399 protein-coding genes, 6 tRNA genes and 12 pseudogenes (1 of these 417 running past the window's edge) are annotated in these 458,561 nt (G+C 70.8%); 226 read left to right on the forward strand and 191 right to left on the reverse strand.

Annotated elements, in window-relative coordinates; genetic code table 11:
- Positions 1–155: 155 nt before the first annotated feature.
- Positions 156–788: an HAD family hydrolase gene (locus G9272_RS22455; RefSeq protein ID WP_171398237.1), complete on the reverse strand. Its 633-nt coding sequence runs from the start codon at positions 786–788 to the stop codon at positions 156–158.
- A gap of 213 nt (positions 789–1,001) precedes the next feature.
- Here G9272_RS22455 and G9272_RS22460 point away from each other — a divergent pair, with 213 nt between their 5' ends.
- Complete coding sequence (locus G9272_RS22460) at positions 1,002–1,868, forward strand: GNAT family N-acetyltransferase (RefSeq protein ID WP_171398238.1); 867 nt, start codon at positions 1,002–1,004, stop codon at positions 1,866–1,868.
- A gap of 70 nt (positions 1,869–1,938) precedes the next feature.
- Here G9272_RS22460 and G9272_RS22465 read toward each other — a convergent pair whose 3' ends face one another.
- Both G9272_RS22465 and G9272_RS22470 read right to left on the reverse strand, forming a co-directional pair.
- The gene (locus G9272_RS22465; RefSeq protein WP_171398239.1) at positions 1,939–2,358 is read right to left on the reverse strand and encodes a GlcG/HbpS family heme-binding protein; all 420 of its coding nucleotides are present in this window, start codon (positions 2,356–2,358) and stop codon (positions 1,939–1,941) included.
- A 169-nt stretch (positions 2,359–2,527) separates the two neighbouring features.
- Positions 2,528–3,745, reverse strand: coding sequence for an MFS transporter (locus G9272_RS22470; RefSeq protein WP_171398240.1), 1,218 nt, complete (start codon positions 3,743–3,745; stop codon positions 2,528–2,530).
- A gap of 143 nt (positions 3,746–3,888) precedes the next feature.
- Here G9272_RS22470 and G9272_RS22475 point away from each other — a divergent pair, with 143 nt between their 5' ends.
- Both G9272_RS22475 and G9272_RS22480 read left to right on the forward strand, forming a co-directional pair.
- The gene (locus tag G9272_RS22475; protein WP_171398241.1) at positions 3,889–4,362 is read left to right on the forward strand and encodes a MarR family winged helix-turn-helix transcriptional regulator; all 474 of its coding nucleotides are present in this window, start codon (positions 3,889–3,891) and stop codon (positions 4,360–4,362) included.
- Between the two features lie 9 nt (positions 4,363–4,371).
- Positions 4,372–4,824, forward strand: coding sequence for a GNAT family N-acetyltransferase (locus G9272_RS22480; protein WP_171398242.1), 453 nt, complete (start codon positions 4,372–4,374; stop codon positions 4,822–4,824).
- A 66-nt stretch (positions 4,825–4,890) separates the two neighbouring features.
- On the opposite strand, the gene G9272_RS22485 is transcribed toward G9272_RS22480, so the two are convergent.
- Both G9272_RS22485 and G9272_RS22490 read right to left on the reverse strand, forming a co-directional pair.
- Positions 4,891–6,276 (reverse strand): serine hydrolase domain-containing protein, encoded by a 1,386-nt coding sequence (locus G9272_RS22485; RefSeq protein ID WP_171398243.1) that lies wholly within the window; start codon positions 6,274–6,276, stop codon positions 4,891–4,893.
- 196 nt (positions 6,277–6,472) lie between these two features.
- Entirely contained in the window at positions 6,473–6,832 is a 360-nt protein-coding gene (locus tag G9272_RS22490; protein ID WP_171398244.1) for an excisionase, read from the reverse strand.
- 68 nt (positions 6,833–6,900) lie between these two features.
- Between G9272_RS22490 and G9272_RS22495 the strand changes: the two genes are divergently transcribed.
- On the forward strand, positions 6,901–7,872 hold the full coding sequence (locus tag G9272_RS22495) for a Clp protease N-terminal domain-containing protein (protein ID WP_171398245.1): 972 nt from the start codon (positions 6,901–6,903) through the stop codon (positions 7,870–7,872).
- A 287-nt stretch (positions 7,873–8,159) separates the two neighbouring features.
- Here the strand turns inward: G9272_RS22495 and dnaB are convergent, their stop codons facing one another.
- Positions 8,160–9,638, reverse strand: coding sequence for a replicative DNA helicase (gene dnaB, locus G9272_RS22500; RefSeq protein ID WP_171398246.1), 1,479 nt, complete (start codon positions 9,636–9,638; stop codon positions 8,160–8,162).
- A gap of 458 nt (positions 9,639–10,096) precedes the next feature.
- On the opposite strand from dnaB, the gene G9272_RS22505 reads away from it, so the two are divergent.
- Positions 10,097–11,434 carry an MATE family efflux transporter gene (locus G9272_RS22505; RefSeq protein ID WP_171398247.1) on the forward strand — a complete coding sequence of 446 codons (1,338 nt, stop codon included), beginning with the start codon at positions 10,097–10,099 and terminating at the stop codon, positions 11,432–11,434.
- Positions 11,435–11,572: 138 nt separating this feature from the next.
- On the opposite strand, the gene rplI is transcribed toward G9272_RS22505, so the two are convergent.
- The 4 genes from rplI to rpsF all read right to left on the reverse strand — a co-directional run bounded on the left by rplI (position 11,573) and on the right by rpsF (position 13,343).
- Positions 11,573–12,019 (reverse strand): 50S ribosomal protein L9, encoded by a 447-nt coding sequence (gene rplI / locus G9272_RS22510; RefSeq protein WP_020130673.1) that lies wholly within the window; start codon positions 12,017–12,019, stop codon positions 11,573–11,575.
- An 18-nt stretch (positions 12,020–12,037) separates the two neighbouring features.
- Positions 12,038–12,274 carry a 30S ribosomal protein S18 gene (gene rpsR, locus G9272_RS22515; RefSeq protein ID WP_020130672.1) on the reverse strand — a complete coding sequence of 79 codons (237 nt, stop codon included), beginning with the start codon at positions 12,272–12,274 and terminating at the stop codon, positions 12,038–12,040.
- 82 nt (positions 12,275–12,356) lie between these two features.
- A complete protein-coding gene (locus G9272_RS22520) occupies positions 12,357–12,974 on the reverse strand; it encodes a single-stranded DNA-binding protein (protein WP_171398248.1) in 618 nt (205 codons plus the stop codon).
- 78 nt (positions 12,975–13,052) lie between these two features.
- Positions 13,053–13,343: a 30S ribosomal protein S6 gene (gene rpsF / locus G9272_RS22525; protein WP_006604399.1), complete on the reverse strand. Its 291-nt coding sequence runs from the start codon at positions 13,341–13,343 to the stop codon at positions 13,053–13,055.
- 287 nt (positions 13,344–13,630) lie between these two features.
- On the opposite strand from rpsF, the gene G9272_RS22530 reads away from it, so the two are divergent.
- From G9272_RS22530 to G9272_RS22540, 3 genes are all read left to right on the forward strand, one after another.
- On the forward strand, positions 13,631–13,942 hold the full coding sequence (locus G9272_RS22530; RefSeq protein ID WP_171398249.1) for a hypothetical protein: 312 nt from the start codon (positions 13,631–13,633) through the stop codon (positions 13,940–13,942).
- 213 nt (positions 13,943–14,155) lie between these two features.
- Positions 14,156–15,277 carry a peptidoglycan bridge formation glycyltransferase FemX gene (femX, locus tag G9272_RS22535; RefSeq protein WP_171398250.1) on the forward strand — a complete coding sequence of 374 codons (1,122 nt, stop codon included), beginning with the start codon at positions 14,156–14,158 and terminating at the stop codon, positions 15,275–15,277.
- 93 nt (positions 15,278–15,370) lie between these two features.
- Complete coding sequence (locus G9272_RS22540; RefSeq protein WP_020130668.1) at positions 15,371–16,402, forward strand: alanine racemase; 1,032 nt, start codon at positions 15,371–15,373, stop codon at positions 16,400–16,402.
- Between the two features lie 115 nt (positions 16,403–16,517).
- Here G9272_RS22540 and G9272_RS22545 read toward each other — a convergent pair whose 3' ends face one another.
- Positions 16,518–18,017: a glycosyltransferase family 87 protein gene (locus tag G9272_RS22545; protein ID WP_171398251.1), complete on the reverse strand. Its 1,500-nt coding sequence runs from the start codon at positions 18,015–18,017 to the stop codon at positions 16,518–16,520.
- A 131-nt stretch (positions 18,018–18,148) separates the two neighbouring features.
- Entirely contained in the window at positions 18,149–20,827 is a 2,679-nt protein-coding gene (locus G9272_RS22550; protein WP_171398252.1) for a transglycosylase domain-containing protein, read from the reverse strand.
- A 353-nt stretch (positions 20,828–21,180) separates the two neighbouring features.
- Between G9272_RS22550 and G9272_RS22555 the strand changes: the two genes are divergently transcribed.
- The 4 genes from G9272_RS22555 (at position 21,181) to G9272_RS22570 (ending at position 24,989) form a co-directional block, all read left to right on the forward strand.
- On the forward strand, positions 21,181–21,864 hold the full coding sequence (locus tag G9272_RS22555; RefSeq protein WP_171398253.1) for a PadR family transcriptional regulator: 684 nt from the start codon (positions 21,181–21,183) through the stop codon (positions 21,862–21,864).
- A 44-nt stretch (positions 21,865–21,908) separates the two neighbouring features.
- On the forward strand, positions 21,909–22,991 hold the full coding sequence (locus G9272_RS22560) for an inositol-3-phosphate synthase (protein WP_171398254.1): 1,083 nt from the start codon (positions 21,909–21,911) through the stop codon (positions 22,989–22,991).
- A 95-nt stretch (positions 22,992–23,086) separates the two neighbouring features.
- Positions 23,087–24,364 carry an MFS transporter gene (locus G9272_RS22565; RefSeq protein ID WP_171398255.1) on the forward strand — a complete coding sequence of 426 codons (1,278 nt, stop codon included), beginning with the start codon at positions 23,087–23,089 and terminating at the stop codon, positions 24,362–24,364.
- A 115-nt stretch (positions 24,365–24,479) separates the two neighbouring features.
- The gene (locus tag G9272_RS22570; protein ID WP_171398256.1) at positions 24,480–24,989 is read left to right on the forward strand and encodes an LppU/SCO3897 family protein; all 510 of its coding nucleotides are present in this window, start codon (positions 24,480–24,482) and stop codon (positions 24,987–24,989) included.
- 112 nt (positions 24,990–25,101) lie between these two features.
- On the opposite strand, the gene G9272_RS22575 is transcribed toward G9272_RS22570, so the two are convergent.
- Positions 25,102–26,568: a CCA tRNA nucleotidyltransferase gene (locus G9272_RS22575; RefSeq protein WP_171398257.1), complete on the reverse strand. Its 1,467-nt coding sequence runs from the start codon at positions 26,566–26,568 to the stop codon at positions 25,102–25,104.
- Between the two features lie 257 nt (positions 26,569–26,825).
- On the opposite strand from G9272_RS22575, the gene G9272_RS22580 reads away from it, so the two are divergent.
- From G9272_RS22580 to trxA, 7 genes are all read left to right on the forward strand, one after another.
- Positions 26,826–29,240, forward strand: coding sequence for a DUF6049 family protein (locus G9272_RS22580; RefSeq protein ID WP_171398258.1), 2,415 nt, complete (start codon positions 26,826–26,828; stop codon positions 29,238–29,240).
- Positions 29,241–29,284: 44 nt separating this feature from the next.
- On the forward strand, positions 29,285–31,558 hold the full coding sequence (murJ, locus tag G9272_RS22585) for a murein biosynthesis integral membrane protein MurJ (RefSeq protein WP_171398259.1): 2,274 nt from the start codon (positions 29,285–29,287) through the stop codon (positions 31,556–31,558).
- Between the two features lie 138 nt (positions 31,559–31,696).
- Positions 31,697–33,412 (forward strand): protein kinase family protein, encoded by a 1,716-nt coding sequence (locus tag G9272_RS22590; protein ID WP_171398260.1) that lies wholly within the window; start codon positions 31,697–31,699, stop codon positions 33,410–33,412.
- Positions 33,413–33,440: 28 nt separating this feature from the next.
- The gene (gene sigM / locus G9272_RS22595; protein WP_171398261.1) at positions 33,441–34,166 is read left to right on the forward strand and encodes an RNA polymerase sigma factor SigM; all 726 of its coding nucleotides are present in this window, start codon (positions 33,441–33,443) and stop codon (positions 34,164–34,166) included.
- Positions 34,163–35,071, forward strand: coding sequence for a hypothetical protein (locus tag G9272_RS22600; RefSeq protein ID WP_171398262.1), 909 nt, complete (start codon positions 34,163–34,165; stop codon positions 35,069–35,071). Before sigM ends, G9272_RS22600 begins: the two co-directional genes overlap by 4 nt.
- Positions 35,072–35,249: 178 nt before the next feature.
- Positions 35,250–36,218, forward strand: a complete 969-nt coding sequence (trxB, locus tag G9272_RS22605) for a thioredoxin-disulfide reductase (RefSeq protein ID WP_057606309.1) — start codon at positions 35,250–35,252, stop codon at positions 36,216–36,218.
- Positions 36,219–36,264: 46 nt separating this feature from the next.
- Positions 36,265–36,597 carry a thioredoxin gene (gene trxA / locus G9272_RS22610; protein ID WP_062644855.1) on the forward strand — a complete coding sequence of 111 codons (333 nt, stop codon included), beginning with the start codon at positions 36,265–36,267 and terminating at the stop codon, positions 36,595–36,597.
- 92 nt (positions 36,598–36,689) lie between these two features.
- Here the strand turns inward: trxA and G9272_RS22615 are convergent, their stop codons facing one another.
- From G9272_RS22615 to rpmH, 9 genes are all read right to left on the reverse strand, one after another.
- Positions 36,690–37,307, reverse strand: coding sequence for a GNAT family N-acetyltransferase (locus G9272_RS22615; protein ID WP_054242119.1), 618 nt, complete (start codon positions 37,305–37,307; stop codon positions 36,690–36,692).
- Between the two features lie 327 nt (positions 37,308–37,634).
- On the reverse strand, positions 37,635–38,735 hold the full coding sequence (locus tag G9272_RS22620) for a ParB/RepB/Spo0J family partition protein (RefSeq protein ID WP_171398263.1): 1,101 nt from the start codon (positions 38,733–38,735) through the stop codon (positions 37,635–37,637).
- Complete coding sequence (locus G9272_RS22625) at positions 38,732–39,805, reverse strand: AAA family ATPase (protein ID WP_171402114.1); 1,074 nt, start codon at positions 39,803–39,805, stop codon at positions 38,732–38,734. The genes G9272_RS22620 and G9272_RS22625 overlap by 4 nt, the downstream gene beginning before the upstream one ends.
- 250 nt (positions 39,806–40,055) lie before the next feature.
- Positions 40,056–40,772 carry a 16S rRNA (guanine(527)-N(7))-methyltransferase RsmG gene (rsmG, locus tag G9272_RS22630; RefSeq protein WP_028806977.1) on the reverse strand — a complete coding sequence of 239 codons (717 nt, stop codon included), beginning with the start codon at positions 40,770–40,772 and terminating at the stop codon, positions 40,056–40,058.
- A gap of 118 nt (positions 40,773–40,890) precedes the next feature.
- Positions 40,891–41,403, reverse strand: a complete 513-nt coding sequence (locus G9272_RS22635; protein ID WP_062644858.1) for a protein jag — start codon at positions 41,401–41,403, stop codon at positions 40,891–40,893.
- A 15-nt stretch (positions 41,404–41,418) separates the two neighbouring features.
- On the reverse strand, positions 41,419–42,702 hold the full coding sequence (yidC, locus tag G9272_RS22640; RefSeq protein WP_171398264.1) for a membrane protein insertase YidC: 1,284 nt from the start codon (positions 42,700–42,702) through the stop codon (positions 41,419–41,421).
- A gap of 3 nt (positions 42,703–42,705) precedes the next feature.
- Positions 42,706–43,065 (reverse strand): membrane protein insertion efficiency factor YidD, encoded by a 360-nt coding sequence (gene yidD, locus G9272_RS22645; RefSeq protein ID WP_171398265.1) that lies wholly within the window; start codon positions 43,063–43,065, stop codon positions 42,706–42,708.
- Entirely contained in the window at positions 43,062–43,433 is a 372-nt protein-coding gene (rnpA, locus tag G9272_RS22650) for a ribonuclease P protein component (protein ID WP_171398266.1), read from the reverse strand. The genes yidD and rnpA overlap by 4 nt, the downstream gene beginning before the upstream one ends.
- Before the next feature lie 21 nt (positions 43,434–43,454).
- On the reverse strand, positions 43,455–43,592 hold the full coding sequence (gene rpmH / locus G9272_RS22655) for a 50S ribosomal protein L34 (protein ID WP_020130646.1): 138 nt from the start codon (positions 43,590–43,592) through the stop codon (positions 43,455–43,457).
- 377 nt (positions 43,593–43,969) lie between these two features.
- On the opposite strand from rpmH, the gene dnaA reads away from it, so the two are divergent.
- From dnaA to G9272_RS22705, 10 genes are all read left to right on the forward strand, one after another.
- Entirely contained in the window at positions 43,970–45,991 is a 2,022-nt protein-coding gene (gene dnaA, locus G9272_RS22660; protein WP_171398267.1) for a chromosomal replication initiator protein DnaA, read from the forward strand.
- Between the two features lie 1,260 nt (positions 45,992–47,251).
- Entirely contained in the window at positions 47,252–48,382 is a 1,131-nt protein-coding gene (dnaN, locus tag G9272_RS22665; protein ID WP_171398268.1) for a DNA polymerase III subunit beta, read from the forward strand.
- 201 nt (positions 48,383–48,583) lie between these two features.
- On the forward strand, positions 48,584–49,459 hold the full coding sequence (gene gnd / locus G9272_RS22670) for a phosphogluconate dehydrogenase (NAD(+)-dependent, decarboxylating) (RefSeq protein WP_057606303.1): 876 nt from the start codon (positions 48,584–48,586) through the stop codon (positions 49,457–49,459).
- 52 nt (positions 49,460–49,511) lie between these two features.
- Entirely contained in the window at positions 49,512–50,633 is a 1,122-nt protein-coding gene (gene recF / locus G9272_RS22675) for a DNA replication/repair protein RecF (protein ID WP_171398269.1), read from the forward strand.
- Positions 50,630–51,163 (forward strand): DUF721 domain-containing protein, encoded by a 534-nt coding sequence (locus G9272_RS22680; RefSeq protein ID WP_171398270.1) that lies wholly within the window; start codon positions 50,630–50,632, stop codon positions 51,161–51,163. Before recF ends, G9272_RS22680 begins: the two co-directional genes overlap by 4 nt.
- Positions 51,164–51,537: 374 nt before the next feature.
- Positions 51,538–53,622 carry a DNA topoisomerase (ATP-hydrolyzing) subunit B gene (gyrB, locus tag G9272_RS22685; RefSeq protein ID WP_171398271.1) on the forward strand — a complete coding sequence of 695 codons (2,085 nt, stop codon included), beginning with the start codon at positions 51,538–51,540 and terminating at the stop codon, positions 53,620–53,622.
- A gap of 42 nt (positions 53,623–53,664) precedes the next feature.
- A complete protein-coding gene (gene gyrA / locus G9272_RS22690; RefSeq protein ID WP_171398272.1) occupies positions 53,665–56,259 on the forward strand; it encodes a DNA gyrase subunit A in 2,595 nt (864 codons plus the stop codon).
- An 18-nt stretch (positions 56,260–56,277) separates the two neighbouring features.
- Positions 56,278–57,069 carry a DUF3566 domain-containing protein gene (locus G9272_RS22695; protein ID WP_171398273.1) on the forward strand — a complete coding sequence of 264 codons (792 nt, stop codon included), beginning with the start codon at positions 56,278–56,280 and terminating at the stop codon, positions 57,067–57,069.
- 123 nt (positions 57,070–57,192) lie between these two features.
- A tRNA-Ile gene (locus G9272_RS22700) sits at positions 57,193–57,266 on the forward strand.
- A 506-nt stretch (positions 57,267–57,772) separates the two neighbouring features.
- Positions 57,773–60,133 carry an arylsulfatase gene (locus G9272_RS22705; RefSeq protein WP_171398274.1) on the forward strand — a complete coding sequence of 787 codons (2,361 nt, stop codon included), beginning with the start codon at positions 57,773–57,775 and terminating at the stop codon, positions 60,131–60,133.
- Between the two features lie 599 nt (positions 60,134–60,732).
- Here the strand turns inward: G9272_RS22705 and G9272_RS22710 are convergent.
- Complete coding sequence (locus G9272_RS22710) at positions 60,733–61,098, reverse strand: DUF6344 domain-containing protein (protein WP_171398275.1); 366 nt, start codon at positions 61,096–61,098, stop codon at positions 60,733–60,735.
- A gap of 349 nt (positions 61,099–61,447) precedes the next feature.
- Between G9272_RS22710 and G9272_RS22715 the strand changes: the two genes are divergently transcribed.
- Positions 61,448–61,576, forward strand: coding sequence for a DLW-39 family protein (locus G9272_RS22715; RefSeq protein WP_003999697.1), 129 nt, complete (start codon positions 61,448–61,450; stop codon positions 61,574–61,576).
- A 182-nt stretch (positions 61,577–61,758) separates the two neighbouring features.
- The gene (locus G9272_RS22720) at positions 61,759–63,174 is read left to right on the forward strand and encodes a hypothetical protein (protein ID WP_253267898.1); all 1,416 of its coding nucleotides are present in this window, start codon (positions 61,759–61,761) and stop codon (positions 63,172–63,174) included.
- A gap of 938 nt (positions 63,175–64,112) precedes the next feature.
- Here the strand turns inward: G9272_RS22720 and G9272_RS46410 are convergent.
- Together G9272_RS46410 and G9272_RS22730 are read right to left on the reverse strand one after the other, a co-directional pair.
- Positions 64,113–65,444, reverse strand: a pseudogene (locus G9272_RS46410) (serine/threonine-protein kinase); the annotation flags it as partial.
- A gap of 159 nt (positions 65,445–65,603) precedes the next feature.
- Positions 65,604–66,152 (reverse strand): helix-turn-helix domain-containing protein, encoded by a 549-nt coding sequence (locus G9272_RS22730; RefSeq protein ID WP_020130633.1) that lies wholly within the window; start codon positions 66,150–66,152, stop codon positions 65,604–65,606.
- 180 nt (positions 66,153–66,332) lie between these two features.
- Here G9272_RS22730 and G9272_RS22735 point away from each other — a divergent pair.
- Positions 66,333–66,405: transfer RNA gene (locus tag G9272_RS22735), tRNA-Ala, on the forward strand.
- An 84-nt stretch (positions 66,406–66,489) separates the two neighbouring features.
- On the opposite strand, the gene G9272_RS22740 is transcribed toward G9272_RS22735, so the two are convergent.
- A complete protein-coding gene (locus G9272_RS22740; protein ID WP_171398276.1) occupies positions 66,490–67,194 on the reverse strand; it encodes a DUF5324 family protein in 705 nt (234 codons plus the stop codon).
- A gap of 332 nt (positions 67,195–67,526) precedes the next feature.
- Here G9272_RS22740 and G9272_RS22745 point away from each other — a divergent pair, with 332 nt between their 5' ends.
- Together G9272_RS22745 and G9272_RS22750 are read left to right on the forward strand one after the other, a co-directional pair.
- Positions 67,527–68,060: a peptidylprolyl isomerase gene (locus G9272_RS22745; RefSeq protein ID WP_171398277.1), complete on the forward strand. Its 534-nt coding sequence runs from the start codon at positions 67,527–67,529 to the stop codon at positions 68,058–68,060.
- A 272-nt stretch (positions 68,061–68,332) separates the two neighbouring features.
- The gene (locus G9272_RS22750; protein ID WP_171398278.1) at positions 68,333–69,223 is read left to right on the forward strand and encodes a rhomboid family intramembrane serine protease; all 891 of its coding nucleotides are present in this window, start codon (positions 68,333–68,335) and stop codon (positions 69,221–69,223) included.
- Positions 69,224–69,500: 277 nt separating this feature from the next.
- Here G9272_RS22750 and crgA read toward each other — a convergent pair whose 3' ends face one another.
- Positions 69,501–69,755: a cell division protein CrgA gene (crgA, locus tag G9272_RS22755; protein WP_054242100.1), complete on the reverse strand. Its 255-nt coding sequence runs from the start codon at positions 69,753–69,755 to the stop codon at positions 69,501–69,503.
- A 140-nt stretch (positions 69,756–69,895) separates the two neighbouring features.
- Here crgA and G9272_RS22760 point away from each other — a divergent pair, with 140 nt between their 5' ends.
- From G9272_RS22760 to G9272_RS22785, 6 genes are read left to right on the forward strand one after another with little or no spacing between them, the layout of a single operon-like run.
- Positions 69,896–70,768: a DUF881 domain-containing protein gene (locus tag G9272_RS22760; protein ID WP_171398279.1), complete on the forward strand. Its 873-nt coding sequence runs from the start codon at positions 69,896–69,898 to the stop codon at positions 70,766–70,768.
- Between the two features lie 27 nt (positions 70,769–70,795).
- Positions 70,796–71,479, forward strand: coding sequence for a class E sortase (locus G9272_RS22765; protein ID WP_171398280.1), 684 nt, complete (start codon positions 70,796–70,798; stop codon positions 71,477–71,479).
- A gap of 52 nt (positions 71,480–71,531) precedes the next feature.
- On the forward strand, positions 71,532–71,693 hold the full coding sequence (locus G9272_RS22770) for a hypothetical protein (RefSeq protein WP_171398281.1): 162 nt from the start codon (positions 71,532–71,534) through the stop codon (positions 71,691–71,693).
- Complete coding sequence (locus tag G9272_RS22775; protein ID WP_171398282.1) at positions 71,690–72,328, forward strand: aminodeoxychorismate/anthranilate synthase component II; 639 nt, start codon at positions 71,690–71,692, stop codon at positions 72,326–72,328. Before G9272_RS22770 ends, G9272_RS22775 begins: the two co-directional genes overlap by 4 nt.
- A complete protein-coding gene (locus G9272_RS22780; protein ID WP_171398283.1) occupies positions 72,325–73,380 on the forward strand; it encodes a class E sortase in 1,056 nt (351 codons plus the stop codon). Before G9272_RS22775 ends, G9272_RS22780 begins: the two co-directional genes overlap by 4 nt.
- 22 nt (positions 73,381–73,402) lie before the next feature.
- Positions 73,403–74,164, forward strand: coding sequence for a class E sortase (locus tag G9272_RS22785; protein ID WP_171398284.1), 762 nt, complete (start codon positions 73,403–73,405; stop codon positions 74,162–74,164).
- An 82-nt stretch (positions 74,165–74,246) separates the two neighbouring features.
- On the opposite strand, the gene pknB is transcribed toward G9272_RS22785, so the two are convergent.
- The 6 genes from pknB to G9272_RS22815 all read right to left on the reverse strand — a co-directional run bounded on the left by pknB (position 74,247) and on the right by G9272_RS22815 (position 82,394).
- Positions 74,247–76,226, reverse strand: a complete 1,980-nt coding sequence (gene pknB, locus G9272_RS22790) for a Stk1 family PASTA domain-containing Ser/Thr kinase (protein ID WP_171398285.1) — start codon at positions 76,224–76,226, stop codon at positions 74,247–74,249.
- Positions 76,227–76,395: 169 nt separating this feature from the next.
- Positions 76,396–77,865 carry a peptidoglycan D,D-transpeptidase FtsI family protein gene (locus tag G9272_RS22795; RefSeq protein ID WP_171398286.1) on the reverse strand — a complete coding sequence of 490 codons (1,470 nt, stop codon included), beginning with the start codon at positions 77,863–77,865 and terminating at the stop codon, positions 76,396–76,398.
- Complete coding sequence (locus G9272_RS22800; RefSeq protein ID WP_171398287.1) at positions 77,862–79,301, reverse strand: FtsW/RodA/SpoVE family cell cycle protein; 1,440 nt, start codon at positions 79,299–79,301, stop codon at positions 77,862–77,864. Before G9272_RS22800 ends, G9272_RS22795 begins: the two co-directional genes overlap by 4 nt.
- A gap of 27 nt (positions 79,302–79,328) precedes the next feature.
- Positions 79,329–80,897 carry a Stp1/IreP family PP2C-type Ser/Thr phosphatase gene (locus G9272_RS22805; RefSeq protein ID WP_253267900.1) on the reverse strand — a complete coding sequence of 523 codons (1,569 nt, stop codon included), beginning with the start codon at positions 80,895–80,897 and terminating at the stop codon, positions 79,329–79,331.
- 92 nt (positions 80,898–80,989) lie between these two features.
- Positions 80,990–81,502, reverse strand: coding sequence for an FHA domain-containing protein FhaB/FipA (locus G9272_RS22810; protein WP_171398288.1), 513 nt, complete (start codon positions 81,500–81,502; stop codon positions 80,990–80,992).
- Between the two features lie 10 nt (positions 81,503–81,512).
- On the reverse strand, positions 81,513–82,394 hold the full coding sequence (locus G9272_RS22815) for an FhaA domain-containing protein (protein WP_171398289.1): 882 nt from the start codon (positions 82,392–82,394) through the stop codon (positions 81,513–81,515).
- A gap of 411 nt (positions 82,395–82,805) precedes the next feature.
- On the opposite strand from G9272_RS22815, the gene G9272_RS22820 reads away from it, so the two are divergent.
- The 5 genes from G9272_RS22820 (at position 82,806) to G9272_RS22840 (ending at position 87,467) form a co-directional block, all read left to right on the forward strand.
- Positions 82,806–82,892 (forward strand) — tRNA-Leu (locus G9272_RS22820).
- Positions 82,893–83,135: 243 nt separating this feature from the next.
- Positions 83,136–84,404: a sensor histidine kinase gene (locus G9272_RS22825; protein WP_171402117.1), complete on the forward strand. Its 1,269-nt coding sequence runs from the start codon at positions 83,136–83,138 to the stop codon at positions 84,402–84,404.
- A gap of 292 nt (positions 84,405–84,696) precedes the next feature.
- Entirely contained in the window at positions 84,697–86,175 is a 1,479-nt protein-coding gene (locus tag G9272_RS22830; RefSeq protein ID WP_171398290.1) for a DUF2252 domain-containing protein, read from the forward strand.
- A gap of 103 nt (positions 86,176–86,278) precedes the next feature.
- The gene (locus G9272_RS22835) at positions 86,279–87,076 is read left to right on the forward strand and encodes a J domain-containing protein (protein ID WP_171398291.1); all 798 of its coding nucleotides are present in this window, start codon (positions 86,279–86,281) and stop codon (positions 87,074–87,076) included.
- A gap of 61 nt (positions 87,077–87,137) precedes the next feature.
- The gene (locus tag G9272_RS22840; protein ID WP_057606281.1) at positions 87,138–87,467 is read left to right on the forward strand and encodes a rhodanese-like domain-containing protein; all 330 of its coding nucleotides are present in this window, start codon (positions 87,138–87,140) and stop codon (positions 87,465–87,467) included.
- A 90-nt stretch (positions 87,468–87,557) separates the two neighbouring features.
- Here the strand turns inward: G9272_RS22840 and G9272_RS22845 are convergent, their stop codons facing one another.
- From G9272_RS22845 to paaA, 6 genes are all read right to left on the reverse strand, one after another.
- Complete coding sequence (locus tag G9272_RS22845) at positions 87,558–88,754, reverse strand: acyl-CoA dehydrogenase family protein (RefSeq protein WP_171398292.1); 1,197 nt, start codon at positions 88,752–88,754, stop codon at positions 87,558–87,560.
- A gap of 99 nt (positions 88,755–88,853) precedes the next feature.
- Positions 88,854–89,915, reverse strand: coding sequence for a 2Fe-2S iron-sulfur cluster-binding protein (locus G9272_RS22850; RefSeq protein ID WP_171398293.1), 1,062 nt, complete (start codon positions 89,913–89,915; stop codon positions 88,854–88,856).
- A complete protein-coding gene (paaD, locus tag G9272_RS22855) occupies positions 89,915–90,454 on the reverse strand; it encodes a 1,2-phenylacetyl-CoA epoxidase subunit PaaD (RefSeq protein ID WP_171398294.1) in 540 nt (179 codons plus the stop codon). Before paaD ends, G9272_RS22850 begins: the two co-directional genes overlap by 1 nt.
- A complete protein-coding gene (paaC, locus tag G9272_RS22860) occupies positions 90,448–91,170 on the reverse strand; it encodes a 1,2-phenylacetyl-CoA epoxidase subunit PaaC (protein WP_171398295.1) in 723 nt (240 codons plus the stop codon). Before paaC ends, paaD begins: the two co-directional genes overlap by 7 nt.
- Positions 91,167–91,454 carry a 1,2-phenylacetyl-CoA epoxidase subunit PaaB gene (paaB, locus tag G9272_RS22865; protein ID WP_054242083.1) on the reverse strand — a complete coding sequence of 96 codons (288 nt, stop codon included), beginning with the start codon at positions 91,452–91,454 and terminating at the stop codon, positions 91,167–91,169. The genes paaC and paaB overlap by 4 nt, the downstream gene beginning before the upstream one ends.
- Positions 91,451–92,464, reverse strand: coding sequence for a 1,2-phenylacetyl-CoA epoxidase subunit PaaA (paaA, locus tag G9272_RS22870; protein WP_171398296.1), 1,014 nt, complete (start codon positions 92,462–92,464; stop codon positions 91,451–91,453). Before paaA ends, paaB begins: the two co-directional genes overlap by 4 nt.
- Positions 92,465–92,749: 285 nt before the next feature.
- Here paaA and G9272_RS22875 point away from each other — a divergent pair, with 285 nt between their 5' ends.
- From G9272_RS22875 to G9272_RS22885, 3 genes are read left to right on the forward strand one after another with little or no spacing between them, the layout of a single operon-like run.
- Entirely contained in the window at positions 92,750–93,706 is a 957-nt protein-coding gene (locus tag G9272_RS22875; protein WP_171398297.1) for a DUF5819 family protein, read from the forward strand.
- Positions 93,703–94,914 carry an HTTM domain-containing protein gene (locus tag G9272_RS22880; RefSeq protein ID WP_171398298.1) on the forward strand — a complete coding sequence of 404 codons (1,212 nt, stop codon included), beginning with the start codon at positions 93,703–93,705 and terminating at the stop codon, positions 94,912–94,914. The genes G9272_RS22875 and G9272_RS22880 overlap by 4 nt, the downstream gene beginning before the upstream one ends.
- Positions 94,911–95,687 carry a TrmH family RNA methyltransferase gene (locus G9272_RS22885; RefSeq protein WP_171398299.1) on the forward strand — a complete coding sequence of 259 codons (777 nt, stop codon included), beginning with the start codon at positions 94,911–94,913 and terminating at the stop codon, positions 95,685–95,687. The genes G9272_RS22880 and G9272_RS22885 overlap by 4 nt, the downstream gene beginning before the upstream one ends.
- 18 nt (positions 95,688–95,705) lie before the next feature.
- Here G9272_RS22885 and paaN read toward each other — a convergent pair whose 3' ends face one another.
- Entirely contained in the window at positions 95,706–97,415 is a 1,710-nt protein-coding gene (gene paaN, locus G9272_RS22890; protein ID WP_171398300.1) for a phenylacetic acid degradation protein PaaN, read from the reverse strand.
- Positions 97,416–97,574: 159 nt separating this feature from the next.
- On the opposite strand from paaN, the gene G9272_RS22895 reads away from it, so the two are divergent.
- Together G9272_RS22895 and G9272_RS22900 are read left to right on the forward strand one after the other, a co-directional pair.
- Complete coding sequence (locus G9272_RS22895) at positions 97,575–99,098, forward strand: 3-hydroxyacyl-CoA dehydrogenase (protein ID WP_171398301.1); 1,524 nt, start codon at positions 97,575–97,577, stop codon at positions 99,096–99,098.
- Complete coding sequence (locus G9272_RS22900; RefSeq protein ID WP_171398302.1) at positions 99,095–99,685, forward strand: TetR/AcrR family transcriptional regulator; 591 nt, start codon at positions 99,095–99,097, stop codon at positions 99,683–99,685. Before G9272_RS22895 ends, G9272_RS22900 begins: the two co-directional genes overlap by 4 nt.
- Positions 99,686–99,688: 3 nt before the next feature.
- Here the strand turns inward: G9272_RS22900 and G9272_RS22905 are convergent, their stop codons facing one another.
- On the reverse strand, positions 99,689–100,264 hold the full coding sequence (locus G9272_RS22905) for an Lrp/AsnC family transcriptional regulator (protein WP_253267901.1): 576 nt from the start codon (positions 100,262–100,264) through the stop codon (positions 99,689–99,691).
- A gap of 175 nt (positions 100,265–100,439) precedes the next feature.
- Between G9272_RS22905 and pdhA (G9272_RS22910) the strand changes: the two genes are divergently transcribed.
- From pdhA (G9272_RS22910) to G9272_RS22930, 5 genes are all read left to right on the forward strand, one after another.
- Positions 100,440–101,585, forward strand: coding sequence for a pyruvate dehydrogenase (acetyl-transferring) E1 component subunit alpha (gene pdhA / locus G9272_RS22910; protein WP_171398303.1), 1,146 nt, complete (start codon positions 100,440–100,442; stop codon positions 101,583–101,585).
- Positions 101,582–102,586, forward strand: a complete 1,005-nt coding sequence (locus tag G9272_RS22915) for an alpha-ketoacid dehydrogenase subunit beta (protein ID WP_171398304.1) — start codon at positions 101,582–101,584, stop codon at positions 102,584–102,586. Before pdhA (G9272_RS22910) ends, G9272_RS22915 begins: the two co-directional genes overlap by 4 nt.
- A complete protein-coding gene (locus G9272_RS22920) occupies positions 102,586–103,914 on the forward strand; it encodes a dihydrolipoamide acetyltransferase family protein (RefSeq protein ID WP_171398305.1) in 1,329 nt (442 codons plus the stop codon). Before G9272_RS22915 ends, G9272_RS22920 begins: the two co-directional genes overlap by 1 nt.
- Before the next feature lie 81 nt (positions 103,915–103,995).
- Positions 103,996–104,901 (forward strand): NTP transferase domain-containing protein, encoded by a 906-nt coding sequence (locus tag G9272_RS22925; RefSeq protein WP_171398306.1) that lies wholly within the window; start codon positions 103,996–103,998, stop codon positions 104,899–104,901.
- Entirely contained in the window at positions 104,898–106,334 is a 1,437-nt protein-coding gene (locus G9272_RS22930) for a molybdopterin molybdotransferase MoeA (protein ID WP_171398307.1), read from the forward strand. The genes G9272_RS22925 and G9272_RS22930 overlap by 4 nt, the downstream gene beginning before the upstream one ends.
- 81 nt (positions 106,335–106,415) lie before the next feature.
- Here G9272_RS22930 and G9272_RS22935 read toward each other — a convergent pair whose 3' ends face one another.
- Positions 106,416–107,534: a potassium channel family protein gene (locus G9272_RS22935; RefSeq protein ID WP_171398308.1), complete on the reverse strand. Its 1,119-nt coding sequence runs from the start codon at positions 107,532–107,534 to the stop codon at positions 106,416–106,418.
- A gap of 117 nt (positions 107,535–107,651) precedes the next feature.
- Here G9272_RS22935 and G9272_RS22940 point away from each other — a divergent pair.
- A pseudogene (locus tag G9272_RS22940) lies at positions 107,652–108,350 on the forward strand (potassium channel family protein); the annotation flags it as partial.
- 14 nt (positions 108,351–108,364) lie between these two features.
- On the opposite strand, the gene G9272_RS22945 reads toward G9272_RS22940, so the two are convergent.
- Positions 108,365–109,213 (reverse strand): ABC transporter permease, encoded by an 849-nt coding sequence (locus G9272_RS22945; RefSeq protein WP_171398309.1) that lies wholly within the window; start codon positions 109,211–109,213, stop codon positions 108,365–108,367.
- Complete coding sequence (locus G9272_RS22950) at positions 109,210–110,253, reverse strand: ATP-binding cassette domain-containing protein (protein ID WP_171398310.1); 1,044 nt, start codon at positions 110,251–110,253, stop codon at positions 109,210–109,212. The genes G9272_RS22945 and G9272_RS22950 overlap by 4 nt, the downstream gene beginning before the upstream one ends.
- A gap of 152 nt (positions 110,254–110,405) precedes the next feature.
- Between G9272_RS22950 and G9272_RS22955 the strand changes: the two genes are divergently transcribed.
- Complete coding sequence (locus tag G9272_RS22955) at positions 110,406–111,398, forward strand: NAD(P)H-quinone oxidoreductase (RefSeq protein ID WP_171398311.1); 993 nt, start codon at positions 110,406–110,408, stop codon at positions 111,396–111,398.
- Between the two features lie 13 nt (positions 111,399–111,411).
- Here G9272_RS22955 and G9272_RS22960 read toward each other — a convergent pair whose 3' ends face one another.
- Positions 111,412–111,960, reverse strand: coding sequence for a hypothetical protein (locus G9272_RS22960; protein WP_253267902.1), 549 nt, complete (start codon positions 111,958–111,960; stop codon positions 111,412–111,414).
- A gap of 163 nt (positions 111,961–112,123) precedes the next feature.
- On the opposite strand from G9272_RS22960, the gene G9272_RS22965 reads away from it, so the two are divergent.
- Entirely contained in the window at positions 112,124–112,669 is a 546-nt protein-coding gene (locus G9272_RS22965; protein ID WP_171402121.1) for a bacterial proteasome activator family protein, read from the forward strand.
- Positions 112,670–112,754: 85 nt separating this feature from the next.
- On the opposite strand, the gene G9272_RS22970 is transcribed toward G9272_RS22965, so the two are convergent.
- Positions 112,755–114,389 carry a Stk1 family PASTA domain-containing Ser/Thr kinase gene (locus G9272_RS22970; protein ID WP_171398312.1) on the reverse strand — a complete coding sequence of 545 codons (1,635 nt, stop codon included), beginning with the start codon at positions 114,387–114,389 and terminating at the stop codon, positions 112,755–112,757.
- A gap of 412 nt (positions 114,390–114,801) precedes the next feature.
- Between G9272_RS22970 and G9272_RS22975 the strand changes: the two genes are divergently transcribed.
- Positions 114,802–116,316 (forward strand): protein kinase domain-containing protein, encoded by a 1,515-nt coding sequence (locus G9272_RS22975; RefSeq protein WP_253267903.1) that lies wholly within the window; start codon positions 114,802–114,804, stop codon positions 116,314–116,316.
- Between the two features lie 75 nt (positions 116,317–116,391).
- Here the strand turns inward: G9272_RS22975 and G9272_RS22980 are convergent, their stop codons facing one another.
- Positions 116,392–117,645, reverse strand: coding sequence for a phosphotransferase (locus G9272_RS22980; RefSeq protein ID WP_253267904.1), 1,254 nt, complete (start codon positions 117,643–117,645; stop codon positions 116,392–116,394).
- Between the two features lie 58 nt (positions 117,646–117,703).
- Positions 117,704–117,907 (reverse strand): annotated as a pseudogene (locus tag G9272_RS46415) (hypothetical protein); the annotation flags it as partial.
- Between the two features lie 321 nt (positions 117,908–118,228).
- Here G9272_RS46415 and pdhA (G9272_RS22985) point away from each other — a divergent pair.
- Genes pdhA (G9272_RS22985) through G9272_RS22995 form a run of 3 tightly spaced genes read left to right on the forward strand, consistent with a single transcriptional unit; the run spans position 118,229 to position 122,001 of the window.
- A complete protein-coding gene (gene pdhA / locus G9272_RS22985) occupies positions 118,229–119,452 on the forward strand; it encodes a pyruvate dehydrogenase (acetyl-transferring) E1 component subunit alpha (protein WP_171398313.1) in 1,224 nt (407 codons plus the stop codon).
- A 1-nt stretch (position 119,453) separates the two neighbouring features.
- Positions 119,454–120,446 carry an alpha-ketoacid dehydrogenase subunit beta gene (locus tag G9272_RS22990; protein ID WP_171398314.1) on the forward strand — a complete coding sequence of 331 codons (993 nt, stop codon included), beginning with the start codon at positions 119,454–119,456 and terminating at the stop codon, positions 120,444–120,446.
- A 10-nt stretch (positions 120,447–120,456) separates the two neighbouring features.
- Positions 120,457–122,001: a dihydrolipoamide acetyltransferase family protein gene (locus tag G9272_RS22995; RefSeq protein WP_171398315.1), complete on the forward strand. Its 1,545-nt coding sequence runs from the start codon at positions 120,457–120,459 to the stop codon at positions 121,999–122,001.
- 59 nt (positions 122,002–122,060) lie between these two features.
- On the opposite strand, the gene G9272_RS23000 is transcribed toward G9272_RS22995, so the two are convergent.
- The 5 genes from G9272_RS23000 to G9272_RS23020 form a co-directional block, all read right to left on the reverse strand.
- Entirely contained in the window at positions 122,061–124,382 is a 2,322-nt protein-coding gene (locus tag G9272_RS23000) for a hypothetical protein (protein WP_171398316.1), read from the reverse strand.
- A gap of 3 nt (positions 124,383–124,385) precedes the next feature.
- Positions 124,386–124,457 (reverse strand) — tRNA-Pro (locus G9272_RS23005).
- Between the two features lie 5 nt (positions 124,458–124,462).
- Positions 124,463–124,535, reverse strand: a tRNA-Arg gene (locus tag G9272_RS23010).
- Positions 124,536–124,652: 117 nt separating this feature from the next.
- Positions 124,653–125,900, reverse strand: a complete 1,248-nt coding sequence (locus G9272_RS23015) for an MFS transporter (RefSeq protein ID WP_437184378.1) — start codon at positions 125,898–125,900, stop codon at positions 124,653–124,655.
- Between the two features lie 62 nt (positions 125,901–125,962).
- A complete protein-coding gene (locus G9272_RS23020) occupies positions 125,963–126,634 on the reverse strand; it encodes a GntR family transcriptional regulator (RefSeq protein ID WP_171398318.1) in 672 nt (223 codons plus the stop codon).
- 280 nt (positions 126,635–126,914) lie between these two features.
- Here G9272_RS23020 and G9272_RS23025 point away from each other — a divergent pair, with 280 nt between their 5' ends.
- Positions 126,915–127,817, forward strand: a complete 903-nt coding sequence (locus tag G9272_RS23025; protein ID WP_171398319.1) for a D-alanyl-D-alanine carboxypeptidase family protein — start codon at positions 126,915–126,917, stop codon at positions 127,815–127,817.
- A gap of 77 nt (positions 127,818–127,894) precedes the next feature.
- On the opposite strand, the gene G9272_RS23030 is transcribed toward G9272_RS23025, so the two are convergent.
- Complete coding sequence (locus G9272_RS23030; RefSeq protein ID WP_171398320.1) at positions 127,895–128,719, reverse strand: maleylpyruvate isomerase family mycothiol-dependent enzyme; 825 nt, start codon at positions 128,717–128,719, stop codon at positions 127,895–127,897.
- A 182-nt stretch (positions 128,720–128,901) separates the two neighbouring features.
- On the opposite strand from G9272_RS23030, the gene G9272_RS23035 reads away from it, so the two are divergent.
- The gene (locus tag G9272_RS23035) at positions 128,902–129,729 is read left to right on the forward strand and encodes a carbon-nitrogen family hydrolase (protein ID WP_171398321.1); all 828 of its coding nucleotides are present in this window, start codon (positions 128,902–128,904) and stop codon (positions 129,727–129,729) included.
- Positions 129,730–129,765: 36 nt separating this feature from the next.
- On the opposite strand, the gene G9272_RS23040 is transcribed toward G9272_RS23035, so the two are convergent.
- The gene (locus tag G9272_RS23040) at positions 129,766–130,260 is read right to left on the reverse strand and encodes an LURP-one-related/scramblase family protein (protein ID WP_171398322.1); all 495 of its coding nucleotides are present in this window, start codon (positions 130,258–130,260) and stop codon (positions 129,766–129,768) included.
- Positions 130,261–130,376: 116 nt separating this feature from the next.
- Here G9272_RS23040 and G9272_RS23045 point away from each other — a divergent pair.
- Positions 130,377–130,709, forward strand: a pseudogene (locus G9272_RS23045) (hypothetical protein); the annotation flags it as partial.
- 27 nt (positions 130,710–130,736) lie between these two features.
- On the opposite strand, the gene G9272_RS23050 reads toward G9272_RS23045, so the two are convergent.
- The 6 genes from G9272_RS23050 to G9272_RS23075 form a co-directional block, all read right to left on the reverse strand.
- Positions 130,737–133,097 carry a hypothetical protein gene (locus tag G9272_RS23050; protein ID WP_171398323.1) on the reverse strand — a complete coding sequence of 787 codons (2,361 nt, stop codon included), beginning with the start codon at positions 133,095–133,097 and terminating at the stop codon, positions 130,737–130,739.
- 160 nt (positions 133,098–133,257) lie between these two features.
- Positions 133,258–133,974 (reverse strand): hypothetical protein, encoded by a 717-nt coding sequence (locus G9272_RS23055; protein WP_171398324.1) that lies wholly within the window; start codon positions 133,972–133,974, stop codon positions 133,258–133,260.
- A gap of 162 nt (positions 133,975–134,136) precedes the next feature.
- A complete protein-coding gene (locus G9272_RS23060) occupies positions 134,137–134,481 on the reverse strand; it encodes a hypothetical protein (protein ID WP_171398325.1) in 345 nt (114 codons plus the stop codon).
- 83 nt (positions 134,482–134,564) lie between these two features.
- On the reverse strand, positions 134,565–134,813 hold the full coding sequence (locus G9272_RS23065; RefSeq protein ID WP_054242050.1) for a DUF6458 family protein: 249 nt from the start codon (positions 134,811–134,813) through the stop codon (positions 134,565–134,567).
- Positions 134,814–134,906: 93 nt separating this feature from the next.
- Positions 134,907–136,229, reverse strand: a complete 1,323-nt coding sequence (locus G9272_RS23070) for a M18 family aminopeptidase (RefSeq protein WP_171398326.1) — start codon at positions 136,227–136,229, stop codon at positions 134,907–134,909.
- Between the two features lie 120 nt (positions 136,230–136,349).
- Positions 136,350–138,191, reverse strand: coding sequence for an acyl-CoA dehydrogenase (locus tag G9272_RS23075; RefSeq protein WP_171398327.1), 1,842 nt, complete (start codon positions 138,189–138,191; stop codon positions 136,350–136,352).
- A 207-nt stretch (positions 138,192–138,398) separates the two neighbouring features.
- Here G9272_RS23075 and G9272_RS23080 point away from each other — a divergent pair, with 207 nt between their 5' ends.
- Together G9272_RS23080 and G9272_RS23085 are read left to right on the forward strand one after the other, a co-directional pair.
- Positions 138,399–138,881: an SseB family protein gene (locus tag G9272_RS23080; protein WP_028806966.1), complete on the forward strand. Its 483-nt coding sequence runs from the start codon at positions 138,399–138,401 to the stop codon at positions 138,879–138,881.
- Positions 138,882–139,159: 278 nt separating this feature from the next.
- Positions 139,160–140,131, forward strand: a complete 972-nt coding sequence (locus G9272_RS23085) for a pirin family protein (RefSeq protein WP_171398328.1) — start codon at positions 139,160–139,162, stop codon at positions 140,129–140,131.
- Positions 140,132–140,221: 90 nt separating this feature from the next.
- Here G9272_RS23085 and G9272_RS23090 read toward each other — a convergent pair whose 3' ends face one another.
- Positions 140,222–141,151, reverse strand: coding sequence for a BRO-N domain-containing protein (locus G9272_RS23090; protein WP_171398329.1), 930 nt, complete (start codon positions 141,149–141,151; stop codon positions 140,222–140,224).
- Between the two features lie 172 nt (positions 141,152–141,323).
- Here G9272_RS23090 and G9272_RS23095 point away from each other — a divergent pair, with 172 nt between their 5' ends.
- Positions 141,324–142,376, forward strand: coding sequence for an AI-2E family transporter (locus G9272_RS23095; protein ID WP_171398330.1), 1,053 nt, complete (start codon positions 141,324–141,326; stop codon positions 142,374–142,376).
- On the opposite strand, the gene G9272_RS23100 is transcribed toward G9272_RS23095, so the two are convergent.
- Positions 142,340–144,481 carry an ATP-binding SpoIIE family protein phosphatase gene (locus G9272_RS23100; protein WP_171398331.1) on the reverse strand — a complete coding sequence of 714 codons (2,142 nt, stop codon included), beginning with the start codon at positions 144,479–144,481 and terminating at the stop codon, positions 142,340–142,342. The two genes, G9272_RS23095 and G9272_RS23100, sit on opposite strands and share 37 nt — an antisense overlap.
- Before the next feature lie 144 nt (positions 144,482–144,625).
- On the opposite strand from G9272_RS23100, the gene aspS reads away from it, so the two are divergent.
- From aspS to G9272_RS23120, 4 genes are all read left to right on the forward strand, one after another.
- Positions 144,626–146,389, forward strand: a complete 1,764-nt coding sequence (gene aspS / locus G9272_RS23105) for an aspartate--tRNA ligase (RefSeq protein WP_171398332.1) — start codon at positions 144,626–144,628, stop codon at positions 146,387–146,389.
- 132 nt (positions 146,390–146,521) lie between these two features.
- Entirely contained in the window at positions 146,522–147,499 is a 978-nt protein-coding gene (locus tag G9272_RS23110; RefSeq protein WP_171398333.1) for an intradiol ring-cleavage dioxygenase, read from the forward strand.
- 177 nt (positions 147,500–147,676) lie between these two features.
- Positions 147,677–149,044 carry an MFS transporter gene (locus G9272_RS23115; RefSeq protein WP_171398334.1) on the forward strand — a complete coding sequence of 456 codons (1,368 nt, stop codon included), beginning with the start codon at positions 147,677–147,679 and terminating at the stop codon, positions 149,042–149,044.
- A gap of 43 nt (positions 149,045–149,087) precedes the next feature.
- Complete coding sequence (locus G9272_RS23120) at positions 149,088–149,720, forward strand: hypothetical protein (RefSeq protein ID WP_171398335.1); 633 nt, start codon at positions 149,088–149,090, stop codon at positions 149,718–149,720.
- Between the two features lie 153 nt (positions 149,721–149,873).
- On the opposite strand, the gene G9272_RS23125 is transcribed toward G9272_RS23120, so the two are convergent.
- The 4 genes from G9272_RS23125 to G9272_RS23140 all read right to left on the reverse strand — a co-directional run bounded on the left by G9272_RS23125 (position 149,874) and on the right by G9272_RS23140 (position 153,229).
- Positions 149,874–150,665, reverse strand: coding sequence for an ABC transporter permease (locus tag G9272_RS23125; protein ID WP_171394949.1), 792 nt, complete (start codon positions 150,663–150,665; stop codon positions 149,874–149,876).
- Positions 150,662–151,678, reverse strand: coding sequence for an ATP-binding cassette domain-containing protein (locus tag G9272_RS23130; protein ID WP_171398336.1), 1,017 nt, complete (start codon positions 151,676–151,678; stop codon positions 150,662–150,664). The genes G9272_RS23125 and G9272_RS23130 overlap by 4 nt, the downstream gene beginning before the upstream one ends.
- A 60-nt stretch (positions 151,679–151,738) precedes the next feature.
- Positions 151,739–152,587 (reverse strand): DUF4097 family beta strand repeat-containing protein, encoded by an 849-nt coding sequence (locus tag G9272_RS23135; RefSeq protein ID WP_171398337.1) that lies wholly within the window; start codon positions 152,585–152,587, stop codon positions 151,739–151,741.
- Positions 152,588–152,713: 126 nt separating this feature from the next.
- Positions 152,714–153,229: a toxin-antitoxin system HicB family antitoxin gene (locus G9272_RS23140; RefSeq protein WP_171398338.1), complete on the reverse strand. Its 516-nt coding sequence runs from the start codon at positions 153,227–153,229 to the stop codon at positions 152,714–152,716.
- A 467-nt stretch (positions 153,230–153,696) separates the two neighbouring features.
- On the opposite strand from G9272_RS23140, the gene G9272_RS23145 reads away from it, so the two are divergent.
- Positions 153,697–154,734 (forward strand): dioxygenase, encoded by a 1,038-nt coding sequence (locus G9272_RS23145; RefSeq protein ID WP_171398339.1) that lies wholly within the window; start codon positions 153,697–153,699, stop codon positions 154,732–154,734.
- 43 nt (positions 154,735–154,777) lie between these two features.
- Here G9272_RS23145 and G9272_RS23150 read toward each other — a convergent pair whose 3' ends face one another.
- Genes G9272_RS23150 through G9272_RS23160 form a run of 3 tightly spaced genes read right to left on the reverse strand, consistent with a single transcriptional unit; the run spans position 154,778 to position 157,730 of the window.
- Positions 154,778–155,455: a nucleotidyl transferase AbiEii/AbiGii toxin family protein gene (locus tag G9272_RS23150; RefSeq protein ID WP_171398340.1), complete on the reverse strand. Its 678-nt coding sequence runs from the start codon at positions 155,453–155,455 to the stop codon at positions 154,778–154,780.
- 39 nt (positions 155,456–155,494) lie between these two features.
- The gene (locus tag G9272_RS23155) at positions 155,495–156,307 is read right to left on the reverse strand and encodes a hypothetical protein (protein WP_171398341.1); all 813 of its coding nucleotides are present in this window, start codon (positions 156,305–156,307) and stop codon (positions 155,495–155,497) included.
- 4 nt (positions 156,308–156,311) lie between these two features.
- Positions 156,312–157,730: an FG-GAP-like repeat-containing protein gene (locus G9272_RS23160; RefSeq protein WP_253267905.1), complete on the reverse strand. Its 1,419-nt coding sequence runs from the start codon at positions 157,728–157,730 to the stop codon at positions 156,312–156,314.
- A gap of 210 nt (positions 157,731–157,940) precedes the next feature.
- Here G9272_RS23160 and G9272_RS23165 point away from each other — a divergent pair, with 210 nt between their 5' ends.
- Positions 157,941–159,284 carry a pectate lyase family protein gene (locus G9272_RS23165; RefSeq protein WP_301272145.1) on the forward strand — a complete coding sequence of 448 codons (1,344 nt, stop codon included), beginning with the start codon at positions 157,941–157,943 and terminating at the stop codon, positions 159,282–159,284.
- Positions 159,285–159,346: 62 nt separating this feature from the next.
- On the opposite strand, the gene G9272_RS23170 is transcribed toward G9272_RS23165, so the two are convergent.
- The 3 genes from G9272_RS23170 to G9272_RS23180 all read right to left on the reverse strand — a co-directional run bounded on the left by G9272_RS23170 (position 159,347) and on the right by G9272_RS23180 (position 163,652).
- On the reverse strand, positions 159,347–159,838 hold the full coding sequence (locus G9272_RS23170) for a hypothetical protein (RefSeq protein ID WP_171398342.1): 492 nt from the start codon (positions 159,836–159,838) through the stop codon (positions 159,347–159,349).
- 145 nt (positions 159,839–159,983) lie between these two features.
- On the reverse strand, positions 159,984–161,600 hold the full coding sequence (gene metG / locus G9272_RS23175; RefSeq protein ID WP_171398343.1) for a methionine--tRNA ligase: 1,617 nt from the start codon (positions 161,598–161,600) through the stop codon (positions 159,984–159,986).
- 156 nt (positions 161,601–161,756) lie between these two features.
- Positions 161,757–163,652: a VWA domain-containing protein gene (locus tag G9272_RS23180; RefSeq protein ID WP_171398344.1), complete on the reverse strand. Its 1,896-nt coding sequence runs from the start codon at positions 163,650–163,652 to the stop codon at positions 161,757–161,759.
- A 266-nt stretch (positions 163,653–163,918) separates the two neighbouring features.
- On the opposite strand from G9272_RS23180, the gene G9272_RS23185 reads away from it, so the two are divergent.
- Positions 163,919–166,018, forward strand: a complete 2,100-nt coding sequence (locus G9272_RS23185) for a PhoX family protein (RefSeq protein WP_171398345.1) — start codon at positions 163,919–163,921, stop codon at positions 166,016–166,018.
- Positions 166,019–166,058: 40 nt separating this feature from the next.
- Here the strand turns inward: G9272_RS23185 and G9272_RS23190 are convergent, their stop codons facing one another.
- From G9272_RS23190 to G9272_RS23200, 3 genes are all read right to left on the reverse strand, one after another.
- Positions 166,059–168,011, reverse strand: a complete 1,953-nt coding sequence (locus tag G9272_RS23190; RefSeq protein WP_171398346.1) for an FUSC family protein — start codon at positions 168,009–168,011, stop codon at positions 166,059–166,061.
- Between the two features lie 78 nt (positions 168,012–168,089).
- Positions 168,090–169,043, reverse strand: coding sequence for an endonuclease/exonuclease/phosphatase family protein (locus G9272_RS23195; RefSeq protein WP_171398347.1), 954 nt, complete (start codon positions 169,041–169,043; stop codon positions 168,090–168,092).
- Positions 169,044–169,054: 11 nt separating this feature from the next.
- Entirely contained in the window at positions 169,055–169,837 is a 783-nt protein-coding gene (locus tag G9272_RS23200; RefSeq protein WP_171398348.1) for an alpha/beta fold hydrolase, read from the reverse strand.
- A 100-nt stretch (positions 169,838–169,937) separates the two neighbouring features.
- On the opposite strand from G9272_RS23200, the gene G9272_RS23205 reads away from it, so the two are divergent.
- Positions 169,938–171,329 carry a PLP-dependent aminotransferase family protein gene (locus G9272_RS23205; protein WP_171398349.1) on the forward strand — a complete coding sequence of 464 codons (1,392 nt, stop codon included), beginning with the start codon at positions 169,938–169,940 and terminating at the stop codon, positions 171,327–171,329.
- On the opposite strand, the gene G9272_RS23210 is transcribed toward G9272_RS23205, so the two are convergent.
- Positions 171,226–172,134 carry a hypothetical protein gene (locus G9272_RS23210; RefSeq protein WP_171398350.1) on the reverse strand — a complete coding sequence of 303 codons (909 nt, stop codon included), beginning with the start codon at positions 172,132–172,134 and terminating at the stop codon, positions 171,226–171,228. The two genes, G9272_RS23205 and G9272_RS23210, sit on opposite strands and share 104 nt — an antisense overlap.
- A 178-nt stretch (positions 172,135–172,312) precedes the next feature.
- On the opposite strand from G9272_RS23210, the gene G9272_RS23215 reads away from it, so the two are divergent.
- Positions 172,313–172,849, forward strand: coding sequence for an SH3 domain-containing protein (locus G9272_RS23215; protein ID WP_171398351.1), 537 nt, complete (start codon positions 172,313–172,315; stop codon positions 172,847–172,849).
- A gap of 85 nt (positions 172,850–172,934) precedes the next feature.
- Here G9272_RS23215 and G9272_RS23220 read toward each other — a convergent pair whose 3' ends face one another.
- Positions 172,935–173,381: a hypothetical protein gene (locus G9272_RS23220; protein WP_171398352.1), complete on the reverse strand. Its 447-nt coding sequence runs from the start codon at positions 173,379–173,381 to the stop codon at positions 172,935–172,937.
- Positions 173,382–173,526: 145 nt separating this feature from the next.
- Here G9272_RS23220 and G9272_RS23225 point away from each other — a divergent pair, with 145 nt between their 5' ends.
- From G9272_RS23225 to G9272_RS23255, 7 genes and pseudogenes are all read left to right on the forward strand, one after another.
- Positions 173,527–174,852 (forward strand): PP2C family protein-serine/threonine phosphatase, encoded by a 1,326-nt coding sequence (locus tag G9272_RS23225; RefSeq protein ID WP_253267906.1) that lies wholly within the window; start codon positions 173,527–173,529, stop codon positions 174,850–174,852.
- Between the two features lie 78 nt (positions 174,853–174,930).
- Positions 174,931–175,531: pseudogene (locus tag G9272_RS45420) on the forward strand (hypothetical protein); the annotation flags it as partial.
- Positions 175,532–176,241: 710 nt separating this feature from the next.
- Positions 176,242–176,724 (forward strand): annotated as a pseudogene (locus tag G9272_RS46420) (hypothetical protein); the annotation flags it as partial.
- A gap of 368 nt (positions 176,725–177,092) precedes the next feature.
- Entirely contained in the window at positions 177,093–178,436 is a 1,344-nt protein-coding gene (locus tag G9272_RS23235) for a helix-turn-helix domain-containing protein (protein ID WP_171398354.1), read from the forward strand.
- 182 nt (positions 178,437–178,618) lie between these two features.
- The gene (locus G9272_RS23245) at positions 178,619–179,626 is read left to right on the forward strand and encodes a permease (protein ID WP_171402126.1); all 1,008 of its coding nucleotides are present in this window, start codon (positions 178,619–178,621) and stop codon (positions 179,624–179,626) included.
- Positions 179,623–180,393, forward strand: coding sequence for a TIGR03943 family putative permease subunit (locus G9272_RS23250; protein ID WP_171402127.1), 771 nt, complete (start codon positions 179,623–179,625; stop codon positions 180,391–180,393). The genes G9272_RS23245 and G9272_RS23250 overlap by 4 nt, the downstream gene beginning before the upstream one ends.
- A 92-nt stretch (positions 180,394–180,485) precedes the next feature.
- On the forward strand, positions 180,486–181,208 hold the full coding sequence (locus G9272_RS23255) for a GAF and ANTAR domain-containing protein (RefSeq protein WP_367398556.1): 723 nt from the start codon (positions 180,486–180,488) through the stop codon (positions 181,206–181,208).
- 74 nt (positions 181,209–181,282) lie between these two features.
- Here the strand turns inward: G9272_RS23255 and G9272_RS23260 are convergent, their stop codons facing one another.
- A complete protein-coding gene (locus G9272_RS23260) occupies positions 181,283–182,068 on the reverse strand; it encodes a hypothetical protein (RefSeq protein ID WP_171398356.1) in 786 nt (261 codons plus the stop codon).
- A 370-nt stretch (positions 182,069–182,438) separates the two neighbouring features.
- Here G9272_RS23260 and thrS point away from each other — a divergent pair, with 370 nt between their 5' ends.
- Positions 182,439–183,689: a threonine--tRNA ligase gene (thrS, locus tag G9272_RS23265; RefSeq protein ID WP_171398357.1), complete on the forward strand. Its 1,251-nt coding sequence runs from the start codon at positions 182,439–182,441 to the stop codon at positions 183,687–183,689.
- 57 nt (positions 183,690–183,746) lie between these two features.
- Positions 183,747–184,706, forward strand: a complete 960-nt coding sequence (locus G9272_RS23270) for a nucleoside hydrolase (RefSeq protein WP_171398358.1) — start codon at positions 183,747–183,749, stop codon at positions 184,704–184,706.
- A gap of 209 nt (positions 184,707–184,915) precedes the next feature.
- Here G9272_RS23270 and G9272_RS23275 read toward each other — a convergent pair whose 3' ends face one another.
- On the reverse strand, positions 184,916–185,884 hold the full coding sequence (locus G9272_RS23275; RefSeq protein ID WP_171398359.1) for an LAETG motif-containing sortase-dependent surface protein: 969 nt from the start codon (positions 185,882–185,884) through the stop codon (positions 184,916–184,918).
- A gap of 268 nt (positions 185,885–186,152) precedes the next feature.
- Here G9272_RS23275 and G9272_RS23280 point away from each other — a divergent pair, with 268 nt between their 5' ends.
- Positions 186,153–187,802 carry a glycoside hydrolase family 13 protein gene (locus G9272_RS23280; RefSeq protein WP_171398360.1) on the forward strand — a complete coding sequence of 550 codons (1,650 nt, stop codon included), beginning with the start codon at positions 186,153–186,155 and terminating at the stop codon, positions 187,800–187,802.
- Positions 187,803–187,926: 124 nt separating this feature from the next.
- Here G9272_RS23280 and G9272_RS23285 read toward each other — a convergent pair whose 3' ends face one another.
- Positions 187,927–188,649, reverse strand: a complete 723-nt coding sequence (locus G9272_RS23285) for a DUF4142 domain-containing protein (RefSeq protein WP_171402128.1) — start codon at positions 188,647–188,649, stop codon at positions 187,927–187,929.
- 217 nt (positions 188,650–188,866) lie between these two features.
- On the opposite strand from G9272_RS23285, the gene G9272_RS23290 reads away from it, so the two are divergent.
- Both G9272_RS23290 and G9272_RS23295 read left to right on the forward strand, forming a co-directional pair.
- Positions 188,867–189,538, forward strand: a complete 672-nt coding sequence (locus G9272_RS23290) for an O-methyltransferase (RefSeq protein ID WP_171402129.1) — start codon at positions 188,867–188,869, stop codon at positions 189,536–189,538.
- A 15-nt stretch (positions 189,539–189,553) separates the two neighbouring features.
- Positions 189,554–190,174: pseudogene (locus tag G9272_RS23295) on the forward strand (MOSC domain-containing protein); the annotation flags it as partial.
- Between the two features lie 11 nt (positions 190,175–190,185).
- On the opposite strand, the gene G9272_RS23300 reads toward G9272_RS23295, so the two are convergent.
- On the reverse strand, positions 190,186–191,802 hold the full coding sequence (locus tag G9272_RS23300) for a carboxylesterase/lipase family protein (RefSeq protein ID WP_171398361.1): 1,617 nt from the start codon (positions 191,800–191,802) through the stop codon (positions 190,186–190,188).
- A gap of 100 nt (positions 191,803–191,902) precedes the next feature.
- Positions 191,903–192,715, reverse strand: coding sequence for an alpha/beta fold hydrolase (locus G9272_RS23305; protein WP_253267907.1), 813 nt, complete (start codon positions 192,713–192,715; stop codon positions 191,903–191,905).
- 72 nt (positions 192,716–192,787) lie between these two features.
- On the opposite strand from G9272_RS23305, the gene G9272_RS23310 reads away from it, so the two are divergent.
- Entirely contained in the window at positions 192,788–193,282 is a 495-nt protein-coding gene (locus G9272_RS23310; RefSeq protein WP_171398363.1) for a MarR family winged helix-turn-helix transcriptional regulator, read from the forward strand.
- Positions 193,283–193,314: 32 nt separating this feature from the next.
- Here the strand turns inward: G9272_RS23310 and G9272_RS23315 are convergent, their stop codons facing one another.
- The 3 genes from G9272_RS23315 to G9272_RS23325 are packed head-to-tail and all read right to left on the reverse strand — an operon-like array spanning position 193,315 to position 194,657.
- Positions 193,315–193,560 (reverse strand): hypothetical protein, encoded by a 246-nt coding sequence (locus G9272_RS23315; RefSeq protein WP_020132852.1) that lies wholly within the window; start codon positions 193,558–193,560, stop codon positions 193,315–193,317.
- A gap of 9 nt (positions 193,561–193,569) precedes the next feature.
- On the reverse strand, positions 193,570–193,797 hold the full coding sequence (locus G9272_RS23320) for a DUF397 domain-containing protein (protein ID WP_171398364.1): 228 nt from the start codon (positions 193,795–193,797) through the stop codon (positions 193,570–193,572).
- Positions 193,798–193,805: 8 nt separating this feature from the next.
- Entirely contained in the window at positions 193,806–194,657 is an 852-nt protein-coding gene (locus tag G9272_RS23325) for a helix-turn-helix domain-containing protein (protein WP_171398365.1), read from the reverse strand.
- Between the two features lie 199 nt (positions 194,658–194,856).
- Between G9272_RS23325 and G9272_RS23330 the strand changes: the two genes are divergently transcribed.
- From G9272_RS23330 to G9272_RS23340, 3 genes are all read left to right on the forward strand, one after another.
- Positions 194,857–195,258: an ATP-binding protein gene (locus G9272_RS23330; protein WP_171398366.1), complete on the forward strand. Its 402-nt coding sequence runs from the start codon at positions 194,857–194,859 to the stop codon at positions 195,256–195,258.
- A gap of 33 nt (positions 195,259–195,291) precedes the next feature.
- Positions 195,292–196,182: a hypothetical protein gene (locus G9272_RS23335; RefSeq protein WP_171398367.1), complete on the forward strand. Its 891-nt coding sequence runs from the start codon at positions 195,292–195,294 to the stop codon at positions 196,180–196,182.
- A 121-nt stretch (positions 196,183–196,303) separates the two neighbouring features.
- A complete protein-coding gene (locus tag G9272_RS23340) occupies positions 196,304–197,008 on the forward strand; it encodes a DUF6445 family protein (RefSeq protein WP_171398368.1) in 705 nt (234 codons plus the stop codon).
- Between the two features lie 25 nt (positions 197,009–197,033).
- Here G9272_RS23340 and G9272_RS23345 read toward each other — a convergent pair whose 3' ends face one another.
- A complete protein-coding gene (locus G9272_RS23345) occupies positions 197,034–197,564 on the reverse strand; it encodes an FxLYD domain-containing protein (RefSeq protein WP_171398369.1) in 531 nt (176 codons plus the stop codon).
- Positions 197,565–197,735: 171 nt separating this feature from the next.
- Here G9272_RS23345 and G9272_RS23350 point away from each other — a divergent pair, with 171 nt between their 5' ends.
- Entirely contained in the window at positions 197,736–198,224 is a 489-nt protein-coding gene (locus tag G9272_RS23350; RefSeq protein WP_171398370.1) for a DUF7144 family membrane protein, read from the forward strand.
- A 38-nt stretch (positions 198,225–198,262) separates the two neighbouring features.
- On the opposite strand, the gene G9272_RS23355 is transcribed toward G9272_RS23350, so the two are convergent.
- From G9272_RS23355 to G9272_RS23365, 3 genes are all read right to left on the reverse strand, one after another.
- Entirely contained in the window at positions 198,263–199,102 is an 840-nt protein-coding gene (locus tag G9272_RS23355) for a M23 family metallopeptidase (RefSeq protein ID WP_171398371.1), read from the reverse strand.
- Between the two features lie 62 nt (positions 199,103–199,164).
- Positions 199,165–200,184: a glycoside hydrolase family 26 protein gene (locus G9272_RS23360; protein WP_171398372.1), complete on the reverse strand. Its 1,020-nt coding sequence runs from the start codon at positions 200,182–200,184 to the stop codon at positions 199,165–199,167.
- Between the two features lie 78 nt (positions 200,185–200,262).
- Positions 200,263–200,706 (reverse strand): GNAT family N-acetyltransferase, encoded by a 444-nt coding sequence (locus G9272_RS23365; protein WP_171398373.1) that lies wholly within the window; start codon positions 200,704–200,706, stop codon positions 200,263–200,265.
- 111 nt (positions 200,707–200,817) lie between these two features.
- On the opposite strand from G9272_RS23365, the gene G9272_RS23370 reads away from it, so the two are divergent.
- From G9272_RS23370 to G9272_RS23385, 4 genes are all read left to right on the forward strand, one after another.
- Complete coding sequence (locus G9272_RS23370; protein WP_171398374.1) at positions 200,818–201,720, forward strand: hypothetical protein; 903 nt, start codon at positions 200,818–200,820, stop codon at positions 201,718–201,720.
- A 171-nt stretch (positions 201,721–201,891) separates the two neighbouring features.
- Positions 201,892–203,628, forward strand: coding sequence for a lysyl oxidase family protein (locus G9272_RS23375; protein WP_253267908.1), 1,737 nt, complete (start codon positions 201,892–201,894; stop codon positions 203,626–203,628).
- Positions 203,629–203,672: 44 nt separating this feature from the next.
- Entirely contained in the window at positions 203,673–204,821 is a 1,149-nt protein-coding gene (locus G9272_RS23380; protein WP_171398376.1) for a hypothetical protein, read from the forward strand.
- A 206-nt stretch (positions 204,822–205,027) separates the two neighbouring features.
- Positions 205,028–206,470 carry an LCP family protein gene (locus G9272_RS23385; protein WP_437184291.1) on the forward strand — a complete coding sequence of 481 codons (1,443 nt, stop codon included), beginning with the start codon at positions 205,028–205,030 and terminating at the stop codon, positions 206,468–206,470.
- A gap of 199 nt (positions 206,471–206,669) precedes the next feature.
- On the opposite strand, the gene G9272_RS23390 is transcribed toward G9272_RS23385, so the two are convergent.
- Together G9272_RS23390 and G9272_RS23395 are read right to left on the reverse strand one after the other, a co-directional pair.
- A complete protein-coding gene (locus G9272_RS23390; RefSeq protein ID WP_171398377.1) occupies positions 206,670–207,956 on the reverse strand; it encodes a sensor histidine kinase in 1,287 nt (428 codons plus the stop codon).
- 139 nt (positions 207,957–208,095) lie between these two features.
- On the reverse strand, positions 208,096–208,269 hold the full coding sequence (locus G9272_RS23395) for a hypothetical protein (RefSeq protein WP_171398378.1): 174 nt from the start codon (positions 208,267–208,269) through the stop codon (positions 208,096–208,098).
- A gap of 205 nt (positions 208,270–208,474) precedes the next feature.
- On the opposite strand from G9272_RS23395, the gene G9272_RS23400 reads away from it, so the two are divergent.
- The 3 genes from G9272_RS23400 to G9272_RS23410 all read left to right on the forward strand — a co-directional run bounded on the left by G9272_RS23400 (position 208,475) and on the right by G9272_RS23410 (position 210,436).
- Positions 208,475–209,014, forward strand: coding sequence for a MarR family winged helix-turn-helix transcriptional regulator (locus G9272_RS23400; RefSeq protein WP_171398379.1), 540 nt, complete (start codon positions 208,475–208,477; stop codon positions 209,012–209,014).
- 99 nt (positions 209,015–209,113) lie between these two features.
- Positions 209,114–209,482, forward strand: coding sequence for a DoxX family protein (locus G9272_RS23405; RefSeq protein ID WP_171398380.1), 369 nt, complete (start codon positions 209,114–209,116; stop codon positions 209,480–209,482).
- 30 nt (positions 209,483–209,512) lie between these two features.
- A complete protein-coding gene (locus tag G9272_RS23410) occupies positions 209,513–210,436 on the forward strand; it encodes an RNA polymerase sigma-70 factor (protein ID WP_171398381.1) in 924 nt (307 codons plus the stop codon).
- Positions 210,437–210,459: 23 nt separating this feature from the next.
- On the opposite strand, the gene G9272_RS23415 is transcribed toward G9272_RS23410, so the two are convergent.
- Positions 210,460–210,990, reverse strand: coding sequence for a GtrA family protein (locus G9272_RS23415; protein WP_171398382.1), 531 nt, complete (start codon positions 210,988–210,990; stop codon positions 210,460–210,462).
- A 233-nt stretch (positions 210,991–211,223) separates the two neighbouring features.
- Positions 211,224–212,378, reverse strand: a complete 1,155-nt coding sequence (locus tag G9272_RS23420; RefSeq protein WP_171398383.1) for an NADase-type glycan-binding domain-containing protein — start codon at positions 212,376–212,378, stop codon at positions 211,224–211,226.
- Between G9272_RS23420 and G9272_RS23425 the strand changes: the two genes are divergently transcribed.
- Positions 212,341–212,664 (forward strand): hypothetical protein, encoded by a 324-nt coding sequence (locus G9272_RS23425; RefSeq protein WP_171398384.1) that lies wholly within the window; start codon positions 212,341–212,343, stop codon positions 212,662–212,664. The genes G9272_RS23420 and G9272_RS23425 overlap by 38 nt on opposite strands.
- Before the next feature lie 475 nt (positions 212,665–213,139).
- Here the strand turns inward: G9272_RS23425 and G9272_RS23430 are convergent, their stop codons facing one another.
- The 7 genes from G9272_RS23430 to G9272_RS44770 are packed head-to-tail and all read right to left on the reverse strand — an operon-like array spanning position 213,140 to position 220,409.
- On the reverse strand, positions 213,140–213,697 hold the full coding sequence (locus G9272_RS23430; RefSeq protein WP_171398385.1) for a phage tail protein: 558 nt from the start codon (positions 213,695–213,697) through the stop codon (positions 213,140–213,142).
- Between the two features lie 31 nt (positions 213,698–213,728).
- Positions 213,729–215,687, reverse strand: a complete 1,959-nt coding sequence (locus G9272_RS23435; protein ID WP_171398386.1) for a putative baseplate assembly protein — start codon at positions 215,685–215,687, stop codon at positions 213,729–213,731.
- A complete protein-coding gene (locus G9272_RS23440) occupies positions 215,687–216,130 on the reverse strand; it encodes a GPW/gp25 family protein (protein ID WP_171398387.1) in 444 nt (147 codons plus the stop codon). The genes G9272_RS23435 and G9272_RS23440 overlap by 1 nt, the downstream gene beginning before the upstream one ends.
- A 49-nt stretch (positions 216,131–216,179) precedes the next feature.
- Positions 216,180–218,081, reverse strand: a complete 1,902-nt coding sequence (locus G9272_RS23445) for a VgrG-related protein (RefSeq protein ID WP_171398388.1) — start codon at positions 218,079–218,081, stop codon at positions 216,180–216,182.
- The gene (locus tag G9272_RS23450) at positions 218,081–218,806 is read right to left on the reverse strand and encodes a CIS tube protein (RefSeq protein ID WP_171398389.1); all 726 of its coding nucleotides are present in this window, start codon (positions 218,804–218,806) and stop codon (positions 218,081–218,083) included. The genes G9272_RS23445 and G9272_RS23450 overlap by 1 nt, the downstream gene beginning before the upstream one ends.
- Before the next feature lie 55 nt (positions 218,807–218,861).
- Positions 218,862–219,287: a phage tail protein gene (locus G9272_RS23455; protein ID WP_020132884.1), complete on the reverse strand. Its 426-nt coding sequence runs from the start codon at positions 219,285–219,287 to the stop codon at positions 218,862–218,864.
- Positions 219,288–219,344: 57 nt separating this feature from the next.
- The gene (locus G9272_RS44770; protein ID WP_216377827.1) at positions 219,345–220,409 is read right to left on the reverse strand and encodes a hypothetical protein; all 1,065 of its coding nucleotides are present in this window, start codon (positions 220,407–220,409) and stop codon (positions 219,345–219,347) included.
- On the opposite strand from G9272_RS44770, the gene G9272_RS23465 reads away from it, so the two are divergent.
- Entirely contained in the window at positions 220,408–222,180 is a 1,773-nt protein-coding gene (locus G9272_RS23465) for a hypothetical protein (RefSeq protein WP_171398390.1), read from the forward strand. The genes G9272_RS44770 and G9272_RS23465 overlap by 2 nt on opposite strands.
- 1,037 nt (positions 222,181–223,217) lie before the next feature.
- Here G9272_RS23465 and G9272_RS23470 read toward each other — a convergent pair.
- From G9272_RS23470 to G9272_RS23485, 4 genes are all read right to left on the reverse strand, one after another.
- Complete coding sequence (locus G9272_RS23470; RefSeq protein ID WP_171398391.1) at positions 223,218–223,376, reverse strand: DUF6760 family protein; 159 nt, start codon at positions 223,374–223,376, stop codon at positions 223,218–223,220.
- Positions 223,373–223,897, reverse strand: coding sequence for a hypothetical protein (locus tag G9272_RS23475; protein ID WP_020132886.1), 525 nt, complete (start codon positions 223,895–223,897; stop codon positions 223,373–223,375). The genes G9272_RS23470 and G9272_RS23475 overlap by 4 nt, the downstream gene beginning before the upstream one ends.
- Entirely contained in the window at positions 223,897–224,340 is a 444-nt protein-coding gene (locus G9272_RS23480) for a phage tail protein (protein WP_020132887.1), read from the reverse strand. The genes G9272_RS23475 and G9272_RS23480 overlap by 1 nt, the downstream gene beginning before the upstream one ends.
- 61 nt (positions 224,341–224,401) lie before the next feature.
- On the reverse strand, positions 224,402–225,994 hold the full coding sequence (locus G9272_RS23485) for a phage tail sheath family protein (protein WP_171398392.1): 1,593 nt from the start codon (positions 225,992–225,994) through the stop codon (positions 224,402–224,404).
- 313 nt (positions 225,995–226,307) lie between these two features.
- Between G9272_RS23485 and G9272_RS23490 the strand changes: the two genes are divergently transcribed.
- Both G9272_RS23490 and G9272_RS23495 read left to right on the forward strand, forming a co-directional pair.
- Positions 226,308–227,732 carry a hydrolase gene (locus G9272_RS23490; RefSeq protein WP_171398393.1) on the forward strand — a complete coding sequence of 475 codons (1,425 nt, stop codon included), beginning with the start codon at positions 226,308–226,310 and terminating at the stop codon, positions 227,730–227,732.
- Between the two features lie 129 nt (positions 227,733–227,861).
- Complete coding sequence (locus tag G9272_RS23495) at positions 227,862–229,247, forward strand: ricin-type beta-trefoil lectin domain protein (RefSeq protein ID WP_171398394.1); 1,386 nt, start codon at positions 227,862–227,864, stop codon at positions 229,245–229,247.
- A 57-nt stretch (positions 229,248–229,304) separates the two neighbouring features.
- Here G9272_RS23495 and G9272_RS23500 read toward each other — a convergent pair.
- From G9272_RS23500 to G9272_RS23515, 4 genes and pseudogenes are all read right to left on the reverse strand, one after another.
- Positions 229,305–230,527 (reverse strand): annotated as a pseudogene (locus G9272_RS23500) (RNA-guided endonuclease InsQ/TnpB family protein).
- 227 nt (positions 230,528–230,754) lie between these two features.
- On the reverse strand, positions 230,755–232,752 hold the full coding sequence (locus tag G9272_RS23505) for an ATP-binding protein (RefSeq protein WP_171402132.1): 1,998 nt from the start codon (positions 232,750–232,752) through the stop codon (positions 230,755–230,757).
- A 350-nt stretch (positions 232,753–233,102) separates the two neighbouring features.
- Entirely contained in the window at positions 233,103–233,777 is a 675-nt protein-coding gene (locus tag G9272_RS23510; protein WP_171398395.1) for a DUF4255 domain-containing protein, read from the reverse strand.
- Between the two features lie 139 nt (positions 233,778–233,916).
- Positions 233,917–234,627 carry a helix-turn-helix transcriptional regulator gene (locus G9272_RS23515; RefSeq protein WP_437184292.1) on the reverse strand — a complete coding sequence of 237 codons (711 nt, stop codon included), beginning with the start codon at positions 234,625–234,627 and terminating at the stop codon, positions 233,917–233,919.
- Between the two features lie 297 nt (positions 234,628–234,924).
- On the opposite strand from G9272_RS23515, the gene G9272_RS23520 reads away from it, so the two are divergent.
- The 4 genes and pseudogenes from G9272_RS23520 to G9272_RS23535 all read left to right on the forward strand — a co-directional run bounded on the left by G9272_RS23520 (position 234,925) and on the right by G9272_RS23535 (position 238,956).
- Positions 234,925–237,882: an AAA family ATPase gene (locus tag G9272_RS23520; RefSeq protein WP_171398397.1), complete on the forward strand. Its 2,958-nt coding sequence runs from the start codon at positions 234,925–234,927 to the stop codon at positions 237,880–237,882.
- Positions 237,883–237,946: 64 nt separating this feature from the next.
- A pseudogene (locus G9272_RS23525) lies at positions 237,947–238,246 on the forward strand (ATP-binding protein); the annotation flags it as partial.
- 78 nt (positions 238,247–238,324) lie between these two features.
- Entirely contained in the window at positions 238,325–238,687 is a 363-nt protein-coding gene (locus G9272_RS23530; RefSeq protein WP_171398398.1) for a hypothetical protein, read from the forward strand.
- 56 nt (positions 238,688–238,743) lie between these two features.
- The gene (locus G9272_RS23535; protein WP_171398399.1) at positions 238,744–238,956 is read left to right on the forward strand and encodes a DUF4287 domain-containing protein; all 213 of its coding nucleotides are present in this window, start codon (positions 238,744–238,746) and stop codon (positions 238,954–238,956) included.
- Between the two features lie 25 nt (positions 238,957–238,981).
- On the opposite strand, the gene G9272_RS23540 is transcribed toward G9272_RS23535, so the two are convergent.
- Together G9272_RS23540 and G9272_RS23545 are read right to left on the reverse strand one after the other, a co-directional pair.
- Positions 238,982–240,490, reverse strand: a complete 1,509-nt coding sequence (locus tag G9272_RS23540; protein WP_171398400.1) for a DEAD/DEAH box helicase — start codon at positions 240,488–240,490, stop codon at positions 238,982–238,984.
- A gap of 131 nt (positions 240,491–240,621) precedes the next feature.
- Positions 240,622–240,825 carry a cold-shock protein gene (locus G9272_RS23545; RefSeq protein WP_020133270.1) on the reverse strand — a complete coding sequence of 68 codons (204 nt, stop codon included), beginning with the start codon at positions 240,823–240,825 and terminating at the stop codon, positions 240,622–240,624.
- Between the two features lie 347 nt (positions 240,826–241,172).
- On the opposite strand from G9272_RS23545, the gene G9272_RS23550 reads away from it, so the two are divergent.
- The 3 genes from G9272_RS23550 (at position 241,173) to G9272_RS23560 (ending at position 245,021) form a co-directional block, all read left to right on the forward strand.
- A complete protein-coding gene (locus tag G9272_RS23550) occupies positions 241,173–241,487 on the forward strand; it encodes an SCO0607 family lipoprotein (protein ID WP_253267909.1) in 315 nt (104 codons plus the stop codon).
- A gap of 22 nt (positions 241,488–241,509) precedes the next feature.
- Positions 241,510–241,872 (forward strand): DUF952 domain-containing protein, encoded by a 363-nt coding sequence (locus G9272_RS23555; protein WP_171398401.1) that lies wholly within the window; start codon positions 241,510–241,512, stop codon positions 241,870–241,872.
- Positions 241,873–241,985: 113 nt separating this feature from the next.
- Positions 241,986–245,021: a M4 family metallopeptidase gene (locus tag G9272_RS23560; RefSeq protein ID WP_171398402.1), complete on the forward strand. Its 3,036-nt coding sequence runs from the start codon at positions 241,986–241,988 to the stop codon at positions 245,019–245,021.
- Positions 245,022–245,087: 66 nt separating this feature from the next.
- Here the strand turns inward: G9272_RS23560 and G9272_RS23565 are convergent, their stop codons facing one another.
- Positions 245,088–245,543 carry a tellurite resistance TerB family protein gene (locus tag G9272_RS23565; RefSeq protein ID WP_171398403.1) on the reverse strand — a complete coding sequence of 152 codons (456 nt, stop codon included), beginning with the start codon at positions 245,541–245,543 and terminating at the stop codon, positions 245,088–245,090.
- 275 nt (positions 245,544–245,818) lie between these two features.
- The gene (locus G9272_RS23570; protein WP_171398404.1) at positions 245,819–246,748 is read right to left on the reverse strand and encodes an SCO2400 family protein; all 930 of its coding nucleotides are present in this window, start codon (positions 246,746–246,748) and stop codon (positions 245,819–245,821) included.
- Between the two features lie 262 nt (positions 246,749–247,010).
- Here G9272_RS23570 and G9272_RS23575 point away from each other — a divergent pair, with 262 nt between their 5' ends.
- Positions 247,011–248,594, forward strand: a complete 1,584-nt coding sequence (locus G9272_RS23575) for a carbohydrate-binding protein (protein WP_171398405.1) — start codon at positions 247,011–247,013, stop codon at positions 248,592–248,594.
- Positions 248,595–248,666: 72 nt separating this feature from the next.
- On the opposite strand, the gene G9272_RS23580 is transcribed toward G9272_RS23575, so the two are convergent.
- Complete coding sequence (locus tag G9272_RS23580; protein ID WP_171398406.1) at positions 248,667–249,125, reverse strand: pyridoxamine 5'-phosphate oxidase family protein; 459 nt, start codon at positions 249,123–249,125, stop codon at positions 248,667–248,669.
- Positions 249,126–249,243: 118 nt separating this feature from the next.
- Here G9272_RS23580 and G9272_RS23585 point away from each other — a divergent pair, with 118 nt between their 5' ends.
- Positions 249,244–249,528 (forward strand): hypothetical protein, encoded by a 285-nt coding sequence (locus tag G9272_RS23585; RefSeq protein ID WP_171398407.1) that lies wholly within the window; start codon positions 249,244–249,246, stop codon positions 249,526–249,528.
- The gene (locus G9272_RS23590) at positions 249,504–250,049 is read left to right on the forward strand and encodes a hypothetical protein (protein ID WP_171398408.1); all 546 of its coding nucleotides are present in this window, start codon (positions 249,504–249,506) and stop codon (positions 250,047–250,049) included. Before G9272_RS23585 ends, G9272_RS23590 begins: the two co-directional genes overlap by 25 nt.
- Positions 250,050–250,111: 62 nt before the next feature.
- On the opposite strand, the gene G9272_RS23595 is transcribed toward G9272_RS23590, so the two are convergent.
- A complete protein-coding gene (locus G9272_RS23595) occupies positions 250,112–250,771 on the reverse strand; it encodes a TetR/AcrR family transcriptional regulator (RefSeq protein WP_171398409.1) in 660 nt (219 codons plus the stop codon).
- Between the two features lie 151 nt (positions 250,772–250,922).
- On the opposite strand from G9272_RS23595, the gene G9272_RS23600 reads away from it, so the two are divergent.
- From G9272_RS23600 to G9272_RS23615, 4 genes are all read left to right on the forward strand, one after another.
- Positions 250,923–251,954, forward strand: a complete 1,032-nt coding sequence (locus G9272_RS23600) for a medium chain dehydrogenase/reductase family protein (protein WP_171398410.1) — start codon at positions 250,923–250,925, stop codon at positions 251,952–251,954.
- A 169-nt stretch (positions 251,955–252,123) separates the two neighbouring features.
- Positions 252,124–252,771, forward strand: coding sequence for an SRPBCC family protein (locus tag G9272_RS23605; RefSeq protein ID WP_171398411.1), 648 nt, complete (start codon positions 252,124–252,126; stop codon positions 252,769–252,771).
- 118 nt (positions 252,772–252,889) lie between these two features.
- Positions 252,890–253,597: an RNA polymerase sigma factor gene (locus G9272_RS23610; protein ID WP_171398412.1), complete on the forward strand. Its 708-nt coding sequence runs from the start codon at positions 252,890–252,892 to the stop codon at positions 253,595–253,597.
- Positions 253,594–254,691: a CU044_5270 family protein gene (locus G9272_RS23615; protein WP_171398413.1), complete on the forward strand. Its 1,098-nt coding sequence runs from the start codon at positions 253,594–253,596 to the stop codon at positions 254,689–254,691. The genes G9272_RS23610 and G9272_RS23615 overlap by 4 nt, the downstream gene beginning before the upstream one ends.
- A 13-nt stretch (positions 254,692–254,704) precedes the next feature.
- On the opposite strand, the gene G9272_RS23620 is transcribed toward G9272_RS23615, so the two are convergent.
- Positions 254,705–255,154 carry a DUF5707 domain-containing protein gene (locus G9272_RS23620; RefSeq protein WP_171398414.1) on the reverse strand — a complete coding sequence of 150 codons (450 nt, stop codon included), beginning with the start codon at positions 255,152–255,154 and terminating at the stop codon, positions 254,705–254,707.
- Between the two features lie 249 nt (positions 255,155–255,403).
- Here G9272_RS23620 and G9272_RS23625 point away from each other — a divergent pair, with 249 nt between their 5' ends.
- From G9272_RS23625 to G9272_RS23635, 3 genes are all read left to right on the forward strand, one after another.
- A complete protein-coding gene (locus G9272_RS23625) occupies positions 255,404–257,737 on the forward strand; it encodes a sensor histidine kinase (RefSeq protein WP_171398415.1) in 2,334 nt (777 codons plus the stop codon).
- Positions 257,734–258,417: a response regulator gene (locus tag G9272_RS23630; RefSeq protein WP_171398416.1), complete on the forward strand. Its 684-nt coding sequence runs from the start codon at positions 257,734–257,736 to the stop codon at positions 258,415–258,417. The genes G9272_RS23625 and G9272_RS23630 overlap by 4 nt, the downstream gene beginning before the upstream one ends.
- 127 nt (positions 258,418–258,544) lie before the next feature.
- Positions 258,545–258,895, forward strand: coding sequence for an SCO4225 family membrane protein (locus G9272_RS23635; RefSeq protein ID WP_171398417.1), 351 nt, complete (start codon positions 258,545–258,547; stop codon positions 258,893–258,895).
- A 2-nt stretch (positions 258,896–258,897) separates the two neighbouring features.
- Here G9272_RS23635 and G9272_RS23640 read toward each other — a convergent pair whose 3' ends face one another.
- From G9272_RS23640 to G9272_RS23690, 11 genes are all read right to left on the reverse strand, one after another.
- Positions 258,898–259,236, reverse strand: a complete 339-nt coding sequence (locus G9272_RS23640) for a MerR family transcriptional regulator (RefSeq protein ID WP_171398418.1) — start codon at positions 259,234–259,236, stop codon at positions 258,898–258,900.
- Between the two features lie 451 nt (positions 259,237–259,687).
- Entirely contained in the window at positions 259,688–260,002 is a 315-nt protein-coding gene (locus G9272_RS23645) for an SCO5918 family protein (RefSeq protein WP_171398419.1), read from the reverse strand.
- Between the two features lie 6 nt (positions 260,003–260,008).
- Positions 260,009–260,221 (reverse strand): CBS domain-containing protein, encoded by a 213-nt coding sequence (locus G9272_RS23650; protein ID WP_253267911.1) that lies wholly within the window; start codon positions 260,219–260,221, stop codon positions 260,009–260,011.
- 130 nt (positions 260,222–260,351) lie between these two features.
- Positions 260,352–261,836: a DEAD/DEAH box helicase gene (locus tag G9272_RS23655; RefSeq protein WP_171398421.1), complete on the reverse strand. Its 1,485-nt coding sequence runs from the start codon at positions 261,834–261,836 to the stop codon at positions 260,352–260,354.
- Between the two features lie 217 nt (positions 261,837–262,053).
- Entirely contained in the window at positions 262,054–262,257 is a 204-nt protein-coding gene (locus G9272_RS23660; protein ID WP_020133169.1) for a cold-shock protein, read from the reverse strand.
- Between the two features lie 310 nt (positions 262,258–262,567).
- The gene (locus G9272_RS23665; RefSeq protein ID WP_171398422.1) at positions 262,568–263,554 is read right to left on the reverse strand and encodes a polysaccharide deacetylase family protein; all 987 of its coding nucleotides are present in this window, start codon (positions 263,552–263,554) and stop codon (positions 262,568–262,570) included.
- Positions 263,555–263,591: 37 nt separating this feature from the next.
- Entirely contained in the window at positions 263,592–264,563 is a 972-nt protein-coding gene (locus G9272_RS23670; protein ID WP_171398423.1) for a glycoside hydrolase family 11 protein, read from the reverse strand.
- 285 nt (positions 264,564–264,848) lie between these two features.
- Positions 264,849–266,171 carry a sugar ABC transporter permease gene (locus G9272_RS23675; protein WP_437184293.1) on the reverse strand — a complete coding sequence of 441 codons (1,323 nt, stop codon included), beginning with the start codon at positions 266,169–266,171 and terminating at the stop codon, positions 264,849–264,851.
- Positions 266,162–266,941: an ATP-binding cassette domain-containing protein gene (locus G9272_RS23680; protein ID WP_171398424.1), complete on the reverse strand. Its 780-nt coding sequence runs from the start codon at positions 266,939–266,941 to the stop codon at positions 266,162–266,164. The genes G9272_RS23675 and G9272_RS23680 overlap by 10 nt, the downstream gene beginning before the upstream one ends.
- Positions 266,942–266,975: 34 nt before the next feature.
- Positions 266,976–268,097, reverse strand: a complete 1,122-nt coding sequence (locus G9272_RS23685; RefSeq protein WP_171398425.1) for a sugar ABC transporter substrate-binding protein — start codon at positions 268,095–268,097, stop codon at positions 266,976–266,978.
- A gap of 73 nt (positions 268,098–268,170) precedes the next feature.
- Entirely contained in the window at positions 268,171–268,638 is a 468-nt protein-coding gene (locus G9272_RS23690) for a DUF5990 family protein (RefSeq protein WP_253267912.1), read from the reverse strand.
- Between the two features lie 134 nt (positions 268,639–268,772).
- Between G9272_RS23690 and G9272_RS23695 the strand changes: the two genes are divergently transcribed.
- Positions 268,773–269,627, forward strand: a complete 855-nt coding sequence (locus G9272_RS23695; protein ID WP_171398426.1) for a polysaccharide deacetylase family protein — start codon at positions 268,773–268,775, stop codon at positions 269,625–269,627.
- Here the strand turns inward: G9272_RS23695 and G9272_RS23700 are convergent.
- Complete coding sequence (locus G9272_RS23700) at positions 269,596–269,916, reverse strand: hypothetical protein (protein WP_253267913.1); 321 nt, start codon at positions 269,914–269,916, stop codon at positions 269,596–269,598. The genes G9272_RS23695 and G9272_RS23700 overlap by 32 nt on opposite strands.
- Positions 269,917–270,229: 313 nt before the next feature.
- On the opposite strand from G9272_RS23700, the gene G9272_RS23705 reads away from it, so the two are divergent.
- Positions 270,230–270,901 carry a response regulator gene (locus G9272_RS23705; protein ID WP_171398428.1) on the forward strand — a complete coding sequence of 224 codons (672 nt, stop codon included), beginning with the start codon at positions 270,230–270,232 and terminating at the stop codon, positions 270,899–270,901.
- Here G9272_RS23705 and G9272_RS23710 read toward each other — a convergent pair.
- Together G9272_RS23710 and G9272_RS23715 are read right to left on the reverse strand one after the other, a co-directional pair.
- Positions 270,856–271,557 carry a response regulator transcription factor gene (locus tag G9272_RS23710; RefSeq protein ID WP_171398429.1) on the reverse strand — a complete coding sequence of 234 codons (702 nt, stop codon included), beginning with the start codon at positions 271,555–271,557 and terminating at the stop codon, positions 270,856–270,858. The genes G9272_RS23705 and G9272_RS23710 overlap by 46 nt on opposite strands.
- Position 271,558: 1 nt before the next feature.
- A complete protein-coding gene (locus G9272_RS23715) occupies positions 271,559–272,884 on the reverse strand; it encodes a sensor histidine kinase (protein WP_171398430.1) in 1,326 nt (441 codons plus the stop codon).
- A 238-nt stretch (positions 272,885–273,122) separates the two neighbouring features.
- On the opposite strand from G9272_RS23715, the gene G9272_RS23720 reads away from it, so the two are divergent.
- The 4 genes from G9272_RS23720 (at position 273,123) to G9272_RS23735 (ending at position 277,485) form a co-directional block, all read left to right on the forward strand.
- Entirely contained in the window at positions 273,123–273,332 is a 210-nt protein-coding gene (locus G9272_RS23720; protein WP_171398431.1) for a hypothetical protein, read from the forward strand.
- Positions 273,329–274,048 (forward strand): ABC transporter ATP-binding protein, encoded by a 720-nt coding sequence (locus G9272_RS23725; RefSeq protein ID WP_171398432.1) that lies wholly within the window; start codon positions 273,329–273,331, stop codon positions 274,046–274,048. The genes G9272_RS23720 and G9272_RS23725 overlap by 4 nt, the downstream gene beginning before the upstream one ends.
- Positions 274,049–274,051: 3 nt before the next feature.
- Positions 274,052–276,586 (forward strand): ABC transporter permease, encoded by a 2,535-nt coding sequence (locus G9272_RS23730; protein ID WP_171398433.1) that lies wholly within the window; start codon positions 274,052–274,054, stop codon positions 276,584–276,586.
- Positions 276,587–276,951: 365 nt separating this feature from the next.
- Positions 276,952–277,485, forward strand: a complete 534-nt coding sequence (locus G9272_RS23735) for a lamin tail domain-containing protein (RefSeq protein WP_171398434.1) — start codon at positions 276,952–276,954, stop codon at positions 277,483–277,485.
- Between the two features lie 128 nt (positions 277,486–277,613).
- Here the strand turns inward: G9272_RS23735 and G9272_RS23740 are convergent, their stop codons facing one another.
- The 4 genes from G9272_RS23740 to G9272_RS23755 all read right to left on the reverse strand — a co-directional run bounded on the left by G9272_RS23740 (position 277,614) and on the right by G9272_RS23755 (position 282,616).
- Positions 277,614–279,296, reverse strand: coding sequence for a CotH kinase family protein (locus tag G9272_RS23740; protein ID WP_171398435.1), 1,683 nt, complete (start codon positions 279,294–279,296; stop codon positions 277,614–277,616).
- Positions 279,296–279,913, reverse strand: coding sequence for a DUF4956 domain-containing protein (locus G9272_RS23745; protein ID WP_372481728.1), 618 nt, complete (start codon positions 279,911–279,913; stop codon positions 279,296–279,298). The genes G9272_RS23740 and G9272_RS23745 overlap by 1 nt, the downstream gene beginning before the upstream one ends.
- A gap of 56 nt (positions 279,914–279,969) precedes the next feature.
- Positions 279,970–280,818 carry a polyphosphate polymerase domain-containing protein gene (locus G9272_RS23750; protein ID WP_253268231.1) on the reverse strand — a complete coding sequence of 283 codons (849 nt, stop codon included), beginning with the start codon at positions 280,816–280,818 and terminating at the stop codon, positions 279,970–279,972.
- A gap of 265 nt (positions 280,819–281,083) precedes the next feature.
- Positions 281,084–282,616, reverse strand: coding sequence for an FAD-dependent oxidoreductase (locus tag G9272_RS23755; RefSeq protein ID WP_171398436.1), 1,533 nt, complete (start codon positions 282,614–282,616; stop codon positions 281,084–281,086).
- Between the two features lie 129 nt (positions 282,617–282,745).
- Here G9272_RS23755 and G9272_RS23760 point away from each other — a divergent pair, with 129 nt between their 5' ends.
- From G9272_RS23760 to G9272_RS23770, 3 genes and pseudogenes are all read left to right on the forward strand, one after another.
- Positions 282,746–283,900, forward strand: a complete 1,155-nt coding sequence (locus tag G9272_RS23760; protein WP_253267914.1) for an aromatic acid exporter family protein — start codon at positions 282,746–282,748, stop codon at positions 283,898–283,900.
- A gap of 119 nt (positions 283,901–284,019) precedes the next feature.
- Positions 284,020–284,709, forward strand: coding sequence for a GAF and ANTAR domain-containing protein (locus tag G9272_RS23765; RefSeq protein WP_171398437.1), 690 nt, complete (start codon positions 284,020–284,022; stop codon positions 284,707–284,709).
- Positions 284,710–284,825: 116 nt separating this feature from the next.
- Positions 284,826–285,044: pseudogene (locus tag G9272_RS23770) on the forward strand (saccharopine dehydrogenase); the annotation flags it as partial.
- Positions 285,045–285,071: 27 nt separating this feature from the next.
- Here the strand turns inward: G9272_RS23770 and G9272_RS23775 are convergent.
- Both G9272_RS23775 and G9272_RS23780 read right to left on the reverse strand, forming a co-directional pair.
- Complete coding sequence (locus tag G9272_RS23775) at positions 285,072–286,133, reverse strand: YihY/virulence factor BrkB family protein (RefSeq protein WP_171398438.1); 1,062 nt, start codon at positions 286,131–286,133, stop codon at positions 285,072–285,074.
- Positions 286,134–286,217: 84 nt separating this feature from the next.
- Positions 286,218–287,324 carry a CPBP family intramembrane glutamic endopeptidase gene (locus G9272_RS23780; protein ID WP_171398439.1) on the reverse strand — a complete coding sequence of 369 codons (1,107 nt, stop codon included), beginning with the start codon at positions 287,322–287,324 and terminating at the stop codon, positions 286,218–286,220.
- A gap of 137 nt (positions 287,325–287,461) precedes the next feature.
- Here G9272_RS23780 and G9272_RS23785 point away from each other — a divergent pair, with 137 nt between their 5' ends.
- Together G9272_RS23785 and G9272_RS23790 are read left to right on the forward strand one after the other, a co-directional pair.
- Positions 287,462–289,831 carry a histidine kinase gene (locus tag G9272_RS23785; protein WP_171398440.1) on the forward strand — a complete coding sequence of 790 codons (2,370 nt, stop codon included), beginning with the start codon at positions 287,462–287,464 and terminating at the stop codon, positions 289,829–289,831.
- Between the two features lie 195 nt (positions 289,832–290,026).
- On the forward strand, positions 290,027–290,899 hold the full coding sequence (locus G9272_RS23790; protein ID WP_171398441.1) for a helix-turn-helix domain-containing protein: 873 nt from the start codon (positions 290,027–290,029) through the stop codon (positions 290,897–290,899).
- Positions 290,900–290,953: 54 nt separating this feature from the next.
- Here the strand turns inward: G9272_RS23790 and G9272_RS23795 are convergent, their stop codons facing one another.
- From G9272_RS23795 to G9272_RS23805, 3 genes are all read right to left on the reverse strand, one after another.
- A complete protein-coding gene (locus G9272_RS23795) occupies positions 290,954–292,033 on the reverse strand; it encodes a fatty acid desaturase family protein (RefSeq protein ID WP_171398442.1) in 1,080 nt (359 codons plus the stop codon).
- Positions 292,034–292,295: 262 nt separating this feature from the next.
- Positions 292,296–293,537: a PP2C family protein-serine/threonine phosphatase gene (locus G9272_RS23800; RefSeq protein ID WP_171398443.1), complete on the reverse strand. Its 1,242-nt coding sequence runs from the start codon at positions 293,535–293,537 to the stop codon at positions 292,296–292,298.
- Between the two features lie 264 nt (positions 293,538–293,801).
- Positions 293,802–294,065, reverse strand: coding sequence for a hypothetical protein (locus G9272_RS23805; protein WP_171398444.1), 264 nt, complete (start codon positions 294,063–294,065; stop codon positions 293,802–293,804).
- 575 nt (positions 294,066–294,640) lie between these two features.
- Between G9272_RS23805 and G9272_RS23810 the strand changes: the two genes are divergently transcribed.
- From G9272_RS23810 to G9272_RS23860, 11 genes are all read left to right on the forward strand, one after another.
- On the forward strand, positions 294,641–294,847 hold the full coding sequence (locus tag G9272_RS23810) for a DUF5994 family protein (protein ID WP_216377828.1): 207 nt from the start codon (positions 294,641–294,643) through the stop codon (positions 294,845–294,847).
- Between the two features lie 189 nt (positions 294,848–295,036).
- Positions 295,037–295,180 (forward strand): hypothetical protein, encoded by a 144-nt coding sequence (locus tag G9272_RS23815; protein ID WP_171394573.1) that lies wholly within the window; start codon positions 295,037–295,039, stop codon positions 295,178–295,180.
- A 56-nt stretch (positions 295,181–295,236) separates the two neighbouring features.
- Complete coding sequence (locus G9272_RS23820; RefSeq protein WP_253267915.1) at positions 295,237–295,866, forward strand: hypothetical protein; 630 nt, start codon at positions 295,237–295,239, stop codon at positions 295,864–295,866.
- 260 nt (positions 295,867–296,126) lie between these two features.
- On the forward strand, positions 296,127–297,512 hold the full coding sequence (locus G9272_RS23825) for an ice-binding family protein (RefSeq protein WP_171398446.1): 1,386 nt from the start codon (positions 296,127–296,129) through the stop codon (positions 297,510–297,512).
- A 161-nt stretch (positions 297,513–297,673) separates the two neighbouring features.
- Positions 297,674–298,363 (forward strand): DUF5819 family protein, encoded by a 690-nt coding sequence (locus G9272_RS23830; protein ID WP_253267916.1) that lies wholly within the window; start codon positions 297,674–297,676, stop codon positions 298,361–298,363.
- Positions 298,353–299,489 (forward strand): HTTM domain-containing protein, encoded by a 1,137-nt coding sequence (locus tag G9272_RS23835; protein ID WP_171398448.1) that lies wholly within the window; start codon positions 298,353–298,355, stop codon positions 299,487–299,489. The genes G9272_RS23830 and G9272_RS23835 overlap by 11 nt, the downstream gene beginning before the upstream one ends.
- Positions 299,490–299,962: 473 nt before the next feature.
- Positions 299,963–300,736 carry a DUF2637 domain-containing protein gene (locus G9272_RS23840; protein WP_171398449.1) on the forward strand — a complete coding sequence of 258 codons (774 nt, stop codon included), beginning with the start codon at positions 299,963–299,965 and terminating at the stop codon, positions 300,734–300,736.
- 1,324 nt (positions 300,737–302,060) lie between these two features.
- The gene (locus G9272_RS23845) at positions 302,061–302,981 is read left to right on the forward strand and encodes an ABC transporter ATP-binding protein (RefSeq protein ID WP_171398450.1); all 921 of its coding nucleotides are present in this window, start codon (positions 302,061–302,063) and stop codon (positions 302,979–302,981) included.
- A complete protein-coding gene (locus G9272_RS23850) occupies positions 302,981–303,817 on the forward strand; it encodes an ABC transporter permease (RefSeq protein ID WP_171398451.1) in 837 nt (278 codons plus the stop codon). Before G9272_RS23845 ends, G9272_RS23850 begins: the two co-directional genes overlap by 1 nt.
- Before the next feature lie 25 nt (positions 303,818–303,842).
- Positions 303,843–305,249 (forward strand): sensor histidine kinase, encoded by a 1,407-nt coding sequence (locus tag G9272_RS23855; RefSeq protein ID WP_171398452.1) that lies wholly within the window; start codon positions 303,843–303,845, stop codon positions 305,247–305,249.
- Entirely contained in the window at positions 305,246–305,911 is a 666-nt protein-coding gene (locus G9272_RS23860; RefSeq protein ID WP_171398453.1) for a response regulator, read from the forward strand. The genes G9272_RS23855 and G9272_RS23860 overlap by 4 nt, the downstream gene beginning before the upstream one ends.
- A gap of 87 nt (positions 305,912–305,998) precedes the next feature.
- Here the strand turns inward: G9272_RS23860 and G9272_RS23865 are convergent, their stop codons facing one another.
- Positions 305,999–307,216 (reverse strand): sialidase family protein, encoded by a 1,218-nt coding sequence (locus G9272_RS23865; RefSeq protein WP_253267917.1) that lies wholly within the window; start codon positions 307,214–307,216, stop codon positions 305,999–306,001.
- Between the two features lie 1,422 nt (positions 307,217–308,638).
- On the opposite strand from G9272_RS23865, the gene G9272_RS23870 reads away from it, so the two are divergent.
- From G9272_RS23870 to G9272_RS23880, 3 genes are all read left to right on the forward strand, one after another.
- Positions 308,639–308,821 carry a hypothetical protein gene (locus G9272_RS23870; RefSeq protein WP_171398455.1) on the forward strand — a complete coding sequence of 61 codons (183 nt, stop codon included), beginning with the start codon at positions 308,639–308,641 and terminating at the stop codon, positions 308,819–308,821.
- 1,113 nt (positions 308,822–309,934) lie between these two features.
- On the forward strand, positions 309,935–310,459 hold the full coding sequence (locus G9272_RS23875) for a hypothetical protein (RefSeq protein ID WP_253267918.1): 525 nt from the start codon (positions 309,935–309,937) through the stop codon (positions 310,457–310,459).
- Between the two features lie 522 nt (positions 310,460–310,981).
- Complete coding sequence (locus tag G9272_RS23880) at positions 310,982–312,973, forward strand: hypothetical protein (RefSeq protein ID WP_171398456.1); 1,992 nt, start codon at positions 310,982–310,984, stop codon at positions 312,971–312,973.
- Between the two features lie 159 nt (positions 312,974–313,132).
- Here the strand turns inward: G9272_RS23880 and G9272_RS23885 are convergent, their stop codons facing one another.
- On the reverse strand, positions 313,133–313,792 hold the full coding sequence (locus G9272_RS23885; protein WP_253267919.1) for a hypothetical protein: 660 nt from the start codon (positions 313,790–313,792) through the stop codon (positions 313,133–313,135).
- A 116-nt stretch (positions 313,793–313,908) separates the two neighbouring features.
- On the reverse strand, positions 313,909–314,109 hold the full coding sequence (locus tag G9272_RS23890; RefSeq protein WP_437184294.1) for a hypothetical protein: 201 nt from the start codon (positions 314,107–314,109) through the stop codon (positions 313,909–313,911).
- A 58-nt stretch (positions 314,110–314,167) separates the two neighbouring features.
- Here G9272_RS23890 and G9272_RS23895 point away from each other — a divergent pair, with 58 nt between their 5' ends.
- The 5 genes and pseudogenes from G9272_RS23895 to G9272_RS23915 all read left to right on the forward strand — a co-directional run bounded on the left by G9272_RS23895 (position 314,168) and on the right by G9272_RS23915 (position 317,445).
- Entirely contained in the window at positions 314,168–314,362 is a 195-nt protein-coding gene (locus tag G9272_RS23895; protein WP_171398457.1) for a hypothetical protein, read from the forward strand.
- Positions 314,363–314,375: 13 nt separating this feature from the next.
- Positions 314,376–314,624: a SpdD protein gene (locus tag G9272_RS23900; protein WP_171398458.1), complete on the forward strand. Its 249-nt coding sequence runs from the start codon at positions 314,376–314,378 to the stop codon at positions 314,622–314,624.
- Between the two features lie 130 nt (positions 314,625–314,754).
- Entirely contained in the window at positions 314,755–316,059 is a 1,305-nt protein-coding gene (locus G9272_RS23905; RefSeq protein WP_171398459.1) for a replication initiator, read from the forward strand.
- Positions 316,056–316,269, forward strand: a pseudogene (locus tag G9272_RS23910) (excisionase family DNA-binding protein). The gene G9272_RS23905 and the pseudogene G9272_RS23910 overlap by 4 nt, the downstream one beginning before the upstream one ends.
- Positions 316,269–317,445, forward strand: a pseudogene (locus tag G9272_RS23915) (tyrosine-type recombinase/integrase). Before G9272_RS23910 ends, G9272_RS23915 begins: the two co-directional pseudogenes overlap by 1 nt.
- 90 nt (positions 317,446–317,535) lie before the next feature.
- On the opposite strand, the gene G9272_RS23920 reads toward G9272_RS23915, so the two are convergent.
- A tRNA-Gly gene (locus G9272_RS23920) sits at positions 317,536–317,609 on the reverse strand.
- 528 nt (positions 317,610–318,137) lie between these two features.
- Here G9272_RS23920 and dcd point away from each other — a divergent pair.
- Both dcd and G9272_RS23930 read left to right on the forward strand, forming a co-directional pair.
- Entirely contained in the window at positions 318,138–318,713 is a 576-nt protein-coding gene (dcd, locus tag G9272_RS23925) for a dCTP deaminase (protein ID WP_171398460.1), read from the forward strand.
- Complete coding sequence (locus G9272_RS23930) at positions 318,710–319,243, forward strand: phosphoribosyltransferase (protein ID WP_437184295.1); 534 nt, start codon at positions 318,710–318,712, stop codon at positions 319,241–319,243. The genes dcd and G9272_RS23930 overlap by 4 nt, the downstream gene beginning before the upstream one ends.
- Before the next feature lie 82 nt (positions 319,244–319,325).
- Here G9272_RS23930 and G9272_RS23935 read toward each other — a convergent pair whose 3' ends face one another.
- The 3 genes from G9272_RS23935 to G9272_RS23945 form a co-directional block, all read right to left on the reverse strand.
- A complete protein-coding gene (locus G9272_RS23935) occupies positions 319,326–320,111 on the reverse strand; it encodes a hypothetical protein (protein ID WP_253267920.1) in 786 nt (261 codons plus the stop codon).
- A 185-nt stretch (positions 320,112–320,296) separates the two neighbouring features.
- On the reverse strand, positions 320,297–321,388 hold the full coding sequence (locus tag G9272_RS23940; protein WP_171398461.1) for a Yip1 family protein: 1,092 nt from the start codon (positions 321,386–321,388) through the stop codon (positions 320,297–320,299).
- Positions 321,389–321,548: 160 nt separating this feature from the next.
- The gene (locus G9272_RS23945; RefSeq protein ID WP_171398462.1) at positions 321,549–323,840 is read right to left on the reverse strand and encodes a heterodisulfide reductase-related iron-sulfur binding cluster; all 2,292 of its coding nucleotides are present in this window, start codon (positions 323,838–323,840) and stop codon (positions 321,549–321,551) included.
- Between the two features lie 196 nt (positions 323,841–324,036).
- Here G9272_RS23945 and G9272_RS23950 point away from each other — a divergent pair, with 196 nt between their 5' ends.
- The 5 genes from G9272_RS23950 (at position 324,037) to G9272_RS23970 (ending at position 329,565) form a co-directional block, all read left to right on the forward strand.
- Positions 324,037–325,305, forward strand: coding sequence for an MraY family glycosyltransferase (locus G9272_RS23950; RefSeq protein ID WP_171398463.1), 1,269 nt, complete (start codon positions 324,037–324,039; stop codon positions 325,303–325,305).
- 95 nt (positions 325,306–325,400) lie between these two features.
- Positions 325,401–327,239: a molecular chaperone DnaK gene (gene dnaK, locus G9272_RS23955; protein WP_171398464.1), complete on the forward strand. Its 1,839-nt coding sequence runs from the start codon at positions 325,401–325,403 to the stop codon at positions 327,237–327,239.
- Positions 327,236–327,889, forward strand: a complete 654-nt coding sequence (grpE, locus tag G9272_RS23960; RefSeq protein WP_171398465.1) for a nucleotide exchange factor GrpE — start codon at positions 327,236–327,238, stop codon at positions 327,887–327,889. Before dnaK ends, grpE begins: the two co-directional genes overlap by 4 nt.
- A gap of 39 nt (positions 327,890–327,928) precedes the next feature.
- Positions 327,929–329,107: a molecular chaperone DnaJ gene (gene dnaJ / locus G9272_RS23965; protein WP_171398466.1), complete on the forward strand. Its 1,179-nt coding sequence runs from the start codon at positions 327,929–327,931 to the stop codon at positions 329,105–329,107.
- Positions 329,108–329,112: 5 nt separating this feature from the next.
- Positions 329,113–329,565, forward strand: a complete 453-nt coding sequence (locus G9272_RS23970; protein ID WP_020129153.1) for a heat shock protein transcriptional repressor HspR — start codon at positions 329,113–329,115, stop codon at positions 329,563–329,565.
- A 124-nt stretch (positions 329,566–329,689) separates the two neighbouring features.
- Here the strand turns inward: G9272_RS23970 and G9272_RS45965 are convergent, their stop codons facing one another.
- Positions 329,690–332,518, reverse strand: a complete 2,829-nt coding sequence (locus G9272_RS45965) for a hypothetical protein (RefSeq protein ID WP_171398467.1) — start codon at positions 332,516–332,518, stop codon at positions 329,690–329,692.
- Positions 332,519–332,568: 50 nt separating this feature from the next.
- Here G9272_RS45965 and G9272_RS23980 point away from each other — a divergent pair, with 50 nt between their 5' ends.
- Complete coding sequence (locus G9272_RS23980) at positions 332,569–333,141, forward strand: hypothetical protein (protein WP_171398468.1); 573 nt, start codon at positions 332,569–332,571, stop codon at positions 333,139–333,141.
- 166 nt (positions 333,142–333,307) lie between these two features.
- Positions 333,308–333,856, forward strand: a complete 549-nt coding sequence (locus G9272_RS23985) for a hypothetical protein (RefSeq protein WP_171398469.1) — start codon at positions 333,308–333,310, stop codon at positions 333,854–333,856.
- 62 nt (positions 333,857–333,918) lie between these two features.
- On the opposite strand, the gene G9272_RS23990 is transcribed toward G9272_RS23985, so the two are convergent.
- The 12 genes from G9272_RS23990 to G9272_RS44775 form a co-directional block, all read right to left on the reverse strand.
- A complete protein-coding gene (locus G9272_RS23990) occupies positions 333,919–334,176 on the reverse strand; it encodes a hypothetical protein (protein ID WP_020129155.1) in 258 nt (85 codons plus the stop codon).
- Between the two features lie 34 nt (positions 334,177–334,210).
- A complete protein-coding gene (locus tag G9272_RS23995; RefSeq protein WP_171398470.1) occupies positions 334,211–335,704 on the reverse strand; it encodes a WhiB family transcriptional regulator in 1,494 nt (497 codons plus the stop codon).
- Positions 335,705–335,837: 133 nt separating this feature from the next.
- On the reverse strand, positions 335,838–336,563 hold the full coding sequence (locus G9272_RS24000) for a hypothetical protein (RefSeq protein WP_253267921.1): 726 nt from the start codon (positions 336,561–336,563) through the stop codon (positions 335,838–335,840).
- Positions 336,560–337,768, reverse strand: a complete 1,209-nt coding sequence (locus tag G9272_RS24005) for a hypothetical protein (RefSeq protein WP_171398471.1) — start codon at positions 337,766–337,768, stop codon at positions 336,560–336,562. Before G9272_RS24005 ends, G9272_RS24000 begins: the two co-directional genes overlap by 4 nt.
- Positions 337,765–338,388 (reverse strand): hypothetical protein, encoded by a 624-nt coding sequence (locus tag G9272_RS24010; protein WP_171398472.1) that lies wholly within the window; start codon positions 338,386–338,388, stop codon positions 337,765–337,767. Before G9272_RS24010 ends, G9272_RS24005 begins: the two co-directional genes overlap by 4 nt.
- Before the next feature lie 25 nt (positions 338,389–338,413).
- A complete protein-coding gene (locus G9272_RS24015) occupies positions 338,414–339,043 on the reverse strand; it encodes a hypothetical protein (protein ID WP_171398473.1) in 630 nt (209 codons plus the stop codon).
- Between the two features lie 41 nt (positions 339,044–339,084).
- Positions 339,085–341,337: a hypothetical protein gene (locus tag G9272_RS24020; protein WP_171398474.1), complete on the reverse strand. Its 2,253-nt coding sequence runs from the start codon at positions 341,335–341,337 to the stop codon at positions 339,085–339,087.
- Positions 341,338–341,451: 114 nt separating this feature from the next.
- Positions 341,452–342,129 carry a hypothetical protein gene (locus tag G9272_RS24025; protein WP_171398475.1) on the reverse strand — a complete coding sequence of 226 codons (678 nt, stop codon included), beginning with the start codon at positions 342,127–342,129 and terminating at the stop codon, positions 341,452–341,454.
- Positions 342,130–342,176: 47 nt separating this feature from the next.
- On the reverse strand, positions 342,177–345,167 hold the full coding sequence (locus G9272_RS24030; protein ID WP_171398476.1) for an ATP-binding protein: 2,991 nt from the start codon (positions 345,165–345,167) through the stop codon (positions 342,177–342,179).
- Between the two features lie 36 nt (positions 345,168–345,203).
- Entirely contained in the window at positions 345,204–345,686 is a 483-nt protein-coding gene (locus G9272_RS24035) for a hypothetical protein (protein WP_171398477.1), read from the reverse strand.
- A 64-nt stretch (positions 345,687–345,750) separates the two neighbouring features.
- Positions 345,751–346,014 (reverse strand): TrbC/VirB2 family protein, encoded by a 264-nt coding sequence (locus G9272_RS24040; protein WP_142265350.1) that lies wholly within the window; start codon positions 346,012–346,014, stop codon positions 345,751–345,753.
- A 64-nt stretch (positions 346,015–346,078) separates the two neighbouring features.
- Positions 346,079–347,761, reverse strand: coding sequence for a conjugal transfer protein (locus tag G9272_RS44775; protein ID WP_216377829.1), 1,683 nt, complete (start codon positions 347,759–347,761; stop codon positions 346,079–346,081).
- 335 nt (positions 347,762–348,096) lie between these two features.
- On the opposite strand from G9272_RS44775, the gene G9272_RS44780 reads away from it, so the two are divergent.
- The 6 genes from G9272_RS44780 to G9272_RS24080 all read left to right on the forward strand — a co-directional run bounded on the left by G9272_RS44780 (position 348,097) and on the right by G9272_RS24080 (position 355,318).
- Positions 348,097–348,717, forward strand: coding sequence for a hypothetical protein (locus G9272_RS44780; protein ID WP_216377908.1), 621 nt, complete (start codon positions 348,097–348,099; stop codon positions 348,715–348,717).
- A gap of 38 nt (positions 348,718–348,755) precedes the next feature.
- On the forward strand, positions 348,756–349,118 hold the full coding sequence (locus tag G9272_RS24060; protein WP_171398479.1) for a DUF4913 domain-containing protein: 363 nt from the start codon (positions 348,756–348,758) through the stop codon (positions 349,116–349,118).
- A 176-nt stretch (positions 349,119–349,294) separates the two neighbouring features.
- Entirely contained in the window at positions 349,295–349,963 is a 669-nt protein-coding gene (locus tag G9272_RS24065; protein WP_171398480.1) for a hypothetical protein, read from the forward strand.
- A gap of 7 nt (positions 349,964–349,970) precedes the next feature.
- The gene (locus tag G9272_RS24070; protein ID WP_171398481.1) at positions 349,971–352,088 is read left to right on the forward strand and encodes a peptidoglycan DD-metalloendopeptidase family protein; all 2,118 of its coding nucleotides are present in this window, start codon (positions 349,971–349,973) and stop codon (positions 352,086–352,088) included.
- 54 nt (positions 352,089–352,142) lie between these two features.
- Positions 352,143–353,531, forward strand: a complete 1,389-nt coding sequence (locus G9272_RS24075; RefSeq protein ID WP_171398482.1) for a PQQ-binding-like beta-propeller repeat protein — start codon at positions 352,143–352,145, stop codon at positions 353,529–353,531.
- A gap of 56 nt (positions 353,532–353,587) precedes the next feature.
- Positions 353,588–355,318 (forward strand): type IV secretory system conjugative DNA transfer family protein, encoded by a 1,731-nt coding sequence (locus G9272_RS24080; protein ID WP_171398483.1) that lies wholly within the window; start codon positions 353,588–353,590, stop codon positions 355,316–355,318.
- Between the two features lie 82 nt (positions 355,319–355,400).
- Here G9272_RS24080 and G9272_RS24085 read toward each other — a convergent pair whose 3' ends face one another.
- Positions 355,401–356,678, reverse strand: coding sequence for a hypothetical protein (locus G9272_RS24085; RefSeq protein WP_171398484.1), 1,278 nt, complete (start codon positions 356,676–356,678; stop codon positions 355,401–355,403).
- Between the two features lie 640 nt (positions 356,679–357,318).
- On the opposite strand from G9272_RS24085, the gene G9272_RS24090 reads away from it, so the two are divergent.
- Positions 357,319–358,428, forward strand: a complete 1,110-nt coding sequence (locus G9272_RS24090; RefSeq protein WP_171398485.1) for a sugar ABC transporter substrate-binding protein — start codon at positions 357,319–357,321, stop codon at positions 358,426–358,428.
- 58 nt (positions 358,429–358,486) lie between these two features.
- Here G9272_RS24090 and G9272_RS24095 read toward each other — a convergent pair whose 3' ends face one another.
- From G9272_RS24095 to G9272_RS24105, 3 genes are read right to left on the reverse strand one after another with little or no spacing between them, the layout of a single operon-like run.
- Positions 358,487–359,359: a transglutaminase family protein gene (locus G9272_RS24095; protein WP_171398486.1), complete on the reverse strand. Its 873-nt coding sequence runs from the start codon at positions 359,357–359,359 to the stop codon at positions 358,487–358,489.
- 5 nt (positions 359,360–359,364) lie between these two features.
- Positions 359,365–360,297, reverse strand: a complete 933-nt coding sequence (locus G9272_RS24100) for an alpha-E domain-containing protein (protein WP_171398487.1) — start codon at positions 360,295–360,297, stop codon at positions 359,365–359,367.
- A complete protein-coding gene (locus G9272_RS24105; RefSeq protein ID WP_171398488.1) occupies positions 360,294–361,841 on the reverse strand; it encodes a circularly permuted type 2 ATP-grasp protein in 1,548 nt (515 codons plus the stop codon). Before G9272_RS24105 ends, G9272_RS24100 begins: the two co-directional genes overlap by 4 nt.
- Before the next feature lie 382 nt (positions 361,842–362,223).
- Here G9272_RS24105 and G9272_RS24110 point away from each other — a divergent pair, with 382 nt between their 5' ends.
- On the forward strand, positions 362,224–363,324 hold the full coding sequence (locus G9272_RS24110; protein ID WP_171398489.1) for a helix-turn-helix transcriptional regulator: 1,101 nt from the start codon (positions 362,224–362,226) through the stop codon (positions 363,322–363,324).
- On the opposite strand, the gene G9272_RS24115 is transcribed toward G9272_RS24110, so the two are convergent.
- Both G9272_RS24115 and G9272_RS24120 read right to left on the reverse strand, forming a co-directional pair.
- Entirely contained in the window at positions 363,227–364,279 is a 1,053-nt protein-coding gene (locus G9272_RS24115) for a helix-turn-helix transcriptional regulator (protein ID WP_171398490.1), read from the reverse strand. The two genes, G9272_RS24110 and G9272_RS24115, sit on opposite strands and share 98 nt — an antisense overlap.
- Before the next feature lie 116 nt (positions 364,280–364,395).
- The gene (locus G9272_RS24120) at positions 364,396–365,244 is read right to left on the reverse strand and encodes a hypothetical protein (RefSeq protein WP_057601134.1); all 849 of its coding nucleotides are present in this window, start codon (positions 365,242–365,244) and stop codon (positions 364,396–364,398) included.
- A gap of 525 nt (positions 365,245–365,769) precedes the next feature.
- On the opposite strand from G9272_RS24120, the gene G9272_RS24125 reads away from it, so the two are divergent.
- Positions 365,770–366,105, forward strand: coding sequence for a hypothetical protein (locus G9272_RS24125; protein WP_054241900.1), 336 nt, complete (start codon positions 365,770–365,772; stop codon positions 366,103–366,105).
- Between the two features lie 177 nt (positions 366,106–366,282).
- Here G9272_RS24125 and G9272_RS24130 read toward each other — a convergent pair whose 3' ends face one another.
- Positions 366,283–366,696, reverse strand: a complete 414-nt coding sequence (locus G9272_RS24130) for a pyridoxamine 5'-phosphate oxidase family protein (protein WP_171398492.1) — start codon at positions 366,694–366,696, stop codon at positions 366,283–366,285.
- 121 nt (positions 366,697–366,817) lie between these two features.
- Between G9272_RS24130 and clpB the strand changes: the two genes are divergently transcribed.
- Positions 366,818–369,421: an ATP-dependent chaperone ClpB gene (gene clpB, locus G9272_RS24135; RefSeq protein WP_171398493.1), complete on the forward strand. Its 2,604-nt coding sequence runs from the start codon at positions 366,818–366,820 to the stop codon at positions 369,419–369,421.
- A gap of 68 nt (positions 369,422–369,489) precedes the next feature.
- Here clpB and G9272_RS24140 read toward each other — a convergent pair whose 3' ends face one another.
- Positions 369,490–370,005 carry a hypothetical protein gene (locus G9272_RS24140; protein WP_171398494.1) on the reverse strand — a complete coding sequence of 172 codons (516 nt, stop codon included), beginning with the start codon at positions 370,003–370,005 and terminating at the stop codon, positions 369,490–369,492.
- 142 nt (positions 370,006–370,147) lie between these two features.
- Between G9272_RS24140 and G9272_RS24145 the strand changes: the two genes are divergently transcribed.
- Positions 370,148–370,702 (forward strand): YbjN domain-containing protein, encoded by a 555-nt coding sequence (locus G9272_RS24145; RefSeq protein ID WP_020129182.1) that lies wholly within the window; start codon positions 370,148–370,150, stop codon positions 370,700–370,702.
- A 76-nt stretch (positions 370,703–370,778) separates the two neighbouring features.
- Here G9272_RS24145 and G9272_RS24150 read toward each other — a convergent pair whose 3' ends face one another.
- Positions 370,779–371,975 (reverse strand): pyridoxal phosphate-dependent aminotransferase, encoded by a 1,197-nt coding sequence (locus tag G9272_RS24150; RefSeq protein WP_171398495.1) that lies wholly within the window; start codon positions 371,973–371,975, stop codon positions 370,779–370,781.
- Positions 371,976–372,845: 870 nt separating this feature from the next.
- The gene (locus G9272_RS24155) at positions 372,846–373,292 is read right to left on the reverse strand and encodes a hypothetical protein (RefSeq protein WP_171398496.1); all 447 of its coding nucleotides are present in this window, start codon (positions 373,290–373,292) and stop codon (positions 372,846–372,848) included.
- A 1,180-nt stretch (positions 373,293–374,472) separates the two neighbouring features.
- Here G9272_RS24155 and G9272_RS24160 point away from each other — a divergent pair.
- The 21 genes from G9272_RS24160 to G9272_RS24260 all read left to right on the forward strand — a co-directional run bounded on the left by G9272_RS24160 (position 374,473) and on the right by G9272_RS24260 (position 396,029).
- A complete protein-coding gene (locus G9272_RS24160; protein WP_171398497.1) occupies positions 374,473–374,814 on the forward strand; it encodes a helix-turn-helix domain-containing protein in 342 nt (113 codons plus the stop codon).
- Positions 374,815–374,917: 103 nt separating this feature from the next.
- Positions 374,918–375,598, forward strand: coding sequence for a tyrosine-type recombinase/integrase (locus tag G9272_RS24165; RefSeq protein ID WP_437184296.1), 681 nt, complete (start codon positions 374,918–374,920; stop codon positions 375,596–375,598).
- Between the two features lie 190 nt (positions 375,599–375,788).
- Positions 375,789–376,073 (forward strand): hypothetical protein, encoded by a 285-nt coding sequence (locus tag G9272_RS24170; RefSeq protein WP_171398499.1) that lies wholly within the window; start codon positions 375,789–375,791, stop codon positions 376,071–376,073.
- A gap of 409 nt (positions 376,074–376,482) precedes the next feature.
- Positions 376,483–377,037: a DUF2617 family protein gene (locus G9272_RS24175; RefSeq protein ID WP_171398500.1), complete on the forward strand. Its 555-nt coding sequence runs from the start codon at positions 376,483–376,485 to the stop codon at positions 377,035–377,037.
- Between the two features lie 96 nt (positions 377,038–377,133).
- Entirely contained in the window at positions 377,134–378,783 is a 1,650-nt protein-coding gene (locus G9272_RS24180) for a polyamine aminopropyltransferase (RefSeq protein ID WP_171398501.1), read from the forward strand.
- A 98-nt stretch (positions 378,784–378,881) separates the two neighbouring features.
- On the forward strand, positions 378,882–379,697 hold the full coding sequence (locus G9272_RS24185) for an SRPBCC domain-containing protein (protein WP_171398502.1): 816 nt from the start codon (positions 378,882–378,884) through the stop codon (positions 379,695–379,697).
- A 182-nt stretch (positions 379,698–379,879) separates the two neighbouring features.
- Complete coding sequence (locus tag G9272_RS24190; RefSeq protein ID WP_171398503.1) at positions 379,880–380,677, forward strand: aldose 1-epimerase; 798 nt, start codon at positions 379,880–379,882, stop codon at positions 380,675–380,677.
- Between the two features lie 36 nt (positions 380,678–380,713).
- On the forward strand, positions 380,714–381,286 hold the full coding sequence (gene pyrE / locus G9272_RS24195; RefSeq protein ID WP_253267922.1) for an orotate phosphoribosyltransferase: 573 nt from the start codon (positions 380,714–380,716) through the stop codon (positions 381,284–381,286).
- 165 nt (positions 381,287–381,451) lie between these two features.
- Complete coding sequence (gene fbaA, locus G9272_RS24200; protein ID WP_171398504.1) at positions 381,452–382,483, forward strand: class II fructose-bisphosphate aldolase; 1,032 nt, start codon at positions 381,452–381,454, stop codon at positions 382,481–382,483.
- Between the two features lie 98 nt (positions 382,484–382,581).
- Positions 382,582–384,111: an MFS transporter gene (locus G9272_RS24205; protein WP_171398505.1), complete on the forward strand. Its 1,530-nt coding sequence runs from the start codon at positions 382,582–382,584 to the stop codon at positions 384,109–384,111.
- 80 nt (positions 384,112–384,191) lie between these two features.
- On the forward strand, positions 384,192–384,605 hold the full coding sequence (locus tag G9272_RS24210; RefSeq protein ID WP_020129192.1) for a DUF3151 domain-containing protein: 414 nt from the start codon (positions 384,192–384,194) through the stop codon (positions 384,603–384,605).
- A gap of 160 nt (positions 384,606–384,765) precedes the next feature.
- A complete protein-coding gene (locus tag G9272_RS24215) occupies positions 384,766–385,611 on the forward strand; it encodes a tryptophan 2,3-dioxygenase family protein (RefSeq protein WP_171398506.1) in 846 nt (281 codons plus the stop codon).
- Positions 385,604–386,806 (forward strand): kynureninase, encoded by a 1,203-nt coding sequence (gene kynU / locus G9272_RS24220; RefSeq protein ID WP_171398507.1) that lies wholly within the window; start codon positions 385,604–385,606, stop codon positions 386,804–386,806. Before G9272_RS24215 ends, kynU begins: the two co-directional genes overlap by 8 nt.
- A gap of 262 nt (positions 386,807–387,068) precedes the next feature.
- Positions 387,069–387,953 carry an alpha/beta hydrolase gene (locus G9272_RS24225; protein ID WP_171398508.1) on the forward strand — a complete coding sequence of 295 codons (885 nt, stop codon included), beginning with the start codon at positions 387,069–387,071 and terminating at the stop codon, positions 387,951–387,953.
- A 270-nt stretch (positions 387,954–388,223) separates the two neighbouring features.
- The gene (locus tag G9272_RS24230) at positions 388,224–389,156 is read left to right on the forward strand and encodes an alpha/beta hydrolase (RefSeq protein ID WP_171398509.1); all 933 of its coding nucleotides are present in this window, start codon (positions 388,224–388,226) and stop codon (positions 389,154–389,156) included.
- 85 nt (positions 389,157–389,241) lie between these two features.
- Positions 389,242–390,438, forward strand: coding sequence for an acyltransferase family protein (locus G9272_RS24235; RefSeq protein WP_437184297.1), 1,197 nt, complete (start codon positions 389,242–389,244; stop codon positions 390,436–390,438).
- 10 nt (positions 390,439–390,448) lie between these two features.
- Positions 390,449–391,909, forward strand: coding sequence for a sensor histidine kinase (locus G9272_RS24240; RefSeq protein WP_171398510.1), 1,461 nt, complete (start codon positions 390,449–390,451; stop codon positions 391,907–391,909).
- Entirely contained in the window at positions 391,906–392,583 is a 678-nt protein-coding gene (locus G9272_RS24245) for a response regulator (RefSeq protein ID WP_171398511.1), read from the forward strand. The genes G9272_RS24240 and G9272_RS24245 overlap by 4 nt, the downstream gene beginning before the upstream one ends.
- 101 nt (positions 392,584–392,684) lie before the next feature.
- Positions 392,685–394,046, forward strand: a complete 1,362-nt coding sequence (locus tag G9272_RS24250) for a sensor histidine kinase (protein ID WP_437184298.1) — start codon at positions 392,685–392,687, stop codon at positions 394,044–394,046.
- Positions 394,043–394,708, forward strand: a complete 666-nt coding sequence (locus G9272_RS24255; protein WP_171398512.1) for a response regulator — start codon at positions 394,043–394,045, stop codon at positions 394,706–394,708. The genes G9272_RS24250 and G9272_RS24255 overlap by 4 nt, the downstream gene beginning before the upstream one ends.
- A gap of 103 nt (positions 394,709–394,811) precedes the next feature.
- Positions 394,812–396,029, forward strand: coding sequence for a cytochrome P450 (locus G9272_RS24260; protein ID WP_171398513.1), 1,218 nt, complete (start codon positions 394,812–394,814; stop codon positions 396,027–396,029).
- Here G9272_RS24260 and G9272_RS24265 read toward each other — a convergent pair.
- Positions 396,013–396,237, reverse strand: coding sequence for a hypothetical protein (locus G9272_RS24265; protein ID WP_171398514.1), 225 nt, complete (start codon positions 396,235–396,237; stop codon positions 396,013–396,015). The two genes, G9272_RS24260 and G9272_RS24265, sit on opposite strands and share 17 nt — an antisense overlap.
- 168 nt (positions 396,238–396,405) lie before the next feature.
- Between G9272_RS24265 and G9272_RS24270 the strand changes: the two genes are divergently transcribed.
- The gene (locus tag G9272_RS24270; RefSeq protein WP_171398515.1) at positions 396,406–398,577 is read left to right on the forward strand and encodes a TerD family protein; all 2,172 of its coding nucleotides are present in this window, start codon (positions 396,406–396,408) and stop codon (positions 398,575–398,577) included.
- A 180-nt stretch (positions 398,578–398,757) separates the two neighbouring features.
- Here the strand turns inward: G9272_RS24270 and G9272_RS24275 are convergent, their stop codons facing one another.
- Both G9272_RS24275 and G9272_RS24280 read right to left on the reverse strand, forming a co-directional pair.
- Positions 398,758–400,368: an ABC transporter permease gene (locus G9272_RS24275; RefSeq protein WP_253267924.1), complete on the reverse strand. Its 1,611-nt coding sequence runs from the start codon at positions 400,366–400,368 to the stop codon at positions 398,758–398,760.
- The gene (locus G9272_RS24280) at positions 400,365–401,258 is read right to left on the reverse strand and encodes an ABC transporter ATP-binding protein (protein WP_171398516.1); all 894 of its coding nucleotides are present in this window, start codon (positions 401,256–401,258) and stop codon (positions 400,365–400,367) included. Before G9272_RS24280 ends, G9272_RS24275 begins: the two co-directional genes overlap by 4 nt.
- Before the next feature lie 73 nt (positions 401,259–401,331).
- On the opposite strand from G9272_RS24280, the gene G9272_RS24285 reads away from it, so the two are divergent.
- Positions 401,332–401,847, forward strand: coding sequence for a GbsR/MarR family transcriptional regulator (locus tag G9272_RS24285; RefSeq protein ID WP_171398517.1), 516 nt, complete (start codon positions 401,332–401,334; stop codon positions 401,845–401,847).
- A gap of 6 nt (positions 401,848–401,853) precedes the next feature.
- On the opposite strand, the gene G9272_RS24290 is transcribed toward G9272_RS24285, so the two are convergent.
- Entirely contained in the window at positions 401,854–403,374 is a 1,521-nt protein-coding gene (locus G9272_RS24290; RefSeq protein ID WP_171398518.1) for an APC family permease, read from the reverse strand.
- Between the two features lie 150 nt (positions 403,375–403,524).
- Here G9272_RS24290 and G9272_RS24295 point away from each other — a divergent pair, with 150 nt between their 5' ends.
- Complete coding sequence (locus G9272_RS24295) at positions 403,525–404,961, forward strand: ethanolamine ammonia-lyase subunit EutB (protein WP_171398519.1); 1,437 nt, start codon at positions 403,525–403,527, stop codon at positions 404,959–404,961.
- Positions 404,958–405,770 (forward strand): ethanolamine ammonia-lyase subunit EutC, encoded by an 813-nt coding sequence (gene eutC / locus G9272_RS24300; protein WP_253267925.1) that lies wholly within the window; start codon positions 404,958–404,960, stop codon positions 405,768–405,770. The genes G9272_RS24295 and eutC overlap by 4 nt, the downstream gene beginning before the upstream one ends.
- Before the next feature lie 49 nt (positions 405,771–405,819).
- Here the strand turns inward: eutC and G9272_RS24305 are convergent, their stop codons facing one another.
- A complete protein-coding gene (locus G9272_RS24305) occupies positions 405,820–406,692 on the reverse strand; it encodes a diacylglycerol kinase family protein (RefSeq protein ID WP_171398520.1) in 873 nt (290 codons plus the stop codon).
- Positions 406,693–406,898: 206 nt separating this feature from the next.
- On the opposite strand from G9272_RS24305, the gene G9272_RS24310 reads away from it, so the two are divergent.
- The 3 genes from G9272_RS24310 to G9272_RS24320 all read left to right on the forward strand — a co-directional run bounded on the left by G9272_RS24310 (position 406,899) and on the right by G9272_RS24320 (position 410,547).
- Complete coding sequence (locus tag G9272_RS24310; RefSeq protein WP_171398521.1) at positions 406,899–408,182, forward strand: adenylosuccinate synthase; 1,284 nt, start codon at positions 406,899–406,901, stop codon at positions 408,180–408,182.
- A gap of 144 nt (positions 408,183–408,326) precedes the next feature.
- Positions 408,327–410,156 (forward strand): bifunctional metallophosphatase/5'-nucleotidase, encoded by a 1,830-nt coding sequence (locus G9272_RS24315; RefSeq protein ID WP_171398522.1) that lies wholly within the window; start codon positions 408,327–408,329, stop codon positions 410,154–410,156.
- A 97-nt stretch (positions 410,157–410,253) separates the two neighbouring features.
- Positions 410,254–410,547 carry a hypothetical protein gene (locus tag G9272_RS24320; protein ID WP_171398523.1) on the forward strand — a complete coding sequence of 98 codons (294 nt, stop codon included), beginning with the start codon at positions 410,254–410,256 and terminating at the stop codon, positions 410,545–410,547.
- A 21-nt stretch (positions 410,548–410,568) separates the two neighbouring features.
- Here the strand turns inward: G9272_RS24320 and G9272_RS24325 are convergent, their stop codons facing one another.
- The 4 genes from G9272_RS24325 to G9272_RS24340 all read right to left on the reverse strand — a co-directional run bounded on the left by G9272_RS24325 (position 410,569) and on the right by G9272_RS24340 (position 416,118).
- The gene (locus tag G9272_RS24325) at positions 410,569–411,219 is read right to left on the reverse strand and encodes a hypothetical protein (RefSeq protein WP_171398524.1); all 651 of its coding nucleotides are present in this window, start codon (positions 411,217–411,219) and stop codon (positions 410,569–410,571) included.
- Positions 411,220–411,278: 59 nt separating this feature from the next.
- On the reverse strand, positions 411,279–413,774 hold the full coding sequence (locus tag G9272_RS24330) for a dolichyl-phosphate beta-glucosyltransferase (protein WP_171398525.1): 2,496 nt from the start codon (positions 413,772–413,774) through the stop codon (positions 411,279–411,281).
- On the reverse strand, positions 413,771–414,472 hold the full coding sequence (locus G9272_RS24335) for a GntR family transcriptional regulator (protein WP_171398526.1): 702 nt from the start codon (positions 414,470–414,472) through the stop codon (positions 413,771–413,773). Before G9272_RS24335 ends, G9272_RS24330 begins: the two co-directional genes overlap by 4 nt.
- Before the next feature lie 290 nt (positions 414,473–414,762).
- Positions 414,763–416,118, reverse strand: a complete 1,356-nt coding sequence (locus G9272_RS24340; RefSeq protein WP_171398527.1) for an aspartate aminotransferase family protein — start codon at positions 416,116–416,118, stop codon at positions 414,763–414,765.
- A 217-nt stretch (positions 416,119–416,335) separates the two neighbouring features.
- Between G9272_RS24340 and G9272_RS24345 the strand changes: the two genes are divergently transcribed.
- The 4 genes from G9272_RS24345 to G9272_RS24360 all read left to right on the forward strand — a co-directional run bounded on the left by G9272_RS24345 (position 416,336) and on the right by G9272_RS24360 (position 421,016).
- Positions 416,336–416,944, forward strand: a complete 609-nt coding sequence (locus G9272_RS24345) for a type 1 glutamine amidotransferase family protein (RefSeq protein WP_171398528.1) — start codon at positions 416,336–416,338, stop codon at positions 416,942–416,944.
- Complete coding sequence (locus tag G9272_RS24350; RefSeq protein ID WP_171398529.1) at positions 416,941–417,399, forward strand: MarR family winged helix-turn-helix transcriptional regulator; 459 nt, start codon at positions 416,941–416,943, stop codon at positions 417,397–417,399. Before G9272_RS24345 ends, G9272_RS24350 begins: the two co-directional genes overlap by 4 nt.
- A 93-nt stretch (positions 417,400–417,492) precedes the next feature.
- A complete protein-coding gene (locus G9272_RS24355; RefSeq protein ID WP_171398530.1) occupies positions 417,493–419,394 on the forward strand; it encodes a serine/threonine-protein kinase in 1,902 nt (633 codons plus the stop codon).
- Positions 419,395–419,495: 101 nt separating this feature from the next.
- Positions 419,496–421,016 (forward strand): substrate-binding domain-containing protein, encoded by a 1,521-nt coding sequence (locus tag G9272_RS24360; RefSeq protein ID WP_171398531.1) that lies wholly within the window; start codon positions 419,496–419,498, stop codon positions 421,014–421,016.
- A 42-nt stretch (positions 421,017–421,058) separates the two neighbouring features.
- On the opposite strand, the gene G9272_RS24365 is transcribed toward G9272_RS24360, so the two are convergent.
- A complete protein-coding gene (locus tag G9272_RS24365; RefSeq protein ID WP_437184379.1) occupies positions 421,059–421,793 on the reverse strand; it encodes an SLATT domain-containing protein in 735 nt (244 codons plus the stop codon).
- A 318-nt stretch (positions 421,794–422,111) separates the two neighbouring features.
- Between G9272_RS24365 and G9272_RS24370 the strand changes: the two genes are divergently transcribed.
- From G9272_RS24370 to G9272_RS24390, 5 genes are all read left to right on the forward strand, one after another.
- Positions 422,112–422,456, forward strand: a complete 345-nt coding sequence (locus tag G9272_RS24370; protein ID WP_171398533.1) for a YbaB/EbfC family nucleoid-associated protein — start codon at positions 422,112–422,114, stop codon at positions 422,454–422,456.
- Between the two features lie 79 nt (positions 422,457–422,535).
- A complete protein-coding gene (gene recR / locus G9272_RS24375; protein ID WP_171398534.1) occupies positions 422,536–423,135 on the forward strand; it encodes a recombination mediator RecR in 600 nt (199 codons plus the stop codon).
- A complete protein-coding gene (locus G9272_RS24380) occupies positions 423,128–423,793 on the forward strand; it encodes a DUF5063 domain-containing protein (RefSeq protein ID WP_171398535.1) in 666 nt (221 codons plus the stop codon). Before recR ends, G9272_RS24380 begins: the two co-directional genes overlap by 8 nt.
- Positions 423,794–424,351: 558 nt before the next feature.
- Positions 424,352–424,540 carry a hypothetical protein gene (locus G9272_RS24385; RefSeq protein WP_171398536.1) on the forward strand — a complete coding sequence of 63 codons (189 nt, stop codon included), beginning with the start codon at positions 424,352–424,354 and terminating at the stop codon, positions 424,538–424,540.
- A gap of 108 nt (positions 424,541–424,648) precedes the next feature.
- Positions 424,649–425,146, forward strand: a complete 498-nt coding sequence (locus tag G9272_RS24390; RefSeq protein ID WP_171398537.1) for an SgcJ/EcaC family oxidoreductase — start codon at positions 424,649–424,651, stop codon at positions 425,144–425,146.
- Here the strand turns inward: G9272_RS24390 and G9272_RS24395 are convergent.
- Positions 425,112–426,479 (reverse strand): sensor histidine kinase, encoded by a 1,368-nt coding sequence (locus G9272_RS24395; protein ID WP_171398538.1) that lies wholly within the window; start codon positions 426,477–426,479, stop codon positions 425,112–425,114. The genes G9272_RS24390 and G9272_RS24395 overlap by 35 nt on opposite strands.
- Entirely contained in the window at positions 426,476–427,186 is a 711-nt protein-coding gene (locus G9272_RS24400; RefSeq protein WP_171398539.1) for a response regulator transcription factor, read from the reverse strand. The genes G9272_RS24395 and G9272_RS24400 overlap by 4 nt, the downstream gene beginning before the upstream one ends.
- 228 nt (positions 427,187–427,414) lie before the next feature.
- Between G9272_RS24400 and G9272_RS24405 the strand changes: the two genes are divergently transcribed.
- The 4 genes from G9272_RS24405 to G9272_RS24420 all read left to right on the forward strand — a co-directional run bounded on the left by G9272_RS24405 (position 427,415) and on the right by G9272_RS24420 (position 432,032).
- Positions 427,415–428,707 (forward strand): aspartate kinase, encoded by a 1,293-nt coding sequence (locus G9272_RS24405; RefSeq protein ID WP_171398540.1) that lies wholly within the window; start codon positions 427,415–427,417, stop codon positions 428,705–428,707.
- Positions 428,707–429,765: an aspartate-semialdehyde dehydrogenase gene (locus tag G9272_RS24410; RefSeq protein ID WP_171398541.1), complete on the forward strand. Its 1,059-nt coding sequence runs from the start codon at positions 428,707–428,709 to the stop codon at positions 429,763–429,765. The genes G9272_RS24405 and G9272_RS24410 overlap by 1 nt, the downstream gene beginning before the upstream one ends.
- A gap of 468 nt (positions 429,766–430,233) precedes the next feature.
- Complete coding sequence (locus tag G9272_RS24415; protein WP_253267926.1) at positions 430,234–430,866, forward strand: SigE family RNA polymerase sigma factor; 633 nt, start codon at positions 430,234–430,236, stop codon at positions 430,864–430,866.
- Positions 430,867–431,000: 134 nt separating this feature from the next.
- Complete coding sequence (locus tag G9272_RS24420) at positions 431,001–432,032, forward strand: hypothetical protein (protein WP_171398543.1); 1,032 nt, start codon at positions 431,001–431,003, stop codon at positions 432,030–432,032.
- Here the strand turns inward: G9272_RS24420 and G9272_RS24425 are convergent.
- Complete coding sequence (locus G9272_RS24425; protein ID WP_171402149.1) at positions 432,002–432,883, reverse strand: SURF1 family protein; 882 nt, start codon at positions 432,881–432,883, stop codon at positions 432,002–432,004. The two genes, G9272_RS24420 and G9272_RS24425, sit on opposite strands and share 31 nt — an antisense overlap.
- Before the next feature lie 167 nt (positions 432,884–433,050).
- Here G9272_RS24425 and G9272_RS24430 point away from each other — a divergent pair, with 167 nt between their 5' ends.
- Complete coding sequence (locus G9272_RS24430) at positions 433,051–434,865, forward strand: S9 family peptidase (RefSeq protein WP_171398544.1); 1,815 nt, start codon at positions 433,051–433,053, stop codon at positions 434,863–434,865.
- Positions 434,866–434,951: 86 nt separating this feature from the next.
- Here G9272_RS24430 and G9272_RS24435 read toward each other — a convergent pair whose 3' ends face one another.
- Positions 434,952–436,841 (reverse strand): NAD-binding protein, encoded by a 1,890-nt coding sequence (locus tag G9272_RS24435; protein WP_171402150.1) that lies wholly within the window; start codon positions 436,839–436,841, stop codon positions 434,952–434,954.
- 188 nt (positions 436,842–437,029) lie between these two features.
- On the opposite strand from G9272_RS24435, the gene G9272_RS24440 reads away from it, so the two are divergent.
- From G9272_RS24440 to G9272_RS24475, 8 genes are all read left to right on the forward strand, one after another.
- Positions 437,030–438,088 carry a permease gene (locus G9272_RS24440; RefSeq protein WP_171398545.1) on the forward strand — a complete coding sequence of 353 codons (1,059 nt, stop codon included), beginning with the start codon at positions 437,030–437,032 and terminating at the stop codon, positions 438,086–438,088.
- Positions 438,085–438,894, forward strand: coding sequence for a TIGR03943 family putative permease subunit (locus G9272_RS24445; RefSeq protein ID WP_171398546.1), 810 nt, complete (start codon positions 438,085–438,087; stop codon positions 438,892–438,894). The genes G9272_RS24440 and G9272_RS24445 overlap by 4 nt, the downstream gene beginning before the upstream one ends.
- A gap of 265 nt (positions 438,895–439,159) precedes the next feature.
- On the forward strand, positions 439,160–439,345 hold the full coding sequence (locus tag G9272_RS24450) for a hypothetical protein (protein WP_171398547.1): 186 nt from the start codon (positions 439,160–439,162) through the stop codon (positions 439,343–439,345).
- Positions 439,346–439,473: 128 nt separating this feature from the next.
- A complete protein-coding gene (locus tag G9272_RS24455) occupies positions 439,474–440,892 on the forward strand; it encodes an N-6 DNA methylase (RefSeq protein ID WP_171398548.1) in 1,419 nt (472 codons plus the stop codon).
- A complete protein-coding gene (locus tag G9272_RS24460) occupies positions 440,892–442,103 on the forward strand; it encodes a hypothetical protein (protein ID WP_171398549.1) in 1,212 nt (403 codons plus the stop codon). The genes G9272_RS24455 and G9272_RS24460 overlap by 1 nt, the downstream gene beginning before the upstream one ends.
- Before the next feature lie 84 nt (positions 442,104–442,187).
- Entirely contained in the window at positions 442,188–442,583 is a 396-nt protein-coding gene (locus tag G9272_RS24465; protein WP_171402151.1) for a luciferase domain-containing protein, read from the forward strand.
- 209 nt (positions 442,584–442,792) lie between these two features.
- Positions 442,793–443,296 (forward strand): hypothetical protein, encoded by a 504-nt coding sequence (locus G9272_RS24470; RefSeq protein ID WP_171398550.1) that lies wholly within the window; start codon positions 442,793–442,795, stop codon positions 443,294–443,296.
- Between the two features lie 25 nt (positions 443,297–443,321).
- Positions 443,322–443,504: a ferredoxin gene (locus G9272_RS24475; RefSeq protein WP_171398551.1), complete on the forward strand. Its 183-nt coding sequence runs from the start codon at positions 443,322–443,324 to the stop codon at positions 443,502–443,504.
- Here the strand turns inward: G9272_RS24475 and G9272_RS24480 are convergent.
- From G9272_RS24480 to G9272_RS24490, 3 genes are all read right to left on the reverse strand, one after another.
- Positions 443,494–444,264: a glycosyltransferase gene (locus G9272_RS24480; protein WP_171398552.1), complete on the reverse strand. Its 771-nt coding sequence runs from the start codon at positions 444,262–444,264 to the stop codon at positions 443,494–443,496. The genes G9272_RS24475 and G9272_RS24480 overlap by 11 nt on opposite strands.
- A 348-nt stretch (positions 444,265–444,612) precedes the next feature.
- Positions 444,613–448,776 carry an NACHT and WD repeat domain-containing protein gene (locus tag G9272_RS24485; RefSeq protein WP_171398553.1) on the reverse strand — a complete coding sequence of 1,388 codons (4,164 nt, stop codon included), beginning with the start codon at positions 448,774–448,776 and terminating at the stop codon, positions 444,613–444,615.
- A gap of 426 nt (positions 448,777–449,202) precedes the next feature.
- Positions 449,203–450,834 carry an MFS transporter gene (locus tag G9272_RS24490; protein ID WP_171398554.1) on the reverse strand — a complete coding sequence of 544 codons (1,632 nt, stop codon included), beginning with the start codon at positions 450,832–450,834 and terminating at the stop codon, positions 449,203–449,205.
- Between the two features lie 423 nt (positions 450,835–451,257).
- Between G9272_RS24490 and G9272_RS24495 the strand changes: the two genes are divergently transcribed.
- Positions 451,258–452,679, forward strand: a complete 1,422-nt coding sequence (locus G9272_RS24495; RefSeq protein ID WP_171398555.1) for a DUF2252 domain-containing protein — start codon at positions 451,258–451,260, stop codon at positions 452,677–452,679.
- Positions 452,680–452,771: 92 nt separating this feature from the next.
- On the forward strand, positions 452,772–453,224 hold the full coding sequence (locus G9272_RS24500; RefSeq protein ID WP_171398556.1) for a BBE domain-containing protein: 453 nt from the start codon (positions 452,772–452,774) through the stop codon (positions 453,222–453,224).
- On the opposite strand, the gene G9272_RS24505 is transcribed toward G9272_RS24500, so the two are convergent.
- Positions 453,143–453,709, reverse strand: coding sequence for a TetR/AcrR family transcriptional regulator (locus G9272_RS24505; RefSeq protein ID WP_171398557.1), 567 nt, complete (start codon positions 453,707–453,709; stop codon positions 453,143–453,145). The two genes, G9272_RS24500 and G9272_RS24505, sit on opposite strands and share 82 nt — an antisense overlap.
- 84 nt (positions 453,710–453,793) lie before the next feature.
- Between G9272_RS24505 and G9272_RS24510 the strand changes: the two genes are divergently transcribed.
- On the forward strand, positions 453,794–454,447 hold the full coding sequence (locus G9272_RS24510) for an NAD(P)-dependent oxidoreductase (protein ID WP_171398558.1): 654 nt from the start codon (positions 453,794–453,796) through the stop codon (positions 454,445–454,447).
- Here G9272_RS24510 and G9272_RS24515 read toward each other — a convergent pair.
- Both G9272_RS24515 and G9272_RS24520 read right to left on the reverse strand, forming a co-directional pair.
- The gene (locus tag G9272_RS24515; RefSeq protein WP_171398559.1) at positions 454,428–455,042 is read right to left on the reverse strand and encodes a TetR/AcrR family transcriptional regulator; all 615 of its coding nucleotides are present in this window, start codon (positions 455,040–455,042) and stop codon (positions 454,428–454,430) included. The two genes, G9272_RS24510 and G9272_RS24515, sit on opposite strands and share 20 nt — an antisense overlap.
- 42 nt (positions 455,043–455,084) lie before the next feature.
- Positions 455,085–455,834 (reverse strand): SDR family oxidoreductase, encoded by a 750-nt coding sequence (locus G9272_RS24520; RefSeq protein WP_171398560.1) that lies wholly within the window; start codon positions 455,832–455,834, stop codon positions 455,085–455,087.
- A 149-nt stretch (positions 455,835–455,983) separates the two neighbouring features.
- Here G9272_RS24520 and G9272_RS24525 point away from each other — a divergent pair, with 149 nt between their 5' ends.
- The gene (locus G9272_RS24525) at positions 455,984–456,826 is read left to right on the forward strand and encodes a helix-turn-helix transcriptional regulator (protein ID WP_171398561.1); all 843 of its coding nucleotides are present in this window, start codon (positions 455,984–455,986) and stop codon (positions 456,824–456,826) included.
- A 41-nt stretch (positions 456,827–456,867) separates the two neighbouring features.
- Here the strand turns inward: G9272_RS24525 and G9272_RS24530 are convergent, their stop codons facing one another.
- Positions 456,868–458,097 (reverse strand): PP2C family protein-serine/threonine phosphatase, encoded by a 1,230-nt coding sequence (locus G9272_RS24530; protein ID WP_171402152.1) that lies wholly within the window; start codon positions 458,095–458,097, stop codon positions 456,868–456,870.
- Positions 458,098–458,233: 136 nt separating this feature from the next.
- On the reverse strand, positions 458,234–458,561 hold the 3' portion of the coding sequence (locus G9272_RS24535) for an Asp23/Gls24 family envelope stress response protein (protein ID WP_171398562.1). 182 nt of this gene lie beyond the right edge of the window; only the last 328 of its 510 coding nucleotides appear in the window; the start codon falls outside the window, past its right edge — the gene reads right to left on this strand; it ends in the stop codon at positions 458,234–458,236.

Here is a 458,561-nt window from a genome sequence, read left to right on the forward strand (position 1 = left end):
CCGTTCTCGGCTCGCGCGGAATGTGTGCACCGCGTCGCGCGCACTTCGTTCCGGAAGCGAACCGGAGTCGACCATACCGGCCGCCGTCCGCCGCACAAGTCCCCCCCTTCCGTCCCCGGAACTCGCTCGGCACGCGAACGGCAGGTTCTCTTCAATCAGCGGTCGTGGCACACCAATTCATAGGCATCCCACAGATCCTTCCCCACGTAGGAGTGGGTCGCGAGGCCCGACAGATGGCGGTCCGCGTTGACCGCCACGGAGACCGGCACGGCCCCGAACAGATCCTTGTCGGAGAGCGAATCGCCGTAAGCGACACAGTCGTCCCGCGTCACTCCGAACTCCGCGCAGAGTCGGTCGGCGATCAGCACCTTCGCCGCTGCGCTCAACGCTCCCGCCGGGTCCATGGGCTCGGTGAAAGGGACCGCCGGGAAACGGGATCCATAAGTTGCGTGGGCACCCCAGCCAGTGAGTCTTTCCACGAAGAAGGAAGGCGAGAGCGACACGACCGCGCAGTACTCCCCCCTGCGTCCTATCTCCGCCCAGACATCGCGGATGCGTGCCAGCCACGGCGCCCCTTCGAACGCCGCCGTCACATGCTCCTCAGTGAGCTGCGTCCAGAGGTCGTACACCTGCGTCGCGTACTCCGGCGGCCCGATCAATCCCGCCGAGATCGACTGCTCCAGCACCACTGTCTCGGCCTCCAGGCCGAGTTGACGTGAGATCTCCAACGGAGCGGACGTCCCGTGCAGCAGCGTGCCGTCAAGATCGAAAAGGTGAAGTCTCGCCATGGGCCGAGGCTAACGGGCAGTCCTGATGCCTCTCTGACAGGGCTTGTCCCGAGCTGCCGTTCGCCCCTGTTTCACGTGAAACACTCCCGCGCTGCCGTCGCGCTGGACGGCGGGCCGTGAGCTTCGGCGGTGGGCCATGGCATGGCCAAAAGCACGTACGTCCCAGGGGAAACAGGTGGACGCCGACGGTACGGGTCGGACAGCCTGGCGTGCGTGCCGACTCCTTCCCTCACCGCTCTGCCCATCCGTCGTCTGACCCACCGCGATCTCACCGCCTGCGCCGACTTGTCCGAGAACCGGGGGTGGCCGCGCGAGGAGCACAAGTGGGGCCTGCTCCTCTCGGCCGGAAAGGGTTACGGCATCGACGACCCCGACGGCGGCCTCGTCAGTGCCTGCGTCGTCACCGAGTACGGCCCGCACGGCCACCCCGTCCTCGGCGCCATCGGGATGGTGCTGGTCGCCGAGCGGCACGCCCGGCAGGGCATCGGGCGGCGGCTGATGCGGCACGTCGTCTCCCTGATGGGCACCACCCCGCTGACCCTGCACGCCACACCGAACGGCCGTCCGCTCTACGAGGAGCTGGGCTTCAAGACCACAGGCCGGGCGGAAATGGTGCGCGGGCGTTTCACCCCGGATGAAACGGCGTCGGACGTCGTCACCCGTGCGGCCACGGCCGAGGACCTCATCGCGATCCTTCGGCTCGACGAGGAGGTCTTCGGCACCGATCGGACGCACGTGATCACTCGCCTGCCCGCCTTCGCCGACCAGGTGCGGGTAGCCGAGGACGACGGCCGGATCATCGGTTACGCGGCCGCATGGCCCAACATGGACACCCAGGTCGTGGGCCCGCTCGTCGCCAGGACCACAAAGACCGCGAAGGCCCTGCTGGCCTCCCTCGCCGCCCGCACCGACCGGCCGCTGCGCACCGACATCGACGTACGGCACGAGGAACTGCTGGAGTGGGTGAAGGCACGGGGCCTGGAGTCCGTTGCCTTCAACGCCGTGATGACCCACGGGATCACGGAGTTGCCGGGCGACTGGCGCCGCCGGTTCGCTCCGCTGACGGTGGCGGCAGGCTGAGCCGGGAGACACGACGGAACGCCGGTTCCCGTGATGGTCGGAAACCGGCGTTCTTCGTGGACGCGGCAGGTCAGGCGAGCGTCTCCACGGCGGCCGTGGCGAAGCCGTGGTCCTGCTCCGGGGCGCCGCCCCCGACCCCGATCGCGCCGATCAGACGGCCGTCGCGGTGCACCGGCACCCCACCCGCGATGAACAGCAGCGGCCGGTCGAGCGCGGTGGGCAGGGTGTGGAAGAGGCCGCCGGGCTGCACGGCGTCGACGAGGTCGGCGGTGGGGGCGTTCAACTGAAGCGCCGTGTACGCCTTGCGCGTGCTCGTCTCCCCGGAGATCAGTACGGCCCGGTCATCGCGGCGGAAGGCCAGCAGATGGCCACCGGCGTCCAGGACGGTGACGCTGACCGTGACCCCGGCTGCCTCGGCGGCACGGCGGGCGGCCGAGACGAGGGCTTCGGCGTCGTGAATGGTCAGGGGCGCGAAGGTGGTGGTGCTCATGAGGGGAACTTCTCCTTGCGATGTTTTCGGGGCGTGTCGAGGTTTTCGAGGTTCGGCGTGACCGAGGTCCCGGTGCTGCCGAGGTCGAACGCGGTCGAGGTCCGCGGTGATCAGGAATGGGCGCCGGCTCGCCGGGACGGCCCTGGCCCGGCGAGGTGACCGGCGGGTCTCACCGCTGGACGGCCGTCTGCCGCTCGACGGGCGTTCCCGCGGCGACGACGGCGCCGGCACCGCCAGAGGCGTTGTCGCGGCGCTCCAGCGCGGCCGAGACGACGGCGAGGAGCAGGGCGCCGGCGGCGAGGGCGGCGCCGACCCAGTTCGGGGCGGTGTAACCCAGGCCGGCGGCGATGACGATGCCGCCGAGCCAGGCGGACAGCGCGTTGCCGAGGTTGAAGGCACCGATGTTCACCGCCGACGCCAGCGTCGGCGCGCCGTGGGCCTGGTCCAGGACGCGCTTCTGGAGCGGCGGGACGGTGGCGAAGCCCAGGGCGCCGATCAGGGCGATCGAGACGGCTGCCAGGACCTTGTTGTGGGCCGTGAGCGTGAAGAGCGCCAGGACGACCGCCAGGGCGCCCAGAGAGACGTACAGCATCGGCATCAGCGCGCGGTCGGCGTACTTGCCGCCGACGAGGTTGCCGCCGACCATGCCGAGCCCGAAGAGGACCAGCAGCCAGGTGACGGATCCGTCGGCGAAGCCGGCCACGTGCGTCATCATCGGCGCGATGTAGGTGATGGCCGCGAAGACGCCGCCGAAGCCGAGGACGGTCATCGCCATGGCGAGCAGCACCTGGGCGTTCTTGAAGGCGGCCAGTTCGTGCCGCAGGCGCACTCCCTCGGCCCGCGGCATCTCGGGCACGAGCTTGGCGATGCCGGCCAGCCCCACGACGCCGAGCACGGCGACGATGGCGAAGGTGACGCGCCAGCCGATGCTCTGTCCGACGAGAGTGCCCAGCGGTACGCCCACGACGTTGGCGACGGTGAGGCCGGTGAACATCATCGCGATGGCCCCGGCCTTCTTGTCCGGGGCGACCAGGTCCGCGGCGACGACCGAGCCGATGCCGAAGAAGGCACCGTGGGCGAGTGAGGCGATCACGCGGCCGATCAGCATCACGGCGAACGAGGGGGCGACGGCGGACAGCAGGTTGCCGACGATGAACAGGCCCATCAGCAGCATCAGCATCCGCTTACGCGAGACCTTGGTGCCGAGGACCGTCATGAGCGGGGCACCGAACATGACACCGAGCGCGTAGCCGGTCACGAGGAAGCCGGCCGTGGGGATGGAGACCCCGAAGTCGCCCGCGACCTCGGGCAGCAGACCCATGATCACGAACTCGGTCGTGCCGATTCCGAAGGCCCCGATCGCGAGGGCCAGAAGCGCGAGAGGCATAGGAGGTAACACCTTCCGAGATGATTGCAGATGCGCTTTACGTGCTTCGACAATAGTTGCAGACGCGGGCAATGTGCAACCGCCGTATATTGCGGGATTGCTCTATCCTGGTCTCAGCCGCTCCGGGACGGAGGAGAATCCGCATGACTGCGACGGACCCCGCGCTCACCGCTCTCGCCCAGGGCTGGTGCGCCCTCTCCCTGCTGCACGGGAGGATCGAGGCCCACATCGAGCGCGCGCTACAGACCCGGCACGACCTCAGCGTGCGCGAGTACTCCCTGCTCGACGTGCTCAGCCGGCAGCACGACGGCGACGGGGGACATCTACAGATGAAGCAGGTGGCCGACGCGGTCGTGCTCAGCCAGAGCGCGACCACCCGGCTGGTGACCCGGCTCGAGGACCGCGGGCTGCTCGAGCGCTATCTGTGCCCCACCGACCGCCGCGGCATCTACACCAACGTCACCGCAGCCGGTCTGAAGCTGCTCGCCGAAGCGCGTCCGACCAACGACGCCGCCCTGCGCGAGGCACTCGACGAAGCCGCCAGGAACGCGGAACTGGCCCCGCTGGTACGGGTCGTGGAGTCACTGAACACACCCGTCGCCACCGTGGGCACATAGGGTGCGGGCATGGGAGATCTTGAAATACGGGCTGCCGTCGCCGAGGACATCCCCGCGATCGTCGGCATGCTCGCGGACGACCCCCTGGGCGCAGAGCGCGAGTCGCCGGACGATCTCAGCCCCTATCTGACCGCGCTGGAACGGCTCACCGCCGACCCGAACCAGCGTCTGGTCGTCGCCGTCCGCGAGGGGCACGTCGTCGGGACGCTCCAGCTGACGATCATCCCGGGCCTGTCCCGGCGCGGCTCGACCAGGTCGATCATCGAAGGCGTGCGGGTGCACGCCGACGAGCGCGGCAGCGGCCTGGGCACGCGGTTCATCGAGTGGGCGATCGAGGAATCCCGGCGCGAGAACTGCCAGTTGGTGCAGCTCACCTCCGACAGCACGCGCACCGACGCCCACCGCTTCTACGAGCGCCTGGGGTTCGCCGCCTCACACGTGGGTTTCAAGCTCCAGCTCTGAAGACTCCGAGCCCGAACAGAAGCGCCCTGTTTCACGTGAAACAGGGCACTTCCCTCTCGTGAGCAGCTATCCGATGCCACGCCAGCCCTCCGGGTCGATACCACCGGGCACAGCGGCCTGCTCGTCGTACGGCTGACGCGTGAACACGAACGACCCGAGGTCCAGGTGGTCCACGCTCCCGTCCGGCCGCCGTACGGCCCGCAGGAGCTCTCCGGCGTAGTAACCCTCCAGGCCCGTCCAGGTGCCGTCCCCGTTCGGCCTGAACCGGGAGCGCCGGCCACCGCCGGACAACGGCCCCAGAGAGACCAGCCCGTCGGCCGTCACCCGCAGGGCGAAGGGGCTGGTCCCCCAGTGCCACTGGCCCGCCAGCTCCAGGACAGCGGGGTCCACCTCCCGCAGCGGACGCCACGGCTCGGGAATCCGCGGCTCGGCCTCGGCGACGATCCGTACGAGATCGGCTGCCACCTGGGACGTCAGCAGGCCGGACGTGCAGTTGGCGAGCACCACCGCGGCCACGTCGTCCACCACGCCGATGGTGAGGGTGGCCAGGAAGCCCGGCACCGAGCCGGAGTGGCCCACGAGCAACCGGCCGTCCCGGTGCTGGATCTGTAGCCCGAGTCCATAGCCGGCTCCGTCCGCCACATCAGGCAGCCCGGCCGGTGCCGCGGGCGTCCACATCTCGCGCAGGGTCTCCGCGCTCAGGACGCGGCCGTCGCCCCGGGCCAGGAAGGCGGCGAATCGCGCGAGGTCGCCGGCCGTGGACCAGAGCTGGCCCGCCGGGGCCATCCGCCCGAAGTCCTCGGTGGGCTCGGGCAGCATCACGTCGGCCCAGGGATGGACCGCCCAGCCGCCCGCGGCCGGGGCCAGCGATCGGACACTCGTACGGTCGAGCCCCAGAGGTTCGAGTACTTCCCGTCGCAGCACCTCTTCCCAGGGCGCCCCACGGAGCTCTTCCACGAGAGCACCCAGGAGCGAGTAGCCGGGGTTCGAGTAGTGGTGACGCCGGCCGGCCGGAAACGGGGCGGCCCGGTCGCCGAGGACGTCGGCGAGCTCGGGCCGCAGCGAGCCCGGGGTCCGCTCCCACCAGGGGCCCGGCGACTCGGCCGCCAACCCACCGGCGTGGGCGAGCAGTTCGGCCACCGTGGCCTCCCCCGCGCCGGTTCCGGGCAGGTGCTTCTCCAGCGGGTCCTCGAGGTCGAGCACTCCCTCGTCGCGCAGTCGCAGCACGAGCACGGCGGTGAAGGTCTTGGTGATCGAGCCGATCCGGTACTGCACGTTCTCGTCCGGCGCATGCCCGTCGACCGAGGTCCGCGCCCCGTGCCACACGGCCCGCCCGTCCCGTACGACCGCGGCGACCAGCGAGGGGGCCCGACCCTCGGTCTGGGCCACGGCGATCCGGTGCAGCAGCGCCCGCCGGGTGCCGGGAAGTAGCTCTTCCTGAGGTGTTGTCATGGGCCCAGTCCATCCGCTCGCGCGGCCGACGTCGAGTTCATTCCGCCCGGGGCACCTGTGGGTCCCCGGCACGCACGACATGTTGATCTTCTATGACCTGCGGGTTCTGAGTTGCCTCAGTCCCATTTCGTCCAAGATCGGGCTCAGTTGACGGTGGCACCGTTCCGGGCCGATGGCATGGTGCTGCTCGCGCCGGTCACTTCCGTTCCAGCGCGGCCAGCCGCAGCTCGAGCTGGTCGACCCGGTGCCGTAGCAGGGTGACCTGGGCTTCCAGGCTGACTTCTCGTTCCGCCCTGCGTTGAATGCGCGGTGACGCGGCGGCGCGCTCGATCACCGCTTCCAGCTGGACCAAGCGCTGCGGGCCGTTCGGGCCGTCCACCAGCCGGGACTGGATCTCGCCGTTGCGGTACCAGGACCGCAGGGCCGAGCGGGAAACGCCGGTCTCGGCTTCCGCCTTGGCCAGCGTGACCCAGGGTGTCTCGTCCAGTTGCTCGAACAGCTCCAGCTCGTTCTGCCAGCGCGCGAGCCGGTCCTCCCAGTCCGACGGTGTCTCCATCACACCCTCCCTTCAGCATGGTGACCCTATCAATAAGAGTGTATTGACAGGGTTGGGACCATGGATCCATGCCATTTGAACGGTTCACGGTGGAAGCCCGCAAGGTGGTCGTCACGGCTCAGGAGGAGGCGAGGCTGCTCAAGCACAACCACATCGGCACGGAGCACATCCTGTTGGCGCTGCTCGACGCGCCGGACAGCATGGCGGCGAAAGTCCTGCACCGGCTCGGGTACGACAAGGCGACGGCGCAGGTCGACATCGCCGCGGTGGTCAAGCCCGGTACGCAGGAGCTGAGCGGCCACATCCCGTTCGCGCCGAGCGCGAAGAAGACGCTGGACCTCGCCCTGCGCGAGGCGCAGCAGCTGCACCACAACCACATCGGTACGGAACACATCCTGCTCGCCCTGGTCAGGGAACGTGAGGGCGTCGGTGCGAAGGTGCTTGCCGAGCGGATCAATCCGATCAGCAAGATCCGTGCCGCGGTGCTGGCATCAGTGGAGGGATCGCAGGACGTCGCGGCCGGCCCATGGCCGGTCGGCACATCTGCCACCGAGGACACCGTGTCCGCCGCCAGCGCGCTGGCCGGTGGCGCACCGGTCGGCAGCCACCACCTGCTGGAGGCGATGCTGCGGGCGGAGAACAGCATGGCGGCCAGGGTGCTGCGCGAACTCGGGGTCGACCCGGACGCGGTCGCCGCCAAGATCGACGAAATGGATCCGGAGACGACCACGGACGCGAACCCGGAGGAGGCCGCCGCGCGCAAGATGGAAATCCGGCTGGTCGACGATGAGGTGCACCTGATCCTGCGGGACCCGACAACGGTCACGATCGCCAGGAAGGTCACCGAGCTGTCCCAGGGCCCGGTCCAGGGCGTCGGGCCGGTGGCCGGTATGTTCGTCCCGCTCTGGCGGTCGACCAACCAACTGCTTCTTCAGATCCAGCGCGTGCTGGAACCGGAACCCGAAGAAGAGGGCGGATCCGCCGCGAGCAACGTGGCCAAGGTCGTGCGCACGGTGCTCGCGCCCCGGCTCCGCCGGTGAACCGGCTGATCAGCGAGCCGGAACCTGACACCTGCCGGTCGGCGCCGACGGCGCAAACTCCCAGGTCCGAGCGCTGCTCACCGACGCCCGACCAGCGCCGCCGGCCGGCAGTCCGCGCACGTCCAGGAAATCCTGGCGTCGCCGGACTCCGGCCGGAAAATGCTCGGTTCTTCCAACCGGGCTGAAGGTAACCGGATACGACCAGGCCACCGGCCGCCCAGCCGGCGCGATGCGGGGCGGAGTGGGACGTCGTTCCTTGAGATCTGAGGCCCTGCAACACCACCGGATCAGGTCTGCGCCATGTCCACGAAGCGCGAGTAGTGGCCCTGGAAGGCGACGGTGATGGTGGCCGTCGGGCCGTTTCGGTGCTTGCCCACGATGATGTCCGCCTCGCCCGCGCGCGGAGACTCCTTCTCGTAGGCGTCCTCACGGTGCAGCAGGATCACCATGTCGGCGTCCTGCTCGATGGAGCCGGACTCACGCAGGTCGGACACCATCGGCTTCTTGTCCGTGCGCTGTTCGGGACCACGGTTGAGCTGCGAGAGCGCGATCACCGGGACCTCCAGCTCCTTCGCCAGCAGCTTGAGGTTACGGGACATGTCCGAGACCTCCTGCTGACGGCTTTCCGAGCGCTTGGAACCACCGGCCTGCATCAGCTGGAGATAGTCGATGATCACGAGCTTGATGTCGTTGCGCTGCTTCAGTCGGCGGCACTTGGCCCGGATCTCCATCATCGACAGGTTCGGGGAGTCGTCGATGTACAGCGGTGCGGAGGAGACCTCGGGCATCCGGCGCGCCAGACGGGTCCAGTCCTCGTCCGTCATGGTGCCGGAACGCATGTGGTGCAGGGCGACGCGGGCCTCGGCGGACAGCAGGCGCATCGCGATCTCGTTGCGCCCCATTTCGAGGGAGAAGATGACGCTGGGCAGGTTGTGTTTGATCGACGCCGCGCGCGCGAAGTCCAGCGCGAGCGTCGACTTGCCCATGGCGGGACGCGCCGCGATGACGATCATCTGGCCCGGGTGCAGACCGTTGGTGAGCGAGTCGAGGTCGGTGAACCCGGTGGGCACACCCGTCATCTCGCCGCTGCGCGAGCCGATCGCCTCGATCTCGTCGAGGGCGCCCTCCATGATGTCGCCGAGCGGGAGGTAGTCCTCGCTGGTGCGCTGCTCGGTGACCGCGTAGATCTCGGCCTGGGCGCGGTTGACGATCTCGTCGACGTCGTCGTCGCCCGCGTATCCCATCTGCGTGATGCGGGTGCCGGCCTCGACCAGGCGGCGCAGCACGGCGCGTTCGTGGACGATCTCCGCGTAGTACTCGGCGTTGGCGGCTGTCGGCACCGTCTGGACGAGGGTGTGCAGATAGGACGCGCCGCCGACCTTGTTGATCTCCCCGCGCTTGGTGAGCTCGGCGGCGATAGTGATGGGGTCGGCCGGCTCGCCCTTGGCATAGATGTCCAGGATCGCCTGGTAGATCGTCTCGTGCGCGGGCTTGTAGAAGTCGTGGCCCTTGAGAACCTCGACCACGTCGGCGATGGCGTCCTTGGACAGCAGCATGCCGCCGAGGACGGACTGCTCGGCGTCGAGGTCCTGCGGCGGTACCCGCTCGAAGGCGGTGCCACCGCCTTCCCACTCGCCGCTGTCCCGGCCGCGATCGTGCTGTTCGTCACGACCGCGCCCCCCTTCGCCGCGCCGCCGGGCGGGAGGCAGACGATCACTGGGCCCACTGTCGGCCCACGGGTCGTCCAAGGGCTCGGAAATGCTCACCGAGCAACCTCCTCCCGTCCGCCGAGCGGACCTCGCCATGCCTTCTTTCTACGGCACGGCACTGACAATCGAGAGCGCCAACTCCGGTTGTGCCGCGTCGGTTTTATGAGGGTTTCCTCGGCCGACGGACGGAGCGGGCGCCGGTCCACGGTAGGCCCGTCGGCACCGTCAGCCAATCTGGTTATCCACAGGCCATGTGGACGACGGCCCCGATGCTGTGGAGAACTCCGCAAAACCTGTGCACGACCCGGTGGACAGCCCTGTGAACAAGCCCTCGTCTTTTCTTGCGAAGACTCTCTGACCTGCACTTTTCCCATCCACCGGCTGTGCAGAAGAAAAAGTTGCCCGGTCGGGCCAAGATCTCTTCGAACGGCGCGCGAGAGGATACATGGCACAAGGAGAGGTAAGGGTCACATGCCGACTAGATCTCTTACCTGTGGACGATTAGATTGGTGGTCATGACACAGGCTCCCGCGCCCCCCGAGGCCGACCGACGGCAGCACGATCGAGAGATCGTCGCACTGGCCGTCCCGGCCTTCGGCGCACTTGTCGCCGAGCCACTCTTCGTCATGGCCGACAGTGCGATCGTCGGCCATCTGGGCACCGCCCAACTGGCCGGACTCGGCATCGCCTCCGCGCTTCTCACGACAGCCGTCAGCGTCTTCGTCTTCCTCGCCTACGCCACCACCGCCGCCGTAGCGCGCCGCGTGGGCGCCGGTGACCTGCCGGCAGCCATCCGCCAGGGCATGGACGGCATCTGGTTGGCGCTGCTGCTCGGCGCCGCCGTGATCGCGGCCGCCCTGCCCACCGCCCCGGCACTCGTGGAACTCTTCGGCGCCTCGGACACCGCCGCTCCCTACGCGACCACCTATCTGCGCATCTCGGCACTCGGTATCCCGGCCATGCTCGTCGTACTGGCCGCGACCGGTGTCCTGCGCGGACTCCAGGACACCAGGACACCGCTCTACGTCGCCGTCGCAGGCTTCGTCGCCAACGCCGCGCTGAACGTCGGGCTCGTCTACGGCGCAGGCCTCGGGATCGCCGGCTCTGCCTGGGGCACCGTGATCGCCCAGTGGGGCATGGCCGTGGTCTACCTCGCCGTGGTGGTCCGCGGAGCCCGACGCCATGGCGCGTCTCTGCGCCCCGACGTCGCCGGCATCCGGGCCTCCGCCCAGGCCGGGGTTCCCCTGCTGGTCCGCACTCTCTCGCTGCGGGCCATTCTGCTGATCGCCACCGCCGTGGCCGCCCGCCTCGGGGACGACGACATCGCAGCGCACCAGATCGCTCTGGGCTTGTGGAGCCTGCTGGCCTTCGCCCTCGACGCCATCGCCATAGCCGGGCAGGCCATCATCGGACGGTATCTCGGTGCCGACGACGCCCAGGGCGCCCGGGACGTCTGCCGCCGCATGGTCCAGTGGGGCATCGCCGTGGGTGTCGCACTCGGCCTGCTGGTCGTGATCGCCCGGCCGCTGTTCCTGCCGCTCTTCACCAGCGACCCTGCGGTGAAGGAGGCCGCGCTGCCCGCTCTTCTCGTGGTGGCGCTCTCCCAGCCCATCTGCGGCATCGTCTTCGTACTCGACGGTGTACTGATGGGTGCAGGAGACGGCCGCTATCTCGCCTGGGCGATGGTGCTCACCCTGGCGGTCTTCACTCCGGTGGCCCTGCTGGTGCCGGTTCTCGGCGGCGGTCTCACCGCAGTGTGGGCAGCGATGGCGCTGATGATGGCGGTCCGGATGCTGACACTCTGGCTGCGAGCCCGCTCCGGCCGCTGGATCATCACCGGCGCCACCCGCTGACTGTTTCACGTGAAACCGGCGGTCGTGTGAAACGGCCGGTCGTAGAAGGACCGGCGTTTCACGTGAAACAAGCAAGCGGAAGGGGCCGCACCCCGCGGGGTGCGGCCCCTTCTCAGCTCTTCGAGCCACGCGCAGCGATCAGGCCGCGACGACCTCGATGTTGACCTTGGCGGCAACCTCGGGGTGCAGACGCACGGACGTCTCGTGGGCGCCCAGGGTCTTGATCGCCGAGCCGAGCTCGATGCGGCGCTTGTCGACCTCGGGGCCACCGGCAGCCTTGATCGCGGAAGCGATGTCGGCCGGGGTGACGGAACCGAAGAGACGACCGGCGTCGCCGGAGCGCACGGCCAGACGGACCTTCACGCCCTCGAGCTGGGCCTTCACGGAGTTGGCCTGCTCGATGGTCTGGATCTCGTGGATCTTGCGAGCACGACGGATCTGCTCGACGTCCTTCTCGCCACCCTTGGTCCAGCGGATAGCAAAATTCCGCGGGATCAGGTAGTTGCGAGCGTAGCCGTCCTTGACGTCAACGACGTCACCAGCGGCACCGAGGCCAGAGACCTCGTGGGTGAGGATGATCTTCATTTGTCGGTCACCCTTCCCTTATCGCGCCTGGGCGGTGTACGGCAGCAGCGCCATCTCACGGCTGTTCTTGACGGCCGTGGCGACGTCACGCTGGTGCTGCGTGCAGTTGCCGGTCACGCGGCGGGCACGGATCTTGCCGCGGTCGGAAATGAACTTCCGCAGCATGTTCGTGTCCTTGTAGTCCACGTACGTGACCTTGTCCTTGCAGAATGCGCAGACCTTCTTCTTAGGCTTGCGCACAGGCGGCTTCGCCATGGTGTTTCTCCTGTGTGATCAAGAAGTTGGGATACGACCCACCCTCGACCCGGACGTGCCCGGAGACCCGGGCCCGAACGGCCTAGAAGGGGGGTTCGTCCGAGTAGCCGCCGCCGGCACCGCTGCTGCCGCCGGAGTTTCCACCCCAGCCGCCGCCACCGCCGCCGGCACCCTGGTTGCCACCGGCGGGAGCGCCGGTGGCCCACGGGTCCTCGGCGGGAGCGCCGCCGCCCTGCTGGGCGCCGCCGGAGTTTCCACCCCAGCCGCCGCCCTGCTGGCCGCCACCGCCACCGCCACCGCCGCCGTAACCACCCTGGCCGCCCTGGCCACCGCGGCCAGAGGCCTTGGTGACCTTGGCCGTGGCACTGCGCAGGCTGGCGCCGACTTCCTCGACGTCCAGTTCGTAGACCGTGCGCTTGACGCCCTCACGGTCCTCGTAGGACCGCTGCTTCAGCCGGCCCTGCACGATGACGCGCATGCCTCGCTGGAGCGACTCCGCGACGTTCTCCGCCGCCTGACGCCAGACCGAGCAGGTCAGGAACAGGCTTTCGCCGTCCTTCCACTCGTTCGTCTGGCGGTCGAAGGTGCGGGGAGTGGACGCGACACGGAACTTCGCGACCGCCGCACCGGAGGGGGTGAAGCGCAGCTCGGGGTCGTCGACAAGATTGCCGACGACCGTGATGACGGTCTCGCCTGCCATGGGGGAACCTCTCGGCGGGTTTGCTGCTGGCTGCTAGTGCTGCTACTCAGAATCCCGAGATCAGCTGAGCGGGAGAGCTCAGTGGGTCTCGGGACGGAGGACCTTGGTCCGGAGGACCGACTCGTTCAGGTTCATCTGGCGGTCGAGCTCCTTGACGACCGCAGGCTCTGCCTGAAGGTCGATGACCGAGTAGATGCCCTCGGGCTTCTTCTTGATCTCGTACGAGAGACGACGACGGCCCCAGGTGTCGACCTTCTCCACCTTTCCGTTGCCCTCACGGACAACGGAGAGGAAGTTCTCGATCAGCGGGGAGACAGCGCGCTCCTCGAGATCGGGGTCGAGGATGACCATCACTTCGTAGTGACGCATGTGGAACCCACCTCCTTTGGACTCAGCGGCCACGGTCGATCCGTGGCAGGAGGGTTGTGATGCGTACGCAACGGTATCGGCCGCCACTGACAATCGGGGGTCGGCTTGCGACTTCCCCGCTCTCAGCTGGACGGACTCCCTGGCAATGCCTGGGCAGACACCGGTGCAGACGGTACAGACTACCTGCACACACGCTTCCGGTTGAAATCCGGCGTGGATGACCGTCAGTCTGTACACGTCGGGTGTGTATGGCGCTACGATGCGCCGCCTTCCGCAGGAGGTGCCCCATGGCACAGGCATTGCGACCCAATACCGCCGGTTCTCTCTTCGCCACCGACGGCAAAACCCATCCAATCCAGGACACCCTGCTGGCAGTGACGCTGGTGCTCGGTCTGACGGCCTTCATCACGTCGTTCTTCCACAGCCTTCATCTGCTCAGCTCCTGGGCCGGCCTGGTGGGAATCCTGACCGGCGCGTACGGACAGTGGATCTCCGAGACCACCCGTGAGCGCTTCGGTCTGATCCTGGGTCTCGGTGCCTCGGGCTTCGGGTTCTTCATCGGCATGGCCCACGGCGGCCTCTTCGGCGGAATCTGGTGACCCGACCGGCGCCGGTGCCCGCACCACGGACACCGCCCACGCCGGAAGCCACGTAGGACACCTACGAATCCGGACGGAACGCCCCGGCCGCGCGCGGGCCGGGGCGCAGGTTCCGTACGCCCAGTCGGGCAGCTCGCAAGGCGCAGTAGGCTTCGGCGCGAGAGCCGGAGCCCCTGTACCCATGGGGACACACCAGCCCGAGGAGCGCCCCGAATGAGCCTGACCCTGAGGACGATCAGCCGCGAGCAGCATCTGGCATACATCCAGAGCCTGCCGTCGGCGAGCCACATGCAGGTTCCGGCCTGGGCCGATGTCAAGGCCGAGTGGCGTTCGGAGAACCTCGGCTGGTTCGACGAGCGCACCGGTGAACTGGTCGGCGTGGGCCTCGTCCTCTACCGCCAGTTGCCCAAGATCAAGCGCTACCTGGCCTACCTTCCCGAGGGCCCGGTCATCAACTGGTACGCGCCGAATCTGACCGACTGGCTGGAACCGATGCTCGCGCACCTCAAGCAGCAGGGCGCCTTCTCGGTGAAGATGGGCCCGCCGGTGATCATCCGTCGCTGGGAGGCCATCTCCATCAAGGCGGGCATCCAGAGCCCGGACGTGAAGAGACTGCGCGACATCGAGGCCGACTTCATCGAGCCGCGCGCCTTCGAGGTGGCCGACAAGCTGCGCCGTATGGGCTGGCAGCAGGGCGAGGACGGTGGCGCCGGCTTCGGCGACGTCCAGCCGCGCTACGTCTACCAGGTGCCGCTGGCGAACCGTTCCCTTGAAGAGGTCCACAAGAACTTCAACCAGCTGTGGCGCCGCAACATCAAGAAGGCCGAGAAGGCCGGCGTCGAGGTGGTCCAGGGCGGTTACCACGACCTCGAGGAGTGGCAGCGGCTGTACGAGATCACGGCCGTGCGGGACCACTTCCGGCCGCGCCCGCTCTCCTACTTCCAGCGCATGTGGTCGGCCCTCAACACCGAGGACCCCAACCGCATGCGGCTGTACTTCGCCCGCCACAACGGCGTGAACCTTTCGGCGGCGACGATGCTGATCGTCGGCGGCCACGTCTGGTACTCCTACGGCGCGTCCGACAACATCGGCCGTGAGTTCCGGCCCTCGAACGCGATGCAGTGGCGGATGCTGCGCGACGCCTACGCGCTCGGCGCGACCGTCTACGACCTGCGCGGCATCTCCGACTCGCTGGACGAGACCGACCACCTCTTCGGCCTGATCCAGTTCAAGGTCGGCACCGGCGGACAGGCCGCGGAGTACCTCGGCGAGTGGGACTTCCCCCTGAACAAGCTGCTCCACAAGGCCCTCGACATCTACATGTCGCGCCGCTGACGTCACGTTCAGTGATTCCATACCACTGACACCTCTGACACCTCTGACGCGTTTCCCCACACCGCAGCCACGAGAAAGGTCCCAGGTCCGGCCATGGCGCTCACCCTCTACGTCGACACCGCGCGCTGGCGGGCGCATCACAAGCACGTGCAGGAGCAGTTCCCGGGACTCGTCCCGGTCTGCAAGGGCAACGGCTACGGCTTCGGGCACGACCGGCTGGCCGAGGAGGCCACCCGGTTGGGCTCGGACGTCCTCGCCGTCGGCACGACGTACGAGGCCGCGCGCATCAAGGACTTCTTCGGCGGCGACCTGCTGGTGCTGACGCCCTACCGGCGCGGTGAGGAGCCCGTCCCGCTGCCCGACCGGGTCGTGCGCTCGGTGTCGTCGATCGACGGCGTGTACGGCCTCGTGGGCGCTCGGGTGGTCATCGAGGTGATGTCGTCGATGAAGCGGCACGGCATCAGCGAGCAGGACCTGCCGCAACTGCACGCCGCCATCGAGAACGTCAGGCTCGAGGGTTTCGCCATCCACCTCCCGCTGGACCGCACCGACGGCTCCGACGCCGTCGAGGAGGTCATCGGCTGGATGGACCGGCTGCGCGCGGCCCGGCTGCCGCTGCACACGATGTTCGTCAGCCACCTCAAGGCCGACGAACTCGCCCGGCTGCGGCAGCAGTTCCCGCAGACCCGCTTCCGCGCCCGTATCGGCACGCGGCTGTGGCTGGGGGACCACGAGGCCACCGAGTACCGCGGTGCCGTCCTGGACGTCACGCGGGTCGCCAAGGGTGACCGCTTCGGCTACCGGCAGCAGAAGGCGGCCTCAGACGGCTTCCTGGTCGTCGTGGCGGGCGGTACGTCGCACGGGGTGGGTCTGGAGGCCCCCAAGGCCCTGCACGGCGTCATGCCGCGCGCCAAGGGCGTCGCCCGGGCCGGCCTCGCCACGGTGAACCGGAACCTCTCCCCGTTCGTCTGGGGCGGCAAGCAGCGCTGGTTCGCCGAGCCGCCGCACATGCAGGTGTCCATCCTGTTCGTGCCCTCGGACGCGCCGGAGCCGCACGTCGGCGACGAACTCGTGGCCCATCTGCGGCACACCACCACACAGTTCGACCGGATCGTGGACCGCTGAGGCGCGAGCGCCGAAGAACGCAGCAACGGGAAAGGCCGTACACGCAGACTGCGTGTACGGCCTTTCCCGTTGGCCCGCTGACGGGCCCTGATGCCCTGGGCCGCGCCCTGTTCGCTCAGAGCGAACTGTCGGTGGCATCCTGCTTGCCCCAGTCCACCTGCGGCCCGTCGAAGTGGGAGGCGTGCCGGGGCGGATGCGCCGCGGCGCCGAGCACGAAGACGTCCTCCGCCCCGTCGAGCACTCCGCCCGAGGGGTCGTCGTCGCCCGCCTGCCGCACCACGTCCCGCTCCGGCATCAGGATGTCGCGCACGACCACGCCGCACAGGTAGAGCGTTCCCAGCAGGTGCACACCGATGGCCCAGTGGTAGCCGTCGGTCGGCAGACCCTTGTGGGCGTCTCCGCTCATCGTGTACGCGAGGTACATCCAGATGCCCAGGAAATAGGCGACCTCGCACGCCTGCCAGATCAGGAAGTCCCGCCACTTCGGCCGGGCGAGCACCGCCAGCGGCACCAGCCACAGAACGTACTGCGGCGAGTAGACCTTGTTGGTGAGGATGAAAGCGGCCACGATCAGAAAGGCCAGCTGGGCGAAGCGGGGCCGACGGGGTGCGATCAGCGCCAGCACGGCGATGCCCGCGGCGCACAGCACGACGAGCAGCGTGGCGAGGGTGTTGACGCTGTCGGTGGTGAGGGGATCGCTGGAGTTCTGCGCCATGATCAGCCAGAAGGAGCCGAAGTCGACCCCCCGCTCCTGGCTGAACCGGTAGAACTTCGACCACCCGTCGAAGGCGAAGAGCATGACGGGCAGGTTCACCACCAGCCACGCGACGACCGCACCGCCCAGGGCCTTGCCGAAGTCCCGCCACTTCCCCGCACGCCAGCACAGCACGAACAGGGGACCGAGCAGGAAGACGGGATAGAGCTTGGCGGCCGTGGCGAGCCCCAGCAGGACGCCGAAGGCAAGGGACCGGCCCCGCGACCACATGAGCATCGCCGCGGCCGTCAGAGCGACCGCCAGGAGATCCCAGTTGATGGTCGCGGTCAACGCGAAGGCGGGCGCCAGGGCGACCAACAGGCCGTCCCACGGGCGCCGGGCGTGCGTCCGGGCCACACAGACGGCGATGACGGCCGCACACGCCATCAGCATCCCGGCGTTGACCATCCAGTACCACTGTTCCTGGTCCTGGATGCTGCCGCTGCCCGGCGTCAGCCAGTTGGCCACCTCCATGAACACGCCGGTCAGCACCGGGTACTCGAGGTAGTCCATGTCGCCGGGCAGCTTGTCGAAGTACGGCACGAGTCCGTCGGCGAAACCGCGCCCCTGGTAGAGGTGCGGGATGTCCGAGTAGCAGGCGTGCGTGTACTGGGTGGTGGCGCCGAAGAACCAGCCGCCGTTGTAGCAGGGCGCCTTCTGGATCAGTCCTAGGGCGAACATCCCGATCGCCACGAGCGCGACGATCCGCACGGGAGTCCACCAGGACGTCCCGAGCAGGGCCCGGCGGCCGAGGGGACCGCCGATCAGCTCACTGCCGGCCGTGGCCACCGGGTCATCGCTGGTCGGCTTCACCGGATCCGGCTCGTGCGCGCGCGTCGGCGTCGATTCTGCACTGGGCATGAGCGACATCCTGCCGTACGGACCTAGGAATACGCCGAGGGCCGCCCCACCTCGTTCGGTGGAGCGGCCCTCGTTTCACGTGAAACATGCGCATGTTTCACGTGAAACACCCAAGACGGACGGCAGTGCGGCTAGCCGCCCGGGCCTCCGAAGAAGCCACCGTTTCCGTTGCCTCTGCTGTTGCCGTCCGACTCCGTGGCCGTCGGCGTCGGAGTGGTGTCCCCTGTTCCCCCGTTGTCGTTCCCGTCGGTCGTCCCAGCGCTGTCGTCCTGGCAGTCGAAGAAGTTGGAGCACGTCTCGGACGCCGAGGGCGACGGCTCTACCTCCGTCTCGCTGGGAGACGCGGAGGGCGACGGCGACTCCTCCTCGGTCTCGGTGGCCGAAGGCGTCGGAGTCGGGGACGGTTCCGCGTTCACGACCTCGCCGATCGGCTGGGGCTCCGGGAAGTCCTTCGACTTCGTACCCTTCAGCGCCTCGGCCATGTAGTCGTGCCAGATCTGCGCCGGGAACGAGGCGCCGTGGATCTTCTCCTGGCCACCTGTTCCGAACATCTCCAGGAACGTGCGGTTCTTGTTCGACTCGTCGTCGTCGTAGCGGAACATGGTGACCGCGGTCGACAGCTGCGGGGTGTAGCCCACGAACCAGGCCGACTTGTTGCCGTCGGTGGTGCCGGTCTTGCCGGCCACCTCGCGGCCGGGCAGCTGGGCGTTGGTGCCGGTGCCCTTCTCGACCACGGTCTTCAGGACGTCCGTGACATTGTCGGCGACCTTCGCGGTGAACGCCTGCTTCGTCTCGGTCTCGTGCGTGAAGATCTGGCCCTTCTCGCTCGTGACCTTCTCCACGGAGTAGGGATCACGCTGCTTGCCGCTGGCGGCGAAGGTGCCGTACGCACCCGCCATCCGGATCGCGCTCGGGTCGGAGATGCCGATCGAGAACGACGGGAAGCCGCTGTTGGTCAGGCTGGACTCCTTCAGGCCCGCGCTGACGGCGGATTCCTTCACCTTGTCCAGACCGACGTCCATGCCGAGCTGCACGAAGGCGGAGTTCACCGACTCGCGCATCGCCTCCCGGAGGTCGATCTTGTATTTGGGCGGAGTCCCCAGGGAGACGTTGCCGTCATTGGTCTGAAGCCACTCCTCGCCCTTCTCGTTCTTCCAGACCGAACCGTCGTAGTTCTCGATCTTGAGCTTGTTCTTGCCGCTGAACAGGCTCTTGGGCGAGACGATGGTGCGTTCGTCCTGCGCCTGCGACGACCCCAGATCCGGATCCCGCACGCCCCACGTCATCGCGGCGGCCAGCACGAACGGCTTGAACGTCGAACCGACCTGGGCGCCGGTCTGGTCGGCGTTGTCGGTGAAGTGCTTGGTGGCGTCCTCACCGCCGTAGATGGCCCGGATGGCACCGGTGTCCGGTTCCACGGACGCCCCGCCGAACTGGACGTGCGTGTCCGTGTCCGGTCGTTCCTTCGGCTTGATGTTGGCCTTCTGGACCTTCGTGACCGACTCCTCGAGCTCCTTGACCTTGTTCTTGTCGAAGGTCGTGTAGATCGAGTAGCCGCCCTGCTGGAGCAGGTCCTGGGTGATCCCGGTCTTCTTGCTGTTGGTGACCAGGTAACCGTTGGCGAGGTCGACCAGGTAGCCGATCTGGCCCTTCAGGTCGGTGTTCGAGCGGGGGTTCTGCCACTTGGGGAGGGTGGTGTACTTGGCCCGCACCGCGGCCTTCAGATGGCCGTACTCGACCATCTTGTCGAGGGTGTCCTGCATCTGGAGCGTGGCCCGCTTGATGTTGGCCGCGGGCGTGGCACCGACCGAGTCGACGGAGGTCGCGCCGGCGGGGTCGTAGTACGTGGCGCCCTTCAGCATGGCGGCCAGGAACGCGCACTCGCCCGGGTTGAGCTTGATCGCGTCCTTGTTGAAGTACGCGCGGGCGGCGGCCTGGATCCCGTAGGCGTTACGCCCGTAGTACGCGGAGTTCAGATAGCCCTGCATGATCTGGTCTTTGTCGACCTCGGCGCCCACCTTGATGGACACGAAGATCTCCTTGAACTTCCGGGAGATCGTCTGCGACTGGTCGTTCAGCATGGCGTTCTTGACGTACTGCTGGGTGATCGTCGATCCACCCTGCGTCTGGCCGCCCCTCGCCATGTTGAACACGGCTCGGGCGATGCCCTTGGGGTCGATGCCGCTGTCGTCGTAGAAGGTCTTGTTCTCCTGCGAGATCACCGCCCAGCGCATCTCCTCCGGGATCTGCGAGAGGTCGATGTTCTGACGGTTCGTCTCACCACCGGTGGCAACCATCTGGCTGCCGTCCTTCCAGTAGTAGACGTTGTTCTGCGCCGTCGCCGTCTTGGCGACGTCAGGGATGCCCACCATGGCGTACCCGATGCCCGCCACGGCCACCAGACTGCCCACGAAGCCGACGAACAGGCCCCCGACGAGCTTCCAGGACGGCATCCAGCGCTGCCAGCCGTACTTGCCGGCGCGTGGGTAATCGATCAGACGCTTGCTGTCGGGCGCCGGTCGCCCTCTGCCCCGTCCGGGGCCGGTCGGGGCTCCGCGCCGGCCCCCTGTGGGCTCGGCCGCTCTGCGCCGCCCACCCGAGTCTCTCTGGGGCGCGCGCCGGGCGTCGGCGCGGCTGCCTTGCGACTGCTCCTCGCCTCCGGCCCCGTGACCCAACCCGTAGTCGGCAGGAGATCCGGTGGCGCCTCGCGGTGCCGCGCGGCGGCCGGAGGACGGACCGGACTGGCCGCGTCGGGCCGCGGCACGTCCGCCTCCCTGCGGCTGCGGCGGTTTGCGACGGTGCTCGCTCATCGAACGATTACTCCTCGGGCAGGCGCATCCGTGCGCGCCTGGAAAGGGCGGCTGGTTTCCTGTCCCCCCGAAGTACGGATGCGGTCGGTCGCGCATTCACCCGTACTGCACCGAGGACCTCGACGCCCCCCGGCGTCTCATGGGTCCCGGTGGTGTGCATGGCGCACAGACTACGCACCGTCAAAACCTGCCTAGCCCCGAAGGTCACCCCAAACCAGGCAACTTGCCCTCAATCAATCGGTGATGTGATCCCGTTCACCTTCTCCCCTCTTGTCGCATCCGGAAGGCCGTTCTATCGTCGTGATGTATCGAGTCGATACATCAGCGCGACATAAGGCCGAGAGGAGGCGACGATGAGCCGGCGTGCCGGGATCCTCGAGTTCGCCGTCCTGGGCCTTCTCCGCGAGTCTCCGATGCACGGCTATGAGCTGCGCAAACGGCTCAATACGTCACTGGGTGTGTTCCGTGCGTTCAGCTACGGCACGCTCTACCCCTGCCTCAAGACGCTGGTCACCAACGGCTGGTTGATCGAGGAACCGGGAAACACCCACGAAGACGCCCTCGCCGCTCCACTCGCAGGGCGTCGCGCCAAGATCGTCTACCGGTTGACGGCGGAGGGTAAGGAGCACTTCGAGGAACTGCTCTCGCAGACGGGTCCCGACGCGTACGAGGACGAACACTTCGCCGCTCGTTTCGCCTTCTTCGGGCAGACGTCGCGCGACGTTCGCATGCGCGTACTCGAGGGCCGTCGCAGCCGGCTGGAGGAGCGCCTCGAGAAGATGCGCGCCTCCCTGGCGCGCACCCGGGAGCGCCTCGACGACTACACGCTTGAGCTCCAGCGCCACGGTATGGAGTCCGTGGAGCGCGAAGTGCGCTGGCTGAACGAGCTCATCGAGAGCGAGCGGGCCGGACGGGACCTGACAGGTCCCGCTTCCGGGGGGCCCGCTCAACAGAACACCACATCTGGATCGACGGGCGGCCTGCCCCGCCCCGGGGACACCCCCGGGGCGGATCTGCCCGACGAAACCGCCACGTGAGCGCCCATTCAGGGCCTCACTCGTACACACAGGGAGCAACCGGAATGGGTTCGGTTCGCGTAGCCATCGTCGGCGTAGGCAACTGCGCCGCCTCGCTGGTGCAGGGCGTCGAGTACTACAAGGACGCCGACCCGGCGTCCAAGGTCCCGGGTCTGATGCACGTGCAGTTCGGCGACTACCACGTCGGTGACGTCGAGTTCGTCGCCGCCTTCGACGTCGACGCGAAGAAGGTCGGCCTCGACCTCTCGGACGCCATCGGTGCCAGCGAGAACAACACCATCAAGATCTGCGACGTCCCGAACAAGGGCGTCACGGTCCAGCGCGGCCACACCCTGGACGGTCTCGGTAAGTACTACCGCGAGACCATCGAGGAGTCCGCCGAGGCCCCGGTCGACATCGTCCAGATCCTCAAGGACCGCCAGGTCGACGTCCTCGTCTGCTACCTGCCCGTCGGTTCCGAGGCCGCGGCGAAGTTCTACGCCCAGGCCGCCATCGACGCCAAGGTCGCGTTCGTCAACGCCCTTCCGGTCTTCATCGCCGGTACCAAGGAGTGGGCGGACAAGTTCACCGAGGCGGGCGTCCCGATCGTCGGCGACGACATCAAGTCCCAGGTCGGCGCCACCATCACCCACCGTGTGATGGCGAAGCTGTTCGAGGACCGCGGTGTCCGGCTCGAGCGCACCATGCAGCTCAACGTCGGCGGCAACATGGACTTCAAGAACATGCTGGAGCGCGACCGCCTCGAGTCCAAGAAGATCTCGAAGACGCAGGCCGTCACCTCGCAGATCCCCGACCGCGACCTGGGCGAGAAGAACGTCCACATCGGTCCCTCGGACTACGTGGCCTGGCTGGACGACCGCAAGTGGGCGTACGTCCGCCTCGAGGGCCGTGCGTTCGGTGACGTCCCGCTGAACCTGGAGTACAAGCTCGAGGTCTGGGACTCCCCGAACTCCGCGGGTGTCATCATCGACGCCCTGCGCGCCGCGAAGATCGCCAAGGACCGCGGCATCGGCGGCCCGATCCTGTCGGCGTCCTCGTACTTCATGAAGTCCCCGCCGGTCCAGTACTTCGACGACGAGGCCTACGCCAACGTCGAGAAGTTCATCCGCGGTGAGGTCGAGCGCTAACCCGACACGCACGGAAAATTCGCTCCTGCCAGGGCTGAGAAGGGTCCCCGGGTCGCATGACCCGGGGACCCTCCCCGTATGTGAGGCTGTGCCCCATGGCCGTCGTCCGTGATCTGCGCGTCCTGCTGCGCTTCGGGAACTTCCGGCGGCTGCTTGCGGTACGGCTGCTCTCCCAGTGCGCGGACGGTGTCTACCAGGTCGCGCTCGCCACCTATGTCGTCTTCTCCCCGGAGAAACAGACCTCCGCCGGCGCGATCGCCTCCGCCATGGCGGTCCTGCTGCTGCCGTACTCCCTCGTCGGCCCCTTCGCCGGTGTCCTGCTGGACCGCTGGCGCCGCCGACAGGTCTTCCTCTACGGCAACCTGCTGCGCGCCCTGCTGGCCTCCGTGACGGCCGTCCTGATGATCAGCCATGTCCCCGACTGGCTCTTCTACGTCTCCGCGCTGTGCGTCACCGCGGTCAACCGCTTCGTCCTCGCCGGCCTTTCGGCGGCTCTGCCACGCGTCGTCGACGGCGAGCGCCTGGTGATGGCCAACTCCCTCTCCCCGACCGCCGGAACGCTGGCCGCGGTCGCGGGCGGCGGTCTCGCCTTCGTCGTCCGGCTGGTGGTGGCGGACTCCGACGCCGCGGTGGTGCTGCTGGGCTGCGCCCTGTACCTGTCCGCCGCGCTCGCCTCCCTGGCCATGGCCGCGGATCTGCTCGGACCCGACCGTGATCTGGTCCAGCCCCGGCTGACGAGTGCGCTCAGAGGCACCGCTCGCGGCCTTTCGGCGGGCCTGCGTCACCTGGCCGAGCCGAAGCGCAGGGAGGCCGCCTGGGCGCTCGGCTCGATCTCGCTGATGCGGTTCTCCTACGGCGCCCTGACCGTCATGGTGCTGATGCTGTGCCGGTACGCCTGGTCGTCCGACCCGGACGACGGGCTGGCCCTGCTGGGGCTGGCGGTAGGAGTCTCCGGCGTGGGCTTCTTCGTCGCCGCGGTGGTCACCCCGTCGGCTGCGGGACGACTGGGTCCGGCCCGCTGGATCGTCGTCTGCTCCGCGGCGGCCGCGGTCCTGGTGCTCGCCCTCATGCTGCCGTTCACCCAAGTCACCACGTTCATCGCGGCCTTCGTGCTGGGGCTGGTCACCCAGGGCGCGAAGATCGCCACCGACACCATCGTCCAGTCGTCCGTACAGGACGGCTTCCGCGGCCGGATCTTCTCTCTCTACGACGTCCTGTTCAACGTCGCCTTCGTCGGCGCCGCCGCCGTCGCCGCCCTGATGCTGCCGCCTGACGGACGTTCCGCCGCATTGGTGGTCACGGTTGCCGTTATCTACGCAGCAATTGCTGCCACTATGGCCCGCTTTGAACGTCGGCAAGTGTCACATCAATGACACAGACTCCGATTCCGGCTACAGGGTTGTCAGTGGGGGCCGGTAACTTACGTGAGTCTTACTTCGCGAGTGATTTCGCGCCACACGTCTAAAAGTTTTCTAGGGGGACCTCCAAGTGTCGACTCCGCCGCCCCACGGCCAGAACCCGTTCGCGCAGCAGGGCCAGCAGCCCTACGGCCAGCCCCAGGGCCAGCCTCAGGGCCAGGCGCCGTACCCGCCGCAGCCCGGCTACCCGCAGCCGGGCGCCGCTCCCTACGGTGCGGTCCCGCCGGAGCAGCCCCGCCGCAAGGTCAGCTTCAAGCTGATCAAGAACGTCGTCATCGTTCTCGCTGTCATCGGCGTCGGCATCGGCGCCTACATATCCAGCCAGGACGACGCCAACACGGCGGCGGTCGGCGACTGCATGCACCGAGGCAGCAGCAGCGACGACAACCCCGACCTCGAGGTCGTCAAGTGCGACTCCTCGCAGGCGCAGTACATCGTGCTGGCGAAGGTCGAGGGCACGTACACCGCGCTCTCGGCCGACAGCAAGTGCGAGGAGAAGGCCAAGGACTTCCAGTACTCGTACACCGAGACCGGTGACGGCAGTAACTTCCTGCTCTGCCTGAAGGACTACACGAAGTAAGGCAGTTGCTGAGAGGGGCGGTGTTTCACGTGAAACACCGCCCCTTCGCATGTGCGCCTGCCCGCGTCGCCGGGGTCATGTTTCACGTGAAACATGACCCCGTTTCACGGAGTCAGCCCTGCTCGGCCCACCACTCCTTGAGCGCCGCCACCGCCGCGTCGTACTCCATCGGCCCGTTCTCCAGGCGCAGTTCCAGCAGGTGCTTGTACGCCTTGCCGATGGCAGGTCCCGGGCCGACGCCCAGGATCTCCATGATCTGGTTGCCGTCGAGGTCGGGGCGGATCGCGTCCAGTTCCTCCCGCTCCTTCAGCTGGGAGATGCGCTCCTCCAGCCCGTCGTACGCCCGTGAGAGCGCGGCCGCCCTGCGCTTGTTCCGCGTCGTGCAGTCCGAGCGGGTCAGCTTGTGCAGGCGGTCGAGGAGCGGTCCCGCGTCCCGCACATAGCGACGCACCGCGGAGTCCGTCCACTCACCGGTGCCGTACCCGTGGAAGCGCAGGTGGAGTTCGACCAGTCGGGAGACGTCCTTCACCAGTTCGTTGGAGTACTTCAGAGCCGTCATGCGCTTCTTCGTCATCTTCATTCCGACCACCTCATGGTGGTGGAACGAGACGCGGCCGTCGTTCTCGAAGCGACGGGTGCGCGGTTTGCCGATGTCATGCAGCAGCGCGGCCAGCCGCAGAGTGAGGTCGGGGCCGTTCTCTTCCAGGGCGATCGCCTGCTCGAGGACGATCAGGGTGTGTTCGTAGACGTCCTTGTGCCGGTGGTGTTCGTCGCTCTCCAGCCGCAGGGCGGGCAGCTCGGGCAGCACATGGTCGGCGATGCCGGTGTCGACCAGCAGCGACAGCCCCTTGCGCGGGTTCGCGGACAGGATCAGCTTGTTCAGCTCGTCCCGTACCCGCTCGGCCGAGACGATCTCGATGCGGCCGGCCATCTCCTTCATCGCCGTGACGACCTCGGGGTCGACCTCGAAGTCGAGCTGGGCGGCGAAGCGGGCGGCGCGCATCATGCGCAGCGGGTCGTCCGAGAAGGACTCCTCCGGCGTACCCGGGGTGCGCAGCACGCGCGCCGCGAGGTCCTCCAGGCCACCGTGCGGGTCGATGAACTCCTTCTCGGGAAGCGCCACGGCCATGGCGTTCACGGTGAAGTCCCGACGGACGAGGTCCTGCTCGATGGAGTCGCCGTACGACACCTCGGGCTTGCGCGAGGTGCGGTCGTAGGCCTCCGACCGGTAGGTGGTGACCTCGATCTGGAAGCATCGATCGACGTCTCCGACACGGGCGTCCTTCTGGACCCCGACGGTGCCGAACGCGATCCCGACCTCCCACACCGCGTCCGCCCATGGCCGGACGATCTTCAGTACGTCCTCGGGACGGGCGTCCGTCGTGAAGTCCAGGTCATTGCCGAGCCGGCCGAGCAGCGCGTCCCGGACCGAGCCGCCGACCAGGGCGAGAGAGAACCCGGCCTCCTGGAAGCGGCGGGCGAGGTCGTCGGCGACAGGGGCGACCCGCAGCAGTTCACTGACCGCACGGTGCTGCACCTGGCTCAGGACACTGAGGTTGTCTTCGTTGGCGTTCGGCACAACAGAAGAGGGTACGTGGCCCGGCCGACCGGGGGCGCCCCGATTTGGGGTACGCGGACATCACTCCCGATACAGGTGCAAGGAAGGCTCTTAACGTCTACACGGACACTCTCTCTCATATGCATAGATGGAGGACGATCCGACCGGCTTCCACGATCTTGTGGAGCAGTCCGCGGCACTTCCCCTCAGCGCGCATCGTTACCATGCGTGGACGCACATTCCGACGACCACTGACGACGACGAGGGACGGCGAACGCGTGGCCGAGGCGGCAGACTTTCCGGGGATGACTCCCTCACCTGCCCGCCGGTGGCTGCGGCGCACCGGCGCACTGCTCGCCGGGGCGCCCCTGCTGGCCGGTCTGCTCCAGCTGCCCGCCGCCCCCGCGCAGGCCGTCGGCCAGACCTCCGCCAAGGAGGCCTCCGACGCCGGCACGGTGGCTGTCACCGTCGACTCGCTCAGCCCCGCCGCTCCCAGAGACGGGGACACCCTGACGGTCTCCGGCACGGTCACCAACAACGGCAAGCAGTCGGTCACCGACGCCCACGTGGGTCTGCGAGTGGGTTCCGCGCTCACCACCCGCTCGGCGATCGACAGTGCGGCCAAGAGCGCGGACGCCCTCTCCGGCAACGACGGCTCCGAGGTGGGCGGCAAGTACGTAACCGAGTTCGCCAAGCTCACACCGGGCGTGGCCGAGCACTTCAGCATCTCCGTCCCGGTCGACAAGCTCGACCTGGACGAAGACGGCGTCTACCCGCTCGGGGTCTCCCTCGAGGGCGAGACGTCCGCGCAGCCGTGGGAGCAGGTGCTGGGCGTCCAGCGGACCTTCCTGCCGTGGCAGCCCGAGGAGGCGGACACTCCGACCAGGACGACGGTGCTGTGGCCGCTGGTCTCCACCGTCCACATGTCGGCGGAGACCGGATCGAACGCGCAGCAGACGCCGGTCTTCCTCAATGACGACCTGGCCAAGGAGCTCTCGCCCGGCGGCCGCCTGGAGCAGCTCCTGAGCCTGGGCAAGGAGCTCGACGTCACCTGGGTGATCGACCCGGACCTGCTGGCGTCCGTCGACGCCATGACCGGCAGCTACCGGGTCCGGGGCGACGGGGACACCACCACGGCCGGCACCCACCAGGCGGTCGCCAAACAGTGGCTCGACGACCTCCAGGACGCGGTGCTCGGCAAGGAGGTCGTGGCGCTGCCCTTCGCCGATCCCGACCTGGCCTCGCTCGCCCACAACGGCACCGGAGTCGCCGGCTCGCTGAGCCAGCTCAAGGCGGCCACCGACGTCGCCGCCACCACCGTGGAGACCGTGCTCCATGTGACCCCGAACACCGACTTCGCCTGGCCGGTGGACGGCGCCGTCGACCCGTCGATCGTCAAGGTCGCCACCTCGGCAGGCGCCGACAAGGTGATCGCGCGCAGCGACAGCCTGACGGAGAACGGCGATCTCACCTACACCCCCTCCGCGGCCCGGCCCATCGGCGGCGGCACCACGGCGGTGGTCGCGGACGAGCGGCTGTCGACGGCGTTCAAGGGCGATCTGACGAAGGCCTCCACGGCCACGCTCACCGTGCAGGAGTTCCTCGCGCAGAGCCTGGCCCTGAACCTACAGACGGGCAAGCAGCGCAGCGTCGTCGTCGCCCCGCAGCGCATGCCGACCGCGAGCCAGGCCCGGTCACTGGCGGAAGCCGTCACCACGCTCCAGGGCGGTACCTGGTCGCAGTCCCAGCAGCTCGCGGCGGCCGCCAAGGCCAAGCCCGACCCGGGCGCCACCACGAAGGTGCCGTCGAGCTCGGCGTACCCCTCCTCGCTGCGCAAGCAGGAGCTGCCCCGGTCGGCTTTCGAGCAGATCGCGTACACGCAGGACAAACTCGACAACTTCAAGGTGATCCTCGCCAACGAGGCCCGGGTGGTGACCCCCTTCGGGCGGGCCATGAACCGTGAAATGTCCACGTCCTGGCGGGGCCGGAGCACCGCCGCCGGCTCGTTCCGCCAGGGTGTGCAGGCCTACCTCGACACCCTCACCGGCCAGGTCAAGCTGATCGACAAGTCGGAGACCAAGCTCTCCGGGCGAAGCGCCACGATCCCGGTGACCGTGCAGAACAACCTGGTGCAGGGCGTCGACCACCTGGTCCTGCGGCTCACCTCGAAGAACCCGACCCGTCTCGAGATCTCCGACGAGGCCTACGCCGAGCAGAGGGTGACGGTCTCCGGCGGGCACACCACGACGGTGAAGTTCACCACGTCCGCCAAGGTCAACGGCCAGACGACGGTGGTCGCCCAGCTGTACACCGAGGACGGCCAGAAGTACGGCGAAGAGGTCGCCTTCGACGTGCGGGTCACCGAGATCACAGCCACGGTGATGCTGGTCATCGGCGGCGGCGTCCTGCTGCTCGTGCTGGCCGGCTTCCGCATGTACACCCAGCGCAAGCGTGCCGCGGCCCGGGAAGCACAAGAGACCGACGAGACCGAAGAAGACGGCGAGGACCGTGCCGACGAGGCGGGCGAGCCCGCCGACGGCCCGGAGAACGCCGGGGACCGCGAGAACCGTCCCGAAAAAGAGTCCGGCGGCCGAGCAGGGGCAGCCGACCCGGAGCAGCCGAGTGACGAGACACCGGACACCGCAGTGGAAAGCACCGACCCGTCCGGCACGGGTGAGAGAGTGGACCGTTGAGGATGTCGTGGCCGGTGGGCCCGGGACGATGAGGTGGGGTAACCATGAACGCGCCGTACGACGGTGACCGCGGCCAGGCCGCGGGCGGCTCGGGCCACCCCGAGGGCCCGCCGCCCGAGCATGGCCAGGTGCCGCCGCAGCACCCGGCGGACATGTACCTCCAGGACGCCTACGACCAGGACCCCTACCGGGCCCAGGACCTCACCGCGCAGGACCCGGTCGCCGAGGCGCTCTACGACCGTGCCGCGCACCCCCCGCCGCCGCCGGGCATGCACCAGCCGCAGCAGCCGCTGTACGGCCGGCCCCCGCAGTCCCCGTACGCACCCGACCCGCATGTGTGGGCCCAGACCCCGGCGCCCGAGCCGGAGGGCCCCACCCAGTACCTGCCGTACGGCGACGACCCCCGTACGACGCAGTTCGTGGGCGTGGACGACCTGGTGACGCATTCCAGCGAGGAGCAGCACCAGCCCGACGCCTTCGCCCACCTCTTCCGGGACCAGCAGCAGGGCGGCGCCCACTCCGCGGAGTCCCCGTCGGTGCCCGGCCCGGCGAGCGCTCCGGGCGGGCAGGGAGCGGTACCGGCGTACCAGGCTCCGGTGGCGGCGTCGTCCGCGACGGACCAGACCATGAACCTCACCGCCACGCCGGCCGCGCCCCCCGCCGCGGCCGCCCCTGCCGCCAAGAAGGGCGGACGCGCCGGTGGCCTGCTGAAGTCCAGCGCCGTCATGGCGGCGGGCACGATGGTGTCCCGCCTCACCGGCTTCGTCCGCTCCGCGCTGATCGTCTCGGCGCTGGGCGTCGGTCTGCTCGGCGACACTTTCCAGGTCGCCTATCAGCTGCCCACGATGATCTACATCCTGACCGTCGGCGGCGGCCTCAACTCGGTCTTCGTGCCGCAGCTCGTGCGGGCCATGAAGGAGGACGAGGACGGCGGCGAGGCGTTCGCCAACCGTTTGCTCACGCTGGTCATGGTGGCGCTCGGCCTGCTCACGGTCGCCTCGGTCGCCGCGGCGCCCGTCCTGATCCGCCTCCTGTCCGACTCGGTCGCCAGCGACCCGGCGGCCAACGAGGTCGGCATCACCTTCGTCCGCTACTTCCTGCCCTCGATCTTCTTCATGGGCGTCCATGTGGTGATGGGGCAGATCCTCAACGCGCGCGGCAAGTTCGGCGCGATGATGTGGACGCCGGTCCTCAACAACATCGTCATCATCGTGACGCTGGGCATGTTCATCTGGGTCTACGGCACCGCCGCCGACTCCGGCATGAAGGTCACGACCATCCCGCCGGAGGGCGAGCGACTCCTCGGCATCGGGGTCCTGCTCGGCCTCGTCGTGCAGGCCCTCGCCATGATCCCGTACCTGCGCGAGACCGGTTTCCGGCTGCGGCTGCGCTTCGACTGGAAGGGCCACGGCCTCGGCAAGGCGGCGACCCTCGCCAAGTGGACCGTTCTGTTCGTCCTGGCCAACCAGGCAGGCGCGCTCGTCGTCACCCAGCTGTCCACGTCGGCGGGCAAGGACTCGCCGGTCGACGGCACCGGCTTCTCCGCCTACGCCAACGCCCAGCTGATCTGGGGACTGCCGCAGGCCATCATCACCGTCTCCCTGATGGCCGCGCTGCTGCCCCGCATCTCCCGCTCGGCGGCCGAGGGCGACGCCGGCGCGGTCCGCGACGACATCTCCCAGGGCCTGCGCACGACGGCCGTCGCGATCGTCCCGATCGCCTTCGGCTTCCTCGCACTCGGCATCCCGATGTGCACGCTGATCTTCGGCTCCTCCGGCACCAGCGAGGCCACGAACATGGGCTTCATGCTGATGGCCTTCGGCCTCGGCCTGATCCCCTACTCCGTGCAGTACGTCGTCCTGCGCGCCTTCTACGCCTACGAGGACACCCGGACCCCCTTCTACAACACCGTCATCGTGGCCGCGGTCAACGCGAGCGCCTCGGCGATCTGTTACTTCGTCCTCCCCGCCCGCTGGGCCGTGGTCGGCATGGCGGCCTCCTACGGCCTGGCATACGCGATCGGCGTCGGCGTCGCCTGGAACAGGCTGCGCAAGCGGCTCGGCGGCGACCTCGACGGTTCCCATGTCCTGCGGACCTACGCCCGACTGTGCATCGCCTCCGTTCCGGCGGCCCTGATCAGCGGCGCGGCCTGCTACGCCATCGGCCACAGCCTGGGCCAGGGCGTCCTGGGTTCCTTCGCCGCACTGCTGGCCGGCGGGGTCCTGTTGTTCGGCATCTTCTTCGTCGCCGCCCGCCGCATGCGCATCGAGGAGCTCAATTCGCTCGTCGGCATGGTCCGCGGACGCCTGGGTCGCTGAGTCAGGGGGTAGGCGCACAACCATCGTTCGCCGCCGCGTGTCGTGCATAGCGGCGGACTGTGGGCACAATTGGGTTCGGCGTCGTACGGCGCGCACGAGGTCGCACGGCGCGCACTGAATGGGGAGGCAGGAACGACGGTGGCGGAACGGAGCACAGCTGCCGTCGACGTGGCAGACAACAGCGGTGACAAGCCGCTGACCGCACAAGCGGACCAGTCCACGGCCGACGGGGTGGTCAAGAACCGGGAGCAGGACACGGACAGCGACGAGGCACAGGGGAGCGGCGGGGCGGAGCGTCCCGGAAAGGCCTCACCGCCAGAACTGCACAGCGGTCACAAGCTCGCCAGGCGCTATCGCCTCGAAGAGTGCGTCACCCGTCTGGACGGTTTCAGCAGTTGGCGTGCGGTCGACGAGAAACTCCGTCGTGCCGTGGGCGTCCACATCCTGCCCGCGGATCACACCCGGGCCCGTTCGGTGCTGGCAGCGGCCCGCTCCTCCGCCCTGCTCGGAGATCCCCGCTTCGTCCAAGTACTGGACGCCGTCGAGGAGAACGACCTCGTCTACGTGGTCCATGAGTGGCTGCCCGACGCCACCGAGCTGACCGCATTGCTCGCGGCCGGCCCGCTGGAGCCGCACGACGCTTACCAGATGGTGAGTCAGATCGCCTCCGCCATGGCCGCCGCCCACCGCGAAGGCCTGGCGCATCTGCGTCTGAACCCCAATGCCGTGCTGCGCACCTCCTCGGGCCAGTGGCGCATCCGCGGCCTCGCGGTGAACGCCGCGCTGCGCGGTGTCACCACCGACACCCCTCAGCGCACCGACACCGAGGCGATCGGCGCCCTGCTGTACGCGGCGCTCACCCAGCGCTGGCCGTACGAGAACGACGCCTACGGCCTCTCGGGGCTGCCCAAGGACATCGGTCTGATCGCCCCCGACCAGGTGCGCGCCGGCGTCCACCGGGGCCTGTCGGAGCTGTCGATGCGCGCCCTCGTCAACGACGGCGCGACCGCCTCCCGGCACGAGGCTGCCTGCACGACGCCGGAGGAGCTGGTGAAGGCGATCGGGGAGATGCCCCGCATCCGCCCGCCCGAGCCCGCGTTCACCGCGCCGCCCGAGTACCAACGCACGACGTACCAGCAGGGCACCTACGGCCGTCCCGCGCCGCACCCGGGTGTCACCCAGCAGGTGCCGACGCCGCTGCCCCCGCTCCAGAGCCGCACCGGCAAGGCGCTGAAGTGGGCGGTCTCCGCCCTCCTCATCGCCGCCCTCGGCCTGGGCAGCTGGCAGCTGGCGGACGCTCTGATGGACCAGGGCCAGTCCGACGACCCGAACCAGACCCAGACGACGGACGAGGGCGACAAGAACAGCACCGCACCCAAGCCGGTCACGACGCTCAAGATCCACGATGCCGCCGAGTACTACCCGGACGGCAAGGCCCAGCACCCCGACGACGCGAAGCTGACCTACGACAACGACAGCTCCACGTACTGGCGGTCGTACTCCTTCGACGACGGGCCCGTACTCGCACCGTTCAAGAAGGGCGTGGGCATCGTCTACGACCTCGGCTCCGAACAGAGCGTCTCGGCAGCCTCGATAGGGCTTCGCTACGGCGGCAACTACACCGCCGCGAGCCTGTACGCGGCCGATTCGCTCTCGTCGTCGGCACCCCTCACGTCCATGACGAAGATCGCCGACGCCAAGACGTCCGGACAGGAACTGAAGATCTCCGCCAAGACACCGGTGAAGACGCGGTACGTTCTCGTATGGATCACCGCCGCGCCGCTCGCGTCGGGCGACCAATACAGCGAGTCCGGTTACAAGCAGGCCATCACCGACGTGAAGTTCACGGGCTGACGTCTCACCGAAGGGGGGAGGAGGTCCGATGGCGGAAGGCGCCGGATATGACGGAGCGAGCGACCAGGACCTCCTCACCCGCCACGTAGAGGGCGACCCCGACGCCTTCGGTGAGCTCGTACGGCGTCACCGCGACCGACTCTGGGCGGTGGCCCTGCGCACGCTGGGAGACCGCGAGGAGGCCGCTGACGCCGTCCAGGACGCCCTCGTGTCCGCCTACCGGGCTGCCCACACCTTCCGCGGCCAGTCCGCCGTCACGACCTGGCTGCACCGCATCACGGTGAACGCCTGTCTGGACCGCGCCCGCAAAGCGGCTTCCCGCAAGACCTCACCGGTCGACGACACCGAGCGACTGGAGCAGCTGCTCGAGCCGCACGAGTCGGCGTCCGCGCCCGCCGAACGCAACGACCTGCACCGCCAGCTCCTCGAAGCGCTCGGCACCCTCCCTCCCGACCAGCGAGCCGCCCTCGTCCTCGTGGACATGCAGGGCTACCCGGTCGCCGAGGCCGCCCGTGTGCTCGACGTGCCGACCGGAACGGTGAAGAGCCGCTGCGCCCGGGGCAGAGCCAGACTCCTGCCGCTCCTCACTCATCTGCGGCCGGACGGCACCGGCGGCGACAGAGAAAACGGCACAGGACGGAACCGGGCGCAGGGGACATCCGTCCCACCGGCAGCGGAACCTCGGGACGAGGGGCCGGGCAATGCCGGGACAGGCGATTCAGCTGCTGTGAAGGGCGGAGGTGGGCGAGCGTGACCTCGACGACGGACACGACCGGGCACCCGGACGTCGCGGAGATCTCCGACCTCACCGAGGGCCTGCTGGCTCCCTCCCGGAGCGCCGACGTACGTCGGCATCTGGACGCCTGCGAGCTCTGCGCGGACGTCCATACGTCGCTCGAGGAGATCCGTGGCCTTCTGGGCACCCTCCCCGGCCCGCCGCGGATGCCGGACGACGTCACCCACCGCATCGATGCCGCACTCGCCGCCGAGGCGCTGCTGAACGCCACGGCGCCGGAGAACGCAGGCGCCTCGTCGGCGATCGGTGTGGTCACGACCGACGCCGACGCGCTCCATGTTTCACGTGAAACAGCGACGGACCGACCGGCCGGACGCGCCCGCGCCACCACCACCGGCCCGGGCCGCAAGGACCGCAAGCGGGGCGGCCGCCGCAAGATCGCTGTCCTGGGAGCGGTCCTCACCGTCGCGGCGCTGGGACTCGGTTCCGTTCTGGTGTCGTCGCTCACGGACGGCGGGGGGCCGGGCACTTCGACTCATCAGTCGACCGGGCCGGACACCTTCTCCGCGAGCGGGCTGGAGGGGCAGGTCACCGATCTCCTCGCCAAGGCCGCGGACTCCCGTGGCTCGCACAGCCTGGGCATCCAAGGAACATCCGACGCCGCATCACCCGGTGATGAGTCACCGAAGATCCTCCGGCAGCCCGTGGTGCCTCCGTGTGTACAGCAGGGCATCGGCCGCAGCGATGCGGCGCTCGCCATCGAAGAAGGCACGTACCAGGGGACGGACGCCCTGCTCGTCGTGCTGCCGGACGCTTCCGACAGCACGCGGATCGACGCCTACATCATGGACAAGACCTGTGTGGATCATCCGGCGTCGAGTCCGGCGAAGGTTCTGCTGACGAACTCCTACACGCGTCGCTGACGACCGATGTCCCGTCTCGCTGCTGCGCCGTGTCCCCCCTGTCATCCCCTACGGTGTGGTCCCTCCGTGTGCCCGGACACACCGGGAATGCACGCCCCTTAGGATCCGTTGGGTGGGGTGAGAGTTCAAGTGGCTCCCACCGCTCAACCGATGCAGTCCAGAGACGAGGAAACAATCCGTGAGCGACGTCCGTAACGTGATCATCATCGGCTCCGGGCCCGCCGGCTACACCGCGGCGCTGTACACCGCGCGCGCGTCGCTGAAGCCGCTCGTGTTCGAAGGCGCCGTCACCGCGGGCGGCGCTCTGATGAACACCACCGAGGTGGAGAACTTCCCCGGCTTCCAGGACGGCATCATGGGCCCCGAGCTCATGGACAACATGCGTGCCCAGGCCGAGCGCTTCGGTGCCGAGCTGATCCCCGACGACATCGTCTCCGTCGACCTCACGGGTGAGATCAAGACCGTCACGGACACCGCGGGCACGATCCACCGGGCCAAGGCCGTCATCGTGACCACCGGCTCCCAGCACCGCAAGCTCGGCCTGCCGAACGAGGACGCCCTCTCCGGCCGCGGTGTCTCCTGGTGCGCCACCTGTGACGGCTTCTTCTTCAAGGACCAGGACATCGCCGTGATCGGCGGCGGCGACACCGCGATGGAGGAAGCCACCTTCCTCTCCCGCTTCGCCAAGTCCGTGACGATCGTCCACCGCCGGGACACCCTGCGCGCCTCCAAGGCGATGCAGGAGCGCGCCTTCGCCGACCCGAAGATCAAGTTCGTCTGGGACAGCGAGGTCGCCGAGATCCAGGGTGACCCGAAGCTGGCCGGGCTGAAGCTGCGCAACCTCAAGACGGGCGAGCTCTCGGACCTCCCGGTGACCGGCCTCTTCATCGCGATCGGCCACGACCCGCGCACCGAGCTCTTCAAGGGTCAGCTCGACCTGGACGAGGAGGGCTACCTGAAGGTCGCCGCGCCCTCCACCCGGACGAACCTGACCGGTGTCTTCGCCGCCGGCGACGTGGTCGACCACACCTACCGTCAGGCGATCACCGCGGCCGGCACCGGCTGCTCCTCCGCTCTCGACGCCGAGCGCTACCTCGCCGCCCTCGCGGACGAGGAGCAGGCCGAGCCCGAGAAGACCGCTGTCTGACCCTCTCCCGCCCCACCGCACCGCACCGAGAATTAAGGAGCCCCCTGTGGCCGGCACCCTGAAGAATGTGACCGACGCCGACTTCGAAGAGGTCGTCCTCAAGAGCGACAAGCCCGTCCTGGTGGACTTCTGGGCCGCGTGGTGTGGCCCGTGCCGCCAGATCGCCCCCTCGCTCGAGGCCATCGCCGCCGAGCACGGCGACAAGATCGAGGTCGTCAAGCTCAACATCGACGAGAACCCGGGTACGGCCGCCAAGTACGGCGTCATGTCGATCCCGACGCTGAATGTGTACCAGGGTGGCGAGGTCGCCAAGACCATCGTCGGTGCCAAGCCGAAGGCCGCGCTCGTCCGCGACCTGGAGACCTTCATCTCCGAGTGACACGCTGAGCCGTCCCGCCGACGGCTGATGTTTCACGTGAAACACGAATGGGCCAGCCCCTCAGGGGCTGGCCCATTGCGTTACCGGGCTCTTCAGAGCGGGCGCAGCGCCGGCTCCTTCTGAACCGCCCCCAGCAACCGGTCGAGCGCCATCTCTACGTCTTCCTTCCAGGAGAGCGTGGTCCGCAGCTCCAGCCTCATCCGAGGATGAGCGGGATGAGGACGCACCGTCTTGAAGCCCACCGCCAGCAGATGGTCGGCCGGGAGCACACAGGCCGGCTCCTTCCAGCGTGCGTCGCCGAACGCCTCGATCGCTTTGAAGCCCCGCCGCAGCAGATCCTTGGCGACCGTCTGGACCATCACGCGGCCAAGCCCCTGCCCCTGGTAGCCCGGCATGATGAACGCGGTCATCAACTGCACGGCGTCCGGCGACACAGGGCTCGTGGGGAACGCAGTCGAGCGGGGAACGTAGGCGGGCGGCGCGTAGAGCACGAACCCCACGGGAACGTCGTCCACATAGACGACCCGGCCGCACGACCCCCAGTCCAGCAGGACAGCGGAGATCCAGGACTCCTTCTCCAGAGCGGGTGTACCCGCCCTTACCGCGGCCGCGCTGCTGACGGGGTCCAGCTCCCAGAAGACACACGCCCGACAGCGCTTGGGAAGGTCTTGAAGGTTGTCCAGCGTGAGCGGTACGAGCCGACGCCCCATGAAGGCTGTTCCTCGCTTCCTTCGCTCGCAGCATCGCGAGCGGCTGTCAGAGCGCTCCGTTCCCTGAGCAGGCTGCCGACGAAGCCGCCGACCGCGCCCAGTCCCAGCCCGGCGCTCACCAGTCCGGTCCGGCTCATCGTTCGCATGGCCCCCGCCTCCCGCTCCGAGGTACTGCCAGGTGGATGCGCCACAACCCCATCGCATCGTATCCACGATGCGATTCCATCGATACCGCCTGAAAGCAAAGAGCGAGCCGTGTTCCGGGACACACCGGACACGGCTCGCTCACAGGTCCCACGGCCGACACCCGCTCGACCAAGCCGCGGCTCAGTCTTCCGACTCCTCGGCGTCGCCGTCCACGAGGCCCTTCTGGAGGACGGGACCTTCGCCGGGCGCGAGCGAGTCGAGGATGCGCTCCAGGTCCTCCATGGAGGCGAACTCGACGGTGATCTTGCCCTTCTTCTGCCCCAGGTCGACCTTCACCCGGGTTTCGAAGCGGTCCGAGAGCCGGGTCGCGAGGTCGGTCAGCGCCGGGGAGACCCGACCGCCGGCCCTCGGCCCCTTGGCACGCTGAGCCGACTGCGGACGCGAGCCCATGAGGGTCACGATCTCCTCGACGGCCCGTACCGAAAGTCCCTCAGCCACGATGCGGTGGGCCAGCCGGTCCTGCTCCTCCGAGTCATCGACCGAGAGCAGTGCCCGGGCGTGACCGGCGGAGAGCACTCCGGCCGCGACCCTGCGCTGAACCGCCGGCGAGAGCTTCAGCAGACGCAGCGTGTTGGAGACCTGCGGGCGGGATCGACCGATGCGGTCCGCCAGCTGGTCGTGCGTGCAGTTGAAGTCCTTCAGCAACTGGTCGTAGGCGGCCGCCTCTTCCAGCGGGTTCAGCTGGGCCCGGTGGAGGTTCTCCAGAAGGGCGTCCAGGAGAAGCTTCTCGTCGTCCGTGGCCCGCACGATCGCCGGGATCGCCTCCAGGCCGGCCTCGCGGCAGGCCCGGAAACGCCGCTCACCCATGATGAGCTCGTAGCGCGCGGGGCCCAGCTGGCGTACGACGACCGGCTGGAGCAGGCCGACCTCCTTGATGGAGGTGATGAGCTCGTGCAGCGCGTCCTCGTCGAAGACCTCACGGGGCTGACGCGGGTTCGGCGCGATGTGGTCGAGGGGAATCTCGGCGAAGTGCACACCGATGGGCGGCGCGGGCATCTCCACGGAGCCGTTCGCCGACAGCTCCTCTGTTTCACGTGAAACAGGCAGCAGCGCGGCCACCTTCGCCGCGGCCACCCCGCGGTCGGTCGTCAGAACCGGTACGGCTGCGGGGGACATGGATCCTCCGCCTCCCACCGCGGCCTGCGCCGGTGTCTTCTCCGTCGGGGCAGCAGGGATCAGTGCACCAAGACCGCGGCCCAGCCCCCTCCGTCGCTCACTCACTGAATGCCCTCCACCATGTTCGCGTTGTTCTGGGCGCCGATATGGGCGTGTGTCGCGTCGTAGCTGACCCCGACACCCCTCAGCGCCAGCTCTCGTGCTGCCTCAAGGTAGGAGAGAGCACCGCTCGATCCTGGATCGTAGGTCAGCACCGTCTGTCCATAGCTCGGCGCCTCGGAGATACGGACCGAGCGAGGAATGCTCGTCCGCAGCACCTCCTCCACGAAGTGGGTGCGCACCTCCTCCGCGACCTGCGACGCGAGGCGCGTCCGGCCGTCGTACATGGTGAGCAGAATGGTCGACACATGCAGGGCGGGATTGAGGTGTCCCCGCACCAGGTCGACGTTGCGCAGCAACTGCCCCAGACCTTCCAGCGCGTAGTACTCGCACTGGATCGGGATGAGGACCTCGGCACCGGCCACCATCGCGTTGACCGTCAGCAGGCCGAGTGACGGCGGGCAGTCGATGAGAATGTAGTCCAGCGGCTGCTCGTAAGCCTGGATCGCTCGCTGGAGGCGGCTCTCACGTGCCACCAGGGACACCAACTCGATCTCCGCGCCGGCGAGATCGATCGTGGCGGGAGCGCAGAAGAGGCCTTCTACATCGGGAACGGGCTGAACGACTTCCGCGAGCGGGCGACTGTCGACCAACACGTCATAGATGGACGGAACCTCGGCGTGGTGGTCGATTCCCAGGGCGGTGGACGCGTTGCCCTGGGGGTCGAGGTCGACCACCAGGACCCGGCCACCGTGCAGGGCCAGGGACGCAGCAAGGTTGACGGTCGTCGTCGTCTTGCCCACCCCGCCCTTCTGGTTGGCGACGACGATCACACGGGTCTGCTCAGGACGTGGCAGGCCCTCGCCGGCGCGGCCCAGAGCCTCCACCGCGAGTTGGGCAGCACGACCGATCGGGGTGTCGTCCATGGGAGGCGGTGTTTCACGTGAAACATCCTCCCCAAACGACTCGGTACGGGGACCGGGGACCGGATCGGTCATCGGTCCCGCGATGTTGGCGTCGGACCGCAAGGATTCACTCTCCTCGACTTCAGGCTCGCAATGAACAGAGCCTCCCATGCCTTCGGGGTCATGAACCAGTGAGGCCTGTTGTTCTGTGGAGAAATCCACCTCTGTGGACAACTCCCGTCCCTCATCGAGTGAACCGAGAGGCTTACGGTCGCGCGGTTCGGCTGCGGCGCGACCGCGGCTGATGATGCCGTGGAGCAGGGAGCGACGTTTCACGTGAAACACGATGCACAGCCCCGGCGGCCGGATCCCTCGCGACACTCCGTGATGCGTAGGTTTGGCAGCTTGTGTGGAGTACGTCTCAGCGGCGCCGACGCGTTCGGCTGGTACGGGCCGCCTTGGCCCGCTTGGCGGCGAACCTCACACCGCCCGGGCTCTCCCCGACCTCGACCCGCACCACCGTGGACAGCGGGTCCACCACGCCCTCACCCACATGCAGGATCGAGGTGCCCACGGCTCCGAGCTTGCTCAGCGCGGTGGACGCGCTCTTCAGCTCCTCCTCGGCGGTGTCGCCCTTGAGGGCGAGCATCTCGCCGTAAGGACGCAGCAGCGGGATGCCCCAGGTGGCCAGGCGGTCCAGAGGCGCCACCGCACGGGCGGTCACCACATGCACCGGCGGCATCGTGCCCATGACCTCCTCGGCACGTCCACGCGCGACCGTCACATGGTCCAGGCCGAGGAGCTCGACGACTTCGGTGAGGAAGTTGGTCCGTCGCAGGAGCGGCTCCAGCAGGGTGATCTTCAGATCCTCCCGCACGAGCGCCAGGGGAATGCCGGGCAGTCCGGCGCCCGAACCGACGTCGCAGACGGTCACGCCCTCGGGCACGACCTCGGAGAGCACCGCGCAGTTCAACATATGCCTCTCCCAGAGGCGGGGTACCTCGCGTGGGCCGATGAGCCCACGCTGCACGCCTGCCTCGGCCAGGAGCTCGGCGTATCGGACCGCATCACCGAAGCGATCGCCGAATACCTCTCGTGCCACCTCAGGCGCAGGGGGGAGCTCCGCTGCCTCCGTCACGGGGACCGTCCTTCCGTACCGCATCAGCGCTGCGAGCGCCGACCACCAGAACTACCGGGCTGACAAAGTTCGGCCCCGTCTGCACAACAGACGGGGCCGGGGACACGTACGTACCGAATCAGTTGGGCAGGACGACTACGAAGCGCTGCGGCTCCTCGCCCTCGGACTCGCTGCGCAGGCCGGCGACCTTGACCGCGTCGTGGACGACCTTGCGCTCGAAGGGCGTCATCGGCTTCAGCTTGACCGGCTCACCGCTGTTCTTCGCGTCGGCCGCGGCCTTGGCACCCAGCTCGGAGAGCTCGGCACGCTTCTGGGCACGGTAGCCCGCGATATCCAGCATCAGCCGACTGCGGTCGCCGGTCTCCCGGTGCACGGCCAGGCGCGTGAGTTCCTGGAGCGCCTCCAACACCTCGCCGTCCCGGCCGACCAGCTTCGACAGGTCACGGGTGCCCGCGTCGCTGATGATCGACACAGAGGCGCGGTCGGCCTCGACGTCCATGTCGATGTCGCCGTCGAGATCGGCGATGTCCAGCAGACCCTCGAGGTAGTCCGCCGCGATCTCGCCCTCTTGCTCCAGGCGGGTCAGGGTGTCTGCACCCTCGGCGGCGGCGGAGGTGGTGCCTTCCGTCACGGGATGGGCTCCTTCTTACTTCTTGGACGGGGACTTGGGGCGCTGCGGGCCGCCCTTGCGCTGCCCGGACTGGGCCTTGCTGCGACCTCCGCTACCAGACTTGGGAGCGGCCTGCTTGGCCGTACCGGCGCCTCCGGAGGGCTTGGCGTCCTCCGGCTCGTCGGACTTGCTCAGCGAGATGGTCTCCTCGGCACCCTTCGCCGGGGCCGTGGACTGGCGCTGCGACTTCGACTGCCGCTTGGGCTGCTGCCGCTTGGCGGCGGCCGCGCTCGTCGGCGTGCCGTCCTCGGCCTGGGCCGCGGCCTGGGCCTCGCTCTTGATCACGGTGCCGTCGGCCTGTGCGGCGAAGCCCACCTTGGTCAGACCGTTGATGAACTTGCGCTCGGCGTCGTTGCGCTCGCGGCCCTTGGCCACGATGGCCTTGACGATGGCCCGCTCGCCGCGGCTGCGGGTCTTGCCGTGGTGCGTGACGTGCTTGTACAGGCGCTCCAGGTACGCGGCCTGAGCCTTGGAACCCGGGGTCGGGTTGTTGCGGATCACGTACATCTGCTGGCCCATGGTCCACACGTTGGTGGTCAGCCAGTAGACGAGGACACCGACGGGGAAGTTGATGCCGAAGACGGCGAACATGACGGGGAAGACGTACATCAGCATCTTCTGCTGCTGCATGAACGGGGTCTTCACCGAGGTGTCGACGTTCTTCGTCATCAGCTGGCGCTGCGTGAAGAACTGCGACGCCGACATCATGATGATCATGATCGCGGTCACGATGCGGACGTTGGTCAGCGAGGCGTCGAACGACACCAGGTCCGAGGCGCTGTCCGTGAACTTCGCGGCCAACGGGGCACCGAAGATGTGCGCCTTCTGCGCGCTCTCCAGAAGGCTGTCGTTGATCACGCCAATGGTGTCGCCGTTGGCGATGCCGTTGAGCACGTGGTACAGGGCGAAGAAGAATGGAGACTGCGCCAGGATGGGAAGGCACGAGGAGAGCGGGTTGGTGCCCGTCTCCTTGTACAGCTTCATCATCTCTTCGGACTGACGCTGCTTGTCGTTCTTGTAGCGCTCCTGGATCTTCTTCATCTCAGGCTGGAGCGTCTGCATGGCCCGCGTCGCCTTGATCTGCTTCACGAAGAGCGGGATCAGGCAGATACGGATCAGAATCACCAGGGACACGATCGACAGGCCCCAGGCCCACCCGGTGTCAGGGCCGAAGATGGCCCCGTACACCTTGTGGAACTGGACGATGACCCAGGAGACAGGTGTCGTGATGAAGCTGAAGAGGCTGGCAATCGTGTCCACTAATCATGCTCCTTGGGCATGGGACGGTGTCTCTGCGGCCGGGCTCGAAGGAGAAGGAAGATTCTCTTCGGTGGCCGTTTCGGCGGCGGAGGTCCCGCCCCTGCGTGCACGCCAGGCGTCACGCAACATTTCGTGCCACCGCGGGCGCTTGCGCGGCGGAACATGGTCCACGCCACCGAGCGACCACGGATTGCACCGCAGGATCCGCCAGGCGGTAAGTGCCGTTCCCTTGATCGCGCCGTGCCGGTCGATGGCCGTGAAGCCGTAGTGGGAGCACGACGGGTAGTACTTGCACACCGGCCCGAGCAGCGGACTGATCGTCCACTGGTAGAGCTTGATCAGAGCCAGCAGCGGGTACTTCATCGCGCGCCCCCTCCCAGTAGCCGTTGAAGGGCGGCATCCAGGTCTTGGGCCAGCTGTGCGTGGTCGGCGTCGCCCGCCCCGGGCAACGCCCGTACGACTACCAGGCTACCGGGGGGGAACAGGGTGACTCGGTCGCGCATCAGATGACGCAGTCTGCGCTTCACCTTGTTGCGTACGACCGCGCCGCCCACGGCCTTGCTCACGACGAAACCCGCACGCGTCGGGGGAGCGCTCTCCCCAGGCGCGTGCGGGTCCGTGGCACCGCTTCGAAGATGGACCACGAGGGTCGGGCGGCCGGCCCGACGACCTCGTCGTACGGCGGCCGCGAAGTCCTCGCGCCGCCTCAGCCGATGCTCGGTAGGCAGCACGACGTCATGACCTGATCAGGCTCAGGCGGACAGGTTGGTGCGACCCTTGCTGCGGCGGTTCGCGAGAATCGCGCGACCGGCACGGGTGCGCATCCGCAGGCGGAAGCCGTGGGTCTTGGCGCGACGACGGTTGTTCGGCTGGAAGGTGCGCTTGCTCACTCGGGGGCTCCAGAAATCAATCGGTGGTGGCGGGGTGCCGTCCTGGCTGTCACCGTGCGCCCACGAGGTAGCTCGCGGTTAAACGCCCGAGTGCACCGCTTCCCGATCACCTGACGTGATCTGTGCCCATCGGAGGCAGGCGGCAGCAGCCATCGACAACTCGACCTGGTTACGGTACGCGCGGCTGCGCCATTCGGTCAAACCGGCGGTCACGGGAGACACTATCCACAGGCTGGGGACAACAACTTGAACCGCACCCGTCGGCCTGACTACCGTGGCTGAACTCCGATTCGTTCCTTTGTCCCTGCCCCCACCCGATATGAATCCCGACCGTCCCACAACCACACGTTCGTGGGACCCACGAGAGAGCGTGCCCTGTGGCTGACGTGCCTGCCGATCTTGCCGCAGTGTGGCCACGAGTACTGGAGCAGCTCCTCGGGGAGGGCCGCGGCCAGGGCGTCGAGGTGAAGGACGAGCACTGGATCCGGCGCTGCCAGCCGCTCGCGCTGGTCGCCGACACCGCCCTGCTCGCCGTACCGAACGAGTTCGCGAAGGGCGTCCTCGAAGGCCGCCTCGCCCCGATCGTCAGCGAGACGCTGAGCCGCGAGTGCGGGCGGCCGATCCGTATCGCGATCACCGTCGACGACTCGGCCGGCGAGCCCCCGGCCCCGCCGGGACCCCCCACGCAGCAACAGTCGCGCTACGAGGAGACCGAGCTCCCGGCCGGCCCCTACGACGGGCAGGACAGCCGGTACGAAGGTCAGGGGGACGGCCGGTACGACTCCGGCTACGACAAGCCGTACGAAAGCCAGTACGAGGGCTACGGCCGGCACCGCGCCGAGCAGCTGCCCCCGACGCCGGGCGACCAGCTCCCCAACTCGCGCCCGGACCAGTTGCCCACCGCGCGGCCCGCGTACCCGTCGGAATACCAGCGCCCGGAGCCCGGCGCCTGGCCGCGGCCCCAGCAGGACGAGCACAGCTGGCAGCAGCAGCGGCTCGGCTTCCCGGAGCGTGACCCCTACGCGTCGCCCTCGTCGCAGGACACGTACGGCGGGCCCGCGTCCCAGGCCCCGTACGGCGCCCCGCCGCAGCAGGACTCCTACGGTCCGCCGTCGCAGGACTACCGTCCCCAGTCGATGGAGCGGCCGCCGTACGATCCCTCGCCGTACGGACAGAAGCGCTCGGAGTACGAGCAGTCGCGCTCCGACTACGACCAGCGCGACACCGGCCGGCGTGAGCTGTCCGACCCGTCGGCCGGTCCCGGTCATCCGCACCGCGGCGGCCCGGCCGGTCCCGGCCAGCCCGGCGCCGGCGCGCCCGGGCAGCCGGCCAAGCAGTCCTCGCCGACGCCCGGCCCCGGTGAGCCGACCGCGCGTCTGAACCCGAAGTACCTCTTCGACACGTTCGTCATCGGCGCCTCCAACCGGTTCGCGCACGCGGCCGCCGTCGCCGTCGCCGAGGCACCCGCGAAGGCCTACAACCCCCTGTTCATCTACGGGGAGTCGGGCCTCGGCAAGACACACCTGCTGCACGCCATCGGGCACTACGCGCGGAGCCTCTACCCGGGCACACGTGTGCGGTACGTGAGCTCCGAGGAGTTCACCAACGAGTTCATCAACTCCATCCGCGACGGCAAGGGCGACAGCTTCCGCAAGCGGTACCGCGAGATGGACATCCTGCTCGTCGACGACATCCAGTTCCTCGCGGACAAGGAGTCGACGCAGGAGGAGTTCTTCCACACCTTCAACACGCTCCACAACGCGAACAAGCAGATCGTGCTGTCCAGCGACCGGCCGCCGAAACAGCTGGTGACGCTGGAGGACCGGCTGCGGAACCGTTTCGAGTGGGGCCTGATCACCGATGTCCAGCCGCCCGAGCTGGAGACGCGGATCGCGATCCTCCGCAAGAAGGCGGTCCAGGAGCAGCTGAACGCGCCGCCGGAGGTGCTGGAGTTCATCGCGTCCCGGATCTCGCGCAACATCCGCGAGCTGGAGGGCGCGCTGATCCGGGTGACGGCGTTCGCGTCGCTCAACCGGCAGCCGGTGGACCTGGGCCTGACGGAGATCGTCCTGAAGGACCTGATCCCCGGTGGCGAGGACTCCGCCCCCGAGATCACCTCGACGGCCATCATGGGCGCCACCGCCGACTACTTCGGGCTGACGGTCGAGGACCTGTGCGGCACCTCGCGCGGGCGCGCGCTGGTGACGGCCCGGCAGATCGCCATGTACCTGTGCCGCGAGCTGACGGACCTTTCGCTGCCGAAGATCGGCGCGCTGTTCGGCGGCCGTGACCACACGACGGTCATGCACGCGGACCGCAAGATCCGCAATCTGATGGCCGAGCGGCGCTCCATCTACAACCAGGTGACCGAGCTGACCAACCGCATCAAGAACGGCTGACGGCACCGCGAAACGCGTCCCAGACGTCGCTGAGGGCGCCCCCGGAGGGAAATCCGGGGGCGCCCTCCGTCGTTCCGGGGCCACCCACGGGCCCGGGCGCGGGGCGGGCGCGGGACGGGCCCGGACGCGGGCCGGACGCGGGACGGGCCGGGGACGGGCCGGGGACGGGCCGGACGCGGGACGGGGACGGGCCGGACGCGGGACGGGCCGGACGCGGGACGGGCCGGGCGCGCGGGCCCGACAGCGGCCGGACCCGGGCTTGATCCTGGGCTGTGCCGGGCCGATTCCAGGCCGATCCAGGGCTTGGTCCCGGGCTGATCCAGGCCGATCCAGGCCGATCCAGGCCGATCCAGGCCGATCCAGGCCGATCCAGGCCGATCCGAGGCCGATCCGAGGCCGATCGCGCGCCGAACGGCAGCGAACCGGCACCGAACCCGGGCCGAACCTCGCCCGCCAACGGTCGTCCACCGCTCACCCGTTGTTCGATTACCGGCCGGGTTACGGCCACTCTCCACAGATTCGGTGACTTTTTCCCGTCCACACCCTGGGGACTGGGAAGTTGTCCAGACTGTGTCCACAGGCGCTCCCGGTGCGGGACCATCGGACCAGGTCACCTGGCTGTGGATTCGTGGACGAAGGATCTCCACAGGCTGTGGACAAAAAAATGATCCACAGGCTGTGCACGAAGTTGTCCACCGGCAACCCACAGGCTGAGGCCCGTTGTCCCCAGCGATCACCGGCTTCTCCACATGTCTGTCCACTGTTCGGCAACCCGACGCGCCTCCTCACCGAGTCGAGTGAAAGGCGTCACACGAAGGTGCCGGGTTGGCCTGTGGGAAAGGTGGGTAAACCTGGGGACGCCGCTGGGGAGAACTCGCCTCAGCCTGTGCACGGCGTGTGCAGAACTTTCTGTTCTCCACAGAAGGCCCCGGTTGTCCACCGCCTCCGCCCACAGGCCCGGTGGATAAAATTCCGCCTCTGAGCTGCGAAAACACGGTTATCCACCGTTTCCACAGCCCCTACTACTACTCCCAACTAGAGAGAGCGAGAAATCCGTTTAGAAGGGGGTCCTGTGCACAACTCGCTCCTCGGTGCCCGGCTGCCCCTCGTCACGACTTGACCCCGAGGGGCACCGACTGTCAGTGCGGTGCGTCAGACTGGACCCGTTGGTCCTGCCCCCCGTCGGGGCCGACCACACCGAGACAGACGACGAAGGCCAGGCAGGGCGAGAAGCGCCGGCAACAGCAGGAGGCGGCAAGAGTGAAGATCCGGGTGGAACGCGACGTACTCGCGGAGGCCGTGGCCTGGGCGGCACGCAGCCTCCCGGCCCGTCCGCCGGCGCCTGTCCTCGCCGGCCTGCTGCTGAAGGCGGAGGACGGCCAGCTGAGCCTGTCCAGCTTCGACTACGAGGTCTCCGCGCGGGTCTCCGTGGACACCGAGGTCGAGGAGGAGGGCACGGTCCTCGTCTCCGGCCGCCTGCTCGCGGACATCTGCCGCGCCCTGCCCAACCGCCCGGTGGAGATCTCCACAGACGGTGTACGGGCGACGGTGGTCTGCGGTTCCTCGCGCTTCACCCTCCACACACTGCCTGTGGAGGAGTACCCGTCCCTGCCGCAGATGCCGAACGCGACGGGCACGGTCCCCGGCGAGGTCTTCGCCTCCGCGGCCGCCCAGGTCGCCATCGCCGCCGGCCGTGACGACACGCTGCCGGTCCTCACCGGTGTGCGCATCGAGATCGAGGGCGACACGGTCACGCTGGCCTCCACCGACCGCTACCGCTTCGCGGTCCGCGAGTTCCTGTGGAAGCCGGAGAACCCGGAGGCCTCCGCGGTCGCCCTGGTGCCCGCCAAGACGCTCCTGGACACCGCCAAGGCGCTCACGAGCGGCGACAGCGTCATCCTGGCGCTGTCCGGATCCGGCTCGGGCGAGGGCCTGATCGGTTTCGAGGGCGCGGGACGGCGTACGACGACCCGCCTCCTGGAGGGCGACCTCCCGAAGTACCGCACGCTGTTCCCGACCGAGTTCAACTCCGTCGCCGTGATCGAGACCGCCCCCTTCGTGGAGGCCGTCAAGCGCGTGGCCCTGGTCGCCGAGCGCAACACCCCGGTGCGGCTCAGCTTCGAGCAGGGCGTGCTCATCCTGGAGGCCGGCTCCAGTGACGACGCACAGGCTGTGGAGCGGGTCGACGCCCAGCTCGAGGGCGACGACATCTCGATCGCCTTCAACCCGACCTTCCTGCTGGACGGCCTGAGCGCCATCGACTCCCCGGTCGCCCAGCTGTCCTTCACGACGTCCACGAAGCCCGCGCTGCTCAGCGGCAAGCCGGCGCTGGACGCGGAGGCGGACGAGGCCTACAAGTACCTGATCATGCCGGTGCGTCTCAGCGGCTGACGCCGGTGCCGTGATCCGACCGGTCGTCCACAGGCCGTGGACGACCGGGGCGGTCCCTGGGGAGAAGCCACCGGTGAACCCCCAGGTGGGGTCGTACGTCTGAGCGCGTATGCCCACAGGTGTGCGTGACCGTCCGGGTTTAGGCTCGGACATGGGTACGAAGGTGCCCCACACGCCACACAGCGACCTAAGGAACAACTGATGGAGCTCGGTCTCGTCGGCCTCGGCAAGATGGGCGGCAACATGCGCGAGCGGATCCGCCGCGCGGGCCACACCGTCGTCGGATACGACCGCAACCCGGACCTCGCCGATGTCCACAGCCTCGAAGAGCTTGTGGGCAAGCTCAAGGGCCCGCGCGTGGTCTGGGTGATGGTCCCGGCCGGTGCCGCCACCCAGTCGACCGTCGACGAGCTCGCCGAGCTGCTGGAGCCGGGCGACGTCGTCGTGGACGGCGGCAACTCCCGCTGGACGGACGACGAGAAGCACGCCGGGGAACTGGCCGCCAAGGGCATCGGCTTCGTGGACTGCGGCGTCTCCGGCGGCGTCTGGGGCCTGGAGAACGGCTACGCGCTGATGTACGGCGGCGACGCGGAGCACGTGGCCAAGGTGCAGCCCGTCTTCGACGCGCTCAAGCCCGAGGGCGACTTCGGCGCGGTGCACGCCGGCAAGGTCGGCGCCGGCCACTTCGCGAAGATGGTCCACAACGGCATCGAGTACGCCATGATGCAGGCCTACGCCGAGGGCTGGGAGCTGCTGGAGAAGGTCGACTCCGTCACGGACGTGCGCGAGGTCTTCCGCTCCTGGCAGGAGGGCACGGTCATCCGGTCCTGGCTGCTCGACCTGGCCGTCAACGCCCTCGACGAGGACGAGCACCTCGACAAGCTGCGCGGCTTCGCGCAGGACTCCGGCGAGGGCCGCTGGACGGTCGAGGCCGCGATCGACAACGCCGTGCCGCTGCCCGCCATCACGGCGTCGCTGTTCGCGCGGTTCGCGTCCCGTCAGGAGGACTCGCCGCAGATGAAGATGATCGCGGCGCTGCGCAACCAGTTCGGCGGCCACGCGGTCGAGAAGAAGTAATCCACAGGGTCGCCCCGCGATCCACAACCCTGGGGGAGGTCGGCGAACGACCATGCACGTCACGCATCTGTCGCTGGCCGACTTCCGCTCGTACGCCCGGGTCGAGGTTCCGCTCGACTCGGGCGTCACCTCGTTCGTGGGCCCCAACGGGCAGGGCAAGACGAACCTCGTCGAGGCCGTCGGCTACCTCGCCACCCTCGGCAGCCACCGGGTCGCCTCGGACGCGCCCCTGGTCCGCATGGGCGCCGACCGCGCGATCATCCGGGCGCAGATCAGACAGGGCGAGCGGCAGCAGCTGGTCGAGCTGGAGCTGAACCCCGGCAAGGCCAACCGTGCCCGCATCAACAGGTCCTCGCAGGTCAGACCCCGTGATGTGCTGGGCATCGTACGGACTGTGCTGTTCGCGCCCGAGGATCTCGCGCTGATCAAGGGCGATCCCGGTGAGCGGCGCCGTTTCCTCGACGAGCTGATCACCGCGCGCTCCCCGCGGATGGCGGGCGTGCGCTCGGACTACGAGCGGGTGCTCAAGCAGCGCAACACGCTCCTCAAGTCGGCTGCGCTCGCCCGACGGCACGGCGGCCGCTCCATGGACCTGTCGACCCTCGACGTGTGGGACCAGCACCTCGCGCGCGTGGGCGCCGAGCTGCTCGCCCAGCGCCTCGACCTGGTCGCCGCGATCCAGCCGCTCGCCGACAAGGCGTACGAGCAGCTGGCGCCCGGCGGCGGTCCTGTGGCCCTGGAGTACAAGCCGTCCGCGCCCGGTGAGGCACACACGCGTGAGGACCTCTACGGGCAGTTGATGGCCGCGCTCGCGGACGTTCGCAAGCAGGAGATCGAGCGGGGCGTGACCCTGGTGGGCCCGCATCGGGACGACGTGGTTCTCAAACTCGGTCAGCTGCCCGCCAAGGGGTACGCCTCCCACGGCGAGTCCTGGTCGTACGCGCTGGCGCTGCGGCTGGCCTCGTACGACCTGCTGAGGGCCGAGGGCAACGAGCCGGTGCTGGTCCTGGACGACGTCTTCGCGGAGCTGGACGCCCGTCGGCGGGAGCGGCTGGCCGAGCTGGTGGCACCCGGCGAGCAGGTGCTGGTGACGGCGGCGGTCGACGACGACGTACCGCATGTGCTCGCGGGAGCCAGGTACGCCGTGGCCGAGGGGACGGTGGAGCGCCTGTGACCGCGGACGAGCCTGCGAAGCGGGTCCCCGAGCCGTCCGGCGTCGACCTCGCGCGGGTGGCGCTCAGGGCGGCCCGCGAGCAGGCACGCGCGCGTGGGGACGCGGCTCAGCAGAAGAAGCAGGCGCGGCGCGGCGGCGGCCTGCGCTCCGGCGCGCGCGCGGACGGCCGCGACCCCATGGCGCTGGGCGCGGCGATCAACCGGCTGCTCAACGAGCGCGGGTGGGAGGCGCCGGCGGCGGTGGGCGGTGTGATGGGCCGGTGGCCGCAGATCGTCGGCGAGGACGTGGCCAAGCACTGCGTGCCGGAGAAGTACGACGAGGAAGAGCGGGCGCTGATCGTGCGCTGCGACTCCACGGCCTGGGCGACGAACCTGCGGCTGCTCGCGCCGACGCTCGTCGCACGCCTCAACGAGGATCTGGGCCACGGGACGGTGCGGCAGATCAAGGTGCTCGGTCCCAACGGCCCCGCACGCCGCTACGGCCCCCTCAGGGCCCCTGGGAGCACCGGTCCCGGCGATACCTACGGGTGACGTGCGTCACGCTTTCCGAGGCCGGGAGGGTCCTGCGGGGACCGCCCGGCCTTTGTTCTGTGTGCCCGCGTGCGGGTGCGAATTCGGACCTGACTCCCAAGTAGCCAAGGGTTGACACCCGGAAGCGCTGAGTGCCTCCGTGAGCCTCTTGGAGCCCCCTTCCGTATATCGGGACCCGGAAGAGACCGGTTGAGGGCGGCACATGCGGACTCAGGTACCGGCAAACCCCCATCAGTGTCAGTGCTACCGGTAGACTGGAAGCCAATCCCGCCCCGAACGTGGGGACCGCCCGGGAGAAGCTGAGCAACGCTGATCAAGGCTTACCAACGCAACATGCCGCAGCCGCTCCGGCAACCTGCCGACGAGCCTGGCTGGTGCTGTGCCAGAAAGGGCGCTTCGTGGCCGATTCCGGCAACCCCAACGAGAACATCCCGTCCACCGACGCCGGCGCGAGCGGCGGGGCAGCCGCCTCGACCAGCGAGGTCACCACCTCGTACGACGCCAGCGCCATTACCGTCCTCGAGGGTCTGGACGCGGTCCGTAAGCGACCCGGTATGTACATCGGCTCGACCGGCGAGCGCGGTCTGCACCACCTCGTGTACGAGGTCGTCGACAACTCGGTCGACGAGGCGCTGGCGGGCCACGCGGACACCATCGACGTGACGATCCTGGCCGACGGCGGTGTCCGTGTCATCGACAACGGCCGCGGTATCCCGGTGGGCATCGTGGCGTCCGAGGGCAAGCCGGCCCTCGAGGTCGTGCTGACCGTGCTGCACGCGGGCGGCAAGTTCGGCGGCGGCGGCTACGCGGTCTCCGGTGGTCTGCACGGCGTCGGCGTCTCGGTCGTGAACGCCCTGTCGAGCAAGGTCGCGGTCGAGGTCAAGACCGACGGCCACCGCCACACGCAGGACTACAAGATGGGCGTTCCGACGGCCCCGCTCGTCAAGCACGAGGCCACGAACGAGACGGGCACCTCGGTCACCTTCTGGGCCGACGCCGACATCTTCGAGACCACGGAGTACTCCTTCGAGACGCTCTCGCGGCGCTTCCAGGAGATGGCGTTCCTCAACAAGGGTCTGACCATCAAGCTCACCGACGAGCGCGAGTCGGCGAAGGCCACCGCCGGGGCGGACGAGGCGGGTGCGGACGAGAAGGACGAGGTCAAGACCGTCACGTACCACTACGAGGGCGGCATCGTCGACTTCGTGAAGTACCTCAACTCCCGCAAGGGCGACGTGGTGCACCCGACGGTGATCGACCTCGAGGCGGAGGACAAGGAGAAGAGCCTCTCCCTCGAAGTCGCCATGCAGTGGAACAGCGGTTACAGCGAGGGTGTGTACTCCTTCGCCAACATCATCCACACGCATGAGGGCGGCACGCACGAGGAGGGCTTCCGCTCGGCGCTGACGAACCTGGTCAACAAGTACGCGCGGGACAAGAAGCTGCTGCGCGAGAAGGACGACAACCTCACGGGTGACGACATCCGCGAGGGTCTGACGGCGATCATCTCCGTCAAGCTGAGCGAGCCTCAGTTCGAGGGCCAGACGAAGACCAAGCTGGGCAACACGGAGGCGAAGACCTTCGTCCAGAAGGCGGTCTACGAGCACCTCAACGACTGGCTGGACCGCAACCCGGTGGAGGCGGCGGACATCGTCCGCAAGGGCATCCAGGCGGCCACCGCGCGCGTGGCGGCCCGCAAGGCCCGCGACCTGACCCGCCGCAAGGGTCTGCTGGAGTCGGCGTCCCTGCCGGGCAAGCTCTCCGACTGCCAGTCGAACGACCCCATCAAGTGCGAGATCTTCATCGTCGAGGGTGACTCCGCCGGCGGCTCGGCCAAGTCCGGCCGCAACCCGCAGTACCAGGCGATCCTCCCGATCCGAGGCAAGATCCTCAACGTCGAGAAGGCGCGGATCGACAAGATCCTCCAGAACCAGGAGATCCAGGCGCTGATCTCCGCCTTCGGCACCGGTGTGCACGAGGACTTCGACATCTCGAAGCTCCGCTATCACAAGATCATCCTGATGGCGGACGCCGACGTCGACGGCCAGCACATCAACACCCTGCTGCTGACCTTCCTGTTCCGCTTCATGCGGCCGCTGGTCGAGGCCGGGCACGTGTTCCTCTCCCGTCCCCCGCTCTACAAGATCAAGTGGGGCCGGGAGGACATCGAGTACGCGTACTCCGACCGGGAGCGCGACGCGCTGCTCGAGATGGGCCGCCAGCGCGGCAAGCGCGTGCGCGAGGACTCGATCCAGCGCTTCAAGGGCCTCGGTGAGATGAACGCCGAGGAACTGCGCATCACGACCATGGACCAGGAGCACCGCGTCCTCGGCCAGGTCACCCTCGACGACGCCGCCCAGGCCGACGACCTGTTCTCGGTCCTGATGGGCGAGGACGTCGAAGCGCGCCGCGCCTTCATCCAGCGCAACGCCAAGGACGTCCGTTTCCTCGACATCTGAGTCGGTCTCAGCTGACCGCACCAGAAAGGATTCTCACCAGCAATGACCGACGAGAACACTCCCGTCACCCCTGAAGAGGGCGGCGACGTCGTGATGCGCATCGAGCCCGTCGGGCTCGAGACGGAAATGCAGCGCTCGTACCTCGACTACGCGATGTCCGTCATCGTCTCCCGCGCGCTGCCGGACGTCCGCGACGGTCTCAAGCCCGTCCACCGCCGCGTCCTGTACGCCATGTACGACGGCGGCTACCGGCCCGAGAAGGGCTTCTACAAGTGCGCCCGCGTCGTCGGCGACGTCATGGGCAACTACCACCCGCACGGCGACTCCTCGATCTACGACGCGCTGGTCCGCCTCGCGCAGCCGTGGTCGATGCGGATGCCGCTGGTGGACTCCAACGGCAACTTCGGCTCTCCCGGCAACGACCCGGCGGCCGCCATGCGGTACACCGAGTGCAAGATGATGCCGCTGTCCATGGAGATGGTCCGCGACATCGACGAGGAGACCGTCGACTTCACGGACAACTACGACGGCCGCTCCCAGGAGCCGACCGTCCTGCCGGCCCGTTTCCCGAACCTGCTGATCAACGGTTCGGCCGGTATCGCGGTCGGCATGGCGACCAACATCCCCCCGCACAACCTGCGCGAGGTCGCGTCCGGCGCCCAGTGGTACCTGGAGAACCCGGAAGCCTCGCACGAGGAGCTGCTGGACGCCCTCATCGAGCGCATCAAGGGCCCCGACTTCCCGACCGGCGCGCTCGTCGTCGGCCGCAAGGGCATCGAGGAGGCGTACCGCACGGGGCGCGGCTCCATCACGATGCGCGCGGTCGTCGAGGTCGAGGAGATCCAGAACCGCCAGTGCCTGGTGGTCACGGAGCTGCCGTACCAGACCAACCCCGACAACCTCGCGCAGAAGATCGCCGACCTGGTGAAGGACGGCAAGGTCGGCGGCATCGCGGACGTCCGTGACGAGACGTCGTCCCGTACGGGCCAGCGCCTGGTCATCGTCCTGAAGCGGGACGCGGTCGCCAAGGTCGTCCTCAACAACCTGTACAAGCACACGGATCTCCAGTCGAACTTCGGCGCCAACATGCTGGCCCTGGTCGACGGTGTCCCGCGCACGCTCTCCCTGGACGCGTTCATCCGCCACTGGGTGGCGCACCAGATCGAGGTCATCGTCCGCCGTACGCGCTTCCGGCTGCGCAAGGCCGAGGAGCGGGCGCACATCCTGCGCGGCCTCCTGAAGGCCCTGGACGCCATCGACGAGGTCATCGCGCTGATCCGGCGCAGCGACACCGTCGACATCGCGCGCACGGGCCTGATGGGGCTCCTGGAGATCGACGAGATCCAGGCCAACGCCATCCTCGAGATGCAGCTGCGCCGACTGGCCGCCCTGGAGCGCCAGAAGATCATCCAGGAGCACGACGAACTCCAGGCGAAGATCACCGAGTACAACGCGATCCTGGCCTCGCCGGTCCGCCAGCGCGGCATCGTGAGCGAGGAACTGGCCGCGATCGTCGAGAAGTACGGCGACGACCGCAAGACGATGCTGGTGCCCTACGACGGTGACATGTCCATCGAGGACCTGATCGCCGAGGAGGACATCGTCGTCACCATCTCGCGCGGTGGCTACGTCAAGCGCACGAAGACGGACGACTACCGCTCCCAGAAGCGCGGCGGCAAGGGGGTGCGTGGGGCGAAGCTCAAGGAAGACGACATCGTCGACCACTTCTTCGTCTCCACCACGCACCACTGGCTGCTGTTCTTCACCAACAAGGGCCGGGTGTACCGGGCGAAGGCGTACGAGCTGCCCGACGCCGGCCGCGACGCGCGTGGCCAGCACGTCGCGAACCTGCTGGCCTTCCAGCCGGACGAGGCGATCGCCGAGATCCTCGCGATCCGCGACTACGAGGCGGCGCCCTACCTGGTGCTGGCCACCAAGGGCGGCCTGGTCAAGAAGACGCCTCTGAAGGATTACGATTCGCCGCGTGCCGGTGGTGTCATCGCGATCAACCTCCGTGAGACGGAGGACGGTTCCGACGACGAACTGATCGGAGCCGAACTCGTCTCGGCCGACGACGATCTGCTTCTGATCAGCAAGAAGGCACAGTCGATCCGGTTCACCGCGACGGACGACTCCCTGCGGCCCATGGGCCGTGCCACCTCGGGTGTCAAGGGCATGAGCTTCCGTGAGGGAGACCAGCTGCTCTCGATGAATGTTGTTCGACCCGGTACGTTCGTGTTCACTGCCACAGACGGTGGGTACGCGAAGCGGACCGCCGTCGACGAGTACCGCGTCCAGGGTCGCGGCGGCCTGGGTATCAAGGCTGCCAAGATCGTCGAGGACCGCGGTTCGCTCGTCGGCGCGCTGGTGGTCGAGGAGACCGACGAGATCCTCGCCATCACGCTGTCCGGCGGTGTGATTCGTACGCGAGTCAACGAGATCAGGGAGACGGGCCGTGACACCATGGGCGTCCAACTGATCAACCTGGGCAAGCGCGATGCCGTCGTCGGCATCGCACGTAACGCCGAGGCGGGGCGCGAGGCGGAGGAGGTCGACGGCGAGGTTGCTGTGGACGAGACCGCCGAGGCAGCCACGACCACCGGCACGGACGAGGGTGAGTCGCCCTCGTCCGAGTAGCACGAGGAGTGAGTCATCGTGAGCGGAGCCACGGGCGCCGGTACGTCTGCCGGTACGGGAAAGAACGGCGGCGGCCGTGGCTCCGCCGCGCCGGCGGGGGACGCGCGTACGACCGACGCGCGGGGCGCCGGGGGTGCCGACGGGCGTGCGGCGGACACCCACACGACCCAGCTGAAGGCCATCAAGCCCCCTGCGGCCGACTTGCCCTCACCCTCGACCGACACGCAAGGATCGAAGGGATCCCAGGGGGGAACCGTGACGGACACCAGAGGCACGCAGGCCAAGCAGGAGGCATCGCCGCTCCCCGGTGAGCGGCAGCCGCAGCAGCAGCCCGCCGGGCCCTATCACCCGCCGCAGGCCTACCCGCCGCAGGCGCCCGCGGCGCCGGCCGCGGCCGGCGCCGTACGGCGTCCGCGGACCGGCGCCCGCACCACGCCCCGGGTCCGCAAGGCTCGGCTGCGTGTCTCGAAGGCCGACCCCTGGTCGGTGATGAAGGTCAGCTTCCTGCTCTCCATCGCCCTGGGCATCTGCACGATCGTCGCGGCCGCCGTGCTGTGGATGGTCATGGACGCGATGGGCGTCTTCTCGACGGTCGGCGGCACGGTGGCGGAGGCGACCGGCTCGAACGAGTCGAACGGCTTCGACCTCCAGTCGTTCCTGTCGCTCTCCCACGTCCTGATGTTCACGTCGATCATCGCGGTCATCGATGTCGTCCTCGCGACCGCGCTCGCGACGCTCGGCGCGTTCATCTACAACCTGTCCGCGGGCTTCGTCGGCGGCGTCGAGCTGACGCTGGCCGAGGACGAGTGACCTTTGCCGTCGTAGCGGTTTCAAACCCTGCTGTGCGTCCCGCGACTATCGATTTTGGGACTGCCCACGTCGTGCGCTAATCTTCAGGAGTCAGCGCGCGGGACACACACCGCAGAGCGCGGCGGGGCTATAGCTCAGTTGGTTAGAGCGCATCCCTGATAAGGATGAGGCCACAGGTTCAAATCCTGTTAGCCCCACATACGAGAAGACCCCCAACCGATCATGGTTGGGGGTCTTTGACATCTACGGCTGACATCAACGGCCGTGACGGCTGCGGTCAGCCGATCAGCGGGTCCTCCAGGAGTTCGGCCAGCATGCCCACAGCCTCCCGCTCGCTGTCTACCTTCAACGGCGACGCCATCAGCGCGCTCACGACATGACCAGTCGGGGCCGTCTCCGGTCCGTCGCAGGTCGCAGCGTTGATCGATTACACGCCCGCAGGTCAGAGACCCGCCCCTTCACTTCTGCGGCGACTGATCACCCTTCACGGCGCTTGACTCTCCCATCGAGATCCACCGACCTCGCGGGGTCTGCGCCCGCTCGTGGCGAACGGGAGGCAACGGCCCCCGGTCGCCGTGGTGATGGAGGCGGCCTAGCTTGGAAGTGTTCGGCGGCTCCATCCCGTGTCGGCGACAGGATCTGTCGTCGTAGCGGGCCGCACAAACGTCACCGGCGCTTGTGTTCCTGGTGTGGACGGAGACAGATGACCCAGTCGTCACTGAGCGAGTACAGACCGGGGCAGCGGTTCCCGGGAGTGATCGGGCGGACGACCGATGAGTCGAGTCCGGCGTGGCCGCAGCCGGTGCGGGCGGTGGCAGGTGCGCCGAACGTGCTGTTCATCGTGTTCGACGACACGGGGTTCGGGCAGTTCGGTTGCTACGGCAGTCCGATAGAGACGCCGAATCTGGACGCGCTTGCCGGGGGCGGGCTGCTGTACAGCAACATGCACACCACCTCGCTGTGCTCGCCGTCGCGCTCCTGCATCATCACGGGCCGCAACCACCACGCCAACGGCATGGCGGCGATCACGGAGCTGGCCACCGGCTATCCGGGCTACGACGGGCAGATCCCGTTCGAGAACGGGTTCCTGTCGGAGATGCTGCTGGAGCACGGCTACAACACGTACATGGTCGGCAAGTGGCACCTGATGCCCTCGGAGCAGGAATCGGCGGCGGGCCCGTACGACCGGTGGCCGCTGGGGCGGGGTTTCGAGCGGTTCTACGGGTTCCTGGGCGGTGACACGAGCCAGTGGTATCCGGACCTGGTGTACGACAACCACCAGATCGAGCCGCCGGCTACGCCGGAGGAGGGCTACCACCTGACGGAGGACCTGGTCGAGCGGGCGATGTCGTTCATCGCCGACGCCAAGCAGGTCGCCCCGGACAAGCCGTTCTTCCTGAACTTGTGCCCCGGTGCGACGCATGCCCCGCACCATGTGCCGAAGAAGTGGGCCAACCGCTACCGGGGGCGGTTCGACGACGGCTGGGACGCCTACCGCGAGCGCACCTTCGCCCGGCAGAAGGAGCTCGGCGTGGTGCCCGCGGACGCGCAGCTGTCCCCGCACGATCCGGACGTGCCCGCGTGGGATTCGCTCACGCCCGACGCGCGGCGCTTGGCCGCGCGGATGATGGAGGTCTATGCAGGGTTCCTCTCCCACACCGACCACCACCTCGGGCGGCTGCTGGACTTCCTGAAGGAGACCGGCGAGTTCGACAACACGCTGATCATGGTCGTCTCCGACAACGGGGCGAGCGCCGAGGGCGGGGTGACCGGCACCACCAACGAGGTGCAGTTCTTCAACAATGCGCCCGAGACGCTGGAGAAGAGCCTGGCGCGGATCGATGAGCTCGGTGGCCCGGCCACGTTCAACCACTACCCGTGGGGATGGACATGGGCGGGCAACACGCCGTTCCGCCGGTGGAAGCGGGAGACCTACCGCGGTGGCGTCAGTGACCCGTTCCTCGTCCACTGGCCCGACGGGATCCGGGCCCGCGGTGAGATCCGCGACCAGTTCGCGCACATCATCGACATGGTCCCCACCGTCCTGGACGTGCTCGGCATCGAGGCGCCGGCGACCATTCGGGGTGTCACCCAGTCGCCCCTTCACGGGGTCAGCTTCGCGCACACCTTCGACGACGCCGGCGCAGCGAGCCGCCACCGCACCCAGTACTACGAGATGCTCGGACACCGGGCGATCGACCACGACGGGTGGCGGGCGGTGTGCCCCTGGCCTGGCCCCTCTTTCGAGGAGGCCGAGCGGCCGTTCGGCACTCCGATCACGATGGCGGACCTCGACGACCTCGACGCCCACCACTGGGAGCTCTACCACGTCGACGAGGACATCGCCGAGACCAGGAATCTCGCCCAGGAGCACCGCAGCAAACTCATCGAGATGATCGCGCTGTGGTACGTGGAGGCGGGCAAGTACAACGTGATGCCGATCGACGGCAGCGTCCTCCAGCGCATCATGACCGAGCGCCCTCAGATCACCGAGAACCGCACCAGCTACACATTCCGTTCCGGTACCCAGGCCGTTCCCGCCGCAGTCGCGCCCCGGGTCCTCAACCGCCCGCACAGCGTCACCGCCGACGTCGAGATCCCGCCCGGCGGCGCGCAGGGCGTCCTGCTCTGCCAGGGCACCAACGCCGGTGGCTGGTCCCTCTACGTCAAGGACGGCCACCTGCACTACGCCCACAACTACGTCCAGCGGACCCTGCACCACGTGGTCTCCAGCGAGAGCCTGCCAGAGGGGCGGCACGCGCTGCGTTTCGAGTTCGAGCCCACCGGCGCCCCGGACATCGCCCACGGCAAGGGCGCACCCGGCCGCGCCCAGCTCTATATCGACGCCCACCTCGTCGGACAGAGCGACATGCCGGTCACCACCCCGATCACCTTCAATCCGGGTGGCATGGCCTGCGGCGCCAACCCCGGCTCTGCCGTCACCCCTGACTACCGGGCGCCGTTCCGCTTCACCGGCACCCTCCACAGCGTCACCGTCGACCTGTCCGGCGACCTCATCCTCGACGCCGAGAGCGAGATGCGCATGCACATGGCCCGCCAATGAGGAGCGGGTGGGCAACCACCAACCGCACGGCCGTCATCCAGGCCGCCGACGGCGGACCGACCGCTGAGGCTGCCAAGGCATGGCCTGTGCGATGCGCGTCCTTGTATACGTCAGCCGCTCGGCTCAGGGGCCCAGTACCCAGGCCCGACGCCGCGCCGGTCGATCCAGGGTGAACCCACGATGTCTGCCGGGTCGATGTCCAGCCGCCGGCGCATCTCGGTGCGCCCGGGCCTGGCAGCGAGCAGCCGGTAGGTGGCGCTCCACCGTCAAGCCAAGGTGAAGGGGAGTATCTGTCAAGGTCGCCCGTGATGACTGACACCAACGCCTGACACCAACAGGCGCGAACCCGGGTGACATCGACGGGTGGGCTACGTGTGAGCCGGGGGCTGCGGCTTGCTCGGAGGACCACGGGTTGCCCGGAGGGCTACAGGTTGCCCGGAGGACTCCGGGATTGCCGGTGGGCCCGGGATCGAGGGAGTGTGGCGGCGAGGGCACGGCGAAGGCCCGGTGGCTCCTGGGGAGCTGCCGGGCCTGCTCGTGCGGGCTGTACGCAAGTTCGCCGTTACGTCGGGGGAGGCGGCACGTGGTGTGCCGGGGGCTCAGCGCTGGAGCGGGGTGGCCGGCTCGGCCGGGTCCGCGGAGTCGCAGGAGGCGGTGGCGTGCTCGGCCGCTTCCGTGTCCGGGAGGCCGCGGTGGCGGCAGCTGGGTGACTTGCCGTGCGCCTCGGCGCGGATGCGCTGCTTCATCGTGGGGGGCAGGGAGCGGGCTTGAGCCCAGACCCAGGGAGCCGCGACCGTCGGCCACGCCGTCGTGTCCGTGGTGGTCACGCTCTCGCTGCTGCGCGTCGGAGCGGACTGCGCCGCCGCCGTGGTGGCGGTCGTCGTGATGAGTCCGAGCGCCGTGCACAGCGCGAGGAAGGCGGTGACGATGGCGGTCCACAGCTTCATGACCCGGTTCTCGGGCATGGCCCCTCACTTTCGGGTTGGGCGATTTGCGTACTTTCCTCATGATGTGTAAGGAGGGCGCGAAGTGGTGGACCGACGCTCGCGGCGTGGCGTTGTTCTGATGAACACCACCCGGATGGGCGCAAAGCGCTCTAAAAGCGGAGAAGTGAGGATCAGATGGGATGAGGACGGGCAAACGTCACCGTCCGTACGGGTGTGATCACCCTCCGATCGGAGCGGTGTGATCCGCTTCTATTGCGCTGCCGAGGGCGGGAGTTGAGGGGCCGACACAGGTCACCGATCGGTCTCGGTCGGTGTGTATAGTCGGGCGCCAGAGGTCCCCTACGTCAAGGAAAGACGAGGTCGCGCGGTGAAGAAGCTTCTCCTGGTCGCACTGGCCGCCATCGGCGGGCTCCTCGTGTACCGCCAGATCCAGGCGGATCGCGCCGAGCAGGATCTGTGGACGGAGGCGACTGACTCCGTGCCCACGGGTTCGTGAGTATCGATACCGAAGACTGAACAGACCCCGGCCGCCGCTCGCGGTCGGGGTTTTGTGTTGCGGATCCCCCGGCCCGCGGTTAGAGGCGGGCTTTTCGGACGCTCGTACGGAATGCGGGGGTGGCACGCGCGCGTGCGGGGGAGGATGGCCCACGTTCGGTCGAAGGCGAGGGGGCGGGGTCGATGGCCCGGCGTACGGGGCGTGGAGCGGCCGTGTGGCGGGCCGTCGTGCGGAGCGCGGTCGTAGGAGCGGTGCTCTGCGTGTCGTCGGCGGTGCTGCCCGGACGGGTCGCCGTGGCCGCGCCGAACGTCCCCGCGTACGCCTTCGCCGACGACGTGCGCAGCGCCCCCGCGGCGACGGGCACCACCGGCGCCGCCCGTCTGGAACCCGGCGCGACGTACCGGAGTTCCCTCCAGGGCGATGACGGTGAAGACGGCGAAGGCAAGGCCTACTACCGCCTCGAACTCGACGGCACGTCGAACGTGTACGTCTCCGTCACGGCGATCCCGCGCGCGGGAGCCACGCTCTCCGCAGGGGACGGGATCAGCGTCTCCGTGCAGGACGCCGACAGCGTCACGTGCTCCTCCGACTCCGTGACCGTCGGAGCCGCCCTGAGTCCCCAGCCGCTCACCGCCTGGGGAGCGCGCGAACTTTTGCCGCCGGGCACGGGGCTGTGTCAGAAGGCCGGTACGTACTACGTCGTCGTCGAGCGCACCGGCACCGGCACCGGCAGTGGTGAGGAGGAGACGGACCTCTCCGACGGCCGGTCCTGGGACCTGGAACTCGCGCCCGTCTCCGAAGCGCCCCTGGCGAAGGCGGCCGCCACGAGCGTGCCCGAGGTGTGGGACTCCGCTACGCCCACGCTGCCCGTGGACGAGCCGGTCGCCGTCCGGGGCGGGGCCGGCTTTGCCGAGGCGGCTGCCGTGAAGCAGGGCGTCCGGAGCGACGAGATCGTCCCCGGGCAGACCCTCTTCTACAAGGTGCCCGTCGACTGGGGGCAGCAGCTGTCCGCCACCGTCGACCTGGGCAGCGCGGACAAGAACTCCGGGTACGTGGTCGACGCGCTGGACCTGACGCTCTACAACCCGGTGCGCGCCTCGGTCAAGGACGTGGGCATCGGTTACGGCGGCAGCCAGAAGTCGGCCTCGCTGCCACCGGTCCCGCCGGTCGGATACACCAACCGGTACGCCCCCACCGACCCGACGAAGTCCCTGCGGTTCGCCGGCTCGTACTACCTGGTGGTGCACCTCGCGGCACAGGTCGCCGATCGTTTCGGTGAGGGGCCGTACGGGCTGACCCTGCGCGTCCGGCTCGGCGGCGGCACCCAGGCCGGTCCGGGGTACGCGCGGCAGTCGGTGCCGCGCGGGTTCTTCGACGTCGGCGCGCCGGACCCCGTGCCCTCGGGGGGCGAGGGCTTGGCGGGCGCCGACGCGTCGGGTGACGGAGCGGCGGGCGGCGACCCCGCGATGAAGGCGGTCGCCGTGGGCGGCATCGGTACCGGAAGCGTGCTGCTGATGGTGCTCGGGGTGTGGACGCTGACCGCCCGGCGCCGGGCGGCGGCTCAGATGCGCGTCAACGCCCAGAACCCCACGGCGTAGCAGGCCAGCGCGAGGAACAGCAGAGGCAGCGCGACCCTGGCGGGCGGACCGGGACGCCCACGGCGACGGCCGTGCGGCGAGCCGACCTGTGAGGAAGGCGGGACCTGCGGGGCTTGAGGGGCTCGTGGGGCCTGAGGGTCCTGAGCGGTGTACGAGGCGGTGGACACCTCACCGCGCTGCCCACGGGTGGGCAACACGAACGTGGGCTCGTACGGGGGCGCAGCCATGGGGCCGGGTGTCGGCGCGTAGGCGGGGGGATGCGCAGTGGACGGCTCCGGGGCTCCGGGGCCGGAGAAGGAGCCGGCCGCCGGTTGCGGGGGCGGCAGGTGAAAGCTGCCGGTGTCCGACATGGAGGGAGCGGGCGCGGGGGCGGAGGTGGCCGACCGTGGCGGTCGCGTGGGCCGGCGTGGATCGGTAGGCGTCGAATCCGGGTGCTGCCGTGGGCCGCCGTTCGGCACGGAGCCCGGGGCATGGCCTGGCGCGGACGGTACGGCTTCTCCGCCCGACCACGCCGACCCGGAACCGGCACGCGTGCCCGCGCCGCCGCCACCCGTACCCGAGCCCGTACCGGTGCCCGGGCGGGCCGGATCAGGCGATCCGTCCGGCCGGGAGGGCAGGCCGCCTGTGCCCGGGTGGGCAGGACCGGCGGGCGCCGCTGGACCGGAGGGGAGAGATCCGGTGCCCGCCGGGGCTGCACCGGGGGCCACTCCCGGCCGGCCGGGCAGCGAACCGGTGCCCCGGCCGGCCGACTGGGGCGCGCTGTCCGGTAGGCCCGGTCCGGGTCCGGCGCCGAGGCCGGCGGACTCGGGTGGGGTGTTCGGGCTGCCTGGGGCAGGTGTTGCGCCCGGGCCACCGGGACCGGCGAGCGGGCGGCTCGGACCGGGAGTGGTGCCCAGGTCACCCGGACCGGGAGCGCTGCCGAGGCCGCCCGAACCGGGTGCGGTGCCGAGGCCGGCGGACTCGAGTGGGGTGTTCGGGCTGGCTGGGGCAGGTGTTGCGCCCAAGCTATCGGGACCGGCGAGCGGGCGGCTCGGACCGGGAGTGGTGCCCAGGCCGCCCGGATCGGGAGCGGGACTCAGCCCGCCCGCGCCCGGACCGGGAGTGGGACCCAGGTTGCCCGGACCGGGAGCGGGACCCCGGCCGCCCGGGCCGGGGGCAGGACCCACGCCGCCCAGACCGGGGGCAGGACCCGCGCCGCCCGGATCGGGAGCGGGACCCCGGCCACCCGGGGCGGGAGCGGTGCCCGGGGCGGGCGGGTCGGGCGGGGTGCTCAGGTGGCCCGTATCGGCGGTGGCGTGGGGATGGACCGGGGCGGGTGCGGCGGGTGGGTGGCCCTGTTCGGGGGTGGTGTGCGGGCGGGGGGTCGGGGAGTTGGGGGGCCTTGGTGGTTTGGGTGGGCCGTTGGGGCCGAAACCCGGGGGCAGGGGGCCGAGTTGGTCGAAGATCTCGATCAACTCGTCGTCCGGGCCGGGTTCGGGCAGGAGCTCGGCGGCCGCCGCGAGCGCCTTGCGCGCCCCCGTGGCGGTACGGAAGCGCGCCTGCGGGTCCGGCTGGAGCAGGGTGGCGACCACCTGCCAGAGCGGCTCCGGAACACTCTTGGGGGCGCCAGGAGTCCCGTACTCCGCGAAGTACTGGACGAGGGCCTTGGCGTCCGGCTTGGCGCCCTCCAGCAGATACAGCGCCACCAGGCCGACGGCGAACAGGTCGGCGGGGAAGTCCGGTTCGGAGCCCATCATCTGCTCGGGCGCGAGGTAACCGGGCGTTCCGACCACGAGGTTGGTCTCGGTCAGCCGGGGCTCGCCCAGCCGCATCGCGATGCCGAAGTCGGAGAGCCTGAGGCGCGGCCGGGCCGTACCGGTGGCCTCCAGCAGGATGTTGGCGGGTTTGATGTCGCGGTGCACGACACCCTCCGCGTGGACCGCGGTGAGCCCGGAGAGCAACTGGTCGAGCAACGTGCACACGAAGACCGGGGGCAGCGGGCCGTAGTCGCCGACGAGATGGACCAGCGAACCGCCGGCCACCAGATCCATGGTGAACAGGACCTTGTCGTCGTCGGCGGCCCAGCTGGCGGGCGCGAGCACATGGGGGTGGTCGATCCGCAGCGCCTGCTCGCGGACGAAGCGCAGCAGCGCGTGCGCGTCGCTCTGCTGGAGCACCTTGGCGGCCACGTAGCGGCGGCGGCGGTGGTCCCAGGCACGCCAGACCGCGCCGACCCCTCCGCGACCGATCGGGTCGGCCAGTTCGTACCGTCCGGCGAAGACCTCACCCATGGCTGTGCGTCGCTCCTCCCCCTGGTCCCGCTCGGGTCTCCCCCTCTGCTTCCCCCGCGATGAGCGATACGACCCCCGTGTGCCCCGCTGCGTCCTGATACCCCCCGGAGCTGCCGACCGCCCGGCTGCCGAACCCCCTTCGGCGACCGGGCCGAGGGCTCAGTTCTGGTGGGACTGGTAGTGCGTGACCGCGTCGGAGGTACGGCCGGCGCCGTACACCCGGAGGAACTCTGCCAGTTCCGGGTGGGTCGGGGCGAGAGTGTCGGCGGCGTCGATGATGTCGCCGGCGGCGGCCACCGAGCGCAGCAGGGACTGGATCTCGCGGACGACCCGCTTGACCGTGGGAGCTCCCGAACCGCTCGTCGTCTGTGTGGTGTTGCTGAGCACCGAGCCCCCCTGCGACCGCTTGATCTCGTCCATGCGCTCGGTCGCCTCGGCGGCGCTGACGCTGCCGTCCGCGACCTGTGCCGCCAACTCCTGGAGCAGCTGCACCCGCTGCACCACCGCCGGGTTGCCGATCTTCGCCCGCTGACCGCTCATCAGCTGCGACAGCATCGGCGCCGAGAGTCCCAGTACCCCAGCGAGACGAGCCTGGTTGAGGCCAAGATCGTCGATGAGCTTACGGAAGAGCGCCCCCAGCGGCTCCCCGTACCAGTTCCGCTGGAGTTCCCGCGCTCTCGCGGTCGCTTCCTGCTGTGCGGCGTCCATTGCGTCTCCCCATCGCTTCCCCAGAAACCGCGGTTCGCTCCAGCGAACCGCGTCCGAGCATCTTACGGAGAGTGGTCATCCGCGGGGACCCCCAATCTTTTTGCGAGATACCCCGGGTGACCCGGTACTCTGGTCTGCGGCGCCCGCCGGTGCGAGGTTTTCCGGCCGGACGTCTCTTGCGGGGCCTTAGCTCAGTTGGTAGAGCGCTGTCTTTGCATGGCAGATGTCAGGGGTTCGACTCCCCTAGGCTCCACCCACAAGACCCCGCCCACCTGCGGAAACGCAGGTGGGCGGGGTCTTTTTGGTGAGGTGTGGGCGCAGGTCGGCCGCAGGCCGCTCAGTTGCGGTCGTCGCGGTTCGCGGCGTCCTCCTCGGCCTCCTTGGCCTGTACCTCGGGGTCGAGGACCGACGGGTCGACGCTGCCGTCCACCGAGGCCAGGCCGCCCGAGGCGGGTACCTCCGTGGCGGCCGGCGGCTCGACCAGCCAGTCCGGGTTGGCCTGCTTGTCCCACCACTTCCAGGCCGCGTAGGCGCCGCCTGCGACGGCACCGAGGACGATCAGCGCCTTGGCGAGTTTGCCCGCCTTGGCCCGCCGCCGGTGCTTGCGCGTCAGCTTCTCGATCTCCTTCGGCGTCACCTGGCCGCGCAGAGCGGCCAGCGCGGCGACGCTTCGGGCGGCGGCCTCGTTCTTCACGGGCCCGGCCGCGGCAACCGCCTGTTCGATCCTCGGCCGGGAGTAGTCGGCGGCCTGTCGTGCGGCCAGCCGGGTGCGGGCGGCCGCTTCCTGCGCGGCCAGGTCTACCTTCGGCGGGACATGGGTCTTCGCCTGCTCCAGACGCGGGGCGACATGGGCGTCGTACTGCACGCGGGCCTGTTCTGCGGCCAGCGACACCTTGGGCGCGAGCCGTACACGGGCCTCATGCGCGTAGAGCGCGGCCCGTTCCTTGGCCGTGTCGGCGTAGGGCGCCACCACTTCCGCGGCGTGCAGCACGCTGTCCTTCGCCGAGCCGGTCGCGGCGCGCACGCTGTCGATGCGGGTCACGGGTTCCTCCTCCTCGGTGGCGTACGGTATTTCGACTTTCCACCCTTTTACGGATCATGCCTGTCAATGGCCGTCCCGGCATGCGTGGACGGGCATACGGGTGCTGATCACATGCGATAGGGGACGGATCGGGGGCAATCGCAATAGAGGGTCGACAGGGCGACAAAGCCGACGATGCCACGGATCGGCGTCGCCCGCTCCCGTCCCGGACGAGTCGGATGCTTTTCTGTACCCGAACCGCCGGTTCTGATGCCGGAACGGGCTGTCGGGCGATGGCTGCCCCGGACCGTGCGAGGATCTGGGGGTCACAGAGAGACAACGGAAGGCAGACCGTGGCCGAGCACCTGTACGCCACCCTGAAGACCAACCACGGCGACATCGAGATCCGGCTCTACCCGGACCACGCCCCGAACACGGTCAAGAACTTCGTCGAACTCGCCACCGGCGGGCGTGAGTGGGTCAACCCGGAGACCGGCGTGCGGTCCACGGACAAGCTGTACGACGGCACGGTCTTCCATCGCGTGATCAGCGGATTCATGATCCAGGGCGGCGACCCGCTGGGCAACGGGACCGGTGGCCCCGGCTACCAGTTCGAGGACGAGTTCCACCCGGACCTGCGCTTCGACAAGCCCTACCTGCTGGCCATGGCGAACGCCGGCCCGGCGACCAACGGCTCGCAGTTCTTCATCACCGTCTCCCCGACGGCCTGGCTGACCCGCAAGCACACCATCTTCGGCGAGGTCGTCGACCCGGCCGGCCAGAAGGTGGTGGACGCCATCGCGGCCAGCCAGACCAACCCGCGCACCGACCGTCCGCTGAAGGACGTCGTCATCGAGTCGGTCGTCGTCGAGAGCCGCAAGGGCTGAGGCGACGCCCCCGGCACACCATCGGGAGCCCCCGGCACACCATCGGGAGCCCCCGGCACACCATCGGGAGCCCCCGGCACACCATCGGGAGCCCCCGGCACACCATCGGGAGCCCCCGGCACACCATCGGGAGCCCCCGGCACACCATCGGGAACCAAACGCCCTGCTCGTCCGTAAGGATGAGCAGGGCGGTTCCTTTCCGACTACGCCGACTCCTCGGATACTCGGACACTCCGACAACGACGACTCGGACGACTTACTTGGGGGAGCCCATGGACCAGGCGCCTGGCAGCCGACAGGACGACGCGCAGAGCGGCCTGCCCGTCTGCTACCGGCATCCCGATCGGGAGACCGGCATTCGCTGCACCCGCTGCGAGCGCCCGATCTGCCCGGAGTGCATGGTCAGCGCCTCCGTCGGTTTCCAGTGCCCCACCTGCGTCCGCGAGGGCTCCGGTACGGGGCACGCGCCCAGTGCCTCGCAGCCCCGCACGCTCGCGGGAGGCGTCGTCACCGCCGATCCCCGGCTGCTCACCAAGATCCTCATCGGGATCAACGTGGCGGTGTTCCTCGCTGTGCAGGTGCGGTCCTCGTTGCTGGACAGCCTGGTGCTGATCGGCCAGTGGCCGCCGGCCCCCTTCAATCCGACGGAGGGCGTGGCCGAGGGCGAGTGGTACCGCATGGTCACCTCGATGTTCGCGCACGAGGCTCCCTGGCACCTCGCCTTCAACATGCTGGGCCTGTGGTGGCTCGGCGGCCCGCTGGAACAGGCGCTCGGCAGGGCCCGCTATCTGTCGCTCTACCTGGTGTCCGGCCTCGCGGGCAGTGCCTTGAGCTATCTGCTGGCCTCGCCGGGCACCGCGACCCTGGGCGCCTCCGGCGCGATCTTCGGTCTGTTCGGCGCGACGGCCGTCCTCATGCGCCGGCTGCGACAGGACATGCGGCCGATCATCGCCCTGCTGGTGATCAACCTGGTCATCACGTTCGGGTGGAGCGGTATCTCCTGGCAGGCCCACATCGGCGGCCTGGTCGCCGGTGTCGTGATGGGGGTCGGCATGGTCCACGCCCCCCGTGAGCGGCGGGCCCTCGTCCAGTTCGGGACCTGCGCGTTGATGCTGGCGGTCGTCGTGGTGGTGACGCTCCTGAGGACCGTCCAGCTCACCTGAGCGCGCTGTTGTCCACAGTCTGTGTCGAATCTTGTGCACAACGTGCGGGAACAGCTGTGCCCCCTGCCATCGACCTGCGTTTGCACAGGTCAGGCAGGGGGCGAACACTCTTTCGAGTGAGAGTGACGGCCGGTAGTTACGTCACACCGGCGTCAACCTCCGATGAGTTATCCACAGATCGTCTTTCTTTTCCCCATGTGGAAAACTGCTGTGGATAACTCAGGGGATAGTCCTGGGCAGAGCTACTCGCCCCGCGCTGTCCCCGCTGCTGCTACCGCTACTTCCACTGCGTGGAGACGCCGAACCCGGCCGCGATGAACCCGAAGCCCACGACGATGTTCCAGTTGTCCAGCTTGTCGATGGGCAGCGAGCCGTCGGTGACGTAGAAGACCACGATCCAGGCCAGTCCGATGAGGAACATGGCCAGCATCACCGGCGCGACCCAGGCACGGCTGTTCAGCTTGATGGCGGTCGCCTGCTTCGCCGGGGGCGGCGTGTAGTCGGCCTTCTTGCGGATACGTGACTTCGGCACGAGGGTCTCTCCTGTCGATGCGCTGCGTGGCCGCGCAGGTGCTGGATCGGGCTCGGGGGCTGCGTGCCAGGGGACTGAAGGGCTCCCCCGGGCGTCCGTTAGCGTAGTGCTTCTACGGCGCCGAAGGAGATAAGGGTACGTTGAGCAATTCTGCCGACTCCCCCCGGACGGGTACAACGGGTTCCGCCCCCGATCCCGCCCGTGTTTCCGCGCCCGAGCCCTCCCCGGCCGGTTCCCCGGCTTCTTCGCAGGCCGCTTCCCCCGTCTCCTCGCCCGACCGGCGGGGCGGTTTCCGGCCCGTAAGGGTGCTCACCGTGGGTGTCTTCGCCCTCGCCGGCCTCCTCTTCTTCACCAGCTTCAACACGGCCAAGGGCACCAACATCCGCACGGACGCCTCCCTGCTGAAGCTGTCCGACCTCATCCAGGAGCGCAGCCAGAAGAACGGCGAGCTGGACGAGACGAACGGGGCCCTGCGCGACGACGTGGAGTCGCTGGCCGAGGCGGACGACGGCAGCACCCAGGCCCAGGACGACAAGCTCGCCGGACTGGAGAAGGACGCCGGGACCCAGAAGGTCAAGGGCAAGGCCATCACGGTCACCCTCAACGACGCCCCGCCGAACGCCACCGCCAAGCTCCCCGGCTACCCGGAGCCGCAGCCCGACTACCTGGTCATCCACCAGCAGGACCTCCAGGCCGTGGTGAACGCGCTCTGGCAGGGCGGTGCCCAGGGCATCAAGGTCATGGACCAGCGGCTGATCTCCACCAGCGCCGTGCGCTGTGTCGGCAACACCCTGATCCTCCAGGGCCGCGTCTACTCACCGCCGTACAAGATCCAGGCGGTCGGCGACCCGGAGAAGCTTCAGCAGGCGCTCGCCGACGCCCCGGCGATCCAGAACTACATGGTCTACGTGAACGTCTACGGCCTCGGCTGGAAAGTCACCGAGGACGGGGCGGTGACTCTGCCCGGCTACTCGGGCACAGTGGATCTGCACTACGCCAAGCCTGTGGAGTAGTGGAGCAGCGGCCGCCGGGGGGCGCCTGTGTCGGTACGGGTGATCGTCAGGACGTTCAGCGAGCTGTGCATCACCGCCGGCACCGTCATCGTCCTCTTCGTCGTCTACGTGCTGTTCTGGACCGGCGTACAGGCCGACCGCGTCATGGGCGACCAGATCGACGACCTCCACGACCGGTGGGCACAGGGGACCGCGGGCCCCACCCCCGGCGCGAGCGCCACCGCGCGGCCGGCGCCGTACCGCAGCGGCAAGCCCTTCGCGGTGATGTACATCCCACGTCTTGGTTTCACGTGGAACAAGCCGGTGCTCGAAGGCACGGCGACCGGCACCCTGAAGAAGGGGCTCGGGCACTACGCCGGCAGCGCGCGGCTCGGGCAGACCGGAAACTTCTCCGTCGCGGGTCACCGCCGTACCTACGGCGACCCGTTCAAGGACTTTCCCGAGCTCAGACGGGGGGACGCGGTGGTCCTGACGGACGGGACGACCTGGTTCACCTATCGGATCGACAAAGGGCCTTACAAAACCGTGCCCTCGGACGTCGAGGTGATCGACGCTGTGCCACGTAAGTCGGGGTACACGCGTCCGGGCCGGTACCTGACGTTGACCACGTGCGATCCGGAATGGGGGCACAGTCACCGGCTGATCGTCTGGGCGCACCTGGACTCCACACAGCCCGTGGAGGCAGGCGAACCGAAGGCCCTGCGCCGTTAGTCTGGTGGCGTACGGCGTGAGTCAGGTGCCGTGATGCGACGGAAGGGACGGCATGTACGGCTGGATCTGGCGGCATCTGCCGGGAAACGCGTGGGTCAAGGCGCTGATCTCGATCATGCTGGTCATGGCCGTGGTGTACGCACTGTTCCAGTACGTCTTCCCGTGGGCCGAACCGCTGCTTCCCTTCAACGATGTGACGGTGGACAACCAGTGAGCGCGCGCATTCTCGTCGTCGACAACTACGACAGCTTCGTCTTCAACCTGGTCCAGTACCTGTACCAGCTGGGCGCCGAGTGCGAGGTCCTGCGCAACGACGAGGTCTCCACGGCCCACGCCCAGGACGGCTTCGACGGTGTGCTGCTCTCCCCCGGGCCCGGTACGCCCGAGGAGGCCGGCGTCTGCATCGAGATGGTCCGGCACTGCGCGGCCACCGGTGTCCCCGTCTTCGGCGTCTGCCTGGGCATGCAGTCGATGCAGGTGGCGTACGGCGGTGTCGTGGACCGGGCGCCGGAGCTGCTGCACGGCAAGACCTCGCTGGTGGAGCACGAGGGCCGGGGCGTGTTCGCCGGCCTGCCGACCCCCTTCACGGCGACCCGCTACCACTCGCTGGCCGCGGAGCCGGCAACGGTCCCGGCCGCACTCGAGGTCACGGCCCGTACGCACGACGGGATCATCATGGGGCTGCGCCACCGTGAACTGCCCGTCGAGGGAGTCCAGTTCCACCCCGAGTCGGTGCTGACCGAGCACGGGCACCGGATGCTGGCCAACTGGCTGGTGGAGTGCGGCGACCAGGGCGCGGTGGCGAGGTCGGTGGGGCTCGCCCCGGTGGTGGGCAGGGCCACGGCGTGACCGCGCTGCGCCCCGAGCGCGAGGACTCGTACGGCACCGCGCCGTACGAGTCGTTCGGCGGTGATGCCTACGGAGCCGAGCCCTACGCCCGGGAGCCGTACCAGCCGCCGATCGACGAGGAGACGGTGGCGCTGCGGATTCCGCCGGCGTCCATGTTCGGCGGCGACCCCATGTCCGCTTCTGGCGCCTCCACGGCCTCCCCCGCCCCTGGAACCCCGGCGGGGGGTCGCGCGGCCCGCAGAAAGGCCGCCAAGGGCCGTCACGGCCGTCATGGGGGCCCGGGCGAGGTGTCCGAGTCGTACAACGGGGCCGACGCGCCGGCCCAGGACGAGCGGCCGCTGTCACGCGTCGAGGCGCGCCGTCGGGCGCGGGCCCGTAAGCCGAGCGCCGCCGTGGTCGCCAGCCGGGCGGTCGGCGAGGTGTTCATCACCACGGGCGTGCTGATGCTGCTCTTCGTCACCTACCAGCTGTGGTGGACGAACGTGCGGGCGCACGCGCAGGCCGACAAGGAGGCGAGCAGCCTCCAGGACGACTGGGCGAACGGCAAGGGCGCCCCCGGGGTGTTCTCGCCGGGGCAGGGCTTCGCCATCCTGCACATCCCGAAGCTGGACGTGGTGGTGCCGATCGCCGAGGGCGTCAGCAACAAGAAGGTGCTCGACAAGGGCATGGTCGGGCACTACGGCGAGAGCCCGCTGGAGACGGCGATGCCCGACGCGAAGACCGGCAACTTCGGACTCGCGGGCCACCGCAACACGCACGGCGAGCCGTTCCGCTACATCAACAGGCTCCAGGCGGGCGACGACATCGTCGTCGAGACGCAGGACGAGTACTTCGTCTACAAGATGGCGTCCTCGCTGCCGGTGACCGCGCCCAGCAACACGAGCGTCCTCGACCCCGTGCCGCCGGAGTCCGGATTCACCGGGCCGGGCCGGTACATCACCCTCACCACCTGCACCCCGGAGTTCACCAGCAAGTACCGCCTGATCGTCTGGGGCAAGATGGTCGAGGAACGGCCGCGCAGCAAGGGAAAGCCGGATGCGCTCGTCGAGTAGGCGTGCAGTCGAGTAGGGGCAGATGAACGTGGCAGCGACCACCGGCGACACCGAGCACGAAGAGCACGCGCGCGTGGACGCGCCCGATCCCGCGCCGCGGCGCCGCGGGGGAGGCCGGATCGCGTTGGCGGTCAGCGTCTTCGGCGAACTCCTCATCACGGCAGGCCTGGTGCTCGGCCTGTTCGTCGTCTACTCCCTGTGGTGGACGAACGTCGTGGCCGACCGGCACGCGGACCGGCAGGGCGACAAGGTCCGCGACAACTGGGCCCAGCAGGACAGCGGTCCCGGGGCGCTCGACACCAAGGACGGCATCGGCTTCCTGCATGTGCCCGCGATGAAGAACGGCGAGGTGCTGGTCGAGAAGGGCACCTCGTCCAAGGTCCTCAACGAGGGTGTCGCCGGCTACTACACCGATCCCTTCAAGGCCGTTCTCCCGGCGAGCGGCAAGGCGGGCAACTTCACGCTCGCCGCCCACCGCGACGGCCACGGCGCGAAGTTCCACAACATCGACAAGCTGGAGGAGGGCGACCCGATCGTCTTCGAGACGAAGGACGACTGGTACGTCTACAAGGTGTACGCGGTCCTCCCCGAGACCTCGAAGTACAACGTCGAGGTCCTCGGCCAGATCCCCAAGGAGTCCGGCAAGAAGAAGGCCGGCCGCTACATCACCCTGACGACCTGCACGCCGGTGTACACGAGCCGGTACCGGTACGTGGTGTGGGGGGAGTTGGAGCGCGTGGAGAAGGTGGACGCGGACCGGACGCCGCCGAAGGAACTGAGCTAGACCGCGGCTCGGACCGAGCTCGCACCAAGACAAGGGCCCCACCGGACGCATCCGGTGGGGCCCACGCTCTTGCCGTGTGCGGCTAACCGCTGGTCCCACCGAAGAAGGTGGTCCCGCCGTTGTTGCCGCCGTTGTTGCCGCCGTTCTTGAAGGCGACCAGGTTGACCGTCTGCCCCTTGTTGACGGTGCTGCCGGGGGCCGGGTCCGAGCTGATGACCTGAGCGTCGTCGTCCGAGTTACCGGTGATGTTGCCGACGGTCAGACCCGCGTCCTGGAGCGCCTTCTTGGCGTCCTTGACGCTCAGGCCCTGGAGGTTGGACGGGACCTGGGTCTGGGTGCTCTTGCCGATCTGGATCTGGACCGTGGAGTCCTTGTCGGCCTGGGAGCCGATCGAGGGGACGGTCTGGATGACCTTGCCGACCTGGTTCTGGTCCTGGGTGTCGACCTCGACGCAGTTGCCCTTGAGGTTGTTCTGCTCCATCTGCGCCTTGGCCTCGTCGCAGCTCTTGTTGGAGACGTCCGGGACGGTGGCCTTCTCCTCGGCCTTGGCGATGGTGAGGGTGATGGTGGTGCCCTTCTCCACCTCCTTGCCGAGCTTCAGGCTCTGCTCCAGGACGGTGCCCTCCTCCTCGGTGGACACCTGCTCCTTGGTCTCGACGACGAGCCCGTACTGGTCGCCCTCCAGGAGTGCCTTGGCGTCCTCCAGGCTCTTGCCGAGGACACTCGGCACCGCCACCTTCGGCGCCCCGGTCGACACGACGAGGTTGACGGTGGAGTCCTTGTCGACCTTGGTCGCGGCCTTGGGGTCCTGGTCGCAGATCTTGCCCTTGGGCTGGTCCTCGCAGGCCTTCTGGGTGATCGTGCCCAGCTTGAGGTCGCTGTTGGTCAGCTGTTTCTCCGCGTCGGCCTGGACCTGGCCGAGCAGGTTGGGCACCGCCACCGACTCGTTGTTCACGCCGCCGCTGAACACCCACTTGCCGATCAGTACCGCGCCGACGAGCACCAGCACGGCGGCGACGACCAGCAGGATCGTGGAGGCGTTGGACTTCTTCTGGCGGCGCCGGTCGGGCCGGTCGTCGTAGCCGTAGCCGCCGTCGTCCGGGTTCATCGGCGGCAGCATCGACGTGGCCCCGGCGTCCGCGGAGCGCATGGCCGTGGTCGCCTGGTCGTTGCCGTAGCCGCCGTAACCGACCGAGCCCATGGCCGCCGTCGCGCCGACCGGCTGGCCGTCGAGGCAGGCCTCGATGTCCAGGCGCATCTCGTCGGCGGACTGGTAGCGGTAGTTCGGGTCCTTGACCAGCGCCTTCAGGACGATGGCGTCCATCTCGGGGGTGATCTCGGGGTCGAAGACGCTCGGGGGCTGCGGCTCCTCCCGGACGTGCTGGTAGGCCACGGCCACCGGGGAGTCCCCGACGAACGGCGGGCGGACCGTCAGCAGCTCGTAGAGCAGACAGCCCGAGGAGTACAGGTCGGAGCGCGCGTCGACCTGCTCGCCCTTGGCCTGCTCCGGCGAGAGGTACTGGGCCGTGCCGATGACCGCGGACGTCTGGGTCATCGTCATCCCGGAGTCGCCCATGGCGCGGGCGATACCGAAGTCCATGACCTTGACCTGGCCGTTGCGCGTCAGCATGACGTTCGCGGGCTTGATGTCACGGTGGACGATGCCGGCTCTGTGCGAGTACTCCAGGGCCTGGAGGATGCCGATGGTCATCTCCAGCGTCCGCTCCGGCAGCAGCTTGCGGCCGGAGTGGAGCAGCTCACGGAGCGTGGAGCCGTCGACGTACTCCATGACGATGTACGGGATCGAGACCCCGTCGATGTAGTCCTCGCCCGTGTCGTAGACCGCGACGATCGCGGGGTGGTTGAGCGAGGCGGCAGACTGGGCCTCCCGGCGGAACCGGGCCTGGAAGGAAGGGTCGCGCGCGAGGTCCGCGCGCAGCGTCTTCACCGCCACGGTGCGGCCGAGGCGGGTGTCATGCGCGAGATAGACCTCGGCCATGCCACCACGGCCGAGCACATGGCCCAGCTCGTACCGGCCGCCGAGGCGACGCGGCTCTTCCATAGCTACCTACCAGCCCTCTCCGTCGGTCCCGACCGGCACACGTGTGCGGCCGGAGGCTACCGTCCGGGCATACCGTACCCGGACGGCGCTGTGTGACCTGGCCAAGCCCGTCACCCGATACAGGACCGGTATCGCAACGTGCACCGATGTGTAGGCGACGTGATGGGGGTCACTTCTTGCTGTCGATGACTGCCTTCATCACGTCCCTTGCGATCGGACCGGCGAGACCGCCGCCGGTGATGTCGCCGCGGTTGGCGGCGCCGTCCTCGACGACGACGGCGACCGCGACCGGCGCGCTGCCGTCGGACAGCTTCGCGTACGAGATGAACCAGGCGTACGGCTTCTCTTTGTTGTTGAGGCCGTGCTGGGCGGTACCGGTCTTGCCGCCGACGACGGCGCCGTCGATCTTGGCCTTGCCGCCGGTGCCCTGCGGGTCGTTGACGACCGACTCCATCATTTCCTGGAGGGCCTGTGCCGTCTTGGACGAGACGGCCTGGGACAGCTGCTGGGGCTCGGTCGTCTCCAGGGTGTCCAGGTTGGGGGCCTTGAGCTGGTCGACCATGTACGGCTTCATCAGCTTGCCGTCGTTGGCGACCGCCGAGGCGACCATGGCCATCTGGAGCGGGGTGGCGCGGTTGGAGCCCTGGCCGATGCCGTCCAGGGAGTTCTGCGGCCGGTTGTCCTCGGGGTAGACCGACTCGGCGGCGCGCACCGGGGTGTCGAGTTCGGCTTCGTTGAAGCCGAACTTCCCGGCCTGCTCGATCATCTTCTCGTTGCCGACGTTGTCGGCCATCTTCGCGAAGACGGTGTTGCAGGACACCGTGAGCGCGTAACGCAGCGTGGCGTTCTCGCATTCGCCGTGCTCGTTGGTGAGCTTGTTCGTGGACAGCGGCAGCGGGAACGGGTCCGGGGTGTCGGTCTTGTCGTCGACGCCGGAGACCTCGCCGTTCTCCAGCGCGGCGGCGGCCGTGACCACCTTGAACGTGGAGCCCGGCGGGTAGGTCTCGCGCAGCGCGCGGTTGAGCATCGGGTCGTCGGCGTCGTTCTTCTTCTGGACCGCGTTCCACGCCTCCTGGTCCGTGTCGGAGGACCCGGCGAACTTCGACGGGTCGTACGACGGCGTGGAGACCAGCGCCAGGATCTTGCCGGTGGACGGCTCGATCGCGGCGACCGCGCCCTTCTTGTCGCCCAGGCCCTTGTACGCGGCCTTCTGCGCGGCGGCGTTGAGGGTGGTGACGACGCTGCCGCCCTCCTTCTCCTTGCCCGTGATCATGTCCAGGGTGTTGCGGAAGAAGAGCCGGTCGTCGTTGCCGCTGAGGATGCCGTCCTCCAGCTTCTCCAGCTGGGTGGCGCCGAAGGCCTGCGAGGAGTAGCCGGTGACCGGCGCCCACATCGCGCCGTTGGACCAGGTGCGCTTGTACTTGTAGTCGCCGGTGGTCTCGACCGAGCCGGTGATGGCCTTGCCGTCGACGATGATGTCGCCGCGCGGGGTGGAGTAGCGCGTGATGTTGACGCGGCGGTTCTTGGTGTCGCTGGCGAGGCTGTCCGCCTTGACGTACTGGAGGTAGTTGTCGCGCAGCAGCAGGGTGAGGACCAGGAGGCCGCAGAAGATCGCGATCCGGCGCAGGGGCTTGTTCATGACGGGCGGACCACCTGGGTCATCTCGGCGTCGGGGTTCGAGGCGGGGGCGGGCGCGGGGCGGCGCGCGGTGTCGCTGATGCGGATCAGGATGCCGATCAGTGCCCAGTTGGCGATGACGGAGGAACCGCCGTAGGCCAGGAAGGGCATCGTCATACCGGTGAGCGGGATGAGGCCCATCACACCGCCGGCGACGACGAACACCTGGAGGGCGAAGGCGCCGGAGAGGCCGATGGCCAGCAGCTTGCCGAAGGGGTCGCGGGCGGCGAGGGCGGTGCGCACACCGCGCTCGACGATCAGGCCGTACAGCAGCAGCAGCGCCATGATGCCGGCCAGGCCGAGCTCCTCGCCGAAGGTGGCGAGGATGAAGTCGGAGTTGGCGGCGAACTTGATCAGCTCGGAGTGGCCCTGGCCCCAGCCGGTGCCCAGGGTGCCGCCGGAGCCGAACGCCCACAGGGCCTGCATGGCCTGCTCGGAGTGACCGCCGACGCCCTGTTGGGAGAGCTTGTACTCCTTGAGCGGGTCGAGCCAGGCCTGGACACGCTGCTGGACGTGGCTCTCGAACTGGGCCACGCCGACCGCGCCGGCCGCGGACATCAGCATGCCGAAGACGATCCAGCTGGTCCGCTCGGTGGCGACGTACAGCATGATGACGAACATTCCGAAGAACAGCAGCGAGGTGCCGAGGTCCGTCTCGAAGACCAGGATCAGGATCGAGATGATCCAGACGACGATGATCGGGCCGAGGTCGCGGCCGCGCGGCAGATACAGGCCGAGGACGCGGCGGCTGGCCAGGGCGAGCGCGTCGCGCTTCACCATCAGATAGCCGGCGAAGAAGATCGCCAGGACGATCTTGGCGAACTCACCGGGCTGGATGGAGAAACCGGCGACGGAGATCCAGATCTTGGCGCCGTAGATGTTCTGCCCGAGGCCCGGCACGAGCGGCAGCAGCAGCAGGAAGATCGCGCCGACCATGGAGATGTAGGTGTAGCGCTGGAGGACGCGGTGGTCCTTGAGGAAGACCAGCACCACGACGAACAGCGCGATGCCCATCGCCGTGTACAGCAGCTGCCGTGGCGCGGCGGTACCGGCCTGTTCGATCCGCTGGAGCAGCTTGGATTGGTCCAGCCGCCAGATGGCGACGAGTCCGAGCCCGTTCAGCAGCGTGGCCACCGGCAGCAGCAGGGGGTCCGCGTACGGCGCGAACTTGCGCACGACGAGGTGCGCGACGCCGGCCAGCAGGCCGAGGCCGAGGCCGTAGCTCAGGAGGCCGGACGGCACCTGGTCGTTGATGGCGAGGCCCACGTTGGCGTAGGCGAAGACCGGGATGGCGACGGCGAACACCAGCAGCGCGAGCTCGGTGTTGCGCCGGCTCGGTGTACCGATCGAGCCGATCGTGGACGTGTGGTGCGTCGGCGAGTTGGTAGTACTGCTCATCGTGTGACGGGGCCTCTCACGGCTTGCCTACTGCTCACCGCACCGCGAGACGACCTTCTGCTCTTCCTCCGAAAGGCTGGGGCCGGGGGTGGGAGTAGTGGTCGCGGGTGCGGACGGGGACGCGGTTGCCGAGGGGCTCGGCGATGCCTTGGACGTGACGGAGACGGGCGTGGTTCCCGTGGTGCCGCCGGCCTGGTCCTCGCCGGTCTTCGAACCGGTCTTGCTCGCCGTGGGGGTCTCGGCGTGCTTCTTGCACGCGGAGGCCTGGACGGCCAGCTCGTCGATCTTCTTCTGGGCGGTGGACAGGTTGCCCTCGGCGATCGTCGCCTCGACCAGCTTCTGCTGGTAGTCCGGGAGGTACTTGAGTTCGATCTCGGGGTGGTCCTTCTCCACCTTCGACAGCGACACCCAGGCCAGGTCCTGGCTGATGCCGCGGTACAGCGCGACGTGCTCGTCCTTGGTGCCGACGTAGTACTGCGTCTGCGTCCAGCGCCAGCCGCCGTACAGGCCGCCGCCGATCACGGCGAGCGCGAGCACGCCGTAGAAGGATCTCTTCAGCCACCTACGGCCCTTGCGGGGCTTGACGAAGTCGTCGTCGGTGTAGTCGCCGAAGCCGTCGGTGGGGATGAAACCGGTGATGTCGCCGGAGCCGGGCGGGCCGAACTCGCCGCCTCCGCCGCGCCCTTGCTGCCTGCGGCCGAGGCCCGAGGCGCGTCCTGCCGGGGTCTGCATGATGCCGTTGTCGTGCAGCTGGAGCTGGTTCTCGGCGACCGCGCCGACCACGACCGGGACGTCGGACAGCTGCCCGGCGAGGGTGTCGCCGGTGTCCAGGTCGAGGACGTCGGCGACGATGACGGTGATGTTGTCGGGGCCGCCGCCGCGCAGCGCGAGCTGGATCAGCTCGCCCACGGTCTCCTGGGGGCCCTGGTAGCTGGCCAGGGTGTCTTCCAGCGTCTGGTGGGAGACGACGCCGGAGAGGCCGTCGGAGCAGATCAGATAGCGGTCGCCGGCCCGCACCTCACGGATGGAGAGATCCGGCTCGACGTGTTCGCCGCTGCCCAACGCGCGCATCAGCAGCGACCGTTGGGGGTGGGTGGTGGCCTCTTCCTCGGTGATGCGGCCCTCGTCGACGAGGCGCTGCACCCAGGTGTGGTCCTGCGTGATCTGGGTCAGTACGCCGTCCCGCAGCAGGTACGCGCGCGAGTCGCCGACGTGCACGAGCCCGAGGCGCTGGCCGGTCCACAGCAGGGCGGTCAGGGTGGTCCCCATGCCCTCGAGCTGGGGGTCCTCCTCGACCAGCGAGCGCAGCTGGTCGTTGGCGCGCTGGACGGCGGTACCGAGCGAGGTGAGGACGTCGGAGCCGGGGACGTCGTCGTCGAGGGCGACGATGGTGGAGATGGCCTCGGAGGAGGCGACCTCACCGGCGGCGGCGCCGCCCATGCCGTCGGCGATGGCGAGCAGGCGGGGACCGGCGTAACCGGAGTCCTCGTTGCCCTCCCGGATCATGCCCTTGTGCGATCCGGCGGCGAAACGCAGTGACAGGCTCATGCGCACCTCGCCCGTCGGCCCCGGGTACAGCCGGTCGTGTCGAGCCACACTGCCCACCCTCCGGTCGGGAGCACACCGGGGCCATGGGTGCCGGCCGCCGCCGCGTGCTCGCTCCGCTCGCACTCAGTCATGATGTAGCACTACTTCCGCAGCTCGATGACGGTCTTGCCGATACGGATCGGCGCGCCCAGCGGGATCGGCGTGGGAGTCGTCAGCCGCGATCGGTCGAGGTACGTGCCGTTGGTGGAGCCCAGGTCCTCGACGATCCACTGGCCGTCGCGGTCCGGGTAGATCCTGGCATGACGGCTGGATGCGTAGTCGTCGTCCAGCACGATCGTGCTGTCGTGCGCCCGGCCCAGAGTGATGGTCTGGCCCTGGAGCGCGACGGTCGTGCCGGTGAGGGTGCCCTCGGACACGACCAGCTTGGTAGGTGCGTTGCGACGTGTGCGGCCGGCGGCGGGCTGCTGGCGCTGCTGCGGAGGCGCCTGCTGGCGCTGTGCCTGCTGCGCCCGCCCGGCCTCCCGGCGCGCCCCGCGCTGGGTGACACGCGTACCGAAGAGGTCGCTGCGGATGACCTGCACGGCCACGATGACGAACAGCCACAGTACGGCCAGAAAACCCAGCCGCATGACCGTGAGGGTCAGCTCTGACATTGCCCCCGCTTCACCCTTCGGCTTGCCGGTAAATGATGGTGGTGCTGCCCACGACGATCCGCGAGCCGTCGCGGAGCGTAGCGCGGGTGGTGTGCTGCCCGTCCACCACGATGCCGTTGGTGGAGCCGAGATCCTGGATCGTCGAGGGCGAACCGGTCCGGATCTCACAGTGCCGGCGGGAGACGCCGGGGTCGTCGATCCGTACGTCGGCCTCGGTGCTGCGGCCCATCACGAGCGTCCCGCGGGAGATCTGGTGGCGGGTGCCGTTGATCTCGATCCAGTGGCGGGCGCGTGACCCGGGCTGTGGGGCCCCGGCCAGGCCGCCGGCCGCCGTACCGGGGCGCTGGGCGCTCGCGGCGGGCGGGTAGCCGTAGCCGCCGGCACGGGCGCCGGGCGGCGGAGCGGAGGGCATGGGCGGAGCGGCGGCGCCGGCTCCGGCCCCGGGATAACCGGGCCCGCCGGATCCGCCAGGACGCTGTCGGCCGCCCGCGGGCGGCTGCTCCGGCGCCTGGCTGCTGGAGGAGGCGAGTGTACGGCTGCGCACCCGGTACAGGCCGGTGTCGAGGTCGTCCGCCTTCTCCAGGTTGACCTTGATCGGGCCCATGAAGGTGTAGCGCTGCTGCTTGGCGTAGTCGCGCACCATTCCGGCGAGCTCGTCGCCGAGCTGGCCGGAGTAGGGGCTGAGCCGCTCGTAGTCCGGCGTGCTCAGTTCCACGATGAAGTCGTTGGGGACGACGGTCCGGTCCCGGTTCCAGATGGTCGCGTTGTTGTCGCACTCGCGCTGGAGCGCGCCGGCGATCTCCACGGGCTGGACCTCGGACTTGAACACCTTCGCGAAGGTGCCGTTGACCAGACCCTCGAGACGCTGCTCGAACTTCTTCAGGACTCCCATGGGGCACCTCCTCCGTAGTGGCTGCTCTCCCGTGCCGTGCTGCCTACCTGGTACTGCTTACTGATCGTATCCACGCGCCGGTGAATCGGCTGGTTCCCCCTGTCGGCCCCGTCGACGGGTGTCGACGCCCTCTTGCGCACCTGCTTCTGCCCAGGATCGTAGAGGCGGCCGAGGACCAGTGTCCCGCACCTGACTGTGGTCCTCGTCCGGCTCCTGGGGAGACGGCCGCCTTAGGTACGAGGTTGATACGTGAACCAGTCATCGCCGAGACGTACGGGGGCCGCCGATGGCCTCCCACCTGCTCCCTGCCCCCGCAGAAGGGATGTGAACGCACCCTGGCCCGCGTGCTAATGTTCTGCGTGTCGGAAGGCGCCAGGCCGAAAGGCCCACAAGCCCGAAGACACACCCAATGCGCGGGTGGCGGAATAGGCAGACGCGCTGGATTCAGGTTCCAGTGCCCGCAAGGGCGTGGGGGTTCAACTCCCCCCTCGCGCACCAGCCGAAAGCCCCGCAGGTCCTGGACCTGCGGGGCTTTCGCGTATCCCGAGGGCGTACTTTCCGGCACAGTCGAGTCCGGGCCATGGTTGCTCACCGTGTGTGAGGAACATCTCAGGGCCGTAGGCAGCGACGACCCGGTGCGGGTCGCCGGTCGTCGGCGAGGGCCCCATGAGGGTGTAGCGGGCTACACCGCGTTCACCCCGGGTGCGGCCTAGCGTTGGGTGTATGGCGCAAACGATCCCGATGACGACGACGATCCGGCAGGCGGGACGAGCCACGGGCCGGCTGCTCATCGCCGCGCTGATGGCCTTCGGCACCTATCTCTTCGTCACCGTGCTGCTCATCGCCGCCATCGGCACGCTCGTGGTCGTCGGCGCGTGGATGCTGCCCGAGGCGGTGCTGCTGATCCGCCGGATCGCCGGGGCCAAACGCCGTCAGGTCGCCGGCTGGACGGGCCGCGAGATCCCCGAGGCGTACGAGCCGCTCACCGGCACCCTGCGCGAGCGGCTGCGCACGGCCGTCCGCGACCCGGGCACCCTCGCCGACCTGCGCTGGATGGCCGCCCACTATGTCTACGGCTGGCTGGTGCTGCTCGCGCTGCCGCTGTGGCCGGTGGGGCTGGTCGTCGACGGGGTGTGGTGCGGGCTGCTGCGCCGGGACGCGGTCGTCCTGCCGTGGGTCGTCCGGCTCGCCGATGTCGAGGCGCGCTGGTCGGCGGCCCTGCTCAAGCCGTCGCCCAAGGCACGCCTCGCCGCCCGGGTCCGGGCGCTGACCGAGACCCGCGCCGACGCGATCGCCGCGCACGGTGCCGAACTGCGCCGTATCGAACGTGACCTGCACGACGGCGCCCAGGCCCGCCTGGTCGCCCTGTCCATGCGGATCGGGCTCGCCCAGCGGGCCTTCGACCGCGATCCGGACTCCGCGCGCAAACTCATGGCGGACGCGCAGGACCAGGCCGAACAGGCGCTCACGGAACTGCGGCACGTCGTCCGCGGCATCCATCCGCCGATCCTCACCGACCGCGGCCTCACGGGCGCGGTACGGGCGCTGGCCGCCGGCAGCGGGCTGGAGGTGACGGTGCGGGTGGAAGGACTCCTGGACAGCGGTGGCGTTGGCAGCAGCAGCAGCAGCAACGGCGGCGGGGGTGGTGGCGGTGGCGGTGGCCGCGGTGGGGCGGTCGGCCCGAGCGGTGGGCCGGGCGGCTCTGACGGTTCCCGCGGATATCGGGCGCCCGCCGCGGTGGAGGCCGCTGCCTACTTCGCGGTGGCGGAGGCGCTCACCAACGTCGTCAAGCACAGCGGGTCGCCGCGGGCGGCCGTCGAGCTGGTGCGGTTGCGGAACGGGCTGCGGGCGGTGGTGCGGGACGAGGGTCTCGGCGGCGCGGACGAAGGTGCGGGGTCCGGCTTGCTGGGGATCCGGCGCCGGGTGGCCGCGCTGGACGGCGTGGTGAACGTGGACAGCCCCGCCGGGGGACCGACCACGATCGCTGTGGAGCTGCCCTGTGTGTGGTGAGACCTATGTGTGGTGAGACCTGTGCGCGGGGAGTGCGACGTGGGCGTTTTGGCCTGGAGGGCGTGTTTCACGTGAAACATGCCCGCCGTCGTGGGGCCGCCGTCGTGGAGCCGTTGCCCACGGCGAGGGCGTGCGCCGGGTGGGCTGCCCCGCGGGGGCGGACGAGGGGTTTTCCACAGGCGGGAGGTTGTCCACAGGGGCTGCCGCCGTCCCGTCGTCGGGCTGTACGGTCGGCACGAGTTGATGTTCGGCTCGTCGAGCCGACGGACGTACGTGTGCGGGGGAGGCGGTCATGGTGACCGAGGCCGGTGGTGCGGGGGCAGAGATGGGTGGGGCGCGCAGGCTTCCCCGAGTGCGGGGCTTCGCCGAGTGGCCCACCGAGCGGCCCGCCGCGGGACCGGAAGCGGGGGCGGCTCCGGGGACGCCGCAGCCGGGCTCGCCCAAGGAGGCGGGCAAGGCTCTGCGCGGCCGGGTGCCGCGGTCGTCACACGCCGCGTTCGACCTGGACCCCTCCCGGCCGGACGCGGTGGCGGCGGTCGAGGAGTCCAGCCGGGGCCGCATCCCGGAGCTGGCCCCGATTCGGGTCGGCCGGATGACGGCGACGCCGTTCGCGTTCCTGCGCGGCTCGGCCGGACTCATGGCGTACGACCTGGCCCGCACCGCCATGACCGGGATCCGCGCCCAGATCTGCGGCGACGCCCACGCCGCGAACTTCGGTCTGTACGGCGACGCGCGGGGCGGCCTGGTCATCGACCTGAACGACTTCGACGAGACCGTCGACGGCCCCTGGGAGTGGGACCTCAAGCGGCTCGCCGCCTCGCTGGTGCTCGCGGGCCGTGAGGCCGGCGCGGACGAGGACACCTGCCACAGGGCGGCGCACGGCGCGGCCGGCTCCTACCGCCGCACCATGCGGCTCCTGGCGAAGCTCCCCGTGCTGGACGCGTGGAACGCCATCGCCGACGAGGAACTGGTCTCCCACACCGACGCGCACGACCTGCTGGGCACCCTGGAGCGGGTCTCGGAGAAGGCGCGGGCCAACACCAGTGGACGGTTCGCGGCGAAGTCGACCGAGCCGACGGAGAACGGCGGCCGCCGCTTCGTCGACGCGCCGCCGGTGCTGCGCCGCGTTCCGGATGCGGAGGCCCACGCGGTGGCCGCGTCCCTGGAGCACTACCTGACCACCCTGTCCGAGGACCGCCATCCGCTGCTGGCCCGCCACGCGGTCCACGACGTCGCCTTCCGCATCGTCGGCACGGGCAGCGTGGGGACGAGGTCGTATGTGGTGCTGCTGCTCGACCACCGGGGCGAGCCGCTGATCCTCCAGGTGAAGGAGGCCCGCGCCTCGGCCCTGGTCCCGCATCTGGCGGCCGCCGGCTTCCAGGTGCCGGAGGTGGAGCACGAGGGACGCCGGGTGGTCATCGGCCAGAAGCGCATGCAGGTCGTCAGCGACATACTGCTGGGCTGGACGACGGTCGACGGACTCCCCTTCCAGGTACGGCAGTTCCGCAACCGCAAGGGCAGCGTCGACCCGGCCGCGCTCGCCGCCGACCAGGTCGACGACTACGGCCGGATGACCGGCGCGCTTCTCGCCCGCGCCCACTCCCACAGCGCCGACCCCCGCCTCATCGCCGGCTACTGCGGCAAGAACGAGGAACTCGACGAGGCGATCGCCACCTTCGCCGTCGCCTACGCCGACCGCACCGAGGCGGATCACTCGGATCTGGTGGCGGCGGTACGGGCGGGGCGGATCGCGGCGGAGACGGGCGTGTGAGGCGCGGGCGGGCGGAGCCGGAGCAGGGGGAGCCCGGGCAGGGTGACCCCTGCGGGACGGTCGGCCTGGTGGGTTCGGGGGAGCGTTGGCCTAGGCTGGTCGGGTGACGACCCCCGAAGCTGAGCAGCCCCGGCCCGAGGCACGGCTGGAGCAGGCCGTGCGGGCCGCCGAGCAGGCGTTGATCGAGTTCGAGATCGCGGTGGAGACCTTCCGCGTCGAGGTCGAGAACTTCTCGCGGCTCCACCATCAGAAACTCGGCCCGATGTACGCCCGGCTCGACGAACTGGATGCCCAGATCGCCGAGGCCAGGGCCGCGCGCAGCGGTGATCCCGAGGACAAGCGCAAGGCCGCCGAGGCGCGGGCCAGGGTCATGCCGATGCCCGGGGTCGAGGAACTGTTCCACGGCTGGATGGACGGCGAAGGGCTGTTCCCCGAGGCCGAGGCGATGCTCACGGACCAGTCGGTCCGGCCCCCGCAGCGGGTGCGGCCCAGCGAGGAGGCCCGCAAGCTGTACCGCGAGCTGGCCCGCAAGGCGCACCCGGACCTGGCCCAGGAGGATGCCGAGCGGGCCCGGCGGGAGGAGTTCATCACCCGCGTCAACGCGGCCTACGCCCGTGGCGAGGTAGCGCTGCTGCGCGAGCTGGCCGAGGAGTGGGCGGCCGGTCCGGCGCCCGCGGAGCGGAGCCCGAGCCCCAGCGAGGAGCTCTACGCCCGTCTCGAGTGGCTCGCTCAGCGCAAGGAGATGCTCGCGCTGGTCGCCCGGGAACTGGAGGAGAGCGCGATCGGCTCGATGCTCCGCATGGCGCCGGAGGACCCCGACCGGCTCCTGGACGAGATCGCCGACAAGCTCCTCGCGGACGTCGCCGCCCGGGAGGCGGAGCTGGCCGAGCTGGTGGGCTAGCGGACCGGTCGTGTCGTATGCCCGGTCGGGTAGCGTCGGGCACATGAGTTTCGGAGCTGGTGTGCCCACGGTCGAGGTCGGCGACCTCAAGGACGACGACTTCCTGCTGGACGTCCGCGAGGACGACGAGTGGCAGGCGGGTCACGCCGAAGGGGCACTGCACATCCCCATCAGCGAGTTCGTCGCCCGCTACGGTGAGCTGACCGAGGCGGCTCCGCAGGACGGTCGGGTCCATGTGATCTGCCGCTCCGGCGGTCGGTCGGCCCAGGTCACCATGTACCTCGTCCAGCAGGGCATCGACGCCGTGAACGTCGACGGCGGCATGCAGTTCTGGGCCGCCACGGGCCGCCCGGTCGTCACGGACGAGGGCAACCCGGGCTCCGTCCTGTAAGTCGTCGGACCGGCAGGTCGTTGGACTGGTCGGTGGTCGGACCGGTGGTGGCCTCGTCGGGGCGGCCGGTTCGTCCTGCCGGGGTGGGCGTCAGCCGAGGGGGTGGGCGGCCAGTAGGTCGCCCAGGGCTTCCTCGTGTGCCGCGGCCGGGCCGAGCGACAGTTCCAGGTGTTTGGCCCAGGCGTGGTACCGGTGCAGTGGGTAGTCGACGTCGGCGCCGAAGCCTCCGTGCAGATGCTGTGCGGTCTGCACGACCCGCCGTACGCCTTCCGAGGCCCAGATCTTGGCCACGGCGACATCCCCGGAGGCCGGCAGTGCGCCCGGCGCCCCGGAGGCGATCCGCCAAGCGGCCTGCCACAGCGTGACCTCCATCGCGCGCAGGTCGATGTAGCGGTCGGCGGCCTGCACGGCGACGGCCTGGAAAGTAGCGATGGGGTGTCCGAACTGCTCCCGCTTGCCTGCGTACTCGCCGGTCATCGCCAGTACGCGCTCGCCCAGCCCGAGCGCCTGCGCGCAGGTCCCCGTGGTGAGCAGGGCGCGCAGCCATTCCCAGGCGCCGTCGGCGGTGATGACGTCCCGGTCGGCGATCCTCGCCGATTCGAGGCGCAGTTCGCCGAGCCGCTCACCGGTGGTGGAGACCTGCTCGGCGAGCACGACTCCTTCGTGCCCGCGTGCGACGACGGCGAGGACGCTCCGGTCGTCCCCGGTGCGCGCCGGTACGACGACGAAGTCGGCGTCGTACGCCCACGGCACCACCGTCTGCACCCCGTCCAGCACCCACTCGCCGGCGCCCGGCTCCCCCGGGCCGCCCGCTCCCTGTCCGTCGCCCGTGTCCCTCCCGTGGGCCGTGCCGTTCTGCCGTGCGGTCACGGCGAGTTCGGCCGGATCGTGGCCGGTGCGGCCGTTCGCGGCGACGGTGAGGACGATCTCGCCCCGGCCGGCCCGGGCGAGCAGGGACGACTTCAACTCCGGGCCACCGTAGGCCTCCAGGGCGGCTGCGGCCGCGCTGCTCTCCAGCAGCGGTACCCGTGCCAGCACCTTGGACGCCTCGCGCAGCACCAGACAGAGCGCGATCGCGTCGAGGCCCGCCCCGCCGAACTCCTCGTCCAGCAGGAGGCTCAGCAGGTCCGCCGAGGCGAGCCTGGCCCACAGGGCGCGGTCGAAGTCGTCGGCCACGGCGCCCCTGGTGAGCGCGGGGCTCGGCACGTCGTCGGGGGCGACCCCGGCGAACACCCCCCGCGCCGCCTCCGCCGCTGCCTGCTGCTCCTCGGTGAAGGTGAAGTCCACGGCCTGTCCTCCCGACGGGTCAGCTGATCTGACGGAGCGTCAAGATAGAACAGGTTCTAGAAGAAGGGAACGGTCGGTCGCCCCCTCATCGCGTGCTGCTCACCGGTCGAAGTCCACCTCCACCGCCTCCGTCAGCGGATGCGACTGGCAGGCCAGCACATACCCGGAGTCCGTCTCCTCCGGTTCCAGCGCGAAGTTGCGGTCCATGCGCACCTCGCCGGAGACCAGGAAGGCCCGGCAGGTCCCGCACACCCCGCCCTTGCAGGCGTAGGGCGCGTCCGGCCGGTTGCGCAGCACCGTCTCCAGGACCGACTCCCCGTCCCGCACGGGCCAGCTGCCGCCCCGGCCGTCGAGCCGGGCGGTCACGGTGCTGTGGGCGGGAGCCGCCACGCGCGCCGGGGGCGCCGTGACCTCCACGTGGAAGATCTCCTCGTGGATCCGGGACCGCGCGACCCCGATCTCCCGCAGCGCCTGCTCCGCGCCCTGGACGAGGCCGAACGGTCCGCACAGGAACCACCCCGACACCTCCGCCACCGGCAGCAGCGACGGCAGCAGTCCGGTCAGCCGCTCCCGGTCCAGCCGCCCGGACGGCAGCCCGGCCTGCTGCTCCTCCCGGGAGAGCACGGTGACCAGCTGGAACCGCTCGGGATACCTGTCCTTGAGGTCGGCGACCTCCTCCAGGAACATCGTCGAGGCGGCCGTCCGGTCGCTGCGGATGAGGCAGAAGCGGGCCGCGGGCTCGCGGGCCAGCAGTGTCGAGACGATCGACAGCACCGGCGTGATCCCGCTGCCGCCGACGATCGCGGCGTACCGGCCGGGCGCGGGGGCGAGGGTGAACCGGCCGGCCGGCGTCATCACGTCCAGCTCGTCGCCGACGGCGATCTCCTTCAGCGCGTACGTCGAGAAGGCCCCGCCCTCGACCAGCCGCACGCCCACCCGCAGCGTGCCGGGCCCCGCACCGTCGGGATCGGGTGCGGGCGAGCAGATCGAGTACGTCCGCCTGACCTCGGTCCCGTCGACCACGCGGCGCAGGGCGAGATGCTGGCCGGGCGCGTGCCGGTACTCCTCGCGCAGCGCGTCGGGGACCGTGAGGGTGAGGGTGACGGAGTCGTCGGTGAGGTGGTCCACCGCGGCCACCTGGAGCGGGTGGAAGCGGGCCATCACAACTCCTTGAAGTGGTCGAAGGGTTCACGGCAGGCGAGGCAGCGCCGCAGCGCCTTGCAGGCGGTGGAGGAGAAGCGGCTGAGCAGCTCGGTGTCGGCGGAGCCGCAGTGCGGGCAGCGGATCGGCTCCAAGGCCGCGCCCATGTCCACGCCCCGGGTTCGGGTGGGGCCCAGGGTGATGCCGACCGGTTCGGCTGCCTCTCGCACGCGTGGCGGTGCGATGCCGAACTCCCGGAGTTTTCGGCGTCCTTCGGCGGAGATGTCGTCGGTCGACCAGGCGGGGGACAGCACCGTGCGCACGCTGACCTCCCGGACCCCGTGTGCGTGCAGCGCCCGTTCGATGTCCACGGACATCGCCTCCACCGCCGGGCAGCCGGTGTAGGTGGGGGTCAGCTCGACCTCGACGGCGTCCGCGTCCCGTACGTGCACCGCGCGCACGACACCGAGTTCCCGGAGGGTGACCACGGGCAGTTCGGGGTCGGGCACCGAGCCGGCGACCTCGAGGAGTTCCGCCTCCAGCGGGGTGAGCGTCACCATGACGCGCCCGGGTGGCTGCGGTGCAGATGCTGCATCTCGGCGAGCATCCGGCCGAAGGACTCGGTGTGCAGGCCCTCGCGGCCCGCGCCGGCGCTCCAGGCTCCGGTGCGCGAGCCCTCGGGCACGGCCAGGCCGGCCCGCCCCAGCACGCTCCGCACCGACTCCAGCCAGACCGACTCCAGCTCCGACCGGTCGAGGTCGAGGCCGTCCAGGGGGGCGAACATCTCCCCGGTGAACCGCCACAGTGCCGTGCAGGCCCGCTGCATCCGCTCGTGGCTCTCCTCGGTGCCGTCGCCGAGCCGCAGCGTCCACTGTTCGGCGTGGTCGCGGTGGTAGGCGACCTCCTTGACGGCCTTCGCCGCCAGTCCGGTGAACGGGCCCTCCACGGCCGCCAGCCGCGCGTACAGCAGGTGCTGGTAGGTGGAGAAGTACAGCTGGCGGGCGATGGTGTGGGCGAAGTCGCCGTTGGGCTGCTCGACCAACTGGAGGTTGCGGAAGGCGCGTTCCTCGCGCAGGTACGCCAACTCGTCCTCGTCGCCGGCCATCGACAGCAGGATCCGGGCCTGGCCCAGCAGATCGAGGGCGATGTTGGCGAGGGCGACCTCCTCCTCGAGGACGGGCGCGTGGCCCATCCACTCCCCCAGGCGGTGGGAGAGCACCAGGGCGTCGTCGCCGAGGGCGAGGGCGGCGGTGTGGGTGTGCGTCGTCGTGGTCACAGGTGCTTCACCCCTTCCGGGATCTCGTAGAACGTCGGGTGCCGGTACGGCTTGTCGGCGGACGGTTCGAAGAACGGATCCTTCTCGTCCGGTGAGGAGGCCGTGATCGCGGAGGACGGCACGACCCAGATCGAGACGCCCTCGCCGCGCCGGGTGTACAGGTCGCGCGCGTTGCGCAGGGCGAACTCGGCGTCCGGCGCGTGCAGGCTGCCGGCGTGGGTGTGGGAGAGGCCGCGCCGGGAGCGCACGAAGACCTCCCACAGGGGCCAGTCGGTGTTCGTCATGCCTGCTCCACTTCCGTCCCAGAGCTGTGTTTGGCCGCGTAGACGGCGGCCGCCTCTCGTACCCACGCGCCCTCTTCGTGTGCGCGCCTGCGTTGTGTGATCCGCTGCTCGTTGCAGGGGCCGTTGCCCTTGAGGACCTCCTTGAACTCGGTCCAGTCGATGGCTCCGAAGTCGTGGTGGCCCCGCTCCTCGTTCCACTTCAGGTCCGGGTCGGGGAGCGTGAGGCCGAGCGAGGCCGCCTGGGGGACACAGATGTCGACGAAGCGCCGGCGCAGTTCGTCGTTCGAGTGGCGCTTGATCTTCCAGGCCATCGACTGCGCGGAGTGCGCGGACTCGTCGTCGGGTGGGCCGAACATCATCAGTGACGGCCACCACCAGCGGTCCACCGCGTCCTGCGCCATCGCGTGCTGCTCCGGGGTGCCTCGGCTGAGGGCCAGCAGCAGCTCGTAACCCTGGCGCTGATGGAAGGACTCCTCCTTGCAGACACGGACCATCGCGCGGGCGTACGGGCCGTAGGAGCAGCGGCACAGGGGCACCTGGTTGGTGATCGCGGCGCCGTCCACCAGCCAGCCGATCGCGCCGACGTCCGCCCAGGTCAGCGTGGGGTAGTTGAAGATCGAGGAGTACTTCTGGCGGCCGGAGTGGAGCTTGTCGAGCAGTTCCTCGCGGCTGGTGCCGAGGGTTTCGGCCGCGCTGTACAGATAGAGCCCGTGGCCCGCCTCGTCCTGGACCTTCGCCATGAGGATGGCCTTGCGGCGCAGGGAGGGCGCGCGGGTGATCCAGTTGGCCTCCGGCTGCATGCCGATGATCTCGGAGTGCGCGTGCTGGGCGATCTGGCGGACCAGCGTCGCGCGGTAGGCGTCGGGCATCCAGTCGCGTGGCTCGATGCGTTCGTCGGCGGCCACGGTGGCGTCGAAGACGCGCGCGTACGCCTCGTCGGCGCCGGCTGCGCGGTCCTGCCCGGTGTGCGGCGCTGTGCGGGCCGTCTGGTGCGCGGCTGCTGTCGCCATGCGGTCCCCCTTGACCTTGGGCCTCGGCTCGGTGCCTTGGCCTCGGCTCTACCCGAGCCTTCTCCCGACCGATCGTTCGGTCCGTGCGATTCCATGGTGGGACGGCCGTCGTAAGGTGTCAACCGCTGTGGATAACCTGCGGGCATCCCCTGTGGACAACCCGCCCCGGCCCTGTGCCGGCCCGGGTGTCGCGGGGAGGGGGCTGCGCCGAACGGGTGAGGCTGAGTACCGTTCGCGATTGCGCGACGCAGCGCGAAGACGACCGGCATCGGGGAACGGGGCGGAATGGACGTGCACGACGGAGGGTCCGGCTCTCCACAGGGGCCGAACACGTCAAGGGAGGCGGAGGCGGAGGCGCCACCCGCCCGGGACGCCGTTCCCCGCCCCCGAGTCGAACTCTCGGGCCCCGAGCCTTCCTCCCGGGCCGAGCAGACGGACTCCGAGCCTGCTCCTCGGGCCGGGACCGCGGACTCGGAACGTGCTCCCCGGGCCGAGACCGCCGACCTCGTCGGTGATCCCGCGGGCGACGCTGTCGGTGATCCCGTCGGTGACCCCGTCGCCGGTCCTGTGAGTGAGCCTCGGCGGCCGGGGCCCCGTACCGGTGTGGCCGCCCTCTCCCCCCGCTACCAGGTCGGCGCCGCGCTGGCGCTGGCCGTCGTCGCGGTGGCCGTCTGCGTGCATGTCGGGATGGTGTTCCTGCACGTCGCCCCGTCGAACACCGTCACCAAGGCACACGGCAAGGCGATCGAGGACTGGATCTACCCGGAGTTCGAGCAGAACTGGAAGCTCTTCGCGCCGAACCCGCTGCAACAGAACATCGCCGTCCAGGTCCGCGCCCAGGTCCGCACCGTGGACGGCGGGTCCCGGACCACCGGCTGGTACGACCTGTCGGCGCAGGACGGCCGGGCCATAGACGGCAATCTGCTGCCGAGCCACACCCAGCAGAACGAGCTGCGCCGCGCCTGGGACTTCTTCACCGCCACGCACGACAACGACAACCGCCCCGTCGGCCTGCGCGGCGCCCTCTCCGAGACGTACCTGCGCCGCATCGTGGTGCTCCGTCTGGAGCGCGGCGCCGTGGCCGGTGACGACGGTGTCGTCGAGCGGATCCAGGTCCGTTCGCAGACCACCAACGTGACCCCGCCGAAGTGGAGCACCGAGAAGGTGTCGATGAGCCCGGTGTACCGCGAGCTGCCCTGGTGGTCGGTGCCGGACGGCGAGACCGAGGGAGGCACGAGGTGAACCGGTTCTCCCTGACGGTGTCCGCCGCCATCGCCCGCGTCACCGAGTCGGCGCTCGCGCCGTACCAGAGCGCCGTGGTCCGGATCGGCTTCAGCGCCACCTGGCTGCTGTTCCTGCTGCGCGAGTTCCCCCACCGCCAGGAGCTCTACGGCCCCGACGGCCCCTGGGACTGGGAGCTGGCCCGGCAGCTGATCGACACCAACGGCGCGTTCACGGCGCTGATGTGGTCGGACGGGCGGGGCTGGTTCGAGGCGGTGTACCTGCTCGCGCTGCTCTCCGCCGCGCTGCTGCTCCTCGGCTGGCGCACCCGAGCGATGTCGGTGCTGTTCATGGTCGGCGTGCTGTCGCTCCAGAACCGCAGCGTCTTCATGGGGGACGGCGGGGACAACGTCCTGCACCTGATGTCGATCTACCTCGTGTTCATGCGGTGCGGCCGGGTGTGGTCGCTGGACGCGCGGCGGGAACGGCGGGCGCACGAGGCACGCGCGCGTGGGGAGCGGGTCACGGACCGGGTGGGCCCCGCCCTGTGGGCCGTGGCCGGGTTCGTCCTCGTCACGGTGACCGTGGCGGGCCGTTTCCACAGCGACTGGACCATTCCGGCGCTCCTGTGGGCGGCGTGGGCCGTGCAGGGCCTGTGGTGGGCCGTCGGCCGCCGCACGAAGTCGGCGGAGCCCCGGATCCTGCTCGACGTGATCGGCAACATCCTGCACAACGGCGCCCTGGTCGTGATCATGGCCGAGGCCTGTCTGATCTACGCGACGGCCGGCTGGTACAAGATCCAGGGCTCGCGCTGGCAGGACGGCACCGCCGCGTACTACCCCCTGCACCTGGACTACTTCTCGCCCTGGCCCGGGCTCGCCGACCTGCTGGCCGGCAGCGGCACGATGGTCCTGCTGGCCACCTATGGGACCGTCATCGTGCAGGTCGCCTTCCCGTTCACGCTCGCCAACCGGCGGCTGAAGAACGTCCTGCTGGCCCTGATGATGACGGAGCACGCGGTGATCGCCGTGCTGCTCGGGCTGCCGTTCTTCTCGCTGGCGATGATCGCGACGGACGCCGTCTTCCTGCCGACGACCTTCCTGCACCGGGTGGGCGGATGGGCGTCACGCGCGCGTGGACGGCTCTTCTCCGGCGTCGGTCGTACGGCGGCACCGGAGCCGCCGGCCCAGGAGAACCCCGAGCACACCCACGTAGGGTTCACGGCATGACCGACCCCGTGACCGCCGGCTCCGATCCGCTCGGCCGGTGGCGGCGGCTCGCCGACGCCTCCGTCCTGCTCGACGGCTTCCACGCCCTCAAGCACGCCGTGCGCTTCGGAGCCGAGATCCCGGTGGCGGTCACCGCCGACCGGCGGGCGACGCTCGCCCTCGCCGACGAACTCGCCCCGGACGTGCGCGACGCGCTGGACGCGCTGCTGACGGAGGTCCCGGAGGCGACGTACACCTCCCTGGTGCCGCGCCCGCATCCCACCGCGGTCGCCGCCCTGGCCGTACGGCCCTCCCGCGAGGCCAACCTGGAGCGGCTGGGGCACGCGCCCCGCAGCACTCCCGTCGTGGTCCTGGACAACCCGCGCAACCTCGGCAACGCGGGCGCGGTGATCCGGCTGGCCGCCGGTTTCGGGGCCACCGGGGTGGTCACCACCGGCACGCTCGACCCCTGGCATCCGACCGTGGTGCGCGGCGGGGCCGGGCTGCACTTCGCGACCGCCGTGGAGCGGCTGGCCGTCGACGAGCTGCCGGCCGGCCCGGTGTTCGCCCTGGACCCGGAGGGCGACGACCTACGGGGCGTCAAGCTGCCGGACGACGCCCTCCTGGCCTTCGGCTCGGAGCGCAGCGGGCTCTCCGCCGAGCTGCGCGCGCGTGCCGACCACCTTCTCGCCCTGCCGATGCGCCCCCAGGTCTCCAGTTACAACCTCGCGACCAGTGTGGCCATGACGCTGTACCACTGGAGCGCCACCGGGGGCGCACCGCACGTGCCCTAGAGGCCTGGACGCCGACGCCTAGGCGTCCCTGCGGACCTCCACCACCCGGAAGCGGTTCGCGACGAACGCGCCGTCGGTGAGGGCCGCGTTGGCCGCCGGGTTGCCGCCCGAGCCGTGGAAGTCGGAGAACGCTGCCGTCTGGTTGACGTAGACCCCGCCGGTGAGGTTGAGGGACAGCTGGGCGGCCTCCTCCAGGCAGACCTCCTCGATCGCCTGCTCGACCTCCGCGTCGGTGGTGTACGCGCCGACCGTCATCGCGCCCTTCTCGCGCACCGTGCGCCGCAGCAGGGCGACCGCGTCGGCCGCGGAGTCGACGGCGACGGCGAAGGAGACCGGGCCGAAGCACTCGCCCATGTAGGCGGCCTCGTCGTCCGTCCCCTCCCAGTACTTCCGCGCCCCGTCGAGCTTGACGAGCACCGGGGTGCGCACGATCGCGTCCGGGAACTCCGGGTTGCTCACCTCGCGGGAGGCGAGGGCGACCTCACCGAGGCCCGCGGCGGCCTCCAGGCGGGCCTTGACGTCCGGGTTGACGATCGCGCCGAGCAGCGCGTTCGCCCGCGCGTCGTCGCCGAGCAGGCCGTCGACCGAGCGGGCGAGGTCGGCGACGACCTCGTCGAAGGTCTTCGCGCCCTCGTCGGTGCGGATGCCGTCGCGGGGGATCAGCAGGTTCTGCGGGGTCGTGCACATCTGGCCGCTGTACAGGGAGAGCGAGAACGCCAGGTTGGCGAGCATGCCCTTGTAGTTCGCCGTGGACTCCACGATCACCGTGTTGACGCCGGCCTTCTCGGTGTAGACCTGCGCCTGGCGGGCATTGGCCTCCAGCCAGTCGCCGAAGGCGGTCGAGCCGGTGTAGTCGACGATCCTGATCTCGGGGCGGGTGGCCAGGGTCTTGGCGATGCCCTCGCCGGGGCGCTCGGCGGCCAGCGCGACCAGGTTCGGGTCGAAGCCGGCCTCGGCGAGCACCTCGCGGGCGACGCCCACGGTCAGCGCGAGCGGCAGCACCGCGCGCGGATGGGGCTTGACCAGGACCGCGTTGCCGGTGGCCAGGGAGGCGAACAGGCCCGGGTAGCCGTTCCACGTGGGGAAGGTGTTGCAGCCGATGAGCAGGGCGATCCCGCGCGGGACCGGCGTGAAGCTCTTGGTCAGCGCGAGCGGGTCGCGCTTGCCCTGGGGCTTGCTCCACTCCGCCGTGCCGGGCGTGCGGACCTGCTCCGCGTACGCGTACGCCACCGCTTCCAGGCCGCGGTCCTGCGCGTGCGGGCCGCCCGCCTGGAACGCCATCATGAAGGCCTGGCCGGAGGTGTGCATGACCGCGTGCGCGAACTCGTGCGTCCGGTCGCTGATCCGCTTGAGGATCTCCAGACAGACCACCGCGCGCAGTTCCGCGCCCGCGTCCCGCCAGGCACCCTGTCCGGCCCGCATGGCGGGCAGCAGCGTGTCCACGTCCGCGTGCGGGTAGGTCACGCCCAGTTCGACGCCGTACGGCGAGACCTCGCCGCCCACCCAGTCGTCGGTGCCGGGCTGGCCGAGGTCGAGGCGGGTGTGCAGAACGGCGTCGAAGGCGGCCTTGCCGGCCGCGGCGTCCAGGCTGCCGTTCTCCCCGTAGGCCTTGGGGTGTTCCGGGTGCGGGGACCAGTACGCGCGGGTGCGGATCGCTTCCAGGGCCTGGTCGAGGGTGGGCCGGTGCTGGGCGATCAGAGCGTGCGCGGTCGGTTCGGCGGCGGCCATGCGGGACCAACTCCTCGTCTTGAGAACTCTCCGTCGAGCTCATGACCTGGCGGAAACCTGGGCAGGAACAGCCAGTCAGGGTTAGAGTAACCGAACGATCGGTCGGGACAAGGGGGCCTGCCGCATCTGTGGAAAACCCAGTGCGGGAGGATCGCGCACATGACAGCACTCGACCTCAGCAGCCCCGTGGCCGTCGTCGGCACCGGCACCATGGGCCAGGGCATCGCCCAGGTCGCGCTCGTCGCGGGCCACCCCGTGCGGCTGTACGACGCCGTGCCCGGCCGCGCCCGCGAGGCGGCCGCCGCGATCGGCGCCCGCCTGGATCGGCTCGTCGAGAAGGACCGCCTGGCCGCCACCGACCGGGACGAGGCACGTGCCCGTTTGCGGCCCGCGGAGAGCCTCACCGACCTCGCCGACTGCTCCCTGGTCGTCGAGGCCGTCGTGGAGCTCCTGGAGGCCAAGCAGGAGCTGTTCCGGCAGTTGGAGGACGTCGTCGGCGAGGACTGTCTGCTCGCCACCAACACCTCGTCCCTGTCGGTGACCGCGGTCGGAGGCGCCCTGCGCAACCCGGGTCGCCTGGTGGGCCTGCACTTCTTCAACCCCGCGCCGCTGCTGCCGTTGGTCGAGGTCGTCTCCGGGTACGCCACCGACGTCACGTCGGCCACGCGCGCGTACGAGACGGCCCGCTCCTGGGGCAAGACGCCGGTCGCCTGCGCCGACACCCCAGGCTTCATCGTCAACCGCATCGCGCGGCCCTTCTACGCCGAGGCGTTCGCCGTCTACGAGGCGCAGGGCGCCGACCCGGCCACCATCGACGCGATCCTGCGCGAGTCGGGCGGCTTCAAGATGGGCGCCTTCGAGCTGACCGACCTGATCGGACAGGACGTCAACGAGTCGGTCACGCACTCCGTGTGGCGGTCCTTCTTCCAGGACGTGCGCTTCACGCCCTCGCTCGCCCAGCGCCGCCTGGTCGAGTCGGGCCGCCTCGGCCGCAAGACCGGCCAGGGCTGGTACGACTACTCCGCCGGGACCGGGGCCGCCGAGTCGGCCGAACCGCACACCGCGGAGAAGGCCCAGCCGCCCGCGTACGTCGTCGCCGAGGGCAACCTGGGCCCCGCCTCCGAACTGCTCGCGCTGATCCGCGAGGCGGGCATCCAGGTCCGCGAGGAGGAGGAGGACCACGGCACCCGCCTGGTGCTGCCCGGCGACGGCCAGCTCGCCCTCGCCGACGGCCAGACCTCCGTGGAGTTCCGGGACGTCGTCTACTTCGACCTCGCCCTGGACTACCGCAAGGCCACCCGCATCGCCCTGTCCGCCTCCCAGGACACCTCCACGCAGACGATGTCCGAGGCGATCGGCCTGTTCCAGGCGCTCGGCAAGGACGTCAGCGTCATCGGCGACGTCCCGGGCATGATCGTCGCCCGTACGGTCGCGCGGATCGTCGACCTGGCGCACGACGCGGTGGCCAAGGGTGTGGCCACCGAGGAGGACATCGACACCGCGATGCGCCTGGGCGTGAACTACCCCCTCGGCCCCTTCGAGTGGAGCCGCAGGCTGGGCCGCACCTGGGCCTGCTCGCTCCTGGACGACCTGCACGAGCGCGACCCCTCCGGCCGCTACGCGCCGTCCCTCGCGCTGTACCGCCACTCCTACGCCACCGAGAAGCGGGAGGGCGCCTCGTGACCAGCGCCAAGCGCGACACGTACACCCCGGAGACCCTGCTCTCCGTCGCCGTCCAGGTCTTCAACGAGCGCGGCTACGACGGCACCTCCATGGAGCATCTCTCCAAGGCGGCCGGCATCTCCAAGTCGTCGATCTACCACCATGTCGCCGGCAAGGAGGAACTGCTGCGGCGGGCCGTCAGCCGGGCCCTGGACGGCCTCTTCGGGATCCTCGAGGAGGAGCACGCGCGCGCGGGGCACGCCTCGGAGCGCCTGGAGTACGTCGTGCGGCGCATGGTCGAGGTGCTCATCGGCGAACTGCCGTACGTGACACTGCTGCTGCGTGTGCGCGGCAACACCGACACCGAGCGGTGGGCCCTGGAGCGGCGCCGCGACTTCGACCACCGGGTCGCCGAACTGCTGAAGGCGGCCGCCGCCGACGGGGACATACGCGGTGACATGGAGGTACGGCTCGCGACCCGGCTGGTCTTCGGGATGATCAACTCGATCGTCGAGTGGTACCGGCCGGGTGGTCGGGGGATGGTCGAGAGCGAGGTCGCCGACGCCGTCGTGCGGCTGGTCTTCGAGGGGCTGCGCACGGCCCCGTAGGGCTCAGCCCTGTGGCTCCAGGTCCTCCTCCTCGAACACCAGCAGCGTGCGCGTGCTGAGCACCTCGGGGATCAACTGGAGCCGGGTGAGCACCACCTCGCGCAGCGCCCTGTTGTCCGGCGTGTGCACCAGGAGCAGGACGTCGAAATCGCCCCCGACGAGGGCGATGTGGGAGGCGCCGGGCAGCAGCCTCAGCTGCTCGCGCACCGTCCGCCAGGAGTTCTGCACGATCTTCAGCGTGATGTAGGCGCTCGTGCCCTGTCCGGCGCGCTCGTGGTCGACACGGGCGCCGAAGCCGCGGATGACGCCGTCCTCGATGAGCCGGTTGATCCGCGCGTAGGCGTTGGCGCGCGAGACGTGGACCCGCTCGGCGACCGACCGTATCGAGGCGCGGCCGTCCGCCTGGAGCATCTGGAGGATGTCCTGATCGATGGCGTCCAGCGGACGCGGTGGCGGCAGCGGCGCGCTGCCGGGTGACGGGGGACTGCTCGGCGACGGGGCACCGGTCGGCGGCGGAGGGTTGCCCGGAGGCGGCGCGGTGCCGTGCTCCGGCCCTTCGGCCATTTGTTCAGGTGCCATGTCCCCCTGCCTCCCTGCCATGGACGTACTGCACCCATCTCAGGTTGTGGAGAACCGTTTGTCCACAGCCTGAGGGGCCCTGTAGCCAAAATGTGCCGACGACCGAACAATCGGTAGGTGAGGCGCATCACAACCGACGCGTCTCCCGTAGCCACTCCTACGAGGAGGTGCCGTCATGACGGTCATGGAGCAGCGGGGCGCTTACCGGCCGACTCCGCCGCCGGCCTGGCAGCCCCGCACCGACCCCGCGCCGCTGTTGCCCGACGCGGAGCCGTACCGCGTCCTCGGCACCGACGCGGCCGCGCAGGCCGACCCGGAGCTGCTGCGCCGGCTGTACGCCCAGCTGGTGCGCGGGCGTCGCTACAACGTCCAGGCCACCGCCCTCACCAAGCAGGGCAGACTCGCCGTATACCCCTCCAGCACCGGCCAGGAGGCCTGCGAGGTCGCCGCCGCGCTCGCCCTCCAGGAGCGGGACTGGCTCTTCCCCAGCTACCGCGACACCCTCGCCGCCGTCGCGCGCGGTGTGGACCCCGTCGAGGCCCTCACCCTGCTGCGCGGCGACTGGCACACCGGCTACGACCCCTACGAGCACCGTGTGGCGCCTCTGTGCACCCCGCTCGCCACCCAGCTCCCGCACGCCGTGGGCCTCGCGCACGCCGCCCGCCTCAAGGGCGACGACGTGGTCGCGCTCGCCATGGTCGGCGACGGCGGCACCAGCGAGGGCGACTTCCACGAGGCGCTGAACTTCGCCGCCGTCTGGCAGGCTCCGGTCGTCTTCCTCGTGCAGAACAACGGCTTCGCGATCTCCGTACCGCTCGCCAAGCAGACCGCCGCTCCCTCACTGGCCCACAAGGCCGTCGGGTACGGCATGCCGGGCCGCCTGGTCGACGGGAACGACGCGGCGGCCGTGCACGAGGTGCTGACCGACGCCGTACGGCACGCGCGGGAGGGCGGCGGCCCCACCCTCGTGGAGGCGGTGACCTACCGCATCGAGGCGCACACCAACGCCGACGACGCCACCCGCTACCGCGGCGACGCCGAGGTCGAGACCTGGCGCGAGCACGACCCGATCCAGCTGCTGGAGCGCGAACTCACCGCGCGCGGGCTGCTCGACGAGGACGCGAAGCAGTCCGCGCGGGACGCCGCCGAGACGATGGCCGCCGACCTGCGCGCCCGCATGAACCAGGACGCGGTCCTCGACCCCATGGACCTGTTCGCCCACGTGTACGCCGAACCCACCCCCCAACTGCGGGAACAGCGGGACCTGCTGCGGGCGGAGCTCGAGGCCGAGCACGCCGACCAGGAGGGTACGCACCGATGACCACCGTCGCCCTCAAGCCCGCCACCATGGCGCAGGCCCTCACCCGCGCGCTCCGGGACGCGATGGCCGCCGACCCGACCGTGCACGTCCTGGGCGAGGACGTGGGCACTCTCGGCGGCGTCTTCCGGGTCACCGACGGGCTCGCCGCGGAGTTCGGCGAGGACCGCTGCACGGACACCCCGCTCGCCGAGGCGGGCATCCTCGGCACGGCCGTCGGCATGGCGATGTACGGGCTGCGGCCGGTCGTGGAGATGCAGTTCGACGCCTTCGCCTATCCGGCGTTCGAGCAGCTCATCAGCCATGTCGCCCGTATGCGCAACCGCACCCGCGGCCGTATGCCCCTGCCGATCACCGTCCGGGTGCCCTACGGCGGCGGCATCGGAGGCGTCGAGCACCACAGCGACTCCTCCGAGGCGTACTACATGGCGACCCCGGGCCTCCATGTCGTCACGCCCGCCACGGTCGCCGACGCCTACGGTCTGCTGCGCGCCGCCATCGCCTCCGACGACCCGGTCGTCGTCCTCGAACCCAAGCGCCTGTACTGGTCCAAGGACTCCTGGAACCCGGAGGAACCGCAGAGTGTCGAACCGATCGGCCGCGCGGTGGTGCGGCGCCCGGGCCGGAGCGCCACGCTGATCACCTACGGGCCGTCGGTGCCGGTCTGCCTCGAAGCCGCCGAGGCGGCGCGCGCCGAGGGCTGGGACCTCGAGGTCGTCGACCTGCGTTCCCTGGTGCCCTTCGACGACGAGACGGTCTGCGCCTCGGTGCGGCGGACCGGCCGCGCGGTCGTCGTCCATGAGTCGGGCTCCTTCGGCGGCCCGGGCGGGGAGATCGCGGCCCGCGTCACGGAGCGCTGCTTCCACCACCTGGAGGCGCCGGTGCTGCGCGTCGCCGGGTTCGACCTCCCGTACCCGCCGCCGATGCTGGAGCGCCACCACCTGCCCGGCGTCGACCGCATCCTGGACGCCGTGGCGCGGTTGCAGTGGGAGGCGGACAACTGATGGCACAGGTACTGGAGTTCAAGCTCCCCGACCTCGGGGAGGGACTCACCGAGGCGGAGATCGTCCGCTGGCTGGTCCAGGTCGGCGACGTCGTCGCCGTCGACCAGCCGGTCGTCGAGGTCGAGACGGCCAAGGCGATGGTCGAGGTGCCCTGCCCCTACGGCGGTGTGGTCACCGCCCGCTTCGGCGAGGAGGGCACCGAACTGCCCGTCGGCGCCCCGCTGATCACGGTCGCGGTCGGCGCGCCGGCCTCCGGCGGCCCGGACGTGCCCGCCAAGGGGGCCGAGGGGTCGGGCAACGTGCTCGTCGGATACGGCACCTCGGAGGCACCCGCGCGCAGGCGCCGGGTCCGGTCGGCGCGACCGGAACCCGCCGCTTCCGTGACCGTCGCCGCCGCCCCGGCCGCCCCCGCAGCCCCGGTTCTCCCGGGCGTTCCGGCCGAGGCGTCCGCCGGCCCCGTCCCCGTGATCTCCCCCCTGGTGCGCAGACTCGCCCGGGAGAACAACCTGGACCTGCGGGAGCTCACGGGCTCCGGGCCCGAGGGGCTGATCCTGCGGGCGGACGTGGAGAACGCGCTGCGGGGGGCCGTACCCCGGGAACAGGCGGCACAGCCGTCGCCCGGATCCTCCGCTCCCGCGGGAAGCCGCCGCATCCCCCTCAAGGGCGTCCGGGGTGCAGTCGCCGACAAGCTCTCCCGCAGCCGACGCGAGATCCCCGACGCCACCTGCTGGGTGGACGCCGACGCGACGGAGCTGATGCGGGCCCGGGCGACGATGAACGCGTCCGGCGGGCCAAAGATCTCTCTCGTCGCGCTGCTCGCCCGTATCTGCACCGCGGCGCTGGCCCGCTTCCCGGAACTCAACTCCACCGTCGACCTGGCGGCCCGGGAGGTCGTCCAGTTCGACCACGTCCACCTCGGCTTCGCCGCGCAGACCGAGCGGGGACTCGTGGTGCCCGTCGTCCGCGACGCGCACGCCCGGGACGCCGAGGGACTCACCGCGGAGTTCGCGCGGCTCACCGAGTCGGCCCGGGACGGCCGCCTCACCCCCGCCGACCTGACCGGCGGCACCTTCACCCTGAACAACTACGGGGTGTTCGGAGTCGACGGCTCCACGCCGATCATCAACCACCCCGAGGCGGCCATGCTCGGTGTCGGCCGCATCATCCCCAAGCCGTGGGTGCACGAGGGCGAGCTGGCGGTGCGCCAGGTCGTCCAGCTCTCGCTCACCTTCGACCACCGGGTGTGCGACGGCGGAACGGCCGGCGGCTTCCTGCGCTACGTGGCGGACTGCGTGGAGCAGCCGGCGGTGCTGTTGCGCACCCTGTGATTGCGGGCGTGCCCCGGCGATTCGCGCGTTTCCCGTGATCGGGCGGGCCCGCATCCCCGGGGCGGCCCGCATACTCGGGGGGTGACCTCGAACGAGCCCGCCGCCCACGACGCCGTTGTGCTCGCCGGTGGCGGCGCCCGCCGGCTCGGCGGCGCCGACAAGCCGGGCGTGCGGGTGGGCGGGCGCGCGCTGCTCGACCGGGTGCTCGGCGCCTGCTCCGACGCGCGCACCACCGTCGTCGTCGCCGACCCCCGCCCCACCGCGCGGCCCGTGCGCTGGGCACGCGAGGACCCGCCCGGCGCGGGACCCGTCGCCGCGCTCGACGCGGGGCTGCGCCACACCGCGGCGGACGACGTCCTCGTCCTCTCCGCCGACCTGCCCTTCCTCGCGGCGGACACCGTACGGCGCCTGCTGACCGCCCTGCGCGCCGGCGCGGCCGAGGGTGTGCTGCTCACCGACGCCGACGGCCGTGACCAGCCGCTCGTCGCCGCGTACCGCACGGCCGCACTGCGCCGCGAGCTGGCGGTGCTCACCGCCGGCGAAGGCGGCCTCACCGGACTGCCGCTGCGCCGGCTGACCGCCGGACTCGACCTCACCCGCGTCCCCGACCCGGTCGCCTCGTTCGACTGCGACACCTGGGACGACATCGCCGCCGCCAGGGCACGTATCAGGGAGCATGACCACGTGTTGGATGAATGGATTTCCGCAGTCAAGGACGAGCTGGGCATCGACCTCGACGTCGACACCGGCGCCCTCCTCGACCTCGCCCGCGACGCCGCCCACGGGGTGGCCAGGCCCGCGGCCCCGCTGACCACCTTCCTGGTCGGCTATGCGGCCGCCCAGGCCGAGGGAGGCCCCGAAGCCGTCGCCGAGGCCGCCCGCAAGGCCGCCGCGCTCGCGCTGCGCTGGGCGGAGGAGGCCGAGCAGGAGAAGGCCGAGCAGCAGGAGGCCGACAAGCCCGGCGGCTCCGGACCGGACGCCGGATGACCGCCCGCGGTACCCGGCAGGGCCTCGACGCCGAGGACCTCGACGTCGAGGAGGCGCTCGCCCTCGTGAAGGACGGCAACGGCACCGCCCGCCCGGCCGACGGCCGCAGCCCCGCACAGCGCGAGGGCGGCGGCCACGCCACTTCGCCCTCCTCCCCCTCCCCCTCCCCCTCCTCCTCGACCCGGACCCCGGAGACCGCTCACCGGGCCGACGCCGCCGAGCACCGCCACCAGGAGACCTCCTGGCCCGAGGCCCGGAAGATCGCCGCCCGCGCCGCACGGTCCGGCGCCGCCCGCCTCGCCCCCGTCTCCGTGACCCTCGGCGACGCGCTCGGCCTCGTTCTGGCCGCCCCACTGACGGCCCTCACCGACCTGCCCTCCTTCGACACCTCGGCGATGGACGGGTGGGCGGTCGCCGGCCCCGGCCCCTGGCACGTACGGGAAGAGGGCGTGCTGGCCGGGAGCGCGACGCCCGTGTCCCTGGCCGACGGCGAGGCCGTGCGGATCGCCACCGGCGCCCGGATCCCCCCGGACACCACCGCTGTACTGCGCAGCGAGCACGGCCGGACCGACGACAACGGCCGGCTGCACCCGACCCGCGAGATGCAGCACGGCCAGGACATCCGCCCACGGGGGCAGGAGTGCCGTAGCGGGGATCAGTTGCTGCGTGCCGGGGCGGTGGTGACCCCGGCCGTCCTCGGCCTCGCCGCGGCCGCCGGGTACGACACACTGGCCGCCGTCCCCCGGCCCCGGGTCGAGGTGCTCGTCCTGGGCGACGAACTGCTCACCGAGGGCCGTCCGCACGACGGCCTCATCCGGGACGCGCTCGGTCCGATGCTGCCCCCGTGGCTGCGGGCGATGGGCGCCGAGGTCACCGCCGTACGCCGGCTCGGCGACGACGCGAAGGCACTGCACAAGGCCATCACCGCATCCGGCGCCGATCTCATCGTCACCACCGGGGGCACCGCCTCGGGGCCCGTCGATCACGTGCACCCCACCCTGCGCCGACTCGACGCCGAACTCCTCGTCGACGGCGTCAAGGTGCGCCCCGGTCACCCCATGCTGCTGGCCCGCCTCAAGGAGGACCAGCACCTCGTCGGTCTGCCCGGCAACCCCCTCGCGGCTGTCTCCGGTCTGCTGACGCTCGCCGAGCCGCTGCTGCGCACCCTCGCCGCCCGACCGGCTCCCGAGCCGTACGCGCTGCCGCTGCGGCAATCCGCGCACGGGCACCCGCACGACACCCGGCTCATCCCGGTCGTCCTGCGGGGCGACCATGCCGTGCCGCTGCACTACAACGGCCCGGCCATGCTGCGGGGGATCGCGGCGGCCGATGCCCTTGCCGTCGTACCGCCGGGCGGCGCACGCGCGGGTCAGGAGGCGGAGCTCCTCGACCTGCCGTGGGCGACGGCCGGCATCGACGCCTGTTTCACGTGAAACAGTCCTGATCCATCCGTGTTTCACGTGAAACGGCACAAGCTTCGCATCAGCTCGCCTCCTGTTTCACGTGAAACATCGTCATGCCCGCTCGGGGGCCGGGACGGCTCGGCTGACCGTGATCACGCGGTCCCCCAGTTGGAGACGGGTGAGCCGGGGGTCGGTGTAGTCCAGCATTTCCTTGCCCCGGACGACGGCCACGACCAGGTCCGCGCAGCTGCGGGGTGCCTCGCCGATCTCCGCCTTGCTGACCGGCCGCTCGATGAGGTCCAGGCCGTTGCCGATGGTCATCAGGCTCTCCAGGGTCCTGGCCACGGTCGGGCTGATCATCGAGACGCCGAGCAGCCGGCCGGCGGAGCTGGAGCTGGTGATCACGGTGTCCGCGCCGCTCTGCTTGAGCAGCGGCACGTTCTCGTCCTCCCGGGCGGCCACGACGATCGTCGCGCGCCGGTTCAGCTGCCGGGCGGTGAGGGTGACCAGGGCGGCCGTGTCGTCGCGTTGCGGGGCGACGATCACCCGGGAGGCGGTGTGGACCTCGGCCTTGAGGAGCGTCTCCGAGCGGGTGGCGTCCCCGGTCACCGACACCAGTCCGTCGTCGCCGGCGGCGAGCGCGGACTTGCGCTGGGCGTCCACGATGACGATCCGGTCCTTGGCGATGCCCTGCCCGACGAGGGTCTCCACCGCGTGGCGGCCCTTCGTGCCGTATCCGACGACCACGACGTGGTTGCTGGTGCGGGCCCGCCAGCGGTGGACGCGGACCTGCTGGCGGGTGCGTTCGGTGAGCACCTCCAGGGTGGTGCCGACCAGGATGATCAGGAACACCACGCGCAGCGGTGTGATGACGAGGATGTTGACGAGCCGGGCCATGTCGCTGACCGGGGTGATGTCGCCGTAGCCGGTGGTGGAGAGCGTGACGGTGGCGTAGTAGGCGGCGTCGAGGAGGCCGACGGTCCCGTCCGAGTTGTCGTTGTAGCCGTCGCGGTCGGCGTAGACGATCAGCGTGGTGATGGCCAGCACCAGCAGGCCCATGGCGAGGCGTCGGAGTACCTGAAGAAGCGGAGGGACGGCGATGCGCATGGGCATCGTGATCGAACGGCCCGCCTCGGCGTCGTCCCGGGCTTCGGTGCGCGAGCGGTACCAGAGGGACCTGAAGAGGGAGAGTCTGGCCGGGCCGGCCGGCGGTCGTTCATGGTCCTTCATCGTGTGCCCCCTGTGACGGTGATCCGATCGGTGGGCACCATGGTTCCCGGCGGGCTCCTGCCCGTCATGAAGCAACACGTGTCCATGAGTCAGATATCCATGATCCCGGAGGTCCCCTTGCGCGACCACACTGTCGTCGTCGGCTTCGGTACGAAGGGGCGGTCCGCGATCCGGACGGCCTGTGCGGCGGGCCTGCGCAAGGAGCAGGTCGTGGTGATCGACCCCAGTGCGAAGGTGATCGACGCGGCGACGGCCGAGGGCTACGAGGGCGTGGTCGGGGACGCCACCCGCAGTGATGTGCTGCGGCGGGCCGAGGTGCAGCGGGCGGGGCGGATCGTCATCGCGACCCAGCGGGACGACACGGCCGTCCTCGTGGCGCTGACGGCCCGCCAGCTCAACCCCGGGGCGAAGATCGTGGCGGCGGTCCGCGAGGAGGAGAACGCGCCGCTGCTCAAGCAGTCGGGCGCCGATGAGGTCATCACCAGCGCCGGCGCGGCCGGCCGGCTTCTCGGCCTGTCCGTGCTCAGTCCGGCGGCGGGCAGGGTCATGGAGGACCTCATCCAGCAGGGCGACGGCCTTGACCTCGTCGAACGGCCCGTCACCAAGGCCGAGGCGGGCCGTGGCCCCCGGGAGACGGACGACCTGGTGGTGAGCGTCGTCCGCGGGCATCGCGTCCTCGCCTACGACGACCCGGCGATCGGCGTGCTGGAGCCGACGGACCGGGTGGTCACGATCGTGCGGGTGGGCCCGGACCGTGCCCGGACGCCCCTCGGGACGCCCGGCATGCCCGGCGTCCCACCGCTGCCCCCGGCCTGAGGCGCATGCCGGCGCTACTTGCGGTTGTAGAGCCGCATCGTCACCGGCCCGAAGACCAGCACGAACAGTCCGGCCCACCCCAGCGACCAGGCAATCTCGGCACCGGGCCAGTCACCCGCCATCAGTCCCCGTACCGCCGAGGCCAGATGAGTGACCGGGCTGTTGTTGACGAACGCCTGGAGCCAGCCCGGCATGGTGCGGGGGTCGACGAACACGTTGGACAGGAAGGTGAGCGGGAAGATCACCATCATGCTGACGCCCATCACCGACTTCTCGGTGCGCAGCAGCAGCCCGAACATCGTCCAGATCCACGAGAACGCGAACGAGAAGACGACCAGCAGGGCGATTCCGGCGACCACGCCCGCGAGCCCGCCGTCCGGGCGGTAGCCGAGGACGATGCCGACGGTGAGCATCACGACGGACGCGATCGTGTAGCGCAGCGCGTCGCCCAGCAGATAGCCGACCATCGTCGACGGCCGCCAGATCGGCAGCGACCGGAAGCGGTCGAAGACGCCCTTCTCGATGTCGGTGTTCACCGAGACGCCCGTGTACATCGTGATCATCACGACCGACATCACCAGGATGCCCGGCAGCAGGAACTGGATGTACTTCTCCGGGGACCCGGCCAGGGCGCCCCCGAACAGGTACGTGTACATCAGCACCATCATGATCGGGAACGCCGTGACGTCGAAGAGCTGCTCCGGCACGTGCTTGATCTTGAGGATCGCCCGCCAGCCGAAGGTGAGGGAGGCCGAGAGGGCGCTCGGGCGGGGCGGCCGCTCCTGCGCGACGAGCAGCGCGGCCAGCGACTCGGCGCTGACGGGGGCGAGGTCCTGGACGTCCGTACTGGTCACGGTGCTCATGCCGCCACCTCACCTTTCTGGCCGCGGGTCGGTGTACCGGCATCGGCCGGTGTCCCGGGCTCGGTGTCGGCCTTCGTGTCGTGTCCGGTGAGGGCGAGGAACACCTCGTCCAGGCTGGGCTGGCCCAGGGAGAAGTTGTCGACGACGACCCCGGCCCGGGACAGTTCCCCGAGGGCCCGGGCGGCCTGGGCGGCGGCCGTGTCGCCCACCGCCGCGTCGAGCCGGGCCGTCAGCGCCACCGGGTCCGGCTCCCGCTGGACGTCCGCGTCCAGGGCCAGCCGCAGCACCTGCTCGGCCGCGGGCCGCTGCTCGGCGTCGCGCAGCCGCAGATGGACGGAGCCGGCGCCGACGGACGCCTTCAGCTCGCCCTTCGTGCCCTCGGCGATCACCCGGCCCCGGTCGATGACGGCGATCCGGGACGCCAGCTGGTCGGCCTCGTCCAGATACTGCGTGGTCAGCAGCACGGTGGTGCCCTGTGCGACCACCGCCCGCACGATGTCCCACACCTGGTTGCGGCTGCGCGGATCGAGTCCGGTCGTCGGCTCGTCGAGGAAGAGCAGGTCGGGCGTGCTGAGGATGGACGCGGCGATGTCGATCCGGCGCCGCATGCCGCCCGAGTAGTGCTTGACCTGCTTTCCGGCCGCGTCGGTGAGCCCGAACGCGGCGAGGAGCTGCGCGGACCGCTCCCGGGCGGCCTTCCTGCCGTGCCCGAGGAGCCGGCCGAGCAGCACCAGGTTCTCGGTGCCGGTGAGGTCCTCGTCCACGGACGCGTACTGGCCGGTGAGACTCACCCGGCCGCGCACCTCGTCGGCCTCCCGGACGACGTCGTGACCGAAGACCCGGGCCTGGCCGCCGTCCGGACGCAGCAGCGTGGCGAGCATCTTCACGGTGGTCGTCTTGCCGGCGCCGTTCGGGCCGAGGACGCCGTAGACCGTGCCGGTGGGGACGGCGAGGTCGACGCCGTCCACGGCCCTGGTCTCGCCGAACGTCTTGACCAGGCCCGCAGTCTCGATCGCCAGGCCGGCGGTGTGCTGGCTCATGGGGGTTCCTTCCGCGTACTTGGGCTACGCATGGGGAGACCTTTACCGTCGCCCGAACTCATCGGTGATCGCATCTCGTTTTTCCCGGTCCCCCCGATTTCCGCCGCGGACCATGATCGGGAGCGAGGAGGGGGAGGAGTAGCGTCCCCTTCATGCATGCGATCACGATTCCCGAACCTGGTGGTCCCGAGGCGCTGGTGTGGGACGAGGTCCCCGATCCCGTACCCGGCGCGGGCGAGGTCCTGGTCGAGGTGGTGGCCGGCGCCGTCAACCGGGCCGACATCCTTCAGCGGCAGGGCTTCTACGATCCGCCGCCCGGCGCCTCCCGCTACCCCGGCCTGGAGTGCTCCGGCCGGATCGTCGAGGTCGGCCCCGGAGTCTCCGGCTGGGCCGTCGGCGACGAGGTGTGCGCGTTGCTCGCGGGCGGCGGCTACGCGGAGAAGGTCGCCGTGCCGGCCGGTCAGCTGCTGCCCGTGCCGGACGGCGTCGATCTGCGGCGGGCCGCCGCGCTCCCCGAGGTGACCAGCACCGTCTGGTCGAACGTCTTCATGATCGCCCACCTCCGTCCCGGCGAGACGCTGCTCGTGCACGGCGGCTCCAGCGGCATCGGGACCATGGCGATCCAGCTGGCCAAGGCCGTCGGCGCCAGGGTCGCCGTCACCGCGGGCACCAAGGAGAAGCTGGACCAGTGCGCCGAGCTGGGCGCGGACATCCTGATCAACTACCGCGAGCAGGACTTCGTCGCCGAGCTGAAGCAGGCCACGGACGGCGCGGGCGCCGACGTCATCCTCGACAACATGGGCGCGAAGTACCTGGACCGCAACGTCCAGGCGCTCGCCGTCAACGGCCGCCTCGCGATCATCGGTATGCAGGGTGGCATCAAGGCCGAGCTGAACATCGGCGCGCTGCTCGGCAAGCGCGCCGCGATCAGCGCGACCTCGCTGCGGGCCCGCCCCCTGGGGGAGAAGACGGCCATCGTGGCGGCCGTCCGCGAACACGTCTGGCCACTGCTCGCCGCCGGCCATGTCCGTCCCGTCGTCGACCGCGAGGTCCCGATGAGCGACGCGGCCGAGGCCCACCGGATCGTCGAGGCCAGCAGCCACGTCGGCAAGGTGCTGCTGGTCACGCCCGAGGGCAGGCCCTAGGCCGGCGGCGGCCTCAGGTGCGGCGCAGCCGCAGGGCGGCCAGGGCGAGGGCGATGCCGAGGCCGATGAGGACGAGACCGCTGCCGAGCGGCAGGATCTGGAGCACGGGGCCGTCGGACCCCTCCGGCTGTGCCACGGGACGCCGTGCGGCGTCCCGCGGCGCGCCCGAGGGCACGGGAGCGGCGGCCTCCGGCGACTCGGACGCGGCGGTGTCGTCGGAGAGGTCGCCGTCGCCGCTCCCCTCGCCGGCGTCCTCGCCCGTGCCGTCCTCGCCCTCCGTGTCCTGCGCGTCCCCGTCCGCTTCCTCGTCGGCCTCCTCCTCCGCGTGGTCGCCTGCCCGGCCGGGCCGCTGGCGTCCCTCGCCCGCCCGGCTGCCGGCTCGGTCCGGTTCGGAAGAGGAGGGGGAGGGAGCGGGGGTGGCGGACGCCGACACGGGGGCGTACGACGAGACGGCCGCGTACGACGAGACGCCCCCGTAGGGCAGCACGAGCACGCCCAGCACGCCCACTCCGACGCCCACGCCGGACCGCATCCCGCACAACGCCTGCTGCCATGGAGTCACGTCCGTGACCCCCTCCCGGTGCCCAGTCGCCAAGAAAAGACGCAACAAGCCTCACATCAGGGAACTACTGCCGCATTCCGGACTCCTCCGAACGGAAACAGTGGATCACCTTTCCCGGGGGGTGCCACGGTGATGAGGTGGAGACGTGCGAGAGAATGACGGCATGGAGATGCCGAGGAACGAAAGGTCGCCGGAGAACGCCCAGAAGATCCTGGTCGTAGGTCAGGACGGCATGGCGCTCGGTGACATCGACGCTGACGACGACTCCCGTGAGATCCCGGTGACCGAGCAGGTCGAGCAGCCGGCGAAGGTCATGCGGATCGGCAGCATGATCAAGCAGCTGCTCGAGGAGGTGCGCGCGGCTCCCCTGGACGAGGCGAGCCGGGTCCGGCTGAAGGAGATCCACTCGAGCTCGGTGAAGGAGCTGGAAGACGGCCTGGCGCCGGAGCTGGTCGAGGAGCTGGAGCGGCTCTCCCTGCCGTTCAACGAGGACTCGACGCCGAGCGACGCGGAACTGCGCATCGCGCAGGCCCAGTTGGTCGGCTGGCTGGAGGGCCTCTTCCACGGCATCCAGACCACCCTCTTCGCCCAGCAGATGGCCGCGCGTGCCCAGTTGGAGCAGATGCGCCGCGCGTTGCCGCCGGGAGTGAGCCACGAGGGCGTCGACGACCCGCGCGCGGGCGGCCGTTCGGGCGGGCCGTACCTCTAGAGCGCTGGTCGGGTATCCGTAGCCGTACACACGAGAAGGGCCCGGCGCGTTCGGCGCCGGGCCCTTCTTCCATGACGTCAGACGGTCACGACGCCGGGTTGCCCGTGGAGACCTTGATCTCGATCTCGGGCATGTCCTTCGGGTCGACGTCCGTCCCGGCGGAGGGGAACTGGTCCATGACCGCCCCGTCGCCGTAGGTGTTCTCGTCCACCTTCGTGATCTTGTACGGCCAGCCGGCGGCCTGGAAGCACTCCTTGACCGAGCCGATGTACTTGAACTTGAAGTTCGGCACCCGGATCTTGTCGGGGTCGTTGTACGACTCCTGCGGCTCGGAGCACTCCGTCGACTCGATCGTCTTGGAGGTGTCCGGTGCCCGGTAGTCCGCCGCCTTCGTCGCCGACGGCGAGGAGCTGGTGGTACCGCCCTTGGCGTCGTCGTCGTCGCCTCCGCTCACCGCGAGGCTGGCGATGAGGCCGCCGACCGCCACCACGGCGACGACGGCCGAGCCGATGAGCACCGCCTTGCTGTTCCGGCGGCCACCGCCGCCCGAGGACACCGCGGTGGACGGCTGCGGGCTCAGGTTGTACGCGGGCGGGGTGTGCGGGGCCTGCTGGTGGCCGTACGCCGGCGCGGGCGTCTGGTAGCCCTGCTGCGGGTAGCCGTAGGAGGCGGACGGCGTCGGCGTGCCGTACGGGTTCGGGGTCGGGGCGGGCTGGTAGGGCGTCTGGACGCCGGCCTGGGGCGGCGGGGTGCTCTGGCCGACCGGCGGGAACACCGCGGAACCGACGCCCGCGCCGCTCGACGTGTGCGCGCCCGGGACGATGCTCGGCGGGGCCGCGTGGAAGGAGGCGGCGACCCGCAGGCACTCGTCGCGCATGGCGACAGCGGTCGGAAAGCGCTCGTTCGGGTTCTTCTTCAGCGCGCGGGCGATCAGCGCGTCGACGGCCGGCGGCAGCGCCCGGTTGACCGAGGAAGGAGCCACCGGCTCCTCCTGCACGTGCGCGTACGCGATCGCAAGCGGCGAATCGGCCTCGAACGGCAGCCGCCCGGTGACCAGTTGGAACAGCATGATGCCGACCGAGTACAGGTCGGACCGGGCGTCCACCGCACGCCCCAGGGCCTGTTCGGGCGAGAGGTACTGCGGGGTGCCGACGACCATGCCGGTCTGTGTCATCGAGGTGACCCCGGACTGCATCGCGCGCGCGATGCCGAAGTCCATCACCTTGACCACGCCACGCTTGGTCATCATCACGTTGCCGGGCTTGATGTCGCGGTGGACGAGCCCCATCTCGTGGCTGATCTCCAGCGCCGCCAGCACGTCCGCGGTGATCTTCAGCGCCTTGTCGGCGGGCATCGCGCCCTGCTGCCGTACGTCCTCGTCGAGCACGGAGCCGAGCGGGCGGCCCTCGATGTACTCCATGACGATGTACGGCGTCGTCAGCCCCTCGACGTCGTCCTCGCCGGTGTCGAAGACGGAGACGATGTTGGTGTGCGTGAGCTTGGCCACGGCCTGGGCCTCGCGGCGGAAGCGCTCGCGGAAGGCCTGCTCGCGGCCGAGTTCGGTGTGCAGGGTCTTCACCGCGACCTGACGGTCGAGCACGGCGTCGTACGCGAGGTGCACCGAGGCCATGCCGCCCTCGCCGAGCAAGTCGCGCAGCTGATACCGGCCGGCGGCGAGCGCCCGCCCCGCGTACCGGCCCTGCGCGCCGTCCTGGCTCATCTTCTGCGTCCCCCGTAGGCCCTCAGGCGCCGTTGACTGTCGTTGATCGAAAGTGCTATTCCCGGCCAAGTCTGCCGTAGGGCACTGACACGTCAAGCTCGGTGCCCGTTCCGTGACCCTACGAGAAAGAAGCGTCGCGGAAGCGTTACAGGTGCCGTACGGCCGGTACACAGAATTTGCACGTCGCTACGGAGTACAGATTTGATGGCCGGTCCGTCCCGGACCGGTGCCCGGGCCCGCCCCGGGCGATGTTCCGGGGATCGCCCCGGGCCGGAGGCTTGCGTGGAGGCTGTAGCGTGGCCGACGGAGACCGTAACAACACCGCGCGTTCCGCGGGCAGAAACGACGGCGAGGACTGATGGCACAGCAGCGCGCTCAGGGCCCGTCCGACCCCGAGGCGACTGGCGGCGGTATGTCAGATGCGCCGGAGAACTGGGGCAACGGCGGGCTGGTCGGGGACGGCCGATACCGGCTCACGCACAGACTCGGCCGAGGCGGCATGGCCGAGGTGTTCGCGGCCGAGGACGTACGCCTCGGACGCACCGTCGCGGTCAAGCTGCTGCGCGCCGATCTCGCCGAGGACCCCGTTTCCAAGGCCCGCTTCACGCGCGAGGCCCAGTCGGTGGCCGGCCTCAACCACCATGCGATCGTCGCCGTGTACGACTCCGGCGAGGACTTCGTGGGCGGCCAGAGCGTGCCGTACATCGTGATGGAGATCGTCGAGGGCCGCACGATCCGCGACCTGCTCCTCAACGCCGAGGCGCCGGGCCCCGAGCAGGCCCTGATCATCACCTCGGGCGTGCTGGAGGCGCTCGCCTACTCGCACCAGCACGGCATCGTGCACCGCGACATCAAGCCGGCGAACGTGATCATCACGCACAACGGCGCCGTCAAGGTGATGGACTTCGGCATCGCGCGCGCCCTGCACGGCGCGTCCACGACGATGACGCAGACCGGCATGGTCATGGGCACCCCGCAGTACCTCTCCCCGGAGCAGGCGCTCGGCAAGGCCGTCGACTACCGCTCCGACCTGTACGCGACGGGCTGCCTGCTGTACGAACTCCTCGCGCTGCGGCCGCCGTTCACCGGCGAGACGCCGCTGTCGGTGGTCTACCAGCACGTGCAGGACATCCCGGTGCCGCCGTCGCAGACCTCGGACGGGGTGTGCCCGCCGGAACTCGACGGTCTCGTCATGCGGTCCCTGGCCAAGGACCCCGACGACCGGTTCCAGACGGCGGAGGAGATGCGCGGTCTGGTCCAGTACGGGCTCCAGATGCTGTACGACCAGGGCGGCCACACCGGCACCTGGAACACCGGCCCGGTCGGTGCGCACGACGGCCGCGGCACACCCGCCGGCGGCTTCGCGAGCACGACCGCGCTGGCGCACGGCGCCGACGGCTCCAGCACGTCGCAGATCCCGCAGCCGATCCTGCCCACCGGCTACGGCGGCGGTGACGACGGCGGTTTCGAGGGGCACGGCAACAAGGGCAGCGGCCGCGGCAAGCTGTGGATCCTCGCCGTCTTCGCGGTGATCGCCATCGCCGCGGGCGTCGCGCTCGCGCTGAACGGCCAGGGCAAGGGCAGCGGCGACACCGACACCTCGCCGTCGCCGTCCACCTCGCAGTCCGCGACGGACGACGCCTCCACCGCGACGCCGAGCGACGAGGCGACCGACACGTCCACGGACGACACCTCGGACGACAACTCCGGTTCGAACTCCGATTCGAACTGGACGCCGTCGTACTCGCCCTCGTACTCGCCGTCGTACTCCCCCTCCGAGTCGGCCAGCAGCGAGCCGACGGACGAGGAGACGGAGACCCAGCCGTCGGACGATCCGACGGACACGCAGCCCTCGGACGATCCGACGGATGTGGAGCCGAGCGACCCGGCCACCGAGGGCGGCACCCTCGGCAGCATCGGAAACTGACCGCAGTACGTCTCACGCGCGCGTAGGGCCCGCCACAGGGCTCCACGCGCGCGTGTCGCGTTCGTGGAGCCCTGGTCAGTCCGCGAACGCGCCGCACACCGCGTCGTACTCGCGGGTCCACCACACGGCGAGGGCCGAGGCCGCCGGGAACTGGGAGTCCGCGCGGGTGTCGCCGCGCTCGTAGTGCCAGCGCAGCATCCAGAAGTCGTTGAGACGCTCCCACCACACCCGGTGCACGGCCGCCGTGAGTTCGGAGGGCGTGGCACCGGCCGCGCGTCGGTACGCGCGTGCGTACTCCCTCGCCTTCGGCAGGTCGAGGGAGCCGTCCGGACGGACGAAGAAGATCGCGGCGGCGCGGACGGCCTCCTCGGCGCGGGGCTGCACGCCCAGCCGGTCCCAGTCGACGATGGCGGCCGGGGCGTCCCCGCGGTAGAGCAGGTTGAAGGGGTGGAAGTCCCCGTGCACCCAGCCGACCGGGCCGCTGTGCGGGGGACGCCGGTCCGCGTGCCGTTCCAGCAGCGTGCGCCGTTCCAGGAGGCGGTGACGGGCGAGTTCGTCGAAGGAGTCGGCGGGGCGGTGGCGGCGCACGCGCGCGAGAAGGTCGTCGATGAGGACGAAGGTGTCGGCGGGGTCGGGGCTCGGGGCGGGGACGGTGGTCTCGACGTGCGTGGTGGTCTCGACGTGCGTGGTGCGCTCGGCAGGGCTGGTGTGCTCGGCGGGAACGGCGGCTGTGGCGCGGGCGGGGCGCTCGGGCGGGGTGGTGCGGCGCGCAGGGGCGCGCTCAGGGGCATGCTCGGGGTCGCGTTCCGGGTCGCGCGCCTGGGGCGCGTTGACCCCGAGCCCCCGGGGCACGTGACCTCCGCGCCCTGGGGGCAGGTGCTCGGCGTGGGCCGCCCGCATCACGTGTTCCAGGCTGGCGTGCACCACTCCCAGCAGCGCTCCCAGGCGGCCGCACTGGCCGGGGGTGAGCTGGGCGCCGTGGCGGTGGCGGCCGTCGATCCACGGGTGGAGGGCGTAGGCATGGCCGCCGACGACGGCGACCGTGCGTCCGTCGTGGCCGGGCAGCGGGGGAGCGACCGGGACGCCGAGGTCCGCCAGGCGCTCGGTGGCCCGGTGCTGGCGGGCGATGGAGGCGGGGTCGGCGGTGTCGGGGTCGAAGTGGTGCTTGAGGAAGTAGCGGCCTCGGGTGGTGCGCAGCCGGTAGCCGCGGTTCAGCAGCCCCTCGTCGACGGGCTCACAGGTGAGCGCGGTGCCGGCGGCGTACCGGCGGAGGAGGGCGCCCAGAGGGGGCGCGTGGAGCACGGAGGGTGGTACACAGGAGCGCGGCACGCGCCCGATGCTAGGGCACGATCCGACGCTGTGAGCTGGGCGTTGTCACAGAAAGTCACCTAAGGTCAACAGGTGTCACAGGCGGTCGCTTCAGGTCGCTCCAGGTCGCTCCGGAGTCGTCCCGGGAGCGTGCGTCGGCTGCCGTGCCGGCCTCGTCGGCCACCTCGATATCGCTCTCCACGGACAGTGTCTCGCGGACCCCGCGCCGGGCGACCTCATGGTCGGCGAGTGGAAAAACGGTGATTTTTCCTTCTTCGCGCACGCGCTCGGTCTCACATACGGAGTCTTCCCGTGGACTGGGTGCCCGGGATAACGTGCCGTTGCTCCGGCCTCCTGCAAGGCTGTGACCAGGCTCTCTCCCGACTTTGCCGATTTACTTGGAAATCCAAGCAAAAACGCAGGTCAAGAGGGGTTTCACAGAAATGTGAAGCACTGGGTAACGTGATGACCGCAGGGCGCTCGCCGGGGCACCTGTCACGCCTGTTCCGACCGAGTGACACCCACCCCGTGCACGGGTGCCGGAACAGGTGAGCCGCACTGGTCACCCGGCAACCCCGGGGGCCGGACCGACGGAGGAGCACACGTGACCGTGGAGAGCACTGCCGCGCGCAAGCCGCGACGCAGCGCCGGAAGCAAGGCCGGCACCACCAGCACCGAGCGCACCACCCGCACCACCGCCAGGAAGTCCGCCGAGCCCGAGCTCGTGCAACTGCTGACGCCGGAGGGCAAGCGGGTCAAGAACGCGAAGAACGCCGAGTACGCCAAGTACGTCGCCGGTGTCACCCCCGAAGAGCTCCGCGGCCTCTACCGAGACATGGTGCTCACCCGCCGCTTCGACGCGGAGGCCACCGCCCTCCAGCGCCAGGGCGAGCTGGGTCTGTGGGCCTCGCTGCTCGGCCAGGAGGCCGCCCAGATCGGCTCCGGCCGGGCCCTGCGCGACGACGACTACGTCTTCCCGACCTACCGTGAGCACGGCGTCGCCTGGTGCCGCGGGGTCGACCCGACCAACCTGCTCGGCATGTTCCGGGGGGTGAACAACGGCGGCTGGGACCCCAACGGCAACAACTTCCACCTCTACACGATCGTCATCGGCTCCCAGACGCTGCACGCCACGGGCTACGCCATGGGCGTCGCCAAGGACGGCGCGGACAGCGCGGTGATCGCCTACTTCGGCGACGGCGCGAGCAGCCAGGGCGATGTGGCGGAGTCCTTCACCTTCTCCGCCGTCTACAACGCGCCGGTCGTGTTCTTCTGCCAGAACAACCAGTGGGCGATCTCCGAGCCCACCGAGAAGCAGACCCGGGTGCCGCTCTACCAGCGCGCGCAGGGCTACGGCTTCCCGGGCGTCCGCGTCGACGGCAACGACGTCCTGGCCTGCCTCGCGGTCACCAGGTGGGCGCTGGACCGGGCCCGCGACGGCGAGGGCCCCACCCTCGTCGAGGCGTACACGTACCGCATGGGCGCCCACACCACCTCCGACGACCCGACGAAGTACCGGGCCGACGAGGAGCGCGAGGCCTGGGAGGCGAAGGACCCGATCCTGCGCCTGCGCCGCCACCTGGAGGCGTCAAACCACACGGACGAGGGATTCTTCGCGGAACTCGAGGTGGAGAGCGAGGCGTTGGGCAGGCGAGTGCGCGAAGCGGTCCGCGCCATGCCGGACCCGGACCGTTTCGCCATCTTCGAGAACGTGTACGCGGACGGACACGCGCTCGTCGACGAGGAGCGGGCCCAGTTCGCGGCCTACCAGGCATCGTTCGTGACGGAATCTGACAGCGGCTTCGCCGCGGGTTCGGGGGGAAACTGAGATGGCGGAGACCGTGACGTCCAAGAACCTGGCCCTGGCCAAGGCGATCAACGAGTCGCTGCGCCGCGCTCTGGAGACGGACCCCAAGGTCCTGATCATGGGTGAGGACGTCGGCAAGCTCGGCGGCGTCTTCCGGGTGACGGACGGCCTTCAGAAGGACTTCGGCGAGAGCCGCGTCATCGACACCCCGCTCGCCGAGTCCGGCATCGTCGGCACCGCGATCGGGCTGGCCCTGCGCGGCTACCGCCCGGTGGTGGAGATCCAGTTCGACGGCTTCGTGTTCCCGGCCTACGACCAGATCGTCACGCAGCTCGCCAAGATGCACGCGCGCTCGCTCGGCAAGGTCAAGCTGCCGGTCGTCGTCCGCATCCCCTACGGCGGTGGCATCGGCGCGGTCGAGCACCACTCGGAGTCGCCGGAAGCCCTCTTCGCGCACGTGTCGGGCCTGAAGATCGTCTCCCCGTCCAACGCGTCCGACGCGTACTGGATGATGCAGCAGGCCATCCAGAGCGACGACCCGGTGATCTTCTTCGAGCCGAAGCGGCGCTACTGGGACAAGGGCGAGGTCAACCCCGAGGCGATCCCCGGCCCGCTGCACAAGGCCCGGGTCGTCCGCGAGGGCACGGACCTGACCCTCGTCGCCTACGGACCGATGGTGAAGCTCTGCCAGGAGGTCGCCGCCGCGGCCGCCGAGGAGGGCAAGAACCTGGAGGTCCTGGACCTGCGGTCGGTGTCCCCCATGGACTTCGACGCGATCCAGGCGTCGGTCGAGAAGACCCGCCGCCTGGTCGTCGTCCACGAGGCGCCGGTGTTCTTCGGTTCGGGCGCGGAGATCGCGGCCCGGATCACCGAGCGCTGCTTCTACCACCTGGAGGCCCCGGTGCTCAGGGTCGGCGGCTATCACGCCCCGTACCCGCCGGCGCGTCTGGAGGAGGAGTACCTGCCGGGTCTGGACCGGGTGCTCGACGCCGTCGACCGTGCCCTGGCGTACTGAGGAGAGGGTCGTGACGACGATGACGGAAGCGTCCGTACGCGAGTTCAAGATGCCCGACGTGGGCGAGGGGCTCACCGAGGCAGAGATCCTCAAGTGGTACGTCCAGCCCGGCGACACGGTGACGGACGGCCAGGTGGTGTGCGAGGTCGAGACGGCCAAGGCCGCCGTCGAACTGCCCATCCCCTACGACGGGGTGGTCCGCGCGCTGCACTTCCCCGAGGGCACCACGGTCGACGTGGGCATGTCGATCATTGCCGTGGACGTGTCGGGAGGAGCGGGCGACGCCCCGGTGGCCGCCCCGGTCGCCGAGGTACCGGCGCAGGCGGCCGTGCAGCCGCCCGCGCAGGCCCCGGCCGCACCGGAGAAGAAGCCGGAGGCGGCACAGGCCGAAGCACCGCAGGCCGAAGCACCGCAGGCCGCAGCACCGCAGGCCGCAGCACCGCAGGCTGAGGCGGCGAAGCCGGTGGGCTCCGGCCGCCAGCCGGTCCTCGTCGGGTACGGGGTGGCCGCGTCCTCCACCAAGCGCCGTCCGCGCAAGGGCCCGGAGACCGCGGTCTCCCAGGTCCCGGACACGATCCAGGCGGAGCTGAACGGCCACGGCGGCGCGCCCGCCGTGCGGGAGCGCCCGCTGGCCAAGCCGCCGGTGCGCAAGCTGGCCAAGGACCTCGGCGTCGATCTCGCCACGGTGGTCCCGTCCGGCCCGGACGGCATCATCACCCGCGAGGACGTCCACGCGGCGGTGGCCCCGGCCGCCCCGGCGACCCAGGCCGCTCCGGTGGCCGAGCCGGCGCCGCAGGTGACACAGGCTCCGGTCACGACCCCCGCGGCCGTGCCCGTGCCGTCGTACGACACGGCTCGTGAGACCCGTGTCCCGGTCAAGGGCGTTCGCAAGGCGACGGCTGCGGCGATGGTCGGTTCGGCCTTCACCGCGCCGCACGTCACGGAGTTCGTGACGATCGACGTGACGCGCACGCTGAAGCTGGTCGAGGAGCTCAAGCAGGACAAGGACATGCAGGGCCTGCGGGTCAACCCGCTCCTGCTGATCGCCAGGGCCCTGCTGGTCGCCGTCAAGCGCAACCCGGAGATCAACGCGTCCTGGGACGAGGCGGCGCAGGAGATCGTGGTCAAGCACTACGTCAACCTGGGCATCGCGGCCGCGACCCCCAGGGGTCTGCTGGTCCCGAACATCAAGGACGCCCACGCCAAGACGCTCCCGCAGCTGGCGGAGTCCCTGGGCGAGCTGGTCTCGACGGCGCGGGAGGGCCGGACGTCCCCGGCCGCCATGCAGGGCGGCACGGTGACCATCACCAACGTCGGCGTCTTCGGCGTCGACACCGGCACGCCGATCCTCAACCCCGGCGAGTCCGCGATCCTCGCGATCGGCGCGATCAAGCTCCAGCCGTGGGTCCACAAGGGCAAGGTGAAGCCACGTCAGGTGACGACGCTGGCGCTGAGCTTCGACCACCGGCTGGTGGACGGGGAGCTGGGCTCCAAGGTGCTGGCGGATGTGGCGGCGATCCTGGAGCAGCCCAAGAAGCTGATCACCTGGGGCTAGGAGAGCCCCTGTCGGCAGGGCCGCGCACCCGAGGGAGCGCGGCCCACGACCCGGCGGCCTCAGCCCGCCGAGGCCGGGTCCGGACGCAGCCAGTGTCCGTCCGTGGTCCAGCCGAGGAGCAGTCGGCCGGTGCCCTCGTCGGCCCGGCCGCCCTCGGCGACCTGGTACAGGCCGGTCAGGGCGGGGGCCAGCCGCCCCGCCACATGGCCGGGGTGCCGGGTCAGCTCCTCCGACAGCCCGGCCAGCGTGCGTGCCCGCTCGCCGGGGGTGCACAGGGACAGATGGAACACCAGCTGCCGCCAGGCGTAGGCCACGTCCTTGATCGTGCTCAGCGGGCGCGGGTTGCCGTGCACGCGGCCGGTCAGCCGGCACACGGTGACGAAGCAGCGGCGGGCCAGGTCCGCCCAGCCCACGGCCGGGTCGATGCCGACCCGGTGGACCAGGGTGGCCAGGTTGTGCGTGGTGAGGATCTGCGCCTGCTCGATCACCTTGCCGTTCGCGGCCACCGATCCGCCTCCGCGCCGCGACCGGGACGAGCCGGCCTCGGCCCGCGCGACGCACAGCTTCGCGAACCCGGGTGAGGTTCTGGCCCCGTACGACCTCGTCAGTGCCTCGCCGGCCTCGACGATCGCCAGATTGCGGACGGCCCGGTAGTCGATGGCGTAGTAGCGCTCGTAGAGCGAGCCGCCGCCCAGCAGCTCCGCCGCGATCCGGGCCGCGGCGAGGAACTTCGGGGTGAACGTCCCCATGAAGATGTCCGCGGCCAGCTCCTCGACCAGGGGAGCGCCCAGTTCGGCCTGGCGGGCCAGCACGGACAGCTCACGGATCAGGGAGTTGGGCAGGATCGTGCCGGGGAAGGCCTGCACGGCCAGCTCGCCGAGCTGCCGCAGCGCGACGGCCGACACCGCGCCCGCCTCGCCGTCCGTGCGCTGCCCGGCCACGGCCCGCACCCACGGCAGCTCCTCCGCCCGTACCTGCCGCTGGAGGTTGAGCAGCAGCAGCGAACGGCGGCCCGCGAACGCCCGGTGGTGGGCGGCCGCCAGCGTGCGCAGGGCCGGGTCGGGGTAGGCCTGCGCGGTGGTGGCGGCGACGAGCCGCGGTACGAGTTCGGCCAGCACCTCGGCCGAGGGCACGACCCCGCGTTCCACGAGGGTGCTCAGGGGCGCGCTCAGCGCGGCCTCGACAGGCCGTCGGACGCCGGCCGGAATCACCGCGCCCACGGGCAGTCCGGTCTCCCGCGCCTCCTCCTCGCCGACCGCGGCGACGAGCGGCGCCACGTCGGCCACGCCCGCCTGCTGGTCCAGCCCGGACAGCCGGCGCAGCACCAGCTGGGCCAGCGCGTGGTGCGAGGGCAGCGCCGCCTGCGCGGCCTGCTCCCGGCGCAGCGCGGTGAGCTCCGTGGACCCGGGCAGCCCGCGCCGCCGCACCATGGACGTGACGGCGTGCCGCAGTAGCCCGAGCCGGCGCGCGTCCAGTTCCCGTCCGGCGACGGTCTCCTCCAGCGCCCCGCGCAGGATCCCCAGGTTCTCCTTCGGCTTGAGGTGCTTGGTGCAGTGGGTGTGACGGCCGGCCAGGTCGCGGTAGCGGCACAGCAGTTCGGCGCCGCGCCCGTGCCAGGCGGCGTCGGGGGCGCGCGTCAGCACCCGGGCCGGCTGCCCGGCGTCGGCGGTCTCCAGCCAGTGGGCGAGCAGTTCGTCGCCGAACGGCTGCCACACGGCCAGCGCCTCCCGCTGCGTCTCCACCGCCTCGCTGGTCCGCCGGCGCGCCAGGCTCTCGCCGGCCTCGGCGACGGTCCGCCGGTGCACCGTGCCCGCGTCGGGCGCGGGCCGGGTGGACGGGCGGGGCGTGAACCGCAGCCGCTCCGCGAACGGGGCGAGTTCCTCGACGAGTCCGAGCGCCGCGTCCGTCTCTCCGGCCCGGGCCAGCCAGGCCACGGTGAGCAGGGCGGCCTCCTCGGGGACGGTCACCTCGTACCGTCCGCCGTCGAGGAGTTCGTAGAGCTGCGCCAGCCCGTCCTCGGACAGCCAGTACGCGAACAGCGCCTGCCGGTCCGGCGGCACCCCGGCCCGGCACGCGGCCTCGGCCTCGTACTCCGTCAGGGGACCGCCGGCGCTCGGCGCACCGGTGGCGAAGCCACCCCGGATCACCTCGGGTGTCACCCACGCGGGCAGATCCCGGACGGGTGTGCGGGAGCCGATGGTGAGCAGCCCGTTCGCCATGCCCGCCAGTACGGACCGCCACGCGCGCTGGCGTTCCCCGGCGCGTCGGCGGGTGTCGGGGTCTTCGTGGGTGAGCGCGGTCCTGAGCGCCCTGGCCAGTTGGCCGGAGGCGTAGCCCGGGTTGGCCTCTGCGAGGTGCTGCTGGTCAGCGTCGTCGTTCATAAGCCGACGTGGCGGGTGCCGCCCCCGCCCCCTCCGGGTCCCGAGCCCGGTGCTCTGCTGCTGAGCTACACGTCGATGAGCCGACGTGGCAGGTTCCGCCCCTGCGCCCTCCGGGTCCGAAGCCCGGCGCTCTGGCTACTGAGCTACACGTCGATGAGGCCCGACCGTAGACGTCGAACGGCCGTCCGGACAACCGTGTTTCGCCCCCCGAGCAGCCCGGAACAGCCCGTACGCCGTCCAGCCGTCCAGCCGTCCAGCCGTCCATGCCGTCTACGCCGGCACGTGCACCGTCTCCACGCGGCTCGCCACCAGCCGCTCCCGCTCGCGCCGAGCCGCCCGGCTGCGCAGCCGCAGGATCTGGCTGACGCCGAGGGCCTGGAGGACGAAGACGCAGGAGAAGGCGATCGTGTAGTCGTCGCCGGTCGCGTCCAGCAGCACGCCGACCGCGAAGAGCGTCGTCATCGACGCCACGAAGCCACCCATGTTGGTGATGCCGGACGCCGTTCCCTGGCGCTCGGGCGGGTTGGCCGGGCGGGCGAAGTCGAAGCCGAGCATGGAGGCGGGGCCGCACGCGCCCAGGACCGCGCAGAGCGCGACGAGCAGCCACATCGGCGCCCGGTCGCCGGGGTAGGCGAGTGTGGCCGCCCACATCAGGGCGGTCGCGCCGACCGTGCTCAGGGCCAGCGGCAGCCGAGCTTCGTGGTGGCGGGCGACGACCTGGCCGTAGATCAGGCCCACGACCATGTTGCTCAGCACCACCAGGGTCAGGAGTTCGCCGGCCGTCGCCCGTGACAGGCCCTGCGCCTCCACCAGGAACGGCAGGCCCCACAGGAGCAGGAACACCATCGCCGGGAACTGCGTGGTGAAGTGCACCCACAGGCCGAGGCGGGTGCCCGGCTCGCGCCAGGACGCGGCGATCTGGCGGCGGACGTACGCCGCGCCCCGGTGCGGGAACGGCTCGGGCTCGTGGCCCTCGGGGTGGTCCTTCAGGAAGAGCAGCAGGAGGACCAGGACGACCACTCCCGCCGCCGCGCTGCCCGCGAAGGCCGCCGTCCAGCCGATGCCGTGCAGGAGGCGGGCCAGGACGAGGGTCGAGACCAGGTTGCCGGCCATCCCCGCCAGTCCCGCCAACTGCGCGACCATCGGTCCGCGGCGCGCCGGGAACCACCTGCTCCCCAGTCGCAGGACGCTGATGAACGTCATCGCGTCCCCGCAGCCGAGCAGCGCGCGAGAGGCGAGGGCCGTGCCGTAGGACGGGGAGAAGGCGAAGCCGAGCTGGCCTGCCGTGAACAGCACGACGCCGATGGTCAGCACCTTCTTCGTGCCGAGCCGGTCGACCAGCAGGCCCACCGGTATCTGCATGCCCGCGTAGACCAGGAGCTGGAGGATCGAGAAGGTGGACAGGGCCGAGGCGTTGACCTGGAAGCGCTCGGCGGCGTCCAGGCCGGCCACCCCGAGGGAGGTGCGGAAGATGACCGCGACGAAGTAGACCGAGACGCCGATCCCCCAGACGGCCATCGCGCGCCGTCCGCCCGGTGGATCACCCGGAAGGGTGGAGTTCACGCTGGGGGAGCCGGCGCTCATCGGACCTCCCCGCGGGCCAGGTGCGAGAACCAGCCCACGTGCCGGTGCACGATCTCGACGGCGGCTTCGGCGTCACCGGAACGCAGCGCCTGGAGGATCTCCTCGTGCTCGCCCAGCGTCTTGGCTATCCGGTCGGGGTGGGAGTGCATCACGGCGACGCCCATCCGCAGCTGACGGTCGCGGAGCTGGTCGTACAGCCTCGACAGGATGTCGTTGCCGCCGCTGCGGACGATCTCCGCGTGGAAGCAGCGGTCCGTCACGGCGGCCGCGGCCAGGTCGCCCGCCGCGGCCTGCGCCTTCTGCTTCGCGAGCAGCTCTTCCAGCCGCTCGATCAGCGCGGCCGACGCGGGGACCGCCTTGCGCGCCGCGTGCTCCTCCACCAGGAGCCGGGTCTCCACCACGTCCGCGATCTCCTGTGCGGAGACCGGCAGGACCAGGGCACCCTTCTTCGGGTAGAGCTTGATCAGCCCCTCCACCTCAAGGCGCAGCAGCGCCTCCCGCACCGGAGTGCGCGAGACGCCCACGGCCTCGGCGAGTTCGCCCTCGGTGAGGAGGGCGCCGCCCTCGTAGCGGCGGTCCAGGACGCCCTGCTTGATGTGGGCGTACACGCGGTCGGCGGCGGGCGGTTGCTTCACGGGAGCGGGGGCGGGCGGGGCGGAGGACGGCATGCCCACAGGATAGATACAACACGTACGCAACGGGGGGCCGGTCCAGAATGCGGACCTGTGGCGGGGCGTCCGAGAGGGGCGCGGAGAGGGGTGGGGGAAGGGGTGCGGGAAGCGGGGTGGGCGGGGGCCGGGTAAGAGCCGGGTCAAGTAATCGGAAATTCGGCCCAGCAAGCGCACAACTTTCTGTGCTACTTACGTGTCACACACATGCGGCCCCTTCTTCTTTCCCCTTCAACTTGGCCGCATCGCAGGGGCATTCGACGTAATCGGGGTATTTCAGTTGATAACCGCCACCAAGGGCATCCGAGTCCGCAGGGCCGCATCCGTCGCCGTCACCGTCGGCGCAGTGCTCGCGACCGGAGCCCTCACCGCGGCGCCCGCACAAGCCGTCACGACGCCGACCATCACCGCCAAGGGCGGATACCTGATGAACAGCGCGACCGGAGCCACCCTTTACAGCAAGGCCGCTGACACGAGGCGGCTCACTGCCTCCACCACCAAGGTCATGACCGCGAAGGTCGTGCTGTCCCAGGCGAACCTGAACCTGGACGCGAAGGTCACGATCTCGAAGGCCGTCAGCGACTACATGGTCGCCGAGGGCTATCCGTCGTCGGCCAAGCTGATCGTCGGTGACAAGCTCACCGTCCGTCAGCTGCTGTACGGGATGATGCTGCCGTCCGGTTGTGACGCGGCGATGGCCCTTGCCGACAAGTTCGGTACCGGCACGACGGTCGCGGCCCGCACCAAGAACTTCATCTCCAAGATGAACACCACGGCCAAGGCCCTGGGCATGACCAACACGCACTTCGACTCGTTCGACGGCCTGAGCAACGGCGCCAACTACTCGACGCCGCGCGACCTGACGAAGCTCGCCCGCAGTGTGATGAAGAGTTCGACGTTCAAGACTGTCGTGAAGGCCAAGTCGTACACGGCGAAGACCATCACCAAGACCGGTGCCACGCGCACCATGAGCGCCTGGACCAACACCAACACGCTGCTCGGCTGGAACGGCACGCTCGGTGTGAAGACCGGTTCCGGTACCCAGGCCAAGTACTGCCTCATCTTCGCCGCCACGCTCAACGGCGAGTCCGTGATGGGCACTGTCCTCACATCCCCCGACGCGGCGAACCGCACGGCCGACGTGAAGAAGCTCATCAACTACGGCTACGCGAAGATCAGCTGACCTCGCAGGCCGCATACGCGACCGGGCCCGCCGTGATCCACACGGCGGGCCCGTTCCGTTGTCCGTGTCCGCGCCGACTACCGGGTGACCGCGAAGTTCCGCAGGATCGCCGCCGTCAGCTCCGGATCGCCCTCCGCCTTCACCCGGTCGGCGACCGCCTCCGCCGTCACCCGGCCGCAGGCCAGCCGCACGTACGTCTCCCAGTCGAGGGTGAACGCGGCGGCCGGGCCGAGCGCCGGGGCCGTCTCCAGGGTGCCGCGGCCCTGGATGTCGACGCGGATGGTGCGCAGGAACTCGATCGGCCCGTGCACGTCGAAGACGACCGCGGAGCTGCGCGGGGCGTCGGCCTTCTCGGCGACGACCGCCGGGAGTTCGGCGAGCAGCGCGTCGCGGGCGATGTGCGCGCCGGGCGAGTCGAGGTTGCCGGGACGGCCGAGGGCGGCGCGCAGGTCCTGCTCGTGCGCCCACACGTTGAACGCGTGCTTGCGCATGGACTCCTCGAGCGTGAGCTCGGTGCCGAGCGGGCCGCGCACCATCGTGGTGGGCTGGCGCGTCTCGTTGCGCAGCTGGCGGTTGCGGCGGATGACCGTGTACTCCAGCTCGGACGTCATCTCCGGCGCCGTGTGGTGGCGGCGGACGTCGACCTGCATCTCCATGTAGCGCTGGATGTCGTTGGTGACGTGGTACAGGTCGCGCGGCAGGGTGTGGATGGGGCGCGGGTCGCCGTACATCTCGCAGTCCAGCCCGATGACGTGCGACACGATGTCGCGCACCGACCAGCCGGGGCACGGCGTCCGGCGGTTCCAGTCCGCCTCCACCAGCGGCAGCACCAGCTCGGATATCGCTTCGATGGAGTGGGTCCAGGCGTCGGCGTAGGGCTGGAGGGTGGGATGCAGACTCACGGAAACGGGACCCCTCGGCGGTCGGTACTCGGGTGGGTTGTGGCGGCGTTGCCAGCGGGAGGTGGCGGTGTCGGCGGGTGTCTCGGAACGCTAAGTTACGCTGCTGTGAGGCACCCCGGCAGTGCTTTCGTGTGACGATCGTAGGCCCGTGTGGACGACTCGAATGCCAGGACGGTGGTAGTGTGCGCGCCTCTCTGATCCAGATCGCCGTAGAAGAGGGCGAATCGGTCGAATCGCGCCGGGTGCGGGTCGCCGCGCTGGTGCGGGAACAGGCGGGTGCCGCCGACCTCGTGGTGCTGCCCGAGCTGTGGACGACCGGAGCGTTCGCCTACGAGGAGTTCGGCAGCGAGGCCGAGCCCCTGGAAGGGCCGACGTACGAGGCGATGGCCAAGGCCGCGAGCGACGCGGGCGTGTGGCTGCACGCGGGCTCGATCCCGGAGCGGGCTCCGTCCGGCGACTCCGCCGCGGGCGAGGGCCCCCTCTACAACACGTCTCTCGTCTTCTCCCCCTCCGGTGAGCTGGCCGCCGCCTACCGCAAGATCCACCGCTTCGGCTTCGACAAGGGCGAGGCCGTGCTGATGGGCGCGGGCGAGGAGCTGGTGACGGTCCGCCTCCCCGGGACGACCGTCGGTGTCGCCACCTGCTACGACCTCCGTTTCCCCGAACTCTTCCGCGGTCTCGTCGACGCCGGCGCCGAGACCCTCGTGATCCCCGCGGGCTGGCCGGAGCGCCGCCGGGCGCACTGGACGCTGCTGGCCCGGGCGCGGGCGGTCGAGAACCAGGCGTTCGTGCTCGCGTGTGGAACGGCCGGGACGCATGCCGGAGTTCCGCAGGCGGGTCACTCGATCGTGGTGGATCCGTGGGGCGAGGTGCTGGCGGAGGCGGGTTCCGGCGAGGAGGTCCTGACGGTCGAGTTCGACCCGTCCAGGGTCGCCACGACCCGGGAGCAGTTCCCGGCCCTGAAGGACCGGGTACTCGGCCTGCGCACTCCCGAACGCCGACAGCCCTAGTCGGCCCTGGTAAGCCCTGGTAGGCCCTGACCGGTCCTAGTCCTCGCGTTCCTTGTCGGCGAGGTGGATCACGCACACCGCCACCGCGATCAGCAGCGCCGGATCCGCGTCCTCCCGTACGACGTCGACGCCGTACGTCTCCCGCACGTGCAGCCACCGCCGGGAGACGACGGCCAGCAGTTCGCCGTCGTACTCGACCGCGAACTCCCGGTCGAGGATCTTGCCGCTGACGTCGAGTTCGGTGCGGCCGTCCGCCAGGGCCACCCGGTAGTGGTTGCGCAGCAGCGACAGCCGCTTGCGCCGGATCGTGGCCAGCGGCTCGCCGTCCCGTTCGATCACCATCGTGTCCCGCAGGGCGAACATCTTCTGGTGGATGTCGATCAGGACCCGCCCATGGGTGTCCTTCAGCTCGAAGGTGTCCCGCAGCCGCATCGCCTTGCCGTCGACGAGGTACACCTTGTTGCCGTGGTCGTCCTCGATCCAGTAGTCGTCACCGAAGCCGAGGAGCCGGTCGCGTACGAGGAATCTCATGCGGTCACGACTTCCCCGGCGGCCGGTCCGAAACGCCGCCGGTAGGCCGATGGGCCGAGTCCGGGGCACGTGCCGGCGGGACTGTCGGTGGCCGGTGGCACTCTTGGGGCATGCCCGACTCCGCCCCGGCCCCGACTCCCCGCCGCGTCCGCGTCCGCGCCCCCGAGCTGATCGGCAAGGGCGGTTGGCTGAACACGGGCGAGGGCGCGGGCACGGACCTCTCCCGCACACTGGAACTCGACCCGGCGGTCCCGGAGGGCGTGCTGCACATCTTCGCGATGGCCGCCTCGTGCGACGACGATCCGGCTGGGGGCATCTCCCGGTCGAAGACCGGGGGAGAGTACCCCGCCTGCCATGTCCACCAGCAGGACTGGGGTGTTCCGGTCCGCCTCACCGAGGGCGGGGCGGACCGGTTGCCGTTGGTCCTGGCCGGACTGGACGAGAAGTAGCGGGACGCGGCCAGAATTCGCCCCGGCTCACACCCCCGCAGCCTCCTGCGATTCCTCGTCCGTCTCTTCACCTTCGGCGGACGGCTCGCCGCCCCGGACGGTCCTCCGGCGGAGGTTCTCCACATCCGTCTGGAGGCCGATGAGCAGCTCGTGCAGTTCGTCGAGGACGGACAGGGGGACGATGGGGGTGTGCCCGCCGACCTCTGGTTCCAGGGCGTGCAGATGGTCGAGCGCGTCCCGGGCCGCCGTCACACTCTGCCGCAACACGTGCCGGTGGTCCGCGGCGCGCTGGCTGGCAGGCCGGGAGAGCAGCGGTGGTGGGACCGCGCCCCACGGTGACCGCGTCGAATCCGCCTGATCGGTATCGCTGCCGTGGTCCGCCGCGTCGGTCTGTTCTGTCCCGGTTCCCTCAGTGGCGGCCACCCCAGCGCCCGGGCCCGTGCTTGTGCCCGTGGCGCCCGGTTCCGGCGGAACGGGGACGTACTGCTGCGGGACAACGACGGTCCTCGGCGGGTGCGCCTTGAGGGCGCGGGCCGGATCTGAAGCCCAGACCACGTCCCACTGGTGCAGCGTCACCGGCACCCCGTCGGCGTCGCGAGCGATCTTGTCCTCGGCCTCCAGGTCGACCTTGAAATGGACGTACGGCGTGTCAGTTCCGTCCTGTGACTTCTCCTTGCGGGTCAGCTGGCGCATGGTGACCGCGTTTTCGGGCAGGTCATCGCTGCGGAAGCGGTCCGCCGCCAGAGCGAGGGTCCACAGCCCCAGCTCGTTGCCTTCCTCGGAGAGACCCTCGATGACCAGGCTGACATCGGCGCGGAACGGGACGCCGCCCTTCTCCCGGGGAGCGCTCAGCGCCGATCCGACGTTGCGGGTGAGGAGCTTGTCCGCGATCAACGCCATGCCGCCCGCCACGGCGAGGGTGCAGCGGGCATCGATGTCACCGGCCAGAGCGGGGGCCACCAGGCTGGTGAAGTCGCCGGTGGGGTGGGGCTCCCACTCCCCGACCACGTCGGCGGTGAGGACGCCGCCGTTGTTCCAGGCGTTGCGGGCCTGGGCCGTGACCAGTTTCTTGCGCGAGCGCCAAGGGAGGTCGATCAGCGGGCCGAGGAGTTCCGCGAAGCCCTTGAGTCCCATGCGCCTGCCGCCCTTGATGGCCTTGGCCTGGTCCTTCAGGCGTTCCAGTAGCTCTGGCCGGCTCAGCGCGTGCACGAGGTAGACACCGCGCCACAGTGCGGTGCCGGGTGGGTCCCCCGCGAACACCTGTGGCAGTTCCTCCACGGTGATCCGTCCCACGGCCAGACCGTAGACGACCTGGAGGTCGCTTTTGCGTACCTGCGCGTCGCCCAGCTGGATCACTCGCTTCAGCGCACGGGTGGCGACCTCGACGTTCTGGGCCGCCGTGTCCCACTGCTTGAACTCGACGTGCACCGAGGCCAGTACGGAGCGGATCGCGTCGTCGAAGATGTCCTCGGAGGCGAGCAGGTGGTCCGGGTGCCCTTCGGCCCCGACGGCGATCTGGGCGGGCAGGACGAAGGTCTGGGCGATCTGGGCGGCACGCACCCCTGGTTCGGGGGCGGCCATTTCCTGGGCGAACTCTTCTCGGAGTCCTTGACGCCACCGCTCCCTGCTCGCGGCGAGCCGCTCGCCGAGCGGGCTGCTACCGGTCGTCGGCGCGGCGCCCGGTTTCCCCAACAGGGAGTCCACGGCGAGGGTCGCGGCCTCGGCGGGCTCCGCGCCCGGGCCGGCGAGTACGGCCCAGGAGCTCGCCATGCGGGTGATGCCATCGCGTACGACGAGGGAATACAGGGGGTCGGTGCCGTCCTCGAAGGTGATCTCGACGGGGTGGGTGATCACGTTGCGGGTGACACCGCGGGCGAGGATGGAAGCCGCGTAGCTGTTGAGGGACAGCGTGCCGTGGATGGTCTGCCACATGTGGTCCCGCAGGTGCTGAAGGTCCTTGTACCGGTATCCGATGACCGCGCAGGGGCGGCCCTCGCTGGTGATCCCCTGGACCTGGGGGTCGGCGATCTCCATGACCTCCATGCCGGTGCGAGGCTGGATGCCCGGCAGCATCTCGTTCAGCCGGACGCGGGTGACAACGGAACGCAGGGTCGCGCCCTCGACGTTCTCCACCATCAGCAGTCCGTTGGGCTCCTCTTCGGTGGAGCGGAGCTGGACGGCCAGTCCGTCGGGTCCGGTGGTGGAGCGCGCGACAGCCTGCCAGGCGGCGTCCGGCAGCGGAGTCGCCGGATTGGCGTTGCCGGCTTCGACGACCTTGGCGATGTCCCGCTCCCCGGGGCTGCCTGGCAGCGTGGGTTCGATGTTGGACACCAGGACGGAGTCCGAACCCCACTGGACAGTGAGGGAGCGGGGTGAATGCAGGGGCATACGGGGCCTCCGGAGCACGGGGAGAAATGAAGAAACTGGACACCGGACCGGCCGGCGAACCGGGGCAGCGGCCGGTCCGGTGCCGTAGATCACAACGCGAAGGGGCTTTGCTGGAAGGGACCTTGCTCGAACGTGCCTTGGGATCAGAACGCGAAGGCGCCTAGCGCGAAGCGGCCTCGGATCCGAATTCGAGGGGGCCATCGGCTCCGGGCAGGAGCTCCGGGAACCAGTTGGGCAGGAGGCGGCGGTTGTGCAGCCGCGCCCAGTGCCGGTAGGCGCAGTAGGCCACGAACTCGGCAGGTTCCAGAAGGGAGTCGACCTCGGCCGTCCCGTACGGGAGGGCGTCCAGGGAAGTGGGTTCCAGGCCGGGAGTGAGCCGGTGGTAGGCCGTGACGGCGCTGCTCATACGGATCACCGCGAGCGCGGTGGTTTCTTCGACCGCTTGACGCCGCGCGAGCGTCTTGAGCAGGGCATCGGTCGTTGCCGTGGCGTGGAGGCCATGTCCACAGGCGGTGCCGACCGTGGTGCCGGGCAGTGCGGCGATCACGTCGATGCCGCGCCGCAGGACGTAGCGGTAGCTCCACTTCTCGGCCTTGCTGGGACCGGGCCTGCCTGATGTGCCGCGTGACCTGCCCTGACCGGCGGCGAGCTTCCTGGCGCGGAGGCGGTCGTGGGGCCGGATGTTCAGGGCAGGATCCGCATGCAGACCCTGACGGAACTCGCCCCAGGCGGCAGCCGCCTTGGACAGGGCGTCCGGGGTGGTTCGCAGCCAGCCGACGACGCTCACGTCGCGGTCTCCCGACAGGACTCCCAGGTAGAGCGCATTATGCAAATTCGCGTTCGCGAATTTAATAGATCGATTCTCGTCAGCATCCATGACGTACTCCATTGCGCAGCAACAGACTGTGATGGAGCTCCAGCGCAACGCGGGCTCGGCGCGTCGCGTGGGAATCGTCTCGCGCAGAAAGTGACCGTAGTCGCTTGCGCCCCCCTCTTTCAATTCGTTTCGCGTATTACGGGCCGGAGTGACTGGTTCCGTTCAGTTCACGGTCAACTGGGCCCTTGCCTCGGGGTAGTTCTCGAAGAGCCGGGGCAAGGGGTTCTGCCCCAGCCGGTCGAGGAGGACCAGCGACGTCGCGACGTCGATCACCTGGCCGAGGGGGCTGGCCTTCGCGATCACGAACACGAACTCGTTCTCCGAGGTCGGCAGCCGCCGGGGCAGCGTGATGAGCCCCAGGTCGTCGAACGCCTCAGTGATCTGCTCGCACAGCTCGGTGCTCAGCCGGGAGCGTTCCGGCGCGGCGTACTTCTTGATGAAGCGCATCGAGAGGCGCTTGATGCCGTGGTCCACCTCTACGGCGTGAGCGATAACGGTGAAGTTCATAACTCAGTAGATTACTGAGTTAGTTGCTGAGGTGAGGAGCCTTCGAGCGAGGTGCCCTTCACATGTTCAGGAAGGGCACCCGCTCAGACGCCGTAGCCGCCGTTGTAGCCGTCGCGTTGGTGCCGTTCCGTCTCGACCACCGTGGTCGAGGTCGGAGGCACCATCACCCGGCGGCGCCGGGCGATGCTGCTGAACGTCGTCACGCCGATCAGTCCGACGATCATCAGGATGACGCCGACCAGATCGAGATTGACGCCCTGCATGTCCCAGTCCGTCGCGAACGTGAGGATGGCTCCCACGGCGATGAGGATGATGCATCCGCCGAGGCCCATGATGTTGCCTCCTGTCCGGTGTACCGGCCACTCCGGTTCACCACCGGATCCGGGTACCCCGGGGCCCGACTCCCATGCGCGGCGGCCGACTTGCTACCCCTCCAGGAACGCCACCAGCGCGTTGGCCAGCAGGTACGGGTCGGCGTCGCCGCACAACTCCCGTGCGCTGTGCATCGACAGGATGGCCACGCCGATGTCGACCGTGCGGATACCGTGCCGGGCGGCGGTGATCGGGCCGATGGTCGTGCCGCAGGGCATGGAGTTGTTGGAGACGAAGTTCTGGAACGGCACGCCCGCCTTCTCGCAGGCGGCGGCGAAGATCGCCCGGCCCGAACCGTCGGTCGCGTAGCGGTTGTTGACGTTGACCTTGAGGATCGGGCCGCCGTTGACCCGCGGGTGATGCGTGGGGTCGTGCCGCTCCGCGTAGTTGGGGTGGACGGCGTGACCGGTGTCGGAGGACAGACAGACGGTGCCCGCGAAGGCTCTCGCCCGGTCCTCGTACGACCCTCCGCGCGCGAACACCGAACGCTCCAGCACGCTGCCCAGCAGCGGCCCGTCCGCGCCGGTGTCCGACTGCGAGCCGTTCTCCTCGTGGTCGAAGGCGGCCAGCACCGGGATGTACGGCAGTCCCTCGCCGCCGGTCGCCACGGCCGTCAGCGCGGCCGTACCTGCGTGCACGGAGAGCAGGTTGTCCATCCGGGGACCGGCCACCAGCTCCTCGTCGCGGCCCAGATAGGCGGGCGGCTCCACGGAGTGCGCCATCAGGTCCCAGCCGGTGACCTGGCCCGCGGCCAGCCCGGCCTCCTGCTCCAGGAAGGCGATCAGGTCGCCGTCGCGCACGTCGTTCGCCAGGCCCCAGACGGGCTGGAGGTGGCGCTGCTTGTCGAGCTTGAGGCCGTCGGTGTTGACCGCCCGGTCCAGGTGGATGGCGAGTTGGGGGACCCGCAGCAGTGGGCGGCCGATGTCGACCAGGCGCGTCGAGCCGTCCCGCAGGGTCAGCCGGCCCGCCAGGCCCAGGTCGCGGTCGAGCCAGGAGTTGAGCAGCGGACCGCCGTAGATCTCCACGGCCACCTGGCGCCAGCCGTGCGCCCCGGTGTCGGGCAGCGGCTTGACGCGCAGGTTCGGGGAGTCGGTGTGCGCGCCGATGATCCGGAACGGCGTGTGCGGCGCGGCGCCCTCGGGCACGTACCAGGCCACGATCGCGCCGCCGCGCAGCACGTACCTGCCACCGCTCCCCGCCGCGGAGGCCGCCGAGGTCTCCGCGTCCCAGGCGTCCGTCTCCGAGACCTGCCTGAACCCGGCCTTCTCCAGGCGCTCGGCCGCGTTCGCCACGGCGTGGTACGGCGACGGGCTCGCCGTCAGGAACGTCATGAGGTCGTCGGTGTGGCCGCGGTCGAAGCGGGAGGGTGCGCTCATGGGGTTCACCTTAACGACGTACGAGAGCCCGCTCCCGGTGATGGGGAGCGGGCCCTCGTGAGGACAATGTGGAGTGTCGCGCGGTTGTGCGGATGCGTCCTGGAACGCGGCCTCTGAGTGCTAGAAGGCGGCCTCGTCCAGCTCCATCAGGTCGAGCTCGACGCCCGCGGCGATCTTGCGGGCCAGGGTGACGCCCGGCAGGACGTCGGCCGCGAAGAACTTCGCCGCCGCGATCTTGCCGGTGTAGAACGCCACGTCCTTCGCGGAGACGGCCTTGGTGGCGGCCGACTCGAGCTTCTCGGCGGCGATCGCGGCACCCTTGAGGAGCAGGTAGCCGACGATGACGTCACCGGAGGCGAGCAGCAGGCGGGTGGTGTTCAGGCCCACCTTGTAGATGTTCTTGACGTCCTGCTCGGTGGCCGCGAGGTCGGTCAGCATCAGGCCGACGATGGCCTCCAGCTCGACGGCCGCCTTGGCCAGGTGCTCGCGGGCGCCGGCCAGCTCCTCGCCGCCGGTGCCCAGCGCCAGGAACTTCTTGATGTCCTCGGCGAGGGAGTTCAGCGCGGCGCCCTGGTTGCGGACGATCTTCCGGAAGAAGAAGTCCTGGCCCTGGATCGCCGTGGTGCCCTCGTACAGGGTGTCGATCTTGGCGTCGCGGATGTACTGCTCGATCGGGTACTCCTGGAGGAACCCGGAGCCGCCGAAGGTCTGGAGCGACTGGGCGAGCTGCTCGTAGCCCTTCTCGGAGCCGTAGCCCTTGACGATCGGCAGGAGCAGGTCGTTGAGCGCGTGCTCCGTCTTCGCGTCCTCGCCGTTCGCCTCCTTCACGGCGATCGCGTCCTGGACGGAGGCCGTGTAGAGGACGAGGGCGCGCATGCCCTCCGCGTACGCCTTCTGTGTGATCAGCGAGCGGCGCACGTCGGGGTGGTGGGTGATGGTGACCTTCGGCGCGGCCTTGTCCATGAAGTTCGCCAGGTCGGGACCCTGGACGCGCTCCTTGGCGTACTCCAGGGCGTTGAGGTAGCCGGTGGAGAGCGTGGAGATCGCCTTCGTGCCGACCATCATGCGGGCGAACTCGATGATGCGGAACATCTGGCGGATGCCGTCGTGCTTGTCGCCGATCAGCCAGCCCTTGGCGGGGTGCCGGTCGCCGAACGTCATCTCGCAGGTGTTGGAGGCCTTCAGGCCCATCTTGTGCTCGACGTTGGTGGCGTAGACGCCGTTGCGCTCGCCCAGCTCACCGGTCTCGAAGTCGAAGAGCGTCTTCGGGACCATGAAGAGGGACAGGCCCTTGGTGCCGGGACCGGCGCCCTCGGGACGGGCCAGCACGTAGTGGAGGATGTTCTCCGACATGTCGTGCTCACCGGACGTGATGAAGCGCTTCACGCCCTCGATGTGCCAGGAGCCGTCCTCCTGCTGGACCGCCTTGGTACGCCCGGCGCCCACGTCCGAGCCGGCGTCCGGCTCGGTGAGGACCATGGTGGAGCCCCACTGCCGGTCGACGGCGATCTGCGCGATCTTCTTCTGGACGTCGTTGCCCTCGTCGAAGAGGATGCCGGCGAAGGCCGGGCCGGAGGAGTACATCCACACGGCCGGGTTGGCGCCGAGGATCAGCTCCGCGTACGCCCAGATCAGGGACGGCGGGGCGGTGGTGCCGCCGATCTCCTCGGGCAGGCCCAGACGCCAGTACTCGGAGTCCATGAAGGCCTGGTAGCTCTTCTTGAAGGACGCGGGGACCGGCGCGGTGTTGGTCTCGGGGTCGAAGACCGGCGGGTTGCGGTCGGCGTCCGTGAAGGACTCCGCCAGCTCGTTCTCCGCGAGGCGGGTCAGCTCCTCGAGGATGCTCTTCGCGGTCTCGGTGTCCATCTCCCCGAACGGGCCGGTGCCGTACAGCTTGTCGCGCCCGAGCACCTCGAAGAGGTTGAACTCGATGTCGCGGAGATTCGACTTGTAGTGCCCCATGGCGACGGCTCCGTAAAGAGAGATCGGCGAGGGACTTGGATCCTCGCGCTAGTTCACGTACCAACAAGTAGCTACCGATGATGCTACCCGTCGGTAATAAGTCGCAACCCCGAACCGGCCATCTGTGACGCGTGACGCGTCCCGTACGCCTCGGAAGGGGCCCCCGTACCGCCCCGCCCGACGGGCGCGCTCGGTACGCTTGCGCCCATGTACGGATACGGCCAGCCCATGGACGGCGGTGCTGCACAGCAGCAGTACGCCCCGCCGCAGCAGCAGATGCCCGGCGGCCACGGCGGGTACGGTCAGCAGCCGCCGCTCTACCCGGAGCCGTCCCCGCCGTCCCTCGCGGACGCGGTGCGGGCCTTCACCACCGGGCAGCTGGCCGCGGAGGACTTCCAGCAGGTCTTCGCGACCTCCAAGGTCTACTGCCCGCGCGGCGACAACCCCGGTTTCCTCGCGCTGCACAACACCCAGCAGCCGGTGATCCCGATGTTCACCTCGCTCAAGGAGCTGCGCCGGTACGCGGGCAAGGAGTCCAAGTACTTCGTGATCACCGGCTCCGAGATGATCGACCTGCTGCCCACCGGGTACGGCTTCGTCCTCGACATGGAGGGTGAGCACCGGATGGTGTTCGACGCGAAGGCGGTCGAGCAGATGGTCGAGTTCGCGATGCGGCGGATGTACGGCTGAGGGTTCCCCTCGCCCGCCTCTCTCCCCTTCTCTCCTGCTCGCTCCTGCTCTCTCCTCGTCCTCCTCCTTCCCCTCTCCCCTTCCTCTTCCTGGCTGATCCTGGGGCGTCCGGCGGATGCCTCATGCCCTTCACAGCCATGCCATAGGGTTCCCCCGCGCCACCGGCTCTGCGTGATCACCTCTCCACGGGAATGTCCTCCGGCCTTCCTTCGTTATGGGTGGCAGAAAGTTCAACGCTCAACTAAACTGGGACGCACGTCGCCCAAGGAGGTACGGACATGCCCGCAGTGACCGTCGAGAACCCGCTGACCCTGCCGCGCGTCACGGCATCGGCCGACGCGGTCGCACGTCCCGTCCTCACCGTCACGACCGCGCCCAGCGGTTTCGAGGGTGAGGGCTTCCCGGTACGCCGTGCGTTCGCCGGGATCAACTACCGCCACCTCGACCCGTTCATCATGATGGACCAGATGGGCGAGGTGGAATACGCGCCGGGCGAGCCGAAGGGCACCCCCTGGCACCCGCACCGCGGCTTCGAGACCGTCACCTACATCATCGACGGGATCTTCGACCACCAGGACAGCCAGGGCGGCGGCGGCACCATCACCAACGGCGACACCCAGTGGATGACGGCCGGCTCGGGCCTCCTCCACATCGAGGCGCCGCCGGAGTCGCTCGTCATGTCCGGCGGTCTCTTCCACGGCCTCCAGCTGTGGGTGAACCTGCCGGCCAGGGACAAGATGATGGCGCCGCGGTACCAGGACATCCGCGGCGGCCACGTACAGCTCCTGACCAGCCCGGACGGCGGCGCGCTGCTGCGTGTCATCGCGGGCGAGCTGGACGGCCACGCCGGACCCGGTATCACCCACACCCCGATCACGATGGTCCACGCGACCCTCGCGCCGGGCGCGGAACTCACTCTTCCGTGGCGTGAGGACTTCAACGGTCTCGCGTACGTCATGGCAGGGCGCGGTTCGGTCGGCGCCGAGCGTCGGCCGATCCACCTGGGCCAGACGGCGGTCTTCGGCGCGGGTTCCTCGCTGACGGTCCGCGCGGACGAGAAGCAGGACTCGCACACGCCTGACCTGGAGGTCGTGCTGTTGGGCGGGCAGCCGATCCGTGAGCCGATGGCCCACTACGGCCCGTTCGTGATGAACACCAAGGACGAGCTCCAGCAGGCCTTCGACGACTTCCAGAAGGGCCGGCTGGGCACGATTCCGGCGGTGCACGGGATGACGGCCGAGGGCATCTAGCCCTCCGGCCCGCCGAAAACCGATACGGTGTGACAAGGCCCGAAGCCGCAACGTTGGTTTGCGACTTCGGGCCTGTCTCATGTCACCTGACTACGGCAGCACGTAGACGGGCGCTCCGTCAGCGGAACACCCGGTCTGCCGCATACAGCCGCGCTTCAGCAGCATGCGCAGGCAGTCGTGGACGCGATCCTGCGACATACCGGTCCGGGCGGCGATCTCCTCGACGTGGTAGCGGGCCTCACCACGCGCCAGTGCCGGGGCGAGGACGGCGGCGACTGTGTGCACGTCATCTGTGACGAGGAGGTGCCTCTTCTTCCACGTGTCGAGAAGCTGCTGGGCAGTCAGTCCAGGCGCAGGGGCGCTGTGGCTGGGCCGCCTGAGGGCTTCGGCGATGTCCCTCAGCGCGTCGGCCATCCTGTTCTGACTGTCCGTGATCTGCCGAAGCAGGTCGTTGCGCTCCCCTGCGGCGGCTGCCAGCATCTCGTCCGCGTACAGGTTGCGCTCCTCGAGCCGCACGATGGCCTCGACGACCTGCTCGGGCATGACGTACGCGGTACCGACGGCGGGAGCGGGTTGTACGGGGGCCGGTTCCAGGGAGTAGGAGCCGTCGCGCTGGAGAGTGGCGATGACACCGGCGACCCAGGTTTTGAAGGGCTGGGCCTCCGGCTTGGTGCATCCGTTCACGAGCTGGATGAGTCCCTGGAGATTCACCATCTTCATGGACTTCTTGAGCCTGTGACCTGCAATGTTGCACGAAGCGTCGGCCGTACCGACGCTTCGTGCAAGATCGTCGAGGGATGTTGTGTGTTGTTCCGCAACACTCTGACGCAATGCGTCCCGGGTGTTGGCGTAGCCGAGTTGAGCCGCCACGTCCACGGCCGGGAACCAGTGTTCCCCGCCCGGCGTGGTCAGCCTCCGTACCCGCGCCCCCGTCGCCGCGAACACGAAGTCGTTGATGTCGATCGCGTCCTGCTGTGCCGCCGACCGGTCCGGCGGCTGTGTGTTGTTCTGCTCGTACATCGAGCATCACCTCCGCCACGAAAAATAGGCATATGCCACCGCAACTGGCCTCGTTGGCAAGGATGTTCACCCTTTAGGAGCGGACGTTCGATTCTGAGTCCGGGTCACGTGCCGTCACCCGGGCGGCCCGTCAGGTCAGGACAATCCGGCGCCTCCGTGATCCGCTGAACCCGTGCACCTGCTCCCCCTCCCCGCCCGCCGGTTCGCTGCCTGGTGTGCCGTGATTCTGCTTGCGGCGGGCGTCGGATACGTGGGGATCCGGCTGTGCGCCGAGTTGCGTACCGCGGTCACCCCCGTGTTGCTCGCGTTGCTCGGGACCGCGCTGCTCAGGCCGCTGTTCCGGAGGCTGGTGGAGGTGGGGGTGCCCCGGTCGGTGTCGGCGGGGGTGACGTGTGTCGCCGTCGTCGCCGTGGTCGGCGGGGCGGTGTACATCGTCGTCGCCGCGCTGATCGACAGCGGGGATCAGATCGTCGCCGCGCTCAGGTCGGCGGCGCGGGGTATCGCCGAGCACTTCGGGGCCGCCGGGACCTCGCTCGACGACCTCGCGTCCAACGCGAAGGAGCTGCTCACCAAGTTCGGAGGGACGGCCGCCTCCAATGTCATCAGCGGGGTGAGTGTCGTCGGCGAGAGCATCGCCATGGCCGTGCTCGCGCTGCTGCTCGTCTTCTTCTTTCTGCGGGACTCGCACCGGGCGATCGGCGCGCTGCGCTCCGTCGCTCCACGGGGTACCGGCGACACCCTGGAGGCCATGGCCCGGCGGGCCTTCCGGGCCGTGGAGGGGTTCATGCGGGGGACGACGTTCATCGCGTTCATCGACGCCGTGTGCATCACCGTCGGGCTGCTCGTCCTCGATGTGCCGGGGGCGGTCGGACTGGGCGCCCTAGTCTTCGTCGGGGCGTACATCCCCTATCTCGGTGCTTTCCTCTCCGGGGCCGTCGCCGTGCTGGTCGCGCTCGCAGACCGGGGTTTCGTCATCGCGCTGTGGGCGCTCGGGGTGGTGCTGGCGGTGCAGGTGCTGGAGGGGCATGTGCTTCAGCCGATGATCCAGAGCCGGACCGTGCAGATGCATCCGGCGGTGGTGATGGTGGCCATCACGGCCGGGGCGTCCGTGGCCGGGATCCTGGGCATGCTGCTCGCCGTCCCCGTGACGGCCGCCGCCTTCGGGGTCCTGCACGAACTGCGGACGCGTCACGGGGCTCCCGCGGAGGGCTCGCCGAACTCGTAGAGCTCGAACCAGATGCTCTTGCCCTCACCCCGCGGCGCGACCCCCCAGGTGTCCGCGAGCAGTTCGATGAGGACCAGGCCACGCCCCGAGGAGGCCAGTTCGCCGGGGCGACGCATGTGGGGGAGGTCGTCGCCGGCGTCGGTGACCTCGATGCGGAGCCGGCGTTCGCCGGGGGCGCCGGTGACCTCGGCGACGAGCAGCGCGTCCGCGTCGGTGTGGACGAGGACGTTCGTCAGCGTCTCGGAGACGAGCAGCACCGCCGAGTCGATCTGGTCCTCGCACGTCCAGTCGTGCAGCAGATCGCGCAGTTGCTGCCGGGCCACGGCGATCCGTTCGGGCTCGGCCTGCGCGACCGTCAGCATGGAGCGGCGCACGGGCCGCCGGACCGGCACGGGAGCCGCGCCCGGGCCGCAGCCGCCCTCGTCCTGGCGGCACAGGAGCAGCACGGCGATGTCGTCCTCGCGGCGGTCCGCGAGGGGGCCCGTGGTGTGGTGGGAGGAGGGGCCGTGCACCGCCTGGACCAGGGCGTCGGCCAGCTCCTCCAGATCGCCCTCGTGTGCCTCGAGGATCTTGCGGACGCGCCGCCAGCCGGTGTCGAGGTCATGGCCGCCGGTCTCCAGCAGGCCGTCGGTGCACAGCATCAGCGCCTCGCCGGGTTCCAGGGCGAGCCGGGTGGTGGGGTAGTCGGCGTCCGGGTCGATGCCCAGGGGCAGGCCCCCGGCGGTGGCGCGGACCAGCACGGTGCCGTCGGACATCCGGATCGTGGGGTCCAGATGGCCGGCCCGGGCGGCCTCCAGGACCCCGGTCACCGGGTCGACCTCGATGTACAGGCAGGTGGCGAAACGCGGATCGGCCCCGGCTCCGCCGTCCGTGTCGGTGAGGCCGTGGAAGAAACCGGAGGCGCGGGAGAGGACGGCGTCGGGGCGGTGGCCCTCGGCGGCGTACGCCCGTACCGCTATGCGCAGCTGGCCCATGAGCCCCGCGGCGCGGACGTCATGGCCCTGGACGTCGCCGATGACCAGGGCGAAGCGGCCCCTCGGCAGCGGGATCATGTCGTACCAGTCGCCGCCGACCTGGAGGCCGCCGCCGGTCGGTATGTAGCGGGCGGCGAGGGTCATGCCCGGTATCTCGGGGCCGAGGGTGGGCAGCATGGAGCGCTGGAGGCCGTCGGTCAGCTCGCGCTGGGTCTCCGCCAGGCCGGCGCGGGTGAGGGCCTGGGCGAGCATGCGCGCGACCGTCGTCAGCACGGACCGCTCGTCCGGGGTGAACGCCACCGGGTACGCGAAGGCGGCCATCCAGGCGCCCATCGTGCGGCCGGCCACCGTCAGCGGCAGGAACGCCCATGAGTGTCGCCCGAAGTGCGCGGCCAGCGGCCAGGTGAGCGGGTAGCGCTCCATGTACCGCTCGGGGGAGGACAGATACACGGCCCGTCCGGTGCGCACGACCTCGGCGGCCGGATAGTCCGTATGGATGGACATATGGCTGAAGGGGTCCTCGTCGCCGGACGGGTGTCCGTGGTGGCCGATGATCGTCAGCCGTTCGCCCTCCACGCCGAAGACGGCGAGTCCGTCCGGTGAGAAGCCCGGCATGGACAGGGCAGCCGCGACCCTCAGCACCTCCTCGGTGGACCGCGCCTCCGCCAGCGCCCGGCCCGCGTCCAGCAGGAACGCCTCGCGCGAGCGCCGCCAGTCGCCGGTGACGGCGGTCCGTCCCGCGGGGGTGCCCGGCGTCGGCTCGGTCACCTCCTGGAGGGTGCCGATCAGTTCGTACGCCTTCTTCACCGGGTCGAAGGACGGCCTGGAGCGGCTGCGCACGACCCGGACGACCCGTCCCCGGTAGTCCATGATCCGGATGCGTACCTCGGCGAGGGTGCCTTCGGCGACGGCGAGCTGGATCACCCCGGTGATCTCGTTCCAGTCGACGGGGTGGAGGCGGGCCCGGGTCTGGGCTTCGGTGAGGACCGTCTCCTCCTGGGGCAGCCCGAGCAGCCGGGCGGCCTCGGCGTCGACCGTGACCAGCCCGGTGGCGGTGTCCCAGTGCCACAGGCCGGTCGCGAGGGAGGCGAGGACCTCCCCCACGGCGGGCAACGGCTCGCCAGTGCGCATTGCCCCACTTTAGGAAGATGCGGCGGAGAAGTGCCACTGATCGCCGCACCGGTATTGAGGGGAGGTGATCAGTGACCGCCCGGTACCCTGGGGGTTGTTTCACGTGAAACACGCCCCCGATCCGCGAAGACTGGATGAACGACGATGCATCGGTACAGGTCCCACACCTGCGGCGAGCTCCGCGCCTCTGACGTCGGCACCGACGTCCGGCTGAGCGGCTGGCTGCACAATCGGCGCGACCTGGGCGGCATCCTCTTCATCGATCTGCGTGACCACTACGGCATCACGCAGCTCGTCGCCCGTCCGGGCACGCCCGCGTACGAGGCCCTCGACCGGCTGACCAAGGAGTCGACGGTCCGCATCGACGGCAAGGTCGTCTCGCGCGGCTCGGAGAACGTCAACGCGGATCTGCCGACCGGCGAGATCGAGGTCGAGGTCGGCGAGGTCGAGCTGCTCGGCGCGGCCCAGCCGCTCCCCTTCACGATCAACGCCGAGGACGGGGTCAACGAGGAGCGGCGCCTGGAGTACCGCTTCCTGGACCTGCGCCGTGAGCGCATGCACCGCAACATCATGCTGCGTACGTCGGTCATCTCGGCGATGCGGCACAAGATGACGGCGCTGGGCTTCAACGAGATGGCGACGCCGATCCTGTCCGCGACCTCCCCCGAGGGCGCCCGCGACTTCGTCGTCCCGTCCCGTCTGCACGCGGGCCGGTTCTACGCCCTGCCGCAGGCCCCGCAGCAGTTCAAGCAGCTGCTGATGATCTCGGGCTTCGACCGCTACTTCCAGATCGCCCCCTGCTTCCGCGACGAGGACGCGCGCGCGGACCGCTCGCCGGGCGAGTTCTACCAGCTCGACGTCGAGATGAGCTTCGTCGAGCAGGAGGACGTCTTCCAGCCGATCGAGAAGCTCATGACCGAGCTGTTCGAGGAGTTCGGCGGCGGCCGCCATGTCACCTCCCCCTTCCCGCGCATCCCGTTCCGCGAGTCGATGCTGAAGTACGGCTCCGACAAGCCGGACCTGCGGGCCCAGCTGGAACTCTTCGACATCACCGACATCTTCGAGGGCTCGGAGTTCAAGGCCTTCGCGGGCAAGCACGTCCGCGCGCTGCCGGTGCCGGACGTCTCCGCGCAGCCCCGTAAGTTCTTCGACCAGCTCGGCGACTTCGCGGTGACGCTGGGCGCGAAGGGCCTGGCCTGGGTCCGGGTGGCCGAGGACGGCTCGCTGACCGGCCCGATCGCGAAGTTCCTGACCGAGGAGAACGTCGCCGAGCTGACCAAGCGCCTGTCGCTGGTCGCCGGCCACGCGGTGTTCTTCGGCGCGGGCGAGTTCGACGAGGTCTCGAAGATCATGGGCGCGGTGCGGGTCGAGGCCGCCAAGCGTGCCGGGCACTTCGAGGAGAACGTCTTCCGCTTCTGCTGGATCGTCGACTTCCCGATGTACGAGAAGGACGAGGAGACCGGCAAGATCGACTTCTCGCACAACCCGTTCTCGATGCCGCAGGGCGGTCTGGAGGCCCTGGAGACCCAGGACCCGCTGGACATCCTGGGCTGGCAGTACGACATCGTCTGCAACGGCGTCGAGCTGTCCTCCGGCGCGATCCGGAACCACGAGCCGGAGATCATGCTCAAGGCGTTCGAGATCGCGGGCTACGACCACGAGACGGTCGAGGAGAAGTTCGCCGGCATGCTGCGCGCGTTCCGCTTCGGCGCCCCGCCGCACGGCGGCATCGCCCCGGGCGTCGACCGCATCGTGATGCTGCTGGCCGATGAGCCGAACATCCGCGAGACCATCGCCTTCCCGCTCAACGGCAACGCCCAGGACCTGATGATGGGCGCGCCGACGGAGCTGGAGGAGGCCCGGCTGAGGGAGCTGCACCTGTCGGTGCGCAAGCCGCAGCCGAAGTAGCGGTCAGCGGCAGACGGTACGACGGAGAGTGGCCCGGAACCGACGTCGGTTCCGGGCCACTTTCGTTTTCCCCGGTAACTGACAGCCCTTCCTTATGCTCCTGACAGGTTTCGTCCCTAGCGTCCCGGCCTCATGACGGGATCTCAGAAACCACACAGCGAACAGGACTTATCACGTCGAAAGGTCGTGGCCGTCGCCGCGGGCGGCATCGCGGCGGCGGGCCTGGGTGGCACCGCCTTCGCGGCGAGCGCCGCCGACGGGCACGGCAGACCGGCTCCGGCCGGCGCCGACACCGACGGGGAGGTCTGCTACCGACTGACCTCGGAGACGGTCGAGGGCCCCTACTACATCGACGCCGACAAGATCCGCCGGGACGTCACGGAGGACCGGGCGGGCATCCCGCTCCTCCTCGGGCTCAAGGTGATCGACTCGGAGACGTGCAGGCCGATCCGGAACGCGGCCGTCGACATCTGGCACTGTGATGCGGCGGGGGTGTACTCGGGTTACGAGGACCAGGGCAACGGCGGTGGCGGCGGTCCCGCTCCGACCGGCGAACCCCCGACCGGCGAACCTCCTACGGGTGCGCCCACCGGGGCGCCTCCGGGAGGCGGCCACCAGGAGCCCACGGACGACAGCCGCTACCTGCGCGGCACCTGGCGAACGGACCGGCACGGTCAGGTGGCCTTCCGGACGGTCTTCCCGGGCTGGTACCGGGGCCGGTGCGTCCATATCCACGTCAAGGTGCATGTGGACGGCGAGTGGACGGACGCCGGTTACGAGGGCGGCCACACCTGTCACACCGGCCAGTTCTTCTTCGACGAGGAGTCCGTGCTCGCCTCGGCGGTGGTGGAGCCGTACGCGAGCAACGCCGCGGAGCGCACGACCCTCACCGAGGACACGATCTACGACCAGAGCGGTACCCAGGGCGGTCTGCTGAAGCTGCGCTACGACAAGCGGGACATCGCGCGAGGCGTGCACGGGTCGATCACGGTCGGCGTGGACCCGGACGCGACGGAGGACGGCCAGGGCGCACCGCCGCAGCCGAGCGCGTCGGCGTCGGCGTCTGATTCCGCTTCGGCGTCGGCTTCACCTTCGGTCTCCGACAGCTGACGGATTTCTCCGGGCCACGCCCCCCGACCTGCGGATCGGGGGGCGTGGCTCTCTTCATGGATCGTTCACATACGTGGTCGTCTGAACAGCCCATTGACCCGGAGTGGTTGCCTCCATATCGTTCCCACATACGTAACAGCAGTTCAGGTATGTGAACAGCACGATGGGGAGACAACGATGTCAGAACCCGAGAGCGGGGCCGAGGCCGGCGCCGAGAGCCGGGCGGTGGGGAAGTTCCTTCGCCGGATGATGCCGATCCTGGTCCTGATGCTCCTGGTCAACAATCTCGACCGGACGAACGTGGGCTTCGTCCAGGACGAGCTCCAGGCCGACGTCGGTATCAGTGCCACCGCCTACGGCCTCGGGGCGGGCCTGTTCTTCATCGGGTACGCCCTGTTCGAGGTGCCCAGCAACATGCTCCTGGAGCGCTTCGGCGCCCGGGTCTGGCTGACCCGCATCATGATCACCTGGGGTCTGGTGATCGTGGCGATGTGCTTCATCCACGACGTGACGACCTTCTACACGCTGCGCTTCCTGCTCGGTGTCGCGGAGGCCGGGTTCTTCCCCGGTGCGATGCTCTACATCACGCAGTGGCTGCCCGACGCGAGCCGGGGCCGGGCGACGGCGATCTTCCTCGGCGGTTCGGCGGCCGCGGGCATCGTGACCGGCCCGGTCACCGGGGCGCTGCTCGAGCTGCACGGCGCGGGCGGGGTCGCCGGCTGGCGGTGGATGTTCGGGCTGGAGGGCGTGTTCTCGGTCGTGGTCGGGATCGTCGCCGGGTTCTTCCTGGTCTCCCGGATCGAGGATGCCCGCTGGCTCACGCGGGAGGAGAAGGACGCGCTCGGCGCGGCGGTGGCCGAGGACCGCGAGGCCCGCAGCCGTGCTCCGCACATGTCCCGGTTCAAGCTGCTCTTCCACCCGCAGGTCGCGCTGCTGACCGGCGCGTTCTTCGCGATGACGCTCACCGGATACGCGATCACCTTCTGGCTGCCGAGCCTGATCGAGGACATCGGCGGACTGTCGTCCTTCCAGGTCGGGCTGCTGTCCGCGATCCCGGCGGTCTGTTCCATGATCGCCATGTACTCGATGAGCCACTTCACCGACCGGGCGCCGGACCGTCGTCCGTATCTGGCGATCACCCTGGTGCTGTCGGCGACGGGCACCTATCTGGCCACCCTGGGCTCCCCCTGGTTCGGCCTCGCGGCGATCACGCTGGCCGGGGTCGGCTCGAAGTGCGCGGCCACGCTGTTCTGGCCGATGGCGCAGTCGGGGCTCGATCTCAGGATCGCGGCGCCGGGCCTGGCGCTGGTCAACTCCATCGGAAACCTGGGTGGCTTCTTCTCCCCCACGCTCTTCGGCTACCTCAAGGACACGACCGGCAGCACGAACGGCGGCCTGTACACGCTGTCGGCGGCATCACTGCTCGCGGTGGTCGCGGCGAGGTTCATCCGCAGCGCCCGCGCGGCCTCCGATCCGCTCCTGGGAACCTCACCGGAGGCGCACAGGAAGCCCGAGGGGGGAGCACAGCGGCGCGTCGTCTCATAGCGGTACGCCGGCACGGGCCGACGGGCAAGGGAGGAAGCCAGCCATGGGATCCACGGGGTTCATGATCACGCTGTCGGTGCTGCTGATCGTCGGCGCGGTGGCGGGGGTGGTGGCCCAGCGCCGTGCGGGTCGCACCCGACGTCCGGCCGGTCGGCCCGGTCGGCCCGGTCGGCCCGGTCGGCCCGGTCGGCCCGGACGTTCCGGTCCTGCGGGCTCCTCCGGACTGTCCGACCTGGATGCGGAGGCGGAGGCGAACCACTGGCTGATCCGGCTGGGCGGCGGCCTCGTCCCGCCGGACGCACGGGCCTGGGCGGGTGCGGACGAGGCGGCGGGCCGGGCGCTGACCAGCGCGGCCGAGTGCCATCGCGCGGCGCGGGATCGGTTGTCCGGGGCCCGTACGGCGGGGGAGTACGAGGAGGTCACGCGGGTGGCGAAGGAAGGGCTGGAGCATCTTCGGGCGGCGCGCGCGGCGCTGGGACAACCGGCCTCGGCGGTGCGTGGGGCGGCGGTGGGACAACCGGCCTCGGCGGTGCGTGGGGCGGCGGTGGGACAACCGGCCTCGGCGGTGCGTGGGGCGGCGCTGGGACAACCGGCCTCGGCCGTGGATGTGCCCGCCCTTCCCCGTGTCGCCCGCGTCCCGGCGGTCGGCGGTGGCTGCGCGGTCACGTCTCGCTAGGGGCCCTTCGCTGTGTCTGCCTCGCCGGCCCTCTTCGGTGGCCGCGCGAACAGCTGCGGGGCGGCGTACGCCGACGCGGTGTCGGAGTGCGCCGCCCCGGAGCGGGATGAGCTGCGGGCCGGTCCGGTTCTTCTCCCCTTGCTTCGGGTCGTCTTACTTCGGGTCGCGGTCGAACAGTGACTTGGACCAGAAGTAGCCGAGCACGGCGAGGCCCAGGCACCAGGCGACCGCGAGCCATCCGTTGTGGCCGATCTCGCTGCCGAGCAGGAGCCCGCGCAGGGTTTCGATGGCCGGGGTGAACGGCTGGTACTCGGCGATCGGCTGGAACCAGCCCGGCATCGCGTCGACCGGGACGAAGGCGCTGGAGATGAGCGGCAGGAAGATCAGCGGCATGGCGTTGTTGCTGGCCGCCTCGGGGTTCGGGCTGGACAGGCCCATGCCGACCGCGAGCCAGGTGAGCGCCGTGGCGAACAGGACGAGCAGTGCGAACGCCGCCAGCCACTCCAGGGCCGTGGCGTCCGTGGACCGGAAGCCGATGGCCACCCCGACGGCGCCGGCGAGGGTCACGCTCATCACGCACTGGATCACGCTGCCGACGACGTGCCCGAAGAGCACGGACCCGCGGTGGATGGCCATCGTCCGGAAGCGGGCGATGATGCCCTCGGTCATGTCCATGGAGACGGACACGGCGGTGCCGATCGTGGTGGAGCCGATGGTCATCAGCAGCAGGCCCGGCACGAGGTAGGCGATGTAGTCGGAGCGGTCGGCGCCGTCGCCCCCGATGCCGGCGCTCATCGCGTCGCCGAAGACGTAGACGAAGAGCAGCAGCAGCATGACGGGCGTGAGCAGCAGGTTCAGCGTCATCGACGGGTAGCGCCGCGCGTGCAGGAGGTTGCGGCGCAGCATCGTGGAGGAGTCGCGCACGGCGAGGGAGAGGGAGCTCATCGGACAGCCTCCTTGGGCTGGTCGGGCCGGCTGGACCGGACCGGCACGGTGGAGCCGGTCAGGGCGAAGAAGACGTCGTCGAGGTCGGGGGTGTGCACGGTCAGCTCGTCGGCCTCGATGCCGGCCGAGTCCAGCCGGTCGAGGATCGAGCGCAGCTCGCGCTGGCTGCCGTCGCTGGGGATCTGGAGCGCGAGCGCCTCGTCGTCCCGGGTGACCTCGCGCAGCGTGGAGGCGGCGTCCTGGTAGGCGGCCGGGTCGGAGAAGCGGAGCCGGACGTGGCCGCCGGGGATGAGCCGCTTGAGCTCCTCGGCGCTGCCCTCGGCGGCGATCCTGCCGTCGTTCAGCACGGCGATGCGGTCGGCGAGTTCGTCGGCCTCTTCCAGGTACTGGGTGGTGAGGAAGACGGTGACGCCGTCGGAGACCAGTTCGCGGATGATCTGCCACATGTTGTGCCGGCTGCGCGGGTCGAGGCCGGTGGTCGGCTCGTCGAGGAAGATGATCCGCGGGCTGCCGACGAGGGTCATGGCGATGTCGAGGCGGCGCTTCATGCCGCCGGAGTAGGTGGCGGCGGGCTTCTTCGCGGCGTCGACCAGGTCGAAGCGCTCCAGCAGCTCGGCGGCGACCCGCCGCCCCTCGGCCCTGGACAGGTGATGCAGATCCGCCATGAGGAGCATGTTCTCCTCGCCGGTGATCAGCCCGTCCACCGCGGAGAACTGCCCCGTGACACCGATCGCGGCACGCACCCCGTCCGGTGACGTGGTGAGGTCGTGGCCCGCGACCTGGGCCTGTCCGCCGTCGGCGGTGATGAGCGTGGACAGGATCTTCACGGCGGTGGTCTTGCCGGCGCCGTTCGGCCCGAGCAGCGCGAACACGGAACCGGCCGGGATGCGCAGATCGATGCCGTCGAGGACGGTCTTGTCGCCGTAGGACTTGCGCAGCCCGATGGTGGAGACGGCGATCGGCGACGGGTGACCGTCGCCCAGACTGGGCGTGGGCATGACAGAAGAAGGCATGGGGCCCTCCGTTCGAAGGCTGAAGCGGTCGGGGGACGGGGCTGGTCGAGAAGGTGGTGCTCAGGCCTTGGCTCGGCGGACGTGGATGTTGCCGAATCGGGTGCGGGCGCGGATCTTGACGGTGTCCTCGGTCTTCTCCGGGGACTCGGACGCGGTGAGCGTGTTGCGCACCTGGCCGGAGTCGGAGCTGACGTCGAGCCAGGCGGCCGTGCCCTCGCGGATGCCGACGTCGATGGCGCCGTAGGAGGTCTCCAACTGGACGGTGCCGCGGACCACTTCGCCCACCCGCAGGGTGCCGTGGGCGGTGGTGGCGGTGACCGAGTCCTCGGCGCGCGTGATGTCGATGTCGCCGTTGGCGCCGCTCACGCGCAGTTCGCCGGTCACGGCGCCGACGGTCGTGCTGCCGTGCGAGTTCTTCAGGACGGCGGGGCCGTCGACGAAGCCCACGCGCATGCTGCCGGAGCTGGCGGTGATCTCGGCAGAGCCCTCGACGCGGTCCACGGTGATCGTGCCGTGCGACGCGGTCAGCTCCAGCGGGCCCGTGGTGTCGAGGCGGACGTCACCGGCCGAGTTCTTCACGCGGACCTCGCCGAGCCGGCCGTCGCCGATCACCTGGGTCCAGGCGCCGGTCGTGTCGACGCGCGAGCCCGTGGGCAGGTCGACCGTCACGTCGACGGTGCCGGTGCGGCCGAGGCCGAACAGCGTGGGCTTGGGCGTCCTGATGGTCAGTACACCGCTCGCGTACGTGACCTCGGTCTGGGCGGCCGCCCGCGTGTCCAGGTCCTTCTCCGGGTCGCGGGGCCGCACCTCGACGACGGTGTCGGGGCGGTCGCCCGCGGTGAACTGGAGGGAACCGGCGTCCACGCGTGCGGTGACCGAGATCGGTTCGGGAGTGTCGAAAGAAGGCATGGCTGTCCCGTCCTCTTGGGTCTTCAGGGCGTCCCCGCTGGTGGGACGTGGTGTGGGTGAAGTGGTGCGGGTGTGAGAGGTGCAGGTGCGGGAGGTGCAGGTGCGGTGGTGCGGGCGGGAGCGGGGCTAGCGCACCCAGCCCGTGAAGCTCTGTCCGAGGGTCTGGGTCTTCTCCGTCGTCCGCGGCGGACGGGCGCCGCCCTCGACCGCGGCCGACACGGCGCGCACCAGCCACGCGTTGACCGACAGGCCCTCGCGGGTCGCGGCCTCCTCGGCGCGGGCCTTGAGGTGGGCCGGCAGGCGCAGGTTGACGCGGGCGGTGCCGCCCTCGTCGCCGTCGGCCGGGGCCTTGAGCGGTTCGGCGGGCGCGACCGGCTCCGTGATCGCGCCGCCGTCGCGGGGCGGGAGTGTCACCACGAAGTGGGGGTCGAGCCCCCGCAGCCGTACGTCGACCGAGCCGGGGGCGAGATCGCGGGTGATCTCGTCCGTGGCGGCGGAAAGCACATGGAGCATGGTCAGCCGGGTCGCCGACTCCAGGGGAGCGGTGAGCCTCTCCGCCAGCTCGCGGGCTTCGTCACCGCCGGCTTCGGCGGCCACCGCGAGTTCGCGGCGGAGGGTGTCGACATACGGGGTGAGGTCCATGACGCCATGATGGCACCACAATGGCGCCACATGCAAGCCGTGACGTGACATTCCTGGGATGCCCGCTGACGATACCGCGCTGACCTGCGCAAATGTGGTGGCGCCTAGTTGGGCGACTGTGGTGCCATGCGTGCTCACGCGCCCCTGGTGGCCCCGAATGGCGCCTGCTGACACCTCGTGGTGCCGGGATGGCGCCAGGTGGCGCCAGGTGGCGTCGGACTGGCGTCAGGTGATGCCGGGGTAGCGCCAGGTGGCGCCGGAGGACGCCCAGGAGGACGCCTCAGAGGATGCCCCCAGGGCGCCGAACCGTACGCGACGCAGGGCATGCCAGTAAGGTAAGCCTCACCAACCGCTTTACCATAAGCGGGCTGAAAACAGACCTGCGTCCCGGCGGCTTTTTGCCTGCCCTTGGAATTCCACAGGTCGTTCCCACGCCTCTGACAGGCCCGCCTCCTAGCTTCGCGGCCATGACGGGAAACTCAGGAAACACAGCAAACACAGCCGGTGCCGAGCATGACCAGCAAGGCCCCCGGCACAAGCGTGATCTGACCCGACGCAAGGTGGTCGTCGCCGGTGCGGGCGCGGCCGTCGCCGTCGGGGCGGGCGGGGCGCTCGCCGCCGGTGCCTTCGCCGGGGAGAAGGGCGGGAACAAGCCCAAGGCCGCCGCTTCCGCCAGTGCCGGCGAGGTCTGCTACAAGCTCACCTCCGAGACCACCGAAGGCCCGTACTACATCGACGCGGACAAGCTCCGCCAGGACATCACCGAGGACAAGGAGGGCATCCCGCTCACCCTCGCCCTCAAGGTGATCGACTCCGAGACCTGCAAGCCCATCGCGAACGCCGCCGTCGACGTCTGGCACTGCGACGCCCTCGGCATCTACTCCGGTTACGAGAGCCTCTCCACCGGTGGTGGCGGCGGCGCTCCCACCGACGCGCCCTCGGGCACCCCGACCGGTACGCCGACCGACGTGCCGACCGGCACCCCGACCGGCGAGCCGCCGTCCGGTGGCGGCGGTGGCGGCGGGCACGAGGAGCCCACCGACGACGAGCGCTATCTGCGCGGGACCTGGAAGACCGACAGGCAGGGACGCGTCACCTTCAAGACGATCTTCCCGGGCTGGTACCGCGGCCGCACGGTCCACATCCACACCAAGGTGCACGTCAACGGCGAGTGGACCGACGCCGGTTACGAGGGCGGCAACACCTGCCACACCGGCCAGTTCTTCTTCGACGAGGAGTCCGTGCTCGCCTCGGCCGAGGTGGAGCCGTACTCCACCAGCACCACCGAGCGCACCACCCTCACCGAGGACACGATCTACGACCAGAGCGGCGTCCAGGGCGGTCTGCTCAAACTGAAGTACAACAAGAAGAACATCGCCAAGGGTGTCGTGGGTTCGATCACGATGGGCGTCGAACCCGACGCCACCCACGACGGCACCGACGACGCGGTCCAGCCGGGCGCGTCCGAGACGGCGTCGGCCGAGGCGTCGGCCTCTTCCAGCTGATCCGGGCGGCGGCGGGGGCGTCCCCTTCACCCGTGCGTCCCGGTCACTCGTCCGGTGACGCCCCCTCCTCCAGCAGCCGCTCCGCGATGTCCGTCGACCAGCTCTGGGCCCATGCACGCAGGTCCGTGAGCTGGTCCTCGGTCAGGCCGTACGCCGTGAACGCCGTGTCCGGGTAGTGGTCGGTGCCCGTCAGCCTGGTCTGGAGGGTGGGCAGGTCGAAGTCGTCCCGGGCGTGGCGGCGGGCCAGTTCCTCCAGGTCGGGGTGGGTGAAGCGGGCCGACGCCGCCCTCGCGTCGATCAGGTCGACGGCCAGACCGCGGTCGTAGAGCGCCCGGACCTTGGTGCCCACCGCGTCCGGGAGGGAGAGCGCCGGACCGTACGGGGTCGGGACGGGCGGGCTCCAGAAGGTTTCCTTGTGCAGGGCCAACCGGAGGACCGTGTCCGTGGTGCGGTCCAGCACGGCCAGGTGCGCGGACAGCGGGTCCGTGTCCCGGACCGTCGCCTCGTGGACGCCCCGGGAGGTGAGCGCCGCGCCCAGCGCCTCGGCGAGCCGGGGCATCGCCTCCGCGCTCTCCGTCGCCAAGTCCACGTTCGCGTGCGGTCGTTGGAGCAGCTCGTGCGCCTGGAGCGCGTAGCCGCCGGCCAGCGCCCAGGGGGCGCCGGGGGCGGCCACGTCGAAGACCTCGGCGAGGAGCCGGAGGTGGGGTTCGAGAAGGTCCACCGGGTAGTCGTACCAGGTGCGGTGACCGTCGTGCGGGGTTCAGTGGGCGCGGCGGCGCCACCAGCGGCGAGTGCTCCCGCCTTCCGCCGTCTCCGGGTGGGCGTCGGGGTCCAGGGCCGTGCGGATCCGGTCGAAGGTCGCCACCGGGTGGTGGCCGGGGCTGCGGCCGTCGGCGGGGAGCGCCACACCCGCACAGACCAGTCTGAACTGGTTCTTCTTGAGGATCACGCTCGTGAACACGGGTGCGCCGACGCACCCTTGGGGGAGTTCGCCGCCCCAGCGGATGCTTCCGTCGCCCGCGCGGACGAGGACTCCGACCACGACGGCCTGCTCGCGCTCGCCGCCCTCCCCCGTGTCGTGCCCCAGGACGTACGCCCTGACCGGGTCCGCGCCGATCCCGGCGAGGTCCTCCGCGCGCGCCGCGACACCGTCCGTGATCTCGTCGGTGCTCCAGCTCCAGCCCTTGCGGTCGGCGTACGTGTGCAGGACGGAGGCCGGCAGTACCGCCACGCCCAGGCCGGGCAGCGGGGTCCAGCCGTCCGCGAAGCCGGTCATCACGAGCCGCTCGGCGCTCGGAGCCGGGTCGCACAGTTCGGGGCGGAGGGTGATCTCGGCGAGGTCCACACGGGTCGGTTCGGCGGCGGTCACCAGATACTGCCGCACCACCTCGCCGTCGCCCGCCGCGCCTTCGCTCGGTATGAGTTCGTTGAACCAGAACGCCGTCGCATGTCCCTCGTCCCGGTTGGCCCGCTTGTACGGCAGTGTCGCGCGCGCCGCGTGGCCGAGGATCGCGTCGATGGAGCCGTCCTGGAAGCTCGGCAGGGGGGACGTCGGGGAGGGGGTGGGGGACATGGGATCAGATCACCCAGCCCAGTCCGTACCCGCCCAGCAGGACCGAGTTCTGCTGGGTGAGGCCGACCGAGGGGGCTGTGAAGACGCGGCTGCGCGCGGCGGTCGGGCCGGTGGTGAAGCCGGGGAAGGTCCAGACGGCGCCCGTGGACTCGTTCTCGCCCGAGGCGCTGACGAACAGCTCCGGCCTGGCGTCCCGGTTCACGTCCCCGACCGCGACCGTCGTACCGAATCCGTCCCCCGCCTCGGAGGCGTCCGGGACGCCCGCCGTGTCCTGGGTGAAGGCGTACGAGCCGGTACCGAGGACGCCGGTGCGGCGGCCGGGTACGACGGTCACCTGGCCGGCCTGCGCCTTGGTGCCGACCGACTCGCGCGGCGCGCCGATCACGAGGTCCGCGAGTCCGTCCCGGTTGAGGTCGGCCACCGTCAGGGCGCCGCCGAAGACGTCGCCCTTCTCGCTCGCGTCGGGGACGCCGGCGGTGTCCTGCGTGATCTGCTCGGGCACGGCGTCGGGTGCGATACCGGCCGCCGAGCCGCGCCAGACGAGCACGCGACCGCCCGACGCGCCGTCCACGCCCGCGACTTCGGGTTCGTCCGGGTCGCCGACCACCAGGTCGTCGTAGCCGTCCCCGTTGACATCCCCGGTGGCGGCGATATGACCGTTGCCGTGGGTGAGACGGGACGGAAGGCCGACGTGGTCCTGGTCCTCCGGGTCGACGAAGACGAACCCGCCGGTCTCCCCGCCCTGTCCGTACGTCACGTTCACGTGCTCGGGCGAACCGTCGCCGTCGAAGTCGCCGAGTGCGACGGAGTCTCCCCAGGAGCTGTCCGCCGCGACCGCGGAGGCGCCGTAGCCGCCGGTGCGGGTGAAGGGGCCGGTGAAGCGGACGGCGCCGCCCCAGCTCGCGACCAGGACCTCGGACCGCGCGGCCGAGGCGCCGCGGGTCGCGGCGAGGTCCGCACCGTAGTGGTAGGGGTCCATGCCCGCGGTCGCCGAGGCGGGCAGGTCGGTGCCCGTGGTGAGCCCGCTCCTGCTGCCCCACAGCACGGTCACGGACCCCGCTTCCGCGCCCTTCGCGGTGCTCTCGAAGGGGGCTCCGACGACCAGGTCGGCGTAGCCGTCCCGGTTCAGGTCGGCCGTGGCGGTGGCGGAGCCGAACCCGTCGCCCGCCTCGGCGGTGTCCGGCACGCCCGCGGTGTTCTGCGTGATGAGCGCTCGCCGGGTGGCCGACAGCCCCGTCTTCGCCCCGTACAGCACGACGACGGCGCCCGCCCGCTCCTTGCCCGCCACGTTCGCGCCCGGCGCGGGCAGCACGGCGTCGCGGTAGCCGTCCCCGTTGAAGTCACCGGGCACCGCACCGTGCACGGCGACGGCGGGCGCGGCGGGCAGTGCCGCGGCACCCAACAGCCCGGCCAGGAGAACCACGGCTCCCCGCCAACCACGCCTGAAAACAAGCTCGTTCACACGAATCCCCCATCCCCACGCGCGCACCCCCTGTGCGCCTGCGCCCCGCCCGTGAGTGTAAAGCGCCCCGGGGCGCACGCCCCGGAAAAAAATCCTCTTCACGCGGCAACTCTTCACGCGGTGGCGACCACTGACAGGACGTAAGCCCGCTCCTCCCCGTAAGGATCCCCCGTGGCAGCTCCCTCCCACCGCCGGTCCCTCCGCTCGCGCCGCGCCCTCGTCGTCTCCGCCGCCGCCGTGGCCGCGGCCGTCGGCGCCGGTGTCGTCGTGATGAACGCCAACGCCGGGACCGTCGACCTGTACCACCAGACGCTCGCCGCCAAGGACGGCTGGGCCTCCTCCGGCACGGGCACCACCGGTGGCACCAAGGCCGACGCCGCGCACACGTTCACCGTCTCCACCCGCGCCCAGCTGGTGAAGGCGCTGGGTTCCGCCTCCGACACCACCCCCCGGATCATCAAGATCAAGGGCACGATCGACGCCAACACCGACGACGCGGGCAAGAAGCTGACCTGCGCCGACTACGCGTCGGGCACCGGCTACTCGCTCTCGGCCTACCTGAAGGCGTACGACCCCTCCTCCTACGGCACCTCGAAGCTGCCCTCCGGCACCCAGGAGAAGGCCCGCGCCGCCGCCCAGACCAAGCAGGCGAAGAACATCGTCTTCAAGGTGCCCGCCAACACCAGTGTCGTCGGCGTGCCGGGCACCAACGCCGGGATCTCCGGCGGCATGCTCCAGATCCAGAGCGTGGACAACGTCGTCGTCCGCAACCTGACCTTCGCCGCGACCGAGGACTGCTTCCCGCAGTGGGACCCGACCGACGGCGACGACGGCAACTGGAACTCCAACTACGACTCCGTCACCCTGCGCGGCGCGACCCACGTGTGGGCCGACCACAACACGTTCACCGACGCGCCCCACCTCGACGGCGCCAACCCCAAGTACTACGGCCGCGAGTACCAGATCCACGACGGCGCCCTGGACATCACCAAGAGCTCGGACCTGGTGACCGTCTCGCGCAACCAGTTCACCAACCACGACAAGACGATGCTGATCGGCAGCAGCGACAGCGAGCCCTCGGGCAAGCTGCGCGTCTCGATCCACCACAACATCTGGAAGGGCATCGTCCAGCGCGCCCCGCTGGCCCGGGTCGGCCAGGTGCACATCTACAACAACTACTACGACGTCACGACCCTCAACGGCTACGCGACGCAGTACAGCATCAACTCCCGCGCCAAGGCCCAGGTCGTCGCCGAGAACAACTACTGGAAGGTCCCGACCGGCGGAAAGGTCGCCAAGCTCCTCAGCGGCGACGGAACCGGCGCGATCAAGGGCTCCGGCAACCTCGTCAACGGCACGGTCACCGACGTCGTCGCCGCGTACAACGCCGCCTCGTCGAAGGACCTGAAGACCACGGTCAACTGGACCCCGGCCCTCACCTCGGGCCTCGAGACGTCGGCGAAGAACCTGCCCACGACCCTCGGAACGACCACGGGCGCGAGCGTCCTGAAGTAACACCCCTCAGACACGCGAGGGCCGGGTGACCACGAGCCCCCGGCCCTCGCGTTCCCCCCTCGTCAGGTGTCGTACGTGCCGTCCCACGGGTCGGCGAAGGCCAGGCGGTCCGGGTAGAGCTCCGCCCAGGTTTCGGGGGTGCCGTCCTCGTCCTTGTCCTCGCGGATCACCAGGCCGAACAGCACGCCCTCGAAGGTGAGTCGGAAGGGACGGACCGCGATGTCCGTGTAGGAGCGGCGGGGCAGGCTGCGCAGGAGGGTGGCCAGGCGGACGCGGGCCCGGGTGAGGACCGAGTCGTCGCCGTGCGGGTTGCGCTGCTGCTCGGCCCAGGTGCCGGCACACCAGATGTCCGAGTCGCGGTAAGTGCCGTCCGCGTCGAAGGTGTGCAGCACGGTGTAGAGGCGTTTGTGCTCTTCCCAGCCGTCGTCGAGACGGAACCCTTCGGGGAAGGCGTACGTGACCGACGCGAGGAACTGGCCGTCCGCGTACCGCCCGATGGACTCGGTGCGGTGCCTCGGCTCGTAGGCGATCGGGATGACGTTGGGGACTGCCATGGCGGAAACCATACGGCTTGGCGGGAACATGCCGGAGTCGGGGGAACCTCTACGACTCTTCCTCTACATCTTCCGACCAGGGCCGTCTTCCGACCGGGGTCCGGGAGGTGGTTCGTCCCGGACCCCGTGGTAGGTCGCCGACGCGCTACGCGGTCGGCTTCTCCTCCAGGCGCGGGAAGAGCACCGCTCCCTTGGTGACCGTCGTACCGGCCGGGAGCGTGCCCCAGGTGCCGGCCTCCTGGACCCGCTGGTCCGCGAGAGCACCCAGGACGGCCTCGGCGCCCAGCGAGTCCCAGAGCTTCTGGGAGGTGTCCGGCATGACCGGGTTCAGCAGGACGGCGATGGCGCGCAGGGACTCCGCGGCGGTGTAGAGGATGGTCGCCAGACGGGCCCGGCCCTCGGCCGAGTCGTCCTTCGCGACCTTCCACGGCTCCTGCTCCGTGATGTAGCCGTTGACCTGCTTGACGAAGTCGAACACGGCCAGGATGCCGCCCTGGAAGTCCAGCTCGTCGCCGATCTTCCGGTCGGCCAGCGCGACCGCGTTCGCCAGACCGTCGTGCAGCGCCTTCTCGGCCTCGCTGTCGGCGGTGGCCTCGGGCAGGACGCCGTCGAAGTACTTGCCGACCATCGCGGCCACACGGGAGGCGAGGTTGCCGTAGTCGTTCGCCAGCTCGCTCGTGTAGCGGGCGGAGAAGTCCTCCCACGAGAACGAGCCGTCCTGGCCGAAGGCGATGGCGCGCAGGAAGTACCAGCGGTACGCGTCCACGCCGAAGTGCGAGGTCAGGTCCTGCGGCTTGATGCCGGTCAGGTTCGACTTCGACATCTTCTCGCCGCCGACCATCAGCCAGCCGTTCGCGGCGATCTTGCCGGGCAGCGGGAGGCCCTGCGCCATCAGCATCGCGGGCCAGATCACCGCGTGGAAGCGGAGGATGTCCTTGCCGACCAGGTGGACGTCGGCCGGGAAGGTCTCTTCGAACTTCTGCTGGTTCTCGTTGTAGCCGACCGCCGTCGCGTAGTTCAGCAGCGCGTCGACCCACACGTAGATCACGTGCTTCTGGTCCCACGGGATCGGGATGCCCCAGTCGAAGGTGGAGCGCGAGATCGAGAGGTCCTGGAGGCCCTGCCGGACGAAGTTCACGACCTCGTTGCGCGCGGACTCGGGCTGGATGAAGCCCGGGTTCGCCTCGTAGAGGGCGAGGAGCTTGTCGCCGTACTCGCTCAGCTTGAAGAAGTAGTTCTCCTCGCTGAGGATCTCCACGGGCTTCTTGTGGATCGGGCACAGCTTCTCACCTGCGAAGTCGCCCTCGCCGTCGAGCAGCTCGCCGGGGAGCTTGTACTCCTCGCAGCCGACGCAGTACGGGCCCTCGTAGCCGCCCTTGTAGATCTCGTCCTTGTCGTACAGGTCCTGCACGAACTCCTGGACGCGGTCGGTGTGCCGCTTCTGCGTGGTGCGGATGAAGTCGTCGTTCGCGATCTCCAGGTGCTCCCAGAGGGGGCGCCAGGACTCGTCGACGAGCTTGTCGGCCCACTGCTGCGGGCTGACGCCGTTCGCCTCCGCGGTGCGCATGATCTTCTGACCGTGCTCGTCCGTGCCGGTGAGGTACCACACCTTCTCGCCACGCTGGCGGTGCCAGCGGGTGAGCACGTCGCCTGCGACGGTCGTATAGGCGTGGCCCAGGTGAGGAGCGTCGTTGACGTAGTAAATGGGGGTGGAGACGTAGAACGCCTTGCCACCCTGCTTCTCGGTTCCAGTGGCCGCCATGCCCGAAATCCTACTGGGCTCGCGAAGATCCACTCACATGCGTTTCGGGGGGTGGACGGGTGGACAAGGTGTCCGTCCCGTCCACCCCCCGGTCAGGCGCGGTGGTGCGCGGTGGTGCTCTGTGGTGTCCGTGGTGTCTGTGGTGCTCGGTGGGGCTTACGGGCGCCAGTTCGCCAGGATGCCCTCGTAGACCTCGGCGTCCGTGAGCTCACGCGGGGTCTCGCCCGCGAGGAAGTGGGACGTGTTGGCCAGCTTCAGCTTGCGGAGGTAGTCGAAGGCCTTGTTCTCCGGGTCGCCGAACGCGACGAAGGCGAAGAAGACGTCGGGGTGGCTCTTCGCCGCCTCGGTGAGGGCCTGGGTGGCCGGGGTCTTCGCGTCCGGGGCGCCGTCCGTCTGGAAGACCACCAGGGCGGGAGTGCCGGGGGCTTCCTTCTGGTGGTACGTGAGGACGTCTTCCACGGCCACGTGGTAGCTGGTGCGGCCCATACGGCCGAGGCCCGCGTGCAGCTCGTCGATCTTGTTCTCGTGCTCGGTGAGGGTGAGCTCGCCGTTGCCGTCCACCTCGGTGGAGAAGAAGGTGACGCGGACCTTGGTGTCCTCCGGGTCCAGGTGGGCGGCGAGGGCGAGGGTCTGCTCGGCGAGGGCCTGGGCGGAGCCGTCCTTGTAGTACGCGCGCATGCTCGCGGAGCGGTCCAGTACGAGGTGGAGCTTCGCTCGGGTGCCGGTGAGGTGGGTTGCCTCCAGGGCGGTGGCGGCTGCGGCGTAGGCGGTGGCGAGGCCGGCGGGGAGGGTGGGGGCGGCGGGAGTCTCGGCCGGGGCCGCCTCGACCTCGTCCTCGGCTTCGCCTTCGGCCGGGTCGTTCCCACCCGCACCACCCGTGCGGCTTTCGTTGTCGGCCGCGAGTGGCCCCTGTGCGGCGTCCTCGCCGTCGGCGGCCGCGGGCTCGTCGGCCTGCGCCGCAGCCACGGCGGCCGCGGGCTCGGGGGCGGCCTCAGGCTCGGGGGCGGCCTCGGACTGCTCCGCAGTGTCCGTCGTCTCCGGTTCCGACTCGGCTGCGGCCGGTTCGGACACGGGCTCGTCGGCCTCGGGCTCGGATTCCGGGGCCGTTGCCTCGGGGGCCGCGACCGGCTCGGGCTCGGTCTCCGGCTGCTCGGCCGCGGGTTCCGGGTCGGCCGTCGTTGCCGTCGGCTCCTCGGAGGCCGGCTCTTCCGCCGTCGGCTCCGCCTCGGCGTCGGTGACCACCGTGGGCTCCTCGGCCGCCGGCTCCGTCTCCGCAGCCGCTTCGGTCGTCGGCGTGGGCTCCTCGGCAACCGCCTCGGCCGTCGGCTCGTCCACCTCGGCCACCGCCTCGGCCGTCGGCTCGTCCTCCTCGGCCGCCGCCTCGGCCGTCGGCTCGTCCTCCTCGGCCGCCGCCTCGGCCGTCGGCTCGTCCTCCTCGGCCGTCGGCTCGTCCACCTCGGCCGCCACCTCGGCCGCCACCTCGGCCGCCGCCTCGGCCGTCGGCTCGTCCACCTCGGCCTTTGCTTCAGGCTGCGTCGGCGCCTCAGCCTCGGCTTCCGCCTCCGCCGTCGCCTCAGCCTCGGCTTCCGCAGCAGCCTCGGTCGCCTCAGCCTCCGCTGGCGCCTCAGCAGCAGCCTCGGTCGCCTCAGCCTCCGCTGGCGCCTCAGTTGCCTCAGGCGCCTCAGGTGTCTCGGGCGCCTCAGGTGTCTGTGCGGGCAGGTCCTCTGTCGACTGGGTCGGCTTGGGGACCGAGACGTTGTCGAAGGCTGCCGAGACGAGGTCGTGTTCGTCCTGGGATGCCGGGCGGGGTTCCGGGACCTGGGCCGTGGGGGTGGCCCTCGGGGTGGGTTCGGGGGAGGGGGACGGGACCGTCGGTTCGGGCGCCGGGGTCGGCGCGGCCGCCGACGTGGGGGCAGCCCCGGTCGACTCCTGGTCCCGCTCCTCGGAGGCGGTCTGTTCCTGCGAAGGAACCTGTTCCGCACCCTCTGCCTCGGCGGCCCGCTCTTTGCGTGACCGTCCGAACGCGTTCCGCAGGAGAGTGAGAATGCCCATGTGCGCAACCCTTCGCGTGAGTTGAAGCCCGTCAATCCCTGGCCAGGACGGACACGTAAGGTTAACGGCCCCGGATGGTGATCTTGGGCAGGGGTGAGTGTAAGGAATCCAGGTGTGTCAATACCGCCTCGGCACCCCCTCCGCGCAAGTCCAACACCCTTGTGGCTGCCGGGGCTTCACTCTCCGTTCATCCCGCAGCTGCGCTTCCGCACATACGTGCCCCTAACGTCACGAGCACACCAAGGGCATGCAAGGGGAGATTAAAGGTGCGCAAGCTTCTGCCGTTGATCGGAACGCCGTCCCAGTCCCATCCCGGCGGACGCTCCGCCATGACCTGTCGCTTCCGGTGTGGTGACGCCTGCTTCCACGAGGTGCCCAACACCAGCGACAACGAGTACGTCGGGGAGATCATCGCGGGGGCGATCGGCCGCCGCACGATGGTGCGCGCCGCCGCGGTCGTCACCGTCGCGGCCGCCGCCGGGACCGCGGGTGTGGCCGGTGCGCTGCCCGCCGCGGCCGCGCCTGCCGATACGTCCGGAAAGTCCTCCGGGAATTCCGGGAAATCTTCCGGGAAACCGTCCGCCAAGGCCGCCCGTGGGCTGCGGTACAGCTCCGTCGCTCCCAACACCGCCGACGCCGTCACCGTTCCGGACGGATACGCGCAGAATGTCGTCATTCGCTGGGGTGAGCCCATCCTGCGCGGTGCTCCCGCCTTCGACCCGGAGAAGCAGACCGCCGCCGCCCAGGCCGGGCAGTTCGGCTACAACAACGACTTCCTGGCGCTGCTGCCCATTCCGGGCGAGTGCGACCGGCAGCTGCTCGTCGCCAACCACGAGTACACCGACGAAGTGCTCATGTTCCGTGGCTACGACGCTGCCAACCCCACCCGGCAGCAGGTCGAGGTCGCCTGGGCGGCGCACGGTCTCGGCGTGGTCGTCGTGGAGGAGGACCGCAGGACCGGCAAGCTGACCGCCGTGCCCCGGCACCACCTCAACCGGCGGGTCACCGCCACCACCGAGTTCCGGCTCACCGGGCCCGCCGCCGGCTCCGACCTGCTGAAGACCTCCGCCGACCCGACCGGCACGAAGGTGCTCGGCACGCTCAACAACTGCTCCGGCGGCACCACCCCGTGGGGCACCACGCTGCACGGCGAGGAGAACTTCAACCAGTACTTCGCCAACAGCGGCCGGGCCACGGACAAGCGGTACGGGATCGGGACCGGCGCGACCGAGCGCAAGTGGGAGCGGTTCGACAAGCGGTTCGACGTCGCCCAGGAGCCGAACGAGGTGCACCGCTTCGGGTACGTCGTCGAGCTCGACCCGTACGACCCGACCTCCACGCCCCGCAAGCACACCGCCCTCGGCCGGTTCAAGCACGAGGCCGCGACCGTGCGGCTCACCGACGACGGGCGGCCGGTCGTCTACTCCGGTGACGACGAGCGGTTCGACTACTTCTACAAGTTCGTCGGCAGCAAGCGCATGAAGAAGGGGTCGAGCCGGGCTGTCCGCGAGCACAACCTGTCGCTGCTCGACGAGGGCACGCTCTACGTCGCCAGGCTCACCGGCGACTCCCCCACGATCGAGATCGACGGCACCGGCAAGCTGCCCGCCGACGGCGAGTTCGACGGCAGCGGCGAGTGGATCCCGATCGCCACCGCCACCGCCAAGGGCGCCGTCTCGCACGTCGAGGGGATGAGCGCCGAGGAGGTCTTCGTCTTCACCCGCCTCGCCGGTGACAAGGTCGGCGCGACGAAGATGGACCGGCCCGAGGACATCCAGCCCTCGCCCGTCACCGGCAAGGTGTACGTCGCCCTCACCAACAACACCAACCGTGGTGTCGGCGCGAACGCCAAGGCCGACGAGGCCAACCCGCGCAACGCCAACAAGCACGGGCACATCCTGGAGCTGACCGAGCGGCTGGGCCGTCCCGAGAGCACCACGTTCGCCTGGTCGCTGTTCCTCGTCGCCGGTGACCCCGACGACCCGGCGACCTACTTCGCGGGCTTCCCGAAGGACGACGTCAGCCCGATCTCCTGCCCGGACAACGTGGCCTTCGACCCGCACGGCAACCTGTGGATCTCCACCGACGGCAGCCAGCTCGGCTCGCACGACGGGCTGTTCGGCGTCGCGACGCGCGGCTCCCGGCGCGGTGAGCTGAAGCAGTTCCTGACGGTGCCGAACGGGGCGGAGACCTGCGGCCCGATCGTCCAGGACCGGCGGGTGCTCGTCGCCGTGCAGCACCCGGGCGAGGTCGACGGCGCGACGGTGGAGAAGCCGGCGAGCACCTGGCCGGACGGGCCGGGGAAGATCGTCCGGCCGGCCGTGGTGGCCGTGTGGCGCAAGGACGGCGAGGACATCGGGGTCTAGCGCCCCACTGAGGAGCCGCGCCTCACTGAGGAGCCCGGCCCTAGCCGCCCGTGTGCGGTGAGGTGATCACCCTCGCCGCCGCGACCTCCTGGCGCAGTGGCTCCAGGACGCTGCCGGGCGGGCCGGTCAGGTCGGTGCGGACGGGGTACAGCACGTCCGTGTCGCGCAGGCCGTCGGCCAGTTCCCGCAGCTGGAGCGTGACATGACCGACCTCCCGCTCCGACGGCGGTCCGGCTCCGTGTTTCACCCGGACCCGGGCCGCCGTCGTCGCGTCCACGATGCGTTCCACCGCGACGACCAGCGGCCACCAGGCCGCAGCCCGGCGTCCGGTGGGCGGGGGCTCGGTCAGCGCCCGCTGGAACTCCGTACGGATGACGGACAGGTCGCGGTAGAGACGACGGCGCATCCGGGCGCGTTCGGCGGGGTCGACGGCCGGACCGAAGGCCGCGTCGACATAGCGGGCCGTGTCCGCGACGGCGTCCGCCAGCCGGTCGCCGACCCTGGTGTGCCAGCTCTCCGGCCACAGCAGGTAGCCCGCCACGAGCGCGATGCCGCAGCCGATCAGCGAGTCCACCAGGCGGGGGAGCAGCAGCGCGGTGCCCTGGTGGTTGAGGACGTCCGACAGCAGCAGGATCACCGGAGTGATCGCCGCGGTCTGGTAGCCGTACCCGCGGGGTGTCAGGGCCGGGATCAGCGAGGCGAGCAGCAGCATCGCCGGTACGTCCCACCAGCCGCGCGGCACCTGGGACAGCACCGCCGCCGCGACCACCAGGCCGGCCACGGTGCCGAGCGCCCGCAGCAGCGCCCGCGAGAACACCGAGCCGAAGTCGGGCTTCATCACGAAGGTGATCGTCAGGGCCACCCAGTAGGAGCGCGGCACCGGCACGATCGAGACCAGCACCTGGGCGAGGCCGATGCACAGGGCCAGCCGCAGGCCGTAGCGCCAGGACGCGGCGGAGAGGGCGACATCGCGGGTGGCGCGGGCGGCGCGGACCCGCAGGGCGGCCGGGCGGCCGAGCCGGTCGTCGTTGCCCCGGGGGTCGAGGTCGGGGGCGGCCACCACCTCGGCGGCGTGCCGCAGGGCGTGGTCGACGGCGCGCGCGGTCTCGGAGCCGGGGTCGGGCAGCCGGAGCCCTATAGGCCCGGTGAAGCCGGTCTCCACGGCCCGCGCGAGATGGAGTACGGCCTCGGGGACCTCCGCCGGGAGCGGGCGGCCGCTCAGATGGGCCGCGGGGGCCACCTCCACCACCGGGGTGATGGCGTTCAACTCGGCGACCAGCCGGGTCAGTTCGGGGTTGCGGCCGTGCTGTCCGGTGCGGCGGGCGAGGACCAGGTCGTAGGACTGGTTGAGGGACTGGGTGACGGTGTGCCGGGCGTCCTCGTACGCGCCGGGGACCTCGCTGCCGCAGGCGGCCAGCAGATCGGCGACCGCGCGATAGGCGGCGGCGACCGCCGTGCGTTCCGGTACCCCGGAGCGCAGCGGCCAGGCCAGCAGGGCGAGGAGGAGCACGAGCAGCCCGCCGCCGGTCATCAGGAGCGGTGCCAGCCACCACTCCCCCGGCATCGACAGTCCGGCCCCCACCACGGAGTTGAGCAGGAGCAGCAGCCCGGACACGGACGCCACGGCCCCGATCGTCGAGATCATCCCGGAGACCAGCGCCACGCCGGTGACGGCGGCCACCGCGAACCACCCGTGCCCGTACACGGCGGATCCCAGGGTGACGCCCACCGCGCCGAAGAGCTGCGGGATCGCGATGTTCATGATCCGCATGCGGTAGGCGTCGGCGGTGTCGCCGATGACGCCGGACAGGGCGCCCATGGAGGCGAGCGCGCCGTACGCGGGCTGTCCCGCGGCGAGGCCGATCAGCAGCGGCAGTGTCATGGCGAGCGCGGCGCGGGCGACGGCGGGCCGGTTGACGGCGGACTGCTGGGAGCGGAGGTTCCGGACCAGCCAGTCTGGAGGGGTGAGGCCGATGGGGAACTCGCGGGACATGCGCTCATTATGGGCACCCGCCACGGCTGTCGGCCCCCGGCTGTCGGCCCCCGGCCCCCGGCCGTCGGCCCTCGGCTATCAGCCCTGGTGGAGGGTGATGTTCACGACCAGCGCGCGGTGGTCGGTGCCGTCGAGGTGGAGGAAACGGGCCCCGCTCGCCGAGAAGTCCTTCGACACGAGCACATGGTCGATCTGCGCGCCGAAGGCGGGCGCGGTGCGGCTGGGCCAGCTCGGCTCGCGGTCGTCGCCGGCGAGCCGGGCCGCGTCGCGCAGTCCGGTGCCGAGGACGCGGCGGAAGGCGGCGTGGTCCTGGGAGGCGTTGAAGTCCCCGGCGAGGACGAGCGGACCGTTCTCGTAGCGGGCGGCGAAGTCCCGCAGCCGCCCCAGCTCCCGTTTCCACAGGGACACCTGGCGGGGCAGCGGGGGCTTGGGGTGCGCGAGCTGGAGCCGTACGGCGTGTCCGCCGACGTCGGCCACCGCGCCCGGCATGCCCATGCTGCCGGGCACGCCCGCGGTGGCCGTCAGCGGGAACCGGCTGAGGATGACGGAGCCGACGGAGCTGTCGCCCGCGACGGCCTGCCGGTGCGGATAGGCGGCCCCGAGCTCCTTCGCCACCGCCGCCTGACAGGTGTACTCGCACTCCTCCACGAACACGATGTCCGGCCGCTCGCGCCGGACGACCGGGATCAGGGCGTCGGTAGCCCACCCGAACTCCACGTTCGACGTCAGCACCCGCAGCCGCGCGAGCACCGGCCCGTCCGGCTGCTCCCCCGTCCCGTACGGCTCGACGAACCAGGCGAGCAGCCCGAGAACGACCGTTCCCCAGATCGGCCCGGCCGGCCAGCGGGCGAGCAGCGAGAGGACGACGGCGGCCCCGGTGGGCACGATCAGCCACGGCAGGAAGGCGAGCAGTTGCGGTACGGGGGTCACGGCATCGGTGTCGGCGACCCGGCAGCCGACGACCACGCTCACCCCGGCCAGCAGCAGCCCGGCGCACCAGGCACCGAGGAGCCGTCCTCGCATCGACCTCATCCCGCCGAAGGCTACGCCCCGGTCTTCGCCAGGAACTCCGCCAACACCCTGTTGAACTCGCCCGCCCGCTCCAGGTTCGGCAGGTGAGCCGCGCCCTCGACGATCCGCAGCTCGGAGTGCGGGAGCGCCGCGTGCATCGCCTCCGCGTCCGACACCGGGGTGTACTCGTCGTCCTCGCCGACCACGACCAGGGCGGGGACGGTGACGCGGGCCAACAGGGGCCGGTAGTCGGGGCGTTCGGCCCGGCCGCGCAGTGCGGCGGCGGCGCCCTCGGGAGAGGCCGACGTCATCATGCGGTGGACGTGGGCCTTCACCTCGGGCGCCGCGTAGGGGGCGACCATCTTCTCCAGGACCTCGTCGGCGTAGCCCCGCATGCCCTCAGCGAGCAGGCGGTCGGCCATCTCGTTGCGCGCCAGTCTGCCGCCGGGGGTCTCCGGGGCCGGGAAGGTGTCGGCGAGGACCAGGCCCCGGACGCGGTCGGGGAACTGCCAGCAGATGTCCATCGCGATCTGGCCGCCCATCGACAGCCCGGCCAGCACGAACGTCTCCACCTTCAACTCATCCAGGAGCGCCGCGATGTCCTGGGTGAAGTCGGAGAGCAGCGTGATGCCGGGGACCACCGGGGACGCGCCGTAACCGCGCAGGTCGGGGGCGATCACCCGGCGGGTGGCGGAGAACGCCTCGATCTGCGGGGCCCACATGGTGCGGTCGAAGGGGTGGCCGTGGACGAGGACGAGGGGGAGCGCCGGGGGCGTATCCGTGCCTTTGTCCTCGTATGCGAGGAAGGGTGCCATGTGATCGACAGTAGGGCGGGCCGACTTCTCGGTGCAATAAGATCTTTGCTCTCGGTGCAATCTTGATCGAAATCTCGAGGGAAGGTTCCTGGACACCCCCATGGCCGACTTCCGGCTCATCGCCGACCGCATTGCCGGAGACATCGCCGCCGGACGGCTGCACCCCGGCCAACAGCTGCCCCCGCAACGGTGGTTCGCCCGGCGGCACCGCATCGCTCCCTCGACGGCCGGGCGGGTCTACGGCGAACTCGTGCGGCGTGGCCTGGTGGTGGGCGAGGTGGGGCGCGGGACCTTCGTGCGGGCCGCGCCGGCCGTCGCGCAGGGGCGGGCGCTCATCGAGACGGCCACCTCCGCGCCCGTCAACCTCGAGCTCAACTACCCGTCGGCCGCAGGGCAGTCGGAGATCGTCGCGGCCTCCCTCGTGCCGCTGCTGCGGGCCGACGTGCTGACGGAGGCCATGCGTCCGGGTGCCGCCGACGGGACCGCGGCCGCCCGCGAGAGCGCGGCAAGGCTCCTCGCCCTGCCCGGCTGGCGGCCGGACCCCGCACAGTTGCTGTTCACCGGCAACGCCCGGCAGGCCATCGCCGCCGCCCTCGCCTCCCTGGTCCGGCCGGGTGGCCGGGTCGGGGTGGAGGAGCTGACGTATCCGCTGGTCAAGGAGATCGCCGGGCGGCTGGGGGTGGTTCTCGTCCCGCTCGCGGGCGATGCGGAAGGAGTACGGCCGGACGTCCTCGCCGCCGTCCATCGCGCCGCTCCGCTGTCCGCCCTCTACCTCCAGCCGACGCTCCACAACCCGACGTCCTCGACCATGAGCGCGCGGCGGCGGGGCGAACTGGGCCGCCTGGTCGTCGAGTTGGGGCTGCCGGTCGTCGAGGACCGCATCTGGTCCTTTCTCCATCCGGAGGCCGCCGCGTTCGCCGCGCACGCCCCCGGGCTCACCCATGTCGTCGACGGGCTGTCCAAGAGGGTCGCGCCGGGGCTGACCGTCGGCTTTCTCGTCGTACCGGAGGACCGGGTGGAGGCCGTGGGGGCGGCGGTGCGGTCCGGCGGGTGGAGCGCGGGGCGGTTCGCGCTGGAGGCGGCCGTGCGGTGGGCGGGGGACGGGGTGGTGCGGCGGCTCGTCGAGGCGAAACGGGCGGATGCCGCCCGGCGGCAGGCGATCCTCGCCGAGCACCTCACCGAGCACCTAGCCGAACACTTCACCGAGCACCGCGGCGGGCGGCTCGCGGGGGGCACGGTACGGACCGATCCGCGTGCCTACTTCGCCTGGTGGGAGCTGCCCGCGCCCTGGCGGGCCGACACCTTCACCGCCGCTGCCGCCGCGCACGGCATCGCCGTGACCCCGGGGACGGCCTTCGCCGTCGACCCGCACCGCACCCCGGACGCGGTCAGGCTCGGACTCGCGTCGGCTCCGGAGGGGGAGTTGGCACGGGCGCTGCGCACACTCGCCGCCGTCGCAGCAGGCGGACCGCCGGGGAGTGCCGGCGGATGAGCCAGGCCGCCGCCGCCACCGTCAGGCCCAGCGCGAGCAGCAGCCAGGAGGCCGTCCGCAGGGTCGCGGTGAGGGCGTCGTACACCGCGCCCGCGGCCGGGCGGTGGCTCTCGTCGGGGAGGTCGGAGAGGGTCAGGCGGCGGGCGATCGCGACGGCGAGACCCAGCAGCGCGCCGCCCAGGGCGGTGCCGAGGGCCGTCGCCGTGACCGCCCTGCGGCGGGAGACCGCCACCGAGATACCGGCCATCGCGAACACGACGGCTGCCAGCGGCAGCCAGAAACCGGCTACGTCGAGCACGTGGTAGCCCTTCCGGAGAGCGGCCAGTTCACCTGGCGGGAGGAGTGCGACACGGGTGTGCTCCACCGGCACGCGGTCGGCGAACGGCACGTGGTCGGCGGTCAGTTGGCGCTTGAGCGGTGAGGTGACGGCCGCGAGGTCCACGGTCACCGGGTGGGTGTCGCGGTCGGCGCTCTCGTCGTTCAGCGCTCTCATCACGGCCGTGTGGGCCGCCTCGTTGCCCGCGTCCCAGGCCGTGCGGTAGGCGCGGGTCGCGGTGAAGGAGCGGACCGCGTCCCGCAGGAAGAGCGGGTTCATCCCGGCCTCGCGTGCCACTCCGTCACCCACCGTGTCCGCGACGGCGTTCCGTACGGCGGGGTCGGAGGCGAGCGGCGCCATCGTGGCGACATAGCCGCGGGTGTCGGTGAGCCCGTACGCCGCCCAGGCCGCGAGCGCGCCGAACGGCACGAGCAGGCAGGACAGCGCGACGAGGACGGCCGAGAGGGCGGTCCGCAGGCTTGGGGACACCCCTCCAGGCAACGGGGTCCGGGCGGGGAACGCGAGCCCATGGCGGCCGTCCGGGTGGTGCCCCTGGAGACGCCCCGGCGAGGCCCTGGCGAGGCCCTGGCGAGGCCCTGGCGACGCCCTCCGGTGGAGGGTTCACCCGAACGGGTGTTTCCTGGTTCTGGGGAGAAGGAGGTCGATCATGCGCACCACTTTGGCCCTGCGGACTCTGGCCGCAGCCCTGCTCACCGGTGGCACCCTCGCCGGCGCGGCACTGGGAACCACGGCGGCGGCTGCCCCTCCGACCAGCGGCGGCGACGGGAACAGCTCGATCCGGGGCACCGTCGTCTCCCGCTCCGAGCTGAGTGTGCGACAGGAACCCACCACCCGATCGCCCGTCGTCGCGGCGCTCGCGCCCGGCAGTCACGACCGTGTGCAGTGCAGGGTCAAGGGCCAGAGCGTCAACGGCAACCCGGACTGGTACTGGCTCTTCGGCGCCCAGGGCTGGGCGAGCGCCGCCTTCGTGGACACCGGCGGCGCGCGGGTGCCCGACTGCGCCGACCCGTGCCCGCGGTGGAAGAACGGCGACTGGACCAACTGGGACGACCCGTTCACCAACAGCTCGTTCGGCGTCTCGGCCTCCGTGACGTTCAGCTTCTCCGGCTCCTGGAGCTTCAGCGCCACCGGGACATCAGGAACCTCGTCGGGCGACTGGGAGTGGGTCCCGGTCGGCCGGTGAGTGGAGGGATGAGGGAAGGCACGGGCCCCGGCGTACAACGCCGGGGCCCGTGTGCGTCCTTGCGCGGACGCTGTCGGTGGGCGGATCAGCGGATACGGTGTCCCGTCGCGTCCTCCTGCGTGTAGAAGCGGTAGAACAGCGTCACGAAGACGCCTGCCGAGACCGCCAGGGACATCCCCACGGAGCGCAGGACGGCCGCGCCGGTCTCGCTGTAGAGGAAGCCGAAGGCGCAGCCGGCGAACGCCGTCCACAGCAGGGCGTGCAGCTCGCGCCGCATGTGTGGGGCCAGGGCGTGGATGCCCATCCACAGGGCCGCGAACACGATCGCGCTCACGAAGCCGAGCAGGAGGTTCCAGCCGGTGATGGGGCCTCCGGAGCGGTTGTTGGCCGCGACCCAGTAGCCGTAGACGAGCCCCAGTGCCACGGGTGTCGTCCACTCCGCGGCCCGGTGGGCGCGTTCGCTGAAGACGTCGGGTGTACGGGACCGTGCGGACGGTGTCCGTACGCCTGACGTGGGTGCCGCATGAGCCATGAGAGCACTCCTCTCTCCTCGCCCCCGCCTTCCAGGGCACACCTGGGCGGGGGCGGTGGCAAGTCGGGTGCGGCGGTTTCCTGCGCCGGGTCCGTGCGCCGGTTCCCCGGATGCGGGCGCTCCGCCCCCGTGTTTCGCTGACCTCATGGAGTCCGGCGGTCACGGCCTGCTCGACCGCTATCCGCGGGCCCGGCGCCGGGACGTCCTCCAGCGGCACCAGCTGCTCCAGATCCGGGGCCGCAGCGTCACCTGGCTGGTTCCGCTGGTGATGCTCGTCGCCATCACCTACGCCGACTTCAACACCACCGGCGAGTTCCGCATCGTCTCCTGGTGCGTCTTCGTCGCCGCCATCGCCGCCGCGCTCTGCGGGGTGTGGACGACGGCGCTCTTCGCGGCGCTCGCCCTGCTCACCTACGCCACCAGCGACGCCGCCTGGCCGTCCGAGTACCGGGAGGGCGCGGCCGACTTCGTGCTGGTGCTCGTCGGCGGTGTGCTGTCCGTGCTCGCCGCGTCGGTCCGGGTGCGCGCCGAGCGGCGGATGCTGCACATGATGCACATCGCCGAGACGACCCGTCGTACGGTGCTGCGTCCGCTGCCGCCGCGCTGGGGCGGCCTCGACCACGCGGCGGTCTATCTGGCCGCCGACGCCGAGGCCCGGGTGGGCGGCGACTTCTACGACATCCAGCCCGGCCCGCACGGCACCCGGGTCCTCCTCGGTGACGTACAGGGCAAGGGGCTGGGCGCGGTGGAGGCGGCCGCCGCGCTGCTGGGCACCTTCCGCGAGGCCGCGTACCACGAGGCGGACCTGGCGACCGTGGCCGACCGGCTGGAGACCCGGATGCGACGGCACCGTGCGCACACCGCGGCCCTCGGGTGGGCGGACGGCGACCGCTTCGCCACGGCCGTGCTGATCGGGTTCCCCGGCCGCGGGAACGGGGTGGACGGGGAGAACGGGTTGGAGGGGGAGAACGGGGTGGCCGTGGGGGAGCAGGGCGTGGTCGAGATCGTCGGGTTCGGGCACGAGCCGACGCTCGCGGTCGGCGGGCCCGAGGGCGTACGGGCCCTGCCGAACGGCGAGGGGCTCCCCCTCGGCCTCGGTGAGCTCGTCGCGCAGGACGACGGGACCCCGCCGGTGCTGCGGGTGGCCGTGGCCCCCGGTGAGACGCTGCTGCTGGTCACCGACGGGGTGACCGAGGCGCGGGACGGCGCCGGGGAGTTCTACCCGCTGGCCGAGGAGGTCGCGGCAGGCCTCGCCCGCGATCCGCGGACGGCCGAGCCGGGCCGGCTGGTGGCCTTCGTACGGGACGGCACGCTGCGGCACTGCCGAGGGCGTCTCGCCGACGACACGACGGTCTTCGCGGTGCGGCCCGTGACACCCGTGGCGTCTATGACGCCGGGGCCGCCTGTGCCGTCCGGGCCATCGGGGCCGCCGCCCGACGAAGGCCCCGTAGAGGGACGTTTGCAGGCCTGAGGCCCCCCTTTGCACCCGCAGCGGTTACGGTGCTGACGTACGTGATCGACAGGGGAGGGGACCATGCGGGAGGGGACCATGCCCGGAACCGTGCTGCTGCTCGCGGCCTCGCCCATGGGCAAGGGGTGTCTGGTGGACGCGGCCTCCGTGCTCCCCGTGCTCGCGGCCGTGCCGCCTCCCGTGCTGGCCGGCACCGACACCGCGAACGTCGTCGAACTCGCCGATCCGCTGGACCCGCAGGCCGTTCTCACCCGGCTGCGGGCCGCCGCGGTGGCCCCCGGGCCGCTCACCCTGTTCGTCGCGGGTCAGCTCCAGCTCGACCGGCGGCAACGGCTGCCCCACCTGGCGCTCGCCCGTACGACGCCCCCGACCGTGCGGTACACGGCGTTCCCGTGGCACTGGTTCCGGGAGGAGCTGCGGCTGCGGGCGCCCGGCGCCACGACCGTGGTGCTCGATCTGCGCGCGGACCCGGAGACCTGGGACTGGCTGCGGGGTGACCAGGCCGCCCTGGACTGCGGGCCCGCGGTGGCCGTCTACGGGCGGATCGCGCCGCCACCGGGCCGCCGCTCCGTGGCCGCGCCCTCGTACATGAGGGCGGTCGCGACGATACTGCGCAGCGGTGGCCGTCCGGCGATCGAACGGTTGCACCAGGCGGCGCTGGCCCGCATCGCGGGAGACGGCGAGGTCGGCGACCTGGTACTCACCCCCTGGACCCGCCCCACCCCCTCCGACGCCCGTGCCACCTCCGACCCACCTGCCACCTCCGGCCCACCTGCCACCTCCGGCCCACCTGCCACCTCCGGCCCACCTGCCACCTCTGGCGTGCCTGCCGTTTCCGGCGCCCCTGGCGTGCTTGCCGCGTCCGGCGTGCCTGTCGCCCCGCGAGCACCGCTGGCGTCGGTTGCACCGGCGGTTTCGGGCGTGGCTGTCGTCTCGGGTGCGCCGCTGGCGTCGGTTGCACCGGCGGTTTCGGGTGTGCCTGTCGTCTCGGGTGCACCGCTGGCGTCGGTTGCACCGGCGGTTTCGGGCGTGGCTGTCGTCTCGGGTGCGCCGCTGGCGTCGGTTGCACCGGCGGTTTCGGGCGTGCCTGTCGTCTCGGGTGCACCGCTGGCGTCGGTCGCACCGGCCACTTCCGGCGCCCCCGTCGCCCCGCGAGCACCGCTCGCGTCGGTTGCACCGGCCGCTTCCGGCGTGGCTGCCGCGTCCGGCGAACCTGTCGCCTCGGGTGCACTTCTTGCCTCGGCCGTGCCCGCCGCTACCGGCGTATCCGCCGCCTCGGGAAAACCTCTCGCCTCGGTCGTGCCCGCAGCTCGCGGCGCATCCGGCGCCCCGGGCGCACCTCTCGCCTCAGCTGCACCTGCCACTTCTGGCGCACCTGTCGCCTCCGGCGCGCCCACCGCCCCCGGCGTACCAGCCCCCTCCGGCGTACCCGCCGCCCCCGGCACACCTGTCGACCCCCACGTCGCCATTTCCACCGCCGTGCGGGACGGGCGGCACGGTGATGCCGATGGGATCGCCGCGCGGCTCGAGGAGGAGGCGGCCGCGGCGTGCGGGGCCGGGTCCGAGGAGGCGTTGCACTGGGGTGAGGTGCGGGCGGATCTGGCGATGTTCGCGGGGGACGCCGAGCGCAGTTGCCGCACCTGGATGGCGGTCGCCGTCGCCCGGCTGGAGGCGGGGCAGCCGGTCGACGCGCCCGCCGTGGAGGCGGCGGTCGACCGGGCGCACCACCAGTGGGGGCGGATCCCCGACGTGCCGCGGGCCCGCGCCCTGGGCCCCGCGATCGCGCAGCTGCGCGGCCGGGTGCCGGGCCGCCGCGAGGGCGCGCTGGACCACGTCAGGCAACAGTTGCGGCAGCTTCAGACGCAGGGCTGAGCCGCCTCGGCGGTGAAGCGGCCGCCGACCGGACGGCTGGGGGAGTTCGAGGCGCCCGACGGCGCCCTAGCGGCGCTCCGCCGTCTCGTGTCGGGCCGTCGGGGAGGTCGGTCCGGCGTCCGTCGCTCTGGCCGGGCCCGCGTTTGCCGCGGTGATCAGGGCCGTCACGGCCAGGACCGCCGCGGCGACGGCCCTGACATAGGGCGCGGAAGGGCGTGCGGATGTGCGTCCGGGCACGGCTACCTCGCAACGTCGGCGACTGCGATACTCACGACAGCCAGCTATTAAGCATGCTTAACTCGCCGTTTAACCTAGGGGCTGAGATAGTCCAACGGCAAGAGGTACAGGGGTAGTTGGGGGAGTCGGGCGTGGGAGAGCGGGACGAGCCGGAGGTCGTCGGTCGCCGGGTGCAACGGTTGCGGGTCGAACGGGGGCTGACACAGCGGCAGTTGGCCGAGCCGACGTACACCCCCGCCTATGTCTCCACCCTGGAGGCCGGCCGGGTGCGGCCCTCCGACGAGGCGCTCAAACACATCGCCGAGCGGCTCGGCGTCGACTTCGAGGAGCTGGCGACCGGTCGGCCCGCCCGCCTCGTCACCGATCTGCGGCTCCGTCTCACCGAGGCCCAGCGGGCGCTGGCCACCGGGGCGGCCGAGGAGGCGGCCCTCCAGTACACCGGGCTGCTCGCGGAGGCGCAGGAGCACGGGCTGATGGAGGAGCAGGCCACCGCGCTGCTCGGTCTCGGGGAGTGCGGGATCGACACGGGAGACCTGGACACGGCCCTGCGCTGCTTCGAGCGCGCCGAGGCCGCTCTCGCGCACGCGCCGCTCCCCGCCCGCGTCCCCGCCCTGCGCGGCCGCGCCGTCGCCCACTACCTCGCCGGTGAACTCCGTTACGCCGTCTACCTGCTGGAATCCACCCTCGACGAGCTCAACCGGGGTGGGCTGCACGACCCCGACGCGCTGCTCCTCCTCTACGCCTCCGTCATCGGCCCGTACATGGACATGGGCGCCCAGGCCCGCGCCGCGCAGGCCGCCGAGTTCGCCCTCGCCCTCGCGCCCCAGGTCGGCGACCCCGCCCTGGTCGCCCGTATGCACCGGTCCGTCGCCCGCACCCTGCTCGCCGAGGGCCGCCTGGCGGAGGCCGACTCCTCGCTGGCCAAGGCGTCCGAGCTCTACCGTCAGCTCCAGCTCCGTACCGAACTCGCCAACTGCCACTGGATGCGCGGCTACGTCTACGCGCAGAACGGCGAACTGGAGCGCGCCGAGGACGAGTTGAAGCAGGCCCAGGCCATGCTCTCCGCTCAGCGCGCCGCGCTCTACAGCAGCCAGGTCGCCGTCGAGCTGGCCGACGTCCTGCACCGGCGGGGCAAGTCGGAGGAGGCCGCCGCGCTGCTGCACACCGTCCTCGGGGATCTGTCGCCCGAGCGCGGCGCCGTGCACTCCGCGGGGGCGCACCGGCTGCTCGGGATCATCGCCGAGGACGCGCGGGACACGGAGGCGGCGGAGGAGCACTATGTGCGCGCTCTCAGCCTGCTGGAGCGGGCGGGGGCGGCGGGGGATCTCGCCGATCTGTGCCGGATGCTGGGGGATCTGTTGCGGCGTACGGGTCGGGTGGAGGCGGCGTTGGACGCGTACCGGACGGGACTCGGGCACCGTACGGCGCCGGGGACGACGACCCTGGGGCCGGCGCCCGCGCAGCCTCCGCTCTAGTTTTCTCGCCCCCGCCCCCGCCCCCGCCCCCGCCCCCGCCGCCACTGCCCGTTCCATCCCCGGGGGCTGCGCCCCCAGACCCCCGCCTTCGGCCTGAACGGCCTCGTCCTCAAGCGCCGGACGGGCTGGAAGGGGGACGGGGTCACAGCGTTCTCACTGGTGAGGGCGTTAGCGTGCGCCACGTGGAGAACCAACGGACTGTGGCCGACGGCCTGCGGGTCGTCGTGCGCGCGTCCGTGTACGCCGTGCTCGGTGGTGTCGCGCTCGTTGCCATCGCGACCGTCGTGTCCGTCCTCGGGCCGCTGCTCGCGCTCGACCTCTACACCCCGCCGGTGGCCGCCTGGTGGACGGTGTTCACCGCCGTCGCCGTCCAGGGGGTGCCCTTCCTTCTGCTCGGTACGGTCGTCTCGGCGGCGATCGGCGCGTTCGTGCCGGAGCGGGTGTTCCGGCGGCTGCTGCCGCGCAACCCCGCGCTCGCCGTGCCGGTGGCCGGTATCGCCGGGGTCGTGCTGCCCGGCTGCGAGTGCGCCTCCGTGCCGGTGGCCGGGAGCCTGATGCGGCGCGGGGTCGCCCCGGCGGCCGCCCTCGCCTTCCTGCTCTCCGCGCCCGCGATCAACCCGGTCGTGCTCGTCGCGACCTCCATCGCCTTCCCGGGCCAGCCGAAGATGGTCCTGGCCCGGCTGCTCGCCTCGCTCGGCACCGCCGTGGTGATGGGCTGGCTGTGGGCGCGGTTCGGGAAGGAGAAGTGGCTGCGGCTGCCCGGGCGCGGCACCCCGTCGGCCCACGCCACCGGCCTCCGCGCCTTCCTCACCGGACTTCAGCACGACTTCCTGCACGCGGGCGGCTTCCTGGTGCTGGGCGCGGCGGCCGCGGCGACCTTCAACATCGCGGTCCCGCGCTCGGTCCTCGACGTCTTCACCGGGTCGCCCTGGCTCGCGGTGCCGCTGCTGGCCGTACTGGCCGTCGTGCTGTGCGTGTGCAGCGAGGCCGACGCCTTCGTCGCCGCCTCCCTGAGCGCCTTCCCGCCCACCGCACGGCTGGCGTTCATGGTGGTGGGCCCGATGGTGGACCTGAAGCTGCTCGCCCTCCAGGCGGGCACCTTCGGCCGGTCCTTCGCCGTACGGTTCGCGTCGGCGACCTGGGTGGTGGCCGTGGCCGCCAGTGTCCTCGTGGGGTGGTGGCTGCTGTGAGGCGGTACGGACCGGCGGCGCTGCTCCTCCTGACGGGCGGCGCGGTCCTGCGGATCACCCTCTTCGGCGACCTGTACCTGCGCTATGTGCAGGCGGGCCTGCGCCCCTACCTGATCGTGTCCGGGGTCGCGCTGGTGCTGCTGGGCGTCGTGACGGCGATCCTGTGCCACCACACGCCCAGCCCGCACGAGGACGCCCACGACAAGGACACCCACGACGAGGGCGACGACGGGTTCGCCGGTCACGAGGGGCACTCCCACGGCCCCGCCGGGCCCCGCGTCGCCTGGCTGCTCACGCTGCCCGCCCTCGCCCTCCTCCTCTTCCCGCCCCCGGCCCTCGGCTCCTACAGCGCCGGCCGCGAGGCCGCCCAGCGGGCCGCGCAGGGCGTCGGCACCTTCCCGGCGCTCCCGGCGGGGAACCCGGTCGAGCTGACGGTCGCCGGGTTCAGCTCGCGCGCGATCTACGACAGCGGACGCTCGCTGAAGGGCCGTACCGTCCGGCTGACCGGCTTCGTCACCCACGGCGACGACGGCACCTGGTACGTCACCCGCCTCCTCGTGACCTGCTGCGCCGCCGACGCCACCACCGGCAAGGTCGAGATCCGGGACGCGGACGACGACGCCCTGCCCGCCGACACCTGGGTCACCGTCACCGGCACCTGGCGTCCGAAGGGCACGCTCGGCTCTGACGCGGCCTGGCCGCCGGTCCTGGACGCGGCCACGGTCACGCGGGTGAAACAGCCGGCGGATCCGTACGAGAAGCCGTAGGTCGAGGCCGGTTCTGCCGGTGAGCGAGGGGTACCCGGCGCACCACGAGAGGTGAGCTGGCTCGTCGACGGAGGTGATGGCAGGTGATGACCATGGGCCGCCGGGATCGGGACCGGGTCGCCGAAGTCATCGCCGAGGAGATCCGGGGCGCCGGTCCGCGGGAGGTGCCGCAGCGGCTGTGCGACGCCGTGCTGAAGCTGCTGCCGGTGAGCGGGGCCTGCATGGCACTGCGCGGCGACGGGATTCCGGTGCCGCTGAGCGCGAGCGGTGAGCGGGCCGCGTATGTGATGGAGATGCAGGTCACCCTGGGGGACGGGCCCTGCCTCGAGGCGGCCGAGACCGGTTCGGTGGTCTCCGCCCCGGACCTGATGTCGAGCCGGGACGCCTGCCGCTGGCCGGTGTTCGCCCAGCAGGCGGCGGCCCTCGGGGTGCGGTCGGTGTACGCGCTGCCGCTGGGCGACCCCGCGGTGTGCGTGGGCACCCTCGATCTCTACCGGGACGTGCCGGGCGAGCTCGCCGCCGAGGAGGTCCGCACGGCGCGGGTGGTGGCCGAGATCGTGACGGATGCGCTGGTGGCGCTGCCGAGGGCCGAGTCGGACGACCCGGACGACATCGGCTGCTGGCTCAGCCCGCTGGCCACCGACCACGACGATGTGTACCGGGCCATCGGGATGGTGATGGCCCAGCTCGGCGTCGCCGCGGACGAGGCGCTGTCGCTGCTGCGCGGCCACGCCTTCGCCAAGAGCCGTACGGTGCTGGAGCTGTCCCACGAGGTGGTCGCACTGCGGACACGCTTCGACGACCTGCCCCTCTGAGCCGACCGGCACCCCGACCGGCGACCGGCACTCCGACCGGCACTCCGACCAGCGACCAGCACTCCGATCGGCACCTAGACCGCTACCTTCCCCTGCTGTCTGACCTCCGTCAGCCGCCGGACGCCGAGCTGGACGGCCGCCTGGGTGGCCTCGTTCGGCGCGTCGTTCAGGCCGCCGTTGGTGAGGGCGAACGCGTCCTCCCCGGCCCGGACGGCGGCGACGTCCAGGGTGAGGGCGGTCGGATCGCCGCCGGGGTTCTTCTCGGCCGTCGCCCAGATCGTCAGGGTCACGCGCAGGCCCTGGCGGACATCGCCCACCTCCGGCAGCGGCAGTTCGGAGACCTGCGCGTCCAGCACGGCGTCGCCGGTCGCCTCGGCCGTGAACCGGGCGCACTTCTGCGGCATCGTCTTCAGCCAGGCCAGCCTGGCGTCGACCTCCGCCGGACCGCTGCCGCCGAGCTGGTAGCGCAGCTGGGCGCCGGCGTCCGGATCGTCGAGTCCGACGACCGCGCGGGCGGGGCCGCCGAGCAGCTCGTCGGCGTAGAGGGCGTCGAGGAGTTTCTGGCAGTCGGGGACGGAGGCGGTCGCCTTGAGCATGCCGTCCCGCCAGGTGGCGGCGCCTTGGGTCGGGGTCCAGGGCGCGCCGAGGTCGGTGTCGGTGATGAGGGCGGCGCGCGCCTGCGCCTCGGTGAGGACGGGTGAGGTGGTCGGCGCGGTGGGCCTGGCCGACGACCGCTGGACGGTCGGGGTGGCCGGGTCGGCGGTCGGCGGGTGTTCCAGACCGAGGGTGGCGCAGCCGCTGGTGAGGGTGGCGACGCCGACGAGGAGGAGCGTGGCGGCCAGGAGGGTGGGACGGGCCATCGGGGGGTGCCTCCAGGAGTGCGCGCGGGTGCCTCCTCTCACGGCAACACCGGTCCCACCGGCCGACCAGCGCGGCGGGCCGTACGGGTTACCGGCGTTGGTGCGGGCGGGTGGTGCGGGAGGGTTGTGGGGGCAGGTGACGGGCGCGGGCGGCCGGCGCGGGTGGCCGGCGTGGGAAAACGGATCGCGTCGCGCGGGATCCCGTTGCTACGGTCGTCGCCATGAAGCGCGCCCAGCCGTCCCTCACGACGACGCCGGACCCCGTCCCGGCGCGCTGATCCACGAACTGGATGTCCGAAGCCCCGGGGCGAGTGCCCCGGGGCTTCGACGTGCCCCGGTTCCTCGCCCCTCCCCGACCGAGGGAGCCCCCGTGAACGACCAGGTCCACCTCCGAGACGACAGCCACGGCCATGACCACCGACGCCTCGGCCGCGAGCTCGGCCTCTTCGACACCGACCCCCTGATGGGCGCGGGCCTGCCGTACTGGCTGCCGGACGGGGCGGTCGTACGCCACGCCCTGGAGGAGTACGTACGGCAGGCCGAGCGCGCCGCCGGCTACCGCCATGTGTACTCGCCGGTCCTCGGCAAGCGCGAGCTGTACGAGATCTCGGGGCACTGGGACCACTACAGCGAGGACATGTTCCCGCCGATGGAGCTGGGGGCCGAGCAGGTCGTGCTGCGCCCCAGCCTCTGCCCCCACCATGCGCTCATCTACCGTTCCCGCTCCCACAGCTACCGCGAACTGCCGCTCCGTATTGCCGAGTTGGGTGGCATGTACCGTTCCGAGCCGTCCGGTGTGCTCGGCGGGCTGACCCGCGTACGGGCCATCCAGCTCAACGACGCCCATATCTTCTGCACCCTGGAGCAGGCCGTCGAGGAGGCCAGGGCTGCCCTGGAACTCATCGGCCGCGCCTGTGCGGACCTGGGGATCCGCCCGGCCCGGTACCGGCTCTCCCTGCCGGGCGAGGGCGGTAAGTACGTGGCCGACCCGGAGCTCTGGCGGCGGGCCACCGACCTGCTCCGGGAGGTCCTTCGGCAGGCGGGCGTCGCCTACGAGGCCGTCGAGGGCGAGGCCGCCTTCTACGGTCCGAAGATCGACGTTCAGATCACCGACCGCGCGGGCCGCGAGTCGACCCTGTCCACCGTCCAGATCGACTTCCACCAGCCCGAACGCTTCGACCTGCACTACATCGGCGCCGACGGGGCGAAACACCGCCCGGTGATGGTGCACCGCAGTGTCATCGGCAGTGTGGAACGGGCCGTGGCGCATCTCCTCGAGGAACACGGCGGCGCGTTCCCCGTGTGGCTGGCGCCGGTCCAGCTGGTCGTGCTGCCGGTGTCGCAGGCGCAGGAGGAACAGGCGGCGGAGCTGGTGCGGCGGGCGGTGGCGGCAGGGCTCAGGGCGGAACTCGCCGGGCCGGACCGGGGCAGCCTGGGGGCCCGGGTCCGGGCGGCGCGGCTGGTGCCTTACCAGGCGGTGATCGGGGAGCGGGAGGCGCAGGGCGACCTGGCCGCCGTCCGGCTGCGCGACGGCCGCCGCCCGGGGGCGCTGCCCGCCGACGAGCTGGTCCGCCGGATCGGGGAGCGGGCGGCGGCCCGCGGGACCGGGCTGTGGGCGTGAACGCCCCCGCATAGGGTCGGTGGCGACGGCGAACGTGGTGCGGAAGGAGTCCCGAAGGTGACCGAGCAGCCCATCCCCGTGATCATCGACTGCGACACGGGCGTCGACGACGCCCTCGCCCTGCTGTTCGCCGTACGCCATCCCGGCCTGGACGTGCGGGCGGTGACGTGCGTGGCCGGGAACACGGACGTGGACGGCGTGGTCCGCAACACGCTGACCGTGCTGGAGTACGCGGGCGCCGGGGACATCCCGGTCGCCCGGGGCGCCGAGCGGCCGCTGATCGAACCGGTCCGCACGGCGGGGCATGTGCACGGGCAGGACGGCATGGGCGACCTGGGGCTGCCCGCCCCGACCCGCCGACCGGTCGACGTGGACGCGGTCACGTTGCTGCGCCGGGAGATCCTCGCCTCCCCGCGCCCGGTCACCCTCATCCCCACCGCCCCGCTGACGAACATCGCCCTGCTGCTGCGCACCCACCCGGAGGTGACCCGCAACATCGAGCGGATCGTGTTCATGGGCGGCGCGGTGACGACCGGGAACGCCACGCCGGTCGCGGAGTTCAACGTGTGGCACGACCCGGAGGCGGCCGCGATCCTGCTCACCGCGGGCGTGCCGATCACCATGTACGGCCTGGACGTCTTCAAGCGGGTGCTGGTGCCGGCGGCGGACGTGGCGCGGCTGCGGGCGAGCCCTGAGCCCCGTCTCCGGCTGGCCGGCGAACTCCTCGCCCACCGCGACCCGGCCACCTCCGGGGACCCCACACCCACCGGTGGCCTCGGCGACGCGGGCGCGGTCTGCGCGGTGGCCGACCCGGCGGGCCTGACCACCGAGCTCCTCCCGGTGGAGGTCTCGCTGGCCCCCGGTCCGGCCCGCGGCCAGACGGTCGTCGACCGCCGCCCGCGCCCCGGCGAGTCCGAGATCCACGAGGGCGCACGCGAACAGACCCTCGTGGACGTGGCGTTGGACGTGGACGTGGAGCGCTACGTGAAGCTGTGGCTGACGGCGGTGGAGGGCTAGCCCCTCAAGCGCCTTGAGCCGATCAAGCCCCTGAAGCCCCTCAAGCGCCTCAACGGCAGAACGCGGGCCTGGGGACATTGCCCCCAGGCCCGCGTCACGTCAGCCACTCAGCCGCGTCAGCCGCTCAGCCGCGTCAGCCGCGTCAGCCACTCAGCCACTCAGCCGCGTCAGCCACTCAGCCGCGTCAGCCACTCAGCCGCGTCAGCCGCTCAGCCGCGCAGCGCCTTGCGGCGCCGGGTCGCGACGACGATCGCAGCGCCGCCCGCCAGCAGCGCGGCCGCGCCGCCCGCGATCAGCGGGGTGTTGCTGTCCGCACCGGTCTCGGCGAGGTCACCGCCGCCACCGTTCGGCGTGGGGGCCGGTGCGCTCGTCGACTCGGAGGCGGACGGCGTCGGCGTGCTCGACTCCGACTCCGACGCGGACGGCGACGGAGACGTGCTCTCGGACGCCGACGCGGAAGGCTCCGACGGCTTCGACGGCTCCGACGGTGTCGAGGCGGACGGCGACGGCGACGAGCCGCCCCCGGCCGGCGGGGACGACGGCGGCTGCTCGGTGACCGTGCAGTCCTTCGTGCCGCCGTTCCAGGCCGCGATCAGCTTGTCCTTGATGACCGGACGGTCCGGCCCCTTGGGCAGGTCCCCGTGGACGAACCCGTCCTTCGCGTCGAGCTTGCCGTCGAACTTGACCGCGCCCCGGTAGAGGTCGATCTGCGCGAAGCAGCCCGCGTCGGGCACGGCGATGTCGAGGGTGTCGGTCTGGCCGGGCTTGACCGTCACGCTGTCGAAGTCGACGAAGACCTGCTCGCCGGAGGTGCCGAAGCTGGCGCCGTGGGCGAGGTAGGAGGCGAGGGAGGCGGTGCACGTCGACGCGTCGCCGGCCGCGCGGACCTTGACGTGGATCTTGCCGTCCTCGGTCGGCTTGAGGTTCTGGTCGTCGACCCGGACCGAGTCGTAGAAGTGCGCGCCGTCGAGAGAGAACTGGCAGCGGTCGGTGCCCGTCTCGGTGCCCGCGCCCGTCCCCGGCTGGTACTGGCCGCCGGACTTCCAGCCGTCGCCACCGGGCGTGCCGGTACTGGCGAAGGCGCCGGAGGCGGCGGCGACGGAGGCGGCGCACAGGGTGAGCGAAGCGGCGCCCGTCCCCAGCAGGCGGCGCACGGTGACACGTCTCGCTATGGACATGCGTATCCCATTCTTGGCGAGTGCCAGGACTGATCGGCCAGAGCTGAATGGCCGCGGCTGATTGGTCAGATCAGAAGAAGAAACACCAGGCCCTCCGGTCACAGGGGCCACAGCGTGGGCCCATCGTCGTGTGGACCACAGACCGCTGTCAACCTGCGTCAAACCTCAGGGAGTTCAAGGTTCCGTCACATCTCTCTCACGTGCGGAATGTTCCACTCCGAACGGCTCGCACGTTCACTTTCCGGGCACAATGGACAGACTTCCGCTCATGACCGACTTCTCCTCCCACCGCCCCGACTGGTGGCGCCAGGCCGTCGTCTACCAGGTCTATCCGCGCAGTTTCGCCGACGCCGACGGCGACGGACTCGGGGACCTGCGCGGGGTCACCGAGCGGCTGCCCCACCTGGCCGGCCTCGGCGTGGACGCCCTCTGGCTCTCCCCCTTCTACCCGTCCGAGCTCGCCGACGGCGGCTACGACGTCGCCGACCACCGGGACGTGGACCCGCGCCTGGGTTCGCTGGCCGACTTCGACGCGCTGGCCGCCGAGGCCCACCGCCTCGGTCTGAAGGTGATCGTCGACCTCGTCCCCAACCACACCTCCCACCAGCACCTCTGGTTCCAGGAGGCGCTGGCGGACGGCCCCGGCTCCCCGGCCCGCGAGCGCTATGTCTTCCGTGACGGACGCGGCCCGAGCGGCGAACTCCCGCCCACCGACTGGCAGTCGGTCTTCGGCGGCAGCGCCTGGCAGCGCGTCCCCGACGGCCAGTGGTACCTGCACCTCTTCGCCCGTGAGCAGCCCGACCTCAACTGGGACCACGAGGAGATCCGCGAGGACTTCCGCACCACCCTGCGCTTCTGGTCCGACCGGGGCGTCGACGGCTTCCGCGTGGACGTGGCCCACGCCCTCGCCAAGGACCTCGCCGAACCCCTCCGCGACCTGGGCACACCGGAACTCGTGGGCGAGGAAGCCCTCGACCGTCTGCCTCCCGGCACCCACCCCTTCTACGACCGCGACGAGGTCCACGAGATCTACCGCGACTGGCGCCGCGTCCTCGACTCCTACACCCCGCCCCGCACGGCCGTCGCCGAGGCCTGGGTCCCGGGCACCCGCCGCGCCCTCTACGCCCGCCCCGAGGAACTGAATCAGGCGTTCAACTTCGAGTACCTCCAGGCGAGCTGGGACGCCGAGGAGATCCGTACGGTCGTCACCGACTCCCTGGCCACCGCCCGCGCCGTCGGAGCCTCGGCCACCTGGGTGCTGTCCAACCACGACGTCCTGCGCCACACCTCCCGCCTCATGCTGCCACCGGGCACGGACGACAACGCCTGGCTCCTCTCCGGCGGCCACGCCCCGCGCGTCGACGAGGCGGCCGGCCTGCGCCGGGCCCGTGCGGCGACGCTGCTGATGCTGGCGCTGCCGGGATCGTCGTACGTCTACCAGGGCGAGGAACTGGGCCTGCCCGAGGTCGCCGAGCTGCCCGTGGAGGTGCTCCAGGACCCGCTCTGGGAACAGACGGGCCGCATCCGCAAGGGCCGCGACGGCTGCCGGGTGCCGCTGCCGTGGACGACGACGGGAGCGTCGTACGGCTTCGGCGCGGCCGGTGCCTGGCTGCCGCAGCCGCCGTACTTCGCGCGGTACGCCGTCGAGGCCCAGGAGGGCGTGCAGGGCTCCACGCTGGAGCTCTACCGCACGGCCCTGCGTCTGCGTCGCAAGCTGCTCGACGGCGAGGAGCTCGGCTGGCTGCGGGACGAAACCCCGCCGGGCGTGCTGGCGTTCGCCCGCCACGACGGCTGGCGGTGCGTGACCAACCTGTCGGACGCTCCGGTGCCGCTGCCGCCGGGCGAGGTGCTGCTGAGCAGCGTTCCCCTCGACGACGACGGGCGGCTGGACCCGGACACGACGGTGTGGCTGGCCTAGGAGACCCGTGGTGGCCCTGACCGGGGCCGAATCGGAAGTGAAGCAGCTGGGGGCCCGTGCGGTACCGGAGCGGCCCGGCCGACATCTGTCGGTCGGGCCGCTCCACCGTGTGTACGTCGCCGGGCTATCCGCCGTTGCCCACGATGGCGCCGATGTCCACCGGGGTGGCCGTGGCGGTCGGCGGCGGGGTGAGGACGATCAGCGGCTGGCCGGCGGGCGGGACCGGCGGGGTCATGTCCGACTTGGGCAGCTTCGGCGGGGTGGTCTGGGTGAACAGCGTGGTGTCGAAGTCGACCAGGCCGGTCTGCTCCATCACCGTGATGTGGTCCAGGACGGTGTCGTTGGCCTGGTCGGCCAGCGCGCGCACCAGCGTGTTCTTCGTCGTCGAGCGGATCTTCGCCACCGTGTTGAAGATCGAACCGTGCGTCATGCGCAGGATGTTGGCGAAGTCGACGTCGAACTGCTTGCCCTGGTCCGCCTTCAGGGTGTTGACGAACCCTTCCTGCTGCGGACTGGCCACGTTGGGAAGGGTGACGTTCAGCATCGGCGCGATCTTGAGGCAGGTGGTGTCCAGCGCCGCGTGGCCGTCGATGAGGTGCTGGCTGGCGGTGATGACGCCCTTGCTCTGCCCCTTCTGGAGCCCGATCTGACCGACCGGGTACTCCCACAGACCTGCCGCGCGCACCGCCACGACGAAGGCGCGGTCGCTTTCCGTCAGCGGACCCCACTGGGTGTTGGCGATGATCCGGTCGCCCGAAGCCGACACGGTGTCAAGTCCGAGCATCGATGGGTAGGCGAGGGCGCTGAGTGTCAGCGTCAGCGCACCGCCGACGAACAGGGTTCCCATCATGTTTCGCGAAATTGGCACCGTGCCTCCTGCCCGGTCGGGGATTCCGCCGATGTGTCGATGTGCTGCGTCCGGTGGGGGCGGACGCACAGGAGTACGGACGTGAGGCCGATCGTACTCACCGTCCTGAGTGAAAAGTTGATGGACGGGGCACACGGGCACAGGTAAGTTCCCATAAGGAACTCACCGAAGCCCGTGCAGGACAACGAAGGGACCCCTGGTGCAGCAGACCTGGACCGCCGTCGACGACTACTTCAACGGCCTGCTGGTGGAGGAGGACGAAGCCCTGCGGGCAGCCGGTGAGGGCAGCGAGGCGGCGGGCCTGCCACCGCACCAGGTGGCGCCCAACCAGGGCAAGTTGCTCCACCTGATCGCCCGCGTCCAGGGCGCCCGCAGCATCCTGGAGATCGGCACCCTCGGCGGCTACAGCACCCTGTGGCTCGCCCGCGCCCTTTCCGAGGGCGGCCGACTGGTGACCCTGGAGGCGGACGAGCGGCATGCGGAGGTGGCAGCGGCGAACATCGCGGGTGCGGGCCTGGAAGGGGTGGTGGACCTACGGGTCGGCAAGGCGTCGGACACCCTGCCGGTGCTGGCCGCCGAGCTCGGTGACGAGCGCTTCGACCTGGTCTTCATCGACGCGGACAAGCCGTCCAACCCGCTCTACCTGGAGTGGGCCCTGCGGCTGACCCGCCCCGGCAGCGTCATCGTCGGCGACAACGTGGTGCGCGAGGGCGCGGTCACGGACGCCGGCAGCACGGACCCCCGCGTCCAGGGAGTCCGCCGCTTCACCGAACTGGTCGCGGAACACTCGAGGTTGACCGCGACAGCGGTGCAGACGGTGGGCGGAAAAGGGTACGACGGTTTCGTACTGGCGCTGGTGACGGACTGACGAGGGGGCGTGGGGATGACGGTCGCGAGGTTGGTCGGGATCACGTACTACCCGGTGAAGGGATGCGCGGGAACGGAGCTTTCGGAGGCGGTGCTGACGAGCACCGGTCTGCTGCACGACCGCACATACGCGATCGCCGACGAGAAGGGCGAGCTGCGCTGGCAGTGGGGCGACCCCGGGCTGGCCCTGATCACACCGGAGTTGACGGAGGGCGAGCTGACGTTGCGCGCACCCGGCCGGGACCCGGTGCGGGCGCACAGCGCGGACGTGCACGACTGGCTCACGGACGTACTGGGCACCCCGAGCACCCTGGTCCGCCCCCCGGCCGGCAACAACGGCCGTCTGCACCTCGTCTCCCGGGCCAGCCTGGACGCCCTGAACCACCGGATCACCGAACGCGGAGCCACCCCCCTCCCGATGAACCGCTTCCGGCCCAACCTGGTGGTGGACGGCTGGGACACCCCGCACACGGAGGACGGCGCCGCCCGCCTCACCATCGCCGACACCGAGCTGGCCTTCACCGAGGACACGATCCGCTGCGCCATCACGATGGTCGACCAGCGCACCGGCCGCCGCTCGGGCCCGGAACCCCTGCGCACGCTCGCGGACTACCGCCGGGCGGACGGCGGCGGAGTCGCCTTCGGCGCCTACTTCGAGGTCCGACGAGCGGGGAGGGTGTCGCTGGGCGACGAGGTGGTGGTGAGTGCGGGTTCGAGTCCGGGGCCGGGGCCGGGTGCGAGTTCGGGTGCGAGTGAGAGTTCGGCTTCGAGAGGGACGCCCCGCCACAGCGCTCGTACGGCGGAGGCGCCGTCGTCGGACAGGTGATCGTCCGGCACCGCCCAGACCTGCACCGTCGTGCCGTCGGCGGTGACGGCGGGCCACCCGGGGTCACCGCAGGCGGCGAAGTCGACCCAGGCACGGAGCATGCGTCGGGACAGCGCCCGGTCCTGTGCGTCGGGGGCGCCGCCGATGAGGAAGTCGGCGCCCACCGCGTCCAGGTTGCCGAACGCGAAGGGGATGTCGGCGGTGTGCCAGGGCCGGGTCCCGCCACCGGGACGCGGGCGTCGGCGGGCGAACCGCGACAGATACGCCCGGCCGCCGGCCCGCGCGTGGTGTTCGGCGAGTCGGCTGCTGTACTCGCCGAACACCGCGTCGCCGAAGATCGCCAGGTAGCGGTCCAGCACCGGAGCGTCGGGCATCAGCGCGCGGTATCCGGCGACCAGCCGGGCGGGCAGGGAGAGGGCTTCGGCGAAGTCCGCGAGTTCCGGCTCCGAGGCGACCTCCCGCACCGCGCCGACCTCGTGCAGGAACCAGTACTCCTCCAGGGTGTGGCACACCAGGAGGTCCACCTCGCGGGCGATGCCGGAAGCGAGCGCGGCGAGCGGATCCATCGGCAGCACCTCGCCGTCGAGCACCGGCTGGAAGACGACCGGATCGAAGGCCTGGACCGCTGTCACGGGATCGGTCTCACACGCTCCGGCGACCTTGTCGGCGGCGGCCACCAGGGCCTGCGGCGACGCGGAGAGCAGTCCGGGTCCTGTCGCGGCCACCCCGGCCGCGGCCGCGATCCTCGACGTGATCGCGGCGGCGACCTCGACGCCGAAGAAGGCGTGGGGCACGCTGTGGGCTACGGCCCTGCGGAACAGCCCGTGCGCCTGTTCCATGACCATCAGACAGGCGGCCGACCCCGCTCCGGCCGAGTGCCCGGCGACCGTGACGTTGCCGGGATCGCCACCGAACGCGGCGATGTTCTCCCGGACCCAGCGCAGCGCGGCCACCTGGTCGAGCAGCCCACGGTTGTCGGGAAAGCCCGGCACATGGCCGAACCCCTCGAAACCCACCCGGTAGTTGCAACTGACCACGACCACTCCGGCGCGGGCGAGAGCGGTGCCGTCGAAGTCGGGCTGGGCGGAGGAGCCGAAGGTGTAGGCGCCGCCGTGGATCCAGAAGAGCACCGGCAGCGGGCCGGCATCCGAGGGGGCCCGTACCCACACGTTGACGGTGAGCACCTCCTCGTCCCCCGGGCGCCACACCGGTGAACCGGGCAGCTCCGCGGACTGCGGCGCGACGGGTCCGAACACCGTGCAGTCACGGGGCGCGCTCCAGCCGGCGGCGGGCTGGGGCGCACGGAAGCGGTGCGCGCCGAAGGGCGCGGCGGCGTACGGGATGCCGAGCACGGCGGCGACGCCGTCGGGGGATCGCCTGCCGCGGACGGTGCCGCCGGCCGTCCGGAACTCGGTCTCCACCCAAGGCTGTTCCCCCATGCGTCGAAAGCCTGCCACTCGCAGCCCATCCGATCCACCGGATACCGGCCGGCCCCGCGGTCGCTCCCGTGGTCGGCCCCGCGTCCGGCCCCGCGGCCGGTCAGAGGGTGCGCAGGAAGTCCGCGACGGCGGCGGTGAACTCCTCGGGCTTCTCCATGTTGGAGTAGTGCGCGGTGCCCTCGATCAGCACGGACCGGCCGTCCCGGACGCTGTCGGCCAGGCGCTGCGCCGCGGCGATCGCGTCGGGGGTGTCCAGGGCGCCGTTCACGGTGAGCACGGGGACGTCGATCCTGGGCAACCGCGACCAGGTGTCGGTCACCGGGACGTGCCAGTCCTTCTCTCCGGGCGTGTGCTTGGAAAGGGTGTTCAGGGCCATCTCGCGCAGTCGGCGCAGGATGTCCGGGTCCACGTCGTCGAGGCTGCGGTGCGGGCCGGGCACATAGCTCAGGAACGCCTTCAGCCAGCCCTCGATGTCACCGGCGGCCAGGGCACGGGCCGTCTCGGCCTGGATCGCCCGGTGCCAGGGGTCGGTGTCCTGGAACTCGCCGGTGGAGGCGCCGCACACGACGGCCGCGCGGACCAGCTCCGGACGTTCGAGCAGGGTGTCGCTGACGATCAGGCCTCCCATCGAGACACCGACCAGCACCGCGGGGCCCGCATCGAGGTGGTGCAGCAGCGTGGCGACGTCGTCGACCCAGCGGAAGGGGCGGGTCGCGTTGGCGGAGGCGCCGTGGCCCCGTACGTCCGCCGCGATCACCCGGTGCGTGGAGGCTAGCGCCGGGATCACCGCGTCGAAAACCCGGTGATCGACGAATCCCGAGTGGAGCAGGACCACGAGTTCTCCGGCGCCGGCCTCGCGGTAGGCGAGGTCCCCGTCGGCGGAGGCGAAGTACTTCATGTCCGAAGCAGTCATGACAACCAAGGTGTCATCCTGCGCGACTTTTGGCAACCAAGGTGTCATATTCTTGGGGTGCATCATGTGGGGGTGAACGACACCGACCCGTCTCTCCCCGCCGACACCCCGCTCCCGCCCGACGAACTCGGCCACCGGCTCACCGAGGTCTTCGACCTGGTCGGCCCCCTCTACCGTCGCGCCCTGCGCAAGGTCGAGCAGGGCGAGGCCGTCGAGGGTGCCTCCGTCGGGGTGCGCTCCGTGCTCGACCTGCTGCGCCGCAAAGGAGACCTGACGGTCCCGCAGCTGAGCCGGATCCAGGCGCTGAGCCGGCAGTTCGTGCAGCGCATGGTCAACGACGCGGCGGCGCAGGGGTGGGTGGAGACCCTGCCCAACCCCGCGCACCAGCGCTCGTCCCTGATCCGGATCACCGAGGGCGGCCGAGCCCTGATCGCCACCGTCCTGGACCGCGAGCACACCCTGAACCGCGAGGTCGGGGGCGATCTGACCGACGCCGAGGTGCGGGCCTGCGTACGGGTGCTGACGGAGATGCTGAGGACGTTCGACCACGTCGACGTCGACGACTGAGAGCCCTACGGGGCGCGCCTTGCCTGGATGCTCTAGATGCCCTCGATGCGCTTCATGCCCTCCATGGCCTTCAGCTGGCGGCGGGTCTGGAGGGCGCGCCGGATCGTGTGGATGCGGACGGCCGTGAACACGGCGACGGCGAGGCCGAGAGCGGCCCCGATCCACTCCTGGTCCCGGATGGCGGCATAGAAGAGGAGGCCGCTGAAGGGCACACCGACGACGACAAGCAGAGGCTCGCGCACCCAGAACGGGAGGACGCGGATTACGAGACCGATCATCGGGTCACTTCAGCAGGCGCGGCCCGGGCATGCTGTGACGGAGGCCACAATTCCGGGAGTTCCTGTGCGTATGGCGTGCAGAAACCGAGCGAGCGGGGCCGGTGCGGTGGTGAGGACGGTGCCGGGGGCGTCCGACTCACGGAGGTGGAGTGTGGTGGGGGTGGAGGCGAGCTCTACGCAGTCGTTGCCGTCGCCGCCGTCGGAGTAGGTCGACTTCTGCCAGTCGGTGCGATGCACAGCGCGCCTCACAGCTCCTTCACCAGGGTGTGGATGAAGTCACGCGACCGGTTCGGTTCGAGTGACGCCACTTCCACCTTACGGAAGCGGGTCCGGTACTCGGCGAGTTGAGCTTCGGAATCGACCAGGGCCGCGCCATGGGGAGCGTCGCGGACCACCGTGTCAAGCCTTGTCACCAGGCCGCCCAGATAGCTCATGCTGCTGCCGCCCCTGGAGAAGCCGTCAAGGTCGAAAGGGATGACACGAACGCTGATGTGATCCTCTTCCGAGAGTTCCAGGATGCGTGTGAGCTGGGCCAGGGACGCGCCACGGTCGCTCACCCTGATGCGCAAGGCCGCCTCGTGAATCACCGCCTCGAAACCGATGGGTGCCGCCCGCTCGATGACCACGCGGCGCGCCAAGCGGTGCTGTACACGCAACTCAAGCTCATCCGAGCTGAGTTCAGGGATCCTGTTGGAGAACACGGCCCGGGCGTACTCCTCCGTCTGCAATAGGCCCGGCACGAACAGAACGGCCACATTGGCCTGGGTCCGAGCATGGTGTTCCAACTCCGACAGGTCCAGGAATGACGCCGGCAGCAGCCCTCGGTACTCCTCCCACCAGCCACGCGTCCTGTCGGTGGTCATCGCGACCAGGGCGTCGATGAACTCGTGGTCCGTGCAGTCGTAATGCGAAGCGAGCCGACGTAGCCGCTCCTCACTCACGCCGGTGACGCCGGACTCGATCTGGCTGATCTGGACGTTGCTCACGCCGAGGAGTGCGGCCGCCTGGCGGGCGGAGAGTCCCGCCGCTTCGCGAAGCCTGCGCAGTTCCACCGCCAGGCGCATCTGACGTGCTGTTGGTTCGCGCCTGGTCGTCATCGACACCCCTTGTTCAACACGCCCGAGAGCGCGACCCGTTCGGGGCCAGATTACGCGATCGGCTTGCTGTACCGAAACATTCAGGTCTACCGTCGGTGACGCCCCGCACACGCTGCGGAAGCGCACCGCTTCCTCCTGCCATGACGGCTGCGGCAATGCCACCGCGCGTAAATCCCCTCACGCCACTCGGAGTTGACGCATGTCCGATCCCTGGGAGTACTCCCTCTACATCCCCTGCGACCCACGCGCCGTGACCGTCTGTCGCCGCACCCTGCGCCTGATCCTCACCCTGCACGGCCTGATCCACTTGGTGGACACCGCGGAGCTGCTCGCCTCGGAGCTGGTCTCCAACGCCGTACTGCACACCAAGGGCCCGGCCTGTCTGCGCCTCCGCTTCCGGGACGGCGTCCTCCAGATCGGCGCCTGGGACGCGGACCCCGAACCACCCGAGCCCCCGGGACGGCTGGAGGAGCCGGCCGACGCCGAGAGCGGACGCGGCATGGCCCTCGTCCGGGCCTGCTCGGACCTCTGGCACTGGCAGCCGCTGTCCCGGATGGGGCATCGCGGCAAGCTCGTGTGGTGCGAACTGAACGCGGCGTAGCTCGTTGATCACGTCGGACAGAAAGGAGAGCCGATGGTCGGCTCGTCGCACGAGGCGCTGCACCGGATCTTCCAGAAGGATCCGGCACTCCTGACCCGTGCCCTGCAAGAGGTGTTGCACGTGCCCTTCCCGGAGCCGCGCGAGTTCGCTGCCATGAACGTCGACCTCACCGAGATCGAGCCCATCGAGCGGCGAGTGGACACGCTGCTGAAGGCCGAGACCGACGAGGGCAGCTACCTCCTGGTTGTGGAGTCTCAGGGCAAGCCGGACGAGAGGAAGCGAGGCAGTTGGCCGTACTACCTCGCCTTCCTCCGCGAGAAGTTCCGCTGCGAGCCGGTGCTGATCGTCGTCACGCAGAACAGCGCGACTGCCCGTTGGGCGGCGGAGCCCATCTATGTGGGAGTACCGGGACGGCCGTCCATGGCGGTGTGGCCGTTCGTGCTGGGCCCTGACAACGTGCCAGTGATCGCAGACGTACGCGAGGCCGCGCAGAACGTCACCCTTGCGGTGTTTTCTGCGATGACGCACGGTCGCGGCCCGATGGCCGCGGGCATACTGGAATCGCTGGCAACCGCCCTGCGGACCATCGACGAGGACAGTGCCGCGGTGCTCGTGCAGTTCGTCGACTCTTGCCTGGTGGACCCCCAGGCGCAGCAGATGTGGAGGGACCTGATGACGACGATGCAGTACTTCTGGCGGCATCCGCTCGCCGAGCAGGTACGCGAGCAGGGCCTTGAGCAGGGCCGGATTCGGGATCGGGCCGAGATGACCCTGAACATCCTGCGCTGGCGTGGCATCGACGTCCCCGACCAGATCCGCGAGCGGGTCGAATCGTGCACCGACTTCGACCAGCTGACCGTCTGGTCCGAGCGCGCCGTCCACGCCACCACCGCCGACGGCCTCTTCGCGGATCCGAACGGATGACACCGGGGCTTTCTCGGTTGGTGAACCGTTGACCGGCTCGACGAAACGTTGACCAGTTCGCGGAGGAGTGCGGACGAACGGAAGGGCGAGTCATGAGGATCTCCCGACCTAGATTCGCCGCATGTCCATGCCACAGCGGCCCCACCAGCCCGTGAGGGCTGCCGCCACGCTCCCCGTGCTTCCCTACCGCAAGCCCACCAAGGGCCGCGACTACTGGGTGATCGACGACGTCTTCCCCGAGGCCGGCATCACCGCGATCCGTGAGCGCTGTCTCGCCAAGGACGACTGGGTCAAGGGTTACCCGTACACCTCCGAGAGCTGGCCCGGACTGCGCACCATGCCGGGACTGGATGCCGGTGAGCTCGCGCGTGTGGAGCGGCTGGTGAGGAGCGCGACCGGGGCCGGGAAGCTGTGGGTGCAGCGGGCGCCCGGCGGCGGGACCCTCAACCACAACTGCATCCAGGTGGTGGGGGAGGGCGAGAGCACTCCCCGGCCGCACTCCGACTCGCGGGCCCTGTGCCGGTACGCGGCCGTGCTGTACCTCAACCCGGCCGTCCCCAAGGACTGCGGCACCAGCTTCTACCGGCAGTCCCTGCCCGGCGGGCGGCTCGGCGGCAACGTCGTCCAGGCCCCGCACAACAACCTCGTCGAGGCGCTCGGCACCCGCTTCGTCGCACCGGACGCCTTCGAGGAGGACGTACGGGTCCCCCACAAGCACAACCGGCTGCTCCTCTACAACGCCAACCTCGTGCACAGCGCGACCGGTTACTCCGGTACGACGCTGGAGGAGAAGCGGATGACGGCCGTCTTCTTCTGGATGGCGTGAGCCCCGGAGGTTCCGCACACCGCGGTCAGTACCGCACCGCCCGGGCCACCTCCGCCTTCACCTCGCCGGACAGCGTGCGGTTGCTGCGGGCCGTCTGCTCGCCGGTCTTGCCCGCGGCCACGTCGGAGACGGTGGTGACGACCGTGTCGAGCCGGTTGCCGGCGGAGTCGGTGAAGTCGACCTGGACGGCGAAGGACTTCGATCCGTCGGTGGTGTTGGAGACGGTGACCTCGACGGTGGCCCGGCCGTCCTTGTCGGTGTCCGGGGTGCCGAGTTTCGCGTCGGACTTCACGTCGACGCCGTCCTTGATCTCGTCCAGCTCGCGGCTCGCCGAAGCCGACGCCGACGCGAACGCCGACGACGCCTCGGAGGCGAAGCCGGAAGCGAGGGAGGACGCGGCCGCGGTGGCTTCCCTGCCCAGCGACTCGGCCGCCGAGGCGGCCTTGCTGGCCGCGGACGACACCGACGAGGGGGTGTCTTCGTCCGAGCAGCCGGTGAGCACGGTGGCGCAGCAGATCGCCGCCGCCGTCAGCAGCACGCCCTTGGTGCGTGGCATCTTGTCTCCTCCTGAGGGGGTCCCGCGGGCCTTCCTCCAGTGAAGGGGCGGTCCCGCCGGTCCGCATGCCGGATCACCCGTACGGCGCACCCCCCGTGGTGGCGGCCCCCGTCCGGACCGATGGTCGGTGCAGTGCAGTGCAGAACACCGACACAGAGACGGGGTGGCGCCATGAGCGACCAGTCGCACTCCCAGCCGTCGCAGGGGCCCCGGGTGTGGGACCCGTCCCACCAGGGCACCGGGTCGCCGAGCGCGGCCTCGCCCCCACCGACGGGGGGTGGGCTGGTCGCCGGTGGGGTCGTCTTCGGCGGAGTGCTCATGTTCGTCAGCGGTTTCCTCGCCGTGTTCCAGGGCATCGCCGCGATCGCCGAGGACGACGTGTACACCCGGGTCGCCGAGTACGCCTACGAGATGAACCTCACCGCCTGGGGCTGGATCCTGGTGATCGTGGGCGTCGTGGCCGTGCTGACCGGCTACGGGCTGCTCAGCGGGGGCGAGTGGGCCGGATGGGCCCGGATCAGCGGCCTCGCGCTGGCCTCCCTGAGCCTGATCCTCCAGTTCCTGTTCCTGCCGTACGCGCCGTTCTGGGCGGTCATCCAGATCGCCATCGACGTGTTCGTGATCTGGGCGCTGGCCGCCTACCGCCCCCAGCAGGCGTAGGACAGCCCCGGCCACGCTTCCCCGGCTGCCGCCCGCGGTCAGGGCAGCGCGGGCGCTCCGGCGACCTGGACGGCCTTCCGGCGCAGCCAGGGCAGGGGCGGCACCGCGGATCCGACGTACGGGGTGATCCGCACCTCGAAGTGCAGGTGCGGGCCGGTGACGTTGCCGGTCGCGCCGGACAGGCCGATGCGCTGACCGGCCGTCACGCGCCCGCCCTTGCGCACGTCGATGCGCGACAGGTGGGCGTACTGCGTGAAGTAGCCGTCGCGGTGGCGGACCACGACCTGGTTGCCGAAGCCGTCGCCGCAGGTCGTGGCGCGGACGGTGCCGGAGCCGACGGCGTACACGGGGGTACCGGAGTCCACGGCGAAGTCCTGGCCGGTGTGCCGGTGGGCCCAGCGGGAGCCCTTGGCGGCGTAGCCCGCGGAGAGCCAGTAACGGCGGGTCGGGGCGGTCCAGGGGTGGGCGCGCCGCTCCGGCGGGCGGCTCCGGTCGCCGAACGGACAGCGGCTGTCCTGTCCGGACGGGTCGACGGCGACCGGATCGCCGGAGTGCCTCCCGCTGGCCCACAGCAGGTCCCACAGCCCGGCGCGGACGGCCTTGCGGCGGCGTTCGGCGTCCTTGACCTCCGTGCGAGAGGCATCGGACTCGCGCAGCCGGTCGACCCGCTCGCGAGCCCGCTCGTGCGCGCGGACGGCACGGGCGGCCTCCTTGCGGAAGCCGTCGCTGCGGAAGCCGTCGTTGCGGAACCCGTCGCTCCCGGCTCCCGCGGGCACGGCGGCGAGCGCGAGCAGCAGGAGGGCGAACAGGGCGGCCCCGGTCGCGCCACGGAAGCGCGCCCGCGTTCGTGGGAGGCGCGCGTGGTGTTCTCGTCCCATCTTGGGATCATCGGACCGGTGGAGCGGCCGAGAGCGGTACGCGGCCCGCGTGGCGGCCGGGTTCAGCCGAACGGCCCCCCGACCAGGGACCGGTACACGGCCGACGACCGTGGATTGCCGGAGCAACGCCACACGCCGTGCGGGCAGTAGTCGCTGATGGTCTGGTACAGCGGCCGGTGCTCGGCGAACCAGGTGAGCATGCCCCGCACGTACGCCGGGTTGTCGCCGTTGCGGTACAGCCCCCACTCGGGAAACGAGACCGGCTTGCCGTGCGCCTGCGCGAACCGCACGTGCGCCGCGAGGCCGTACGGCTCGGCGACCTGATCCTCGAAGGACATGCCGTGGGGCTGGTCGTAGGCGTCCATCCCGATGACGTCGACGTACCGGTCCCCGGGATAGCACTCGTTCCAGGGGACGGCGTCCAGCCCGCGACTGGGCGTGAACTCGAACCGGAACCGCTGCCCTCCGTCCACGGACCGCATGGCGTCGACGATCCGGCCCCAGTACCGCTTCCAGGCCTCCGGGTCGGGCCCGCACCGATGGGTGTAGGTGATCCCGTTCATCTCCCACCCCACCACCAGCACGGCATCGGGCACCCCGAGCGCGACGAGCCGCCGGGCCAGCACCCGGAAGTGTTCGTCGTAGTCCCCGCGCGCCCCTCTGCGCAGCTCGTCCCGTACGCCCTGGTCGGACACACGCTCCTCGGTGCGCTCGAGCATCGGCACGTTGAGCACGAACATCCGGTCGGCGCGTTCCTGCCGCCACCGCGCCCAGTACTCCAGATACCCGGGCGCCCCCTCGATGTTGCTCCACCGGTCGCCCGGCAGATACGCGTGCCCGACCCGAGGCGTGGCCGCCCCGAGCCACCCGTCGAGCGCCGCGATCCGCCGCACACCGGCGTCGTCGTACCCGACGTACGCCCCGAAGGCCCCGGGCGGCGCACCGACCCCCCGCCCGACGGGTACGCAGGCGGGCCCGGCGAGCAGGGCACAGGCGACGAGAAGCGCGGTCAGCGGAGCCCGAAGAGAGCGAAGGGAGCAATGGGAGCGATGGGAGCGAAAGGAGCGAAGGAAGCGAAACACCGGCTCATGATGAAGCCGCCGCCGCCTCCCCACCCCGAACCTGCCACGGAACCACCCGGACCGGGGACGGGGAGGGGGTCAGGGACGGGGCGCGCGCACCAGGAACACGTCCACGTCGTCCTCGCGTTCGAACGTGAAGCCGTGCCGTTCGTAGAGGCGGCGGGCCGGACTGCCCTGGAGGACGTCGACGCGCAGCCGGAGTGCCGAGCGATCGGCCGTCTCGACCAGCTCCCGCAGGACGGCGGTCCCGATACCGCGCCCCTGGGCGTGCGGCGCGAGATAGAAGTGCTCCAGCCAGTGCGCGTCGTCCGCCGGACGCAGGGCCACACAGCCGGCGAGGACGCCGTCGAGCTCGATGATCCGGGTGTGCGCGGGCACGAACCCGTCGCGCAGCCGCTGCCGCACACGGTGCTCGTCGTAGCGCCCGAGCCGCTCCAGATCGGCCCGCATCGCCACCGCCCGCACCTCCGCCACGGCCTCGACGTCGTCCGCCGTGGCCGGTCGGGTCACCCAGTCCGCCATGGGGCAGATGCTACGGCCGGAATGCGGCAACCTGTTCCGGCCCCGGCGGCGACCCATGCCTGAAGGCAAGCGAAGGCAAGTGAATCCCGTTCCCCACACGAGGAGTTCACCATGCGCAAAGAGCCCGCACGGCATCCCGCACGGCATCCCGCACGGCATCCCTCAAGGCCCCTCGCCCGACTGCTCACCGTCCTCGCGGCACTCGTCGCCCTCCTCTTCCACGCGACCGGCGTCGCGGCCCCCCGAGCCGCGGCCGCCGACGAGTGGAACCCGCCCGGCAACCTGGTCCAGCCCCTGAACGAGGTCTGGAACCACGTCTCGTCGACCTACCCCGACCTCTACGGCTTCCGCAACTACGGCTGGGACCAGGTCATGGCCAACAAGGGCAGCATCAACTACTGCGTCCGCTGGGAGTCCGACGCCCCCGTCAGCACCGCGCTGCGCGACCAGATCCACGCGGCCCTGAAGAAGCAGTTCGCCAAGTGGATGGCGGCGCAGGTGGAGAACGGCCGGGCCTACAACAACTGGCCGTACACCACCGTCCCGGTCAACATCGTCGGCTGGGCGGTGAAGAACCGTTCCACCCTCCAGTGGACCGACAACTCCGTCGACATCTACTCCGGCGTCCTCGACGGCGCCGGCGCCCCGCAGTGCGCCCCCGACTGCGGCCGCTTCTTCCACCAGGACGGCAACTACTCCAAGTGCCCCGGCGGCACCGCCCGCCACTACGACCAGTCCCTCTGGCTCACCAAGGGCTTCCAGGGCGGCGCCGGCGGCGACTGGGGCCAGCGCGTCGGCCAGGAGTACTTCACCGGCGTCCTGAACCAGGAGAACATCCATATCTACCTGCACGAAGTCGGCCACACCTTCGGCCTCGACGACTTCTACGACTGGACCCCGACCGGCCAGTGCTGCTTCCTGATGAACGCGGGCACCGCCACCCAGATCACCGACTTCGACAAGTGGATGCTCCGAGACTTCTGGCGCCACCTGAAACCCCGCTACAACCTCTGACGCACTTCGGTCGGTTTCTCGCCCAAAAGGCAACCCTGACACCCCATTTACCTGTCTCACAGGGTGCTCACAGTTCCGGCCGGGGCGCGTGGGGTGCGTCTGTAATGCCGGTCGGGTCGTGGGCTGTCCAGTCCGATGCCACTGACCATGGCACTCGCAGACGAGGAACCGATGACCAGATCGCTACACCGCAAGGGCCTCAAGCGCGCGGCGTTCGCCGCGGGGGCCGCGTTCACCGTCGTGGCCGCCGTCGCCGGGTCCGCTCCCGGCGCCGGGGCCGCGCCCGCGAGCCCGCCCGGGACGCCGCAGCTCAAGCTCGTCGCCGCGTCGAAGGCCGTGACCGCCGACCGGTACGAGGGGAACTCCGGGGTCTACCTCGACCTCGGTACGTACGTCACCGTCGACAACGCTCCGCTGGAGCTGAAGGTGACCCGTAAGTCGTACAAGGACCCGATCGTCGCCCAGCAGATCCTGCGCAACGGGTCGAAGGTGACGACGAAGACGCTGCCCGCCGGGCTCGTCAAGGACTTCGGCGGCCTCCCGGACTTCCTGGAGGTCTCCATCAAGAACGCGGCCGGGGTGGAGGTGCAGAAGAGCAAGAGCAACTTCTGCCTGAACAACGCCTCCGGCCGGCTGCGTCCGGACGCCCCGGCCACCTCGCACTATCCGGAGAGCTGTTCCACCAACCCCTTCACGCTCGGCTCGGTCTGGGGCGTGGAGAAGGGCTGGGCGGCCAACACCTCCGCCTTCGACTACGACAGGCCGGTCGACCTGGCCGCCGGTGAGTACACCGTCAAGGTGGCGGTGGCGAAGAAGTACCGCGACCTGTTCGGCATCCCCGACGACCGGCCGACCATCGCGCTGACCGTCCGGGAGATCAGTGACGGCGGGGAAGGCGGAGCAGGAGGGGGCGGCGGGGTCGGCCTCACCGCCCACAGTGCCACCGGCAGCGGCCATGGCGCGTCGCACGACATGGCGAGCATGGAAGGTATGGAGGGCATGCAGGGCATGGCGGGCATGGGGGGTGGTCATCACTACGGGCCCCGTGGCGCCGACGCTCCCACGCCCTCCGCGCTCTCGCACGCCCTGGAGGACCGCGGTCTCGCCCACCACCTGGGCGACGGCGCCGGACACACCGACGGCTCCCGGGTCGCTCCCGCGCTGAAGTCCGCCACCAAGCGGCCCACCGGGCGCGCGGGCGTACCGGCCAACGTACCCAAGCCGGACCTGCGTTCGCTGCCGGCCTGGGACATCGCGGTCACCGACGGCGAGGACGGCGACGTGGTCGGCAAGGACTACCTCGCCTTCAGCGCCAACGTCTGGAACGCCGGCCCCGCGCCGCTCGTCGTGGACGGCTTCCGCAAGCCGGGCGCGGACCTGATGGACTCGTACCAGTACTTCTACGACGCCAAGGGCAAGCAGGTCGGCTACGCGCCCGCCGGCACCATGGAGTGGGACCCGCGCATCGGCCACGAGCACTGGCACTTCACCGACTTCGCCAGCTACCGGCTGCTCGCAGCCGATCAGAAGGAGATCGTCAAGAGCGGCAAGGAGGCGTTCTGCCTCGCCAACACCGACGCCATCGACTACACGGTGAAGAACGCCAACTGGCACCCGTACAACACCGATCTGTCGACCGCCTGCGGTCAGCAGAACTCGATCTCCGTGCGGGAGGTCCTCGACGTCGGCTCCGGTGACACGTACACCCAGTACCGTCCCGGCCAGTCCTTCGACATCACCGGCCTGCCGAACGGCACCTACTACATCCAGGTCATCGCCAACCCGGCGAACCGCCTCCAGGAGACCGACACCAAGAACAACGTCTCCCTGCGCAAGGTCGTCCTGGGCGGCACCGAAGGCGCCCGCACGGTCTCGGTCCCGCCGGTCGGCCTGATCAACGCGCCCTAATTCGAAGAAGCGTTGGTGGTGCACATGCCAGGATGAGTGGCGTCATGCGCCCCTCCACCGCACCCCCTGGTGCCGCCGACGCCTACGACCGGCCGCCGTACCGCGTCGCCCCCGCCCCGGCCCGCCTGAGCGGGCCGGGTGCGTGGGCGATCGACGTGCTGCTGCCCTGGCGGCTCGCCCGCCGGATCTACGGCCCGTTCGCGATGTTCCGGTTCAGCGCGGCCGACGCGGTCGGGCTCGGCGGATTCGGGCAGCCGCCGGTGGCGGCCGCCCTCGTCGAGCCGGCCGCCGATCCGCTCATCGAACGGCTGCTGCTTCCCCGGGCGCTGCTGGGACTGGGCGTCCTGGCGTTCGTCATCGGCCTGTTCACGGACGGCGATCTCTTCGGTCCGGTCGAACAGGGCTTCACCGAAGCGGTGTTGATGCTCGCGACCGGACCGGTGGCGCTGCTCCTGGCCTGCGCCCCGCTGGTCGCCCTGGCCCGCCCCGGCACCCGGGGGACGGTGGCCCGGCTGTGCGCCCGCCCCTTCCTCACCGCGCTGATCACGACCCTCTTCTGCGGACTGTTCGTGCTCTGGGCGATCCACGGCTACGACTACGAGCCCGACAGCGCGAGCCGGCTGCTCCTGCTGGTGGTCTTCGGCCCCTGGCTCACGGTGTTCTTCGGCTCCGTCCTCTTCCTCATCCACCGCAACGCGTTCGGCGTCGGCGGGCATCCCCTCGTCCGGCCGCTGGCGAGCGTCCCGCTCGTCTGGCTGACGGCGCTCGCGCACTACACCCTCATCGACGCCGTCGAGGCCCTGCCCGGCGCGCACCCGACCTCGTCCTACTGGGCGGCCCTGTTCGCGGGTCCGGCCGGCGTCACCGTCACCGCCGTCGTGGAGGTCGTCCTCCTGCGCCGCCGACACGGGGTCGGCTTCCGGGGGCCGTTGCCCGGCTGGCGGCCGCCGCCGCCCCGCGTCAGCGCGGTCCCGGCCGCCCTCGTCGAGCAGCTGCGCGCCGATGTGGCCCGTGGCGCCGCCGCCTACTGGCCGCACTGGACCGACCGCGACGGCGTCGTCTGGGCGGCGACTCCCGCGACGCACGCCGGCGGGCAGGTCATGTGGCCGTACGTGCCCACGTTCACCGCACAGCACCGGCCCACGCCGAGGTCGGAGGCCGAGCGGACGGCGGGACCGCTGCGCCCCCGGTGACCGTGCAGGCGGTCGGGTACACGCCCGGCGGACACCTGCCCCTTCGGGGGCAACCCTTGGGCGGGTCTGTGAGTCTCCTGAGTCATCTGTGCTTTTAAGACGTATTCCTGCACGCGTGTAGGGTTCCGACGTTCGGCGGTGACCAACGCCGACGATCCGAGCACGGTGTACGGGGTGAAACAGCCGAGGCGGAGGGGCGAGCGCCGGTGAGCGGGACGAGGAGGCGTGGGCGTACTCCGGTGGAGGCGGCCGGCCGCGGCAGCAGGAGCAGGACGGGCGGGCCCGGTGGCAGGACGGGTGGGCCCGGCAGGACGCGGCTCACGCGGCGGGGGCGGATCCTCGCGTGGGGCGCGGGCGTCACGTCCGTCGTCGTCCTCGCGGTGGGCGGGGTCGGGGCCTGGGTCTACAACGACCTGAACAACAACATCAACTCGGCCGACGTGGACGACAAGCTGGGCGAGAACCGGCCCGAGAATCTCAGTCCCGGCTCCAAGAACATCATGATCGTCGGATCCGACAGCCGCGACGGCGCCAACGCCAAGTACGGCAAGGACCTGACCACCATGCAGTCCGACACGCTGATGGTGCTGCACATCCCGGCCGACCGTAAGTGGGCCTCGGTCGTGTCCTTCCCGCGCGACTCGTGGGTGGAGATACCCAGTTGTGAGAAGGGGGACGGCAGTTCGTCCTCCCCGCACCACTTCAAGATCAACGAGGCGTTCGCGCTCGGCGGCAGCAACGGCAAGGTCGGCGAGGCCGCCGCGTGCAGCATCAAGACCGTCGAGGCCAACACCGGTCTGCGCATCGACCACTTCATGTCGGTCGACTTCTCCGGCTTCAAGGGCATGGTCGACGCGCTGGAGGGCATCGAGGTCTGCCCGAAGCAGGCCATCCGCGAGGAGAAGTCCCACCTGGACATCAAGGCCGGGTGTCAGACCGTCAAGGGCGAGACGGCGCTCGCGTACGTCCGGGTCCGCTACGGCGTCGGCGACGGTTCCGACATCGGACGCATCGGGCGCCAGCAGGAGTTCATGGACGCGCTGGCCAAGAAGGCCAAGTCCAAGCTCACGAGCCCCGACGCCATGTACGGCTTCCTCCAGTCGATCACCAAGTCGCTCACCACCGACCCCGACATGGCGGGCATCAAGCCGCTGTACGGGCTCGCCGACGAGCTCAAGGGGATACCGAGCGACCGGCTGAGCTTCCTCACCGTGCCCAACTACGGGCGGGAGGCCGACCAGCCCACCGACAAGGCCAACGTGGTCTGGCAGTACCCGCAGGCCGCCGATCTGTTCACCTCCCTGGCCAAGGACAAGGAGGTCACCAAGCCGCAGTTGGAGGCGGCGAGGAAGAACGTGGTGTACGCCTCCAGCGTGCGGGTCCAGGTGCTCAACGGCACCGGGGTCTCGGGACGCGCCGCCGCCGTCGCGGAGAAGCTGAAGGACGCCGGATACACCGTCACCGGCACGGGCAACGCCCCCAAGACGGTGGCCAAGACGACCGTCACCTATCCGACCGGCCTCGACAGCCAGGCCGCCGTCCTCGCCTCCCGGCTGCCCGGCCGGACGGCCACCGCCGACGCGTCGGCCGCCCCGGGCGTCGTCACCCTGGTCGTCGGACCCGAGTTGAAGGTCGGCGACGTCGCCTGACGGGGCGTCCGGCCTGACGATGTACATGGTCAAGAGCACCCCGGAGATGGGGTAGGCTTGATCTTGAGCCGGTCACCGGAAAGAAAAACGGTGAACGACCTCTGCGTTGGTGGTCCAAGGAAAGACGCCCCGCTTCCTGCGGGGAGATGCAGGTGCAAGGCCTGCCCGGCGCTCCGAGTGGAACGAGTCCCATCCCGTGTCAAGCGGGGTGGGACTCGTTCGTTTCCCGTGTGCGCAGGGGCAGTTCGGTGACGACCTCGAAGCCGCCACCGGGCCGATGCCCCGTACGGACCCGCCCACCCGCCGAACGGGCCCGCTCCCGCATGCCGATGAGGCCGTATCCGCCGCCCACGGAGGCGGGGACCTTCGGGCGCGCGCAGCCGTCGTCCGTGACCGCGACCGTCAGCCGGTCGTCCGCGTAGACGAGCCGTATCGCCGCCGTACGGGCACCCGCGTGCTTGGTGACGTTGGTGAGGGCTTCCTGCACGATCCGGTACGCCGTGAGCTCCGCGCCGGCGGTGATCGGACCGGGCTCGCCCTCGGTGTGGAGCGTGACCTCCAGACCCGCGCCCTCGAAGGAGGCCGCCAGCTGCGGCAGTTGGGCGAGCCCGGGCGTGGACTCCACCGGCCGGGTGCGTTCCCCGGGATTCCTCGGCTCGTCGGCGTCGCTCGTGCCCGCTCGGCGCAACAGGCCGACGGTGGACTTGAGTTCGCGCAGGGCCGAGGCGGTGGTGCCGGTCAGGTCGGCGGTGAGGCGGGCGGCCTCCTCGGGACGCGCGGGGAGGTGCCGGGCCACCGCGCCGGCCTGGAGCCCGGCCAGGACCAGGTGGTGGGCGACGACGTCGTGCAGGTCACGGGCGATCCGCATGCGCTCCTCGGTGACCCGGCGGCGGGTCTCCTCCTCCCGGGTGCGTTCGGCGTGCTCGGCGCGGGCCTGGACGGCGTCCAGATAGGCGGCGCGCAGCCGGGTCACCGTCCCCAGCGCGGTGGGCAGCAGCAGCCAGGCGGCGGGGCCGAGCAGCTTGAGGACCAGCGGTTCGCCGGCCGGCCCGGCGGGCAGACCGACGCCGACCAGCAGGGCGATGCCGGCGAAGGCGAAGGTGTTGGCGGTCCTGCGGTCGGTGGAGACGGCGAGCGAGTACAGCGCGGCCATGAGCGGCGCCAGCAGCAGCACCGTGAGCAGGTACCCGAGCGCGGAGGCGGCCACGGCGCAGGCGAGGGTCACGACGACCGTGCCGCGGGGGCGGTCGCGGCGCCGGATCAGCGCCGCGCAGGAGGCGCCGGCCAGCATCACACCGGGCCACCAGGGGACGCCCAGGTCCTGGCCGGGGAAGGTGATCACACTGCCCGGGAACGAACAGGCGAAGAGGGCGGCGGCGAGGACGGCGTCGGAGGTCCGGGGATGGCCGCCGGGGAACGGAAGGCTCGGGGAGCCGACGGTTCTGGCGGGCTGGGAGGGAGGCTGCGGGGAGGACTGGGAGCGCATGGGAGGGGTTCCTGTTGCGGGCGGGGCGGCGGGGGTGTGGGTCAGCCGGTGCGGTGGCCCCAGCCGTGCCAGGCGGTGACCAGGGCGGAGGTGCCGACCACGACGGCGAGGAGGAGGAAGAGGAGTGTCAGGTGTGCGGTCACGGACGGGCTCCGGCCGTGGTCGCGGCGCCGCCGGGGAGGAGCGCCTGCCAGAGCGGCATGACCGTCCGCGCGGGGGCGGGGCCCGGGCGGACGGCACCGGCGCGGGCGCGGGCGAGCACCGGGCGGCGGACGCGGTTCTTCCGGGCGGGGGCGATGGTGGCGTGCGGCATGAGAGACGCTCCGGTGGATCGAGGGGCTCTTGACAGCTGCTCTTAGTTGCTTGAGTTAGGCAACCATGATGACTTACTTAAGTCAAGCAACGATCGACGCCACGCCATGCCACGCCATGCCGCGCCATGCCGCGCCGCGGTGACGGTCGAGGTGGCCTGCTCGGTCATCTTGCTTGAGTTAGGCAACTATCTGTACGGTGAACGGATGCCGATACCGTCGCCCGCAACGTCCGTGCCCGAAGATGTGATCGCCGTGGAGCAGGCGCTCACCCGCATCACCTACCTGGCGACCCGTGCCCGTTGGCACGACCGGCTGATGTCGCACGCCGGACTCCCGCTGGACCGGGCCGCCGTGGCGATCCTCCGTCATCTCGCCGAGACCGACCCGCTGCGCCCCGGAATGCTCGCCGTCCGGCTGTCCGTGGAGGCCTCCCATGTCACCCGGCAGCTAAGGCAGTTGGAGAAGTCCGGCCTCGTGGTCCGCTTCCCCGACCCGGAGGACCGCCGGGCCCAGCTCATCCAGCTCACCGAGGCGGGCCGGGCCGCGATCGGCCGCGTACGGGACGTCGGCCGCCTGGGCATGAGCCTCGCGCTGGCCGACTGGGCGCCGGACGACCTGCGGCAGCTCGCCGTCCTCTTCCACCGCCTTGTCGACGACTTCGTCGCCCACGCGGAGATGGCGGTGGATGTGCCGGTCGACGGGCCGGGGGACGTGTGGGTGGAGGGCGGTCCGTCCGGCGCGTGAGGCCTTCGTGGCGTTCGCCGGGTGCGGATGTCACAGGCGGAGGCCCCTGTCTCGTCCTACGGGGTGCAGGAAGGACAAGCCCCGATCAAGGAGTGGACGATGGACCTCGCGCTGTGGATCGCCGCCGGACTGCTGGCCGCAGTGGCCCTGGCCGGTGGCGTCACCAAGACGTTCGTGCCCAAGACGACGCTGGCCGCCGCCCACGGTGGGGGATGGACCGCCGACGTCGGCGTCGCCTTCGTCAAGACGCTCGGCATCCTGGAGCTGCTGGCCGCGGCAGGCCTCATCCTGCCTGCCGCGCTCGGTATCGCGCCGATTCTGGTGCCGGTGACCGCCGTCTGCTGGATCTTGCTGATGGTCGGCGCGATGATGACCCACGGCCGTCTCGGCGAGACCGGGTTGGTGATGCTGAACCTGGTCTATCTCGCCTGCGCGGCATTCGTCGCGTGGGGCCGCTTCGGCCTCTGACCGCGTGGGTGATGTCACGGAGGAGCCGGCATGGGCAGGACCGAGGAGTTCCAGGAGCTGCGGCCGCTGCTGTTCTCGATCGCCTACCGGATCCTCGGCAGCGTCGGTGAGGCCGAGGACGCCGTCCAGGAGACCTGGCTGCGCTTCGAGGCCTCCCCGACCCCGCCCAGGTCGGCCAAGGCCTTCCTCTCGGCCGTGGTGACCCGGCTCTCGATCGACGTGCTGCGCTCGGCCCGCGTCCGGCGCGAGGAGTACGTCGGTCAGTGGCTCCCCGAGCCGCTGCTCAGCGACCCCTACGAGGATCCGGCGCGGTCGGCGGAGCTGGCGGACTCGGTGTCGGTGGCGGCCCTGCTGCTGCTCGAGCGGCTCAGCCCGCTCGAACGGGCGGTCTTCGTGCTGCGGGAGGTGTTCGCGTTCGGTTTCCCCGAGGTCGCGGTGGCCGTGGGGCGTTCGGAGGCGGCGTGCCGCCAGCTCGTGGTGCGGGCCCGGCGCCACATGGCCGAGGGTCGGCCCCGCTTCTCGGCGGACCGCAGAGAGCGGGAGGAACTGGCGTCCGGGTTCTTCGACGCCCTCCGCGAAGGCGACGTCGCCGGTCTTCAGAGACTGCTCGCCGCCGACGTGGCGATGGTCGGCGACGGCGGTGGCAGGGCCCCGCAGCTGGCCAGGGCCGTCATCGGCGCCGAGAACGTGGCCCGGGTGCTGGCCACCGCCTCCGTCCTGGTGGCGAGGATCGACGTGACCTTCGAGCCGCACGAGATCAACGGCCAGCCCGGCGCGATCTTCCGCGACCGCGACGGCAGGGTGCTGCACACCTTGGCGCTCGACGTACTCGACGGGCGGATCCAGGCGGTCCGGCTGGTGATCAACCCCGACAAGCTCGGGCACCTGGGCCCGGTGGCCGATGCCTGGGCGGTCGACCGCGAAGCGCGGAAGGCGCGCCGGCCTGTGCGGTGAGGGCGTGCGGGCCCGCGCCTCGATCAGCTCGGGCTGAGGGCCGCGGTGAGCCCGGCGGCGGGGGCGGGCGTCCGCCGGGGGCGGGTGATCGTCGTCGCCTTGATCGGCTCGTTCGTGTCGGCCGTCGTCGTCGTCATCGTCGTCGTCTTCGTCGTCTCGCGGTCGGGGCCGGTCGCGAAGACGAACAGGCGCAGGATCACGAAGCGGGCTGTGCCCGCGAGGCCCGAGGCCGAGAGGTAGACGAGCTGCTCGGTGAGCATGCCGGGGGTGGGCTGGATCGCGTGGAGGGCGAACACGGCCACGGAGGTCGCCGCGTAGGCGGCCGCCGCCGAACCCGCCGACTGCCAGTGCCGGCGCAGACCCGCGCGGCGGCCGGTGCGGAAGGTGTACCGGGCGTGGAGCTCGGTGCACAGGACGGTCGAGGCGATGGTGATCAGCGCGTTCGACAGGGTCCACGGCATCAGCACCGCCAGCAGCGGGACGGCCAGGCTGGAGAGGACTCCGGTACCGCCGCCGAAGACCACGAAGCGGGCGAAGGAGGTCAGCGACTTCACGGCGGTTCCTTCCACAGCGGGTGAACTAGCTTGCTTAACTCAGGCAACTATAAATAGCTTGCTTGACTTACGCAAGTACATACCCGAAGGGAAGGGCCCTGGTCGGCCGGGAGACTTCCCTCCCGGTCGACCAGGGCCCTGAACCGCCAGGTCAGGCCGTCAGGCCGTCAGGTGGGGTCAGACCGTAGAGCCGTCGAGCCGTCGAGCCGTCGAGCCGTCGAGCCGTCGAGCCGTCACGTCGAGTTCGCGCTCGACCGGCCGAAGAACTCGATCTCGGCTATCGACACCTGCTTGCTCCCGGAGGCCATGTACGACGACTCGATCGTGAAGCGGACCTTGGTGACCTCGCCCACGCGGAAGGCGCGGCGCTGGCCCCCCGAGCTCTGGTCCAGGGTGATCTCCCGGGTCGTCGTCTTGCCGTCCTTCAGGGTGATCGTCGCCTTGATGCGGTGGGGGAGGGCCGACTGGCTGAGCTGGTCGGGGCGGACCGACGTGCCCGAGGTGATGATCAGGTCCAGCAGGCGGGTCGGCTCGTCGAAACGGGCCTCGATCCACTCGCCCTCGCCCGACTGAGAGACGCCGGGACCCCACCAGCTGTTGTTGATCTTGTCGAAGGCCAGCTCCGGCTTGTGCCCCGGGTAGGAGCGCGAGGCGGCGAACGAGTCCGGGGCGACCGGCGCGCGCTTGGCGAAGTGGTCGCGGGTGGCCTGGATCGCGGCCGGTGTGTTCATCGCCGCGATGATCACGAGGGTGAGGACGACCGCCGCCACCAGCCAGCTGAGGATGCGGTCGAACGTACGGCGCAGACGCGGGCGGTCGCCGGCCCAGGGGGTCGCGCCGTTGCGGTTGAACAGGCGGCGCCACCAGGGGAGGCGGATCGAGGAGCGGTCCTCCAGCGTCATGGGCATCGCGCAGCGGACGCAGAAGTGCCGGTCGGGGTTGTTGGGGGTGGCGCACCAGGGGCACGCGACGCCGTGCTGCTCGCCCTGGACGGGGCCGGGCGCACGTACCTGCGGCCGGTCGGCGACCGGCCTGCCCGGCAGCACCGGGGCCACGGACGGGGGCGCGGCGGGGCGGGGCTCCGCGTCGGCGACGGGGACCAGGAGGGAGCGGGCCCGGGCGGCCATCGTGTCGCCGAGGGCGGGAGCGGGGGCGGCCGCCGGTACGGGTGTGGTGGGGGCGGTTTCGTCGGGGGTGTGCGTGTGCGCGGGGGTCGGTGCTGTGCCTGACGGAGCGGCGGTGCCGTCCTCCGGCGGGATGACCGGCAGGGGAGTTTCCGTGGTGTCCTCGTCGTCCGGGTCGTAGTCGTCGTCGGTGGCCGGGGCGGCGGCCTGGGGCGAAGGCTCGGGTGTGGCGTGGGGCGAGGCGGGTGCCGACGCGTTCGCCACCGCCGTACCGGAGCCGGCGGCGGGGGCGGGAGCGGTGGTGGCGGAGGCGGGGGCGGAAGCCGTACGGGAGACCGCACCGGCCTCCGGCCCCGCGGCGCCCGACGGCTCCCGCGTGCCCTCCGCGGAGCGGTACCCGGCCCCGGAGCCGCCACCCGCGGTCCCGGAGTCGGCATCGGCCGCTGACCCGGCCCCGGACCCGTACGCCGAGGCCGAGCCGGGTCCGGAGACCGAGCCGGACCCGGACCCGTACGTGGACCCGGAACCCGACGGTGACCCGGAACCGTGACCGGACCCCGTGCCGGACCCGGAACCCGACCCGGACCCGTAGACCGAGCCGGCCCCGGACCCGTACGTGGACCCGGAACCCGACGGTGACCCGGAACCGTGACCGGACCCCGTGCCGGACCCGGAACCCGACCCGGACCCGTAGACCGAGCCGGCCCCGGACCCGTCGCCCGTCGCGGACCCGGCACCTGTCCCGGCACCGAAGCCCGACCCGGACCCGGTACCGGGGTGCGACCCCGACCCCGTTCCGGACCCGGTACCGGGGTGCGACCCCGACCCCGTTCCGGACCCGCTAGCGGGATTCGACCCCGAGCTCGACCCGGAGCCGGAGGGCGCCCCCGAGCCCGAGCCCGACCCGGGGCCCGCGCCGGTGCGGGCCGGGGGGCGGTCCGTCCAGCTCAGTACGGCGCCACAGGCGTCGCAGAACGACTGGCCGGGCTCGGCCCGCGTGCCGCACTCGGCGCAGTTCTGGGTGGTCATCTCTCCGGGGTCCTTTCGGCGGCGGTCACCTTGACCGTGTACGGCATGTGGGCGGGGCGGGCGGCGGCCACGAGGGTGTCCAGGCGGTGCTCGTCCGCCGGGCCGGGGTCGGGCAGCCGGATCGTGACGTGCAGGTGCGGCCGGGGCTCGCCCGGCACCGGGCCGAGCGGCCGGGCGCTCCAGTCGGCGCCGCCGCTCTCGGAGATCTCCGGCACCACGCCGAAGGCCAGCCGGACCGTCTCCGACAGGCCGCGCCGGGTGCCGCGCACCCGGTGCAGATACGCGGCCGCCGCGACCGCGGCCCGCAGCCTCGGTTCCGGTTCCGTGCCGTCGGTCTCCGCGCCGACCCAGCTCGCCAGCCAGCGGGTGAAGTCGACCGGGGCGAGGGCCGGGTCGAAGTAGGCGGGCAGGCAGTCGAGGACGTTGAGGATGGGGGCCATCACCTCGTCCAGACCCCCGACGAAGCGCTGTGCCAGGTCGTCGTCGGCGAAGACGGCCGGCAGCATCGCGCCGATCGGCACGGAGGAGCCGAGTCCGTCCACCGAGCCCCTCAACGTCCCGTTCCCTTGCGTGAGTTCGCGCCGCTCATGCGCCGTCCCCGATCACTCGCACCCGGTGGTCGTAGGAGAACACCAGGGCCGGGGCGGCCAGGTCGATGCGGTCGGTGGCCTCGCCGCGCTTGCCCGTCAGCGGGTCGGCGGGGTGCAGCATGACCTGGTCGACCAGCTCCACTCCCGGGACGCGTTGGAGGACGGCGAAGACCTCGCCCGACTGCACCGGGCGGCCGAAGGGCCAGCCCTTGCCGTCCGCGCCGCCGATCAGCGGGTCGAGGTGGCGGTAGAGGGCGTCGTGGGCCTGGCGGCGGACGCGGTCCGTGTCGACGCCCCGGAAGGCGTGGACCGTCGCGACCACCGTCACGCCCTGGTAGTACGGCGGGCCGACGGCCAGCCTGGTGCCGATCAGGCGGCGTTCGTCGAGGTGGCGGGTGATGCGGTCCAGCAGGGAGTCGCCGGGCACCAGTTGCTCGAAGCGGAGGCGTCCGCCGGGGTCCGGTACGGCCTGCGGGACCACCAGCACCCGTACCGCGTAGGAGCCGTGTTCGTCGGGCTGGCCCTCCAGACAGGTGATGCGGGCGGTCTCGGGGGCGGCGCGGCGGGCGAGTTCCTCGTAGTCGCGCAGGGTCACGGCCCGCTCCTGGGCGCGCAGGGTGATCGGCGCGCGGAGTTTCGCCTCCTCCACCGTCTCGCCGTCGACTCCGCCGCGCGCGGCCTCCCGGTTGACGACCTCCGAGACGTACGGGACGGAGGTGCGGAGCACCTGGACCGCGCCCCGGGCCACGTTGCCCGCGCGGCCGCCGCCGGTGCGGTAGCGGCGGGCGCGGATGACCGAGCCCTTGGGGGCGACGGCGCCGTACTGGCGGAGTTTGCCGTCGGGTTCGCGGACGGACGGGCCGAAGGCGATCTCGCCGGTGGCCGCGTCGAGGGTGACATGGAGGTCGTCGGGGCCGGAGGCGGCGAAGTGCGGGACGACCTGCCAGTCGGACCAGCCCTCGTGCTGGGCGGTCTGGAGCAGGAGCGGCGGGTCGTCGCCGACGACGGGGGCGTGCGCGAGGGCGACGTGCTGGCCGGGGAGGCCCGTCGACTCGCCGAGGGCCTCGTCGTAGACGGTCTCGGCGTGCACGGCGGGGGCGGTGCCGCCGACCGTGAACACCTCGGCGGACCGCACGGTCGGGGAGGTCGTGTAGAAGGGCTGGCCGGGCAGGGGATCGGTGACGCGGCAGCGCAGCCAGCCGGCCTCCTGGCCGCCGGAGCGGGACAGGACATGGCCGCCGGTGATGTGCAGGACGACCTCGCCGGGGCGGTTGAGGCCGCCGGTGCCGTCGCGGTCGATCTCGCACTCCTGCCAGCCGTCCTCGGTCCACGCCTCCCAGACCAGCGGGGGCTGGCGCGGGTCGACGCCGACACCGTCGACGCGGCTGTCCAGTTCCAGGACCACCGCGCAGTGCGGGACGGCCGCGCTCAGGCCGAACAGCATGCAGTCGCCGGGCTGCGGCGCCTCGGCGAAGCAGAGCAGGTCCTTGCCCTCGGTGAGGTCGGTGGTCCGGTCGGTGACCGGCTCGCCCCGGTGCTGCACGACGAGGTGGTTCAACTGGCTGGGCACGACGCTGAGTTCGCGTTCCGTCGCGAAGACGACCGCTTCCTCGCTCTCCGTGCGGACCGTCGCCACCTCGGTGCCCACCGGCAGGAGCACCGGCTCGTCCTGGGGCGCGGACAGCCAGAAGGTGACCTCCGTGCGGGCGGCGGACGGCGGGAAGAGGCGGATGCCGACCAGGTCCAGGAAGGCGAGGTGGTTCTTGTCGGGGACGCGGTTGAGGCGGTAGACGATCTGGTCGGCCATGTGGGCGACCGTCTCGACGAGCGTCACGCCCGGGTCGGAGACGTTGTGGTCGGTCCACTCCGGTGCGCGCTGCTGGATGTAGCGCTTGGCGTCGTCGACGAACTGCTGGAAGCGGCGGTCGTCCAGGTTCGGGGAGGGCAGGGCCATCAGCGGTCGCTTTCGGAAGCCGTACCGGACGGACCGGGAAGACCCGGCTCGTCATGGGACGGAATGACGTAGAAGGGGAAGACGAGACTGCGCGGATTGTTGGTGCCGCGGATCGCGTACTGGACGTCGATGAAGAGCACGCCCTGTTCGGCGCCGGCCGTGACCTCGACGTCGGTGACCTCGATGCGCGGCTCCCAGCGGTCCAGGCTGGTGTACACCTCGTGCTGGATACGCCCGGCCGTCGCCTCGTTGACCGGGGCGAAGACCAGCTCGTGGATGGCGCAGCCGTACTCCGGGCGCATGGGGCGTTCGCCCGGCGCGGTGGCGAGGATCAGCCGGATGGCCTCCTCGATCTCGCGCTCCCCGCTGACCAGGGCGATGCCCCCGGTGGGGCCGATGCGGAGCGGGAACGCCCAGCCCGATCCGACGAATTGCTCGGCCATCAGAGGGCCACCTGCCTTTTCCTGATTCTCACGGCGTGCCGTCCGCGCGTCACGGCAGCGGGTACGGCTTGGCGTTGACCATGACCATGCCCTGGAGCATGAGCGTGGCGGCCCGGATGCCCACGTTGGCGGTGGAGTTGATCTGGACGGTGGCGCCCGCGCTGAACGTGGCGGCGCCGCCCGACTTGAGGTTGAGCAGGCCCGCCGCGTCCACCGACACCATGCCCGTCATCGACCTGATGTTGATCAGGTTGCCCCTCAGGGTGATGGAGCCGCCGCTGCGGATGGCGATGTTGCGGCCCGCGGTGAGGGTGAGGTCGGTGCCCGCCTTGACGGTCACCGAGCGGCTGCCCGTGATGCTGACGGTGCCCTTGCTGTCCACGGTGATCTCGGTCTGCGCCCGGTCCAGGTTGATGACGAGTTTGTCGTCGCCGCTGGTCAGCCGCACGCCCTGCTTGCCGCCGGTCCGCTGGCTGAGCAGGTCCACCCGGTTGCCCTCGCGGTCGGACAGGGTGTGCCGGGAGGCCCGCTGCCGGGCGCCGTCGTGCAGGGGCACGTCCTTGACGGGGGTCGGCTTGTCCTTGCCGTTGTACAGGCCGCCGATGACGTAGGGGTGGTCCAGGGCGCCCCGGTCGAAACCGACCAGCACCTCGTCGCCGACGTCGAGGGGGAAGATCGAGCCGCCGCGCTTGCCGCCCCACTGGACCACGCGCGTCCAGTCGCTGACGTAGGCGTCGTCGAGCCAGGGGAACTGGAGCTTGACGCGGCCCTGCTTGAGCGGGTCGCTGACGTCGGTGACCAGGGCGTTGGCGGTGCCGGGGAGGTTCAGGCCGTTGGAGGCGTTGCCGCCGCCGGAGGAGAGTCCGTACAGGGACCGCCACTGCCGTCCGCTGACCGTCACCCAGGCCTCGTAGTGCTTGCCGTCGCCGAAGACGTGCCGTACGGAGGTGGCGGTGTACTTGCCCTCGAAGGGGGCGCCGACGTCGGCGAGGGTGACGGGCAGTCCGGGGCGGAGCTTCGGGGTGCCGCGCGCGATGACCTCCAGCTCGGCGAAGGAGCCGGTGACGTCGTCGGCGAGGGCCTCGGCGGCGAACTTCACCTCCGACTGCCGGTCGTACGGCGTCTGCGCGTCGACCAGCTTGGCCGGCTTGAACTTGGCGGCGGCCTCACCGGGGGTCGTGCCGATGCTGATGCCGGGGTTGGTCTTGGCGGGCGCGGTCGCGGTGAGCTTCTTCTTGGTCGTCACGTCCCAGCCGCGCGCCTCGACGGTCGCGACCTGCTCGGCGGCGGTGACGGCGGCCCGCAGGCGGAGGATGTCGGTGCCGGCCTCGAGGACGAAGGGGCTCTTGTCGCCGGGGGTGGAGGTGGGCGGCGCGCCGGACGCGGGGTCGGGCTTGACGAACTGGAACTTGCCCTTGGCGTCCACCGACATGACCATCTCGTTCTCGTCGGCCAGCCGGGCGAGGAAGTCCCAGTCGGTGACGTTGGCCTGGCTGATGAACTCGTAGACGGTCTTGGTGGACTGGATCTTCCCGACCGGGACGCCGTCCTGGGCGGCCAGCTTGCGGGCGATGTCGGAGGCGCTCTGGTTGCGGTAGGCGGCGACGCGGCGCTGGCGCATCAGACGGTGGCCGAAGTCGTAGCCGCGGATGACGGTGAAGGTGCCGGTGCCGTCGTAGTCGGCCTCCAGGCCGCACACCTCGCCGGTGAGGAGCGGGTCGGAGGCGCCCTTGCCGTCGGCGATCGGGGCGAGGACGACGGGGGTGCCGAACTTGACGCCCAGCTTGCCGAGGACCAGACGGCCGGGGTCGCGGAAGGTGAGCCGGAAGGCGGCCGGCACGCCGAGTCCCTGGTCCACCCAGCCCTCGACGAGGAGCGGCGCGATGTCGACGGGCAGGGGGCCGCCACCGAGGGTGACCTGGATGACGCTGGAGAACGCGGACTGGACCACTAGTGGCGCACCTCCTCGGCGGCCGGCAGGACCAGCTCGATGCCGGTCGGCAGCCGGGACGGGTCGTCGATGCCGTTGATCTCGGCGATGGACCGCCACGCGGAGGCGTCGCCGTACTCGCGCCAGGCCAGCGACTGGAGGGAGTCACCGGCGACGACCCGGTGCACGCGCTGCGCGGTGAGGGCACCGGAGGTCGGGTTCTGGCCCTTCGTCTTGCTGGGGATCTCGTGCAGGCGCACCTGGCAGGTGGCGCGGATCGGGACGCCGGTCGTGCCGAAGAGCGAGTACGTGACGTCGATGCTGCTGACGTAGGAGGTGAAGCGGGCCGTGGAGAACGAGCCCCACTGGAACACCACCCACGGCGGCGAGGGCTGCTTGGCGGCGATGCTCTTGGTGGTGACCTCGCAGCACTCCAGCAGCGACTCGACCTTCTTCAGGACGGTGTTGCTGCCGGGCTGGTCCGAGGTGTCGAGGAAGATCTCGACGGTCATCTCGCGGGGCTCCGGGCCCATGAACTCCGGTACGGAGCCGTCCCGGACGGCCGCCGTGGGGGTGACCTTCCACTGGGCCCGGCGGCCGAGCTGGAGCTGTGCCGGGTTGAAGTCGAACCCGAAGGATTTGATCAGCCCGCCGGGGGTCGTGCTCGTGCCCACCGGCGGTTCGTGGATCGCGAGGGTGGCACGGACCAGGCTCTTGCCGGCGCCGCCTTTGCTTCCCTTGGCCATGGCCTGTACTCCCTGCCTAGTCCTTGCTGGTCCCGGTCCCGGTCGGTCCTGCTGCTCAGTCCGTGAAGCCGTGGTGGGTGATCTCCAGGACCTCCGTGGCCACACCCGGGCTGTCCGGGCTGAGGGAGGGCCCCTGCCAGCTGACCGGCAGCACGTCGATGAGCCCCCACCGGGCGACCTCCGACCCGTCCGCGCGCAGTGCCGCGATCTGCGCGGTCGGCCGGGTCACCCCCGTGGTGACCGACGAGATCCACTTGGCGACCTTGGTGGTGTCCGGGGTGAGCGGACGGGTCAGCCGGATCGTGGAGAACGTGACCCGGGAGGGCAGCTGCCAGACGAAGCCGTTGTTGCCGCCCTCCTGGCGGTGCTCGATCTCCACCTGGGACGAGAGCCCCTCACACCCGTTGAAGAAACCGAGGCTCTCGCCGTCGATGGTCAGGGTGAAGAAGATGGTGGAGCCCGGGTCGAGATCGGAGGGCATCGGGGCCTGGCCTTTCCGGGAGAGAGGGAGTCGGGGGAGTCGGGGTCGGTGGCGCGGTCAGTGGCGGGGGTCGCGGAGTCTGCCGATGCGTTCGCGGTCGAGCCGCAGTTCGGTGCGGAGCAGACGGGTGATGCGGCCGGTCAGGCGGTGCGTCAGCTCGTCGAGCTGGAAGTCGGTGAGCGCGCGCGGATCGAAACCGGGATGCGCCTGCGGGTGAGCGTGAGCCGGATCCGCCGCACCCTGGTCGCCGCCGGGCGGCGTCCCGCCGGTGCCGCGGGGCGGGGTCCGCAGCGTGGGGGGCGGTGCGGCGTGGCGCCGCTGCACCACCGGGGCGGGCGGCGTGGGCGCTGCGGGCAGCGGCAGTGGGGCGGGGGTCGGCACCGGCAGGGGAACCGGCACCGGGATGGGCGACGCCTGGGCCGGTGGTGCGGCGGGGCGTACGGGGGCGGTGGCCGCCGCTCCCGGAGCGGGCAGCGACCGACGCTGAACGACCGGAGCCGGCGGGGCAGGCGGAGTCGAGGGTGCCGTTGCCGGAGCGGGCATGGGCGTCAGGCCGGGGGTGGGGTACGGGCGCGCCACGGGCCCGCCCGCGGTCGCGCCGGGCGTGGTGCGGCGCAACGGTACGGGCGCCTTGACGGCGTGGCGCTGCACGGGCGCCGGGGACACCAGGGGGACCGGGGAGACCGGGGCCACCGGGGGCCTGCCGGTGAGGGCGACGGGATGTGCGGGGTGTGCGAGGTGGTGCTGTCCGGTCGTCGTCGTGGGACGGGCCGTACGGGGAAGGGCGCCCGTGGGGCCGGTGGCGGTGTCCTGGGGCGGCGGGGCCGGACGATGCGTCGGCGTGCCGGTGCTGTGGGCGGATGAGGGTGCGGGCGGCGGGAGTTCGGGGGCGCCGGGCATCGCGGCGCTGCGCTGTACGACGGGCGGCGTGAACGGAGGCAGCGCCGAGGAGGTGCCGCCGGGACCGGTCGCCGTACGGGGGGCGCCGCCCTGGGGCCCGATCGGGATGCCGCTCGGTGCGTTCAGCGGTCCGGCGTCGGCGGGGCGGGTGGAGAGGGGGGCGCCCAGCGCGGGGCGCGCGGACGCGGGGCCCGAGGGCTGCGCGGCGGCGGTGACCGGCATGGCGGCGCGCTGCACGGGGGCGCCGAGAGGGGTGGAGCGCCGCAGCGGGGGGAGTGGTTCGGTCCGCGCGCTCGGGGCGCCGGCGCTGTGGGCGGACGCGGGCGTGCCGACGGGGGCTGGAGTCGCGGGAGGCGTCGGCGACGCCACGGGCGGGCTGAGCGGCGTCGCCGGACCCGGTCGGCCCGAGGGAAGGCTCGTGGGGGCGCCGAGGCCCGCGCGACGCCGGGGGGCTGCCGCACCGGAGGCGGCCCGCTGGACGCTCGTCGCGGCATGGGACGCGGGCGCGGATACAGGTGCGGGCGCGGGTGCGGAACCAGTGGTGGGCGCCGGGGAGTTGGCGACGGAGCGCGCCGGAAGCGCCGGGCCGGTGTGCGCCGGCACCGAACTGCTCCCGCCGCCCGGCGCGGGCGTGGCGGGTCGCGCGGGCGGGGTGACCGGAACAGGGGCTGATACGGCACGTTGCACGTCGGTGGGTGCCGTACGACGACCGGCGGGAGCGGGAGCGGGCGTGGGCACGGGTGTGGTCGTCGGCCGGGACGGCGTCGAGGCCGGTGCCGGTGCCGTCGCGGCGTGTTGCACGCTCGGGGTCGATGCGCGGCCGCCATCGCCGGAACCCGGGGTGGGACCGGGCATCGAAGCGGTGCCTGAGCCGGGGCCGGGAGCGGAGGTCGAGGCGGGTGTCGTCGCGGCGCGTTGCACGCTCGGGGTCGGCGTGCGGCCACCGTCGTGCGAGGACGCGGTGGGACCGGGCATCGAGGCGGTGCCTGAGCCGGGGCCGGGAGCGGAGGTCGAGGCGGGTGTCGTCGCGGCACGTTGCACGCTCGGGGTCGGCGTGCGGCCACCGTCGTGCGAGGACGCGGTGGGGCCGGGTGTCGAGGCAGGACCTGCACCGGAGGCTGCACTTGCCCCGGCACCGGGACCGGGACCGGGGGGCGAGGTCGGTGCCGTCGCGGCGCGTTGCACGCTGGGCATCGACGCGCGGCCACCGTCACGCGAGGACGCGGTGGGGCCCGAGGTCGAGTCCGGTGTCGTCGCCGCCCGCTGCACGCTGGGGGACGACGTACGACCACCGCCACCGGAGGACGAGCCGGGACGCGTGGGTGAACCGTGGCCGGCACCCGGGCCGGAGCCCAGCGCAGGGCCGGAAGCGGGGGTGGAGGCCGGGCCCGGGGAAGACACGGAGCCGGAGCCGGGCAGGCGTCCGGAGCCGGAGCCCGATCCGGAAGCCGAACTGCGGGCGGCCGACGACCCGGTGGGGACGTCGGCGGTGGGAGTGGAGCGCGCGTCGGTGGCAGGACGTCTGCTCACAGGGACCGGCGCGACCGTGCCGGAGCGCGGGGCGGTCGCCGCGGGCGGACCGGGGGTGGACGTCGGCGACGGGCCACGTTCCGTTCCGCCCGGCGGAGGTGCGGCGGGGCCGCTGCCCGGGGAGTGCGTGCCGGTGCCCCCGGGTGCCCCACCGGGGGAGGAGGACGGTGCCGTACGCGCCGGAACGGCACGCTGCACGCTGTGGCCGGCGCTCGCCGAAGGGGGCCCGGCGGACCCGGCGGAGCCGGCCGACGGAGCCGCTGCTCCCGACGCACCTGCGGAAGCCGAACCAGCCGACGCGGCAGGCGACTTCGCCGACAACGGCAGGGCCGAACCGGTATGCGTGGCAGGCGTGGCGCCGCCCACCGCCGACGGACCGGGGACAGTCGCACCGGCGTCACCCGCGCCCGGTACCGCTCGCTGTACTCGCACCGGGGCGCCGCCGGGCGCCGAGCCCTCGTGAAGGGGGGCCGTCCTGGAAACCGCTCGCTGGAGCCCGACGGGCGGGAGAGCGGCCGTACGGGCCTCCCCCGGACCGGAGTTGCTTCCCGCCGCCGATGCACTCGGGGTGGCGGCTCGTCGCGGGCCCGGAGCGGGTTCCTTGCCGCTCGCCGGGCCTCCGCCGTCGGTGTCCGCACCCCGGCCGGACGCCTGAGCCGATCCGCTGCCGGCAGACGAGGCAGGGGCAGGGGCAGGGGCAGGGGCGGCGGACGGGGACGCCGGTCGGGCGGGCAGGCTGCGCCGCTGTACCGGCGCCGACATGGACCTCGTCAACGGAGCCGGACCCGTCGAGGGGACCGGGCTCGCCGGGGCCACCCGGATGCCCCGCGCCGGGAAGGCGGCAGGAGCGGACGGCTCCGCCGGTCGCGACGGCACCACAGGCACCGCCGGGGGAGCCGGAGCCGCAGGCGGCGCGGAAGCCGTCGGATACGCGGGAGCCGCCGACCCGGACGGACGCGGCGCCGTAGCCCTGGTACCCGAAGCACCGGTAGCACCCGTAGAACGCGAAGCACTCCCAACACCCGGGCCACCCGGACCAGCCGTCGAGCCCGGGCCGGCCGCGGCCGGACGGGGCGCGACCGCCGAGGACGCGGGAACGGCACGCTGAAGGGGCGTCGGCCGGGGTGGTGCGGCGACCCGCTCGGGTTCGGCGACCGGTGGAGCCGCCCGCAGGCTGCTCATCAGGCCGCCCGGCGCCGCGTCCAGCACCGCGTGGAAGCCGGTGCCGGTGAAGGAGGGGTTCTGCCAGGTGGCCAGTCGGCCGCCGAACCCGGCGTCGGCGACCCCCGACGTGCCGCCGACCGCCGCGCGCTGGATGGGCGGAAGCGTCGGCCAGGCGGCAGCGACGACGCGTGGCACCGCACCGGCGTCGCCCACCGGAGAAGCGGTACCGCCGTTGCCGGCGGCCGGCGCAGCGGTGTCGGCGGCCGGAGACGCGGCCGAGCCGTCCCCGCGTCCGCCCCCGCGGCCACCCCGGAACCGTTCCAGGAACCCCATGCCTCAGCCCTCCGCCCCGCCCCGGGTCACCAGGGCGGCGATCTGGTCGGCGTAGCGGCGCCGGTCGTGGTGTTCCAGGTCCAGGATCTCGTCCTGGCCCCAGTGGAAGTGGTAGGCGACGTACGCGATCTCCTCGTGCAGCCGGTCGGTCGCGTACGTCACGATTCCCCCAGGCGGCTCCCGCCGAGTTCCACCTCGAAGGGCTCCGAGCAGTGGGGGCACTGCACCGAGGCGCGGGTGTGCCCCTCGGCGTTGACCTGACGGTAGAAGTCCTGGAGGAACGCCAGGTCGGAGGCGAACATGTTCTCCACGACGCCGTCGTGGACCAGCGGGAGACTGCCGAGGCGGGTGATGACCCGCCCCAGCAGCACCACCGACAGGTACGCCGGGTTCTCCTGGACGCGGATGTCGCGGAGCGGGACCAGTTCGTCCCGCGCCGTCGCCAGCCGCATCACGCCGTCGCGGTGGACCGTGCCCGCCTCGTCGACGTACCCGCGCGGCAGTTCGAAAGGGAACTCCGTCTGGAGCCGGTACGGCGCGGGGGCCGGGGCGGCGGCCGCGCCCGGCGCGGAGAACGCGGACGCGGCGCCGGACAGGGATGCGGACTCGGGCACGGCGGTGGCCGGGAGCGCCTCCTGCGGCTCCCCGCTCGCCGCCGCTGCCCGGACAGCCGTGCGCCGCATTACTCGATGACCAGTTCTTCGAACGTGATCGTCACGGTCTCGGTCAGCGCGGAGGCCTCGCCGGCCTTCACCGAGCTGGTGTCGATCTTGCTGCACCAGGCGTTGCGCATGTTGTACCGCTTGACCGGGTTGTTCTGGTAGTCCATCACCATGATCGTGGCGTTCTTGCGGGCGGTGCCCATCACGCCGTTGATCGACTCGGTGATCCACTGGTTGAACGCCGCGGACTGGGTCATGCCGCGCACGACCGTGCAGGTGCCCGCCTTCTTCACACCGGGCAGCTTCTTGGTGACGGGCTTGCCCTGCGCGGAGACCTGCTGGTACTCGATGACGTCCTGTTCGAGGCTGAGGCCGCTGACCTCGGCGAGGTACTCGACCATCACGCCGTCGATCTGGAGGCCGAAATTGTGTGAAGTAAGGGCGTCACCCGGCTGGAGACTCATCTGGCTTTCCTTCTAAGTGTGGTGAGGAGGGCGGTACGACGGCGGAGGGCCTGCTCCGGGCCTACTCCTCCAGCTCGCCGTTGCCGCTGGAGAACTGGGCCAGCCGGAAGATCACGAACTCGGCGGGCTTGACCGGCGCGATGCCGATCTCGCAGATCACACGGCCGAGGTCGACCGACTCCGGCGGGTTGGACTCCTCGTCACACTTGACGTAGAACGCCTCCTCGGGACGGGCGCCGAACAGCGCGCCCCCGCGCCACTCGTTCACGAGGAACGCCGAGACGTTGCGCCGGATCCTGGCCCACAGGGCGTGGTCGTTCGGCTCGAACACCACCCACTGGGTGCCGATCAGGATCGACTCCTCCAGGTAGTTGAAGTACCGGCGGACGTTCAGGTAGCGCCAGGCCGGGTCGGAGGAGAGGGTGCGGGCGCCCCAGATGCGGATGCCCCGGCCCGGGAACGCCCGGATGCAGTTCACGCCGATCGGGTTCAGCAGGTCCTGCTCGCCACGGGTGATCTGGATCTCCAGGTCCACCGCGCCGCGCACGACCTCGTTGGCGGGGGCCTTGTGGACGCCGCGCTCGGAGTCGTTGCGGGCCCACACGCCGGCCACGTGGCCGCTCGGCGGGATCAGCCGGGCCTTGCCGGCGCTCGGGTCGAAGGACTTGATCCACGGGTAGTACAGGGCCGCGTACTTGGAGTCGTAACCGGCCGTCTCCTGGCGCCACACCCGGATCTGACGGGCATTCAGGCCGGGCGGCGGGTCGATGATGGCGACGCGGTCGCCCATCAGCTCGCAGTGCGCGATCAGGCCCAGCTGGACGGCCTTGACCGACTCCAGGTCGATCGCGCCGCGCTGGTAGGCGGCCATCAGGTCGGGCACCGCGACCATGGACACCTCGTCGACGGCCTCCAGGCCACCGAAGCCGGTGCGGTCGGAGCTGTCGCCCAGGTACTGCGCGGGGCCGACGGGCTGCGCGGCCTCGACCGCACCGGCCGGCGCGCCGGCGGGCGGCGCGGCCAGCGCGACCGTCTGGTTGTCCGGGCGGGCCAGCTGCGCGGCGGGCGCGGCCTCGGCCACGGTGATGAGCTTGGAGCGCTCCTTGACCTGGGTGACGACGTAGGAGCGGTTGCCCTTCTTCGCCGACACGTCGAACGTCTCGACGGCCTTGTCGCCGTCCTTGACGATCAGCTTGAAGCGCTCGGCGGGGCCTTCACCCTCCGCGTCGGCGACCTCCACGCTCAGCGGGCCGCCGTTCTCGCCCGGCGCCACGGCCGTCACCGTGAACGTGCCGAGCTGCTTGGGCTCGCCGGCCGGGAGGGCGGCCGGCGCGGAGCCGGAACCGGTCACCGCGGCGGGCGACTTGGCGTCTCCGGCGGCACCCGCCGAGGTACCGCCGACGCGGACGACGTACGCCGCCGAGCCACCGTTGTTGAAGAACCCGTAGACGGAGTGCGCCAGGTAGTAGCCGTCGGTGAAGTCACCGAACGCGGCCACGTACTGGGTCCAGTTGGTCACCAGGGTCGGCTCGTTGAGGGGGCCGGTCGGGGCGAGCCCGACGAAGGCCGCCACCGAGGTGCCCACCCCTTCGATCGGGCGGGAGCCGCTGGCCACCTCCTCGACGTATACGCCGGGCGACAGGTAGGACGGCATGCTGTGCTCTCCTCGGGGTACGCGTCAGGACGTCTTTCACCGTCACGCGCGAAGCGCGTTTGTCGAAACGGCTTCCGGTGCACGGTCCGGGGCACGGCTGTTGCCCTCGGGGGCAGCGCGGGCCGCCGGGACCCGCCCGCGCCTCCCCCGTCGCCGCCGGTGCGACGGGGTCCCCGGCGGGAGCACGGGGGCGGACCCGGGGGCGGTGCCGGGCCGTCAGGTCCCCTCGGGCAGCCGGTCACGGCCCGGCAGGGCACGCACCCTGCCCCGTCGCCTCTGACCCCGCCCGCCGTCCTCCCCGTAGCGTCGGCGCGTGAGCCTGTGGACTTCCCTCGAACCCGCCTCCGTCACCGTCGACCCCGGCAGCCGGGCGACCGTACGGCTACGGGTGCGCAACACCGGTGACGTCGTCGACGAGTACCGCTTCGAGCCGGTCGGCGCGGTGGCGCCCTGGACGACGGTGGAGCCGCAGACCCTGCGGTTGTATCCCGGCACGACGGGCACGGTCGAGCTGACCTTCGCCCCGCCGCGCACCCCGGACGCGACGGCCGGCCCCAACCCCTACGCGGTGCGCATCACCCCGACCGAGCATCCGGAGGCGGTGACCGTCCCCGAGGGGAACCTGACGATCACGCCGTTCACCGAGGTGCGGGCGGAACTGGTGCCGCCGACGGTGAAGGGGCGCTTCCGCGGCCGGCCGCGCCTCGCGATCGACAACATCGGCAACACCAAGCTCACCGCCTCGCTGACCGGCAGCGACCAGGGTGACCGGCTGTCGTACGAGCTCCAGCCGGCCAATGTGCAGATCGAGCCGGGACGGGCGGTGTTCGTGAACACGACGCTGCGCCCGCGCCAGATCATCTGGTTCGGCTCGAAGGAGGAGCAGCGCTACAGCCTGGCGGTGCGCCGGTCGGGCGCGCAGGCGCTGGAGGTGGACGGTACGTTCGTGCAGCGCGGGTTCCTGCCGCGCTGGCTGGCGACGGCGCTCAGCCTGACGGTGGCCCTGGCGATCGCGTTCGTGATGATCTGGCTGGCGTACAAGCCGCAGGTCAACACCAGCGCCAACGAGAAGCTCGCGGAGGCCGGCGTCAGCACGCTGGCGCCCAGCCCCTCGGCCACACCCAGCGCCCCGGCCCTGGTGCCCACCCCGACCGCCCCCGTCGTGGTCGAGGCGCCCGCCAGCAGCCAGGCCCCGGCGGACAGCGGCAGCGGCAGCGGCGGCGGGGACGGGGGCGGCGGGAGCGAGTCGAAGGCCCCCGTGAAGCCCAAGCAGGAGACGGCGGCCGACGCCGTGAACAAGCTCGCGGCACGCAGCGACGGGCGGCACATCTGCTACCGCGCCTATGTGGCGGACAAGGGCTGGCAGGACCCGGTCTGCGACGGCGCGATCGCCGGTACGACCGGCAAGAACCTGCCCATCAAGGCCCTCAACATCGCCACGGCGAGGACCGGCGGAGTCACGGGCAACGCAGCCCACGTGGTCGGGGGCTGGCTGACCGGCGACAAGTGGTCGAAGGCCGGCGACGGGGTCAACATGTGGATGGGCTCCAGCAAGCCGGCGGTCGCGGCGATGGAGGGCTACACGATCAAGACGATCGAGGGCTCCGTCTGCCAGAACGCGCACGTCAAGGACCGGGGCTGGCTGGGGAACGGCTGCACCAAGGCCGGTGACTGGATCTACGGCGGCAGCCCCATGGAGCAGAAGCTCCAACTGGAAGCCGTCCGCTTCACCGTCTGACGCACGCCGACGCACGCTGACGCACGGTCCGAAACCGTGTGAACGGGCACGGCCGCTCGGCCCTTTCGGGCAGCGGTCGTGCCCCACGGCCTCCTGACGGGCCCTCGCCCCGCGTCATAGCGTCGACAGGTGACTCTGTGGACTTCTCTGGAACCGGCAGCGGCGACCGTGGACCCCGGCGGCACCACGACCGTACGGCTGCGCGTGCGCAACACCGGTGACGTCGTCGACGAGTACCGCTTCGAGCCGGTCGGCGCGGTGGCGCCCTGGACGACGGTGGAGCCGCAGACGCTGCGTCTCTACCCCGGTACGACCGGCACGGTCGAGCTGACCTTCGCCCCGCCGCGCACCCCGGACGCGACGGCCGGCCCCAACCCCTACGCGGTGCGCATCACGCCCACCGAACACCCCGACGCGGTCACGGTCCCCGAGGGGAACCTGACGATCACGCCGTTCACCGAGGTGCGGGCGGAACTGGTGCCGCCGACGGTGAAGGGTCGCTTCCGGGGCCGGCCGCGCCTCGCCATCGACAACATCGGCAACACCCGTCTGACGGCGTCCGTCGCGGGCACCGACATGGGTGACCACCTCGGGTACGAGTTCCGACCGGGCAGTGTGCAGATCGAGCCGGGACGGGCGGTGTTCGTCGACACGACGCTGCGCCCCCGGCAGATCATCTGGTTCGGCTCGAAGGAGCAGCGGCCGTACGCGCTGAGCGTGCAGCGGTCGGGGGCGGTGCCGCTCTCGGTGGACGGCACGTTCGTGCAGCGCGGGTTCCTGCCGCGCTGGCTGGCGACGGCGCTCAGCCTGACGGTCGCCCTGGCGATCGCGTTCGTGATGATCTGGCTGGCGTACAAGCCGCAGGTCAACACCAGCGCCAGTGAGAAGCTCGCGGAAGCGGGCAGCACCGCGCTGCCCAGCCCGTCCGTCTCCGCGCCGTCGGCGCCGAAGGCGGACGCCTCCGCCGCACCGCTGCCCGAGCAGCAGACGTCCTCCGCCCCGGCGAAGGAGGAGGACGGCAGCGGCGGTTCCACGTCCGGCGGTTCCTCGGGGTCGGGCAGCGGCAGCGGCAGCGGGAGCGGATCCGGCGGTTCGGGCGGCACGAAGACGACGGCCCCGGTACCCGGCGCCGTGATCATCGGCCAGGCCTCGGACCGGTGCATCGACATCACCGGCGCCCAGAACGGCAAGGGCAAGGACGGCACCCCGCTCCAGCTGTGGGACTGCGCCGGGTCGGCAAATCAGAAGTGGGTGTTCAAGAGCGACGGCACCGTGCGCGCGCTCGGCCTGTGCATGGACGTCGCCTGGGGATCGAAGGACGACGGCGCGGTCATCCAGGTGGCCAACTGCTCCGGCAACCCCGCCCAGCAGTGGGTGCTGAGCCAGTACGGCGACCTGGTCAACCCGCAGGCCGACAAGTGCATCGACGCCAAGGACCAGGGCACCGGCAACGGCACGAAGCTCCAGCTGTGGACGTGCTCGGGGACGCCCAACCAGAAGTGGCGCGCGGATTGACATGCTCCTCGCCCTGAAGGGCGAGGATTCTGGCCTTCTCCGCCGGTTGCTGTGCCGCTACGCGGCACGGTTTCCGGTGGGGAATCCGTGGCTTCCTGTTTCTTCGCGCTGTGCCGGGATCGCTCCTGGTCTTACCGGCGCTCCGCAGGCTGATACCGGCAGTCCGGCGGCCGTCTTCACATTGATCGCGGCATTGGTGTCCCGGTCGTGGACGGTGCCGCAGGCGGTACAGGTCCATTCCCGCACGTTCAGGGGTTTGGGCCCGTCCTTGACGCCACAGGCCGAGCAGGTCTGGGAGGTCGGTTCGAACCGGCCGATCTTGATCAGGGTCCGTCCGTACCGTTGTGCTTTGTACTCCAGCATATTCACGAATGAGGCCCATCCGGCGTCGTGGACGGACTTGGCCAGCTTCGTGCGGGCCAGTCCCGCCACCGACAGGTCCTCCACGGCGATCCCTTGGTTCTCGGAGATCAGCTTCGTGGAGAGCTGGTGGTGGAACTCACGGCGTGCGTCAGCAACTTCGGCGTGGGCGCGGGCGACCTCGAGACGGGCCCTTTCGCGGTTCTTCGAACCTTTCTGCTTGCGGGACAGTTCCCGCTGGGCCTTCTTCAGCTTCTTCTCCGCGCGGCGCAGAAACCGCGGGCAGCCGATCTTCGTGCCGTCGGACAGAACGGCGAAGTGCGTCAGGCCGAGGTCGATGCCGACGGTGCGGTCGAGGGCGGGCATCCGCTCGGCATCCGCCTGTGGGTCGGTGTCGATGACGAAGGAGGCGAAATACCTGCCCGCGGCATCCTTGACCACGGTGAGCGAAGTGGGGGTGGCGGGCAGCGTGCGGGACCACTTCACCTTCACCGCCCCGATCTTCGGCAGGTTCAGCCGTCCGCTGCCGGTGATCTTCCAGCGGGCGTTGGCGGTGAACCGGATCGACTGCCGGGCATCCTCGCGGGACTTGAACCGCGGCGCACCGGTCCTGGGCCCCTTGCGGGTGCCCTTGAGGGAGGCGAAGAAGTTCTTGTAGGCGGCCTCGGCATCCCGCAGGGACTGCTGCGGACGACGGCGGACACCTCGCCCAGCCAGGAGCGTGCCGCCGTCTGCTTCGCTTCGGTGATCAGCCTCCGGGACAGCTCTCCGGCCGTCGGGAACGGCTGCCCGGCCCGGCGGGCGTCCTCGCGGGCGCGGACCGCGTCGTTGAACACCATCCGGGCGCACCCGAACGCCCTGGCCAGCGCAGTGCGCTGACCGGCATTCGGGTAGAGCCTGAACGCGTACCGGAGCTGCATGACGATCACCTTAGAAACCTCGAACACCCACTGTCGCTGGGAACATGTGCGCGAGATGGCACCGGTGCCGTGCACTGCCCGGCTCCGCCGGAACAACACCGCGACGCTCCGCGTCGCCACCACGAGATTCGCTTCACCCCGGTCTGAAGGCCGGAGCACTGCGAATGATTCCCGGTAGCACCCGACGGGAGGAGCCCGACGGGAGGAGCCCGACGGGAGGAGCCGACCTACCAGTTGGCTTCGCCCGGCACCAGGCGGCCCGCCTTGCGGTACTCGCGGCGGGCCCCCTCCAGCAGGTCGCCGTCGCCGACCGGCTCGTCACGTCCGGCGGCGAGGTAGGCGGCGGTGACGACCGCGCTGCGGATCGAACCGCCGGCCAGTTCGAAGTCCTTGGCCAGCGGCCCGGGATCGACGTCGGCGGCGCACGGCACGTGGCACAGCCCGTGCCGCCACAGCGCGAGCCGTTGCCCGGCGTCGGGGAACGGGAAGTCGACCACCAGGTCAAGGCGCCGAGTGAACGCCTCGTCGATGTTGGCGCGCAGGTTGGTGGTGAGCAGCGCGATGCCGTCGAAGGACTCCAGCCGCTGGAGCAGGTAGGCGCTCTCCATGTTGGCGTACTTGTCGTGCGCGTCCTTGACCTCCGACCGCTTCCCGAAGACGGCGTCGGCCTCGTCGAAGAGCAGCACGGCGTCGGTGCGGTCGGCCTCGGAGAAGATGCGCTCCAGGTTCTTCTCGGTCTCGCCGACGTACTTGTCGACGACCGAGGAGAGCTGGACGACATAGAGGTCGAGGCCGAGTTCGGCGGCGACGACCTCGGCGGAGAGCGTCTTGCCGGTGCCGGACTCGCCCGCGAACAGTCCGAGCACCCCTCGGCCGCGCCCGCCGCCGGCGCTGAGCCGCCAGTCGCCGAGCACCCGGTCGCGGTGCCGGGCGCGCAGGGCGAGTTCGTGCAGCTGGGTCAACGGCCGCTCGGGCAGCACGAGGTCCTGCCAGCCGACGTCCGGCCGGATCCGCCGCGCGTGCCGCTCCAGCCCGGACGCCGACTGCTGTCGCGCGGCCAGCCGCACATGGTCGGCGGTGAGCGGCCCGCCCTCGAAGGCGGCCAGGACGGAGGCGGCCCGCGCGGCCCGGGCCACCCGCTCGCCGCCGAGGCGGTAGGGGGCGACGGTGGCCGCGAGGTCGAAGCCGGGGGCGGTGTCGAGGGGGCCGGCGGAGTCCAGCGCGGCCGCCCAGGCGGCCGTACCGCCGGCCCGGCGGCGCGGTGCCTCCAGGACCAGCGGATCGTGGGTGGACCAGTGCGGGTCGTAGGGGCGCGGGTCCGTGAGGAGGACGGTGACGTCCGTCGCGTCGGCCAGCGCGCCGATCAGCGGCCCCGGCTGGTCCGGCAGCCCGGACAGCACGACCGCCCGGCCGCCGAGCCGCGCCTCGCGCAGCAGGCCGGGCACGCGGTCCTCGGGCCCGGTGAAGCGGAGGGCGCCGACTCCGGCGGCGCGCAGGGCGGAGGTGATCGCGGCGAGGCCGTCGCCCTCGCGGTGTTCACGCAGATAGGCGATGAGCGGGCCGCCCTCCCGCATCCGGTGCGCCAGCAGCCGGACGAAGTCCTCGTCGTCGGCGGGCAGCGGCGGGGGCAGCGGGTGCAGGTGTCCGTGCAGGGCCGCGTCCGGGGTGTCGTCGCCGAGCAGGTGGGCGAGCAGCCGGTCCGGTACGCGCAACGAGCGGGACAGGAAGGGCCGTTCGGGTTCCTCGACATCCAGCAGCCCGTACGCGCGCAGCGGCGCGGACGAGTGGAAACGGGCGCGGGCCGCGGCCGCGTGGGCGGGCGCCCCGCACAGTTCGAGGGCGAGCCCCACGGTGGCCCGCCGCCTGCTCACGTCGTCGTTGAGGTAGCCGTAGAGCGGCTCGAAGTCGCGGTCCAGATCGGGCGCGAGAGCGATGAGGAGGATCGCGGTGTCGAGCTCGGTGAGGCGGAGCCGGGCGGCGAGGGCGCTGAGCGAGTCGGCCGGGGCCGGGTCCGGTGCCACGGCGTCGACGGGACCGGTGGCCGGCCCACCACTGAGCAGGTGACGCACCGCCTCCTCGGAGAGGTACAGGCCGCGCAGCGGATCGGCGGCCGTCGGGTCGACAGCGGCCCGCCGGTCGACCAGAGCACCGACACGATCCCGCAACCCCCCGAGCCGCACGAGCAACGCGGCAGCCCCATCCCGGGAATCAGGGCGGGGCCCCACAGAGCCGACCGCGTCGGTGTCGGCTGCGGCCGGGCCGACGGCGGCCGCGAGCAGACCGGCGTCGGCCACGATCGCGTCGGTGTCGGTCACGGGCGCCCCGGTGGCGGCTGCCGAAGCACCGGATCCCCGATGTGTCCCATGCCCCACAGAGCCGACCGCGTCGGTGTCGGCTGCGGCCGGGCCGACGGCGGCCGCGAGCAGACCGGCGTCGGCCACGATCGCGTCGGTGTCGGTCACGGGCGCCCCGGTGGCGGCTGCCGAAGCACCGGATCCCCGATGTGTCCCATGCCCCACAGAGCCGGCCACGGCCGCGTCGGTGTCGGTCACGGGCGCCCCGGTGTGCGCGCCGGTCACCGTTGGTCCGGGCGGCGGGTGGCGGCCTCGCGGGCGGCTCGGGCCGCGGCCACCTGGTGGGGGCGGTGGGCGCGTTCGCCGGACTCCGGGGGGTCGCCGTCCATCCCGCGCAGGCGGACCGCCGCGCCCTCCGTGACCGGCGGCCCGGCGTCGTACTCGGGGTACGCCGGGAAGGGCGCCGTGACCACCAGGTCCAGCGACGGCTTGAGCTCACCGCCCAGGGCGGACCAGATCTCGGCGAGGGAACGCGACTCGGTCTGGATGCCGGCCACCGTCACCGGCATCGCCAGCCCCAACGCGCCGAGGGAGCCCGGGAGTTCGTCGGCCGTCAGCATCTCGCGCGGCAGCAGCGTCGCCAACACGGCCGACAGCAGCCGGTGTTCGTCCTGCGGGGTCCGCGTCCACGCGGTCACCAGGTACGAGAGCCGGAACCAACGCGGCGGTTGACGGCGTTTCACGACGATGTCCCGCTCGTCCCGCACCGCCATCTGGCCGCGCTGCCGACGGGTCACGTCCTCCCGGATGTCGTACAAGTAGGTGTTGATCACAGGGGCGTTGCGCCGGGCCGCCCAGTCCCGGGTCGGAGCCTCGAAGGAGACGTCGATGCCGGATCCCGCGAGCGCGCCGCCCCCGAGCAGCTCTTTGAGGACCTCGTCCACCTCGTGGATCACCGTCGTGCTCCTCAACTTGCCTTGCCACACCCACTGTCCGTCGATCGTGCCCCGGACGGCCCCGGATCCGCAGGCGCGACAGGGTCGGCGGCCGGGCAGGGCATGCTGCCCGCGTGTCCGCCTTCGATTGCCCGTTCGGTCAGATGTAGCCTTCCCGCAGGGCATATGCCACAGCGTGCGCCCGGTTGCGCAGATGCAACCGCGTCGTGAGTCCGTGCATGACGTTCTTGACGGTTCGTTCGGAGTAGGACAGCTTGCTGGCGATCTCTCCGGTGTCCAGGCCCTCGGCGACCAGCCGAAGGACGTCCACCTCCCGTGGCGCGAGTCCCAGGGAGGGGGCGCCGGGCCGGCCCGCCGCACCGCGGTGCAGCGTGCCCACCTGGCTGATGAGCCTGCCGAGCAGGTCGGCGGGCAGGTCGCCGTCGCCGCGGTGGGCGGCCAGCACCGCCTGCACCAGCCGGTGCGCGGTGGCCTCGCGGCGCCAGACGATGGCCCCGACCCCGCATTCGATGACGTCCAGGAGTTCCGTCTCGCGGATCGTGCCCACGACGAGCACCGCCCGCGCCCCCTCGCTGCGCACGATCCGCCGCAGCCGACCCAGCGCACCCTCGTCGAGGGTGTCCTCGATCAGCAGCGCCACCGTGCCCGCGGCGGCCGATACCTCCTCGCGGACCTCGACCTCGGGGCGCCCGCGCAACTGGCTGACGGCGCCCTCGCGGGAGATCGGGTCCGGTGCCTGGACGGCCACGGGAATCCGCCGCCGGGTGCCGATGGCGGTGCCTGGAAGGGCGGCGCCCATCGCGGCGATACCCGCGGCGCCGGTCTCTGATGTCCGTGGTGAGCTGAGCAACCGTTTCCCCCAAGTTCACGGGCCCGCCGTCCGGAGGGGACCGGCGACGGGTGGGTCCGGTCCAGACTTCTGTGACCTCCGGGGCGCGCGCAATCGTGGAGCACCACGAGGCGGACCACGAGAGCAAGCCCCCCACCACCACGGTTCGCCTGCATCGTTGCAGGTCAGAGCCTTTTCGGCCGTTGCGTGCCAGGCCACCGTGAGCCTCGCCACAACGGCCCCGCGGACCCGTACCGAACCGCACGACCTCTACCTGTACATGGACAAGTCCGATGTGCCCGACAGCAGGAGGCAGGGATGACCGGACCGTTGCGGGAACGCGAGGACGCGCACGCGCTGCTCACGGCGGAGGCGGAGCGGGCCCGAGCCGGCGGAGGCCGTCTTGTCCTGCTGCGCGGGGCCACGGGCACCGGCCGGTCCGCCGTCCTGGAGGCCGCCGCCGCGCACGCCACCCACCTCGGCCTGCGGGTGCTGCGCGCCCGCTGCTCGCCCGACGACACCGCGCTGCCGTTCTCCTCGGTGCTGCATCTCCTCGGCTCGGTACCGGAGTTCGCGGACGTCGGGCCGGGCGACGACGACCGGGGGAGCGCGGCGCGGCTGTGGCGGCTGCTGCGTTCGTACGCGGACGAGACGCCGCTCATGGTGGCCGTGGACGACGTCCACCTCGCCGACGAGGCCTCGCGCCGCTGGTTCGTGGAGGCGGCCCGCCGTATCGACCGATTACCGGTACTGCTGGTGGTCACCGAGCGCAGTCAGTACGACATCGACCCGCGGCCCGCCGGTCTCACCCACGCCCTGTCCCCGTCCGTGGTCCGCACCCACACCCTCGCCCCGCTCACCGACAACGCCTCGGCCGACCTGGTCCGGGCCGCCTTCCCGACGGCTTCCGACCGGTGGACGGCGGACTGTGTGCGGGCCGGCGCGGGCAGTCCGCTGCTTCTGCGCGCCCTCCTCGACGACCTCGACGGCGCCCCGCCGCCGACGGCCGTCCCGAGGACGTGCGCCGCGCTGTACCCGGGTTCCTACCCGGCGGCCGTCTCCTGGTGGCTGGACAGCGCGGGCCCGGCGACGGCGGAGGTGGCCCGCACCCTCGCGGCACTGGAACAGGCGGAACGCACGGACCGCAAGGACCGCGAAGCCCGTACGGAACGGCTGGAACGGACAGAAGAGATGCAACGGGCCGGGCGGGCCGAGCGGGCGGAGGGCTCCGTCGCCCGGAACGCCGCTCCCGCTCCTGTCCCCGTCCTTGCTCCCGTCCCCGTCCCCGACACCGCCCACGAAGTCCTGCCCGCCGCCGAAGCCACAGCCGCCGCCACAACCGAAACCGCCACCGAGGCCGCCACCGACACCCTCGCCGCCCTCGTCGCCGACGCCTCCGGCGCCGACCCGGCCCGGGTCTCCGGGTGGTTCACCGCGATGACGCGGCTCGGCGTGCTGCGCCCGGACCGGGCCGGCCGGCCCCGCTACGCGCACCCGCTCCTCCAGGACGCCGTCCTCGGCGGCTGGTCCACCGCCCGCCGTCAGGACGCGCACCGGGCGGTCGCCCAGGCGATGCTGCGCCGGGGCGACCACCTCGACGCCGTGGCACGGCAGTTGCTGGGCAGCGCGCCCGCCGGCCTGCGCTGGGCGCTGCGCGTGCTGCGCGACGCCGCCACCGTGGCCGCGCGCGATGCCCGCCCCGGCGACGCCGTCCGCTACCTGCGCCGAGCCCTCCAGGAGCCGCTGCCCGACGACCTGCGCCAGCGGCTGCTCACCGAACTGGGCTCCCTGGAGTACGCCTCCGCGGACACCCCGGCGGGCATCCCGCGGCTGGCCGAGGCCCTCGACCTGCCCGCCGAACCCCGTGACCAGGTCCGTACGGCCATCGCGCTGGGCACCGCGCTCGTGGGCCGGGGGGAGGTCCGTACGGCGGTGGAGGTGCTGCGCCGGCTGGAGGCCCGGCTGGCCGGCCACCCCGACCTGGCGCGTGCCCTCCAGACCGCGTCCGCGCTGCTCTCGGACCAGGACCAGACGGTCCGCCGGGAGGCCTACCGCTGGCTCACCGACACCGCCGAACGCTCCCCGGAACTCGTCGGCGCCTCCGGGCAGGCCCTGCTCGTGCGGTACGCGGCGACCGCGGGCGAGCTCCCGGCGCAGGAGGCGATGCGACGGCTGCGCACCCTCCTGACGGAACCCGCCGATCCCCTTGCCGAGCCGTTCCTGCTGGGCACGGCCGCTGCGGTGGCCCAGTGGGCCGACGAACTCGACGAGGCGGAACGCCTGGTGGAACGCGGTCTGGCCGGCCAGCGTCCGACCCTTCTGCACCCGATGGAACAGGCCTTGCTGGACACCAGGTGGGACATCGCGGCGGCGCGGGGCGCGTACGGCACCCTGCTGGCCGCCCTCCCCGACGCGGCCCGTGCCCGGCGCACCGGCGGCGGCCCGGTCAACGCCGACGCGCACACCCTGCTCGCGCTGGTCGAGACGGGCCGTACGCAGGAGGCACGCCGGCTGGCCGACACCTTCGACCTCCGCGACACCCCCGACTCCTGGGAGCTGAACCGGTTCCTGTACGCGCGGGGCGTGCTGCGGTTCACCGAGGGGGATGTGGCCGGCGCTCTGCACGACTTCCTGGAGTGCGGCCGCCGCCAGTCCGCCCGCGCCGTCCTCAGTCCGGTCGTCACGCCGTGGCGGACGGCGGCCGCGGAGTGCCGGCTGGCGCTGGGCAACCCCCAGGAGGCGCTGGCCCTGGCGACGGAGGAACTGCGACTGGCCCGGGTGTGGAACACCCCGCGCACGACGGGCCGGGCGTTGCGGGTCCTGGGCCGGGCGACCCGGGGCCGGCGAGGCCTGGAACTCGGCGCGGAGGCGGTGGCCGTCCTCCGGGACTCCCCGGCCGAGGCGGAACTCGTGGCCTCCCTCCTCGCCCACGGCCGGCAGCTGACCGACGCCGGTGAACGCGGGCGGGGCCGCGACCATCTGCGGGAGGGCGCCGAACGCGCCGAACGGCTGGGCAGCGTCCGCCTCCTGAACCACGCCGAACAGGCCCTGCGCACCGCGGGCGGCCGCCGCACCACGCCCGCCCACACCGGTTCAGGGGCCCTCACCGGCAGCGAGCGCCGCATCGCGGAACTCGCGGCGGACGGCCGCACCAACACCGAGATAGCGGACCTCCTGCATGTGGCCCGCCGTACCGTGGAAACCCACCTGACCAGCGCCTACCGGAAGTTGGGGATCCGACGCAGGGGCGAGTTGCGGGGTGTGCTGGACGACTGAGGCGGCTGCGCGGCACCGGGTCGCCGCGCGCCGCCGGACCTACGATGAGGACATGGCTGTCGGCGAGGTGCAGGCCGCGGCCTTCCGGGTCGTCCAGGAGGCCCTGACCAACGTACGGCGGCACGCCGCCGACGCCGCCGCGGTCACCGTCCGCCTCGGCCGGGGCGGCGACCGCCTGGACGTCACCGTCGTCGACGACGGCCGCGGCGGCACCCAGCTACCCGCCGAGGCCCGCGGCGGCGGCTTCGGCCTCGTCGGTCTGCGCGAGCGGGTCACGGCCCTGGGCGGCGAACTGCGCACCGGGCCGGTACCGGCCGGTCACGGCCAGGGATGGGAGGTCAGGGCCCGGTTCCCGGCGCGATGAGGCCGCTGTGACAGGCCTGTGACCGGAGGAGTGGCTTCCGCCACAGCCCGCCCGGCCCCGCCCTGCTGTGGTGACCGGATGCGTACCGCACTCTCCGTACTGCGCGGCTACCTGCCGCCGCTCCTGGTGCACCTGCTGATCGGCCTCCCGACGGCCGTCGTCGTGCTGTGCGCGCGCTGGTACATCACCTACGGGCACTGCACCTACGAGGACCTCGGCCGCCACGACCTGGACCACTGCACGTACGACCAGATCGAGAACAGCGGCTTCGCGCTGATCGCCCTCGTCCTGTTCGCCGCGTTCGTCGCGCTGCTGCTCGTCCTCTTCGACGGTCTGCGCCCGCTGAGGACGGGCCGCTCGTTCCGGCCCCGGCTGCTGACCCTCCCGGCGATCCTGCTGCCCTACGCCGTGTACGCCACGTACGCCGCGAACGTCGGGTGACGCGGATCACTTCCCCGGCACCGATCACTTCTCCCGCCGGCGCCGGTCATACGGACATGACCGAACCTGTGAAGGGCCCTGCCAGTTACTTCCCGTCGATCGAGAAGAAGTACGGACGTCCGATCGCCGAGTGGAAGACCCTGATCCGGGCCTCGCCGCTCACCCGGCACATGGAGCTCGTCTCCTGGCTGAAGACCGAGCACGGGCTGGGGCACGGCCACGCCAACGCGCTGGTCGCGCACACGCTGGCGGAGGACGCCGGCGTGTGAGCCCCCGCCGGCCCCCGGCCCGGCCTCAGCGGCCGTTCGCGGTGTTGCCGTTGCCCTTGGCGGGGGAGCGGCGACGGCCCTGGGAGGTGGGCCGTCCGCCCTGGGCGGTGGGACGGCCGCCGCCCTGGGCCGCGGGACGGCCACGGCGCGAGCGCGCGGTGGACGCCGAGCGCGCGGGACGCTCCTCGGCGGGCGGCGGAGTGAGGACGACGGGCACACCGGAGGGTGCCTGCGCACCGGTGATGCGGCTCAGCTCGGCCTCGCCGGAACGGACCCGGGTGGTCTGCGGGGTGATGCCGGCGTCCACCATCAGACGCGTCATCTCCCGACGCTGGTGGGGCAGGACCAGCGTGACGACGGTGCCGGACTCGCCGGCGCGTGCCGTACGGCCGCCGCGGTGCAGGTAGTCCTTGTGGTCGCTGGGCGGGTCGACGTTGACGACCAGGTCGAGGTTGTCGACGTGGATGCCGCGGGCCGCGACGTTGGTCGCCACCAGCACCGTGACGTGGCCGTCCTTGAACTGGGCCAGCGTCCGGGTGCGCTGGTTCTGGGACTTGCCGCCGTGCAGGGACGCGGCGCGCACCCCGACCGCCAGCAGCTTCTTCGCCAGCCGGTCCGCCGCGTGCTTGGTGTCCAGGAACATGATCACGCGTCCGTCGCGGGCGGCGATCTCCGTCGTCGTGGCGTGCTTGTCCTCGTCCTCCACGTGCAGCACGTGGTGCTCCATCGTGGTGACGGCGCCCGCCGACGGGTCGACCGAGTGGACGACGGGGTCGTGCAGGTAGTTCCGCACCAGCCGGTCGACGTTACGGTCCAGGGTCGCCGAGAACAGCATGCGCTGGCCGTCGGGACGCACCTGGTCGAGCAGCTGCGTCACCTGCGGCATGAAGCCCATGTCGGCCATCTGGTCGGCCTCGTCGAGGACGGTGATGGCGACCCGGTCCAGCCGGCAGTCGGCCCGGTCGATGAGGTCCTTGAGGCGGCCGGGCGTGGCCACGACGACCTCGGCACCGCCGCGCAGGGCGCTCGCCTGCCGGCCGATCGACAGACCGCCGACCACCGTGGCGATCCGCAGCCGCAGCGCGCGGGCGTAGGGGGTGAGGGCGTCGTTGACCTGCTGGGCCAGTTCCCGGGTGGGGACGAGGACCAGGGCCAGCGGCTGCCGGGGCTCGGCCCGCTGTCCGGCCGTACGCGCCAGCATGGCGAGGCCGAAGGCGAGGGTCTTGCCGGAACCCGTGCGGCCACGGCCCAGGACGTCCCGGCCGGCCAGCGAGTTCGGCAGCGTCGCGGCCTGGATCGGGAACGGGGTGGTCACACCCTCGGCACCGAGGGCCGTCAGCAGCTTCTCGGGCATGTCGAGTTCGGCGAACGTCTCGACCGCCGGCAGCCCCGGGGTGAGGGTGACGGGCAGCGCGAATTCACCGCCGGACGCGGCGGGACGACTCCCGCGTCCACTCCGCCCGGGCTTGGCCGAACGGGACGGGGCGCCCTGGCGCCGGTCCGTACGGGAGCGGACGGAGCTGTTGCGGTTCATCCGATACCTTCCTCGAAAGGGGAAAATGCCATGGGCCGGGGCCCGCACTCAGGAGTGCGGGCCCCGGCCACGTAGTCCGCGTGATGCGCAGCCGATCGCGTCAGCGTCAGCGTCAGGCGGCGTCAGGCGGTTCAGGCGGGCTGGATGTTCTCCGCCTGCGGGCCCTTCTGGCCCTGAGTGACGTCGAAGGTAACCTTCTGGCCTTCCTGAAGCTCACGGAAGCCGGACGTGGCGATGTTCGAGTAGTGGGCGAACACGTCAGCGCCGCCACCGTCCTGCTCGATGAAGCCGAAGCCCTTTTCCGAGTTGAACCACTTCACGGTGCCAGATGCCATGTTGAATCTCCCTATGGGGCAATGCCCGGACTCCGCACCTTGCGGACCCGGGTGCGGCAGGATCGGGAAAGCCCCACAAACAAAAAGAGTGCCCGTCGACGGAAGGTCGAAGAGCACTCAAAAGCCTCTGGTAACCGAAACTGCCACTTTTATCACGGTAGCACAGGTCCGGATGCGGGACCGGGGACCGGGAGAGCACCACTCACACGTGTTGGGGACGTCGTCCCAGGCATATGAGTACCCGTACTCAAGAGGAACACTCCCGCCGCTCGGCAGGCTGATCGCACAACCGGTGCAGCCGTCGGGCTGGCCGGCCGTCGAGCCGTGCAGGGGAGCCGACCGTGCGTATGACCAGGAGCCGAGTGGGAGTGGGCCGCACTCTGGCCGGTGTGGCCGTGGCGGCCGCCGTGGCCGTCGCGACGCTGACCGGCTGCTCCCTTCAGATCGAGGAGGCGAGCTGCGGCGGCGGCGAGTACCCGGTGCTGGCGGTGAACAGCGGCGGCAGCGACTGTGTGCCGGACGGCGAGGAGCCGGCGCAGGGCTGGGCCCGCTATCCGGAGGGCAAGGTCCCCGAGAAGGTCGGCGACCAGTGGGACACCTACTGGAGCACCCACACCCTCGACGAGAGCGGCAAGATCATCGAGCTCCCCGAGGGTCAGTGAACGCCCGTTGTATAACGGGGTGATGATTTATCACGTCGTACCGCTCGACGACTGGAACACCGCCCCCGAGCGGCCCTACGCGCCCGCCTCGCTCGCGGAGGACGGCTTCGTGCACTGCTCGCCCGACGAGGGGACCACGCTCGCCGTCGTCAACGCGTTCTACCGGACCGGCCCCCGGCCGCTGCTGGCGCTCGTCCTCGACGAGGAGCGGCTCACCGCGACCTGCGCGTGGGAGGCGGCCGCGCCCGCTCCGCCGCCCGGGGTCGCCGAAGGCACCCTGTTCCCGCACGTGTTCGGGCCGATCGACCGGGACGCCGTGACCCGCGTCCTGGAGGTCCGCTGGGACGAGAACGGCACGGCGACCGGTCTGACGGACATCGGCTGAAGGACACCGGCCGGCGGACATCGGCCGGCGGCTCCACCGCCCGCGGGCACCGGGGCCGGAAGTCGTCTGTGGAAACCCCCGCCCCGTTGATGCCTCGGCACAACCCCGGTTCCATGGCCGTGCCCGGCGGTCGACCGCCGCCGGTCCGGATTCCGAGGGGGAATGGGGGGACTGTGCGTCAGTCCAGAGCGAGCCGGCAGAGACCGGCGGAGTCACGGGCAGAGTCATCGGCCGGGTTGCCGGCAGCGTCACCGGCCGGGTTGCCGGTGGCGTTACGCAACGGTGCGGCGGCGCTCATCGGCGTCGCCGCACTCGTCGTGTCGGCGGTCCCGGCGGTGGCGGTGACACCGGTGCCGCCGAGTCCGGGGGAGGTGGTCCCGGGGCCGGACACGGCGACGCCCGCGCTGGTCGACGGGCTCCGGGAGCGGGCCCCCGCGGCACCGAACGCGGCCGACGCGGCCCGCGCCCACCTCGCCGCACAGCGCGCCCGCTACCGGATCGCGGACCCGGGGCGCGATCTCCGGCCGGCCGGGACCGTCACGGCGGAGGACGGCCGCGAGGTCGTACGGCTGCGGCAGACGTACCACGGCGTGCCGGTCCTCGGGGGCCAGTACATCGTCCGGATGGAGAGACAGAGCGACGGCGGACGGGTCGTCACCGGCACCTCGGGCAAGTACTTCACCGGCCTGCGGGCCGACACCACGGCCGCCGAGGTCGACGACGCCCTCGCGGTCGAGCGGGCGGTGGACGCCGTGCTGAACGAACTCGGCGCGCAGGGCTTCACCGCGTACGAGCGCGGCGCAGCGGGCGGGGACGGCACGGAGAGCGGGGAGGGCGAGGCGGACGGGCCGCCGCTCACCGGCACCTCGCACGGCCTGGTCGTGCTGCCCACCGGCACCGGCGTGCTCACCCGGCACATCACCGTGCGGGGCGCGGACCCGGCGCGCGGTGAACCGGTGCTGCGCGAGGTGTACATCGACGCGCGGGCCGGATATCCGGTCCTCCAGTACAGCGGTATCCAGACGTTCGGAACGCCCGTGACGGCGGCCGCCGGATCCGCGGCGGGTCCGGCGGGAAGCGTCCGGGCCGCAGCCGCAGCCGCAGCCGCAGCCGACGACGAACCGGGCACGGACACGGATACGGACACGGACACCGGCTCCGGTGTCCGGCTGGACGGGACCACCGTCCCGCTCCGGATCACCCACGACGAGACGCGCGACGCCTACGTCCTGCGCGACCGCTCCCGGATCCAGAACGAGACCGAGGACGTGCTCGCCACCTGGGACGCGCGCGGCACCTGGGCCTCCGAGGTCAGCGGCAGCTGGCCGGCCGGCATCCAGGAGTTCGCCTCGCCCACCCCCGCCTTCGGCGCCGACGCGACCGAGGCGGGCGCGGTGGACGCGCACTGGGCGGCCGGCCAGGTGTACGACTACTACAAGGCCGGGCACGGCCGGGACAGCCTCGACGGGCACGGCATGTCGATCAACTCCCTGGTGGGCACGACCGATTACGGGCAGCCGTACGTCAACGCCTTCTGGGACGGCCGGAAGATGGTCTACGGCAACGGCGACGCCGAGTACCGTCCGCTCTCCGCCGGGCTGGACGTCGTCGGCCACGAGATGACCCACGGCGTGATCGGCCACTCCGCGGAGCTCGTCTACGCGGGCCAGTCCGGAGCCATGAACGAGGCGCTCGCGGACTACTTCGGCAACGCCGTCCAGACGGACGTCCTCGGTGTCGCGATGGACGACCCGCAGGCGGGCCTGCTGGGCGAGACGCTCTGCCGGACCAAGTCCCCGGCCGACTGCGCGATCCGCGACCTCAACGACGGCCGCACCACCGCCAAGTCCTTTCTCGGCGTCGGCTTCGGCACCGACAACGGCGGAGTGCATCTCAACTCGACCATTTTCTCCGGGGCGTTGTGGGACATCCGGGAGGACCTCGGTCCCGCCCTCGCCGACCGGATCGTGTACAAGGCGCTCACCGAGTACCTCACCCCGCTCGACGGCTTCACCCAGGGACGGGACGCGGTGATCGCCGCCGCCAAGGCCCTGGGCGTCGGCGGATCGGACCTCTCCGCCGTCCAGCGCGCGTTCAACGCCCATGGCATCGTGCCCAACTGGGAGCTGGCCCTCGGTGTCGACTCCGAGCTGCTGCTGGAGCGCGTCAACACCTTCGACTCGCACCTGGGCGCGGGAGGCGGCTGGTGGACGGCGTCCACGTCCAACGAGGAGGGCTCCGAGGCGTACTCGGTGTGGGCAGGGCGCACGGACGGCACCGGGCAGCTGAAGCTGATGAGTCCCAACGACGGCCGCTACCACGTCAACCCCGTCACCGACGGGAAGACGGTGGTGTGGCAGGCGTACAGCGCCGGTTCCGTGGCGGTCCTGGCCAGACCGCTGGCGGGCGGTCCCGTCAAGACGCTGTTCAGCGGGCGGAGCATGGGGCCCGACCTCGCCGTCGAGGGCGATGTGGTGGCCTTCGACTACATGGCGCGTGCCGGGCTGCGGAACGTGGTCCACCTGAGGATGAGCGACCCGGCGAACGAGGTCCGTCTCGGTGGCGGCAGGTACCACCGGACGAGCTTCCCGTCCCTGAGCCACGGCAGGATCGCCTACCAGGAGGTCCAGCGGGTCACCCTGGCGGCCACGTACGAATACAACACCCGGGTGCTGGACCTGGCGACCGGCGAGGACCGGGTGATCCAGCAGGCCGCATCAGGGACCGGCCTCGGCCCGACGGCGATCACCGGCGGGCACGTGTACTGGCTGCTCGACGAGATCGACCAGAACGGTGTGACGACCCTGCGGCGGGCGGCGCTCGACGGCTCGGGTGTCACCGACCTCAGCCCGGAGACCGGCCCGGACGCGCTGAACGTCTCCGATGTGACGGCCTCCGAGGAGGCGGTGACGATGACCGCCCGGACGCCGGACACCCAGGTGCGCAACGCGACCCTGTCGAAGCTTTGGCAGTTCACGCCCACGTCCGGGAACGACGGCGCCGTGCGCAGGAGCCGGGTCTCGTGCAACCGGGGCGAGCAGCTCTCGGCCGCCGCGGCCTCCGGCACCCGGGTGCTGTGGCTCGACGCGACCACCGGCATCAGCGATGTGGTGACCCGGGCCCGCCCGGCGGGCACCTGCGAGGACTGACCCGCCCCTGAAACGGGCCGTGGTGCGGGCGAACCCCTCCGGTCCCCCGCACCACCGCCACGCGGGTCAGAGGTCGAACTCGTGCGGCGGCAGCTCGAGGGTGAAGCACGCCTCCCGTACGACGGCCTGCTCGGTCTTGTCGAAGTCGCCGTCGGCGCCGCCGATCACGATGCCGATCTGGATGACGGCCCGCGCCTCGGCCGGCTTCTTCTTCGCCTTGGCGATCTCCTGGAGAACGCTGACCTTGCCGAAGTCGAAGTCGGTGGTCAGCTTGTTGAGGTTGTCGTCGAAGCGCCGCTGGAGATCCGTGGCGTCGAAGTTCTGAAGCACCTCGTTGGAGGCGATCAGCTGCGCCACCCGGCGTCGCTCCGCGGGGTCGATGGTGCCGTCCGCCGCCGCGACCAGGGCACACATCGCCATGCTCGCGTCGCGGAAGGCGCCGCTCTTGAGGTCGTTCTTCTTCGACACGAGCTGGGTCTGCATCGTCGACGCGGACTCCTTGACGCGGTCCCACAGGGCCATGAGAACTCCAGAAGGTCGGGGCGGAGTAAGTGACTGCACAAGATCTACAGCAACGTAGAAACTAACGGCCGCCCCGATAAGTTCCCTCAGTCCCCCGTGCCCCGGGGCCGGTCGCCGTAGTCGCGGTTGGCGTAGTGGGCCGTGCTGCGGCCCGGGACCAACAACACGCAGCCGGGCGTCGGCACAGGTCGATGACCAGGCGCCGCGCCAAGGACTCGTGAATCACGGGGCCGTGAGCTGGGGCCGTGAGCTGGGGCCGAGCGCGCCCGGCCCGGTCAGCCGAGGCAGATCAGGCCCAACAGGCAGACGTCCGATGGCGAGGTCCCCGCGGGAGCGGTACTCGTCGAGGAGGACGAAGAGGACGACGAAGACGAAGAGGACGACGAAGACGACGAAGACGACGAATTCGAGGTGGAGTTCGAGTTCGAGTTCGACGACTTTGTGCCGTCGGTGGCAGTTGAAGCGGACGACTGCTGCTCACTCGCGCCGGTCGCGCCGCTCGTGCCGGTCGTGTCCGTCGTGCCGGCCGTGTCGGTGGGGACGGTGGCCGTTCCGTCGTAGGACGAGGTTCCGGTTCGCTGCCGGGGGACCGACGGCGTCGTGGCGGGAGAAGAGGCCAGCGAGTCCGGGTGGGTGTTCGTCGACGACTGCGCCGGGACGCTGGGCGAGGGCGAGGCCCGGTGCGCGTCGGAGCGGGTCACCGTCGGGCGGGTGTGCTCCAGGGTCGGTTCCTCGCCGCCCGCCGTGGTCGGGGTCTCCGGCACCGTGGCCGCCTGCGCCTGGTCGCCGGTCTGGCGGTCCAGCGCGGCGAAGGTCAGCCCGCCTCCGACGAGGGCGACGGCCGTCGCGACCACGGCTCGGCGCTGGTTCTTCTTCCAGCGGGCCAGCTGCCGGCGACGGGCCGCCCGCCCTTGCCGCGCGTAGGGAACGGACGGCGCGGACGGCGCCTCGGAGCCGGGCGACGAGGCGGCCGACGTCGCGGTGTCCGCGTACGTCGCGGTGTCCGCGTACGTCGTCGACGGAGGCGTGAACCTCGGAGGCGTCGGATCCGGCATCGGAGTCGATATCCGTGTCGTCATCGCGACCCGGGCCGGGGCGATGCCGCGGTCGACCGTGACCGGCGCGATGTCCGGAGCGTAGGCGCCGCATCCAGGGCACACCAGGGCGCCGTTGAGATGCCGGCGACACGTGGAGCAGTAGTCCATCTGCGGTCTTCCTACGCGGGGGTCCGATGGCCGGCAACGCTAACGAGTCGTTCGAAGGACTGTGTGCAGTCTGTGTGACGCTCCTGCACGGATCCCTTGAGGAGATGGAGCACGCAGGGGCACACACAGCGTCGCCGTCCATGAATGTGAACGGAAAACAGGTACGCGTCCCTTGACGCGCTCACGCCACGCCCCTAACTTCCGGGAGAAAGCGCTTTCTGGTTCGGCCGACCCGCACTCGTTCCGTTCCTGGAGATGAATCATGCAGCTGAGATCCGTCATGGCCTGCGTCAGCCTGGTGGCAGGAGCGCTCGTCGCGCTGTCCGGCACCACGGCCCAGGCGGCCACCACCACCCGCTACGAGGCCGAGACCTCCCCGGCGGTCTGCGCCGGCACCATCGACTCCGACTGGACCGGCTACTCCGGCAGCGGATTCTGCAACGGCACCAACGCGACCAGTGGATACGCCCAGTTCACCGTGAACGCGGCCACGGCCGGCACGGCGACGCTGAACGTCCGCTTCGCCAACGGCACCACCACGGCCCGCCCGGCCTCCCTGGTCGTCAACGGCACGACCGTGCAGACGCCGTCCTTCGAGGCCACCGGTGCCTGGACGACCTGGGTCACCAAGACGCTCACGGTGTCCCTCAACGCGGGCAGCAACACCGTCCGGCTCACCCCGACCACCGCGGTCGGCCTCCCCAACGTCGACTACCTGGAGGCGACGACCGCCGACAGCACCACACCCCCGGCCGGCGGCGCGCTCTACGTCTCACCGAGCGGCACGGACGGCGCGGCCGGCACCCAGTCGGCCCCGACCACCCTCACCTCGGCGATCAGCCGGGTCACCGCGGGCGGCACGATCTACCTGCGCGGCGGGACGTACGCCCAGTCGTCGACGGTCACCGTCCCGGCGACCAGCAGCGGCACGGCGAGCGCGCTCACCACCCTGTCCGCCTACCCGGGTGAGACGCCGGTCCTCAACTTCTCGGCGCAGAGCGAGAGTTCGTCGAACCGCGGGCTCCAGCTGTTCGGCTCGTACTGGCATGTCTACGGCATCGTCGTCGAACACGCCGGTGACAACGGGATCTACGTCGGCGGCAGTGACAACGTCATCGAGCGCACCGTCACCCGGTACAACCACGACACCGGGCTCCAGCTCGGCCGGATCGCCTCCAGCACGCCCGCCGCGCAGTGGCCGTCCGACAACCTGATCCTCTCCGCCGAGTCGCACGACAACGCCGACTCCGACGGCGAGGACGCCGACGGCTTCGCCGCGAAGCTCACCACCGGAACCGGCAATGTCTTCCGGTACGCCGTCTCGCACCACAACATCGACGACGGCTGGGACCTCTACACCAAGACGGACACCGGAGCCATCGGTCCGGTGACCGTCGAGGACTCCCTCTCCTACAACAACGGCACCCTCTCCGACGGCACCGTGAACACCAACGGCGACCGCAACGGCTACAAGCTCGGCGGCGACGACATCGCCGTCAACCACGTCGTACGGCGCAGCATCGCCTACCGCAACGGCCATCACGGGTTCACGTACAACAGCAACCCGGGCTCCATGGCCGTGTCGAACAACCTGAGCATCGACAACGCCGAGCGCAACTACTCGTGGGATGCGGGGACCTCGGTGTTCCGTACCAACACGTCCTGCCGGTACAACGCCAGCGGCTCCAACGACAAGACCATCGGCGACGCCGACAGCACCAACCAGTTCTGGACCGGCACCAACGGCTCCCGGTGCGCCTCCTCCTACGGCGGCGCCCTTGCCTGGTCCTTCGCCTCGAACGGCCAGCTGGTGGTGACACTGGGCGGCAGCAGGGTGACGCTGTAGCAAGCGGTCGGTACGGGTGCGAGGGGCCTCCCCTCGCACCCGTACACGGTGTCCAGCCGAGTCCAGCCGTGTCTAGCCGTCGATGTCGAGCGCCGTCCCGTACAGCCGGTCCACCTTCAGCCGGAGGACCACCCGGCGCTCGGCGACCTGCTGCTCCAGGAACGCGTCCTCGTCCTCGGGCCGCGCGTCCGCCGGGATCATCCCGAGCAGCTCCCGTCCGACCGCGTCACCGGGGACCGTCGTGACCCCGGAGACCTCGGCCTCGCCCTCGGCGACGGCGAACGACCACACGTCGTCGCCCGGTACGTGCAGGGCGGCATGCGGGTCGCGGCGCAGGTGCTGGACCTTGATGCGGTCGACCGTCGTCGAGAACCGCACGATCCGGGCGTCGGCGTCCCAGCTGTAGACCATCGTGGTCAGGTGCGGGTGACCGGTACGCCGGACAGTGGCGAGCGTGCCGAACCGCTGCCGTCCGAGCAGTTCGGAGAGCGCTTCGTCGGACAATGTGCGAGGTGCGGGCCCTTGAGTCATGCCGTGATCAACTCCCTTGACCCCTTGGGTATTTCAATTCACCTGATGGCTCCGTCGGGGATCCTGTGACGGACGGGGCGTTCAAAAAGGGGTGGACGCCCCCGGGATACTGGTTGTCATGGCCGTCACCCAGCAGCTTGCCCGAGTCTCTGCGGAGTATCTCGCCGACTGCCGGACACACGCCGAGGAGTCCTTCGAAGGCGATCACCAGTGCAACCCGCCGGCGGCCGACTGCCTCGACCTGGACCGGGCGCCGGCCATGCTGGAACGTGTCTGCGAGATCGCCGGAGTCGGCGAATTGCACCTCGCCGTGCTCAGGCGGGCCACCAACGGCGGTGTGGCGATGCTGCCACTCGACAGTGATCGGCGGGGGCGGGTATGTCGGCACAGTTGTTCACCTTGATCGGTGTGCTGGTCGGGGCGGCGGCCTCGTACGTCGGTGGGGCCCTGATGGAGCGGGCCCGATGGCGGCGCCAGCTCACCACGAGGTGGGACGAACACCGTCTGGACTGCTATCTGCGCTATGCCGACGCGGTGAAGCGGTTCACGTCACTGGCGGGCCGGCTGGCGGCGGGGAAGGGCCTTTTCCCTCTTCCTCAGCCACTCGCCGAGGAAGCCGGTCTGGAGCTGATGGCGGAAGTCGAACTGGAGCGCGGCTACGCCTTCGAGGCCGTCCTCCTCATGGGCGACGCGGAAACCATCTCGGCGGCCAGAGCGCTTCAGCGCCACGCCTGGGTCCTGGAACAGTTCGTTCGCGACATGCGCCCCGGCACACCGGACGACTGGATGAAGGCGTTCCGTGAGTTCCAGGAGAAGCGCGACGAGTTCTACGTAGCCGCCCGCGACAGCCTGGGCGTGCACGCCAAGTTCCGGCTGCGCTCGGACGATCCCGCCCTCCTCGCCACCGATCCCCGCCATATGTAGACGATCCCCGGCTACGGGTCGTCGAGGCGGGGCTTCGAGGCGTTCGGCCTCGCGGGTGCCGGTCAGTTCGCCGACGGGCCGGTCAGGGAGTCGAGTTCGGCTGTGAAGAGCAGGGTCGGGTCGAAGCCCATTCCGGTGAAGTGGCCCGCCAGTTCGAGGGACAGGACGCCGTGCAGGCGGGTCCAGCAGGTCAGGGCCCGCTGGAGGGCGGCGGGCGGGGCGGCGTGGCCGTTCGTCCACTGGTCGCCGAGGCCTTCGAGGTGGGTGGCGAGCGGGGTCGGCGGACCGTCGGCGGGCAGGTCGGCGCAGGCGTCGAGCAGGGCCGTCATGATCTCGGACGCGATCGTGGTGACGTCGTCGGGCGCGTGGTAGCCCGGGACGGGTGTGCCGTAGACGAGGAAGTACCGGTGGGGATCGTCCAGCGCCCAGTCGCGCAGTGTGTGGGCCAGTCCGGTCAGGCCGCCGCCGGCGGCCGAGGTGGTGCGGAAGGCGTCGGCGAGGCTTCGGTACGCGTCCCGGACGAGCTCGGTGATCAGCTCGTCGCGGCCGGCGAAGTACCGGTACAGCGCGGGTCCGCTCATCCCCATCTGCTTGGCGATCGCGTTGAGGGAGAGCGCCGACGCCCCCGCCGTGGCGATCTGCTCCCACGCGCGCTCCTTGACCTCCGCACGCACCTGGGCGCGATAGCGCTCCCGCGGGGTCGTCGTGCCCGTCTCGGCCATGGCCTGCCGCCACCTCTCCGCTCTCACGCACTCGCGTCTACATCCCCAAGATTTAGTTAGAGGCTATCACGAAGGTTATTGACACTCTCCTTGGATCTGCGTTACAACTTCTAACGAACGCAAGCACAAGTAACGCTCACTGGAGGTCGTCATGAACGCCGAGGGACTCGTCGAGGTCGTCCTGCCGGGCAAGGTCGAGCCGGAAGGGCTGCGGATCCGGCACGGAGCCGTCCCCACCCCGGGCCCCGGGCAGGTGCTGATCCGGATGGAGGCGACCGGGGTCTCCTTCGCCGAACAGCAGATGCGCCGCGGCCGCTACTACGACCAGCCGCCGTTCCCCTTCGTCCCCGGCTACGACCTGGTCGGCACGGTGCTGACGACCGGTGAGGGCGTCGAGCCCGGCCTGGCCGGCACCCGGGTGGCCGCACTGCTCAAGGTCGGCGGCTGGTCCAGCCATGTGCTCGTCGACGCCGCCGACGTGGTGCCGGTGCCCGTCGGGATCGACGCGGCGGAGGCGGAGACCCTGGTGCTCAACGGCATCACCGCCTGGCAGATGCTGCACCGCAAGGCACGGGTCCGCGCGGGCGGCACCATCGTCGTGCACGGCGCCAACGGTGGCGTCGGCTCGGTCCTGGTCCAGCTGGCCCGGGCCGCCGGCATGCGGGTGATCGGCACGGCGTCCACGCGCCACCACGACGCCCTGCGCCAACAGGGAGTCACCCCCGTCGACTACCGCACCGACAACCTGGCCGCGCGGATCCGCGAACTCGCCCCCGGTGGCGTGGACGCCGTCTTCGACCACGTCGGCGGCCGGGGCATCGTCGACTCCTGGCGCCTGCTCGCCCCCGGCGGCACGCTCGTCTCGTACGGCACCGCCTCCACGCGGGACGACGAGGGGTCCAAGCAGTGGCCGGTGCTGAAGCTGCTCGGCCGGCTGTGGCTGTGGAACGCGCTGCCCAACCGTCGCCGCGCCTACTTCTTCAACGTCTGGGCCGGCCGCGCCCTGGCCAAGAACCGCTTCCGCGCCCGCCTGCGGAGCGACCTCACCGAGCTCTTCGCCGCCCTCCAGCGCGGTGATGTGACGCCCCGGATCGCGGCCCGGCTCCCGCTCACCGAGGTCGCCGAGGCCCTCCGTCTGGCCGAGTCCGGAACGGTCGCGGGCAAGGTCGTCCTCCACCCGTAGGGGGCCTTCACCCGTAGGCGTCCTCCGCCCGTGTCTGGGGGCGCTCGCACCCCGCGCCCCGCGCCCCGTACTCCTCGCACGCCCCACGCCCCACGCCCCACGCCCCACGCCCCACGCCCCACGCCCACCGGCCACCAGGCCACCAAGCCATCAGACCAAGGGAAACCTCATGCTCGGCACCAGGACATCGACGTACGCACTTCCGCTCGCACTCGCCGTCGTCGGCACCCTCGCCGCCACCACCCCGGCCGCCCAGGCCGCGCCCGCCCAGGCCGCGTCCGCCCCGACCACCGCCCACCACAGCGGTGCCTCCCAGTGCCGAGGACGGGGGGTGGACGCCTCCGCCCGTATCCGCTACCACTCCGACGTGGTGATCAAGGCGCCGCTGAGTACCGTCTGGAAGCTCCAGACCGATGTCGAACGCTGGCCGTCCTGGCAGTCGCCCGTCCTCACCGCCGAACGCCTCGACCCCGGCCGGCTCGGGAGGGGTTCGCGGTTCCGCTGGACCACCCCGGCGCCCGCCACGCCCAACACCCCCGCCACCACCCTCGAGATCACCTCCACCGTCCGGCAACTCCAGCGCGGGGCCTGCGTCCTGTGGAGCGGACCCGCGATCGGCCAGGGCCTGCGGATCGACGAGGGCGTCCACCTGTGGACCTTCACCGAGGTCAAGGGCGGTGTCCGCGTCCACACCGAGGAGACCTGGACCGGCGCCCAGGTCGAAGCCGACGTCCCCACCGCGACCGCGGCACTCGGCGCGGGCCTCGAAGCCTGGCTCCACGACCTGAAGACCACCGCCGAACACCGCCGGAGGTAACGGCGACCGCGTGCGAACCTCTACGCCGGGACCCGGTACGAGCCGGTGTGGCGAGTGTGGCGCAGGTCACGGGAAGTCGGTGTCGAGTGCCGGACAGCTCATTGAGGTGAGCACTCATATGCGTACCCGGGTACGGGCCGGGGAGTCGAGCGCGTTCGCGGAGTTGTTCGACGACTACGCCCGCGCCGTCTACAACCATGCCTTCCGGCTGACCGCCGACTGGTCGACGGCCGAGGACGTGATGGCCGCGACGTTCATGGAGGCGTGGCGGCTGCGCGACCGGGTCGACCCCGAGGGCGGCTCCCTGCGGCCCTGGCTGCTGGGCATCGCCACCAACACCGCCCGCAACCAGTACCGCAGCAACCGGCGGTACCGGGCGGCGGCCGGCGCCGCCGCGGCGGCCGAACTGTCCGTCCCCGACCACGCCGACGAGGTCGCCGACCGGATCGACGACCGGCGGCGGCTCGCGACGGCCCTCACGGCCCTGGCCGGTCTGCGCAGACCGGAGCGCGAGGTCGTGGCGCTCTGTCTGGGGGAGGGGCTGGACTACGAGGCCGCGGCCGAAGCCCTGGGGATCCCGGTCGGCACCGTCGCCTCCCGTCTCTCCCGGGCCCGCAAGAAGCTGCGGGCGCTCGCCGCGGACGAACCGGCCCGCCGCCCGGCGCCCGACCGGACGCATGACCGGACGCCCGACCGGACGCATGACCGGACGCCCGACCGGACGTCCGAGAAAGTCCGCGGAAATCGGGAAGGCGGCCGCATCGGCCGACAGGTAAGAGGCGATCACGCAAACGTGGTCCGGCCCGCGCAGGGAGGAAACCGATGAACGCGAACACGTCCCGGCAGAGTCCGGCCGAGGGGGCGGAGAGCGCACAGCTCTTCGCCCGGACGGCGCGTGACCTGCCGACGGGCCGTCACCAGTTCCACAAGGAGCGTCTGATGGCCCAGATTCACGAAGCGCGACAGGAAGAGCGCACGGCGGCGGCCGCCCCGGGCGGCACCCGGCGGCTGCGGCTGCCGCGCCCGGCGATCACGCTGCCCGTGCTGGCCGCCGCACTGGCCGGCGTGGTCGTCGTCGGGGTGGCGAGGACCGGGGGCGACGGGGTCAGGGACGGCGGTGTCGCCACCGGACCGGCCCTGACCACGACCGTCGGCGTCGCCACCACCAAGGGCCTGCCCCAGCTGCTCGACCAGATCTCGCTGGCGGCCGCCGAGGACGACCACCCGGTGGCCAAGCCCGGTCAGTACATCTACATCGAGTCCAAGTCGGCCGACACCTTCCTGAAGACCGTCGACGACAAGACCACCCTGGCCAGTCACCAGCTGCACACCCGTCAGCTGTGGGACTCCCCGGACGGCACCAAGGGCTGGCTCATCGACCCCGCCGTCAACGACAGCCCCGAGGGCGAGACCCTGAGCCTCCCCGACGAACTGGGCAACACCCCGAAGGCGCACCTGGGCGCCCCGTCGTACGACTACCTGGCCAAGCTGACCACCGACCCCGACGAGCTGCTCGCCAAGATCTACAAGGAGACCGAGGGCCAGGGAAACACCCCGGACCAGCAGGCCTTCACCACCATCGGCGATCTGCTCTCCGAGAGCTACCCGCCGGCGGAGCTGTACTCGGCGCTGTTCAAGGCCGCCGCGAAGATCCCCGGTGTCGTGGTCGTGAACGACGCGGTGGACGCGGTCGGCCGGCACGGGGTGGCGGTGGCCCGGCTGGACGAGGCCAGCGGCCAGCGCGAGGAGTGGATCTTCGACACGAAGACCCACGTCTTCCTCGGTGAGCGCTCGGTCCAGGTGAAGCGGCTCAGCGGGACGGACGCCCTGATCAAGCCCGGCACGGTCACGTACACCAGCGCCATCCTGAACCGGGCGATCGTCGACGGCATCAAGCAGACGCCGTCCCAGGCCGGCTGAGCCGAGTACGCGATCAGCGGGTGACGTCGAAGACGGCGGCACGGGACACGAACGCCGTGCCCCCGTCCTTGGCGGTCGCCAGCGCCGAGACGTGCCAGCTGCCCCGGGGCAGCTCGGCCGCCTCCGCCGCGGTGACCTTCACCGTGTAGGTGCAGCGTGCCTTCTCGGCCGAAACGCTCCGGCACACGGCACTCTCCACGTCCCGCAGGTCGTCCTCGGTCGGGTCGAGCTTCGAACTCACGGGCCATGCGATGACCTTGAGGCCCCGGACGCCCGAGTCGTCACTCACGTCCGCGGTGAAGGTGAGTGCGCCCGCACTGCCGTCGGACGGGGCGACATAGCGGGCCGAGCCGTTCGCCACGGTCGGCTCGGTGGCGCCGTAGGCCATGGCGAGACCGCCGGCGGCCACTCCGCCGAGGACGACGACACCGACGATCGACGAGACGAGAACGCGCTTGGACATGGGAGATCCCCCTGGATTCGCTGGTTGGGCTTGATTCGCTGAATTCGCTGAATTCGGTGCGGAGAAGCGGTGGTCGACCGCCTTCTCGATGTGATCGAGGCTAGGGCCGGGGGCCGGGGCCTGTCCTCGCGCTGCGGGACGATCGCCGTGTCGAACCGCAGGTAGAGGAACTGCAACCCAGGTAAGAGAACGAAATCCGCCTCCAGCCGGAGGGAGGCCCGCTCACCTGCGGCTTAGCCTGGACCGGCCATGAAACGAACCGACGACCGGCTGCTCCCGGTCCTGCTGATCTGCGCCCAGGCCGCCGTGTGGCCGGGCGCGGAACTGGTGCGCGGGGCCGTTCCGCCCGCGTCCGCCCTGCTCGTGGCGGCCCTGGTGGCCGGTCCGGTGACGGCCGCGCTCGCCCTGCGCCGCACCCGCCCGGTGACGGCCCTCGTCGTGGTCGCCGCGGCCTGCGCGTTGGGTGCGGGGCCGCTGCCCACCGGGGCGATGGCGGTCCTCGGGACCGCGGGGGTCGCGCTGGCCCTGTTCACCGTGGCGACCGAACGCGACACCTTCACCGCCGTGTTGTCCGGGACGGCGCTCGCCGTCTGGCAGCTGCTCCAGGACATCAGCCTGCACGGGATCGGTGACCGCGACGGACTCGACCTCGTCCTGACCGCGATGCTGTACGCGGCCGCGTGCGGCGCCGGCCTGCTGGTACGGCGGACCCGGCGCGCACGCCGAGCGGCCGAACGGACCCTGAAGCGGGCCGAGGCCGAACGGCACCGGCTTCCGGCGGTCGAACGACGGCGTATGGAACGGGAGTTGCATGACGTCAGCGCCCACCATCTGACGGCCGTCGTGGTCACGGCGGGAGCAGCACTCGGGCTGCGCGACCGTCGTCCCGAACTCGCCGACGAGGCACTGGAGTTCGCGGCGGAGACCGGCCGCGAGGTCACCCGGGCGCTCGGCGCGGTGCGGGCGCCGACGCCCTCCCGGGAGGAACTGCCGTCGCCGGAGGAACGGTTGCGGGCTCTGGTGGAGGGATTCCGCCGGCTGGACCAGCCGGTGGACTGCGAGATCGACGCCCTGCCGGACGGCGTGGTCGCGGACGCGGCGTACGGCATCGTGCGCGAGGCGCTGACCAACGTGGCGCGGCACGCACCCGGAGCGCACACGACCCTTCTGGTCCGGTACGGCGACACCCGTACGGAGGTCGTGGTCACGAGCGCGGCACCGACGGCCGGTTCGGCGGCGCACGGGGCGGACCTGGGCGGCGGCCGCGGCCAGGGTTTCCTGCGGGCCCGGGCCCGGGAGGCGGGCGGCAGCCTGACCAGCGGCCCGACGGCGGACGGTGGCTGGGAGGTACGTGCGGTGCTGCCCGGCCGGACCGCCGCCGCGACGGAACGGTCCGTGCCGCGGAACTACCGCCTGGCGCAGCTGACGGCCGCCGCCGGCCTCGTCCTCCAGCCGTTGCTTCCCGTCCTGGTCATCCGCGCACAGCCCACGTCGAGCGGGACGCAGGTGTCCGCCGGTGTGCTCTTCGCCCTGCTGGCGGCGGCGCAGGCGGTCGCGCTGCTGTGGCTGCGCCGGGCGCCCCGCACCGCCCAGGGCGTCCTGCTCGGGCTGGCCCCGCTCTGGCCGGTGGCGATGGCCGCGGGCGACTACACCGGCCCGGTCGCCCTGCCCCCGGTGCTGAGCATCCTCGCCACCTGCACGGCGATCGCGGCGCACGCGTCCGGCACGGCGGCGGGTGGGGGTTCCGCTGCCGGAGGGCGACGTCGCGTGGCCCGGGCCTCGTTGCTCCCGGTGGCGGCCGTGGTCGTGCACGCGGTGGCCTTGGTGGTCGCTGTTCTGGGTCGGGGGACGACGGTCCCCCTCTGGGCGCTGGTCGGTTGGGCCACGGCCGGGGTGGCCCTGGCGGTCGGCGCGGCCTGCTGGGGCGGGGCCCTGCGGGGGCGGCGCGACCGGGCCGCCCGCGGCACCCGGGACGAACGCCTCGCCGCCTGGACCGAGGAGGCCGTGCGAGACGCGTGGGCCGAACGCCGTCGGATCGCCGCCGGACTGGAGACCACCGTGCTGGCGCGCACCGCCGACATGGTCACGGAGGCCGAGGCGGGCCGGCTCGACGCGACCGCCGAACGCGCCCGCGAGGCGCTGGCCGCGATGCGTGCCCTGCTCGACACGGTCCGCCAGGGGCGGACAGCGCCCGAACTGCGGCCACAGCCCACCCTCCAGGCGCTCGACCTGCTCGCCCGCCAGTGCCGGGCCACCGGCCGCGATGTCGAGATACGGTTGACCGACCGGGTGCCGGAGCGGCTGCCCACGGTGGTCGACCTGGCCGCCTATCATGCCGCCGAGACGGTGCTGGCGGCCGGCGGCGAGGAGCCCGCGGTGCTCGAACTCGACGCGGACGGCGCTACGTTGATCCTCACAGCCACGGGTGTGCCGCGCGCCGCCCGCCCCGCCGTACGGGAGCGTCTTGCGGCACGGGTCGCGGCGCTCGGCGGCACTCTGACCACCGGTCGACCGGGCACGGTCGGTCTCCGGCTGCCCCTCGCGCCGGTTCCGCAGCAGGGCGACGAGGAGAGGGAGCGATGAGCCTCAGGGTGCTGGTCGTCGACGACCAGGGCATCGTACGGGCGGGGTTCGCCGCCGTGATCGACGCCGAGGAGGACCTGACGGTCGTCGGCGAGGCCGCCGACGGCGTCGCCGCGGTGCGTCTCACCGAGGAGTTGGCGCCCGACGTGGTCGTCATGGACGTCCGGATGCCCGAACTGGACGGCATCGCCGCCACCCGGATCATCACCGGCCGGGAGAACGCGCCCCGGGTCCTGGTGCTGACCACCTTCGACCTCGACGCGTACGTCTTCGACGCGCTGCGCGCCGGCGCCTCCGGATTCCTGCTCAAGGACGTGCACCCCGCCGAACTGCTGCACGGCATCCGGGTGGTGGCGGCCGGCGAGAGCGTGCTCGCCCCCTCCGCGACCCGCCGTCTCATCGGCCACTACGCGTCCGGAGCGGGTCCCGGGCAGCGGGCGGGAGGCGGCTCCCGCGAGCTGGACAGTCTGACCGCCCGCGAACGGTACGTCCTGACGCTGATCGCGACGGGACTCAACAACGCGGAGGTCGCCGAGGAACTCGGGATCACCGTCGGAACCGTCAAGTCCCATGTGAACGCGCTGCTGCGCAAGCTGGGTCTGCGCGACCGCGTCCAGGCGACGATCCTCGCGTACGACCTCGGCCTCGCCCATCCGAACCCGCCGGGCACCCACCTCTGACGGCACTCCACCGGGGCCCCGACGCCCCGGCCGTCCGACGCCCCCGGCCGTCCGACGCCCCCGGCCGTCCGACGAACCCTGACGACCCCGACCACCGCGATGATCACCACAACCGAGGAGTCCACCCGTGACCGGTACCGGTTCCGGCCGAACCTTCCCCCGACGTCCGCGTCACCCGCTGCGTCACCGGCTGGGCCACGCCCTCGGTGACGTCTTCGCCCTTGTCTACCTGGCGCTCTGCGCGGGCCTGCTGGTGTGGGCGACCGTGGTGACCGCTCTCGACAGCTCGGACGAGTCCATGGCGGGTGTCATCCCCGTGTTCGCCACCGCTCCGGCAAGCTTCGTGTTCATCGTGCTGCCGGACGGCATCGCGATGTTCGTCGTAGCCGTCGTGTTCGGCGCGCTGGTCAATGCCACGGTCATCGGCTGGTGCGCCCGCGCCCTGCGCCGCGGCGAGCGCCCGGATCCGACCCTCTGAGCTCAGCTGGAGCTGTCGGACGTCTCGTCCGCGGCGCGGCGGTACTCGGCGTTGATGCGCTGAGCCTCCTCGAGCTGGTCCTCGAGGATGACGATGCGGCACGCGGCCTCGATCGGGGTGCCCTTGTCGACGAGCTCGCGGGCGCGGGCGGCGACCCGGAGCTGGTAGCGGGAGTACCGGCGGTGTCCGCCCTCCGAGCGGAGGGGCGTGATCAGCCGGGCCTCGCCGATGGCGCGGAGGAAGCCCGGGGTGGTGCCGAGCATCTCTGCGGCCCGACCCATCGTGTACGCGGGATAGTCGTCGTCTTCCAGACGACCACCGAGCGGGGTATCTGCTGTCATTTCACCTCGTTGAGCAACGCGTCGAGGGGCCCTGGTGCCGTACGGCACCAGGGCCCCGAGGGAAATTCAACACCATCGGTCGGCTGTACTGCTGTGCCGACCTTCTGTTTTCGCTACCTGGGCCCGTCGTACGGGCGGAGGCGCGTGGATCGCGGCTGCGTGACCGGGGACCACCTTCCAATCCATGGCCTTGCGGTACCCGGACCCGGAAGCTTCCTCGGGCCGGGCGATCCTGATGGCGTATGCGTTTCCGTCCTTCCTCTGAACCGACCACTTCCTGGTCGTGCGTACGCAAGAAACGTTACCCAAGCCGCATGCCAATGTCTACCCTGGCGAGAGTAGATTTCAGATCTTCGGGGGTGCAGATACCTCCCGCGCCCGTACAACGCCGAGAGGGCCCTGCCGACGGGTGTCGGCAGGGCCCTCTCGGTGCTTCCGGGTTTTCGGCCCGTCAGGCCTCCCACGTCCCGGGGGCGCCGAGCAGCGCCGAAGCGCTCTGGAGCGGCGTCATGACCTGTACGGGGGTGGCGGTGGGGTGCTCGTGGCAGGTGAAGCCGAGACGGACCATCGCCCGGACGACCTCGCCGCCGGTGAAATCACGGCGGTCCTGGCGGGTGATGATCTCCCCCACCTGCTTGACGGGGTAGCGGCGGCGACCGATGGTCACGGACTCACCCGTGACGGGCTCGGGCGGGATGCCCTTCATCGAGTCCATGACGCCGTCCTTGGTGAGGTCGAACGGGTACCGGGCGATGACACAGCGCATGTTGCCTCACAGAGAGAAGGAGCAGGGCCTCGACGAGGGCCGGACCGGGGCGTCGAGCACGTCCCGCAGGCGGAGCCGGTCCGTGTACGTGGCAGCGGCGCGCAGAACGGCCAGCTGGGCCCGGGTGACCGAGCCCGTGCACTGGTCGTCCCCGTCGCAGAGGAGCAGATGGTCGACCCGGGCACCGGCCATGACGGACAGGGCGACCTCGACGGTCATGTCGTCACGGACCCGCGGCCCGGAATGGTCGTGAAGTCGCCACGTCCGTACCGGGTGCGTCTGGACCGATGTCACTGGTGCCTCCTGCGGAGATGGGTCAGCCTTTCGGCCGCGTGAACCGGGTCCGGCATCAGGCCGCCGGGTTGACTGCGGGCCGGTTCCGGCCAGGCCGCCCGCGGCGGCCCCGGGACGCGGAGGACCGGGACGAGGAGGACGAGGGGGACGAGGACGACGACGCGCGGCGACGGGGCACGGCCGCGGCCGGCGCGGTGATGACCACCGGGACACCGGAGGGCGTCCGGGCACCCGTCACGCGGCTCAGCTCCGCCTCACCCGAGCGGACCTGGGTGATCTGCGGGGTGATGCCGGCCGAGACCATCAGCCGGCTCATGCCGCGCCGCTGGTCGGGGGTCACCAGGGTCACGACGCTGCCGGACTCGCCGGCCCGTGCCGTACGGCCGCCGCGGTGCAGATAGTCCTTGGGGTCGCTCGGCGGATCCACGTTGACGACCAGGTCGAGGTTGTCGACGTGGATGCCGCGGGCCGCGACGTTGGTCGCCACCAGCACCGTGACGTGGCCGTCCTTGAACTGGGCCAGCGTCCGGGTCCGCTGCGGCTGGGACCGGCCACCGTGCAGGGCCGCGGCGCGGACGCCGTTGTGCAGCAGGTGCTTGGTCAGCTGGTCCACCGCGTGCTTGGTGTCCAGGAACATGATCACCCGGCCGTCGCGTGCCGCGATCTCGGTGGTCGCCTGCTGCTTGTCCGTGCCGTGCACGTGGAGCACGTGGTGCTCCATCGTGGTGACGGCGCCCGCGACCGGGTCGACGGAGTGGACCACCGGGTCGACCAGGTAGCGGCGGACCAGCAGGTCCACGTTGCGGTCGAGGGTGGCCGAGAAGAGCATCCGCTGGCCGTCGGCCCGCACCTGGTCGAGCAGCGCGGTGACCTGGGGCATGAAGCCCATGTCGGCCATCTGGTCGGCTTCGTCGAGGACGGTGATGTCGACGGCGTCCAGTCGGCAGGCGCCCCGGTCGATCAGGTCCTTGAGTCGGCCCGGCGTGGCCACGACGACCTCCGCGCCGTTCCGCAGCGCGCCGGCCTGCCTGCCGATCGACATCCCGCCGACGACGGTGGCCAGTCGCAGCCCCACGGAGCGGGCGTACGGGGAGAGCGCGTCGGTGACCTGCTGGGCGAGTTCGCGGGTGGGCACGAGGACCAGCGCGAGCGGCTGTCGCGGTTCGGCGCGCCGGCCCGCCGTACGGGCCAGCACCGCGAGTCCGAAGGCGAGGGTCTTGCCCGAGCCGGTGCGGCCGCGGCCGAGTACGTCACGGCCCGCGAGTGAGTTCGGCAGGGTCGCCGCCTGGATCGGGAACGGTATGGCCACGCCCTCGTGACCCAGCGCGGCCAGCAGCCCCTCCGGCATGGCCAGCTCGGCGAACGACTCGACGGCGGGCAGCGCCGGAGTGATCGTCTTCGGCGGCGCGAACTCGCCCTGGGGCGAGATCCGTCGGCGTCCGCCGTCGTTGCCTCGGCGGGGAGCGCCGGAGCGGTCGGGCCGGGAGCGGTGATCGGCGAAGCGATCGTTCCTGCGGGTATGCGTGCGTGCGTAGTTCATGGGGACCTTCCTTGATGCGTCGGCGCGTATCAAGGAATTCCCGCGGCACTGGTGCGGCGCTGAGAATCGCGAGAACGGGCCAAAGGTGATGGCGTCGAATCGGGTCGACGGCGAAAAATGCGCCGCGGGTTTTATCCGCGTGAAAGCAGCGAGCTGGGGCCCGCACCCCAAGGTGCGGGCCCCAGCTGCGAAATTATTGTGTCCGCGTCTGCGTGGGTCAGGCGGGAACGATGTTCTCGGCCGTCGGGCCCTTCTGGCCCTGGGCGATGTCGAACGTCACCTTCTGGCCCTCCTGGAGCTCGCGGAAGCCCTGGGCGGCGATGTTCGAGTAGTGGGCGAAGACGTCGGGACCGCCGCCGTCCTGCTCGATGAAGCCGAAGCCCTTTTCAGCGTTGAACCACTTCACGGTGCCAGCAGCCATTTTGAATCTCCTTCGGGAACGGTGTCGGAATCCACCCTGTGTGGATCCCGGTCGCCGTGATGATCACCCCGTCGGAAAAAACCTTCTGGAGACCACAACTGCAACTGCTAAAGACAGTAGCATGCCGCGATCGACGTTGCGTGACCGATAATTACGCTCCGTCTGTCGGCCGAGAAATACTCATCGCGTGTCCCGTCCATTTCTCACTTTGCGACAACAGATAATGCCTCACCGGTACCGCCGGGGCCGTGGTGTGGCGCGGCGACAAGGGGTCGCCGCGCCACGGTTGCGGTGTGCGGGAATGCCGGGGTCAGGTCGCGGTGCAGGTGACCGTCGGCCAGGTCCAGGAGCCGTTGGTCTGGATGGTGACACCCCAGTTGTTGCCGCCGCCGTTGGGCTTGGCGGTGAGTACCTGTGCGCTGGGGTAGGTGGCGCTGATGTTCCAGGTGGCGATGATCTTCTCGGGGGAGGGGACGTTCATCGTCACCGTCCAGTTGCTGGAGCCGGTGACCGCGACGTTGAGGTTGTACCGGTCGCTCCACTGCTGGCCCGCGGACAGGGTCGCGGTGCAGCCGCCGGTGCCGCCACCGCCACCGCTGTCGTCGGGGGCCACGGCCCGTCCGGTCTGCGGGGAGATCTTGCCGGCGCACAGGCCGCGGGCGGCCAGGCCCTGCGCGATGCGCGGGATCGCGGCGAGGGTGTTGGCGGGCCAGTCGTGCATGAGGATGACCTGGCCGTTGGTGAGCCGGCCGGCGGCCTGCACGATCGCGTCGGTGCTCGCGTTGTTCCAGTCCTGCGAGTCGACGTCCCAGATGATCTCGGTCAGACCGTACTTGGCCTCGACCGCCTTCACGGTCGCGTTGGTCTCGCCGTACGGCGGGCGGAACAGCACCGGAGTGCCGCCGCCCGCTCCGGCGACGGCCGCTTGGGTCCGGGAGATCTCCGAGTCGATCTGCGCCTGGCCGAGCTGGGTCAGATGCGGGTGCGTGTAGCTGTGGTTGCCGACCCACATGCCGGCGTTCACCTGGGCCCGGACCAGGGACGGATTGGCGGCGGCGTACTGGCCCTGGTTGAACATCGTGGCCCGTAGCCCGTTCTGCGTGAGGGCGTTGAGCAGGGCCGTCGTGGTGCCGCCCGGGCCGTCGTCGAAGGTGAGCCCGACGTACCCGCTGCACGCGGCGGCCTGCGCCGGGGCGGCTTGGACGGCGTGGACGGTGAGGGTGCTCGCGGCGGCCGTCACGACGACGGCCAGCCTCGTGACCAGGGCGCGTAAGGAGAGTTGTGGTCTGGTGCTCATACGGGGTGGTCCTCCAGCCTGGGGCGGGGTGTGGGGGTCAGCTCGCGGTGCAGGAGACCGTCGGCCAGGTCCAGTTGCCGTTGGGCTGGATGGTGACGCCGAAGTTGTTGCCGCTGCCGTTGGGTTTGGCGGTCAGCACCTGGGCGCTCGGGTAGGCGGCGCTGATGTTCCAGGTGGAGAGGACCTTCGCCGGGGAGGGCACGTTCATCGTGACGGTCCAGTTGCTGGAGCCGGTGACCGCGACGTTGAGGTTGTACCGGTCGCTCCACTGCTGGCCCGCGGACAGGGTCGCGGCACAGCCGCTGCTGCCGCCACCGCCGCCCGAACCGGTGCCGTCCACCGTGATGTTGGAGTTGCCGCTGCTCTGGTATCCCTCGGTGGCGAGGATCATGTAGTAGCTGAAGCTGCCGAGGGTCATTCCGGCGCGGGCCCAGGCGTCGAAGTGGTTGCCGGTGGTGATGGTGCCGCCCGTCCGCTTCGACTGCCGGACGCTCCAGTACTGGTCGAAGGTCTTGGTGCCCTCGACGGACGGGGCGTTGTACCGCGTCGTCTTGTAGATGTCGTACGTACCGCCGTCGCTGGTGACGGTGCCCATGTGTGTGCCCGTGGGCCGGTAGGTGCCCCAGTTGTCGACGATGTAGTACTCCACGAGCGGGTTCGAGGTCCACCCGTAGAGGGCCAGGTAGGCGTTGCCGGACGGGTTGAAGGTGCCCGAGTAGGTGACACTCCGGCGTCCACCGTTGCTCCAGCCCTTGCCGGCGACGAAGTTCCCGGTGTTGCTCCAGGAGGTGCCGTAGTTGCCGCCGGAGCCCAGGTTCATGGAGACCGTGCCCTGCGAGTCGGTCCAGAACGAGTAGTAGTACCCGTTGTTGGTGCCGGTCTGGTTCGTGGTGACGACCGTGTCGGCGTGCGCGGTGCCGGGCAGGGTGAGCGCGGCCACGGCGACCAGCAGCATGGTGCAGACACCGCTGATGAGCAGCCTGATCCGCTGTGCGGGTGCGGTTTTCATGTGCGTGCTTCCTCCTCGTCCTCATACGGCCGATGACGGCGCCAGTGTTGGCCGGGGCACGACAACTGTCAATACTTTCGGTTCCCGTTTCGAAACATTCGAAGTGCCTGGAAGGCGTGCGTGGGGAAGTCTTTGCTGTTCAGTAGCTGTATCGACGTGAATTCATCAATTCGCCGACGCAAGATCGGTAAAGTCAAGATCAAGAGACCTCGGGTGAATTCTTCGAATGTTTCGAAACTGCACCGATCTTTCCAGGCTCTCGCGCCGGTGCGACGCCTGCCTCGCCTACGCCCCTCTGGCGCGTCGCGTCAGCGAGTCGAAGACCACCGCGGTGAACAGCACCCCGCCCGTGATCATGAACTGGATCGGGGGCTCGACCCCCAGCAGCGCCATGCCCGAGCCGATCGACTGGATGATGAGCACCCCCAGCAGCGCGGACCAGGTCGAGCCGCGTCCGCCGAACAGGCTGGTGCCGCCGATGACGGCCGCGGCGATGGCGTTGATCAGCAGCACGCCGGAGCCGGAGATCTGGCTCGCCGAGGTGAGCCGCGACGCGATGAACAGGCCGCCGACCGCGGCCAGGGTCCCCGACACCATGAACACCGAGATCCGCACGCGCGCCACGTCGACGCCGGACCGCCGGGCCGCCTCCGCCCCGCCGCCCAGCGCGAGGACCTGGCGGCCGTAGGGCGTGCGGCGCAGCACGAGGTCCGAGGCGACGACGACCGCCAGGAAGATCAGCAGCGCCAGTGGCAGCCCCTCGAACCGGCCCAGCACGTAGACGACGGAGAACGCGACCAGCGCGAGCAGTGCCGTACGCGCCCAGATCCCGCCCACCGGCCGGCACGGCATCCCGGCGGCGGTGCGGCGCCTGTGTTCATGGAGGGAGACGAGCAGGAAGGCGGCCGTGCAGAGCGCCGCCAGACCGTAGGCGGCGACGGCGGAGTCGAAGTAGCGGCTGGTCAGCGTGGCGACCAAGCCGTCCTCGCTGAAGTTGATGGAACTGTCGGGACCCAGCAGGTAGAGCGTCACGCCGTTCCAGACCAGCAGACCGGCGAGGGTCACGACGAACGCGGGTACGCCGATCCTGGCGAAGGAGAACCCGTGGACGGCCCCGGCGGCCGCGCCGCACAGCACCGCGATGAGCACGGCGAGCCACTCCGGCATCCCGAGGTTCACGTTCAGCGACGCGAACACGGCCCCCGCCAGGCCGGCGAGCGAGCCCACCGCCAGGTCGATCTCGCCGATCAGCAGGACGAAGACGATGCCGACGGCGACCATGCCGGTCCCGACGATGTCCACGCTGAGGACGGACAGGTTGCGCGGCGAGAGGAAGTTGTCGTTGAGGCCCTGGAAGACGATCCAGGTCACGGCGAGAGCGAGCAGGACCGGGACGGGGCCGAGCCCGCCTTCACGCAGCCTGCGGCGCATCGCGTCGGTGGGGGCACCGAGAAGCCCGGCAGGCACGCCGAGACGTCCGGCGTACGCCCCGAGACGTCCGGCGTGGGCCCGGTGGCCGTCGTCCTCCCGGTCGGCGGCGGACGCTGCATCGGCGGTGGGCGTGGCATCGGTGGCGTGGGTCCGGTTCCTCCTCCCCCTCAGGGCCATGCTTCCTCCGGGCGGGTCGTGCGGTGCGCCACGGCGTTGTCCGACGCGCCGGTGATGGAGGAGATGATCTGTTCCTGGGAGGTGGTGGTCACGTCGAAGAAGCCGTTGTTGCGGCCGAGGCGCAGGACGGCGACCCGGTCGGCGACGGCCTTGATGTCCCCCATGTTGTGGCTGATCAGGAGCACCCCGAGGCCCTGGTCGCGCAACTCCTCGATGAGGTCGAGGAGCTGGCTGGTCTGCTCGATGCCCAGGGAGGCGGTGGGCTCGTCGAGCAGGACGAGCCGGGGCTCGCCGAGGAACGAGCGGGTGATCGCGACGACCTGCCGCTGACCGCCGGACAGCGTGGCGAGCGGCACGCGCACGTCGGGGATGCGGATGGACAGGGTCTTGAGCAGCTCGCGGGTGCGGCGCTCCATCTCCACCTCGTCGAGGATGCCGAGCCGGTGGATCTCCCGGCCGAGGAAGAGGTTGGCGACGACATCGAGATTGCCGCACATCGCGAGGTCCTGGTAGACGGTCGCGATCCCCAACACCTGGGCGTCCTGTGGACGCCTGATCTGGACGGCACTGCCCTGCCACTCGATGAGGCCCTTGTCCGCGGGACCGACCCCCGAGATCACCTTGACCAGGGTGGATTTACCGGCGGCGTTGTCGCCCATCAGGGCGACCACCTCCCCGGCCCTGATCTCCAGCTCGACGTCCGCCAGCGCCTGGACGGCGGCGAACCGCTTGGAGACACCGCGCAACGCCAGCAGGGGCTGAGCCGCCACGGGGCCACCTCCTTCCGCCTTCGGGGAAGACGCGTCAAGTGAGTCCGGCCTTGGCACAGGCGGACCTGAGCTCGGGGGTACAGATCTGGTCGATGGTGTACATACCGTCCTTGACCACAGTGTCCTTGATGTTGCCGACGGTCACCGGGACCGACGGGAGCAGGACCGCCGGAATGTTCTCGGTGGTGGCGTTGTCGACGGTGCCCGAGGCGAGCGAGTCCACCGTCTCGCCGCGCCCCAGGGCGACGGCCATCTTCGCGGCGGCGCCGGCCGCGGGCGCGAACGGCTTGTAGACGGTCATGTACTGGTCGCCCCGGACGATGCGCCGCACGCCCGCGAGGTCGGCGTCCTGGCCGGTGATCGGCGGCAGCGGCGTGACCTCGGCGGCGTTGAGGGCCGCGACCACGGCGCCGGCGAGGCTGTCGTTGGCGGCCAGGACGCCGTCGATGGCGCCCGCGCCCAGGGCGGCGATGGCGTTGGTCATGTTCACGAAGGCGTTCTCCGGGCGCCAGCCGACGGTGTCGTACGACTTGCCGATCTCGACCTTGCCCTCGAGGACGGAGAGCGCGCCCCGCTTGAACCAGCCGGCGTTGGGGTCGGTCGTGGCGCCGTTCATCATGACGATCTGTTCGCCGCGCGCCTCGGCGCCCATGGCCTTCAGGAGCGCCTCGCCCTGGAGTCTGCCGACCGTCGCGCCGTCGAAGGTGACGTAACCGGAGATGGGGCCCTGGGCGAGCCGGTCGTAGGCGACGACCGGGATGTCGGCCCGGTGTGCGGCCTCGACCGACGGGCGCAGCAGCTGGGGGTCGACGGCGGCGAGGATCAGGACGTCGACCTGTCGGGTGATCATGGACTCGATCTGCTGCCGCTGGACGGCCGGGTCGGACGTGGCGGCGACGGTCGGCGCCGGACAGTCCGGGCAGAGTCGCTTCAGCTGCTGCACGAGCAGGGGCTTGTCGAACTGCCCGAAACGCGAGGCCCCGCCCCCCGGGAGCAGCACCCCGACGGCGAGACTGTCGTCGCCGTCTCCGTCGCTGTTTCCGTCGCTTCCGTCGCAGGCCCCGGACAGGGCGAGCCCGGCGGCGACCGCGACCGCCACGGACGCGCGGGTGAGGGACCTACGCTTCACGGCCCGAAGGCCGGCACCGAGACCCATCGTCGGTTCCTTAGGACATTTGTCCGCCATTGCCCCGTAATAGGCGCTTAATGCCAAGCGTAGCCATGCCGCTCTAGTCGGCGCGTTCGGCGGTCCAGGTGATGTGCGGGGGCTCGACGCGCGCGCAGAGGGGGCCGCCCTGCGCGTCGGTCAGGCCGAGCCGTCCGACCAGCAGTCCGTTCTGGGCGGCGGCGTCGAGCACGTCGGCGGGGACGGCGTCGAGCATGAGTTTGGCGCGGCGGAACATCGTGAAGACGCCCGACTCGTCGACCGTGCCCCACGACAGGTAGACGAACCGCCGGCCCAGACGGTCCTGGACATAGGGCCCTCTGACCTCGGTGCCGGTCGGCGAGGCACTGGTGGTGCATTCCAGGGTCCAGGTCGCGGACGGCGCGTCGCCGGGCTGCGGCTCGAGCAGTTCGGCCGGACGGTCGCGACGCTGCACGGCGACGTGCAGGTTGCCGTAGGCGGGGACCTTGCCGTCGGCGGAGGCCGGTCGGGTGAGGCCGGGCAGGTCGACGGCGTCGATGCGGATACGCATACCGGCCATCATCCCGCGCCCGCCCGTATCGAGGAGACGTGGCACCCGGTCCGCTCCGGAGCGGAACCTCGGACGTCCGTTCGACATCAAGCAGTGGACGGGTCGAGGCGTACGGATGACGTGGGGTGCACACGATGGACAGGCGGATCAGAGGGGCGGCGCTGGCCTGCGTCCTTCTCGCGACGAGCGTCGCGACGGGCTGCGCGGCCGAGCCCCCGACGGAGCCCCGCCGTCCCGCCGCACCGTCCCGCTCCGTACCGGCCACCCCGTCGCCCCGCGGCGAGGCGGGTGCGCGGGCGGGTGTCGAGGCCGCGTACGCCAAGTGGGACATCGAGCCGCTGGCCGCACCGCCCGCTCCGCCCGACGCCAAGCCGGTCGGGCTGCCGGCCGCCGGCGGTCAGGTGCCGGTGATCAGCGAGATACCCACCCAGGAGAAGATCGTCTTTCTCACCTTCGACGACGGGGCGGAGAAGGACCCGGAGTTCGTGACGATGATGCGGGAGCTGAAGATCCCCTTCACGATGTTCCTGACGGACTCCGCCATCAGCGCCGACTACGGCTACTTCGGCAAGCTCCAGGCCCTCGGCGACGGCGTCCAGAACCACACGCTGACCCATCCGAACCTCCGCACCCTGGGCGCGGCCGCGCAGAAACAGGAGATCTGCGGCCAGCAGACCAAGCTGAAGGATCGATACGGCATCATGCCGCGGCTGTTCCGTCCGCCCTACGGCAACTGGAACGAGGACACCCGGGCCGCCGCCGCGTCCTGCGGTGTCGAGGCGATCGTCCTGTGGCGCGAGTCCATGCAGATCACCAACATGCAGTACCAGCGCGGCGACAAGAAGCTCCACCCGGGCGACATCGTTCTCGCCCACTTCCGCGGGCCGTCCGAGCTCAAGGGCACCACCATGACCGAGATGACGGCGAACCTGCTGCGGCACATCCAGGAACAGGGTTTCACGGTCGCCCGCCTCGAGGACTACCTCTAGGGCCGGTCCGGCCCTCCACGGCGCGCCCGCGGCCGTCCCCGCCGACGAAGAAGCTCAACGCGGCCGTGAGGGTGCCGATGACGGCGAGTCGCACGACCCACGGGGCGACGCCGCTGTCCCCGACGGTGGAGCTGAGGTGGCGCGTGCCGAGCAGGGCGTGGCTCAGGGGCAGGGAGCCCGCGCCGGTCAGCAGGTAGACCCACAGCGGGGGTTCGTTGGAGGCGGTGAGGACCGAGGCCGCGACGATCACGACCACGCTGAGCACGACGGTGAGCGAGGTGATGTCCATGGCCTTCAGCATTCCGTCGGCCGGACGGCGAATCGTCGGCGCAACGGAGGAACGCGGTCTCTACCGCAGGGTAGAGACCGACCTGGCACCCTGACCGGCCCGGGGGGCGACGGACGGACAGCCGGCCCCGGGCAGCGGGGACGTCCGGACGAGGTGGCCACCGAGGCCCGCGCGGCGCTCGCCGCCGTGCGCCTCGCGGGTCCGGGCAGCCGCCCGGGGAAGGTTCTGTCGTGTTCGAACAGGCCGGTACGGTAAGGGCGTTGCTGCCGCTTCCGGCCGGACCAGGTCCGGCCCCGACCCAGGAGGTGTCCCCGTGGCCACACGTGTGATGGTCGTCGACGACCAGGCAGTGGTCCGCGCCGGGTTCGCCGCCATCGTCGACGCCGAACCCGACCTGACCGTGGTCGGCGAGGCCGGGGACGGCGCGAGCGCCGTGGAGCTCGCCGGCCGCGAGGCACCCGACCTGGTCCTGATGGACATCCGGATGCCCGGCATGGACGGCCTGACCGCCACCCGACTCATCACCGCGCCGGAGTCGGGACCCCGCGTCCTGGTGCTCACCACCTTCGACCTCGACGCCCATGTGTACGAGGCGCTGCGCGCCGGCGCCTCGGGCTTCCTGCTCAAGGACGCCCAGCCCGAGGAACTCCTGACCGCGCTCCGGGTCGTCGCGTCCGGCGACGGGATCCTCGCCCCGGCCGTCACCCGCCGCCTGATCGACGCCTTCGCCCAGGGCGCGCCCCCGCCGCCCGCCGTCACCGGCGCCCTCGGCGGGCTCACCCCACGCGAACGGGAAGTGCTGCTGCACATCGCCTCGGGCCTGGCCAACGCGGAGATCGCGGCCGCCCTGGGCGTCACCACCGGAACGGTCAAGACCCATGTCAACGCCCTGCTCGGCAAGCTGGGGCTACGGGACCGGGTGCAGGCGACCATCCTGGCCTACGAGAGCGGGCTGATCCGCCCCCGCGGCGCGCCGGCCGGCTGACCTCCCGCGCCGACCGCCTCCAGATACCGCAGGACGGCCGCGACCCGCCGGTCCACCTGGTCCGTCGGCGACAGGTCGAGCTTGGCGAAGATGCTACGGATGTGCTTGTGGACGGCGCCGTCGGTGACGACGAGCCGTTCGGCGACGGCCGAGTTGCCCAGCCCCTCGGCCATCAGTGCGAGTACGTCCCGCTCACGGGGGCTGAGCCGCTCCAGCCGGGTGTCCTGGCGCGAGCGGGTGAACAGCTGGGCGACGACCTCGGGGTCGATGGCGGTGCCGCCCGCCGCGACCCGGCGCAGCGCGTCCAGGAACTCCTCCACCCGGCCGACCCGCTCCTTGAGCAGATAGCCGAGCCCCTGCACACCGCCGCTGAGCAGCTCGGTGGCGAAGCTCTGCTCGACGTACGCGGACAGCACGAGCACGGCCAGACCGGGCCGCCTGCGCCTGGCCTCGACCGCCGCGACGATCCCCTCGTCGGTGTGGGTCGGCGGCATCCGGACGTCGAGGATGGCGACGTCCGGCTCGTGCGCGTCGATGGCGTCCAGCGCCTCGTCGGCGGTGCCGGCGGTGGCCACCACGTCGAGGGACTCGGCACGCAGCAGCAGGGCGAGCCCCTCGCGCAGCAACGGGTCGTCCTCGGCGATCACGATCCGCATCTCATGCTCCACAGGGCAGGTCCACTTTCAGGACGGTCGGGCCGCCGGGCGGGCTGGCCAGGGAGAGACTTCCGTCGTGCGCCGCGACCCGGCGGCGGATGCCGGTGAGTCCGGTCCCGCCGTCCGCTTCGGCGCCGCCCCGGCCGTCGTCCTCGACGCGGAGCAGGAGGCGGCCGCCCCGGCCGTGGGCCGTGACGGTGGCGTGTCCGGCGCCGCTGTGCTTGGCGATGTTGGTCAGGGCCTCGGCGAGGACGAAGTAGGCGGTGGCCTCGACGGAGGCGGCACAGCGTTCGGGCACGTCCACGTCGATCCGGCAGGGCACCGCGCAGTCCGCGGCGAGACCGGAGAGCGCGCCCGCGAGCCCCCGGTCGGCCAGCACCGGCGGCAGGATGCCGCGCGCGACCGTACGCAGCTCGGCCAGCGCCTGTTCGGCCGCGGACTGGGCGCGTTCCAGGAGCTCGTCGGCGCCGGCCGGGTCACGGGCCACCATGCGCCGGGCCGCCCCGACCAGCACGGTGACGGAGACCAGCCGGTTCTGGGCGCCGTCGTGCAAAGAGCGCTCGATACGGCGCAGTTCGGTGGCGTGGGCGTCGAGGGCGGCGGCGCGGGTGGCGGTGAGTTCGGCGACCCGGAGCGACAGATCCGTTTCCGGACCGGCCGCGAGGAGTTCGCGTCCCGGCCGGGCCTGGAGCCGGGCCATCCCGGGGGTCAGCCCCAGGATGATGGCGATCCAGCCCACGCCCAGCAGTGCCACGGCGAGGGCGGCCGGCCAGGAGTGCGCGCTGCCGACCGCCAGGGAGGTGGCGGTCGCGCCCTTGGGCAGGAACGCCCAGTACAGCGGGAAGGCGGCGTCGCGCACGGCGGCGAGCGGCAGGTAGACGCCGAGCAGCCCGAGCAGGAACCCCAGCGTGGCGTGCCGGACCAGCCAGCGCAGCTCGCGGCGGGTGGTGGCGTCGACGAGGGCGAGCCGCAGCCGCGTGGGCGGGGGCTGCGGGGCGACGACCTCGGGGCCCCAGCGGCCGAGCCGGTCGCGTTCCCGGCCCGCCACGGCATGCAGGGCGCGCAGCAGCGCGGGCACCATGAGCAGTCCCACCCCGACCACGCTCGTCACGGCGGTGACGGCCAGCCACAGCAGGACGAGCAGGGCGAGCAGAGCCGTGGTGAGCCCGGAGACGAGCCGGGTGATCGCGGCGCCCGCGGCACCGAGGGTCCGTACGACGATGTCCTTGAGACTCTCGTCCTTGAGGCCCTCCGACCGGTCACCGGCCGTCGAGTCGGCCGTCGAGTCGGCCGCCGAGTCGACGGCCGCGTCCCGCTGGATCGCCATTCCGCCTCCCCTCCTGCTCGCGCTTCCCGCTTCCCGCTTCCCGAACGACCTTATGCCGCAAGCCGGTTCGCCGTCATGCGCGTCATGCGCGTGATGCGAGGGACGGGAGGAGTACAGCCTGCTGTACCTCGAACCGGGCGGGCTGCGGGATCGGCCGCAAGGGGTGCCGATCCATAGCGTCGGTGACGACAGCACGAACGGCACGGACCGACAGGCACAGACCCCGGGAGATGGCCCCATGACGAAGACGACGACCACCGATCCGGAGCGGCTGACCCGTGGGGAGATCGCCCGCACGCTGCTCTGGGCCGTGGTGGTGACCAGCGCGGTCACCAACATGGCTGCCTCCTTCGGTGGTGCCGACACCTGGGTTCACCTGGTCTGCGGCGCCGTCACCGTCCTGTGCGCGGGCACCCTCGTCGTGCGCAACGTGCGGGGCCGTCGATGAACGCCGCCATCGCCCTGACCGGCGTCAGCAAGGCGTACCCGGGCGGCGTACGGGCCCTCGACGACGTGTCGTTGACCGTGGAACGCGGCACCTTCCTCGCCGTGATGGGGCCGTCGGGTTCCGGCAAGAGCACGCTGATGCACTGTGCCGCCGGGCTGGACTCCCCGACGTCGGGCAGCGTCCGCATCGACGGCCACGAGATCGCCGGGCTGAACGAGACCCGGCGCACCGAACTGCGCCGGGAACGCGTCGGCTTCGTGTTCCAGGCGTACAACCTGATCCCCTCGCTCAGCATCGAGGACAACATCACGCTGCCGCTGCGGCTGGCGGGACGCACCCCGGACCGCGACTGGCTGCGGACGCTGGTGGAACGGGTCGGACTGGCCGACCGGCTGGCCAACCGCCCCGCCGAACTCTCCGGCGGCCAGCAGCAACGCGCCGCCGTGGTACGGGCGTTGGTGGCCAGACCGGCCGTCGTGTTCGCCGACGAACCGACCGGCGCGCTCGATCTGCGCAGTGCCCACGAGGTCCTCGACCTGCTGCGCGACCTGGTCGCCGATCTGCGCCAGACGGTGGTGATGGTCACCCACGATCCGGCCGCCGCGGCCCGCGCACACCACGTCCTGGTGATGGCCGACGGCCGGGTGGTCGAGGCCCTCGACGCGCCTACCGCCCCCGAACTGGCAAGCCGTCTGGTCGCGTTGGGAGAGGTCTGAGTCATGTTCCGTCTCGCGATACACATGGTCGGACACCGGATCGCCGCGCTGATCGCGGTGGCCTGCGCGGTCCTCGGCGGCGCGGCACTGATCACCGCCACCGGCGTACTGGCCGAGTCCGGCCTCCGCTCCCATCTGCCCGCCGGCCGGCTCGCCGGCGCGGACGTCGTGGTCGCGGCCGACCAGGAGTTCCATCCGGCCGGTGAGCCTCCGCTCGCGCTCCCGGAGCGGCGCAGGGTCCCGTCCCGCCTGGTCGGCGAGCTGGCCGGGCTGCCCGGTGTCACCGCGGCGGTCGGCGACATCAGCTTCCCGGCGGCTCTCCTCGACGCCCGCGGCCGGGTCGTACCGGCCGGAGACCCCCAGGTGGCGGGGCACGGCTGGTCCTCGACGAAGCTGGTGAAGCCGTCGGCCGGCGCGCAGCTCGACGGCGGCGCGCCGACCGGTTCCGGCGAGGTCGCCGTGGACAGCGCCACCGCTGCCGCGGCGGGGATCGAGGCGGGCGACAGTGTGCGGGTCGTCGTCGACGGCCGGCCCGCCGCCGGCTACCGCGTCTCGGCGGTCGTCGACGCGCCCGGTGCGGGGATCTTCTTCGCCGACCCGACCGCCGCACACCTGGCCGGTCGCGCGGACCGCGTCGACCTGGTGGGCCTGCGCACCGAGCCCGGCGCCGGGCAGCGCGTCGCCGCCGAGGTCCGGACGAGGCTGAAGGGCACCGGTCTGCTGACCGTCACCGGAGCCGACCGGGGCGACACGGCCGCACCCGGCGCCGGTGCGTCCCGCTCGCTGCTGGTCCTCCTCGCCGGTTCGCTCTCCGGGATCGTCCTGCTGATCACCGGGTTCGTGATGGCGAGCGCGCTGGCCGTGTCGATCGCCGGACAGCGCCGCGACCTGGCGCTGATGCGGGCCGTCGGCGCGACCCCGAGGCAGATCCGCCGCCTGGCCGCCGCCCAGTCCACCGTCGTCGCGGCCGTGGCCCTGGGGCCCGGCGTGGGGCTCGGCTATCTGCTGGCCGGGCAGTTCCGGCGACTGCTCGCGGACCGCGGCGTCGTACCGTCCGAACTCCCCCTGACGTACAGCCCGTTGCCCGCCCTCGCGGCGATCCTCCTGCTGGTCCTGGCCGTCCAGGTGTCGGCCCGCTGCTCGGCCTGGCGCACCTCGCGGATGCCGGCCACCGAAGCGGTCGCGGAATCGCGCAGCGAGCCGCGCGAGCCGTCGCGGACCCGGACGCGCGTCGGCGTGCTCGTCATCGTCGCCGCGACCGCTCTGTCGGCGCTGCCGCTCTTCTCCCGCACCGTCATCGGCGCGACGGCCACGTCCATCGCGGGCATCCTCGGGGCGATCGGCCTGGCGCTGGCCGGCCCGGCGCTCGTCCGGGGCGTCGGCGGCGCCGCGGCCCGTGCGACAGGGTCGGGCGCCTCCGCCCCCACCTGGCTGGCGATGGCCAACCTCCGCTCCTACGCCCTGCGCAACGCGGGGATCGTCAGCACCCTGGCCATGGCGGTCGTCTTCGTGCTGACGTACACCCTCACCCAGACCACCGTGCTGGCCGCCACCGCCGACGACACCCGCACCGGCACCCTCGCCCAGCAGCGCCTGACCGCCCCCGGCCTGGGCGGACTGCCCACCGACACACTCGCCGCCGTACGGAACACGCCCGGTGTACGGGCCGCGGCCCCGGTCGGCACGACCACCGTGGTGTGGCAGTACCGGCAGTTCGGCGACACGGTGAGCGAGTCGGGTCCCGCGACGATCCTCACCCCGGACGCCTCCGAGGTCCTCGACCTCGACGTACGCGACGGCAGCCTTGACCGCCTACGCGGTGCCACCGTCGCCGTCAGCGGCGACGCCGCCCGCACCCGCTCCGCGACGGTGGGCCGCCGGGTGAGCCTGGTCCTCGGCGACGGCGCGCGGGTCGTCGCCGAGGTCGTCGCCGTGTACGACCGTGGCCTCGGCTTCGGCGAGGTGGTGCTCTCCCACGACCTGGCCGCCGGACACACCACGACGACGCTGGACCAGTCCCTCCTGATCCGTACGGACGGCACGGCGACGGCCCGGCAGAGCCTCACGGCGCTCGCGGCGTCCCGCCCCGGCCTGGCACTCCAGCCCGCGAGCCTGCCCTCCGCCGGCGGCTTGAAGGACGCCCCGCCCGAGGTGTGGATCAACCTGGCCACCATCGTGGTCCTGCTCGTCTACCTGCTGCTCAGCATCGCCAACAAGCTCGTCGCGGCCACCGCCCAGCGCCGGGTCGAGCTGGGCGCGCTCCGGCTGAACGGCACCACACCCCGTCAGATCCGGTCGATGATGCGCCGCGAGGCCGCGGTGACCGCCGCCACCGCGCTCGTCACCGCACTGCTGCTCTCCGCGCTCCCCCTCGCCCTGCTGGGCCAGGGATTCCTCGGCCGCCCCTGGCCCGCGGGCCCCGTCTGGCTCCTGCCCGGCCTCGCGCTCACGGTCACCGTCACGGCCTTCCTCACCATCGAACTCCCCACCCGCCAGGCACTGCGCACCGCACCGGCCGAGGCCATCCGCGCCCACTGAGCGACGGGCGTCCGCCGACGCGAGGGTGACGGCGGAGGGGGCGGCCGTTACTCACTTTCGGGTGACGGGCCGTCTCCCGGTGGGGTGGCGTGACGTGGCGTCCGGGCGGCACCGGCCAACTCCCGCAAGGGGTCGTCGGCTGTCGGGACGTCAACTTCGGAGCATGGTCACTTAAATGGACGTTGCAGGCGAGAGTCACAGAGATATGGACAACAGGTAACACACGCCACGTTTCCTACTCATCTTCCGCACTCCGTGGACAGAGTGTGTCTGCGGCCAGCCGACCGCACCCGCACATCGCACCAACCCCCACGGCGTCCACGAAGGCCGCTGTGGGAGGTGCCCGCACATCCCAGGGGAACTCTTTGTCCACTTCCGCTTCTGTCACCGCTCGTCGTCTGACCGCCGCCGCCCTCACGGCCGGCGCCCTGGTCGGCGCGATGGCACTGCCGGCGTCCGCGTCCGACCACGCTCGTCCCAACCGCCCGGAGGTGCGGATCAGCGCCGTCCAGTACGACGCCCCGGGACGTGACGACCGCTCCCGGAGCTCGCTGAACAGGGAGTGGGTGGAACTCACCAACACCACGCGCCACACGATCAACCTCGACGGCTGGACCCTCAAGAACGAGGACGGCCGCACCTACACCTTCCACCACTACCGCCTGGAGGGCCGCTCCACGGTCCGCGTCCACACCGGCGAGGGCCGCGACAGCCGTCGGGACCTCTTCCAGGACCGTAACAGGGAGGTGTGGGACAACCGCTCCGACACCGTCACCCTGCGCAACGACCACGGCCGCTTCGTCGACGACGAGTCCTGGGGCCGCAACCGTCACCACGGCGGCGGGCACCACGGCGGCGGGCACCACGGCGGCGGCCACCACGGCGACAACCGCCACTGACCGACCCGGACCCGGTGAGCCGATGAACACCTGACTCGGCACACCGGCGCGCAACAGGCGGCGCGCCCGGCCTTCCAAGGCCGGGCGCGCCGCTCGCATGCGTGGCCGTCGAGGCCACGGGGCTGCCGTCAGCCGGTGATCACCTCGTTCTTCGCGAGACTCTCGGTCCGTGAGGTGACCGTGCCGCTCAGGGACTTCGCGGTGGCGGAGACTCCGGAGGTGTCGGCGCCCGCCCGCTTCGCCTGCGCGGCGAGCGAGTCGAGGGCGTCGAGCGCGTACCCCGAGGCGTAGAACTCCTGGTAGAGCTTCTTGTACGCCGCGTGATACGCGTCGTCGAAGGCGTCCGCCGCCAGGAACCGCTCCTTGAGCAGGTTGCCGCCCATGCCGCCGCCTCCGCCGCCGCCCGGACCGCCGGCCTCCGCCGTGTCTCCGTCCTGCCGGCCGTCCTGCTGACCGTTCCCCGGAGCCTGCGGCATCCCGGACGGTGTACCGGACGGCGTGTCCGCCGCTCCTTCCTGCGCGGTGGCACCCGGCATCCCGCCACCGGCACCACCGCCTCCGCCGCCTCCGCCCATGCTCGTACTGTCGTCGGGCCCGGTGCTGGCGGTGCCGCTGAAGGTCAGGTTGAAGTCCCAGCCGAGGACGGAGAACTTCTTGGTGCCGAGGTCGTACCAGAGCACGTAGTTCTTGCCCGGCCCGGCCATGTCGTCGAAGTTCAGGAGCAGGTTCTGCGTCGCCACGTACTCCGAGAAGGACTCCACGTCGACGTACTTGTCGAGGTCCGCGGCGAACTCCGCGTCCGACGCCTGGTTGACCCACCTGAGGAGCTTCATCACCGGCGAGAGGTCCTGGCTGCCTTTGAGGTTGAGCTGCTTGAAGGACTCCTCGTAGTCGGTGGGGTCGTCTCCCACGTAGTCGAAGCTGCTGCCCGCCCGGGCCTTGTACGCCACGCCCGTGGTGCCGAGCTCCGCGTCGACGTAGTCCTTGCTCGGATTCTCGACCATGAGCCGGGTCGCGACCGGACGGTTGTTGACCTTCACGGCGGTGAAGGCGAACTTCTCGGCCGTCTGGCCGGACTTCTTCATCAGCGACAGCGACAGGGCCTCGTTCAGCGGCAGGGCCTCGTCGACACCGGGGCGGAGCGAGAGCTCGCGGTGGCCCTCGTAGGCGCGGCCCTCGACGTACTCGTCGATGCTGATGAGCCAGGGCAGTTCCTCGGGTTTGGAGGCGGAGAGGCTGAACTGCGTCATACCGCCGCCGCCACCGCCCGCTCCCATGCCGCCGCCCTGGGGAGCCTGCTGCTGGTCACCGTTCTGCTGCTGGTCGCCGTTCTGCGGCCCGGTGTTCTGCTGCTGACCGCCGTTCCGCTCGCCGCCGTTCTGTCCCGCGGGGCCGCCCTGGCCGCCGCCTCCCATGCCGCCGCCGCGCAGGCTCTGGAGCGTGGAGTTGCCCTTGAGGCGGATACCGACGTCGTTCAGGTACACGCCGTCGACGGTGAGATCGGCCTTGATGTACTCCTTCTCGCCCTCGTCCTGGTACTTCTCCATCATGTCCGCGAAGTCGGTCTCGCTGTACTCGAGTTGGATCGAGTGCGTCCGCGAGTCGTCGAACAGGTCGACCGCCCCCGTGACGTTCTCCGTGATCTCGTCCCCGTCCGCCGTGGAGGCACTGGTGACGAAGGGGGTGACGCGTACGTCCCCGAAGAAGATCAGCAGAACCGAGAGCCCCACGGCGAGGGAGCCGGCCGGCTTCCAGTGATGGCGAACCCGCAACGGGATGCGGTGCGCCAGCCGCTTGCGGGGGGCGGTCATCAGAGGTCCGTCTGGTCGTAACCGGTCAGCACGGTCACGCGCTGCCCCATGGCGCGCTCCTGGAGGGCCGCGACCAGCTCACCCGGCTCGTGGCCCTTCTTGATGCGGACCGTGTAGAACACCTCGGTCAGGGTGCCGCCGCGGATCGACTCCGTGCTCACCAGCTCGAACTCGTCGGTGTGGCGCAGCAGGACGTCCTGGATCGCGTGGGTGTGGTCCTCGCCCGCCGGGACCTGGACCTTGACGACCTGACGCTGGACGTTGAGGGCGAACCAGTCGAACTTGCTCATCGCCAGGATGATCAGGGCGATCACGGTGCCGCCGACCGCGGCCAGCGTGTAGAAACGGGCACCGCACGCCATGCCGACGGCCATCGCCAGGAAGATGAAGCCGACGTCCCTGGTCTCCTTGACCGCGTTGCGGAAGCGGACCACCGACAGCGCTCCGACCAGGGAGAAGGCGCGGGCCAGGTTGGAGCCGACGACCAGCATGATCAGCGCGACGATCATGCCGACGATGACCAGCGTCTGCACATAGGACTGGCTGTAGGAGACGTTCTTGTGCGTGGCCCGGTAGACGTAACCGATCATCGCGGAGAGCACGAAGGACAGGGTCATGGCGAGCACGATGTCGGTGACGCTGAACGTACCGCTCAGGTCCTGAACGTTGAGATTCACGAGTGGGATGCCTCCGTGGGGCGTCGCGTCGTGGGGGACGCGGGCGTGGGAACGAGGGGGAGGGGGGCGAGGGCGGGCGCCGGCGGGAGGTCTTCCTCCCGGACGTGGAAGACGGACCTGGGGGCCAGTCCGAACGCCTCGATGCTCTGGACGTACTTGGAGACCCGGACGAGGCTCAGGTTGCGCCTGGCCGCCAGGTCGGTGATCCAGTACGGGGTGCGCTCGTTGACCTTGATCTCCATCACCGACAGGTGCGGCGGGATGGTGAACCGGTTCTCGGCGTTCGGGGTGCCGAAGTGGAAGTCCCGGTCGCGGCCGCGGATGCGGCGGTCGAAGGTGACGCGCAGTCCCGTGTCCTGGTCGCGGCCGACCAGCGCCTCACGCTGGTAGCCGGTGATGGCGGTGGGCTGGAGGTTGAGCCTGACCACCAGCTCGAGGACCTCGTTGACGAAGGCGTTCTCCTTCGCCGAGTGCTCGATCATCTCCCGCTCGTCGCACAGCTTCCGGGCGGTGGCGTACGGCAGGGTGATGCGGCGCTTCTGGGTGACCCGGTTGACCCGCTGCTTGATCTCCACGCAGACCGCGGAGTCGTCGGTGACCCCGTCCAGGTCTCCGTAGTGGCGGATGCGCAGCTTGCGGCGGAACTTCAGCCCCTCGATCTTCTCCCAGTAGAACCGGAGTTGAGGCGTGTCGTAGTAGAGGCTCCACACGCCGTAGCCGCCGACGGGGCTGTGCAGGTCGCGGTCCATCCGCTCGCCCAGTTCGTCCCGTATCCCCGCCGCCTGCTCCACCGGCACCAGGTACTTGAGCTCGTACCGGTTGAAGGCGTGGAGTCTGCTGGCCACCCGCAGCGCCTCGTCGTCCGCGAACTGCGGCGGCGATCCCCCGGCCCGCACGGGGGCCTCGTCGCCGCCCGGCCCGCCGTCGACGGAGCGACGGCGCTTCAACCAGCCAGTCATGACGTCCCTTCAGATGGTCGGCCATCAATCACATCCCTGTAAGAAACAGGTAAGAGATGAAAGGCCGATGAGGGACGTCTCTGAACACCGTTAGTACGGGCGATGAACTCGAAGTGAACGCGGAGGCGGAGTAGGGACGCGGTGGGCGTCCCTACTCCGGAAGGTCGCGCTTCTCCAGCGGGCGTACCGCCGGGCCCTGAAGGATCTCTCCGTCCGGGGCGAAGCGGGAGCCGTGGCAGGGGCACTCCCAGGCCTGCTCGCCGTGGTTGAAGGCCACGATGCAGCCGAGGTGGGTGCAGCGCGCCGAGACCGCCCGGAGCGTGCCGCCCTCGTCCCGGTGGACGGCGTACTGCCGTCCGCCCAGGCGCAGCACGGCGCCGTGGCCCGGGGGGATGTCGTCCGGCGCGAGGGCCGTCACGGCCGGCAGCCGGTCGCCGACGAAGTGCCGGGCCACCTGGGCCTGGTGTTTCAGGAACGTGGTCCCCTCGCGGACCACGGACGCCAGGCGGCGCGGGTCGTACAGGCCGCTCCAGGCGGTCTCGCGGCCGTTGACCAGGTCGCTGAGCAGACTGCCCGCCATGATGCCGCCGCTCATGCCCCAGCCGCCGAAGCCGGTGGCCACATAGGTGTGCCGGCTGCCGGGGTGGAGCGGTCCGACCAGAGGTACGGAGTCGGTGGAGTCGTTGTCCTGGGTGGCCCAGCGGTGGGTGAAGGTGAGACCGGCGAAGCGGTCGTCGGCCCAGGCGGACAGCCGGGCGAACCTCTCCTCGGCGTCGGCGGTGCCGGGGGTGAAGTGTTCCCCGGTGACGATCAGCAGGCGTTTGCCGTCGCGGTACGGGGCGGTGCGCACGGAGCGGGTGGACCGTTCCGGCGTGATGTACATGTCGCGCGGGGCGCGGTCCTCGTCGATGGTCGCGGCGACGACGAGTTCACGGCGTGGGCTGAGCCGGGTGAACAGCAGGGCCCGGTCGAAGACGGGGAAGTGCGTGGCGATCACGACCTCGCGGGCGCGGATCGACACACCGGTGTCGGTGCGCAGGACGCAGGGTTCGCCCTCGGTGAGGCCGACGACCCGTGTTCCCTCGTACACCGTGCCGCCCCGCCGGAGCAGGTCGTCGGTGAGCGCCAGCAGGTACTTGCGGGGATGGAACTGGGCCTGTCCGCTCACCCGGACCGCGCCGGCGACCGCGAAGGGCAGCTCGGTCTCGGTCACGAACTCGGCCGGAAGCCCCGCCTCACGCGCGGCTTCGGCCTCCGCCCGCAACTCCGCGACGTGCCGCGTATCCTCGGCGTAGGTGAAGGCCGCCGCCTCCTCCCACGCGCAGTCGACGCCGAGTTCCCCGACGATCTCGGCGGCGTGCCGGATCGCCTCGGTCTGCGAGCGCGCGTACAGGGCGGCGCCCTCGGGGCCGCGGGTGCGCCGCAGGTGGTCGTAGATCAGGGTGTGCTGGGCGGTCAGCTTGGCCGTCGTGTGGCCGGTGACCCCGGCGGCGAGCCGGTCGGCCTCCAGCACCGCCACCTCGCGTCCCTGCCGGACCAGCTCCCAGGCCGTGCTGAGGCCGGCGATGCCGGCGCCGACCACCGCGACGTCGACGGTGAGGTCACCGGACGGCGGGGGAGCCGGGGCGCCGGGCGGCGCGGTCTCCAGCCAGTAGGAGCCCTGGGTTCCTGTCGCGGCGTTCATGGCGGCCGAGTGCCCGCAGGGCGGAGTGATACGCCGGGATACGCCCAGATATGTAGCTCTTCCGCACCGCTTCTGGCGAAGTCGTGGTCGGCGGGTGCGTCTCGTCCCTGGTGTGGCACTCGCTGTGCCATGGAGTGGACGCGCAGGACGACGTGGGCCTTTCGGGGCTGGGTCGGGTCCGCCGCGGCCGCGGTGCGGCGGGCGGGGGAGGGGCCGGGCCGTGAGCGGGACCTGGCGGTGCAGGCGGGCAAGGCGGCGCTGGCCGCCTGGCTGGCGTGGGCGGTCGTGGGCTGGTGGCTCGAGGCCCCGATGGCGTTCGTGGCGCCGTGGGTCGCGGTCGTGCTGGTGGAGTCGACCGTGTACCGGTCCATCGCGCACGGGCTCCAGCAGCTCGCGGCGATCGCGGTGGGTACGGCGGTGGCGACAGCCGGGGCGCTGGCGCTGGGCAGCACGATGGCCGCCATGGCCCTGGTCCTTCCGGCGGTGCTGCTGCTGGGGCAGTGGCGGCGTCTGGGAAGCCAGGGTGTCTATGCCGCCAGCGGCGCGCTCTTCGTGCTGACCGGTGGCCAGGTGAGCGTCGTCTCGTCGGCGGCCCGCATCGCGGAGGCGGTCTTCGGCGCGGTGGTCGGTGTGGCGGTCAACGTGCTGATCCGGCCGCCGGTGTACCTGCGCGACGCCCGCGCCGCGCTGGAGGACGCGGCCCGTGAGGCGCAGGAGATCCTGGACGCGGTGGCCGAGGGGCTGGCCGACGGCGAGTGGGACGGGCCGGCGGCCGGGAGCCGGCACGAGCGGGCACTGCGGCTGGGCCGGCTGGTCGACCAGGCACGGTCGGCGATCGGCTGGAGCCGGGAGAGCATGCGCGGCAATCCGCGGGGTCGCCGCACGCGGCTCCTTTCCTCGCCCGGCAAGGCGTACGACGACGCGCTGGTCGTGCTCGACCATGTCGCCGTCCACACCGCGGGGGTGACCCGGACCGTGTGGGAGATCGCGGAGCGCGGGGAGGAGGCCCGGCCGCCCGCGGGCATCACCCGCGCCTACGCGGACTTCCTGCATCACACGGCGCGCGCCGTCCGGCTGTACGGCAGGACCCGGTTCGCCCCGGGCGGCCCCGACGACCGTACGGCGGAGCAACTGCGCGAGGCGGTCGCGGAGCTCCACCGCACCCTCGACGAGTTCCGCCGGCTGCTGCCGGGAGCGGTGCCCGACGACCCGGACGCGCTGGTGATGTACGGAACGCTGCTGGCCCAGGCGCACCGTCTGGCCGACCAGCTCGTCCGGGACTGACACCCCCACCCCCGACTACCCCCGACCACCCGACCACCCGACCACGCCGTCCCCGAAGGTTGGCGGGGCCCGCGTGGCAGGGTGGGTGGGGGTGACGACCGGGAGAGGTGGAGGACGCGATGGACTGGGAGCGGTTCGCTCTGAAGCTGGCGTCGATGGCCCGTGACCTTCTGGCGCAGGATTCGGTCGGGGACACGCTGGGCCGGATCGCCGCCTCGGCGACCGAGCTGGTGGAGGGCTGTGACGAGGCGGGCATCCTCATCCTGCGCGGGACGAAGGTGGAGACGGTGGCGGCCACGGACCGGCTCGTCGTCGACAGCGACCGGCTTCAGGAGCGGATGGGCGAGGGGCCGTGCTTCGACTCCGCCCGCACCGCCCAGGGGGAACGGGTGTTCCGCATCGCCGACTTCACCCACGAGGAGCCCCGCTGGCCCGCCTACGCGCCACGGGCCCGCGCCCTGGGCGTGGGCAGCATGATGGGCTTCCTGCTGTTCACCGAGGACGAGGATCTCGGCGCGCTGAACCTCTATTCACGCAGGCCCGGTGCCTTCACCGAGGCCAGCGAGACGGCCGGCTGGCTCCTGGCCTCGCACGCCGCGGTCGCTTTCGCCAGCGCCCGCGCGCACGCCCAGATGCAGGCGGCGGTCGCCACCCGGCATGTGATCGGCGAGGCGATGGGCATCCTCATGGGCGGTCACCGGCTCACCGAGGACGAGGCGTTCGACGTCCTGCGCCGCTTCTCGCAGGAGAACAACATCAAGCTCCGCGAGGTCGCCCGCCGGGTCTGCGAACAAGGCGGCCTCACCTGACCCGGACGGACCCACGACCGCGTCCGCCACCTGGCCCTCGGTGACCGATTCGGCTCTCCGCCGGATGCCCTGCGCGTACCGGGCCCGCGTCGGGTCGGCGCCGGGCCGTGAGCGGAAGGTCCGGCGACATCGGACGGTGCGCCGTGGCGAGCGGCCGGGACATCTACGCCGTCAGCGCGCCGCTCGCGGTGGAGGCGGTCGACCGCATCCTCACCGGCCGGACCCGCACGGTGGGTGTCGCCTCCGCCGGCGAGATCTTCGACGCGCCGGACTTCCTCCGCGCCCTGTCCCTGCACATCTCCTTCGTACGGCTCCAGCAGCGGACGGTGTCCTGACCGCGGGAGCCGGCCGCCTCCGCCGGGTCAGGACCCGAGGCGGCGGCGGTCCTCCTCGTCCCAGGTGCGGGTGTCGCGCGGCTGGACGTACGGCTCGTCGTCGGCCGGGTGGCCCCCGGCGACGGCGCGCTGGCGGACCATTTCCGCGTCGAACTCCAGGCCGAGCAGGATGGCCAGGTTGGTGATCCACAACCACACCAGGAAGATGATCACACCGGCGAGGGTGCCGTAGGTCTTGTTGTACGAGCTGAAGTTGGCCACGTACAGCGCGAACCCGGCGGACGCCGCCATCCAGATCAGCAGGGCCAGGAAGCTGCCCGGCGTGACCCAGCGGAAGCCGCGCACACGCGCGTTCGGGGTGGCCCAGTACAGGACCGCGATCATCACCGTGACCAGGACCACCAGCACCGGCCACTTGGCGATCGACCACACGGTGAGCGCCGCGTCGCCGACCCCGAGGGTGGTGCCGACCTGGCGGGCCAGACTGCCGGTGAACACCACGATCAGCGCGCTGATCACCGCCATGACCATCAGCACCACGGTCACGCCGACCCGCACCGGCAGCACCTTCCACACCGGACGGCCCTCGGGGATGTCGTAGACCGCGTTGGCGCTGCGGATGAACGCGGCGACATAGCCGGACGCCGACCACACCGCCAGCACCAGACCCACGATCGCCATGATCGAGCCGACCCCGCCCTTGCCCTGCATCTGCTGCACCGCGTTGCGCAGGATGTCCTGGGCCGCGCCCGGCGCGAGCTTCTGGATGTTGTCCAGGACCGCCTGGGTGGCCGACTGCCCGACGATCCCCAGCAGCGACACCAGCGCCAGCAGCGCGGGGAACAGCGCCAGGATCGAGTAGTAGGTCAGCGCCGCTGCCCGGTCGGCCAGCTCGTCCTTCTTGAACTCCTTCAGGGTGCCTTTCAGTACTGCTCCCCAGGAGCGTTTGGGCAGGTCAGTCGGCTTGTCGGGGGCCTGCCGCTCCACCTGCTCGTCCGGACCGACGGCGGCCGGATCCTGCCCGGTCTCGCCCTCGCGGTCGTCCGTGCGCTCGCCGTGCCGCTTGTGCGGCTTCAGTGTCCGTACCATGCCGGTCGTGTATCCGGCTCGGCACCGCTTATGCGTACATATGGAACATATCGGACTTTTCTTTTCCGAGCCCATGGGTGGGCGTCAGCGCGGGGTCCGGTCGGCGTCGCCGGGTGGGGGAGCGGAGGGCGCCGCCCCCAGGGGCAGAGCCGGCGCGTCCGGGCGGTCGGCGTACGGGACCGGGATCCAGGGGGCGGGGGCGGGGGCGTGAGCGGCGAGAGCCTGGGGGTACGCGGCGGGGAAGGGCAACGGCGGCGGGACCGGTGCCGGCGCGGGCACGGTGCGGGTCGGCGTGCGGCGACGCGCAAGCCAGAGGACGGCCGCCGTGTACAGGGCGATGCCGGCCAGGTCGACGGCCGCGAGCTGCCAGGGAAGGTCCGCTGCGGTGTCGTCGCTCTTCAGACCGTCGACGACGGCGGCCGAGACGCCGAAGGCCAGGAGGTTGTTCACGGCGTGCAGTCCGATGGCCGCCTCCAGCCCGCCGGTGCGTACGGTGAGCCGGCCCGCGACCACTCCGTACACGGCCAGGTCGGCGAAGCCCCACGGGGTGCCCCAGCCATGGGCGGCGGCGAACAGGACGGCCTGGGGCACGAGCGCCCACCAGGGAGAGCGCAGGAAGGCGCCGACCGCCTGCGTGAGCCAGCCGCGGAAGACGTACTCCTCGGCGGCCGCCTGGAGCGGTACCAGGACGATCAGCATGGCGAGGGCCGGGCCGAAGACCTCCCAGCCCGCCCACCGCGATGGCGTGGCGTCGTCCACGGGCAGCAGAAGCATGGCCCCGGTGGTCACGGCGAGGACCGGGAGGGCCGCCAGTACGCACAGCCCCAGCCAGCGCCACCGCAGTCCGCCCGTCACGGACGAGACCGTGCCCGCCGGGCGACGGCCGGTCCAGCGCACCGCGAGCAGGACGACGGGCAGGGCGGTGGCGATCGCCAGCAGGTCGAGCGCGGTGCCCGAGACGGGGCCGAACTCGACGGTTCCGTCCGGGGCTTCGGGGTAGCCCCTGGCCGCGCCCAGGGCGGAGCCGAGGCCGTAGAGCAGTCCGGCCACGAGCACGCACGCCACGGCCACGAACCCGGTGCCCAGCACGGGCCGCCACCATCGGTGACGGGCCGAGACGCGGGCCATGCGGTGATAGGGGAGCACTTCGGGGAGGAGCGCGGGAATCGGGGCGGCGAGCGGATTCGTCATGGCGACAAGCCTCGCCGCGGGCCCGTGTCCCCACATCGGCCGCGGGCACGAACGGCGTCTCTGCCGGAGGGTGGAGAGCGACCTCGTACCCGGGGCGGGTGCCGCGCCGTCGCACCCCGCCCTACGCTCGTGCCGAGATGGAGACGATACGCAACTGGCTGCTCCCCGCGCTGCTCGCGACCGGGCAGATCGCCTGGCTGTGGCCCGGAGCCGGTCTGGCCGGCGAGGGGGTGCCCGGGGCGGCGGCACTGGTCGCCGTCCTCGGCGCGGTGGTCGCGGAGACGGCCGCGCTGGGCCGTCGACGGCGGGCGCCGGTGCGGGCCCTGGCCTGGTCCCTCGGCGCTCTCCTGGTGGGCCAGGCGGCCTGGCCGGACGGCTACTTCGGGGTGGGTGCGCCGGTCGCGCTGTACTCGGTCGCGGTCCGCTGCCCCGTGCCCGTGACCGTACGCGCGGTCCCCGCGGCCGTGGGCGTCGAGTGGCTCCTGTCTCTCGTCCACGTCGGGGTCCGGCCCGCGCTCGCCTCGGAGTGGGTGCTCGGCGCGCTCCTGTACGTCGTCTGCGCGGGGCTCGGTGAGGCCCGCCGGCAGTGGCTCAGGGGACGGTCGCTCGCGACCCGCCTGCTGGCCGGCGCGGAGGAGGCCCGGCGGCGGGCGGGCGACACCGAACGGCGGCGTCTGGCCCGCGAACTGCACGACGTGAGCGCCCATCACCTGACTTCGGTCGTCATCACGGCCGACGCCGCGCGAAGACTCGGCGACAGCAGGCCCGAGCTGACGTCCGAGGCGTTGTCGTTCGCCGAGCGCACCGGCACCGAGACCCTGACGGCGCTCCAGCGGCTCGTCGGTCTGCTGCGTGACGTCGACCGTCCGGATCCCCCTCCGATGACCGCGCGCATCGAGGAACTCATCGCCGGATTCGGCCGGTTGGGGCGCCCGATCGATGCCGTGCTTCCCGACGACCTGGCCGGACCGGCGGCCGAGGCGGTCCACGGGATCGTCCGCGAGGCCCTGACGAACGCCCTGCGGCACGCCCCGGGCGCTGCCGCGCACGTCAGCGTCCTGCGCGGGGAGGGCGTCCTGGAACTGAGCGTCGACAACGCTCCCCCGCGCGGCTCGGCACCGGACGGCATCGACGCCGTCGACGGTCTGGGGTCGGGACGCGGCGTCGCGGGGATGAGGGAGCGGGCCGCGGCCGTCGGCGGGGAACTGACGGCGGGCCCCGCACCCGGCGGTGGCTGGCGGGTCCGGGCCACGTTGCCCGACGCCACGGGGCCGTGGGGTCCGCCCGAGGGCGCGGGCCGGCGCGACGTCCTGCGGGAACAGCGGCTGGCCGATCCCGCGCTGGTGTTCACGGCGACGCTCCTTCCGCTGGTGTTCGCCCTGGTCACCGCGGAGGAGTGGACGGGCGCGAGCCTGCGCGCCGCGGTGCCCGGCCTGCTCGTCGTGACCGTGCTGCTGACCGCTCACGCGGTGCCGCTGCTGTGGCGGCGGCGTGCCCCGTGGCCGGCGTTCCTCGGCGTGCTGGCCACGTCGTGGCTGTGGCCGGCGGCGGTCGCCGCGGCCGCGCTGCCGTCGCGGGTGTCCGAGTTCTTCGCCGGCGGAGCGCTCGCGGAGCTGCTGGCGGTGTACGCGGTGGCGGTCTACGGCCGGGAGGCCGCCCGCACCTGGCCCGCGTGGGGCGCGGCGGCGGTCTCGCTCTCCGGGACCCTGGTCGCGACGGCGGGCGCGGACGGCGAGTTGTCGGGCGAGGGCTCGATGTGGCCCGCCGCCGTGCTGATGTTCGTGCCGTTGGCCGTGGTGCTGGCTGCCGTGTTCGCCGGCCTGTGGGGCGCCGGGCTCGCCGTGCGGCGCCGACGGCTGCGGATCCTGGCCTGGGACGACTTCGCGCTGGCCGGCGCGCTGTGGCACGCGGAACGGGCCGCGGACGCCGAACGGCACCGGCTGGCGGCGAAGTTGCGCGACGCCGTCCTGCACCCCACGGCGGCACTGGTCGAACAGGCCCGGCAGGGCCGCCTGGAGGAGGTGGCCGCCAAGGCCCGGTCGGCACTCGCCGCCATGCGCGAACTCCTGCACAGCCTGGGTGAGTCGGAGGAGGATACCGGGCCGGGGCTCGCTCCGGCGCCCACCGCCGCGGACCTCGACACACTGTGCCGGACCGTGCGCACGGCCGGGCGGGACGTGACGCTGCGGGGCCTGCCGGAGGCCGCGCGGGACCTGCCGCCCGCTGTGGCCCTGTCGGCGTACCGGATCGTCGAGGCGGCGCTCGGCGCGGGCGATCGAGGGCCGGCGCGGGTCACGCTGAGGAGACGGCGAGACACCCTGCGGGTGACGGTGTCGGGCGTACCGCTGGCCGTGACCGGCCCGGTGGCCGAACGCCTGAAGGTGCGGGTGGGGAGGGGGACCGGACATATCGCTCTCGAACAGGCAGGTGTCGTCAGGGTGTTGCTGTCGACCCGGCCGGATCCGGCGCCCGCCCAGGAGGAGGCGTCCCCGTCGTCACACGCGTGATGGTCGTCGTGAGAGGGCACGCCGCCCCGAGTCGGAACCGGTGGCCTCGCACCTTGCTTGAAGCAAGGCAATTGCCAAGGTAAGAGTCCGTTTCGGCCGACGGCGATCACGGCGGCATTGCGCGTGATCAACAACCCTCGTGCCATGGCAACCTGCGTGCCGACACAGCATTTTGGATCCGGAGGTACACCGCGCGTGGCGGCGAAGAACAATCCCACTGTCAGGAGACGCCGTCTCGGGGCCGAGCTTCGCCGGCTCCGCGTGGCCAGCGGGCTGAAGAGCACAGAAGCGGCTGAGCGGCTCATGGTCTCCCAGCCCAAGATCAGTCACATGGAGAACGGCAACCGCGCCATCAGCCCCCGCGATGTGCGAGACCTCTGCGCGATCTACGAAGTGACGGACCAGCAGGTCATCGAATCCCTCATGGAGATGGCCAGGGAGTCCGGTCAGCGGGGCTGGTGGCACCCCTATGGCGACCTCTACGACAGCGTCTACATCGGCCTGGAGACAGACGCCGCCTCCTTGCACACCTACGCGCCCATGGTGGTCCCCGGGCTGCTGCAAACCCCCGCGTACGCCCAGGCTGTCATCGGGGAAACGATCCCTCGGCTCACCGGCGAACAGGCCGTCACACACCTCAAGGTGCGGCTACGCCGTCAGCACCGGATCTACGACCCGGCCTGCCCGCTGCGCCTGTGGGTCATCCTCGACGAATCGGCTCTGCGCCGCGTCGTCGGCGGCCCGGACGTCATGCGTGAACAACTGGAGCACCTGAACGCACTCGGCGCCGAGCCGCACATCACGGTGCAGGTCCTGCCCTACACGGCGGGCGCTCACCCGGGCCTGGCAGGACAGTTCTCCCTCCTGCGGTTCGCCGACAGTCCCGAGGCGGGGGTGGTGTACCTGGAACGGTTCACCAGCGATCTCTACCTGGAGAAGCCGTCCGACGTGCGGCACTTCAGCGTGATGTACGACCACCTCCAGGCCCAGGCCCTCACCCCGGACAGCAGCCGCGACTTCATCACCTGCACCGCCAGGACGTACGGCGACGCGGCGATCAACTCCTGAGTGGGCAGGCATGGCCCGCCCGGGCCCAGGGCCTCCGGCGGTGCGCGCCGTCAGCTACACATCACTGCCGCCGATGGCTGACGCAGGCGCCTGGGCGGGGACGCGGGCCTGCCTGAGCGGTGCTCCGGCCTGGTGGAGACTGGCGAGGGCCTGCCGGTAGGAGGTGATCAGCCCGGTCTCCACGTAGTCCAGACCCAGTTCCTCGCAGTAGCGCCGGACGATGGTCCGGGCCCTGCGCAGGTTGGGGCTGGGCATGCTGGGAAACAGGTGATGCTCGATCTGATGGTTCAGCCCGCCCAGTGCGATGTCGGTGAACCGGCCACCGCGCACGTTGCGTGAGGTGAGCACTTGGCGGCGGAGGAAGTCCGGGCGGTCCTCACCCGTCAGGATCGGCATGCCCTTGTGGTTGGGCGCGAAGAGGGAGCCGAGGTAGACGCCGAACAGGCACTGGTGGACGGCGAGAAAGGCGATCGCCATACCGGGCGGCAGCAGCCAGAGCAGAACGGTCAGGTAGACCGCGAAGTGCGCGAACAGCAGGGTGCCGTCGAGCGTGCGGTGCTTGAGCGAGCGATCGGCCAGCGCCCGCACGCTCGACACGTGCAGGTTGAAGCCCTCCAGTGTGAGGAGCGGGAAGAACAGGACCGCCTGCCGGCGGCCGAGCAGGCGGGGAAGCCCCTTGGCGGCCCGGGCCTGGTCCTGGGACCAGACCAGCAGGTTGGGGTCGAGGTCGGGGTCGAGTTCCGCATGGTTGGGGTTGGCGTGGTGGCGGGTGTGCTTGTCGTGCCACCACCCGTAGCCCATCCCGACACCGGCGCCGGCGATCCGTCCGGAGGCTTCGCTGGCCCGGCGTCGGCGGAACACCTGGCGGTGGGCCGCGTCATGGGCGAGCAGGGCGACCTGGCCGAAGACGACGGCCAGGAAGACGGCGACCGCCAGTGTCCACCAGCTGTCGCCGACGAGCGCGACGGCGGCCCACCCGCCGACGTAGAGCCCGGTCACCACGGTGATCCGCAGTGCGTAATAGCCGGGACGGCGCCCCATCAGGCCGGCATCGGCGATCTTTCTCGACAGTCGGGCGAAGTCACTGCCGGACGTCCCGGAGGGCGGAGGGCGGACCGAGGTGTTCGTGGTCATGAGGGTGAGACTCTCTCCGAAGGAGGCAGATGGCTCGGCGCCGCCTCGGGAGTTGCTGAGGCCTGGCCGCAGGTGGGGATGCGCTTCCGCCGTTGCGGAATGCGCGTGGCGCGACCGCGAAGCAAGGAAGACGTCTGCCTCGTCTGCCGCGGCAGCGCAGGCCCTCTGTCTGCGTGCGAGTTCCCTGACAGGCAGGTCTCACACCGTGACAGGGCAGCGCTTCTGGAGCGGCCGCGCGCTTTCGTCCTCATCGTCGGCGGGCTCAGTCGAGGGTGGCGAGGTGATCCGCGTCGCCGCCTCGCCACTCGATGAGGAAGATGGTCGCGTCGTCGGTCGTGGTGCCGCCGCGTTCCTGTTTCAGGGCGTGGGAGAGCCCTCGTACCACCGCCCGTACCGCGGTGCGGGCGTGGAGGATCCGGTTGGTCCACTCGATGAGCTGCTCCTCACCGAACTGTGCCCCGCCGGCCTGGTGCTCCTCGATCAGTCCGTCGGTGAAGCACAGCAACCGGTCCCCGGGCTGGAGCATCCGCTCGCTGACGACCGGCTCCTCACCGCCGAAGCCGACCGGCAACGTGGTCGGGCTCTCCAGCCGGTCCACCACTACGCGGTCACGGATGAGGAACGGAGCCGGGTGGCCGGCGTTGACCCACTGAAGCCGACCCGAGGTGATGTCCAGGATCATCATCTGAGCGGTGACGAAGTGGTCGGGGCCGAACTGCTCATTGATGGCCCGGTCCATGAACGCGTACACCTGGGACAGATCCGTATGGGCCCGTCGCGTGTGGCGGTAGGCGCCGACGGCCACCGTCGCCATGGTCGCCGCGTCCAGCCCGTGCCCCATCGCGTCGAGCATGGCCACATGCAGGATGTCGCCGTTGAGGGCGTAGTCGAAGCTGTCGCCGGCCACGTCGTAGGCGGGCTCGAGGATCCCGGCCACCTCGACCTGCGGAACGGTCATCGTCAGCGGGGGCAGCAACGACCACTGGATCTCCGCGGCGACACTCATCGGGGAACTGCGGCGGGCCTGGAAGAACTGGTCGGTGTAGGCGTCCTTGGTGACGATCATGTCCGCGACCAGACCGGCGAGTCTGCGCAGCAACCGCCGGTCGTCGTCGTCGACGCTGTCCAGGGTGAGGGCCATCGCCCCGATCTGGTCGCTGCCGTCCAGCAGCGGCAGGTACATCCGCACACTGCCGTCCTGCGGCACCTCCACCGTTCTGCGGCTCAGGAACGCCTCGCCGGCGGGGGAGCCCTCGACCGGCTCGGGACCGCCGACCTTCAGCCTGCGGCCCGGCAGCGGCACCAGCAGAACCTGCTCGTAGTCCTGGAGGAGGATGGAGACCTCCCGCCCCCCGACCCTGGCCACCTCTTCCGCGACGAGTGGGGCGATCAGCTCCGGCGGCATCTCGTGCGCCCGGTCCAGCAGCACACCCAGCAGTCGCTCGCCAAACCCCTCCGACCGGTCCACCCCGATCCGGTTTGGCTTCCGCCCACCGTCCGTCATCGCTGTCTGCTTCCCTTCGTCCCGGGGGATGGGGAACCAGGCCGTTCAAAGGCCGTTCACCACAAGGGGCTTGGGTCGACGGGGAAATCGGCGGACGGATCACGCCCTGCTCTCGGTGGCCGCGTCCGTCGTGCTCCAACGACCCCGGCGTATACACACCGGGGTCGCCCTTCCGGGCCGGTCGCACGTGAGAGTGTGCCGACCCGATCTCATGCTATGCCTGGTGCACATATCGGGCATCCGGTGTTTCGCGGCGCTCGGGTCTCAGATTTCGTCCGTCTGCGTACGGCCGTCCCCGGAAGACCGACTGGTGACCAGCCAGGAGCGCGCGGGCTCTGCCGCGCGGGCGGTGTCCACCGTGAGGTGGAGGCGGGTTCCGCCGGCCGCCGTGCCGACGGGATAGCTGCGCTGCTCGGACGAGGCGAAGCAGCGACGGAGCACCTCCGCGACCTGACGGGCGGCCTCGGGGGACGAGGCGACGAGGCGCACGTCGACGTTCCCGGCAGCGGGCGGTTCCGGTGACTCCACGGGGTGACGCCGTCCAGACCTGCCCACGGCCTCCACCGGGGAACCGGCCGAATCATCCGTGGTACCGCCCGGCTCGGCGTCGTCGACAGGGGGCGACGCGACAGCGGGCGACGTGATGGCTGTACCTCTGCTGGTCGCGGTCATGGCGTGAACCTGTCCCCGGGCTCGTCTTCGACGATCCGGTCCTGTTCCTCGCCGAGAACGGCACCAGCATCTGATCTGGTGTGCGAAGTGCTCCCGGTAATCCGACCCTACTCCGCGCGAAGGGCGCTTCTCGGTACTCGTCGGCACTTGTCGGCACTCCTCGGCCGAGGAGTACGCTGAACCTACCGAGGATTTTTCGCGCACCGGCTTCCACGCCCGTGTCGTTTTCGGCGATCGAACAGGCCGGGCCGACCGCAGTCGGACCGGGGCAGGGTTCGCGTCATGACTGCGACCATCACCCTCTCGCCGACACTCGAAGACCGGCTCTCGTCGTCCTCCCCCACCTCTTCCTCTCTCCGCCTGTCGCCGGCTCCCGCCGCGACCGTGAACCGGCGGGCCTCGACGACGCACAGATCTCTGCGGCCCTGGGCATGAGCCAACTTCCCCGGCTGCTCGCCGCGTTGACCGCGCGGCTGGATCCGCTCGCCCGGGTCGGCCTCGACGCGGGCGCCTGGGGCGAGAGGCCGGGCCATCTGGTCGTCGACGACAACGACGCCCCGGCCGAACGGATTCTCGCCGCCACCGGCGGCACCCCCGCCGACCGGACGCGCGTACTGCCCGGTGCTCCCGGCTGGTAGCCCACCGGATCGCAAGCACGCACTCCGGTGCCGGAGGCCGCGTTCACGAACCGCGTTCAGGCACCGCGTTCACGAACCGAGGGCTGTAACTCGGTTCGCCGGACCGGAGGTTCATCCCGTCCGACACCACGCACCCACACCCACACCCACACCCACACCCACACCCACATGCGTCCGGACAGAGGAGCCATGACCCTTCCACAACTGAACGTCTACCGGCACGAACGCGGCACCCGCATCCGCAGCATCGATGTCGACCTCACGGTGGTCACCTTCTGCGACGTCGGCGGGCGATCCTGCGGGATTCCCGTTGTCATGGGCGGTGCGCCGTGACGGCCCCGCGCGGCCGGGAGCAGTCGCTGCACGGTGACGGACGCACACCGTCCGCGATGGACGCGTTACGCCTGCGTCGGCTGAACCGCTGGCAGGCCGAGACCCTCAAGGAGGACCTGGCCGATCTGTACGTGGAATCCTCCCGGGCACGGCCCGGCGAGGGGTACCGGGGCCGGGAGGCGTTTCTGCGGCGCCTGACCGGCGCCATCCGGCGGCCCGGCTTCGCCCTGCTGATCGCGGAGAGCACCGCTTTCGCCGGGTGCGTCTACGGATTCCCGGTGCGGCGCGAGGGGACGTGGTGGCGGGGTTTCGACGGGCCCCTTCCGCGGAGCGTCGAACAGCTCACGGCGTCCGGTCACGTCTTCGCGATCACCGAGACAGTGGTTCACCCCCACACGGACGACAAGGGACTCGCCCGCCGCCTTCAGTACCGCCTGCTCGCCGACCATCACGCCTCGCTCGGGGCGACGTTGGTGGAACAGTCCGACTCGGCGATCTGCAAAGCCTTCCTGTCGTGGGGCTGGCAGGACATCGGACTGGTTCGTAGGCCGTCGGACCAGCAGGTTCTCCGGCCGTCGGACCCCGTGGTGCTACGAGCCCTGGTCCTTCCCCTCGGGCTGGGGCCGCGTACGGCCGCCCACCCGGACGGGCTCGCTCACGAAAACCGCACCCAGCGGCCAGGCTGACCGACACCGTCTGCGCTGGGTCCAACGGGGGCCGTTTCCTTGCCGGCGGCGCCACCCATTCGAGGGAATGCACATAGTCGGAAGTGCAACTCAAATGATTAACGCAGCACTGTGCGCTGTTTGAATGAGCGGGAATTTTCCCCTGTCCCGGTCATGCCGGAGAAAAGATATTTCTGCGTAATATGCGGCAGCAGCGACAAGGCTTCCGGGTGATCGGTAGGGCCCGGTATGCCACGGCCCCCACAGGAAATGGCCTTTTGATGAAGCTGAAGATCCCTCAAGCGGCAGACCGCCGCACTTTGTCCGGTGTGCTGGCCACCGTCCTCGCCGCGACGGTTTCCGCTGCGATGGTCTTCCTGACGCCGACGGCGGCGTCGGCGATTGCGTTGCCCGTACCTCTGGGCACTACCGCCAGCTATTCCGTTCTGGCGGGTCAGGGAGTCACCAACACCGGCAACTCGGTGCTCGCCCACGACCTCGGGACGCACCCGAATCCGGCCATCACCGGATTCCCCCCCGGTCTGGTGGGAGGCGCCGTCCACCCCGCGGACGCCGCGGCCCTCCAGGCCAAGGCCGACCTGCTCGTGGCGTACAACAACGCCGCCGGCCAGCCCGTGGACTTCGCGCTTCCGGCGGGAATCGGCGGAGGTCCGCCCCTGCTTCCCGGCGTCTACCACGCCACAGCCGGTGTCGGCATCACGGGCGACCTGGTCCTGGACGGTCAGGGGAGCTCCGACGCGGTCTGGGTGTTCCAGATTCCCGAGTCCCTGACGACGGCGACCTCCAGCCGGATTCTCCTCACCAACGGCGCTTCGGCGTGCAACGTGTTCTGGCAGATCGGCGAGGATGCGTCGCTCGGCGTCACCACCAGCTTCGTGGGCACCCTCATGGCCGAGAACTCGATCACCGTGAACCAGGGAACGAACGTCGAGGGCCGGCTGCTGGCCTCGGTAGGTTCTGTGACCCTCAACAACAACAGGATCTTCCTCGGCGGGTGCGCGGCCTCCACCACTGGTACGACGACGACGGGAACGAACGCCGGCACCTCCACCAGCGGGGGGCTTCTCGGCGGCGGCCTCGTCAGCGGTGGCCTCGTGACCGGTGGAGTCCTGGGCGGGCCCATCGTCGGGAGCGGCGGCACCTCGGGCATCACTGCCGGTAACTCGTCCGGGAACACCGCGGGCAACACCGCCGGGAACAACGCGGGCAACACCGCCGGGAACACCACCGGCGGGAACACCGCGGGCAACAGCGCCGGAAACACCACCGGCGGAAACGGCCCCGGCGGGAACGACCATGCGCCGGGCGGACCGGGCGGACCGGGCGGACCGGGCGGACCGGGCGGACCGGGCCACGGTGGCCACGGTGGCAACGGAAAGCCGGGCCACGGCGGCAAGCTCGACCTCGGGCAGTACATCCACCCCGGTAAGCCGGACCACGGCAAGTACGACCACGGTCAGAACGACCACGGCAAGTACAACCACGGTCAGGACGAGCACGGCAAGTACGACCAGGGCCAGGACGAGCACGACAAGTACAACCACGGCCAGGACGAGCACGGCAAGCAGCCCGACGAGAACTTCGGCTACGACGACGTGCCCAAGGGCCACGAGGGCGACGACCACTCCAAGGACCACGAGGGCTAGGCAGCGCACCTCGGTCAGTCCGCTCACCGGATGACGGCGCGCGGCGGAATTCTCATCGATTCCGCCGCACGCCGTCGGTGGCCGTCAGCGAGAAAGCCGGGCGCGAGCAGCTGATAGAGAAAGACAGGTAAGCGGTGTCGAGCGGAATCGACTCAGCGGACGTGGAGGAAATCCATCAGTCCGAATCCGGTCCGGCCACGCGGGAATGTCCTGACGTCAAGGCCGCGCCCCCCGGGCTGCCGAGAAAGGCCCGTGCACTGAAAGCAGGGCTGCGCGCCGCCGTGTTCCTTTGCCTGGCGGTGAGTGTCGTCCACGTGATGCTGGTGTTCCTCCACGTGGCACCGGCCAACACCGTCTCCAAGCGATACAGCCCGCTGATCAACGCCTGGGTGTACCCCTTCTTCGAACAGAACTGGCGGCTCTTCGCCCCGGACCCCGAATCCGTCAACCGGCAGATTCTGGCGAGAACCGCACGCACCGGCTCCGACGGATCGGTTCAGGTGAGCCCCTGGTTCGACCTGACCGCCGTGGACCGTTCCGCGGTCGAGCATCAGCCGTTCCCGAGCCACACGGCACAGAACATGTTGCGCCGTGCCTGGGCCGGCTACGTCGACTCGCACGGAGGAGACGACAAGGCGCGCACGGAACGCGCCCTGATGATGCAGAAGTACCTGAGCAACATCGCCGCGGACCGTGCCGCCGCCCACAGCAGCGGCACCTTCGACTTCATCCAGCTCCGCGTCGTCGCACTGCCCATCGCCGCGCCCGGCCCCGCCGCCGGCAACCGCCCGCCGACGCCGGTCGAGAACCGGCTCCTGCCCTGGTGGAAGGTGACCCGCCATGGAAAATGAGGCACAGAGGACCGCGTCCGTCGGCGTCGACCGGTGGCTCGCCGACCGGATCACCGCCGTGTGGGAACTCCTGACCGGCCGCCCGGTGTCCCTGTACGCGGCGTCGGTGCTGCGTATCGGCTACGGACTGCTCTACCTGACCTTTCTGCTGCGCGAGTTCCCGCACCGCGCCGAGATCTGGGGCCCCGGCTCGCCGTGGACGCCCGCCCTGGCTCGCCAACTCTTCGAGCAGACGGGATGGTTGAGCGTCCTGACCCTCTCGGACAGCCGCGCCTGCTTCGAGCTCTGCTACGTGCTGGCGCTCGTCACGTCCGCACTGTTCATGCTGGGCTGGCGGACCCGCGTCCTGTCCGTCCTCTTCGCCGTCGTGGTGACCTCGTTCCACGGCCGGGCGATCTTCATGACGGACGGGGGCGACAACCTGGTCCTGCTGATGTCCCTCTACCTCGTCCTCACCGCGTGCGGCCGGCGCTGGTCCCTGGACGCCCGCAGACACCGGCTGAAGACGGTTCGGGCGGGCGGCGCGCCGACCTCGGCGAGGAGCCCCTTCGCGTGCCAACTCCGCGATGCCAGAGCCACTTTGATCACGGTGGTGCACAACTGCGGCATGTTCGTCATCGCGGCACAGGTCTGTTTCCTCTACGGATCAGCCGGCCTGTACAAGGTCCAGGGAGCTTCCTGGGGCGGCGGCACAGCGCTCCACTACGTCCTGAACCTCGAACTCTTCCGGCCCTGGCCCGCCATCTCCCACTTCGTGGACGAGCACACGCTCGCGGTCGCCGTCGCGGGCTACATGACCGTGCTCTTGCAGGTGGCATTCCCGTTCGTGCTCTTCGGCAGGCTCAAGTACCCCGTTCTCGTCATGCTGCTGGGCATGCACATCGGCATCGCCGTGCTCATGGGGCTGCCTCTCTTCTCCGGCGCGATGATCGTCGCGGACGCCGTGTTCCTTCCCGACCGCTTCTACACCTTCCTGCCCCGCCTCTGCCGACGCGCGGTGCGGCGGACGGACAGCGGCCGGCCGGCACCCGGACGAGCGGCAGGCCCCGGAGCCGTACCCGCGCAGGGCGGGCCCGGCGACTCGCGTGGGTCGAAGCGTCGCGTCACCTTTGAAGATCAGTACTGACGGTGAATCCTATTTATGCTCAAGAGGATTGAGAGGACAATTCTCTCGGCTCATAACGTGCGGAGTGGGCCGCGAATTGGATTAATTACGAAATGCTCTCCTCAATGTTTCCCTCACGGCGGCGTCACTCATTTGCCGCGCATCTGGAGGAGGGGGAGCGGCGTTATCGGGATATGACGACAGCAAGGTCTCACGGCTTGCCCTACCGCGACGCGGGGAAGGATAAAATGCCTGCGACGCGTGATGTGACAGCGGGGAAATACACTTACCTGCCTGCTACGACACACTCGGCGACTGAGCCGCGTGGCACCTTGCACGGGGACGGCGCGCGGGTCGAACACCAGGTTACGGAGTCACTGCTCCGTGAGTTCCTGGCACTGCTGGAAGCGGCCCAGGAGGAACTCAATCGGCGGTGGAATGATCAGGCAAAGTCCGGCTGTCACGCGGACTGCGCGTGACAGGGGCGGATTTTCATGAATCACGACTATGCGGATCCGTCCTTCGCGCGGCATGACTGGCATTCCGACCCGTACCCCTACGCGCCGAGCGCCGGCTGGCATGGCGGTCCTGTCGATGGCCTGGGCTCGGGGACTCCCCTGGCACCCCCCGACTCGGGCTGGGATCCGGTCGAGGAACTGGCCTATCTCTTGCAGGAGGCCGTTCCCGCGGAGCAGACGGTCGGGGTGGTGCCGCCACCTCGCAGCGAGTCGTCATCCGGCGTCGACTTCGCCGACCCGATGGAGAACCTGGCGCAGATCACCGCTCAGCTGCCGCCCATCCGACGCTCTTCTGTGGGGCACCGGAAGATCCGAGCCCGAAAGCTCCGGCTCAAGTGGTTGCGGACCGGCAGCTTCGTCATCGTCGCATTCGTTGCCGCCATCGTGGCGATGGTCAGCGTCTTCGGCGGCATGGTCGCCTACGGGCCTCTTCAGAACATCTCTTCCGGTACGAAGAGCGGAATGATCCCTCAGTGGCCTCTTCTTGTGTACGGCCCCTGGATGGTGGCCTCTCTCTCCATCCTGCGAACTGCCTTGCATCAGCGCCGAGCTTTGCATTCATGGTTCATCGTTCTGTTGTTCTCCTCCGTCGCGATCATGCTGTGCGTGGCTCAAGCCGAAAAGACCTTCACCGGTATCGCTGGAGCCGCCCTACCCGCCCTCGCGTCCCTGGCATGCTTCCAGCAACTCGTCCGACAAATCACCTTGACCCTGCCACCGCGGCAGGAATCGCCCCGTCACCGCCAGTAGCAATAGGGCGCGACCTTCCGGCGCGGCACGTTCGGCCGGAAGTCGCGTAAAGCCGATACCGTCGTGGGCGTCCCCGAGGCTTCCAAAAGGCCCAGGCCGATGACCTGGGCCTTCTTCGTGGAGCACGCATCTGGCACGGGCCTGATCACGGAGTTCGTCGCAGTCGGACACTCACCCCCGCCCATCTGGGAACCGTGAATGGTGCGTTCGATGTCGTGTCATGTCGTGCACACAGCCGAGCCGAGATTCACCTCCTGTCTCCCCTGGGCGGGCTCCGCATCGTTCGGAGCTGCTATGGGCTGCGTCGCCTGGTCCCTGACCGTCTGGGCGCGGGCATACTGCGACGCGGGTTATGACGCCGGCGGACGCTTCGAGCTCAACTTCCTGCTCCCTCTCGTCGTGGGAGCCGAGGCACTCGTCGGGCTCGTGGCTCGGGCCATCGGCCGACACCTGGTGCTTCGCGCGCCAACGGCGGTCCGCGCCTCACTGCCGACGCTGCTGGTGGTTGTCGCGACGGTGTGGTCGGCATGGTGGTTCTTCGCAACCCGGGGGACGCCGGACGGCTATCCCGGCGACTCTGGCCTCTGCCCCGTGAGTAACGTTCCGCCATCGTGGCCTGGATGGATCCCCGCCTGATCAGCCAGGGGGGTGGCTGCTGCGGTTACGCCGACAGTCGACTTTCTGGCCCGCGCCGAGTGATCACAGAGCACAGCAAAGAGGCCCGGGTCGATGACCTGGGCCTTCTTCGTGGAGCGGGTGACGAGAATCGAACTCGCACTCTCAGCTTGGGAAGCGACGGCGCCTGCCGGGTTGGATAGCTTCTGACCTGGTCGTATGTGCTCTGGTGCGGTGCACAGAGGCATGGGATCGCACCACTGCCGACCGTGGCTTGCCGGTCTTGAGGGCACGCTAAGGGCACGCCGTCGCCCCGGAGGCGTGGAGGGTTGCTCTGTGTGGCCGGCGAGGGGCTGAACTTGGGAAGGGAGCGTCGGCCGGAAGGGTGCCCTTGCGGGAGCACACGGAGGGAGGCTCGGCAGCGACCGAGCAACTCGGGGCGATGAGCGGCCTGTTGCCCATCGGCACGGGCGCCGTCCCGCTGCACCCAGGGGCGATCACGGCATATCGCGCGCTGCACGGCTGAGCCCCGGACGAGGTTCCGGGCGTCCGACCGGATCGTCGATGACGACTTTGCCGGTGTACCGCGGTACCAGTGACCAGCGGTCATTGTGACCTCCGGGTCCACGGGTCGCGCCGTGGCCGCTCCTAGTCTCGAAAGCAGTGACCCGGTCGGATGCCGGGCCGGACGGAAGCGGAGAGCGGCACTGTGATCGAAGTTCGTGGGCTGACGAAGCGGTACGGGGACAGGACGGCAGTGGACGACCTGAGTTTCACCGCTCCGGCGGGGCAGGTCACCGGGTTCCTGGGGCCCAACGGGGCGGGCAAGTCCACCACCATGCGGATGATCGTGGGCCTGGACGCGCCGACCAGCGGTACGGCCTTGGTCAACGGCAAGCCGTATGCCCAACACCGGGCGCCCTTGCAGGAGGTGGGGGTGCTGCTGGAAGCGAAGGCCGTGCATCCGGGCCGCTCCGCGTTCAACCACCTGATGGCGTTGGCGTACACCCATGGCGTGCCGAAGCGACGGGTGGAGGAGGTCATCGACGTGGCGGGTCTGCACGACGTGGCGCACAAGAGGGTCGGGGCGTTCTCGCTGGGGATGGGGCAGCGGCTGGGCATCGCCGCCGCGCTTCTGGGCGATCCGGCGGTGGTGATGCTGGATGAGCCGGTCAACGGACTGGACCCCGAAGGCGTGCGCTGGGTGAGGGAGTTGCTGCGCGGACTGGCCGCCGAGGGCCGCACGGTGATGCTGTCCTCGCACCTGATGAGCGAGATGGCGCAGACCGCCGACCGTCTGGTGGTCGTCGGGCGGGGTCGGCTGCTGGCCGAGACGACCGTCGACGCGTTGGTGGAGCAGTCGGAGGAGAAGGGCGTGCGGGTGGCCACCGGCGAGCCCGCGCGGTTGCGTTCGCTGCTGGCGGCGCCCGGCGTCACCGTGACCTCGACGGGTGCCGAGCGGCTCATGGTCTCCGGCCTGGACACGCGGCGGATCGGGCAGGTGGCGGCCGAGCACCAGGTGCCGCTGTACGAACTGGTCACCGAGTCGGTGTCCCTGGAGGAGGCGTTCATGAATCTGACCCAGGACGCGGTGGAATACCACAGCAGCGACACCAGGAGGGCCGCCTGATGACCGCAGACACCATCACCTCCCCTACGACCACCTCGTCGCCGGCGCATCCGGTGTACCGGGTGACCGGTCGGCGGGTCGTCCGTTCGGAATGGTCCAAGTTCTGGTCGCTGCGCTCCAGTTGGATCACGCTGGGCGTGGCCGTGCTGTTCCTGGTGGCCATCGGGGCGATCGCCGCGGCCCTCTACAGTCCGAGCGGTCCGCTGGGCGGAAAGGACGCGGAATCCGGTGCGGCGCTGACCCTGGCGCTGGCCGGCACCAACCTCGCGGCACTGGCCGTAGGCGCGCTCGGTGTTCTGCTGTCGGCCGGTGAGTACAGCACGGGGATGGTCCGCTCGACCTTCGCCGCCGTGCCCGGCCGACTGCCCGTCCTGTGGGCGAAGTGCGCGGTCTACGGCCCGATCGCGTTCGTCACGTCCACCGTCGGCGCCCTGGTCTCCTTCGGGCTCGGGAGCGCCGCCCTGCACGGCGAGAAGATCGCCCTGTCCCTCGGGGACGCCGGGGTCTTCCGGTGCCTGCTGGGCGCGGGCCTGTATCTGGGCCTGGTCGGTGTGTACGGAGTGACGGTCGGCCTGCTGGTGCGCAACAACGCCGGGGGCATCGCGATCCTGGCCGGCGTGGTGCTCGTCCTGCCCGGCCTGACCGGACTGCTGCCCAGCTCGCTCGGCGACACCGTCAGCCGCTACCTGCCCAGCAACGCCGGCCAGTCGGTCATGACTCTGCACGAGTCCAGCGACTCCCTGGTCAGCCCCGGAGCGGGGATGACGGCGCTGCTCGTGTGGGCCGTACTGCTGCTGGCCGGTGCGGCCTACCGGCTGCGCCGCAGTGATGTCTGAGGTCGCGTCCGCGAGGATGGAACCGATGGATCACACAAGGTCGGGTCACCCGGGCCGGGCGGGGACGGCTTCCCCCTCGGCCGGGTCGGCCAAGCCGGGGGCGGCTTTGCCCTCCGAGCCGACCCTCGGGCGGGGAGATGTCCGCCCGGGGCCCGAGGCCGTCTGGGCGCACCCCGTCATGCGGACGCTGCTGCGGGTGCTGGGCCGGCTGCGGGCGGCGGACCGGCGGCGTCCCTGGCTCCTCGACACCGCCGTGGTGGTCCTTGTCGCCGCTGCCGCGCCGCCGGATCTGCTGGTGCACAGCCCGGGGCATCCGGTGTCGCGCCCGGTGGGAGCGGGTCTGCCCGTCGGCGTGGTGCTGGCCATCGCGGCCGTGCTGGTGGTGCCGCTGTGGTGGCGCCGCCGCGCTCCGGCCGAGGTCTTCGGCGTCTGCCTCGTGGTGTGCCCGGTCATGTGGTCGCTTGGCCTGGGGCCCGCGGCTGCCGCCGTTCTGCTGATCGCCCTGTTCGACCTCGCCCTGCACGCTTCACCGCGCGCGATCTGCTGGGCGCTGCCGGCGACTGTGGCGGGGTGGGTGCTGATCGTGGTCACCGTGATCCCGGCGGCCAGTCCGGTGGCCTTTCTGTTCCTGTCCACCGGCACCGGCATCGGGGCCGTCGCCCTGGGCCTGACCTTCCGCATCAGCCGGCTGTACCTGTCCGCGCTGCGGGACCGGGCGGCGCGGCTGGAGATCGAGCGGGACCAGCGCGCCCGGCTGACGGCGGCGGCCGAGCGCTCGCGGATCGCCCGGGAGATGCACGACATCGTCGGACACAACCTGTCGGTCATGGTCAACCTCGCCGACGGCGCCGCCGTCCTGACCACCCGCGACCCCGATCGGACCGAGCAGGCACTCCATCTCATCGGCGACACCGGCCGCCAGGCGATGGACGAACTCCGGCGCGTGCTGGGGGTGCTGCGCGAGTCCTCGGAACCGGAGGACGACAGCTCGCCCCGGTCCCCGCAGCCGGGTGTCCGTGACCTGGAAACCCTGCTCGACCGGGTCCGCGCGGCCGGTCTGCCGGTGGTCTACCGCACCGTCGGACCGGTCGACCGGTTGGGCCGGGGTGTGCAGCTCGCGGTGTTCCGTGTGGTGCAGGAGGCCCTGACCAACACCCTCAAACACGTCGGCCCCGGTGCCACGGCCGACGTCACGGTCGCGATCGAGGGCCGCCTGTTGCGTGTCCGGGTCGCCGACACCGGTTCACTGTCGCGGAGACCACCCACGGCCCACCGCGGGGACTCCGGCCACGGTTTGGTCGGCATCCGCCAACGTGCCTCGCTCTACGACGGCACCGTCACCATCGGACCACGCGACGACGGCCAGGGCTGGATCGTGGACGTCCTGATGGATCCGTCCGCCTCGGCCACCTCCGGAGAGCCCACGCCATGACCACCATCCTGATCGCCGACGACCAGCCACTGCCCCGCATGGGTTTCCGCATGCTGCTCGACGGCTCCCCCGGCGTGAGCGTCGTCGGTGAGGCCGACAACGGCGCGCAGGCTGTCCGCATGGCGGCCGAACTGAGCCCCGACGTCGTCCTGATGGATGTCCGTATGCCCGGTCTCGACGGCATCGAGGCGACCCGCCGCATCGTGGCGGCGGGCGGCCGCACCCGCGTGCTCATCCTGACCACCTTCGACCTCGACGATTACGCCTACGCCGGGCTGCGCGCCGGGGCCAGCGGCTTCCTGCTCAAGGACGTCCGCCCGACGGAACTCCTCGCCGGCATCCAGGCGGTCGCGACCGGCGACGCCGTCGTATCCCCCCGGCTCACCCGCCGCCTGCTCGACGCCCACGCCCACGACGTCCTCGCGCCCGACGCCGGGCCTCGTACGGACCCGCGGCTGGCGGCGCTCACCGAACGCGAGCACGAGGTGCTCGTGGCCATCGGCACGGGCTGGACGAACGCTGAGATCGCCGAACGGTTCGTGCTGACCGAGTCGACCGTGAAGAAGCATGTGGGCCGGGTGCTGGCCAAGGTCGGTGCCCGCGACCGTATCCAGGCGGTCATCCTCGCCTACGACGCGGGACTGGTCGCTCCGCGGCAGTGAGTGCCGCCCACTCTTTCATGTTGGAGACATGACAGTGCGCCGCCGAGGTGACTCGGCGGCACACTGCCGTGCGTCAGGCTTCTGGTCTCAGTTGGTCGACTTCGAGGCGGTGCGCTCCTTGTACAGCTTCAGCGGTACCCGGCTGATGATCGAGTCGAGGGAGGAGTTGTTCCGACCGTCGGCCCAGGTGACGTACGCGTACCCGCCGGCGATCTCGATCCCCGACCAGCGGTCACCGGGCGGGCCCGTCTCGCCGACCGGCTCGGTCACGTGGTTGACCTGCACCGGTGCGCTGAACGAGCGTCCATGGTCGAAGGAGACGACCGAGAACCCGTCGCCCGCGGTAGTCCGCCACATGACCCCCAGATCACCGTTGGCGCCGAAGTCGATCGCCGGACGCACGGCGCCCGGAGTGGAGATCGTCGCCGGCCCGGTCCAGGTCCTGCCGGCGTCCGGGGTGGTGTAGACGTCCAGCGTGTTGGAGTCCCGGGGGACCATGACGGCGAACCGGCCGCGGTGGGAGGTGTCGGCCGCCACCCACGGGACGGGGTCGGCAGCCGCGCCCAGGGCCGGAACAGGTACCAGGGACCCGGTGCCCGCCGGAACGGGGGTTCCCGTGCCGTCGTTCACCGTCGTGTTCGTCCACGTCTTGCCGTCGTTGCGGCTGACGTGGAAGTTCACGGGCTTCCCCGCCTCCTGGGAGGCCGACACGAGGATCCCGCCGTACACGGCGATCTCACGCCCCGGATAGCCGCACACCAGCGGGATGCCCGGTGCCACCTCGATGCAGGGCATCGGACCCGGGATCACCCGCGAGTCATTGCTGAAGGTCTTTCCGCCGTCGGCGCTGACGGAGACCGCGCTCGGGTACTCCCACGCCGCCCCGGCGACCGCGTAGACCTTGCCCGTCGCGACGTCCACCCGCATCTTCGGGGCGCCGCCGAGGAGCAGCGGCGTGGACACCGGGTCGGTCCAAGTCCGGCCGCCGTCCGTCGACTTGGCGACCTGGTTGTGGTTCAGCAGGTTCGCGGCCAGGCCCGAACTGACCTGGTTGTTGTCGACGTACACGGTGCCCTTCGCGTCGAACTGCACGCTGGGCTCACCGCACTTGGGCGCCGCCGTGCCCAGCGGCCATGCCACCTGGGTCCAGGTGTCGCCCCTGTCGTTCGAGTAGGCCAGGAAACACCCACCGTCGATCGGCTCAAGACCCGGCGACGGCGGGAAGATCGTCGAGACGAAGACGAGGTTCTTCGGATTCCTGGGGTTGACGGCGACCGTGGGCTGGCCCTCTTTGGTAGCCGGCATGTTGGTGACGTCGACTTCGTGAATGGCTGCGTCGCCCACGCCGTTCGGCGAGGCCACGGCGGCGGGTGTTCCAGACAGCAGGAACAGTGCGGAGAATGCCGCCGCGCTTAATGTCGCGGATGAACTTCTGAACAGCACCATGTAGTCCTCAATTTCCACGTCCGGTAGAACAGAATTCCTTTGTCCACATCGCTCATGGACGCCTGGTTCCTGCCTGGGCCGCTGACATCGGGTTCCCGCCCGCGGTCCCAGAGTCAATGACCCGTTCCATTACCAGTGGGCAAAATCGACTGCGGCAGGCGGTAAACTGGCTTCTCTTCGCTTCGCTGTGATCCGGCCCGCTCAGGCTAGAGAGGAACGCTCTCGTGTCCGTGGGACTACGGGAGACAATCGGCCCGACGGAGTGGTACCGGAGTACCATTCCGACTGGCGAATCTCTCATTTGCGGGTAATTTCCTCGAAACCGGCGGCAGAGTTCAAAGCTGCGGCAGGTGATGGCCGGGGTGGGCATGAGCGGATGGCGGGCGAGGCCGTGGGCACGCGAACTCGCGGGTTCACGGGCATCGTTCAAGAGCGGGTCCGGGCGATCGCAAGCAGCGCGTCCGTCGAACCGCGGCGTGCATGTCCGTCCACCGGCGGGCTGTCGGTCAGCCGACCACGGTGTGGACCGCGCCGCCCGGCACGAAGCAGACCTCGTCGCCGTCGAGGGCGAGTCGGCCGTAGTGAGGTGCGGGGAAGCGGGCGGGAAAAGAGGAACGCGTCTTCGTCGAGCGCCCGTCGCACGAGTGCGTGCCGGGTGGCGACTGCTGTGAAGTAGGCCCGTACGCCACCGGAGTTGAGCCGCAGCACCGCTTGACCGAGCGTGTGGCCCGGTGCGTGTTCGACGGTCAGGCTCGGCGAGATCTCGAACGGCAACGGAACGACCTTCGCCAGGCCCGCTTCGGCCACCGGCCGCCCGCACTCGTCGAACACGTTGGGGTTGAAGTCGTTGGGGTGCGGCGGCCCGGCCGTGTCCCACCGCAGTTACTCCTCCGCCGCGAACACGTGGTCCGCGTCGGGGAAGGTGGGCATCCGACTCCCCTCGCACCAACGGGTGGTCCAGCCGCAGTGATCGAGAGCATCACAGCGAAAGGCCACCCGGTGGCGCAACCCGCACGTAACCCGAGGATCACGATGCGGCTGACTGCCTCTGTATGAAACTGCTGCGACCGAACAAGGTGGCTGGCAACCCGCTTACCGTCCAGCTAAAGATGTCCCTGCGCGACGTCAGTCGCGGGACTGGGCGGGTCCCCCGCTAATTGAATGTTGAGGGACGCGCGCAGGGGCGGGCTCTCGGACCTGGCCATCATCACGGGTGGCCTGGCCGAGGCTGCCCCACGGCGGTAAGCCAGGTTGCCCCTAGCGGGAAAGTGAGCTGTCCCCATGGCAACCGTCGGTTGGGCCGCGGTGATCGTCACCTCGATAGGTGGGTTGATCTTCGTCCTGAGTTACCTGCTCGAGCAGGTACCGCCACTGTCGGACAAGGCCGTCGAGGCGATTGCGGCGGTTCGTCGCCTGATCGACGCCTGGCGTGGCGGCGAACAGGGGCCTCCTCCTGGGATGTAGGTAGAGCGTTCGTAGGTCGAAGCTCTACCCGCGCCTGTCTGATGCTGCACTGACCAAGTCCTTGTGGCGCGGCTATGGTGCGCACCGCGCCCACTGGTCTACACAACAAACAACCCCCAGGTCCATGACCTGGGGGTTCATATTGGAGCGGGTGACGAGAATCGAACTCGCACTCTCAGCTTGGGAAGCTGCGATCATTTGAGGGCGGCTTGTGTTCTGACCTGGAGGAACGGTCGGATCGTGGCTCCATCGGACCGGGCTGCTTTCACCGTGGTTGCCCGCCGTTCCCCGCTCGATCTGGTGCGCTTGTGGTGCAGAGACGAGCACGGCTTCAGCGGTGGACTTCACCGCTGCGGACGAGTAGGGAACGGAGGGGGTGCCGTTCATGAGTCAGGATGGCGCCTGCGCACGCTGAGCCTGCGTGGCGCTCACGCGGTCGGCGGAGCCTCACGCGCCCATCGAAAGGCATCGGCGCACCCTGCGGGATCACCCAAGGGCGGGGATAGTGAGCGTGACAACCAGTGCAGCGCGCGACGAACGGACCGACCTCGGGGTTCGCTAGAACGCTGTAGTGGCTGGAGGGCTGAGCCGGGAGCATGTGCCCGTTCGCCGTCGTCTCCAAGTCGGGCCAGCCGGGGAGCATTGGCACGGGAGCTGTACCGCGAACGGGGCACCGTCAGGAGACCGGCTGAGGGACGGCGCCCGCTCTGGACACAGAGTTTGAGATCGGGCCTCATCCTTATCAGGTCGATCACCGTGGGCTCTTGGTGCTGGACACCTGGTGCCCTGCGACACAGGGGCGGTCGCTGGTGTCCGCCCCGGTCCGCCCCGGTCCGCAGCTATTGGTGTCAGCTACTGGTGTCACCCGTTGGCGGGGACTTGACAACGCAACGCCGACGCCCCAACAGCCCAGGGACCTGGCACCAGGGCGCCTCTCGGCTGTCGCATCAGTACCTGCTGACGTGGGCAGAGTCCTGGCCACCGGCGAGGCATACAGCCGCCCCGCCCACCACAAGAAGGGCACCAAACCCCGGCGCACCGAGGAGCGGCAAACTTGACGGTCTGGGCCATGTGCAGCGGGCACGTGGCCGAAGAATTTCACGGGGTACGTCGGTGGATCTCAGCTCAGTGATCATCGCTGTCGCAGGCGTCGCAGGAACCCTGGGAGGGTCGCTACTCACCCAGCGCGGCTCCGAACGAGCGAAGCGCCTGGAGATAGAGCTCGTTCGAGACCATGAGGAGGTCCGCGAGGCCCGTTCGCTGCGACGCACCTGCTATGTGGAACTCAACCGGGATGCTCGGCAGTTCACCACCGCACTCAACCGACACCTGCACGTCATGAGGGAACGCGGCGTGGCGGAGGGCGACAGCGACGCACTCGAGGAAGCGAAGAACGCGCACCGCGATCGATACTCCGAAGCACAGATGATCGCCCCCGAAGAGGTACTCAGGCGAGCGAGTGTCGTCAACCAAGCCCTGAACAAGGTCTACGGCCAGGTCAAGCGCCTCGAACGCGGTGCCCCCGAACCAGGCGAAACGATGGAGACCGCGGCCCAGGCGCAGTACGAGGTCTGGGAGATGCTCCGAACTATGAGAACCGCTATGCGCTACGACCTCGGTGTGTCGCATGAAGATTGAGAGCTAGCGCAGCTGATGGCGCTCAGCTCCGTGCGAGTTCTCTTGTCTGCCTCGACCAGCCACAACTGATCGAAGCAGAGGTTAAAACGCAAGCTTACGCCTCAGCCGACGACAGCCAGCCACGACGATGGGTGCGCCGACCGGGCAGGCGCGCGTATGCCTCGCTGCACCCCACCGGCCTCAGCCACGCTATCGGGGCTTGTCGTCGCCGACAGCAAGTTACACCCGGCCGGCTCGTGACGACGGCGTGAGCCATCAGCTCGGGGTTCAGCAGTCAATAGTGCTGACCTGGGTAAATGACCTAGCTGCGGCGTTATCGGCGGTGCCTTCATTCCCCGCTTGCCCCACCTGCGCGCGCTCAGCGCGCTGAGCGCGCACTGAGGACGTAACGTCCATAAACGGGCACGGAGGGTAGTCGGCTGGTTCTGTCGGCCCTGGTGTCGGCTGGGCAACCGAGAAGACGCGGCTATGCCGTGTGCCGATCGTGCTGCGGGACTCCAATGTAGGCAGGGTGGCGTGCGCATGGTGAAGAAAGTCTTGGTGGCGCTGGGCATCGTGGTGGTCCTGCAAAGCCTTTTCGCGCTCTGTCTGATCAGTGCCCTTCAACTGCTCGTGCCACGCAACATGCCGTTCGGGGTGACCGGCGCGTCCCCTGTCGTGCACGCGGTGACATCGAAGATGTCGCTCCACACGCTCAGCTACAAGGACGAAGCGGCAGTAGTCGACGCGGTCGACCAGAGCAAGATCTACGGTGCCTACCTCCCCGGCAAGACGAGGGACACTTTGATCGTGGTCCCTGCCAAGAGCTTCTTCGGCCGCGTGGAGCTCGAGGGCGCGTTCGCGGAGGGGGCCAAGAAGCTCGGCCGGCCCCTGACCGTGCGGACGCTCAAGCCGCTGCCCCAGAGTGACCGGCTGGGTGGTGTGGCGGGGTTGCTCCTGCTCCCGTTGCTGATCGGTGGGTACCTCGCCGCCGTCCTGGTGCTCAAGACCACCAAGACCGCCGCCGCTCCCTGGCGGGTGGCGATCCTGCTCGGCTACGCGACAGCCGGCGCGCTGGTGACCGACCTGATCGCCGGTCCGGGCCTCGGTGCCTACGCCAACAGCCACTTCTGGCCCCTGCTGCCATGCTTCATCCTCATCTCGGGCGCGGTCGCGCTGGCCGCCGCCGCTCTTCAGCGCCTCGTGGGACCACTGGGCACCCTCTTGGTGGTGATCCTGTTCGTCTTCCTCGGTGGGGCAGCGTCCGGCGGCAGCGGAGTGGCCCTGTTGCCTACCTATTGGCAGAACATCGGCGCCGTCTTCCCACCCCAGCACGCGGTCACGCTGCTGCGCAACGTGCTCTACTTCGGCGGCAACAACATCAGCACTCCGCTGATCGTCCTGGGCCTGTATGCGCTGGTGGGTGCCCTCATCGTGGGCTACTTGGGACGCTGGGGGCCGGTCAGGGCGACGGGAGACGACGCCCCCGAACAGGGCGCGGATGCAGCGACGGCACAGCCTTCGGGCCCGAAACCGGCTGTGCGGCTCATCGCCGCACTGGTGATCGCCGGAGTGATGCAGTGCCTGTTCACTGCCAACTACATGAGCTCCGGGCACGCACCCGTCGCGACCGACATGCCGTTCGGCGTGACAGCACAGTCCCCGATTCTGGCGGCGGCCCAGAAGAACATCTCACTCAAGGTCACCCATTACACGAACGAGGCGACCGCGAAGAAGGCCATCGACGAGGCCAAGATCTACGGAGCACTCATCTCCGGACAGAAGTCCGACACTCTGATCGTGGTCCCCACCATCAGCGACGTCGCACCCCTCGACCTGGCAACCGCCTTCGAGGCCGCAGCCAAGAGCACCGGTCAGCCACTCTCCGTCCAGCAGTACGCGCCGCATCCGCTGGCGAAGAAGGATCCCTTCGGCCTCGTCGTCTCGCTCCTGCTGGTCCCCCTGCTCGTCGGCGGATACATGGGCGCCACCATGCTCCGTACCACGACCGGAGCCCCCACGGGACGCTGGCGGGTCGCCATCATCATCGGCTACGCCATCGTCGCCGGCCTGGTCGTCAACCTCATCGTGGGCCCCTGGCTCCAGGGCTACCCCACCCAGAAATTCTGGATCGTCTGGCCGATCCTGTCCCTCATCATCGCCGCGGTCGCCTTCGTCGCCGCCGTCCTGCAAAAACTCCTCGGCGCCGCAGGAACACTCGTGACCGTCATCGCGGTCATCCTCTTCGGCAACCCCTCCTCCGGCGGAGCGAACGGAGTCCCCTACCTCCCCGCCTTCTGGGACGCCATCGGCCCCTACCTGCCACCGCGCAACGCCTACATCCTGCTGCGCAACTCGATCTACTTCGACGGCCACGGAACGACACAGGCCCTGATCGTCATGCTCCTCTACCTGGTGGTCCCAGCCGCCGCCCTCGGCTTCCTCAACTGGTTCCGCACACCGCAGATCCCAGTAGCCCCCGAGACCGAAGCCGAAGCCGCAGCCGTAACCGCACCGGTCGGCGGCCTCCCGTAACCCGGCACCCTGACCCTGCGAGCGCGGCACGGACACCGGCCGGGCTGGAGCGGGACGAAGGCAGGAGCGCAGGCCCGGCCGGGGGCCGGGCCGCGCGCGGGGAGCGGAGCGAGCCGCCTTGAACCCGTAGAGAAGGTTGTTACTCACCGACTGGCAGCGTCAGAACGGCGGCTCTTCGCTCCATCCAGCGCCTGGGTCTGCGCCCCACCGACAGCTGGCTGGTGATAGGTCGCTGTCGCAGTACAGAAAGGGATTCCGCTGGCCTTCGAGCCCTGAGGAGTCCTCACTCCAGGCGTCGAGGGCATCAATGGCCCGCTCTCGGTGCTGCCATAGCTCGCTGGTTCCGAGAACCCGCCGGACCAGTGGTGCCAGTGTCGCTCGATGGCTGAGCAACTTGGGATCGTCCATGAGCGGGACGCACGCCGTGATCGCGGCTTCGCGTACATGGCGGTCGGTGTCGTGGACGTACGCAAGAGCGGCTGAGTACAACAGCGGCCGGATCTCACGCATAGACACGGCTGGCGGATAGTCCTCAAGAGGGAAGCCGTACCGTCGGCTTGTGGCATCGGCTGCGTCGGTGACCTCGTTGGCCACCGACGCAATCCAGGCCAGGAGTTCGGTCCGGATGTTGCCGGGCAAAGAATGGCGGTCCTTGTCGACCGCACGCATCGTCCTCGGGTCGGGCAGGATCGCGGCCACGTACAGCGCTGTGGGCACTGTCGCCTCGTAGATCGTGTTCTGGTGGTGCAGGACACCGTGGATCTTGCCCAGTGCCTTGGATCTCACGACCTGATCTGCGTCCAGTAGCGCAACCAGCATGTGGGGCGCATCCGTGGCCGACCCATACGCATGATGCAGTTCGGCCCAGTTTGTCTGAGCGAGTGTCCGCTGTGGATCAGGCAGACCAGAGGCGTACCAGGGCTCGGGAGTGTCTTTCATGCGATCCGCCACAACGGTGCCGTGTATCTCTCTGGGCGGCTGGTGATGAGCAGCCGACGCAGATCGTCGCGTTGGAGGCCGCTGAGGTTCAGGACCTCTGTGAGGTGGCGGAACGTCGTGTGGGTGACTCCGTGGCTTCGAGCCTCGTTCTCGAACTCGTCGAGCTGCGGCAGCACGGTCGCAGGATCGAGCTTCACCGCCGGCTGGTCCTTGAGCCATGCGGCCTTGTTGCGCTCGTAGTCGATCTCCGAGCCCGTGACCGTCTCCCTCCCGCTCGTCTTCGTCCTCGGCGTCATTGCCTGGGCCGCGATCAAGTTCCTGGGAGTCCGCATGTGGGTCGCCGTCGTGATCGCCCTGTTCGGCTTCTGGCTCTCCCACACCTTCCTCGCCCCCGCCATCGAGTCCGGCACCCGCTCCTGGGTCGGGGTCGTCAACGGCGACAACCGCTGAAAGGAGCTCCGCCATGTTCCGCCCCAAGCTGCCCGACGTCCCCACTCCGCCGTCGACCCTCATCCCGCAGCAGCACTGCCAGCGCAGCCCGGCCCCCGCCGCGGGCCGCTCGCTCAGCCCCTACGCGGGCCCGGTCGCTGCGGTCCTCGTCGGCGGAGTCGTCCTCACCGCGCTCCTGGCGGCGGTCGCCATCACGGCCATCTCCGTGGCCATCGCCGCCGTGGTCCTGCGCTCGCTCCTGAACAACGCCAACAGGCACTGACCGGCCCCTGGGGCGGCAAACGCCGCCAAGCATCCCGCCGCCCCGGGGCCGTCCCTCCCAACCGCCGAAACAGCCGAAAGGAACACCCATCATCACCCGGCAGACTCCACCCCCGCTGGCGGAACTCTCCATGCTGGCCTCCCTCGGCACCATGCCCGAGCTGGCCCGCCAACTCTCCGGTCTGGGCGGCTGCACCCACCCCGTCCGCCTCGACGGCCACCGCACCGAATACGCCGTCGACACGACAACCGGCGAGATCGGCCGCACTCTGCATCACCTCGACTCGACAGCCCTCCCGGCCGGACAACTCCTCGTCCGCTGCAACAACCGCCGCGCGACCCGCTGCCCGGCCTGTGCCGAGACCTACCGTCGCGGCACCTACCACCTGATCACCGCCGGACTGCGCGGCGGCAAAGGCACTTCGGACCAGGTGGCCACACACCCCCGCGTCTTCGCCACCTTCACCGCGCCCGGCTTCGGCCCGGTCCACAACCGCCGATCCGACGGACGCCCCTGCCGCTGCGGCGCCCGCCACGACGAGAACGACAGCACGTTAGGCACGCCCCTCGATCCGGACCGGTACGACTACGTAGCGGCCGTGCTCTGGAACGCCCACGCCGGGCACCTCTGGCGGCGCTTCTCGATCTACCTCCGCCGGGAGATCGCCAAGCGCGCCGGACTCACCCAACGAGCCTTCCGCGACCACGCACGCGTCTCCTTCGCGAAGGTCGCCGAGTACCAGAAGCGCGGTGCCGTGCACTTCCACGCGGTCATCCGTATCGACGGCCCGGAAGGCGGCGACACCTCACCGCCCGCCTGGGCGACGGCAGAGCTCCTGACGGACGCCATCCAAGCCGCGGCCACCGCCGCCCGCGTCGAGGGCCCGACCGTCGACGGACGCGCGCACATCTTCGCGTTCGGCCGCCAACTCGACGTCCGCACGATCCGATCCGCCGACTTCGACGACGGCCAGGAGCTCACCGAACGAGCCGTCGCCTCGTACATCGCGAAGTACGCGACCAAGGGTGCCGAGACGGCGACCGGCACTCTCGACCGTCCGCTCAAATTCCTCGCCGAGCTCGCCCAAGCGCGCATCTCAGACCACGCCGGACGCATGATCCGCGTCGCCTGGACCCTCGGCGCACGCCCCGAACTCGCCGAGCTCCGCCTACGGGCCTGGGCTCACATGCTCGGCTTCCGCGGCCACTTCTCCACCAAGTCCCGCCGCTACTCCACCACCCTCGGCGCACTCCGAACTGCCCGCGCCGACTGGCGACGCGCACAGGTCGCTGCGGTGGTCGAGCCAGGGCCGACGGAAACGACCCTCGTCCTCTCGCACTGGGCCTTCGCCGGAACCGGCCTCTCCCGCGCCGAAGCCTGGCTGGCCGCATCCCTCGAACCCGCTCCCGGCACGGAAGGGGAACCCACCGCATGACCGACCGCTATCTGTCCGTCGACCAGGTCGCCGAGCTGCTCGGCACGACCAGCCGCTTCCCCCCGGCGACTGATCGAGGAACGGCGCATCCGGTACGTGAAGGTCGGCCGGCATGTCCGCATCCCCGAGAGCGCGGTCGAGGAGTTCGTGCAGTCCCGCACGGTCGAGCCGCTCAGGCTCCGTCGCACCGCACTTCGGAGGGCTGCCTGATGGCCAACAGGAAGGGGAGGCGTCGCCGCTTCGGTGCGGTACGGCAGTACCGGTCCGGCCGCTGGACCGCGCCGTACCTCGGCCCCGACAACGAGCGCATCCGCGCGGACGAGACGTTCGAGACCAAGAAGGACGCGGAAGTTCGGCTGTCCCAGGTAGAAGCAGACCTCACCCGTGGGGACTGGCGTGCTCCTGATGCCGGGGCGGTCAACTTCCGCCTTTGCGCCGAGAAATGGGTAGAGGAACGGGAGCTGGCTGTTCGGACCGTGGACCTGTACAAGCACCTCCTCAGACTCCACATCCTCCCGACCTTCGCGGCGCTCGACCTGGACGAGATCACCGCGCCCCGCGTCCGTGAATGGCGGGCCGAGCGTCTCCGCACCACCAAGACCAAGACCACCGTTGCGAAGGCATACCGCCTCCTCAAGGGCATCCTCGAAACGGCGGTCGACGACGACCTGATCAGCCGCAACCCGTGCCGGATCAAGGGTGCGGGCAAGGAATCCGCGGCTGAGCGTCGTATTGCCACCGTCGCCCAGGTCGACGCCCTCGCCGACGCGATCGGTATCCGCTGGCGGCTCATGGTCTACCTCGGCGCGTACGGCCCGATGCGCCCCGAAGAGCTGGCCGGCCTGCGCCGCCGGGACGTCGACCTCGACAACCTGGTGATCCGCGTTCGCGTCGCCGAACCGGAGCGGACCAACGGCAAGCGCGCCCCTGGAGAGACCAAGTCCGACGCCGGTGTCCGTGCCGTCGTCCTCCCTGGCTTTCTCCACAAGGAGGCGAAGCAGCATCTCGCCTGGTTCGCCGAGAAGGAGCCTGACGGCCTGGTCTTCGTCGGGGAGAAGGGTGCCCCGTTCCGGCGTACGTCCTTCGGCCGGAAGTGGGCCCGTGCTCGCGCCGTCGTGGGCCTTCCGGACGGCTTCCGCTTCTACGACCTTCGTCACACCGGTCACACGCTCTCGACCCGTTCGGGGCGCCACCCTGAAGGACACGATGGTCCGCGCCGGCCAGTCGTCCGAGAAGGCCGCGCTGATCTACCAGCACTCAGACGAGGAGCGGCAACGTGACGTGGCCTCCGGGCTCGACGACATGGTCCGCGCCGAGCGTGTGAAGCACCACAAGGGCAAGAATCACGACTCCGCGCACCACAACGAGAAGCCCACGGGCAGCTAGTCGCGCCCTTATGGTGCGGATGTGGTGCGCGTCCCGCCCACTGGTCTGGACAACAAAGAACCCCCGGGTCATCGACCTGGGGGTTTCTACTGGAGCGGGTGACGAGAATCGAACTCGCACTCTCAGCTTGGGAAGCTGATGTTCTACCACTAAACTACACCCGCGTAAGTCGCCGGTTTGGACCGGTGTCGGAACGCTCCGTCACTCTACCTCATGCCGGGCCCCAGGCGATGAAGCCTTGGGGCCCGCGCGCGGTTCGGGGGAGGGATCCGGCTGCGAGGGGCCGGAGTTGGGGCGTACGGTGGGGTGGTGGAAGTGGGGTCGGGCGGGGTCGGAGTGCCGCCTGGAGGGTCGTCCCGTTCGTCCCGTAATGTGGCTTTCGTGGTCCGGTGGGTAGTAGCCGGACAGGGCTCTTGGGGAAGGGACTCTAGGACTTGATGGAGCGCACCGTCGTCCGTTGTGCCGATGGGCACGTGTTCAGCACCGCTTCGTTCCCGATGCAGCAGGCCGAGCGGCTCGGTCCCGGGCGACTCGTCCGGTGTCCTCGGTGTACCCGGTTGCGGAGTGCCGTACCGGTGACGCTCGAGAAGCGGTAGCGGCAACAGGAGCCGGAGGCGCTGGAGGCGCCGCCGGCCTGGCGCGCGGAGACGTCCGATGGTGGTCGCTCCGCGCGCTTTGCGTATCCTCGGGACGTGCTTCTCTCAGACAAGGACATCCGGGCCGAGATCGACGCCGGGCGAGTACGGATCGATCCCTACGACGAATATATGGTGCAGCCGTCGAGCATCGATGTACGGCTGGACCGGCTGTTCCGGGTGTTCGAGAACCACCGGTACCCGCACATCGACCCCTCCGTCGAGCAGGCCGACCTGACCCGGCTCGTGGAGCCCGAGGGCGACGAGCCGTTCATCCTCCACCCGGGGGAGTTCGTGCTCGCGAGTACCTATGAGGTCATCACGCTTCCCGACGATCTCGCCTCGCGGCTCGAGGGCAAGAGTTCCCTCGGGCGCCTCGGGCTGGTCACCCACTCCACCGCCGGGTTCATCGACCCCGGGTTCTCCGGACATGTGACGCTCGAGCTGTCCAACCTCGCCACCCTGCCGATCAAGCTCTGGCCCGGCATGAAGATCGGCCAGCTCTGCATGTTCCGGCTCAGCTCGCCGGCCGAGTCGCCGTACGGCAGCGAGCGGTACGGATCCCGGTACCAGGGCCAGCGCGGGCCGACGGCCTCCCGGTCCTTCCTCAACTTCCACCGGACCCAGGTGTGAGCGGCGACGACGTGAGCGGCGCGGACGTGGCACGGGAGAACCTGACCTACGAGCAGTTCGGCACCGCCGTCCGTGAGCTCGCGCAGACCATCGCCGACGACGGCTACGTACCCGACGTCGTGCTGAGCATCGCCCGCGGCGGAGTGTTCGTCGCCGGCGGGATCGCCTACGCGCTCGACTGCAAGAACATCCACCTGGTGAACGTCGAGTTCTACACCGGGGTGGGGACCACGCTCGAGATGCCCGTCATGCTCGCGCCCGTCCCCAACGTCATCGACTTCTCGGACAAGAAGGTCCTGATCACCGACGACGTCGCCGACACGGGCAAGACGCTCAAGCTCGTCCGCGACTTCTGCCTGGACGCCGTCGCCGAGGTGCGCAGTGCCGTCATCTACGAGAAGCCGCAGTCGCTCGTGAAGTGCGAGTACGTGTGGAAGCGGACCGACGACTGGATCAACTTCCCGTGGAGCGTTCTGCCGGTCGTGCGTAAGGCCGGGGAGGCCGTCACGCCCTCCAGGGAAGCCCTCTAGCGACCCGGCGTTCGTTGCGTGCGGCGAGGCGGGCCGGCCGTTTCGCGGTGGCCGGCCCGATCCGGCTACGTGTCACTCCGCGCTACTTCGAGTGAAGCACTTTGACGCCGTCCCGCTCGAAGTCGTAGACGTAGTCGTTGAGCCGGAGGCCGTCGACCGCGCCGATCCACATGAAGTCGCGTCCCTTGCCCACGGCGACCGTGTAGACGGTCGGCCTGGCGTTGACGTTGGTGAACGAGGCCTTCAGCTGGGCGAAGGTGCACTGGGCGGCCTGGTTGCAGGTCGTCTCGCCGCCCGTGAGGTACCAGTAGCCCGTCCTCGTGGCGTCGAGGAAGGGGCTCCAGCCGCTCGTGACCGGGGACGCGGTCGGCACCCACACCAGCGTGGAGTAGTCGTCGGTAGGCATGGACGTCACGTTCGGGTCGATCTCGAACCTGATGTTCGGCATGTTCGTCGGGCCGCCCCCGTAGTCGAAGACGTTCTCGCGCGTCTGGAACACGTGGAAACCGACTCGTCGCAACCCCAGCAGCTGCTTCCCGAAGAAGTCCACTTCATTGCCGAAGTCGACCTTCTCGCTCGGAGGGGTCAGCGTGGTGGACCTGTCCGCCACCTCGATGCCGAGGCTGCCTCGCCCGTACGGCGGCCTGGCGGCAGCGCCCGTCACGCCGAACGGACCGTAGGGCCCGTTGCGGAGTTCGGCGACCGGAGAGCCGATCGTGTTGCGGGCGATCACGCCCCAGTGGTCCGAGTGGGCCTGGTTGTCGTCCGTCCGGGCGGCTGCCGATCCCGGAAGGATCAGGGCGATGACGGCGACCAGCAGGGCGGCCACGAGCGCCGTTCCCCGCCTCACGCCAAAGCGAGCTTTCACGCGCACTCCTTGTAGGAGGTTGTAGGGAACAGTCACAATATATTACGCTCTGTAGTTGTCATGATGCGACATGCGGTCATTTGGCCGCTTTGTTCCAGCCGGTGGTCGTGAGATCTCGCTTTCGGTGACGACATGCCAAGGGCCCTCGGCGATCCGCCGAGGGCCCTTGAGGTGTCCGCCAGGTACTAGAACGTGCCCAGTTTCACGATCGACAGCAGCGCGATCAGCTGGATCGACGACGCGCCCAGCGCCTTCGGCCACGGCAGGTCGTGGGAGCGGCTGACCATCAGGGTCAGCAGGGCGCCGGCCGCCACCCACGTCGCCCAGCCCAGCAGCTGTACGAACGACGCGTCGCCGCCGAAGAACATCGCGACGACCAGACGCGGGGCGTCCGTGAGGGACATGATCAGCATGGAGAGGCCGACCGTGGGCTGCCAGGCGCCGTCGCCGCCCAGCTGGCGGGCCAGGGTGTGGGTGACCACGCCCAGGATGAAGGAGCTCAGCACCATCGCGACGGCCGTCGTCAGGACGATCGGGATCGCGTTGGACAGCGTCGCGTTTATCGCGTCCGTGCGCGTGTCGTCGAAGCCGAAGACCGCGAGCAGGCCGTAGAGGAACGTGACGACGAGGGCGGGGCCCCACATCGTGTAGTCCCGCATCTGGAGAAAGGTCTGCTTGGGGGTGAGGACGATGCCCTTCAGCAGCTCCTTCCAGTGCAGACGCGGACCGACCGGGCCCGCCGGGGCCGAGCCGGCGTGATACGTACCACCCTGGTCGTACTGGTCGTACTGGTTGTGGTCGTCGATCGAGAAGGCCTGGGTGTGGCCCGGGTTGTTCGCGGCGTACGGGTCGTGCGGGGCACCCCCCGGGCCGCCGGGCCCACCGGGGCCGCCCGGAGCACCGTACGGGGCGTCGCCGCCGAAGTACTCCGGCTCGTCGCCGTTCTGGCCGCCGTACCCTCCGCCGTTCGCCTGCGGCCACTGGCCGCCGCCCGCGCCCGTGCCGCCGTGCGGCGGACGCTGCTGCGGGTACGGCTGCTGGCCCGACGGGTAGCCGTACGACGGCCCCGAGGGTCCCGACGGTCCCGAGGACCGCGACGGTCCCTGGGGCGCCTGCTGCCCGTACGGAGGTTGTTGCGGTCGCGCTTGCGGGGCGCGGTTGTCCCGGCCGCCGCGTCCGATCCTGAATCCAGCCACGTCTTCGAACGTACCTGGTCCCGCAGAGTGACGTGCCCGGGCCTGCCGTCCAAGTACGGCTTTGCTGCTGAGCTGTGACATCCCCTAAGGGGAGTAACGGGGCGCGAATCAGTGGTTCATCAGGGGAGGGTCGTAGGGGGCGGAGGGGTGGTGGTGGGTGGGTGAAGGCGTGAACGGCGACGCCCCCGTGTCCACGGTGGGACACGGGGGCGTCGGTACAGCTGTGGTACAGCCGTTCGGGCTACTTCACCGGCTGCGGTTCCGGCTCGTTCTCGGTCTGCGCCTCGCCCGCCGGGGGCTCGTCGTCGACCGGGGTCTTGACCGACTCCAGCAGCAGCTGGGAGACGTCCACGACCTGGATGGACTCCTTGGCCTTGCCCTCGTTCTTCTTGCCGTTGACCGAGTCGGTCAGCATGACGAGGCAGAACGGGCAGGCCGTCGAGACGATGTCGGGGTTGAGGGAGAGGGCTTCGTCGACGCGCTCGTTGTTGATGCGCTTGCCGATCCGCTCCTCCATCCACATGCGTGCGCCGCCGGCGCCGCAGCAGAAGCCGCGCTCCTTGTGGCGGTGCATCTCCTCGTTCCGCAGACCCGGGACATTGGCGATGATCTCGCGCGGAGGCGTGTAGATCTTGTTGTGACGGCCCAGGTAGCAGGGGTCGTGGTACGTGATGAGGCCCTCGACCGGGGTCACCGGGATCAGCTTGCCCTCGTCGATGAGGTGCTGGAGCAGCTGCGTGTGGTGGATGACCTCGTAGTCGCCGCCGAGCTGCGGGTACTCGTTGCCGATGGTGTTGAGGCAGTGCGGGCAGGTCGCGACGATCTTCTTCGCCGACTTCGGCTTGCGCGAGGCCTCGGTCACCTTGCCGTCGTCGTCCATCTCCTCGCCGAACGCCGTGTTCAGCGCCATGACGTTTTCCATGCCGAGCTCCTGGAACAGGGGCTCGTTACCGAGACGGCGGGCGGAGTCACCGGTGCACTTCTCGTCGCCGCCCATGATCGCGAACTTGACGCCCGCGATGTGCAGCAGCTCCGCGAAGGCCTTGGTGGTCTTCTTCGCGCGGTCTTCGAGGGCGCCGGCGCAGCCGACCCAGTACAGGTACTCGACCTCGGAGAGGTCCTCGATGTCGCGGCCGACGACCGGGATCTCGAAGTCGACCTCCTTGAGCCACTCCAGGCGCTGCTTCTTCGCCAGCCCCCAGGGGTTGCCCTTCTTCTCCAGGTTCTTGAGCATCGTGCCCGCCTCGGACGGGAACGCGGACTCGATCATGACCTGGTAGCGGCGCATGTCGACGATGTGGTCGACGTGCTCGATGTCGACGGGGCACTGCTCGACGCAGGCGCCGCAGGTGGTGCAGGACCACAGCACGTCCGGGTCGATGACGCCGTTCTCCTCGGCGGTGCCGATCAGCGGGCGCTCGGCCTCGGCCAGCGCCGCGGCGGGCACGTCCGCGAGCTGCTCGGCCGACGCCTTCTCCTCGCCCTCCATGCTCTTGCCGCCGCCGGCGAGGAGGTAGGGGGCTTTGGCGTGCGCGTGGTCGCGCAGGGACATGATGAGGAGTTTGGGGGAGAGCGGCTTGCCGGTGTTCCAGGCGGGGCACTGGGACTGGCAGCGGCCGCACTCGGTGCAGGTGGAGAAGTCCAGCAGGCCCTTCCAGGAGAACTGCTCGACCTGGGAGACGCCGAAGGTGTCGTCGTCGCCGGGATCGGCGAAGTCGATCGGCTTGCCGCCCGACGTCATCGGCAGCAGCCCGCCCAGGGCCGTCGCGCCGTCCGCGTTGCGCTTGAACCAGATGTTCGGGAACGCCAGGAACCGGTGCCAGGCGACGCCCATGTTCGTGTTGAGCGAGACCACGATCATCCAGATGAACGACGTCCCGATCTTGATCATCGCGACGAGGTAGACCAGGTTCTGGAGCGTGGTGACGCCGAGCCCCTTGAAGGCCAGGACGAGCGGGTACGAGGCGAAGTAGCCGGCCTCGTAGTGCTCCACGTGGTGCAGTGCACCCTCCAGGCCCCGCAGCACGTAGATGGCGAGGCCGATGGTGAGGATGACGTACTCGACGAAGTAGGCCTGACCGGACTTGGAGCCGGCGAAGCGGGACTTGCGGCCCGCGCGGGAGGGCAGGTTCAGCAGGCGGATCGCCATGAGGACGACGATGCCCAGGATCGTCATCACGCCGATGAACTCGATGTAGAGCTCGAACGGCAGGAAGTCGCCGATGATCGGCAGCACCCAGTCGGCCTCGAAGAGCTGGCCGAAGGCCTGGGCGAGGGTCGGCGGCAGCGTCAGGAAGCCGATCGCCACGAACCAGTGGGCGAAGCCCACGATGCCCCAGCGGTTCATCCGCGTGTGGCCGAGAAACTCCCGTACCAGCGTCACGCTGCGCGCGTAGGGATCGTCTTTCCTTGTTCCGGCGGGGAGCGGCTGGCCCAGCTTGAAGTACCGGACGAACTGGCCGATGGCACGTGCGATCAGGGCGACGCCGACCACGGTCAGAAGCAGCGACACGATGATCGCGGCGAGTTGCATTTGGGGGCTCCTCGGGCCTGCGAGGGAAATTACTAAGCGGTAACTTATGCAGTCCGTTTGAGACTACCCCGTATTCTCCGTCGCACTGTAGCGGGATGCGGAGTGATCTCAGTCGCTGAGGGTTGCCTCAGAATCCGGTCGAGTTCGTGCCGTGTTATTCGTACCAAATTGGTACATATGTGACTAATTTATATCCGTGCTCTACGGGATCGTCGCCGCCATCACCGCCCTGTTCCTCGCCGCCGTCCTCGCCGCGCTGCTGCGCGTGCCCGCCCTGCGCCTGGGGTTGCTCGACCGGCGGCAGCGGCAGCGGCGGGTGCCTCTGTTCGGGGGTGCCGCCGTGGTGCTCGCCACCTGTCTCGTCGCGGTCGCCGGGGACTGGACGGGCATCGCCCCGCTCGGCGACGGCATCGAGGTGCTGCTCGTCACGGGGGGCGCCGTCGCCGCGCTCGGGCTGGTCGCGGACGTGTGGCGGCTCAACGCGCGGTTCCTGGTGGTCGGTACGGCGGTCGCGGCCGCCTTCGTGGTGCCGTACGGCGACACCGGCGTGGTGGCCGGAGTGGCGGGTGTCGGCTGGATCACCTTCGTCGCCCTCGCCTTCCGGTCGCTCGACCACGCCGACGGAGTGGCCGGAACCGTCGGGGTCGTCACCGCCTTCGGGGTGGCCGCCTGTGCCGCCGTCGAGGTCATGGACGGGCTGGCGGTACTGCTGAGCGTGTTCGCCGCCGCGCTGACCGGGTTCCTGATGCACAACTGGCCTCCCGCGCGTGTCGCTCTCGGGGCGTGCGGGTCGCTCTTCGCGGGCTTCCTCCTCGCCGCGGCCGCCGTGATCGCCCGCGCGGGGCACGATCCGGTCGCCGGCGCGGGGGTGCTGCTCGCGCTCACCGCGGTCGCCGTGGCCGACGTCGTCCTGGTCGTGCTGTCGCGGCGACTGGCCCGACGGCCGCTGTTGCGCGGCGCGTCCGACCATCTCGCCCACCGGCTGCGGCGGCTGGGGCTCACCGCGCAGGGAGTGACCGTCCTGCTCGGTGTCGCGGCCTTCGCCGCGGTGCTCGTCGGGGTGCTGGTGCACGCCGGATGGGCCGACGCGCGGGCGGTGTGGTGGGTGGCCGGCGGGGCACTCGTCGTAGTGCTCGGGATGCTGCGGGTCGCGGTGTACGGGCCGCCACGCGCGCGTGGCGGTCGCGAACGGCGGGCTCGGGGTACGCGGCGTGCCCATGCCGCGAGTGCCGCGCGGGGTGCCGGCGGTGCCGGTCATGGCGCCGGTGGTGTTCTTCGGGAGACGCGGCTCGCGGCCCGTTCCGCACCCCGCCCCGAGTCGCGTCCCGGGTCGGGTTCCGCGTCGGTCTACGCGCCCCGGCGTCAATCCGAGGACCCTGCGCACCACCCGGATCCTGGTGCGCGGCGAACCGGGCGATCCGTATCGCCGCAGGTCAACGCGTCCTTGCGTGTAAGGAACGGATAAGAGTTGAGTGGGTGTGACTCAGGTCTGTTGACCCAGAGGGGAGGGTCGTGCACACTTGAGTCCGTTCCACTCAAGTCAGCTGGAGGAAGATCACCATGGCACGTGCGGTCGGCATCGACCTGGGCACAACCAACTCCGTCGTCAGCGTTCTGGAGGGCGGCGAGCCCACCGTCATCACCAACGCCGAGGGTGCCAGGACCACGCCGTCCGTCGTCGCCTTCGCCAAGAACGGTGAAGTGCTCGTCGGCGAGGTGGCAAAGCGCCAGGCAGTCACGAACGTGGACCGGACCATCCGCTCCGTGAAGCGCCACATGGGCACGGACTGGACGATCGAGCTCGACGGGAAGAACTTCAACCCGCAGCAGATGAGCGCGTTCATCCTTCAGAAGCTGAAGCGCGACGCGGAGGCCTACCTGGGCGAGAAGGTGGCCGACGCGGTCATCACCGTCCCGGCCTACTTCAACGACTCCGAGCGTCAGGCGACGAAGGAAGCCGGTGAGATCGCCGGTCTCAACGTCCTTCGCATCGTCAACGAGCCCACCGCGGCCGCGCTCGCGTACGGCCTCGACAAGGACGACCAGACGATCCTCGTCTTCGACCTCGGTGGCGGCACGTTCGACGTGTCCCTCCTGGAGATCGGTGACGGCGTCGTCGAGGTGAAGGCCACCAACGGCGACAACCACCTCGGTGGTGACGACTGGGACCAGCGTGTCGTCGACTACCTGGTGCAGCAGTTCAAGGCCGGCCACGGCGTGGACCTCGCCAAGGACAAGATGGCGCTCCAGCGTCTGCGCGAGGCCGCCGAGAAGGCGAAGATCGAGCTGTCCTCGTCCACCGAGACCTCGATCAACCTGCCGTACATCACGGCGTCCGCCGAGGGCCCGCTGCACCTGGACGAGAAGCTCACGCGCGCCCAGTTCCAGCAGCTGACGGCCGACCTGCTGGAGCGCTGCAAGACGCCGTTCCACAACGTCATCAAGGACGCCGGCATCAACCTCTCCGAGATCGACCACGTCGTTCTCGTCGGTGGTTCGACCCGGATGCCCGCCGTCGCCGAGCTCGTCAGGGAGCTGACCGGCGGTCAGGACGCCAACAAGGGCGTGAACCCGGACGAGGTCGTCGCCATCGGCGCCGCGCTCCAGGCCGGTGTCCTCAAGGGTGAGGTCAAGGACGTCCTGCTCCTCGACGTGACCCCGCTGTCCCTCGGTATCGAGACCAAGGGCGGCATCATGACCAAGCTGATCGAGCGCAACACGACGATCCCGACGAAGCGTTCGGAGATCTTCACGACGGCCGAGGACAACCAGCCGTCGGTGCAGATCCAGGTCTACCAGGGCGAGCGCGAGATCGCGGCCTACAACAAGAAGCTCGGCATGTTCGAGCTGACCGGTCTGCCGCCGGCGCCGCGTGGCGTCCCGCAGATCGAGGTCGCCTTCGACATCGACGCCAACGGCATCATGCACGTCACGGCCAAGGACCTCGGCACGGGCAAGGAGCAGAAGATGACCGTCACCGGCGGCTCCTCGCTGCCGAAGGACGAGGTCGACCGCATGCGCCAGGAGGCCGAGCAGTACGCGGACGAGGACCACCGCCGTCGCGAGGCCGCCGAGTCCCGCAACCAGGGCGAGCAGCTCGTCTACCAGACGGAGAAGTTCCTCAAGGACAACGAGGACAAGGTTCCGGGCGAGGTCAAGACCGAGGTCGAGGCCGCCGTCGAGGAGCTGAAGGCCGCGCTCAAGGGCGAGGACACCGCCGAGATCCGCACGGCCACCGAGAAGGTCGCCGCGGTCTCGCAGAAGGTCGGCCAGGCCATGTACGCCGACGCCCAGGCCGGTCAGGGTGCCGACGCCCCCAAGGCCGACGCCCCGAAGGCCGACGACGACGTCGTGGACGCCGAGATCGTGGACGACGAGCGCAAGGACGGTGCCGCGTGACGGAGGAGACTCCGGGCTTCGAGGAGAAGCCCGACGTCCCCTCCGGCGCCACCCCTGAAGACGCCGAGCCGAAGGCCGCTCCCTCCTCCGCCTCGGCGGCGGGGGCGGCCCCGGCCGGGGACACGAACCAGACAGCCGGTCTGGTGGCCCAGCTGGACCAGGTGCGCACCGCCCTCGGCGAGCGCACCGCGGACCTCCAGCGCCTCCAGGCCGAGTACCAGAACTACCGCCGCCGGGTCGAGCGCGACCGGATCGCGGTCAAGGAGATCGCCATCGCGAACCTCCTGACCGAGCTCCTGCCCGTCCTCGACGACATCGGCCGCGCGCGGGAACACGGCGAGTTCGTCGGCGGCTTCAAGTCGGTGGGCGAATCGCTGGAGACCGTCGCGGCCAAGATGGGCCTCCAGCAGTTCGGCAAGGAGGGCGAGCCCTTCGACCCGACGATCCACGAGGCCCTGATGCACAGCTACGCGCCCGACGTCACCGAGACGACGTGCGTGGCGATCCTTCAGCCCGGGTATCGGATCGGCGAGCGCACCATCCGCCCCGCGCGGGTGGCCGTCGCCGAACCGCAGCCCGGTGCGGCCGCGAAGGGCGACGAGGCCGAGGCGGCCGACGACAAGGAGAGCGGTGGCCCGGACGAGGGCTGAGCTCGATCGGATGAGTGATGGGGAGGAGGGACGTCGAGGATGAGCACCAAGGACTTCGTCGAGAAGGACTTCTACAAGGTCCTCGGCGTCCCCAAGGACGCCACCGAGGCCGAGATCAAGAAGGCGTACCGGAAGCTCGCCCGCGAGTTCCACCCGGACGCCAACAAGGGCAACGCCAAGGCGGAGGAGCGCTTCAAGGAGATCTCCGAGGCGAACGACATCCTCGGTGACCCCAAGAAGCGCAAGGAGTACGACGAGGCGCGCGCCCTCTTCGGCAACGGCGGCTTCCGCCCCGGCCCGGGCGCGGGCGGCTCCTTCAACTTCGACCTGGGCGACCTCTTCGGAGGCGGTGCCCAGGGCGGCGGAGGTGCCCAGGGCGGCTTCGGCGGTGGCATCGGGGACGTGTTCGGCGGCCTGTTCAACCGTGGCGGCCCCGGCACGACCCGTACCCAGCCCCGGCGCGGCCAGGACATCGACACCGAGGTCACCCTGACCTTCACGGAGGCGATCGAGGGCGCGACGGTCCCGCTGCGCATGTCCTCGCAGGCTCCCTGCAAGGCGTGTTCGGGGACGGGCGACAAGAACGGCACCCCGCGCGTGTGCCCGACCTGTGTGGGCACGGGCCAGGTGGCGAGGGGTTCGGGAGGCGGTTTCTCCCTGACCGACCCCTGCCCGGACTGCAAGGGCCGGGGCCTGATCGCCGAGCATCCCTGCCTGGACTGCAAGGGCAGCGGCCGCGCGAAGTCGTCGAGGACCATGCAGGTCCGCATCCCCGCGGGGGTGACGGACGGTCAGCGCATCCGGCTGCGCGGCAAGGGCGCCCCGGGTGAGCGTGGTGGCCCGGCGGGCGACCTGTACGTCGTCGTCCATGTCGGCGCCCACCCGGTGTTCGGCCGCAAGGAGGACAACCTGACGGTGACCGTGCCGGTGACGTTCACCGAGGCGGCACTCGGCGGCGAGATCAAGGTGCCGACGCTCGGTGGGCCGTCCCTGACCTTGAAGCTTCCGCCCGGCACGCCCAACGGCCGCACCATGCGGGCGCGGGGCAAGGGCGCGGTCCGCAAGGACGGCACCCGCGGCGACCTGTTGGTCACCGTCGAGGTGAGTGTTCCGAAGGACTTGTCGGGGAAGGCTCGTGAGGCGCTGGAGGCGTATCGCGAGGCGATCGCGGGCGAGGACCCGCGGGCGGAGCTGTTCGAGGCCGCGAAGGGAGCATGAGAGTGATGGACGGCCGTCGGCGTAACCCGTATGAACTGACCCAGGAGACTCCGGTCTACGTCATTTCGGTGGCGGCCCAGCTCTCGGGCCTGCATCCGCAGACGCTTCGCCAGTACGACCGCCTGGGTCTTGTCTCCCCCGACCGCACCGCCGGCCGGGGGCGCCGTTACTCGGCCCGCGACATCGAGCTGCTGCGCACGGTGCAGGCCCTGTCCCAGGACGAGGGCATCAACCTGGCCGGCATCAAGCGGATCATCGAGCTGGAGAACCAGGTGGCCGCGCTCCAGGCCAGGGCCGCGGAGCTGGAGGCCGCGCTGGACGGCGCGGCCGCGGCGATGCAGCAGCGGGAGGCGGCGGTGCACGCCTCCTACCGGCGGGACCTGGTGCCGTACCAGGAGGTGCAGCAGACCAGCGCGTTGGTGGTCTGGCGGCCGAAGCGGCAGCAGCCGACGGACTGACGCCTGGCAGTACGTAGCGAAAAGGAAGGGGCCCGGAGATTCGTTTCCGGGCCCCTTCCCTGTGTTGTACGGCCGTCCCGTCCCGGCCTGTCCCGGCCCGGCCCGTCCTGTCCTCGTCCGGCAGTCAGTCGCCCATGCCGACACCCGGCTCAGGCCGCTCAAGGCCCGGCGGCTGTTGCTGCGGCGGCTGCTGGGCGGGGGCGGGCGGCCGGTTGGCACCACCCCGGGGCACACCCATCTGCCAGAGATGCGAACCGGAGACACCCGGGGCGGGGGAGGGGGTCGGGGACGGAGCCGGGGTTGAGGACTGGGCCGGTGCCGGTGCCGGTGCCTGGGTTGTGGGCTGGGCCGGTGCTGGGGCTGGGCCGGGGGTGGTGACGGGCTTCGGGTCCCGTTCCGGGCTCGGGTTCCGTTCCGTTGTGGGCTCGGACTTTTCCTGGGGGAGGGCGGGGGGCTGGGGGCCGGTGGTCGGGGGAGTTGCCCCCTGGCCCAGGTCCGGGCGTTGCCAGCGTTCCGGGATCGTCGACATCCGTCGTACGGCTTCGGGGTCGCCCGCCGCTGCCGCCGCGACGGCGCGTGCGCGCAGGGCGCTCTGGCGGGCGATCGGGGAGAAGCCGGGGGCCGCGTTGCCGGTCTCGGACGGCAGACCGCGGACGCCCATCGCGTTCAGCTCGGCCTGGATTCGCGTCTCCGGGGCGAAGATCTCGCGCGGCAGCTGCCAGGAGGCCGCGCCGTCCACGTCGACGCGGTGCTCCCTGCCGTCCACGGCGAAGGTGAGCCCGTAGCCGATGTACTGGTCGTCCTTGTCGAACAGCAGGTCCCCGGAGATCTCGCCGCCCCGGTCGCGTACCTCGTCGGCGAGGACCTGGAGGGCGGGCGGCAGGGGGTTGGTGCGGCCGAGGCTGGTGACATAGCCGTCGCTGCGGGCCACTCTCCGCTCCTCGGTTCCCTTCTCGACGTAGGGGACCTGGAAACGGGTCTCGCCCTGCTCGTCCTGGTAGGTCTCGATGGCCCCGACGCGGGCCTCGACGAAGGTCAGACGCTTCTCGCCGCCCTCGGCATGGCCGTACCTCTGCTCCATCGCCGGGAACTGGACCTGATGCTTCAGGGCAGGCGGCGGCTTCGAGCCGATGATCGTGACGTGGGCGTCCGGATTCTGGATCAGGATGATCTCCGCGTTGGCGACGGCGGTTCCGCCGGAACCCACGACGATCCACTCCTTGGCGGCGTGCGGATCGAAACGGCTCTCGGCGACCTCGTCGCCCAGCAGCGCCCGCCCCTCCGCGGCTCTACGCGCCGCCTCCCACTTCTGCGTCGAGTCGAGGGCGGTGAAGCAGTTGCCCATGCGGGTCTCGTCCGCGGTGCCCAGGCCGGCCGTGAGCGCGTCCTTCAGCGCCGGGGAGGAGTTCAGGGCGCCGAGCACGGTACCGGCGTCCGCTCCGCTCCGCTCGGCCTGGGTCAGCCAGGCGCGCATCTCGCCCGCACCGGCGATTCCCTGCCCCTCCAGCTCCCTCAGCCGATCGCTGATCAGCCGTACGGCTTCGCTGCGGCTCTCCACGGGGAAGTCTCCGCGCGGCGTTCCCGGTACGAGCTCCGGTGTGAGGCCGGTGGCGATGCTGGGGGTGCCGTCGCAGGCCACCCAGAGGGGAGTCGCGCTCTCCTTGCCGTCTTCGCCCAACGTGCGTACTTCGGCCAGGAGTTCGCCGTCCCGCCCCAGGCGCAGACGGGCGTGGCCGTTCACCACGTCGCCCTGGGTGGCGAGCTGGTCCTCCCAGACCCGGACGGCGTGGATGGAGATGCGGTGCCGGGGATCCTCGACCGCCGAGTACGGGTCGACGCCCATCCACTGCGCGAGATCCCGGTCCTGGTCCGCCGACTGGACGATGCCGTCCCCGGGGTCGAGGTGCCAACGGCCCGCCCCGTCCACCAGCAGCGCCTCCGGATCGCGCCCGGTGAGACTCGCGCCACCGCCGATCACGACTTTGCGCAGCGGGAGTTGCCCACCGGCGAGCTGTCCCTCCAGCGTCTGCACGGTGCGCTCGCTGACCTGGGCGCGGTACTCCGCCCACCGCTCGGCGGCGGGTTCCAACTGGTCGCGGGGGAGGGGCAGGCCGTTCTGGTCGTAGCCGGGCATGGGCATGGTGATTTCACGCCGCCCGATGAAAGCCTCGACCTGCCGCTCGGCCCGGAGCGCGGCGTCCCGGGATGCCTGGAGCGCGGTGGCGTCGGCGGGGGAGAGGTTCTCTATGGGGTGGGCGAGGGCGTCGACCAGACGTCGGGCGTCTGAGGAAAGGGCCCGCTGCGCGATGTAGCGGCGGGTCTCCGCGGCCTCTGATTCGGCCTCGTGTGCTGCCGTCTCGGACATGGCGGCCGTCGGGCGCATGCCGAGCTGGTCGAGCAGGGACGACAGCTGCGTACGGGCTTCGGCGCGTTCTTCCTGCGGGGCTTCCACCGCAGAGGCCTGGTGGGCGAGCCAGTTGAGCTCGGCGATGCTTCCGTGGTCCCGGCTGGACAGCTCGTGCCGATCACCGATCTCGGCGCCCTGTGTCAGGAAGTGCTCGCGCACCGGTGCCAGTCCCTCGCTGGACCGGTCGTGCGTGGCGAGGAGTTCGCCCACCTCGTGGGCCAGGACGCGGGACAGGTTCTCGACCGGCAGACGGTCGGAGACGTGGACGATGTACTGGTCCGTCGTCGTGTTCGTCATGGTGTTGGTGAGGGCACCCGACTCCATCGGGACGGCATCCAGCCAGATCGTCAGGGAGGCGCCCTGCGCGTCCTTCAGAAGGAAGTACTGCTGCTTCTGCTTCGTCTGTCGCTTGTCGAACGAGCCGAGTCGATCTCCCAGGACGGCGGCGGACACCGCGCCCAGATCGCGCCCTGCCGCTGCGATCAGCGCTGCCTGCTGTATGCGCAACTGCTCGTCGGTGAACTCTGCGGACTCCGGTTGCGGCATTCCCCCGTACCTCCATGTACGCCCCCGTCAACGGCCCTTAGGATCATGTCATGTTGACAGCGCGATCAGCCTTCGAAGCTCACCTGTACATGGATCTGCACCCGTGCGAATGCGGCTCCGGTGACTTCGATCGGCAGCACCGGCTGGAGCAGCACGGCGATGACATCGTGGCGGTGTACGAGGGGCCTTGCCGGCAGTGCGGTACGACACGCCGATTCGTCTTCCGCATGGCCGAGGAGATTCCGCCGCCTCCCCCTGCGTTCGGCGGCCGGGAACCGTCGCAGATCATCGATCCGTGGGAATTCGCCGAGGTCGGCTTCCGTATTTCCGAATCGACGGGAATCAAGCTGCTCAACACGCCGAAGTCCGAGCATGGAAAGCTGCGTGACGCCGTGGCCTATACGGTCGCGGCGTTCGAAGAGATCCCGAAGTTCATTCCGCCTGGCCAGGACGCGGTACCTGCCGCCGCTTTCACATCCGAAGCGGGCAAGGCCGGGTATCGACGTGATCCGGGCAATTTCGACCGGGACATCCTCGAGATGAACATCAAGAACGCGAGGGCTGTGCTCGCCAACATCGACAGGCACAGCAGCCCGCCCGGCGACACCGCCCCCAAGGCCTGATTGCGGGCCTCGGGGTGCGCCTCGTCTTCGGCGATCTGGGATTCACTCACCCTCAGAGTTGATCACGAAGGCCGCACGACGGGTCCGTCGACCGCCGGTGGGCGCAGGAGGACCGCCGGACGGGCTCGGGCATGATCGGCAGGCGAGGGACGGATCGGGGGACAGCATGGGGTACACGTTCGGTGATGCCACCCGTTGGCAGCGCGAGGGGCATCCGTTGACGGCGGACGAAGCCAGGCAGCACTTCGATCTCACGAGCTACGGCGTCTTCAACAGCGGCCAGGGTGTGGTGCAACAGTGGGTCGACCTGGCGGAGATGACCCGGACCACGGTCGAGCCGCAGGGACCCGAGCAGCGGATCTGCTGGGATCGCTGGAACCGCATCCTGCGGTTGGGCGTGGCGCAGGACGACGATGTCGCCCGGAAGTTCCTGGGGAAGCCCTGGGTGCGCGTGACCAAAGAGGCCCACAACCACAGCTGGTGGGCTGCCGCGGAGGGGAGAGCGGAGTTCTCCGAACCGTCGCGGGAGCCCGGGGACGCGGTGGGACGCGAGCTGGTGACCAAGGTCGGCGGGTACTACGACCTGCTTCCGGAAGAGATCTACCGGAAGGCGGTCGACCAGCGGTGGTTGGTGGTCCGCATACACGTCACCCGGTTCCACGGCGCACTGCGGCCGGAGGACGAGTGGGAGTGGGAGGAGCCGATGTACTGGTGATCCCCCGGTCTCCGACCCGCTCCGCTGCCGAGGGAAGGGCTGGACCTGTCGTACGTCCTGTCTCAGCCCAGCTGTTCCGTCGTGCCGTCCGGGTGGATCAGGAGGCGGATCGCGCCGCCGTACCGGTTGTCGGTGATGGTGGCCGGGGTGGGGGCGCCGAGTTGCTGGGCGCGTTGCTGGAGGATCGCCAGGACCACGTCCTGGATGTCGCCGTAGGGCGGGGCGGTGACCGGGACGCCGTCGATCAGGCCGGCGTTGGGGGAGAAGACGTGCACCTGGGCGTCCGCCGTGGCGGGGGGTGGCGGCGTCGGTTCGGTCATCGGGGGTCTGGGTTCCTTCCGGCTCGGTTCCGGCTCAGGCGCTCTTCGCCTCGTCCTGCTCGGGGACGTCCACGGTGACGTCCATGGTGACGTCGACGGTGCGAGCGTACGTGCCTCGGGCGAGGCGCTGAAGGCGGCCCGACTTGACGAGGGCGGACAGTACGTTGCTGATCGTCTTCGAGGGGTCGCCGTAGACGCCGGGCGGGAGGGCGCGCAGGACGTCACGTGCGGAGAAGGGGCCGGGGAAGGTCGACACGGCCGTTTCCACGGCCGCCCGGATGCTGGGGGCGCCGGAGGGTACGAGGGTGGCGGCCTGGCCCGTGCCGGTGGACGTCTTGCCGGTCGGGGCCGGATGCGGGAGGCACGCGCGGATGCCCTGAAGTGCGGTGCGGATGGGCTCCAGGTGGATCTCGTCGCCGTCCGATGCCTCGGTCGCGGCCAGCATGGTCGCCACCTTCTCTATGTTGGCGAGGGAGGAGGCCAGTTCGCGCAGCAGCGGTTCCAGGAAGTCGCGGCGCAGAGCCGCCACCGGGTCGGTGGTGGCGAGTTCGACGGAGACCGAGCCGGTGAGCGCGCGGAGCGGGCCGGCGGTGTCCGGGGTGGCCTCGGCGGAGTCGCAGGAGCCCCGGCCCCCTTCCGGAGCCAGTGCCTCCACGGCCTTCCGCGCGGCGCGGATGGTGTCCGGCATCTCCGGCGCGATCTCGCCGCCGGGCACGCTCGCCAGCATTGTGACCAGCTGCTCCAGGCCGGTGAGCGTGGGCAGGGCGGAGCGGATCAGAGGGGCCAGCAGAGCCTGTCGTACGGCCTGGGCGGGATCCTCGTACGAGAAGGCGATCCGCTGCCCGGACTCGGCCGCTGCCATGTCCTCGCTCCTGCTTTCCGGGTGGGTGTGTCTGGGATGGTGGCCGTTGCCGTACGTCTGCTGTGGCGTGGTGTGCTCGTGCAACTGCCTCGGGATGGCGGGCAACTCGCGTCGTGGCCTGGCCAGTTGGTCCTGGCGCGCGTCGAACGCGTCGAGGATTCGCTCCAGCGCGGGCCGGCCGCCCTCGGTGTCGTGCCGGGCGGCGGTGTCGGTGCTGCGGGAGCGCAGGCGCAGCAGACGGCGGGACGTTTCGCCGGAGCTGTAGCCGGGGCCCGCGCCGGGGCCGTCCACCGTGTGGGTGGGCAGGTCGCCGTTCGCGTCGCCGACGCCGAGGGCGCGGCGGATCCAGCGACGGTCGTCCAGAGTGGTCGCGGCCGCGTAGCCGTAGGGCTCGGCGTGGGCGACGGCGTCCTGGAGGCATTCCGCCCACAACGGGCAGGAAGCGCACAGGTCGCGGGCGGTGCGGAGCAGTACGAGGTGCTGGTGGCGCTGTTCGGGCGAGGTGTACGGAATGTCCGTGGGCGCCTCCAGCAGCGGGTGCTGGAAGACGTCCGGTCGGCGCTGGCAGGGCAGAGCGGCGTCGGGAGTGTGGACCCCCGCCCCCGCCCCCGCTCCCCGTACCGCCCCGCGCGCGGGGCGCGTGGGCAGCGCCGTATGGCTGGCCATAGGCATGTGTGTTGTCCCCCGTGGTGATACGTGATCGGGGGGGACTCTAAAACGTTCCGTCAACCCGGTGCAACGCATCTGCAAAGCGTGTGCCGACTTGGCACAGTGACGAGACGAAACGTTCACACGGGCCTCAACTGTCCGTCGGGTCACTGGCTTTGCGCGTCCGCAGGCGGCCAAGTGCCTGGCGGGCCCGGCCTGCAACCGCTTTCGCGCTGCTTCCGCGCATCGCCAGTACGCCGATCACGCCGAGGAAACCGAGCGGTACACCCGCTTCCGGCAGGAACATCCCGACGACGGACGCGATGACGAGGATCACATCCGCGAGCACCACGGTGACGCCCCGTCGGCCCGGGTGCTCCTTCACCATCCAGGCGCCGAGGAGTGCCATTCCGGCGAGTGCCCAGTAGCCGAGGGCGGCCTGGCCGGTGACGGTGGCGCTGGTGGACATGCGGGCCGAGTCGCCCACGGCGGAGAAGTAGCCGGTGAACGCGGCGGAGAGGATGGTCGCTCCGAGGCCCAGGAGGAGCTGGGTGCGCCGGCGGAGCAGCCAGAGCAGGCCGCCGAGGACGATCAGGGCACAGACCGTGACGAAGCTTGAGCCACTCTCCGAGGCGATGGCGAAGAGCGTGTAGGCGGCGGCGAGGCCGAACACGACGCGAGGGAGGAGCTTGACCGCCCAGGGGTCGTTCTTGTCCTGGTGGAGAAGGCGGCGGAGGCCGGGCAGGGGTCCTGCGGGGCGCTCCGCGACGGGGGTGCTCCGCTGCGCCTTCGGGGTCGTCCCAGGCTTCGACTTCGTGGTCGGCGTCGGCCTTGGGCTCGGCTTCTTGCTCGGCTTCTTGCTCGTCTTCGCGCTCATCCGAGCCCCGGTCCTGTGGATTGCTTCTGGAGGTCGGGTGCCGGCGGGGCCGTCGAGGCGGCCGCGGGGCCGGAGGAACCGGCTTCGACGGCGACCGGCTTGGGGGTGAAGCCGAGCTGCCACAGGGGGACGGAGGCGGAGGGTTTGGGGTTGCCCTGTTCCTTCGCTTCGACGGTGGGCTGAGGCTTCGCGTCGTTCATCGGCTTCGCCTCGTTCATCGGCTTCGCCGTCTGCTCGGCCTGTTCGGTCTCCTTCGCCTCCTTCGTCTCCTTCGCCTCCTTCGTCTCCTTCGTCTCCTTCGTTGGTTCTGCTGGTTCCGTTTGTTCCGCTTCGGTCGTCTTCGCGGCTGTCTGTTCCGCCTTCTTCTCGGCCGCGCGCTCGTTGCGCTCGGCAGTCACCGAGGCGAACTCCGAGTCCAGGACGGCCCTGCGTGCCGTGGGGTCCTGGTCCGGGTAGGTCTTGGGGTCGACGTAGTGCGCCATGGTCGGGTCGTTGAACTGGAGCTGTGCACGCGCCGAATCGGTGCCGACCTCGGTCCGGGCCTCCTTCGGCCACGTCTGCGGAGCCTCGTAGGCGAAGTGGATGTTGTCGAGACCGACGTCCGTGTTGGTCTGGAGTGTGGGGAGCTCGCGGTTGTAGAGGATCGAGCGGGTGTCGGCGTACTGGGCGAAGACGGCGACGGGGCCCTTCGCCTCGGTGGCGTACGTTTCGGAGATCGTGGCCCAACACTCGCGAGTCCAGTCCTCGGTGAAGCCCTTGTCGGCTCCACCGAGCGCTGTCAGGACCTCCGCTTCCCAGAGGTACATAGCGTTCAGCCTGCGGCCGCCCTCGGTCGTCTCGAGTGTCCGCGCGGAACCCGCCTGCCGGTCGTTCTGCAAGGTCGCCCAGGCTTCGGCGATATAGCGGTTGTCGAGGAAGTTCTCGTTCCAGCGGTTCGTCGGAGCATCCGGATGGTCGATTCCGTACGACCAGAAGGCGCTGGTGGGGGCCGTGTCATGCGGGGGTGTCACCCCCTTGGGGTCCTTGGTCAGAGCTTCGATGTACTCCTTGACCGGAAGGCCCTGGGCCGCGGCTTCCGTCCGCAGACGCTGGACGATCTCGCGGCGGCCCTTGGCGGATCTGGCTACGGCGGCGCGCCCTGCCTCCTCGTTGGCGAGTCGGACGGCGAGGACCTCGATGTCCTCCGGGATCGGCTGGGTGCTCACACTGCTCCCCTCTCGACGGGGCGCGGACGGAACTGCACGGACAGATTCGCGGCGCCGTCCCAGTCGTGCTGCGCCGTTCCCACCGCGAGGGCGATGCGCAGGACGATGAGCGGGGCGGTGCTCGACGGAGGCAGCCAGTAGGCCAGCCGGTACGGGTCCTGCTCCTCGATCCGGACCTCCTGGTCGGCGATCTCCCCGCCGACGACCGAGTCGGGGAAGTCCTCGGAGTCCCAGGCGCCCTCCCAGGCCGGTTCACCCAGTGCCGAACAGGCTGCCGTCAGGTAGACCGGCCATGCCCGAGCCGCCTCCGCCAGCACCGCGGGATTGTCCGCCGCGGTTTCGGCTCCGGCACTCCAGACCCAGTGGCTGACGGCATTCACGGGCGCCCAACCGCCGCCCGGCGCGTTCAGGACCAACTCGCCCCCCGTCTCGGTCCGTACCTGAAGCACCCGTTCGAAGCTGAGCGGAGTCCACCCGAACTGGGCGCACCACATGTCCAGACCCTGGCCCGGACGGGGCGGGCCGGACCAGACGGTCGGCCAGTCCACGTCGGTCAGTCCCCGCAGCTCGGTGACCAGTTCCTGCGGGGTGCGGTCCTGGGGTCCTGAAGTGAGGCCCATGATCAGTCTCTCGTCTCGGTCGTCGTCACAACAGCCAGCCGGGTCCGTCGCTCTCGGGATCGGCCGGTCCATGGCAGGCGAGAGAGATCGTCGCACTGCCCGGCCCCCAACCCGCCGCCGTACCCGCCGCGAGGTTCGCCCTGAGCACGAACAGCGGTGCCCCCGGCGTACGGAAGGACCACACCGCCAGCCGGTACGGGTCCCGGTGTTCCGCACGCCACTCGGCGTCCTGCCAGTACGCGCGGCCGGGCGAGTCCGGGAATCCGGCCGTGTCCCAGTCGCCGGACCAGGTGGGCACGCTCAGCACCGCCTGGACGGCGGCGACGTACGCGGGCCACTTCCGGGCGGTGAGGGACATCAGTGCCTCGTTCTCCGCCGCCGCACCCGCGCGGACCGACCACAGGATGTGTTCGACGCGGGTCACCGGGCGGGCGGGGGCGACCGAGGCGAGGTGGAGGCGGCTGCCCTGTGCCGTCCGGACCCACTGGCCCGCCTCGAACCACAGGGGCCGCCAGCCGAACCCCGTGCACCAGTGTGTCCGCTTCTCCTCGTCGTCCGGGACCCCTGCCCACACCGTGGGCCAGTCCACCTCGACGAGCCGCTCCAGTTCCGCGACCAGTTGGTCGGGAGTGCGGTCGGCGGTCAGGACGGGCATGGAGTGGCTCCTCGGTGCTGCTTACGGGCAGGTGGGCGGGGTCAGACTCGGCCGCTGGGGCCGCGCGGGTCCCGGGGCGGCGGAGGGGCTGCCGGCGGCGTCTGGGGCCGAGGCGCCGACGGCGTCTGCGGCCGAGGGGCCGGCGGCGCCTCGACCGGGGCGGGGCGGGGGCGTGGCGCAGCCGGCTGTGGCTGCGGCGCGGGAGCCGGGCGGGACTCGGTCGGCGGCACGGACTGTTGCGGGGCCTGCTTGCCCCCGGAGTCGCTGACGCGGCGGCCGCGCTTGGGGGCGGGAGGCGACTGGGCCTCCTGCTCCTCCGGCGGGCGGTTCCTCGCCTCCTGGGCCTCACGTGCTGCCTCCGCCGACCGGTACGCGGTCTGCTGCTGCTCGCGCTTGGACTGGCCGAGCCAGCCTCGCTTCTGAAGTGCGGCCCGTCCCCGGCCCTTGTTGGCGAACTTGTCCAGGGCCCAGGCGCCGCCGCGTGCCGCGCTGCCGGTCACACGGGCCGTGCCCTTGGCGGTGGTGCCCGCGACGCGGCCGGTGGCACGGGCGGATCCGATGGCGAGGCCCGGGGCCATCGCGGCCGCCTTGTCGAAGGTGGCGTTGGCTCCGTCCCGGATGCCGAGGGCGTCTTCGCCACCCGCGACCTGCGGGGTGAAGTTCCCGGCGAGGAGCTTCTTCAGCATCATCACGACGGCGACGGTGACCAGCAGCAGCATGAGCAGCTGGGTACCGAGGGCGATCTGCGCGGGCAGGATCATCTGGTAGAGCACGAGCAGCACGGTCAGGATGACGCCGAAGCCCGCGCGCAGCACGAAGCTGTGGATGAACGTCTCCAGCCAGCTCTTCAGCAGCTTCTGCTGGGAGGGGTGGATGCCGAGCGTGGCGACCAGCGGCAGCAGCATGACCAGGATCAGCGTGACCGCGTGCCACAGGAGGGTGAGCGCGCTCAGCGCGAGGACCATCACGCCGACGATGAAGGCGGCCACGAGGGAGTAGAAGGCGATGCCCACCCGGTCGGTGGCGTTCTTGCCGGCCCAGTCGTTGAAGGCCACCGGGTAGATTTTCCCGTCCGGGGTCTTCTCGCCCCCGGCGATCTCGATGCGGATCTTCTCCCAGTCGTCGAACTTGTCCCCGTCCGGCTTGTCTTCGCCGCGTTGGCTGTCGACGTTGGTCCAGGACTGGGCGACGGCTTGACGGACGCGAAGGTCCCCGCAGCGGGCGCCGTCCTTCTGTCCCCAATAGCAGTCGTAGTTCGTCTTACCCCTGAATGTGCAGGTCCCGTCGACTTCGGAGACCTCGCTCCCGCTGTCCTTCCTGAAGACGCAGTTCGCGCCCGCCTCGCCGAACTGCCCCATGGCCCAGGGGCGGAAGGCGAGCGTGTCGTAGATGGCGCAGCTCGACAGGCGAAGGCCCACTTGTCCCGGCTCGTCCTTGCCGTTGTTCGGCAGGTCGCAGGGGCTCTGCATCTTGCCCGAGACACCCGCGAGCACGGTGGAGCTGAGCGCCGAGTTGGCGTCACCGATCCATTTGTCGGAGTTCTCGACGACCTTGTCGTAGTTGTTCCCGGTGAGGAAGGCCATGACGGCGATGACGGTCAGGGCGGTCCAGGAGACGCCCGCCCACACCTCGCGCATGTCACCCTTGCGCCATTTGGTGAAGACCCAGAGGCCGACCAGCAGGATCATGACCGCGACGGCGGGCTTCAGGACGGTGTCGCGCAGAGTCGTCACGACGTTGTCGCGGCCCGTGTACAGGCCCGAGAACGGGCTCGGGTTGGACGCCATCTCCTTGATGGAGATGGAGAAGCGGGTCAGCACCTTGGTGCCGTAGAAGACGGCGTCCGCTATGCCGTTGTTGACATAGGCCATGACCTGGCAGGAATCGGCTCCGCTGCCCCACGAGCCGTTCTCCTCGGCGGCATCACCCTTTCCCTTGAACGTCATGGACCAGTTCAGGCCGCGCATGCCGTTCAGTTCGTACAGGGTGTAGTGCTGGGCCTGGTCCGCCTCCACCTTGAAGGCGCCGTTGACCGTTCCCTTCTGGTCACCGAGGTTCTCGGAGCCGCCACCGTCCTTCCATTGCACGACGGCGGGCATGATGGACTCGCCGTTACTGCCCGGCGAGTCCATGTGGTAGCTCTCGTCGCCGGTGAAGTTGCAGGCGAAGTCCGCGTATGCCGAACTCGGCGCGGCCAGAGTGAGGGCGATCAGCGCCAGCACCACAAAGAGGCCGGCGCGGGCGGCCACACCGGCTTTCCGTATTCGACGGCTCAGTGCGTTGCGCGGATGCATCTGTATTCCTTCGGGGGTACGCGTGGGCAGAGTCAGGTGCTCGAGGTACGGGCTCGGTCGCCGGAGCAGTTACTCAGTGCATGGCCGTCGACAAGCACCGGACGGCATGTCTGCCTACTGGTCCAGGGGATCGAGGAGATAGTTGGTCAGCACGCAGCCGCTCGCCTGCGCGTCCTGTACGCGGTATCCGTCAGGGGCTTTGAAGCTGGGATCGCAGTTCTCCAGCAGCAGGCCGGCTTCGAGGAGAGTCTTGCTCGCCTGGTAGTTCGTGGGATCGACGATGAAGTCGGCACCGAAGAGAAATCTTCCGCGCGCCAGCTTGTCCGTCCAGCCGTCTTCCTTCGCGAACTCCTGGGCCTGCTTGCGGTAGTTCTCCTGGAACCCCTTCATGTCGCTCGGCAGGTAGATGATCCAGCCGCCGGTATCGGACCGGGTCTCCCCGCAGAAACCGGACTTGCTGATCTTCCAGGCGTCGGCCTCGGCCTTCTGGGTGGCGTCATCGTCGTCGTTCGAAGGACCGAGGAACCCCTCGGAAGGAGTCCCCTGAGCGCTCTCGTCGTCCGTGAGGTTGTCGCACGGGAGCCCCGCGCCGGTGATGAACTCCTGGACGTCTCTCAAGGTCTTCGCGCTGGGCAGATTCGCGGAGCCGGAGTCGCCGGAGCTGCCGGAGCCGTCCGAGCCGAAGACGGAGTCCGCGCCGGTCTTGGTTTCCGAGTCCGACCCGCACCCGCTCAGCGTCGCGAGCAGGGCGAGGGACGCGGCCCCGGCGGCGAGGCTTCTGTACAGACGCATGGGGATACTGACTCCTCGGTCGGTTCGGGTGCGGCCGGTGACGCGCGTCATGCCGTCGCCGTCGCTGTTTCCTGCGCCGGGGTCGCCGACTGTGCCGGGTCCTCCTCCGCCTCCTGGAGGAACGTCCAGTCCCAGACGCTCAGCGGTGGGTTGACGCCCTGGCGGGCCGGGCGGGTGGTGCCGTTGGTGTCCGTGGCGGCGAGGATCTCCTTGAAGACCAGGTCGACGGCGACCGTGCCGACGCGCTTGTCCGCGTCGCGCTGGAGGCAGACACCCGTACGGAGGTCCTGGAGGGCCGCGATGACCTTCGGGTCGTTCTCCGGGCGGCCCAGGAGCGGGGCCACCAGGGACGCCTCCTGCGCCGACTTCTGCTTGAAGGCGAAGACCGTGTGGATCTGGTTCGCGCCACCGCTGCGGGCCTCGGAGTCCTCGATCTGGACCAGGTCGATGGCCTGCTGGGTGATCAGTACGGTGACCGCCAGGTAGGAGCGGCCCTGCTTCAGCGCGCGGCGCATCAGGTCGCGGCCGGACTCGGTCGCCGTGACGACGTACGCCTCGTCGACGAAGAGCGCCTTGGGGCGGAGGCCGATCTCGCCGGTCACCGGGTTCTTCTCGTAGCCGACGTCGAGCATCTGGCTGCCCAGCTCCACGACCGCCATGAGGGCCGTCGCCGCGAGGCGTTCCGCCGGGTTCCAGCTGCGCGGGTCGGAGGCCGCAGGCGACTGGAAGCCGCGCAGGGTGATGACCGTACGGCGCTTGCGCATGCTGGACAGGGGCTGCGGGCGCTCCGCGAAGGAGAGACGGGCGTAGGGGAGCGTGCGCAGCTCGGTCAGGAGCATCTGCGCGAGCTTCAGGTCCTTGATCGCCTCTCGGTCGCCGCTGGCCATCGCTTGGTCGTACGCCGCGACGACCTCGTCCACGACCTGCCACAACGTCGGTCGGGGGACGGCCACTTCGGCGTCGCGGGCCGTCAGGCCCTGCTCGACGGCCTGACGGATCGCGGAGTTGTAGCGGCCGATGACGGTCGCCATGCCCTCGATGACGGGAAGGCGTACGCGCTGGTAGTCCTCGTCGCCGAGGAAGCCCCGGAGCATCGTTTCCGCGAGGAGGCGGCCCGCCGGTACGTCCCTGGCGATGACCCACGGGTCCAGGACGCCGGCCTGGCCCTTCAGGAGGTCGACGACCTCCGTCTCGGCCCAGAACTCGGGGTTCACCGGCTGGAACTTGCTGGCCGGAGTGCCGAGGAGGCCCGCTTCCGCGTCTCCCGCGAAGGCCGGGTCGTTCACCTGGGCGCCGAAGCCCAGGTAGTAGCAGAGCTGGGCGAAGTCGGTCTTCGGGTCGATGACCAGGCAACGGACGCCCGACTCCGACTCCTCGTAGAACTTCTGGAGGGCCAGCGAGGACTTGCCACCGCCGGACGCGCCGACGATGGCCAGGCCACCGCCGTCGTTGCGGGCCGGGCCGACGTGCAGGGAGTAGTGGACCGGCATCTTGCCCGCCCAGCCGACCAGGTTGCCGACCCAGCCGAGGCGCTTGCCGGAACGGTGCTCGGGGTTGTCGCCCAGCTCCGTGCCCGCGGTGGGCAGTCCGGCGCCGAGCTGCTCGACCTCCTGGAGCCGGAGGTAGGGCGCGATCGGCAGCTTGGGGGCGTCGCCGGGAAGCTGTGCCTGGAGCAGCCGCCACTGCTGGCGGGTCGGGCGCAGCAGGGTGACCTTCAGGTCCTGCTTGAACTGCATCTCCAGGACGCGGCGCCGGCGCTCGAGCTCCTTCACGTCGTGCGCCGAGATCGTGAAGCGGATCTGCGCCTCCATGCCCGGCATCTTGTGCTCGTCGATGTCGTCGACGAGTTCCTGGGCGCGGGTGACCTGGGTGGCCAGCTTGGTGTCGGGGCTGCGGCCGGAGTTGGCCATGTCGTTCATCTCGTCCACCAGGTTGCCGCGGATCTTGTCGGCGCGGTCCTTGAACTTCAGGTACGGGATGAGCGTGAACCGCATGTCGATCTCGACGGGGAAGTCCACGTGCTGGGCGGCGTAGCGCGCCCACGCGGTCGACTGGCGGAAGCGGGTCTCCGCGGGCCAGTTGGCGGCCACGAGGGTGGTGGTGTAGCTGGTCTGCTGTTCGCCCGTCACCTCGTCGTACTGGTTCAGCACGATGTGCGTCTTGCGGTTCTCGCCGGAGAAGTCGACGACCAGGTCGAACTGGTTGGGTCCCCAGGCGCGCGAGCCGAGCACCGGCTCGGGCGGGACCGGCAGGTCGCCGTGGAGCGGCTTGCGGATCAGCCAGACGAGTTCCTCGCGGCTGAGCGGGGTGCCCTTGAGGCCCTCCAGGCTCTCGTGGACCTCGACGGCGACCTGCGTCCACTCGGCGAGGACGTGGGGCGAGAGGTACTCGTCCGTGACGCCGGTCGCGGTGGCGGCGGCCTGGTCGGCGGCGCCGCGGACGCCCTGGAGCAGGCCGGGCTCGTCGTACGGCTCGTCGTCCTGGGCGACGACTCCGCTGCCACCGTTGGTGCGCTTCAGCGAACCCAGCTTCACCAGCAGGATGTTGCGCTCGCGCTTGGCGCCGATGCGCTCCTGGTACTCGGCCTTGCGCAGGTTGTACGCCTTGTAGTTCTCGGTGGGCTCCCAGGCGACCGCGTTCAGGTCCTCCGCCCAGGTCAGCGCGGTGATCGGCTGGTAGACCTTGCGGTAGTGGCACTCGACGTTGCGGTCGCCGCGGGCGAGGTTGAGCAGACCGCGGGCCGGGCCCTCGGCCATCGCCTGGAGCTCGCCGGCGTTCAGGTACTCGTCGATGGCGTTGGGCAGGACCATGCCCGTCCACACCGAGTCGCCGTGCACGAAGATCATGTCGTCGGCGTAGCGGTAGGGGAGGCGGAGGTCCTCGCGACGGGTGGCGGCCGACGAGCCGGACGGCTTGGAGCGCGCGGCGGAGGAGTTTCTGCCGCCGCCCTGGCCGTTCTTCTTGCTCGACGAGGCGGCCATGATCATGGCGACCACGAAGAAGGCGGCCGCCCCGCCCAAAAGGATCAACATGAACATGGAGGAGTCACCCTGGGGTAGTTGACGTGTAAGGGGTCAGCGGTAGGTGGAGAAGGCGCTGCCGCGCTCGGCGGCGGCCCGGCGCGCGGCCTCGTAGCGGGACTGCCAGCGGGGCGAACCGGGAGTGAAGAGGATGACCTGCCAGTGCAGCTCCTCGGGTTCCTGGTCGGCGGCGAGCCCCTGGAGGCGCTTGGGCTGGAACCACCAGTCGGTCCACACCACGATCTGCTGGCTCAGCGTGAGCGCCGAGGGCAGGGGCCGTCCCCAGACGAAGTAGACGGCGAACGGTGGCCCGAAGTAGAGGATCGACGTCCACATCGACATGCCGAGGAACGGCAGGAACGCCGACATCGTGAACAGAGCGATGAGCCAGATCAGCCCGAAGCCGAAGGCCGCGCCCAGCGCGGGCAGCAGCAGGCCCGGCAGCGGGATGTTGCCCCAGTTCCAGATCCGCTTGGGGCGGTTGACCAGATCGGTGTGGTCGTACGCGACCAGCGGCTCCGGCGCCTCCTGGCTCATGTCTGCGAACTCCCCTGATAGGGACGGAAACTGATGGACTGTCGAGCAATGCCCGAGCGGTCGGTCAGTTGCCGCCGCCGATCTCCGTGCCGAGGCCGATGAGCACGCCTGCGAGGCCGCTGGCGCCACCGATGATCAGGGCGGCGAGCGCGATCATGCCGAAGCCCTGGAAGGCCTCGCGCATACCGTCGCCGCGCTTCATCGACATCAGCATGCGGATGCCGAGGACGAGCAGGGCGATGACGGCGACCATGGTGCCCGCGTTGCGGAGGATTTCCTCGATCTTGTCGAACATGTCCGTCAGCGTGGTACCGGCGGCCAGGTACATGGTGATTCCTCTCGGGTGGTTAAGCGGTGGTAAGAGGTGGGGGGTGAGGGCGGTGCGGTCCCGGTCAGGACTTGCCGGGCTGCGGTGTGCCCTTGGACGACTGGGCGGACGTGGAAGGGGAGGCCGATACGGACGGGGAGGGGCTTCCCGTCGCGGCGGCGCTGTCGGTGTCGTCGCTGTCGGCCCGACCGCCCTGCTCGTCGAGCACACCGCCCCGGATGTCCTTGATGAACCAGCCCTGGGCCGTGTTCACCATCGTCATCCGGTACGCGCGGCGCACGGCGACGCCCTTTGCGTCGCTCCAGTCGACGGCCACGCGCACCTGGACGGCCTGCCCGACGCCGTAGGCGTAGGGGTCCGTGTCCTGGACACCTGACGGCACGAGCGCGACGACGGAGCCGATGTCCGGGTTCGTCAGGCGTCCGGACAGGCCGGTGGTGGCCGTCAGGGTCGCGTCGGGAGTGATGAAGCGGGACATCGCGGTCGCGTCGGAGGCGCCCCAGGCCGCGAAGTAGCCCGGCAGTACCTTCTGCTGGAGCTGCGTGGAGAGGGCGTCGTCCACGACCTCGTCGCTCTGGTCGACCTCCGGCACGTCCGCACGCGCCGGCAACGGCATCTGGCCGACGTCGCCGGCGATGCGCATGCCCTCGCCCGTCGTGAGGTTCTGCACGTACACGGGGACGGTGAGCGTGGTGAGTGTGCCGTCGTCCGTCCGGACCTGCACGCCCAGGTAGCGGCCGTGGTCGCCGTACTCGGGAAGCTTCTCGGCGGTGCCGTCCCAGGTGACGGAGACGGCCTTGCTGGTGCCTTCGCCGCTCCAGCCGCACTCGGGATCGACACCGGCGGAGGCGTAGCGGGCGAGGTCGGTGCGGCGGGTGGACGAGGTGTCCGGGGAGAACGTCATGCAGAGCTGCGCGTACTGCTCCGCGAAGGCCGCAGCCTGTTCGGTGGGGAACTCGGTGAGGCGGTACCGGGTGGCGTCCGCCTCGTCCAGTCCCGCGGTGGTGGTGCCGGACGACTTGCCGACCACCAACCCCATCACACCGCACGAGCCCAGCGCGAACACGCAGGTAGTGATCAGCAGGGTGGCGCGGAGCGCGACGTGCGTGCGGCGCCCACCACCCGGGATACGGCCGCCGGGCTTGGGCACGTCGAAGTCGCGCGCGGGGGCGGGCTTCGGGATGGCCTGGCCGGGGGTGGCGGCGCCTGTGGTCGGGGCGGTCGCGCCCGTCGTCGGGGCCGGGGCGGCCGTGGCCCTCAGCGACATCGTGGAGGAGCTGTGGGCGGGGGCCTGGTGGCCGTGCTGGGGCGCGTGGGGGGCAGCCGTGGTGGGCGTGGGCGCCGGCGCGGTGGCTGCGGCGGCCGTCGCCGTACCGCCCCGCTTGCGCTGCTCCTTCTCCGCCTTCTTCTGCTCGTACGCCGCCTTGCGCGCCGCCCGCTCGCGCTCGCGCTTCTCCTTCTTCGACTCGCCCTGGGGCCGCGTCTCACGCGGCGGCAGCGACGGGACGGCGGCCTGGCCGGCCCGGGGCGTGCTGCGCACCCAGGCGGCGGCGACCTGGGCGCGGGCCGCGTCGGAGGGCAGCGGCTGCGGCTGCTGCGGGGCCGGGGCCTGTTGCGGGGTGGGGGCCTGCTGCCCTTGCCCCTGCCACGCCTGCTGCGGCGGCTGCTGGGAAGGACCGAAGGACCCGGGCTGCCCGGAAGGCTGGCCTCCGCCGACCGCGCCAGCAGGGCTGTTGTGGTCTGTCATCGAGTCGGTTACTCCAGCGAGTCGGTTCCCCGTCCGCCTGGGCGGGTTCACGACCGCACCGCACGACGGGCCCTGGCCCGGCCAGGTGCGCTTGGCAGTGTGACAAAGACCTGTCACCGGACCGGTGTCGCTTTCCTCGCCGGGACTGCGGGAATTCCCGATGCCGTGTCCATGAGGAAACCGGTCGGGAAAAGTGTCAGGGACACGGCGGGAAGGTGCCGTGCCGTACCGGCCCGTCCTGGGCCCACAATGCGCTGGGCGCGTGTGCCCGAGGTGCTGGGTACCGTCACCCGGCACCACCCCCTGGACCCGACGGACCCGGCGAAGGACGAGAGTTGACCGACCACAACGGGCACCCGCAGCAGCCGCAGTACCCGCAGCAGCCGCAACCCCCGGAGCAGTCCGACCCGCGCACCTGGGAGATCCCCCAGCAGGCTCCGCCGGTCCAGCAGGTCCCTGCCCCGGCCCCGGCGCCGGCCCCTGCCCCTGCCCCGGCCCCGGCCCCTGCGCCGGCTCCTGCCCCCGTCGCCGTACCGGCCCCTCAGCCGGCCCAGGCCCCGCAGGTCTTCCAGGCCGAGCACGCCTGGGTCGACGGCTATGAGCCCGGCAACCCCTGGCAGGCCAGCCTGTGCGTGGAGACGCCGTACGGGACCTTCGCCTATCCCCTCACGCCGAACACGATTCCCGAACTCCTCGAGCAGATGGTCCTGGTGGCGCAGGAGCAGCAGGGGATGCCGGTCGGTTTCGACGAGGATCCCGCGTTGTCGCCGACGGTCGGCGAGGAAGGCGACGAGGAGCAGGAGGGGGTGGTCGCCCGCCTCCAAGGAGGGCGCGCCGCACGGATGAGCGGCTGGACGGTCGTCCACGACCTGTGGGAACGCGAGGATCCGACGGCGCGCATCGTGATGGGCGCGATCGTGGTGGTGCTGTTGCTGCTCGGTATTTTCCTGACCTGATCATGCGACCGCTACAGACCGACCGATAGAGGACAACGATGACAAGCACCGATGAGGCCGGCACCGAGCCGGAGTTCTACTTTGCGGACGTCTTCGTCTTCGTCTCCGACTACCTCGCCCAGTTGATCCGCCGCCGTGTCAACGGCACTTCGGCGACCTGGTGCCCGAAGTGGTGGGAGCATCCCGAGGCCGGTGCCCGGCTGTCGGCGCTCTGGCTGGCCTGGGAGCATCTGCGCCAGGACCCGGCGCTCGGCATGTCGACGTGGTGGCTGCACCATGCCGACCCGCATCTGCGGGTCCTGATGGACGCCGACTCGGGCCCGTTCGCCGCCTGTTCGCCCAAGGATGGGCACACGGCCTACCCGTTCGATCCGTTGCCGGTGGATGCGCGTCCGGAATGAGGATCCTTCGTTCGTGACCGCAGTGGACGTCTTCCTTTCCCGAAACCCCGGCCCGGCCATTCCCGGCGCTTTCCCTGCCGGGAAAGCGCCGGGCTTCGCCGCGCCGCCGCCACCTACCGTGTCCCGGTCACCCGTCGACCGCCGTTACCGGCCCATCACAAGGGAGGCGCGGGAACGTGGAGTTGCCTGCCGAGAACAAGCGCACGGCACTACTGCCTCTGGTCGTGCTCGGCGCTTTGTTGATTCTCGTGCTGACGATGTTCACCGTCTTCGACGGTGACGACGATGACAGCGGCGGCGCGGACGCGGCGCCGGCCGCCACTTCCGGCGGTCAGAACGGCGCCGACGCGGACTCGGGTTCTTCGGGCTCCGATGCGGCCGGCGGCGGCGCCACTCCCATCGTCGAGCCCGCCGAAGTGGCCGAGGCTCACGCCGTCATGGCGAAGTACATGGCCGGGCTCACCACCTACGACCACACGAGCAAGGCAGCCGCCTGGGGCGCCCCGCTGCTCGCACTCACCACCGGCGACACACAGATGAAGCAGGTGACCGTACTGCCGTCCGGCAAGGAGTGGGCGACCTGCCAGGCCGAGGAGTGCTCGTCCAAGGGCGCGGCGGTTGTCGAGCGTGACGCGGTGATAGCCGACGACGTGGTGCGCGACAGCGGTCGGACCATATCCAGCCTCGTGAAGGTGACCGCAACGCACACCTCCGGCGGTCAGTCCTCGACGGAGGAGAACGAGTGGCTGGTGACCGTCAAGGAGGACGGCGGTCAGTGGGAGGTGTCCGGCTTCGACGTCTTCGGTCTCGGCAACGTCGGGACCTCCGAAGACTCGGGGGAGTGAGCCGGCCATGGTGGCACCCGCTGTACTCGCGGCCGCGGCGAAGGCCGCGAAGGTCGCCAAGTCCGCCAAGAAGGCGGGCAAGCTCGCGGCCGGGCCCGGGGGAGGCCAGAACGGCGACGGCGGCAAGAAGAAGGACAAGCCCTTCAAATGGTGGATGATCATCGGCGGCGGTGGCGGACTGGCCGCCGCGTCCGTGATCTTCCTGGTCCTGCTGCTCATCGGCAGCATGGTCGGCGGCGTGGGCAACGGTGCGTCGAACGCGGCCTGCGGCGACTACGCCGACAACGCCAGCGCCGGCAACACCGGTGATGCCGCCGCCACCAACCCGATCATGCCGGCCGGAAAGATGTACATGCCGAGCGCGACGGCGCGCGCCGAGATACCGCCGAAGATGATCCTCGCCGCGATGCGTGCCGCCGCCAACTACGACGGCCTCGACTGGACGCTCATCGCCGGGCAGATGTACCAGGAGACCAAGTACGGCCAGGACAAGTCGGCCGCGCCCGGTGGCAAGAACTCCCTCGGCTACATGGGCATCCTCCAGTTCGGCACCCCGGCCTGGACGGACTACGGCTCCGACGGCAACGACGACGGCAAGAAGGACCTCTACAACATCGACGACGCGGCCTGGGCCGCCGCCAAGTTCCTGCACGCCAAGAAGGCTGAGACCGAGCCCTTCAAGGCGCTTCAGAACTACTCCGGTTCCACGGCCTCCAACACGATCTACCCGAGGGTCGTCCTCACCCAGGCCGCCCGGTACCGCGGGGTGCTCACCGGTGACCAGGACCTCATCGAGCGCTGGTACGCGCACCTGAAGGAGACGGTCGAGAAGAACCCCGACTTCCCGACTCTCGGGCAGCAGTCGGACATCCCGGAGCCGGTGGGCAACGACGCCCAGCCCGGCAAGGCCCTCAGCATCGCCTCGTCTCCGGCCCGCTCCTGGTCCACCCCGCCGATGGACGACGACGGCGAGACCGTCACCGCCATGGCGCCGGCCGGGTACAGCACAGGTCTGGCGAGCACGACGAGTACCGCGAGCGTGACGACCGTCGCCTTCCCCGAGGCCAAGCAGCCCACTGCGGTGGGGGGCAAGGACTGGCAGTGGCCCATGAAGGAGAGCACCTACTCGCTGGGCACGCCCTACCACCAGAACGGCAGCATGTGGAGCCTCGGCTACCACACCGGCCTCGACCTCGTGGCCACCTCGGGTACGCCGATCTACGCCCCGGCCGACGGCAAGGTCGTCCACGCCGGCCCCGGCGGCTCGTACGGCAACGAGACGGAGATCCAGCACGCGGACGGCGTCATCACGCTCTACGCGCACCAGACCACGATCAAGGTGTCCGTCGGCGACAGCGTCAAGCGCGGTCAGCAGATCGGCACGGTCGGCGCCACCGGTAACGTCACCGGCCCCCACCTGCACTGGGAGGTCCGGGTTCCCGGCGTGGACAACCCGTTCGTCGCCGGTCAGGACCAGGGCCCCGGGATGGTCGACCCGAAGGCCTGGATGGACGGCCGGGTCACCGCCAACCCCGACTACGGCACGGTTCCCGGCTCCGAGGAGCAGAGCAGGGACGACCAGTACGCCCAGTGCGCCGAGGGCAACGGCGGCGCGGCCGTCGCCCCCGACGGGGCCGGTGCCTCCGGTGTCATCCCCGACTCCGACGACCCGGTGATCCGCGCGGTCCTGGGCTGGGCCCAGCGCGGCATCGGTACCCCGTACGTGTACGGCGCACCGCGCCTCCAGGGCCAGAACCCCACCAGCTTCGACTGCTCGAGCTTCACGCAGTGGGCGTACTACATGGCCAGCGACGGAAAGATCGACATCGGCAGTACGACGTACTCGCAGCAGCCCTACCTGAGCAAGTACAAGGTGGATCTGTCCGATGCCCAGCCCGGTGACGTGATCTTCTTCGGGCCGGAGGGCGGCGGCAGGTCGAGCCATGTCGGGCTGGTCTGGGACGCCAAGGGTCACAAGATCCTCCACGCCCCTCGCCCGGGCAAGTCGGTCGAGTTCAGCACCTGGGACTACCAGGCCGAGATCACCGGCGTTTACCGCGTCCCGATCCCGCAGGGCACGAACGCGGTCGAGGGCGACGGCACGAACAACACAGCGGGCGCCTGAGGCCTGGCGCCTGCCTGCCCCTCCTGTCGTACCTCACCTTATGGAGCAAGGAAGTTGACGAAGCCACGTACCGCCTTCATCGCCGGTACCGTGTTGTCCCTGGGACTTCTCACCGGCTGCGGAGGCGGTGACGAGTCGGCGGGCACGGACGCGACGGGATCGGCCTCCCCGCACGCGTCGGCGACCGCGGCCAAGTCGCCCGCCTACCCCGGCGATCCGATCCCCGGGCTCTCCGCCAAGCCGGCGTGGAGCCTTGCCCAGAAGACCGACGCCGCCCAGTGGTGCGCCGGCGACGCCGCTCTCGCGTCCGACAAACAGGGGCAGGACGGCATCTGCGCGGTCGGCGACGCCTTCCTCCTTGTCGAGGACCTGTCCGCACCGGTCGCGGAGGGCGAGACGGAGCCGCAGACGGCGCACTTCGTCGGTCACCTCTACGACGCGGCGACCGGTAAGGAGCGCAAGGCCTTCACCGTCGAGTGCACGTACGACCCGTCCGTGAATGACGCACCCAGCCGCGACATGCAGGTCCAGGTGGGCGCCTGGAAGGACGGCTCCCCGGCCGTGCTGATCCGCAGCTGCGAGAACGCCGAGGCGAGCGGCCTGAAGAAGGCCGCGGTGAAGACCGTCTACACCATGTACGCGCCCAGCGGCGCGAAGCTGGGCAGCTCCACCTACACCGACGAGGAGCACGCGGGACTGCCCGTCATCCGCGGGCATGTGCTTCTGCCCGGCGGAGGGAACGACGACCGCACCCTGGCCCCGGTCGGCGGTGGCAAGGACCTCGTGCTTCCGGCGAATCTCGCCGAGGCCGACCCCATCGGCACCGGACAGGGTTACGCGATCGAGGGCGACGGCAGGAACGAACCTGTGTCGGTGATCGACCGCGGCACGGGCAAGTCCCTCTGGACCACCACGGACCTCACCCCGCCCACAGACGTCGCTGCGCAGATCGAGGACGGCGAGGAGCCGGATGCCGAGCTCTACCCTCTCCACGGCGACCAGGGCATCCTCGTCTGGTCGGCGAGCGGCTCCAACGACGCGGTGATCACCACGGTCGACCTGCGTACCGGGGCCACCGTGGCCGTCGGTCCGCGCACCACGCTCAAGGAGTTCGGCCAGGTCGACGTCCCCGTCGTCTCCCCCGACGGCACGACCGCCGTCGTCGACTTCGCCGGGGAAGCGGTGGCCTGGAACACCCGGACCGGTGCCGAGCTGTGGCGGCAGGAGGCCGACGACAAGGAGATCCGGCCGGTGGCCGTGACGACGGGCGATGTCCTGTTCGCGGAGCTCGAGTACGACCAGGGGGCCCTGTCGATGGGGACCAAGAGCCTGCTCGGCCTGCTGCCCGAGGGAACGAACGCGCCCACGCAGTTCACCACGAACGGCTACACACTCATCCCCGCCGACAACGGCCTCTTCGCCTTCCTGGCGACAAAGGCCTGACCGGCACCCGGCCGATCCCCACCAGGCCAGGAAGTCCAGAAAGGACGGACCCGCGGGTGACCGCAGAACAGCAGAAGAAACCCCGCGCCGAGGACGACTGGACCTTCGAGATCGTCATCGCCGTCGCGGTCGTGCTCCTCGTCGGTGCCGGTGCCTGGCTGGCGGCGAAGGTCGGGGCCGGGTACGCCGACGCGCCCGCGCCGCCCGCGAACCCGCTGACGTTCCTCGTAGAGGTGATCAAGGGCGACTACAGCTGGCCGGGTTCGGCGGCCAGTGCCGTCGCGGCCGGCGAGGCGGTGGTGGTCGGGATCCTCGGCCTGGCCGCCTACCGGGTGCGGGAGCGGTTCAGGAACAAGCCCAAGGTGGACGGTGCCGCCCAGCACCTCGCGAAGGGCGAGGAGCTCGGCAAGCTGACCATGAAGGGCGCGGCCGCCACCGCCGAGCGCCTCGGGGTGCAGTCGGGCACGCCCGGCGTGTTCATCGGACGGTCCGTCAAGGGGCGTCAGCCGCTGTACGGGTCGTACGAGGACATGCACGTCGACATCTGGGGCCCGCGGACCGGTAAGACCACCCGGCGCGCCATTCCCGCCATCCTGGACGGGCCCGGCGCCGTCCTCGTCACCTCCAACAAGCGCGACATCGTGGACGCGACCCGGGGTCCGCGGACCGCGCGCGGCCCGGTGTGGGTGTTCGACCCGCAGCAGGTCGCGCAGGAGGAGCCGAGCTGGTGGTGGAACCCGCTGTCGTACGTCACCGACGTGGCCAAGGCCCGCAAGATGGCCGACCACTTCGCCAGCGGCTCGCGGGACGCCAACGCCTCCACCGACGCCTTCTTCGACCCGGCCGGCCAGGACCTGCTCGCCAACCTGCTGCTCGCCGCCGCCTGCGCCAAGGCGCCGATCACCCAGATCTACACCTGGCTGTCCAACCCCAAGGACGATGCCCCGGAGCGGATCCTGCGCGGCGCCGGACACGCCATGTCCGCGGACGGGCTGGCCGGTGTGATCAACGCCCCCGACAAGCAGCGCAGCGGCATCTACGGCGTCGCCCAGCAGATGGCGTCCTGCCTGGTCAATCCCGAGGTCAACCGGTGGGTCACGCCCCCGGCCGACGAGTACGCGGGCGAGTTCGACCCGCACGCGTTCGTCCGTAGCGGCGGCACCCTGTACTCGCTGAGCCGGGAGGGGCGCGACTCCGCCGGGCCGCTGGTGACCGCGCTGACCGTGGCCGTCGTCGAGGCGGCCGAGGAGTACGCCACCACCCAGCGCGGCGGCCGTCTCCCGCTGCCCCTCGTCGGTGTCCTCGACGAAGCGGCCAACGTGTGCCGCTGGCGGACCCTGCCCGACCTGTACTCGCACTACGGCTCGCGCGGGATCATCCTGATGACGATCCTCCAGTCCTGGGCGCAGGGCATCGAGGTGTGGGGCGAGCGCGGCATGGAGAAGCTGTGGTCCGCCGCGAACGTCCGCGTCTACGGCGGTGGCGTCTCGGACACCCGCTTCCTGGGCGACCTGAGCGAGTTGGCCGGCGAGTACGAGCTGCGTGAGTACCAGACCAGCCGTGAGTCGGAGTTCGGCGGCTGGTCCGGCAACCGCGCGATCAGCGAGTCCACGCGCCGCGAACGCGTCCTCCAGGTCTCCGACCTCGGCGCGATGCCGCCCGGCCGGGCCCTCGTCCTCGCCTCCGGCACCAAGCCGGTGCTGGTCGAGACGGTCCCGTGGTGGGAGGGCGCGTACGCCGCCGAGGTCCAGGCCTCGCTGAAGAAGTACGACCCCGGGGCGCGCTGAGCCGACGGCGGCACGGAGCACAGGGGAGGGGCCCGGAGGCAGTCGCCTCCGGGCCCCTCCCCTGTCCGTCGTCCGTCGGGGATCAGACGCGCGCCGCCCGGCGACGACGCGTGCCGAACCAGGCCGCCGCACCGCCGACGGCCAGCAGGGCGGCCGCGAGGGCGCCGTAGAGGCCGCCGCCCGAACCGGTGTTGGCGAGCGAACCGGTCGCGGTCGTGGTGTTCGTGGTGCCGCCGGTCGTGCCGCCCGTGGTGGTGGCCGCGGAGCTGGACGCGGACGCCGACGGGGAGGCGGAGGCCGAGGCGGACGCGGACGGCGACGGCGAGGTGGACGGCGTACCGCTCGGCGTGGTGACCAGGGCCGGGCCGGCCTTCACCTGGGTCCGGGCGCCGTTGAACCCCCAGGAGTCGGCCATGGAGAACAGCGCCTCCAGCGGGACGACGGTGTCCTTCTTGATGTCGCTCTTCTTGCCCAGGGAGAGGTACAGCTTGATGCTCTCGGTGCCCGCGGAGGCGCCGAAGCCCTTGGATATGGCGGGGAGTTCCCACTCGCTGTCGTTGAACTCCTTCAGCTTGACGATCTTGCCGTCGACCTCGGCCTCCAGGACGAAGTCGGGGTGGCCGGCGCCCTCGCGGAACTGCTGGGCCGACACGGTGCGCTGGAGCTCGGCGGGGAACTCGCCGGGGCCGGTGGCCGTGGCGTTCAGCACCAGCTCGGCACGCTGACCGGGCCGGGCGACGGCGCCCGTCTTCTGCTCCCACGCCACGTTCAGCTTGCCGGGCGTGATCGCCGGGTCGGTCTTGAAGACCTGGGTGTTGCGGGCCGGGTCGTCGTCGGTGTCGCCGATCAGCCGCCCGGCGGTGAGGGTGAAGTCACCGTCGTTGGTGGGGTAGGAGGCGCCGAGGCCGAGCGTGACCTTCCAGGTGTACTCGGTCTTCGCCGGGATGGAGAAGGTGGACGCCGCGTTCCCGGTGGCCGGGAAGAACAGCCCCTGGAAGGAGCCGTCCTGCCGCCCGACGGCCGACTTGGTCGCGGGCGCGTCGACCGCGGTCACGTCGAAGACGACGGAGTCCTTCAGCACCGGGCTCGGACCGTCCGGCGTGCCCGGCAGCCAGGCCGAGAACTCCTGCGCCCTGTCGGAGGAGTTGGCGACCGTCAGGATCATCGACTCCGTCGCCCCGCCGCGCTTGAGCGGGCCGGTGGGGGTGGGCGCGCCGAGCGTCATCTTCAACGCGTGTTCGCCCGCCTTGTCGGCGGCGACAGCGGTGGCCGGGACGAAGGCGGCGCCGGCGACAGCGGTGACGACGGCGGTCGCGGCCACGGTGCGGATGCGGCGGGCGGCGACGGAACGAGCGGACATGATGAATCCCCCCAAGGAATCAATCAGCAAGCGCGCGCCGTGATGACGGCGGCGAAGGCACGAGCGAGAAGTGCGACGAGAAGGAAGAGCGAGGAACCAGGAGAGTGAGGAACCAGGAGAGCGACCGCCCGCCGGTACTGCTTGTCCCCCCGGCGGCTCGCGGTGCACTCATCCTCACCCGGATTTCACAGGTGATCAATCGTCGCTCCGTCACCACTTCGCAACAGCGCCGGAAGCGACAATTCCGCTGGTCAGGGTGGTGCCGCGCGAGGCGGTGAGGTCGGGGTACGCGGGATCGTCGTGCGCGACCTCGGCGAGCTTCTCGTAGGCGGAGGTGGCGGGATTCAGGCGTTCCTCCGGTCCAAAGGAAGGCTGTCGTGATCGTGACCCGCGGGGAACGGCCTTGGTCGTGCGACTTTTTGCCCACTCGTTGGCCGGTTCTCTGTCCAGGTCTTTTCAACGTCTCCGCGTGCTCTCCATGCGTCTTCACCTGCTAAGCGGAGTGTGATGTTGCTACTTCGTTAAGTAGTTCCGCTTGACGCCGATGGTCGCCGCCGCGTTGTCTTTTCAGACACCTGGGTCTACATGTCACACCCATGTGTCCGGAATCGCACCGAACGCACCTGAAGTGAGCCCCCGAATGCGTCGTATCGCCATAGCTGTGGTCGCCTCCACGATGTCCCTGTCGCTCGCCGGGTGCGGAATGCTTGGGGCCTCGGAGGAGAGCAGCAGTGCGACACCGACCCGGAGCAACGACATCACGGTGGGCGTGCTGATGCCGGAGGAGACCAACACCCGGTACGCGGACTTCGACTACCCCATCATCAAGAAGAAGGTCGCCGAGCTCACCCAGAACAAGGGCAAGACCGAGTACGCGAACGCCGCCGGGGAAGCCAAGACGCAGAGCACCCAGATGGAGAAGATGATCGACGAGAAGGTCGACGTCATCCTGCTGGACGCCGTCGACTCGAAGTCGATCGCGGAGATGGTGCAGAAGGCCAAGGACGCGAACATCCCCGTCATCGCCTACGACCGCCTGGCCCAGGGGCCGATCGACGGGTACGTCTCCTTCGACAACGAGCTCGTCGGCGAGGTGCAGGGCCGGACCCTCGTGGAGGCCATCCCCGGCGTCAAGGCCAGCGACAAGATCGTCATGGTGAACGGCTCGCCCACCGACCCGAACGCCGGGCAGTTCAAGGCGGGCGCGCTCAACGAGCTCAACGGCCGGGTCACGGTGGCGAAGTCGTACGACACCGACAAGTGGAGCCCCGAGGTCGCCGAGGCCAACATGACGAAGGCGATCGACGCGCTGGGCGCGGCCAACATCGCCGGTGTCTACTCCGCCAACGACGCCATGGCCGGCGGCATCATCAAGGCCCTGAAGGCCGCGGGTGTCAGCGACAGCGACCTGCCGCCGATCACCGGCCAGGACGCGGAGCTGGCGGCCGTGCAGCGCATCATCAGCGGTGAGCAGTTCATGAGCGTCTACAAGCCGTACCCCGGCGAGGCCGAGGCCGCCGCCGAGGCCGCCGTCGCCAAGGTCCAGGGCCGCGACATCCAGTTCGACGCCCTGACCCGCGACCGGGTCGACAGCCCGACCGACAAGGACATCCCGGCCAAGCTGGTGACCGTGGTCGCGCTGACGAAGGACAACATCAAGTCGACCATCATCGCCGACGGCATCTACAAGGTCTCCGAGATCTGCACCGCCAAGTACAAGGCCGCCTGCCAGGCCCTCAACCTGGTCTGAGCCACGGACTCCGGGCGGGCCGCGCGCCCGCCCGGACCGCGCCCGCCCGCGTCGCCGCTCACGCCACCCGGGTGAACTCCACCGTCACCTCCGGCGGCCCGCCGGCCACGCCCCGGTAGATGCCCTTGTGCGGGGTGACGTCGTCGTAGTCGCGACCCCGGCCGACCACGACGTGGGACTCGTCGGGCCGGGTCCGGTTCGTCGGGTCGTAGCCGTGCCAGTCGCCCGCCCAGTACTCGACCCAGGCGTGGCTCTGCCCGGCCACCGGGCGGTGCAGTTCCGCGTCCCGCTCGGGGTGGAGGTAGCCGGAGACGTACCGGGTGGGCAGGCCCAGGCCGCGCAGCAGCGCGATCGTGACGTGGGCGATGTCCTGGCAGACCCCGGCGCCCTGGTCCCAGGCCTCGGCGGCCGAGGTGTTCACGCCGGTGACGCCGGGCAGGTAGGACACCTGGTCGGCGACCATCGCCGACACGGCCACCGCCGTCCCGTGCGGGTCCAGGCCCATGGCCGCCTTCCTCGCCTTCTTCACCAGCTTCGGCGGCACCGTCGTACGGGCCGTGGGGCCGGCGAACTCCAGCAGGCGGGAGCCGGCCGTGCGTTCGGCGATCGCCGGCCACCCCGGGGCCGGCGGCAGCGCGCCCGGTGGGGCCGTCTCCACCAGGCTGGACGCCGTGATGGTGAGGTCCGCGTGCGGGTCCATCAGCTCGAAGGCGGTGACCTGGGTGCCCCAGTAGTCCCAGTACGACCAGGTCGTGGCCGCCGGGCGGATGGTCACCCGGGAGTCCAGCGTCGTCTGGCCCGGCAGGGTGAGGGGGGTCATCCTGACCTCGTTGTGCGACAGGACGGCGGCCTGCGTGTAGGAGACACGGGTCGTGTGCCGGATGCGGAGCCTGCGGGTGGCGGCCGTGGTGGCCGTGGACTGAGCGGTCATCGTGCTCACGCTCCTTCCTGGGCCCACACGACGGGCCCCTGGTACGGGTAGAACCGCTCCGCCACCGCCTCCGCCGACGCCATACAGGCGGCCTGCAAGTCGCCCAGGAGCAGCGGCAGTTGCTCCTCCAGGGCGGGTGAGTCGAGGTATTCGAGGCGGGTGCGCAGCCGGCCGATGGGACGGCGGGCCGGGTCCTGCCGGGGACGGCCGAGCGCGCTCAGGCACTCCTCGGCCGTCGTCAGCGCGTGCAGCGCCGAGCGCGGGAAGTCCCGGTCCAGGAGCAGGAATTCGGCCACTCTCGGGGTGTCGCCGAAACCGCCGTACACGCGCGCGTACGCCTCGTCGGCGCCGGACGCGCTCAGCAGGGTCGGCCAGTCGGGCGCGTGGGCGGCGTCCAGGACGCGCACCGACAGCAGCCGTACGGTCATGTCCACCCGCTCCAGGCTCCGGCCCAGGACGACGAACCGCCAGCTGTCGTCGCGGCTCATCGTGGAGTCGGCGAGCCCGAAGAAGAGGGCCGCACGGCTGCGGACGAGCTCCAGATAGCCGTAGGGGCCCGTACGGCGGGCCGCCCGGCGCTGGTCGGCGAGGGCGTGCCAGGTGGCGTTCAGGCACTCCCACATCGCCGAGGAGACGGCCTCGCGGGCGCTGCGCGCGTTCAGCCGGGCGGCGCCCAGCGCGCCCTCGATGGCGCAGGTGGAGCGGGAGTCGAAGGCCAGCTGGTCCAGGACCTGCTGCATGTCGACGCTGTCGGCGCCCGCGTCGACGCCGAGGATCGCGTACAGCGACCGGCAGGCCACGTCCTCGTCGCGCCAGGGGTCCTCCAGCATGCGGTGGAGGTAGGCGTCGAGGATGCGCGCGGTGGCGTCGGCCCGTTCGACGTAGCGGCCGGTCCAGGTCAGCGCTTCCGCTATGCGGGAGAGGATCACGTCGTTCACTGCTGCTGCGCCCCTTCCTGTACGGCGCTGGGGACCCCGTCCGGGCCCAGCTGGCGGGGTGCGACGGCCGGTGGCGCGTCGTCGGCCGGCAGGGCGGCCGGGCCGTCCGCCGGGCCCTCGGCGAGGACCCAGGTGTCCTTGGAGCCGCCGCCCTGGCTGGAGTTGACGATCAGGTTGCCCTCCTGAAGCGCCACCCGCGTCAGTCCGCCGGGCAGCACCCAGATGTCGGTGCCGTCGTTGACGGCGAACGGCCGCAGGTCGATGTGGCGCGGTGCCATGCGGTCGCCCGCGAGGGTGGGCGAGGTGGACAGGGCCACGGGCCGCTGGGCGATGAAGCCGCGCGGGTCGGCGGCGACGGCCTTCCGCGTCTTCGCCAGGGTCTTGGCGTCGGCCTTCGGGCCGATGACGATGCCCTGCCCGCCGGCGCCGTCGACGGGCTTGATGACCAGCCGGTCGAGCTGGTCGAGCACGGCGTCGAGCTGCCCGGGCTCGTCGGGGCGGTACGACTCCACGTTGGGGAGGACCGGTTCCTCGCCGAGGTAGTACCGGATGAGGTCCGGGACGTACGTGTACAGCAGCTTGTCGTCCGCTATGCCGTTGCCGACGGCGTTGGCGAGGGTGACCTTTCCGGCCAGGGCCGCGGTCATGATGCCCGGGCAGCCGATCACGGAGTCGGGGCGGAAGTGGAGCGGGTCGAGGAAGTCGTCGTCGAGCCGCCGGTAGACGACATGGACCGGGACCTCGCCCTTGGTGGTCCGCATCCACACCCGGTGGTTGCGGCACACGAGGTCGTGCCCCTCGACCAGCTGCACGCCCATCAGCCGTGCCAGCAGGGCGTGTTCGAAGTAGGCGGCGTTGCTGGGGCCGGGGGTGAGGACGACGACCCGCGGGTCCGCGGTCCCCTCGGGCGCGGCGGCCCGCAGGGCGGCGAGCAGCCGCGCGGGGTAGCCGTCCACCGGCACGACGTGCTGCCCGTCGAAGAGCGAGGGGAACACCCGGGTCATCGCCCGCCGGTTCTCGATGACGTACGACACCCCGCTGGGGACCCGCACGTTGTCCTCGAGCACCCGGAAGTCCCCCGCCTCGTCCCGGACGAGGTCGATGCCGGCGACGTGGATGCGTACCCCGCCGGGTGGTTCGACGCCGTGGGCCGCGCGGTGGAAGTGCGGGGAGCCCAGCAGCAGCCGCCAGGGGACGACACCGTCCTCGAAGGCGCGACAGGGCCCGTAGGCGTCGGCGAGATAGGCCTCCAGGGCTCTGACCCGTTGGGCGACCCCTCTTTGTATGAAATCCCATTCCAGCGCGTCGAGGATCCTGGGCACCAGGTCCAGCGGCCAGGGCCGTTCCTCGCCCGCGAAGGCGTAGGTCACCCCGCGGTCGGTGAAGGCGCGGGCCATCTGGTCCGCCCTGAAGCGCAGTTCACCCGGTTCGATCGGCTGGAGTGCCGCCAGTACCGGCTCATAGGCGGTCCTGACCTCACCCGGCCGCTCGAACATCTCGTCCCACGCGTCGACCAGCGCGTACGCGTCAAATATGTCCGCCATGGCCCGACGTTAAGTGCGGGACGTAACACGGCGATCACTCGGGCATTTCCGGGAGTGCACGGGTGCTCGGTGGGCCCGCGGAGCACTGCGGGTGTGATGGCCCGTGGCCGGGGCCCGGCCGGACTCCCCCGTGGTCCGGCCGGGTTGGCTGTGCTCTCCCCCGAGTGGGGAGCACCCGGGGGCAAGCGGAATCCACCATGCACCGTCGCCAACGCCCCGCACCACCGTCAGCTTGTTGCAGTGCGAGGGGAGGAGGCCGGGAGAAACAGGAACAGACCGGTGGTTTTCCCAGGCGTCGGCCGGGGCAGCCGTGTTGCGGAGCTGGTCCGGGCCGCGCATAGTTGCGCTCCGGAAGAGGCGTACGGCGGGGGTGGGATGGGCGATGGCCGGGCACGGGACGGAGGAGCATCCACACGGTGCCGACCGACTGTGCGAGGCCGGGGATCGCGTGTATTCCCGGGCCGTACGGCGCGGTCGGGTGGCGCGGACCGACGCCGGGACGGTCCCGTGCCTCCTGGAACTCGCCCTGCTGCACCCCGACCCCGACGACATGGACTGGCTGGTGCCGACCTCCCCGCAGGAGGTCATGACCCGGCTGCTGCGCGGTCTGTACGACGAGGTGAGCGCGAGCGGGCGCCGGATGGGCTCGGCGGTCGCCGCCTTCGAGTGGTACGCGGGCCTGGGCGGCCCCGCGCGGGGCGGGTCGGCCGGCGAGGGCGCGGCGATCCGTGTCCTGGACGGCGCCTCCCGGATCCAGGCCGCCCTGGACGCGGCGACCGAGGCGTGTACGACCGAGGTCCTCACCGTGCAGCCCGGCGGCATCCGGCGTGAGCACGAGTTGTCGGAGGGCCTGCACCGGGCGCTGGAGCTGCGCGGCCGGGGCGTGCGCATGCGGGACATCTACAACCACGTCGCGCGGCACGGCCAGGGCCTGCTCACCTACCTGGAGCTGATGGGCGACGCGGTGGAGGCCCGCACGCTGGACGAGGTCATCGACCGGCTGATCCTCTTCGACCGCACGGTCGCCTTCATCCCGGCGAACACCGACCGCACGATGGCCCTGGAGCTGCGCCACCCGGCCCTGATCTCCTACCTGGTGACGGTCTTCGAGCGGCTGTGGCGGCTGGCGATCCCGCTCACCGCGACGCTGCCCGAGACCCGGATCGAGGGCATCTCCCACCGGGAGCAGTCCATCGCGGCCCTGCTGGCGGAGGGGCACCAGGACGCCGTCATCGCCGAGCGCCTGGGCATCAGCGTCCGTACCTGCCGTGCGCACATCGCCCGGCTCTCGGAGACCCTGGGCGCGGCCAGCCGGACCCAGCTGGGGGTGCGGATCGCGCAGGTCGGCCTCGACCGGCCGTCCGGGGAGGCGGAGCCGCCGTCGGTCAGTCTTCCGGTGCCGGGGGCCGGTCCGGACCCGGCCGCTGCTCCTGCGCCCGGTCCCGGTTCTGTTCCCGGTCAAGGATCCCCGACTGCCCGATGAGGTAGCCGAGTTGGGCGCGGCTCTCGCTGCCGAGGGTGGTGGCGAGTTTGGCGATGTGGACGCGGGCGGTCCGGATGTTCATGCCGAGGCGGTCGGCGATGACGGCGTCGGTGTGCCCTTCGACGAGGAGGGCGGCGATGGCCTGCTGCCGGGGGGTGACGCCGTTGAGGGACGGGCGGTGCACCGCCTGCGGGTACATGGGGGTGGCCAGCCGCCAGAGGCGGTCGAAGGTGATGGTGAAGTACGTGAGGAGGGCGGGGTGGCGGACCTCCAGGGCCAGTCGGCCGTCCTCGCCGGCGGGGATGAAGGCGACCTTGCCGTCGATGACGATCAGGCGGTCGGTGACCTCGTCGAGGGTGCGGGCCGCCACATCGCCCCGGAGCTGCTCGTAGCGGGCCAGTACGAGGGGCTGGTGGCGCTGGGTGTGCTGGTAGAGGGTGCGGATGCGGCAGCCCCGGTCGAGCAGGGCCTGGTCGCGAGCCATGGCCACGGTCTGGGCCGTCTGGCCGCGCGGCCCGCTGTAGTGGACGTTGGGCTGGATGCAGAGCAGTTCGTCCGTGGCCTCGGCCGTCGCCTCGGTGATGGCCCCGTTGATCTGTTCCGTGCCGCTGAGCAGACGCAGGGAGGCGGGATCGGCGGCGGCGGTGCGGCTGCCGGTGATCCGCATGAGGGGTTCGAAGAGGGTCGCCAGCCGTTCCTCGCGGCGCCGTTCGTCGGCGATGCGGGTGCCCGAGGCGCGCAGCAGCCGGTGCAGGGCCAGGGCGGGGGAGACGGGTTCGAGTTGGTCCGGGTCGTCCACGACCGGGTGCAGGAGGCCGAAGGAGAGCAGACAGGGGGCCGCTGTCTCGGCCTCCCCGGTCTTGACCCGTCCGTCGCGCAGGGCCGCCTCGTAGAGGTTCGTGCCGGCGGCGCACAGGTTCTCCACGCCGTGGGGGGCGTGCGGCGGCGCGTTCACTGCGAATCTCTCTCCTGTTCGAGGACGGCGGGACGGCGGGACGGCGGATGGCCGGGCGGCCGGGCGGGGCGCGGGCGTGCCGTTCCCGGTTCTCGGTTCCGGGCCCGCCCGCACGGTCAGGGTTCCTGTTTGAGGATCCCCGACTGAGCTATGAGGAAGCCGAGTTGGGCACGGCTGCCGCTGCCCAGAGCCGTGGCGAGTTTCGCTATGTGGGCTCGGCAGGTGCGTACGTTCATGCCCAGACGGCGGGCTATGGCCTCGTCGACATGCCCCTCGACGAGGAGCTTGGCGATGGAGTGCTGGATGTCCGTGATGCCGTCGGGGGCGGTCTCGTAGGGGGCGCCGGTGGCCAGCGGCACCGCGCGGCCCCACATGAACTCGAAGACCTTGATCAGGTAGCGGACGAGCCCCGGGTGCCGGAGTTCGAGGGCGACCTGTCCGTCGTCCCGGGTCGGGATGAAGGCGACGGTCTCGTCGCAGATGATCAGCCGCTCCACGAGTTCGTCGATGGTGCGGTACTCCACCTTGCCGTCGGTGAACTGGGAGACGTAGGCCAGCGTCTCGGGGCTGTACCGGGCCGTGTGCTGGTAGAGGGTCCGGATCCGGCAACCGCGTTCGATCAGCGGTCTGTCGCGCTCGAGGCCCTGCACGAGGGTGTGTTCGAGGCGCCGGCGGCTCGGCTGGACGGTGAGCATCTCGGTCTGGCACTGGGAGGTGGCCAGATCGAGTGCGGCGTTGATCCGGTCGATGCCCTCCAGCACCGTGATCGAGTGTGTGGTCGGCGTCGGCTGGGCGCTGAGGGTCATGAACGGCTCGAAAGCGTCGGCGAGTTCGACCGACAGCCGTCTGCGCTGGGTGATCTCGCGCTCGATCGGGTTGAGCAGTTGGGACAGTGCGATCGACGGGGGCACCGGACGTAGCCAGTTCGCGTCGTCGGGGTCCGCATGAAGCAGGGCGAACTCCATCAAACACGGAGCAGGCTCCACGTCCTCACGGGCTATGCGGCCCGTCCGAAGAGCGTTCCCGTAGAGACGGCGACCTTCCTCGCACAGCTCAGTCGACGCATGAGGATGTGTCTGCTTTGTCTCATTTTTCGTCAAATCTCCACCCCCCAGGGTCCTGAACGTGCAGGAACATGATGCATCGATTGTGTGGCCATGACGTGCCCGAATGGGCCATCGTCGTAGTGGACGGGGGAGAGGTGACCTTCAAATGAGGACGAAGCCGACTATGCATAAGAGAATGCTTCGCTCGGCGCTTGCCGCCGCCTTCTCCGCCGCCTTGGCTTTCGGGGCGCTGAGTGGCCTTGCGGGAACGACGGGTGACACGGCGCGCGACAGTACCTGGAGCACGGGTACCGAGACCGTCGCGGCGCCCGCGGACAGTACGTGGGTCGCGCCCCGCGACAGCACGTGGGTGATCACGGCGGCAGACGTGCCGGGTGACAGCACTTGGGTCGCTCCCAGCGACAGTACGTGGGTCGCCGAGTCATGACCACTCCACCCGACGACCGCTCCTTCCGCCGCGAAATGGCCACCGCCTACCGCTCCGGCTGGCACTTCATCGACCTGGTCACCGCCATCCCCCACAGTGGTGACTCGTTGATGGTGACCGTGTTCGGCGAGCCGGTGGTCGTGACGCGCGACGAGGACGAGGACGTACGGGCCTACCGGTGCCTGCGCAAGCCCCGGGGGGCGCCGCAGCCCGTGCGGTGCGCCATTCGTTACGGAATGATCTTTGTGAACCTGGACCAGCGGGACCACCGGCTCGTGGAGCCCGAGACCCCGCCCCTGAAGACCATCTCAGCCACCCCCCGCAGTGCCTGACGCGATTCCCCCGTCGTAACAGATCGCTCAGGTGCTTCCCCCCGCAGCGGCGTCACCGTGACCTGAACACGGTGACGCCGCTGTAATTTGCGGGGACATTTCCGCACATGCACCCGCTTGAGCCTTGGCCGAAAAACGACGGGGACGGATCTGGTCATCCGCCACGCCTCACCCGCGTCAGCCGCGACCCATCGCCCGGGTCAGCTCGATCTCGATCACCACGCGCGCGGGGTTCGGGCTCGGCGTGCGTCCGTAGCGCTCGGCGTACCGGCGCTCCGCCTCCGCGACCCGGTCCGGCTCCCCGCGCACGTACGCCCTGCCCTCCAGGGTGGCCCAGCGCCGGCCGTCCACCTGGCACACCGCGACCCGGGCGCCGGCCGGGCCCGCCGCCAGGACGTTGCCGACCTTCGTGCTGCGCTTGTCGGCGATGACCCGAGCGAGCCGCGCCCCGGGTTCGTATGTCACTCCGACCGGAACCACGTGCGGACTGCCGTCCGGACGTGGTGTGGTCAGTGTGCACAGGTGCCGTTCGCGCCAGAAGGCGAGATACGGCGCGTCCGGGGCGCCCGGGTCCTGGGGGTATGCGGCCATGGTCCGGAACCTAACCCGTTCCCGGACTCCCGCGCACACCTTGAGCGGAATAGACTCAACTTTGTGTACGCTGACTGAGTCAGACACGGGAGACTGCTGACGCCAGGAGGAGAAAGCGAACGTGGACGCCGAGCTGACCAACCGGAGCCGGGACGCGATCAACGCGGCCAGCAACAGGGCCGTGTCCCAGGGACACGCCGACCTCATCCCCGCCCATCTGCTCCTCGCTCTGCTCCAGGGCCAGGAGAACGACAACATCGTCGATCTCCTGGCCGCCGTCGACGCGGACCAGGCGGCCGTGCGGGCCGGGGCCGAGAAGGTGCTCGGCGCGCTGCCCAGCGTGACCGGGTCCACCGTCGCGCCCCCGCAGCCCAACCGCGAGCTGCTTTCCGTCATCGCCGACGCGCAGAGCCGGGCCCGCGAGCTGGGGGACGAGTACCTGTCGACCGAGCACCTGCTCATCGGCATCGCCGCCAAGGGAGGACAGGCCGGTGACGTGCTGGACCGGCAGGGAGCGACCCCGAAGAAGCTCCAGGAGGCCTTCCAGAAGTCCCGCGGCGGGCGCCGGGTGACCAGCGCCGACCCCGAGGGGCAGTACAAGGCCCTGGAGAAGTTCGGGACGGACTTCACCGCCGCCGCCCGCGAGGGCAAGCTCGACCCGGTCATCGGGCGGGACCAGGAGATCCGGCGCGTCGTGCAGGTCCTCTCCCGGCGCACGAAGAACAACCCCGTCCTCATCGGCGAGCCCGGCGTCGGCAAGACCGCCGTCGTCGAGGGGCTCGCCCAGCGGATCGTCAAGGGCGACGTGCCCGAGTCCCTCAGGAACAAGCGGCTCGTCGCGCTCGACCTCGGCGCGATGGTCGCGGGCGCCAAGTACCGGGGCGAGTTCGAGGAGCGGCTGAAGACCGTCCTCGCCGAGATCAAGGACTCCGACGGGCAGATCATCACCTTCATCGACGAGCTGCACACGGTCGTCGGCGCGGGCGCCGGCGGCGACTCCGCCATGGACGCCGGCAACATGCTCAAGCCGATGCTCGCGCGCGGTGAGCTGCGCATGGTCGGTGCCACGACGCTCGACGAGTACCGGGAGCGGATCGAGAAGGACCCGGCGCTGGAGCGCCGTTTCCAGCAGGTGCTGGTGGCGGAGCCGTCGGTCGAGGACACCATCGCGATCCTGCGCGGGCTCAAGGGCCGCTACGAGGCCCACCACAAGGTGCAGATCGCGGACGCGGCCCTGGTCGCCGCCGCGACCCTCTCCGACCGGTACATCACCTCCCGCTTCCTCCCCGACAAGGCCATCGACCTGGTCGACGAGGCGGCCTCCCGCCTCCGCATGGAGATCGACTCCTCCCCGGTCGAGATCGACGAGCTCCAGCGGTCCGTGGACCGGCTGAAGATGGAGGAGCTGGCGCTCAGCAAGGAGACGGACGCCGCCTCCCGCGAGCGGCTGGAGAAGCTGCGCCGCGACCTCGCCGACCGGGAGGAGGAGCTGCGCCTGCTCACCGCCCGCTGGGAGAAGGAGAAGCAGTCCCTCAACCGGGTCGGCGCGCTGAAGGAGAAGCTCGACGAACTGCGCGGCCAGGCCGAACGCGCCCAGCGTGACGGCGACTTCGACACCGCGAGCAAGCTGCTGTACGGCGAGATCCCGACCCTGGAGCGCGACCTGGAAGCCGCGTCCGAGGCCGAGGAGGAGGCCGCGAAGGACACCATGGTCAAGGAGGAGGTCGGCTCGGACGACATCGCCGACGTCGTCGCCTCCTGGACCGGTATCCCCGCGGGCCGCCTCCTGGAGGGCGAGACGCAGAAGCTGCTCCGCATGGAGGACGAGCTCGGCCGCCGTCTCATCGGCCAGGCGGAAGCGGTGCAGGCCGTCTCCGACGCCGTACGCCGCTCCCGCGCCGGTATCGCCGACCCCGACCGCCCCACCGGCTCCTTCCTCTTCCTCGGCCCGACCGGCGTCGGCAAGACCGAGCTGGCCAAGGCCCTCGCCGACTTCCTCTTCGACGACGAGCGGGCCATGATCCGCATCGACATGTCGGAGTACGGCGAGAAGCACAGCGTCGCCCGCCTGGTCGGCGCGCCCCCCGGCTACGTCGGCTACGAGGAGGGCGGCCAGCTCACGGAGGCGGTGCGCAGGCGCCCGTACAGCGTGGTCCTGCTGGACGAGGTGGAGAAGGCGCACCCGGAGGTCTTCGACGTCCTGCTCCAGGTCCTGGACGACGGCCGGCTGACCGACGGCCAGGGCCGTACCGTCGACTTCCGCAACACCATCCTGGTGCTGACGTCGAACCTGGGCAGCCAGTACCTGGTCGACCCGGTGAGCACCGAGGCGGAGAAGAAGGAGCAGGTCCTGGAGGTGGTGCGGGCCTCCTTCAAGCCGGAGTTCCTCAACCGGCTCGACGACCTGGTCGTCTTCTCGGCCCTGAACAAGGAGGAGCTGGAGCGGATCGCCCGCCTCCAGATCGACCGCCTGGCCAAGCGGCTCGCCGAACGCCGCCTCACCCTGGAGGTCACCGACGCGGCCCTGGCCTGGCTCGCCGACGAGGGCAACGACCCGGCGTACGGCGCCCGCCCGCTGCGCCGCCTGGTCCAGACGGCCATCGGCGACCGGCTGGCCAAGGAGATCCTGGCCGGCGAGGTCAAGGACGGCGACACGGTCCGGGTGGACACCTTCGGCGAGGGCGAGGGCCTGATCGTGGGCCCGGCGACCGGCAAGACGCTGTAGCGCCCCCGCGCACGGCCCCGCCCCCGCGCACGGCCCCGCCCCGGCTCACGGTCCCGCCCCGGCTCACGTCACGTCGTGAACGCCGAGTACCGCACCCGTACGGTCTCGGCGTTCACGTGCGTCACGTTCACGTCGACGTAGTAGGCGTCCGTCCCGGGGTGGCCGGTGACGTCGAGCTGGAAGCAGTAGTCCGAGCCGTGCACACAGGCCTGGGTTCCGGGGCCGCCCGGCTCGGGCGCCTCCGGATAGGTGTCGGTCAGCCAGGCGTCGAAGCCCGCGCGCGGCATCCGGAAGTCGGCCTGGTAGTTCGTGTCCAGCCAGGACTGCACCGTGCACTCGGCATCCTGGGCGCCCGCCGGCAGCTCGGCCCCGCCGAACGCCAGAGCCTCGGCACAGGGCACCTTCTTCAGCCGGGTCCCGTCCACCTCCTCGTCGTCGGTCAGCACCGAGACGACGAGCAGCACCAGCAGGCCGCCCACCAGCAGCACCGGCAGGGCCAGGATGGCCGCCACCACGCCCCACCTGGTCCGGCCCCGTGGCCCCCGTCCCGGCGGCACTCCGTCCTCGCTTCGCTCGTTCGCCATGCGAATCCCCTCCACCTGTCACCGCCTCTTCGCGCAACAGGCCGGATCATGTCAGCTCAGGGCTGACAGGCCCGTGCTGGGCTTGCCACCCCCCTCCCCGCATGGGGGAGGATGGCGGGATCCGTACGAAGGGAAAATCACGGTGAGCATCGACCCGTCCTCGATTCCGAACTTCGGGGGCCAGCAGGAGCCGCAGCCCCAGGGTGGACCGGCGGGCCCCGTCGTCCCGGATCAGGATCTCGTGAAGCAGCTCCTCGACCAGATGGAGCTGAAGTACGTCGTCGACGACGAGGGTGACCTCGCGGCGCCGTGGGAGGAGTTCCGTACGTACTTCATGTTCCGCGGCGAGGGTGACCAGGCGGTCTACTCGGTGCGGACCTTCTACGACCGGCCCCACAAGATCGACGACAAGGTGGCGCTGCTCGAGTCGATCGACGACTGGAACCGCCGCACCCTGTGGCCGAAGGTCTACACGCACACCCACGACGACGGCACCGTCCGCCTCATCGGCGAGGCGCAGCTGCTGATCGGCGCCGGTGTGAACATCGAGCTCTTCGTCTCCTCGACGGTGAGCTGGGTGCGGGCGGCGATCGAGTTCGACAAGTGGCTCGTGGAGCAGCTGGGCCTGGAGTCGGCGGTCAACGACGCCGACGAGAAGCCCGAAGACGGCGCCGAGGGCGCCGAGGGCGACAACTAGTCCACACCCTGCCTGTAAGCCGAGCGGGCGCCCGTCCACAGCCTGTGGACGGGCGCCCGCTCGCGTGGGGCCCGTCTCAGCCGGCCAGCGCCTTGAGCCGGGTCGCCGCCTCCTCCAGCACGCTCACCCGCTTGCAGAACGCGAACCGTACGAAGGGCGCGCCCTCCTCGCGGTGGTCGTAGAAGACGGCGTTCGGGATGGCGACCACGCCCGCGCGCTCGGGCAGCGAGCGGCAGAAGGCGAAGCCGTCGGACTCGCCGAGGGGGCGGATGTCGGTGGTGACGAAGTAGGTGCCGGCCGGGCGGAAGACCGCGAAGCCCGCGTCCGCGAGCCCCGCCGCCAGCAGGTCGCGCTTGACCCGCATGTCCGCGCGGAAGTCGGCGAAGTAGCTGTCGGGCAGGGCCAGCGCCTCGGCGACCGCGTACTGGAACGGGCCGGACGACACATACGTCAGGAACTGCTTCGCCGAGCGCACCGCCGTGACCAGCCCGGGCGCCGCCGTGACCCAGCCGACCTTCCAGCCGGTGAACGAGAACGTCTTGCCGCTCGACCCGATGGTGACCGTCCGCTCCCGCATCCCGGGCAGCGTCGCCAGCGGCACATGCTCGGCCTCGTCGAAGACCAGGTGCTCGTACACCTCGTCCGTCACGACGAGCAGGTCCCGCTCCACCGCCAGCTCGGCGATCGCGGTCAGCTCCTCGCGGGTGAGGACCGTGCCGGTCGGGTTGTGCGGGGTGTTGATCAGCAGCAGCCGGGTGCGCCCGGTGACCGCGTCGCGCAGCTCGTCCAGGTCGAGGCGGAAACGGGCCTGCTCGGGGTCCGGGCGCAGGGTGACCGGCACCCGCGTGGCGCCCGCCATGGCGATGCAGGCCGCGTAGGAGTCGTAGTACGGCTCGAGGGCGACGACCTCGTCGCCGGGCTCCAGCAGCGCGAGCAGGGTGGCGGCGATGGCCTCCGTGGCGCCCGCGGTGACCAGGACCTCCGTGTCCGGGTCGAAGGAGAGGCCGTAACGGCGGCGCTGGTGGTCGGCGATCGCCGTGCGCAGCTCGGGTACGCCGGGGCCCGGCGGGTACTGGTTGCCGCGCCCGTCCCGCAGCGCCCGCACGGCCGCCTCGCGGACCTCCTCGGGGCCGTCGGTGTCGGGGAACCCCTGCCCCAGGTTGATCGCGCCGGTCGCCGCGGCCAGGGCGGACATCTCGGCGAAGATCGTCGTCCCGAACTCGGCGAGACGGCGGTTGAGGAAGGGGCGCGCGGTGGAGGTCATGCGGGTCATCCTGCGCCGAAGCTCTGGAGTTCCTCAACTGACGTTCACGGATCGGGACCTGCACCGGTGCACAGGACACAGTCTCTGAGCAGGGAGAAAGCCGTTGTCGTCTGTCGTCGTCTGTCGTCGTCGGCCACCCTCGGACGGCCCGGAGACGGCCCGGCGAGGGGCGTTCTGAGCCGCTAGCCACTTGTTGCGTCACTTGTCGTCCGGCTTGTCGCTTGTCTTGTCTTGTCGCAGGTCAGACAAGGTTTCCGCCTTCAGGACAAGCGCGGGGGCGTCCGTATCTCTGAGGGCGACAAGCGACAAGACAAGCACGTGCGGGCGGGGGAGGACGGGCGGCAGGCCATGTAGGAGAAGGAGCAAGTAGGAGCGGCCTACGGCCGCGCATCTCTTGGCGCTCGTTGCGCTCACGCGTCGGCTGCCGTCGGGCCGTAGCCGCCCAACGGAGGGCCTGACGCCCCTTCGACGCGGTCGGGGGCCCCTCGCGGCGTGTTCGGCCGCGAGGGGCCCCCTAACGGCGCTCTGTGACGGAAGTTTCCGCTCCCGCGCGCACGCGTAAAGGGCCCGCCGGAAACCGGGAAACTTGGAAACTGGCTACCCCTAGTGACCGGGGCGGCCCTTCACCCGCGCCGCAGTGCGGTGGCGAGGACGGCAATCCAGGGGCGGGGGAGCCCCGCCGCCTGGAATGCCACGCGGAAGACGTTCGAAGGGGCGGGGCGGCCGGCGTGGGCGAGCGCTGTCGGGCATGTCCCGCTCTGTGCGGGTCACCACGGTTCTTCAGGAAGGAAAGCGGTGGTGTGTACCGCGATTCTCCCCTTCTGAAGAGCGCTTCCCCAATTTGTCCGCTAGACGCACCTTCTCCCGTGACGTATGGGCTTATGCAGACGACTCAACCCAGTAATGGCGCACGTTCGAGACCCCGTTGACCACCAACTCCCCCTCGATTTCATGCTCCCCGAAGACCCCTCCAGGGAAGAGGAGTTCCACGGTCCGCCCGAAACATCCACGGGTAAAACCGGGATTGAAGGGGGAGGTGGAGCACACATCATTGCTGCCGTAGTCGCTCCACGTGCGGCCCGCGATGCTGACTGCCACGCTGGCTGTGCTCTGTACGACTACAACGACTTGCGCGCCGTGGCCGTTGAAGACTTCACACACCTTCCACTTGATGAAGTTGGACACCGTGTGGTTGGCGTAACCCGTGCACTTCCAGGTGGAGTTAGTGTCGACGGGCGCCCAGTTGGGTGCGGCGCCAGCTGGCGTGGCGGACACTGTAAGGGCACCAGCGGTGGCTGCGGCCACTGCCAAAAGCTTGAAGCGCATTGAGTTTCCCCTCATCACAGTTCGAGCCGCACCGCAGCGCAGCGGTCTCTGGCGCGAACTGATGTTCCCTCAGCGAGTGATGGTTGATCATAAAGTGCAATTGAGGGAGTGGACAGCCGCTTTCCCGTCAAGGCGCCTCGCACAGTTCAAGGGTGATGGCAAATGTCACGAGGCAGCGTGACTGAGGTCAGGTGAGGGGGCCGAAGCACACACGTGCCTGACCCCTCAACTGGCGTTCACGGATCGGGACCTGCGCGGGTGCCCAAGGCACCACCTCTGAGCAGGGAAAGAGCCGTCGTGGTCTGTCGTCGTTGGTCACTCTTGAACGGCCCACGGACGGCCCGGCCAGGACGAGCGCGGCTCCGACACCGATGGCACCGTCTTCCTGCTGCGGAGCGCGCTGGGCCTCGGTGGCGGCCTGGTGGGCGCCTGGGAGCTGACCCGCCAGGCCTCGGGACCGGGCTGGCGAAAGCCGCGTCTCCTCTCCGCGATCGCGGCCCTGACACTCACCGGGCATCTCGTCGTCTAGAGCCGGGAATCAGCGGGGCCCGACCGACGCGGGGCCCGCTGAACGCCGCCGGTCGACCCCCACGAGAACGGCCCCCGACCGATTCACCCACGGTGACTCGCGCCACGGCGGTTTTCAAGAGCGTCGCGCTGTACGCATCGGTACCCCGTTTGACCAGGTGAAACACAGCGGCGGCTGCCCGCGATAAGCCTTCTGGCCCAGGGATGGCCCACCAGCCTGCGAAAGGTCACAGCACGCTTTCCAACTGTCCGCATGGCCGTACGGAGGCGTCCGTGGGGGTTCACGCGGTAGGTCAGACGGGGTGCGCGTACGGCGGTGAACGGTGGCGGCCAGCTCACTCCCTGCTGTAGGTAAGCATCCGTTGCGTCCATCCCACCAGTTGACGGATTACCGTGCTGGACCTTCGTGCGCCATGTTTCGTGAAAGGCAGCACTACCAGTGCTGGAAGGCTGGCGATGGTTACCAACACGAGGGGTACGAGACACAAAGTGACCAAAAGAACGCGTTGCAGTGCGAGCGATGTGGCCATTAGTCGGGAAATCACGGTTGGTGCGAGCAACAGACACCCCTTGGGTTCGGTCGGATGCTCGTCACCTTGCATGCCGGCTCCCAGTTGCAAGAAGCTGCATCCGTTGACTCTGCGATGCAACAATGAACGACGAGGAAGGGGGGTTTGCAATGGGGGAAGGTCGCAGGTCAGCGGGCCGCAGGTCTGAGATTGAGGTGAGTACTCTGCCGGAGGTTGCAGCTCTTGCAACCGAGTTGACCTTGATCTTCAAGAGTCTCGATATCAGCCAACAGCAATACGCAATCAGAACAAATTATGACAAAAGCTATGTTTCTCGCTTCCTCGGTGGCAGACGTGTAGCCACGCAAGAGTTCATCGATCGCCTGTTGCATGAAATTGGAAGCCATCGTCAAACATCCGTAACGGAGGAAACTCGTGCGCGCTCGAGTCAACTTCGCAACAGTGCCTTACGGGTATCAGCGTGAGGTAAAGGAAGACGCGCTGCTGTCGCGCAACCCTTGCGGTGCACGGACCGTTCGGCGCCCCAAGCCTGACCCGCATCACGTAGTTCCATGGGTGCCCGCGCAGGTGTTCGCTGTTCGAGCGGCCCTTCCGGAGCGGTACCGAGCGATGGTCGACGTCGGCGCCGGGTGCGGTCTGCGACAGGGCGAGGTGTTCGGGCTGGCTGAGGACGCCATCGACGCTGACGGGCAGACACTTCACGTGGTCCGGCAGATCAAGCACGTGGATGGGCACCCGGTGTTCGCTCTCCCCAAGGGCGGTAAGAAGCGGGACGTGCCGCTGCCTGACTCCCTGGCGGAGGCTCTCCGGGCGCACATGGATGTCTGCAAGCCGGTAGAGATCACGTTGCCCTGGGACGTGCCGGAGGGCCCGAAGGTGTCCGCCCGGCTGATCTTCACGGCTGAGCAAGGGGGCATGGTGTGGCGGAGCAACTTCAACGGCAAGGAGTGGAAACCCGCTCTCGCGGACGCGGGCCTCATCCCGCCGGGAGCGGATGAGAACGGGAAGTACGAGTCGGCGCGGGAGCACGGGATGCACGCCCTGCGGCACTTCTACGCCTCTGCGCTGTTGGACGCGGGCGAGAACATCAAGGCCGTCAGCGAGTACATGGGGCATGCCGATCCGGGGCTGACGCTGCGGGTGTACGCCCACCTGATGCCCGAGAGTCGCGAGCGTGCCCGTCGTGCCATCGACTCCGTGTTCCAGCGCATCTCTCAGGAAGCTCACGGCCCACAGACGGCCCAGTGAGACTCAGACGGCCCCTGACCTGCCCTTCTGTGCAGGTCAGGGGCTTTTTCCTCGGGAGAACCCTCTGAAGTTCCTCAACTCTGCTTTGGCAGATGAGACGGGCGGGCATCCCCCGTGCACGTGGCGCTCAGACGCCACGCGAGGCGCCCACGGGGGGCCGCTTCGGGGGACACGGAAGGAGGGTGACGCCATGGTCTTCGGCATCATCCTGGCGGTGATCGGAATCGTGTTCGTGGCGGCCATGCTGGCCAACGGCGCCACGAGGTCGCACCGCGGCGGCCGGTCGCGCCGATACAGCTCCGGCGGTGGCGCGGCCGGCGGTGGCGGGGGCAGCTGGTGGGCCGGCGGGGGAGACGGCGGCTCCGGCGGCGGCCACCACGGCGGCCACTCCTGCGGCGGAGGGTCGTCCTGCGGGGGCGGCGGATCGTCCTGCGGCGGAGGCGGCGGAGGCGGCGGATGCGGCGGAGGCAGCTGACACGGGGCAGCTGAGCTCCCCGCGGGGGGCCGCATCCGGACCGCGGGGCCCGATCCTGACCACGGGCTCCGCGGTCGCACCGGTCATGGCGGCCACATCCTCTACCCGCGCTCGCGGCTTTCATGTGGGGCGCGTGGATGCACGCCTGGGCCGCCTGGGGTACGCCATAGTTGAACAATTGAGCTGTGACCCCCCCGAGGGATGGAAACCCCACGAAGTTGGGTAAAAACGCTGTGGAGCCACCACAGTTCATGATTCCCTCTAATCCATCAACGCAGCCCCTCGGACCCCTTCGGACGTCCCCTGCGGACGACCTTCCGGACCGGGCCGACCGGGGCCGTTCTCCCGGCTTCGACCGGGGTGCGCCGACCTGCCCCCTCTCCTCTTTGCGTCTCCGCGGAGCCGATCCATGCTCACGACCCTGAACACCTCCTACACCGACACGCGCGCGGCCGATCTCGCCTGGGCCCTGGGGCGAGAGCCGCTGCCCGCCCTCGCCACGCTCGACCTCGAACTGTCCGCTGCCAAGCTGGAGCTGAGACTGCTCGGCGCATCGCACCAGGTGCTGCTCGAGGAGGAGCAGGGCTCTTGTTCCGAGACGGTGGCCTGCATCCCCGGCAGCAGCACCCCGCTCCCGCTGGGCGTCGCCAAGCGGATCGGCGACTGGGAGTACGAGTTCGCGGCGCGCGTCGAGGTGCTCTCGCCCGGCCGGTTCGCGGGCCGCGCCCAGGAACTCCTGGCCCTCGTCTCCGAGCACCCGCACGGCCTCGCCGGCGTCTTCCCCGGCAGCCCGCACGCCTTCACCGCCCTGCTCGCCCACCGCAGCGACGGCCAGGTGCACTGGCGCACCTGGCACGCCTACCCGCAGGACGGGCAGCTGGTCGCGACCAGGACGAGGGTGGGTGTCCGGGTCCGGACGGGCGATCCCGGCCTGTCCGTGAGCGCCTCCGCCCACGGAGTCTGAGGCGCCGGCGGCTCAAACGTCCGCTGCGCAAACGACCTTGGATTCCACACGTGTGGGTGACGAAGGGTACCCATGCCGTGACGTAACGTCGCAGTCGTGATCGAACCGCACGCGCCGGCCCCGCCCGGTGTCCGACCGGACCGGAAGCCGCCCCCGCAAGGGCTCGCGCGGCTCCCCGTCCGGCCGGCCACCGGGCGGTTCCTGGTCCTCGCGTGCGTCTTCGTCTGCGCGGCCTGCGGTCTCGTCTACGAACTGGAACTCGTCGCACTCGCCTCCTACTTGATGGGCGACTCCGTCACCCAGGCCTCCGTCGTGCTGTCCGTCATGGTCTTCGCGATGGGCGTCGGCTCGCTCGCCGCCAAACGGCTGCGCCGGTTCGCCGCGGCCGGCTTCGGCGCCCTGGAGACGACCCTCGCCCTGGTCGGCGGGTGCAGCGCCATGGCGCTCTACGCGGTGTTCGCCTGGACCGGCGACTGGGGCGGCGTGTGGGCCCATGGCCCCCGCGTGCTCCTCGTCGCGTTCTCCCTCGCCATCGGTGTGCTCATCGGCGCCGAGGTGCCCCTCCTCATGGAGCTCATCCAGCGCATCCGCCGCCAGGACGCGGGCGGCGCGGTGGCCGACCTGTTCGCCGCGGACTACGTGGGCGCGCTGGTCGGCGGCCTCGCCTTCCCCTTCCTGCTGCTGCCGTTCCTGGGCCAGCTGACCAGTTCCCTGCTGACCGGCGGGGTCAACGTCGTGGCTGGGGCCGCCCTGGTCCTGGGCCTCTTCCGCCGCGACCTCACCTGCCGGGCCCGCTGTCTCCTGCTCGTCGCCAACATCGCCGTCCTCGGCGTCCTCGCCTCCGCCGCCGTCCTCGTCGACGACTTCGAACGGGCGGCCCGGCAGGCGGTGTACGGCGACGACGTGCGCGTGGCGGTGCGGACCGGCGTCCAGGAGATCGTCCTCACCGGCGGCACCGACGGCCGGCCCCTCGGCCTCTACCAGGACGGCCGCCTCCGCTTCGCGGGCCACGACGAGCGGCGGTATCACGAGGCCCTGGTCCAGCCCGCGATGAGCGGCCCCCACGCGCGCGTGCTGATCCTCGGCGGCGGCGACGGCCTGGCCGCCCGCGAGGCCCTGGACCACCCCGGTGTGCGCCGCGTCGACGTCGTGGCGTTCGATCCCGGCCTGGTCCGGCTGGCCCGCACCGACCCGGGCCTGTCCCGCCTCAACGACCACGCCTTCGGCGACCCGCGCGTCCACGTCGCCACGGAGGAGGCCTTCCAGTGGCTGCGCGGGGCCCCTCCGGCGACGTACGACGTGATCGTCGCGGATCTGCCCGACCCCGGCATGACGGCGAGCACGAAGCTCTACTCCCAGGAGTTCTACGGCCTCGCCCGCCGGGCCCTCGCCCCGAACGGCCGCCTCGTCGTGCACGCCGGCCCGGTCGCCGGTAGGCCGCGCGCGTTCTGGACGGTCGACGCGACGATGCGCGCGGCGGGTCTGCGCACCGCCCCCTACCGCGTGGACGGCCGCGACGCCGGTCTCACCGCGGACCCCGACCGCAGCACCGGCGGCTCCCGGGCCCCCCGTGACTGGGGCTTCGTCCTGGCCACCGCCGACACCCGCCCGCCGCTGCGCCTCGACCGGCACGAGCAGCCGCCGCGCACCCTGACCCAGGCGGAGTTGACGGCGGACGCGCGGGCGGCGGAGGCGACCCGGGTGACGGGACTGCGGCCCTCGACGTTGGTGCATCCGCGGTACTGATCCGGCGCCCGGGGGCGTATCACCGGCCGGAGCCCGGCGGAGCCGATTCCCGGTTTCGCCGGGTGCTTTCCGGTACCTGCTGGGTAGGCTCCGATGTCATGGAGCAAGAGGTGTTCGTTCCGGTTCCGGCCGAGCGGTTGAGGGCGGCCCTCGCAGATCCGGCGCGGGTGGCCCGGGCGGTCCCCGGTCTCCAGCAGGACGCGGGCACCGAGCCCGTCGCGGGGCGGCTGAAGGTGCGGGTCGGCGGCCACACCATCACGTACCGGGGCGCCGTACGTGTCTCCCCGCGCGAGGACGGTGCGTACGCCGTGGAGGGCGACGCGACCGAGGTGCGCGGCAGCGGGGTGGTGAAACCGATCCTCACGCTGTGGCTGCGGGAGGCCGAAGCGGGCACGACGCTCCGCTTCGAGGGGACGGCGTCGGCGGACGGCCGGATCGCGGAGCTGCCGTCGGAGGCGGTGGACGCGGCGGTCACCCGGCTGCTGAACCGCTTCGCGGCGAACCTGGCCGTGGAGGCGGCGGAAGCCGCGGAAGCCGTGGATGCGGACGCCGTGGACGACGCCGCCGAGGACGCCGCCGACGATGTGGACGAGGTCGACGACGTGGACGAGGCCGATGACGTCGACGCGGCACCGGCTCCCGGGGCCGTCTTCGAGGCGGAGGTGCCGCCCGCCGGGCTCGAGGACCTCACGGGGCCCGGAGAGCCGCCCGCCGAGGCCGCGCACGCGCGCCGGACGATGATCGGGCGCAGCGCCGAAGAGGTGGACCACGCCCCGCCGCGCGGGCGCTACGCGCCGGTCCCGGCCCCGCAGACCGTCGTACCGAACAGCACGCTGCGGTGGGCCGCTCCGGCGGCCGCGCTGGTCGTGGCGTCGGCGATCGTGGTGGGCAGGGCACTGCGCCGACGCGGCTGAGGCCCGAAACAGGCGGGTCCGAAAACGCCTTCGCCCCGAAGGAGAAGACGCCGCACTCCGACGGGGGCGACACGCATGCCGAACCGACCGGGTTCGAGGCCGACAGCGCGGCCCCGTTCCTCGCCCGGCATCTCGGCCGGTCCGCCGCCACACGGGTCTGATCGTCCCAGTAGGGTCGTCCCGTGAGTTACGAAGACATCACGCTGACCGCGGGCGACGCGGAGGTGACCGTGCAGCCGGGCAACGGCGGCCGGGTCGGTGGGCTGCGCGTCGGCGGCCTCGAACTGCTGCGCCAGGGAGACCGCTTCGGGTGCTTCCCGATGGTCCCCTGGTGCGGCAGGATCCGCGACGGTCGCTTCCGGGACGGCGGAGCCGTCCGCCAGATGCCGCTCAACGCCGCGCCCAACGCCATCCACGGCACCGTCCGCGACGGTGCCTGGAAGGTGGCGCGGCGGACCACCGACGAGGCCGTCCTGACGTACGACCTGGTGGAACCCTGGCCCTACCCCGGCCGGGTCACCCAGGTGGTCACGCTGACCGAGGACACCCTGACCCTCGCCATGGCCGTGGAGGCCCACGGCTCGTCCTTCCCGGCGCAGATCGGCTGGCACCCCTGGTTCAACCGCAACCTGGGCGGCCCGGACGACCAGGACGTGCGGGTCTCCTTCGAACCCGCGTGGCAGGAGGAGCGTGGCGACGACCATCTGCCGACCGGCAACCGCGTCGAGCCGAAGCCCGGCCCCTGGGACGACTGCTTCGGCATGCCCGGCGGTGTCGACGTCGGCCTCACCTGGCCGGGCCGGCTGGAGCTGAAGGTGACCAGCCCCGAGGAGTGGGTCGTCGTCTACGACGAGCAGGAGGCGGCCGTGTGCGTGGAGCCGCAGACCGGCCCGCCCGACGGCCTGAACACGCTCCCGCGCCTGGTCACGCCCCTGGAGCCGCTGGAGGCCGGCACCACCTGGCAGTGGACCCGGCTCTGACTCTCCCCCTCAGGGCACGCCTTTAAGCTGGGCGGCATGACGGACGTAGACGAAGTAATGCCGCCAGGCGCACGTGGCGTGCTGCTTCAGCAGATCAAGGACAAGGCCGTGGTGCACGGCAAGGTGACCCTGTCGTCGGGTCTGGAGGCGGACTACTACATCGACCTCCGCCGCGTCACCCTCGACGGGGAGGCCGCTCCGCTGGTCGGGCAGGTGCTGCTCGACCTGACCGCGGAGCTCGACTTCGACGCGGTGGGCGGTCTGACCATGGGCGCCGACCCGGTGGCCGGCGCCATGCTGCACGCGGCCGCCGCGCGCGGCCGGCGGCTGGACGCCTTCGTCGTCCGCAAGGCGGCGAAGGCGCACGGGCTCCAGCGGCGGGTCGAGGGCCCGGACATCAAGGGCCGGCGCGTCCTGGTCGTCGAGGACACCTCCACCACCGGCGGCTCGCCGCTCGCCGCGGTGGAGGCCGTCCGCGAGGCGGGCGCCGAGGTCGTGGCCGTGGCGACGATCGTGGACCGGGCGACCGGCGCCGACGAGAAGATCCGCGAGGGCGCGGGCGTGCCGTACCTGTTCGCCTTCTCGAAGGATGAACTGGGTCTGGACTGACGGGCCGGATCGACCTGCACTTGACCGGGGCGTGGACCAGGCATGGACCATTCGCCCAGGTCTGGAAAGATGGGGCCGACGATGACGTCGCACCCCAGGTCTAGGTCAGGGCCGTAGTACGCAGATCGACAGATCGCCAACCCGCAGATACCAAGGAGCGGACAGATGCCCATCGCAACCCCCGAGGTCTACAACGAGATGCTCGACCGGGCGAAGGCAGGCAAGTTCGCCTACCCGGCCATCAACGTGACCTCGAGCCAGACCCTGCACGCGGCACTGCGCGGCTTCGCGGAGGCGGAGAGCGACGGCATCGTCCAGATCACGACGGGTGGCGCCGAGTTCGCGGGCGGCCAGTACAGCAAGGACATGGTGACGGGCGCGCTGGCCCTCGCCGAGTTCGCGCACATCGTCGCCGAGAAGTACCCGGTCACCGTCGCGCTGCACACGGACCACTGCCCGAAGGACAAGCTCGACGGGTTCGTCCGTCCGCTGCTCGCGATCTCCGAGGAGCGCGTGAAGGCCGGCCGCAACCCGCTCTTCCAGTCCCACATGTGGGACGGCTCGGCCGAGACCCTCGCCGACAACCTCACCGTCGCGCAGGAGCTGCTCGCCCGCACCGCCGCCGCGAAGATCATCCTCGAGGTGGAGATCACCCCGACGGGCGGCGAGGAGGACGGCGTCTCGCACGAGATCAACGACTCGCTGTACACGACGGTCGACGACGCGGTGCGCACCGTCGAGGCGCTGGGTCTGGGCGACAAGGGCCGCTACCTGCTGGCCGCGTCCTTCGGCAACGTCCACGGCGTGTACAAGCCGGGCAACGTCGTGCTCCGCCCCGACCTGCTCAAGGAGCTGAACGAGGGCATCGCCGCGAAGTACGGCAAGCCGGCCGGCTCCCAGCCGTTCGACTTCGTCTTCCACGGCGGTTCCGGCTCCACCCCGGAGGAGATCGCGACCGCGCTGGAGAACGGCGTCGTCAAGATGAACATCGACACGGACACGCAGTACGCCTTCACGCGTCCCGTCGCCGACCACATGCTCCGCAACTACGACGGCGTCCTGAAGGTCGACGGCGAGGTCGGCTCCAAGAAGACCTACGACCCGCGGACCTGGGGCAAGCTGGCCGAGGCGGGCATGGCCGCGCGGGTCCTCGAGGCCACGCAGCACCTGCGTTCGGCGGGCCAGAAGATCAAGTAATCCCTGAGGGTGCCTCTGGGGATACCCCCGGAGGTACTACGGGTACGGGTGAGCCCGGCGTCTGTCTACGGCGCCGGGCTCGCTGTATACCTGGGGGCATGCCTGACGTCCGGTTGGCCTCGCCGCAGGGCAAGTGGATCCTGCTCACCACCGTGCTCGGCTCCAGCATGGCCCTGCTGGACTCGACCGTCGTCAATGTCGCCCTGCCGCGCATCGGCCGCGACCTGGACGCCGACCTGGCCGCCCTCCAGTGGACCGTCAACGCGTATCTGCTGACGCTGGCCGGGCTGATCCTGCTCGGCGGCTCCCTGGGCGACCACTACGGGCGGCGCAAGGTGTTCGTGGTCGGGGTGGTGTGGTTCGCCGTCGCCTCGCTGCTGTGCGGGCTCGCCCCGAACACGGGCGTGCTGGTCGCCGCCCGGGCGTTGCAGGGGGTCGGCGGCGCGCTCCTCACACCCGGTTCCCTCGCGCTCATCCAGGCCTCCTTCCACCCTGACGACCGGGGGCGGGCGGTGGGCCTGTGGTCCGGGTTCGGTGGCATGGGGGCGGCCGTGGGGCCGTTCCTGGGCGGCTGGCTGGTGGACGGTCCGGGCTGGCGGTGGGTGTTCCTGCTGAACGTGCCGCTGGCGGTGGTGTGCGTGCCGGTGGCGTTGCGGCACGTACCGGAGTCGGACGGGCGGCCCGTCCGCCCCAGCGCGGCCGGGAGCGCGACCGAGAGCGTGACCGGGGGCGCGGCAGGGCGTCCGCACGGGCGCTTCGACGTGCTGGGCGCCTTCCTGGGCGCGCTGGCGCTCGCCCTCGTCACCTACGCGCTGATCGAGGCCCGGAGCGGACCCGTAGGGGTCGTCACGGGGGCGGCGGTCGCGGGACTGGTCGCCGGGGTCGCCTTCGTCGGGGTGGAGCGCCGCCACCCGGACCCGATGCTGCCGCTCGACATTTTCGCGTCCCGCCAGTTCACGGCCGTCAACCTGGTCACCCTGTGCGTGTACGCGGCCTTCGGCGGGTTCTTCTTCCTGTCCGCGGTCCAGCTCCAGGTCGTGGCCGGCTGGTCCGCCCTCGGCGCGGGCACCGCGCTGCTGCCGACGACCGTGCTGATGCTGCTGCTGTCCGCCCGCTCCGGCGAACTGGCCGAGCGCATCGGGCCGCGGATCCCGCTCACCGTCGGCCCGCTGCTGTGCGCCGCCGGGATGCTCCTGATGCTGCGTGTCGGGCCCGGCGCGTCCTACGCCGCCGACGTCCTGCCCGCCGTCCTGGTGCTGGGCTTCGGCATGGTCGCGCTGGTCGCCCCGCTCACCGCGACCGTGCTGGCCTCCGTGGACGTAGCTCGGGCCGGGGTGGCCAGCGGCGTCAACAACGCGGCGGCCCGCGCGGCCGGTCTCGTCGCCGTGGCCGCGCTGCCCCTGCTGACCGGGATGAGCTCGGAGGCGTACCGCTCGGCCACCGCCTTCGACGAGGCGTTCCAGCGGGCCATGGTGCTGTGCGCGGGGGTGCTGGTGGTGGGCGCGGTGGTCGCCTTCACGACGGTGCGCCGCCCGGCCCCGGACTGCCGCAGGCCGGAGTGCAGGACGCACGGGAGCGTGCTGGCACCGCCTCTCGAGGGGGAGCGGACGAAGGGCCGGCTGTCCTAGCCGGGTCCCGGGCGCGACGGCTGTCCGGGTTTACCCGGCGGGCCGGGGCCGAGGGCCCGCGGATGGCGCAGACTGGACGCATGTCCATTCATGAAAACCTCCTCGGGGGACCGCCCCCGACCCACCTCCCCGACGACCCCGAGCCGCGCGAGCTCCTCGCGAACGGCACGGCGCCCGCCGACGTCGCCGCGAAGTACCCGACGTCCTCGCTGGCCTGGGCCCAGCTCGCCGACGACGCGTTCGAGCGGGGCAGCGTGGTGGAGTCGTACGCGTACGCCCGTACGGGGTACCACCGCGGCCTGGACAGCCTGCGCCGCAACGGCTGGAAGGGCCACGGCCCGGTGCCGTGGGAGCACGAGCCGAACCGCGGGTTCCTGCGCGCCCTGCACGGCCTCGCCCGCGCCGCGCAGGCGATCGGCGAGCAGGCGGAGTGGGAGCGCTGCTCGCAGTTCCTCAAGGACTCCTCGCCGACGGCGGCCCAGACCCTGGGATAGCCGTTCACCTGTGTGTTCTTCCGAGGCCCGTCTGGTGTGACCAGGCGGGCCTTGCGTTTTCGGGAGAGCATTGCGCAGTATGTGCCGGTGGGGACCGGGGCCCCCGTGTCGGTAACGGCAGGGGCGGACCGCTACCCGGAGTACACAACAGGAGACAGCGATGTCCCAGCAGGCTCAGCCCCAAGAGGCTTCGGAGCCCGAGACCCCGCATCTCGACTTCGCCGGCACGACGCCGTACGAGGACTACGTCAAGGCGGACGTGCTCACCCACCTCCAGCACACCCTCTCCGACGATCCCGGAGAGATGGTCTTCCTGGTCACCACCCAGGTCATGGAGCTGTGGTTCACGGTCATCGTGCACGAGTGGGAGACCGCCGCGCAGGCGCTCCGCCAGGACCGGGTGCCGGTGGCGATCGACGCGCTGAAGCGTTCCGTCCGAGAACTGGACGCCCTGAACGCGTCCTGGCGGCCGCTCGGGCAGCTGACCCCGGCGCAGTTCAACTCGTACCGCTCCGCGCTCGGCGAGGGCTCCGGCTTCCAGTCGGCGATGTACCGCCGCATGGAGTTCCTGCTCGGTGAGAAGTCCGCGTCCATGCTGGTCCCGCACCGCGGCGCGCCCCGCGTCCACGCGGAGCTGGAGAAGGCGCTGCACGAGCCGAGCCTGTACGACGAGGTGCTGCGGCTGCTGGCCCGGCGCGGTCACGCGATCCCGTCGGCCGTCCTGGAGCGGGACATCTCGCGGCGGTACGAGCCCTCGGCGGAGGTCGAGTCGGTCTGGACGGCCGTGTACGCGGGTGACGCGGGTGACGAGATCGCGCGCCTCGGCGAGGCCCTGACGGACGTCGCCGAGCTGGTGTGGCGCTGGCGCAACGACCACCTCGTCGCCACCCGCCGCGCGATGGGCGCGAAGGCCGGCACGGGCGGCTCGGCCGGCGTGGCCTGGCTGGAGAAGCGCGCGCAGAAGAACGTGTTCCCCGAGCTGTGGACGGCCAGGTCCCATGTCTGAGCGCCCCGGCTTCGAGCAACTCGCCTTCAGGGCGAAGGAGTTGGACGGCGGCGACGAACTGGCGGGCAAGCGCGCCCAGTTCCTCCTCGACGACGGCGTCTACCTCGACGGCAACTCGCTGGGCGCGCTGCCGCGGTCCGTCCCCGGGCACGTGGAGGACGTCGTACGGCGCCAGTGGGGCGCGCTGAAGATCCGCTCCTGGGACGAGAGCGGCTGGTGGACGGCGCCCGAGCGGATCGGTGACCGGATCGCCCCGCTGGTGGGCGCGGCGGCCGGGCAGATCGTGGTCGGCGACTCGACAAGTGTCAACGTCTTCAAGGCACTTGTGGGAGCGGTACGCCTGGTGGACGGCGCCCGGGACGAGATCCTCGTCGACGCGACGACCTTCCCCACGGACGGCTACATCGCCGAGTCCGCGGCCCGTCTCACCGGCCGCACCCTGCGTGCGGTGACACCGGGCGAGGTACCGGCGGCGCTGTCGGAGCGTACGGCCGCCGTGCTGCTCAACCACGTCGACTACCGCACCGGGCGGCTGCACGACCTGCCGTCGCTCACCGCCGCCGTGCACGCGGCGGGCGCGATCGCCGTCTGGGACCTGTGCCACAGCGCGGGCGCCCTGCCCGTCGGTCTCGACGAGCACGGCGTGGACCTCGCGGTCGGCTGCACCTACAAGTACCTGAACGGCGGACCGGGTTCGCCGGCGTACCTGTACGTCCGCGGCGGCCTCCAGGACCGTTTCGACTCACCGCTGCCCGGCTGGAACTCGCACGCCGAGCCCTTCGGCATGCGGGAGGCGTACGAGCCGGCGGCGGGTGCCCCGCGCGGGCGGGTCGGCACCCCGGACATCCTGTCGATGCTCGCCCTGGAGGCGGCACTCGAGGTCTGGGACGGGGTCTCGGTCGAGGCGGTGCGGGCGAAGTCGCTGGCCCTGACGGACTTCTTCCTGGAATGCGTCGCCGCGTACGTCCCCGAGGGGCGGGTCGAGTCGCTGACTCCGGTGCGTCACGAGGAGCGCGGCAGCCAGGTGGCGCTGCGCTGCGAGGAGGCCGGCGAGGTCATGAAACGGCTGATCGGGCGCGGGGTCGTCGGCGACTTCCGCCGCCCGGACGTCCTGCGCTTCGGCTTCACCCCGCTGTACGTCGGATTCGCGGACGTGGAGCGGGCGGCGCGGGTGCTGGCGGAGGAACTGCGCTGACCCGGCGGCCGTCAGACAGGCAGGCCCGGCCGGCTGAACCGGCCGGGTCTCCTGGGCGTACCTAGGGGTACGCCCAGGGGGTTTCCCGGCGGGCGGGCCTGCCGGGGTGGCGGAACAGCAGAACCGTTTACCTGAACCGGTTACCTCTCACCGAGCGTGACATCCGCGTGTCCGCGCACGTCACGGGCCTGATACCGTCCCGGCCAACGGCCGAATTCTCACCTGGTCCGCCAAATCCGTTTCGCCGCTGAGAGGTTGGAGCATGCCGGACGACGTTGTCGCAGCCCGGGCCGCCGCCGAGGAGGCGTCGGCCTTCGCGCATCCGCCCGTCGAGCCCGACGTCACCACGGCGTACGGCGATCACCCCGACCAGGTGATCGACTTCTATGTCCCGCGAGCACAGGTCGGCCCGGGCGGGTCCGTCCCGCTCGTCGTCGTGCTGCACGGCGGGGCCTGGCGGGCGCCGTACGACCGGCGGCACATCACGCCGTTCGCGGACTTCCTGGCCCAGCGCGGCTTCGCCGTGGCCAACGTGGAGTACCGGCGGGGCGCCGAGAGCCCCGCCCCGGAGGGGACATCCCCGATCGCGGGACGCTGGCCGGACACTTTCGACGACGTCGCCGCGGCCCTCGACGCCCTCCCCGCCCTTGTCCGGGAGGCCGTGCCGCAGGCCGACGCCCGTCGTACGGTGCTCACCGGTCACTCGGCGGGCGGGCACCTCGCCCTGTGGGCGGCGGCCCGGCATGTGCTGCCCGCCGACGCGCCCTGGCGCACCGGGGACTCGGCCTGGCTGCGGGGCGTCGTCGCGCTGGCCCCGATCGCCGACTTCGCGGTCGCCGAGAAGCTGGACGTGTGCGGCGGGGCGGCCCACCAACTCCTGGGCGGGGAAGAGCAGTTCGGGGAGCGACAGCCGTACGCCGACCCGGCGCTGCTGTTGCCGACCGGGGTCGCGACGACCCTGGTGCAGGGCCGCAGCGACCTCGTCGTCCCGCAGGCGGTCGCCGAGGCGTACGCGGACGCGGCGGCGAAGGCGGGGGAGGTGGTGGGCCTGACCCTCCTGGAGGACGTCGGCCACTTCCCGCTGATCGACCCGGCGGCGGACGCGTGCGCGGTGGTGGCGGAGGAGATCGCACAGCTGGCGTGGTAGCCGTGACCCCGGTCCGGCGGGGCGGTCCGGCGGGGCGGTCCGGCGGGGTGAAGTCCCCTAGGTCGTACCCGTAGTACCTGAGAGCTACGTCGAAGAAGAGCTCCTCAGCGGGACGCGAACGACGAGCACAGATCCGTAACTTCCAAGCCAGAAAGGCCCGATGGCCGGGCGCAATGGCGGGGGAGGGGCGGGATGGCGGAGCTTCGTTTGCGCGGGCGGTGGCGCCGTGTGAGGGGAACGCGCGGGGGGCGGCACTGGTTCCGTGCCCTGTTGGCCGTCCTCATCACCGCCGCCGTGGTCGTCCCCCTCACGGCGGCGGCGGCCCGGCCGCGGATCCCGGCCCCGGCCCCGGCCGATCTCGCCCCGCCGACGGCGGCGACGCTGGAGAAGGCGTACGTCGCCAACCGGGCCAACGCCGCACTGGCCTCCGGCATGGCCGCCGCCCACGGGGACCGTCACCGTGCCGCCGCCGAACGGGAGTTGGCCGCCCCGTCCCGCAATCTGCTCTCCTTCGACGGCCGGGGTTCCGGCCGGGCGGTCGAGGTGTTCGGGGACCTCGCCCACGCCGACCGTGTCGCCGTCCTCGTACCGGGCTCCGACACCTCGCTGGACACCTTCGGGCGCTTCCGCGCGGGAGCGGCCGCACTGCACCACCGGCTCACCGGGCAGACCGGCGCCGATCCCCGTACGGCGGTGGTGGCCTGGCTCGGCTACACCACCCCCGGCACGATCAGCGCCACCGTGATCACCCCGGACCGTGCCGAGGAAGCGGCCCCGGACCTGCGGGAGTTCCTGCGCGAGCTGCGCGCCGTCACCGCACCGGGCTCCCGGTTCACCCTCCTGTGCCACTCGTACGGCACGGTCGTGTGCGGCCGCGCCGCCCCGCACCTGGACGTGACGGATCTCGTTCTCCTCGGCAGCCCGGGCACGGGCGCGGAGTCGGCGGCCGACCTGCGCACCCGCGCGCGGGTCTGGGCGGCCCGGGGCGCCGACGACTGGGTGGCGGACGTCCCGCACGTCAGCGCCGACCTGTTCGGCACGACGGTCGGCTTCGGCACCGATCCCCTGTCCCCGTCGTTCGGCGCTCATGTCTTCGCGGCGGGCTCCGGCGGCCACAGCGACTACTTCAGGCCGGGTTCACCCTCCCTGGCCAACATCGCCCGGATCGTCCTCGGCGAGACCTCGGAGGTCACCGGTGCGTGAGACACACGTGCGTGAGTCATCGGTGCGTGAGTCACCGGAGCGAGGGGCACAGGAGCGTCGGACACAGGGGCGTCGGGCACGGGCGTTGTTCGGGATCCGGCGGGCCGCCGTCCGGATCGACGCCGCCACGCCACCGCAGCGCGACCGGGCCGTGGACGCCCTGCGGGCACTGGCGATCCTCGGTGTCGTCCTCGGCCACTGGCTGGTGACGGCGCTCGTCGCCGACGGCGGAACCCTGCGGGCCGCGAGCCCGCTGGGGCCCATGCCCTGGCTGGCCCCGGTGTCGTGGATGTTCCAGACCCTCGCGGTGTTCTTCATGGTGGGCGGCCATGTGGCGACCCGAAGCCTCGCCTCGGCCCGCGCGCGGGGCGGGAGCTACGGCGCGTGGCTCAGAACCCGGCTGGCGCGGCTGTTCGTCCCGGTGGCCGCCGTGCTGGCCGTGTGGACGGTCGCCGCGGTCGGCCTCCTGCTCGGCGGCGCGTCCTTCGTCACCGTGCACACCGTGGTCAAACTGGCGCTGTCCCCCCTCTGGTTCCTGCTGGTCTTCGCCGTGCTGACGGCCGCGACCCCGCTGCTGGTCCGGCTCAACCCGCTGTGGCCGCTGGCCGTCGTCCTCCATGTGGATCTGGTGCGCTTCGGCCTGGGCGGCCCGTCGTGGCTGGGCTGGGTGAACGTGGTGGCGGGCTGGCTGGTGCCGTACACCGTCGGCGCGGCCTGGACCCGCGGTGAGCTGGAGCGGCCCCGCGCGGGCCGGCTCCTGCTGGCCGGCGGGGCGGTGGCGACGGCACTGCTCGTCGGCTGGGCCGGATACCCGGCGTCGATGGTGGGTGTGCCGGGCGCGGCGGTGTCCAACCTCAACCCGCCGACGCTGGCCGCCGTCACGTTCGGTCTCGCCCAGTGCGGACTGGCTCTGCTGCTGCGTGACCGGCTGCGCCGGGCCATGCGCGGGCCTTTGGCCTGGGCGGCGGTCGCGCTGGTCAACCTCTCGGCGATGACGGTGTTCCTCTGGCACCAGACGGCCATGATGGTGACCACCGCGACCGGCCTGTTCGCGGGCCACCTGCCCGGCCTGCACACGGTCCCCGACGGGCTGGACTGGGTGGCGGCCCGGTTGCTGTGGCTGCCGGTCTTCGCCGTGGTGCTGGGGGTGTGCTGGGGGGCGTTCCACGGCTGTGAGAACAGCGGAGGGCGGCGTGGGCGGAAGAGCGAGGGCCGATCGCGTGTGGTCCGCGTCGGAGGGCGGCCGAAACCGTCGGGTTCGCGGGAGACACGGCATGTCTAGGGTGGTGCGGATGAACGGTGTGGGGGAGTGGCTGACCGGGAGGTTGCGGGTCCTGCGTGACGACCTGTGGACGACCCGGGCGGCACCGCTGCCGTCGTTCGTATGGCTGCGCCGGCTTCCGCACGTGCATGTGATCCTGGTCGCCGTCGGCATCACGCTGGGCGGAGTGGATCAGATCGCCGACGAATACCGCCAGGGCGTGAACTACGGTTTGCTGTGCGCGGCGGCGCAGGGCGGGGCGGTGGCCCTGGCCCTGTGGCGGCCGGTTCCGGCGTGGTGGCTGTCGATGACGGTCACGGTGGTCGTGGCCATGGGCGCCCGCTCCCAACTGCTCTCGGGCCAGGCCGAGCCCGAGGCTTCATGGCCCTGGGGCGGACCGGGCCTCATCGCACACGCCATGGTGCTGCTTCTGCTGTCGCTGCGCGTGCCCACCCGAGCCTCCGTGGCGGCGCTGGGCCTGACGACACTCGTCACCTACGTCGTGGAAGGACTCATCGGCGCCGCCAACTACGGGCCGACCGGCCCCGTGGCGGTGATCCTGTTCGCCGCCGTGGTCCTCGTCGGCAGCTCTCTGCGCGGCCGGCGCGAGGCCCGTAAGCAGCTGGTCGAGCAGACCGGCATCACCGCCGAGGAACGCGCCCGCCGCACTGTGCTCGAGGAGCGCAACCGGATCGCGCGCGAACTGCACGACGTCGTCGCCCACCACATGTCGGTGATCTCCATCCAGGCCCAGGTCGCCCCGCACCTGGTGGAGAACCCGTCCGAGGAACTGAAGGAGAACCTCGCCGGCATCCGGCAGAACGCCGTGGAGGCGCTCGCCGAACTGCGTCGGGTGCTCGGGGTGCTGCGTTCGGAGAACCCGGAGGACCCCTACGGCCTCGGCGCGGCCGGCACCGGAGCCGCCCCGGACACCCCGCAGCCCACGCTCGACCGCCTCGACGCCCTCATGGAGAACACCCGTGCCGCGGGTCTGGACGTGGTCGCGACCGTCGAGGGCGAGGCGCCCGTGTATCCGCCGGGCGTGCAGTTGTCGGCGTACCGGATAGTCCAGGAGGCGCTCAGCAACGCCCTGCGGCACGCGCCGGGGTCCCAGGTGCGGGTGGAGGTCACCCACCACGCCCGTGGCCTGTACCTGGAGGTCACCAACTCCCGCCCGCTCGAACCCGTAGCCCCCTCCCCGGGGGCGGGGCACGGTCTGCTCGGGATGCGCGAGCGGGCGGTGATGCTGGGCGGCCATGTCAGCGCCTACCCGACCCTGCACGGCGGTTTCGCGGTGTCGGCGTTCCTCCCGCGGGACGGCGCGGACGCTCTCGACGCCTCCCGCTCCGGAGAGGACTCCGCGGCTCCCGGCACCCCCGAGGACCTCGAACTCGTCTTCCCGGACGACATGGATGCCATGGACGATGTGCGCGATGTGCGCGATGTGCATGGCGCGGGCGCCCCGCCCCCGACAGGAGAAGGAACCCCATGACGACCGGCGGCACCATCCGCGTACTGATCGCCGACGACCAGGAGATGGTCCGGCAGGGCTTCACCGTGCTGCTCAACGCCCACCCGGGCATCGAGGTGATCGGCCAGGCGGTGCACGGCCTGGACGCCGTCGCCAAGGTCGACGAACTCGCCCCGGACGTCGTCCTGATGGACATTCGCATGCCCGAGCTCGGCGGTATCGACGCCACGCACCGCATCACCCTCGCGCACCCGCACATCAAGGTGCTGGTGCTCACCACCTTCGACCTCGACGAGTACGTGTACGACGCGCTGCGGGCCGGGGCGTCCGGCTTCCTGCTGAAGGACGCCTCCGCGGACCGGCTCGCCGAGGCGGTCCGGGTGGTGGCGGCCGGCGACGCCCTGCTCGCGCCCGTCATCACCCGCAAGCTGATCGCCGAGTTCTCCCGTCTCGACGGCAAGCCCAGAGCCCCGCTGAAGGAGCGGGTCGGCGATCTCACCGAGCGTGAGACGGAGGTTCTCACCCTGATCGCGCAGGGCTTGTCCAACGCGGAGATCGCCGGCCACCTCTTCGTGGCCGAGCAGACCGTGAAGACGCACGTGGGCCGCATCCTGGTGAAACTGGGGCTGCGGGACCGCACCCAGGCGGCGGTGTTCGCGTACGAGTCGGGGCTGGTGAGACCGTCGGGGTACTGAGTGGTGGCTCCCCGTCGGACCCGTAGTACTTGAGAGGGATCCGCACGAACCCCTCTCACTGGTGACGACCGGGACCCCCTCCTCCGCATACCGTTCTGAACGTGACAGAGACGACGCAGACGCACACCATGCGCCCGGACGACCCGGACGACTCCTACGAGGCCTACCGGCCGCGCAGTCCGGAGTTCCGGGCGGCCGTGGACGCCCTGCGCGGTCTGCGGGAGGACCTCTTCCACGACGCCTTCGCCTACCGCCCGCTGCCCCGCAAGGAGCCCGCCGGCCGCGTCCTGGGCCGCCTGAAGGGCCGCAGGCGGGAGTACGCGACCTGGTCCCGGCACGCGGTGGTCGGGGCGGCCGGCGCCCTGGCGATGTTGATCGCCTGGGCGGACGCCCAGGGCAGCGGCGTCGGTCTCCTGACCGGCCTGCTCGCCCTGGCCCCGGTGCTGCTGACGCTGGTGCGGCCGGTCGGCGCGTTCTGGCTGTCGCTCGCGGGGACCACCGCCGTCGCGGTCATCGGCACCACGTACACCGAGTGGCCCTGGCTGCCGGGCAGCTTCGCCGCCCACCTGATGGTGCTGACGGTCGTGGCGATACGCACCCGCCCGCGCACGGCGGCGTGGATGTGGATGGTGACGGCTGCCTACGGCTTCGTCGCCGAGACCGTCTTCAGCTGGGGCCACTACTTCACGAACGTCGCGCCCATGCTGGTCTTCTCGGCGATCCTCCTTCTCGCCGTCACCGTCTGGCACATCCGCCGGCAGGCCGAGGAGAAGGTCACGGCCCAGCAGACGGTGACCGCGCACGAGCGCTCCCGCCGCACCCTGCTGGAGGAGCGCACCACGATCGCCCGCGAGCTGCACGACGTCGTGGCCCACCACATGTCGGTGGTGGCCATCCAGGCCGAGGCCGCCCCCTACCGCGTGGAGAACCCGCCGGAGGAGCTGGAGAAGGCGTTCGCCACGATCCGGGAGAACGCGGTGGCGGCCCTCACGGAGCTGCGCCGGGTCCTGGGCGTGGTCCGCGCCGAGGACTACGAGGTTCCCGACGCCCCGCAGCCCACGCTCGCCGAACTGGACGGGCTGCTCGCCAACGTGCGGGAGACGGGACTGGACGTGGAGAAATCGGTCACCGGCGCGGTGCGCGAGCTGCCGCAGGGCGTGGAGCTGTCGGCGTACCGGATAGTCCAGGAGGCGCTGAGCAACACCCTGCGCCATGCCCCCGGGGCGGGTGCCCGCGTGGAGATCGGCTATGTACTGGGCGGCCTGGGACTGCGGATAGTCAACGACGCACCGCCGAACCCGTCCCTGATCAAGCCCTCACCCGGCGCCGGCCACGGCATCACCGGAATGCGGGAGAGAGTCAGCATGCTGAACGGCGAGATGACGGCGGAGCCGACCCCGACGGGCGGCTACGAGGTGACGGTGTTCCTGCCGGTGCCCGCCGCGAGCGAGAGTGGAACATGACGATCCGAGTACTGATCGCCGACGACCAGATGATGGTGCGCGAGGGCTTCTCGGTCCTGCTGAACGCGATGCCGGACATCGAGGTCGTGGGCGAGGCGGTCAACGGCCGGGAGGCGGTCGACCGCGTCCGCGAACTCACCCCCGACGTGGTCCTGATGGACATCCGCATGCCGGAGCTGAACGGCATCGAGGCGACGCGGGAGATCGTGGCGGCGGACGGCTCGGCGAAGGTCCTGGTACTGACCACCTTCGACCTGGACGAGTACGTCTACCAGGCGCTGCGCGCGGGCGCCTCGGGCTTCCTGCTGAAGGACGCGTCGGCCCGCCAACTGGCCGACGGCGTCCGGGTGGTGGCGGCCGGCGAGGCGCTCCTGGCTCCCTCCGTCACCCGGCGCCTGATCACGGAGTTCTCCAAGCTGTCGGACACCCCGCGACTGTCGCCGACCGCGCAGGCGGCCTACGGCGACCTGACCGAACGGGAGACGGAGGTGCTGGTCCTCATCGCCCAGGGCCTGTCGAACCTGGAGATAGCCGGCCGGTTGGTGGTCGCGGAGTCGACCATCAAGACCCACGTGAGCAGGATCCTGGTCAAGCTGGGCCTGAGAGACCGCACCCAGGCGGCGGTCTTCGCCTACGAGGCCCGCCTGGTGACCCCGGGCTAGGACACACACCGGACCACCGTCCGCCGGTGCTTCCTGTTCGCAGGCTTGCGTCGTTCCGCAGGAGCCCCTGGTCAGCAGCCTCTTCACCGGCTAGCGTCCGTTCATGGCAGTAGTTGACGCTCTCTCGTTCGACCCCTGGGATCCCGCGTTCGTGGCGGACCCCTATCCGGCCTACGCCGAGCTTCGGGAGCGGGGGCGGGTGATCTACTACGAGCCGACCGACCAGTGGCTGGTGCCGCGGCACGCGGATGTCTCGGCGCTGCTGCGGGAGCGGCGGCTCGGGCGGACGTATCAGCACCGGTTCACGCACGAGGACTTCGGGCGGACGGCGCCCCCGGCCGAGCAGGAGCCGTTCCACACGCTCAACGATCACGGGATGCTCGATCTGGAGCCGCCCGACCACACCCGGATCCGGCGGCTGGTGTCGAAGGCGTTCACCCCGCGCACGGTGGAGCGGCTGAAGCCGTATGTGCGGCGGCTGGCCGGGGAGCTGGTGGACCGGCTGGTGGAGGCGGGCGGGGGCGATCTGCTCAGCGATGTCGCCGAGCCGCTGCCCGTCGCCGTGATCGCGGAGATGCTGGGCATTCCGGAGTCGGACCGGGGGCCGCTCAGGCCCTGGTCGGCGGACATCTGCGGGATGTACGAGCTCAGTCCGTCGAAGGAGACCGCGGCGAGGGCGGTGCGGGCCTCCGTCGAGTTCTCCGAATATCTGCGGGAGCTCATCGCCGCGCGGCGCAAGGAGCCCGGCGACGATCTCATCTCCGGTCTCATCGCCGCGCACGACGAGGGCGACCGGCTCACCGAGCAGGAGATGATCTCGACCGCGGTGCTGCTGCTCAACGCGGGGCACGAGGCGACCGTGAACGCCACCGTCAACGGGTGGTGGGCGCTCTTCAGGAACCCGGAGCAACTGGCCGCGCTGCGTGCCGACCACTCGCTCGTCCCCTCCGCCGTCGAGGAGCTGATGCGGTACGACACTCCGCTCCAGCTCTTCGAGCGGTGGGTGCTCGACGACATCGAGATCGACGGGACCACCGTGCCCCGGGGAGCGGAGATCGCCATGCTCTTCGGGTCGGCGAACCACGATCCGGCCGTCTTCGCCGACCCGGACCGGCTCGATCTCACCCGCCCCGACAACCCGCACATCTCCTTCAGCGCGGGCATCCACTACTGCATCGGCGCCCCGCTGGCCCGTATCGAGCTCGCCGCCTCGATGACGGCTCTGTTGGAACGGGCCCCCACGCTGGCGCTGGCGGCGGAGCCCCGGCGCAAGCCGAACTTCGTGATCCGGGGGCTGGAGGGGCTCAGCGTGACCTTCTGAGACGGCTGAGCACGGCCCACAGGGCCAGGCCCGCGACCGTCCCGCCCAGCAGGGCGATCGGCAGTTCCGCGTACAGGACGCTCCAGTCGGGTGCCTGTTCGAAGCGCCAGAAGCGGCCGCGGACGTCGACGGACCACACCGCGAGTCCCGCACCCCAGCCGAGCGCCATGGCAAGGCAGCCGCCGGCGGCCTGCGTACGTTGTCCCATGCCTGGGACGGACGCGCGCCGGCCGCCACGGGTTCCCCACCCGGGCCATTCACGGGTCCGTGTCGGCCGCCCACGGGTCCGGGCGGGCTGCCCACGGACGGGTCCGGGCCAGGCCGCGCGCAGAAAACTCCCGTGCGTCTGCTCGCGCGCCTCTGCGATCATCCCCGGATGGCGCACAGTCTCGAACCGCTGGTCATCCGGCACACCCACCGCCTTCCCTCCCCGAAGGGCTCCGCCGGGCAAGGAGCCACCGCCGCGCGGCAGTTCGACGCGGCGCTGACGTCCGTGGGCTTCAAGCTCTCGGCGGAGCTGCTGGAACGGCTGTCGGGGCTGTCCGAGGACGCGGTCGCGCACACCGCCCGGCGGACGCTGCGCACCGTGAGCGAGATGGTGGGCGACCACGTCCGGCACAACGCGTACTTCATCGACTTCCCGGCGAACGTGCCGGACACCGAAGAGTTCTGGATGCGGTGTGTGACGCAGGCGCTCGGCGACGACAAGGCGCGCGAGAACGTGCTGACGCAGCTGGCACACGGGGTGCTGGACCTGCTCAGCCTCCCCACGTACGGCCGCTACCAGCACACCTACGAGGAGATGCTCGCGGCGCAGGACGAGCTGATCGCCTCGGCGGGCGACCGGGTGACCGTCCTGCACCTCGGGCGGGACCTGGACGACGAACTCACCGACCTGTACCTGGCCCTGGCGGGCAGCACGACGCCCCTGGGCGAGGAGCACCTGCGCGATCTCAAGGTCCTCGCCGAGCGGTGCGCGCTCGGCCCCCAGCCGGAGTCGATCCCGGTCCGGGAGAACCGGGCGGTCGTCAACGAGGCCCGTCTCGCCGTCGGCGCGGACCTGCTGCTCGACACCGTCGTCGATGTGCTGCGGCTGGCCTGCGCGTTGTCGGGCGGCGACGTGACGCTGACGGAGCCGACCCGGTTCCGGGCGCTCTCGCGGCCGGCCCGCCGTGCGCTGCTCGCGGGCCTCGACGCCGTGGTGGCGGCGAACCCCGCAAAGCTCGCCGATGTGCACGCGTACCGCGAGCCTTTCAAGCGGCTCGGTGAGCGTCTCCACCCGCACGAGTACCCGCGCTGGCCGCACGCCGCCGACGTGTTCGCCGTGGCGCGGGGCGAGAAGGAGGCGCGGTCCTTCGACAGCCGTGCCGAGAAGCTGCTCGACGAGTTCGACGTCCTCGGTGCGGTGCGGCTGCTGGAGTCCGCTCCCGGCAAGCTGTTCCGTGCCCTGGACCTCCTGCTGCGTATCGCCGCCGATCAGGAGCAGCGGGACGCGGTGGTGGCCGCCGCCGTGCGGGTCGCCCCCGAGGTCTCCGGCCGGGTCGTGCTCTCGGTCCGCGAGCACTTCCACAACCGGGAGCGGGAGACCGACGAACCCCGTATCTTCGTCAACCGCCTGGGCCGCGCCTGGGTGACCCCCGACCACCGGCCGTCCGTACCGGCCGCCGACCGCGATCGTCTGATCGCCGCCCTCGACGCCGAGCTGCGCCGCAGGCTTCCGGCGCCGGGGCGGCTGCTCGTCGACCCCGACATCCTCGACGTGGCGCTCCCGCTCAGCGGCAGGGCGACCGCGGCCGGGCTCGGCGTGCTGCCCCGGGGCTCCGTCTCCGCGGTCGACGGCGAACAGCTGCGCTTCTTCGTGTACTGGAAGGAGACCGAGCGCCGGACCGACTTCGACCTCTCGGCGCTGCTCCTGCACGCCGACTACAGGACCGACTCCTGGCTCTCCTACACCTCCCTCAGGGGTGTCGGGGGCAGGCACTCGGGTGATGTCACCGAGGCGCCCGAGGGGGCCTCGGAGTTCATCAACCTGTCCCTGGACCGGGTACGCAGCTCGTTCATCGTTCCGCAGGTCAACATCTTCGCCGGTGAGAGCTTCGAGGAGGTCGAGGAGTCGTTCTTCGGTTTCATGCTGCGCGACGGTGATCAGAGGGGCCGGCCGTTCGAGCCGCGCACGGTGCGGATGAAGTCGGAGCTTCGCGGGGCGGGGCGGGTGGCGCTGCCGCTGGTGTTCCGGCGCGAGGCCGACGGCCGGTGGCGCGCGAAGTGGCTGCACCTGTATCTGAAGGGCATCTCGTCGGCCAACCGGGTCGAGGAGAACCAGGTGTCGGTGTCCAAGGCGGTGCGCGCCATCGTGGAGCGCGAGCAGCTGACGGTGTGGTATCTGATCGACCTGATGTGCGGCGACACCACGGACGTCGAGCTGTGGGACGGCGAGCCGGTCCCGGACGAGCCCGTGACGTACATCGGTCTCGAACGGCCCGAGGGACTGCACCCGGACTCCCGGATCATCACCCTCGAAAATCTGCGCGACCTGATCCCGGGCTGACTGCTAGCGTTGCCCACGGCGAGGCCATGAAGGGGCTTCCTTCTCAATTTCCTGCAATGAAACAAGTTCCTTCGCTTTCCTCGCCGTCGACTTCGACCGGGAGGCGCCCACGCGGCGCCTCCCGGTTTTCGTGCGGCCCCCGTGCCCTTACCGCCATGGTGAACCCGGCCCACCGGCGCCCTAGGTCGACATGTCCCGCCGTCGCAGCGCCGCGAGCCCCGCGGCCACCAGAGCCGCCGACGCACCGGAGAGCACCAGCACCGGCCCCCACTCCATCCCGCCGCCCGGCAGCTTCGGCAGGTGGCCGAAGGGCGACAGGTCCAGGACGGCCTGCGGGGCGTCCAGCGCCGGGCCGATCCAGCCGATGAGCAGGATCGCGCCCGCCACACCCCACGCGGCCGGCGCCAGACGCGGGGCCGTCCCGTACAGCAGGACGGCCAGGCCGCCGACCAGCCAGATCGCCGGGATCTGTACCAGACAGGCGCCCAGGATCGGCAGGACCTCCTCGCCGTAGCCCGCCGCGAAGCCCAGCCCGGCCAGGAGCATGATCAGGGTCGCGCCGCCGAAGGCGATCAGGAGGTGACCGGCCGCCCAGCGCAGTCGGCCCACCGCGTTCGCCAGGACCGGTTCCGCGCGGCCCGACGTCTCCTCGCCGTGCAGCCGGAGCACGGACGACACGACGTACAGGGCCGCGATCAGGCCGAGCATGCCGATCATCGAGGCGAGGAACGCGTCCGTCAGGTCCGACCGGCCGCCCATCCGCTCGAAGACCTCGCGGGCCTTGTCGTTGTCGGCGACCAGGTCGGCCGCGCCCTCCGTGAGCCCGCCGTACACCACCCCCGCGAGGAGGAAGCCGACGCTCCAGCCCAGCACACCGCCCCGTTGCAGCCGCCAGGCCAGCGCGGAGGCCGTACCCAGCCGGCCCGTCGCCGGGCCCGGGAGGGTGGGCAGGAAGCTCATGCCCACGTCCCGGCGGCCGGCCAGCCCGTACGCCAGCGCGCCCTGCGCCACGACCGCCGCCGCGAACAGCGGCAGCACCCACCACCGCTCGTCCGCGAACGCCCGCAGGTTCTCCAGCCAGCCCAGCGGTGACAGCCAGGTCAGCACGGAGGTGCCCCCATCGGTCGCCGAGTCCCCCGCCGCCCGCAGGACGAATGCGACGCCCAGGGCGGCGGCCGTCAGGCCCCGGGCCAGCCGTGCGCTCTCGGTGAGCTGCGCGACGATCGCGGCCATGGTCGCGAACAGCATGCCCACCCCGGCGAGACCGAGGCCGAAGGCCAGCGCCCCCGCCGCTCCCTGGCCCGCCAGGCCCGCCGTCACCAGCAGGGCCAGGACGGCGTTGGCGACGCCCGCCGCGAGCAGGGCCGCCGTCAGGGAGGCGCGGCGGCCGACCATGCCGGACGCGACGAGTTCCTGGCGGCCGCTCTCCTCCTCGTCGCGGGTGTGCCGTACGACGACCAGCAGGCTCGTCACGGCGGCGAGCGCGGCCGCGTACACGCCCACCCGCCAGGCCGTCAGCGCGCCGAGCGAGTCGTCGAAGACCGGGCCGATCAGGGCCCGCAGGGAGGCGTTGGTCTCCAGCTGCCGCAGCAGGTCGGCACGGTCGGCCGGGGTGCCGTAGAGGCCCTTGAGGGTGTTCGGCATGGAGAGGACCATCAGGGTGTTCACGGCCACCCAGACGGGGATCAGCACCCGGTCGCGGCGGAGTGCGAAGCGCAGCAGGACGCCGGTCCCGGCGAACTGCCGTCCCGCGAGGGCGGGCAGGGCGGGCAGGGCGGGCAGGGCGGTCACCTCGCCGCCTCTTCCTGGTAGTGCCGCAGGAACAGCTCCTCCAGCGTCGGTGGCGTCGACCTCAGCGACCGCACGCCCGAGTCCGCCAACGACCTCAGCACCGCGTCGAGTTTGTCGGTGTCGACGTGCAGCCTCACGTGCTTTCCCTGTACGTCGAGGTCGTGCACACCCGGCAGGTGGGCCAACCCGTTGGGGGAGTGGGCGAGTTCGGCCGTCACGCTCGTCCTCGTCAGGTGGCGCAGGTCGGCCAGTGAGCCCGTCTCCACCGTGCGGCCCTTGCGGATGATGCTGACGCGGTCGCACAGCTCCTCGACCTCGCTGAGGATGTGGGAGGACAGCAGGACCGTCCGGCCGCGGTCCCGTTCCTCCCGCACACAGCGCTGGAAGACCTCCTCCATCAGGGGGTCCAGGCCCGAGGTCGGCTCGTCCAGGATCAGCAGGTCGACGTCCGAGGCGAACGCGGCCACCAGGGCGACCTTCTGGCGGTTGCCCTTCGAGTACGTACGGCCCTTCTTGGTGGGGTCCAGTTCGAAGCGGTCGATCAGGTCGGCCCGGCGGGCCGGGTCCAGGCCGCCGCGCAGCCGGCCGTACAGGTCGATGACCTCGCCGCCGGAGAGGTTGCGCCACAGGGTCACGTCGCCCGGGACGTACGCGATGCGGCGGTGTGCCTCGACCGCGTCGGTCCATGGGTCGCGGCCGAGGACCTGCGCGGCGCCGGAGTCGGCGCGCAGCAGGCCGAGCAGGACGCGGATGGTGGTGGACTTGCCGGCGCCGTTGGGGCCGAGGAAGCCGTGCACCTCACCGGTCTCGACCTCCAGGTCGAGGCCGTCCAGAGCGTGGGCGCGGCCGAAGGACTTGTGCAGTCCGGACACCGAGATGGCCTTCGTCATGCTTCAGAACGTACGCTTCTTTCAGAAATTTGTGAAGTTAAGGAAGACGGTGAACCGACGTTAGGATGAGGCCATGGCGGACGAACGGGTCGAGCGGGAAGAAGCCGGTGGTCACCGGGACGCCGATGCCGTGTCGCGGTTCGTCGAGTCCTTCGCGGCGCAGCTCGTCGAGGCCGGAATGCAGCGGATGCCCGCCCGGGTCTTCGCCGCGCTCCTCTCCTCGGACGAGGGCGCGATGACCTCCGCCGAGCTGGGCGACCAGCTGCGGATCAGTCCCGCGGCGGTGTCCGGCGCGGTGCGTTACCTGGCCCAGCAGCACATGGTCTCGCGGGAGCGCGAGCCCGGTTCACGGCGCGAGCGCTACCGGGTGCACAGCAACCAGTGGTACGAGGCTCTCACCAATCGCGAGACCGTGCTCAAGCGGTGGGAGGGCGCGCTGCGCGAGGGCGTCACCAGCCTCGGCGGCGACACCCCCGCCGGACGCCGCATGGCCGAGACGCTCGCCTTCTTCGAGTTCGTCGACGGCGAGATCTCGGCCATGATGGAACGCTGGCGCGTTCACCGGGCCACGGTGTTCGGGGAGGGCTAGCACTCGCTAGCGCTCCTTCGTCTCCTCCAGCACCGTCCGCCCCAGCAGCTGGTAGCGGGACGGGTCCCGCCGCTTGAGGTACTGGGCGTAGCCCACGCCGGCCACCGCGATCAGCGCGACCAGCCACGGCGTCGCCTTCAGCACCAGCGAACCCGACTCCGGCCCCGCCGCGACCCCCATGTTGGACACCAGCAGCGTGACCACGGCGAGCATCGCGACGCCGCCGACGAGCGGGGCGGCGAACGTCCTGAACCAGTGCCGGCTCTCGGGGTGGTGGGAGCGGAAGTAGACCAGCACGGCGAACGAGCACACCGCCTGCACCACCAGGATCGCCATCGTGCCGAGGATCGCGAGCAGCACGTACGTACCGGTGTACGGGTCCTTGCCCGCCGCCCAGAACGCGCCGATCAGGACGGCCGAGACGACGGTCTGGACCAGGCCCGCGATGTGCGGGGAGCCGTGCCGGGCGTGGGTGCGGCCGACGGTGTTCTTCAGGGAGGGCAGGACGCCCTCGCGGCCCAGGGCGTACATGTAGCGGGCGGCGCAGTTGTGGAAGGCCATGCCGCAGGCCAGCGAACCGGTGATCATCAGCCACTGCATGACGTCGACGGCCCAGTGGCCGACGTACCGCTCTGTGGGGTTGAAGAACAGGCCGAGCGGGTTGTCGGTGGCGACCTTCACGGCCGACGACTGTCCGGTGCCCGTGATGGCCATCCAGGAGACGAACACGTAGAAGACGCCGACGCCCAGCACCGAGATCATCGTGGCCTTGGGGATGATCTTCTTCGGGTTGCGCGACTCCTCGCCGTACATCGCCGTCGACTCGAAGCCGACCCAGGACCAGAAGGCGAAGAAGAGCCCGAGGCCCGCGCTGGTCCCCTTGAAGGCGTTGACCGGGTTGACCGGGTCGATGCTGAAGCCGTCCGGGCCGCCGCCGTGGAAGGCGACCGAGATCGCCATCGCCGCGAGGATCGTCACCTCGGTGGCGAGCAGGACGACGAGCAGTTTCTCGGCGACGGAGACGCCGAACCAGGTGCCCGTCGCGTTGACGGCGAGCATCAGCACCGCGAACGCCCACCAGGGGATGTCGAGGCCCGTCTGGTCGTTGAGGGTGGTGGTGGCGAAGGTCGAGAAGATGCCGATCAGCGCCGGCTCGAACACCACGTACGCGAAGGTCGCGAGCAGCCCCGAGGCGAGCCCGACCGAACGGCCGAGGCCGTAGGAGATGAAGCCGTAGAAGGCGCCCGTCGAGGTGATGTGCTTCGCCATCGAGGTGAAGCCGACGGAAAAGATCGCCAGGACGACCATTGCGACGAGGTAGCTCGCCGGGGCACCGATGCCGTTGCCCGACGACACCATGAAGGGCACGTTGCCGGTCATCGCGGTGATCGGCGCGGCCGTCGCGACGGCCATGAAGACCACCCCGAGCAGGCCGATGGCGTTGGGCTTGAGCCGGTGAACGGGCCCTTCCTCGCCTGACTTCGCCGCTGTGTCCGCCGCTGAGGCGACGCCCTCGTCCACTGCCATCGGGGTGGCCCCTCTCCTGGTCGTCCGCTGGTGTGCTGGACCGGAACTCTTCAGCCCGAATGAGTCGGTCAAGGGTGTCGGGACGTTAAATGCTTGTCAACCAGACCTTTAGAAATCTGGTCGCAACACGCGCCTCGTACGGTCGCCGCCATGAGCGCCTACACCTCCACCCTCGGCGGCGAGCGGTACCGCTTCGACTCGCTCGCCCGGCTGCTCGCCGCCGCGAGCCCCGAACGCTCCGGCGACCGCCTGGCCGGTCTCGCGGCGCAGGACGCCCGACAGCGGGTCGCGGCGCGCTGGGCGCTGGCGGAGGTGCCGCTGACCGACTTCCTGACCCGGCCGCTGATCCCCTACGAGGACGACGACGTCACCCGGCTCGTCCTCGACACCCACGATCCGGCCGCCTTCGCGCCGGTGGCGTCGATGACGGTCGGGGAGCTGCGGGAGTGGCTGCTGTCGGAGGCGGCGGACGCGGTGACGCTGGCCGCGCTGGCGCCCGGACTCACCCCGGAGATGGCGGCCGCCGTCTCCAAGCTCATGGGGAACGCAGATCTCGTGACGGTGGCCCGGAAGGTACGGGTGGTGACCGCGTTCCGCTCGACCATCGGGCTGCCGGGCCGACTGGCCACCCGGCTCCAGCCCAACCACCCGACCGACGACCCGGCGGGCGTCGCGGCCGCCCTCCTCGACGGCCTCCTGCTCGGCTCCGGCGACGCGGTGATCGGCATCAACCCGGCCACCGACAGCCCGAAGGCCGTACGGGACCTGCTGGAACTGCTCGACGGGGTGATCGGGCGGTACGCGATACCCACCCAGTCCTGCGTGCTGTGCCACGTCACCACCAGCGTGGACCTGATGGAGCGGGGCGCCCCCGTCGACCTCGTCTTCCAGTCCATCGCCGGCACCCAGGCGGCGAACGCCTCCTTCGGGGTCACCCTCGGCCTGCTCGACGAGGCGTACGAGGCGGCGCTGGCCCTGGAGCGGGGGACGGTCGGCCGGAACGTCATGTACTTCGAGACCGGGCAGGGCAGCGCCCTCTCCGCCGGCGCGCACCACGGGGTCGACCAGCAGACGGTCGAGGCGCGGGCGTACGCGGTCGCCCGCCGCTACGACCCGCTGCTGGTGAACACGGTCGTCGGCTTCATCGGCCCGGAGTACCTCTACGACGGCCGGCAGATCCTGCGCGCCGCCCTCGAGGACCACTTCTGCGGCAAGCTGCTCGGCCTGCCCATGGGCCTGGACATCTGCTACACCAACCACGCCGACGCCGATGACGACGACATCGCCACGATGCTGACGATGCTCGGCGTGGCCGGGGCCTCCTTCGTGATCTGCACCCCGGGCGGCGACGACATCATGCTCAACTACCAGTCGGCCTCGTACCACGACGCGTTGTACCTGCGGGAGGTGCTGGGGCTGCGCCCGGCGCCGGAGTTCGAGGCGTGGCTGGATTCGATCGGGTTGCTGGACCCGCGCGGCGGCATCCGCGAGCTGTCCGGAACGACCCACCCGCTGACGGGGATCGCCACCACCGGGACCGACGGACACACCGCCGGCCGCGCCACCGGACGGGAGCTCGCCGCATGACCATCAGCCAGGCAGCCCGCAGTCAGACAGCCCGCAGTCAGACAGCCGACAGTCAGGCCCCCGACGGTCAGGGCGAGTTGTGGGCGTCCCTGCGCCTGCGCACCCAGGCCCGTATCGGTCTGGGCCGGGCCGGTTCCGCCCTGCCCACCCGGCACCGCCTGGAGCTCCAGGCCGCGCACGCCGCCGCCCGGGACGCGGTGCACTCGCCGTTCGACCCGGACGCGGTGGCCGCGCGGCTGACCGGCACCTCGGTGGTCCGGGTGCGCAGCGCCGCCCCCGACCGCCTCACCTACCTCCAGCGCCCAGACCTGGGCCGCCGGCTGAACCCCGTCGACCGGGCCCATCTGCCCACCGGCGAGTGGGACGTCGTCTTCGTGGTCGCCGACGGACTCTCCAGCCAGGCGGTGCACGAGCACGCGGCGGCGATGATCCGGGCGACGACCGCGCGGCTGCCGTCCGGCACCCGGGTGGCGCCCGTCGTCCTCGCCGAACAGGCCCGGGTGGCCCTCGGCGACGACATCGCGCACACCATGGCCGCCACGGCCGTGGTGCTCCTCGTCGGCGAACGCCCCGGCATGTCGGCGGCGGACTCGCTGGGTGCGTACCTGACCCACCGGCCCGTGCCGGGTGTCACCACCGACGCCGACCGCAACTGCCTGTCCAACATCCGCCCGCCCCTGGGCCTGGACTACGAGACGGCGGCGGGGAAGCTGGTGGCGCTGCTGGCCGGGGCGCGGGAGCTGGGGCGGTCGGGGGTGGCCCTGAAGGACGAATCCGGCGACGAGGCTGTAGTCGACCGACGGCCATGAGCCGACGCCACCTCTTTCGGGGCCCCGAAGGACAACGGGCAGGCCTGACTCACCGCCCCGGCAGCATCAGCCCCAGCGCCCCCTCGCGCACCGTCCAGGTGCGCACGCGTACCGGCCCCGCGACCGCCGCGTCCGCCCGGTAGCGGAAGTCCGCGCCCGAGACGGTCACCGTCCGCCCCCGCGCCTCCAGGGGCACCGCCACCGCGCCCAGGGACAGCGGCCGTACCTGCACGATCGCCGTGCCGGAGGGCCCCGGGGTCACCGACACCGCCTCCACCGGCTGGTCGAGGTCGACCAGCGTCACCCCGTCGACCTCGATCCGCAGCCGGGCCGGGCCGGGCGGGGCCGGGGCGGCGGAGAGCCGCGTCGGCCGTGACGGCACCAGCGTCCGGAAGAGGGACTGGTAGGTCCGCAGCCAGGGGTGGCCGCCGCCCTGCGCGAGCCCGGCCTCCGCCACGGTCGGCTCCGGCTGCGGGGCGAGCGGCACCGGCGGGATCCGCAGCGCGCCCAGCACCACCCCGTCGCTGTCGTCCACCAGTACGTCCAGACGCCGCTCGGCGCCGTCCAGGACGGCCCGGGCCGCCGCCACCGCCCCCGTGGGCACCCCCAGGGCGTGCGCGACGCCCAGGGCGGCACCCACCGGCACCACCGACAGCACGGTTTCGGCCAGGGCCCGCTGTCGGTGCAGCAGGGTCACCGTCCGCATCAGCGCGCGGTCGTCGCCGACGACCACCGGCCGCCGCGAGCCCCGCCGGGCCAGCACCCGGGCGAATTCCTCCGGGTCCTCGGGGAGACACACCTTCGTACGCGCCGCACCCGCGCTGAGCACGTCTTTCGCGATTCGTACGGACTCCCCGTCCGTGCGCCGGGCGACCGGATCGATGATCACCAGCAGCTGATCGGACGTCGCGAAAGTCGCCACCTCGGTCCTGCCTCGCTTCCTCGGGTAGCATCTTTGTGCAAGAGCCCCTTGCGCTATTGCGCCAGGGGCTTGGTCTATTCCGGGGCATCCGGGTCCGACAAGCGGCGACCGACGACGGTCGCGGTGCACGCGGTGCACGCGGTGGAAAGAGCCACCGCGTACGCCCCTGGCCTTGGACATGCCCCACCCGGAAGGGGTGTACGCGCGTGCCCGCACTTGTGCTGCTCGGTGCTCAGTGGGGTGACGAAGGCAAGGGAAAGGCCACCGACCTTCTCGGTGGCTCGGTGGATTACGTAGTGCGTTACCAGGGCGGCAACAACGCCGGCCACACGGTCGTCGTGGGCGACCAGAAGTACGCACTCCACCTGCTCCCTTCGGGAATTCTGTCACCCGGCTGTACGCCGGTCATCGGTAACGGTGTCGTTGTCGACCCGTCGGTCCTGCTCTCCGAGCTGAGCGGTCTGAACGAGCGCGGCGTCGACACGTCGAAGCTGCTGATCAGCGGCAACGCGCACATCATCACCCCGTACAACGTCACTGTCGACAAGGTGACGGAACGCTTCCTCGGAAAGCGCAAGATCGGCACCACCGGCCGCGGTATCGGCCCGACCTACGCCGACAAGATCAACCGGGTCGGCATCCGGGTCCAGGACCTGTACGACGAGTCGATCCTCACCCAGAAGGTCGAGGCGGCGCTCGACGGCAAGAACCAGCTGCTCACCAAGCTGTACAACCGCCGCGCGATCGCCGTGGACCAGGTCGTCGAGGAGCTGCTGGGTTACGCGGAGAAGCTCGCTCCGTACGTCACCGACACGGTTCTGCTCCTCAACCAGGCGCTGGAGGCGAACAAGGTCGTCCTCTTCGAGGGCGGTCAGGGCACGCTCCTCGACATCGACCACGGCACGTATCCCTTCGTCACCTCGTCGAACCCGACCGCGGGCGGCGCCTGCACGGGCGCGGGCGTGGGCCCGACGAAGATCAGCCGGGTCATCGGCATCCTGAAGGCCTACACGACCCGCGTCGGCTCGGGCCCGTTCCCGACCGAGCTGTTCGACGAGGACGGCGAGGCGCTGCGCCGCATCGGCGGCGAGCGGGGCGTGACGACCGGTCGTGACCGCCGCTGCGGCTGGTTCGACGCGGTCATCGCCCGCTACGCGACCCGCGTGAACGGCCTGACGGACTTCTTCCTGACGAAGCTCGACGTCCTGACCGGCTGGGAGCAGATCCCGGTCTGCGTGGCCTACGAGATCGACGGCAAGCGCGTCGAGGAACTCCCGTACTCGCAGAGCGACTTCCACCACGCGAAGCCGATCTACGAGACCCTGCCCGGCTGGTCCGAGGACATCACCAAGGCGAAGTCCTTCTCCGACCTGCCGAAGAACGCCCAGGCGTACGTCAAGGCGCTGGAGGAGATGTCCGGCGCCCCGATCTCCGCGATCGGCGTGGGCCCGGGCCGGGACGAGACGATCGAGATCAACTCGTTCCTGTAGACCCCCGACAGGTCGTCGGCTTGGGCCGGTCTTGGACATCCTTGACCGGCCCATGGTCTGTTCGCGGTTACGCCCGTAACTGGCGGAAGCAAGCATCTACGCGGGTAGTTGCCCCTCCTTCCTCACCAGTTCCAGGAGCCCCGTATGCCCGTCAACCCCATGAACCGCCGTGAGTTCGTGCAGAAGTCGGCCGTCACCGGAGCGGCCGTGGCCGTCGCGGGAGCGGTCGGTTCCGGTAGCGCCGAGGCCTCCACCGGCCACGCCGGCCACGCGCCCGGGAAGACGCCCCGCACCTGGTCGTTCTCCATCCTGGGCACCACCGACCTGCACAGTCACGTCTTCGACTGGGACTACTACACCGACGCCGCCTACACGGACAGCAAGGGCAACTCGGTCGGGGTCGCCCGGGTCGCCACGCTCGTCGAGCAGCAGCGGGCGGCGAAGGGCGAGGGTCACGTCCTCCTCGTCGACGCCGGCGACATCATCCAGGGCACCTCGCTCGCCTACTACTTCGCGCGCGTCGACCCGATCACCGGGACCGACGGCAAGAAGGGGCCGAAGCACCCCATGGCCGTCGCCATGAACCACATGCGCTACGACGCCGCCGCCCTCGGCAACCACGAGTTCAACTACGGCATCGAGGTGCTGCGGAAGTTCGAGCAGCAGTGCCACTTCCCGCTGCTCGGCGCCAACGCGCTGGACGCGAAGACCCTCAAGCCCGCCTTCGCCCCGTACACGGTCAAGAAGATCCGCGTCCCCGGCGCCCCCGACATCAAGGTCGGCATCCTGGGCCTCACCAACCCCGGCATCGCCCTGTGGGACAAGGACAACGTCAGCGGCAGGATGGTCTTCCCGGGTCTGGTGGAGCAGGCGAAGAAGTACGTGCCGAGGCTGCGGGCGCTGGGCTGTGACGTCGTCTTCCTGACCGACCACTCCGGGCTCGACGGATCCACCTCCTACGGCGACGCGCTCCCGTACGTCGAGAACGCCTCCAACCTCGTCGCCGAGCAGGTCCCCGGCATCGACGCGATCCTCGTCGGCCACACCCACGTCGAGGTTCCCTCGTACACCGTCAAGAACGCGGAGACCGGCGAGGAGGTGCTGCTCTCCGAGCCGTACTGCTGGGGCTACCGGCTGACCGTCTTCGACTTCGAGCTCGAACTCCACCACGGGCGCTGGAAGGTCACCGGCAAGAAGGCCCAGACCCTCAACCCCAACAGCGTCGACGAGGACCCGGAGATCACCAAGCTCCTCAAGGCCGACCACGACCTCGTCGTGAAGTACGTCAACACGGCCGTGGGCACCTGTACGCAGGACCTGTCGGCGGCGGAGTCCTGCTGGAAGGACGTCCCGATCATGGACTTCATCCACGAGGTCCAGATGAGGACGGTGGCCGCCGGACTGTCGACCGCCGACGCCGCCCTGCCCCTGATCTCCGTCGCCGCGCCCTTCAGCCGCACCGCCGACATCCCGGCCGGTGACGTCACCATCCGCGACATCGCCGGGCTCTACATCTACGACAACACCCTGTACGGCAAGAAGCTCACCGGCGCCCAGCTCAAGGACTACCTGGAGTTCGCCGCGAAGTACTACCACCAGGTACCGGCGGGCACGGCGGTCGACACCGCGACCCTGACCAACGCCAACAGCTTCTGGGACTACATGTACGACACGGCGGCAGGCGTCTCGTACGACATCGACATCGCGCAGGCGGAGGGGGCGCGGATCAGGAACCTCACCTACGACGGCGCCGCCGTCGCCGACGACCAGGTCTTCGTCGTCGCCGTCAACAACTACCGCGCCAACGGCGGCAGCGGCTACCCGCACATCGCCGCCGCCGACATCGCCTACAGCTCCACCAACGAGATCCGTCAGCTGATGATCGACTACATCACGTCCGAGGGGACCCTGGACCCGGCCGACTTCGCCGCCGCCGACTGGAAGCTGACGCAGGCCGGCACGGCCGTCTTCTGACGCCGGGCGCCGGGCCCCGCAGCAAGGGAAAAATGCCGCATACAGGCATATCCTGGGGTTGACAGGCATGTGTGTCGACCAGAAGGAAGTGACTGCGATGCGCATGATGCTGAAGGCGTCCATGGACACCGAGAAGGCGAACGAGGCCATCCGGAACGGCACCCTCGGGAAGCTGATCGAGGAGTCCATGGCGCAGCTCAAGCCCGAGGCCGCCTACTTCACCACCGACCACGGCCGACGCACCGCCTTCCTGTTCTTCGACATGGAAGAGAGTGCGCAGATGCCCGTGCTCAGCGAGCCGTTCTTCCTCAACCTCGGGGCGGAGATCTCCTACACCCCGGTGATGAACAGGGAGGACGTGCAGAAGGGCCTCTCGCAGCTCGGCCGTTGACCGTTCGCCCGGACCGGCCGCTCAGCTGAACACGATCATCGACCCCTGCGCCAGACTCCGCGTCGCCGCCGCGTGCAGCCCGAGCCAGACGTGCCGTTCGCGCGCGAAGGGGCTGGAATCGTACGGCGCCGGAACGGCGGGTTCCTCCAACTCCGTGGGCCCGGCGGGCGGTTGGGGGGCCGCCGGAGGATTGGCCGGATCGATGCCGATCGACGGGGCGACGAACTCCAGTTCCCGCAGCAGGGACTGCGCGGAACCCAGGGGTCCGCCGCCCGCGAGGAGTTCGTCGTTGGACAGGGGCTGCGGGAAGTCGACGGGAACGTAGGCGCCTGCGTGGTCGTAGTGCCAGACCAGGTGCGACTGCTGGGCCGTCGCCTCGAACATCTCCAGGAGCTGCTCGTAGTCGCCGCCCAACTCGTCCACCGGCGTCACCGGCAGACCGCACACCTGGAGGAGGTAGGCGCGGCGCAGGAAGTGCAGGGCGTCGTAGTCGAAGCCGGCCACCGGGGCGACCTCGCCGGACAGCCCCGGCATGTACTGGTACACCGGCACGGGCGGCAGACCCGCCTCGGCCAGCACCTTGTTGTACTGGGCGAGTTCGTCGGCGAAAGGATTGTCGGGGGTGTGGCACAACACGTCGACGAGCGGCACCAGCCACAGGTCACAGGCCAAAGAGAGCTCCTCACTCAGTACGTTGACCGGTCAGGGAAGAGTAGTCGGTGCGGCCCGCATCAGCTCCCCTTGTGCAGATCCCATACCCACACTCCGGCCACCCGCCTACCCGGTCGGCCGACCAGCTTTTCCACCGTCTCACGCAGCCGGTCCTCGTGCGGCTGCGGGGCCAGCACCAGCGCCCCCGCCCGCCAGTACGCGAGGTCCTCGCGGGTCTCGGCGCGGGCCCTGGCGTCGATCACCGGGACCACGCCCGTGTACCGCACGTCCCGCAGCAGACTCGCCGTGAAGCGCAGCGGGACCCCGTAGACGCCGGTGCGGTCGCCGTTGCCGTACGGGCCGTTGAAGTAGCCGCCGGGCATCCGGAAGCCGAGGCCGGCCGCCGTCTGCCAGTGCAGCGCCTCGGCGTCCTCGGGTTCGGCGAGCGGCACCGGGACCAGGGTCTCGTCGCCCCGGACGTACGTCTTCCAGGTGCCGTCGGTGAAGAAGGCGGGCACCTCGGCGCGCGGCTCGGACTTCAGCGGGGCGGGGACGAGGGGGAGCAGGGCGAGACAGACGGCGAGCAGACCGGCGTACTGCGTGCCCAGCCGGCGGGCCTGGGCGAGCCGGTCGACCGCCAGGGCGAGCAGCATGCCCAGCGGCGGGGCGCAGACCAGCGCCACCCGGCTCTCGATGACCGAATCGAAGAGGGGCAGGCCGGCGAGCGGGGCCCAGGGGCCGGGGACGGTGGTGTCGGTGAGCGGGAGGGGGATGCGCGAGCCGAGGGACAGCACGGCCGCGGCCGCCGCCGTCACGGCCAGCGCCTTCACCGCCGGCCGCCGCCAGAGCCCCACCGTGATCGCGAACGCGAGCAGCACCAGCGGCCAGCCGTAGAAGGCGTTCTGTTCGGTCGGGTTCAGGGAGAGGGCGTCGGCACGATGGGCGTCGCCCGCGATGAGGGAGCGCTCGGCGAAGGACAGCAGCGCCCGGACGGAGTTGGCGACGCCGGGCGCGGTGCCGTGGTCGATGCCGGTGTAGCTCTGCGGCCCGGAGAACTGCCAGGCCAGCGGGTAGACGACGAGCGGGAGACAGACGGCGGCGGCGACCGCCAGACCGTTCAGCAGGGGCCGTACGGCCTTCCGCGCGACGTCGGGGCGTGCGACCGCGTGGGCGACCGCGAACAGGAGCATGCCCATCGCGGCGAGCAGCAGCGGCTCCTCGCCGAGGAAGAACTGGTAGGCCGCCATCAGCCCGAGGACGACCGCGTTCCGGGTGACCCGCTCACCGGCCGTGAGCCGCAGCGCGCGGTCGATGATCGGCGGGATCATGAACAGCACGACGAAGTTCGGGTGCGCGTTGGCGTGGCTGACCATGGGCGGCGCGAACGCGGCCAGCGCGGCTCCGGCGAAGGCGGCCGCACGCTGCCGGACGAGCCGTTTCACGATCAGCCGGTACCAGGCGACGGCCGTCGCGGCCAGGCCCAGCGTCATCACCAGGCTCAGCGTGACGGCCGGGCCGAGCAGCAGCGTGACGGGCGTGAGCGGGACGGACAGGCCCAACATCGTGGTGTTGGCCATCAGGTTCACGCCGTCCGGGGCGCCCTGGAGATCGGTGAACAGGGGATTGCGCAGGTGAGCGATGTTGTCGGCGGTCACCGCGAAGAACCACTCCCACTGGTTCTGGTCCTGGAGGGAGTCGGTGAGATAACGGTGGGCCGGGTCGAGGACGCGGCCGGAGCAGAGGGCCACCGCCATCGCGAGGAACAGCAGGACGGCGACGACGTCCGCGGGTCTCGGCACCGGGATCCGGAGCCGGACCAGGTCGCGCAGGACCCGGAGGTAGTCCGCCGGACGGACCTTCGAGCCCGGCTGGTGCGACCAGTGCACGGGCACCTCGGCGACCGGCCAGCCGAGCCGCTGGAAGTGGCGCAGCACCTCCACGTCGATGGCCCAGCCGTTGAGGCGGGAGGCGGCGAAGGCGGCCCGGGCCTTGTCGCCGTCGAACAGCTTGAACCCGCACTGGGTGTCGCGCGTGCCCCGCAGGGTCGTCCGACGTATGAGGAGGTTGCCTGCTCGGCCGGCCAGTTCGCGTATCCGGTGCTGGCGGTCGCCGAGGGTCGCGCCGGGTACGGCCCGCGAGCCGATCGCCGCCGCGTTGCCGTCCGCGAGCGCCTTCTCCAGGCGCTCCAACTCCTCGACGGGAGTGGCGAGATCGGCGTCCATGACCAGCACCTGGCGGCCCCGGCCGGCGGCGACACCGCGGCGCAGGGCGTGGCCCTTGCCCCGGTTGCCGGAGCCCGCGACGAGCTTCACCCGGGGGTCGCGGCGGACGGTGACGAGTTCACGGGTGGCGTCGGTGGAACCGTCGTCGGCGACCAGGATCTCCCAGGTGCGCCAGTGGCTCCCGGCTGCGTCGAGGTAGCGGGTGACGGCGTCCAGGGTGGGGCCGAGCCGGCGCTCCTCGTTGAAGGCGGGAATGACGACGGAGAGTTCGACGGGCGCGGTGCGGTGCGCGGGAGCGGGCGTGGCGGTGCGGTGCGCGGGAGCGGGCGTGCCGGGGGCGTGCGCCCTGCTCATTCCGCCGCCAGTCGCTCGATCAGGGCGATGGAGTCGTCGTTGTACGCGGCGAGCATCGCCCGGGCGGTGGCGGTGTCGCGGTCGTACAGGGCGTCGACCAGTTCGGTGTGGCCGGACCACAGATGGCCGCGCAGATCGGTCGGCCGGCGCAGGTGCTGCACCGTGCACACCCAGGACTGGAGCCGCAGCCGGTGCAGGAAGTCGGTGAGATAGGGGTTGCCGAACAGGGCGCTCAGCTCGCGCCAGAAGCGCAGGTCGTAGCCGATGAGGACGGTGAGGTCACCGGCGGCCGCGGCTCGCTGCGCCTCCTCGCCGCGGCGGCGGACCCCCGCTATGGCGGCGGCGGTCCGCGGGTCCTCGTAGTTGTGGTGGCGCTGACGGCCCTCGTCCAGGGCGAGGAACATCCCCTCGATGATCAGGCTGCGCGCCTCGATCATGCCCCGGAAGTCCGCGACGGAGTACTCGTGGACCCGGAAGCCCCGGTGCTGGTCGGCCTCCAGGAGGCCCTGCGCGGAGAGGTCGACGAGAGCCTCGCGGACGGGGGTCGCGGAGACGCCGTACTGCTCGGCTATCTCCTTGACGGTGAACTCCTGGCCCGGCTGGAGCCGTCCCCCCAGTACCTCGTCGCGAAGCGCGTCGGCGATCTGCTGTCGCAGGGTGCTGCGCGTCACGGCTCCGTTGCCGGTGCTGCCGGGCATGGTCGGGGCGTCTCCATCGTCAGGTGCGGGAAAAGCGGCGTGCTCGTCGGTATGTACGAGCACGCCACCTTACGCGTTCGACGAAATCAAGACCTTGGACGATTGCCGCGTTGTCGGGTGCGGGCCGGTGGGGGCTGATCGCGCAGTTCCCCGCGCCCCTGAGGGGGTTCCCCGACCGGACTCGTCATGCCCGCCGCGCCCCGGGCCCGCCGAAGGGCCGGTACCGGTCCCCGTCCGGCTCTGCCGCGCCCCGGGCCCGCCGAAGGGCCGGTACCGGTCCCCGTCCGGCTCTAGTCCGTGTACTCGTCGGCCACCGAAAGTGCCGTGTCCAGGGCTGCGAGGCCCTCCTTGACCTCGGACTCGGAGACGTTGAGCGGCGGCACGAAGTGGGTGCGGTTCATGTTCACGAACGGCCACGCCCCGGCCTTCTTGGCGGCCGCGCCGAACGCGGCCATGGCCGCGTTGGCCTCGCCCGCCGCGTTGTACGGCACGAGCGGCTCGCGGGTCTCCCGGTTCTTCACCAGCTCGAGGGCCCAGAACATGCCGACACCGCGCACCTCGCCGACGCATCCGTGCCGCTCGGCCAGTTCGCGCAGCCCCGGCTCGACGACCGAGGCGCCCAGGTTCTTCGCGTTCTCGACGATGCCCTCCTCCGCCATGACGTTGATCGTCGCGACGGCGGCCGCGCAGGCCAGCGGGTGCCCGGAGTACGTCAGACCGCCCGGGTAGGGCCGCCGGGCGAAGGTCTCCGCGATCGCGCCGGAGACGGCGACCCCGCCGAGCGGCACATATCCGCTGTTCACGCCCTTCGCGAAGGTCATCAGGTCGGGCGTCACATCGAACAGGTCGGCCGCGAACCACTCACCGGTGCGTCCGAACCCGGCCATGACCTCGTCCAGGACGAAGACGATCCCGTACTGGTCGCAGAGCTGCCGCACCCCGGCGAGATAGCCGGGCGGCGGGACCATGATCCCGGCGGTGCCCGGGACGGTCTCCAGGATGATCGCGGCGATCGTCCCCGGCCCCTCGAAGGCGATCGTCGTCTCCAGGTGCTCGAGCGCCCGCGCGGTCTCCTGCTCCTCCGTCTCCGCGTAGAAGCGGGAGCGGTACAGGTACGGCGCCCAGAAGTGGACGACCCCGGCCGTCGCGGTGTCGGAGGCCCAGCGGCGCGGGTCGCCGGTGAGGTTCACGGCCTGCTGGGTGCCGCCGTGGTACGAGCGGTAGGCGGACAGCACCTTGGCGCGCCCGGTGTGCAGCCGGGCCATGCGCACGGCGTGCTCGACCGCGTCGGCCCCGCCGTTGGTGAAGAAGATCTTGTCCAGGTCGCCGGGGGTCCGCTCGGCGATCAGCCGGGCCGCCTCGGAACGGGCCTCGACGGCGAAGGCGGGCGCGAAGGTGGTCAGGTGTGCGGCCTGCTCCTGGATCGCGGCGACGACCTTCGGGTGCTGGTAGCCGATGTTGGCGTAGACGAGCCCGCTGGTGAGGTCGAGGTACCGCTTGCCGTCGTAGTCCCAGAAGTACGACCCCTCCGCGCCGGCCACGGCGAGCGGGTCGATGAGCTCCTGGGCGGACCAGGAGTGGAAGACATGCGCGCGGTCCGCGGCCTTCACGGCGGCGCCGGCCTGGGGGTTGGGCTGAGGGGTCATGTCAGTGAGCGTAAATGTCCGCGATGCGGAAGCGGTATCGGCGTCCTGTTCCGTGGAGGGGGCGATTCCGCGACAGGTTGTCGGGCGTGGGGAGGGGCCCGGGGGGCCTGGAGCAGGCCCAGGAGGCTGGAGCAGGCCCAGGAGGCTGGGGCAGATTGACAGCCTGCTGTCGAAGTGACAGTCTCCTGTCATAAGGATTCGCTCGCGAGGAGGAGCCATGAACCGCAAGCCTGTGCATCTCGCCGTGTACGACACGCTCGCCGACTGGGAGACGGGGTTCGCGACGGCGTACCTCGCACGGAACGGGTACGAGATCCGGACGGTCGGCGGCTCGGAGGAGCCGGTCGCCAGCGTCGGCGGACTGAGGATCCGGCCCGACCTGGCCCTGGACGCCGTACGGCCCGAGGACAGCTCCCTGCTGATCCTGCCGGGCGCCGACCTCTGGGACACCTCCGACGACCTCGCGCCCTTCGCCCGCACGGCGCGCGCGTTCCTCGACGCCGGGGTGCCCGTCGCCGCGATCTGCGGGGCCACCGCGGGACTCGCCCGCGAGGGCCTGCTCGACGACCGGGGCCACACCAGTGCGGTCTCCTTCTACCTGGCGGCGACCGGCTACGGGGGCGGCGACCGGTATGTCGAGGCGGACGCCGTCACCGACGCGGGTCTGATCACCGCCGGCCCGACCGAGCCGGTCGCCTTCGCCCGCGAGATCTTCCGGCTGCTCGGCGTGTACGAGGGCGAGGTGCTGGACGCCTGGTACCGGCTGTTCCACGACTCCGACCCGGCGGCGTACGCCGTACTGGAGAAGGCGACGGCCGACCGGTGAGCAGGGAACGACAGGATCTGCTCAGCCGCAGCGCCCTCGGGGTGTTCCGGCTGAACGGCCAGTTCCTCGCCGTGGCGGAGGAGCTGGCCGGGCCCGCCGGGCTCACCGCCGCCCGGTGGCAGGTGCTCGGCGCGGTGCTCGGCGACCCGCTGCCCGTGGCCGGCATCGCCCGCGCCATGGGCATCACCCGGCAGAGCGTCCAGCGCGTCGCCGACCTGCTGGTGGAGCACGGCCTCGCCGAGTACCGGCCCAACCCCGCCCACCGGCGCGCCAAGCTGCTCGCGCCCACCGAGGCCGGGCGGGCCGCGGTCGCCCGTGTCAACCCCGGGCACGAGGCCCTCGCCGACCGGCTGGCGGAGGCGTACGGGGAGGCGGAGCTCGCCGAGGCCGTACACGTACTGGAACGGCTGTCCAAGGTGCTGGACGAGCTGGAGCCCGCTGTTACGCAACCGTAGACACCGCGCCGCCCTACTCCCCGAACGGCCGGATTATTCTCGGCTGGATTGCACATGTCTCGATCACACATGTGCGGGAAAGGCGGCGCTGCGATGGAGAAGCTGGGCCCGGGGGACCCGCAGCGCATCGGCGGCTACCGGCTGCTCGCGCGGCTGGGCGCGGGCGGGATGGGGCAGGTCTACCTCGCCCGCTCGGACCGGGGGCGCACGGTCGCCGTGAAGCTGGTCCGGCGGGAGCTGGCGGCGCGCGAGGAGTTCCGGGCGCGGTTCCGGCAGGAGGTGCGCAACGCGCAGCGGGTCGGCGGGTTCTGGACCGCGCCCGTCCTCGACGCCGACACCGAGGCCGCCGTGCCCTGGGTCGCCACCGGCTATGTCGCCGGACCGAGCCTCCAGCAGGTCGTGAGCCACGACCACGGTCCGCTGCCCGAGCGGTCGGTGCGCATCCTCGCCGCCGGGCTCGCGCACGCGCTGGCCAACATCCACGCGGCCGGGATCGTCCACCGTGACCTCAAGCCGTCCAATGTGATGGTCACCATCGAAGGGCCCCGGGTCATCGACTTCGGCGTCGCGCGGGCGCTGGAGAGCGTGACCGGAGACAGCCGGCTGACCCAGACCGGCGCGGTGATCGGCTCGCCCGGCTTCATGGCCCCCGAGCAGCTGCGCGGCGACCCGGTCACGCCCGCCAGCGACGTCTTCTGCCTCGGCTCGGTCATCACCTACGCCGCCACCGGCACCCTCCCCTTCGGCTCCGCCGACAGCGGGGCGCACGCCCTGATGTTCCGCATCGCCGAGGACGAACCCGACCTCTCGGGCGTCCCCGAGGGCATCGCCGACCTGGTCCGCGCCTGTCTGCGCAAGGACCCGGCCGCCCGCCCCTCGCTCGACCGCGTCCTGGAACTCACCGGCGTCGACGACACCGTCTCCGACGGCCGCTCCCGCGACCCCTGGCTGCCCGGCGCCCTCGTGGCGCAACTCGGCCGCCATGCCGTGCGGCTGCTGGAGGTGGAGGACCCGGAGGGCGCTGCCCCGTCCCACCCCGGCCACCCGGCGCGCCCCACCCTCCTCGACCACGCGGCGGCCGCCTCCGAGGCCTTTCCGGAACACTCCGGCCCGCGTGGCGACGCGCCCTCGCCGGACCACCGCCCCACGCTGGTCGCGGGCGCCGACGGCATCCCGGCGCAGCCCTTCCCGCCCGGCGGGCAGGCCGCCCCGCCCCACCCGGTGTACGGCTACCCCCAGCAGCATCCGCAACAGTCCCAGGCCGCCGCCTACGGCCACCCGCAGCAGCCGCCGGCCGCCTGGTCCGCGGCGCCGGGCCGGGCGGCGCCGTACAACCCGTACGCGGACGGCCCCGCGGGCCCCGGCGGCACCCCGGCGCACGACCCGTACGGGCCGGCCGGTCCCGCCGGCCCGCAGCAGCCGGCGCGCCGCAGCGGCCGGACGACCGCCCTGCTCGTCGTGGTCGCCCTGGTGGTCGCGATCGCCGCGGGCGGCTCGGTGTACGCGTTCATGAACGGCGACGACGATGCCACCGCGAGCGCGGCGCCCACCACGTCAGGCGGCTCGACGTCCTCCTCCGCGAAGGCCTCGGAGCTGCCCTCGCCGGACTCGTCCCCGTCTCCTTCCGCGTCCCCCTCCGCGTCCTCGGCGGACGGGGTGGTCCCGGCGGCCTACCTCGGCACCTGGACCACCACGATCGAGAACGAGAGCGGCACGAACACGCGCCGGCTGACCCTCGCCCAGGGCAAGGTGGGCGACGCGGTGCTCGCCCTCGTCGCCGACGGGGACGGCTACCACTGCGAGTTCAGCGCCGCCCTCACCGCACGACCGGGCGGCAAAGGCCCGTTGGCGATAGGCCCGTCCAAGGTCACCGCCGGCGAACCCCTCTCCTCGTGCAGCCCCGGCGCCGCCTCCGAGGTCACCCTCCTCGCCGACGGCACCCTGCGCCGGGTGAACACGGGCACGGGCGAGAAACTGACCTACACCCGGCAGTGAACGTCGTGCGAACCTCAGTCGACCAGTCCGGAATGTCCCACCGGACAGACGTACGGTGACCGCCTACGATCCGGCCGGCGGGAGTGGCGGGGGCGCCCACAGTGGAGTGGCTGAACGCTGAGAACGTGGTGGCCGTGGGGACGGCCTTCGTCGGTATCGTCGCGTCCGGGATCATGGTCTGGTACGAGCGCCGGGTGCCGCGCCGCAAGCGGGTCGGCTACCGCGTGCAGATGGACAACCCGATCGGCGACGATGTCAGATCCGGCCGCCCCAACCGCCGGCTCGGCCTCTTCGACGAGGCCCCCGGCATGTTGGACGCGACGCTCGTCCTGCTCCGCATCGAGAACGACGGTTCTCAGGGCATCGCCCGCGACGACTACACGGGCCCCGAACGCCACGGCCTGACCGCCGTCTTCACCGACCGCACCATCCGCGGGGTGTCGGTCACCCAGCCGACCGACACCGACCACCTCATGGACCACTTCACCGCGGACCGGGGCTTCGGCTACGAAGGCAACACCCTGCGCATTCCGCGCGTACCGCTCAACCCCCGCGAGCACTTCAAGCTGCTCGTGCTGCTGTCGGGCGGCGATGTCGGCCGGGGGATACGGCTGTACGGCGGTCTGCGCGACGGCGAGGTGCATCCCAACCGCAGCGCGACGCCGGACGACACCCCGCCGCTGTTCAGCCGGGCCGCCCGGCTGATCTCCATCCTGCTCACGGTCTGTGTGGTCACCCTCGCGACGATCGTCGTCGTCCGGGACGCCCCGCCCCCGATCGGCTGCGAGCGCGGCACGCTCACGGTCACCGGCTCGACCGCGTTCGCTCCGGTGATCCGGGAGGTGGCGGCCAAGTACGAGCGCGACTGCGAGGGTTCGCGGATCACCGTGGACCCGCACGGTTCGACGGCCGGGATCCGTGAACTCGCCGCCTCCGCCGCGGGCAGGAAGGGTTCGCCGCCGGTCGTCGCCCTCTCCGACGGTCCCAAGCCGGCCGGGCTCGACGAACTGCGCGAGAACCGGGTCGCCGTGTCCGTGTTCGCGCTGGTCGTCCACGACGACGTCACGCTGAAGAACCTCTCCACGGCGGACGTGCGGCGGCTGTACCTGGGGCAGATCGCCAACTGGGACGAGGTCGGCGGGCCGGACCTGCCGGTGGTCCTGGTCAGCCGGGACGCCAACTCCGGGACCCGGCAGGTGTTCCAGCGGCGGGTGCTGGGCCGCGGCGAGATCGCGAACTCGTCCGTCGACTGCGTCCACAAGGACGACCCGACGGCCCCCGTCGTCCGCTGCGAACTCGACTCCACCGACCAGGTGCTGTCCACGGTCGCCGCCACCCCCGGCGCGATCGGCTACAGCGAGCTCAACCTGGCCGAGCGCGCGAAGGGCCTGCACCCGCTCGACCTCGGCGGCGACCCGCCCTCCGTGGACGCCATCGAACACGGCACGAGCGACTACCCGTACCGCGAGATCGAGTACGCCTACACCTACGGCCGCCCCCCGGCCGACTCCCTGGCCTCGAGCTTCCTGACCTACCTCACCCGGGGCAACGGCCAGGACGTGATCCGCACCCACGGCCACCTACCGTGCTGGACTCCGGAGGGCATGCGCCTGTGCCGATGAAGCCCGTCCGGCCCTTCCGGCAAGGCCGTGGCACCGACCAGCTCACCGAGGCTCGGGCGGCCGCTGCCGAGGCATGTTCGGCCGGGCGTTCGCCCCCGGCGGCATCGGAAGCCGCCCGTACCCCCCACTCACATCCGCCCGCCCGCCGGAGGCGACCGCCCCCTGAATCCCCATGGGCGCCGGCCCGGTCCGAAACTCGACCATCCAGTCCGCCGTCTCCGTGCGCACCAGCTCCGAGACGTCCTCCGAGAACCGCCGCAACACCGCCAGGCACCGCTCCGCGGCCTCGCTCGCCGTACCCTCCGCCGGGCCCAGCACCTCCCGGACACTCTCCGAGGCCCAGTCGAACTGGAGCACCTGGAGCCGCCGTTGCACGGCCTGCGCGGTGGCCACGTCCCTTATCCAGCCGGACGTCACCCCGAAGAACCGGTCTCCTGCCACACACGCCACCGCGAGCAGCAGCGCCAGATACCCCCAGGAAGCGGCACCGCCCAGCACCCGGGTGAGGTCCAGCAACGGCAGCGCGGCCGCGCACACCGCCCCCGCCGCAGCCCCGGTGCGCAGCACCCGGGCGCCCCGCCGCTTCCACACCCGGTCCGCGAGATACCAGGCGGCGGTCTCCAGCGCCCCGCGCTCCACCCACCGGTACAGCTCGTCCAGCCGCTCGGCGGGCTCACCCCAGTCCCCGAGCGGAAACTTCCGCCCGGCCAGATCGCCCGGCCGCAGCCCGGCCGCGCCCTCACTCCGCCCGTCCTGAGGCGGACCCTCGGGCTGCATCTCCGGCTGCTGACCCACCCGGCACTCCCTACTGATCCCGACCGATGGAACCCGACCGATCCGACCGCTCACGTTGCGTGACAACCGTGACGCCTGGTGCTGCTGCGCCGGACCTTTCCTACCTCCCAATGGGTGGCGAAGAGGAAGGTTTCATCTCTTTTACGCCCGGAAGGGGGCCTTGATCAGGTATAGGCCTCACACCTGACTCACTCGAAAGAGTGCTGGGGCGACACCCGCACAGACCACGTAGGCTCGTGCCGAGCGGGAAAAAACCCGCCCGAAGGCACGCCCGACAGTCGTAGGACACAGGAGCTGATCGTGATTCCCGGTGGTGGCCAGCCCAACATGCAGCAGCTGCTCCAGCAGGCCCAGAAGATGCAGCAGGACCTGGCCCTTGCCCAGGAGGAGCTGGCGAACACGGAGGTCGACGGGCAGGCGGGCGGCGGGCTGGTGCAGGCCACGGTGACCGGCTCCGGCGAGCTGCGTGCCCTGCGGATCGACCCGAAGGCGGTGGACCCGGACGACACCGAGACCCTCGCCGACCTGATCGTCGCGGCCGTCCACGCGGCCAACGAGAACGCGCAGACACTCCAGCAGCAGAAGCTCGGTCCGCTGGCCCAGGGCCTGGGTGGCGGCAGCGGCATCCCGGGTCTGCCTTTCTAGGACCGGTCCGCCTTTCGGAGACCGGCCTCGGCCAACTACCGTACGTACCGCAAGGAACCCCAGGAAGGACGGCAGTCCGTTGTACGAAGGCGTGGTCCAGGACCTCATCGACGAACTGGGGCGGTTGCCCGGCGTCGGTCCCAAGAGCGCGCAGCGGATCGCCTTCCACATCCTCCAGGCGGAGCCGACGGACGTACGGCGGCTCGCGCAGTGCCTGATGGAGGTCAAGGCGAAGGTCCGCTTCTGCGCGACCTGCGGCAACGTGGCGCAGGAGGAGCTGTGCGGCATCTGCCGCGACCCGCGCCGCGACCCGACCGTCATCTGCGTGGTCGAGGAACCGAAGGACGTCGTGGCGGTCGAGCGCACGCGTGAGTTCCGCGGCAAGTACCACGTCCTGGGCGGCGCGATCAGCCCCATCGAAGGTGTCGGTCCCGACGACCTGCGTATACGAGAACTTCTCGCGCGGTTGGCCGACGGGACGGTCACGGAGCTGATCCTGGCCACCGACCCGAACCTGGAGGGCGAGGCGACGGCCACGTACCTCGCCCGCATGATCAAGCCCATGGGCCTGAAGGTCACCCGCCTGGCCAGCGGCCTCCCGGTGGGTGGCGACCTGGAATACGCGGACGAGGTGACCCTCGGTCGCGCCTTCGAGGGGAGACGACTCCTAGATGTCTGACGCCACGCTGCACGCGACCGAACACAATCCGGACGATTTCGTGGTCCAGATCGCGGATCAGGTCGAGAGCTTCCTGGTTGCCGTCACGGAGGTCGCGAAGGGCGACGAGCCGGGCCTGGCGGTCCCCTTCCTCCTCCTGGAGGTCTCCCAGCTGCTCCTGGCCGGCGGCCGTCTCGGCGCCCACGAGGACATCGTCCCCGACGAGCGCTACGAGCCGGACCCGGGCTTCGAGCCGGACGCCGACGAACTCCGCGAGAACCTCGCCCGCCTCCTGGAGCCGGTCGACGTCTACTCGGAGGTCTTCGACCCCTACGAGCCCCGCAAGGCGCCCGTCCCGGCCCGGATCTCCGACGACCTCGCCGACGTCATCGCCGACCTGCGCCACGGCATGGTCCACTACCGCGCGGGCCGCACCACGGAGGCCCTGTGGTGGTGGCAGTTCTCCTACTTCTCCAACTGGGGCTCCACCGCCTCGGCGACCCTGCGTGCCCTGCACTCGGTCCTCGCCCACATCCGCCTGGACCAGCCCCTCGAGGAACTGAACGGCCTCGACACCGACCAGTCGACCCTGGGCGACGAGACCCTCGAGTTCGAGGCGGGCCGGGTCATGCAGGAGGAGATCGGCGGCCGGCTCGGCCTGGGCCCGGTCAAGAGCTGACCTCGTCCCGCCGATCGTCACCACCGCTGAGCGCGGCGCCGTTCGCCACCCCCACACGCCCTTCGCCATCGCCATCGCCATCGCCGTCACCCCGCCCGCCAGGGCCAGGCCCAGTACCCGCATGCGGGCCCGTTGCTCCGGGGCGCCGTTCGCGGCCACCGAGAAGGCGTTGACGACGACGCCGTAGAACTACGCGTTCGGGACGAACTCCCGTACCGTCCAGCCCGCGTTGACGGCGCACAGGGAGGCGGGCGGGCCGCCGACGCCCGCCGCCGACGCCCGCCGCCGAGTTCATGAAGCCGCCCGCCGCGCCGGCCACGACCGCGCCCCGGGTGCCGCGCGGCGCGGTTCGGGAAGTCGGCGGGTCGGCCAGGTCCCGGCAGGGCCTCGCTCGTCCGCTCGGCATGGTGTACCTGCCTACACCATGCCTTCGGGAGTGCGCTCCCTCGTTTGCGCAGGTCCGGAACGGGATCGTTGATCTCGCAAGCGAAACCCCGGATCCAGAACCCCGGATCTTCCCGGATCTGCTGGATCCCACTCCCTTTAAGGAAGCCCGTCATGAAGGCTCTGCTCTCCTCCCGTCCCGTTCTGTGGTTCCTCTTCCTCTTCAACCTCGCGGTCGCCGCCGTCGCCCCCTTCGTGGTCGACGGATCGCAGGGCGTCATGACGGCCGTCGGGATGGGCGTCGTGTCGCTCGGGGCCGGCGTCAGCCTGGTGCGGGACCGGGGCCGGAAGACCACCTCCTGAGAATTGGCAGGGTGTTGGAAGTCCCCTGTACGCGGGCTGCACGGGCGCTAACCGGCCGGACGCGAATCTTGAGTCATCCCAACAGCAGCAAGCCGCACAGGAGTTGCGATGACCCGCAAGACCCGCATACGCGCCGCCCTCGTCACCGCCACCGCCGTCGTCACCGCCGCCACGGTGTCGGTCGGAGTCAGTGCGGCCGGCTCCGAGAAGCCCTCGAAGCCCACCAAGAAGCAGATCGCCGCCCTCTTCGACGGCTGGAACGCCGCGCTGCGGACCGGTGACGCTGAGATCGTCGCGGACCGCTACGCCAAGGACGCGGTCCTGCTGCCCACCGTCTCCAACAAGGTCCGCACCGACCGCGCCGGCATCGTCGACTACTTCGAGCACTTCCTCCAGAACAAGCCGGTCGGCAAGAAGGTCCGGACGATCGTCAACGTCCTCGACAGTGACTCCGCCATCGACACCGGCGTCTACGAGTTCACGCTCACCGACCACGACACCGGCAAGAAGCGCGTCGTCGAGGCCCGTTACACCTACGAGTACGAGAAGCGCGACGGAGTGTGGAAGATCGTCAACCACCACTCGTCCGCGATGCCCGAAGGCTGATCCTCACCGAGAGGCCGCCCCCGGGAGCGTCCGTCAGGGTCACCGTCCCGCCGTCGTCCGTCACCAGCTGTTTGACGACGGCGAGGCCGAGGCCGGAACCGGAGCGACCGGTGAGGCCCTGGCCGCGCCAGAAGCGGTCGAAGGCGCGGGACTTCTCCGCGTCGGACATGCCCGGACCGTCGTCGAGGACCGACAGCACCACCCGGTCGCCCTCCGCGTGCGTCCGGACGGTGATCTCCCCTCCGTCGGGTGACACCTCCAGGGCGTTCGAGAGCACGTTGTCCAGCACCTGGTCCAGATGACCGGGGCTGGCCAGCACAGACGGCCGGTCGTCGACAACACTCCCCCTGAGCGCGATGGTGACTCCGCGCTCGTCGGCGGCCGGCCTCCACACCGACAGGCGTTCCGCCACGATGTCCGTCAGGGACAGCGGTTCCGCCGCCGTCACCTTGGCCTCGGCCCGGGCCAGCACCAGCAGGCCGTTGACCAGCCGGCTCATCCGCACCACCTCGGCGGTGGCCTGCTCCACGTCCTCCCGCACGAACTCGTCGTCGACACCGTCCGCGATGTTGTCCAGGGAGAGGCGGAGCGCCGTCAGCGGGGTCCTCAGCTGGTGCGAGGCGTCCGCCACGAAGATGCGCTGCGAGGCGATCAGCGTGTCGAGGCGTTCGCCGGCCTGGTTGAGGGTGCGGGCCAGGGTCTGGGTCTCCTGGGGGCCCGTCACGGGGGAGCGGGCGGTCAGGTCGCCGTCGCTGAACTTGCTCGCCATGTCGTTCAGCTGGCGCAGGGGGCGGGTGATGCGGCGGGCGACGACCGCGCCGATCAGCGCGGCCACGCCGAGCACCGCCACGGCGAGGCCCGCCCGGAACCCCCAGATCGTCCACAACCTGTGGGTGAGTCCCGAGGTCGAGTAGACGATCCTTACGGCGCCGACGACCTGGCCGTCGTCCTTCGCGGGGACGGTGATCACCAGGTCGCGGCCCCAGATGAAGTCCGACCCCCAGTCGGTGGTCGGCCGGCCCTGCTCCAGCGCCCTGGCCAGCGCCGCGTCCCGCTCGGGGCGGGGCAGCGCCGGCGCGCACCGGGCGGTGGTGGTGGCCTGCACCTCGTCCTCGGTCTCCTCGGCGTACGCCCTGGCCATCTCCTCCAGCGCCTGGCAGGAGGCGGTGTCGCCGTTGCCCAGCAGCAGCGCCATGGTGGTCGCCTCGCGTTCGATGGACACCTCGGTGTCGCCGCGCAACTGGGCGGTGAGGGTGAAGGCCACCGGCACGGTGAACAGCAGGATGGCGACGGCGACCAGCAGCACATAGCTGCGGATGAGTTGCTTGATCATGACGCCGGGCCGGTCGGGCCGGGAGCGGTCCCGCCGACGATCTCCAGCCGGAAGCCCACCCCTCGCACCGCCTCGATGGCGATGACCCCGGCGAACTTCCGCCGCAGCGCCGCCACGTGCACGTCCAGCGTCTTCGTCGGCCCGAACCAGTTCGCGTCCCAGACCGCTTCCATGATCTGCTCGCGCGACATCAGCGCGCCCGGCTCCTCGGTGAGGAAGGACAGCAGGTCGTACTCCTTCGGCGCGAGCGCGATCTCCTCGCCGTCCACGTGGACGCGGGCCGCCTTGCGGTCGACGGTCAGCCGGGAGCCGTAGCGGTCCGCGCCGCCGGCCGTGCCCTCCTCCGCCGTACGCGGCCGCACGCGCCGCATCACCGCTCGTATTCGCGCGATGACCTCCCGCACCCCGAACGGCTTGGACACGTAGTCGTCGGCGCCCAGCTCCAGGCCGACCACCCGGTCCGTCTCGTCGCTGCGGGCGCTGATCACGATGATCGGGACGTCGCCGCGCTCGCGCAGGGCCCTGCACACGTCGAGGCCGTCGGTGTCGGGCAGGCCCAGGTCCAGCAGGACGACGTCGTAGGGGTCGGAGTGGGCGAGCGCGGCGGCGCCCGTGGTGACCCAGTCGACCTCGAAGCCGTAGCGCTTCAGTCCGCGTCGCAGCGACTCGGCGACCGGTTCGTCGTCTTCCACCAGGAGTACGTGCACAGCCGCACGATAGTGCTTGAAACTTAATTCACAGCTATCACTTCGGCGTCAGTGGGCAGGGAAGACCCGACGACGGGCGTCCGGACCTCTTTCCGGCCTCTTCCGCGAGTCTCGCCGAGTCTCACCATGCGGTACTCGGGAGGTGGTTTTCGGGCGCTCGTTAGACTGAGCCGACCCGCAGTACGAGGGCGTATGTGCGGAAACAGACAAACTGAGCGAGGAGCGCACGTGGGCCTTGTCGTGCAGAAGTACGGAGGTTCCTCCGTAGCCGATGCCGAGGGCATCAAGCGCGTCGCCAAGCGGATCGTGGAAGCGAAGAAGAACGGCCACCAGGTGGTCGTCGTCGTTTCCGCGATGGGCGACACGACGGACGAGCTGATCGATCTCGCCGAGCAGGTGTCACCGATGCCCAGCGGCCGGGAATTCGACATGCTGCTGACCGCCGGAGAGCGGATCTCCATGGCCCTGCTGGCGATGGCGATCAAGAACCTGGGCCACAGCGCCCAGTCGTTCACCGGCAGCCAGGCAGGCGTCATCACCGACTCGGTTCACAACAAAGCCCGGATCATCGACGTCACGCCGGGGCGCATCCGGACCGCGCTGGACGAGGGCAACATCGCCATCGTCGCCGGGTTCCAGGGTGTCAGCCAGGACAAGAAGGACATCACCACGCTGGGGCGTGGCGGGTCCGACACCACGGCCGTCGCCCTCGCCGCCGCGCTCGACGCCGAGGTCTGCGAGATCTACACCGACGTGGACGGCGTGTTCACCGCCGACCCGCGCGTGGTGAAGAAGGCACAGAAGATCGACTGGATCGCCTTCGAGGACATGCTGGAGCTCGCGGCCTCCGGTTCCAAGGTGCTGCTCCACCGCTGTGTGGAGTACGCCCGCCGCTACAACATCCCGATCCACGTCCGTTCGTCCTTCAGTGGACTCCAGGGCACGTGGGTCAGCAGTCAGCCACTCGTTCAGAAGACACAGCAGCAAGGGGAAAAGCCGGTGGAGCAGGCCATCATCTCCGGTGTCGCGCACGACACCTCCGAGGCCAAGGTCACGGTCGTCGGTGTGCCGGACAAGCCGGGCGAGGCGGCCGCGATCTTCCGTACGATCTCCGACGCCGAGATCAACATCGACATGATCGTGCAGAACGTGTCGGCGGCCTCGACCGGCCTGACGGACATCTCCTTCACGCTTCCCAAGGCCGAGGGCCGCAAGGCCATCGACGCCCTGGAGAAGAACAAGGCCGGCATCGGCTTCGACTCGCTGCGCTACGACGACCAGATCGGCAAGATCTCGCTGGTCGGCGCCGGGATGAAGACCAACCCGGGCGTCACGGCGGACTTCTTCAAGGCCCTGGCCGACGCGGGCGTGAACATCGAGCTGATCTCGACCTCCGAGATCCGCATCTCGGTCGTGACGCGCGCCGACGACGTCAACGAGGCCGTGCGCGCCGTGCACACCGCCTTCGGGCTCGACTCCGACAGCGACGAGGCCGTCGTCTACGGGGGCACCGGCCGCTGATGGCCGACAAGGTGCGGCCGACCCTCGCGGTCGTGGGAGCGACCGGGGCCGTCGGCACGGTCATGCTCGGGATCCTGTCCCAGCGGGCCGATATCTGGGGCGAGATCCGCCTGATCGCCTCCCCGCGCTCGGCCGGCCGCAAGCTGGCCGTGCGCGGCGAGGAGGTCGAGGTGGTGGCTCTGTCGGAGGAGGCCTTCGACGGGGTCGACGTCGCCATGTTCGACGTGCCCGACGAGGTCGCGGCGCACTGGGCGCCGGTCGCCGCCGCCAAGGGCGTGGTCGTCGTCGACAACTCCGGCGCCTTCCGGATGGACCCGGAGGTGCCGCTGGTCGTCCCCGAGGTCAACGCGCACGCGCTGCGCACCCGGCCGCGCGGGATCGTCGCCAACCCCAACTGCACGACGCTGTCGATGATCGTCGCCCTGGGCGCGCTGCACGCCGAGTACGGGCTGCGCGAGCTGGTGGTGTCGTCGTACCAGGCGGTGAGCGGGGCCGGGCGGGCCGGGGTGGAGACGCTGCGGCGGCAGATCGCGCTGGTCGCCGGCACCGAGCTGGGGACCGGCCCCGGTGACCTGCGGCGGGCCGTCGGCGACGACACCGGGCCGTTCCCGGAGCCGGTGGCGCTGAACGTCGTCCCGTGGGCCGGGTCGCTGCGCGCGGACGGCTGGTCGTCGGAGGAGATGAAGGTGCGGGACGAGTCCCGCAAGATCCTCGGGCTGCCGAAGCTGCCGGTGGCCGTGACCTGTGTGCGCGTCCCGGTGGTCACCACGCACTCCCTCACCGTGCACGCCCGGTTCCAGGACAAGGTCACCGTGGAGGGCGCCCGCGAGATCATCGCGACGGCGCCCGGTGTCGTCCTCTTCGACAACCCGGCGGCGGGGGAGTTCCCCACGCCCGCCGACGTGGTCGGCACCGACCCGACCTGGGTGGGCCGGGTGCGGCGGGCCCTCGACGACCCGACGGCGCTCGAGCTGTTCGTGTGCGGGGACAATCTGCGCAAGGGGGCCGCGCTGAACACCGCGCAGATCGCGGAGCTGGTGGCGGCCGAGCTGTCGTGAGGTGGCCGAACCGGCGTGCGGTGAGGTGCTACCGGAAGTAAAAGCGCTGGCCAGGGCTTGGTGGGTTTGTAGGATCTCCAGTGCAATGTGAGCCGGTCGTTGGTCCGAACCACTTGTATCGGACACCTTTGGCATCCGAAGATTTTCCTCCCCGCTCTCCGCAACCGTGCGCAGGGCGGGGAGCGTCTTTGCTGTCACCCTCCGGGGTGTGCGCAGACGTGTGAACGATCACAGCGTTCGGGGACGCGGTGATCTGGGCGTGGGGACGCCCGTTCATATGGCATATAGGGGAAGAGCGGGACACATGAGACGGGTGCGCGGGGCCTTGGTCGACGCAAAAGTGACGCCGGACGCGTACAACCCCCACGGGGGGAAGTGTGTCCAACTGGCGTGGCAGAGGTACTCGAACTCCCAGTGGCGCCCCGCGGCGCGGCCTTTCGGCCGCCGCGAGCCGTCCTCCGACCCCGTATGCCCGGCACGCCCGGCGGCATGCCGGTGATCGCGCCCATGCCCGCAGCGCGGCCCGCCCGCGTCCCCAGCCAGCGTGACGGCGCCGAAGCCGCCGAAGCCGCTGAAGTGACCGTCGCCGCCGAGAACGCCGAGGCGGCCGGCACCACCGTCGACCACCTCACCGAGACCTACCGGGCCCACTACCGCTCGCTGCTCGGTCTCGCCGCCCTCCTTCTCGACGACACCGCCTCCTGCGAGGACGTCGTCCAGGAGGCCTTCATCCGCGTCCACTCCGCGCGCAAACGCGTCCGCGACCCGGAGAAGACCCTGGCCTACCTGCGTCAGACGGTCGTCAACCTCTCCCGCTCCGCCCTGCGCCGCCGCATCCTCGGCCTGAAGCTGCTCTCCAAGCCGATGCCGGACATGGCCAGTGCGGAGGAGGGCGCCTATGACCAGCTGGAGCGCGACTCGCTCATCAAGGCGATGAAGGGCCTTCAGCGCCGGCAGCGCGAGGTCCTCGTGCTGCGCTACTTCGCCGACATGACCGAGGCCCAGGTCGCCGCGACCCTCGGCATCTCCCTCGGCTCGGTCAAGGCCTACGGCTCGCGCGGCATCGCCGCCCTGCGCATAGCCATGGAGGCGCCGGCGTGAGCGGAGAAGCCGAAGGGCAGGGCTCGCACGGCGGTCACGACAGTCACGAGCGCCACGAGCCGTTCGCGTGGCACGAGCCGACGTCCTCGTCGCGTACACAAGAGCCGAAGCAATCGCACGCTGGGAACTCAACCGTGAACCACCACCTCGACGACCAGAGCCCCGACGGGCTCGACTCGGACGAGCTGGCACTGCGCCGGATGCTGCACGACGCCGTCCAGGAGATGGAGCCGCGCGACGGCTCGCTGGACCACCTGCGGCGGGCCGTTCCCGTCCGGCGGGCCCGCAAGCGGCAGGCGGCCGTCGGCATGGCGGCCGCGGCCCTCTTCCTCGGCACCGCCGTCCCCGCCGTGCTGCACGTCTCGAACGCCGGCGGCTCCGACGCCAACCCTTCCATCGCCGGCCAGGCCTCACAGGCGCAGGGGGGCACGGATCAGGGCAAGAACCCCGACGGCGGCTCCTCGGGCAAGGTCGGCGGTTCTTCCGGCAAGACCGGTGAGCAGGGCAAGGGTGGCGCCACCGACTCCGGCCAGGGCAAGGAGTCCGCGGGCGGCACCGCCTCCAGCGGTACCGGACCCACCTCCGAGTCCGCGGCGAGCGCGCCCGCCTGCGCGGCGGACCAGCTCGAGGCCGGTACTCCCGGCGTCGACGTCCCCGACTCGGCCGGCACCGTCTACGGCACCTTCCTCGTCCAGAACGCCTCCAGCGCCACCTGCACCGTGAGCGGCGCCGTCGACGTGACGTTCGGCGCCCAGGGCGCCGCCGACGCCTCGAAGATCACCGTCGTGGAACACGCCTCCGGCGACGCGGCGGCCGGCCTGCCCGACCCCTCCCTCTACGTCACCCAGCACGCGCTCGCCCCCGGCTCGGCCTACGAGGTCAAGTTCGCCTGGGTGCCCTCCGAGACCTGCCCCACCACGGGCGGCAGCAGCGGCGGCGACAGCGGCGGCTCGGCGTCCCCCTCCCCGACCCCGACCGAGCAGTCGAGCACGACCGGCGAGACCACCTCCGGCACCTCGGCCCAGATGTACACCGAGGACGGCACGGTCGAAGGCAGTGTGAACGTGTCCTACACGGCCGAGAGCGGCTCTCCGACGAGCGTGGCCACGGTGTCCGGCGCGTGCGCGGGGACGATCTACCGGACGGGCGTGCTGGCGTCTTCCTGAACCCGATCGTGGCGATCGGTCGATCCGGCGCCGGGCTCCTCGGACTCCCCGGGCCCCTCGGATTCCCCGGGGCCCTCGGATTCCCCGGGCTCCTCCGGGAGGATGCCGAGCTCCGCGTCCCGCGCGAACTCCACCTCGCGGCGCAGTAGCCGGAACCACATGAACACCACGAACCCGGCGAAGACGAACCACTCGCCGGTGTAGCCCAGGTTCTGGAACGCCTTCAGATCGAGCCCCGTGTCGGCCGCCGCGGTCGCGGGCACCGCCGTCATCCCCGAGTCGGCGGTGTCGAGCGTGACCCAGGCGTCGTAGAGGTCGTACGGCACCAGGTTGACCAGCGACGCGGCGCTGATCGCCGAGGTCTGCCCGGCCGGCAGACCGCCCTGTGCGCTCACCCCGTTGTCGCCCGGTGTCTCCGAGGCCTGGAGCGTGCCGGTGACGGTGACCTGGCCGGCCGGTGGCTTCGGGGCCTTCGCGGAGTCGGCGCTGCCGGGCAGCCAGCCGCGCACCACGGGCAGCGCCTTGCCGCCGTCCGTGCGCAGCAGGGTCAGCACGTAGTACCCGTCCCTGCCGTCCAGCTGCCGGTCGGGCACCAGCAACTGCTTGCCGTAGTGCCCGGTGGCGGTGGTGCGCCGGCCGGAGGTCGCCTTGTCCACGGGCAGCAGCTCGGCCAGCGGTCGCGCGGCCTCGGTACGGGCGGACTCGGCCAGTTCCTTCGCGCTGCGGTGGTCGTCCACCCGCGCCTCGAACCGGCTCAGCTGCCAGGACCCCATGAACACGCAGAAGGGGATGGCCAGCAGCACGAAGACGTTGATCCCCCACCAGCGGGGCGTCAGCAGGAACCGGTACACGCCCTCCACGGTACGGGGCGGGCGCGGGGCGCCCACCCGCGGGGTGAGGCTCGGGTGGGCTCGGGTGGGGCTCATTGGTGGGAGGGAGGTGCGAAGTCGGTGGGAAGTTATCCACAGCCTGGGGACCTTGGCGTCCCAACGTCGTCGCGGGCGGGCAATATGGGGTCATGACTGAGAGCAACGGGTCCGCCGCACCCGAGCAGTACGAGGAGATGCCGGACTGGGAGAAGCGCTTCCGGGCGCCCCGGGTGTCGCTGCCCGACTGGGCGGAGGACGCGCCGGACCGCGCCCTGTTCGTTTCCAATGCGACGGGGACGTACGAGCTGTACGCCTGGGACCGGGCCACGGGCCACCAGCGCCAGGTGACCGACCGGGCCAACGGCACGACGGACGGCGTGCTCACCCCGGACGGCGCGTGGATCTGGTGGTTCGACGACAAGGACGGCGACGAGTTCGGCGTCTGGCGCCGTCAGCCCTTCGGCGGCGGAGCCGACGAGCCCGCCACCCCGGGCCTGGACGCCTCCTACCCGGCGGGCCTGGCCCTCGGCCGCGACGGCCGTACCGCGGTGGTCGGCCGCTCCACGGACGAGGAGGGCACGACGATCCACGTGGCGCGGGTCGGCGAGCCCCCCTTCGAGCTGTACCGCCACCGGGAGTCGGCGGGCGTGGGCGACCTCTCCCACGACGGCTCCCTCATCGCCGTCGAGCACACCGAGCACGGCGACGCGATGCACTCCGCGCTGCGGGTCCTGCGCCCCGACGGCTCGAAGGTCGCCGAGCTGGACGACACCAAGGGCGGCGTCGAGGAGCTGGGCCTGGAGGTGCTGGGCTTCGCCCCGGTCGACGGCGACACCCGGCTGCTGATCGGCCACCAGCGCCGCGGCCGCTGGGAGCCCCTGGTCTGGGACGTGGCGACGGGCACGGAGACGGACCTGGACCTGGACCTGCCGGGCGACGTCAGCGCCGAGTGGTACCCGGACGGCTCGGGCCTGCTCATCGTGCACAGCTTCGAGGCCCGCAGCGAACTGTTCCGCTACGACCTAGCGAGCGCCGCGCTGGAGCGGATCACCACCCCGCCGGGCACGGTCTCCGGGGCCACGGCCCGTCCGGACGGCAGCGTGGAGTACCTGTGGTCGTCCGCGGCCCGGCCGCCGGCGGTCCGCTCGACGACCGGCGAAGTGGTCCTGGACCCGCCCGGCATGAAGTCCCCCGGCTCGGTCCCGGTGGAGGACGTGTGGGTGGAGGGCCCCGGCGGCCGCATCCACGCACTGGTCCAGCGGCCCGCCGGCGCCACCGGCCCGCTGCCCACCGTCTTCGACATCCACGGCGGCCCGACCTGGCACGACAGCGACGCCTTCGCGGCGGCCCCGGCGGCCTGGGTGGACCACGGCTACGCGGTCGTCCGCGTCAACTACCGCGGCTCCACCGGCTACGGCCGCGCCTGGACGGACGCCCTGAAGCACCGGGTGGGCCTGATCGAGCTCGAGGACATCGAGGCGGTCCGGGAATGGGCGGTGAGCTCGGGCCTCGCCGACCCCGCACGGCTGATCCTCACCGGCGGCTCCTGGGGCGGCTACCTCACCCTCCTGGGCCTCGGCGCCCAGCCCGACGCGTGGACCGTGGGCATCGCGGCCGTCCCCGTCGCCGACTACGTCACGGCCTACCACGACGAGATGGAGGCCCTGAAGGCGATGGACCGCACGCTGCTCGGCGGCACCCCGGAGGAGGTCCCGGAGCGCTTCGAGGCCTCGTCCCCGCTGACGTACGTCGACAAGGTGCGGGCCCCCGTCTACATCTCGGCCGGGGTGAACGACCCCCGCTGCCCCATCCGCCAGATCGACAACTACGTCAGGCGCCTGGAGGAGAGGGGAGCGGTGCACGAGGTGTACCGCTACGACGCGGGACACGGCTCGCTGGTGGTGGACGAGCGGATCAAGCAGGTCCGACTGGAACTGGAGTTCGCGGAACGACACCTTCGGTAGGAGGTGGGGGGCGAGACATCCTCGCCCCCCATCCCCCCATCCCCCCATCCACCGATCCACCCATCCACCCATCCCGCCCGGGGGGCCTACGCCCCCGGCCCTCCTCGCCGCCTGCGCCGCAGCAGCTCCGCCAGCCCCCGCCGGGTGGCGGCCAGCACCACCCGGTCCGAGCCCCGCAGGACATACGTGTCCGGCAGATCCCACACCAGCCCCGACCCGCCCTGCCGCTCCCGCCCCGTGTCCAGCGCCAACACCCGCCAGTACCCCGCCCGAAACGCCTCCCCGACCGTCTTGCCCTCCAACTGCGCATGCCCCCCGACTTGCAGCGCGGCGAACAGCAACACCCGCCGCTCCACCGGGATCGCCCCCAGGATCTGCCGCCCCATCATCGCCCCGGCGAACGACGGCGCCGACAGGTGCGACACGCTTCGGCTCCGGGTCAGGGCCTGGGGATGGGCGGCTCGCAGGGTGCGGTACACGGCGGTGGCGAAGTCGTCGTCGTACAGGCGGAGTACCACCCGTAGGTCGGGGCGCAGCGAGCGTGCGTAGAGGGCCGCTTCGAGGTTGGTGGTGTCGGAGCTGGTCACCGCCAGTAGTGCGTGCGCGCGGTGGATCTTCGCGGCTTCCAGCACGCCCTCCTGGGTGACGTCGCCCAGGACGACCGGTACCCGTAGCCGTCGGGCCACCGCCAGGCCGCGTGCCTCGGGTCCCGCCTCGACGCAGACCACGGGGATGTTCAGCTCGCGCAGGCGGATCAGTACCCGGGTGCCGATCTTGCCCAGCCCGAGCAGTACGACGTGCCCGCCGAGCCCCCGAGGAGGCCGGCGCAACGCCCCCGCCCCGCGGAACGTCCCGAGCGCCTCCAGTACCGCCGCCAGCAGCACCGGTAGCAACAGCAACCCCACCAGCCCGGAGAGGAGTTGGAGGATCTGGCGGTCGGTGCTCGAGCCGATGGCCGGGTCGTTGATGGAGAACAGGTCCAGCAGCGTCAGGTACAGGGCCCCCAGCGGATGGATGCCGGTCGCCAGCCACAACGCCACCGCCAGCGCGAACACGCACGCCACCAGCCCGGCCAACGAGAACCGCAGTCGCCGCGAGAAGAGGGAGGCGAACGACGGCACCATCCCCACCCCCCGCCCGGCCGGCAGCGCGGACCCGGCGGAGTACGACACCTGCTCCAGCACCACCGACCCGCGCCGCCCGGCCGCGTCCCGCACCGCCGCCGCGTCGGGCAGCAGCAGCGGGCCCTGCTCACCGCTGGCCTCGGAACCGTCCGCGAAGGCCGGGTCGTTGGCGTTCGCGGAGAGCAGTGCGAGCGTGGGCAGGCCCGGCAGGTCGGGCCCCCCGGGCTCGGCCGGCAGCCGTTCCACGGCCCGCAGCAGCAGTCCGTCCGTCTGGACGACCTTGCTGGTGCCGACGACGGCGGTCGCGGCCAGTGCGGGTGCGGCGGTGTCCGCGTCGGACAGGACGGTGGTCGAGGCGTCGCTCGCCGCCCCGTCCCCCGGTGCGCCTCCGGTGGCCAACGCGGCCGCCTGGTCGAGGAGTTCCTCGATGTGCTGGCCCAACCGCCGGTTGTAGAGCCGCAGGACGAGCCGCAGCCGGGGGTTGAGCCGGCGGGCGGTGAGGGCGGCACGGATGTTGGTCTCGTCGTCGTCGTACACGAGCGCCAGCGCGGCGGCCCGCTCCACACCCGCCTCGGCGAGCACGGCCTCGGTGGCCTCCACGGCCTCCAACGTCCGCTGACCGCTCGCGGGTTCGCTCGGGGCGGTGGGCGTGCCGTTGCCCGCCGCCCGGTTGACGGCCGCGCTCACCACCCGGTCGAGCAGCGCCGCCGACACGGCGCGGGCCCGCCCCACGACCGGCGGCCGTGCCGTCCGTTCGGCGGGCGGCACGACGAGCGTGACCTGCTCCTCGTACACCCCCCGCAGCTCGGCGGCGAGGCGGTGCGCCAGACCGTCGTCACCGCACACCACCATGTGCGCGCCGGCGGTGCCCGGCGGCTGACCCTGATTCGGAACGCTCCCCACGAGGGAGAAGACTGCCTCACCGGGGCGGGAGGTTCCACGGATGAAGTGAACACCCCGTACGGAACTCCCGTATGAAAGGGGAGGGAATGCGAGAAACAGGCATCAGGGAGAACACGGAAGCCGGAGGTGCGCGACCCGTGGCCATCACCAGAGCGGCCCCGCACGAGGAGGGCGCCCGCCGGGACGGACCGCAGGCACCGCCCGCACCGCCCTCGCCACCCGCACCGTCCGCGCCGCCCGACGAGCCCAGGCGTCTCACCTCGCCCCTGGTCCTGACCATGCTGCTGCTCCTGATGGTGCTCATGCAGAGCCCCATCCGCCGCGCGCTGTCCGCCCCGGTGATGCAGAGCTGGACGACGGTCTTCGTGGCGGTGGTGGTGCAGGCCCTCCCGTTCCTGGTGCTGGGGGTGCTGCTGTCGGCGGCGATCGCGGTCTACGTACCGCCCTCCTTCTTCGCCCGCGCCCTGCCGTCCCGCCCCGGGCTCGCCGTCCCGGTCGCCGGGGTCGCGGGCGCGCTGCTGCCGGGCTGCGAGTGCGCGTCGGTCCCGGTGGCCGGCGCCCTGGTCCGCCGGGGCGTGACCCCGGCCGCGGCCCTCGCCTTCCTGCTCTCCGCCCCGGCGATCAACCCGATCGTGCTGACGGCGACGGCCGTGGCCTTCCCCCGCAACCCCGAGATGGTGCTGGCCCGTTTCGTCGCCAGTCTGCTCGTGGCCTGCGCGATGGGCTGGCTGTGGCAACGGCTGGGCCGCACGGACTGGCTGCGTCTGCCGGCCCACGCGCCGCACGAGGGGGAGACCAAGGGGGCCGCGTTCTGGGACTCGGTCCGGCACGACGTGATGCACGCGGGCGGCTTCCTGGTCCTGGGCGCGATGGCTGCGGCGACCCTGAAGGCCGTCGCCCCGGAGAGCTGGCTGCGCACGGCCGCGGAGAACCCGGCGGTCGCCGTCCTGACGCTGGCCGTCCTCGCGGTGGTCCTCTCCATCTGCTCCGAGGCGGACGCGTTCGTCGCCGCGTCCCTGACCCAGTTCTCCCTCACGGCCCGGCTCGCCTTCCTGGTGGTCGGCCCGATGATCGACCTCAAGCTGTTCGCGATGCAGGCGGGCACCTTCGGCCGGGGCTTCGCGCTGCGCTTCGCCCCGGCGACCTTCGCGCTGGCCATCGCGTCGGCGGTCCTGACGGGATGGGTCCTGCTGTGAACCGACAGTCCCAGGCGGCCGTCCTCTTCCTCCTCGGCGCGGCCCTGCTGCACGCCGGCACCACCGACCTCTACCTCCGCTACGTCAAGGCGGGCCTGCGCCCGCTGCTCCTGGCATCCGGCGCGATCCTGATCGTCACGGCGCTGGCGACGGCGTGGTACGAGCACCGCAGGACGAAAGCGAAGCGCGAGCAGGAGCAGCGGAAGGCAGGCGCGGCCCCCCACCCCGAACACGCCCACCCCGAACACGCCCACCCCGAACACGCCCACCCCGGACCCGCCCACCCCGAACACAGTCACCCCGAACCCCGGGTCTCCTGGCTCCTGATCCTCCCCCTCCTGGCACTGATCCTGGTCGCCCCGCCGGCCCTGGGCTCGTACAGCGCGACCCGCACGGGCACGGCCCTCCAGGAGCCCCTTGCCTACCCGTCCCTCCCCGCCACGGACCCGCTGCCGCTGAGCGTCGTCGACTACGCGGGCCGAGCCGTGTACGACCACGGCCGCACCCTCACCGGCCGCGAGGTCCGCCTCACCGGCTTCGTGGCCCTCGACCACGAGGGCACGCCCTACCTGGTCCGCATGGCCCTCAACTGCTGCGCCGCCGACGCCCAGCCGGTCAAGGTCGGGCTGACCGGCGACATCCCCCCGGTCCTCCAGCCGGACACCTGGCTGACCATCACCGGTACCTACACCTCTCGCACCACCCACGACCCGGTCAACAACGGCCCGATCCCCTTCATCAAGGTCACCACCGCCACACCGACCCCGACCCCACGGGATCCTTACGACGAGTCGTGGAACAACTGAGGGAGCAGGGGGCGGGGGTGAGTGATCGGCTCCCTCTCCCGACCGCTCCACCTGGCCGGTGTCGATGGCAGATCACAAACGGTGTGCTCTCGCGATTCCGCTCTCGAACCCGCGCGCGCGTCTAAGGAAAACCCAAACGGTGTGCTCCAAGCTGCCGTTGCGCTCCGGCCTCTACGGTTCAACTGGCTCGGCAATGCGAGCCGGGGCGAACAGGAGCTGGAGACAGATCCGTTGGCCTCATGTGACGTACCGGATGGGAGTCGGAATGGATCAGAAGTGGTGGCTCGTGATCGTGGCCGTTCAGCTCGCGGTGATCGCGGCACTGCTGGGCGGGATCGTCAAGCGAGTCGGCGGGGCGGCCATGCCGGGGGCGGTCCAGGCGGGAGCCGCGACCTTCGCGGCCACCCTGACCCTGGCCCTCATGGTCGTGTCCGATGTGGGCCTGATGTGACCATGGAACAGCGGACACGACGACACGGGGGGAAGCCGATGGCGGCGACGGGGCCGGACGCAGGTACGGAGACCACGAGGGGTACGGCGACGATCGGGGAGGACAGGGCACTCCTCACGGTGCGGCGGTTGACCCGCAGCCTGGCGGGTCGGCTCAGTGCTCAGGACGCCTCGCGGGTCGTCATCGGGTTGATCTACCTGCGCAACACGGCACGGGAGCAGCCTTCCGATGTGTGGGGGAGGTCCGAGAAGCCGTCCTGGTCCTGGCTCGTCGCGCAGACCGGTAAGGACCGGCACCTGGGCCCGCATGTGCGGTGGTGTCTGAGCGAGTGGCTGCCTGAGGAGCTCGCACGGGAGGACGCCGACGCGCGCCGCGATTTCGTGCCGGCCCTCCTGCCGGCGGTCGACGGGATCCTCAGGAAGCTGGTCGTTGCGATCGATCAGGTCGACCGGGTGGGAGATCTGCTGGAGCGGTGTCTGGAAGATCTGTCCGCCGTGCAGGCCAAGGGCGGCCACTACTTCACCCCCCGCGACCTCGTCCGGTTGCTGGTGGCGTCGGCGGCTCCGCAGTCCGGGCACCGCGTGCTCGATCCGGTGTGCGGCTCGGCCGGACTGCTGGCCGAGGCCGACCGGCAGGTGCGGGAACGGACCGGGCTGCGGCCGAAGCTGGAGCTGACAGGGCGTGACATCCACGCGGGCACGTTGCAGATAGCGCAGTTGAACCTCGCCGCGCGGGGCATCCGCGCCGACCTCGGCACGCCCGTGGACAGCCTCGGGGAGCCGCCGGGAGGCGCCTACGACATCGTGCTGGCCAACCCGCCGTTCAACATGACCCCCTGGTACGACGGGTCGGCTCCGCGCGGGGACGACCCACGGTGGCCCGAGCCGCTCCGGCCGCCGAGGGACAGCGCCAACTTCGCCTGGATCCTGCACTTCGCGCACGCCCTCGCCCCGCAGGGCCGCGCGTCGTTCGTGATGGCCGACGGCGCCGCCGCCAGCGCGCGGCGGCTGGTCGAGAAGCAGCTCCGGCGGCAACTCGTCCAGGACGATCTCGTCGAATGCGTGGTGGCATTGCCGCCCGGCCTGTTCCCGCACACCCGTATCTCCTGCTGCCTGTGGCTGCTGAACCGGGACAAGAGCCCACACCGGGGCTGGGGGGAGGCCGACCGGCGTCGCCAGGTCCTCTTCGTCGACGCCCGGCGGGCGTACGAACTCGCGCCGGGCAAGCGGCAGAAGCAGCGGCGCCTGGCGGCCGACGGCACCGGGCGCATCCTGCGGACGCTCGCCGCGTGGCGAGCCACCGAACCGTCCTCCGGTGAGGGCGCGGTCCGCTACGAGGACGCACCGAACTGGTGCGCTTCCCGCTCGTCGCAGGACATCGCCGACGCCGAGTTCAGCCTGCTGCCGGCCGTATACACCTCGGAGGACCTCGACGAGGACACGTCGGTCGACCAGCGGGTCGACGAACTCACATGGGAGCTCTACACCAAGTTCGAAGAGGCACAGGCTCTGGAGAGCGAGCTGCGACGCGCCTTGGACGAGCTGTGATGCACGACCACGTCGGTTCCGGCATCACCGGCTCGGACCTCGATGACGTCTGGACGTCGACGACGGTCGCCGAAGCCGCCGAGGACATGCGCATCACCTACGGCATCAGCGATCGTGACCTGCCCGATCACCAGGGTGTGGTCCGCATCGGCGACATCCGCGACGGTCGCGTGCGCACCGATCAGCCCGGGCGTACCGGCGCCGCCGAGCCGAAGGACACCCGGGCGGCGCTGCGCGCGGGCGACCTGGTCGTCGTACTCGTGCGCCGCGCCGGTGACGCCGCGCTGGTCACGGAGGAACACGCCGGTTGGATCGCGACTCGGGGTGTGGGCATCATCCGGTCCGAGGACTCGCACGTCACCCGGTGGTTGCGCATCTGGTTCCGGACGCCCAGGGCCCAGGCCTGGATCGGGCAACACGTGGACGCGCACGTGGAGCCGACACTGAGTCTCGACGCGTTGCGGAGGATGCCGGTACTGCTGCCGCCACCCGCCCGGATCGACAGGCTCGACGACGTCGTCGGCCTGATCGAGGCCAGGATGGAGCTGAACCTGCGGATCGCCGCCGACGCGGTGCAGCTGGCCGACGCCCAGCACGCCGCTCTGGCCCGGCATCGCGCCTGGTGGCCGCTCCGCCCGTTCGGTGCGGTGACCCGCGCGGCGACCGGCAGAGCGGCGCCGAAGGCCGCCGGGGAGGACGACGGTCCACGCGTCACCCGAGTCGCTCCGGGCGACATCCTGGACGCGCGCCTGCCGTACATCGCGGCCACCGGCCAGGAGGGGCCCGCCGAACCCCGTACCGTCTGCGACTCGGGAACGATTCTGATCGCCACCCGGCCCGGCGGCGGACACGCCGCGGTCACGCTGCGGCCGACGGCCCCCGGCCGCGGCGTCGTTGCGATCCATCCGCAGGCCCCCACGGACCTCTGGTGGCTGCTGCACGAACTCCGCTCCCGTGGCGAGGAACTGTCCGGAGCCGCGCAGGGCCGACACGCACGTGAGATCACGGCCCGTGCCTTCTCGAAACTCGACGTGGCATGGCCGGACGAGGACACCCGCCGACGGTTCGACCGGGTGGCGGAACCGCTGCACGGCAGGGCACGGAAGGCGGTCGAGGAGAACCGGGTCCTGCGTGAACTGCTCGGCACGCTGCTGCGCGGCCTCTCCTCCGGTTCGGGGCGGGTGTCCCTGGGGGGCCCGGGCGCGCCCTGACCCGGGGAACTCGCGGTGCTACAGCCCGGTTACGGCTCCCTCAACCTCTGGTGGCCGGGCGGTGAGCGCCTCATGATGGGGGCCATGACGGCGGCCTCGCGTGCCTTGACACGACTGGCGACCTGGCCGGACCTCGCGGAGGTCCGGCCCAGCTGCGGCACCGGTCGGGCGTTGCGCTCGGGCGGGGTCGAGATCGCGCACTTCCACTCCGACCGGAGTGTCGACCTGCATCTCACCGGCAAGGCGATCCGCCGGTTCGAGCGGGACCTGAGGCACTCCACCGCGATCCGGCTGCTGCCCGGCTCGCCCTGGGTGACCGTCCATCTGGAGTGCGAGACGGACATCGACCTGCTCATGACGCTGGTCAGCGCCGCTCTCCAGGCCCACCAGAGGCACCCGGACGCGGACATCACCGGCCTTCCGCGGTGCAACGAGGACCGGGAAGTGGCGCTCACCCGCGAGAGCGTCGGCGGCATCTAGACCTCCGGGCCCCTTTCGCTCGGGGTCACTCGGGGTCACTCGGGCTCAAGGAGCACCCCGGCCTGCGGTTCGCCTGCGCTGGTACTCCTTCGGCCTCTTCACCCATCCCGGTCGTCTGGATAGCTGACGGTCCGTCAGTTATGGTCGGCCTGGCGTGCCGAACCCATACCGACGCCGACGCCGATGTTGATACGGAAGGGGCGAGTGCCATGGAGATCGAACCGGGCCGTCCGAACCGTCCTGCCCGGAGCCCGCAGCCGACGGGCGCACCCCGTTGGGTGGCGATGTTCTACGAGCCGGCGTCGGCGTCCTGGCGGCCGGGCGCCGAATCCCCCGACCGCACGCCCGTGCTGTACGCGATCGGCGAGATGACGCAGGTCAAACGGGCTCGGGGCGACGAGGTCGCCGTCGACCTGTGGGGGCCGAAGGACGGTGAGTGGCAGCGCTTCGACCCGTCCCCCGCCGCGGCCACGCCGGAGGCCGCGCCCCCGCCACCGGTCGACGGTGCCGCGCGGCCCGGCCACGCCAGGCTCGCGGAACGCATGGAGGACCGCCGGCACCAGGTCCTCATGGCGGGCCTGAGCAAGGCCGGCCTCTACGACCTCGCGCCGGACGACGTGACGGCCGTCCGGACCCTGGTCGACCAGGTGGACGAGGCCACGCTGCGCAGGGTCGCGCACTGGATGGCCCTGGCCGGCGGGCCGGTTGAGTGACCGGGCCGGAGGGCAAACACGTCGTATGACGGTCTCCGTGAACCGCGAACTCTGTTACGGCTCCGGCGAGTGCGCCTTCCGTCTGCCCTCCGTCTTCACCACGGCGGACGGCTTCGGAGCCGTCCTGCCGGGACGCGAGGACACGGGCGACGACCCGGAGGTGCGGGACGCGGCCGAGCGCTGCCCGTCGCAGGCCATCAGTCTCTAGGGGTGCCCCGGGGCGGGTAGCTCCAGCGGAAGGACTCCAGCGCCCGGGTCCGCGCCTCCACCACCGTCATGCGCGCCTCCCGTTCGGCGGGGTCGACATGCGCGGACTGGCCCGTCACCTGACCGTCCCACTTCCGGTAGAGCAGCCCGGTCCGCGCCGAGAACCAGCCGCGGCTCACCGAGTTGAGCGCCAGCAGGACGCCGGTGTCCTCGGACGCCGGCAGGGCCATCCAGCCGCCCAGCGCGGTCAGCAGGTCCCGCCGTACGAAGAGACTCGCGGGGTGCACCGGCGCGCGGAAGTCGTTCGCCTTCCAGTGGTCGAGTACGGCCCCGCGCTCGATCGGCCCCTCGGCGGGATCGCCGGGGAAGCCGACCGTGGTCCCGTCCGGCAGGAGGTCGAGGGCGCTCGAGGTCGCCCAGCCGAGGCCCGGATCGCGTTCGAGGGCGGCCAGATCGCGGGCGAGGGTGCCGGGCGCGAGCCGGTCGTCGGCGTCCAGGACCTTCACGTACTCGCCCTCGGCGTGCGCGAGCGCGATCGTGCGGGCGACTCCGGGCCCGCCCGGGCGTCCCTGACGGAAGGTCACCCGGGTGTCGGAGGGAACGTGGGGCGCGACCTCGTCCGTCGTGCCGTCCTCCTGGATCACCCAGTGCCAGTCCCAGCCGGCGGGTAACTCCTGTGCGCGCAGCGACTCGTAGGCCTCGGGCAGATACCGGGCCGAAGGGGCGTGCACGGCGGTGACTATGACGATGCGTCGGCTCACTTGGGCACTTCCAGGCAAAGTTCCGGGAGATCGAGGCGCCCTGAGCGCCCGCGCCCCCCGTCGTCACGGACCGCGATCACTTTGCTGGATATCGGCACATCGCCAGCCTACGACTCCCGGTCACCGGAACTCACCGAGGGTTCACCGACCGCTCACCGGGACGGGCCGCACGGGAAAAGGGTGGGGAAAGGGCAGGAGAAGGGCGGGAAAGCGGCAGGAAAAGGCCCGGTCGCTGGCGACGGGGGATGCACCAGCGACCGGGCTATGGCCAAGGCTAACAAGGCTGCCGGGTCGGCGGGAGCCGACTTCTCAGCTGCCCCACCGTTGTGATCGGGATCACTCTCCCGGTCAGTCCTCGCACGGGGGCTTGTAGGAGAGCCGGGGCAGGTATTCGTGCCACTTGTCGGCCGTCAGCACGCCTCGCGTGGTCGCGCAGATACGGGTGATCGCCTCGTCGACGTCCAGGTTCCACAGCCGTACGGTGTCGGCGCCGCTGGAGACGCCGAGCATGTGGCTGTTGGGACTGAAGGACAGGAAGTTGCCGGTCTTGGCGTTGGGGCTCATCGACTGCCCGATCGGGGAGGCCCCGGCCGGGTCGGTCACGTTCCACAGCCGGATCGTGTTGTCGTTGCCGCCGCTGGCGAGGGTGTCGCCGTCCTGGCTGAAGGTCAGCGACACCACCGCCTCGGTGTGGCCGGTGAGGGGCGAGCCCCGCCGGGACGCCTGCGCCGGGTCGGTCACGTTCCACAGCCGTACCGTGTCGTCGTCGCTGCCGCTGGCGAGGGTGTCGCCGTCCGGGCTGTAGACGAGCGCGTTGACGGGGCCGACGTGCCCGGTGAGCGGCTTGCCGACGGGCGTGGTGTGCCGGGGGTCGGTCACGTCCCACAGCCGTACGGTGTGGTCCGCGCTGCCACTGGCGAGGGTGCGTCCGTCCGGGCTGAACACGAGGGAGTTGACGAACCCCTTGTGGCCGGTGAGCGGGGAGCCGAGCGCGGTGGCGTGGGCGGGGTCGCCGACGTCCCACAGCTGGATGGTGCGGTCGTCGTAGGCGGTCGCCAGCGTGCGTCCGTCCGGCGCGAAGGCCAGCGCGTCGGGGCCCAGGAACCGGGTGCGCAGCTCGACGGGCGGCCCGGCGGAGACCGGCCGGGCCGGGTCGGCGACGTCCCACAGGTACACCGCCCGGTTGGCGGTCAGCACCGCGAGGGTACGGCCGTCGGGCGAGAACGCGAGCGTGCGCTCGCTGCCGTCGTCGGGCATGAAGGGCGCGCCCAGCGTCACGGGCCGGTCGGGGTCCGCCACGTTCCACAGCCGGACCCTGCCGTCGCGGGCGGCCGTGGCCAGCACCTTTCCGTCCGGCCGGAAGGCGCCGCTGCGGCCGATCATGTCCGACGTCGGGATCGACCAGAGCCGGACCTTGCTGTCGCCGTTGCCGGTGGCGAGGGTCCGGCCGTCGGGGCTGAAGCCGACGGCGTACATCTCGCCGCTGCCCCCCGCGAGCGGCTCGCCGACCTGCGAGGGGTACGCCGGGTCGCTCACGTTCCACAGGGTGGCCGTGCTGTCCGCGCTGCCTGCGGCCAGCATGGTCCCCGCGGGGTTGAACGCCACCGACCACACGGGACCGGTGTGCCCGGTGAGCGGTGGGCCGAGCTGGGTCGCCCGGCCGGGGTCGGTCACGTTCCACAGCCGGATCGTGTCGTCCGCGCTGCCGCTGGCGAGGGTGTCCCCGTCGGGGCTGAAGTCCAGGGAGTGCACGGTGTCGGTGTGACCCGTCAGGACCTTGTCGATCCGCAGCGGCCGGCGCGGGTCGGCCGTGTTCCACAGCCGGACCGTGTTGTCGTCGCCGCCGGCCGCGAGGGTACGGCCGTCCGGGCTGAACGCCACGGAGCGCACGGCGGCGGTGTGGCCGGTCAGCGCGCCGAGCGCCGTCGGCCGGCCCGGTTCCTCCCCCACGCTCGGCTTCGCTCGCGCGGACGGGGCCCCCATGTCCCACAGCCGTACGGTGTGGTCCTCGCCCGCGGAGGCCAGGATCCGCCCGTCCGGGCTGAAGGCGAGCAGGTAGATCGTGCCGGTGTGGCCGGTCAGGGGCTTCCCGAGCGGGCGCGGGTGGGCGGGATCCCGGACGTCCCACAGCCGGACGGTGCCGTCGTCGCCCGCGCTGGCGAGGGTGTGGCCGTCCGGGCTGAACACCGCGCTGCTCACCCAGCTCTTGTGGCCGGTGAGGGGCTTGCCCAGGGGTTTGGGGCGGGACCGGTCGCTGACGTCCCAGAGCCGGACGGTCCGGTCGTAGCTGGCGGTGGCCAGCACCTTGCCGTCCGGACTGAACGAGGTGAGGTAGACGGCGCCGGTGTGGCCGAGGAGCGGCGTGGCCAGCGGCGCGTTCACGATCGAGATCAGGCGGTTGTTGGTGCCCGCGTCGCCCGGCCGTAGGTCGTGCGCCACCAGGTCGAGCTGCGCGGACAGCGACGGATCCGTGTACTGGACACGGTCGGCCTCCGCGACCACCTGCTCGAACACGGCGTCGTTGCGCTGCTGCCAGGCGACCACGGCCGCGCCGACGGCGAGGATCGCCAGCACCACCAGCGCCGACACCGCGCCCCGGCTGATCCACACGATGCGCCTGCGCAGCCTGACCGACGCGGCCAGGAACTCCACCGCGCTGCGGGTCAGGAAGGTGTCGCCGGCGGACTTCGCCCAGCTGTGGGCCTGCTCCAGCCGGGAACCCCGGTAGAGCAGCGCCGCGTCGCGGTTCGAGCTGTCCCAGGCCCGGCCGTCCTCCTCCAGCCGCTGACGCAGCAGATGGTCGCTGCGGTCCTCGTCGATCCAGTCGCGCAGCCGGGGCCAGGCGTGCAGCAGCGCCTCGTGGGTGATCTCGACGGTCTCCGCGTCGAGGGTCACCAGCCGGGCGCGCACCAGGGCCTCGAGCGACTCCTCCGTCTTGCCGGGGTCGGCCGACTCCTCCGCCAGCTGCCGACGGGTGCCCCGGCGCCGGGTGGCCTGGGTGTCCTCGCCGAGCCGGACCAGCCGCATCAGGAGCAGCCGGGCCGCCGTACGCGCCGCCGGGTCGAGCCCGGACCAGGCCCGCTCGGCGGTCGCCGCCACCGCGCCCTGGATGCCGCCCGCCGCGCGGTAGCCGGCCAGCGTCAGCCGCCCCGCCTTCCGGCGTTGCCAGGTGGCGAGCAGGGCGTGCGAGAGAAGAGGAAGCGCGCCCGCGTGCGCTCCGCGCGGACCGTCGACGGTCACCTCACGGATGATCAGCTCCGCCAGCCCGGGCTCGAGTTCCAGCCCCACGGCCCTGGCCGGGCCGGTCACCGCCTCGCGCAGCTCCGAAGTGGACAACGGCCCCAGCACCATGTGCCGGTGCTGGAGCGCGTCGGAGAGCTCGGGGTGGCTGAGGCACTCCTCGTAGAAGTCGGCACGGACGCCGAGGACGACGAGGACGGGGGGCGGTAACGGTGTGCGGGCCGTGCCGGTGTCGGCGGGGGCGCAGGCGGCGTGCAGGAGCTGGATGAAGAGGCGCCGGTTCGCCTCGTCGGGGCAGAGGGTGAAGGCCTCCTCGAACTGGTCGACGATGATGACGGGGCGTGCGGGGAGGTCGGAGGGGCCGGAGGGGCCGGACGCGTGGGACGCTTCGGAGGAGGGGGCCGTGTCTCGTTGCGCCCAAGCGGTGACGGCCTCCCGTACGGCCCGCGCGAAAGCGGGGGTGCCGGGTTTCCCGGCGTCAGCGGCAGTGGCAGGGACTGTGGTTGAGGCCGAGGCGGCGAAAGGGGCGAGCTCGGGGATACGGCTGGTCAGCTCGGCGAGCGGATCGGCGCCCGGCACCAGCTGGAGGACCTCCGCGGAGTTGCCGGCCTGCGCAGCCCGGCCGCCGCTGTTCCGGTCGGCCGCCGCTCCGTTCTGGAGGGCGGGCACGAGACCGGCGCTGAGCAGGGAGGACTTGCCCGCCCCGGAGGCGCCGACCAGCATGACCAGGCCGCCCGTCCGTTCCGTCGCGCGAAGCTGGGCGACGAGGGCGTCCGTGCTCCGCTCCCGACCGAAGAACCAACGGGCGTCCTGCTCTCGGTACGAGGCGAGCCCGCGGTAGGGGCACACCCCTCCGGGGACACCCTGAGTCTCGGCCGCCGGTCGCTCGCCTTCCTCCTCCGTCACCGAGGAGACGGGGACATCGCCGACGACCGGATCGGCCACCGCCCGTTCCCACAGCCGCTGCCACTGGCCGAGGTCGTACAGCCCGGTGGACACCGGTGCGGGCCGGGCGCGCCGCGCCTCGGGTATCAGGACATGCAGCACCGCGGCGAGGGCGGCGAACTGGGCGGGTACGTTCTTGGCCCGTCGCCAGTCGCTGATCCGCTGGGTGGACACCCTTACGGGTCGTCCCCGCTCGTCGACCCGCTGGAGTCGGGCGACCGTCTCGGACACGCGCTTGAGTGGAGGGTTGCCGGCTTCCTTGTACAGCAGCGCGAGTCGTTCCGCGAAGGCTGTGCGTGCGCCCGAGTCGGAACTCAAGGCCTCCACCCCTAACTTCCCCCGCGCCTGCAATCCGGACCGGAAAAACCACTTTATATGGCTGACCTGCGGTTAAGTGGCTGACCGGACATCGGATCCTCCTCGGTTCGGGCCGTAGCTGGCAGGATCCGGAGGCAGAAGCGCATCAACCGGGCGTAACGCGGGCGACCGCACGCCCGGCGCGCGAACCGCGCCGTCATGGCGTGGTCGACTCCGCCCGCACCGTTCGTCACCGGTCCGCACGAGGGGAGGGACCGGTGCCGAACGGTGCGGCGTGTGACGATCCTCAGGTACTGACGCCGACGACGGGCTCGCCCCGGACCGGCGACCGCCCCGCCGCCGGAGCCGGAGGGCCTCGCGACGGTGGACGACGAAAAACTCCGCCGACGGTGGACGACGAAAACTCCCGCCGACGGTGGACGACGCAAGCCTCCGCTACGGCTGGGTCGAGCCCGGCGCGGTCGAGCCCGGCTGGGTCGTCGGGATCCGGTGGGTGAAGAACAGCGCGAGCAGGGCGGCGAGCGCGAGGATGGCGAGGGCGGCGCGCAGGCCGTCGAGCCGTGCCTCGGCGTTCGCGTCGAGCGCGGCGTCGGTCACGGCCGCGGTCGCGTCGGCGTCCTCGAGGACGGTCTTCAGCTGGGCGTCCGACAGGAAGGGCGCCCCGCTCTGGAGCTGCACGCTCGCCTGGCTCTTGACCCGGTCCGGGACCGCCGGGTTCTGTTCGACGCTGGTCAGGAACGAGGTGGTCAGCGTGGCGATCATGATCGACCCGGCGAGTGCCGTACCGATCGAGGCGCCGAGGTTGGTGACGGAGTTCTGGACGCCACCGACCTCCGCGCTCTGCTCGTCCGGCACCGCGGAGACGGTGACCGAGCCGAGCTGGGAGGCCAGCGCGCCCATGCCGAGACCGATCAGCAACAGCGGAATCGTGACGATCTCCGCGCCCGCGTCCGCATCGAGCGCGGCCATCAGGACCACCGCCCCCGCGAACATCGCGAGGATCCCGAGCCGCACGACCCTGCGCGGTGAGACGTCCGGGAGGAGCCGTGGGATCAGGATCGCGGCGCCCAGCAGGGTCAGCGAGAGCGGCAGGATGCGCGCGCCGGTCTTGAGCGCCGACAGGCCGAGCGCGACCGACAGATAGAGCGGTACGACGAAGAACACGCCCATCTGCACGAGGTACTGGAAGAAGAACATCGTCAGGCCGCCGGTGAGCTGCTTGTTCCCCAGCAGGGCCGGCTCCACGAGCGGCTCCCTGCCCCGGGCGACGAGCCGGGTCTCCCAGCGGAGGAAGACCCAGATCAGGAACAGGCCGGCGAGCATCAGCCAGACGACCGGCGAGACTCCCAGCCAGGAGGGCGCGTCGGGTTTCGGCCGGAACCAGCCCCACTGGGACGAGCGCAGGACGCCGAACACGAAGATCCCGAGCCCCAGGGCGGAGAGCACGGCCCCGACGAGGTCGATGCGCGGGCGCCTGTCGGGCGTCGCGTCGGCGACCCGCCGGGCCAGCACCAGGATGCCGAGCACGAGGATCACTTCCCCGGCGAACACCCAGCGCCAGGAGAAGTACGTGGTGGCCACGCCGCCGATGAGCGGCCCCACCGCGATGGCCACCGCTCCGGCGGCGGCGACGAGTCCGTAGGCGGCGGGGCGGCGTTCCACGGCGAAGTTGCCGGCGACGAGCGCCACGATCGCGGGCAGGATCAGCGCCGCCCCGATTCCTTCGAGGAGCGCCCAGCCGACCAGCAGCACCGGCAGGTTCGGGGCGAGCGCCGTGGTCAGCGACCCGCATCCGTAGATGACGCAGCCGATCATGAAGGCCCGCTTGCGGCCGATCAGCGCGCCGACCTTGCCGCCGGGGATCATGAGCATCGCCATCACGAGCGTGTACGCCGTGATCGCGCCCTGGATCCCGGTCACGGTCGAGTCCACGTCCTCGGCCACGGTGGCGATCGACACGTTCATGACGGAGCTGTCGAGCGCCATCAGGAACTGGCCCGCCGCGAGTGTCAGCAGGACGATCCGCCCCGTTTTCGAACTCCCGTGCGTATTCGCTGTGGCGGTCATTGTCGAATTCTCGCCACGGTCACGCGGAACGTGTCCGCGACCCGCCAGCGGGGTCAGCCGGGTGGTGGCTCGCCGCGTGCCCATGTGGCACGCGAGAAGAGGCCGACGCTCACGCCGACGGCGATCCCTCCGAGGGTCGGCCGGCACTGCCTCTCCGGGCCCGTGGCGTGGCGGGGGACGGGAGATCACCCGAGGCGGGTGAAGTGTGCGGCGCGAATCGCTGGTGGTCTGGAGGCGGACACACCGGCGATGCGACAGGCGTCCGGGCGCCCGCACCGGCCGGTGCCGACCGCGCTCCCGTCGAGGCGCGGGCACGCGGACCGCCCGCTCGTGATCGGCCGAAGGGAGCCGCAATCTCGCCATGGCCATGACCGTCGTCGGCGCCCCGGGCGTCTGGCGAGACCACCCCACGGAGCCGCAGCCATGACCGAAAACCACCTGGACGGACACGACGTGCGGCACCGCGCCCCGAAGGAACGGGCCGCGCTCGGCAAGGCCGCGCGGGCGACCGCGCCCCGCTCCAGCCACGCCGAGTTCACGCCCGGACCGAAGCGGCCGGACCCGTTGAAGATCATCGAGAAGCAGTCGGCGACACGGCTGCCCGGCCTCGTGCCGATCCGCTACAGCAGGATGTCCGAGTCGCCGTTCCGGTTCTACCGGGGGGCCGCCGCCATCATGGCGTCCGATCTCGCGAACACCCCGACGACGGGACTGCGGACCCAACTGTGCGGTGACGCCCACATGTTGAACTTCCGGCTGCTGGCCTCACCCGAGCGGCGCCTCATGTTCGACATCAACGACTTCGACGAGACGTTGCCGGGTCCCTGGGAGTGGGACGTCAAGCGCCTGGCCGCGAGCCTCGTCATCGCGGGCCGGGCGAACGGCTTCAGCACCAAGGAGCGGGCCAGGATCGTACGGGCCACCGTGCGGTCGTACCGGGAGAGCATGCGTTCCTTCGCCGGACTCGGCAACCTGGCCGTCTGGTACGCCCAGTTCGATGTCGGCTGGGTACGGGACCGGTTCGGGGCGGACCTGTCCGCGCGGGGCCGCGAGCGGTGGGCGCAGGCCGTGACCAAGGCGCTCTCGCACGACACCCTCCAGGTCTTCGACAAGCTCACCCACGTCGTCGACGGCAGGCGCCTGATCGCCCCCGACCCACCGCTCATCACCCGTCTCGACGACCTGCTGCCCGGTGAAGGACGCGGTGGCGACGTAGAGAAGGGCATCCGCCGGCTGATCGAGCGCTACGGCCAGTCCATCCAGTCGGACCGGCGGTACCTGCTGGAGCAGTACCGGGTGGCCGACATGGCCCGCAAGGTCGTCGGCGTCGGCAGCGTGGGCACCCGCTGCTGGATCGTGCTGCTGCTCGGCAAGGACGACGAGGATCCGCTGTTCCTCCAGGCCAAGGAGGCCGACGAGTCGGTGCTGGCGCCCTTCGCCGGGGTGAGCGCGTACCGGACGCAGGGCGAACGGGTGGTCGCCGGACAACGGCTGATGCAGGCCACCAGCGACATCTTCCTGGGCTGGGAGCGCGTCGAGGGCATCGACGGCCGGCGACGGGACTTCTACGTACGGCAGCTGCGGGACTGGAAGTGGGTCGCCGTGGCCGAGGACATGGTGCCCCGCGGCATGCGCACCTTCGGCGCGCTGTGCGGCGCGACGCTGGCCCGGGCGCACGCGAGATCCGGCGACCGGATCGCCATCGCCGCCTATCTGGGCGGCGGCGACAGCTTCGACCGGGCGCTGGTGACCTTCGCCGAGCAGTACGCGGACCAGAACGAGCGCGACCACGAGGCGCTCGTCACCGCGGTCAAGGAAGGGCGGCTGCCCGCCGAAGAGGCCTGAAGGCATCCGGGAACCCGCCGCACGGGGGCCTGCGGCGGGTTCTCCAGCGTTGCCCGACCAGGGCACCAACCGGGCTTGGCACGCTCCGGACCATGATCAACGCCGTCGCCCCGGACGCCACCGCCTTCCCGCACCGCGAGGCCGCGTACAAGGCGGCGTGGTCGATCTGGTGGACCGACCCGGCCGCCGAGGCGGACTCGCTGCGCTGGATGCGCGAGTTCTACCACGGCGTCCACGCTGCGACGGGCGGCGTCCCGGTCATCGACGACGTGACCGACGGCTGCTACGTCTACTACCCGGACATCGACCTGCGCGAGCCGAAGTGCACCACCTCGGACGTCCCCTGGTACGAGCTGTACTACAAGGGCAACTACGCCAAGCTCCAACAGATCAAGAAGACGTACGCCCCGCGCAACTTCTCCGCCGGTGAGTACCGGTCGGCGCTGAGCACGGTTCGGTGCGGTCAGGGCAGCAGGGCGGGGAGCAGGCCGCGCACGAGGTCGACGGCGGCGGACTCGGGAAAGTCCGAGCCGCCGCCGAAGTAGCAGAGGAAGGCCTGCTGGAAGCAGGCGCCCATGAGCAGCGCGGCGGCAGCCGCGGGGGAGCTGCCGGCCGATACGCGGCCCAGGTTCTGCTCGGCCGTGAGGTAGTCGGCCAGCATGTCGACCGGGTGCCGCGGGCCGGCGCCGTATCCGGTCAGGGTTTCGCGGGTCGCCGCCATCAGCCGGGGCTGGGCGACCATCGACGCCATCATCGGGAAGGCGTGCAGGTAGAAGCGCAGAGCGCTGTCGGTCACGGCCACCAGGTTGGCTTCCACGGTCTCCGCGCCGGCGACGGCTCCGCCGGGGAAGGCCGGCATCCGCTCCCGCAGGACATGCAGGAGGATCTCCTCCTTGTCGCGGAAGTGCTTGTACAGCAGCGCTTCGGAGTAGCCGGCCGCGCGCGCGATCTGCTTGGTCGTGGCCTGGGCGACGCCCTGCTCCCGCATGACGGCGGCAGCCGCGTCCAGGATCCGCTCCCGCGTGTTCATGATTCCCCTGATTCCCCTTGACAGGTGAGTGAGTACTTACCCACTCTATGGGTGAGTGAATATTTACTAACCCAGGGGGCTTCCATGAGACTCACCGTCTTCGGCGCGACCGGCGGGACCGGCAGCCAGATCGTCCGCCAGGCCGCCGACGCCGGCCATGAGGTGACCGCCGTCGTCCGCGACGCGAGCAGACTGCCCGCGGACCTCCGGGACCGGATCGGGATCGTCGAGACGAGTGCCTTGCACGACGCCGGCGCCGTCGGAACGACCGTCGCCGGACGCGACGCCGTCATCAGCGCGATCGGCACACGGGACCTGAAGGACCCCACCAGCGTGTGCACCGACACCGCCCGCGTTCTCACCACCGCGATCGGGGCGACCGGCGGTCCCGAAGGGCCGCGACTCGTCCTCGCGAGCAACACCGCGATGGCCCCGGGCCCCGGCGACGACCCGCTCACCCGCTTCGTCGTCAAGCCGGTCGTTCTGGCCCCCCTGCTCCGGCACATGATCGAGGACATGCGCAGGGCGGAGCAGCTCGTCCGCGCCTCAGGTGTCCCCTGGACGATCGTCCGAGCGGGCCGCCTGACCGACCGTCGGAGCAAGGGCGGCTACCGCCGCGCAGTGGACCGCAACGTCCTCGGCGGCTTCCAGATCACCAGAACCGACTTCGCCACCGCCCTGCTGAACACCGCCACCGATCCGGCCACCACCGACCACGTCATCTCGGTGGCCAACTGACCTGCCGGTCGGTGGTCACCCGCCGTACCAGGTCCACCCAGGTGGCCTGGAGGCGTGCGACGGGGATCCCGCACCCGACGTGCAGGTAGTCCGTCGTCTCGAAGTTCGCGAAGGCGAGCAGGGCGTGGGCGAGCATGTCGTGATCCCCGTCGACTCCCGCTTCTCCGAGAAGGGTTGAGACATGACGGTGGAAGGCGCTGCCGGTGCGGGAGGCGTGGCGGCGTTCGTGGATCACCTGGCGTCCGAGCGCGGCGCCCAGATCCGTGTCGGCGGCGATGCGCTCGATCAGGGCACAGCCGAACGCCACCAGCCGGTCCCCCGCGGGGGCGCCCGGCCCCAGTGGCGGGGCGCCGGAGACGTACGCCTCCTCGAACTCGGCCTCCGCCTCGCCGAGGAGGGCGATCAGGAGTCCGTCGCGGTCGCCGAACCGGCGGAACAGGGTGCCCTTTCCCACCCCGGCCGCCTCCGCGACCTCCTGCATCGTCACGTGCTCGGCTCCTCGCTCGGCCACCAGCCGGGCGGCCGCCTCCAGCAGCCGGGCACGATTGCGGGCGGCATCGGCCCGCTCGGCGGTGACGTCGTCCGGTGCGGTCATCCACTCGTCCTCATCTGCATCCGACGCGTCGGCCTCTGCACATCAGACGCCGCTGAGCATGGCGAGGACATTGTCGTACGTGCCGTTGGCCTCCGCGTCCCGCACGAACCGGGCGCGCTCGACGACGATCTCCCCGGCGTCGGGCTGCTCGCGCAGGAGGGTGAGGGTCTCGGTGAGGAAGTCGTCGAGCGGCATGGCGTTCTCGTCGTCCTGCTGTCCGAGCAGGGTGGTGCGCACGCCCGGCGGAGCCACCTCGATCACCTGGACGCCGGCGTCGGCGCCGGAGAGCTGCACGCGCAGGCTCTCGGAGAAGGAGTGCAGGGCGGCCTTGGTCGCGTTGTAGGTGGGAGTGACCGGCAGCGGTACGAACGCCAGCGCCGAGGTGACGTTCACGACGGCCGCGTCGTCCTTGCCCAGCAGCAGCGGCAGGAAGGCGTACGTCACCCGGATCGTGCCCAGCAGGTTGACCGTGACGTGGTCCTCGGCGACCCGGAGGTCGGCCGGGTCGAGCAGGTTCTCCCGCAGCATGATGCCGGCGTTGTTGACCAGGACGTTCAGCTCCGGGTGGGCGGACGCCACCGTTTCCTGGGCCCGGGCGATCGAGGCGGGGTCCGTGACGTCGAGGACGAGCGCCTCGATGCCCGGGTGCTCGGTCGTGATCTCGTCGAGGAGCTCCTTGCGGCGGCCGGCGACGATCACCTTGTTGCCGGCCTCGTGCAGGCGCAGGGCCAGGCCGAGCCCGATGCCCGAGGTGCCGCCGGTGATCAGGATCGTGTTGCCGGTCATCTTCATGGGATCTCTCCTTCGCTGGGCACGAGCTGCTGAACGCCACGCCCGCAGCCTCGACCGTAGGAGCGCCTGCCCGGAGGCGGGAGAGGAAGGTTCATCCATGGATCGGCGGTCCCTGGCTGGGACAACGCAAAGCGGCGACGATGGAGGGCATGGACAGGAAAGAGCTGGCGGAGTTCCTGCGTCGACGGCGCGAGACGCTGCGCCCCCGCGACGTCGGACTGGTCGAGGGCCCGCGGCGGCGCACCCAGGGGCTGCGCCGCGAGGAGGTCGCCCAGCTCGCCGGCATGTCCACCGACTACTACGCCCGCCTGGAACAGCAGCGCGCGCCGCAACCGTCCCTCCAGATCACCACGGCCCTGGCCCGGGCCCTACGGCTGACACCGGACGAACGCGACCACCTCTTCGCCCTCATCGGCCACAACGCCCCCGCCCGCTTCCAGCGTTCCGAGCACGTCAGCCCAGCCCTCATGCGGGTCCTGGAGCGACTGAACGACGACACCCCGGCCCTGGTGCTGTCCGACATGGCCGACACCCTCGCGATGAACCCGATCGCCGTAGCCCTGCTCGGCGACCAGACGCGCCACACCGGACTGGCCCGCAGCGCCTACTACCGCTGGTTCACCGACCCCGCCGAGCGGCTGGTGTACCCCGAGGAGGACCACCCCCGCCACAGCCGCGCCCAGGCAGCCCGCCTACGGGCCGCGCTCACGGTCGGCAGCGGAGACCCCCGGGCCACCCGGATCATCACCGAACTCCACGAACGCAGCCCCGAGTTCGCCGACGTGTGGGAACTCCAGGAAGTCGCCCAGCGCTACCGCGACAGCAAGACGATCCTCCACCCCGACCTCGGCCGCATCGACGTCGACGCCCAGGTCCTGTTCACCGAGAACCGCGCCCAGACCCTCGTGGTCATGACCGCCCGCCCCGGCACGGAAAGCCAGGGAAAGCTCGAGCTCCTCTCCGTCATAGGACACCAGCAGCTCACCCCCTGAAGTCTCCACCCGTGCAGGCGCGCGGCAGGCCGCGCCCCGGGTCAGCCGGGACCGCGCCACTCGAGCAGCAGCAGGGACGCGTCGTCCGTCGTGATGCCGCCCCGCGCCAGCCTGAGCGCGTGGGAGAGGGACCGGGCCACGGCCGGGACCTGCTGCGCCGTCCGTTCGACGCGGTCCACCCAGCGGATGAGCTGTTCCTCGCCGAACTCCACACCGCCCGCAAGGTGCTCCTCGACCAGTCCGTCCGTGAAGCACATGATCCGGTCCCCGCGATCGAGGTCCAGCTCACTGACCAGGGGTTCGCGACCGCCGAAGCCGACGGGGAGCGTCGTCGGGCCGCGCAGCCGCCGCACGACGCGGTGCCCGCGGATCAGCAGCGGAGCCGGATGCCCCGCGTTGACCCACTGGAAGCGGCCCGTCGCCGTGTCGAGCCGCATCATCTGAGCGGTCACGAAGTGGTCGGGGCCGAACTGCTCGGCGACGGCGCGGTCCATGAACGCGTAGATCTCCGCCAGCCCGACGCTGATCCGCCGTGCGTGCCGGTAGGCGCCGATGGCCACCGTGGCCATCGTGGCGGCGTCCAGGCCGTGGCCCATCGCGTCGACCATGGTCACGTGCAGCAGATCGCCGTTGAGGGCGTAGTCGAAGCTGTCGCCGGCCACGTCGTAGGCGGGCTCCAGCACCCCGGCCAGGCTGATCCGCGGCGTGGACATCGCCAGCGGCGGCAGCAGCGCCCACTGGATCTCCGCCGCCACACTCATCGGTTCGCTGCGCCGGGCCCGGAAGAAGAGATCGGTGTACCCGTGCTTGGCCATCAGCGTGTCGGCCACCAGAGCGGCGATCCGGCGCAGCAGCCGCCGGTCGTCCTCCACCACCCGGTCCAGGGTGACGGCCATGATGCCCACCTGGTCTCCGCCGTCCTGGAGGGGCAGGTAGACGCGGACACCGTCCGCCCGCGGCACTTCGACGCGACGAACGGCCTGGAAGGCACGGCCGGCGTCGGAGTCCTCGATCGGCTGCGGATCGCCGGCCGTCAGACCGGCGAGCGGCAGGGGCACCAGCCACACCTGGCCGTAGTCCAACAGGAAGACCGAGGTCTCCCGGCCGCCGAGCCTGCCCACCGCCTCCGCGATGAGCACACCGAGGAGATGGGGCGGAACCTCGTGGCCCTGGTCCAGCAGGGCCCCGAGGAGCTCCTCACCGAATCCCTCCGAGCGGCCCCACCCAGGAGGGCCGTGCCGTCCCGGAGCGCTGCGTCGCCCGGGACGGATGCGCCGGTGGATCCGCAGGAAAGGTCTGTGCACACGAACTCCCGACGCAGCCGCTCGGCCGAATCAGCGTTGCCACGGCCTCTGCCGTCCATCCCACAGGATCTCTCGCACGACGACCACCGCAGGGATCGGCGGTTCACCTCACGCGGTTCTCACCCGCTTCGGGCTGCTCTTCCTCCTCCTCGTCGGGAAGATGGACGTCGTCGACGGCGATGTTGACCTCGACGACCTCCAGGCCCGTCATCCGCTCCACCGAGCCGATGACGTTGGAGCGCACGTCACCCGTCACGTCGACGATGGAGACGCCGTACTCGACGACGATGTTCAGGTCGACGGCGGCCTGCCGCTCGCCGACCTCGACCTTCACTCCTCGCGTGGCGCCTCCGCCTCCGCCACCGCCGGGGACACGTTCCCGCATGGCGCCGAAGGCGCGGGCCATGCCTCCGCCGAGATTGTGGATGCCC

Source organism: Streptomyces asoensis (assembly GCF_013085465.1).
Lineage (GTDB): Bacteria > Actinomycetota > Actinomycetes > Streptomycetales > Streptomycetaceae > Streptomyces > Streptomyces cacaoi_A.

What these genes read in the sequence shown, in the direction of transcription:
- G9272_RS22455 (WP_171398237.1), bottom strand. Translation starts at nt 788, where the DNA reads ATGGCGAGACTTCACCTTTTCGATCTTGACGGCACGCTGCTGCACGGG.
- G9272_RS22465 (WP_171398239.1), bottom strand. Translation starts at nt 2,358, where the DNA reads ATGAGCACCACCACCTTCGCGCCCCTGACCATTCACGACGCCGAAGCC.
- G9272_RS22470 (WP_171398240.1), bottom strand. Translation starts at nt 3,745, where the DNA reads ATGCCTCTCGCGCTTCTGGCCCTCGCGATCGGGGCCTTCGGAATCGGC.
- G9272_RS22475 (WP_171398241.1), top strand. Translation starts at nt 3,889, where the DNA reads ATGACTGCGACGGACCCCGCGCTCACCGCTCTCGCCCAGGGCTGGTGC.
- G9272_RS22480 (WP_171398242.1), top strand. Translation starts at nt 4,372, where the DNA reads ATGGGAGATCTTGAAATACGGGCTGCCGTCGCCGAGGACATCCCCGCG.
- G9272_RS22485 (WP_171398243.1), bottom strand. Translation starts at nt 6,276, where the DNA reads ATGACAACACCTCAGGAAGAGCTACTTCCCGGCACCCGGCGGGCGCTG.
- G9272_RS22490 (WP_171398244.1), bottom strand. Translation starts at nt 6,832, where the DNA reads ATGGAGACACCGTCGGACTGGGAGGACCGGCTCGCGCGCTGGCAGAAC.
- G9272_RS22495 (WP_171398245.1), top strand. Translation starts at nt 6,901, where the DNA reads ATGCCATTTGAACGGTTCACGGTGGAAGCCCGCAAGGTGGTCGTCACG.
- G9272_RS22505 (WP_171398247.1), top strand. Translation starts at nt 10,097, where the DNA reads ATGACACAGGCTCCCGCGCCCCCCGAGGCCGACCGACGGCAGCACGAT.
- rplI (WP_020130673.1), bottom strand. Translation starts at nt 12,019, where the DNA reads ATGAAGATCATCCTCACCCACGAGGTCTCTGGCCTCGGTGCCGCTGGT.
- rpsR (WP_020130672.1), bottom strand. Translation starts at nt 12,274, where the DNA reads ATGGCGAAGCCGCCTGTGCGCAAGCCTAAGAAGAAGGTCTGCGCATTC.
- G9272_RS22520 (WP_171398248.1), bottom strand. Translation starts at nt 12,974, where the DNA reads ATGGCAGGCGAGACCGTCATCACGGTCGTCGGCAATCTTGTCGACGAC.
- rpsF (WP_006604399.1), bottom strand. Translation starts at nt 13,343, where the DNA reads ATGCGTCACTACGAAGTGATGGTCATCCTCGACCCCGATCTCGAGGAG.
- G9272_RS22530 (WP_171398249.1), top strand. Translation starts at nt 13,631, where the DNA reads ATGGCACAGGCATTGCGACCCAATACCGCCGGTTCTCTCTTCGCCACC.
- femX (WP_171398250.1), top strand. Translation starts at nt 14,156, where the DNA reads ATGAGCCTGACCCTGAGGACGATCAGCCGCGAGCAGCATCTGGCATAC.
- G9272_RS22540 (WP_020130668.1), top strand. Translation starts at nt 15,371, where the DNA reads ATGGCGCTCACCCTCTACGTCGACACCGCGCGCTGGCGGGCGCATCAC.
- G9272_RS22545 (WP_171398251.1), bottom strand. Translation starts at nt 18,017, where the DNA reads ATGCCCAGTGCAGAATCGACGCCGACGCGCGCGCACGAGCCGGATCCG.
- G9272_RS22550 (WP_171398252.1), bottom strand. Translation starts at nt 20,827, where the DNA reads ATGAGCGAGCACCGTCGCAAACCGCCGCAGCCGCAGGGAGGCGGACGT.
- G9272_RS22555 (WP_171398253.1), top strand. Translation starts at nt 21,181, where the DNA reads ATGAGCCGGCGTGCCGGGATCCTCGAGTTCGCCGTCCTGGGCCTTCTC.
- G9272_RS22560 (WP_171398254.1), top strand. Translation starts at nt 21,909, where the DNA reads ATGGGTTCGGTTCGCGTAGCCATCGTCGGCGTAGGCAACTGCGCCGCC.
- G9272_RS22565 (WP_171398255.1), top strand. Translation starts at nt 23,087, where the DNA reads ATGGCCGTCGTCCGTGATCTGCGCGTCCTGCTGCGCTTCGGGAACTTC.
- murJ (WP_171398259.1), top strand. Translation starts at nt 29,285, where the DNA reads ATGAACGCGCCGTACGACGGTGACCGCGGCCAGGCCGCGGGCGGCTCG.
- sigM (WP_171398261.1), top strand. Translation starts at nt 33,441, where the DNA reads ATGGCGGAAGGCGCCGGATATGACGGAGCGAGCGACCAGGACCTCCTC.
- G9272_RS22615 (WP_054242119.1), bottom strand. Translation starts at nt 37,307, where the DNA reads ATGGGGCGTCGGCTCGTACCGCTCACGCTGGACAACCTTCAAGACCTT.
- G9272_RS22625 (WP_171402114.1), bottom strand. Translation starts at nt 39,805, where the DNA reads ATGGGAGGCTCTGTTCATTGCGAGCCTGAAGTCGAGGAGAGTGAATCC.
- yidD (WP_171398265.1), bottom strand. Translation starts at nt 43,065, where the DNA reads ATGAAGTACCCGCTGCTGGCTCTGATCAAGCTCTACCAGTGGACGATC.
- gnd (WP_057606303.1), top strand. Translation starts at nt 48,584, where the DNA reads ATGGAGCTCGGTCTCGTCGGCCTCGGCAAGATGGGCGGCAACATGCGC.
- recF (WP_171398269.1), top strand. Translation starts at nt 49,512, where the DNA reads ATGCACGTCACGCATCTGTCGCTGGCCGACTTCCGCTCGTACGCCCGG.
- gyrA (WP_171398272.1), top strand. Translation starts at nt 53,665, where the DNA reads ATGACCGACGAGAACACTCCCGTCACCCCTGAAGAGGGCGGCGACGTC.
- G9272_RS22705 (WP_171398274.1), top strand. Translation starts at nt 57,773, where the DNA reads ATGACCCAGTCGTCACTGAGCGAGTACAGACCGGGGCAGCGGTTCCCG.
- G9272_RS22710 (WP_171398275.1), bottom strand. Translation starts at nt 61,098, where the DNA reads ATGCCCGAGAACCGGGTCATGAAGCTGTGGACCGCCATCGTCACCGCC.
- G9272_RS22720 (WP_253267898.1), top strand. Translation starts at nt 61,759, where the DNA reads ATGGCCCGGCGTACGGGGCGTGGAGCGGCCGTGTGGCGGGCCGTCGTG.
- G9272_RS22730 (WP_020130633.1), bottom strand. Translation starts at nt 66,152, where the DNA reads ATGGACGCCGCACAGCAGGAAGCGACCGCGAGAGCGCGGGAACTCCAG.
- G9272_RS22750 (WP_171398278.1), top strand. Translation starts at nt 68,333, where the DNA reads ATGGACCAGGCGCCTGGCAGCCGACAGGACGACGCGCAGAGCGGCCTG.
- G9272_RS22770 (WP_171398281.1), top strand. Translation starts at nt 71,532, where the DNA reads ATGTACGGCTGGATCTGGCGGCATCTGCCGGGAAACGCGTGGGTCAAG.
- G9272_RS22785 (WP_171398284.1), top strand. Translation starts at nt 73,403, where the DNA reads ATGAACGTGGCAGCGACCACCGGCGACACCGAGCACGAAGAGCACGCG.
- pknB (WP_171398285.1), bottom strand. Translation starts at nt 76,226, where the DNA reads ATGGAAGAGCCGCGTCGCCTCGGCGGCCGGTACGAGCTGGGCCATGTG.
- G9272_RS22795 (WP_171398286.1), bottom strand. Translation starts at nt 77,865, where the DNA reads ATGAACAAGCCCCTGCGCCGGATCGCGATCTTCTGCGGCCTCCTGGTC.
- G9272_RS22800 (WP_171398287.1), bottom strand. Translation starts at nt 79,301, where the DNA reads ATGAGCAGTACTACCAACTCGCCGACGCACCACACGTCCACGATCGGC.
- G9272_RS22810 (WP_171398288.1), bottom strand. Translation starts at nt 81,502, where the DNA reads ATGTCAGAGCTGACCCTCACGGTCATGCGGCTGGGTTTTCTGGCCGTA.
- G9272_RS22815 (WP_171398289.1), bottom strand. Translation starts at nt 82,394, where the DNA reads ATGGGAGTCCTGAAGAAGTTCGAGCAGCGTCTCGAGGGTCTGGTCAAC.
- G9272_RS22825 (WP_171402117.1), top strand. Translation starts at nt 83,136, where the DNA reads ATGACGACGACGATCCGGCAGGCGGGACGAGCCACGGGCCGGCTGCTC.
- G9272_RS22830 (WP_171398290.1), top strand. Translation starts at nt 84,697, where the DNA reads ATGGTGACCGAGGCCGGTGGTGCGGGGGCAGAGATGGGTGGGGCGCGC.
- G9272_RS22850 (WP_171398293.1), bottom strand. Translation starts at nt 89,915, where the DNA reads ATGGCCCGCTTCCACCCGCTCCAGGTGGCCGCGGTGGACCACCTCACC.
- paaD (WP_171398294.1), bottom strand. Translation starts at nt 90,454, where the DNA reads ATGGTGACGCTCACCCCGCTGGAGGCGGAACTCCTCGAGGTCGCCGGC.
- paaB (WP_054242083.1), bottom strand. Translation starts at nt 91,454, where the DNA reads ATGACGAACACCGACTGGCCCCTGTGGGAGGTCTTCGTGCGCTCCCGG.
- paaA (WP_171398296.1), bottom strand. Translation starts at nt 92,464, where the DNA reads ATGGCGACAGCAGCCGCGCACCAGACGGCCCGCACAGCGCCGCACACC.
- G9272_RS22875 (WP_171398297.1), top strand. Translation starts at nt 92,750, where the DNA reads ATGGACGTGCACGACGGAGGGTCCGGCTCTCCACAGGGGCCGAACACG.
- G9272_RS22885 (WP_171398299.1), top strand. Translation starts at nt 94,911, where the DNA reads ATGACCGACCCCGTGACCGCCGGCTCCGATCCGCTCGGCCGGTGGCGG.
- paaN (WP_171398300.1), bottom strand. Translation starts at nt 97,415, where the DNA reads ATGGCCGCCGCCGAACCGACCGCGCACGCTCTGATCGCCCAGCACCGG.
- G9272_RS22895 (WP_171398301.1), top strand. Translation starts at nt 97,575, where the DNA reads ATGACAGCACTCGACCTCAGCAGCCCCGTGGCCGTCGTCGGCACCGGC.
- G9272_RS22905 (WP_253267901.1), bottom strand. Translation starts at nt 100,264, where the DNA reads ATGGCACCTGAACAAATGGCCGAAGGGCCGGAGCACGGCACCGCGCCG.
- pdhA (WP_171398303.1), top strand. Translation starts at nt 100,440, where the DNA reads ATGACGGTCATGGAGCAGCGGGGCGCTTACCGGCCGACTCCGCCGCCG.
- G9272_RS22915 (WP_171398304.1), top strand. Translation starts at nt 101,582, where the DNA reads ATGACCACCGTCGCCCTCAAGCCCGCCACCATGGCGCAGGCCCTCACC.
- G9272_RS22920 (WP_171398305.1), top strand. Translation starts at nt 102,586, where the DNA reads ATGGCACAGGTACTGGAGTTCAAGCTCCCCGACCTCGGGGAGGGACTC.
- G9272_RS22930 (WP_171398307.1), top strand. Translation starts at nt 104,898, where the DNA reads ATGACCGCCCGCGGTACCCGGCAGGGCCTCGACGCCGAGGACCTCGAC.
- G9272_RS22935 (WP_171398308.1), bottom strand. Translation starts at nt 107,534, where the DNA reads ATGAAGGACCATGAACGACCGCCGGCCGGCCCGGCCAGACTCTCCCTC.
- G9272_RS22945 (WP_171398309.1), bottom strand. Translation starts at nt 109,213, where the DNA reads ATGAGCACCGTGACCAGTACGGACGTCCAGGACCTCGCCCCCGTCAGC.
- G9272_RS22950 (WP_171398310.1), bottom strand. Translation starts at nt 110,253, where the DNA reads ATGAGCCAGCACACCGCCGGCCTGGCGATCGAGACTGCGGGCCTGGTC.
- G9272_RS22955 (WP_171398311.1), top strand. Translation starts at nt 110,406, where the DNA reads ATGCATGCGATCACGATTCCCGAACCTGGTGGTCCCGAGGCGCTGGTG.
- G9272_RS22965 (WP_171402121.1), top strand. Translation starts at nt 112,124, where the DNA reads ATGGAGATGCCGAGGAACGAAAGGTCGCCGGAGAACGCCCAGAAGATC.
- G9272_RS22970 (WP_171398312.1), bottom strand. Translation starts at nt 114,389, where the DNA reads ATGAGCCAGGACGGCGCGCAGGGCCGGTACGCGGGGCGGGCGCTCGCC.
- G9272_RS22975 (WP_253267903.1), top strand. Translation starts at nt 114,802, where the DNA reads ATGTCAGATGCGCCGGAGAACTGGGGCAACGGCGGGCTGGTCGGGGAC.
- G9272_RS22990 (WP_171398314.1), top strand. Translation starts at nt 119,454, where the DNA reads ATGGCGGAGACCGTGACGTCCAAGAACCTGGCCCTGGCCAAGGCGATC.
- G9272_RS23000 (WP_171398316.1), bottom strand. Translation starts at nt 124,382, where the DNA reads ATGAACGACGACGCTGACCAGCAGCACCTCGCAGAGGCCAACCCGGGC.
- G9272_RS23015 (WP_437184378.1), bottom strand. Translation starts at nt 125,900, where the DNA reads ATGGCCGTCTGGGGGATCGGCGTCTCGGTCTACTTCGTCGCGGTCATC.
- G9272_RS23020 (WP_171398318.1), bottom strand. Translation starts at nt 126,634, where the DNA reads ATGCCGTCCTCCGCCCCGCCCGCCCCCGCTCCCGTGAAGCAACCGCCC.
- G9272_RS23040 (WP_171398322.1), bottom strand. Translation starts at nt 130,260, where the DNA reads ATGAGATTCCTCGTACGCGACCGGCTCCTCGGCTTCGGTGACGACTAC.
- G9272_RS23050 (WP_171398323.1), bottom strand. Translation starts at nt 133,097, where the DNA reads ATGCCCCTGCATTCACCCCGCTCCCTCACTGTCCAGTGGGGTTCGGAC.
- G9272_RS23055 (WP_171398324.1), bottom strand. Translation starts at nt 133,974, where the DNA reads ATGGATGCTGACGAGAATCGATCTATTAAATTCGCGAACGCGAATTTG.
- G9272_RS23060 (WP_171398325.1), bottom strand. Translation starts at nt 134,481, where the DNA reads ATGAACTTCACCGTTATCGCTCACGCCGTAGAGGTGGACCACGGCATC.
- G9272_RS23065 (WP_054242050.1), bottom strand. Translation starts at nt 134,813, where the DNA reads ATGGGCCTCGGCGGATGCATCATCCTCATCGCCGTGGGAGCCATCCTC.
- G9272_RS23070 (WP_171398326.1), bottom strand. Translation starts at nt 136,229, where the DNA reads ATGAGCGCACCCTCCCGCTTCGACCGCGGCCACACCGACGACCTCATG.
- G9272_RS23075 (WP_171398327.1), bottom strand. Translation starts at nt 138,191, where the DNA reads ATGGGGCACTACAAGTCGAATCTCCGCGACATCGAGTTCAACCTCTTC.
- G9272_RS23080 (WP_028806966.1), top strand. Translation starts at nt 138,399, where the DNA reads ATGTACGGATACGGCCAGCCCATGGACGGCGGTGCTGCACAGCAGCAG.
- G9272_RS23085 (WP_171398328.1), top strand. Translation starts at nt 139,160, where the DNA reads ATGCCCGCAGTGACCGTCGAGAACCCGCTGACCCTGCCGCGCGTCACG.
- G9272_RS23090 (WP_171398329.1), bottom strand. Translation starts at nt 141,151, where the DNA reads ATGTACGAGCAGAACAACACACAGCCGCCGGACCGGTCGGCGGCACAG.
- G9272_RS23100 (WP_171398331.1), bottom strand. Translation starts at nt 144,481, where the DNA reads ATGCGCACTGGCGAGCCGTTGCCCGCCGTGGGGGAGGTCCTCGCCTCC.
- aspS (WP_171398332.1), top strand. Translation starts at nt 144,626, where the DNA reads ATGCATCGGTACAGGTCCCACACCTGCGGCGAGCTCCGCGCCTCTGAC.
- G9272_RS23110 (WP_171398333.1), top strand. Translation starts at nt 146,522, where the DNA reads ATGACGGGATCTCAGAAACCACACAGCGAACAGGACTTATCACGTCGA.
- G9272_RS23115 (WP_171398334.1), top strand. Translation starts at nt 147,677, where the DNA reads ATGTCAGAACCCGAGAGCGGGGCCGAGGCCGGCGCCGAGAGCCGGGCG.
- G9272_RS23120 (WP_171398335.1), top strand. Translation starts at nt 149,088, where the DNA reads ATGGGATCCACGGGGTTCATGATCACGCTGTCGGTGCTGCTGATCGTC.
- G9272_RS23125 (WP_171394949.1), bottom strand. Translation starts at nt 150,665, where the DNA reads ATGAGCTCCCTCTCCCTCGCCGTGCGCGACTCCTCCACGATGCTGCGC.
- G9272_RS23130 (WP_171398336.1), bottom strand. Translation starts at nt 151,678, where the DNA reads ATGCCTTCTTCTGTCATGCCCACGCCCAGTCTGGGCGACGGTCACCCG.
- G9272_RS23135 (WP_171398337.1), bottom strand. Translation starts at nt 152,587, where the DNA reads ATGCCTTCTTTCGACACTCCCGAACCGATCTCGGTCACCGCACGCGTG.
- G9272_RS23140 (WP_171398338.1), bottom strand. Translation starts at nt 153,229, where the DNA reads ATGGACCTCACCCCGTATGTCGACACCCTCCGCCGCGAACTCGCGGTG.
- G9272_RS23145 (WP_171398339.1), top strand. Translation starts at nt 153,697, where the DNA reads ATGACGGGAAACTCAGGAAACACAGCAAACACAGCCGGTGCCGAGCAT.
- G9272_RS23155 (WP_171398341.1), bottom strand. Translation starts at nt 156,307, where the DNA reads ATGTCCCCCACCCCCTCCCCGACGTCCCCCCTGCCGAGCTTCCAGGAC.
- G9272_RS23170 (WP_171398342.1), bottom strand. Translation starts at nt 159,838, where the DNA reads ATGGCAGTCCCCAACGTCATCCCGATCGCCTACGAGCCGAGGCACCGC.
- metG (WP_171398343.1), bottom strand. Translation starts at nt 161,600, where the DNA reads ATGGCGGCCACTGGAACCGAGAAGCAGGGTGGCAAGGCGTTCTACGTC.
- G9272_RS23180 (WP_171398344.1), bottom strand. Translation starts at nt 163,652, where the DNA reads ATGGGCATTCTCACTCTCCTGCGGAACGCGTTCGGACGGTCACGCAAA.
- G9272_RS23190 (WP_171398346.1), bottom strand. Translation starts at nt 168,011, where the DNA reads ATGTCCCGCGAGTTCCCCATCGGCCTCACCCCTCCAGACTGGCTGGTC.
- G9272_RS23195 (WP_171398347.1), bottom strand. Translation starts at nt 169,043, where the DNA reads ATGAGGTCGATGCGAGGACGGCTCCTCGGTGCCTGGTGCGCCGGGCTG.
- G9272_RS23200 (WP_171398348.1), bottom strand. Translation starts at nt 169,837, where the DNA reads ATGGCACCCTTCCTCGCATACGAGGACAAAGGCACGGATACGCCCCCG.
- G9272_RS23205 (WP_171398349.1), top strand. Translation starts at nt 169,938, where the DNA reads ATGGCCGACTTCCGGCTCATCGCCGACCGCATTGCCGGAGACATCGCC.
- G9272_RS23215 (WP_171398351.1), top strand. Translation starts at nt 172,313, where the DNA reads ATGCGCACCACTTTGGCCCTGCGGACTCTGGCCGCAGCCCTGCTCACC.
- G9272_RS23220 (WP_171398352.1), bottom strand. Translation starts at nt 173,381, where the DNA reads ATGGCTCATGCGGCACCCACGTCAGGCGTACGGACACCGTCCGCACGG.
- G9272_RS23225 (WP_253267906.1), top strand. Translation starts at nt 173,527, where the DNA reads ATGGAGTCCGGCGGTCACGGCCTGCTCGACCGCTATCCGCGGGCCCGG.
- G9272_RS23255 (WP_367398556.1), top strand. Translation starts at nt 180,486, where the DNA reads ATGGGCCGCCGGGATCGGGACCGGGTCGCCGAAGTCATCGCCGAGGAG.
- G9272_RS23260 (WP_171398356.1), bottom strand. Translation starts at nt 182,068, where the DNA reads ATGGCCCGTCCCACCCTCCTGGCCGCCACGCTCCTCCTCGTCGGCGTC.
- G9272_RS23275 (WP_171398359.1), bottom strand. Translation starts at nt 185,884, where the DNA reads ATGTCCATAGCGAGACGTGTCACCGTGCGCCGCCTGCTGGGGACGGGC.
- G9272_RS23280 (WP_171398360.1), top strand. Translation starts at nt 186,153, where the DNA reads ATGACCGACTTCTCCTCCCACCGCCCCGACTGGTGGCGCCAGGCCGTC.
- G9272_RS23285 (WP_171402128.1), bottom strand. Translation starts at nt 188,649, where the DNA reads ATGGGAACCCTGTTCGTCGGCGGTGCGCTGACGCTGACACTCAGCGCC.
- G9272_RS23300 (WP_171398361.1), bottom strand. Translation starts at nt 191,802, where the DNA reads ATGGGGGAACAGCCTTGGGTGGAGACCGAGTTCCGGACGGCCGGCGGC.
- G9272_RS23305 (WP_253267907.1), bottom strand. Translation starts at nt 192,715, where the DNA reads ATGACTGCTTCGGACATGAAGTACTTCGCCTCCGCCGACGGGGACCTC.
- G9272_RS23315 (WP_020132852.1), bottom strand. Translation starts at nt 193,560, where the DNA reads ATGATCGGTCTCGTAATCCGCGTCCTCCCGTTCTGGGTGCGCGAGCCT.
- G9272_RS23325 (WP_171398365.1), bottom strand. Translation starts at nt 194,657, where the DNA reads ATGACGACCAGGCGCGAACCAACAGCACGTCAGATGCGCCTGGCGGTG.
- G9272_RS23330 (WP_171398366.1), top strand. Translation starts at nt 194,857, where the DNA reads ATGTCCGATCCCTGGGAGTACTCCCTCTACATCCCCTGCGACCCACGC.
- G9272_RS23335 (WP_171398367.1), top strand. Translation starts at nt 195,292, where the DNA reads ATGGTCGGCTCGTCGCACGAGGCGCTGCACCGGATCTTCCAGAAGGAT.
- G9272_RS23340 (WP_171398368.1), top strand. Translation starts at nt 196,304, where the DNA reads ATGTCCATGCCACAGCGGCCCCACCAGCCCGTGAGGGCTGCCGCCACG.
- G9272_RS23345 (WP_171398369.1), bottom strand. Translation starts at nt 197,564, where the DNA reads ATGCCACGCACCAAGGGCGTGCTGCTGACGGCGGCGGCGATCTGCTGC.
- G9272_RS23350 (WP_171398370.1), top strand. Translation starts at nt 197,736, where the DNA reads ATGAGCGACCAGTCGCACTCCCAGCCGTCGCAGGGGCCCCGGGTGTGG.
- G9272_RS23355 (WP_171398371.1), bottom strand. Translation starts at nt 199,102, where the DNA reads ATGGGACGAGAACACCACGCGCGCCTCCCACGAACGCGGGCGCGCTTC.
- G9272_RS23365 (WP_171398373.1), bottom strand. Translation starts at nt 200,706, where the DNA reads ATGGCGGACTGGGTGACCCGACCGGCCACGGCGGACGACGTCGAGGCC.
- G9272_RS23370 (WP_171398374.1), top strand. Translation starts at nt 200,818, where the DNA reads ATGCGCAAAGAGCCCGCACGGCATCCCGCACGGCATCCCGCACGGCAT.
- G9272_RS23375 (WP_253267908.1), top strand. Translation starts at nt 201,892, where the DNA reads ATGACCAGATCGCTACACCGCAAGGGCCTCAAGCGCGCGGCGTTCGCC.
- G9272_RS23380 (WP_171398376.1), top strand. Translation starts at nt 203,673, where the DNA reads ATGCGCCCCTCCACCGCACCCCCTGGTGCCGCCGACGCCTACGACCGG.
- G9272_RS23390 (WP_171398377.1), bottom strand. Translation starts at nt 207,956, where the DNA reads ATGCGCTCCCAGTCCTCCCCGCAGCCTCCCTCCCAGCCCGCCAGAACC.
- G9272_RS23395 (WP_171398378.1), bottom strand. Translation starts at nt 208,269, where the DNA reads ATGCCGCACGCCACCATCGCCCCCGCCCGGAAGAACCGCGTCCGCCGC.
- G9272_RS23400 (WP_171398379.1), top strand. Translation starts at nt 208,475, where the DNA reads ATGCCGATACCGTCGCCCGCAACGTCCGTGCCCGAAGATGTGATCGCC.
- G9272_RS23405 (WP_171398380.1), top strand. Translation starts at nt 209,114, where the DNA reads ATGGACCTCGCGCTGTGGATCGCCGCCGGACTGCTGGCCGCAGTGGCC.
- G9272_RS23410 (WP_171398381.1), top strand. Translation starts at nt 209,513, where the DNA reads ATGGGCAGGACCGAGGAGTTCCAGGAGCTGCGGCCGCTGCTGTTCTCG.
- G9272_RS23435 (WP_171398386.1), bottom strand. Translation starts at nt 215,687, where the DNA reads ATGGCCCTGCCCTCCCCGAACCTGGACGACCGCCGCTTCCAGCAGTTC.
- G9272_RS23440 (WP_171398387.1), bottom strand. Translation starts at nt 216,130, where the DNA reads ATGGCCGAGCAATTCGTCGGATCGGGCTGGGCGTTCCCGCTCCGCATC.
- G9272_RS23450 (WP_171398389.1), bottom strand. Translation starts at nt 218,806, where the DNA reads ATGGCCAAGGGAAGCAAAGGCGGCGCCGGCAAGAGCCTGGTCCGTGCC.
- G9272_RS23455 (WP_020132884.1), bottom strand. Translation starts at nt 219,287, where the DNA reads ATGCCCTCCGATCTCGACCCGGGCTCCACCATCTTCTTCACCCTGACC.
- G9272_RS23465 (WP_171398390.1), top strand. Translation starts at nt 220,408, where the DNA reads ATGGCGGCGCGCTGCACGGGGGCGCCGAGAGGGGTGGAGCGCCGCAGC.
- G9272_RS44770 (WP_216377827.1), bottom strand. Translation starts at nt 220,409, where the DNA reads ATGCCGGTCACCGCCGCCGCGCAGCCCTCGGGCCCCGCGTCCGCGCGC.
- G9272_RS23475 (WP_020132886.1), bottom strand. Translation starts at nt 223,897, where the DNA reads ATGCGGCGCACGGCTGTCCGGGCAGCGGCGGCGAGCGGGGAGCCGCAG.
- G9272_RS23480 (WP_020132887.1), bottom strand. Translation starts at nt 224,340, where the DNA reads ATGAGTCTCCAGCCGGGTGACGCCCTTACTTCACACAATTTCGGCCTC.
- G9272_RS23485 (WP_171398392.1), bottom strand. Translation starts at nt 225,994, where the DNA reads ATGCCGTCCTACCTGTCGCCCGGCGTATACGTCGAGGAGGTGGCCAGC.
- G9272_RS23520 (WP_171398397.1), top strand. Translation starts at nt 234,925, where the DNA reads ATGACCGGACCGTTGCGGGAACGCGAGGACGCGCACGCGCTGCTCACG.
- G9272_RS23530 (WP_171398398.1), top strand. Translation starts at nt 238,325, where the DNA reads ATGCGTACCGCACTCTCCGTACTGCGCGGCTACCTGCCGCCGCTCCTG.
- G9272_RS23535 (WP_171398399.1), top strand. Translation starts at nt 238,744, where the DNA reads ATGACCGAACCTGTGAAGGGCCCTGCCAGTTACTTCCCGTCGATCGAG.
- G9272_RS23540 (WP_171398400.1), bottom strand. Translation starts at nt 240,490, where the DNA reads ATGAACCGCAACAGCTCCGTCCGCTCCCGTACGGACCGGCGCCAGGGC.
- G9272_RS23545 (WP_020133270.1), bottom strand. Translation starts at nt 240,825, where the DNA reads ATGGCATCTGGCACCGTGAAGTGGTTCAACTCGGAAAAGGGCTTCGGC.
- G9272_RS23550 (WP_253267909.1), top strand. Translation starts at nt 241,173, where the DNA reads ATGACCAGGAGCCGAGTGGGAGTGGGCCGCACTCTGGCCGGTGTGGCC.
- G9272_RS23555 (WP_171398401.1), top strand. Translation starts at nt 241,510, where the DNA reads ATGATTTATCACGTCGTACCGCTCGACGACTGGAACACCGCCCCCGAG.
- G9272_RS23560 (WP_171398402.1), top strand. Translation starts at nt 241,986, where the DNA reads ATGGCCGTGCCCGGCGGTCGACCGCCGCCGGTCCGGATTCCGAGGGGG.
- G9272_RS23565 (WP_171398403.1), bottom strand. Translation starts at nt 245,543, where the DNA reads ATGGCCCTGTGGGACCGCGTCAAGGAGTCCGCGTCGACGATGCAGACC.
- G9272_RS23570 (WP_171398404.1), bottom strand. Translation starts at nt 246,748, where the DNA reads ATGGACTACTGCTCCACGTGTCGCCGGCATCTCAACGGCGCCCTGGTG.
- G9272_RS23575 (WP_171398405.1), top strand. Translation starts at nt 247,011, where the DNA reads ATGCAGCTGAGATCCGTCATGGCCTGCGTCAGCCTGGTGGCAGGAGCG.
- G9272_RS23580 (WP_171398406.1), bottom strand. Translation starts at nt 249,125, where the DNA reads ATGACTCAAGGGCCCGCACCTCGCACATTGTCCGACGAAGCGCTCTCC.
- G9272_RS23585 (WP_171398407.1), top strand. Translation starts at nt 249,244, where the DNA reads ATGGCCGTCACCCAGCAGCTTGCCCGAGTCTCTGCGGAGTATCTCGCC.
- G9272_RS23590 (WP_171398408.1), top strand. Translation starts at nt 249,504, where the DNA reads ATGTCGGCACAGTTGTTCACCTTGATCGGTGTGCTGGTCGGGGCGGCG.
- G9272_RS23595 (WP_171398409.1), bottom strand. Translation starts at nt 250,771, where the DNA reads ATGGCCGAGACGGGCACGACGACCCCGCGGGAGCGCTATCGCGCCCAG.
- G9272_RS23600 (WP_171398410.1), top strand. Translation starts at nt 250,923, where the DNA reads ATGAACGCCGAGGGACTCGTCGAGGTCGTCCTGCCGGGCAAGGTCGAG.
- G9272_RS23605 (WP_171398411.1), top strand. Translation starts at nt 252,124, where the DNA reads ATGCTCGGCACCAGGACATCGACGTACGCACTTCCGCTCGCACTCGCC.
- G9272_RS23610 (WP_171398412.1), top strand. Translation starts at nt 252,890, where the DNA reads ATGCGTACCCGGGTACGGGCCGGGGAGTCGAGCGCGTTCGCGGAGTTG.
- G9272_RS23615 (WP_171398413.1), top strand. Translation starts at nt 253,594, where the DNA reads ATGAACGCGAACACGTCCCGGCAGAGTCCGGCCGAGGGGGCGGAGAGC.
- G9272_RS23620 (WP_171398414.1), bottom strand. Translation starts at nt 255,154, where the DNA reads ATGTCCAAGCGCGTTCTCGTCTCGTCGATCGTCGGTGTCGTCGTCCTC.
- G9272_RS23625 (WP_171398415.1), top strand. Translation starts at nt 255,404, where the DNA reads ATGAAACGAACCGACGACCGGCTGCTCCCGGTCCTGCTGATCTGCGCC.
- G9272_RS23630 (WP_171398416.1), top strand. Translation starts at nt 257,734, where the DNA reads ATGAGCCTCAGGGTGCTGGTCGTCGACGACCAGGGCATCGTACGGGCG.
- G9272_RS23640 (WP_171398418.1), bottom strand. Translation starts at nt 259,236, where the DNA reads ATGACAGCAGATACCCCGCTCGGTGGTCGTCTGGAAGACGACGACTAT.
- G9272_RS23645 (WP_171398419.1), bottom strand. Translation starts at nt 260,002, where the DNA reads ATGCGCTGTGTCATCGCCCGGTACCCGTTCGACCTCACCAAGGACGGC.
- G9272_RS23650 (WP_253267911.1), bottom strand. Translation starts at nt 260,221, where the DNA reads ATGACCGTCGAGGTCGCCCTGTCCGTCATGGCCGGTGCCCGGGTCGAC.
- G9272_RS23655 (WP_171398421.1), bottom strand. Translation starts at nt 261,836, where the DNA reads ATGAACTACGCACGCACGCATACCCGCAGGAACGATCGCTTCGCCGAT.
- G9272_RS23660 (WP_020133169.1), bottom strand. Translation starts at nt 262,257, where the DNA reads ATGGCTGCTGGCACCGTGAAGTGGTTCAACGCTGAAAAGGGCTTCGGC.
- G9272_RS23665 (WP_171398422.1), bottom strand. Translation starts at nt 263,554, where the DNA reads ATGAGCACCAGACCACAACTCTCCTTACGCGCCCTGGTCACGAGGCTG.
- G9272_RS23670 (WP_171398423.1), bottom strand. Translation starts at nt 264,563, where the DNA reads ATGAAAACCGCACCCGCACAGCGGATCAGGCTGCTCATCAGCGGTGTC.
- G9272_RS23675 (WP_437184293.1), bottom strand. Translation starts at nt 266,171, where the DNA reads ATGGCCCTGAGGGGGAGGAGGAACCGGACCCACGCCACCGATGCCACG.
- G9272_RS23685 (WP_171398425.1), bottom strand. Translation starts at nt 268,097, where the DNA reads ATGGGTCTCGGTGCCGGCCTTCGGGCCGTGAAGCGTAGGTCCCTCACC.
- G9272_RS23690 (WP_253267912.1), bottom strand. Translation starts at nt 268,638, where the DNA reads ATGCGTATCCGCATCGACGCCGTCGACCTGCCCGGCCTCACCCGACCG.
- G9272_RS23695 (WP_171398426.1), top strand. Translation starts at nt 268,773, where the DNA reads ATGGACAGGCGGATCAGAGGGGCGGCGCTGGCCTGCGTCCTTCTCGCG.
- G9272_RS23700 (WP_253267913.1), bottom strand. Translation starts at nt 269,916, where the DNA reads ATGGACATCACCTCGCTCACCGTCGTGCTCAGCGTGGTCGTGATCGTC.
- G9272_RS23710 (WP_171398429.1), bottom strand. Translation starts at nt 271,557, where the DNA reads ATGCGGATCGTGATCGCCGAGGACGACCCGTTGCTGCGCGAGGGGCTC.
- G9272_RS23715 (WP_171398430.1), bottom strand. Translation starts at nt 272,884, where the DNA reads ATGGCGATCCAGCGGGACGCGGCCGTCGACTCGGCGGCCGACTCGACG.
- G9272_RS23720 (WP_171398431.1), top strand. Translation starts at nt 273,123, where the DNA reads ATGACGAAGACGACGACCACCGATCCGGAGCGGCTGACCCGTGGGGAG.
- G9272_RS23725 (WP_171398432.1), top strand. Translation starts at nt 273,329, where the DNA reads ATGAACGCCGCCATCGCCCTGACCGGCGTCAGCAAGGCGTACCCGGGC.
- G9272_RS23730 (WP_171398433.1), top strand. Translation starts at nt 274,052, where the DNA reads ATGTTCCGTCTCGCGATACACATGGTCGGACACCGGATCGCCGCGCTG.
- G9272_RS23740 (WP_171398435.1), bottom strand. Translation starts at nt 279,296, where the DNA reads ATGACCGCCCCCCGCAAGCGGCTGGCGCACCGCATCCCGTTGCGGGTT.
- G9272_RS23745 (WP_372481728.1), bottom strand. Translation starts at nt 279,913, where the DNA reads ATGACCCTGTCCTTCGTGCTCTCCGCGATGATCGGTTACGTCTACCGG.
- G9272_RS23755 (WP_171398436.1), bottom strand. Translation starts at nt 282,616, where the DNA reads ATGAACGCCGCGACAGGAACCCAGGGCTCCTACTGGCTGGAGACCGCG.
- G9272_RS23760 (WP_253267914.1), top strand. Translation starts at nt 282,746, where the DNA reads ATGGAGTGGACGCGCAGGACGACGTGGGCCTTTCGGGGCTGGGTCGGG.
- G9272_RS23765 (WP_171398437.1), top strand. Translation starts at nt 284,020, where the DNA reads ATGGACTGGGAGCGGTTCGCTCTGAAGCTGGCGTCGATGGCCCGTGAC.
- G9272_RS23775 (WP_171398438.1), bottom strand. Translation starts at nt 286,133, where the DNA reads ATGGTACGGACACTGAAGCCGCACAAGCGGCACGGCGAGCGCACGGAC.
- G9272_RS23780 (WP_171398439.1), bottom strand. Translation starts at nt 287,324, where the DNA reads ATGACGAATCCGCTCGCCGCCCCGATTCCCGCGCTCCTCCCCGAAGTG.
- G9272_RS23785 (WP_171398440.1), top strand. Translation starts at nt 287,462, where the DNA reads ATGGAGACGATACGCAACTGGCTGCTCCCCGCGCTGCTCGCGACCGGG.
- G9272_RS23795 (WP_171398442.1), bottom strand. Translation starts at nt 292,033, where the DNA reads ATGACCACGAACACCTCGGTCCGCCCTCCGCCCTCCGGGACGTCCGGC.
- G9272_RS23800 (WP_171398443.1), bottom strand. Translation starts at nt 293,537, where the DNA reads ATGACGGACGGTGGGCGGAAGCCAAACCGGATCGGGGTGGACCGGTCG.
- G9272_RS23810 (WP_216377828.1), top strand. Translation starts at nt 294,641, where the DNA reads ATGAGCCAACTTCCCCGGCTGCTCGCCGCGTTGACCGCGCGGCTGGAT.
- G9272_RS23815 (WP_171394573.1), top strand. Translation starts at nt 295,037, where the DNA reads ATGACCCTTCCACAACTGAACGTCTACCGGCACGAACGCGGCACCCGC.
- G9272_RS23820 (WP_253267915.1), top strand. Translation starts at nt 295,237, where the DNA reads ATGGACGCGTTACGCCTGCGTCGGCTGAACCGCTGGCAGGCCGAGACC.
- G9272_RS23825 (WP_171398446.1), top strand. Translation starts at nt 296,127, where the DNA reads ATGAAGCTGAAGATCCCTCAAGCGGCAGACCGCCGCACTTTGTCCGGT.
- G9272_RS23835 (WP_171398448.1), top strand. Translation starts at nt 298,353, where the DNA reads ATGGAAAATGAGGCACAGAGGACCGCGTCCGTCGGCGTCGACCGGTGG.
- G9272_RS23840 (WP_171398449.1), top strand. Translation starts at nt 299,963, where the DNA reads ATGAATCACGACTATGCGGATCCGTCCTTCGCGCGGCATGACTGGCAT.
- G9272_RS23850 (WP_171398451.1), top strand. Translation starts at nt 302,981, where the DNA reads ATGACCGCAGACACCATCACCTCCCCTACGACCACCTCGTCGCCGGCG.
- G9272_RS23855 (WP_171398452.1), top strand. Translation starts at nt 303,843, where the DNA reads ATGGATCACACAAGGTCGGGTCACCCGGGCCGGGCGGGGACGGCTTCC.
- G9272_RS23860 (WP_171398453.1), top strand. Translation starts at nt 305,246, where the DNA reads ATGACCACCATCCTGATCGCCGACGACCAGCCACTGCCCCGCATGGGT.
- G9272_RS23865 (WP_253267917.1), bottom strand. Translation starts at nt 307,216, where the DNA reads ATGCCGGCTACCAAAGAGGGCCAGCCCACGGTCGCCGTCAACCCCAGG.
- G9272_RS23870 (WP_171398455.1), top strand. Translation starts at nt 308,639, where the DNA reads ATGGCAACCGTCGGTTGGGCCGCGGTGATCGTCACCTCGATAGGTGGG.
- G9272_RS23880 (WP_171398456.1), top strand. Translation starts at nt 310,982, where the DNA reads ATGGTGAAGAAAGTCTTGGTGGCGCTGGGCATCGTGGTGGTCCTGCAA.
- G9272_RS23885 (WP_253267919.1), bottom strand. Translation starts at nt 313,792, where the DNA reads ATGCTGGTTGCGCTACTGGACGCAGATCAGGTCGTGAGATCCAAGGCA.
- G9272_RS23900 (WP_171398458.1), top strand. Translation starts at nt 314,376, where the DNA reads ATGTTCCGCCCCAAGCTGCCCGACGTCCCCACTCCGCCGTCGACCCTC.
- G9272_RS23905 (WP_171398459.1), top strand. Translation starts at nt 314,755, where the DNA reads ATGCTGGCCTCCCTCGGCACCATGCCCGAGCTGGCCCGCCAACTCTCC.
- G9272_RS23940 (WP_171398461.1), bottom strand. Translation starts at nt 321,388, where the DNA reads ATGTCACAGCTCAGCAGCAAAGCCGTACTTGGACGGCAGGCCCGGGCA.
- G9272_RS23945 (WP_171398462.1), bottom strand. Translation starts at nt 323,840, where the DNA reads ATGCAACTCGCCGCGATCATCGTGTCGCTGCTTCTGACCGTGGTCGGC.
- dnaK (WP_171398464.1), top strand. Translation starts at nt 325,401, where the DNA reads ATGGCACGTGCGGTCGGCATCGACCTGGGCACAACCAACTCCGTCGTC.
- dnaJ (WP_171398466.1), top strand. Translation starts at nt 327,929, where the DNA reads ATGAGCACCAAGGACTTCGTCGAGAAGGACTTCTACAAGGTCCTCGGC.
- G9272_RS23970 (WP_020129153.1), top strand. Translation starts at nt 329,113, where the DNA reads ATGGACGGCCGTCGGCGTAACCCGTATGAACTGACCCAGGAGACTCCG.
- G9272_RS45965 (WP_171398467.1), bottom strand. Translation starts at nt 332,518, where the DNA reads ATGCCGCAACCGGAGTCCGCAGAGTTCACCGACGAGCAGTTGCGCATA.
- G9272_RS23980 (WP_171398468.1), top strand. Translation starts at nt 332,569, where the DNA reads ATGTTGACAGCGCGATCAGCCTTCGAAGCTCACCTGTACATGGATCTG.
- G9272_RS23985 (WP_171398469.1), top strand. Translation starts at nt 333,308, where the DNA reads ATGGGGTACACGTTCGGTGATGCCACCCGTTGGCAGCGCGAGGGGCAT.
- G9272_RS23990 (WP_020129155.1), bottom strand. Translation starts at nt 334,176, where the DNA reads ATGACCGAACCGACGCCGCCACCCCCCGCCACGGCGGACGCCCAGGTG.
- G9272_RS23995 (WP_171398470.1), bottom strand. Translation starts at nt 335,704, where the DNA reads ATGGCCAGCCATACGGCGCTGCCCACGCGCCCCGCGCGCGGGGCGGTA.
- G9272_RS24000 (WP_253267921.1), bottom strand. Translation starts at nt 336,563, where the DNA reads ATGAGCGCGAAGACGAGCAAGAAGCCGAGCAAGAAGCCGAGCCCAAGG.
- G9272_RS24010 (WP_171398472.1), bottom strand. Translation starts at nt 338,388, where the DNA reads ATGGGCCTCACTTCAGGACCCCAGGACCGCACCCCGCAGGAACTGGTC.
- G9272_RS24015 (WP_171398473.1), bottom strand. Translation starts at nt 339,043, where the DNA reads ATGCCCGTCCTGACCGCCGACCGCACTCCCGACCAACTGGTCGCGGAA.
- G9272_RS24020 (WP_171398474.1), bottom strand. Translation starts at nt 341,337, where the DNA reads ATGCATCCGCGCAACGCACTGAGCCGTCGAATACGGAAAGCCGGTGTG.
- G9272_RS24025 (WP_171398475.1), bottom strand. Translation starts at nt 342,129, where the DNA reads ATGCGTCTGTACAGAAGCCTCGCCGCCGGGGCCGCGTCCCTCGCCCTG.
- G9272_RS24030 (WP_171398476.1), bottom strand. Translation starts at nt 345,167, where the DNA reads ATGTTCATGTTGATCCTTTTGGGCGGGGCGGCCGCCTTCTTCGTGGTC.
- G9272_RS24035 (WP_171398477.1), bottom strand. Translation starts at nt 345,686, where the DNA reads ATGAGCCAGGAGGCGCCGGAGCCGCTGGTCGCGTACGACCACACCGAT.
- G9272_RS24040 (WP_142265350.1), bottom strand. Translation starts at nt 346,014, where the DNA reads ATGTACCTGGCCGCCGGTACCACGCTGACGGACATGTTCGACAAGATC.
- G9272_RS44775 (WP_216377829.1), bottom strand. Translation starts at nt 347,761, where the DNA reads ATGACAGACCACAACAGCCCTGCTGGCGCGGTCGGCGGAGGCCAGCCT.
- G9272_RS24060 (WP_171398479.1), top strand. Translation starts at nt 348,756, where the DNA reads ATGACAAGCACCGATGAGGCCGGCACCGAGCCGGAGTTCTACTTTGCG.
- G9272_RS24070 (WP_171398481.1), top strand. Translation starts at nt 349,971, where the DNA reads ATGGTGGCACCCGCTGTACTCGCGGCCGCGGCGAAGGCCGCGAAGGTC.
- G9272_RS24085 (WP_171398484.1), bottom strand. Translation starts at nt 356,678, where the DNA reads ATGTCCGCTCGTTCCGTCGCCGCCCGCCGCATCCGCACCGTGGCCGCG.
- G9272_RS24090 (WP_171398485.1), top strand. Translation starts at nt 357,319, where the DNA reads ATGCGTCGTATCGCCATAGCTGTGGTCGCCTCCACGATGTCCCTGTCG.
- G9272_RS24095 (WP_171398486.1), bottom strand. Translation starts at nt 359,359, where the DNA reads ATGACCGCTCAGTCCACGGCCACCACGGCCGCCACCCGCAGGCTCCGC.
- G9272_RS24105 (WP_171398488.1), bottom strand. Translation starts at nt 361,841, where the DNA reads ATGGCGGACATATTTGACGCGTACGCGCTGGTCGACGCGTGGGACGAG.
- G9272_RS24110 (WP_171398489.1), top strand. Translation starts at nt 362,224, where the DNA reads ATGGCCGGGCACGGGACGGAGGAGCATCCACACGGTGCCGACCGACTG.
- G9272_RS24120 (WP_057601134.1), bottom strand. Translation starts at nt 365,244, where the DNA reads ATGGAGTTCGCCCTGCTTCATGCGGACCCCGACGACGCGAACTGGCTA.
- G9272_RS24125 (WP_054241900.1), top strand. Translation starts at nt 365,770, where the DNA reads ATGACCACTCCACCCGACGACCGCTCCTTCCGCCGCGAAATGGCCACC.
- G9272_RS24130 (WP_171398492.1), bottom strand. Translation starts at nt 366,696, where the DNA reads ATGGCCGCATACCCCCAGGACCCGGGCGCCCCGGACGCGCCGTATCTC.
- G9272_RS24140 (WP_171398494.1), bottom strand. Translation starts at nt 370,005, where the DNA reads ATGGCGAACGAGCGAAGCGAGGACGGAGTGCCGCCGGGACGGGGGCCA.
- G9272_RS24150 (WP_171398495.1), bottom strand. Translation starts at nt 371,975, where the DNA reads ATGACCCGCATGACCTCCACCGCGCGCCCCTTCCTCAACCGCCGTCTC.
- G9272_RS24155 (WP_171398496.1), bottom strand. Translation starts at nt 373,292, where the DNA reads ATGCGCTTCAAGCTTTTGGCAGTGGCCGCAGCCACCGCTGGTGCCCTT.
- G9272_RS24160 (WP_171398497.1), top strand. Translation starts at nt 374,473, where the DNA reads ATGAACGACGAGGAAGGGGGGTTTGCAATGGGGGAAGGTCGCAGGTCA.
- G9272_RS24170 (WP_171398499.1), top strand. Translation starts at nt 375,789, where the DNA reads ATGGTCTTCGGCATCATCCTGGCGGTGATCGGAATCGTGTTCGTGGCG.
- G9272_RS24175 (WP_171398500.1), top strand. Translation starts at nt 376,483, where the DNA reads ATGCTCACGACCCTGAACACCTCCTACACCGACACGCGCGCGGCCGAT.
- G9272_RS24185 (WP_171398502.1), top strand. Translation starts at nt 378,882, where the DNA reads ATGGAGCAAGAGGTGTTCGTTCCGGTTCCGGCCGAGCGGTTGAGGGCG.
- pyrE (WP_253267922.1), top strand. Translation starts at nt 380,714, where the DNA reads ATGACGGACGTAGACGAAGTAATGCCGCCAGGCGCACGTGGCGTGCTG.
- fbaA (WP_171398504.1), top strand. Translation starts at nt 381,452, where the DNA reads ATGCCCATCGCAACCCCCGAGGTCTACAACGAGATGCTCGACCGGGCG.
- G9272_RS24205 (WP_171398505.1), top strand. Translation starts at nt 382,582, where the DNA reads ATGCCTGACGTCCGGTTGGCCTCGCCGCAGGGCAAGTGGATCCTGCTC.
- G9272_RS24210 (WP_020129192.1), top strand. Translation starts at nt 384,192, where the DNA reads ATGTCCATTCATGAAAACCTCCTCGGGGGACCGCCCCCGACCCACCTC.
- G9272_RS24215 (WP_171398506.1), top strand. Translation starts at nt 384,766, where the DNA reads ATGTCCCAGCAGGCTCAGCCCCAAGAGGCTTCGGAGCCCGAGACCCCG.
- kynU (WP_171398507.1), top strand. Translation starts at nt 385,604, where the DNA reads ATGTCTGAGCGCCCCGGCTTCGAGCAACTCGCCTTCAGGGCGAAGGAG.
- G9272_RS24225 (WP_171398508.1), top strand. Translation starts at nt 387,069, where the DNA reads ATGCCGGACGACGTTGTCGCAGCCCGGGCCGCCGCCGAGGAGGCGTCG.
- G9272_RS24240 (WP_171398510.1), top strand. Translation starts at nt 390,449, where the DNA reads ATGAACGGTGTGGGGGAGTGGCTGACCGGGAGGTTGCGGGTCCTGCGT.
- G9272_RS24245 (WP_171398511.1), top strand. Translation starts at nt 391,906, where the DNA reads ATGACGACCGGCGGCACCATCCGCGTACTGATCGCCGACGACCAGGAG.
- G9272_RS24255 (WP_171398512.1), top strand. Translation starts at nt 394,043, where the DNA reads ATGACGATCCGAGTACTGATCGCCGACGACCAGATGATGGTGCGCGAG.
- G9272_RS24260 (WP_171398513.1), top strand. Translation starts at nt 394,812, where the DNA reads ATGGCAGTAGTTGACGCTCTCTCGTTCGACCCCTGGGATCCCGCGTTC.
- G9272_RS24265 (WP_171398514.1), bottom strand. Translation starts at nt 396,237, where the DNA reads ATGGGACAACGTACGCAGGCCGCCGGCGGCTGCCTTGCCATGGCGCTC.
- G9272_RS24270 (WP_171398515.1), top strand. Translation starts at nt 396,406, where the DNA reads ATGGCGCACAGTCTCGAACCGCTGGTCATCCGGCACACCCACCGCCTT.
- G9272_RS24280 (WP_171398516.1), bottom strand. Translation starts at nt 401,258, where the DNA reads ATGACGAAGGCCATCTCGGTGTCCGGACTGCACAAGTCCTTCGGCCGC.
- G9272_RS24285 (WP_171398517.1), top strand. Translation starts at nt 401,332, where the DNA reads ATGGCGGACGAACGGGTCGAGCGGGAAGAAGCCGGTGGTCACCGGGAC.
- G9272_RS24290 (WP_171398518.1), bottom strand. Translation starts at nt 403,374, where the DNA reads ATGGCAGTGGACGAGGGCGTCGCCTCAGCGGCGGACACAGCGGCGAAG.
- G9272_RS24295 (WP_171398519.1), top strand. Translation starts at nt 403,525, where the DNA reads ATGAGCGCCTACACCTCCACCCTCGGCGGCGAGCGGTACCGCTTCGAC.
- eutC (WP_253267925.1), top strand. Translation starts at nt 404,958, where the DNA reads ATGACCATCAGCCAGGCAGCCCGCAGTCAGACAGCCCGCAGTCAGACA.
- G9272_RS24315 (WP_171398522.1), top strand. Translation starts at nt 408,327, where the DNA reads ATGCCCGTCAACCCCATGAACCGCCGTGAGTTCGTGCAGAAGTCGGCC.
- G9272_RS24320 (WP_171398523.1), top strand. Translation starts at nt 410,254, where the DNA reads ATGCGCATGATGCTGAAGGCGTCCATGGACACCGAGAAGGCGAACGAG.
- G9272_RS24330 (WP_171398525.1), bottom strand. Translation starts at nt 413,774, where the DNA reads ATGAGCAGGGCGCACGCCCCCGGCACGCCCGCTCCCGCGCACCGCACC.
- G9272_RS24335 (WP_171398526.1), bottom strand. Translation starts at nt 414,472, where the DNA reads ATGCCCGGCAGCACCGGCAACGGAGCCGTGACGCGCAGCACCCTGCGA.
- G9272_RS24340 (WP_171398527.1), bottom strand. Translation starts at nt 416,118, where the DNA reads ATGACCCCTCAGCCCAACCCCCAGGCCGGCGCCGCCGTGAAGGCCGCG.
- G9272_RS24345 (WP_171398528.1), top strand. Translation starts at nt 416,336, where the DNA reads ATGAACCGCAAGCCTGTGCATCTCGCCGTGTACGACACGCTCGCCGAC.
- G9272_RS24355 (WP_171398530.1), top strand. Translation starts at nt 417,493, where the DNA reads ATGGAGAAGCTGGGCCCGGGGGACCCGCAGCGCATCGGCGGCTACCGG.
- G9272_RS24365 (WP_437184379.1), bottom strand. Translation starts at nt 421,793, where the DNA reads ATGCAGCCCGAGGGTCCGCCTCAGGACGGGCGGAGTGAGGGCGCGGCC.
- G9272_RS24380 (WP_171398535.1), top strand. Translation starts at nt 423,128, where the DNA reads ATGTCTGACGCCACGCTGCACGCGACCGAACACAATCCGGACGATTTC.
- G9272_RS24385 (WP_171398536.1), top strand. Translation starts at nt 424,352, where the DNA reads ATGAAGGCTCTGCTCTCCTCCCGTCCCGTTCTGTGGTTCCTCTTCCTC.
- G9272_RS24390 (WP_171398537.1), top strand. Translation starts at nt 424,649, where the DNA reads ATGACCCGCAAGACCCGCATACGCGCCGCCCTCGTCACCGCCACCGCC.
- G9272_RS24395 (WP_171398538.1), bottom strand. Translation starts at nt 426,479, where the DNA reads ATGATCAAGCAACTCATCCGCAGCTATGTGCTGCTGGTCGCCGTCGCC.
- G9272_RS24410 (WP_171398541.1), top strand. Translation starts at nt 428,707, where the DNA reads ATGGCCGACAAGGTGCGGCCGACCCTCGCGGTCGTGGGAGCGACCGGG.
- G9272_RS24415 (WP_253267926.1), top strand. Translation starts at nt 430,234, where the DNA reads ATGCCCGGCACGCCCGGCGGCATGCCGGTGATCGCGCCCATGCCCGCA.
- G9272_RS24430 (WP_171398544.1), top strand. Translation starts at nt 433,051, where the DNA reads ATGACTGAGAGCAACGGGTCCGCCGCACCCGAGCAGTACGAGGAGATG.
- G9272_RS24435 (WP_171402150.1), bottom strand. Translation starts at nt 436,841, where the DNA reads ATGGTGGTGTGCGGTGACGACGGTCTGGCGCACCGCCTCGCCGCCGAG.
- G9272_RS24450 (WP_171398547.1), top strand. Translation starts at nt 439,160, where the DNA reads ATGGATCAGAAGTGGTGGCTCGTGATCGTGGCCGTTCAGCTCGCGGTG.
- G9272_RS24460 (WP_171398549.1), top strand. Translation starts at nt 440,892, where the DNA reads ATGCACGACCACGTCGGTTCCGGCATCACCGGCTCGGACCTCGATGAC.
- G9272_RS24465 (WP_171402151.1), top strand. Translation starts at nt 442,188, where the DNA reads ATGACGGCGGCCTCGCGTGCCTTGACACGACTGGCGACCTGGCCGGAC.
- G9272_RS24470 (WP_171398550.1), top strand. Translation starts at nt 442,793, where the DNA reads ATGGAGATCGAACCGGGCCGTCCGAACCGTCCTGCCCGGAGCCCGCAG.
- G9272_RS24475 (WP_171398551.1), top strand. Translation starts at nt 443,322, where the DNA reads ATGACGGTCTCCGTGAACCGCGAACTCTGTTACGGCTCCGGCGAGTGC.
- G9272_RS24490 (WP_171398554.1), bottom strand. Translation starts at nt 450,834, where the DNA reads ATGACCGCCACAGCGAATACGCACGGGAGTTCGAAAACGGGGCGGATC.
- G9272_RS24495 (WP_171398555.1), top strand. Translation starts at nt 451,258, where the DNA reads ATGACCGAAAACCACCTGGACGGACACGACGTGCGGCACCGCGCCCCG.
- G9272_RS24500 (WP_171398556.1), top strand. Translation starts at nt 452,772, where the DNA reads ATGATCAACGCCGTCGCCCCGGACGCCACCGCCTTCCCGCACCGCGAG.
- G9272_RS24505 (WP_171398557.1), bottom strand. Translation starts at nt 453,709, where the DNA reads ATGAACACGCGGGAGCGGATCCTGGACGCGGCTGCCGCCGTCATGCGG.
- G9272_RS24510 (WP_171398558.1), top strand. Translation starts at nt 453,794, where the DNA reads ATGAGACTCACCGTCTTCGGCGCGACCGGCGGGACCGGCAGCCAGATC.
- G9272_RS24515 (WP_171398559.1), bottom strand. Translation starts at nt 455,042, where the DNA reads ATGACCGCACCGGACGACGTCACCGCCGAGCGGGCCGATGCCGCCCGC.
- G9272_RS24520 (WP_171398560.1), bottom strand. Translation starts at nt 455,834, where the DNA reads ATGAAGATGACCGGCAACACGATCCTGATCACCGGCGGCACCTCGGGC.
- G9272_RS24525 (WP_171398561.1), top strand. Translation starts at nt 455,984, where the DNA reads ATGGACAGGAAAGAGCTGGCGGAGTTCCTGCGTCGACGGCGCGAGACG.